The sequence below is a fragment of the Pseudomonas monteilii genome, assembly GCA_001534745.1.
GTDB lineage: Bacteria > Pseudomonadota > Gammaproteobacteria > Pseudomonadales > Pseudomonadaceae > Aquipseudomonas > Aquipseudomonas alabamensis.
On the sequence record CP013997.1, the window covers coordinates 2,648,055 to 3,109,427 of the forward strand.

Sequence of the window (461,373 nt, forward strand, 5' to 3'; positions counted from 1 at the left end):
GTCGGCCGAGCAGGGTCAACAGGCTGCCATGCTCGCAATGAAGTGACAGCCGGTCCTCTCAAGGTCCAATCCCGCTGCCTCTCTGCCCTTAGCGCTCGTGCTCATGGCGTTCGCAGGCGTCCTGCAGGACAGACGTCATGGGCTCGCGGCTTTTGTCCTGGCCCTCATGGCGCATCCGACCGCGTTGCTGCTCCAGCTCTTGCGTCAGGGCCTTGCCTTCGGCAAAGGCCATCCATTGCTCGAAGGCAAGGCGATGGGTGCTGACGACCTCACGCCAGTGCACATCGGGCAGATGACCATAGGCAACATGCTTCATGGTGTCCGTCACGACCTCATTCAGTTGCTTGATCAACTGATACGCCTCGAACTGTGCCGCTTCGTCTTTTGGCGACATGGCATCGAATCCCTGAAAGAAGTGTTTTTACAACTGCTTATGCGGGTGACCTGATGTGGCGTGTCATGGTTCAGAGAAAAATCGGTGCCCCGATGAAGGGAGCTAATGACAGGCGCGCTCACTAGTTGGCGACCAGGGCGCCCCGTCAGGGGCGCCCGCTGGCCGGCGGCACCCCTTGAAAATTCGCCATCGATACGCTGTTCAACGCGCCGTACGCGTCAACTTCAACAGGCCGCCATCGTACCAGGCCAGACCGAGCGAGCCGTCGGCGCCCACGAAGAAGGCAGGGTCTTCCTCGCCCATGGGGCCCCAGCTGCCTGACGCACAGCGTACGCTGTAAGGCGTGGCACGTGACAGCCCCAGCTTGTCGAGCCGGCCTTGAATGTCCTGGTCAGGTGCCACCGTCAGCTTGCGGAAGGTAGGCTGTTTGCAGGCATCTTCGGCGCTGTCCGCTGGCACCCAGGTCAAGGCGTCCGGTGTGAAGCTGGCATGCTTGCCCATCAGGCTGGGGTCGTCGTCCTGCAACGCCTGCACGCCGGAATCCGACACGGCGACCTTCGTCACCTTCCAATCGCCTTGGAACGTCGAGATCAGTTGCGCTGCATTGGTGTGCGCAGACGTGTTGGCATCGCACCCCGACAAGACCAAGGCCAACAGTGAAAGTGATGCGGTTTTCGTGGAAAGCTTCATGGCCACCTCCTTTGAATGACTGAAAGAATCATACCCTTTGGTGCCTTCTCGCGGCGGCCGTCACAGGCATGGCTTGGTTGAGACTGCGGTTGCAAAAACAGGTTCAGGACTGCCGGACACGGGCGCTATGCTTGAGGCGTCGCACCCTGACCGATCAGGCGCGGCAGTCCTCATAACGCAAGCTCGACACGCAAGGATGCCCATGAACAGCACGACCTTGGTACTTTTCCTGCCCGCCTGCTTCGCGCTGAACCTGGCCCCAGGGCCGAACAACCTTCTCTCGATCAGTAACGCGACACGATATGGATGGGGTTGCTCCTGCCTGGCAGGAGTGGGCCGGTTGGTGGCCTTCGCGTTGATGATCGCCCTGGCTTCTGCAGGGCTGGCCGTCGTGTTGCAGACCTCGGAAGCAATCTTCCAGGCCATCAAGGTGGGCGGCGGGCTTTACCTGCTCTACCTGGCTTATCGGCTGTGGCAGGCAGACACCGTAGCCGGGGGCGAGGCTTCCGGGTGCTCGAGCAGCAACTTGTGGGGGCTGGCACGGCAGGAATTCTTCGTGGCAGCGGGCAACCCCAAGGCCATTCTGATCTTCACGGCGTTCCTTCCCCAGTTCGTTGATCCTGCACAAGAGGTCGGTCGTCAACTGGCCCTGCTGGGCGCGCTATTTCTGGTCCTCGAGGCTGTGGCCATCGGACTGTATGCCTACATGGGGCTGCACCTACGGCGCTGGATGACCGAGCCCGCAGGGCGCAGGCGTTTCAACCGCGGCTGCGCAGTGCTGCTGTCACTGGCCGCCTCGTTGCTGCTGACGGCGCGACGCACCTGACGCCGACGTCCTAGGGCAGGTCCTCGGCAGGCTCGGCCTCCTTCCCGGGGCTCAGCGCCCGGTCAAGCAGGCGCTGCTGAAGCGCCACGTCCGGGTGCTCACCCCCGAACAGGGTCCGGAAGATCAACGGCGCAATCAACCCATCCATCAACCTGTCGATCGAAGGCGCAGGCTCACCTCGGGCTTGCGCGCGCTCGAGCAGGATCGTCAGACGTTCGCGGGTCGGCTCGGTGCAGCGAACGGCACATCCCATGTCGGTGGCCATCAGTGCATCCCGCAACATGGCTTGTCCGGGTCGCGACACCAGGTCATCGACGTAGCGCTCCAGCCAGAGGGTCAAATCCCCGCGCAGGCTACCCGTGTCTTCAGGCGGGACGTCGGGCCGGAGCTGTTGCAGGTCGACATCGGCCAGCAGGCTCGGCAGGTTGCCCCAGCGTCGGTAGAGGGTCGAAGGCGTCACGCCGGCGCGGGCGGCGATCAGGGGAACGGTCAGCGCGTCACGGGGTTGCTCGTCGAGCAGGGCCCTGACCGCGTCATGGATGGCCTGCTGCACGCGGGCACTACGGCCGCCTGGGCGGGAGTGTTTGGTCGTCATGCCGACATGATACCGCAACGTTAAAGCAAATTAATTGCTTTTGTGGAGCGGACGCCCTACCCTCTAACGCAAATTATTAGCTTTAGAAGTGCGCGATGACTCTTTTCCGCTTCAATGCCGACACACGCCTGATCCTGTTGGGCGCCCTGCTTTTCACGTTCATGGCCGCCTCCAGCGCGCCGACGCCCCTGTACGCCCGTTATCAGCACGCCTGGGGATTCTCGACGTTCTGGCTGACCTGGGTGTTTGCCGTGTATGCCTTTGCGCTGCTGGCCGCGCTATTGGTGGGCGGTCGGTTCTCGGACCACATGGGGCGCCGCGTCGTCATCCTAGCTGCTGTCGGGATGGAAGCCGGCGCGCTGGCGCTGTTCCACCAGGCCCAGGGCTTGGTCGATCTGATTCTGGCCAGGGCCCTTCAAGGATGGGCTACCGGTATCGCCACCAGCGCGCTGGGTGCGGCGCTACTGGACAGCGATCCACGGCGCGGCCCTTGGCTCAACAGCCTGGCACCGCTGCTGGGCATGGCGGCAGGCGCGCTGGGTTGCGGCCTGCTAGTCACCTTTGCGCCGGCTCCCCTGCAGCGGGTCTACGAAGTGTTTTTCGGTCTCTTCCTGCTACTGGGCATAGGGATGTCAGGGTTGCCTGACGTCTTGCCCCCTCGCCCGGGCCTGCTGGCGAGCATGCGCCCACGGCTGGCAGTGCCACCTCAGGCGCGTACCATGCTATGGCGTGTCCTGCCGATCGAACTGGCGGTCTGGGCCGTCGGCGGCTTCTACCTGTCCTTGATGCCGGGCTTGATCAAGGCCGCTACAGGCACGCCGTCGGTGCTCGTTGGCGGTGCGGTCGTGGCAGGCCTGACCCTGAGCGGCGCGGCCTGCCTGCATGGAGGGCGGCATTGGCCCTGCGAACGTCTGCTCCGGTTGGGCAGCGGTGCGCTATGCACCGGCGCACTGGTGCTCTGGCTGGCCGTGACGAGCGGTTACCTCGGGCTGTTCGCACTCGGCACCCTGGTCACCGGCATCGGTTTCGGCAGCGGCTTCCTGGGCGCCACGCGCAGCCTGTTTCCCCTGGCCGAGCCTGACCAGCGCGCAGGCTTGCTGGCCGCGTTCTATGTGCTTAGCTACCTGGCCTTCTGCGTGCCGGTCCTGCTGGTCAGTGCCCTGGTTTCCTGGCTAGGCCTGACAGGCGCGGCCCAGCTGTACCTGGGAGGCATCGTACTGCTGGCCCTGCTGGGCGGCTGGATGTTGAAGACGCCTCGCCTGCCTCGCCCGGCGTGAGGCGGTAGGCCGCCTCTTGGCCGCTGGCTTGCCTACAGCGCGTCGTTTTCGTACGGTGCGCTGTCATTGATTCGTGTTCATCGGGGGAGCTCACGAGCGCCATCGCGCCCGCCTTGGCACGGGAGCCCCAATGAATGCACCGGCTCGAGAGAATGAAGGATGTTCGATTTTTTGAAGGACCTGTTCAAACGTCATGAGAGACGCAAGCGGCCGGCGGCCTTGACGACGCCTGGTACGGACCATGCGTCCAACGTGCCCCCGCCCGCCACCCTCGCCCCCCTCGTCTTGTTGACGGACGTGTGCGAGCCTTCCCGTTCGAGTACCGCGTGCGATCCTGGGCATCACGGCAGCCACGACAGCGGCGGTTCATCGGGCGACAGTGGCGGCTCCAGCGATGGTGGATCCAGCTCGAGCTGCGATTGATCGTCTGCCACCCACCCGCGGCTCATTCAGTCAGGCATGCAGACCCGCAACCGGTGATCGTCCGGGTCCACGGCCACGAAGGTCAACCCGAGCACCGCTTCGTGCAACGGTTGCTCGATGCGCACGCCTTGCTCGGTCCACTGGTGGTAAAGCGATTCCACGTGTGCCCGCGTGTCCACCAGGAAAGCGATCTCGCCGCGATGGCCGCTGCCGCCACTCTTGAAGTCACGGGCCGAAATCGACCACAGCCCCAGCGCCATCTCTTGACTCAACGCGAAGGACACGTAGCTCGGGAACACGGATTGCGCCTTCTGTCCCAATAACCTTTCGTAGAAAGCGCAGCTTGCCTGCGTGTCGTTCACGTACAACAGAACCAGATGCTGACTACCCATGAGACCTCCTTGCTTGAAGAAGCCACAAGGCTATTCGACGCTGCTGACAGAACCTGTCAGCATCCGCGCATGACCTGAGCCGAACGTCTTCTTGCGTTGGTGCGTCTGCTACGCACCTATCGCTATCCCGTGGCAGGCCAGCAGCTCGCCGAGGCCCTCTCCATCAGCCTGCGCACCCTGTACCGCGATATCGCCACTCTGCAAGCCCAGGGTGCGGACATTCGTGGCGAGCCGGGTCTGGGCTACGTCTTGCACCCCGGCTTCGTTCTTCCGCCCTTGATGTTCACCGAGCATGAACTCGAAGCGCTGATGCTGGGGATGCGCTGGGTCGCACAGCGCGCGGACCCGGCCTTGTCCCAGGCGGCAAACGACGTGCTGGCGAAAGCCGAGGCCGTGTTGCCGCCTGGTGGCGCCGAGCGCTTGAACCGTACGGCGTTGTTCGCACCTGGGGTTCGATCGGACACCCGCCTCGCCTTCGATCCCCAGGCCTTGCGTGATGCCATTCGGCGCGAACGGAAAGTCAGGTTGTCGTACCGAGGAGAAGGCGCGCACGTATCGGAACGTGTCGTCAGGCCGTTGGGGATCGGCTACTTCGACCAGGCGGATATCCTGGCGGCCTGGTGTGAGTCCCGACAGGCCTTCAGGCATTTCAGGCTGGATCGGATTCAGGGGCTAACGCTGCTCGATGAGGGATTCGAAGGCCAGGGGGGCTGGTTGCTGAGGCAATGGCGCATGGCGGGGTTGGCTGTCGTGCCGTGATGGGATGAAGTGAGGCACCGCTCGGGAAAGCACCCGACACCGTGTCAGGTGCCTTGACTGTGTATCTGCTACAGATCTTTCTTGAGGGTCTTGTCGATGTGCTTGTCTTCCTTGTGGCGTTCCTTGTCCAGGTGGTCTGCGTCCTTGTCGATTTCATCATCGTCGTGTCGCACGCCCTTGTCGACTTCCTTGGCATCGTGGTCGACGCCCTTATCGATTTCGCGCACGTCGTGTCGCACGCCTTTGCCGACTTCACCTTCGGCGTAGACAGCTGAGGTGGATAGTAGGCCGGTCAGCGCGATTGCAGCGACGGTAAGGGTTCTGTTCAGCATGGGTGTATCTCCTTTGAGTCGAGTTGAGTCCTGTTCTGGCATAGGCATACGGTAGAGCCAGCCCCGTTATAAGCGGGGCTTCATTCGTATGCCCAGAGTCTTAGCATAGTAAAGTGCCTACTTGCGTCACTACCTACCGCGTCTCGTTGGCAACCAAGCGGCAATCAGCCAGATGACGCCCGTCGCGAGCACCCAAGGCCACCGACTTGCCGGGTTCAAAACCATCCCTATCAACGCCAGCAGAATCAACAACACACCCGCCCAGCGCTTGCGTCTGGGCGTGAACCCTACCTGGAACGCTCTGTACCTTTTTTGCAAATGCATCACGCTGCTCCTACAGGATCCGCAGTGGAGCCTATCACTCACTTTTCCAAGGATTGTCTCCGCCACGTCTTGGACATGAGAAGGCGCCCCTGGAGCGAGCGTCATGTGTCTTTTTACACCTCTGCGCGTCCAATCGGTATCTAGCCTTGAGGAGTGAACGGATGAGAAATGGATTTTCAGCACTGGGCATGACGATCTTGCTGCTCGCAGGCTGCTCGCATTATTCGGGTAATTACCCTGGCGGCTCAACCCATTCGATACCATGCGATGCCTCCCCGCCCAATCAACCGGGTTGCTACGAGCGAACGACAGGAGAGAAAGGTCTGATCAACCAACTGGTCGATGCAGTGCGCGAGAAGAGCTGAGGCGGAAGTTTGAACGTTACCGCCCGATCGCGCACCAGGACGAGTTGCGCTCATTGGACGAGGCTCTGCCCCAATGTCTTCAGACGCAACGACCGAGGGGGGCACCGAGGACTGCGGTGCTCTTCCAGGCATGCAGCGGGCGGACCTAACACCTGACCTTCCAGAGCTGGTCTATCCGCGTCGTATAGGATTGGCTCATCATCGCCCGCTGCATGCCCCAGTCCGGCGATGCCGGCACGCTTGCCGTTCGCACCGTCCCCCTCCCCCAGCGTCCGTTGATGGCATCCATCACACCCATCAGTCGGTCACACGCCTCCGACTGTTTCGGCGCGAACAAATTCCCCGAAAACTCGCCAGGCTGCCTCAAGTCCATCAGCAGCACCTCCGCCTTGCTGTACCGGCAGCCCGGCCGGTAAATGCGGGCGAGCGCCTCGGTGGCCAGGCGCGTCATCAGCAACGTGTCGCAGGTCGGGTATGGCAACTCCACCAGCACGCCCTGGGCGTGGTGCGCCTCGTCCGGGTTGAACATCCCGGTACGGATACTCACGCGCATGCGCTTGCACACCGAGCCTTGCGCACGCAGCTTCTCGGCAGCGCGTGCGACATAGGTGGCCACTGCCTGCTCGATCGGCGCCAGCGCCTCCAGGCGTCGTCCGAACATTCGACTGCAGCAGATCTCCTGCTTCGGTGGCTCGGCCTCGTCCAGCCCAAGGCACGGTGTACCGGTCAACTCGCGGGCGGTCTTCTCGACGACCACGCTGAATGTCTTGCGCAGCAGCCGGGCGTCGGCCCGAGCAAGGTCCATGGCACTCTTGATGCCCATGCCCTGCAGGTGCGCTGTCATGCGCCTACCGATGCCCCATACCTCGTTGACCGCGGTGTTGCGCAGCACCCAGTCGCGCTTGAAAGGGTCGCAGATGTCGACCACGCCGCCGGTGTGCGACATCAATCGCTTGGCGGTATGGTTCGCCAGCTTGGCCAACGTCTTGGTCGGTGCGATACCGACACCCACGGGTATGCTGGTGCACTGGAGCACCCGGGCTCGCACACGGCGACCGAACTGCGTCAGGTTTTCGGTGATGCCCGTCAGGTCGGCGAAGCATTCATCGATGCTGTAGACCTCGGTGGCGGGCACCATGGACTCGATGATGCACATGACCCGTTCGCTCATGTCGCCGTACAGCGCATAGTTGCTGCTGAACGCGAGGATGCCGTGCTTGCGCAGCTTCGACCTGACCTGAAAGAACGGCTCGCCCATCTGCACGTAGGGCTTGGCTTCGGAAGACCGCGCGATGACGCAGCCGTCGTTGTTGCTCAGCACCACGATGGGTACCTTGGCCAGGTCGGGCCGAAAAACGCGCTCGCAGCTTGCGTAGAACGCATTGCAGTCGATCAGCGCGAATACCTGATCACTGCGCATGATCGCGCACGCTATAGCGCACCACGCCCCAGATCACCAGGTCATCGCCTTCCAGAATGTAGCGGTCGGCATAGGCTGGGTTTTCGGATTTCAACACCACGACCCCATCGCGGCGGTACAGACGCTTGCACACCGGTTCGCTGTTCACCGCCGCGATGACGATGTCGTCGTGCTCGGCTTCACGGCCACGGTCGACGATCACCAGGTCGCCGGAGTAGATGCCCGCACCCTGCATACTGTCCCCCTCGACCTTCACCAGGTAGACGTGGGGGGCACGGATGGCGAAAAGCTCGTCCAGCGATATGTGGCCTTCGAGGTGGTCAGCCGCCGGCGAGGGGAAACCAGCCGGCACGTGGAAGGAGTAGAGAGGCAGTTTGGTGGTGCCGCCGGTTGGCGTACCTAGGTAGGTGATGGTCATGGTGAAGGTCCGGTGGATGTTCTGTATGCATGTACAGTAAATAGCGTGATGGACCTCCGGTCAATTGCGCGCGAGATAACTCCGGACGAACGAACGTGTTCAAGGGGTGTACTGATCAGGTCGGCAGCGGCGCCTGGGTGCTCATTGATACTGATCATGACTTGTATTGCATCGTGCAGGAGCATTGTTTTTCAACAGCACCTGGCCTCAACAGAGCCAGTCCGACGAAAACCGAACAAAGCGTATTGATGGTGTTACGATCGATGTCAAGGCGCTATCACCCTTGCTAGTTGTAGCCGTAGCAGCCCTGGTGAACAAAGCGCGTACATAGCGAGCTTGAGTGTTCCTCACGACAGTTCAGACGGCGAAGACCTGAGTGCCGGCCTTTCTACCTTTGAGGAATGCTGGATGGACTTGATCACCCTTCATGTCACGGACGCCCTGGTCAACCTTACCTGTGGCGCCATGTGCTTTTCGATCTGGGCCAGCCGCCCCCGGGACAGGTGTTTTGCCTTTTGGGGGCTAGGTAGCCTGTTGTATGGAGTGACGGCTTCCTGGCTGCCCTACCTGCCCGACGGCGTCCTGGGGCTAGGCCTGGGACACTCGGCCCTCCAAGTGGGCAACATCATGTTCTGGGCAGGCTACCGCGCGTTCGACCGGGTGTCCGCGCTGCCCGTTTGGCTGCTTGCACTGCCCTCGTTGCCCTTCCTGGCCTGTCTGGTCGCAGATGTGCTTACGCAGAGCGAGGTCTGGACGTACCGCATTACCATCATTGCCTACTGCGGCCTTTCAATGAGCCAGGTCGCTTATGTGCTGCGCGGGTGCGAATCCTGGTACGGCCCACGCGCCATATCGGCCTATGCGGTCATCCTTATTCTGGCCTCCATTCTGACCACAAGCTTCCTCAGTGGAACGTTCATCACATACGAGACGGGCGGCGTTCTTTTCATACTGACCGATCACGTGATGTCGATCGTCTTTACACTGGCCGTGATCGCCATGGTGGGTCAGCGTGACCTTCAACACCTGGTCAACACGTCCCGCCGTGATCCGTTGACCGGTGCGCTGAATCGCGCAGGGCTGGCGGCTGTCATTGCCGAGGACCTCCCCGGTACCGGGCTGCTGCTGCTCGATGTGGACCATTTCAAGGTGATAAACGACCGTCACGGCCATGACGCCGGAGATGAAGTACTGCGGACGCTGGTCGCACGTACGTCCGCCGTCATGCGTACCACCGACCACTTGATCCGTATGGGCGGAGAGGAGTTTCTGGTCATCGCCCCTGTAGCGAACGCCGGACAGGCGGCCGAGTTGGCGGAGCAGATCCTGGCTGCAGCGCGCGACAAGCCTGTTCACCATGGTGAGGCGGTGATCCCGTTCACACTCAGCATTGGTTTTGCCTTGCGCACGGGCGCAGAGCCCTTCATGCAGACGTTCAAACGGGCAGATCTGGCCATGTACCATGCCAAGCAATCCGGACGTGACCGTGTGGTGGAGGGGGCTGCTTTTTGCGTAGAACGGGTTTGAATGCTGAAAGAGTGATATCGATATGGTGCCGGATACGCAAGTCGATGGTTTATAGATTGATCATTCGTTGAAAATCGTGTGGCACGGTGGTCAGTAGGGGCTGTGATGAACAGACCGACGATTTCGCTCCAGGTGGTCCTGACGACAGGGTCTTCAGATGGGATGACACCCGCAGACCCTGCGCTCATCGATGCAATCACTCCATCGATGACTGCCCACTACCGCGACTTTCGTTCAGTCAAGACCCAAGCAAACCGGGAAAATAGCGCTGCTCTCTCGCATGTGTTCAATAGGGCCTGACAACCAAATGCCCGCTTGAGCTAGGTTTACCTGGACTTCCAATAAGCCCCCCCTATCGCTGCCGCAGCCAAGCCTAGCAGCACGCCCACTAGCTCAGCCTTGAACAAGGCCTCGGGAGGTGGGATGTTTCGGCTCGATAGCAACAAATCGAAAGTGGCTTCTGGTTCAAAAAGGCTATGCCACCCGTTCGGACAGATCAGCCAGATCAATACAAGAGCTGCAAGGCCTGCATAAATCCACATGTTCTCTTGGTACGTTCTCACTGCGAGCACGATGAGCGCCACAATCCCGATACCCAGGCCAAAGAAGAACGAAGTAATCGCTGATCCAAAGATCGCCGACTGATAGTGTAAAAACTCCACCAAAGCACCTCCATACGAAAGCCTATGAGATTATCAACATGGATCCAATTTGGGCAGGCTACTTGCTTTGACGAGGTATTCTGTGTCCCCTTTCTGGGTGGCACACAGTGCGCGTTCACATAATCTGCATGCTTCAAAAACAAAAAGCCCTTGCTGCATGGCGAAGGCTTGAATAGGTGCGCGGTCTCTCCCGAAGGGCCACCGTGGCGGTGGCGCGCCTGAATCAGAAATGAAAAAGCCCAGCGCGACGGCTGGGCTCTATTACGCAAGGCGAGAGAAGATCATGGCGTCCAGTAAGCAATCTTGCCGCTTGCACCAACCGCTACAAAATTGCCGTTGCCGTAGGCGACGCTTCGGATATCGGTTCCTGCAAAAGTATTGGCTTGCTGAACCCAGCCGATCCCATCCTCGGAAACGGCTGTCTTGCCGCCGTCGCCGACCGCTACATACTTGCCATTACCGTAAGCAATGTCGCGGAGGGTGGTTCCACCGAAACTGGTATCTTCAACAGCAGTCCAGCTCAGCCCATCGGAGGAATATGCCATCTTGCCATCCTCCCCAACGATAAACATCTTCCCGTTGCAAAGCTTCATGGAAAGGATGGTGCTAGTGCCGAAGGTGCTGGTTCTGGTCGCAAATGATTGCGAATCATTCGTCGCCATCTTCAGAGCGCTGAGCAGCTTCCCATTCGACCCCGCAACCAACACATAATGACCAATGACGTTGACGCAGTACACCGTCTCGCTAGACGTGAAGGTCGTCGTGCGCTCCACCTGGCCTGAAAAGTCGCCATAACGGGAAAAGACTTTACCGTTGGACCCAACCAATATCCAGGTCGTATTGCTGCCGAAAAGTGGCTGATAATACACAATGCCTTGCAAGTCTCCGGACGCGCGAACAGTTGCTGTCAGGTCTGTCCAATCCCTCAAAGGACGTGCTGTGCTGCCGTAGATCAGATTGCCGGATTGAGAAAGGGCTTGAAGCGATGTCCCAAGACCGTTCTAGTACAGCTCGTTAATGACCTTCCCGCTAGTAGAGGTGACGGTGCCCTTAAGCATGGTCCACGCGGTACCCGTTGCATCGCCGCTGACAAGCTGAGTGGTGGTGGGAAGACCGTTGCCACCTGCCGCATAAAACTTGCCGTCCGCAAAAACCACGCGCCTCAGCATGCCGGTATTCTCTACCGGTGCTACTTGAGTCCAAAGATCTTGCAAGGTTTGAGATGTTGCGTTTGCGTTTTCCATTTTAAACTCCGTTACTGAGCTGATTTAAGTTCAGGCCTCTGTAGTGGGCGTATGGCGCTCATGGGCGATGGTTCGAGGCTCGCGGCCTTCACATGATTCAGTACCCCGCACCGGGTGCACTTGATCTGGAGCTGTGTCACACCGGCCGCTCGGGTCAGTAGTCGGTTGCAGTTCCCACAACGAACATCTTCTTGCTCGCGCGAGCGGTGAGGGCCTTGGCTGGCTTGCAGGCTAGATCTGCGATCTGGCACCTCCTCTGGATGTTGCTACACCTTGAAGTCACCCTCTCTTTTTTCGAAAAGCACACACAACAAAGCCCCGACTTGATCGGGGCTTCTGCATTTCTGCGGGCGCAAAAAAACCGGCGCAAAAGCCGGTTATTTGTGATGTTTGCCGTAGGTGAAAATGTGACGATGGGGATAAGCTAGCACCAGCCGCACGGGAACACAATACTCTTTTTAGGCGACTGCCTGCATTTTCGTAGATTGCGGCTGCCACGGGCGACAGCGCCTCGCTGTTCAAGTCCCACAGCACTCAGGCATGCCATATCCTAGGCCCAATCACAATTTGATGATTAGAGCCGCACGCTGTAGTGCGCACGCTAGCCTGAGGACCAGAACACTCCAACAGCTCGATCGGATTGAGCCTACGGGGATTTTTGAGGCTCTATGAGGCATCAAAAGACCCGGCTCGGAGACCGGGTCTTTTGATGCGTTTGCCAAAGGCAAAATTGCCAGAGTGGCGACATAGCGTCACCAGCCGGACAAGTCGTCAAGCTGCCCTTTTCATCTCTTTCAACACCCGCAAAATGGGCACCAGCGCGTCACGATCGAGGTCGTTGCATGCGGCGAAACAGGCGTCGATGAATCCCTCCTATTCCCTGCCCCACTGCTCGGACGAAAGCTCCAGCCCGTGGATGGCCAGCAGCCAAGAGCGAAACACCTGTTCGACGACCTGGCTGACGTGATTGAAGGAGTCCGGATGCAGAGATCGTGCTGGCCTATGACTTCCTTCAGAACGACGATTTGCTGACTGGCGGCAGCGATTTGTGAGAGACCAACATCAGCGAGCCATGCCCGAAGGTGCTGGCCCAACTGTACTACGTCCGCCACGCCGCCAAAGCGATTGTGGCAGTCAAAGAGCAGGTTATCACCGCCTGACCCCGCGCTGCCCTCCAGCGTCTCACGAGGCCTTAGCCAGTTTCCAGAACGAACCGGCCAACCCGACAAAGATCGGTACTGCAATCAAGTTCCAGTGGTTCACAGTGAAGCCTTTGAAGGTGACGGCAATGCTCGACAGTGCCATGAGAACAGCGCCTGCAGTCAACGCAAAAATCTTGACTCTCCTCATACATCCTCCCTGAATTGAGCTTCGACTCTAGCAGGGTTCGATAGCCGGCTCAAATGAAGGCCGTGGCCTTTCCATTCAATGATTAGACCTGGAAGTCTCCCCGCGAGAACTCATCGAGTCGATCAAGGATCGTTGCACTAAGGCCCATGAGTATGTGTTCCTGCTCAGCAAGGGACCACACTACTACTTCGACCAGGCCACCATCCGCGAACCAGCCAGAATCCAGGCCGCGCCCAAGAGCGCCAGCAAGCGCAACACCTTCTCCCGTCAGACCAAGCACATCGAGGGTGACCACGGGCAAACAGGCCAGCATCGGGCAAAGCGTGATGACGTCCTGTACGATGAGACCAGGAACAAGTGCAGCGTTTGGACGGTTGTCACCGCCAGCCTCGAGGGCACCCACTTCGCCACTTTCCCGCCCGACCTGACTCGGCCATATTTGATTTTTGACTAGACCTTAGCATCAAACAAAATCAAGCGGTATCATGCGCTCCTCTAACCAACAAGTAAGGACTGCTAAATGTTGAGATCAGAAATTTTAGAGGACATGCTCACCTGCGAACCCAAGACGCCAGAGAAGTAACCGACCATGTGGGAAAAGCTGGCTCAACAGTAATTAGGCACAACAAACGACACAAAAACCATTTTTGATAGCTTAAGGAATATGGGGATTTGTATAGCAATACTGCTAGGCTCTGTACGAAAAGAGATGTCGCAAACACCGCATGGAGCAAGTCAGCGAGACCATGGCGGCATAACTTTTCGCGAGCGTGTCGAAGCGGATCACGATCCGGCGGTTCTCTTTCAGCCAGCCAAACATGCGCTCGATGATGTTGCGCTGTCGGTATTTGGGCCTGTCAAACACTCTTGGTAGGCCAGGCTTGGGCTTGCGCTTCATCGAGCGCAGCGGGATGACGGGTTGCATTCGATATTGATCGCAGTAGCGGCGTAGCGCTTCGGCGTCGTAGCCCTTGTCGGCGAGCAGCCATTTGCAGCGCTTGCGCGGGCGGCCACGTTGGTTCGATGGAATGCTGACCTCGTCCAACAGTGGTTGTGCGTAGCTGATGTCACTGGCTTGACCGCCAGAGAGGAGGAAGCGCAGCGGTGTTCCGTTGGCGTTGCAGAGCATGTGGATTTTGGTCGTCAGGCCGCCGCGACTGCGGCCTAGAGTATGATCGGCAGGCTCGTCAGGCCCCCTTTTTTCCTGGCGCCAGATGAGGCTCGGGTTGCGCGTACTGCAGTTGAGTCGATCATCCAGGTTTGCAGATCGATCAAGCCCTGCTCATTCAATCTCAGGTGCAGACGTTTGAGCATCTGCTCGAAAGTCCCTTGGTTTCGCCAGCCCCGAAACCGTTGATACACCGTTGACCATGGGCCGAAGCGCTCAGGCATATCTCGCCATGCAGCACCCGAGCAGAGTACCCACAGCACACCATCGAGCATCAGTCGGTCGCTCAGTCGCGGCCGGCCCCGGCCATGGGTTTCGATGAAGAGATCGGAGACCATATTCCAGGCCTCGTCCGTGAGTTCGTAGCGCCTTGCCATCACAGAATTCCTTTCCGTTAATGGCGCGTGATTCTACAAAATCTCAGGGCTGGAGGAGCGGCGATCAGGTTTCTCGGGATTTCGTACAGAGCCTAGACCGCATCACTTTACCGGCACTCTTAGGCGGCGGGTTGATTCGCATTGGAAACTTCTTTAACTCAGAATATGAGTCATCGCTGCTCAGTGTCGGACAGTGGCTGAGATAGCTCGACTCAGCGTCGACATTGTCAATGTGTGATGACGCGACGCTCCACTTGGTCATCCAGCTCCGCCAGGCAGTCGGCGGGCCTGACATGTGTGCCTCCAAAGCGGGTCTGTTCACGTTGCATGGGATTGAAAGTGGCGCAAGCACGTCAGGTTTGCTCAAGCGCCAGAAGCCCCATCGATTGCTTGCTCGCTTGGACTCCGGGTACTATGGCTGCGCATGGAGTCTGTACATTCAACGATAAGGACATGTATGAAAAACCGCGTCATCACGTTAGCCGCCCTGACCGCCACTGTGCTCAGCTTCACGGCAATCGGCATGGAAAGAGTGCCAGCGCCCAATGAAGAAAACTGCTCTGGCGCTATGTACGAGCACATTCTGGCCTCTCTGTCGAACCAGCCTGATCGCAATGAGTTCGTTCACAACTGCAAGAGCTTTCACGAAGCACGAAAAATGACGGAATGGACATTCAAGAAGAGTCCTCCAGACGATTTTTGAGTGGATCTCCCCTGCTCATGGTACGTGTACTCGTCAGGCAACCTATTTCGGCCGTGCCGCGCACCAAACCTCTAGGATAGTCTGCTTCAGGCGGCGCCAGAACACGTGCTTGGCCTGCTTGAACGTCGGCGCGCCATACCAGATCTCGTCCTCGACGCTGACGCCCTATTCAGCTGCCAGGCGTACCGCGCGGCGCACCTTTTCCTTGCCGAGGAAGGTCTTGCCAAAGCGTCGGCCGCATACCGCGTCACGGAAGCGCGCCTAAGGCTGGAAGCCTCACACATAGATGTTCGCCTGTTTCGGTGTCAGCTTCGCCAGCGGGTCATAGGAAGGGGTAATCGGGACATTCTCGTGTGGCTCCAGCGTGTACTCAGCAACGGCGTGCTGCTGGTCCGCCTGCGAGCCCAAGGGCTTGTTGGGTTCGATCTTGCGGTTGACGTACATATCACCGCATTCCTTGGCGGCCTGCTCGTACAGCTGGGCAGCCAGTGCCAGGTTGTACGCCTTTGCCTTCCTCCTCTTGTGCGCTCTAGCGATACGCAATGCTGGCCACTTCGCGTCGAAGTAGAGCCCAATGAAGCCGCCCATCTGCTCGTCGCGCTTCGCCACGCGAGCCACAGCGCCGTCGACGGCTAGCGCCAGGTCATCGGTGCTCACGTACTGCTTAGGCTACCTTCTGATGGCACGTTGTCGCGCATCAGGGCGTACAATGGACATACGTACCTAATCCATCTATGCGCCCCTAGCTCCCCTGTCCCAGCACATACGCGCTATCGCCCAGGGATCGGTCGGTGTAGGTTCGTTTCTTCATTGGTCTTCAATTCTTGGTACAGTTCGTCCCGCCAACACTGCGGGGATCATTCGTTCGGAGTCGGCGCCAACTCCATCTGGCTGGCGCCTGGTCACTTGCTCGAGCTGCCTGCTCATGGCCGAGTACCTGTTGAGCATCCTCTGATCGTCACACTGAAAGCCCGCCCCGGCGGGCTTTTGTGCCTGGATGATGAACGTGCCTTCTGGATGGTAGAATCACCCACCCAGATATGGAGATCACGTGTGAATTCCACCGAGAAGAAATGCCCCTATTGTGCAGAGACAATCAAGGCTGAGGCGATCCGCTGCAAGCATTGCAGTGCCAGCCTGCTGACCGGCACTGCCGACGATATTGCGCCTGCCAAGAAACGCCGCTCGATTTGGCCATGGCTTGTCCTTACCCCGCTCATCCTGTTTGGCATTTTGCTTTTGATCGGTGCCCTCTCAGGCCCTCCTGACGCTAAAGATAAGTCCAGGATTGCAATAGAGCTGTGCTGGAAAGACTTCGACGATGACTTGAAGTCGGTCGAGACTCGCAGGTTCATCCGTAGCACCTGCCAGTCCATGGTCAAGAAATACGAGGAACAGTACGGTCGATCTGTAACGCTCCGTCGAGAGTAGACCTCTACACCACACGGCCCGCTTAATGCGGGCTTTTTTGTGGGCGCTCGAAAAATATGAGAGGACCCGACTGTACTACATCCGACACGACGCCAAAGCCATCAGGGCAATCAAAGAGCAGGCTGCCGCAGCCTAACCTCGCGCTGCCGCCCGCACCTTCCTCTCCAAAACGACTGCCTAAGTCATTGCGAGCGATTTCGCTGCTCGCTTTTCTTGCGGAGATAAGAACGAATCATCCTGCGCTTAATCCAGCTCATAATAATGAGCTGCAGTGCCATGCAGAGCACTATGAATGCGCCCCTAGCATATTTACTCAATGAAAGCTCAAAAGATAAAACAGCCCATATAAATATCAGACTCCCTTGAAAGAACAGGCCAATCATTTCATTTACAAAAGCATTAACCCGCCACCAATTATCTGGAATGAATTCCGAGGGACCCATGGCAAAGAGAATGATGCCGAAAGGCATACTATAAACCGTCAATAGCATACCCAGATCTCCGTACCGTAATAGAATGCACCAGATCGCGAACCCACATAGAGAGCCGGTGCGCCAGCGATTCGTCGTCAGCGGCAAAAAAAGAGCCTTCACTATTTTCCGCCAATTCATTACCCCCTCCTTGTTGGTAAATGGCGCAGCATATCACCCCTCTCAAACGATAAGTGCCTTCCCGGCAGAGCGGCGCCTGCACGCATGGAGCAAGCCATGAACCCCTACCCAATCACGGGGCCGGCGCAGATCGGCGTCAGTGGTAGCCGCACAGCGATCACATGCTATGGAAAACCCTTGAAGTCCACGGCGGCGAGCTGCCGGCAGATGTGCATGCTTCTTCCAGAACACCGGCAAAGAGCGCGAGGAGACGCTGGCATTCGTCGACACTATGCCATTAAAACGCTAGCACCAGGGCCTGCAGACCTGGTCGCACAGGCCAGCTCGTGCCAGCGCATGCCGCACGCCTTCGTCGATCACCGCCGTCGAGTACGGGTTGCCGCCGTTCTCATGGACGATGATGCCCACCACCATGCCACGCAGGGGGGCCGGGTTTGTGATGTTGATCGGCGTCGTGGGATGCACGCCGATCCGGGTGGCCACCGCACGCGCATAGGGCCTGGGTGTCGTTCTCTGTGCTCGACGCCCAGCGGTTGATGGTCTCGAGCACGGTGTCGATGTCCCTGCCGCCGACGCCGGGCATGCCGTCCTTGCCACGGTAGTTGACCAACAGCTTGCCTAGGGCGCGGATGCCATTCTCGGGTGAGTCGAACCGGGCGAAGCGCGGCTTGGCCACGCCCCCCTCCAGGCGAGCCGGCCTACCCAGTCGTTGCATGGGTTGAAGTCGATGTTTCCGGGGTGGTGGTTGCGTACACCGCGCGCGGTCAAGGATTTTCAGGGATGAAAAGCCCGCACTGGGTGGGCTTATATGGGCTATACATGGTTGTTAGGAATGAACTGCCGAGGATCGGCTCACTACACTGCGGAACCTCTTCCAAAACGGCCTTTCTATAAAATGATGACAAATTACTGCCAGCGCAATTGATAATGAAAAAACAAATACCACTTTCAACCCTGCGGATATACCTACCGACTCCGCCAGCCATATCAATGGAAAGTGGAACAGAAATAAACCGTACGAAACATTCCCTGCCTGACGCTGGATAAAGTTAAATCCACCGGAAAAATGCATCTTAGAAAGCACAGCAACTAGCGGCACGCCCAGGACATATCCTAGGGCCACCTCGACATCAAAGCTTCGCCGAACGCCCATCTCCCAAAGCGCCGCTATATACAAAAGCATAGAAAGCCACGCCAGGATGACACATAGCCGCCCTCCTCTTGAACCGCTTTCAATGGCCGCACCGGTAAGAAATATAAATAATACACCTAAAATTATTCGATAGCCGAACACATCAGTGTTAAGCCAACCCATTTGCGCAGCACTAAACATCAGGACACTGGCGAAGGTAGCACACATCGCAAACCTGGCACTCAACATCAGAAATGGAACCAGCAAATAAAACTGCAACTCCACGCCCAAAGACCAAGCAGGAGGAAGTAGCGTGAACTGATCCATGCCATTCCACATGTAGTAACTAAGCGGAACAACTGTAAAATTGGCAAGCCAATGTGAAACATTAGGAGGCGCGCTTAGGAAGTAGCTTTCGGCTCCAAACCCCCAGATTGCAGCACCAAACGCTAAAGCTGCAAAATACAAGGGAAAAATCCTAAGCGTTCTATCTTTATAAAACCACAATATCGAGTCAAGCAATTTTTCATGGGGCCTGTGCGCCCAGAGCTTCGCCACCACGTGACCCGCAAGTATGTAGAAAATGACCACCGCCCACACACCTGGATTGAAGCCCTGCACTGTATACGCCATATGACTGACGACAACTAAAGCCGCCAATAAAAACCTTAAAATTCCCATTGCCGCTTCACACCTCTAGCTTGTCAAGATGTTTCAGCGCGGATCATACAGTTACCTTAGAGATTTTGATACAAACTGACAGAAAAGCCTTAGCACCTTCAGTAGACATGCCGCAGGTGGCACCGCTAAAAAAAAGGTGCGACCCAGCGCCTGGATCTGGGTCTTCTTGTCGACTGAAAGCACAATGGCGTTATTTGGAGGGTTGAGGTACAGCCCGACCACGTCGATTACTTTTTCGGCAAACACCGGATCGTTGCTGGTCTTGAAGGTTCTCAGGCAATGGCGTTTGAAATCGGAGGCGGCCCAGACCTGCCGGACTTGCCAGATTGTCACACAGGCATGTCAGGCCATCAGCCGCACGCTCCAGTGGTTGGCTTGCTTGGGCACCCGATGGATCGTCAGGGTCAGGATTTCCTTGATCTTGTCAGCAGCCAACTTCAAGGGCTACCCGCTACGCGGCAAGTCCTTCAGACCGTCGAGGCCGTTTCAACGTAGCGCTTGTGCCATTTGAACACGGTTGAAGTAATGATCTGCACCTGTTCGCAGATAGCCATGGACGCGACCCCTTCATCGAGCAACAACAGGATCTGCGCTCGTTGGGCAAGGCTTTGCTCCAACGTCCTCATACGCAGCTAGCTCTTCAAGGTGACGGCATCAGCAGGCTGCAAGGCGAATGGAGCAATTGCTCAAGGCATGCGTAATCACTAGCCCGGGAACATAGGGCGTGCCGTATGGGGTGATAGGTTGGAAAACGAACTAACCGCTCAGGTCGCTAGCCTCGGCCAATAATTACCTACTGGATGAATCTAGCCTGTCTAGGAACTCACGGATATTATTCTGTACAGCCCGATTGATGGACTCTTTAGCGCGGACATGACCGTAAAACGCGTATCCAGGAGGAACCGAGCCCGTCGTAGTGATTGTCTGCTGCAAGAGCGTCGCGCCACTCTTCCTGCTAACAAGTAAATAGCTAGCGGTAGCATCGGTAACCATGGTGAGACCACCTGCCGGTAGGTCAAGCTGCTTGATTTTGACGAAGAGATTCACTTTGTTCACGGAATCATCGTCAAAAACCGAGCGTTTGTTCACCGCTTCGACTAGCGCTCGCTCCCAAAGCAGCGGTATGCCTTCACCGTTAGAAGGAACCTCTCCTGTTTGCTCGGAAGGGGCTGCAAATGATACGGAGACGCTGCGCAAGTCGGCGTCTATCGAGCGTTTTGAAGGCTCGACGTCCTGTAACGAGAAATTGAGGGGTGGGGCGGAAACGCAACCCGTCAGGAGTGACAACAGAACCAGAGCCGGTACAGAGCGAAAGCGCATCAACGTCTTCCCTAGATTGATGGCGTTTGAGTATCGCAAAACCGTACGCATCTGCATACAGAGAATCCCGGTGCTTGCCGGGGATTCGGCTGTGCCGCGTTGCATTGAGCAGGAGACGCTACTATGAAAAAGGTGCTTCTCCGTCCGTATAGGTGCTTCTACGCTGCTTCTCTGGATTTTCTGAGCGCTTGATCTGTTCACGCGACACCTCTTCAGAGGGGTCTGGCTCTGCCTGCATCGAACCGATCCGTATGCAAGGCCGTGTGATCGTCAGGGCTGCCAGTTTTATCCGTCGCGTCACTACCGGCTTATCCGCGTCCAAGCTCCCTTTCAGGCCACCCTGGCAGTGGGTATCTGCACATTCTCCAGGCACAAAAAATCCAATTCAAGGGTCAGGTTCTTTGGATCAGTCCTCAACGTGCTCAGGAATGACAGGATGGGAATAATTTCGCTCGGTCGCTTATTGAAGCCAGACTTGGCCAACCATATTGCCCAATTCCAATCCAGGGACATTCGGCCCAAGGCCGCTTCGGAGATCAACGATGTGGCAGAAGCCAGCCTGTTGCTGGGACATTCCAAAGAGGGGATCACCGAACGGGTGTACCGCCGCGTGGGAGCCATCGCCAGCCCCACAAAGTGACCGAGTTTTGGAACTCATGCCGAAAAGTTTCGGAACGCTTGGCTTTCTAGCGCCCAAAGAAAAACCCCGCAGACCAAGATCTGCGGGGCTTTCGAATATGGAGGCCGAGGTCGGAATCGAACCGGCGTAGACGGATTTGCAATCCGGAGCATAACCACTTTGCTACTCGGCCTCAAAGTCGGATCAGGTCAGCTTTTCGCCTTCCTTCACCTCGAACCGCTCGACTCCAAGAGTCTGCTGCGTTTCGATGGGCGCCATTATGTCCGCATTCGATCCACCTTGCAACCCCCTCCCCTCAAAAAATTTCCAGAAGGTTCAAGGCCTTAGCGCAGACGATTCAACTTGCTCCATAGCCCGACCAGCGCATTCTCCACCGAACCGCTGGCGGCCATGCCGATGCGTTCCTGCAGGCTCTTGCGCTGGGCGTAGTGCAGGTGGAACACGCCAGCCTCGCGGGCGCGGTCGTTGAGGTACTCGTCGCTGGTGCGCAGTTCGTCGACCAGCTGACGATTGAGCGCCGCGACACCCAGCCAGACTTCGCCGGTGGCGACTTCATCGATGGACAGCTGCGGGCGGTAGCGGGAGACGAAATCCTTGAAGAGCCGGTGCGTGACGTCCAGGTCTTCCTGGAACTTCTCGCGGCCCTTCTCGGTGTTCTCGCCCAATACGGTCAGGGTGCGCTTGTACTCACCGGCGGTCAGCACCTCGACGTCGATGTCATGCTTCTTCAGCAGCCGGTTGATGTTGGGCAACTGCGCCACGACGCCGATCGAACCGAGGATGGCAAACGGCGCACTGATGATCTTGTCGCCGATGCAGGCCATCATGTAACCGCCGCTGGCGGCCACCTTGTCGATGCAGATGGTCAGCGGGACGCCGGCCTGGCGTATGCGCGCGAGCTGGGAGGCGGCCAGGCCGTAGCTGTGGACCAGGCCCCCGCCGCTCTCCAGGCGCAGTACCACTTCGTCACGTGCGGTGGCCATGCTCAGCAAGGCGGTGATTTCATGGCGCAGGCTTTCGGTGGCCGAGGCCTTGATGTCGCCATCGAAGTCCAGGACGAACACGCGCCCCTTGTCCTCTGTGGCTTGCTGCTTCTTCTGTTTCTTCTCGGCCTTGGCCTTGTGCTTGCGCAGGGCCTTGAGTTCGGCCTTGTCGAACAGGCCTGCTTCGAGGCGATCGCGCAGGCCGTCGTAGAACTGGTTCAAGCGTGTGACCTGCAGGTGGCCGCCTGGCTTGCGGCGGCCTTTGCTGCGCAGACCGGCGATGGCCGACAGGACGATCAGCAAGGCGATGACCACGGTTGCGGTCTTGGCTAGAAAGCTTGCGTATTCGGCAAGAAACTCCACGGTGACTCCTCATTGAACCCACGCCCTCACGGCGCGTCAGGCCTGCCAGCATACCGGTGCGTCGGATGCCTCGCCAGCGTTCCACATGCCCTGAAACGGGTTCAAACGACCTTTTCAAACGCTTGTATGTTTTTCCGTTGACAGCCTTCGAGCCGCGCCCTACCCTCGGAGCGTTTCGGCCCCTTCGAGGGCGAACGCTTGCCGTACGCACCTCCTGACCTCCACGACAAGGAACATGCCATGACCTCCGTAGCTGATGCCGTGAAAAAGATGCAAGAGAAGTTCAACCCAGCCGCCGCCCAAGGGCTGGACCTGGTGTTCGGCTTCAACGTCACCGATGAAGACAAGCATTACGCGCTGATCGTCAAGGACGGCACCTGCGAGCTGCAGGAAGGCGAAAACCCGGATGCCAACTGCACCCTGGTCATGGACAGCCAGACCCTGAAGGACATCGTCAGCGGCGAGCTCGACGGCATGCAGGCCTTCATGGGCGGCAAGCTGCGCGTCGAAGGCGACATGATGCTGTCGATGAAGCTGGGCGAACTGTTCCCGAACTGATTGCACGTGCGCTAGGCACGCGCCTGCGCCGGGCCTTGCGCTCGACGAGGCATGCCGACACACGATGGCGCCCGACCTTGGTCCGGCGCCATCGTTGCGTCAGTGCATGGCGTGACCGTGGTCGGCGGAGGTGGTCAACGCACGCACCGGTGCCTTGACCTCGATGACCTGGCGCTCGCCTTTGTCATCCTCGACCGTCAAGGTCAGCGGCACTTCGGTGCCCTCCTTCACCTGGGTATTCAGCCCCATCAGCATGACGTGGTAGCCATTGGGGTCCAGGCTCACCGCCTTGCCGGCAGGCAAGGGCAAGGCGTCGACCTTGCGCATGCCCATGATATCGCCCTTCATGGTCATCTCGTGTACCTGCACGTTCTTGGCCACCGGCGAAGCGACGCTCACCAGTGTGCTGTCGGTGCTGGCGGTCAGCGTCATGAACGCACCGGTGGACGGTTGGTGCGGCACGGTGGCGCGCACCCAGGCATCGCTGACCGTGGTGTCGGCCAGAGCCGGCAGGGCCAGACTGGCCAGGGCCATGGCCAGGCCACGCGCAAGAACGGAACGGGAAACAGGCATCAGCAGATCTCCATCAGGGTAAGCAGGTCTTCGGTGCATTCCTTGGCATTGAGCGAGTGCGACAGGCTCAGGCGCAGCGTGCCACGGGAGTCGTAGACATAACTGGTGGACGAATGAGAGATGGTGTAGGTATCCCCTTCGGGCACCTTCTCGTAGAACACCTTGAACTCTTTGGCTACCTCGGCAATTTCTTCCGGGGTGCCGGTCAGCGCGGTGAAGGACGGGTCGAACGCCTTGACGTAGGCATCCAGCACCTCAGGCGTATCACGCTCGGGATCCAAGGTGATGAACACCACTTGCAGGAAGCCGGCGTCACGGCCCATCAGCTTCTTGATCTGCACCGCGCGCGCCAGCGTGGTCGGGCAGACCGCCGGGCACTGGGTGAAGCCGAAGAAGATCATCGGCATCGAGCCGTAGAAGCTGGACAGGGTACGCACGTTACCCTCGGTGTCTTTCAGGCGGAACGAACGACCGAGGATCTCGTTGCTCATGTTCTTGCCGTACTTGAACTCCAGGCCACGGGCCGGGCTGCACCCGGCGAGCAGGCCAAGGCCCAGTACGCCCATTCCGGCAACGAGCGTGCGCCGGGTCAACAGATCATTCATGGAACCATCCTTTACAGGGAAGGTGCCGGCCCTTGGGCAGGGCCAGGCGACGACGGGCGCATTCTGGCATGGCATGAAGTGCGCTTCCACCCGACGACGGGCCATTGGTCTCCAGCCCTTGAAATACGGCGTGCGGCCTGTTGTCGCAGCCCTTGAATCAGTAACATTTTATTGCTAGCCAGGGCCAGAATCGCAGGTTTCATCCCATGCGACCGACCTGTGCAACGCCCCGCTTCAGGGGGACGTCGGGCTGGCATCCAGCGCTTGCTTCAGGGCCTCAGCGTCGACATAGGTCTCTTGCGCCACCAGCGTACCGTGGTCCAGGCGCATGAGCCGCACACTGGCGTCAGGCACGGCATAACGCTCGGCGACTCGGCCCTGGCGATCGAGCATGACCCGGTAGGCGTAGCCCCGCATGGCCGGGATGGCGAACAAGGTGCTGATCACGGCCGGCATGCGCTCGATGTCGGCAACGAAGACGGCGCCGCGAGCCTCGAGATAACCCGCCGGCTGCTCGGCCAGGGCGGCCTTGACCAGCTTGGCGCCTTGCATGTCACGCGCGACCAGCAGCACACGCGTGTCCGGCGTCAGGGTGTAGGGTCGCTCGTGCTGATCGAGCAGGGTCCAGGGAGCGAGGCGCTCGCCGGGTTCCAAGGCATGGACCAGGCCCGGCAACAGGCACATCAATAGCAGTAACCGTTTCACGCGCGAGGCTCCAGAGCATCATGAGGGCCGACAGGATAACCGAACCGGCCGTGTCGGCGCGCGCGGAGGCACGCCACGGTCGCCTCCAGGCACGCCCTGCCGCAGCGTCTGGTTGTCTTTCCCCAAGCCGGCGAGCACACTCATCGGCGCCAGCCTGTCCAGGGAGCCCGCAGTGCCCACCATCCGCCAGTTCAGCAAGAAAGCCAGCACCACCAATATGGTCAGGCTCAAGCCGACCGCCGCCGACGTCACGCCCTCCTATGGCGTGGGTTTCGTGCTGTTGGAGCACTTTTCCATGGCCAGCTTCACGGTGGCCATGGATGTGCTGGTCACGGCCAACCTCCTGCGCACCGACAGCTTCCGTTTCTCACCCTTGTCGCTGGATGGCGAGCGCGTGCTGAGCGACCTGGGCCTGGAACTGATCGCAGGGGAGCTTGAGCCACGCGCCTTGCGGGATCTGGACCTGCTGATCATCTGCGGCGGCCTGCGCACGCCGTTGAAGTACCCGGAGCTGGATCGCCTGCTCGTGGACTGCGACGCCCATGGGCTGCACCTGGGCGGGCTGTGGAATGGCGCCTGGTTCCTGGGCCGTGCCGGCGTGCTGGCCGACTACGGGTGCAGTGTGCACCCCGAGCAGCGGGCCAGCCTCGCCGAGCGCAGTCCGCAGACACGGATCACCCCGGCCAGCTTCACCTTGGACCGCGACCGGCTGACCGCCGCCAGCCCCAACGGCGCCATGGAGATGATGCTCAGCCTGGTGCGTCGCCTGCACGGTGATGGGCTGGCCGAAGGCGTCGAGGAGATTTTGTCGTTTTCCGGCGCGCGCTACCGTCAGGTCGGGCCAGGGGCGAAGAAGTCCATGAGCCTGCACCTGCGCACCATCGTCGAGCTGATGGAAAACAACCTGGAGGAGACGCTCAGCCTCGATCAGTTGGCCGCCTACAGCGGGCGCTCACGTCGGCAGATCGACCGTCTGTTCCAGGCGCAACTGGGCACCTCGCCACGCCGCTACTACATGGAGCTGCGCATCACCAAGAGCCGCCGACTGTTGCAGTATTCGGACCTGTCGGTGATGGAAGTGGCAGTGGCGTGTGGGTTCGTGTCGGTGTCGCACTTCAGCAAGTGCTATGCGGCGTACTTCGGCTATCCCCCGTCGCGGGAGCAGCGCCTGGGCGAGTGACCCAGGCACCGTGCCGATCGCCTGGAAGGTAAGGCTGCAGAGCCCGACCTCCAGGGATCAACCTCAGGCGGGCTTCATGATCAACACGCCCAAGGGCGGCAATTGCAGGGTCAGCGACAACGGCTGGCCATGGGCAGGCACCGGTTCGCTGCCCACGGTGCCGAAGTTGCCGATGTTGGAGCCGGCGTACCCCTCGGCATCGCTGTTGAGCACTTCCTGCCATTGCGCGCCGAAAGGCACCCCGATACGGTAGCCCTCACGTGGCACCGGTGTGAAGTTGGCTACCACCAGAACCGGCTGCCCCTCGCTGCTCCACCGCAGCCAGGCGAACACGCTGTTGCGCGCATCGTCCCCCACCAGCCACTGGAACCCTTGAGGCTTGCCGTCCTGCTCATGCAGCGCCGGCAGTTCGCGGTACAGACGGTTGAGGTCGCTCACCAGGCTTTTCACGCCCTGATGGTCGGACTGTTGCAGCAGGTACCAGTCCAGCTGGTTGTCGTGGTTCCACTCGCGCCACTGTCCGAATTCACAGCCCATGAACAGCAGTTTCTTGCCCGGGTGCGTCCACATGTAGGTGAGGTACGCCCGCAGGTTGGCGAACTTCTGCCAGCGATCGCCCGGCATCTTGTCGATCAGCGAATGCTTGCCGTGCACCACTTCATCGTGGGAAATCGGCAGGACGAACTGCTCGGAGAACGCATAGTGCAGGCTGAAGCTCAGCTCGTTGTGATGGTAGGGCCGGTAGATCGAATCGTTCTGGATATAGTGCAGCGAATCGTGCATCCAGCCCATGTTCCACTTGTACGAGAAGCCCAGGCCACCTTCTTGCGTTGGCGCACTGACGCCTGGCCAGGCGGTGGATTCCTCGGCGATGATCAGGGCACCGGGAGCCTCGTACTCGACGACGCCATTGAGGTGACGCAGGAAGTCGATCGCCTCGAGGTTCTCGCGACCGCCGTAGCGGTTCGGCACCCACTCGCCATGCTTGCGCGAATAGTCGCGGTACAGCATCGACGCCACGGCGTCGACCCGCAGGCCGTCGATGTGGAAGTGCTTGAGCCAGTGCAGCGCCGACGCCATCATGAAGCCGCGGACCTCGTTGCGCCCCAGGTTGTAGATCAGCGTGTTCCAATCCTGGTGGTAGCCCTCGAACGGGTTGTCGTACTCATAGAGGGCCGTACCGTCGAACTGGGCCAGACCATGTTCGTCGGTAGGGAAATGCGCCGGCACCCAGTCGAGCAGCACGCCGATCTCGGCCTGGTGGCAGGCGTCGATGAAGGCTGCGAAATCTTCCGGCGAGCCGTAACGTGAGGTCGGTGCGAACATCGACAGGGGCTGGTAACCCCAGGAGCCGCCGAAGGGGTGCTCCATGATCGGCAACAGTTCGATGTGGGTGAAGCCGAGTTCCTTGACATAGGGCACCAGGCTCTCGGCCAGTTCGCGCCAGTTGTAGAATCCTGCGACATCCCCCGCTTCGTCCAGCTTGCAGCGCCAGGAGCCTGCGTGCAGCTCGTAGATGGACAGCGGCTGGTCCAGCCCGTGTCGCTGGCTGCGCTGCTCCATCCACGCCTGGTCTTGCCACTCATGCCCGAGCGGCCCTGCGACCTTGGACGATGTGCTGGGTGGCAGCTCGGTGGCGCGGGCCAAGGGGTCGGCCTTGAGCGGCAGCACACCGTTCTTGCCGAGCACTTCGAACTTGTAGGTTTCACCCACGCCCAGCCGGGGAACGAACAGCTCCCAGACGCCGGCCTCGTGGCGAAGGCGCATCGGGTGACGGCGCCCGTCCCAGCTGTTGAAGTCACCGACTACCGAAACGCGGCGGGCATTGGGCGCCCAGACCGAGAAACAGACCCCGTCCACGCCATCGACCTGGGTCGGTTGCGCACCGAAGCGGCCCGACAGATCGCGGTGGTTGCCTTCGGCGAACAGGTACATGTCCATGTCGCCCAGTTGCGGACCGAAGCTGTAGGGGTCTTCGGTCACTTGCTCGCCGCTGGCCCAGCTGATGCGCAGCTGATAGGCCTGCTCGTGTTCCAGGTGTGCGAAGAACAGCCCGGGCAACGTGGCCTGGTGCATGTCGGCCAGCACACGACCATCGTCGCGCGCGATGACCTGAGCCCTCAAGGCGTTGGGCAGAAACGCGCGGACCCAGGTACCACCCGCGCCATCACCGTGCGGCCCCAATACCGAGAACGGGTTGGCGTGCTCGGCGCGGGCCAGGGCATCGAGGTCCCGTCGCCCTAGGCCGCCGTTGTCGCGCGTACTTGCATTCATTTATGACTCTCCCCAGGTACTGATCAGTCCATGCAGGCCATGCAAGGGCACAGCCAGCCAGCTTGGCCGGTTTTCGGCTTCGTAAGTGATTTCGTAGGCCGCCTTCTCCAAGGTGAACAGGTCCAGCGCCGCACGTCTGCCTTCGTCATCGCCTTGAGTCCAGGCGTGAGGCAACTTAAGAGTGGCCTGGTCGTACGCCTCGATGAACGCGTGCCGTGATTGATGCAGGTACCGCCGGGCAATCCGCTGCCGGGCCTGCTGCGCCGCATCGGAAACATCGACGCCAGAGCTGCCGCGCAGCAGCATGGCAGCAGCATAGTCGAACGAACGCAGAACGCCGCCGACATCCTTGAACGGGCTGAGCTTGGCGCGACGCTCCTCCAGGGGCCGGGAGGGTTCGCCCTCGAAGTCGATGAGGTAGGCATCGCCCTGCCTCACCAGCACCTGCCCCAGATGCAGGTCGCCATGCACGCGGATCAGCACACCGCCTTGCGCCTGGTCGGCCAGGCCCTGGACATGCTGCAGCAGCCCTTGGCGCTGCTGTTGCAGGTCATCGACCAGGGCTTGCGCCTCGCGGTCCAGCGCACCACGGTGCTGGACGAGCAGGTCCAGTGCGTGCTCCAGCTCGGCAGTGATCTGCCGCCCCCACTGACTGCTGTCCTGTTCGGTGCTGGCCCGTGGCGCGAAGGCCTCGTCTTCCGTGGGCTGGGCCAGGTGCACGTGCATCTCGCCCAGGCGCTGGCCGAACAAGGCAGCGAAGTCCTTCAACTCGGCCAGCGCATTGGCGCGGCCTTCCTGGTCGGTGACGCCAGGCTCGAGTTCGTCACGGATCGCCCGCTCCAGCGTGTCCTGGGTCCACGCCCAGGCATCGCCCTGGTTACTCAGGTAGCCCTGGGCAATCATCAACAGGTGCGGCTGCTGTTCGTCCACCCGCTCGACCCAGGCCAGCAGGGGCGAGATATTGGCAAAGCCTGCGGCCGTCAGGTAGGCGCTCATCTCCAGTTCAGGATGGATGCCTCCGTTGACGCGGCGAATGAGCTTGAGCACGAGCTTGTCACCGACCACCACCGAACTGTTGGACTGCTCGGCCCCCAGGTAGCGCACCGAACTGTCGGCATTCAGCCCAAGGCTGGCCAGTTGCTCGGTGGATTCAAACCGCAATTCGCCCGCACTGCTGGCCAGGCGCTTGCGATCCTGACAGGCCTGCAACACGGCACGCACGAACGGTTCGAGCACGAAGGCGTCGGTGATCAGGCCGACCTGGCCTTTGCGGCGGACCCGCGACAGCGCCAGCTGCTGCGGCAGGGCCGCTTGCACCTGGTCTTCGGCCAGCAGCCCGAACGGCAGCTGGTAATGGCTGACGGTGCCATTGCTGGTGACTTCGAGTTCACTGAGCAGCACAGGCGTGGTGGCCGTCTCCAGGCGGACGCCATAACGCAGGCGAACCTGGTCGAGCGGCCCTTCTTTGCCGGCGAACCAGCGTCGCTTGGGCAGGTACTGGGGCAGGATGGTGTCCTGCAGGGCGTCTCGGGAGGGGCTGTCGAGCAATTCTTCCATGCGGGCTTTCAATACCAATGTGGTCAATTCGGGTAACCCCTCGGCAGGTTCGACATGCCAGTGCGGCATGCGTTCACGGGGCGCCAACAGGAACCAGTAGAACCCGTAAGGCGCCAAGGTCAGCAGGAACGGCAGTTGGCCGATCGGTGGGAAGGCGCTGCCGCCAAGCATCTCTACCGGCACCCGTTCGGCATAGGCCGAAAGGTCCAGTTCGGCGGCTTGCGCTGCGCGTGAGACGTTGGCGACGCAGAGAATGGTCTCGCTGTTGCCCTGCGCATCGGTGTACTCACGCAGATAAGCCAGGATGCGTCGGTTGCTGGGCGACAGCAGCGTCATGGTGCCGCGGCCGAAGGCCTTTTGCTGGGCTCGCACCGCCAGCAACCGACGGTTCCAGTTGAGCAACGAATGCGTGTCGTGAGACTGGGCTTCGACGTTGATGGTCTGGTAGCCGTACAACGGGTCCATGACCGGCGGCAGCACCAGGCGCTGCGGCTCGGCGCGCGAGAACCCCCCATTGCGGTCGGACGACCATTGCATGGGCGTACGCACCCCATCGCGGTCACCCAGATAGATGTTGTCGCCCATGCCCAGCTCGTCACCGTAATACAACGTCGGCGTGCCTGGCATGGACAGCAGCAGGCTGGTCAGCAGCTCGATGCGGCGGCGGTCACGCTGCAGCAACGGCGCCAGGCGCCGACGGATGCCCAGGTTGATGCGTGCGCGGCGGTCTTCGGCGTAATGATTCCACAGGTAGTCCCGCTCACGGTCGGTGACCATCTCCAGCGTCAGCTCATCGTGGTTGCGCAGGAAGATCGACCATTGGCAGTTGGCCGGAATGGGCGGCGTCTGGCGCAGGATGTCGGTGATCGGGAAACGGTCTTCCATGGCCAGAGCCATGTACATGCGCGGCATCAGCGGGAAGTGGAACGCCATGTGGCATTCGTCGCCATCGCCTTCACCGAAGTACGGACGTGTGTCTTCCGGCCACTGGTTGGCCTCGGCCAGCAGCATGCGGTCGGGGTAATGGGCATCGATCTCGGCACGGATCGCCTTGAGCACCGTATGGGTTTCGGGCAGGTTCTCGTTGTTGGTCCCGTCACGCTCGATCAGGTACGGGATGGCGTCCAAGCGCAATCCATCGACCCCCAGGTCGAGCCAGAAGCGCATCACCCCCAGGACCGCCTTGAGCACCTGAGGGTTGTCGAAGTTGAGGTCCGGCTGGTGGGAGTAGAAGCGATGCCAGAAGTATTGCTTCGCCACCGGGTCCCAGGTCCAGTTGGAGTGCTCGGTGTCGAGAAAGATGATCCGCGTACCGTCGTACTTCTGGTCGGTGTCCGACCAGACGTAGAAGTCACGTGCCTTGCTGCCAGGCTTGGCATGGCGCGCGCGTTGGAACCAGGGGTGCTGGTCGGAGGTGTGGTTGATCACCAGTTCGGTGATGACCCGCAGCCCGCGCTTGTGTGCTTCGGCGATGAAGCGCTTGGCGTCGGCCATGGTGCCGTAGTCAGGGTGCACGGCCTTGTATTCGGAGATGTCGTAGCCGTCATCGCGCCGTGGCGACGGGTAGAACGGCAACAACCACAAGGTGTTCACGCCCAGCTCAGCGATGTAGTCGAGCTTGCCGATCAGGCCGGCGAAGTCGCCGACGCCGTCGTTGTTGGCGTCGAAGAACGACTTCACGTGAAGCTGGTAGATCACCGCGTCCTTGTACCACAACGGGTCATCGATGAAGGCTGCCGGGCGAGAACGCTTGGCCATGTGCGACTCCTTTCAGTTCCAGGCGGGCCTCCACGACGGCCCTGTCTCTCGTCCGGTTCGCGGCCCCTGTGGGAACAGGTTTGCCCACGAAACAGACGACGCAAGACCCGGCATCACCCGTGACGGTGACCCGGGGGCGTCAGCGCTTACGAGGCCTTTTCGATGCGCCAGATCCCGAACGGCTGATACGCCGGGTCGATGCGCATCCACTGCGTCTTGCCGTACCAGGTCCAGCGATGGCCGTTCATCAGGTCCTCGCCATGGGTCTGGGCGTCGTCATCCAGCCCCAGCTCCCACAAGGGCAGCTCGAAATGCGCTTCCTGGACGTTGTGCGGGTCCAGGCTGATGGCGATGAGGATGAAGTTGTCCCGCTCCGGCGTGCGCTTGGCAAAATACAGGATGTTGTCGTTCCAGCAGTTGAAGAATGCCACGCCCAGGTGTGTCTGCAGGGCACGGTTCTGACGACGGATCCGGTTGAGCTGGGCGATCTCGGCGATGATGTTGCCCGGCTGGGTGTAGTCGCGCGGGCGGATCTCGTACTTCTCCGAGTCCAGGTATTCTTCCTTGCCTGGCAGCGCCGCGCCTTCGCACAGCTCGAACCCGGAGTACATGCCCCACAGGCCCGACCCCATGGTCGCCAGCGCAGCCCGGATCAGGAAGCCCGCACGCCCCGAGTGCTGCAGGAAGAACGGGTTGATGTCCGGCGTGTTGACGAAGAAGTTGGGCCGGTAGCAGTCGCGCCACGGGGCCTCGTTGAGCTCCTCGAAGTAGGTGGTCAGTTCCTTCTTGGTGTTGCGCCAGGTGAAGTAGGTGTAGCTCTGGGCATAACCGACCTTGCCCAGGCGCGCCATCATCGCAGGCTTGGTGAAGGCTTCGGCGAGGAACAGCACGTCCGGGTACTGGCTGCGCACATTGGCGATCAGCCATTGCCAGAACGGCAGCGGCTTGGTGTGCGGGTTGTCGACGCGGAAGGTCTTGACCCCCTCCTCGACCCAGCCGATCACTACGTCGCGCAGAGCCAGCCACAGCGACGGGACGGCATCGGCGGCGTAGAAGTCGACATTGACGATGTCCTGGTATTTCTTCGGCGGGTTCTCGGCGTAGCGGATAGTGCCGTCCGGGCGCCAGCTGAACCAACCGGGATGCTCGGTCAGCCACGGGTGGTCCTGGGAGCATTGGATGGCGAAGTCGAGGGCGATTTCCAGGCCATGCTCGGCCGCGGCAGCGACCAGGCGCCGGAAGTCCTCGCGCGAGCCTAGCTGTGGGTGAATCGCGTCATGGCCACCGTCGGCACTGCCGATGGCGTACGGGCTGCCCGGATCGTCCGGGCCGGCATGCAGCGAGTTGTTCGGACCTTTACGGTGCTGACGCCCGATCGGATGTATGGGCGGGAAGTACAGCACGTCGAAGCCCATGTCACGGATCATCGGCAGGCGCGAGTGCACGTCGTTGAAGGTGCCGTGGCGCGCCTTGTCGTCGGTGATCGAGCGTGGGAAGAGCTCGTACCAGCTGGCGAACAACGCCGCCTCGCGGTCCACGTCGACGGCGAATTCGATACTGCGGGTCAGGTAGGTGCGGTGTTCGGCCTGGTGCATGAGGCGAGCGGTGTCCGGGGACAGCAACGTCGTCACCTGATCATCGATCGATTGATGGGCCAGCCCCTGCTGCAAGGTGTCCAGCTGCTCGCGCAGTGCGCCTTCGGTGCGTTCGATGCCCTTGCCCAGCAGCAGACGCCCTTCTTCGAGCTCCAGCTTGACCTCGACGCCGGCATTGAACTTCTTGCCCAGGTCGTAGCAGAACGTGGCATACGGGTCGATCCACGTCTCGATGCTGTAGAGGTGCGGCCCCAACTCGCCGGGCGTGAACTGCGCCAGCCACAGGTCGTTGCCGGCCGACTCCATGGGCACGCAGTGCCAGACCCGACTGTTGGCCTGACGCCAGTTGAGCATCACGGCCAACTGATCGTGACCGTCACAGTAGACCTTGGCCGACACGTCGACCGGCTGGCCGCGCACGGCCTTGGTGGCGAAGGTACCGCCATCGAGGGACGGCTGGACGTCCTCGATCACGATCCGCGGGGCCAGCAGCGCCTGGGACAGGCTGACGGCCTGGTCCGGGTGATCATTCGCCATGGGCACGCTCTCAAAGGGCTCATTACGTGACATCGAACCTTGCTCCGTTTAGCTTGGACGGTAAGGGTTCAGAGCAGCACCTGGGGATGGGGTTCAATAAAAAACGGAGCGTTTGACCACCGGCGCGTGTCTGAACAGACGCACCCTTCAATCAGCTGTTTGCGAGGCGCGATCATGAACATCCCTACTCCACCGGAAACCCCTGATCCGAACATCGACGACCCTACGCTCCCCCCACCCGAACCTGAGCGTGAGCCCGACGACCTGCCGACTCAGCCGACCGTTCCGCCCACCGTGGGTGACCCTCCCAGCCAAGAGCCCCCCGTGCAAGCGCGCGACTAGGTTCATGTGAAAGCCTGGAGGTGCTGGGTACGCTCCTGAGCCCATGAGCGACCCAAGCCCTCCCAGGCCGACTTTTCTTCTTGTTCGTCACCGCCGCCGAGTTGTTTCGTCATACGCGCAAAGCCATGGCAGCCCGGCGACGACGGTCCCCTGCCCGCCCCCATCGAACCCCATCCACCTGGCAATTCTGCCAGATGCGGTCCAGTGCACCACGCGTTAAGTTCATGCCAACCGGTCGCCGTGGCTCTCAGTGGACACAGCCAGTCGTGCGCCCCTCCCTTGACCAGAGGATCGACCATGACCGAGAACACCACGGTGCCGCATGACGCGCTGCCAACCAGCCAGAAGGATAGCGCGGCCTACATGAGCCTGTTCCCGGATGCCAGCACGCGCTGTGCTCCCGGCGCACTGCAGGCCAACACTAGCCATGCCGCCTACCTGGTGTACCTCAAGGGGCTGATAGAAACCTTGGAAGTCCGCGCCGACGTGGCAAGCCCCATCACCCTGCGCACACGGCGGCCTGATCTGCTACGCCTCGAACTGGACGACCATAACGCGAAGAAGGCCATACCGAACCTGCGCTTGGTCTTGGGCCTGCTCGAAAGCCGGGCGCGCGAAGCCGTGCCGGAGGGGCAAACCCTGCAACAGGCGGTGACCAGCACGGTATACAAGGGCAGCCTTCCCTTCGACACGGCCTGGGAGGCATTCAAAGCCGCTCTGATGTTCAAGCAGCTGCCACTGCTGGATGTGCTTCGCGCGTCCGACGTGCACCACCCCTCGTTCGTCCTCGATTACCTGACCCACGCGGACCAGCGTGCGGCCATCGCCCTGAGCAGCGGCTTTGCCCCGCAGCTGCGAACACTGTTGCTGGCCAATCAATCGGCCGATTCGTCCTTGAGCGGCCTGACCACCACCCAGGCGGTGAGCAAGGCGCTGGGGCTGACGCGCAAGGAACTGCGTCGTTTATTGGCCGTCAGTGCCGTCGGCGACAGTGCAACCTCCGTGGTGCTCAGCCGCCATGTGTCGGCCGCCGATTACTATTCGGGATCCAGCGAACTGTACGGCGCGCAATACCTCAACGACTTCAAGACGCCGTTGTACCTCACCCAGCCCGACGCGAACGTCACGACCGTAGACATCAGCGGCATCACCGACGAGCACCTGGGACGGCTGCAGCGCATCGTGCTGATCCAGCGGGCCTTGGCGCTTGAGCCCGAAGAGGCCGATCTGCTGCTGGCGGAGGCGCTTTGGGCAGAACACGAAGGCGATGAACACCCCATTACCGCAGCCACGCTACGGGCCCTTGGCCTGTTCCGTCATTTGCAACTCAACCACGGTGTCGGTGCCCACCAGTACGCAGCCTTCCTGTCGGAAATATCGGTCTACGGCACCCATCGACACCGGCCGTTCTACGACCAGCTGTTCGCCCCGGCCAGCACCGAGGAGCCGTCGGGCCAGGGTTCGGTATTGCAGCTCGACGGCGGCGAGTTCGACCCCAAGGCCAGCGACGGGCCCGATGCCTTGACCGTCAAGCAGTTGTGCCTGGCCTTCAAGGTGGATGAAACCGTGCTGCGGGCGGCCTTGGAATGGGTCGTCGACGCACAGGGCCTCAGCCGCCCCGCACGGTCCCTCGAAGTGGTGTCGGCATGCTACAGGCTGACGGCCCTGCCACGCCTGTTCGGCGTCAAACCCAAGGAAGGGATGCTGCTGCTGGCACTGCTGAATCAGCACGATTCGACTTACAAGACGCAGTTGGCAGGCATTCCTACCCTTGGCGGTGACCAAGCGCAGGCAGACATCGTGGACGTGATCGTTGGCGTGATGGATACGATGCGCTGGTTCAAGTCACAGCACTGGGGCGCCGACCAGCTCTACCTGATGCTGCAGTCAGAGGTCTCGGTGTTTCGCCCGCATTGGGAAAGCGTCTGCCTGGACGTACAGCTCGATGCCGACCTGGAACAACTACAGGGTTGCATCCAAACCGCGCTGCAGCTCGACGACCTGGCAAAAGTGGCGCCGCTGTTGAAATGGGCGGGGCTGGACAATCAGTCTTTCTATGACAACCTGCGTGCCATCCAGCGCAAACGTGCAGATGAACAACTGGCGCCACAGGCTTGTTTCTCTGATCAGGATATCAATGATTGGGCGCGGCTGGACCGCTACAGCACGTTCGTCAAATCAGTGGAACTGAGCACCGGCATGCTCAAGCAGCTGGTCGACGATCCCGCATGGTTCGACCTGTTGGCGGACTCGCAAGCCGGCCTGCGCGATCTCGACCTGTCGACGGTCTACCTGCTGGGCCGTTACAAAGCGTTGCTGGCAAAGCTGCCTGCAGACAAGAACGAAAGCGACGTCATTCAGTACCTGGCGGACGCGAACACGACCGAGGACGGCACTCCACCCGCTGACAAAGCCGCCACTGCATGGACCGTGCTGGAATCGCTGCTGGGCGAGCCCAAAGCCAGCCTCGCCCAACTGACCGCCCTGGCGCCTCCGACCACCTTGGGGCAAATCGACCGCCTGCTCAGGCTGTTGGAATTGGCACAGCAACATAGCCTCTCGGTGACTGCGCTGGTCGAGATCGGCCAATTACCTGCGGCCACGGCTGCGGTTTCGTTCGAACAGGTGTCTACCGCACTGCGCCAGAGCTGCACGGCCACACAGCGCAAGCGATTGGACGAGCAGCTGAGCGTGGCGTGGCGCGATGCGCTGGTGAACTTCATGCTCGCTGAATGGGCGCCTGGCGATGCACAGCGCAGCGGGGTCACCAGCGTGCAGGCGCTGACCGATTACTTGTTGATCGACGTGAAGGTGTCCTATGAGCCGCGCACCACCCGGATGGTTTCCGCGATCGCCAGCCTGCAGCGCTACCTGCACCAGGTGTACTCGCGCCAGGAGAACGGCTACCGCCACACCTTGCTGCAAGAGGCAGAACGGGAGGAGTGGAACGAGTTCGCCAGCCGTTACGAGCATTGGAAGCTGCGCCAGCAGGTGCGCAACGAGCCTCAGAACTTCATCGACCCCACCCGCCGCACCCGCAAGACGAGCGTGTTCACGGAGCTCGAAAACCTGCTCGCGCAAGGCAAATGCCAGCCGCAGGACATCCAGACGGCTATGGTGGGTTACTTGAGCACGTTTGAGAAGCTCAGCAACATCCAACCCATTTCGGCCTACGCCGACGGCACCTCGCCGCTGCAGGACACCTACCACTTCATCGGCAAGACCAACGTTGAACCCATCGAGTACTACTGGCGCACGCTGGACCTGCGACAGCGCGATCAAGACGGGGCTCCGAGCATGCTCGCCTGGGGGGAATGGGAAAAGATCACGCTCGGGCTTTCCGGCGTCCTCGCACGCACGCAACTGTCGACGACGTCGCCCTTGCAATACATTGCAGGCAATCCGCAAACCGATGCCGAAACGGCCGCCGAGCAGACCAAAAGGGAAGCCGCCGAAGCATTGAAAGCGACTGAAGACACACTGCTCGCGCAAGACGAACGGACCCACATCGAGTTGGTTCGCCCCGTCATCATCGCCGGTCGGCGCTATGTCGTCTGGGCGGAGTGGGAGACGACCGCCATCGCTTTGGGAGCCAACAACCGAGCCAGTGAGTATTACCCATTGCGGGTGTGTTTCAGCTTCCAGCAAACCGATGGCGCCTGGAGCGCGCCCAATGAACTGCTGCGGCTAGATGGCCATGATGAGAATGGCCAGTTCGACACCAGCGCCACGTTGAAAAGCCCGGTCGGCGGTTCGACCTCGAGCAACGCATTCTTGAAAACCAAGGCGTATCAGCCAGGGTTGGCGGTGATGCTCAACAACATGGGCGATCGGGTCAACGATCCTTGGTTGACGGTCCTGTTGTTCGACAGTGCTAAGGCCGACATACCGTCGATTGAGGACGTCCCTGACTGGAAGAACAAACACGCTTATTTCATCGTCAGCAAAGATCTGCTACTGCTGGAACACAAAACGCTGGACGCCGTGTCCACGGCCAAGAAGCCTATCGAATCGCGCTTGGTGTCCAATTGGTTGCGGTTTTTCCGCGACCCCCGTGTGGTGCAGCACCCGTATGTCGGTGCGTTGATGACGTTGGAAGCGACGGAGACAACGCATATCGAATGGAAAGGGCTCACTGAAACTCAAGCCAAAGACTATGCCATACGAACGACGCCTGCTTTTAGTTTCAAGACGCTGGTGAATGCAGGTCAGTCCGATGTCAAGATCTGGTTGAATTCTAATCTTGAAATTGAACGCATCAAGCAGTACTACATCATAGAGCGTCCTATGCACGGCCCAGTGGCCACATGCAGCGTAGAGCAAATAAAGCGCATCAACAAAACAGGCCCTATAATTACTAAAGATTACGATGTTGTTTTCAATATTATATTTCTTGGCTCACATCTGCAGGACGTTGAGTCAATTCAATTGCCATCCCAACCTAGCATTTCCATCAACAATCCCAGCAAAGGAGAAACTTTAAAATACATCGCAACTCGCTTTGTCGAAATTTATAACGGCTCCGCGTATTCCCTCCCCGAAGTTGCGGTACCGGAGATCGTCAGGAACAAGCTGCTCAAACTTGGATGCTTTTATGCGCACACAAGAAATACCCGTGAAACATTGACACTACCCCTACGCCCTCATTTTCACATGAACGACGTGTCCGTCTCACTTTCCATTGAAACCGCCGATACAAACAGCCCGACGTGGACGTTGTCCACCTCGGAACAGGCGCTGCTGAACGACTTCAAACTGGCAAAAATCAAAGCGTTCGCTACCGATTCGCCCGCTGAATTCAGTAAATTCAAAAAAGACCTTCTGAAGAATCGCTCCATTACTGAAACAGCGCTCAACTCACTCCTCGATCTCCCCGCCCCTCAAAACGCAACCGGGGCATTCGCGATCGAAGATGCGGTCAACAAAGCTGGCACGTTGAACCGCGCGGATGCCATCAACGCCCTTATCGCCCAAGAAGTCGAGGCCTTGAAAAGCAGTGGTGCCGCCCTGCCTGAAGAGATTTCGCTGGAATCGGCGGTCCGTCTACGCCACTTGCACCCCGCTGCCTGCAGAAAGATCCTGCTCTATATCGACCCCGCCCACACCATGCAGTATGAAAGCACCCTGTCCGTCAAAGGCGACGGGCGTGTGCTGTTTCGCTGCCCACTGCCCAAGGACCTGCCCAACTACACCTTCAAAGCCACGGTGCATGACACAGACAACAACGAACTTGGCTCGGCCTCTCAGGCGTTCGAATGGAAGGAGCAACCGGACGACGTGGTACCCAGCGTGCATATCAGGCGCAACCTGGCGCAGGCACTCTACATCGATTTTGCCGAGGCCAACCGCAAGCTGGCCGCTCCCTCAGTGCCGCACATACGCTTGAATACGCTGTTCGGCAAGCAACTGGTAGCGCTGGCCACCCAGTCGGTGGAGCGGGCGCTGTCGTGGGAGGCGCAGTGCCTGCCCGAGCCTGCGCTGGCCTCGACGGACGAACACAGCACCGTCGACTTTCGCAGTGCCAACGGCATGTATTTCTGGGAGCTGTTCTTCCACGTGCCCTTCCTGGTGGCGTGGCAATTGCGGCAGAACCGCGAGTACCGCGCGGCCTGGCGCTGGTGCACGCGCCATCTGTTCGACCCCTACCGCACCTGGGTCCCGGAGGGCAACCATGCACCCCTGTACTGGATGAGCCAACCGCTCAATGCAGCCACAGGGTTCGACGCCAGCCCCGCAGAGAACGACCCCGACCTGCTGGCCTATGCGACCCCCGAGCGGTACCGCAAAGCGCTGCACCTGTTCGTGGCCGAAAGCTGGCAGCGCCAGGGTGACGACCTTTACCGCCAGTTGACCCGCGACACACTGATCGAAGCCGCCCTCTGCTACGACAATGCCCTGCGCCTAATCGGTCCGCTGCCCGAACATTTCTCCAGCGCACCGGTGAAGGCGTCGACGCTCGCCGATGCCCGTCCCAAGGATTTCGTCCCTCCGCTCAACGACAAGCTCGTGGCGCTGCGTGACCTGCTGCGCAATCGGCTGTTCAACCTCCGGCACGGCCTCACCCTGGATGGCAAACCCGCGCCGGTGCTGCTCGAAACCCAGACCTACAACCCAGCGGGGCTGGGTTACGGCGGCCATGGGCTGGCACAGGGCGGTGGCCTCAAGATAGCGCGGCCGGTACCGCCCTGCCGTTACAGCGAGGTGCGCAAGAGCGCTGACGCCGCCGTGCTCCAGTTGATCGAGCTTGGGCAAACACTGATGCGCTTCTATGAGGCCGAAGGTCAGCAAAAGCTGGCCCTGGTGAGCAAGGCCAATGTCGTCAAACTGCTGGACTTCCCATGCCGCCTGCAGGAGCAGGCGCTTGAAGCGGCCAAGCGTGGTCGGGACACCTTGCTGGCCAGCAAGCGCATGATCCAGCATCGCCTGGGGTATTACCAAGGCTTGGTGGATGAAGGCGTCACCGACCTGGAGCATGCATCGCAAGCCATGGCCTACACCTCACAAGTGGCCAAGGGTATTTCAGTCGTGTATGTCGCTTCAAGCGGCATCCTGGAGGCCACCGTACCTACCATCTATGGCATGGCATTCGGCGGCAACCGACCCGGTAAAGGTGTGGCTACGAACGCCACCTTGCTCGATATCGCCAGCGAACTGGCTCTCATGGCCAAAGACGAACTGCGCCTGCAGGCCGACTACCAGCTGCGCGCCCAGCAATGGCAGTTCGAGGCCGACCAGGCGAACCTGGAGGTGCAGGTCGTCGACGGCCAGCTACTCGAGCAGGACATTCACATGCGTGCTGCAAAAATCGCCGTGGCTGAGGCCCGCGCCATGCAAGCGGCGCATCAGGCCGAGTACCAAGTCATCACCTCGGTCTTCGCCAGCCATCCGACCTACCTGTGGTTGATCGGTCGTTTGTCGGATATCTACAGCACGGCCTATGACGCCACTCTGTCGTTGTGCCTGATGGCCGAAGCCAGCTTGCAGTACGAACTGGGCGACTTCCGCACGACGTGGATACGCACCGACGGCTGGCTCGACAACTGGCGCGGCATGCTTGCCGGGGAGGCTCTGGAGCGTGACCTGATCCAGATGGACGTCGCCGCGATCAGCAACAACGAACGCACGTTGGACATCCGCCTGGACCTGTCGCTGTGCAAGTGCATGGGCTGGAACGCCGCCGCGTTACAAAAGCGCATCAAGGATGGCGAAGTTCCGTTCGACCTGACTGCCCGGCATTTCGACGAACAATACCCCGGGCATTACCTGCGCCGCGTCGAACGCATCGTCCTGACGTTCAAAGCAGGTGACAAAACCCTTTCTGGATCGGTTGCCGCGATGCTCACCCAAACGCGCAACCTGGTGTTGCTCAGCAACGACAGTGCCGGCGCCCAGCGCCTGTATCTGGCGAGCGAAGGCAGTGAAGACAACCTGTTGCGCGATCTGCGTCCCAATCAGCAAGCGGCCGTTTGGTACACCAAAGAACTGAGCCGAAACTTCGATTTGCAACCGGGCCCCAAGGACGACACCCGTTACCAACCCTTTGAGGGCACTGGGGCCATCTCCAGCTGGGTTCTGTCATTCCCTGGTGGCGCACAGGCCAATGCCGTCCTGTTCAAGGGTGATGAGTGCCTTGTGACCGATATCGTGATCCAGATGGCCTATAGCGCCATGGATGGCGGTGAAGCGTTCAGCGCGCAGGTCAAGGGCATCATGGACTCGGATAGCTCGAACTCGCCTGCAGGGAGCGAACCGCAGGGGCAACATGGCAATGATGCTGACGCCAAGGGCAGGGCCGAAGCGCAGGCTGCTGCCGAAGCCAAGCGTAAAGCCGAAGCAGAGGCTGCCGCCGAGGCCAAGCGCAAGGCCGAAGCAGAGGCTGCCGCCGAGGCCAAGCGCAAAGCCGAAGCAGAGGCTGCCGCCGAGGCCAAGCGCAAGGCCGAAGCAGAGGCTGCCGCCGAGGCCAAGCGCAAGGCCGAAGCGGAGAAAAATGCAACGGCACAGAAGCGCAAGGCGATCTCGACCGCTGCGGTCAATAAGGCTCGCCAGGCAGAAAAGCAAGCCCTTGAGGCGCTCGCCAGGGCCGAGCAAGATGCCGGCCGTTCCGTTTTCAAAGAGAGTCATGTGGCCATTGAAGCCCAAAAAGCCCTCGACGCGATCGCTAGAGCTCGTGCAGCTGGCGCACAAGCGACTGCGGCTCGAAAACGCGCCGAACAGGCTGATACAGCGGGCCAGGCCGACAGAACAGTCGTGGCGTGCGATGAAACCGTACAGGCCGCAAAAGACGTCGCCACGGCTGCGCAAGAGATCGCCGATGCGCTCGATAGCGCCGAGCGTGCTAAATCGCCTGCTGCCATCTATGCCTTGGCAAAAAAGTTCATGGGCCAGCAAGTTCGAGTGGAGAAAAAAGATGGCACCGTCGAGGTCGGCACGCTTTCAAGTTATGGATCCATAGGAAACCTGTGGGTCTCGGTATCCCGCCACCTCTCGGGTTCTAACACTTCGGTGACAACGATCTACATGGAGCATTTGGCCAACATAACCAAAGCCTAGGCGCTGTATGACGAGTTGTAGTATCGCAGGTGAATAAAGCGCTGCACGATAGGGATTTTGCATGTCCGATCCGGGTGCGGACGTGCGCAAGTCAGTCAACCCGATGACGGTGCCCGGGCAACGCATTGCCGGTGCAAGCATTGACAGACCGAACGACTTACAAGGCTGTACCAAGCGGGCAGAGTATTGATGCCCATCGCCGTAACCCAACGTAAGGAACCTACCATGGCTACCAAAACTGAAATAAAAGCGCTGCTTGCTTCCAAATACGGCATCAAGGAGGACGACATTCTGGACGACACACCCCTGAGCGATATTATGGGCAGCGATAACAAGCTGGGCTCTTACATCAAAGACCAATTCGATGTGGAGCTTTCCACTGGCGAACTGGAGGGCGCAAGCAACGTCGATGACCTGGCGAAGTTGCTTACCTGAGGCTGTATTCCGGTTTGGCCGGCGCGTCAGCTACGTTACAACGGTGTGTTATAGGTGCCGTTGCCGCTGACCTGCAGCCATGCCGTACTACCTGCACGTCCCGGCCCTTGCCGGGCGTGCAGGCGTTCGAGGTGTGCCGAACGCCTGGGCACATGAACCGGCCCGTTCTGCCAGTTACCGCCAGGTGAACCTCAGATTCTGGCACCAGGATGAAGGTATTTCCTGCCCGTGAAAACGTGCCATGGCAGCATCGACTCCGGCCATGACCCGAATGAGCAAGGAGCGGTCCTGACGACTTTGGTTCAGCTGGATCGAGCCACGAACGTACCTTCCTCTGCAGTGTTCCAGGTGTGCATCGGTCTGGTGCCGGCCGTCATCAGCCCCTTCGTGGTCAAGGCGATCGGCGAGCGGGCGACCCGTCGCTATGCCTTGACCGCCGAGCGGTTCGACGCGCACGCGGCACGCCCTGGGCCTGTTCGCCGACACCTGCCCGCAGGAGGCGCTGGAGCAGTGCCTCGAGGGCTGGATCGATACCCTGCTGCTCAACAGCCCGCAGGCCATGCGCGCCTGCAAGGACCTGCTGCACGAGGTGGAGTCGGCCGACCTGACCCCGGCCCTAACGCTCATGAAAGCTTTCACGTGCCATGACTTCCAGTGGCGTGAGGAAATAGCTGATCAGACGACGTTGACGCGTGGTGATTTCAGCGGTGACGGCCATGCCTGGCGTCAGTAACAGCGGCGCTGCGTCTGAAGCATCGAGCCAAGGACTGTCCAGGCGAATGCGCACGGCATAGACCAGCCCACGCTGGCTGTCCTCGATGGCATCGTGGGAGACGCTGCTGACGATGCCTTGCGCCAGGCCGTAGCGGGTATAGCTGAATGTCTCTACCTTCACCTGAGCCGGCTGGCCTGGTTGCACGAAACCGACATCCTTGTTCGCGAGAAAAGCCTCCACCTCGACAGGCTGTTCCTTGGGCACGATCACCATGAGTGGCTGCGCCTCGGTAACCACGCCGCCCACCGTGTGCACGGCCAGTTGCTGCACAGTGCCATCGACAGGTGCCCTGAGCGTGCGCTGCCCATGCCGCAGCCGCGCCTTGTCCATTTCCTGTTCGAGTGTGGCTGCCCGGGACTCGGCTTCCTGCTGCAGGTCGAGCATGTTGCGGCGCTGTTGCGCCCGGATACTCGTGCGTCGATGCGTGGCGACGTCGAGCGAAGCTTTCACTTCGCGCCGCCTGGCCTGCAGCTGATCCAGCTCTCGCCGCTGTTGCAGGTGCTCCTGCTTGCGTTGCAGGTACTGATGCTTGGCTACCGCTTGATCCGCCAGAAGCCGGGCATAATCGTCCACCAGTTCCTGAGCGATGGGCAGCGCATGCTGCAATGCCTGGATCGACACGTCGATGGAACCCAGCTCATGTTCGGCGCGATTGATTTCGGCCGTAGCCTGGTCCAGCTGGCTGCGCAGCTCGAGATACTGGCCTTCGAGCCAGCGTTGGACCGCCTGACGCTTCGTCAAGTCGGCTTCGCCGAGCTGATCAGCAGGCAGCTCAGGCGGCCGGTCGCTTTCGATGGTGGCGATCATGGCCGTGGCCCGGACCCTGTCGATACGCGCCGACAACAGATCCGCCGCCAGCCGTGCCAGATCGGCCGCGGTTGCACGCGCCTCGAGTTCGACCACGACCTCACCCGCCATGACCGACTGACCGTCTTGAACGTGAATGGCCTTGATCACAGCGCTTTCCCGGGGCTGTATCACTTTGCTGCGCCCACTCGGCACGACCTTGCCCTGGGCCGTCGCCACCACATCGATCTTGCCGACGATGGACCACACGAGCGCCAAGAACAGGACCCCGACGATGAGTCCTTGTAGCAGACGCGGAAACACGTGGGGCGGACGCTGTTGAAGTGCAAGCACCGGCGCGAAGAATTGCCATTCTGCGTCTGGACACTGTCGAGGCGCCTCGTGACGCTGACGCCAAGCTGCGCGTACGGCCGTGACATAGCGTCGAACCATGGCTCTCCAGCGGCTCATGCCCTGTCCTCCTGCTGAAGTCGCAGGAGCCGGGCATAATGCCCCTCGGGCAAGGCAGCCAGTTCGGCTGGGCTGCCCTGCTCGATCAGCCGACCTTCGTCGAACACCAAGATGCGGTCACACGTGCGAAGGGTCTCCAACCGATGAGCGATCATGATGAGCGTTCGGTCATGGCGAATACGGGGCAAGGCTGCCATGAAGTCGGCCTGAGCCTCTTCATCCAAGGCGCTGGTGGCCTCATCGAACAGCAAGATGGAGGGCTTGGCCACCAAGGCACGGGCGATCGCGATACGCTGGCGCTGCCCACCGGAAAGAGTGCTGCCTGACTCGGCTACCGGCGTCTCATAGCCACCCGGCAAGCGCTCGATGAACGTGTGGGCGCCGGCCAGGCGAGCAGCCTCGATGACGTCATGCCGGCTCGCCCCTGGCCGCGCCAGTGCAATGTTGTCATGGACGGTGCCTTTGAACAGAAAGGGTTGCTGCATGACGACACCCATGTGCCGACGCAGACTGGCCATGTCGGCCATGGCCAGGTCATGTCCATCCAGCCGTAGCGTGCCCTTACTGGGTGACGCGAAGCCTAACAGCAGCTTGATCAGCGTGCTTTTGCCCGAGCCAGACGTACCGGTGATGCCGATACATTGTCCAGGCTCGACCTCGAAACTGACATGATCCAGTATCAACGGGCCATCAGCGGCATAGCGAAAGCACACGGAATCGACTGCCACCCGGCCAGACACGCGCGGCAAGGCCATCGCAGCAAGCCGCCCCTGGGCTGGCTGTTGAAGGATCACCCCCAAGCGCTGCAAGGCAACCCGCGCCTGCTGGTAACAGGCCCACACTTGGCCCAGGCGTAGCGCGGGTTGGGCGACACGACTGGCAAACAGGTTGAATGCGATGAAGCTGCCGATACTGAGATCGCCCGCCATGACGGCTTGCGCGCCCAACCCCAGTATGACAGCCGCAGCCAGCTTGCCCGTCAGGCCTATCGACTCCTGGGCAAACGCTGCCGATAACCCGAGGCGCCGCTGCGCCAGCGTCGCTTCGGTCAGTCGTGTATCCCACTGCTCGGCAGTCCAGCGCTCGGCCCCCATGCCTTTGAGGGTGCGTATCGCATTGAGTGATTCCACGAGAAAGGCTTCGTTGGCTGCGGCACGCACCTGTGCGCGCTCGGCGTGACGATGCACGATCGGCCCCCAGCACAGTGCCAGTAGCGCGTAGATCACCAAGGAACCCGCGACCACTGCAGTCAGGACCGGGCTGTACATCAGCATGACGCTCAGGAAGACGAGGGAAAACAACCCGTCCAACACCACGGCCAGACTGTGGTGCGTGAGAAAGTCGCGGACCGTGTCGAGCTCGCGCATCCGTGCGGCAATTTCACCCAGAGGACGCTCGCTGAAAAAATGCGGCGACACCGACAGCAAGTGCCCGAACAATGCCGCCTTGAGCTCTGCATCCAGCCGGGCCAAAGGGTGGGCGAACACGGCATGCCGCACCGCGCTGAACACCGTCTCGAACAGCATGACCGCGACCAACCCCGAGATCATGACGACCAGGGTAGGGAGGCTGCGGTGTACCAGCACGTGGTCCATCACCACTTGAAAGAACACAGGCGTGATGAGCGAAAAGGCCAGCAGGCATACACCCGCCAGCAATACGCGTGTCAGTGTCCTTGTGTACTTGCGCACAATGGGCCAACACCATCGGAAACCCGTAGTGCAAGTGACGAGCGACGAGGTGACGGGACGCAAGAGCAACAGGGTGCCGTTGCTTCTGCTGGAAAAGCCGAGGCGACTGACCGCGAAAGGTTGGTCGTCGCCCAGGTACTGGATCCACAGTTTTCCCTGCACCTGTCGCCAGACCACATAAGGGCGCTGATCACGCCCGTAGCCAATGGCCGGTAGCGGCAATCGGTGAGGGTGACGACAGTCGTGCCGTACCTGGGTATCGAACCCCAATCGACGTGCGGCATGCTGAAGCTGATCGAGGGTCAACGGTTGACCGTTCTCCCCATACTCGTGGGCCAACGCCTGCGTACAACACGCGACGCGATAATGGCGAGCCAGCTGAGCCAATGCCCAGAGCGCAGGATCCGCTGGACGCTGAGCAAACGTGTACATATCCATCAAAAACGACCGAGAAGCGCGCCGCCCTCGTGGGGACGGCGCTGAAGGGTAAAAGAGGTGTCAGGCCGCGTGCGCCAGCAGTGGCTCATGCCCCGTGTGTCGAGGGACATACGGCGCCAACAGGCTGCCTGCGCCATCCGGCGCGAAACCCGCCATGGCATGCGTCAGCGACGCGACCGCGGATGAGGACGTTGTCGCACCCACCTCGGCCAACTCAGGCACTGCCAGGGTGTGTGCACCGAACAAGGGCTGCGCCGCTGCCGGCTGAGGGTCAGGTAGATAAAGCGCACTCCCTGCCGGTGCGTACAGGAAATGCTCCGGGCCAAGCAGGTTCGGGTCCAGGCCATCGATGTACATCAGGTCGATGATGGTTCCTGCTGCGTTGGGCAAGGTCGTGATTCGAGTGCCATTGGCCAAGGCCAGGCCATTGATGACGATCCGCTCTTGTTTCTCGACCTTGAGCTGCGACCATTGCGTCACGCCCAAGGGTGCGAGATCGAGTTTGTCCATGGCCGGATTGAAACCGCGGATGGCATTGCGCAGGTCGGTTTGCCCTTCCTGTCTGGCCGCTACGAAAATGGCTGGGCCTTCACCGTTGCGCTCATAGACCACCCCGTTAAGGCGGGCCTGAGTACGCCCGTCGGCACCGAACTCCATGCTCACGCCTTTCGCACCGCCTTTGAGGATGACCTCGCCAGGCCGTGAATCGGTCGGTTGAGGCGGTATCGTGGCAGCCCCGTCGAAGTAGCCTTCGGGCAAGGTAAAACGACGATCGAAACGAAAATGTTCCGCTGACAGCATGCCTGCTTGCGTATCGAGCAGGTCGATGCGTTGGTTGCCGGGCAACTGAACGCGCGTCGTGGTGCCTTCCTGCGCCAGCGTCAGCTCGGCGAAGCTGCCGATACCCATGCCCGTTACGGCAATCACCTCGCCTTTGGCTGCCTCGAAGCCCTGGACGGTGTCCTGGCCACCGGCACGCTGACGCACCACGTAGAGATCTCGGCCTGCACTGCCGGTCAGCGTATTCGCACCTCGCCCTCCTTCGAGCACGGTGCCTTGCCCCGACGCGATCAGGTGATCATTGCCATCGCCGCTGACCAGATGACCGAATGCCCCAGGCGAAACGATGGACAAGGGCTGGCCTGCCAACGTAGCGCTACCGCTTTGAAGATCGATCCTGACATCGGTAGAGATGGCCGCCGCATTGAGGGTGTTGAAGCCTCCCGCACTGCCGTTGACGGCATCGTCCAACACCGCGCGTGTCGGCTCTTGAGCGATGCTGGCGAAGGCGTCGGTGTAGACGTACTGGTCGTCGGCCGAGGCTGCCTCGCCATAGACGCGCAATCCCCAGCTGTGCAGCGTGATGGGCTTGCCGCCGTCGGCGCTGCTGGCCTCCAGTGTCCACGAGCCCTGACTGTACTCACCCCAGTGGTGGGTCGACATGAAGCTGTAACTGAAGGCCCCGCTGCGCTCACTGCCTCGATCGGTCTCGCCTGCGCCTTCACCGAAACGTTTTTTGCCAGCCCGGTCGAGCAGCAGGCTTTGCGTACCGGTCGGTGAGATCAGGCGCAGTTGCAGATCACCCAATTGACCGACTTCGGTATTCACATCGACTTCGACATGCTCGATCCGCACGCCTGCCGGCAGTGTATGTTCAGCTCGCGCAGTCTGGCCCGCGGCGATGACCAATTCCACGGACACGGCCGCAGCGCCGACCTCGGTTTCGTTGACCAGGGTGCGGGTGGCGGTCCAGCTTTCTGCCAGCCGCACCGCGGCGCGTGCATCCACTTTGCCGAACCCATAGTCGTCACTTTTGCGCAAGCCGCCGCCATTCCAGTGACGCGCATGGTTGTATGTCCATGTGGTAGCGGCATCCGCTACATAGGCTGCCGATAGCGCCAGGATGTGCTGCACGTCGCGATAACCCAGCGACGGATTGGCTTCGAGCATCAAGGCCGCCACGCCAGAGACGATGGGCGCCGCGAAGCTGGTGCCTTGGGTCGCCGAATAGTCGCTGCCAAATACGGCCCCACGCGCAGTGTCCAGCTTGCGGCTGGTGGCCAACACGTTGCTGCCTGGAGCCGATACCAGCAAGCTGGTGCCAGGGTTGGAAAAGGGCGCCGCCTCGATCTGAAGCGTGGAAAGATCGCCCTTGGCATTGATCGCTCCGACCTGGATACCGTAGCGGTGATTGCTGGTCAGCGAACCTTGCGCACTTCCCCCGGCAGCCCGTGCGTTCCCACCCGCATTGACCATCACGGTACCCAGACCGCCGCGGCCATTGCGCGCAGCGTACTGGTTGTTGAGCAGCAGCGCGGTTTCCGTGGTGACACGGCCACCCGTCAGGTTGGTCAGTGCAAAATCGTGGGTGAACCCCCAGCTGTTGTTGGCCACATCGTAGTGGCCTGTGTTGGACAGCCCCTGCAGGTCGTTGCCTTGGTTGGCCAGGTAATGCCCAGCCAGGGAAGCCTCAGGCGCGACACCGACCGCGCCCAGCCCGTTCCGGGCCGCTGCGATCACGCCGGCCACCTGGGTGGCGTGGTTCGAGAACTGCGAGGGCAACAGCCCCTCCTTGCGTTGAGAAGCCAGCCAGCCCGAGTCGACGTTCGGCGCCAGGTCCGGGTGCTGGAGATCGAAGATTTCCGGCCCGACCGAAAACGCCCCACCGGGCTCGAAGATGCCGACGCGAACCCCTTTACCGCTGTACTGCTGCCAGACCGGGTACACGCCTATGTCCGCCAGGTACCACTGTCGAGCGGCCAGCGGATCGCTCGGTACCTCGTCGGTCAGCAGGTGCACCTCACCCCGCATCGGCGCCGCTTCGCCGGTCTTCAGGCTCACCACGTTCATGGCCGGGTTGCCAGCAGCATCGAGCAATGCGTATTTGAACCCCATGGCGCCTTGGCCATGCGGGTCTGGCGTGAAGACCACGTTGCCGTGCTCATCGAGCACGGCCGTACCGCCCATCGCTTCACTGACGTCACTGAGGCGCAAGGGGCCTTGACTCCCCATCGGTTGGTCGTTACCCAGCAAGGTTGCCGCCGCAATCACCCGCGCACCGTCTCGTCGGGTCAGTACTGCGCCGCTGGCGTCGGTACGCACGCTGTCGGTCACCGGCATGGCATGGGGACCGCCCAGATTGACCGCGGAAATGTCGGCGAAATTGAGTTTCTGGATACGCGTGAGGGTCAGGGTGCCATCGCGTCCGGCAACGGTGTCCTGCAGGCGGTAGCCCGTGTCGGTCGGCGTGATGACGTAGTCGCCATGCGCGCCATGCAGGCTCACCAGGTTGACGCCACCTCCGCCATCGATCACGGCATCGCCCTTGCCTGCCTCGATGACGTCGTCACCGTCACGACCCTTGATCAGCGCCTGCCCGGCCCCGGCGTAGATGATGCTGCCCTGGGCCGAGGCGAAGATGAGGTCATTGCCGGGCCCGGCATAAATGACCGACTTGCCCGTGCCACCGACGATGATGTTGCGGCCCTGCCCGCCGACCAGCACATCGTCGCCGCCCCCACCGATGAGGGTGCTGCCCGCCGCGCCGCCCTTCATGAACACGCCGTGATTGGCCCCGGCGATGAACACATCGTGCCCACGCCCGCCTTGCGCCATCAACACACCCGCCTTGGCCAGGTTGAGCGACAGGCCCCGGTCGCCCACGACGATGACAGCGTCACGCCCACCCCCGCCGCTGATCTGGGACGTATCGTCGCTGGCGCTGATCAGGAAGACATCATCCCCGGCACCACCCTCGTAGCGATTGCGGCCGCCTCCACCGACCAGCCAGCTTCCCTCCGGGGCCGCCTTGAGCGTGTCGTCGCCCAACCCACCTTGCACGGTCTGCACGCCCAAGGCCTGGGCGTCCAAAGTGACACCCTTGTCATCGTGGGTCGTGTAACTGGTCCGGGTAACTTCACCCGCGCGGCTTTCGATACGCTGCCCTTGAGCGTCGGCCTGCACACGGTGGCTGACCGCATCGCTCAAGAAATTCACGGCCTGGGCTTCGCGCTGCTGACCATGGATGACGAACGTACCGGTGGCACGCAGGGTATTGCCGCTGGCATGGGTGGTGTTCTGGGGCGTGGCCGCGAGCGCAATCTCCGAGATCGACCAGGCATCGAGCGTCTTGAGTTCGTCGGCTTCGCTGCTGCCGTTGCGATTGTCGTCGGTCCACACGCGTAACTGCGGCCACTGCGCATCGGACGCGGTGATGCGCCCGTCGGCATCGCTGTCGAGAGACGCGAGCGCGGCGAATGCATCCGGGAACCTCGCCTCTCCGGGCTGGCCCGCCTCCCCTGTCTTGCCGCCAAAATACTCGGAGATCAACTGCCCGCCATGCCGAATGGCGCCACTGCCATCGTCCAACGCCAGCAGGCCCGTGCCCACACCGATCCAACCCGTGCGCTTCACGGTACCGCTGTTGTCGATGTCGAAGACCGTGCCGTCCACGATGGACGTCATCTTCACACCCTGCCCGGTCAAGTCGAGCAGCAGTGGGTCCACGTAGACGTTATGGGTGGTATTGGCGCCCAGGTTGTTGAAGAGCAGGCTGTTCTGAAGGCGCTCGGACGGTGTGCAGGCAGTGCCTTTGTCGATGTAGGCTTGTTGCAGGTATTCGTTGGGTTTGGCATTGGGGTCCAGCTGGATTTCTCCAGGGCGAACGCCGCCTGTGGCCAGACTGGCGATTTGCGTGGACATGAAATCGGTCTTGTCGAGGGTGCCGCGCTCGAAGCGGATCTGGTGAGTGGCTTCGGAGACGGCATAGCCGTTGCGCACCGAGTCTGCGGCCTCGGTTTCTCCTTGGGTGCGGTTTTTAGGGAGTGGGTTGTTCTTGATGAAGAGAGCCAGTTCTGGATCGGGAACGACGTACGTGGCGGTATTGAGCAGTTCTTGGAGCGAGTCTCGGGCCAATGTGGTCGCTTGGTCCAGAATGGGGTCAGACAGTGCCTGGATCATACGGGGGCTGGCGACTCGGCGGATCCAGCCGGAGACGTCAGCATCCGGGTTTGATGGACTGTGGGCGGCCAATTCACTGAGTACGTAGCCAGAAAGCAGCATTTCTCCAGTAAAGTCACCCGCGAGCTGTAGGGCCCTAGTCCAAAGCACTTCATGCTCAGAAACGGGTGTCGCTTTGAAAAAAGTATCAAGGGTCCAGTAACTTATATCGAGCCCTGCCGCTGAGAACACTCTTTCATGAACAGCGATAGCCTGACCTGCATTAATTTCAAATTTATCTTGGCCGATGCTTTTCTCGAAGAGGTCAAGTGTGGATTTTGCCATTGATCGCCTCACTCTCTCAAGGATCACATGCGGCATTTCCTCTGCATACTGCTCAGCATAGCGTTCCTTCATGAATGTTACCGCAGCCCGGCCCGCAATACCTTCATAACTGACAACGCCTTTCGCTAAAGTCGCATATCGAGAACCCTTGGACTCAAGAAACGCATAAAAATCTGCTGGCCCTTGATCATCAAGCAATGCTTTGGCCGTCTCGAAGTCCTGCCTTGTAATGCTCATATTTCTCACCCCTCAACCCTTTTATACTTGTAAACCCTCAAACTCTCTTCATTCGAGAGCAGAAAGCTTTTCCAGTGATCCAAATACCTCATCGGAAACCTAATCTCTATCCGACTTCCCAAAATTTTGCTATACGCTTCGAACGTGCAATGCGGCACTCTATCCTCAATGTTGCACACCCCTACTACTAGAGAGAATCCGTCTAGATTTCGCACCCAAAAGACCCGCTCCAAATCGATCGGCCTTGAATAAAAATAATTCAGACCCAAGAACTTTTCGTAATCATCCTCTTTTCCAGTTCCGAACCGATAATAATTCTTGATCACCAAAATTTTTTCTATATATTCTTCTTTCCCAGGCGCCAACATCATACCGACACCAAAACACTTTTCAGCGTTAGCCGTGTGATACTCGGCCAACTTGAACTCAGGCCAACACCAGCGAAACAATCTGCTTACAAGCTTGTCCGTGCATGTGTGCTTACGACTGGACAATCCCTCTCCCCATGGATCATCGCCGACATATTGAGCAAGCCCCCCAAACACCGAATAAGGAAAGCGGTATATCCACTCACCAAACACCCCGCATGTGTATTGCTCCTCAGGCTGGGCGCTTGCGCCATTCCCACGTAACGCTTCGATCGACCTGACTGCCACTGGAGTGAATTGCAAGGCCACCCAACTTAAAAACAACCCGATTACGACAACTCTCGTCACCGTACACTTACCCATGACGCATGCCTCCGCAAACGTGAGTGACCGTCAGTTACCAGCCGGGCTGATGACGTTTGATTTTCTTCAACGTCAACGCACGTTACCTGTCGCTCCACGGCCTCAAAATGACGCTTCCAGTTCGCTACGTCGCGCGCTGCAAAATTGACTTGCATGAATGTGTGCCCCTGCCGGCTGTACATATCAAAAATGCACTGTGGAGAGGCCAGGTCGTGTCGGCAGGCCCCCACGACATAACCGGCAGGCAACGCCATGTTCATATACAATCGCTCTTGGCCCTCGTGCACATCGATATAATCAAGCGCCAACGCCTGGTCGTGAAGAATCTGCTCTTTCGAGAGAGGCAATAAGTAACTGGGGTTTTGCCGGGGAAAGGTGTTTCTGATCGGCCTCAGAACGGGCAACATGCCTGTGACCTCGCATGTTTTACCGCGTGAATAGAACCCGATCAGGCGAAAGGCAGGAACGCACGCTCGAGCCACGTCATTGCGAAACGCTGCGGCGAGGGCGCGCTTGCGGGCCGATAGCACCTCCCGCGTCGTAGTGGCCACTTCGTCTTCAGCTTCGAACAGCGATCTGGGAAACGAAAACAGCAGGGTATTCATCATCGCGCACAGTAGGCTCTGCCCCTCGACCGGCTCGTCGGAGGCCATCATCGACGCTGTTGCCAGGGACGCCGATGGTGATCCCTGAGCGTGGTGCTCATAGATTAGACCCGACACACCACACACCACCACGAGAAACACAACAGCCCATTTCTTTTTCATTGAATGATCACTCCTGAAAGTCAATCTTGCTGCTCAAGAACGAAACGCTGCGTTTCCCCATCGCCAGCGCAGCGCACTCATTGCTTGGTGAACTCGACGATTCGTCCGGCTTTCTTCAAGGCTTGCGCGCGGTGAGCGATGATCAGCACGGTCCTTCCCCGGCAGATCTCAGGCATGTGTTCGAGAATGTGCCGCTCCGCCTCGGCGTCCAGTGCGCTGGTGGCCTCATCCATGATCAGCACCTTGGGATTGGCGAACAGCGTGCGGGCCAGGGCAACCCGTTGGCGCTGGCCGCCGGACAACGAGCCCCCGCCTTCGCACAGCACGGTGTCGTACCCCTGGGGCAGCTTGAGGATGAAGTCGTGGGCACCCGCCAGGCGTGCGGCCGCCACGATGTCGTCGAACGGGGCACCGGGATCGGTGATGGCGATGTTTTCTCGCACTGTGCCGTGGAGCAGTACTGCGTCCTGCGTGACGACACCCACCTGCTGCCTCAGCGAAAGCGGGTGCACGGTCGCCAGATCGATGTCATCGATCAGCACCTGACCCTGCTCTGGGACGTGGAGCTTTTGCAACAGAAGCGCCAGAGTGCTCTTGCCACACCCCGAGGGCCCGCGGATGCCGACGACCTCGCCTGGCTGGATGACGAGGTTGAATCGGTCCAGAACGAGAGGCTGGCCGGGCGCATAACGAAAGCAGACCGTGCGAAACTCGATTCGCCCGAGGATGTCGGGCATCGGCCGGCAGGCGGGATCGTTGTCTTCCCGAGGTGCATCGAGCACATCGGCCAACCGATGCATGGCGATTCCGGCTTGCTGCAGATGCACCCACAGGTGCGCGAGCCGCTGCACGGGTTGGGCAATGCGCGTAGCGAGCAGGTTGAAGGCGACCAGTTGTCCCAGGGTCAGGCTAGACTGGATCACCAGCCACGCCCCCAGGCCCAGCACGGTGGCAGTCGTCAGCTTGCCGATCAGACCGACGCCTCCTGCATCAAGACCGACGTGTTGCCAGCCCGAAGCCCGGCGAAGACCGTGCTGGCCTGCAGCCTGGCCCAGCGCCGCTTGAACTGCGGCTCGGCGGCCAGCGTTTTCACAGTGTCCATGCCGCGCAGGGTTTCCAGCAGGAAGGCGTGCTGGGTAGCACCCTGCACCGCTTGCGCCTCCAGCCTTCGGCGCAGATGAGGCGTGAGCCCCAGCGCCAGCCCCAGGTACAAGGGAAGCGAACCTAGCACGACCCAGGCCAGCACCGGACTCAACAGAAACAGAGCAGCAGCGAAGACCGCGAAGAACAAGGTATCGATCAGTGCGCTGAGGGTGTGTGCACTGAGAAACTGCCGCAGCGTCTCGACCTCACCCAAGCGGGCGACCAGGTGCCCGCACTGCCGTGCCTGAAAGTAAGACAGCGGTAGGGCCAACAGATGACGGTACAGCTGGCTACCCAGCTTGGCGTCGATACGCGCCGCCGTATGTTCGAGGGTGTAGGTGCGGATGGCGTTGAGCGCGCTTTCGAGCAGCGCGACGGTCAGGCAGGCGATGACCAGCACGTCCAGCGTGTGCAGGTTGCGGTGCAACAGGACCTTGTCCATGACCGCCTGGAAAAACAGCGGCGACATCAACGCTAAGAGCTGCAAGGCAAACGCGGCGACCAGCACCTGACACAGCCACCTGCGGTGCTCCACGAGCGCGGGAATGAACCAGCTGAAATCGAACCGGGCGAGGTTGCCGAGGGCCGCGCGCGCAGGCTGCAAGACCAGCAGTTGCCCGGTCCACCGCTGCGCCAGGCCCTGCAGGGTGAGGGTTTCCGATTGGCCGCTGAGCGGATCGTGTACGAGTACCGTACCTTGTCGTACGGCGGCACGATGAAGGCTGATCCGTTCGTACCCGAAGCGATGGCAGGCAGGGGTTGATGCGTCAACTGCGCGGACGTGCAGGATTGGTAACGACCTGTCAGGCCGCACCGCTTGGCTTCGTCGAGGACGGTATCCCATCGCAGGTCAGCATTGTCAGCAATGGTTACAAAGCAGCGGTGAAAATGGCCAATCGCCTGTAGGCATGCCCGAAGGCTGGAGGTGCACCTGTCCATGATACGGCCTTGCTCAACGAAGTCGGAGCAAGACTAACCAGGATCGATAAGGGGTGATGTCAGCTCGTGTCTGAAGATTTCGCAGGACGTTTCGTAGGCAATTCCAGAAACTCTGTAAGAAGAAAGGTAAGTCTAAAAGAGAAAAATAACCGACTCACGCGTTGGGCTAGAAGTCAGACGCCCCGAAGGCTATCCATGAACAAACGAAGCCTCCTGTCGCATGCATTGCAGGTGCACCAGCGCCCTGGGCCTGCAGAACCTCCAGGCCCAACGCCTCTCGGTGGTGTGCAACAGCCGTTTGCTCACCCTTTCACAGCGCCATACGCCTCGATGCTGATCTCCCGCATCCGAAACTTCTGCACTTTCCCCGTGACCGTCATCGGAAACGCCTCCACGAAGCGAATGTGCTGAGGCACCTTGAAGTGCGCGACATGCGACCTGCACCAGGTCTGCAATTGCGCGGCCGTGACGACCTGGCCAGGCCGTAGCCTGATCCAGGCGACGAGCGCTTCCCCATACCGGCTGCAGGGGATGCCGACCACCTGTGCCTCGGCCACCGCCGGGTGGGTGTGGAAGAACTCTTCCAGCTCGCGTGGGTAGATGTTCTCGCCACCGCGGATGATCATGTCCTTGTTGCGCCCGACGATGCGCACATACCCCGCCTCGTCCATCACGGCCAGGTCCCCGGTGTGCATCCAGCCTGCCGCATCGATGGCCTGGCGGGTGGCCTCGGGGTCGCCCCAGTAGCCGAGCATCACGCTGTAGCCGCGAGTGCACAGCTCGCCGGTCTCGCCTCGGGCGACGGTCACGCCGTCGGCATCCACCAGCTTGGTCTCCAGGTGCGGCTGCGTACGCCCGACGGTGGTCACGCGCAACTCCAGTGCATCGTTCGGCCCGGTCTGCAACGAGACCGGACTGGTCTCGGTCATGCCATAGGCGATCTGCACCTCGGCCATGTGCAGTTGGTCGATGACCCGGCGCATGACCTCGATCGGGCAGGTGGCACCCGCCATGACGCCGCTGCGCAGGCTCGACAGGTCCAGCTGCGTCCGCACGGGGTGGTCGAGCAGCGCGATGAACATGGTCGGCACGCCATAGAGCACGCTGGCACGCTCCTCGGCCACGGTGCGCAAGGTCAGTTCGGCGTCGAAGGCGTCATTGGGGTAGATCATCGTGCTGCCGTGGGTGAGGCAGCCGAGGTTGGCCATGACCATGCCGAAGCAGTGGTACAGCGGCACCGGAATCACCAGGCGATCATGAGCGGTCAGGCCCAGGCTGCGACCGACCATGCGCCCGTTGTTGAGGATGTTGTGGTGACTCAGGGTCGCGCCTTTTGGCGCGCCGGTGGTGCCGGAGGTGTACTGGATGTTCACCGGCTGTTCGCAGCGAAGCTGCCGTTGACGGGCCTCATAGGCTTCGATCGAGGTCTGCCCTGCCCGGTCGGCCAATGCCCGCCATGGCAGAAAGCCGCTGGGTGGTTCATGCGCCAGACTGATCACGCCGCGCAGCTCGGGCAATCGCTCGCTGATCCATTCGCCCGGCACCCTGCGGGACGTCTGCGGGACCAGCGCCTGCACCATGGCATGGTAATCCGACGTCTTGAACGTGCCCGCACAGACCAGCCAGCGGCAGCCGGACTGGCGCAGCACGTACTCCAGTTCCGCGACCCGGTAGGCCGGGTTGATGGTGACCAGGATCGCGCCGACCTTGGCACTGGCGATCTGCAGGATGCACCACTCGGCGCAGTTGGGCGACCAGATGCCGACCCGGTCGCCCAGGCCGACGCCCAAGGCCATCAGGGCACGGGCTAGGATGTCGATCTGCTCGGCCAACTGCCGCCAGGTGTAGCGCAGGCCTTGATGGCGCACGACCAGCGCTTCACCGTCGGCATGCCTGGCGACGGTGGCATCGAAAGCCTGACCGAGGGTCGTGGTCAACAGCGGCACGTCCTGGTGACCGCGGGTATGGCTGGGTTGATTCATGGGCGACCCTTGTTGTGATTGTTCTGGGCACGACTGAAGCAAGCGTCGGTAACTCTGGACCACAATGACGTTTACGTAAAGGAAACGGATCGATTGACAGCCTCCGCTTGCAGGCTTACGTTTACGTAAAGGCAACGGCCGACACAGCATGTCCTGACATGAAACACGGACCTTGTGGGAGCGGGCTTGCCCGCGATGGCGATCGCCCAGGCCACGGTGATGGGCCTGCTGACGCTTTCGCGGGCCAGCCCGCTCCCACAGAGACCTGGCGTCAGGTACGCGAGCCAGGGTGTCGTCCTCCCATCCAAGAACAACAAGGTGCCCCCGCATGCATTACCCTTCCCTGAATTTCGCTCTGGGCGAAACCCTCGACATGCTTCGCGATCAAGTGCGCACCTTCGTCGCGGCTGAAGTGGCGCCGCGCGCCGCGCAGATCGACCACGACAACCTGTTCCCCGCCGACCTGTGGCGCAAGTTCGGCGACATGGGCCTGCTGGGCATCACTGTGCCAGAAGAGCATGGCGGCGCAGGCTTGGGTTACCTGGCCCATGTGATCGCCATGGAGGAAATCAGCCGCGGTTCGGCCTCGGTGGCGCTGTCCTACGGCGCCCACTCCAACCTCTGCGTCAACCAGATCAACCGCAACGGCACCCCCGCACAGAAGCAGAAATACCTGCCCGCGCTGCTCAGCGGCGAGCACATCGGCGCTTTGGCCATGAGCGAGCCCAATGCAGGCTCGGATGTGGTGTCGATGAAATTGCGCGCAGAGAAACGCGGCGACCACTACGTGCTCAACGGCAGCAAGACCTGGATCACCAACGGCCCCGACGCCCATACCTACGTGATCTACGCCAAGACCGACCTGGACAAGGGCGCGCACGGCATCACCGCGTTCATCGTCGAGCGCGACTGGAAAGGCTTCGGCCGCGGCAACAAGTTCGACAAGCTGGGCATGCGCGGCTCCAACACCTGCGAGCTGTTCTTCGACGGCGTGGAAGTGCCGCAGGAGAACATCCTCGGCCAGCTCGACGGGGGCGTGCGCGTGCTGATGAGTGGCCTGGACTACGAGCGCGTGGTGCTGGCCGGCGGCCCTACCGGGATCATGCAAAGCTGCCTGGACCTGGTGGTGCCTTACATCCACGACCGCAAGCAGTTCGGTCAGAGCATCGGTGAATTCCAGCTGATCCAGGCCAAGATCGCCGACCTGTACACCCAGCTCAATGCCAGCCGCGCCTACCTGTACGCCGTCGCCCAGGCCTGCGACCGGGGCGAGACCACCCGCAAGGACGCCGCCGGGGTGATCCTGTACACCGCCGAGCGCGCCACGCAGATGGCCCTGGAGGCAATCCAGATCCTCGGCGGCAACGGTTACATCAATGAATTCCCGGCGGGCCGCCTGCTGCGCGACGCCAAGCTGTACGAGATCGGCGCGGGCACCAGTGAAATCCGCCGGATGCTGATCGGCCGTGAATTGTTCAACGAAACCCGCTGAGCACAAGGGGCAGCGCACATGGCGACCTTGCACACCCAGATCGACCCGCGTTCGGCCGAATTCGCCGACAACCGCGCGGCCATGCTCGAACAGCTCCAGGCCCTGCAGGACCTGCTCGCCCAGGTGGCACAGGGCGGCGGGCCCAACGCTCAGGAACGGCACACCGCCCGCGGCAAGCTGTTGCCGCGCGAGCGCATCGACCGCCTGCTGGACCCAGGCTCGCCGTTCCTCGAGATCGGCCAGCTGGCCGCCCATGGGGTATACGACGAAGACGTGCCCGCCGCGGGCGTGATCGCCGGCATCGGCCGCATCGAGGGCGTGGAATGCATGATCGTGGCCAACGACGCCACGGTCAAAGGCGGCACCTATTACCCGTTGACGGTGAAGAAGCACCTGCGCGCGCAGGCCATCGCCCAGCAGAACCGCCTGCCGTGCCTCTACCTGGTGGACTCCGGCGGCGCCAACCTGCCGCGTCAGGACGAGGTGTTCCCCGACCGCGAGCACTTCGGACGCATCTTCTTCAACCAGGCCACCATGAGCGCGCTGGGCATTCCCCAGATCGCCGTGGTGATGGGATCGTGCACCGCCGGTGGCGCCTACGTGCCGGCCATGGCCGACGAAGCGATCATGGTGCGCCACCAGGCGACCATCTTCCTGGCCGGGCCGCCCCTGGTGAAGGCTGCCACGGGCGAAGTGGTGAGCGCCGAAGACCTGGGCGGCGCCGACGTGCACTGTCGCATCAGCGGTGTGGCCGACCACTATGCCGAAGACGACGCCCATGCCCTGGCGCTGGCCCGGCGCAGCGTGGCCAACCTCAACTGGCGCAAGCTGGGCCAGCTGCAGCGCCAGGCGCCGATCGCACCGCTGTATGCCGCCGAGGAGCTGTACGGCGTGGTGCCGGCCGAGACCAAGCAGCCGTTCGATGTGCGCGATGTAATCGCACGGCTGGTCGACGGCTCGGTGTTCGATGAGTTCAAGGCGCTGTTCGGCACCACGCTGGTCTGCGGCTTCGCGCACCTGCACGGCTACCCGGTGGCGATCCTGGCCAACAACGGTGTGCTGTTCGCCGAGGCGGCGCAGAAAGGCGCGCACTTCATCGAGCTGGCCTGCCAACGCGGGATCCCGCTGGTGTTCCTGCAGAACATCACCGGCTTCATGGTCGGCCAGAAGTACGAGCATGGCGGCATTGCCAAGCACGGCGCCAAGCTGGTCGCTGCCGTGTCCTGCGCACAGGTGCCGAAATTCACGGTGATCATCGGCGGCAGCTTCGGTGCCGGCAACTATGGCATGTGCGGTCGCGCCTACGACCCGCGATTCCTGTGGATGTGGCCGAACGCGCGCATCGGCGTGATGGGGGCCGAGCAGGCCGCCGGGGTTCTGGTGCAGGTCAAGCGCGAGCAGCAGGCGCGTCAGGGCCAGCCATGGGATGCCGACGACGAAGCGCGCATCCGCCAGCCGATCGTCGACCAGTACGAGCGTCAGGCCCATGCCTGGTATTCCAGCGCGCGCCTCTGGGACGACGGCGTCATCGACCCGGCGCAGACCCGCGATGTACTTGCCCTGGCCCTGTCGGCTTCTCTCAACGCCCCGATCGAAGCCAGCCGCTTCGGCATCTTCCGGATGTGAACCATGAACGACTTCGACACCGTGGAACTGGTCAGCGACCCCCGTGGCTTTGCCACCCTGTGGCTGAGCCGGGAAGACAAGCACAACGCGTTCAATGCGCAGATGATCCGCGAACTGATCATGGCCATCGCCCAGGTCGGCGATGACCCGAGCCTGCGCTTTCTGATCCTGCGCGGGCGCGGCAAGCACTTCAGTGCCGGCGCCGACCTGGCCTGGATGCAGGCCTCGGCGGACCTGGACTTCAACACCAACCTGGACGACGCCCGGGAGCTGGCCGAGCTGATGTACGGCCTGGCCCGTCTCAAGCTGCCGACCCTGGCCGTGGTGCACGGCGCGGCGTTCGGGGGTGCGCTGGGATTGATCAGTGCCTGCGACATGGCCCTGGGCACCGAGGATGCGCAGCTGTGCCTGTCGGAGGTGCGCATCGGTCTGGTGCCGGCCGTCATCAGCCCCTTCGTGGTCAAGGCCATCGGTGAACGGGCGACCCGTCGCTATGCCTTGACCGCCGAGCGGTTCGACGCGCACGAGGCACGCACGCTGGGGCTGTTCGCCGACACCTGCCCGCGGGAGGCGCTGGAGCAGCGTCTCGAGGGCTGGATCGATACCTTGCTGCTCAACAGCCCGCAGGCCATGCGCGCCTGCAAGGACCTGCTGCGCGAGGTGGAGTCGGCCGACCTGACCCCGGCCCTGCGCCGGCACTGCGAGAACGCCATCGCCCGGGTCCGGGTCAGCCCGCAGGGTCAGGAAGGGCTGCGCGCCTTCCTGGAGAAACGCCGTCCCGACTGGCAGACCCCTGCGGAGGCACGCCCATGACCCGCCCTACCCTGACCCGCCTGCTGATCGCCAACCGTGGCGAGATCGCCTGCCGCATCATGCGCACCGCCAAGGCCATGGGCCTGACCACCATCGCCGTGCACAGCGCCGTCGACCGCGACGCGCGCCACGCTCGCGAAGCCGACCTGTGCGTCGACCTGGGCGGCACCAAGGCCACCGAGAACTACCTGGACATCGACCGCCTGTTGCAGGCCGCACGCGCCAGTGCCGCCGAGGCGATCCACCCCGGCTACGGGTTCCTGTCGGAAAACGCCGCGTTCGCTCGGGCTGTCGAACAGGCCGGGCTGATCTGGCTCGGGCCACCGTCGAGCGCCATCGAAGCGATGGGCAGCAAGTCAGCGGCCAAGGCCTTGATGCACGCGGCGGGTGTGCCGTTGGTACCGGGGTATCACGGCGACGACCAGGGTTTCGAGCGGTTTCGCCAGGCCGCGCACGAAATCGGTTACCCGGTCCTGCTCAAGGCCAGCGCCGGCGGGGGTGGCAAGGGCATGAAAGTGGTCGAGCGCGAGGCGGACCTGGCCGAGGCCCTGGCGTCGGCGCAGCGTGAGGCCCAGGCGTCGTTCGGTGAGGCGCGCGTGTTGCTCGAACGCTACGTGCTCGATCCACGGCACGTGGAGATCCAGGTGTTCGCCGACCAGCATGGGCACTGCCTGTACCTCAACGAACGTGACTGCTCGATCCAGCGGCGCCACCAGAAAGTCGTCGAAGAGGCACCGGCACCCGGCCTGGACGCCCGCCTGCGCCAGGCCATGGGCGAGGCGGCCGTGCGCGCGGCGCAGGCGATCGGCTATGTCGGTGCCGGCACGGTCGAGTTCCTGCTCGATGCCCAAGGCGCGTTCTACTTCATGGAGATGAACACCCGCCTGCAGGTGGAGCACCCGGTCACCGAAGCCATCACCGGCCTTGACCTGGTGGACTGGCAGATCCGCGTGGCGCGTGGTGAGCCGCTGCCGCTCGAGCAAGCCGACGTTCCGCTCAAGGGCCACGCCATCGAGGTACGGCTGTACGCCGAGGACCCCGCCCATGACTTCCTGCCCGCCACCGGCACCCTGGCACTCTACCGAGAGCCGGCGCCAGGTATCGGTCGACGGGTCGACAGCGGTGTCGAACAGGGCGACACGGTCTCACCCTATTACGACCCCATGCTCGGCAAGCTCATCGCCTGGGGCACCGACCGCGAGCAGGCGCGACTGCGACTGCTGGCAATGCTCGACGAGTTGATGATCGCCGGTGTGCGCACCAATGCACGGTTTCTGCGAACCATCCTGGCGCACCCGGCGTTCGCGGCAGGCGAACTGGACACTGGCTTCATCCCCCGCTTCCACGAGGCCCTGCTGCACGAGGCGCCGCCGCTGGACGCGCGCTTCTGGGCCGTCGCCGCCCGGGCCTGGCTGGACACCTCCCCTGCCTCCATCGATGAGAGCGATCCTTGGAGTCCCTGGGCGCGTAGCGATGGATTGCGCCTGGGCGCGCCAGGCATCGCCTGTTTGACGCTGACCTGCGAAGGTCAGACCCAGACCGTCAGGCTCGACCCTTGCCCGTCACCGGGTGGGTCGTTCGTCGAAGGCAGTCTGGAGGTCGAGCACGGGAGCGTCCGCACACGGCATGCGGCGTTCCGCCAAGGCGATACGCTTTACCTGCAGTGGCAGGGCGAATGCCGAACGGTGCGCCTTCACGAGGCTCACGCCGAGCACGAGTCCCGGACGCAGGGCAGCCTGGTCGCGCCCATGAACGGCAGTATCGTGCGGGTCATGACCCAGGTCGGCGACTGGGTCGAGGCTGGCAGTGCGCTGGTGATCGTCGAAGCGATGAAGATGGAGCACAGCGTGCGCGCGCCTTTCGCGGGCACGGTGACCGCCTTGCCGTGCAGCGAAGGCGACATGGTCAGTGAAGGCGCGGTACTGGTGGCGCTGGAGCCGCCTGCAGAGGCGGCACTGCCTGAAACGACCTCGACATGACGCCAGGCTGCGGCATTTTCAGAAGCGGGCGTGGGCGCGCATGACCACGCCCAGGATCTCCAGTGCCGGGTCGCAGGCCACCGTGGGGTACATGGGGTTGAGCGGGCGCAGGTAGCGTAGACCGCCCTCCTCGACCCATTGCCGGAACACCGTGCCGACACCCGGCTGGCGGGCGATGATCAAGCGCCCTGGAGCCGCCGGCACGCCCGGATCGACCAGGATCAGCATGCCTTCCGGCACGCTGAGTCCGCTCGGCGCATTCATCGCATCGCTCTCTACCCGCAGCCAGAAGGCCTTGCCATGGGCCTGATAGTCGGACAGTTGATGGACGAGGCTGTCGGTCGAGCGCTCGCCGTCAAGTTCCAGCCAGGCCAGTACCGGGTAGCGAAAGCCCGTCGGGTCGCCCAGCGCGCTCAGGGTCTCGTCTGCACCCGTACCGTAGGCCGTCACCTGCTCGGCGATGTGCTCCCCGTGCGGGACGATGTGCAGGCGCACCTGCAGGTGCGGCATGCCCAACGCCTCGAGCACCGCGTTCATCATGTCGAGCTTGGGTTGCCGTTCACGACGCAGCCAGTGTCCGACCGCACCTTGGGTGACGCCCACACGCTCGGCGAGTTTTTCTTGCGTGATGTCGAGCTCACGCATCTTGGCCTTGACCAAGGCGATCCATTTTTCCATGGCAGGCACGATACGGGCTGCCCATGGGCGCTCAATACACATAATGTATTATTTTGAGCGCCACAACGAATACTCCAGGTATTAGCATGGCGTTCCCGTATTTTCCTGCTAGGCACTCAAAGGTAACAGGATGAAACCATCTACATATCTGGAAAGGGATTTGGACAGCGAGGCGGCCCGTCGAGCGCTGGATTTCTACCTCAACCCGCCCACTGCCAAGGTCGACCCCGACGCTTCGCTCTGGATACTGCGCCCGGACATCACCCCCGAACAGGCCCACGACCAGGCCATGCGTCTGCTGCGCTGCGCCGCGACCACCGCCGGTGAATCCGCTGGCGGCCAGCAGGGTTCGTCTCGAGAGCTGTTGTTCGCCTTGATGCACATGATCAACATGGCACGCGCGCTGCTGGATCACGCACAGGCACAGACGGAGATTCAAGGAATGGGGAAGGTACCCGGGGCCTGATACGCGCCGGCAGTCATTATTTTTCGCGCAGGCGCAAAAAACATTTGACGGCCAAATGATAACGATTATTATTGCAACCAGCAGATCGCGAGATCTGCTGGGTAACCTGAACGCCTTTAGGTCGGACGCTCAGATTATCTCCTCATCAGGCTAATCACGGTTTTTGACCCGGCTTTTTGCTGGGTCTTTTTTTTTGGCTCTTCAGGCTAATGAAGGCAGGTGACCGTGTTGAGGGCGATGATAACAAGCCTCGATCATTTCGTGAACGGATGTTGCGACGTTTCCCACGTCAGCACTTGAGAATCAATCGTCTTTTCGGTGCTTCAGGCCTGGACATCGTTTCGCTGTTATCAGCAAGGAGCTGCGCATGACCCGTCTTCTGGCATCCCCTCGTCCTGAACCGTACACCGCCGCCTTTTCCGCAGAGGCCGCGTGCGTGCACCACTTCACGCACTTGCCACGACGGGTGCAGCAGGTCTGGCTGCTCGGTGGCCTGGACGGCCTGGATTTTCGCCAGATCGGCGAACGCCTCGGCCTGTCGGTGCAGGACGTCGAGCACCTGATGCACCAGGCCCTGCGCGGCACCTGGCCGGCACGCGACCCGGCCACACGCTGCGCAGGTCGATGGTACGTACGGCTGCAGAGCCCGCTGGTCACCGCCTGCGAACGTATCGACTTTCGCCGCTGGCTGGATGCGCATCCCGATCACCTGCACGCGTTTCACGCCACTGAGTTGCAATGGCGCAGCCTGACAGCCTGCGCCGGGCAGCTCGGCGCCTCGGGCTGGTACCGGCACGGCCGTGCCGCCCTCTCCTTCAGTGGCTGCTCGCTGGCCATCGGCCTGAGCCTGGCCGCCGTGCTGGCGCTCGGTTATTGGGCCTGAACCGAAGCGGTAGTACAGTAGCGGCACAAGAAACGCCACAGGAGCCTGGCCATGACCGCGACGCCACTTGCGCTGCACATCGATTGCGACTTCGACGCTGGCAACATCGAGGTGATCGATGCCAGTGATCCCACCGACATTCGCCTGAGGATCCGCGCCGACACCGCCAGCGCGCATTTCCAGTGGTTTCACTTCAAGGTCCAGGGTCTGATACCAGGCCAGCCCTACCGCTTCGTGCTGGAGAACGCCGGGCAATCGTCGTATCCCACCGCCTGGCAGGGCTATGACGCCGTCGCGTCGCACGATCAGCAGGCGTGGTTCCGTGTGCCCAGTGACTTCGATGGACAGGCGCTGTCGTTCACCCTCACCGCCCAGGACGACACCGCCTGGTTCGCCTATTTCGAGCCGTATCCGCGGGCGCGTCACCATCAACTGATCGAAAAGGCCCTGGCGCATCCTGCAACCACGCTGCTGGCCAGCGGTCGCAGCGTCGAAGGCCGAGACATTCCCCTGCTGCGCGTCGGCGATGGCGCCACGCACAAGCGCAAGCTGTGGCTGATCGCCCAGCAGCATCCTGGCGAGCACATGGCCGAATGGTTCATGGAGGGCCTGATCGAGCACCTGGCTGCCCCTACACCGGGCATCCAACGCCTGCTCGACGCGGCCGACCTGTACCTGATCCCCAACATGAACCCCGACGGCGCCTGGCATGGCCACCTGCGCACCAATCTCAAAGGGGTGGACCTCAACCGCGCCTGGCAGCAGGCCAGCCTCGAGGAAAGTCCCGAAGTGTTCTTCGCCAAGGCGCAGATGCAGCAGTACGGCGTGGATGCCTTCATCGACGTGCACGGTGACGAAGAAATCCCCCATGTCTTCGTGGCCGCCTGCGAAGGCAATCCGGGCTATACGCCACGCATCGCCCACCTGGAAACGCGCTTTCGCGAGACGCTCTGCGCAGTCACCCCGGATTTCCAGACCACCCACGGCTATCTGCACGATCAACCGGGCCACGCCAACATGGCCTTGGCCTGCAATGCCGTCGGGCAGGCCTACGATTGCCTGTCACTGACGCTGGAGATGCCGTTCAAGGACCATGACGATGCGCCCAATGCACTGACCGGCTGGTCGGGCGAGCGCTCCAAGGCCCTGGCCGGCGCGGTGCTCGAGACCCTCGAACGTCTGGTGGGCGAGCTGCGTTAACCAGGCATGCCTTGACCACCCAGCCACTCGACCCCGTCGGTGAACTGTGCCGGCGGGTGCTGCTGCAGGAAGTCGCACAATCGCTGGAGCACGGCACGCCTGGGGCTGTTGTCTGGCCAGTGCATCCAATAACCATCCCCAGTGGCCACGGCCTGGCGGAAAGGCATCACCAGGCGACCGCTGAGCAGTTCCTCGCCCGCCAGCGTCAGGTCCACCACCGACACGCCAAGGCCCTGCACGGCGGCGCTGATGCCTTGATCGAGCGTGTCGAAGACTTGCCCACGGGTGATCTCGACATCCGGGCGCCCCATGGCAGCCAGCCAGCGTCGCCAGTCGCGCCGGTCGAGCGATGGGTGGAGCAACTGACACTGGTTCAAGGCGGTCAGGCCCAGGTGGGTCGCGATGGGGTAATCGGGGCTGCAGACCGGCGCCAGCCATTCGTCGAACAACAGGGTGCTGTCGAGGCCAGCGCGGCGTTGAGCGTTGCCCAGCAGGAGGGCGCAATCGTACGGCTCGCGCTGGAAATCCACCTGGTCGATGTCCATCCAGACGCTCGCCAGGTGCACGGCGAATCCTTCCCGCTGCTGCCGGAACAGGTCCAGCGTGCGCAACAGCCAGCGCACGCTCAAGGTCGACGGCGCCTTGAGCCGGATGTCGTGGTGCGCTCGCTTGAGTACCGCGCAGGCCTCTTCGATCAAGGTGAAACCGGCGCCCAATTGCGTGGCCAGCGAACGGCCATGCTCGGTCAGCGTCAATTTCGGCCCGCGGCGCTCGAACAGCGCACACGCGAACATCGCCTCCACGGTCTTGACGTGTTGGCTGACCGCCCCTTGGCTGATGCAGAGCTGCTCGGCGGCGCGGGTGAACGAGCCATGGCGCGCCGCGACTTCGAAGGCGCGCAGGGCTTGCAGGGCTGGGATACGTTCTGACATGGACGCGACTCTAGCATTAGCTGCACTTATCGTCAGGCTCAGTTTCAGGTCTTTTACAGCGTCGCTCTCAAGCCAGAGAATAGGCGCCCGAGGTCGGCCCGTGCGTGACACCGCCCTCGAGGCGTCACTTGCGACGCGACCGTGAATCTTCTGGAGCATCACCTTGAACACTGCCCTGCTGGCGACCTATGCCCTGACCGTCCTGCTGTTGATCGCCACACCCGGGCCCGTCGTCGCACTCGTGCTCGCGGCCGCCACGCGGCAGGGTACGCGACAGGCCCTGATGACCGCCGTGGGGAGCAATGCAGCCTCGCTGGTCCTGATCGCTGTGGCGGCCTGGGCGATCGCCGCAGGTGCGGTGCTCAATCCGGTCTGGCTCCTGGGATTGAGCCTGGCCGGCTGCCTGTATGTAGGCTACCTGGGCGTGGAAACGGCGCGCGACGCACTGAGCCGCCCCTGTGCACCCGATGCACCGAGTACGCCGAACGGCGAGCAGATCCCGGCCCGGTCCAGCGGCCTGCGGCAAGGCTTTCTGGTGGGCGTGTGCAATCCCAAGGACATTCTGTTCTTCGTCGCCTTCTTCGCACAGTTTCTTCGGGTGACCGACACCTTCGAAACCAGCCTGATCGTGCTGACGGGGCTGTGGGTGCTGATCGACCTGTCGGTACTGGGCCTGTACATTGCGCTTGCCCGACACCTTGCGTCGGCACGCCACGTCCGCGTCGTGAGCCTGATATCAGGCGGCGCCCTGGTGTTGGTCGCCCTGTTGGGGCTGGCTCACAACCTGCACTTGTGGTGGGCACAGATGGCGTGATATGGACCGATGAGTGGATACCGTGGTCGCCAGCGCTGGCGCCAAAGCGGTTGGCCAGGCGTTCGCGCACCCTCTGCACCCAGTGACGCCCCCCCTCCGTCTGTCCCGCTGAGCCGAATGGCGATCGCCATGGCTTTCGGCAAACACGCGAGCGTGGCTAGAATAGCCCCCTGTAGCCCAGATAGGCCGAGGCGCCACGACCCCCGCATGAATACCGACATCGTCTGCTCGTCCCGGCATCCTGCCGATGCGTTCCCTGCCACGCGGATGTGCCTATGACCAGGGCACGGGCTGTGCCTGTCCTGCTGGCCGTCCTGATGCCGGCCGCCGCTTCGGCCGTCGAGGTACGCATCGACGCGCATGCCGACCTGCTCTACCGGCAGGCATTGCCCCTGCTGGAGCAGGCGGACGTGCAGAACGATGCCAGTCCCCTGCAGACGGCGGACAACGACCCTGAACTGAGTCGACAGGGCCAGGCCATGGCACGCACGCTGCCGACCGCCGTGGCGTTGCTGAAGAAGTCCGTGAGCCTGGGGCACCCCGTGGCGCAATACCGGCTGGCGCTGTACTACATGAACTACCTGCCCGCCGACGAGATTTCCGATGCGGCCTGCCCGCTGCTCGAGGCCAGCCTGAAACAGGGCTTCGCCCCGCCAGCCCCGGCCATCGCCACCTGGTGCCCGCCGTTCAACGCCAGCGCTCGCTACCGAGAGGCACTGGAGGCGATCCCAGGCATGGCCACGCTCTATGCTGCCTATTATCCGCAGCCTGCGGTGCGCCTGGAGTGCAGCCGCGATCGTCCCCAGGGGCTGGCCATGCAGTGGGGTCGGCAGCGGGACTATCAGGCCGAGGTGTATCGCCTGCTGGGGGACCTGGACACCTCACAGCGCCAGGACTTGCTGCTCAAGGCGGTGGAGATCAACGGCTGCGCGGCGGCGCAGCGGCGATTGCTGAGCAACCACTGAGGGTTCTCCGCACCATCATGCCAAGCCGCGGCCGCTCTCATCCAGGCCCATGGCCCTACAGGCAGGTGGCGGCCGTCGCACGACGTTGTAGCGCAACCCCGTCCTGCTGCCGGGCATAGAAATCGATCTGGCTGCCGCCGGCATGGGGTCGCACGTCCACGAAGGCGTCGGCATCGCGCACATGCACGGTGTACACCCCGGCTTCGCGAGCCTCCAGATAACCACTGGCATCCACGCCGAAGGTGCGTTCGTCCTGCCAGCTGTACTGGATGCACTGGGCGACCTGCACCGGCTGCTTGGCCGAGTCCATCCGTGCGTCTGGCGTGCGAAGACGTGCGTCCTGCATCACCGAGGATGCACACCCCACCAGCAGCATCGCCGCGCCCATCGTCAGCATCAGTCGCATCTGTCGCACTCCTTGGAAAAGGAGCCGACTCTAGCACTCGCACGCAGGTCGAGTGAATTGTTCAGGACCTGTCGCTGTCGAAGACGGTACATGCCATGTCAGAAAGGAGTACCGCATGAATCCTCGCACCCTGTTGTCCGCACTGTTGCTGACTGGCACCTTCGCGTGTCTGCCCATGGCCGCCCAGGCTGCCGACACCGGCAAGTCCGATGAATCCATCCAGAACGACCAGACCCGTAACCGCGAGCTGAAGAAGGGTGACAAAGCGCCTGATCAGTACAAGCGCGATGAAGCAGAGGTCAAGAACTGGCAGGCCAAGGGCCTGAAGGCACCGGAAAAAGACGTCAGCCACTGGGTGGACATCGACGATCATTACGTTCTGGTGCAGATCACCAATGGTGTGATCATGGACATCGTCCCCAAGAAGAAGTAATCGAACGTCACACAGGCAACGGCTCGATCGGTGACACCTCCCGTGCACCGATTGGATCGAGGCTATGGCCCCTGGGGGCTGTAGCCTGCTCTCTCCCTTCCTCACCCACGACTTTCTCATTCGCAAACGCCCTCTTCCCGCCACCCTCCCCACCGCTATATAGTCCTGTCTATAACGAAAACCCAGGACCTGCCCCCATGCGTCATCTGCTCTCCTGTCATGCAGCGCCTCTACTGCTGACCCTCGCCTTCGCCCAGACTGCCTCAGCCGACGAAGTCAATGTCGCGGTCGCAGCCAACTTCACCGCACCGATCCAGGCCCTGGCCAAGGGGTTCGAACACGATACCGGTCATACCCTGATCGCGGCGTATGGCGCGACCGGGCAGTTCTACGCGCAGATCAACAACGGCGCCCCCTTCGATGTCTTCCTGGCCGCCGACGACACCACTCCGACCAAGCTCGACCAGGAAAAGGCCACCGTCCCCGGCTCACGGTTCACCTACGCCATCGGCACCCTGGCACTCTGGTCGCCCACGCCTGGCTATGTGGATGCTGAAGGCAAGGTCCTGGAACGAGGTGACTTCAAGCACCTGGCCATCGCCAACCCCAAGACCGCGCCCTACGGCCTGGCGGCCACGGAAGTGCTCGACAAACTGGGGCTGACCCAGGCCACGCTCGACAAGCGCGTCGAGGGCCAGAACATCACCCAGGCCTATCAATTCGTCTCGACCGGCAACGCCGAACTGGGCTTCGTCGCGCTGTCGCAGATCTACAAGGACGGCGCACTGCAGAAAGGGTCTGCCTGGGTCGTGCCCGCTGAATTGCACACGCCGATCCGCCAGGATGCGGTCATTCTCAAGAAAGGCCAGGACAACCCGGCCGCTCGCGCCTTCATGGACTACCTCAAGGGCCCGAAGGCCGCCGAGGTGATCAAGTCCTACGGCTATGACATCTGATGCCGCTCGATGCCAGTGACCTGGGCGCGATCTGGCTCACGGTCAAGCTCGCCAGCCTGACCACGCTGATCCTGCTGGTGATCGGCACGCCGATCGCCTGGTGGCTGGCGCGCACCCCTTCCTGGCTGCGCGGCCCGATCGGCGCGCTCGTGGCGTTACCCTTGGTACTGCCGCCGACGGTGATCGGCTTCTACCTGCTGATCGCCCTGGGCCCCCATGGCTGGATTGGCCAGGCGACCCAGGCGTTGGGGCTGGGCACCGTGGTGTTCAGCTTCACGGGCCTTGTGATCGGCTCGGTGGTGTACTCGCTGCCGTTCGTGGTGCAGCCCCTGCAGAATGCCTTCAGCGCCACCGGCCAACGCCCTCTGGAAGTCGCGGCTACCTTGCGCGCCGGGCCCTTGGACCGCTTCGTGCACGTGGTCCTGCCCCTGGCCCGCCCTGGCTTCGTCACGGCCGGGATCCTGGGCTTTGCCCATACGGTCGGTGAGTTCGGCGTGGTGCTGATGATCGGGGGCAACATCCCGAACGCGACGCGGGTGGTGTCGGTGCAGATCTTCGATCATGTGGAATCGATGGCCTACCCCCAAGCCCACTGGCTGGCGGGGTGATGCTGGTGTTTTCCTTCCTGGTGCTGCTGGTGCTGTATGCCGGCCGGCGCCGTCACGGCAGCTGGAGCTGACATGCACGCAATGCTACGGGCCCATCTGCGCCTGGCACGCAAGGACTTCACGCTGGCCGTCGACCTGAACCTGCCGGGCCGTGGCGTCAGCGCGCTGTTCGGTCAATCCGGATCGGGCAAGACCACGATCCTGCGCTGCCTCGCAGGCCTGGAGCAGGCCGACGAGGCGTTCATCGAGGTCGACGGCGAGGTCTGGCAGGACAGCACCCGAGGCCATTTCCTGGCCCCCCATCGGCGCTCGATCGGCTATGTGTTCCAGGAAGCCAGCCTGTTCGCGCACCTGGACGTGCGCGCCAACCTTACCTTTGGCTGGCGGCGCATCGCCCGGGCGCAGCGCAAGGTCGACCTGGAACACGCCTGTGCCTTGCTGGGTATCACCCACCTGCTCGACCGTCGCCCCGCCACCCTGTCAGGCGGTGAAGCGCAGCGGGTGGGTATCGCCCGCGCGCTGTTGACCAGCCCCAGGCTCCTGCTGATGGACGAACCCCTGGCCGCGCTGGATGGGCCGCGCAAGCGCGAGATCCTGCCCTACCTGGAGCGCCTGCACGACGAACTGGATATCCCGGTGGTGTACGTCAGCCATGCCCAGGACGAGGTGGCGCGGCTGGCCGATCACCTGGTAGTGCTCGAGCAAGGCCAGGCGCTGGCCAGCGGGCCGATCGCCGAAACCCTGGCCCGGCTGGACCTCTCGCTGGCCCAGGCCGACGATGCTGGCGTAACGCTCGATGTGCTCGTGCGCGGCCACGATCCCCAGTACGACTTGCTGGAGATGACCCTGCCTGGCCACGAGGCCTGCCTGCGGATCGCCCACGCGCCGCGCCCACCTGGCAGTCGCCTGCGCGTGCAGGTACAGGCACGTGACGTCAGCCTGAGCCTTGGCGATGCGCCTGCCTCGAGCATTCTCAACCGCCTGCCCGCGACGGTGCGCGCTTGTCGGGCCGCGGACAACCAGGCCCACATGCTGGTCTCGCTGGAGGTCGCCGGGCAACCCCTGTTGGCACGTATCACACGCTATTCGGCCGACCACCTGGGCCTGCACGTCGGCCAGGCATTGTGGGCACAGATCAAGTCGGTGGCGCTGCTCGGCTGAAAATGCGGCACGCTGGCCGGCCGCTGGTGTCCATCGAATGAACACCTCGAAACGGACTCTGCCATGCCCGAGTGTCTGCTGCCTCCTTCCCTGCATTACGTCGACGACACCCACCCCGGCTACAGCCGCAAGCGCTGGCGTGATCGCTTCATCTACCTCGACACCGAGGGTCAGCGCGTGCGCGACGCCGAGATCCTGGCACGCATCGCGGCCCTGGCCATCCCACCGGCCTACACTGAGGTTTGGATCTGCATCGACCCGCAAGGCCACCTGCAGGCCACCGGTCGCGATGCCCGCGGGCGCAAGCAATACCGCTACCACGTCGAATGGCGCAGCCTGCGCGACGGACACAAGTACGGCCGCATGCTGGCCTTCGCCCAGGCGCTGCCCAAGCTACGCCAGCAGATCGACCAGCACCTGGCGCGGCCTGGCCTGGACCGCGAGAAAGTCATGGCGCTGGTGGTCAGCCTGCTCGACAGCACGCTGATCCGCATCGGCAACCACCGCTACGTGCGCGACAACAAGTCCTATGGGCTGACGACCCTGCGCAACCGCCACGTGGACGTCAAAGGCCACACCATTCGCTTCCATTTTCGCGGCAAGAGCGGCGTCGATCACGACGTCACCTTGCGCGATCGACGCCTGGCAGCCGTGCTCAAGCGCTGCCTGGAGCTGCCGGGCCAGTCCTTGTTCCAGTACCTGGACGAACACGGCGAACGCCACAGCGTCGGTTCCAGCGACATCAACCAGTTCCTGCAGCAACTGACAGGGGCCGACTTCACCGCCAAGGACTATCGCACCTGGGCTGGCAGCGCGCTGGCGCTGGACCTGCTGCGCCCCCTGCCCTGGGAGCCGCCCGCCCACGGCAAGCAGCACGTCGCGACCATCGTCAAACAGGTTGCACAGAAATTGGGGAACACGCCTGCCGTGTGCCGCAAGTGCTACATCCACCCTGCCGTGATCGAGCATTTCAGCCTGGGCAAGCTGGCCGAGCTGCGGCACAGTCGCGCCCGCAAGGGGTTGGAGCCCGAGGAAGTGGTGCTGCTCAAGTTCCTGGAAACCCTGGAAGCGGTCGTCGATTGAGCCTGACTATCCCCATCATGTTTCAGAGAAATTTCCCATCTGACGCGAAGCCCCCTATCCTTGGCACCAGAGCACCTCGCCGGGCGGTTGCCGAATCGGACACCGCCGGCTCCTGCAGCAAAGACCGGCAGGAGATTTCACCTCGAAGGGAATTACTCCGCGCTGCGAGCGTCTTTAATGATTAGGAAGAGGGACAAGGCCATGGGGCCCCGCTCCCGACCGTGGCAGGACCCTCTGCACGGCGCAGTTCATTACCAAGGAGAAGTACATGCTGATACTCACCCGCAAGGTTGGCGAAAGCATCGTCATCAATGACGACATCAAGGTCACCATTCTAGGTGTCAAAGGGATGCAAGTGAGAATTGGCATCGACGCACCCAAAGATGTCCAGGTGCACCGCGAAGAAATCTTCAAACGTATCCAGGCCGGTAGCCCAGCGCCAGAGCGTGCGGAAGAGCCACGCTGAGTCGACCTGCCTTCATTGCCTTTTGATGCGCTCGCCTGTCCGCCCCGTCGGGCAGCGCATGATTTTCACCGCCTCCCCTCCAGCAACTCCCGCACCTTGGCGATCATCCGCCAGACGTCGAACGGTTTTTCGAACACCGCGCAGAACGCCGCGGGGCCGACCTGTGCCTGACTGGCCTGGGCGCCACTCATGAGGATGACCGGAAGACGCGACCAGGCCGGCTCGGCCCGAATGGCCGTGACCAGTTCCTGACCGTTGAGCACCGGCATCATGTAATCGGTGATCACCAGGTCGATCGGCTGGGTGTCGAGCAGATCCAGCGCCATGCGCCCATTGCTGGCCGTGCGCACCTGGAAGCCTTCGTCCTCGAGCGCGAACCCGAGAATATCGGCGATCAGGTACTCGTCGTCGACCACCAGGATGGTAAACGTGCCTGAGCCATTCATGGCGTCAGAGGTTCGCACTGTGCACCGGCAAGCCCGCGTCGATCGCGGTACCGCCTCCGAAGAACCTGCGCAAGTCCAGTCCCTTGGCTTTCATCAGCACCTCATAGAACGCCGGGTCGAAATCACTGTCGCGCACCTTGACGACCGACAGCACGCGCTTGAGCCTGGCTTCGTGTTCCACGAAACGCATCAGTACCAGGTTGTCGATGATGCCCGACAGATCGGGCGCCGGCGCGTTGAACGACGTCCCCAGCAGATCACGCATTTCCCAGGTCGCCATGCTGCTGACGTTGCGCGCACGCAACTCGCTGGTCAGCGCACGGTAGAATTCATTGAGCCGCGTCGGGTCGTTGGCCAGACGTCCGAACGCGCCCAGACCGTCGAGCAGCACACGCTTGATGCCGTGGGTATCCACGTGACGCAGCAAGCGCTCACCGACCTGATCCAGCAGCCCTTCGGTCGTGGGTTGCCAGCACCAGTGCAAGGCGCCCTGCTCGGCCAGCGCGGCGAAGTCGAACCCCAACGCTGCCGCCTTGAGCACCAGGCGTGGTGGCGTTTCGTAGAACCCGAAATGCAAGCCGGGCGCCTCAGGCGTGGCCGCTGCCAGGAAACTCAGCCCCAGCGACGTCTTGCCGATGCCCGACGGCCCCAGCACCAGCGTCACGCCGCCCTCGGGCAGCCCCCCGCCTATCATGTGATCCAGGGCTTCGGTACCACTTGGGACTCGCCGCAAGGTCACTTCGCCCAGATGCGTGGGTCGGCTGTAGCGTGCTTCCAGACGGGGGTAGACCTGCAAGCCGTCCTGGGTGATCTCGCATTCATGCACGCCCGACAGGGCGCTGCTGCCACGGGTCTTGCGCAACTGCACCTGACGTACCGCGCGACTGCCCAAGGGCATTTCGCTCAGCTCGATCACGCCGTCGACCATGGTGTGCTCGGGGCTGCCCTCTTCCAGGCGCGAACTGGTGAGCAACAACACCGTACACCCGGCGAAGGCCGCATGCCCTTGCAGCTCGGAAATGAATTTCTTCGTGTCCAGGCTGCTGTCGGCACGCGAGCGCGCATTGAGCAGACCGTCGATGATCAACAGGCTGGCCTGCTGGCGACCGATCTCCCGACGCAACAGCTTGACCACGGCGGGCAAGCCTTCCTGCTCCAAGGTGCCGAAGGCGCTCAGGTACTGGATCTCCCGACCCACCAACGCCGGGTCGAAGAACGTCAGGCCCGACAGGTACTGGAACAGGCGGTCATGGGATTCGGCCAGCAGGGTGCCGACCAGGACACGGCCACCTTGACGCACATGGTGACAGGCCATCTGATTGGCCATGATCGTCTTGCCGGACCCGGGATTGCCCTGGACGATATAGGCGCCGCCCGTCAGCAGGCCGCCCTTGAGCAGTGCGTCCAGCCCTTCGATGCCTGTGGTGAGGCGCTTGAGTGTTTCAACCATGTGCGTGACCTGTGTCCTGTGCCGCATCGTACTCACCGGCCCAGACCGGTAGAAAAAGACTCATGCAAGTGCCCTCGCCCACGGTGCTTCGCACCTGGACGCAGCCCTGACTCTGTTTGGCGAATCCATACACCTGGCTCAAGCCGAGCCCGGTGCCTTTACCGAAGGCTTTCGTGGTGAAGAACGGTTCAAAGACCCGTGCCATCACCGCAGGTTCAATTCCTTGACCGGTGTCGCGGACGTCGAACCGGACATGGGGCCCTCGCAGGCCCTCCGGCTCGCCGTCCGGTTCGGCCAGTTCGACCTGCATGCTGACCGTTCCACGGTCTTCGATGGCATCCCGGGCATTGAAGACCAAGTTCAACAGCGCCATCTGCAACTGCCCTACATCCACCTCGATCAAGGGCAACCCTGGCTGCACCGACTGTTCCAGCCGGATGCGCTCGGGCAGTGCCTGCCCGATCAGGCCATAAGTGGACGTGATCACGGTCGCCGGTGCAATCCTCGATACCTCCAGCTGCCGATGACGAGCAAAGCTGAGCAATTGCTGGGTCAACTGGGTACCGCGCTCACCTGCCGCGACGATGTGCTCGAGCAACGTGCTGACGCGTGCCGGGTCCTGACGGGTCAAGGCCAGGCGGGCCGAGCCGAGGATGATCGTCAGCAGGTTGTTGAAGTCATGGGCCAGACCACCGGTGAGCTGCCCGAGCGCTTCGAGCTTCTGGGCCTGGAACAACTGCGCGCGCATGGCATCGAGCTGCCCGGCGGCGTCCTTGCGATCGGTGATGTCGCGGGTCACCTTGGCCAGGCCGACAATGACGCCCTGCTCATCACGAATCACATCCAGGGCGACCAGCGCCCAGAAGCGTGTGCCATCCTTGCGGACCCGCCAGCCTTCGTCCTGGGAGACCCCTTCGCGCAAGGCACGCTGCAGCAGCATGTCAGGGCGGCCCTGGGCGCGGTCCTGCTCAGTAAAGAACACGGAGAAGTGCTGACCGATCACTTCGTCGGCGGCATATCCTTTGATGCGCTGTGCGCCGTTGTTCCACGACACCACGCAACCGGTCGGATCGAGCCGGTAAATGGCATAGTCGACCACCGCTTGGACGAGCTGCTCGTAGGCATTGGTCTGATCGTTGCCAGACGCTAAGCGGTCGCCAGAAACCATGGAAGCTCCCTACCGCGTAAGAATTCGACAGGCAGGGTACATCAGCCACGCGTGCGAAGCGACCAATGGTCGAGGATGTGTCCGATCTCGAGGCTTACGCAGGGATGGCAGCCCTACCAGGAGTGGCTTATAGTCGCCACGACCGATGCCACTTTACCTGTCGATCAGGAACGCCCATGTCCGCACCCCGCCGTACGCAGAGCCTGCAAGAAGACCTCAGACGCACCGCTGGCGAACTCGAAGCCATCTCCAAGGCACTGCAAGGTCATGCCGCCTACCTGAGCCGTGGCTCGCAGCAGGCGGACGTGGCGCTGGTGAACCGACAGATCCACGACCTGCAGGCCTCGGTGAACGAGCTGCGCGGCATCGCCGACGCCATGACGCCCGGGCTCGGCAGCACGGAGGCGCAGGCCGAGGGCTCGGCTTAAGCTATTGATTTGCGCGGCCTTTCCGTGTCTAATTGGCCGCTTCACATCGCGCCCCGATGGTGAAATTGGTAGACACATCGCACTTAAAATGCGCCGCCGCAAGGTGTGCCGGTTCGAGTCCGGCTCGGGGCACCAGATCCAGACAGAAAAGCCCAGTGTTTACTGGGCTTTTCTTCGTTTAAGCTTAGGCAGTGTACTAATCGGTGTACTATTTCGTTGGCGCTGCGCCCGGATTAGGCCTCAGCTAGACGAATGATGGCGGGTCATTGTACCTGCATCGTGGTTGTGCCCGCATGCAGATGATAGTCGGTCGCAGCCTTCATCTGCGCCTCATAGATCAGGCGCAGTCGGTCGACCGTTGCCGCTGGCTCTCCACGCTCCTTCGCCTCCAGGTAGTCCCGATGGGCGTCCCTGGCCTGGAGGTACAATGGATGGTCCGGCATGATTCGATCATCTGGTTTCATAGACCCTGCCTCAACTAAATCTCAGTAGTGCTGGCCATTGAGCCATCATTGTACAAATGTATTAATCTTCGTCAAAAGCTGTACAAACATACCCGCTCGTCTGCAAACAGCAACCATCCAGGGGTAGCTGTCTCTACCGCTCATCGCATAGAGGGCAGCCAGCCATGAATGGCAAGCAGGTATTGATTGTCGAGGATGAGCCCATGCTACGTGAGCTTCTTTCATCGATTGTAGAAGAGACAGGCGCGAGCGTGACGGCTGTGGAGACAGCTCACGAAGGGATAGGGCTACTGTCCAGAAGGCGTTGGGACGTCATCGTTACAGACGTATGCACACCAGGCATTTCTGACGGCTGGGACTTAGCGTGGGCGGCTCACGAGCAGAGATCCGGCCTTTCGGTCATCGTCACAAGCGGAGGTAGCCCTCACTTTGCAGAACCCCTGCCGCCTTGTGCCGCTTTCATCGCCAAGCCCTGGTCGATCGATCAAATGGTGAAGTTGCTGCGGCAGTGTGCAGAAAGAACCGCTCGCGATCAGTGAACTGTATCTATGCACAGACCCAACGCTCGCTCCTGGTAGCCGATCACAGCTTCATAGGCGGAATCAGCCAATAGCTGCAAGCGCGCTACCTCTTCATGCGATGCGCCTGACGCTTCTGCCAGCCTCACCTCGCGTATAGCGGTGATCGCGCCAAGGATCAGCTCATCACCCGCTTGTACCACTCCATCAAGTGTTTTCTTCATATCACAGGTCAGGTCCAAAGGCAGAGGGCAGTTTACTCCAGAGCGTAGCTGTCTTATTCCTTGCTGGAGCGCGCAATGTTGAGAGTTTCCAAAGCCTGCTCGACCTCGGCCCGCAGTACGCTCAGTACCGCGTCAGAGGTACCGAAGTCTTTTGCATAGTGGTACTTGTCCATTGCATTCACAGCGCGGGTGATGGCTGCGTTCCAGTCGATTTTCGTTCTGGACGGCAAAGATCCATCCAGTTCGGTCTGATCGTTGTCTGACATGGCTGGCGGCAAGGCTCAAACTGGGATGGAATGCCACATTGTGGACCAGATCACGCTCCTGGGCGAACGACATTTCGTAACTCGTCGTACTCCCGTGCGCATTGCTCCCCTGCTATTCGGGCCCGGTCATACGCTTTCGCCAGCTCCCCCGCTCGAACATCAGCCCGTGCGAGCAGGTCGGAGAGCACCATAGCGGCGCGGGTGGCTGCCTGGCCTCGGGCGACAGCGGCGGGATCCGGGCCGGGGCAACTGACGGTGGCGGCGAGCTGGGCGGCGTCGTGCTGCAGCCGCTGGCCAGCAGCATCGGCGCCAGCAGCGCCAGCGTCAGCCACCTGGTGTTGTTCGTGTGCATGGGCTCTCGCCTCCTCCTGCGCCTGGGCGCGTCGTTGTTCTTCCTCGCGGGCATCGCGCTGGCCCAGGGCCTCGGCCAGCCGATCGCCGCTGTCACGCTGCGCCGATGCGGCCAGGGCTTGGCTGCGCTCTACCGATCGGCCGTGCTGGTAGGCGCCCCAGTACGAAGCCAGCACCAGGGTCAGCAGGCCCAGCCGCACCGGCCAGCTCATGCCAGCGCCCGTCGCACGCCTTCGTCGATCACCGCCGCCGAGTACGGGTTGCCGCCGTTCTCATGGACGATGATGCCCAGCACCATCCCGCGCAGGGTGGCCGGGTTCTTGATGTCGATCGACGCCGTGGGGTGCACGCCGATCCGGGTGGCCACCGCGCGCGCATAGGCCTGGGTGTCGTTTTCGGTGCTCGGCGCCCAGCGGTTGATGGTCTCGAGCACGGTGTCGATGCCCTTGCCGCCGACACCGGGCATGCCGTCCTTGCCCCGGTAGTTGATCAGCAGCTTGCCCAGGGCGCGGATGCCGTTCTCGGGTGAGTCGAACCGGGCGAAGCGCGGCTTGGTCACACCCTCCTCCAGGCCCAGCTGGCCGACCCAGGCGTTGCGTGGGTTGAAATCGATGTTGCCGGGGTTGTTGTTGCGTACACCGCGTGCGGTCATGGGTTTTCTCCAGGTATGAAAAAGCCCGCTCGTAGGCAGACTTGGAAATTGGGACAAATCGGAACTGTCGGATCGCCTTGTGATTTTTACTACAGCGAAACGAAACTCGATGGCTGAACTGCAATCAAAGCCGTGCTTGAGTGAAATTAGTTATGGATATATACAAGGGAAAAACAATTATGGCGAAAATCACCTCAAGACCAATACATATAACATTAAAAACAGTTGGAGCTTTCTATGTATTAACAAGCTTAAGCGCGCTAGCAAATGCAAGTCCTGTCGACTCCAAATTAACTATAACCCCAGAATTAAGCAAAACCCAGGTAGTATTTAACTGGAAAACTGACAGGTGTAGTGATGATAATATTCCAGACTCCCCAGCAAGAGCGTTCAAATCTGCGGATGGAACCGTGAACTTATACGCAACCCACTATATAAACAGATCTATGACTGGCAACTCATTGGACAGCGTTAAACAATCATGCGAAATACGATTCGAAGCCAAAATGGATTCTCGACCTCAACTATACGATGCAAGAGTCTGGCTCCAAACTTTTTACAGCGAGGATAACGGCAACAAGGTCATATCTTTAGCAAGCTCTGACTACCATGGCAGATGGTTCAAAAACTGTGATGAATCTCAAGGTAAAAATCTCGGATGCTGGTGGAGCGCTATCATTTTGGCTCAATCTGATGACGGAGGAAAATCATTCAACACCGAAAGCCCTTCGAACAGAATAATCGCCCAGTCTAATTATAAATTCTCCAACAGGGAAAGCGGCCCCATTGGCTTTTTAACAACTTCTAATATTGTGAAAATTGATGAATGGTACTATTCGATATTCTATACCTCGAAATATAAAGATCAAAATGCGGGCAACTGCCTAGCCAGAACAAGTGATATAAATAGCAAGTACTCATGGAGGTTTTGGGACGGACGAGACTTCTCCATAGACCTTTCAAATCCTTATGCCTCACATACCAAGAGCAAAACCTGCGTTACTCTAAAAAACCTAAGTAGTAAAATCAGAAGCCTGACATGGCATTCTAAAACCAAAGAGTTTATTGCTAGCCATGAGGATTTTATAAACAAAAAACCACCTCAATCTCGGGTAGATGCAAGATTTAGCTTCTCAACCTCTAAGGATCTAATCCACTGGAGCAATCCTAAAGAAATAATAACAATTACAGGAAAGAAAAACTGTCAACCACAATCACCAGCAGCGTATCCATCAATCTTGGACAGCAATTCAACTGACAGAAACTTTGGAACCGTCGGCAATAACGCATACCTTTACTATACAAAATTCAACTTAGGTGAGGATTGCCGACTCACCCTTGATCGCGACTTACTCAGAGTACCTATAAATTTGGACGTCTCCGATCGGTAGACATCTATTATGTCCTCTTCAGCAATAGAAAGCCCGCACTTGGCGGGCTGTACAAGGAAGATATTGCTCAAGGTATACTTATTGCCATCAGCCTGCCGGCATTGCCAAACTGGGCTGCCGACCATAGCCATACAGGATAGCGTTTGTCATATTGCTCACGCTCAAGACTGCACGTCCCTCACGGCGTGGCTCTTTAAGCAACGTCGTGAGGGACGTAGGCAACTGCTGTACCCAAGGCAACTTGGACGCTGCCATAGGACTTTTCCACTTATGTCATCGAGACTGGCGTCTCCAGAAAAGTTCAAGCAAGAGAGAGTGTCAACACAGTCGCACCAGCCAAGTCATACCAGTGTCCGCCGTACGCCTTCGTCGATCACCGTCGCCGAGTACGGGTTGCCGCCGTTCTCATGGACGATGATGCCCAGCATCATCCCACGCAGCGTGGCCGGGTTCGTGATGTCGATTGGCGCCGTGGGGTGCACGCCGATCCGGGTGGCCACCGCACGCCCATAGGGCCTGGGTGTCGTTCTCTGTGCTCGGCGCCCAGCGGTTGATGGTCTCGAGCACGGTGTTGATGCCCTTGCCGCCGACACCGGGCAGGCCGTCCTTGCCCCGGTAGTTGGTCAGCAGCTTGCCCAGGGTGCGAATGCCGTTCTCGGGCGAGTCGAACCGGGCGAAGCGCGGCCTGACTACACCCTTCGCCTAGTCGTTGCGGGGGTTCCAATCGTTGTTCTCGGGGTTTGTCGTTGCATACACCACGTTTGGTCATGGATTTCTCTAGGCATGAAAAACCCGCGCGCGGCGGGTCTAAAGGGCTGCTTTTCTTAGCCAAGGGGGACGCCAAGCAATACTAATGGCAGGCACATGCTGTAGTGGTTTTTGTGAGGGCAACGATTTGGTACGATTAGGATCCAGCTGCCCACAGCCTCAGGTAGCACGAGCACAGGCCTGTCAGCAGGCGTCAAAGGAAGATACCTAATGTCTCAAATTTTCACCTTCGGCCTCGATGAGTCCATTGACATGTCGAGTTCAATTGATACAAAGACCTTGTACAACAAGGTTGGCCTAAACACAGGCAACCTAGCGTTCCATTACGCTATTAATAGAATCATCGCCATGAACCCCAACTCTACTCCTTGGAGCTCTGAGCCCGGGCTAGTTAATCAGATGGGCGACTTAGGCATACTTCCTTGCGCCAACCAGCTAGGCTCACACGCTAACCTCGGCGGGCTAGCTAATAATATCTCTAAGATTCATGCAAAGCTTGTAGCTATTGGGCTTGGAGCTCAATCACACGCTAATTTTGAGTCCATACCTGAACTTCCTCAGGGCACTCTCAACTGGGTTCAAGAGATTGTAGACCACGCTCCTTCCAAAAACCCAAACATCACCGTTCGGGGAGACTTTACACTCCAAGTTCTTGAACATTACGGATTTGGCGGCAAAGCAGTTTCCCTAGGATGTCCGACTCTATTCATAAACAGGGATAGGAATCTCGGCGAGATTCTTGAATCCAGGTATAAAAACCAGTACAAAAAAGTAGCAATTGCTGCAGGGCATCCATCACATGCAGCAATGAGTAGGTTAGAAGGTTCTCTCGTTAAAATAATGGAGGACACTAATGGCTCCTACATAGTACAGGCTACCGATGAGCTAGTGGCCCTAGCCCGCGGAGACATGAACTATGTTGACAATGAATATAAAAACAAGCTCAGAACTTATCTGAGACTGAACTTAGACGGCCCCCAGCTCGAGCATTGGATCAGAAAATACTTTATTGCCTTCTTCAATATTCCTGCATGGATGGAATACTTAAGAAGATTTGACTTTGTGGTAGGCGCCAGAATCCACGGAGTTATGCTAGCTATTCAAGCTGGCGTTCCGGCCTTATGCGTTGCTTACGACTCTCGAATTAGAGAGCTATGCGAAAAAAGCAAAATTCCATATGTCATGGCTAGCGACGTTAAATATGGGGCAACACTAAACGAGCTGCGCGGCATGGTTAAATTCAGCGGCAAAGAATTTGATGAAAATCGATCATTGCTAGCTGACCAGTATAGAACCTTTATGAATAACAACGGCCTCCCCTGCACCATTTAAAGCTTGGACACAGTTAAAAAGCCCGCTTTATCGGGCTTTTTAACTGCATCACTTAGATTAATTACATAATCACCACCTCTCTTCTTCGCAACAAAAGATAAACGCGCATCCTACATTTCGCATGTTCAGACCTCAAGAAACCAAACTTATCACACCCCGTCAACTGAATACACACCGAACAAACCAAAACAAACTTACTACAGAGATCGAAACCTCCTTCGATAGCGACGGTCAGTTCTTCGCATCCAAAATGGCACAGGCAAATAATCTTCACCAGCGCAGGTAAGAGCTGAATGAATTGGGAAACATAATCTGAAATTATTTAATTTGGTAGGTGAAACTGATGCGCACTTGGACTGTCACCTTTCCTGTAGACTTGAACTGAATAAGCACATTGTCTGCCGCCGGATCGCTCCAGATCACTCCTGTCATCAACGGTTCTTGCACACCCGAGCAAAGCCCAGCCGCGTCCGTAACTCCGGTGAAATCCGACGCGACCGGGATCGACAGTTGTAGCTGCGTGAGTGCGGACTCGGCTGACGGCGTTAACGTGATGCAACCTGACACCGATACCAAGTTATTTACCCGAACATACATTAGGGTGTCACGCGGTACAGCCGCGCTGAGGTTCTGCAAGTTGCTGAGTACTGGCGTATAAATACCGCTGCCATACTGTGTGCCTTGCAGGTTATCTCCGTCAATAAGGGGGCCGTAGATCAGCGCAGATCCTTTTGAGGAAAAGTGGTTGAGCCCATTGCCGCCATAGGGAAGCGAAGTGGCAGCAGTCGGGTTGGGCGCGCCCCAGGCCTGCGCCGAGGTCAGCCGCGGGCGGTAGGCCAGCGGCTCGCCCAAGTTCACATGGTTAACGTGTGACCAGGGCCCGGTATCGAGGCCGTAGTAGCGGGTCAGGGGGTAGAACTGGCCGCCGTGGGTCATCAGCTTCATGGCGGTGCGGGTCGTATCCTGCTGACCGTCCAGGCTGATCGCCAGCCAGATACCGCTTTTGATCACCTCAAGATTGAACGACCCGGCCGGGAAAGGGATGGTGGTGTTGATGGTTTGGTAGTTGACGCCGCCGCAGTAGCACTGGAACACGAAGAAGCCATTCGAGTCCTTGCGGATCTGCACGATATCGCCAGAGCTACCGTTACCACCGCCCGCGCCCACCCGTACGATCGGCGGATTGTTCGGGTTTTCGGACATGCTGAAGGCTGCGTTGTTGGCCGCAGCATCGCCGACAAACGCCAGGTTCATGGCGAAGTCATGGGCGGCGACCGGGCAGATATACATGCCGTTCGGCGCTGCCACACTCGCCGCCAGACGCTTCATGGCCGTTGCCAGGATATCCCGACCGTCCATCACGATACCGCCCATGCGATTGCCATCGATCAGGCCATAGTCGTTGTAGAGCGCAAACGAGCGCACCAGCCCGGCCGCGAAGTCTCGGCCCTCCTGCTCATCGTAGCTACCGTAGGAGGCAAAGGCGTCGTTCGGGTCGGCACACACCGAGGGCTGGGTGATGAACACCATGTCCGGCACCTTAGCAAACCCTCTCATCTTGGCCACTGCCGACGTCAGCGCAGCATTCGAGATACTGCCGCTGTCGTTGCTGCCCATGATGATGTAGATGACGTCCGGCTTGACGTCCGACAGATAATCGATCCAGGCACGCCGCGAATCGGTGTACCACGATGGAAACACCGTGGGCTTGTCGTTGAGGTTGGCGAAGGTCTGGCCACCGATGCAGCGGTTATGAAAGGTGATCTTCTTTTCCGGGTTGAGCTGGCGGATACGCAGCGACAGCATCGCCGCTACCCCGCCGCCGGTGTCCACCGTGTTGGGGTTCCAGGTGCCGGTCGAACTGCCGGTCAGCACTACGACCGGCGCCCTGGCATTGGAGAAGGCCTTGAGGTGGCGAGCAGGCTCCAGGTCGTGGAAGGTAGGCGGACTCGTCGGTGCAGACTCCGGAATGACCCGCACCCGGTAAGAGGCATTGCCCGAGAGCTGGCCCGTGCCTACAAAGCGCACGTTGGTGCGGTTCTTTAGGGCGCCCACGCAGACGTACTCACGCGAGACCACCGCCTCCTGCCCGCCTATCGCCAGCACCGCGTCGATCACCCGCTGGATGATCTGCAGGTCGCTTTGCCCTTCAAACCAGATGGCATGGATCATACCATCGAAGATGCGCTCCCAGACCGTACTGTTCCCGCCGACGATGTAGGTGCCGCCGTTGTCACCTTTGCCTGAGCCGATCAGGCGCCGGAAGGTGCCGGCGATACCGCCCTGAGTCAGGGTCACCTCGGTAGCCGTGCCGGTGTAGGCACGCAGGTCGTCGTAGTTGGCCAGCGTGGTGGACTTGCCTACCTCCTGCTTGACCGCGTTCAGCTGAGTGTCCAGCTCCGAGGCCTGTCGCGCCGCTTCACTCGCCTGGTTGGCGGCATCATCGACCTGGGTAGTACGTGCCACATTCCGGCTCAACCAGTCATCGTGGATGGTGCCGGCGCCATCAGCGATTGGCATCTTGCCAGGCTCGGGCTGAAAGCTGGCGGTACCTCCAGTGACCACCGCCGCGGCTTTGGCCTCGCTGGCAGCTGCTGCAGAAGCGTTTCGTTCGACGCTGGCTCGATCAGCTGCCACCTGTGCGGCCGATTCTGCAACGCTCGCGCGCGCGCCGACAATGAAGGTGCTGGCCTCCTGGGTCACCTGCTCGGAAAGGCCGGCGGCGATCTGGCTTTGCTGGGCCGCACGGGCGCTGTTCTCGGCCAGGGTGGCGTTCTGCTGCACGGTGTTGCGATCAGCTGCTACGGCCGACTTGGCCTCTTGTGCCAGGTCCGCAGCCTCTTGGGTGACCTGCCGGTCTGCCGCCACGGCCTGCGCCTGCTGGGCGACCTGGGTGGCGCTGCGCGTGACGCTCTGCGATTGCTCCTGCACCTGAGTCGCGTTCGTTTTGACCTCGGCGCTAAGCTTCTTTACGGCGTCGGCATTGCTGCCGGTTTCGTCCCGCGCTGTCTGGATCTGCGCCAGCATCTCGACCGATGCGTCAATCTCCGCCCCGGTGTGGGCGCTGTTGTAAGCCATGTGTCTTTTCTCCAGGCATAAAAAACCGCCCGTAGGCGGTGTGTTGTTGCTGCTTTGGTCAGTAGGCGGTGAGGATCAGGTTGCGCTCACTGCCGGATAGGGCATCGACCATCAACCCCCTGACCGGCTGTGGATAGTCGACGCTGAGCGAGGAAACCTGCATGCCAGGGGCCAGCGCACGCTCGATGCGCGTAACGGGCGCCAACGTCCCTTCGACGCTCACCTGCCAGTCGCGGGTGGTGCCCGGGGTCACGCCGATGGCCAGCACCAGCGAGTTGCGCACCGTGGTCCCGAGATCGGCCGGTGCGGCCGGCACCGACTGCGCCGCCAGGCTGAAGGTCGACCATGCCCGGGTACGAAACGCCAGCACGGCCGTGAACACCCCGTTCGCCGCCCCCTTGTACCACTTGGGAGCAGCCAGCCCGGCGACGTAGCGCGCCGCGCACAAGTAATCCTGGTTGCCGGTCCGCCAGCGCTGCCAGCCATTCGTGAGCATCTCGGTCGGCGCCTGCTCGGAGCGTGGCGACATGACGCCTACCAGCAGATCGCCCTCTCGGATACCAGCCGGCAGGCCTGGCGTGAGCGAGGCGCTGTCAGTAGTCAGCAGATTGGTCGAGCCAATGAACTGCCAAGCACTGGCCGAGTCCTGGACATTGCCCAGCATCAGGGCGACCTCGATCATGACCGCGCTCCGACCGAACCCACCCAGCCATCCCCGACCCAGATCAGGATGATCGTGGTCCAGTTGGTGCCCATCACCGGCAACTGGCTGTTGTTCCACAGGATGTCGGGTGGCCAGGTGGGCTCAACTGTGCCGGTGACGTGCAGCACCACGGTCATGGCCCGCCCGCCTGCCGGAGCGTTGGCAAAGGACAGGGTGCGCTTGATCGAGGCGTCGATCTTGAACACCTGGCTCTGCGCCAGATCCAGCAAGGCCGTGCTGGCCGCCAGGCTCAGGTCATAACGGCTCAGGCTGCTGGAAAACTCGACGCCACCATCGGGACGCGCCACCAAAGGGGCACCGGCCTTGCCAGCTGTGGCCGGCAACCCTGCCGAGGCCTGCGCTGCCGCTGCAGCCGCTTGCGCCGCTTCCCGGTGCCCCCTGCTGGCATCGGCCTGTCCCTTGGCCGCAGCCGATTGACTGGCTGCCGTCTGGGCGCTTTGCGCCGCAGCTGAGGCGTTGTCTGCCGCCTTCTCGACCTGCACCGTACCGTTATTGGTGATCTGCCGTGCGATTTCAACGACGGCGTCCACCTGGTCGCCGACGTGGTCCACCACCTGGTTGATTTGGTCGCCGAATGCCGGCAAGGCCGCCATGAAGCTGTCGGCCTGCGCGGCAAAGGTGCCCGCCGAGTTTTGTCGGCTCGGGGCTTCAGGCAGCCGAGTAACAATGGGTGTTGCCATCAGATGAGTCCTTCGACAGAAATGGAGCAGTCCGACGCTGTCGGGCCGCTGATCACCAGGTTGAATTCTTTGTAGAAGCCGTAGAGGATCGTGGATTGCAGGCTGGCCTCACCAATCCACACCAGTGGCTTGGCTCGGTACTTGCCCAGCAGGCGCTGGACCTGCGACACCATGCTGGTGGGCACCATCACGTCGAAGTCGGCGCGCTTGGAATAGTCTCGCTCGACCACCACCATGTTGCCGAAGTCGTCGCGCTCCTTGCGGCTGTAGTCCGTGATCCCCACCGCTGTGCCATAGAGCGCCTCGCCCAGCACGGCGGCCTTGCCCAGGATCAGCGCGCCTACCTTGGCCAGCCCCCCGGGCTTGGCGATCCTGATCTCGATAGAGCCGTAGCTGCCCACCGGCACATCGAGCAGCACGAAGTCTTCGTTCACCTCGACCGGAGAGAAGAAGTAGTCGTACCAGTCGTCGATGCCGTCAGTGGACACGGGTGAGACGCTCGACTCGTAGACGATGCCTTGATAGGGATCAACGACTCGCACGTAGATCGACGCCGCGTCCAGTCCGAAGAACGCTAGCGAGTCCACCGCCCGGCCCGGGGCGATGGTCAGCGCGATGCTCTCCGGGTTGCTGGTCTCGGTACCGATCTTGTCATCGAACAGGCGCCAGCGGTTGGTGGGGCCCAAGTCCAGCCAGGTTGGTGGTTCGGTAGCGGCCCCGGCCGGGCTTTTGTTGCTATGCGCGACGTGCGCTTCGTAGTTACGGTGCTCGAGCATGACGCGCTCGCCGAGCGCATACGCCTTCGTCGGGACCCAGACCGGATAGTCGTTCTCCGGGACGTTGGTGACGAGCGAGGCGACCTGGAAGGATTGCCCTGCTTTGACCACCAGCGGCTCGGCGCCGGGCGCCACCTGAAACGCCTCCATCACCGCCATGTCCGGAGTGATGGTAACTGGTTCAATGATCCTCACGGGTACAGCTCCTGTTCCAGTTTCTGCGGTAGAAGATCGGTGTTCTTGGCGGCTTTCTGGGTGTATTTGGCGATCGCGAACAAGGCCGACTTGAGCTCGGCTCGCAGCTCGCGCACCTCTGCGGCCGTAGCCTCGTCCTGGCCGCCTGCAAGCATCGCTGCCGTCTGGCCTGCGTTGTAGATCCGGCTGGGCCCGGTCACCTCCAGTTCCGGTCCACGCTCCCCTACCAGGCGCAGCCCACCACTGAACATGCCCCCTGAGGCATAGCCAGGAATCCTGACGGCCTCACCGTTTGCAGCACCGCCGCGAGCGATGGTGTCCATCAAGTTGGCATAGGTGACAGAGCCGTTCTGCAAAGCAGCCGTCCAGGTTGCCAGTCCGGACGCGTCCAGCTCCCTGCCGAGAACGGCCTGATACACGGCCCGCAGCAGCGCCACGTTGTTGCCGGAGGTGTTTTGCCGAGCAGCGTTGGCATCCTTGATCGACAGCGAGGCGGTGATGGCATAGCTCAGCCTGTCAACGGCGGCGGCCACCGACACGATCGAGTTGTCCACGCCGTTCAGCGCATCGACCTGTGCCTGAGCAAGCGAGAGCTGCGCGTCGTACTGAGCCATTTGCAAGTCGTAGGACTTCTGCGCCTGCGCAATTTGCGCCTGCAGGCTCTCCACCGTTTTCTCGGCCGCCGTCAGATGCTTGCCGTTGGCCGCGTTCAACTGACTGACGACGTTGGCCGTGCGCCCCTGGTCGCGGTTGAATGCCTCAAGGGAGGCATAGGCTGCTGTGCTGTTCTGGCTGGCCACCTGCAGCGCGTCCTCGAGCCCGGGGATGCTGCTCAGCGACTTGCCCGCACGCGAAGCCGCCAGGGCATTGGCCAGGGTGGCCTGGGCCTGCGAACGCAGCATCTTCACGGCGTCAGCAGAGTCGCCGCGCAGGGACTTGAGGGCACTGCCTAGGCTGTTGCTCACCGACGTCAGGTCGGTGACTCGTTTCTGAGCCGTCTGCGACATGTCGTTGAGCGAGGCGGTCTGCGCGTTGAATGCCTCGGTCAGCGCGGTTTTCTGAGCGTTGACGGCCCGCTGAACTGCGCCCATCGCCGCGGTCACGTTGCTGCCGAGCAAAGCCGCCACCCGGGCCGCCTCCTCTTGCGCTGCCTGCGCCGAGGCTGCGGCGCGCGCCTCGAGGACATCGTAGGCCTGCGCTGCGCTCCCGGCCGCACCGATCAACGTCCTATACATCTGCTGGCCGGTGGCCGTGGTCAGATCGAGCGCCTCGACGACCTTGCGGTATCCCTCCCGTGTTTCCGGCAACGCCACGTTCATGGCCTTGAACTGCTCTTGCACCGCCGCCAGCGTCGACTCCGTACGCTCTGCGTCGGTGAAGAAGGCGTTCAGATAGGCGCCGAGGCTCTCTGCGTATGCCTCAGCAGCCGCAGATGCAGCCTCAGCAGCAGCTGCCGCGCGCGACTCGAGGATGTCGTAGGCCTGCGCTGCTGCGCCTGCCGCGCCCATCAGGGTCAGGTACATCTGCTGACCCGTTTCGGTGGTCAGATCGAGCGCCTCGACGACCTTGCGGTATCCCTCCCGTGTTTCCGGCAACGCCACGTTCATGGCCTTGAACTGCTCTTGCACCGCCGACAGCGTCTTGTCGGCCCGCTCGCTCTCGCTGAAGAAGGCTTCGAAGTAGGTGTTCAGGCTCTCGGTGTAGGCTTCCATGCCACCGGCGGCCGTGACCAAGGCGTTGGCCAGTTCCATCGAGTGCGGCGACAGCTTGAGCATGGCCACATCGACCAGGCCGAGGGACTTGTTGAAGCTCTCGAAGACGTTGACCCGCTCAGCCAGGTCGGCATAGCTGTAGCCGAACCCGCCGACGCCCTGGTCGATGAAGGAAACCATCTGGTCGGCGAACCCGCTGAAGATCTTGGAAATTTCCTCCTGGATCTGCTCGCTGGTCTTGCCCTTGGTCGAGATCTGCTGCCGGGCGATCTGCAGGCCGGCGAAGGCGCCCTCGCCCACCGACACGCCGATGCGATCGAGCAGCTCGACCACCGACTCTTGCGTCGTGTCGTAGGTATCCTGCAGAGCGGACTCTACTTCGGGATCCAGCGCGCTGTACCTGGTGCGCTTCTTGTTCTTGCCGAACAGGCCGCCCTTCTTCTTCTGGTACACGAACTGCTGGCCTAGAAAATCGCCGTCGTTCACGCCGAGAGAGATGCCGGTGTCCTTGGTCTGCCATTTGCCGCCGAACAGCGCACTGCCGATCATGGCGGTGATGGTCCCGGGAATGTTGAGCAAATTGCCCAGCGCCCCGCCGATACCGAGCTTGTCGGTCAGCTTGCCGATGGCGCCGTTCAGCTCGGCGATCGGCTGGAAGCCCGTGGCCCAGGCAGCGGCATTGCCACGGGTGTCTGAGGCATCCAGACGCACCCCGTTCTTGTAGGCCTCGTAGGCCTTGAAGGCTGCGAAGGCAGCAGCAGCCGGCAGGGCTGCCGAGGCCAGGCCGCCCAGGCTCAGGCCACCACTGGCGGCCGCCCCGGTACCGGAGGCCGCCGCTCCGGACGCAGCGCCCCAGCTAGCCTGGGCACCGGCCTGCATGGAGAACTGCGCGCCGAACTGGCTGGCCCCGGTTGCAATCGCGCTCTGGTAGGCCGTCGCAGTCGAGGCGCTGCCGAACAGCGAGGCCAGCGCGCTGCTGATGTAGCTCGAGCCACTGCTGATGGCGCCCTGCAGGCCGCCTAGGAAACCCTCGCCAGCCGACCAACCAGCGCTGAGCGCGCTGCCAAACCCAGAGGTGCCCAGGCGATAGGCGCTGCTCGCGGCATTCCAGAGGCTCGAAACGCTTAACCCACCGCCAGCCCCGCCGCCTCCGGCTGCTGAACCTGCCAGCCCGCCCACGCCCAGCGCAGAGCCGATCTGCACGATGATGGGCTTGGTGATGGCCAGGTGCAGCATCTCGGCAAGGAATTGCCTGAAGCTGTTCTTGAGCGTGTCCATGAAGTTGCCGGACTTGCTCAGCACGGATTTCCACATGTCGGCAAAGGCATCGTCGATACGGTCGACAGCGGCGATCGTGACCTGGCCCCAGGTGGTAGCTGCGGCCTGGTTGCTCTGATACTCCAGCTCCAGCCGGCCCATCGCCTCCTGGTATTTGGCTGCATTTTCTGGATACAGCGCCATAGCGGCATTCAGCGCCTTCTGCTCCTCGGTGTAGTCCCTGAGCAGTTTCTGCTCTGGATACAGCCGGTCTAGGATCGAGCCGGCCGCCGTAGCCTTGCGGGCAATGTCCAGAGCGTCCTGCTGCGCACGCGTGGCCTTGACCAGCGCTTCATACTCGACGCTAGCCTGGGTAATGTCCTTGCCCGCCAGCGCCACTTTCAGAGCCTTCTGCACGTTGTACTCGGCCAGGGCGTCGGCGCCCTGCAGGGTGGCCTTGGCCAGGTCGATCTGGTCGGTCGCTTCCTGCTGCAGGCTATAGGCCTGCTTGCTGACAGCTAGCCGATCCTCGGCCGCCATCTGCTGCTGGATGGCCTTGGTCACCGCATCTCGTGCGCCAGCGCTGGTTTTCAGCAAGGCCTCCTCGACCTTCTGCTGCAGCGTGAACTCCCGAGTGCGGTCGGTACCGGCCAGGAAGGCATCAGCCAGGCCCGTGGCGGACCTGATGGCGATGTCGGCCTGCGTCTTGAGATCGGTCAGCGCCTTGGCCTGGTTCTCGGTCAAGGTGGCGGCTTTCTGCGAGGCGCTGTTGGCGTCGCTCTTGGCCTTCGTCGCAGCCTGCTCTGCCGCCTTCTGCGCATCCATGGCCTGGGCGGTGGCCAGGATCTCTTTGCCCTCTTTGCTCTGGGCGTCGATCTTCTGTTCGGTGAGGAACCGATTGGCGGCGTCGACCGCCGTCTTGTCCTGCAGGGTGTTCAGCTGCTTCTGCAGGGCCGTCTGGTAATCGCCAGCAGCCTTCGTCTGCTCAATCGTAAGGCCCGTGTTGGCTTCGGTCGCTGCGGTGTCCGCCTTCGTCTCGGCGGTCAGCAGCGCCACGCGGTCGGCGGCAAGCTTGGTCGTCTGATCAAGCGTGGAAACGGCCTCGGCGCCCCGGGTAAGGCTGCGATATCCGTCCTCTGGGAAATTGAAGCGCTTTCGCCAGTCGTCGATCGTGTAGCTGAGATCCTGCCCAGCCTTGCGCGCCTCTTCCGCCTCCTTGGCAATGCGGGCGCCGACCGTACTGCCCAGCACCTGGCGGGTTGTTTTCAGGAAGTCAGCGAACGCCTGGTCAGCACTGACCGCTGCCGTCTCCTGGGTCTCAATGGCCGAGACGATACGGCTGCGCTGCTGCGCGCGGGTCAGGCTCTCGAACTCCTTGCGCACCTCGGCAGCCGAGCGTTTCAGGTCACCGAGGTCAGCACCGGCGCTTTTCGCGTTGCTGCCCATGGTCAGGAAGGCTACGCCGGCACCGATCGCCAGGGCGGCGATGCCAGCAGGCCCACCCAGCAAGCCAAGTAGGCCGGTGGCTGCACGCGCCAGCACACCCTTCGCCGCAGCCGCTTCGGCCTGGGCGATAGCGTTCGCCTGAGTGGCCGCTGTGTCACGCGCCATTGCAGCTGCTGCTGCATTCGACGCCGCAGCCTCAGCAGTGGCAGCAGCGGTGGCGGCCTTGCGAGCGGCAGCAAGCTCCAGCTCGATCGCCGCAAGCGAAGCCTTCAGCTGCTTCTCTTGCTGGGTACCGGCTGCCAGGACCGCCTGATACCCGAGCGACTCGCGGACTGCGTTCAGGTTGGCCACGCGCGCGGCCGCTTCCGCAGCAATGGCCTTGGTTGAGCCTGCGGCCGCTACAGCTTCCCGGAGCTTCGCGGCGCTGCCCGCAGCTGCGGCGGCGGCCTCCTCGGCGTGCGCAACGCTCGAGGCCTTGATCGCTGCCGTGCTCTCGATGAACGCCTTGCCTGCGGCGCCAGCTGAGACAACGGCATCGATCGCGTATTTGGAGAACGCCGCGGCGAGTTTGCCGCCCAGGGCAGCGGCCAGGATGTCGACGTTCTCGGCCAGAAAGCCGATGGTCTCGCCGAGTTTCTGTGCACCGCCGGTGTCCCGCAAGTTGGCCAGGCCGGCCGTTACGCTCTCGATGCCTGGCAGCAAGCCCACGGCAATCTGCTGACCTACACCTGAGAAGGTAGCTTCCAGCTCACGCATGGCCTGGCCAGCATCAACCAGGCGTTCGATGTTGAACTTGGAGATCACAGAGCCGAGCTTGTCGGCTTGGTCACCGGCGTCCTTGAAACCTTTGCCGTTATCACGCAGCAGGGGAATCAGCGCCGTGGCCTCGTCCGCCATCTGCTCCATGTAGGTCGTCAGCTGCTGCTGGTTGAGCCCGGCCTTTTGGAGGGAGTCGTAGTACAGCTGCAGCGCCTGCGGACCGGACAGGTTCTTGAACTGGTCAGCCGTCACGCCGACGCGAGGTGCGATCTCCTTGAAGAAGTCGGACATCTCGCCGCCGCCGCGCTGGATGAACTCACCCACCCGGTCGTTCACATCCTTCAGGATGTCGCCCAGTTTGTCCTGCTCTACCCCTACGGACTTGGCGCCGAACGCCATGCGCTGGAAGTCTTCGACGGAGGTGTTAGCCACCGACGATAGGTTCTTGATCTCCTGCGCGTGGGAGATCGTGCTTTGCGTCAAGGCAACCAGGCCGGCCACTGACCCTGCAGCTGCGAGGTTGAATCCACCGAAGGTCGAGACGATCGAGGAGATGACTCCCTGCATACCGCGCGCGCCGGTGCCGGCCCGGTCAAAGGCCGTGTCGACGCGCGCCAGGCTGCCGTCCATGTTCTTGGAGGTTTTCTCCACGACGCTCTCGCCGCGCGCCATTTCCTGCCGCATTTGGGCGGTAGTGGCCTCGATACGGACCAGCATGCCTTGAACGTCAGCTTCTGCCATGTTTCCCCCAGGCACTAATAAACCCGCCTGGGCGGGTCATGGATTGTTCGAAGGCCGAGAGGCTGCTGCACCGCGCAGGCCGCGCCGGAGATCCTTGGCCACAGCCGCTTTAGAAGGCTTGTTCTCGGGCGTCCCGAACGGGTTGGTCTTCTTCAGGAAGTCCGCCTTTGCCTCCCAAACCATGAGGATCTCGATCACGGGCGTCTCCCATGCGTCCCTCACAGACCATCCCAGCCAGCCAGTCGCTATTCCGAAGAGTTCGTCGACGTAGCTGCCATTTCCTGATCGCTCTGGTCGTTTCCCTGCATGGCTTCGAGTTCAGCGTCGGTCTTGCCGCCCGGGTTGAGCAGCGCTCTCAAGAAGGGCAGGACCTGGGCGCCGACCTTGTCGACACCGCCTTCGAAGACCGCCTCTTCCACGACCTCCAGTTCCTTGCGCTTGCTGACGTCGATACCGGCACCCGCGGCGATGATGTAGGCCGTAGCGGTGAGGTTGGCCGCGCCCAACTGCTGCATGGCGGGCAGGAGGCCGCCAAAGCGGTTTTCCAGCGTCCGCACGGCGCGCAGGGTGGGCTTGAGGGTGAAGCTGTCGGTACCGGCTTCAACGATGATGGTGCCGTGGTTGGTCTTGGACATTGCGGTTTCCTTGGAATAGGGATGCGAGTGAGCGAGGCGCCGTCTGGCAGCGCCTCAGGCCTGGATCATGGAGCCGGTTGGGCTTCGTAGATCTCGGAGTTGATGCCGAGGGTTACGGCGCGCTTCAGCACGTCCTCGGCGCCGCCGACCTGTTTACGGGACGACATGACCTTCGCGCCGAAGTAGTCGGCAACGCCGCTCTCGTACAGCACCTTCACCGGGTAGTCGAAGCGGCTACGGTCTTTCTGCGCGGCCTGCAGGGCCACCTGACCAGCATCGTCGTCGAGCAGGCCGATCGCCAGATCGACAGACCCGGCGTCGGCCAGGCCTTTGAGGTGTCGGGTTCGGGAAGCGGCGAGCGAGGCAAAGGTGACGTCACCCACCTCGTCGCCGTAGTCGCCGATGTTCTCGACTTCGCCGATCTCGGTGTAGGTGATGGCGGCCAGCAGGGTCAGGGCAGCAGCGCTGTCCTTGGGCAAGTCGGCGGTCAGGCGCGGCCCGATGAAAATCTTCGTGCCGGCTGCGGTAGTAACAGGCATGGGTAGTCCTCCTGGGACAGGTGATATGCCGCGACGCGGCGGGTTCAGGGGTGGATCAGTGTTGGGTGATGACGCGCAGCGTTACGGCGCCCTGGTAGGTCAGGCCGTCAGGCTCGCGGCTGGTCTGCTTGCGCGTGACCTGCATGCCGACGACGTGGCCGGTGGTGAGCGGCAGTGGTTGGTTGTGCAGCAGGCCATCGATCGCAGCCATGATTTCGTGCACTTCCCTCTGGCCCTGGTACTGGCTCCATACCGACAGGTACAGAAAACGCTGATCCTTGCGGCTGGCCAGGAAGTCGGCCGCGTCGCTGACCGAGCTGTCGAGGGTCACGTAGGGGAACGGCGCGTTGTCAGGCACGCCGTCATGCACTGGGCACGGCAGACCTGCAGCCAAGCGGTCATACAGCGCGACCTGGAGGGCAAAAGCTGGATCGGCCATGTCAGCGCACTCCGGCGGCTTTGGTGAGCGTGCGGCCAACCGCTGCCCGAATATCGGCCAGTACGACCTCGCGGTTCACGTCCAGCGCTGGCCTGAGCCAGGGGTGAGCTGGCATGGAGGGAATGTCCGGAGACTTGCCGAACCAGTTGCGACCATCGGTCTTGTTGGTGGCCTGCAGCGTCCGCCGGCCACCCTTCTGGCCCCGGTAGTTGCCCTTCGTCCCGTACTCGATGAAGCGCAGGTAGAAGAACCGGCGGTTGGCCTTCTTGCCGCGCAGGCCGATCTGCGCATCCAGCCCGCTCGGGGCCACGTAGGCCGTCAGCGCCTCGGCACCGGCGCCGGTATCCTTGGGCACAAACTGCTTCATGCTGGCCAGGATCCTGTCGGCCCCCTCCTTCATGGCCACCCTGACCTCGTTATCGACGGTCTGGTGGATGGCGCGAAGCACCTTGCGCAGCCTGATATCGCCCGTCAGGCGCGAGCGGCGCGCCACTTCACTCGCCCTTGGCCGCCGCTGCAGCCTTGGGCGTATCGGCGGGCTTGGTGGCGGTGGTGACCTCTTCCACCTGGTTGTTTTCGATCAGGCTTCGGCCCTCGTCTGCCTTCACGTCGAAGGTTTCGCCGATGGCCTTTTCGCCCATTGGGCCAGAGAGACTGGCCAGCGCTCGTACTTTCATGATGGTTTCCTCAAGGATTGATGACGTTGGAGCAAAGCAGCCGCAGCATGTCTCGCTCGTTGCTGGGCAACACAGCCTCGATCAAGTAGGTATCGCCAGCTGACACATGGACGAGCCGCATGCCGTTCTTGTAGATGCGCGAAAAGCGCACCCGGATTTCGGCAGACACGACGTTCTGGATCTGGTTGGCGACTGGGTCGACTCGGCCCGTGGGTAGCTGAATCTCTGCCCAGATGGCCTTGATCTCCGCCCAAGATTTGCGCCTTCCGCCGCCTGGCTCGGGCGTGGACTTCTCTTCCTGCAACTGGCAACGATGGCGAAGCGGGCCGGCCCTCATATGCCCCACCCAACCCGGTACGGTGTCAGCAGCGCCTGAGAACCCCGGGGCAGGTCGGTAGCGATGGTACCGATCACGACGTCTTCGCGGTTGGCGTACAGGTGGCCCAGGATCAGCAGGCAGGCCGACTTGAACGGTGCATTGCTGAGCATGGGCTTCTCCCCGGCAACTTCGGCTGCGATCGCCTCAGCCAACGACTGCGCATCGGCGTAGACCTGGCGGTTGAGGTAGTCCATGGCCGATTGCTCAGCGGAGTCGATCAGCAGTTGCAGGTAATCGTCGTCATCGTCCGGATCACGCAGGTGGGCGCGGGCCAGCGCCATGCTGATCACTGACATGGCTCACTCCTCCAGGGGGGTGCGCGATACCAGCTTGCGGAGTTCAAGCTCTTCGGCATGACGCCGCGGTACCAGGTAGCCCGGGCCACCGCGCCGGCGCAGCTCGCCCTCGTCCATGAACGAGCGCAGCGGGTAAACCTCGACCGTGGCCGGATTCAACTCGACTGGAACGCTCGAGGTGGATTCGTCCAGTCCTGCCACATCCGCGGCGGCACCTGCAGCATCCTCGGCCGAGGTGGCAACCGGCGCCAGCTCTACCGGCACCTCGGTCGTTGGGCCGCCCGCTTCCTGCGCGGCGTTGGCGCCCAGGTCAGCGCCGGGCAGATTGGTTGCCACGCCGCCTGGGGCCGCATCTGCACCGCTGGTGTCGCTGCCGTCGGGCGGCGAGTTCGACGCCTGGTCAGCAGGTGCTGGTACAGCCTGCTCCGGTATTGGGCTGGGTTTGTCCTGCTTCTTGGTGTTGGCCATGAGATCGCTCCTGTGCGGCGCCATCGCTGGCGCCTTTGAAGTGGAAGGCTTACGAACCGCTGCCGGTCAGCGGGCCGGTAACGAAGGCCTCGCCACGGTAGATGGCCAGCGCCAGGCGCTGCTCGGCGCGAACGGTGACCATGTTGTTTTCGAAGTCCTTGTCGTTCTCGGTGGAGATCAGGATTTCAACGTCCTGGCGGTCGAAGATCTGCGCACCCAGGCCAAATGCCCCGACGAGGAAGTCGTCGAGCGGCATGGCTTGAGTGGATACAACAGGCCGGCGCCACAGGGTTGGCTGGGTATCGCCCTGTGGTTGGCCGATGAGATAGCGGCCCTGTGCATCCTTCAGCAACTCGATCATGGCCCAGTCGATCGGATTGAGGACGATACCGTCTGCTGGGAACTCGGCGAGTTCTGCCTGCAGCAGGGCCAGGCGAATGCGGTCGATGCGCTGCTCACCCGCTACTACCACACCACCAGGAGGCGCATAGAGCTGGGCGGCCGGCACGATACCTCCGATGTTCGCTCCGGTACCGTTACCGAACAGCAGCTGGGATTCTTCCGCGAGTTTCAGGCCGTAATGGCCACGGGCGTCGATGAAGCTTCTCAGCGCTGGCGCGTCGTCGAGAATCTGGCGGCTGGCCTTGAACAGGTGCGCCAGCGTGCGAACCGGGGCATTTTCCAGTTTGAACTTGATGTCGGAATAGGGCTTGGCAGTCGTCTCGGCAACTGGCCGGGCGTTGTTGGTGAAGCCTTCTTCCTGCACGTACTCGACCGAGTTACTCCCGGTCTGACCCGGCGCGATCAGATCGCGAATGGTCAGGCGTCGCTCGGGGATTGCCTGAATCCCGTAGCGTCGATCTGCCGGGACGGTATCAGCCCCCGACCCGGGCGCGGAGGTGATAGCGGCGCGGGCCACCGAGATGCGTCGGGAACCGCGGAAGGACGAGTCAACGCCCTCCATTTCCTTGGCTGCGGTAACGATTTCACCTGCAGACTTCTGGCGGTCGGGCTCGTTACGCCCACGGCTAGCGTTCACCAGCTTTTGCTCGGCTTCGCCCAGGCGCGCCTGCAGCTCGCCCTGCTTGGTCAGCAGTTCATCCACCTTGGCACGGGTCTCGGCGTTCATTTCGCCAGACGCCTTCATCTGCCTTTCGGTGGCTTCGGCTTGGCTTTTGATCTGGTCGCCAATGCCCTTCAGGCTGGAGTTGAGTTCTTTGACTTGAGCTTCGAAGTCCATGGTCACTTTCCTTTCAGAGAATTGAGAAGATTGGTTGCCGCGCTCAGTGAGGCGGAGAGGTCTGGCGCGGCAGCGCTCGGCGTGCCGGTCGGAACAGCGCGCGGCGTGTCCCCGCTGGCAGCGCGAGGCATGCCAGACTTGAAAGTGGCGAAGAGTTCGCGGCGCTCGGAACGCGGCATGCCGGCCTTGGCCAGGGCTGCGTCCATGGCCTTGAGGGCATTGGCTTGGCCGGTTTCCTCGGTCTCGCGCTCGGTCACCTCGGTCGCTGCCAGGAGACCGGTGGCCAGCCCCAGCTCCAGCGCGCGCTTGCCGCGAATGAACGTCTCGTCATCCATCAGCTCAGCCATGTCCTCGACGGGCTGGCCGCTGGTCTCGGCGTAGAGGTCGGCCATGGCAGCGTCGAATTCCTGCATGTCGTCTGCCACATCGCGCAGGTAGTGGCGATTTCCAGAGAGGAAGGTCCAGCAGTTGTGGATCATCAGGAAAGCGCTGCTGGCCACCTGGCGTTCGGTACCGGCCAGGTAGATGATCGAGGCCGCGCTGGCGGCCATGCCTAGTACCTTGGTGGTGACCTTCTGGCTGTGCTCGCGCAGGCGGTTGTAGATGGCGATGCCTTCGAACATGTCGCCGCCGGGCGAGTTGATGTACACCGTCACCTCGCGGTCGCCGATCGCGCGTAGCGCCGCATCGATGCGTTTGACGGTCACGCCCTCCCCGTACCAGTCCTCGCCGATCACGCCGTAGATGGTGATGGTTTCCGAGGTGTTTTCCACGGCCGCCTGGATGGCGGGGTTCCATTTGTCGAGCGCACGCGGGCTCATCTCGCTGCGCAGGCCGCGAGACTGGATCTTGTGTTTCATGGGTTACTCCCCGGAGTTGCTTTGGAGCCAGTTCATCAGCGCCGCGCGCGCGGCTTGGCTGTCGTTTTGTTTGCCCAGTTGGTCAAGCGGTACCAGGTTCGATTGCACGGTGAGGATGTCGCCGCCGGGCATGCTGGGCAGGTTCTCTTTGTGCCGACCTTCGTTTCGGGTCATGTAGCCGTTTTGGCCCATGGTGCTGAGGTAGGCGGCACGACCAGCGCTGTCAGCGCGTAGGAAGGCTTCCAGCGAGAATTCCGAGTAGTGCTTGATCCTGTCCACCGCCGTCATGCAGCGCTTATTGACGCACTGTTCGATCGGCGCCGTGTAGGTCATGATGCAGTAGGTCAGGAAGGCGATCTGCTGCTGCTCAAGACCGGTGCCCCAGTTGCTGCCCTTGTCGGTCTTCATCACCATCCAGGGCGGCACGCCGAACCATCGGCAGATCTCCTCGATGCTGTGCCCGCGCGATTCGAGCAGTTGAGCGTCGGCCGGGTTGATGCCGATCATCTCGGGCTTCACGCCCTGCTCGAGCACGGGACTTTTACCCGCATTCAGTGCGCCGGAGATCGTCTTGACGTAGTCGCGGAAATCGGCACGCTGCGTCGGGTTGAGCGTCTTGTCCACCGAGAAAGCGACGGTGGGCATCATCCCGTTCTTGAAGGTGGTGTTGGCCGCATCGTCGGCCGACATGGCCGAGCCAAACACATCGGCGCCGTAGCGAATCGCCGACAGACCCATCCGGCCATCCAGGGTGAAGGCCGGGATGTGCAGCATGTCGTCCCGGGCGATCTCCCGGCGGGCGCCTTTGCGCGGCTGGAAGAAGTAGCGCAACCGACCATCGTCGTCCGCCTCCGGGGTCACCCGCGAGGGCATCAGGAAGTCCAGCGCGATGACCCGCCCGCCGGCCCGGTGAATCTCACAGTAGGCATTGCCCCACAGCAGCATCGAAGCGACGACCGCCTGCCAGAAGTGGAAGGCCGCCATGTCCTCGTTCGGGCTGTTGTGCACCACGTCGTAGAGCGGGAAGTCTCGGGCCGTCTCACGCCCGCCGTCCGGGAGGCGCCGGTAGATGCTGAGCGGCAAACCTGCGACCGAGGTGGAAATGATGCGCACGCAGGCCCAGACCGCCGACAGGCGCATGGCCTTGTCGACCGTGACCGCCTTTCCGCTACTGGACTGGGCACCGGTAAAGGCACTCCAGAACCCGCCGTCCGACAACCGAATGCTCTTGCCCAGCCAGCTGCTCATGCTTGCCGAGGGCTTGGCGGCGGCAGTGCCGAGCGCTTGAGAGAGGGTTTTAATCACTGCTCAGCCCTCGGCGAATGAACGCTGCGATGCTGAACAGGCTGATCGAGCCCGCGAGCAGGGACCAGCCTGTGCCCGCCAGCATCCAGACGCCCGCGCAGGCCAGGCCGAATCCGCACAGCGCGCAGATGATGAAATAGTGAAATGCGTTCATGCGATCAGTGGATCCCGAATGCCGGCCATGAAGTTTTCCATGCCGCCCTGCCCCTCTGGATTGAGAGCCATCAGCGTCACAGCGTTGAAGAGCGCCATCAGCGGGTCGATTTTTGCCGAGCCGCTGGCCTGCTTGGTGATGAGGATCGAGTTGCCGCGCGGCTCGACCTTGGCGTTACCGCAGCACCAGGCCATCATCGGCTGGCCACCGTGCAGCAGCGTGCCCTCGGCCAGCTTGCGCTCGGCGGTCTTGATTGCCCCGCCCAGGCGCCAGCCCTGTGAAATACCGTCGATCTTTTCGCGCGGGATACCTACAGCCTCGAGCGCATCGAGAATCGCACCGACGCCGGCCGGGTCCAGGCCGACCTTGTCCAGCAGGCCGGCCTGCTCGACCTGCGCCACCAGCTGCGCCACCTCCTCGATGTCGTCACCGATGCGCTCGACCAGGGTCAGGTGTCCATCCTTGGCAAAGTCGCGGATGCGCGGCGCTTCGGCCTTTCGCCGCTCGAGCACCGAGGGGTGCGCCCAGGCGTGCGTCCAGGTCAGCCAGCGACGTGTGCCTCGCTCGCGCCCGACTCCCGCCAGGCCGAGCAAGTCATCCAGGCCGCCGCCGTCAATGCCGATGTCGATCACCTCGCAGCGCTCGATCAGGTCTTCCAGCGTTCGGCACAGCTCGGAGGCCTGCTGCTCCCAGAAGTCAGAACCTGCCCATCGGTCCGAGAGCAGCGCCAGGCCGATCTCGACGTTGAGGTGCTTGGCCAGGAAGCCGCGGAACGACTCTTCGCCGTCGAGCTGAGCCTGCGTGTAGCCGCGCTCAATGAACGGTTCGTCGACCGACAGCCCAAGGTTGGGGTTGGTGACGTAGGCATTGGAGAATTCCCGGTGTGCGCCAGCATCGAGCATCGCCTTGGGGAACTCGTACAGCACTGGCAGGAATGACGGATCATGGATCTCGCCGTCGCGCACCTTGCGGGCATACATCAGCTTCTGCTTGAAGACCCCCGCCGGTGGCGCATCGGACTGGGTGGTCGCCCAGATGATGAAGCCTTCAGGGCGTGAGGCCAGGCCACCAGTGGCTTCACGCAGCATCGCCTCGGCGTTGGCCCGCTTACCGAACACCCACAGCTCGTCGATGAACACGCCGATGGCCTTCTTGCCGGACACCGTCTCGCTGTCGGCGGCGACCACCTTCAACGTGGCTCCGGTGTTCAGATGCGTGACAGTGCGGATGTGGTCTTGCACCTTCAGCAGCGCTGACAGCTCCTCATCCGCTCGAACCATGTCCCGGATTGGGACGTAGGAGTTGTCGGCGATCTCCTTGGTCGGGGCCAGGATGATGAATTCGCCTGAGGTCCGCCAATTGAGAATTAGCGCGGTCAGCATGATGCCGGCCGCGATCGTGGATTTGCCGTTCTTCTTGCTGATCAGCAGCATGAACTCGCTGATCATCCGGCGCCCGCTCTCGGGGTCATACGCCCCGAAAATGGCGCCGACGAACTCATTGACCCAGGGCCGGACCGTCTCGCACATCAGCGGACTGCCAGTGGCATCGACCATGCGCAGTGCGCCGAACACGTCCAGCGACTCAGCCGCCTCGGTGGGAAACAACGGCTCGAAGGGGATCAGACTCTGGCGCGCAACGATGCGCTGCTCCCAGTCGGGGCATGCGGTTGTCCACTCCATCACTTCACCGCCTTGAGCGGACCGCGCCGCGTGCCGAACTTGCCAGCGCCGACCTCAGCTGCCTTTTGCTTGGCCTGCTCCTTCTTGCCGCCCTCGCCCTTGCGCTGGTGCACGAACGGCATCAGTGCCTTGGCCGCATCGACGCGCAGCTTCGGCTCGGTACCCAGGTCGTTCATCACCGACAGCAGGAAGTCCTTCGGGTCTCGATGCAGGAGCACCTGCGCCAGGTCGAACCCGGCGGGTTCCGCCTCTGGAGGCTCGGCAGCATCAGCAGGATCAGGGTCAACCGGCGCCGGTTCCTTCGCCGGCTTGGGCGGCTTGGCAGGCGGAGCTTTAACATCCGCTTTAACACTTTTAACAACTGGCGGGAGCAGGCCGAGCGCTTCCAGCTTGTGCAATTCGGCGATCACATCAGGGTCTTTTGCGAGCCTCGAACCGGCCGCAGACGCCGTCTTTTCGGGGCATCCGGCTGCAATGGCTGCGTCTCGATTGGACGCACCTTCCCTAAGCGCTTCGATGAACGCGCGCTTTTTGGGTGTTAAAGCCATTAACAAAAAATCCTGGGCGGAAAAAAATCTGTGCGTGGGGTCGGGAGCGGTCTAGTGAACGAAAAATCGTGAAGTTTCGACCCCCCTACCCTATAAATGAGAATTCGTCTCATTTTCGATGAAATTCGAGGGAAATCGGCCGATTCCGCACCCAAACCGCACCAATCCGGTGCATTCCCGGTGGTTTGGCGCCCTCGACCTACGCCAACCCGGCGGTTTCCTCGGCCTGCTTGACCGAGTCGTGGCATGGCTTGCAGAGCGGCTGCCAATTCGCCTGATTCCAGAAGAGTTCACGGTCTCCTCGGTGTGGAACGATGTGGTCGACAATGCGAGCGGCGGTCGTGCGACCGATCTTCTCGCAGTAGGCACACAGCGGATGCTCTTCGAGGTATCGCTCCCGCGCCTTCTGCCAGCGGTAGTCGTACCCACGCTGTGAGCTGGTCTTGCCACTGCGCCAGCTGCCTGGTGTGACGGTCTTGATGCGGCTGTCGGTGCCTTCCTTGAGCCGTGGACTGATCGTCTTGAGCCTGGCCATCACCATCCTCCTGCCATCTTCGTCCCAACCACCACGCCCATCACGAACACCGCTACCACCAGCGTCACGCCTACACCTGATGCATGCGGCATAGCGCCGCCGCGCATTGGTGGCGGCGCAGGTGGTGCCTGCCAGCCTGCTGGGCGCCCGCGCCATTCGGTAGTGGGAGGTCGATCGCCTTGCTCGAGCGGAAGGCGACATTGAGAGCAACGCATGATCACCTCCGGTACCAGGTCAGTTGAAAGCGCCGGGCGTCGGCGGGCACATCAGCCAGCGGCCAACGTAGGCAATTCATGTGCTTGCGCTCCGGCCTTGTACGGCTGACACGAAGCGTCTGTACCAGGTAGGCAGACCCAGCGGCGGTGGTGATGTAGTCGCCGACCGCGATACCCTCGGCGCCATCCACGTACAGCTTGCAGGGCGTATAGGGCGCCCTGGCCATCAGCTGAAGGGATCAGCTGGCTTCGCGATCGAGCGCACGAACCACATGAAGCCTTGCTGCAGGTTGGTCTTGGCCAGGGCCAAGGTGCGCTGATCCACGCCTTCGATCTGGCCGATCTGCTTGAACAGCTCACCTGCATCGGCCTCCAGGGCCTTAATGGAGTTCATGCCGTCGATCTCGCTCTGGGTGAGATCGCGGTAGCCGGTAATCTTCTTGTGCTGGTTGTCCATGATGGATCCTCTGGTGATTGCGCCATGAAACGACGCATATTGATTTCGTTACGCGGGCCAGTCAGGTCGGCGCATGTGGAGCTCGCGGGCGATAGGCGGGTTGGAGCCTAGCCCCTCAGCTCTCCTGAGCCAGCTTGATCGTGGCCAGGAGTACGCCAAGCGAAGCGGCCGAAGACGACTTAGCCAGCTCAGTGACGAGATCCTCAGCCCGCTTCACTTCTGCCTGCTCCTCGGCCGACAGCTCACTGGCCATGCCTTTGATCTGGTAATACTCAGCGCTGACTTTGCTCATGGTTTCCTCCAACGCTATACGGCAGCGTGCTCAAAGCGAATATGCTCAGTCGCTACCGGCTCAAGGCGACCGAGCTGAATATCGAGCAGGCTATCGAGGTGGCGACTCAGCCGCTCAGCCAAAGCACCAGCCGATTCCCCCACAAGGCGCACTGATTGATCAATCGCTTGCTCGAGCGGATCAAGACCTGCAAACGCTTCACCCTGGGCCAGGGCCGGCAACCGCGACGGCCCGTCTTCACTGAGGTGGAAGACCACATGCTTGATGTCTGGCTTGGCGCCGGGGTTGCCCAACTGGCGCTCAGCATCTAGGTCGGGCGATACGATGCACACGTCGCGACCGTACTCGGCACGCAGCGCGCGCTCGATCAGCGCCAGCACATGGGACTTGCCTGCGCCAACTGGCCCGCTGACAACGATTTCAATGGTCTTGCTCACGATCGTTCCTCGCTTGTACGAACCCAGGTTTGATCTGGTGCCTAATTTTTGGTGGTTACAGCAACGTCTTTCAGAGAAGATGGAAGGCCGGAGTAGAGCAGATCTAGACGATCTAGCCTTGCTAGCCTATTTGAACCCTCAAACGAAAAGTCCTCGGACGAGGCGGTAACTGAATGGAATTTCAAGCAGAACAGTTGGATGATCTTTCAATCCAAGTGCTAACTACCCTTTATCAAGCTTTTCCCGACCCTGTGCGCTTGCTCCCAGCTGGCTTTGGGTTAGCTGCAAGCTATGACCCGGGCGAAGAATTAGCCCCTAAATATGGTTCAATGCCGCTTCTGTCGACTAAGAACTTCCTCATGGGCCGCGGAATGATTGTGATGTCACTTACTGCAAATGGTCCTGCGCATAGCTTAAGTGGCACAGGCTTATATATCTGCGAAAAAATTGGCCTTAAACGGGACGTGGCCTTAAGTGAGAACGTGTTCAGCTGAGATAAATTGGAAAACTGGCTTTCAAGCTATGCGAATCGATTCCTGCTGATCAGGGTGCAACTCGACTGAGTGCTTCGTCCGCTTTGTCGGCTGCTTGAGAGGCAGTGGTCGCTGCCTTCGTGGCCTTAGCGGCGGCGGTACCGGTCTGGCGCGCAAGCTCATCCAAGCGCAGGTCACGCTGCTCGATCGCGGCGTCGTAGGCCTGGCGCACCTCGGCCACCTGTTCCAGGTAGGTCTTGGCAAGCGCCCACTGCGCCAGCTGATAACCGCCGAAGCCACCACCTACCATCAGCAGGATCGCGATTGCCCATACCTCGACGCGGCGCCACCAGCGCCGGGCCATGAATTCCAATACGCATCTATCCATTATCGGGCACCTCCGAGTTGGGCGCGTAGGCGCGAGATCTCCTCGCTTTGAAGTGTCACGCGTTCGGTGAGCTGCCCCACCTGGCTGGTGAGGGCTTCGATCTTGCCTTCCATGCGACCAACCAGGGCGGCCAGGTCATTCCGCTCTTTGGCGAACTGGTCGGCACGCGCTTCAGCCTGTTTGCGGGCCTCGCGCTCAGAGTCGAGCAGTTCATTCAGACGGCGGACGGTACCAATGTCGGCGTTGTCCATGGCGCGGTCGGCTGCGTCCTTCGAGAGGAATTTGCGCAACCAGAGAAAAGCGCCCAGCAGTACAGTGCCCGTGCCGCCCAGCCAGGTGGCTGTGCCTGGGCCGAGGTCGGTCGGGTCCATCGAGTTCTCCAGAAAAAAAGCCCTAGCATTTGCCAGGGCTCAGAAAAGAAAAAGCCCAGCTAAACGGCCGGGCTTTCTTAGAATCAAGGATTTAGGTCAGAGATCATTCCATTTTTCAATATTGTGTTCCCACCCTTCCCTATTGTCTTTCTCATACTCGTCTTCTTCATCTTCGTCATCATCGTACGGAGAATCATAAAACGGGTCGCCCGGCTCCTCGTCATCATCCTCTACCGCGAAGTCGCCGTCATAGACGCGCTCCAGTTCTGGTTCTGGTTCTAATTCTGGTTCTAGCTCGTGCTCTGGCTCGTCATCAATAAAGTCGATCACTATCGCACCTCAAATAGGCTAACTGGGCGATCGCTATATATAGGCGCTAGAATTTTCTGTCAACAAAAAACCCGGCACAATGGCCGTGCTTTCTTGGTCAGTCCTCAACGTGCGCAGGAATGACAGGATGGCGCTAATTTCTCTCACTCTCTCAGCAATGTCAACAAGCAATTACGCAGCGTCCCTGTCCAGCAATCCTTCAGCATGGAGAATCGCCCTGACCTCAGTCAGCGCATCGTTGATCATGCCGTCGAGCTTTTCCTTGATCCCGGCGCGCCAGCGGTACCGTGTCGGTTCCGAATTGGCCTCCAAGTCCCATGTGTTCATGTCGTAGAAGCTGTCCGGAAGAATGATCAGGTCTTCGGCAATGGCTTCTACCTTCTTTCGTTCGGCGTGCCCTGCAGCAATGGCTGCATTGACCAGGCTGTCGCGGCGCCATTCCGACGCATCGAGCGGGATATCGACCGACACCGATCGCGGGCCTTTTCGTCGAGCGCCCTTCAGTTTCGGTATTGCCCAGGCGGTGACTGCCTTGTAGATGAAGAGCGGCGGCGCAGGGCTGGCGATCAAGGGCGTGATGGCGGAAATACCCTGGATCTTCTTGGCCTTGCTGGTGGCGTACTTCGCCTTCAAGGCGTTCCAATGCCGAGGGATGAGCAGGTGATGCAGGCGTGCAGCCAGCCAGTAGTCCACCTGCGAGCGGTCTACGTCATGCGCCTGAGCGCCCAGCGTAGCCAAGCACCCCCCATCTTCCTCTGCCGACTTGTAGAGCTTCTGCCAGGCCTGCCCCTTCGCTGCCCCCTTTTCCCCTGCTGCCAGAGCAGCAACCACTGCACCCGATACGCTGCTGTAGATCATGCCCTTCCCCTCAATCCCCGGTGTAGTTCGTTCCGCCGGCACCGCGGCGGTTATTCGATCGGTAGTCGGCGCCAGCTCCATCTGGCTGGCGCCTGGTCGCTTGCTCGAGCTGCCTGCTCATGGCACGCAGCTTCATGTTCAGTTGGGTCACCAGCTCCTCGAGCGGTACCGCCTCCCCTGTGGCAGCATTCACCCAGCCGGAGGCGTTGCATTGGTCGCAGGCCAGATCGTGAAAGACGCCACGGGTGATCCCCTCGCCCCGGCACCAGGTGCACGGCGCCAGCTCGATCATCGCCTTGCGCAAGGCAGGCCCGTGGCTCTTCTTCATGCTGCCACCCGTGGCGTCGGCGCCAGCGCCAAGTAAGCCCTAAGCGTCTGCATCGCTTCGAAGTGGCCACGGCACACCACGGCCAGGTACCCCTGCTCGTTCAGCGCCTGGATGCAGCTGTGCTGGGAGGGACTGATCTCTGCGTCATTCGGCGGCGTGGCCTTGAACTCGATGTACAGGCCGAAGTACCCACCGCGCGCCATCGGCAGCACCAGGTCGGGAACGCCCGCACGCACGCCCTGGGCCTTGAGCTTGATCGCCACCAGCTTGTGCCGGTGTCCGCCGTTGGGAACGTGGTAGATCAGCTTGGCCACGGCCGGGTAACGCAGCTCGATCTCTTTGATCAGCGCGGCCTGTTCCTGGCCTTCATGATCAGCCGGGCGCTTGCGTGGGCCTGGGTTGCGAAACGGTGGCTTCTGAGTGATCACGCCGCCCCCTTCACAGTCAGGATGCCCGCGCGGATCAGCGCTTCGTGCGTCTCGGCGATCGCGCGCGGCATGTCCGACCAGTCCACCTCACCCAGGCCGCGCCCGTCGAGCACGTCATGGCAGGCCGAGCAGGCGTAGACGGCCACGGTGTCGAAGCCCTTCATGCCCATACCCTTCTGGCCGCATGGCAGGTGCGCCAGCACGGTCGTCTCCGGGTTGAAGTTACAGATGCCGGGGATGCGGACCGTGCAGTCCTGGCCGCGCGCGCTGTCTCGCAGTTTCTTGCTGGTCACACGCACGGCTCGACCTCCCTGGCTTTCAGCTGCTCTGGCTCGAACTTTCCAGATAACGGCATGAGTTCACCATCACCATATGCGGTCATCTTCGGGCTCAGGCTGGGGCACGTGACGAACCATCCAGCAGTCGGCGCAACGAAGGAAGGACGGCCCTTGATGGAGAGCGTCTCACCCTTCGCAATTCCCTTCACGATCTCAACCTGGCTGCCTTGGGCGACTACTGCATCCGGGACCAGGGTCAGCGCCAGGTCACCTGGCTTGAATTGATGGCTCACGCTGCGGCCTCCCATTGCTCGGGCATTCGGCCCTTCGGTTCAGTCCAGTGCACCCCACGCTCGGCGCCGAACACATACATGCACTCGATCACGTCGCCCAGCTCGGCTACGGTCATGCGCTTGGTACTGACGCCCAACATCACCACACCGCCGTTGATGCCCGAAGCCATGCGCACCTCCTGGCGGGCAGCGGCGGTCATGAGCGTTTTCCAGTCCTCGGCGTCCAGCTTCTGCATGACCCCGTTCACCGGCCAGTCCACCTGGCGCGCTATATCGCCCAACATGGCCCATAGCTTGGCGTTCTGCTCGAGCGTGCGCCGGGACTTGACCGGGCGCACGATGATCTCGATGGCACCAGCAACAGCCAGCTCGGTAGCGAAGAGATAGGCCAGGCGGCAGACCTCCCGCACTCGAGCCGGCCCAGACGACCAGAAGTGTCGAGGTTTCGCGATTAGGTCAGCCATGGCTCGACTCCTTGGCCATGGCCGCGTCGATGAAAGCGTCAGTACGATTCATCGGGATCTCAGCAACCTCTTTCCAAGTACCTGAGCGCTGACGATTCAGCCACCGGTACCGCTCGGCATCCTTGCGCAGCGCATCGCAGTCAGCGCGCAGGCTTTGGATTGCGCGGAAATTGGCGCCATCGCGTAGTGCCTCGTTCTCGGCCTTGAGCTGGTCAAGCCGCCGCCCTTGAACCTTGAACTCTTCCCAGCAGGCCTTGCGGTCAGCGCCGATACGCTCGATCTCCACGAGCAGCTCCAGCATGTCATCGCCTGTGATCTCCATTGGGTGATGGCCCCAGTCGACGGCGGCTGCGCGTAGTTTTGCTTTGTCGATGGTCATGGCAGCACCTTCAGGCCCTGGGCCTCGATCGCATCAATTGCTTCTGCGCAGTAGTCGCCGGTGTCGTGTACCTCGTTAGGGTCTGGCAGCTCCACCACCACGGCGGCGCGAGAGGCCTGCCAGGCGTACCAGCGGTCCTCGGTTGCCTGCCAGACATAGCGATCGCCATCCATGTGGAAGTCGCACTCTTCGTAGCTAAGCTCGACGAGGTAGTGATGTTCGAACTGCTCTCGGCTGACGTCGCGCATCTTGTTGGTGTCCATCAGTGCTGCTCCTGAAATTGGCGCCGAGAGGTAGCGGTGTCCGGGTGCATCTCAAAGACGTTCAGCGGCTTGAAGCTGGCCAGGAATGACGGCTTGTGGTTGGTCAGCAGCCACTCATTGCGATACAGGTTGAAAGCGAATACCTGCCTGCCGACGCGCATCCAGAAAGCCTCGTAGTAAGAGCCAAGGGCGTAAGCATGGGTCGCACCGCGCGGGGATCGAATAACTGGCATCACTTGCACTCCCGCATGAAGGCGGCCATGTGGCCCATTTGCTCGACGATTGCGTTTTCCTCGGCTGCCACTGCCGCCGAGATTTTCTCCTTGCGGGCCAGGCAGCGCCGACAGTCAACCCGGGACCACTCGCCAGTGAGGTTGCTCGCCTCGCCCAGCCAAGTGCCGCAAGAAGCCTGCTCGCTCGACTCATCGCTCTGGGGCTGGGGATCAAAGTGCGTTTTCACTTGCACTCCTTGCCGGCCACAGGACCGCGCTTGATATTCAACTTGGCCAGCAGCAGCGCGCGGCAGGCTTGAGGGTTGGAGGGGATCGCCTGGCGGCTCATGGCCTGGCCCAGGCGCCACTCGCCGTACTCCTCGGCCAGCTGCAGCTCGGTTTTCTGGCTGTCGTGGCCGATCCCGGTCAGCACCGGCTCGAGTGGACGGCCCTCGACCAGCGCTCGGATGGTGATGTCATAAGCCCGGTCGAACACGGCGCGCGCCTTCTCCGGCAGCAGGTCGGCCAGGTTGTACATCTCGCATTGCAGGGCGGCGTGACGCACAGCTTCATGGGACCAGGTGCGGGCGCCAGACCGACTCGGGTGCAGGTTCACCAGCGCCTCACGAAATGCCAGGTTGTGGCTCGGGATGCCCAACGATTCGGCTGTGGGCAAGCACATGGCGATGAACTCGCCAGCGCTCGGTGCGAAAGGGCTGCCAAGGGCACGGCAACGCTGGATGCCGAAAACGATCTGGTCGATGTCGTGTATCTGCGCGTCCATGAACGCCTTCATCCAGCTGCGCTTGGCCGCGCCCAAGGCCAGATCATCCGGCCAGGCCTGTTTCCAGGCAGGGAAGATGGCCTGCAGCTCGCGGAACAAGCTGTTCACCACGTTGATAGTGCCTGGGTCCAGCTTCTTGGGCTGGGCCGGGGCTGCCGGCGCAGGTATGTTCCCCATCTTCTCAACGAGCTGGACACGATCGTTCACGTTGCCGATCAGCGCCTGAACGCTTTGTGTTGGTCTTGGCTTGCTCATAGATCACCCAAGTCGTTTGCCCAGCTGGTGTCGTCGAAGTCCGGGCCGTTTGTACGGCCAGAGCGCTGCTGTGCACCGGCCAGCACCTTGTCCGGGAACAGGCCGGTCCAGCCGTTGCTGATGGAAAGGTTGAGCACGGCGTCGGGCGCCGGGTGATTGGCCAGGGCCTTGGCCTGCTGCTCGCACGTCTTGGCGGTCAGTGGCTTGCGGATCTCCACGCGGTGCTGGCACCAGTCCGCCCAGGTCTGCTCGCTGACGTTGCAGGGCTTGGCAGTCAGGGGATCGAACTTCGGTGCCTTGCGCGAAGCGGGCGACGCTGCCTTGGCAGGGGCGCGCCCTACACCCTCAGATGTACTGTTGCTCTGTGTATTACTTCCCTGCGTGTTTTCCGAATAGGGGTCACCGCGTTTTCCGAATAGGGTCGAAGCGTTTTCCGAATAGGTATTCGATTTTCCGAATAGGTCAGTGAGGCGAACGCGGCGCTCCACAACCTGGCGACCATCGCGGATCAACTCGACCCGCAATAGGCCCTTGGCAGACAGCGAACTGATGATCTCGGAGACACGGGAGTTCGACAGGCCGAAGAACCTGGCGAAATGGCTGTTGCTGGCGTAGCAACCCCGCTTGGGGTCTTGCAGGCTACCGATCTCGACCATCATCACCTTCTCGGTGATCGACAGGGAGTGGTCCAGCCAGACCTCAGCAGGGATCCAGACGCCCTTGAACTGGCGCGGAATATCAGTCATTGGCCGCGCTCCGCTTCGATGAGCGCGTCAAGGCGCGCCAAGCTATCGCGCACACCTGGGCGGTATGCGTCGAAAAGCTCCGCGCGGATTCGCCCGCCCGGCCCATCTGGGTCGAAAGCATGCCCAGCTGCCCAGCGATCCATACATGCGCTTGCACGCGCACAGGTGTTGCGCAGGCTCTGAACCTCGGCCTTGAGCTGGTCATATACCTCGGCCATCACCACATCGGGCCCGTGAGGGCTGTAGGTGATTCGATTGCCGGCTTCAGAAAGCATCTTGACGGCCTTGTAGCGGTGCACTTCGTTCATGCTGCACCCCGTACGGCTTTGTCATGGGTGTGCAGGCCGTCCCAGTTCTTCTTCATGGGCAGCTCGCCGGCCAGGTACAGCTCGTATAGGCGAGCGGCGCCCTTGCGCAGCAGGATGGGTGTGTAGCTGATGAAGGCTTCGCGCCCGTGCGGGGTGATTTCCTGTTGGTACTCGGTCATGTAGCGGTCGCGGGCATACGAGCCCACGCGCCAGCGGGTGCTTGACTTGCTCTCGTTGTAGAGCCAGTTGCGGCGCTCGAGGAAGTGACCCACCTGCATCACGTTGACCCCATTGAGTCCCTTGCAGAACTGGGTGGCGGTCATGCCCTCCTTGAACAGGTTTTCCAGGTGGTCGATCTTCTTGGCCTGGGCCTGGACTTCGACGGTCAGCAGCAGGCGGGCCTTCTCGGCTTCCTGCTTCTGCTCGACCTGGTCCGCCCAGGCGCGCGCGGCGGCGACTGGGTTGGTGAAGTCGGGCAGCGCCAGGGCAACCTGTGCTTCCAGCTCGCGCCAGCGCTTGATGACGGCCAGCCGCATCTTGGCGCTGTAGCCGGTCAGCAAGGTGTCGGTCATCTCACGGTCGAGGTTAAAGCACGGCAGGCTACGCCCGGTGCTGTCTTTGTACTGAGCCGAAAGTTCGGCCCAGTCAATTTCCAGGTCAGTGAGCATGGAACGGATGTCGGCCAGCACGTGCTTGTGCGCCTTCCCGGTCAGCTCGGCAATTTCGAGCGATGACATCGTGCGCGCCACGAAATTGTGGTTCGCATTTTGTGGCGCGGGCCGGTTTAGGGCCTGTACACTTTGGGTCTGCATATGCATAATTCCCTGAACATGTTGTGTATTGCAGAGAGCCGGGCCGCAATCCCGGCTTTTTTGTCTCTGCGATTTGGTTGAGGCCCTCTAGAGGCCCCTTGTTGAGGCCCTCACCTATCCAGCAGAGGGTCTCTTGAGTCCCACCAGCTCCAGAACCGGTGCCTTTCTCCTGCCAGCAAAGGCAGTCCCGCCAGATGCAACTGCTTCGATAAAGACCTCGTTCACGGCCTCCTCGAATGTCCAACCTCGGGCTTCCATCAGGCGATGAATCTTGGCTCTGGTCTCTGGCGGCACGTTCTTCTCAGAAAATTCCATCGTGCCCTCCTGAGGGCCTCTAGCCCGCGATATCCTTCACTTCGTCGGGCATCAGCGCTTCGATTGCGCCGTTCACTGCCGCCCACTCGAGCATCTCGAACAAGTAGGTGGCATATTCGCGTCGGCTCTTGTCGGCTGCGCGTCTCAGCTGCCGATCAAGCAACGGATAGAGACGGACCTTCCTGGCGATGTCTCGACGCTGGGTTTCGGGGTCCATGAAGCTCATGTGGGTACTGCTCCTTGCTGGGTGGTGGGTTAGGCGGCTGTTTTCTTTGCGCCAGAAGCTGGCCGTGCAGGGTCTTTCAGGGCTTCTTCTTCGAGCGCCTTGAAGACCTCTGGGCGTGCTACGCGCAGAAACATCATTCGTGCACGGGGAATGCCGTGCTTTTTCCAATCGCTCACCGATGGCGGGCGCACCTCACACAGCTCGGCTACGCGAAATGTCCCGCCCAGGGCGTCAATAATTGCGCTGGGGTTCATGCCTGATATCTCCGGCTGGAATCTTAGGTAGGGATATTAGGCATACCTTTCACACAGGTCAATAGGAATACCTTAGATGGACAGTGTTAGGCTCGCCTAATGAGCACACTTCAAGAACGACTCCGACAAATCATGGCCGGGCCGCCCAAGGTTTCGCAGGCCGCGCTAGCCCGCGCCTGCAAGGTGAAGCCGCCGTCCGTGCACGACTGGCTTTCCGGCAAGACCAAGACCATTGAGGGGCAGAACCTGCTTGCGGCAGCGGATTTTCTGCGCGTATCGCCTACTTGGCTTGCCACCGGAAGAGGGCCGATGAAACGTGGCTCCTCGCAGGAGCCTGAGCCTTCTAACGTTGAGCTGACCCTTCAGCCCACAAGGGCTTTCTCGTATCCAGAAATCAGCTGGGTTCAAGCCGGCAGTGCCAGGGAGGCGATCGACATGGGAAATGTAGCGCTGTGCCCGCAGCACACCTCGGACGTATGGGCTGGCGAGGATGCTTTCTGGCTGCGCGTTTCAGGCAACTCGATGACGTCCACCTCTGGCACGTCTTTCCCTGAGGGCACTATCATCCTGGTAGCACCAGACATTGAGCCCAGATCCGGGCAGTTCGTGGTGGCCAGGATGATCGACTCGAACGAAGCGACCTTCAAGCAGCTGATTCGAGATGCGGGCGAGCTTTACCTGAAGCCACTGAACAGCGCCTACCCCACCAAGGCTGTGGACGACACATGGGAGGTTGTAGGGACCGTGGTTGACGGCAAAATGCCCAAGTCGGTGTTCATGGTGTAGGTGGTAGAATGAGGCCTTTACCGGCGTAAGAAAGGATCCCCATGCCGCTCATTGTCTGCCCTGACTGCCATCGCGAAATATCAGACTCTGCTGCTGCATGCCCTGGCTGCGGCAGGCCCATGGCGCGACCAAGGCAGAGATCCCTTGCCCTCTCTGCCCTCAAGAATTTCATCGTCGCGGGCGCGTGCTTCGGTGCCCTCTACTGGATCTTCTCTGCGGCTTCGCCCACAGCCCACCCCAACCCTCAGCCTGCTTCAGAATCAGCTGCTGGCTGGCCCCGCGGCCCGACTGTCGTGGAATTCTCGAAAGACTTCGACAAGCAAGGGAGGAGCGTTTGCTCTGTCTTTGTAACCCCGGTTGGCCGGGATAGCCCGATGCTGCTGGTCCAGAAATACAGCGACCAGAACCTGGTGCACATCAAGCTGCGTCGAGAGGGCTGGGACTACCCACGGAACACATGGGGCAAATTCGACGTAGAGTTTCCAGACGGCAATCCGCTGACCCTCAACGGTTTCCGGTCCGGCCAGGTGATCGACGCCACTATCCCGGCGGAAGCCACCGTAGCGTTCGTGTCCAAGCTCCGTGAAACAGGCTGGCTCATGGTGTCGCTGGCGGACGGACGCGAGCCAACCTGGCGCGTTGACCTATCAGGCATGGCGCCCAACATGGTCAAGCTGAACAGGTGCGCCATGGAGCAGAGGACATCTGCAGGCCAGTAGGTCAAATTTACGCTTCTCCAAGCCCGCCCAGTGCGGGCTTTTTCATGCAGCCTGAAAAAAAAGTTAGGGATGCCTATTGACTGCAAAAGAAGGAATGCCTAATGTTCACTCCATCGAGGCGCTACACAGCCCCTCGGGAGGCCCTCAAGCCTCACACCATCTGGACACGCCAGATAGCAGACGACAGCGAAGTGTCGATCCAGGCCCCGCAAGGCGAAAGCATCAAGCGGAACCGACCTGAAAAAGCTCTTTGACAGAACGATTGAAGCCAGCGACCGACGCCAGTAGCGGGTCGCGGCGAGACAGAAGATCGCCCGGTGCGCCTCAAGCGGGGCGCATCAGGGGGAATCCACTGAATCAACCGCCCTGGAGGGCAAGACGATGCAGATCGAGATCGAACTGGCGCCCAAGCCAGCCCCGCACCCAGCGATTGCTGCGTGGCTGCAGGCCGCTGATCAAGCTGAGCGCGCCGGCCTTACCTTCGCTGCGAACACTTACCGGAGCACTGCACGCAGCATTGAGCTGGAGCAGGAAACTGGCGTTGCAGTCTGCGCCTGCTGCTTCAAGCCATTTGGCCGGGGCGCGCTGCAGCACTGAACAACCAGCGCCACGTCCGCCTGACGTTAACTGCCCGATGCCCTGCTCCCCATCGCAGGGTGCATCGGAGCGCGCCTTGAGTACCGTCGACCTGCGCGATAGCAATGGTCGGCAAACGTCATGCAGGGCGCGCTCCGATGCACCCCCACACCATCTCCCTTCACATCGACCGCATTGGCGGGTACCAGGCTGGCTTTTCACGCCCAGTTTGGTCACTGCGCCTGGTGCCCGACCAATGCGGCCGCATCAACGCCCTGGAGGCGATCATGCAAGCACTTCACGCAGCACAGTTCGAGTTCGACAACCGCCTGCCCTGCCAGGTGAGCGAGACGGTCGAGGAAGCGGCCCAGCGCGCCTGGGTCGACAACGCGGTCGAGACCCTGCTGGACCGCCAGGACGTGACGTTTCAACGGCGCTTCCGCAAAGCCCAGGGCGTCACCCATCAGGACTTCGCCGAGGCGATCGACCACTTCATCACCGACGGCGGCGTGGACGCCAGCGCCGGGCCTGCTGCCTTGGGCCTGCTGGTCTTGGTCGGGCGCAGCGGCGTGCCGTGTGACGTTCGCGCCGCGTCGGCCCAGGTCATTCCAGAGGCCAAGCTGCGCGAGATCGCCCGCGAGCTGCTCGAGCCGCTGGCGGCCGACGGGGTTCTGGCCGAGGCCGAGTCCCTGTGAGCCCGTACATCCTGATCGACAAGGAGCTTGAAGCTCTTTCCGATCCGGCCACACCGGTTGGCTGCGCTGCCCTGGTGCAGCTTCAGCTGAACGCGATGATGGCCGACCAGCGCATCACCTTCCCTGAGTTCGACCACTATCACGAGCGCCTGAACAAGGTCGTTGACCAGCGCATGGAGGCAGCATGAGCACTCCCCTTTTCCCAACCTTGATCGACGAGCAGGTCGCCGAGCTGCCCGAGGCCCAAGCTCTGCCCGGTGACCGTGTGCTGATGCTGTTCAAGGGTCCGACCTTCGCTGCGGCGATGCACGCAGCGGCGCTGGCCAGCATTGAAAACCCGTTGGCCTGGAGCTGCCGCGCCTGCCTTTGCGGCGAGTGGACGGTCGGCTATGAGGTGCGGGCGTGAGCTTCTACGAGGACAACATCGAAGACGGCAGTCACTGCATGAGTTGCTGCGAGTACATCGGTGAGGACGTCGGCTACTCCAGGTGCTGCAGCAACTGCGGCGGAGAAGGTAGCTGGCCGAACGCTAAGGGCCACAAGAAGCGCATGAAGGCCGAGGCCATGCAGCGCTTTGAGGCCTGGCTGGTGCGCACTGGGGTCGCCCACAAGAAGCACAACAACGGTTTCCACGTTGTGCTGACCCTGCCTGATGGGCGGGCGATCGACTGCTGGCCCAGCACCAAGAAATGGCAGCTCCGAGGCGGTCGCATCAGCCGAAACGGCAAGGCCCTGCACGAGCTAGTGGCGGCGCAACTGAGGCCCGTGCCATGAATCGACAACAGGCCCGGCGCCTAGTCTTCTGGCGCGGCTCCTTCCGCATGCTCACCGCCTGCACCGCCTTGATGCTGTTCGGCGCCCTAGCCGACCTCATCACCCAGTAACCCCTCCCCCATCAGCGCCCTATCGTGACGACGGCGCGAGGTACAGCCATGTCCAACACAAACATGCGTATCTGGGATCAAGTCGGAACGACCGACCCCAGTGCTACCAAGAATTTCACCGGAATGGGCGGCTTCCGCGGTACCGCCATCAAACCTACCTACCTTATGCGCAAGGCCACAGAGGTGTTCGGCCCTTGCGGTGAAGGCTGGGGCTGGACGGTGCTTGAAGACCGCTTCGACGAAGGTGGTCCGCTCCAGGCTCCGACCAAGGAGTGGCCAGATGCGCCCAGAATCAACGCGAAGCTGCACACGCTGAAGGTACAGCTCTGGTACCTGGGCAAGGATGGCCAGAAGTGCACCGTCGAGCAGTATGGGCACACCCCGTTCGTTCACCTGCAGCAGGGAAAGATCATTACCGACTGGGAGGCTGCCAAGAAGTCGCTGACCGACGCCATTGGCAAGTGCCTTCAGCCTCTTGGGTTCGCTGCTGACATCCACTTGGGTCTCTTCGACGATGCTGCGTATGTCGACGCGGTCCGGGATGAAGTGGCCATCAGCAAGGCTGATGATCGACTTGCCGAGGAGGAACGCCAGAAGCAGGAACGCCTGGACTACCTCAAGAACACAGTCGAATCCATGCAAGGCGCACAGAGCCTCTACGAGCTGAAGAAAATCCACGACTCGGCAGTGCGCCGCCTGGCTGCCCGCAAGGATGACACGGGCGTCCAGCGCATTGCGAAGGAGTTGGCGGACCTGACGCCTAAGTTCAAGCAGGAGAGCGCCGCATGAGCAGCCTCTACCCCCTCACCAAGCAGATGATGGAGTTGGCCGCCATGGCCGACACCGACGACGAAGGCCTCAAGCAGGCCATCCAAGACACCATGGATGGCATCGCAGGTGAGTTCGGCGACAAGGCGGACAACATCGTCATGCTGCGCCGCAACATCGACGGCGAGGTCCTGGCCATCGACGCCGAGATCGAGCGCCTGACCGAACTCAAGCGCATCAAGAAGAACGCGGTCACGCAGATCGGCGACTACCTGCGCCGCAATATGGAAGCCGCCAACCTCAAGTCGATCAAGCGCCCGCTGTTCACCATCACCCTGGCGGCGGCGCCTGAGAAGGTGATCGTCGACAAGCTGGACGAGCTGCCCGACGACCTGGTCCGGGTGCAGGTGACCCAAGATCCGGACAAGAAGGCGATCGCCGCCAAGCTCAAGACCTGCCGCGAGCACAACGATGCAGTGCGCAAGCGCATGGCCGCCGGCGAGGACTGCGAGCACGAACTGATCCCCGAACCGACCTGGGCTCACCTGGAACGTGGCGAAAGCTCGATCCGCATCAAGTAAGGAGGCCCCATGGCCCGTGGAGTAAACAAAGTCATCCTAATCGGCACCTGCGGCCAGGATCCCGACGTCCGCTACCTGCCGAACGGAAACGCGGTCACCAGCCTGAGCCTGGCCACCAGCGAGCAGTGGACCGACAAGCAGTCCGGTCAGAAGGTCGAGCGCACCGAGTGGCACCGCGTCTCGCTGTTCGGGCGCCTGGCCGAGATCGCCGGCGAGTACCTGCGCAAGGGCTCGCAGGTGTACGTCGAGGGTAAGCTGCAAACCCGCGAGTGGGAGAAGGACGGCATCAAGCGATACACCACCGAGATCATCGTGGACATGCAGGGCAGGATGCAGCTGCTCGGCGGTCGCCAGGATGACCAGGGTGGCGGTCAGCAGCAAGGTCGCCAGCAGCAGGCGCGGCAGCAACAACGACCCCAGCAGCGTCAGCAGCAGAGCCAGAACAATGGGCAGTACCAGCAGCACCAGCAGGGTATGGACGGCCCGGACAGCCCGAACTTCGACGACGACATCCCCTTCAAGCCGCTCCATCACCTCTCAGGTGCATAGCCATGAAGAAGCGAGCCCCGCGCCTCGAACACCCCACCGCCTACTACCAGGGCCGCGCCGATCGCCAAGCGGGCCGGTGCCGCCTCTCCCAGCCCTACGGCCACCTCACCGTCGACTGCGGCTGGTGGCTCGCCGGCTGGAACGACAAAGACATGGAGATACAGCTTGAACAGGAAGATTCAACGCGCCCTGCAATTGCACAGGCGGCGTGACCAATTCACCCTGCCGCCCAGCGGCTTGAAGGAGGCGCCGCATGGCGATGGAACAGGCCGAGCGCGACCGGCGCAGGCGAGAGAAATCGGCAAGGCTGCAGGAAGAAGACCTGCGCTTGAAGGTTCGACCAAGGACTAAGCAGGCCCTGCTGGAGCTGATGGAGTGGGCCGGTATCGAGGAACAGGGCGAGGCACTGACGCTGATGATTCATCACCTGCATGGGCTGGGCCCGGGGCGTGCACTACCACTTCTAGAGCCGCCGCGCCACGAAATCACGGTATCACCGGCTGTGGCGCGGAAGTTAGACTCCGCACGAATAACGCTAGAAATGCAGTCAGCGCTAACTCAAGAAGTTGATTAGCTGAGCGCCTAGTTGTGTGGTTCTAGAGGCAAGCATTCCAGACCTAGACATGGTCCCACCCATACTATCTGTGTCGACTAGTCCTCGCTGGTAAAGATCTTTCCAAATTGATAGGTACAAATCGCCTTGCCCTTTGAGCTCCGGCAATGCAAATTCAGCTACAGAAGATATCCCGCCCATACTCCAGTTTGGGAGGATCAAATTCTTATTCTGGCACCAGAGCACCGGATTGTGAAACAGATGTAGTAAGCGAATGTGAGTAACGGTGCATACATCAACGAAATTGAGAAACAGTTGTCGGTAGTCATCCGTAGGGCATCCCGGAAGCGCTGAATTCCTTACGGCATTCCGGAGCGCTTCAAGCTTTTCCTCTTGATGATTACGAAGAGATATTGCGCAAGCCTCAGCAACCGTGCTCACAAAGGCCTCATTATCCTGAAGGCCTTTTTCCGTCACCACGCCCTCATCTATCAACTGATTGATGATCCCACCGATTTGAATCATCGTTTCAGTTTTGCGTTTGTTTAGCGGGGCTTCAAAAACGGAGCCAAAAAGCTCAAGCATAGGGCCGCCAGCTACTGGGATTAAACCAATCCCAAGTCTCGCGACGCGATGAAGCTTATCTGCATCGCTTTCCAGAGCCGGATCCAGCGCATCTAAATCCACTTTTTGCATAGCAAATCCTCACTTTCGACCCCCATGCCGCATCCGGCCACGGGGAACAATGCATGCATTGGGGAAAGTTATAAGTACCCAAACGGCATGGCGTATTACTTGCCCGCAGTCAGCTTTTTGAGTTCGTCATAAATACCGGATAACACCAACCAAAATCCGGCAAATACGGCGCCGATAACTAACCCTCCAATTGCGCCCATGGCCCCCAACGATGCGTATCCGGCAAGGCCAGCGAACGCAATTGCTAAGTAGCAGAGATAGTCATTGAGACGAATGATCGAGTTTTTCATGTCAGCTTCCTTACAGACAGGGATGGCAATGAGACATCTATATTAGCACCGCATCGCTTTATCGCGAACGCCCGCTATCCCTTCCCATTCAGTCACGTCACCCGGCGAGGAACGTCCATGCCTGCACCACGCAAAAGCAACCCCTTCGACTTCAAGACCCAGTACGGCCTGGGCTTCGCCCCCCAGGACGACGAGCTGGTCGTGGACTTCTTCTGCGGTGGCGGCGGCGCCGGTACCGGCCTGGAGATGGGCCTGGGCCGCGCGGTGAACGTGGCCAAGAACCACAGCCCGGCCGCGATCAGCATGCACACCGTGAATCATCCGCACGCTCGGCACTTCACCACAGACGTGTTCGACGGTGATCCGGACGTCGAGTGCCAGGGTCTTCCGGTCGGCTGGTTCCACATGTCGCCAGACTGCACCCACCACAGCCAGGCCGCTGGCGGGCAGCCGCGCAAGCGCGAGATCCGCAACCTTTCGTGGATCGGGTTGAAGTGGGCCGGCAAGAAGCGCCCCCGGGTCATCAGCCTGGAGAACGTGAAGCAGATACTGCATTGGGGTCGGCTGATCGCCAAGCGTGACAAGGCCACCGGCCGCGTGATGAAACTGGACGGCACCGTAGCAGCCCCCGGCGAGCGCGTGCCGGTGCACCAGCAGTTCCTGGTACCGGACCCCAAGCGCCGCGGCACCACCTGGCGCCGGTTCGTTCAGCTGCTCGAGGGCATGGGCTACCAGGTGGAGTGGCGCATCCTCAAGGCCTGCGACTACGGTGCGCCGACCAGCCGCGAACGCCTGTTCATGCTGGCGCGCTGCGATGGTCAGCCCATCGTGTGGCCCGAGCCCACCCACGCCAAGAACCCCGCCAAGGGCCAGAAGAAGTGGCTCACCGCCGCCGACTGCATCGACTGGAGCACATCCAGCAAGAGCATCTTCGGCCGCAAGAAGCCGCTGGCCGACGCTACGCTGCGCCGGGTGGCCAAGGGCATGCACAAGTTTGTGCTGGACAACCCTACCCCCTTCATCGTGCCGATCGCCAACTGGTCAGGCGAGACAGTCCAGGCCCTGGGCGAGCCCCTGCGCACGGTTACCGCCTGGCCACGGGGCGGCACCTTTGCTGTCGCCAGCCCGACCCTGGTGCAGACCGGCTACGGCGAACGCCAGGGCCAGGCGCCACGCGTTCCCGGCCTGGACCAGCCGTTGGGTACAGTCGTCGCTGGCGGCGTGAAGCATGCCCTCTCGAGCGCGGTGATCATGCCGGCCACCCACCAGGGTGCCGATCGCGTGAATGACCCGGGCGAACCCATGCCCACCGTGACGGCCGCCAACCGCGGCGAGCTGATGGTTGCCAGCCCGGTGATGATCACCGCCGCCCATGGCGAGGGTCGCCCAGGAGGCGCCCAGCGCTGGGGCGCAGGCTGCAAGGACGCAGGCGCCCCGCTGGGCACCGTCACCGCGAGCAACGGGCACGCGCTGGCCTCGGCCCATCTGGTCAAGTTCCGCTTCGACAGCGAGGGTTCACCTGCCACCGAGCCGGTACCGACCATCACCAGCGGCGGCAACTACAAGCGGCCGGCGGGCGCGGCCCATGCCCTGGGCGTGTGCACTGCCTTCATGGAGCAGGCCAACGGCGGATTCAACACCACCCACGCCCTGGCCATGGATGACCCCATGAGTACCATCACCAACTCGGGCAGTCAGCAGCGCCTGGCCACGGCCTCCCTGGTGCACCTGCGCGGCAATTGCGATGCTCGGGACACCGAGGATCCGCTGCACACCATCAGCGCCGGCGGCACGCATCACGGAATCGCCACCGCATTCCTGGAGCGCCAGTTCGGCGCCAGCATCGGCCAGGCCATCGACGAGCCTGCCCCGACCATCACGGCAGGCGGTGGAGGCAAGAGTTCGCTAGTCGAGCTGCACCTGTCGCCCGAGCATGAAGCGGGTGCCCTGCGGGTCGCGGCCTTCCTGATCCGCTACTACGGCACCCACAACGTCAGCCCATGCGACGAACCGCTGTCGACCATCACCACCAAGGACCGCCTGGCGCTGGTCACCGTGTACGTCCAGGGGACGCCATACGTGATCGTCGACATCTGCCTGCGCATGCTGCAGCCGAACGAGCTGTACCGGGCCCAGGGCTTCCCCGCCGACTACGTGATTGATCGCGGCGCCGACGGCAAGCCTTTCACCAAGACCGAGCAGGTGCACATGTGCGGTAACAGCGTCAGCCCGCCGCCCATGGCTGCATTGGCGCGCGCCAATGACCCGTGGAAGGTAACTATCGGCGAATCATCAATCGCCGCTTAGGAAATGCGATCAGCTATCGACTGCAGAGCAATTTCGATCCTTTCGGCAGCCTCTTGCACTGCAATTGCTGAAATGCATGTGTTGTGACCGTCTCCAGCGGCCTTCAGAAACGCCGCAACGAGCCCAGGGTTCTTAGCTGCGTACCCGTCTCCGAAAGTGAAATCGATGTGCTTCTTTGCATCAAACAAATGGTCGGCCGCTATGTCGACCGCTATCTGAGGGAGAAGTGAAGGGTCAGCTTTGATTGCCATATGGAAGCTCCTTTGAAGGGAGCTCACTCTCTCACATAGGTATCCTCATGCCCATAGAAAACCCATCCGGCAGCAACCACGGAGCGCGAACCTTCACCCTCGACTCGCTCACGGCTGCGCTCGAACAGGTACAGGCGCTTCATGAATCAGCGCGACAGGACTAGGTGGAGGTGGAGGTGGAGGTAAGCTAACACTATAGCAGTTTATTAGCTCTCAACTTATCGCCAGACAGGTACTACTGGCCATGAAAACCAGCAGCTAGATAAATTACGCCCTGAACTCTTCAGCATATTTATGTATGAGTTTTCCGCCGAACCACGCTAACTTAACCGGATAACCTTCTCCAACCCAATCGATTATATCAGGCCACGCCCCATTGGGGCGAACATGGTGGGGCGTTTGATAGTCGGTCTTCCACCATCTATTATAAACCACGATAGGTCGCTCTGGAGGACTTTTCTTCTTTTGAGTGTTCAATGGCAGCTGTAAGAAATACGCGTGAGCCCACTCCGCCAAATCAAGCATTTGATCGGTCGCTTTAAGCTTTTTGCCTGGGGTGCGAGGAGAAACCACCTCACCTAGCCATAGCCCTCTATAGTCCGGATGTTCAGCTAAAAACTGCGCAAGCACTGGATGCCTAGCATTCAGCCTAGTCCTCAAATTTTTCGCAATACCAACATACTGAAGCTTTGACCTTCCCTCCCCAGAAAGCCTTCCAATAAACATATACAATCCATCCCCGTAATCTTTAGCCATTGCCTGCTTGGCCTCGGCAAAACTATATGGACCAAACCACTCAATAATCGCAGTAATAGACTTCATGAATCCAACTTATTGACACCTATAAAATTTACCGACGTAGCAATGAAAGTGCTAACCATCTATAAATACAAGCCAGCCACTTGGAGATAATAGTGATCTGCTCAATCTATCTCACAAAAAAAAACGATGCTCGACTAACCAAGCATCGCTTTCTGAACCGACGTTTCCCTGATCACTATTCAGGGCATCGACTCAGCATGAGTGTAATACCGCCAGCGTCGCCTGTCACGGCTAAACCGCTGATGCTCTCCCACCTCTCTATTCACTGTCGCTGTGTGGCGACAAAGGAGTTCCTGTGCTCGACACAAAAATCCACGAAGCTCTCAACACCCTCAGCGCCAGCCAGCTGGCCATGCTGCTCATCATGCGCAAGGGTCTAGAGTTCGGCTACGAATACACCTTCACCGACGATGATGGGCATGAGGCCGATGTAGACCTGGCCTTTCTGGCCGCGGCGCCAGGCGACCTGCTCGAGGCCATCTTCGAAGAAAACGAGCACGACGACGCCATCAACGAAGTCCGCTACGGCGCCGTTGACGCCAGCGGCATCCCCGAGTGGAGCCATTACAGCTGGGGCAGGCACTACGAGGTCAACGTGAAGGCCTTCATCCTGCCCGATGGGCGCGCCCTCGCCTTCTGTGAAATGAGCGGCGGCGGCCATCATAGCGATCCAGGCTCCTACCCATGGATCAAGGAAGCCAAGTTCATCAAGGTCGCTGGCGTGCAGGAGCGGGTCATCAAGACCTACTCGTTCGAGGAGCTGCCAGAAGCCGCTGAGGTGCAGCCATGATCGAACAATTCACTTTGGTCGAACTGGAAGGCATGCTCAAAGGCCGCGCTATCCCCGGCGACTTGCGCTGCGGCGAGTCCATCGTCCACTACCTGCACCGCCAAATCCAAGGCCTGGCCACCGAGCGCGACAACCTGCGCGAGGATCGCGACGGCCTGCTCGAGGCCGGCGCCCATCTATAGCGTCGCAGCCTCAACACATACCACCAACCTGCCGCTGCGGCGGCTCGGAGATACTCATGAACGAAGTCGAAATGATCAAGCTGCCTGAGGTTCGCCGCATCACTGGCCTGGGCACCACCTCGATCTACAACAAGATGGCCCGCGGCGAGTTTCCCCGCCAGGTGAAGCTGAGCATTCATGGCGTGGCCTGGGTGAGGTCTGAAGTGGTCGCCTGGGTAAACGAGCTGGTCAGACTCAAGCGCGTCAGCTGATCGGCTCTACCCTATCCTCCAATCCGTCGAGATAGTCTGCCCATTCCTGCATCATCTTCCGCCGCTGCTCCACGTACTGTGCGTGGTTATAGGTCCCACGGATCTTGTTGTCTCCAGCGTGCGATAGCTGCGCCTCGATCCAATCCGAGTTGTAGCCCATCTCGTTCAGTGCCGTCGACAGCGTGCCGCGCAGACCGTGGCCGGTTAGCCTGCCCTGATATCCCATGCGCTTAATTGCAATGTTGATCGTACCGTCGCTGATCGGCTGCGTCTGGTCGTGCCTGCCCGGCAGAATCAGCCGATAGCGACCGGTCGCTTCATGCACCTTGCGCACCTCTTCCACCGCCTGCCGTGACAACGGCACCAGATAGGGCGGAATTCCCCCGCTTTCTGTACGTACCCTCGATCTCAACTGCTTTACGTGGTCAGCCGGCACCGACCAAAGCATTTCGTCGAAGTCGAACTGATCGATGGTTGCCTTGCGCAGCTCGATAGTCCTCACCCCGGTCAGCAGCAAGATTTTGATGGCGCTGCGGGTGTATTCCTTGATCGGGGCAGCGCGAAGCTTCTGCATAAACTCCTTGATCTCATCTCCGCGCAAGATCGGGTTGTGCTGGGCTGGGGGTTCTAACCTGGCCACGATATCCAGATCAGCGGCGGGATTGGTTTCGATCACACCTTCAGCGATGGCGAACCGGAAAATCTCGTTGAGCCACGTCCTGGTCTTGCGAGCGATGTTCAACGCCTTGCGCTGCTCGATCCTCTTCATGACCTGCAGCACATCGCCGCGTGAAATCTCGATGATGGGCAGCTTGCCCAGCACCGGCAGGATGTCCTTGTTCAGGTACAGGCGCAGTTGAAAAGCGGCTCCCCGCTTCGAGTCTGAAGCCAGGCGATCGCACTTGAAGTCATACCACCGCTCTACCACTGACTCGAAGACGTTGGCGACGTTGGCCTGAGCCTCCATGCGCTGCTCGCGGCGATGGGTTCTCGGGTCCACACCCTTGGCCACCAGCGCACGACTCTCATCGCGCAGGCCGCGCGCATCGCGAAGCGTGATCTCAGGATAGGTGCCCAGCGATATGCGTGGCTGTTTGCCGTGCCACACGAATCTGAAGTGCCAGGACTTCGTACCATTGGCCTTCACGAACAAGGACAGGCCGTCAGTGTCGTTCAGGGTGTAGTCCTTGTCCCGCGGCTTGGCCTGCCGGACGGCGGTATCGGTGAGAGGCATCTAGTCCATCCGTATCGTGATGTACTAGCTAATGTACTAAAAAATCGTGGCAGGGAGCGAAACGAAGTGAAAGGAGGTGAAGGAGATTTACAAGGTAGGCCGTGGTTTCACGGGGATTAGTGGAAGGGGGTGAAGGCGGGCGAAACTCAGTTCGATGCCGGCTCGGGGCACCAGATTAAGACGAAAAGCCCAGTTTTTACTGGGCTTTTTCGTTTGGACTTGGCAGCGTACTAACCGGTGCAGTATTTCGTTAACGCTGCGCCTGGATGGGGTTTCAGCGTAAGCGTCCAGCGAAGTCATCTACCCGATGCAGCTATAAGCACGATGATGGGCATCTGCTCACAATTGGAGTGCATTAGCGCTATCATAGGATTTCTAGCCCTCGGACACTCAGAACAGATGCTTTATCTATATGTAGATGGCAGCGACAACGACGCTGTCGAGGCAGAGCTTGTGGCTGCGTTCAATGGTCTCGTTTGCGAATGGTCTGAGCTGGGAGCATTCCTCGTAAACCAAAAACACGAACGCGATGAGAGCGTATCTGAGATTGATTCGCCCGATTGGTCTATTGGGTTGAATCTTCCTATTGAGAACTATGGCATCGAGCAGGCCAACCGCTTGATTCCTTTTGCGCAGAAGCTCGCTGTATCTACGGGACGAGAGTTCGTCTTAGGTGTTTCTAGCTCTCAGGGTATTAGTCAGGATATGGTTTTTCTTGATGCGAATTCTGGGGAGCACGAACACTCCCTCCTTATAAGCCTACTGAGTGCGAGCGTCCGGTGAAGACAGTGTTCCTGCTTTATAAGCGCCGGGGCATCTCATCTCGCGCATCTAAATTAGTTGCCATCGATGCGGCAGCAGCTCTTCGATCTCACTCGCCCGCTGTGTCGGCAGCCGTGTCAGCACATCTTTCAGATAAGCATACGGATCATGCCCGTTCATGCGTGCCGACTGGATCAGACTCATGATCGCCGCCGCCCGTTTGCCACTGCGAAGCGACCCGGCAAACAACCAGTTCAAGCGCCCAAGGGCCCATGGTCGGATCTGGTTCTCCACTGGGTTGTTGTCGATGGGCACGGCCCCGTTTTTCAGGTAGCGCGTCAGCGCTACCCAGCGTTTAAGGCTGTAATCGAGGGCCTTGGCCGTTGCTGATCCGTTGGGCACCAGATCACGCTGGGCCAACATCCAGTCATGCAGCGTTTTGATGATTGGAGCTGCCTTGTCCTGGCGTATTCGCCAGCGATCCTTATCGGTCATGTCCCGAGCTTGACGTTCGACTTCGTACAAGCCGCCAATGAAGTACAGCGCTTGTTCAGCCAGTTGACTTTTGTTCGCCACGTGCAGATCGAAGAACTTGCGGCGGGCGTGGGCCATGCAGCCAATTTCGGTGATGCCTTTCTCGAAACCGGCTTTGTAGCCAGCAAAATCGTCGCAGACCAACTTGCCGCTCCATTGCCCAAGGAAGTTGCGCGCATGCTCGCCTGCACGGCTGGGACTGAAGTCATAAACCACAGCTTTGAGTGCCGAAAACGGCGTGGTGCAGTAAGCCCAGACGTAAGCGCGATGGGTTTTCTTCTCGCCTGGCGCAAGCATCTGAACCGGAGTTTCATCGGCGTGGATCACGCCCTGGGCCAACACTTGTTCACGCAGCGCATCGATTAGAGGCTGGAGTTGCACACCGGTCTGTCCGACCCATTGCGCCAGTGTCGAGCGGGCAATCGCCAGCCCGACCCGACCAAAAATCCTCTCCTGCCGGCACAGCGGTAAATGGTCGGCGAACTTCGCCACCATCACATGGGCCAACAGGCCTGCGGTCGGGATGCCCTTGTCGATCACTTGGGCCGGTACAGGCGCCTGGATCAGTGTTTCGCACTGGCGGCACGTCCATTTTCCACGCACATGCTGCTCAACGGTGAACACGCCGGGTGTGTAATCGAGCTTCTCGCTGACGTCGTCGCCAATGCGCTGAAGTTGGCAGCCGCAGACGCACTGGGTGTTTTCTGGCTCGTGACGGATCACTGTACGTGGGAACTGCGGTGGCAGCGGCGCACGCTTGGGTTTCCGACGTAGCTCGTCCGGTGCAGGTGGCGGATTGACCGCCTTCAGCTCAGCCTCGATGGCTGCGATATCGGTATCGAGCAGATCGTCGAGCAGACTGCCTTGGTCGGGACTCAGTTGCTCGCTGCGCTTGGCGAATTTGTGTCGCTTGAGGATGGCGATCTCGTGAGCAAGTTGCTCGTTGACCGTTTTAAGGCGTTGGATCCTCTGGCCCATCGCATCGACCTGGGACAGCAACGGCATAGCTTGTTCGGCTAAGGCTCAAAGCTGTTCGGGTGTCATCTGATCGAGGTTGGGCAAGGAAGTCATGCTGCTGATTGTGCCAAGACAGGCGATCAGCGGCGATAAACCGATGGGCTAATGGCAGGTGCTAAAGTACTGTGATCGCACCGCCCGTGCCAACTCGTTGCCAAGGCAACCCCAACACTAAAGCCTGAAGTTGCTCGCTGTCGAGTTCGACTTCCGAGCCGTGCCGGATACCTGGCCAGCGAAACTTGCCCTGGTTCAGCCTTCGCGCCGCAAGCCAGATGCCCACGCCGTCATGCACCAGAACTTTCATCCGATTTGCGCGGCGATTGGCGAACAGATAAGCACAGTGCGGCTTCGCCGCACCGAACACGGCAATGACCCGGGCTAACGCCGTTTCGGTGCCGGCGCGCATGTCTATCGGCTCGGTGGCGAGCCAGATCGCGTCGATTCGAATCACCGCAACAGGTCCCGCAGAAAGGTGGCACAGGCGGCAGCGCTTTCGGTCGGCCAGTTCACCTTGACGGTGCCACGTGGGTTCTGTATTTCAATGCAGATGCTCGATGACGGAGCCTGGGAATGCCCTCCGGCGAGTTGCAAAGGTAGCGGAATGAAAGCAGGTTGCAGCCCCATGGCTTTGTTCGTTTGTACCCGAATCCATTTATGGACGAGGTTCGCGTCAAGGCTGTGGTGCTGCGCGACGCTGGCAATCGACGCGCCGGGCTGAGCGCACTCTTGGACAACTTGAGCCTTGAAGGATTTGGAATAGGAACGGCGTTGTGGCTGCATGGAAAGACCCGCTTAAAAGGCTAGAAATGGTGTCCACTTAAATTAGGTGGACACCATCGCCTTTGGCGTCGGGATCAGGAAGGTGAGTTGGCCGGACGGTTACGTTTCAGCTAGACGAATGATGATGGGACGTTGTACGCGCCTCTAGATAAGCACGACGGAAGTCCCTGGCCTGCCGGTACAGCGGAGGGTCCGGCATCACTTAGTTGCCCGCCCCTATCATCCTGCTCCCTCGGTGAGTTGTCGTTTAGCCCAGGCTGGCCGCCTGGCACTGGTAGCCGATCGCATCTTAATAGGCCGAGTCAGCCAGCACCTGCAGGCGTGCCACTTCCTCCTACATGACGCTCACTCTGAGCTCATCCTGCTCGAAAGATCTCCACACAGGCATCGCGGTCTACTAGGTTCAGGGCATAGTCTCTCCCTGAGCAGGCGCTAATCTAGGGATGCCGCCCTCCTTCGTCTCTGCTTCAGATCGCACGCAGCACAGCTTTTCGAATGAGGTATTCAATCAACGGTTGAATGCAGGGAAAAGGAGCGTATACTCGATCTTAACGAATAACGTTAAGCCTTACGCATCATGATCAGAAGCTTTAGATGCAGCGACACAGAAGCACTCTTCACCACTGGAGGTACCCGGCGCTGGAGCGACATCAAGTCAGTCGCAGAGCGCAAACTGGCTGCACTCGATGCCGCTACAGAGTTTCGGGATCTGCGCTCCCCGCCCGAAATCGGCTTGAGCTTCTTCGGGGAAATCGTGCCGGACAATACAGCATAAGAATCAATGATCAGTGGCGTATCTGTTTTGTATGGACCGAACAGGGTCCTGAAAACGTTGAAATTGTTGATTATCACTGAGGTACATCATGTTCAAAAACGGAATGCGACCCGTACACCCTGGCGAGGTGCTTCGCGAGGACTTTCAAAATGAAATGGGCTTTAGTGCTGCTGCTTTGGCGCGTGCGCTAGGCGTTTCGACGCCGACCGTAAACAACATTTTACTTGAGCGGGGCGGGGTTTCAGCGGACATGGCCCTGCGCTTGGCCATCTGTCTGGATACGACTCCAGAATTCTGGCTCAACCTGCAAACCGCTTATGAGCTGCGCAAAACCGAACAAGAGCATGGGAAAGCGATTGCGATGACGGTACATCGCCTGGTCGCTTGAAAGAAAACACCAAGCCTGACGTGGGAGCAGGCTTTTCGTGTTGCTAGACGCAGGAGTCCAGTGTTCGGTTGGGCTTGCAGTAGCGGTAGAGAATAATCGAACCGGAAGCCTGCAGCCCCCGGTTCCAGACAACACGACTCAGATCGCGTGGCTGTAGAACAGCGAGAACGACTCGATGCCGTCGTTGGGCTGCTTGATGCCCGCGTTGGAGTAGTGGATGGCGCGCAGACCGACGCGCTGGGTCTCGCCGATCTTCAGGCCTGCGCCGATGCGGTCTTCGAAGTTGAAGGCCGAGCCGAAATCCTGGTCGCCTGCCGACGTGCCGGAGAACACCGCCACCCCGATACCGGCCTCGATGAACGGCTTGACGTTGCCACTGCCGAACTCATAGACGAACACCGGCGCGAACGACAGCGAGTGCGCGCCGCCCGAGGCATCGCCCGCTTCCCAGTAGGTGTAGCCGGCGTCCCAGTAGCCGGTCAGACGGCCGGTGTCGGTCTCGAACCAGGACTTGTCCCAACCGAAGCCCATCCCGACGCGAGCGGTCAGGCCGCCCTGGCTGGTGGCACCCACGGCGCCCGAGATCTCGGCGGCAGACACCGAAAAGGCCGAAAGAGACAGCAGTGCGGCGACGATAGTTTTTTTCATTTCACAGTGGCTCTGAATGGTGTTGTTTGAACGTAGCCCATCAGAAGCATAGTGCCATCAAATCGTTCCCTGACAACGTGAAAAATTTTGAAACGTCTGAAATCGGACCGAAAAAGGCACCTCAGTCATCACAGTCGTCGAACCAGGCAGGATGGTCCCGCTCTTCATCGTCGAGGTCCAACAAGTCATCTTCCTCGTGCCCGTCCTGCTCATCGAGGTCGTCGAGCCTGTCGAGGGCCTCGTCGTCGTGTTCATCTTCGAGAAAATCGTGGTCGAGCAGATGATCGTGCTCCGGCTCGTGCAGGTCATCGTCGTCTTCATGCATGGGGCAAGGGCTCCAGATCGGGCCGGCCTGTATAGGCCGATCCATGGGCCAGGTCAACTGGCCCGCCTTGAGAGGGTCGACATTGAACCTCGACGTCAGTGCGCTTTGCCGGATCGCTCAGGCGCCTCCTGCTCGCTGATCGCCTGACGTTGCAGGTGCGGATCGGCGGCGATCTGCGCTTCGGTGAACGGCAGTTCATGCCACTGCCCCTTGGCGAACGCCTGGGTCTGGTCGTCGGCATGGGGCGAGGCCGCTTCGCTGGACAGCGAGAACGCCAGCAGGCCTTGGGCCTTCGGTCCCTGATCGGTGAAGCTGACCACCTGCATGTAGCTCGACCCACTGACCACCAGGCGCTTGCCGGGGCCGTGCGGCACGCTCTGCATGGCATTGTAGATCCCCAGCTCTTGCGGCCCACCCGGGACGGGAGTGCCCAACACAGAACGCTGGATCTGACCCCAGGTGGCCTGCTCGTCGATGCCCAGCGCTGCCAGGTTGGCCTGTGACGCCAGCGCCGCCTCGTGCAACACCGCACGCGTGGCAGCGCGCTCGATCGCCAGGCCGCGTGGCGTATGCACAGGGTCGGCCGGATCGAAGGGCACCCGCCAGCTGTCGGGATAGGCCGCCACGGCCTCGGCCAAGGCCTGCAGGTGCAGCAGCCCCACGCCACTGTCGAGCCCGGCCTTGCCATCCCAGGCCCGCAGACGTGCGCACACCACCTTCACGTCGACGCCGGCCTGCTCACACCAGCGCAATACGTCTGGCAGGATGAGGTCGGCCAGGTACACGTCGTTGTCGGTCACCAGTGCTTGCAGACGCTGCGCGGTGAGCGTCTTGCTGCCTTGCAACTGATGCAAGGCGTAGCGCCCCCGCAGGCCCATGGGCTCGCCGTCGCGGCTGACGATGGGCGAAAAGCCCGTCAGGGGACGCGCAGGGTTGGTCATCCAGGCCGATTCGTTGGAGTTCTGCACGAAGTCATGGCGTTCCAGGCTTGGCAGCAGGCGTGCCGGGAAGATGCCTGGCTGGGCGGCCTTGGGATCGGTCTTCCATTGGCAGGCACTGCGCGAGCCGTCGAGCACGACCAGGGCCATGGCCTTGCCGCGCGGATCTTCGCAGCGCTCGAGCAGTGCACGGTCCACGTAGGGAACGACCGACTGGGTCATGTACAGCGCCTGGCCGCCGCCATCGACGGCCAGCGTGTTGACCCACGGCATGCCCTGGATCGTCTCGGCCGAGGTCTTCAGGCTGGCCAGGCTGTCGGCGTGGTTGATGGCGTACCACTGCTGCATCACGCGGGTGTTGTCCAGGTTGGCGTCGCGCAGGGCATAGGCGTGCCCAGTGTCCCAGTCCAGACGACCGGGCCATTGCACGATCGGCCCCTGGCGAGAGGCGTACACCTGGCGCTCGACCTGGCGCAGTTGCCCATCCTCACCCTTGACGCTCACGACCACGCGCTGCTGCGACAGCGGCAGCGACTGGCCGTCCCAGAGGTAACGGGTCGGGTCCTTGGGGTCCAGGTCCAGGCGATAGAGGGTGAAGTGGCGCGCCGTGTCGACGGTGTGGGTCCAGGCAACATGCTCGTTGAAACCGATATTGATCAACGGAAAACCGGGCAAGGCAGCTCCCATCACGTTCAACCGGCCCGGGATGGTCAGTTGCATCTGGTAGAACCGCAACCCGCCCATCCATGGAAAATGCGGATTGGCCAGCAGCAGCCCTCTGCCGTTGGCGGAACGCTGGCCGCCGACCGCCACGGCATTGCTGCCGCGCTCCAGGGCAAAGCGTGCCTGGCGCATCGCTAGGGGCGTGAAGTCTGCATTCGCCCGCTGGGCCGTGGTGGTCGGTGGCGAAGCGCCCACCAGCGCCTCGGCGAATTGACCCAGCCCGCCCTCGGCCAGCACGCGACGGGTCAGCTTGATCACATCGTCCGGCGTGATCGCACGCACCCAGTTCCCTGCACCGCACGCCTCTGGCAGCCCTTGGGCCCGACGCTCGACCAGGGCTCGGTTGTAGCCACGCGCATAGCCGTCGAGCAAGGCGCGGACCGAGGCAGGCTGGGCCTCCCAGAAAGCCTTCACTGCCTGAGGGGTGTTGAGCCAGGTGAAGAACAGATCGCTGTCGAGGTTGCTACGCTGCTCGAACGTCTTGCCGTCGGCGCCCAGGTATCGAGAACGCTCGCCATTGACCGTCAACACTTCGTTGGCCAGCAGGCACAGGTTGTCCTGGGCGTAGGCATAGCCGATGCCATAGCCCAGGCCACGCTCGTCCTCGGCCAGGATGTGGGGCGTGCCGAACCCGGTCCGGCGGATCTGCGCCGAGACCTCGCCGGACACGTCCCGGGCCTGGGCGGTCAGTGACGCCAGGGTCAGCGCGGCGATGAGGGCGAGACGGGGCACGGAGCGAGAATGGCGGGTCACGAGGCTCTCCTGGAAGTCTGGGATCATCCCGACCTGACGAATCGGCCACGCCATTGTTTAATCGATACGTCGCACGGATGCATCAATGGGACGCTCGCAGCCCATTTATTTCACGCACGCCTTGCAGATCGACGCGGCTCGTTCGTCTTACTGCTTAAGGCCAGGATTTTTCGGGACCGCCCACGAAAAGGAGTATTCGCATGCACAACCCGCAGCCGTCGCCGTCTTCTGCTGTGAAAACCGCCACGCCCGTGGCGAACGATGCCCAGGACCGGGTCTGCAACGAACAGATTCGCGAACTGTTGCGCGTCTACGGACTGCGCACCAGCCTGATCCGGCTCAAGGTGATCGACGCCCTGTACCGCGCCGAACGCGAGGGGCGACGCATCGGCGTACGGGGCGTGCATGGGCAGCTCGAGCAGCTGGACATCCCCTTGTCCTTCCTCAGCGTGCGCGAGGTGCTCAAGCGTCTGTGCAGTGAAGGCGTGATTCACCTAGGCGACGACAAGTGCTATGCCTTGCACGCCCAGGCCAGCGAGCTGCTCGAACGACCGTTGCGCTGACCGCCAGGCCGACTCACTCGGCGTCGGCTTGCCTCATGGCTTGGGCTTGACCTTGCGTCGCAGGATTCCGTTGATCACCACGACGACCACTGCCACGGCAATGGCCAGGTACTGGAAGGTCTGTTCGCTGATGGTGCCCTGTTTCTGCAGGTGCGACAGGCCCAGCATGATGCCCAGTACCACCAGGATGATCAGGAGCGAGTATTTCAAGCGCTGCACATGTGTCATTGAAGAATTTCCATTGCGTTGAAGCCACTTGGCCGTTTTGCGCGGCAGCATAGCTCATCGATCCCCCACATGACATGTCTGCCCCCAGATCAGGGCCTTTCACGGTGCATGCCATGATGTGCCTGTCCACCCTGAGGGTAGGCGAAGCTTCCTCATCAGGTATCGTGGCCGCCCTAGGAAAATCCTCTCCTGCACGGTTCCAATGCAGCAACTTCCTACGCCGGAAGCTCTCACTGCCTGCAAACCCAGACTGCCCTAACTACAACTCCAGGGCCAGATAGCGCCTAGTAGCCCGTCGAGCGCTCGTCGAGAATCATCACGCCACCCCATCAGGGATCGGCAAACCCAAGGCGTGCCGACTCGGGCCACGCCCTGGCATCCATCTGTCGAAGGGAGCCTACCCATGGAACTGCATGACTTGAAATTGATCGACGTTGAACAGCTGCCCCAGTCGCTGCAGTCGCTGATCGAGTGCATCGGAATTGAAAATGCCTATCGCCTGACCTGCGCCTATGGCGGACGTCCGAAATACATTCCCAAGTACCGTGAACGCACGAAACTGATCGACATCCTGCCCGCTGAAGCCTTGGATGCCCTGATCAAGCGTTACGCTGGCATGGCGCTGGAAATTCCCAAGGCCGATCATTTCGAGCGCCAGGTGCGCAACCTGCAGATCCAGCGCGAAAGCGCCGACGGCCTGTCGCGCAGCCTGCTGGCCGACCGCTACGGCCTGAGCCTGCGGCAGATCGGCAACATCCGCCGCCTCGACAACGGCCACCGTCCTGCACATTGAAGTGGGCGGGTCGTGTGGAATATGAGCGGCAAGCCCTCAAACAGCAAAGCGGGATTGAGACGATGCTCGATCCCGCTTTTGCTTGCCGCTTATCGCCTTACCGCTCAAAAATCTCGCTTGTAGAAGATATCCAGCGAACTGGCCACCCCGCTGGCCGCTTCCACGTACACTTTCTGGCTCAGCTTGTAGCGCAAGGCGATGGTATTGGCCGGTTCGAAGACGCCGACACCGTAGCGCAGGCTGAGCTTGTCCGTCAGGTTGCCACTGGCGACCACGCTGGTCGCATCGCCGCTGCCTTCGGTATCGAGCTGGAAGTCTTCGATGCCCAATCCGGTCGCCAGCTTGCTGGTGATGCCGGCGCTGCCCGCCAGCCCCAGTCCCAGGGCGGCCTGGGCCAGCATGTTGTTGTCCTCGCCGGTGTTGCCCAGAGGGCGCCCCAGCACCAGGTACGACAGTGCCTGTTCCTGGCTCATGGCGGGCTCCGAGAAGACTTCGGTGGTCGGCTGCTCGGCATTACCGGTCAGGCGAATACCCGCCGTCACATCGTCCACCTGGCGAATGGCCTCGATGTCCAGGTACGGCTGGTCGAGGGGGCCGGCGAACAGCAGACGGGCCCGTCGGATGGTCAATCGCTGGCCATAGGCGCGGTAGCGACCGTCGGCCAGTCGCAGTTCACCGCGGGTGTCGAGGTTGTCACCGATGTGCACATGCCCCAGCAGGTTGGCGGTCAGGCCAAAGCCGCTGAACGCCAGCTTGTCGCGCCCTACTTCCACGTCCACGTCCATGGCGATGGCCATCGGTGGCTTGCCCTCCTCGGTCTGCTGCCCGACGATCACCGTGTCGTCGGACACCTTGACCGTCGAAGGCGGCAGCTGGCGAATGGTGATCTGCCCCTTGGGCACCTGCACCTTGCCGGTGACCGCGAGCTTGTCGTCCACCAGCCGGATGTTCAGGTCGGGCGCCACGTCGAGCGTCGCATACGGTTCGACGGTGACCGGCAGCTGCTGGCCGGTCAGGCGCAGGTCCATCGCCAGCGCCTGGCCCCAGGTCAGGTTGCCGGTCAACTGCCCACGCCCGGCGCTACCGCTGCGCCAGTCACCATTGAGCTGGACCTGTTCACCGGCGATGGCTGCCCGCAAGGTCAGGCCTTCGACGCTGATTGGCAGCTCGCCGCCTGCGACCTGCCCTCCGGTCAGGGCGACGTTGCCGTTGACCTGAGGCGCCATCAGGGTACCGCCCAGTTGACCGGCGCCGTTGAGCTGGCCCGCCAGTTGCTCGACCATCGGCAGGAAGGGCCTGGCGATGGACAGGTCGAGCCCGGCCAGGTTGAAGCTGCCGGACAACGGCTTGTCCTTGCCCAGCGGATCGAGACGGGTGTCGAGCGTGAGCTCGCCCAGGCGACCGCCCTGGAACGTCAAGCGCGTGTCCACGCGGCGCGGGGCCAGGGTGCTGGACAGGCGCAGGGCGCGGTAAGGGAAATCCACCCACTGCCCACGCTGCTGTTCGCGCACACGCAAGGTGCCGCCGCTGGCATCTACCTGGACCGTGCCCTTGGGGCCGCTGGCAGGAATATCGACGTTCAGGTCGGCGTTCAGCAGGCCCTGCCAGCGGAAATCGTTCGGCATCCACTGCGCCAGGCTGTCCAGCGGGAACTGCTTGAGGTGCATGCGCAGGCGTGGCTCGGGCGCCAGGCGCTGCTCGTCGCCACACAGGCTGGCCGAGCCCGAGCGCCAGCAATGGGCGCCGACATCGATCTGTCCATTGGCCAGGTACTGCACCCGTGCCGGAGACTGCAATTGCCAATCCTGGCCGCCGGCCTGGACGCGCCCGCTGCCCAGGCGCCCTCGCCAGTTGCCCTGATCGAGCTTGCCATCGGCGCCGAGCGCCAGCTTGAGCTGCGGGCCTTCCAAGGCCAGTTGCATCGCCTGCTGCACGCTGTCGCCACGGCCGGTTACCTGCAGGTTGCCCAACGCGGTCTCGCCCGCCTGGATGCCGGTGGCCTTGAGGTCCACGGTCGCCCGCTGCTTGCCGTCCAATCGCGCCTGCAGGTCGAGCCGTTGCAGACGGTTCTGTTCCTGGGCCAGTTGCAGCCCGCGCAGGTCCAGCCGCCCTTCTGGCGCCTGGAGCGTACCGGCCACATCGAGCTGACCTTTGACCTGGCCTTGCAGGCGTGGCCACAGCTGCCCCAGCCGTGGCAGGTCGATGTCGATGCGCCCGGCCAGCCGCTGCTCGAGGCTGCCGCTGCCCTTGATACGGTTGTCGCCCAGCTGGATCGCCAGGTCGGCCAGGGTCCAGCGCTCACCGGCACCGCCCGCCTGCACCTTGAGTACCGCTGGCTGACCGCGCAAGCGGCCTTTGAGGTCGAGCTGCGCGGTCAGGTCGAGCCGATCGCCCTGCTTTTCGCCCTGACTGCGCAGTGGCCCGCCCAGGGTGCCAGGCAGTTCGGCGACCCAGTAGGCCGGGTCGAGCTTCGACACCTGCAGGTCGACGTCCCAGGCCAAGGTATCGGCGAACCGCAGCGCCACCTTGCCCGCCGCGCGCCCCTGCCCGGCCACCAGCGCCAAGGCCGGCAGGCTGACCTGGGTGAGATCGCCCTTGAACGGGCTGGCCAGGCTGAAGGCACCGGCCGGGCCGTTCAAGTCGCTCTTGAATTCACCTTCGTAGGCGCCATCGCGGTAATTCACCTGCCCACTGAAGCGATGCAGGCTGACGGCAGGCGCCTGCTCCATCGGGTAGAGCCGCTGCCAGGGAAAGTCCAGCCAGTCGATGCGGGCATCGGCGTTCACCCCGGAGGACCAGTTGGCGTTGGCCTGAAGCTTCAGGTGTTGTTGATCACCGGCCACCAGGTCGAGCCCGGACAATTGCGCCCCTTGGGCATCCACGCGCCCCTTGAGCAGCAGCGGGATCGCCCCCTGCTCGGCAGGCAGGGAGGCCGACCCCGTCAACGCGAAGCCCTTGAGCAGGTCGCCCTCGGCGTTGAGGCTCAGCTGGTTGAAGGCCAGGGTATCGGGCAAGGCCGCGCTGGGCTTGAACGCCTCGGACCGAAGGTGCAGCGAGGCCGGCAGGTGCTCGGCCAGCGCCTGGACCTGCCCGTCGAGCCGACCGTCGAGGTAGCCGCTGCTGTCGGCGACTACGTTGAGGGTCTGTTTCAAGGGCCCGTTCACGTCGACCTGCAACTGCCAGTCACGGCCATCGACGGCGGGCAACTGGACCTGCCCTGCCACCTGCAACGGCCAGTCGCCCACCGGCTTGACCAGACCCTTGAGGTCGACACGCAGGTCATCGCGCTGCAGCTTGAGCGTGTCGATGCGCAAGCCGGCCGGCTCCCAGTGCGCCGCCAGCTGCAGATCCCCCAGCAGCTCACTGCCATCGAGCCGCAACTGGCCGACGCTCAGTTCACCCAGCTCAATGTCCAGGGGCAGATCGAGGTCCGGCAACTGCAAGGGGCCACTGTCCGGATCGGCCTGGCTCGGCGCGAACGCCATGTCGATGCGCTCGGCCCGCAATTCGTCGATGCACAGCGTGGCGCGCAACAGACAGGCCGGCGACCACTCGAGCAACGGGGCCTGCAGCTCGATGCGTGTTTCGCCCTGGGCCCACTGCACATGGCGAGCCTGCCAGCGCCCACCCAGGCGACCCTGAAAATCGTCGACCGTCAGGCCCGGCACCAGGCCCAGCGCCCAGCGACTGCCGGCCGCGGTGCCCAGGATCAGGCCAAGGGCCAGAAGGATCAGCACCAGCAGGGCCAGCACGCTCAACAACACCGGTTTGAGGAAACGCCTCACAGTTCAGGCCCCATGGAAAAGTGCAAACGGATCCCGCCGTCATCATCCAGCGCATGGGCCAGGTCCAGGCGCAGCGGCCCGACCGGCGACACCCAGCGCACGCCGACACCGACGCCGGTCTTGAGGCTGGGCAGGTCGAGGCTGTTGAAGGCGTTACCCTGGTCGATGAAGGTCGCGACACGCCACTTGTCGGCCACCTCGTATTGATACTCGGCACTGGCGGCGATCATGTAGCGGCCACCGATGCGGTCGCCGTCGCTGTTCTCGGGCGACAGCGTCTGGTAGTCGTAACCGCGCACGCTCTGGTCGCCACCGGCGAAGAAGCGCAGTGACGGCGGCACGCTGTGGGTGTAGTCGTTGGTGAAGTTGCCGCCGAAGGCCAGGCGCCCGAGCAGGCGGTGACGGTCGCCGACGGTGGTCAGGCCCTTGAGCAGCACGTTGCCGTACAGCAGGTCAGTGTCCGACACCAGCCCTTCCTTGGCCGCACGGACGTCGAACTGCAGGCGGTAGCCATTGTGCGGATCGATCTTGTTGTCGCTGCGCAGGAAGGCATAGGTCACGCCTGGCATCAGCAGGTTGCTCAACCCGGAATCATCGCCCAACCGGTACTCTTCGCGCTGGTACTTGAGCGAGATCACCCGGTTCCAGCCACTGGGCAGCTTGCTGTGCCATTCAGGGCCGACTGTGAGCAGCTTGCTGAGCGTATCGGTGCCGGCGATCTCTTCGTTCTGGTAGCCACCGGCAAAGCGCAGCTTGTCGGTCAGCGGCGGATCGAGTGGCACGTCGTACCACAGACCGACGTTCTGCCGGGGCGCAGACAGTTCTGCTTCCCAGCCATAGCTGTGACCTTGGGGGTTGACCCAATGGCGCGTCCAGTTGGCCCTGCCGCGCGGCCCGACGTCCGTCGAGTACCCCAGGCCCAGGCCCAAGGTGCGTGGCTTGCGGGTTTCCAGCTGGACCTGCACCGGCACTTCGTCGTTGACGGCCGCTGCCGGCGAGGCATCGACCCGAACGCCCTCGAAGTAGCCACTGGACTGCAAGTCGTTGTTCAGCTCGGCGATCAGTTGCGAGTCGTAGGGCGTGCCGGGCGTGAACGAGACCATGCGCTGCAGCAGGTCCTGGTCGAGCGGCGTGTCGCCACCGAAACGCACTGCCCCCAGGCGATAGCGAGGGCCGCTCTGGTAGACCAGATCGATGTCGGCGACACCGGCACGCGGATCGACCGCCAGCCGCTGCTCGGTGAAGCGACCGCTGAAGAACCCATAGCGCGAAGCCTGGTTCTCCAATTGATGCTTGGCGTTCTCGTAGTTGCCATGGTTGAGCACCGCGCCCGGACGCAGCCCGGGACCGTCCGGGACGCGGAAACGGTCGAACGTGCTGGCCGGGCCCTCGACCTTGAGGGTGACATGGCGCAGCCGCACCGGCTCGCCCGGCACGATCTTGATCACCAGGCGCGCCGGCGTGTCCGGCCCGGCCGCAGGGACCACTTCGCTGTCGATCTGCGCCTGGTAATAGCCCAGTGCCTGGGCCGCCTTGCGCGCCTGTTCTTCGGCACCGCGGCTGAAGCGCGTCAAGGCCTCTGCGTCCCGATCGCCCAGGCTACCGATGTAGCCTTCGACATTGGACCTGAGCGCCTTGTTGGCGGGTTTGACCTGGACGCGCAACTCGCTCTGAGCGCTTGCGGCCAGACTGGTGGCCAGCAGCGCCAAGCCCCAGATGATTCTTCCTGTATGCGTCATGCGGGGCATGCTACCAGAGCTGAGTACGAGGGGAAGCCTGACATGTCTGCCAGGTCAGGCCTGAGGCACCTCGGCCGACGACGGCAACGGGTGATGGAAGACCCGCTCGCGCACCGGGCCCAGGGCCACTTCGCCGACCTCCTCGTACCCCTGCTGCAGACAGAAATCGAGGTAATGGGCATTGCCGGTCGCCAGCACGACACCGTGCGAATCGGTATCGTCGGCACACCAGGCATGGACCGCCTGCAACAACTGCTCGCCGTAGTGCCGACCCTGGAAGCGTGGGTCGATGCCCAGCCAAGGCAGCAGGTGCACCTGAGGGCTGGCCAGGCAGCCGTTGATCGCCCATTGGTAGTCCAGGTAACGCCGTGTACGTCGCAGCCCCACCCCTGACCACATCCACAAACGCCAGACCCAGCTATCGGTGACACCCAGCCGACGCAGGGGTGGTGTAATCAAGGCGACGCCTACCAGGTCGTCGCCGACCATCAACCCGAGGGCGGGCAATTGCAGGTAGTAATGCTGACGCACCCAGGCACGGATCACCGTGCGCAGACGGCGCTCGAAGCCGGGTCGGTCGGCGTCGAGCAGGTGGCCGACGGCCGGCTCCCGGCGATAGGCCTCGAACAGCAAGGCACGGGTTTCACGGCGATAGCCTCGGTCGAGCAGGCAGAGGCGCGCGGGTGGGGCAATGGTTTCGGGCATGGCGGGCTGGCCTCCTGGCAGCGGCATCGTGAGAGCCTTGGAGACTCGCGCAGGGCCAATCGTTCACCCCTGACTCGACCGAAACAGGGCCTGAGTCCATCGAGCCTGGCAGCACCCGTGACCCGGCGTCGCGCTGGTGAGCCACGCCAATGTCCGTTAGGATCGGCACCTTTTTCTCAGGATGGCCCAGCCCATGAAGATCATCTCGTTCAACATCAATGGCCTGCGCGCCCGCCCGCACCAGTTGGCCGCGCTGATCGAGAAACACCAGCCCGACGTCATCGGCCTGCAGGAAACCAAGGTCAGCGACGAGCAGTTCCCCTTCGCCGACATCGAAGCCCTGGGCTATCACGTGCATTTCCATGGGCAGAAGGGTCATTACGGCGTCGCCCTGCTCTCGCGCCAGGCGCCCCTGAGCCTGCACAAGGGCTTTGCCACCGACGAGGACGATGCACAGCGGCGCTTCATCTGGGGCACCTTCGCCGATGCCGATGGCCTGCCGATCACCATCATGAACGGCTACTTCCCCCAGGGCGAAAGCCGTGACCACCCCACCAAGTTTCCGGCCAAGCAGCGCTTCTACCATGACCTGCAGCAGCTGCTGGAAGGCCAGTTCACCCCTGACCAGCCGCTGGTGGTGATGGGCGACGTGAACATCTCGCCGCAGGACTGCGATATCGGCATCGGCCCGGACAATGCCCGGCGCTGGCTCAAGACCGGCAAGTGCAGCTTCCTGCCGGAGGAGCGCGAATGGATGCAGCGGCTCAAGGACTGGGGGTTGACCGACAGCTTCCGCCACCTGCACCCCGAGGTGAACGACTGCTTCAGCTGGTTCGACTACCGCAGCCGCGGCTTCGAGGACACCCCCAAGCGCGGCCTGCGCATCGACCTGATCCTGGCCTCCAACGGCCTGTTGCCACGGCTCAAGGGCGCAGGCGTGGACCTTGAATTGCGCGGCATGGACAAACCGTCGGATCATGCGCCGATCTGGCTGGAGCTGGCCTAAGCCTCATGCCCGAAATCCCTGCCCTGCGCACAGCGCGCCGTGCGGCGGAGTGTGTTTTAATGCTCCGCCCATCATTTTCGATACCTCTCATCTAAGGCGGCTATGGACACGGGGACACGACTCAAGCTGGTACGCGAACGCAGCAACCTGTCGCAACGCGAGTTGGCGCGCCGCAGCGGCCTGACCAACTCGACGATCTCGCAGATCGAGCAGAACCGGGTCAGCCCGTCGGTCAGCTCGCTGAAGAAACTGCTCGAAGGCATTCCCATGTCCCTGGCCGAGTTCTTCAGCTTCGACGAGCCTGCGCGCGAAGAGCGCTACGTGTTCCGCGCCGGCGAGCAGCCGGACCTGGGCCGCAACGGGCTGCGCATGCTGCTGGTCGGCGCCAGCGTCGAGAACCGCCAGATGCGTCTGTTGCGCGAGCTGTACGCCCCCGGGGCCGACTCGGGCGAGCCGATCGTGCACACCCAGGGTGAGGAGTGCGGGCTGGTCACACGCGGCACGGTGGAGCTGTGGGTCGATGGCCAGGTCAGCGTGCTGGGGTCGGGGGATGGTTATTACATCCCCACCACCTTGCCCCACAGCTTCAAGAACATCGGGCCTGACGAGGCCGAGATCATCAGCGCCAACACGCCGGCGAATTTCTGAGAAGGGCCCTCGTGCCTCAGAGGCGTCTGCTTGCTCGTGACAAGGTCTGGTTGCTCACTGCCTGCATCGCGGGCAAGCCCGCTCCCACACCCATAGCCATACCGCGGCGTTACAGGTTATCGCGGCGCCCACAAGCTCTTTGCGCAGCCATGACTACATCGATGGCTGCAGAGGTCTGGGTGGGAGCTGGCTTGCCAGCGATAGGGCCCTGCCAGGCGCCGCATGCGGTCGGGCATGTACCCAGTAGAAAAGACAGTTGCTCCCACCTGTTGATGCCACGGACTGACAAACGCGTGGAACCGAGACCTGTGGGAGCCGGCTTGCCGGCGATGAGGCCTGCGAAGGCACACCGCCTGACAGGCCTGCCACAAGGCCGGCTTTCATGTCGGGGCCGCCAGGCTCTCCTCCCAGAAGCGTTTCAACAGGGCGTGTGACGATGCCTCTACCTGATCCAGACTCCCTTCCCGCCCCCGCCTCGCCACCCCTGACCAGCCGCGAGGTCTGCCAATGGCTGCGCGATGCAGCCCTGGGCACCGCGCACCTGAACGTGCTGACGGCTCATCCAGGCCGCCTGAGCCTTGCCATCGACGATTGCACACTCGTGCTGCTCAGCGATGAACAACACCTGTCCTGCCTCCAGGCGCGTGACGCGCAAGGCCGTCAAGGCACAGCCGAGCAGTGGTCCCGCCTTGGCACCGACCCCATCGAGCTGCTCAGCACCTGGGAACGCGCACGGCTCGAACACTTGATCGGGTAGCCGTCGCGCGATAGTCACGTCGGCCCTGCCCTGTCTCCAACGAGCTGCCTTGAGTCCCTCACACGACTTCATGGACCTGCTGGCCTCCAGCTCATACCCGTCTACGCCCGCCAAACCGTTTCATATTTGAAACACGTCAACCAAGGACCTTCCCCCACCCTCGCCTGCTAAATTTGTCTAAAAAATAAACAACCTTTCAAAAAAGACGTTTTTTTGACGATAAAACCAGTTTGTAAGTTGGCGCCTGTTTATTGCGTCCAGAACCCCTCTCTATCAGCAGAAACCCCTATTTTCAGCCACTTACGACCGTTCATCGGATCGATGACCACGTTCCGTCAAATAAGTTTCACCGCCAAACCCCCGTTTCAGAAGGGTTTGATGGCAAAGAGCCTTAATCTGACCCGGTGTAATCCCCGCTTAACATGCCATTCATTTGACGCAAAGCCGACAAGCTGCGCTATAAAGAATTTCACACAGTCAGTTCGCCCTTTCCTTCAATCCTTCAATGCGAGGCACGCCGACATGGACGTGAGCGTATTTGGCACCGGCTACGTCGGTCTTGTACAAGCAGCCGCCCTGGCAGACGTCGGGCACCGAGTCCTGTGCGTGGACATCGACACGCACAAGATCAACCAGTTGAGCATGGGGGTACCGCCGATCAGCGAGCCCGGTCTGCCCGCCATGCTCGAGGACAACATCAAGCAGGGTCGCCTGCTGTTCAGCACCCAGGCCAGCGACGCGGTCGCCCATGCCGAGCTGATCTTCATCGCGGTCGGCACCCCGCCCGACGAAGATGGCTCGGCCGACCTGTCCCACGTGCTCGAGGTGACCCGCCAGATCGCCCAACTGATGGAGGCCGACCGTACGCTGATCTGCAAGTCCACCGTGCCGGTCGGCACCGCCGACAAGGTGCTGGCCCTGGCCCGCGACGAGTTGCAGGCGCTGGGCAAGGCGCACCTGCAGGTGCGCGTGGTCTCCAACCCGGAGTTTCTGAAGGAAGGCAGCGCCCTGGCCGACTGCATGCGCCCGGACCGGATCATCGTCGGCACCCCGGACGAGGTGGCACGCGCGCAGATGGCCGAGCTGTACGCGCCGTTCTGCCGCAATCACGAAAAGCTCATGTTCATGGACAACCGCAGCGCCGAGCTGACCAAGTACGCCGCCAACGCCATGCTCGCCACGCGCATCAGCTTCATGAACGAGCTGGCCAACCTGAGCGAGACCCTGGGCGCCGACATCGAGGCGGTCCGTCGCGGCATTGGCTCGGACCCGCGCATCGGCTATCACTTCATCTACCCCGGCTGCGGCTTCGGCGGCTCGTGCTTCCCCAAGGACATCAAGGCGCTGCTGCACACCGCCGAGCACAGCGGCATGCCCCTGCGCCTGCTGCAAAGCGTCAGCGACGTCAACGACCGTCAGCGGCACGTGCTGTTCACCAAGCTCAAGCAGCAGTTCGGCGGCCAGCTGGCAGGCAAGTCCATCGCACTGTGGGGCCTGGCGTTCAAGCCCAACACCGACGACATGCGCGAAGCGCCCAGCCGCTACCTGATGGAAGCGCTGTGGGCCGAGGGCGCCAGCGTGCGCGCCTACGACCCCGAGGCGATGGATGAATGCCGGCGCCTCTACGGCTACCGCGACGACCTGCACCTGTGCGCCACCCGTGACGACACCTTGCAGGACGCCGACGCCCTGGTGATCTGCACCGAGTGGAAGAACTTCAGGGTGGTCGACTTCGCCCTGCTGGCCACCAAGCTGCGGGCCAAGACCGTCATCGACGGCCGCAACCTGTACAACCCCGAGCACCTGGCCGCCCAAGGCCTGCACTATGCCGGGATCGGCCTGCGCCAGCTCGCCCCGCAAGGTGTCGCCTCGTGAAGGTCCTGGTCACCGGCGCGGCCGGTTTCATTGGCGCGCATACCACGCTGCGCCTGCTGCGCGATGGCCACGAGGTCATCGGCCTGGACAACTTCAACGACTACTACGACCCTGCGCTCAAGACCGCGCGGGTGCGCTGGATCGAAGCGCAGGTCGGCCCGTTCGCGCTGCACACGCTGGACCTGGCCGACCGTGATGGCGTGGCCCGGCTGTTCGCCGCCGAGCGTCCGGACGTGGTCGTGCACCTGGCGGCGCAAGCCGGGGTGCGCTACTCGCTGCAAAACCCCCAGGCCTACGTCGACAGCAACTTGTGCGGTTTTCTCAACGTGCTCGAAGGCTGCCGCCGCAACCCGGTGCAGCACCTGCTGTACGCCTCGTCCAGCTCGGTGTACGGCGCCAACCAGAACACACCCTACCGTGTGCAGGACGGCGTCGACCACCCGCTGTCGCTGTATGCCGCCACCAAAAAGGCCAACGAGGCCATGGCGCACAGCTACAGCCACCTGTTCGGCATCCCCTGCAGCGGCCTGCGCTTCTTCACCGTCTACGGCCCCTGGGGCCGTCCGGACATGTCGCCGATCCACTTCGCCCGCTCGATCAGCGAGGGTCGGCCGATCCAGCTGTTCAACCAGGGCCGTCACCAGCGCGACTTCACCTACATCGATGACATCGTCGAAAGCCTGGTGCGCCTGATCCCGCATCCGCCGGTGGCGCGCCCCGACTGGACCCCGGCCCAGCCGGATCCGGCCAGCAGCCAGGCACCGTGGCGGCTGTTCAACATCGGTGGGCAGCGCCCGGTGGAGCTGATCGACTACGTCGCCCTGCTCGAGCACCACCTGCAGCGCGATGCGGTGATCGAGCTGCTGCCCCTGCAGCCGGGCGATGTCCTGGCCACCTGGGCCGATGCCAGCGCCCTGGAGCAGGTGACCGGCTTCACCCCACGGGTTTCCCTGGACGAAGGGCTCGGGCGCTTCGTCGCCTGGTTTCAACAGTACTACGCGCCAGGGGTCGGCCAAGATCCGACGTTCGGCGAGCAGACCGACCATCGGAGGCTGGCATGACCGGACCGGCAAAAAGCATGACCCTGGAAAGGCTCACACATGACAAGCGCCTGGACCCGGCGCATCGCCAGCGCATCGACGCGGCGATCCACATGCAAGGGCGCGGCTGGCTGACCGGGCGGGCCGGTGGGCGTGCCTGGACCCTGTCGCGCACCAACCGCGTGCTGTCGTGCCTGGGCGCGCTGCTCCTGCTGCTGGCGATCTCGCCGCTGCTGCTGGTGGTGGCCGTGCTGGTCAAGCGCAGCAGCCCGGGGCCGGTGTTCTTCGTGCAGAAGCGCACCGGCTACCGGGGCCGCACCTTCGGCATGTTCAAGTTCCGCACCATGGTCGCCAACGCCGAGGCGTTGAAGGACTCGGTGCGCCACCTGAACAAGCATGGCGCCGACGCCATCGACTTCAAGATCGACAAGGACCCGCGCGTCACCCGCATCGGCGCCCTGCTGCGCCGTACCAGCCTCGACGAGCTGCCCAACCTGCTCAACGTGGTCGCCGGTGACATGCGCCTGGTCGGCCCTCGTCCGACCTCGTTCAACGCCTACCGCTACGAGGACGCCCACCTGGCCCGGCTGAGCATCTACCCCGGCATGACCGGCCTGTGGCAGATCTCCGGACGCAGCGACATCGACTTCGACCAGCGCGTGCAGCTGGACCTGAGCTACATCCACGAACAGAGCTTGATGCTGGACCTGAAGATCCTGCTCAAGACGCCTTTCAAAGTCTTCAGCGGCCACGGAGCAAGTTGAGATGGACGGTTCTATATCCCGGCGCCTGAGCATCGCCACCCCCAGCGAGACCAACCTGACCGCCACCGTGCTCGACCTGGAGCAGCGCACCTTGCTGCTGACCTCGGCCAACAGCGGCAGCGGCACCAGCACCAGCGCCCTGGCCTTCGCCAGCCAGTTGGCCTTGATGAGCGCCGGTACCGTGCTGCTGATCGACACCTGCGCCGGTGTCGGCAGCCTCAGCCAGCAACTGGGCCTGGGCAAGCTGCGCGGCTTCACCGACCTGCTGTTCGACCGCGACACGCCCCCCCTGGCCCAGGACTGCGTGGTGCGCCTGCCCGACCAGCCCTTCGACGTACTGCCCGGCGGTACCTGGCTGCGCGGGCGCGAGCGCCTGGACCCGGACCGTCTGCGCGTGCTGCTGCGCCAGTTCAGCAACCAGTACCGCTTCGTGGTGATCGACGGCGAGGCCATCTACGTCAACGCCGACAGCCTGGTGATCGGCACCATGGTCGACGGCGTGATCCTGGTGGTGTGCGCCGAGCAGACCCGCCTGGAAGTCGCCCAGGCCGCCAGCCTGCGCCTGACCCAGGCCGGTGCGCGGCTGATTGGCAGCGTCTTCAACCGACGCAAGTACTACATGCCCCAGTGGCTCTACAACAACCTCTGAGCCAGGCCCAGGAGACGACCATGAACTACCCGACCATCGCCCTGTGCGTGCTGGCCCTGAGCGGCTGCGCCGGTCAGCAGAGCCGCGAGATTCCGGTGCAGATCCTCACCGCCGCACCCGCCGAGGCGCAGGCCTCCGAGCTGGGCGGCCGCGAGCAGGTGCTGCGCCCGCAGGACGTGCTCGAAGTGATCTTCCACTTCCCCAACACCAGCACCGGCACCTACACCCTTCAGCCCGGCGACACGGTGGACCTGAACTTCCTGTCCGCCAGCGGCCTGAACGGCAGCCAGCTGGTGCAGCCCGACGGCAGCATCACCCTGCCCAGCACCAACTCCGCCGTGCGCGTCGCCGGCCTGACCGCCAGCCAGGCGGAAGCGGCGATCCAGCAGGAGTTTCGCAACAAGCGGGTGTTCCAGAACAACCGCGACCAGGTGACCCTGCGCGTGCTCACCCCCATGAGCAGCGACGCCAACCTCAAGAGCGCCCTGAGCCACCCCGGCAGCGGCATGAGCCGCGACATCATCGTCGGCACCGATGGCCGCGCGACCTTCCCGGAGATCGGCTCGGTGCCGCTGCAGGGCCTGACCCTGGACCAGCTGCGCGACCACCTCAACCAGCGCTACGCCAACCTGCCCGGCCGGATGACCGTCGACGTGCTGCTCAAGGCCACCGCCGCCAACGAGATCTACGTGCTCGGCGAAGTCGCCCAGCCAGGGTCGTTCCCGATCCGCCGCCCGGTCTCGGTGCTCGAGGCCCTGACCCTGGCCCGTGGCCCGACCCTCAAGGCCAAGCTCGGCTCGGTGGTGATCATGCGCCGTACCGGCAACCACGTGCAGGCCGTGCACTACGACGTCGACAAGGCCCTCGACGGCAGCGGCGCGCAGATCGCCTACCTGCAACCGGAAGACATGCTCTACGTGCCCAAGACCGCCCTGGCCAGCGCCGGCGAGCTGAGCCGCCAACTGGCCGACGTGGTGCTGTTCCAAGGCGTCAACTTCGGCTTCAGCTATCGCGCTGACAACAAGAACAGCATCGGCAATTGACCAGGGACATGTTCATGATTACCCAACCCAAAGAGAACTACGTACACGAGTTCTTCAGGATCTTCTTCGCCAACCAGCAGTTGGTGAAGCGTATTTTCCTGGTCTTCGCCGTGTTCGCCCTGATCCTGCCGTTCGTGCTCAGCGCGCGCTACGACATTCCCGCACAGGTCATCGTGCAGTCCAAGAAGCTCTCGCAGAGCGACACCAGCTCGGCCCTGGGGCAGCAGGCCGACACCTTCATCCCGCCGAGCCTGGCGGACATGGAAACCGAGAGCAACATCCTGCGCTCGCCGGCACTGATCCGCGAGACCATCAGCCAGCTGCGCACCGAGGGCTACTACCAGCCTGAGCCGAGCTGGGTGCGCGACCACCTGCTGACCCCCGTGCGCGAGCACGTGATCGCACCGGTGCAGGCCCTGTTCGCCGATGAAGAGGCAGTGCCACGCGACAGCGAACTCGACGGCCTGACCGACGAGGCGCTGAGCAAGCTCGACATCGCGGCGCTGCCCGGCTCGAACGTGATCTCGCTGAACTACTCGGCCAAGGATGCGCACCTGGGCACGGTGTTCCTCGGCCGCCTGCTGGAGAACTTCCTGAAGAACCGTCAGGACCTGCAATCCAACGAGCTGCCGGAAGCCTTCTACCAGCAGAAGAAGCTGCACTACCAGACCCGCCTGGGCGAGCTGGAAACCCAGCGCCTGAACCTGCTCGAGGCGATCAGCTCGTCCGACCCGCGGGAAGAGATGACCTTCCGCCTCAACGCCATCAACACCGAGGAGCAGGCACTCAACGCGGCCCGCGACCGTCTGCTGCAGAACCAGCAGTGGCTGGACTACCTCAAGGCCAGCCGCGCCGCGGCCAACTCGGCCAAGCTCGCCGACTACAGCTTCCCGTACACCTTCGTCACCACCGTCGACAACCTGGCGCTGGAAGACCGCGAGATCAAGCAGCTCGGCGAACAGCTGACCAACCAGATGACGCGCTACAGCAGCGACCTGGCCATCTTCCAGGCCGGCTCCGACCCGATGCTGTTGCAACGCGAGCAGCTCAACGCCACCCGTAGCCAGCTGCTCAAGGTGGTCGACAACCGCATCCGCGAGCGCACCCAGGACCTGGCGGTGACCCAGCAGGTGATCGACCAGAAGTCCGCGCGCATCGCTGAGTACACCGCCCGCATCCATCAGCTGCGCGAGACCCAGAGCCAGACCCGCCAGCTCGACACCGAGATCGAGGCCCTGCACCGCGCCTTCTCGACCTACGCCCAGCGCTACGAAGAAAGCCGTGGCCAGGGCCTGCTCGACGGCAGCCAGTCCAACGCCCGTATCCTCAGCGCGCCATACGAGCCGACCAGCGCGGCCTTTCCCAAGCCGGGCCTGATCATCCCGTTCGGCCTGCTCACTGGCCTGCTGCTGGCCATCGCCGTGGTCTACGTCAAGGAGTTCTTCGACCATCGCTTCAAGCACCCTGCACAGATCGGCCAGCAACTGGGCCTGCCGGTGCTGCTGGTGATCAACGAACACACCCCGGTCCTGGCCAACCCGCACCGTCGCTGGAGCCTGCCGCGCCTGATGCACTGGGTGCGGCATTGAACGCCGCCGCGCCCACTGCGCCACGCACCGTCCTGCACCTGCTCAACAGCGGCGGCTTCTACGGCGCCGAACGCATGCTGCTCGACCACTGCCAGGCCACGCCAGGACGGCATCGGGTGCTGTTCCTTGGCGCGCCGCCGGCCCTGCTGACGCGCTTTCGCCAGGCCGGCATCGAGTGCCAGAGCTGTGCGAGTCTGCTCGCGCTGCTGCGGTTGCTGGCGCGCGAACGCCGCCAGCGCCCGCTGCTCAACAGCCACAATTTCAAGGGGCTGCTGCTGGGCTGGGTCGGCGCCACGCTGTGGCGCCTGCCGATGGTGGTCACCCAGCACGGCTTTACCCCGCGCAGCCGCAAGCAGCGTTTCTACACCTGGCTGAGCCTGCAACTGTGCCGGACCCCGACCGTCGACCAGGTGGTGTGCGTGGCCGACAGCATCGAGCGCCTGCACCAGCAGGCGGGCGTGGCGGCCGGCAAAGTGCGGGTGATCCGCAACGGCCTGCCCGAGCTGCAGGGCGCCACCCCGCGCAGCAACGGCCATGCCCACTGGCTGGCCGGCTTCGTCGGGCGCCTGAGCAGTGAAAAAGGCCCGGACCTGTTTCTCGACACCTTGATCCCGCTGTGTCAGCGCGAGCCGCGCGTGCGGGCGGTGATGCTCGGTGACGGCCCGGAACGGGCGGCCCTGCAGGCACGCATCGATGCCGCCGGGCTGACCGAACGCATCAGCTTGCCGGGGTTCCAGACCGACATGCGGCGCTGGATGGCACGCCTCGATGCGCTGGTGATCAGCTCGCGCACCGAAGGCACACCGATGATCCTGCTCGAAGCCATGCAGGACGGTGTGCCGGTGGTGGCGTTCTCGGTGGGTGGCGTGCCTGACGTGATTCGCCACGGGCACAGCGGGCTGCTGGCCACGCCACTGGACACCCATGAACTGGGCCAGCAGTTGCAGGCCCTGCTGGACGACCCGGCCCAGGCCGAAGAACTGGTGGCCCGCGCCCGTCAGACCCAGCGCGAGCACTTCCATTTGCCGACCCTGGCGCGCCAATGGGCGCAGGTGTACCGGCTGGCTGCACGGGAGGCCCTGGCATGATCATCCCTCTGTCGCTGGTCGGCCTGGTGGCCCTGGTCAGCCTCGGCCTGCTGGCCAGCCCGTATCCGGCCCTGGCGCCAGGCGCGGTCCTGGGCCTGGCAGGCACCCTGGTGCTGTACCGCAAGCCGGCCTGGGGGCTGCTGGCGATTGCCGCGCTGGTCCCGCTGGAAGGCATCCTCAAGGACAAGCTGCTGTCCGGGGCCAAGCTGGTCGGCGTGGGCATGATCCTGATCCTCACCCTGCAACTGGCCGTGCGCCAACTGCCCGCCAGCCGTCTGGCCAGCAACCAGTGGCGGCTGCTGCTGCCGTTCCTGGCGCTGTACCTGCTGAGCCTGTGGACCAGCGACCTGCTGCCGATGTCGCTGGCGCATCTGCGCGAAATCAGCGTGGGCCTGATCGTCTTCGGCATCACCTTGCTGGTGGCCCGCGAACTGAGCCTGCCGATGCTGGCCCGGCTGGTCACCGTCACGGTGTGCATCAGCTGCCTGTTCGCCCTGTTCATGACCAAGTACCAGCAAGGCGGTCGGGCCTCGGCGTCGCTCGACCCGAACAACTTCGCGCTGCTGATCACCTTCGCCATGCCGTTGGCGCTGTGGCTGGCGATCAAGACCCGCTGGCTGCCGCTGCGGCTGTTCTGGATCGGTTGCTGCGTTCTGTTGCTGGCGGGCATCACCAAAACCGAATCGCGCTCGGGGCTGGTGGTGATGCTGGCGAGCCTGGGCATCCTGCTGGTGCACTACCGGGAACAGGTGGCACGCATCCGGCCGCGGCACCTGGGTTTCGCCATGCTCGGCCTGGCCGTGCTGATCCCGGCCGGCGCGGCGCTGATGCCCGAGGGCTACGCCGCACGGATCCAGTCGCTGATGCTGCTCAAGGGGGGCGTCAACGCCCACAAGGACGAATCCCTCGGGCGCCGTGCCTCGTACCTCTTGGTCGGCCGTTCGATGATCGCCCACAGCCCGGTGCTGGGCACCGGGCCCGGCACCTTCCCGCTGCACTATGCCCGCAGCGGCTATGCCGTGGCCTTCGCCCCGAGCAACAAGGCCGCCGAGCTGTACCGCGCCGCGCACAACACGTACCTGCAGGTGACCAGCGAAACCGGCGTGCCGGCCGGCCTGCTGTTCGTCGGCATGGTGCTGCTGGCCATCCGCAACTTCTGGCACGCACGTCGCCTGTGGCTGGCACGGGGTGATCGAGAGAACGCCGACCTGATGACGCACCTGACCATGAGCATGATGGCCATGGGCATCTTCCTGATGTTCCTGACCGCCTACAACCACAAGTACCTGTGGCTGATGCTGGCGCTGTCCGGCGTGCTGGTGCGCCAGGCCGCCGAACCCCGTCAACAGGAGGTCGCACTGTGCAACTGATCAGCCTCGTAATCCCGATGTTCAACGAAGCGCGGCACATCGTGCGCACCCTTCAAGCGGCCCGTCATGCGGCCACGGTGGCCGGGCTGCGCTGCGAGCTGGTGGTGGTGGACAACGGCTCCAGCGACGAGGGCCCGCGCCTGGCGCGCCAGCACGGTGCACGGGTGCTCAGCGTCCCCGGCCTGCCGATCGGCGCCCTGCGCAACCGTGGCGCCCAGGCCAGCCGGGGTGACTGGCTGGCGTTTCTCGATGCCGACATCGAAGTGCCAGGTGACTGGCTGCAGCGCCTGCTGGACCTGCACCAGCGCGGCGAAGGCGACGTGTTCGCCCTGGACTGCGACACGCCGCGCCAGGCGCCCTGGTTCGCCTATGCCTGGCAGCGCCGCACCCTGCGTGCCGGCGCGGCGGTGCAGGACAGCCAGTGGCTGCCGACACCGAACCTGCTGATGCGCCGCACCTGGTTCGAGGCGGTCGGCGGCTTCGACGAGCGCCTGCGTACCGGCGAGGACAAGGACTTCACCCTGCGCCTGCACGCAGCCGGCGCACGCCTGCGCGCCGTGCGGGCGCCGGTGGTGCTGCACTGGGGCTTCGAAGGCAGCTGGTCGGAATGGATCGGCAAGGAGCTGTGGCGCCAGGGCAGTCACCTGGACCTGCTGCGCAGCCACGGGGCCAGCCTGCGCCTGCTGCGCTTTCCCCTGCTGTCGATGGGCATCTGGCTGCTCGATGCCTTGGTCCTGGCGCTGCTGTCGGCCGGTCATGCCGGTCTGGCGCTGATGCTGCTCGCGTTCGGCGCCCTGCCCGCACTGGTGCTGAGCCTGCGCCAGAGCCTCAAGCACCGTGCCCCCGTGTTCGTGCTGCAGCTGTGGGGGCTGCATTGGATTCGTCTGCACCTGGCGGGCGCGGCCTTCGTGCTCAGCCTGTTCAATCGCACCGCAAGGAGGCCCGCTCGTGGCTGAACTCGTATTCTGGATGTGCCTGCTGCTCCCCGTGTATGCCTGGATCGGCTACCCCGTGCTGCTGACCCTGGCCGCGCCGTTCTTCTCGCGTCGCCGCCTGAGCCCGCTCGCGCCGCAACGGGTCAGCGTGGTGATCGCCGCGCACAATGAAGCGCGCCACATCGTCGACAAGCTGCGCAGTGTGCTGCGCCAGGACTACCAGGCCGCCGACCTGCAGGTGGTGGTGGTCAGCGACGGCTCGACCGATGCCACCGTGCAGCTGGCACGCAGCCTGGGCGACCCGCGGGTGGAAGTGCTCGACCTGCCGCGCCTGGGCAAGGCCGGTGTGCTCAATGCCGGGGTCGAAGTCAGCCGCGGCGAGCTGCTGGTCTTTACCGACGCCGACAACCAATGGGCCGACGACACCCTGGGCCTGCTGCTGGCACCGTTCGCCGACCCTGAAGTCGGCGCCAGCGCCGGGCACATGATCATCCCGGTGGTCGGCAAGGGCCTGAGCCTGGGTGACAGCCTCTACCGGCACTACGAAGCCTGGGTGCGCAAGGTGGAGAACCGCACCGGCTGCATGGTCTCGGCCGACGGCGCCTTGCTGGCGCTGCGCCGCACGCTGTACCAGGCGGTGCCCAAGCAAGTCAACGACGACTTCTTCATCAGCACCTGCGCGCCGGCTGCCGGCAAGCGCATCGTCTACGTGCCCGAAGCCATCGTGCTCGACCAGGGGGTGGACGAGGCAGACAAGCAGTTCCGCCGCCGCCAGCGGGTCACCGTCGGGGGTCTGTTGAGCCTGGCAGCGCGGCGCGAGCTGCTCAACCCGGTACGCCATGGCCTGTACGCCATCGCCCTGATCAGCCACAAGCTGATCCGCCGCCTGGCCCCGGTGCTGTTGCTGCCGCTGCTGCTGGCCAACCTCTGGCTGGCGCTGGAGCCTGGCCTGTTCCGCTGGATGCTGGCGGCCCAGCTGATCGGTTACGGCGTGGCGGTCCTTGGTCTGCTCGACGTACGTCGGCGCCTGCCCAAACCCTTTCGACTGGCGGCGTTCCTGCTGGTGACCCTGGCGGGCATGAGCGTGGGCCTGTGGCAGTTCCTGCGCGGGCACAGCTACAGCCAGTGGAACCCGAACCAGAACCGTTGAGGCCAGGACATGCCGCTCAAGACGTTGCTCAAACAGGCCAGCGGATGGTTGTATTTCCATTCTCCGTCCGGCCGCAAGACACTGCAGCACAATGGCGTGATCCTCATGCTGCACCGGGTGCTGCCCGACGATGCCAGTGCCGCCCTGCCGCACCGCAACGAGCTGTGCATCGGCCAGGCCACCTTCGATGGGCTGCTCGGCTGGCTGTCGCGCCACTTCGACTGCGTCAGCCTGATGGACCTGCTGCAAGGGCATGGCCAGGCCGACCGCCCGGCCCGTCCGCGGGTGGCGCTGACCTTCGACGACGGCTGGCGCGACAACGCCTCCAATGCCTTCCCGCTGCTGGTCAAGCACCAAGTGCCGGCGAGCATCTTCCTGTCCACCGACTACATCGGCAGCCGCCAGCGGTTCTGGTGGGAAAGCGTTGGCGAGACGCTGTGGGGCAGCCACGGCGAAGCGCCGCGCTATCGGTTGATCGAACAGCTGCGTCAGCTCGGCCGGCCCTTGCCGGTGAACTACTTTCTGTACGCCCAGCCGGCCGCACGCAGCCTGTTGCTCGCGCGCTACCTGCAAAGCCTCAAGACCCTCAGCCCGCAGGCCTTGCACCTGCTGACCGACGTCTGCCCGCCCGAGTCCCTGCCCCAGGCCATGGACTGGGAGCAGGTGCGGGAAATGGAGGATTCCGGGTTGGTGCGCTTCGGCCCCCACGGCGCCAGCCATGCCCTGCTGCCGCTGCTCGACGACGCTGCGCTGGACGAGGAGCTGCGCCGCAGTCACGACGCCCTGCGCGCCGGCTGCCAGGCCCCGCTGCCGGTGTATTGCTACCCCAATGGCGACCATGACGCGCGGGTCCGCGCCCATGTCGCCGGACACGCCTACCCCTGGGCCTTGAGCACGCGCATCGGCGTCTGCCAGGCCCATGACGACCCGCTGGCGCTGCCACGCATCGGGGTCAGTCAGCACAATGCCAGTCGTCCAGCGTTGCTGGCCTGGCGCATCAGTCGAGGGAACCGGCCATGAGCGGTAACAGTTATGTGCGTCATCTGGTGCTGAGCGTCGGCACCAAGCTGGCGATGATCGCGCTGCGTCTATTGCGCAACATTCTTCTGGCCCGGATCCTCGGCCCGAGCGAGCGCGGCCTGTTCGCCCTGCTCAGCTCGCTGCCGGAAATGATCAGCGCCATCACCAGCGGCGGGCTCAACAGCGCCGTCAGCTACCAGGCGGCCAAACAGCGCTCGATGGGCCTGCTGCTGACCCAGGTGCTGGTCTACGGGTGCCTGCTGGCCCTGTTGCTCACGCTGTTCTGCGTGGCCCTGGTGCGCGAGTTCGCCACCGACCTGGAAGTCACCCTGCAACTGGGCCTGCTGGCCTGGCTGCTGCTGATCGCTGTGCCGATGACCGTGCTCAAGAGCGGCCTGCTCAACCTGCACAACGCCAGCGGCAACGTCGATGCCTTCAACGCCTTGCGCCTGACCGAATCGCTGGCCCCGCTGCTGCTGTTTTTGGCGATGTTCTGGATGTGGGGCGGCCAGGCCCTGGAAGCGGCGCTGATCAGTTGGCTGATGGGCCTGGCGGTGGTGCTGGCCCTGGGGCTGTGGTGGTTGTCCCGGTCGCACTCGCTGCGCCTGTGCTGGGACCGCGCCGGCCAGCGCGAACTGCTGACCTACAGCGCCCGCAGCCACCCGGACGTGATCTTCCAGCAGATCATCCTGCGCTCGGACTACCTGTTCATCGGCGCCCTGATCGGCAGCACCGCCGTGGGTCACTACGCCATGGCCAGCGCCGCCGCCGAGCTGTTGCTGATCGTGCCCGAGGCGGTCACCACGCCGCTGATGAAGCGCCTGCTGCAACAGGACGAGAGCATGCGCAAGCTGACGCCGATCGCCCTGCGCCTGACCGGTACGGTGATGCTCGGGGCCTGCCTGAGCATGGCGCTGATCGGCAAGTGGCTGATCGTCACGCTGTTCGGTGCCGAGTTCGAACCGGCCTACCCGGCCCTGCTGGCGCTGCTGCCGGGCATGTTCGCCATGTGCTACACGAGCATCCTGCGCCTGGACCTGCTGGGCAAGGACAAGCCCGGCACGGTGTCGCTGATCATGGGCACGGCGGCAGTGCTCAACCTGCTGCTCAACGTCATCCTGATCCCGGCCTACGGCATCCTCGGCGCGGCCATCGCCACCTCGGCGTGCTACCTGCTGGTGACCGGCTGGATGCTGCTGGTCTACTGCCGCCTGGGCAAGGTGCCGGTGTGGCAGACCCTGATCGTGCTGCCGAGCGACTACGCGCCGCTGCGGCAGATGCTGCAAGGACGCCCGGCATGAGGACGTGGCTGCTGGCCTGCCTGCTGGCCCTGCCGGTCAGTGCCCAGGCGCTGACCTGGGACGGGGTGCGCGACGCCAGCCTGTACCTGACGCCAAGCCGCGCCGATACCCTGCGCATCGCCTGGCGCCCGGCCTGGCAGGCCCGTGCCAACGCCGAGCAGCTGTACCTGCTCGACGGCCGCGGTCGGCTGGTGGCCCAGCAGGACATCGCCGCCGACCAGCCACGTGGCGAGCTGAGCTGGCCGATCACCCCCGGCCAGGGACCTTACCGCCTGGAGGTGCCTGGCTACAGTTTCCGCCGCTACCAGATCAGCCATGACGACAGCACCGTGGCGCAGCTGGCGCCGGCCAAGGTGCACTTCAGCCTGGACACCCGCAGCGCACCGGTCTGGTACACCCAGGTCGCCGCCGGCCAGCAGGCCGTGCTGGGCGGCAAGTACCACGGCGGTGCCCGGGCCATTCTGGCCGAGCGCTTGAGCGACGGACGCAGCCTGCGCCTGTGGCTCAACACCTACTCGCGCTACTGGCAGTTCGACCAGGTGCCCCTGCCGACCAGCACGCGTGACGAAACCTGGCGCCTGACGGTGATCGGCCAGGGCAAGACGGCGTTCTGGCTCGACGGCAGCGACAACCTGTTCGCCCAGACCCCTGAAGCCGCGGCGACCCGCGCCCAGCCGCCCGCGCCTGCCGACGGCGAGGTGAACCTGACCTGGCGCGGCACCGTGCTGGGCCATACGCCGGACCTGGGCGTCGCCCTGCCCTATGAACCCTTGCCGCCGGTGGCGCATGCGGCGATCGACGCCCTGGCGCCGACCGCGGGCGGCTTCTACAGCCTGGTCGACATCATGGCCGAGCGGCCCCACTACGAGGACCGCTGGCGCGACCTCTACCTCAAACGCTTCGGCATCCGGCACGACATCACCCTGCTCGCTGCCCGTGGCCGGGTGGCCGAGCTGTCGGCCGATCGCACCACCCTGGCCGGCCTGGACGCCTGGCTGGCCGCCACCCGTGCGCGCGGCGGCGGTGGCCTGCACTACCTGGCCTTCGCCGACGAGCCGAACCTCAACTACCGCAGCTTCGAAGCCTTCGAGGCGTATTTCCAGACCCTGGCCGAGCGCGTGCAGCAGAGCCCGGGTGCGCGCGACGCCGGGGTGCGCATCGCCATGCCCGCCTCCTCGCGGCTGCTGGACGGCCCCTTCGTCGAGCAGGCGCGGACACGTCGCGGCATCGACTGGGCACGTCGGCTGCTGGCGGCCCACGAGGCCCGCATCGACGCGCTGGCCTGGCACGAATGGATGGTGCGCGACCTGCTGGCCACACGGCGCTACCGGGACAGCGTCCAGCAGGCCGCCGACCTGGTCGGGCGGGACGCCCAGGGGCGTCCGCGCAAGGCGCTGCTGCTCGACCAGACCAACATCTCCAGTGGTGCGAGCCTCAGCCCGTACGACCAGAACACCCAGTACGCGGCGCTCTGGTGGACCTCGGTGGTGATCAACGCCTCGGCCGACGGCCTGCTGGACATGCTCAACTGGTTTCACCTGGCCGACGAACCTGGCTGGCCGAAGGGCATGCTGGCCGTCCGCTCGCCTGCGGGGGTCAGCCTCAAGCCCGTGGGCCAGGTCCAGCAGTTCATCGCCCGTCACTGGCTCGACCAGGTGATGGCGCTGGACAACGATGCCTTCGAAGTCGACGCCCTGGCCATGGCCCGCGACCAGCAGCGCACGGTGCTGGGCGTGAACAAGGCCGAACGTTTGCAGCGGATCAGCCTGGCGGCGCTGGGGTGCCCCGCCGCACGCCTGGCGCTGTTCGGCGCCGATGCCCAGGTGCGCGAGGCCACGCCGCGCTGCGAGCACGATCGACTGCGTTTCGAGTTGCCTGCGCAGACCGTGTTCGCGCTGTCCTGGAGCGCACCATGACGTTCAATACCGGCGCGCTGCCGGCCTGTGTCCTGGGGGCTTGGCGCGCACGCCCGCCCCGTCATTCCACCGTCGAGGAGCCTTGACATGAACCTGCGACTGACTTGGTGCGATTCGCTGCACGACGCCGCGTTTCCGGCCGACGAGTACGAGCAATTGCGTCAACGCCTGCCTGACAGCACCCCGTTCAACCACCTGGGCTGGCTGCGCGCGGCCGAAGACGCCCTGCAGCCCGGCCAGCGGCTGCAGGTGCTGCTGGGTTATTGGCACGAACGGTTGTGCCTGTGCCTGCCGCTGGTGCGCGAGCAGGAACGGGCCGGCCCCCTGTCGGTGCCGGTGGTGCAGCACCTGGGGCATCCCTTGAGCGACCGGATCGCCTTGCTGATCGATCTGCCGCCCGCCTTGGCCGGGCGTGTGCTGCAAGCGATCCGCAAACACCTGCCCCATGCCGTGCTGCGCCTGAGCGAAGTGCCCGACGGCACCCCGCACCGCAGCTGGCTGGACACCTGGGCCGCGCGCAGTTCGACCTTCGAGCGGCGCCTGACCTGCCAGGTGCCGGTGCACCGGATCAGCGACGCCGACCGCCAGGAAGTCAGCGGCGATCCCCGCTACAAGCTGCGCCGCGCGCGCAAGCGTATCCAGGCCAGCGGCGCCAGCATACGCCGGGTGATCGCCAGCCCGGAGACCATCGAAGCCCTGCTCGACGCGGTGAGCGCCGTCGAAGCGGTCAGCTGGAAGGGCGACGACGAGGTCGGCATCTTCTCCGGTGCACAGCGCCGTCAGTGGATGTACCAGGCCTTCACCGCCCTGGCCCGCGAGGGGCTGGTCTGCCTGGTGCTGCTGGAACTCGACGGGCGTTGCATCAGCTACCGGCTGGGATTGCTGGAGCGCGGGCGCGTCTACGACTACAACCTGGCGTTCGTGCCGGAGTACCGTGACCTGGGCAGCGGCCGTGTGCTGCTCGAGGAGTTCATCCACTGGGGGCTGGACGCCGGTTGGGAGTGGGTCGACGCCTCGCGGGTCAGCCTGGCCAACTCCAGTCACCAACTGCACGAACGCATGACCGGCCAGGTCGATCAGTGGCGCCTGAGCTGCTACAGCTGGCGTCTCGACGGGCTGCTGCTGGGCGGTGCCCTGCGTGGCTGGCGCTGGCTCAAACCGCACCTGGCCCGGCGCCAGGCCGCCCAGCCCGTTCCCACCCCTTCCTCCCCCCTTGCCAAGGAACAACCGAATGCCGTCTCTGGTCATCGTCAACGCTGACGACTTCGGGCTCGATGCGCCCACCAACGCCATCATCCTGCATGCGTTCCAGCGCGGCGTGATCAGTTCGGCCACGGCCATGGCCAACATGCCGGCCTTCGCCGAGGCCTGCGTGCTGGCGCAACAGCCTGCCTTGCGCGACCGGATCGGGCTGCACTTCAACCTGACCTACGGTCGCCCGTTGGGCCGGGCCCTGCTCGACCAGCCTCGGTTCTGCACGGCGGACGGCGAGCTGGACCTGTGCGTACCCCGCCGCGCGCTGCGGCTGAGCGCTGGCGAGCGCGCAGCGGTCATGGACGAGTTGCACGCCCAGTGGCAGCACTGCCTGGCCCAGGGCCTGGTGCCCAGCCATATCGACTCGCACCAGCACGTGCACAATATCTGGCCGATCGGCGCCATCGTCGCCCGTTTCGCCCGTGAACGCGGCGTGCCGATCCGCCTGGCGCGCAATGTCGGCAGCAACATCGGGCTCGTCAAACGGGTCTTCAAGACGCTGCTCAATGCCCGCCTGAAACGCCTCTGTGGGGTGACCGCCGACCATGTCTGCACGCCCGCCGACCTCACGTCGAGCCGCGTGCCCGCCCAGGGAATCCTGGAGGTGGTGGCGCACCCCAGCGCCCTGGCCCACGGCGACATCGGCGATGAATACCTGGCGCCAGGGGAATCGCTCACGCAGGTACTCGCCCGCCACTTGGACGGTGTGCCGGCCTTGAGCTATGGCCAGCTTGGCATCAAGACCCGACCCGTGCGCCAACCGGTACGCCCCTGGGCCGATTCGGGCAGCGCCGGGTAGCGCATAGCCACTGCACGTCATCGTCTGCACTGCCGTTCACTGGGGTCGCCCTCACTTCAGGAGACCCTACCGTGCACTCACTCGACGCACTCAACCCGCATCAGGACCTCATCCGTCAGCAACTGCCCGCCTGGAGCCGGTACGCCGGTCGCGCGCAGTGGCAGGCATTGCTCGACAGCCAGACGCCCGAGCAGGGCTTGCCAGGCCAGGAAGCCGCCTGGTTCGCCAACGCCGCCCCCGACCTGCGCGAGGCGGTCCTCGCCAGCCAGGCCGTGCGGCGTCAGGCCGAGCAGGCCTTGGCGCGCAGCCTCAGGGGGCTGCAGCAGATCAATGCGTTCGCCGAACCGTTGCTGCGCGAACGCCTGGCTGGCGTGCCTGGCCTGACCGGCCCGCTGGAGTATTACCAGCTGTTGCAGGTGCGCCGGACCTGGCACTGGCAAGGCGCCTGCTACCTCTACAGCCATACGCGCTGCGGTCTGCTCCAGGCCGCCCTGCAGAATTTTGCCGACGACGTCGTGTTCGACGCGCCCTCGGCGGTGGCCCGTCGGGAGGCCATCCAGGTCACGCCGATCACGGTCCAGGGCTCGGTGTTCGTCAGCCCGGACCTGCCCGGCGCACCGCTCGACCTGCCGTCGGAGCGCTACCAGGTCGACCCGTCGCCCCTGACCGCTCACGCCTTCGCCGACCTCTGTCGCCAGCTCGACCTGGGCGGGCGTTACCAGGCGCACCTGCGCGCCCACCTCGAGCCCGCCCACGACGGCGCCCGCGTGCGCGCGCAGCGCCTGGCCGTGCACCGGGCCCACCTGCAGGTGGCGAGCGACCTGGCCTACCTGCGCCATCGGCTCGACGGCGTCACGCACGACGAGATCGCCGGCTGGCTTGCCGGCGCGCCCATCACGGCCTGGCGACTGAGCCTGTTCGGCATCGACCTGCATGAAGTGGTGGTGCTGCACACGAACGCCGCCGGCCTGCTGCTGTACCTGCCGGGTCGCCCGATGGCCCTGCGCAGCGTGGGCGATGCGACGCGCCTGGGTGACGTGCTCGGCGCGCTGCTCGACGATGCCGGAGAACGCGCGGCCTTCATGATCTACGTCCCCCTGGCGCAGCGCGCCGCGTTCACCCGCATCCTGCGACAGAACCTGGGTGATCGCCTGCCGGTGCAGCAGTACCTGCTCGATGAAGGCCTGTTCGACTGGCTGCACCAGGACCACCTGCACCGCCTGTACGACGAGGCCCGGCAGATCGCCGTGCCGACCGCCCAGGCCGACGAGGCAGCGCACCGCCGACGCCTCGCCGACCTCGAGCATCTGGGGCTCGACGTGCTGACCGTGGCAGGGTTCTTCATCCCGGTCGTCGGCACCTGCCTGCTGACCGTCACCGCCTGTCAGTTGCTCGACGAGGTCTACGAAGGTTACGAGGCCTGGACGATCGGTGACCGGGAACAGGCCCTGCGCCACTGCCAGGCGGTGGGCCTGAACCTGCTGCTGATGGCGGGCCTGTACGGGGTCGGCCAGGTGGTCCCGAAGCTGTTCAACAGCCGGTTGATGGAGACGCTGGACGAGGTGCGCCTGGACGATGGCCGCCTGCGGCTGCGGCTGCCGGACCTGGACGGCTATGCCAGCGATGTCGGCCTGCCCGACTCGCTGATGGCCGATACGCAGGGTCAGTACCATCTGGCAGGGCGAGTCTTCGTGCGTCTCGAGGGCCACGTGTACGAGCAGACCTGGGATGCGCGCCTGGGCCAGTGGCGGATCGTCAAGCCCGGTCGGCCCGAGGCCTATCGCCCGGTGATGCAGCACGACGGCCAAGGCGCCTGGTGGGTCGAGCACGAGCAACCGCTGGCGTGGTCGCCGCTGCGTCTGGTACAGCGTCTCGAGCCAGGCCGCGGGGCGCTCGACGAGGCCGAGGTACGCCTGGCCAGCCTCTTCGCTGGCGTCGACCCCGCCCAGTTGCGCCGGGTCTACCTGCGCGGCGAGCCGGCACCGGCGCTGTTGCTCGACAGCCTTGATCGCCTGAGCGCGGCGCGTCAGGCGCAGGCGCAGCTGGCAACGGCACCGCAGGCCGCGTGGACGACGGCATTCGAACAGGTCTACCACGCCGCCGCGCCGGCCGATGCCGCCGTGGTTCGGTTGTGCCAAGCCTACCCACGCCTGTCACGCCCGCTGGCCGAACGCCTGTTGCGACGCCTGAGCAGCGCCGAGCGCCAGGCCTGGTGCGAGGACGGCCAGCTGCCAGCGTTCTGCCTGCAGACGGTGCGCGAGATCGACGACGCGTTGCCGCTGACCCGTGCCCTCGAGGGGCTGTATAAGCCACGGCTGGCCAGCCGCGCCAGCGAGACGTTGCTGTTCGCCTGCTTGGAGCGTTCGCCGCGCTGGCCGGAGCCGCTGCGCCTGGAATTGCGCGACGCCAGCCCCGACGGCCCGACCCTGGCCAGCGCCGGCCGTGCGCAGGCCACCGAGGTGCGGGTGCTGCTGCGCGTCCCTGGTGGTTACGAGCCCTGGCGGGGCGACCGTCCTGCGCCTCCGACACCCCGTGCAGACCTGTGCCTGGCCACCCTCGACGCCTTGACCCCCGTGCAGCGCAAGGCGCTTGGCCTGGGCGATGCCGAGGCGCTGCGTGAAACCGTCGCCCGGCAGGTCACCGTCTCGCGAGCCACACTGTCCCGCTACCTGAACCGCTCGCTCGGGGAGCGGCCTCGCCTGCGCGGCGGACTGCGCGGCGGCGCGCCGACCGACTACCCGGTGGCGTCGCCGCTGCGCACCTCCCTGCGCGAACGTTATCGCCGGCTCTACCCGCGCGTCTCCGACGATGCCTTCGAACGGCAAGTGCGCGCCTGGCAAGCCGCACTGCGCACGCCGGAGGTCGAGTTGCGTCACCTGGAAGCGCGGTTGCAGTCGTTGCGTGAAGACCTGGCCCACTGGGTCGGCACTTCGCCAGGCCGTCAGCGGGCCGCCCAGAGGTTGATCAATGCCTGGCGCGGCGACCTCGACCTCCCCCTGGCCGATGGGCAGGAGGTGGCCACGTTGAGCCTGGCGGGACTCGAGCTTGAGGATGCCGACCTGGTCTCGCTCACCCTGCCAGACGACTTCGGCCACATCCGTCAGCTCGACTTCAGCCGCAACCGGGCCCTGACCCGACTGCCGGCCACGCTGCTGGCGCGCTTCCCCCGGCTGTATACGCTGCGTCTGGCCGACTGTCGGCTGGCCCACCTGCCGCAGGTCGCGACCCCGACGGAGCTGGCCTGGCTGGACCTGCAAGGCAATCGCATCACCTGGAGCGCCGAGGACCAGGCACGCCTGGACCACTACCCGAACCTGCGGCTGCTGGACCTGTCCGAAAACCCGCTGATCGATGCGCCCGACATCACCCGCCTCCCCCTCCTGCATAGCCTGCACCTGGTCAGGTGCAGCCTCACGCAACTTCCCGAGGGCCTGGCCAGTCTGCACGAACCGCTGGCCCTGGACCTGAGCGAAAACCAGTTCACCCACCTGCCCGATGACCTCGATCTGCCGGAAGACACAGGTCGTGCCCTGCGCCTGGAAAGCCCGTGGCTGTCCGCTCGCGTGCATCTGCAGATCGCCGATTATCATGCCCGCACAGGCATCGACCTGCTGGTGGCCGACGTCGAGTACGAGGACTTGCTCGACGAATCGTCGCCCCAGGACTGGCAGATCTGGACCGAGCTGCCGCTGGACTACAGGCGGTCGCTCCGGGTGCTGGTGGAGAGCGAGTTCTTCCTGCGGCATCCCGAGCAGGCAAGAACCGAACTGTGGCGCCGGCTGCGTCGGCTGCAGGCCGACCCGGCCCTGCGTGCTCAGGTCCTGGCGCAACCTGCGGGCCTGATCATGCAGCTACCGATCTGAACCCGACCATTGCAAGCCTGGAGGCTTTGCTGGAAGCTTCGTGCACCCCTTGGCGACTGGCACGGAGCATGGCATGCGGATCATCGAGAAAAGCGGCGACCCGGTACGCAGTCTGACGCTGGCCGAAGAGGACCTGCTCGCCGGCTTCGCCACCGCCACGTTGAGCGGGCCGCGGGTGTTGCAGGCCAACCAGCTGCTGATGACGGTGCGTAGCGCCGGTCAGTGGCTGGCCTGCGACTGCCGCCCCGACGAGGCGCCGGTGCTCAATGTCACGCTCAACGGCCACACCGGCACGCTGTTTCTGAAGAACAACCCAGGCACGCCCGATCATGCGGTCGGTTGCCCGTTCACCAAGGACGAACGTGAAGAGGCCGAGCGTGCGCAGCAGCCCCAGGCGCCGGCCGCCTGGCTGCCACCGGACACGCCGCTGCAGCTGATCGGACCGTACCGGTCCGGCGTCGCCAGTGGCGCCGGACCACGCGTCGAGGGTGGCGAGCGGCGCGATCCCCAGCGCCTGCTGTCGTTGCTGCTGACCTGGATCGAAGCCAGTGGCCTGAACCTCTACGCCACCTCCCTCAAGCGTGACCTCACCGGCCAGTTCGCCGAGCTACGCCGGGTGGCGGCGCGCTATCCGCTGCTCGAGCGGGTGCCAGCCAGCAACTACCTGGAAACCCGCCTGGACATGAAGCACATGATGATGCTCAAGGCGCGGTTGCGCGAGGCCACGGTGTTCGGCAGCCAACGGCGGCATGGTCTGCTGCTCGACTGCATCGACACGGTCAAGGCACGCAAGGTCTTCACCACCCGTGACAGTGCCGGTATCGATGTGCAGGGGCATCACCTGTTCTGGGGCGGCGCACGGACGGCCGGGCCCTTGCTGGCCCTGGCGGTGTATTCGCCGGCGACGCCAGGCAGCCAGTACTACGAGGTGATCCACGTGGCCAGCGTGCCGGTGCTGTCGCGCAGCCAGCTGTTCCCGGTGTACCGCGACGAGGAACGCGAACCGCTCAAGGCACTGGTGTCGCTGATCGACTGGATGGCGGGCAAGGGCGTCAAGGTGCAGATGCGCCGCCCGGTGATCGGCGCGGCGGTGATGGACGAGCTGGTGCTGACCTCCGACCGGGACCGGGTGCTGTCGGTGTCGCTGCTGGAGCAGCCCATCGGTCCGGAGCCGGACAGCGAACACTTCAAGCGCTACGCGGATTTCAAGAGCCTGGAGACGTTCCGCCGGTTCGTGGCGGGGTTCTTCATGCGGGAGCGGTGAGGCGGGCGTGGCTATCCGGGTCGTATTGACCTGACTGAAAAGCGTGCCTGATCCTGTGGGCCTTGCAGGCCCAATCGCGGCCGGTCCGGCGCCACGGCAGGGGCCCTCCACAAGCTGCTCGCGCAGCCATGCCTACACCAACAGGCTGCAGCGGTTTGGGTGGGAGCTGGCTTGCCAGCGATAGGGCCTTGTCAGGCGTCGCCTGCATCGCGGGCAAGCCCGCTCCCACAAGCTGCTTGCGCAGCCATGCCCACACTGAACTGACAGGCTGCAGCGATCTGGGGGGGAGCTGGCTTGCCAGCGATAGGGCCCTGTCAGGCGCCGCCTGCATCGCGGGCAAGCCCGCTCCCACAAGCTGCTTGCGCAGCCATGCCGACACTGAACTGACAGGTTGCCGAGACCTGGGTGGGAGCTGGCTTGCCAGCGATAGGGCCTTGTCAGGCGTCGCCTGCATCGCGGGCAAGCCCGCTCCCACAAGCTGCCTGCGCAGCCATGCCGACACTGAACTGACAGGCTGAAGCGGTCTGGGTGGGAGTCCACCCGTCGCCTTGGCGCCGCGCTGTCGCGCAGAGAACATGGCGATAGCTAGCAGGGTCCGGGGCTTTACTGCTCATCGATTTTAGGGCCGCTTTGCGGCCCATCGCGGCCGGTCCGGCGCCCCGGCAGGGGCCGCTCCTACACCCGTAGCCCCACCGCTCGGGGTTGCAGGCTATCGCGGTCACCTGTGGGAGCGGCCCCAGCCGGGGCGCCGGACCGGCCGCGATTGGGCCCGTAGGGCCCATGAAACCCGTCAATTTCATCTGCCAGATCAGCGCTGCGATCAATGGCGCTCACACGATGAGGATCGAAGAATCCCTGAAACCGCCCTCATCAATGCTCCTCCGCATACCGACTCCTACCCCAGAAACAACCGGTACGCCGGATTCTCCGTCTCATCCCAGTAGTCGTACCCCATGTCTGCCAGGGCTGCCGGCAGGCCCGGCTGTTCATCCTCCGGCACCTCCAGCGCCACGAACACCCGGGCCTGCGCCGCGCCGTGGTTGCGGTAGTGGAACAGGCTGATGTTCCAGCGTCGGCCCAGGCGCTCCAGGAACCCCAGCAACGCCCCGGGCCGCTCGGGAAACTCGAAGCGCAGCACGCGCTCGGACGCACCGGGCGCGGCATGCCCGCCGACGGTGTGGCGCACATGCAGCTTGGCCAGTTCGTTGTCGGTCAGGTCCAGGACTTCGTAACCCTCGCCACGCAGGGCCTCGATCAGGCGTTCGCGCGGATCGCGCTGCGGATGCGTCTGGACACCGACGAACAGGCGCGCGTCCTTGCCAGGGTGGTAGCGGTAGTTGAATTCGGTGACCTGACGATTGCCCAGCGCCTGGCAGAACGCGCGGAAGCTGCCGGGCCGCTCGGGTACGGTGACGGCGATGACCGCCTCGCGCTGCTCGCCCAGCTCGGCTCGTTCGGCCACGTGGCGCAGCCGATCGAAGTTGATGTTGGCGCCCGAATCGATGGCCACCAACGTCTGCCCCCGGACCCCTTCACGGGCCACGTAGCGCTTGATCCCGGCCACCGCGAGCGCGCCGGACGGCTCGGTGATCGAACGGGTGTCATCGTAGATGTCCTTGATCGCCGCGCACAGCTCGTCGCTGCCGACGGTGATGACCTCGTCGACGAAATGCCGACACAGGTCGAAGCAATGCGCGCCGACCTGGGCCACCGCGACACCGTCGGCGAACGTGCCGACCTGCGGCAGGATCACCCGCTCACCGGCCGCCAAGGCTGCCTGCAGGCAGTTGGCATCGTGCGGCTCCACGCCGATGACCTTGACCTCCGGGCGCAGGTACTTGACGTAGGCGGCGATCCCGGCGATCAGCCCGCCACCACCGACCGGCACGAAGATCGCATCCAGCGCACCGGGCTGCTGACGCAGAATCTCCATGGCCACGGTGCCCTGCCCGGCGATCACGTCCGGATCGTCGAACGGCGGCACGAAGGTCGCCCCCTGCTGCCGGGCCAGGGCCAGCGCATGGGCCAGGGCCTGGGGGAAACTGTCGCCGTGCAGGATCACCTGCCCGCCCCGCGAGCGCACGCCTTCGATCTTCAGTTCGGGGGTGGTGGTCGGCATGACGATGCAGGCCTGCATGCCCAGGTGCCGGGCTGCCAGCGCCACCCCCTGGGCATGGTTGCCGGCGGACGCGGTGATCACCCCCCGTGCACGTTGCTCAGGCGTCAGCCGTGCCAGCCGCGTGTAGGCGCCGCGGATCTTGAAGGAGAACGTCGGTTGCAGGTCCTCGCGCTTGAGCAGCACCTGGTTGCCCAGACGCGCCGACAGCGCCGAAGCAGCCTGCAGCGGTGTTTCGAGGGCGATGTCGTAGACCGGGGCGGCGAGAATGCGGCGGACCTGCTCCGACAGCAGCTGGCGGACGGGATCGGGAACGGAAGGCGGGGTGCCGAAGCAGGTCATCGATGACTCCTGGTCGTTTCATGGGCCCGGGAGTCGGTCGAAGAACCCGCCTCCAGGGCGGGTTCGGTGCACGTACGCGCTAGCCCGCCAATTCGATGATGGCGGTAATAATCAGGGCGAGTGCGTGGCACGGCGTGAAGGTGTTCATGGGGTCGGACGTTAGCCTGCGCCACGCCCGGCCGTCAACACCCTGTGCACGGTCGACTCAGCGTGGGACGCCTGCCGTGGCGGCAGGCAGACGGATACGGAAACACGCGCCACCGAGCGCCGAGGGCATGACGTCCAGGGTCCCGCCCTGGCTTTCGATCGCCCGTCGGCTGATCGCCAGGCCCAGGCCAAAGCCGCCGGTGGCGCGATCGCGGCTGCGGTCAAGCCGGTAGAACGGCTGGAAGATCCGCTCGCACTCCTGCACCGGCACCCCGATCCCATCATCTTCCACCGTCAGGCGACAGGTGCCATCGGCCTCCAGCACCAGGCTGACGCACAGGTAACGGTCACAGTAGCGCATGGCGTTGCGCACCAGGTTCTGCACGGCGCGGGCGGTCAGCCGAGGGTCGAGCACGAAGGGGCGCAGGTCGTCCCCCAGGCGCACGTCCCACTGCACACCTCGGTTGTCCAGTTCCTCGGCAAACGCCCCGAGCACGCTGTCGAGCAACGCCGGCAGGTCGACCTCGACCTGTTCGCGCGCCTGCTCGGCGTCGTGCAGGCGGCTGTAGGACAGCAGCTCCAGCACCAGCGCATCCAGCTCGCGCACATGCCCGACCATGTCCAGCAGGCGCTTGCGGCTGCCGGCGGGCACTTCGTCGAACAGCAGCACCAGACCGAAGTCCAGCCGCGCCAAGGGCGTGCGCAGCTCATGGGAGACCGCGTCGAGCAGTTCACGCTGGTGGTTCAGGTGGCGTTCCAGGTCGCTGGCCATGGTGTCGAACACGCTGGCCAGCTCACCAATGTTGGAATGCCCGCCGATCCCGGTGCGCGCCGCCAGCTCCCCCCGCCCCAGGCGCCGGGCAGTGTTCTTCAGCCGCTCCAGATCACGCCAGTGCGGCCAGACCCAGATCAGCAGGCAGCCCAGCAGTGCCGCGCCGATCAGCACCGTGACACCCCAGGACAGCACATTGATGTCCAGCGGATCGGGCGGTGAATGCAGGCGGACCAGCCACGTCTCGTTCAAGGGCGCCAGGATGGTTTCGTAGTAGCCCCACTCGCCGACGCGGACCGTGAACAGGCCCTGGTCCAGCCGCGCACGCTCGGCTGCCGAAAGCGCCGCCTGATCGCGCCGCAGCACCTGCAACTGCAACGGCGCGAAGTCCTCGGCCAGTTGCTGCTCGACCGCGCCCCAGCGGGCTTCGGGCACCTGTTGGAACTGGCGGACCACCAGCGCCTGCACGCCCTTGGCCTGCTCCAGGTTGTAGGCCATGAAACGCGCCTGGAACGTGCCGTAGATCGCCTTGGGCACCAGCAGCAGGGCCCCGGCATAGGCGATGATGATCAACAGGTACAGCCGTACCAGCAGCTTGAGCATGGTCGATCAGCACTCCCACTCGCTACGGCTGAACAGATAGCCCTTGCCCCACACCGTCTTGATCTTGCGCGCTTCCTCGGCATTGTCATCGAAACGGCGGCGCAATTTGGAAATCGCCACGTCCACCGAGCGGTCGGTGCCGTTGAACTCGATCCCGCGCAGCTGCTGGAGAATGCGGTCACGGCTGAGCACTTCACCGGCATGCCGGGCCAGCACCACCAACAGGTCGAACTCGCCCCGTGACAGCTCCACCGCGACACCGCCCCAGGTCACGTGGCGCTCGGTCAGGTCCAGGCACAGACCGCCGATGACGATGCGCGTCGGGTCCTGACGAGGCTCGTGAAGGCTGCTGCGGCGCAACAAGGTGCGCACGCGCGCCAGCAGGACCCGTGGCTCGCACGGCTTGGTCACGTAGTCGTCGGCGCCCAGCTCGAGCCCCAGCACCTGGTCATGGCTGTCGTCCTGGGCAGTCAGCATGAGGATCGGCAGGCTCTGCGAGGCCTGGCGCAGCTGGCGACACACCTGCAGACCGTCGAGCCCTGGCAGCATGAGGTCGAGAATGACCAGATCGGGCGGGTCGCGGCGTACGTCGTCCAGCACCTGGTCGCCGCGGGCCAGGCAGCGGACCTGGAAGCCGTTGCGGTGCAGGTAACGGGCGATCAGTTCGGACAGCGCGCTGTCGTCTTCGACCAGGAGCAGAGTGGACATGGGGGCGATCACATGGCGTCGAAGGCAGGCAGGATAAAGAATCCTACCGCTGTACCGGATATTTCTTCACACTTTTTCACACATGACCTACAGAGGTTCACAGGCCTGACCGGGCCCAGTGACGTAGCATGGCAGCGTTGCCCAGGCAGGTGGCGCAGGGTCACCGACGCGCCACTGCCTGCAACCCTTCGCGCCGCGTTGTGCGGCGATTGGCATGACCCTTTTTCGGACCCTCTCTATGTTGCCCTTGCCTTGCACCTTGCGCGCCTGCGCCGTGGCCCTGTCGGCCCTGCTGTGGCTGACCGGTTGCGACGACGCCGCCGAGCCGACGCCGCCGACGCCGCCTGCCGAGGTACGCGTCGAAACCCTTCACACCCAGCCGCTGGCCATCAGCAGCGAACTCAACGGGCGTCTGCGCGCGCCCCGGGTCGCCGAGGTGCGGGCACGGGTGGCCGGCGTGGTGCTCGAGCAGGTGTACCGCGAGGGCAGTGACGTCAAGGCAGGCGACGTGCTGTTCCGCATCGACCCGGCGCCGTTCAAGGCCGACCTCGACAGCGCCCAGGCCGCCGTCAAGCGCGCCGAAGCCACACGCTACCAGGCGCGTCTGCAGGCGCGGCGTTACGCCGAGCTGAGCGAGGTCGAAGCGATCAGTCGGCAGGAGTACGACAATGCCCGCGCCACCCTGATGCAGGCCGACGCGGCTGTGGCCGAGGCCAAGGCGGCGTCGGAGCGGGCCCGGCTGAACCTGGGCTATGCCACCGTCACCGCCCCGATCGCCGGGCGCATCGGGCGTGCCCAGGTCACCGAGGGCGCCCTGGTCGGCCAGGGCGAGACCACACCGCTGGCGACCATTCAGCAGCTCGACCCGATCCATGCCGATGTCACCCAGTCGCTCGGCGAGCTGACCGCGCTGCGCCAGGCGCTGCGGGATGGCGAACTGCGCAAAGCGAACGATGCGGTGGCCACGGTCACGCTGGTACAGCCCGACGGCAGCGTCTACCCGCACAGCGGCACGCTGCTGTTCACCGACCTGCAGGTTGACCCCAGTACCCAGCAGGTGACCTTGCGCAGCGCGTTCCCCAACCCCGACCTGGACCTGCTGCCAGGCGGCTACGTGCGCGTTCGCCTGGCCCAGGCGGTCCAGCCCCAGGGCCTGAGCGTGGCCCAGCGTGCGATCCTGCGCGACAGCGCCGGGGTACCGAAGGTGCTGGTCGTGGACGGCGACGATCGCGTCAGCGAACGGACGCTGGTGCTGGGCAGCGCCCAGGGCGACCGCTGGGTAGTGCTCGAGGGCCTGAAGGCCGGCGAACGCGTGGTGCTCGAAGGCCTGCAACACGTCAAGTCCGGCGATCGCGTGCAGATCGCCAGCGAGCCGACGTCATCGGCGTCCGCCGCCACCGCGCCATGAGGACCTGAACATGCCGAATTTCTTCATCGACCGTCCGGTGTTCGCCTGGGTGGTCGCGCTGTTCATCCTGCTGGCCGGTGCCCTGGCCCTGCCGCAGTTGCCCGTGGCCCAGTACCCTGACGTGGCGCCGCCGCAGATCGAGATCTATGCCGTCTATCCAGGCGCCTCGGCGGCGACCCTGGACGAGAGCGTGGTCAGCCTGATCGAACAGGAACTCAACGGCGCCGACCACCTGCTGTACTTCGAGTCGCAGAGCAGCCTGGGCAGCGCGACCATCAAGGTCAGCTTCGCGCCGGGCACCAACCCCGACCTGGCCCAGGTCGACGTGCAGAACCGCCTGAAGGTGGTGGAGTCACGCCTGCCACGCCCGGTGACCCAGCAAGGCCTGCAGGTGGAGAAGGTCTCCACCGGTTTCCTGCTGCTGGCGACCTTGACCTCCGCGGACGGCCGTCTGGACGAGATCGCCCTGAGCGACTACCTGGCACGCAACGTGATGAACGAAGTGCGTCGTCTCGAAGGCGTCGGCAAGGCGCAGCTGTACGGCTCGGAACGGGCCATGCGGGTCTGGATCGATCCGCGCAAGCTGATCGGCCTGGGCCTGACGCCCACCGACGTGGTCGACGCCATCACTGCGCAGAACGCCCAGGTGGCGCCCGGCAGCATCGGTGACCTGCCAGGTCGGCCAACCCAGGAAATCACCGCCAACGTCATCGTCAAAGGGCAATTGAGCGACCCGGCCGAGTTCGCCGCGATCGTGCTGCGGGCCAACCCCGACGGGTCCGTGGTGACCCTGGGCGATGTCGCCCGTGTCGAGATCGGCGCGCAGGAATACCAGTACGGCACGCGCCTGAACGGCAAGCCTTCCAGCGCCTTCGCCGTGCAGCTGTCGCCCGGCGCCAACGCCATGGAGACCGCGACACGGGTGCGCGAGACGCTGGAGCAGCTGTCGCGCCAGTTTCCGGCGGGCGTGAAGTACGACATCCCCTACGACACGTCGCCCTTCGTCAAGGCCTCGATCAAGCAGGTGATCATGACCCTGTTCGAGGCCATGGTGCTGGTGTTCGCGGTGATGTACCTGTTCCTGCAGAACCTGCGCTACACGCTCATCCCCACCTTGGTCGTACCCGTGGCCCTGGCTGGTACCTTCGCCCTGATGCTGGCGCTGGGGTTCTCGGTCAACGTGCTGACGCTGTTCGGCATGGTGCTGGCCATCGGCATCCTGGTCGACGATGCCATCGTGGTGGTGGAGAACGTCGAGCGCATCATGGCCGAGGAAGGCCTCGGCCCGCGGGAGGCGACGCGCAAGGCCATGGGCCAGATCAGCGGCGCGATCATCGGCATCACCCTGGTGCTGGTGGCGGTGTTCCTGCCGATGGCCTTCATGAAGGGCTCGGTGGGGATCATCTACCAGCAGTTCTCGGTGTCCATGGCGGTGTCGATCCTGTTCTCGGCGTTCCTCGCCCTGAGCCTCACGCCGGCCCTGTGCGCGACCCTGCTCAAGCCGGTTCCTGCCGGCGGCCATGGCCACCGCCGCGGCCTGTTCGGCGCCTTCAACCGCGGTTTCGAGCGCCTGAGCGGCGGTTACCAGCGCTGGGTCGGCCAGGCCCTGGCGCGCACGGGCCGCTACCTGCTGGTGTACCTGGTGCTGCTCGGGGTATTGGGGTACGGCTTCAGCCAGTTGCCCAGCGCATTCCTGCCCACCGAGGACCAGGGCTACACCATCACCGACATCCAGCTACCGCCGGGCGCCAGCCGGATGCGCACCGAACAGGTGGCTGCACAGATCGAGACGCACAACGCCGGCGAGCCGGGCGTGGGCAATACCACGCTGATCCTGGGGTTCAGCTTCTCGGGCAGCGGCCAGAACGCCGCGCTGGCGTTCACCACCCTCAAGGACTGGGCCGAACGCGGCGTGGACGACGGCGCCCAGGCCATCGCCGACCGTGCCAACCAGGCGTTCAGCCAGTTGAAGGATGCGATCGCGTTCTCGGTGCTGCCGCCGCCGATCGATGGCCTGGGTGAGTCGGGCGGTTTCGAATTCCGCCTGCAGGACCGGGGTGGCCTGGGTTACCAACAACTGATGCAGGCGCGCGACAGCCTGCTGGCCCAGGCTGGGGACAGCGCCCTGCTCACCAACGTGCGCGAAGCATCGCTGGCCGAAAGCCCGCAGGTCGAACTGCAGATCGATCGCCGTCAGGCCAATGCGCTGGGCATCGCCTTCAGCGACATCGGCACTGTGCTCGACACGGCAGTGGGCTCGACCTACGTCAACGACTTCCCCAACCAGGGGCGCATGCAGCGGGTGGTGGTGCAGGCCGAAGGCGACCAGCGCAGTCAGGTCGAAGACCTGCTGAAGATCCACGTGCGCAATGCCAGCGGCAAGATGGTGCCCCTGGCAGCCTTCGTCCAGGCGCGCTGGGTCAGCGGCCCGGTGCAGCTGACCCGCTACAACGGCTATCCGGCCGTCTCGATCTCCGGCGAGCCGGTGGCCGGGGTGAGCTCGGGGCAGGCCATGGCCGAGATCGAACGCCTGGTGGCCACGCTCCCGACCGGGGTGGGCCTGGAATGGACGGGGCTGTCGTTGCAGGAGCGGCTGTCCGGCAACCAGGCGCCGCTGCTGATGGCCCTGTCGCTGCTGGTGGTGTTCCTGTGCCTGGCGGCGCTGTACGAAAGCTGGTCGATCCCGACGGCGGTGCTGCTGGTGGTGCCCCTCGGCATCCTCGGCGCCATGCTGGCGGTGAGCCTGCGCGGGATGCCCAACGACGTGTTCTTCAAGGTCGGGTTGATCACCTTGATCGGCCTGTCGGCGAAGAACGCCATCCTGATCATCGAGTTCGCCAAGCACCTGCTCGACCAGGGCCACGACCCGGTCGATGCCGCGCTCCAGGCGGCCCGTCTGCGCCTGCGGCCGATCGTGATGACCTCGCTGGCCTTCATCCTCGGCGTGGTGCCCCTGGCCATCGCCGGGGGCGCCGGCTCGGCCAGCCAGCAGGCGATCGGTACCGGGGTGATCGGCGGCATGCTCAGCGCCACGCTCGCTGTGGTCTTCGTGCCAGTGTTCTTCGTGGTGGTGACGCGCCTGGCGCAACGCCGCCGCACGGCCACGGCCCCTGCGACGCCGGAGGCTGAACGCTGATCTGGACAAGCCACGCCTGACATGGGAGGGTTTGCGCAGTCCGTGCCAGGAAACCCGCCCATGTCCACCGCCCTACCCCCCTACTCAGTGCTGATCATCGCCGGAGGGCGCGGGCAGCGCATGGGCGGTCGCGACAAGGGGCTGGTGGAGTGGCAGGGAGAACCGCTGGTGGCGCACCTGCATCGCGTGGTGCGTCCGCTGACCGACGACCTGGTGATTTCCTGCAACCGCAACGCAGTGCAGTATGCCGCCTATGCCGATCGGTGCGTGGCCGATGCCGAGGCGGACTTTCCGGGCCCGCTGGCTGGCGTGATCGCCGGGCTGGCCGCCACGCGTCACGCCTGGACCGTGTTGCTGGCCTGCGACACGCCTCGCCTGGACCGCCAATTGATCGACGCCATGGTGGGCCTGGCGGTGGCCCATGACCAGCCTGCCATGGTGCGCCAGGGCGGCTACTGGCAACCGATGTTCAGCGTGTTGCCGCGCACGGTGCTGCCTCGCCTTGAGCAGGCCTGGGCCCAGGGCGAGCGGAGCTTGCAGCGGATCCTGCGACAGATGCCCGTGCAGGCGCTGGATTGTGCCGAGGGCGATGCGCGGCTGGATAACTTCAACAGCCCGGCATGGTTGTAGGACACCAGGGTGCGGATCGGGCGTCGTCATCCCGCCTTGGCAGCTGCGGACATGACGAACTCGACCGCGCTGCCCCTGCGCACCCTCACCCCGCCCGCACCACACCCTGCCCCACCTTCTCCAGCAACTCACCGATCTGGAACGGCTTGATCAGCATGTCCATGCCCTCGCCCAGGAACGCCTGGCGGTCCAGGGCGGTCTCGGCGTACCCGGTCATGAACAACACCGGCAACGTCGGCTGCAAGGCCCGGGCGCGGTCGGCCAGTTCGCGGCCGCTCAGCACCGGCAACCCGACGTCGGTGAGCAGCAGGTCGATGCTATCGTCGGCTTCCAGGTGCATCAACGCCTGGGCCGCGCTCTCGGCCAAGGTGCAGCGGTAGCCGGCATCGCGCAGCACTTCGGCCACCGACAGCCGCACCGAGGCCATGTCCTCGACGATCAGCACGTGCTCGCCCGCTCCGTGACGATCGGGCAACGGCTCGGCGCGCACGTCGGCCGCCGGTTGCGCACTGGCCGGCAGCATCAGCATCACCTCGGTGCCGCGCCCGATGGTACTGCGAATGGCCACGTGGCCGCCGGACTGGCGGGCGAAGCCGTAGATGGTCGACAAGCCCAGGCCGGTGCCCTGTCCCAAGGGTTTGGTGGTGAAGAACGGGTCGAAGACCTTGTCCAGCACCCCAGGATCGATCCCGGTGCCATCATCGCGCACGGTCACCGTGACGTAGGTGCCATCCACCAGGTTCGGATCGCCCAGCGCCCGGGTGGTCGCGGTCTCGACCCAGATCCGCCCACCCCGGGGCAAGGCATCGCGTGCGTTGATGACCAGATTGAGCACCGCGCTTTCCAACTGCACCGGGTCGACCAGGGCCACCACCGGCTGCGTGCTCAGTTGCAACCTGAGTTCGACCCGTTCGCCAATGGTGCGCCCCAGCAGTTCTTCGAGCGACTGCACGTGTTCGTTGACGTCCACCGGCCGGGTGTCGAGCGGTTGCTGACGGGCGAAAGCCAACAGGCGATGGGTCAGGGCCGCGGCGCTCATGGCCGAGTTCAAAGCGGCCTCGGTGTACATCGGCACCCGCTCGCTGCGGCCATCGGCCAGACGTTTGCGGATCAGCTCCAGGCTGGTGATGATGCCGGTGAGCAGATTGTTGAAGTCATGGGCGATCCCCCCGGTCAGGCGCCCCAGGCCATCCATCTTCTGCAGTTGCAGCAACTGCGCCTCGGTCCGCGCACGCTCGGCCACTTCATGGGCCAACTGGGTGGTGGCGTCATCGAGCCGGGCCAGGTGCGAGCGTTCGCGGTGGCGGTGTTCGGTGACGTCTTCGATGAACGCCAGGCTCAGGCCCTGCTCACGGTAGGGCGACAGCTGCCATTCGGCATCACGCCGTTCGCCCTGCACGTTCATTACCAGGGTGCCCTTCCAGCGCGTGCCTTGCACCAGGTGCGCGCGAAAGTCGTCCAGCACGGCAGCCTGGCCTGGAGCAAAGCAGGCCTCGAGGCGTTCATGGCCGTGGTTGTCCTGGATCATCTCGGCGAAGGCTTCGTTGCACTCGTGCACCTTGAAGTCGGCGTCGAGCACGGCGATCGGTGCCGAGACGTGGGTGAAGATCTCCCGAAAGCGCGCTTCGCTTTCACGCAGTGCGCGTTCGGTATCACGCACCCGCAACAGCGTGCGCAAGGTCGCCAGCAGCACGTCCGTGTCCACCGGGTGCACCAGGTAGGCGTCGGCGCCAGCGTTCAGGCCGGTGATGATGTCGCCGGTCATGATCGAGGCGGCCGACACATGGATCACGGGCAGCAGCGCGGTCCGGCTGTCGGCGCGCAGGCGGCGCACGATGTCGAAACCGCTCATGTCCGGCAGGTTGACGTCCAGGATCAGGGCATCGATCGGCTGGCTGTCGAGCAGCGCCAGGCCCTCGGTGCCGGTGGCCGCCTCAAGGATCTGGTAGCCGTGCTGGTCCAGTCGACGACGCAAGGCGTAACGGGTAGCGGCGTTGTCGTCGACGATCAGCAGGCGAACGTCAGAGACCATCGTCGCTCTCCTGGGCCAGCGCCAACGGGATGATCACCGAGAAGGTCGAGCCGACGCCGGGCACGCTTTCGACCCTGACGCTGCCCCCGAGCAGGGCGGCGAACTGCTTGCACAGCGACAGCCCCAGGCCGGTACCGCGCAGTTTCTTCTGCAAGGGCGAATCGACCTGGGCGAAGTCCTCGAACAGGGTGCCATGCAGCTCTTGGGCAATGCCGATGCCGGTATCGCTGACGGCGAAGCGCACTTTGTCGGCGCCCTCGAGTTGGGCCGAGATGCGCACTTCCCCGCGCACGGTGAATTTCACCGCGTTGGAAATGAAGTTGCGCAGGATCTGCGCCAGCTTCTTGTCGTCGGTGTACAGCCGGGGCAAGCCCACGGGCTCTTCGAAGATCAGGTCGACCGCCTTGGTGTCGACGATCGGCCGGAACATCCCGCGCAAGGCGGCGAACAGGTCGAACATGTCGAACCAGGCGGGCGAGATGGTGATGCGCCCCGCCTCGATCTTGGCCAGGTCGAGCAGGTCGTCGACCATGTCGCTCAGCTCGCGCGAGGCGTTGCTGATGAAGGCCACCTGCTTGTGCTGCTCGGCGCTCAACGGCCCGTCGAGTTCGTCGGCCAGCAGGCTGGTGATGCTCAGGATCGAGCCCAGGGGCGTGCGAAACTCGTGGCTCATGTAGGACAGGAAGCGGCTCTTGAGGTCCGAGGCCTGGCGCAGCTGCTCGGCCTGGGTATCCAGCTCGGCATAGAGCGCCAGCACGCCCTGGTTGGTCTCGTCGAGCTCGGCGCGCAGGGCCTCGTTCTCGGCCAGCAGGCGCTGGTTCAGCGCGGCCTGTTCGGTGGCGTTCGCGCAGGGCTCAGCCATGAGGGCTCTCCAGGTCGATGATCAGTACGGTCACGTCATCGCGTCCTCGGCAGAAGTCGCGGTGCAACACGGCAGCGATCACGGCCGGATGGCAATGCACCAGGCCAGGGTAGTCGTTGAGGTTCCAGCGCGACTGCAAACCATCGCTGTGCAGGATCAGCCAGCGCGCGCTGGGCTCAGCGTAATCGAACACATGCACCTTGCGGTAGTGCCCGCCGACGATCCCGGGGTGCGAGGCCAGCCCTTGGCTACGGGTGCCCTCGATCAGGCTGGCGCTGATGTTGCCGATACCGGCGAAGCTGAAGCGCCGCTGGGCCCGCTCGTAGCGGGCCAGGGCCACGGCGCCGCCACGGGTACCGGTCATGGCCTGGTGCATCGCACCGATCGCGACCTGAAGGTCGGCGAACGGCGCGGCCTCGAACACGTCGGCACCCGCGCGCGCCGCCTGTTCGGCATCCTCGCCGTGGCCCAGGCCATCGATGACCAGCGCGGCGATGCCCTGTTCGGTCAATGCCAGCGACCAGGTATCGCCACACGCCGGGTCATCGTGCAGCGAATGCTGGCTGACGCCGAAACGCAGATCGACACAGGCGCCGGTCCGAGGGTACAGACGCGCCAGCACCACGGTGCCACGGGCGTCGCTGTAGTGGTCGCAGACCTGTGTCAGGCGCGAGATGCTGCCCAGGCCCAGGCCTTGGGTGCCACAGGTGGAGTAGCCATCGGTCATGCACACGGCGGCGTCGAACCCTTGGCCATGGTCGATGGCCAATAACTCGAGGCCGCTGGCTGAAGGTCCGGGCAGCGTGCGCACGTGCAGCACGCCTTGCCCTGCATGCTTGAGCAGGTTGGTGGCCAGTTCGGTGACGACCAGCGCGGCGCGTCCGGCGTCCGTCTCGTCGAACCCCTGCTGCTCGGCCAGACGCTGGACGCTGCGCCGGGCATGACCGACCTGACTGTCGTCGTCGATCACCAGCACCTGGGTCAGTGAAGCCGAAATGATCATGTCCATCGGGTGATCGTGATCCGAGTGCCCTCGCCGGGCGTGGTGTCCAGTTCGAATTCATCGACCAGGCGACGTGCGCCGGTCAGCCCCAGGCCCATGCCGTTGCCCGAGGTCCAGCCGTCGGTCATGGCCAGCTTGAGGTCGGGAATGCCGGGGCCTTCGTCGCGGAACAACAGGCGCACCCCTACCTGCACGCCATCCTCCAGCACGCTCCAGTCCATGTCGCCACCACCGCCGTAGACGACCGTGTTGCGGGCCAGCTCACTGACCGCCGTCACCAGCTTGGTCAGGTCGACCAGGCGCATGCCGGCCTCGCTGGCCAGCTTGCGCACCAGTTGCCGGGCCAATACCACGTCCTGCTCGAGGCGCACCGGCAGCGTTCCGCTGTCGCGCACCCTCATCGCGCGTTCACCCGCAGGCGCAGCTGCGCCATGCCGCGCTCGACGTTCAATGCCGTGCTCACACCGGGCAAGGTCAGGCCCAGTTCGACCAGGGTGATGGCCACCGCAGGCTGCATGCCCACCACCATGGTCTCGGCGTCCATGATGCGGGCCAGCGCAGAGATGTTGGCAATCATTCGGCCGATGAACGAATCGACCATGTCCAGGGCGGAGATGTCGATCAGCACGCCACGGGCGCCGGTTGCACTGATGCGCTCGCTCAGGTCGTCCTGCAGGCGCAATGCCAGCTGGTCGTACATGTCAACCTGGATGGTCACCAGCAGGAACTCGCCCATCTGCAAGATCGGGATGCGCTCCATGCCGTTACGCTCGCTTGCCGATGTCGACGCCCAGGCGGCTGAGCGCCAGCTTCAGGGCATCGGCCAGGCTGGCCTTGGTGGTCAGGGCACCGAGGTCCAGCCCCAGGTGCACGATGGTCTGGGCAATCTGCGGCCGCACGCCACTGATGATCGCATCGGCGCCCATCAGGCGGATGGCCGTGACGGTCTTGAGCAGGTGCTGGGCAACCAAGGTATCGACCGTGGGCACGCCGGTGATGTCGATGATGGCAATTTCCGCACCGGTGTCGACGATGCGCTGGAGCAGCGACTCCATCACGGTCTGGCTGCGCTGCGAGTCGAGGGTGCCGATCAGCGGCAGGGCGAGCACGCCGTCCCACAGTTTGACGACCGGCGTCGACAGTTCGAGCAGCTCTTCCTGCTGGCGCTTGATCACGCCCTCGCGGGATTTCTGGTAGGTCCGCAGGGTGTGCAGGCCAAGGCTGTCGAGCAGCTCCGACACGCTGAGCAGCTGGCTGGCCAGCTCGTTGGGCTGATCGCGCAGGGCTTGCTGCAGCAGGCCGAACAGCGGGCCCTTCAGGGCGAAGATGAACGAGGCGGCCTGATGCGAGTCATGCCCTTGCTGCGCGCGCGACGCCGAAAGCTTGTCGAGGAAGCGCCGCGTCTGCTCCCAATGGACGGAGCCGACATCGGCGTCACCGCTCAGGCCATCGAGCAGCAGTTGCAGAAACTCGGTGGTCTGCTGGCGGACGTCGTGTTCCCGCAGGTTGCGCGTCGCACCGCGGGTGTCGAGGTCGGCGATCCAGTCGTTCAACAGTTGCGCCTGGTGCTGCTTGAGGGTGTGCAACGTGCTGTCGTGCAGTACTGCCATGGTGCGCTCCTGAATGATGGGGGTGGTCCCTGCCAATGGGCATGGGCCAACGTGCTGACAGTGACCACCGCGCCACGAATTAGTTGTGTACGCGGTTAAATAATTGCATCGGGCCATCTTAACCTACGGCACAACGGTTTGCCGCTGCGCACGAACCCATGTCATACCTGTGCGGTCCACCGTTTCACGCGACCTTTTTCGATCACAGGAGACCGATTGCATGAGCGACACCGACTACGTTCCCCCACGCGTCTGGAAAGCGCCCTCCTCGCCCGATGGCAAGTTCGCCAGCACCAACCGCGCCGTGGCAGGCCCGACCCACGACAAGCCGCTGCCGACTGGCAAGCACCCCTTGCAGTTGTATTCGCTGGCCACCCCCAATGGCGTGAAGGTCACCATCGCCTTGGAAGAGCTGCTCGCCCTGGGACATGCAGAGGCCGAGTACGATGCCTGGCTCATTCGTATCGGCGAGGGCGATCAATTCTCCAGTGGTTTCGTCGGCGTGAACCCCAATTCCAAGATTCCAGCCTTGCTCGACCGCAGCGTCGAACCGCCGGTGCGGGTGTTCGAGTCCGGCTCGATCCTGCTGTACCTGGCAGAGAAGTTCGGCGCCTTGCTGCCCCGCGAACCTGCCGCACGCACCGAAACCCTGAACTGGCTGTTCTGGCAGATGGGCTCGGCGCCTTACCTGGGGGGTGGCTTCGGGCACTTCTATGTCTATGCACCGCAGAAGATCCAGTACGCCATCGATCGCTTCAGCATGGAGGCCAAGCGTCAGCTGGACGTGCTGGAACGGCGGTTGGCCGAAAGCGCCTACCTGGGCGGTGACGACTACAGCATCGCCGACATCGCGGTCTGGCCTTGGTACGGGCAACTGGTGCTGGGCAACCTGTATGGGGCGGCGACCTTCCTGTCGGTGCAGGAGTACCCGAACGTGCAGCGCTGGGCCAAGACCATCGCCGAGCGTCCAGCGGTCAAGCGAGGGACGCGGGTGAACCGGGTATGGGGTGAGGAAGACGGCCAGGTGCCGGAGCGGCACTCGGCAGCGGATCTGGATTGACCGACGGTTGACCGCAGTGCCGGCTTGCCCGCGATGGCGGTGGCAAACCCGACACATGGCCGCCAGATTGAACACTGGTCTGTCAGCCCTGGGGTGAATGCGCAGGCCCTATCGCTGGCAAGCCAGCTCCCACAGGTACCCATTTCAAGCAGGCGGCAGCACGAGGGCTCAGCCACCTGTGGGAACATTGGCCTGTCAGCTCAGAGGTGAATGCACAGGCCCCATCGCTGGCAAGCCAGCTCCCACAGGTAGCCATTTCAAGCAGGCAGCAGCACGATGGCGCCGCCACCTGTGGGAGCGGGCTTGCCCGCGATAGCGGTGGCAAACCCGACACATGGCCGCCAGATTGAACACTGGCCTGCCAGCCCTGAGGTGAATGCACAGGCCCTACCGCTGGCAAGCCAGCGCCCATAGAACATGAAATATGTTGTTGATTTCAAAGCAAATAACTTAAGGACTTTGTGGCCTCTGCGGGCCCAATCGCGGCCGGTCCAGCGCCCCAGCAGGGGCCGCTCACACCCGTAGTCCCACCGCAGGGTTGCAGGCTATCGCGGTCACCTGTGGGAGCGGCCCCAGTGCCGCGATTGGCCTCGCAGGGGCCATAGAGCCCGACACCACGATGCTTGGGTGAAGTGCCGCAGGGCAATCCTCCGTGCGGCCCTCCACATTCACCGAGCAGGTGTTCACACTCTCCCGGCAAGCCCCGTACAGGCGACTCGCCAGGATGCTCTCACCCGACCAGGTGCAGGTAATGCATGTGCCGTTCGAAGTGGTCGAGGATGTCGCCGATCACTTCGTCCTTCGACCACCCCATCACATCATGGTCCTGACCGCCTTCACGCAGGTGCACTTCGGCACGGAAGTACTTGCGCTCTTCATTGGGCGTGTCGCTCATCACGAAGCTCGGCATGGCGTAGGCATGGGGCCGGATTTCGTAGAGGAACGGGTCGTCGGTCGGGCCGACCTTGAGGATCACGCTGCCCTCCTCGCCCTCGTCCACGCTGCACTCGTACCCCTGACGGCGCCATTCCTCGGCGACCGATTCACAGGCCGGGCGACCCACGTCGGCGATGAAGCGCTGCACGTGCGACCGGCGCGGGAACATCGCCAAAGTGCGCAGGCGGCGCTGCCAGTTGCTGGCATTGCGCGAGGCCGTCGGCGAGATGGCCAGGGCCTGGTGACGCAGGCCCCGCTTGGTGGCGTCGAGCTTGAGCGCCTTGAGCAGGCCCCGCATGCTGAACAGCAGCGCAATGGTGAACGGCAAGGCACTGGCGATGGTGGCGGCCTGCAACGCCTTCAGGCCGTCGGCCAGCAGCAGCGCGATGGCCACCAGGCCCATGCTCGAGGCCCAGAAGATGCGCTGGCGTACCGGCGTCTTGTCCTGGCCATTGGACGCGATCATGTCTACCACCATGGCGCCGGAGTCTGCCGAGGTGACGAAGAACACCACGACCATGACGATGGCCAGGGTACTGATGGCGGACGCGAACGGGAAATGCTCGAGGAAGGCGAACAGCGCCAGCGAGGTGTCCTTGTCCACGGCCATGGCCAGGTCCGTCAGGCCTTGGTCAAGGATCATGTGGATGGCGGTATTGCCGAACACGGTCATCCACAACAAGGTGAAACCGCTCGGTACCAGCAGCACGCCCGTCACGAATTCGCGAATGGTGCGACCACGGGAAATCCGCGCGATGAACAGCCCCACGAACGGCGACCAGGCCAGCCACCAGCCCCAGTAGAACAGGGTCCAGCCGCCGATCCAGTCAGTGGGCTGATAAGCGTAGAGGTTCAGGGTACGGCTGACGATCTCGCTCAGGTAACCACCGGTGTTCTGCACGAAGGTCTGCAGAATCAGCACGGTCGGGCCGAGCACGATCACCATCAGCATCAGCAGCACCGCCAGGCCCAGGTTCAGCTCGGACAGCCGGCGCACGCCCTTGTCCAGACCGGACACCACCGACAAGGTCGCCAGGAACGTGGTCCCGATGATCAGCACGATCTGGATCGGCGTCGACACCGGTATGCCGAACAGGGCGTTGAGACCCGTGTTGATCTGCGCGACACCGAAGCCCAAAGACGTGGCCACTCCCAGCACCGTGCCGATGATCGCGAAGATGTCCACGGCATGGCCGATCGGCCCGTAGATGCGCTCGCCGATCAATGGATAGAGCGCTGAACGCAAGGTCAGCGGCAGTCCGTGCCGGTAACTGAAATAACCCAGGATCAACGCCACGATGGCGTAGATCGCCCAGGCGTGCAGCCCCCAGTGGAAGAAGGTGATGCGCATGGCTTCACCGGCTGCCTGGACCGTCCCGCCATCGCCGAAGGGCGGCTTGGCGAAGTGCATCACCGGCTCGGCGACGCCGAAGAACATCAGACCGATGCCCATGCCGGCCGAGAACAGCATGGCGAACCAGGTGGTGCTGCTGTAGTCGGGAGTGCTGTGGTCGGGACCGAGCTTGATGTCGCCATAGCGACTGAGGGCCAGGAACACCACGGTGCCCAGGATCACGGCGACGGCGAGAATATAGAACCAGCTGACGTTGGTGATGATCCAGCCCTGGATCGTGGCGAACAGGTCCTGCGCGTGGGTATGGAACAGACTGGCGTAGAGCACGAGTACCAGTAGCAGGATCGCCGATATCCAGAAGACCGGCGGGTTGACTTTGGCAAGTTCAGCGGGTTCGTTCTTCTTATTCATTAATAGGCAACTCCTTGATGCGACGGCAACGCTTTATGCTTGCGCTAACACTCCGACCGACGGCGTGGCAGGACGTTCGCCCCCAGGAAGCGGGACGGTGGACGACGTCTGATGCACGGACTGCAGAGCCGCTCGACAACGATGAGCGTGCGTTGCCCTGGGTACGATTCACCACATCCGTGGCCTCCCGAGGGGGTGGCATGAAAACACAGGACACGTCGATAGACCACCGGCAGGAACGTCGCAAGGCGCGAGCAACGCCCGTGGCCCCGATTGCCCAGCGCACTATCCGCCTGCGACAACGGGTCGCGCACAGGCAGGGGCACGCTCAGCAGACCTCTGCCGATACCTGGACTAGGGCAGGCGAACGCGTAACTGACACCCCTGTCTCCGACGAAAATCACTCGCCTTGCGCCGGTCTCTCGGTGCACCCTATGGCCTGGTCAGCAGATGATTGAACGAACGGGAATCACGATGTACAGGGCACGATGGCTGGAAGGCGGCGGTTTCATGGCAGACCGCATCGCGAATCACGTGTGGACCGAGTCACCGCTCGGGCCACTCGAATATTGGCCCGACACGCTCAAGACCACCCTGGCACTCTGCCTGGCCTCCCGCTTTCCCCAGGCCGTGCTGTGGGGCCCGAACCTGCTGACGTTCCACAACGATGCCTTCGCCACCATCCTCGGCGACAAGCCTTCTGCCCTTGGCCGGCCGTTCAGCCTGGTGTGGGAAGAGGCCTGGAACGACATTGGCGACATGGCTCGGCGCACCCTGCAAGGCGAAGCCTTCTACATCGAGGATTTCCCGCTGACCATCGACCGCAGCGGCAGTCCCGAACGTGCGTATTTCACGTTTTGTTACAGTCCTATCCGTGACCACGAAGGTCAGGTGGTCGGCCTGCTCGACACCGTCACCGAGACGACCGCCACGGTGCTTGCCAACCAGCGCCTGCATTTTCTCGACACCTTGGGCCGCGCCGTCGCCAGCGCCACGGACCCGGCCCTGATCATGGCCATCACCACACGCATGCTCGGCGAGCACCTGAACCTGTCCAGCTGCGGCTATGGCATGGTGGACCCCGACCAGGACAGTTTCAGCATCGATGGCGACTGGGTCGCGGACGATGCACCGCGTCTGGTGGGGCGCTACCACCTGTCGCACTTCGGCAGCCTGGCGATGAGCCGTCTGCAGGCGGGCGCGCCACTGGTCATCAATGCCCCCGATGAATTGCCGCCTGCGGACTACGTCTCCTACCAGCAGATCGGCGTCTGCGCCTCGGTGTGCATGCCGCTGTTCAAGGACGGTCGACTGATCGCGCTGATGGCCGTCAACGACCGCCTGCCGCGGCGCTGGAGCGTCTACGAGCAGGCGTTGATCCGCGAAGTCACCGAGCGCTGCTGGGCGCACATCCAGCGCGTCCAGTCCTTCGCCGAAGCCCGCGCGGCGGCCACGGCCCTGGCCACCCTCAACGCCACCCTCGAACAGCGCGTCGGCGAGCGCACCGCGCAGCTGCAACATGCCGAGGCCGCCCTGCGCCAGTCGCAGAAGCTCGAAGCCATCGGCCAGTTGACCGGCGGGGTCGCGCACGACTTCAACAACCTGTTGACCATCATTCGTTCGTCGATCCACTTTCTCCAGCGGCCGGACCTCGACGAGGTCCGGCGTACACGCTACATCAAGACCATGGCCGACTCGGTCGACCGCGGCGCCAAGCTGACCGGCCAACTGCTGGCGTTCGCGCGGCGCCAGGCGCTGGTGCCGGAAACCTTCGCCGCGGCACCGCGCCTGGCAGCGATCGCCGACATGCTCGACACCGCCACCGGCGCGCGCCTGCACGTCGAACTGGAGCTGCCCGAGACTCCCTGTCACATCCATGCCGACCTAGCGCAGCTGGAGACCGCCATCGTCAACCTGGTGCTCAACGCCCGCGACGCCATGGGCGGCGAAGGGGTACTGCGCTTGTGCCTGCACCCCGACCAGGCCATTCCCAGCGTACAAGGGCAACCCTCTCTGCCGGGTCACTTTGCGGCCATTTCGGTGATCGACACCGGCACCGGCATCGCCCCCGAGCTGCTCGAGCGCATCTTCGACCCCTTCTTCACCACCAAGGCCTCCGGTCAGGGCACCGGCCTTGGCCTGTCACAGGTCTTCGGCTTCGCCAAACAGTCGGGCGGCGAAGTGCAGGTGTTCAGCGAGCCTGGCCAGCACACGACGTTCACCGTGTACCTGCCCCAGGTCGCGCAGCCCGAGCCCCCGGCGCAGGTGCCCCATGAGGCCGTCCAGCCGGCCGCCAGACACGCCACGCGCCCTCATGTACTGGTCGTCGAGGACAATGTGGACATCGGCAGCTTCGCCGAGCAGATTCTCCAGGACCATGGTTATCAGGTCAGTTGGGCACGCAATGGCGAGGCGGCCCTCGAGCGGCTGGCCGACCACGCCACCGACGTGAGCGTGGTCTTTTCGGATGTGATGATGCCAGGCATGAATGGCTTGGCGCTGGCCACGGCGATCCGCCAGCGTTACCCCCGGATGCCGGTGATCCTGACCTCGGGCTACAGCGACGTCATTGCCGAGCGCGGCGTACAGGGCTTCCCGTTCATCGCCAAGCCGTATTCGGCCGAACAGGTCTGCGGGATGCTGGAGAGAGCCCTGGATCGGCTCGATGCCTAGGACGTGACCGACAGGGCGCTGGTCAGGCGCGCCAGGCTCTGCGCCAGCTCCGCCCGGCGGAACGGCTTGCGCAGGATGGCGAAGTCCTGCAGTTCGTCGGGTGACAGGTTGGCGTAGCCGGTGATGATCAGCACCGGCAGTTCAGGCCGTTGCCGACGCAGCAGGCAGGCCAGGCGTGCGCCAGTCATGTCCGGCATGATGTGGTCGGTGACCAGCACGTCCACCTCCAGTCCTTGCTCGATCAGCGCACGGGCGCCGGCCGCACTGGCGACATCGGTGACGTCGTACCCCAAGGTGCGCAGCTGCAGGCCGGTGGCGTGTCGCACGATGTCTTCGTCATCGACCAGCAGCACCCGGATCGCCTGTCGGGCCATGGGCGTCTCGCTCGAGGGCTCGCAGGCCGTGGCGCACTCGGTGTGGCTGGCCGGCAACCAGATGATGACCTCGGTGCCCTGCCCTAGCGAGGAGCGGATGCTGAAGTCGCCCTGCGACTGCAAGGCCAGGCCCTGTACCATCGGCAGACCCAGGCCCGTGCTCTTGCCGACGGTCTTGGTGGAGTAGAACGGCTCCATGCAGCGGGCGAGCACTTCATCGCTCATGCCGACTCCCGTATCGGCCACCCGCAGCCAGACACTCGGCGTGCCTTCTGCCGTACGGGCCTCCAGGCCTGCGCTGAGGGTCAGCCGGCCACCCTGGGGCATGGCATCCCGTGCGTTGACCACCAGGTTCAGGATGGCCAGTTCCAGCTGATGCGGATCGACGGTCACCGACGGCAGGCAGGCATCGATGGCCAGGCCGATCTCGATGGTCGGCCCCAGAGAGCGTCCGATCAGCTCGCGCATGTCGCCGATGAGCGCCGCCAGGGAAACCGGCTGGGGCTTGAGCGTCTGGCGCTGGGCGAAACTCAACAGGCGACCGACCAGGGTGCGGGCACGGTCGGCAGCTTGCAGCGCGCCGTCGGCCAGCCGGGCGCTGCGCGGATCGTCATGACGAAGGCGCAGCAGTTCCAGGGAAGCGATGATGGGCGTGAGCATGTTGTTGAAGTCGTGGGCGATGCCGCCGGTCAATTGACCGACCATCTCCATCTTGCGGGTCTCGTGCAATTCGGCCAGGGTCGCTTCGCGTTCGGCCAATGCACTGGCCACGCGCTCTTCCAGGCTCTCGTTCAGGGCCAGCAGTTCGGCCTGGGCCTGGACGCGCGCGGTGACGTCGATGCACATGCACAGCATGCCGGCCAGTTTGTCCTGCTCGTGCAGCAGCCGGGTGACCTGCAACTGCACCCACACCGGTTGACCGTCGGGACGCAGCACGCAGCGGGTGACCTGGCGGGGGCCTGCGTGTCGGGTGGTGCCCAGATCGGTCATCCAGGCATCGGGCAGGTCCTGAAGACGGGTACCGAGCACATCGGCGCGCGTGCGCCCCAGCATGTCGCAGTAGCGGTCGTTGGCACGGGTGATGGTCCAAACGCGGTCGCACAGGACGATGCCCGCGCTGGCCTGCTCGAACATGGCCGCCAGCTGGGCGGAACTGGCCTTGAGCGCCTGCTCGGCGCGCGCATGCACGACGGCTGCCCACAGGTGCTTGCCCGCCTCGTCGAGCAACTGCACTTCCTGCTCGCGCACCAGCCGCAGGTCACGCAGGTGCACCACGAGCAAGGCCTCCAGGCCCTCGGCACGGATGATCGGCACGTACAAGGCGGTTGCGCGGTGCCCCTGGCTGATCACCTGATCCTGCACCACACGATCCTGATGCAAGGCCTCGAGCGTCGCAGGGTCCAGCGATGGGCACAGCGGAACATCCGCAGGCCACGCAGCTGCCTCGGTCCATGCCTCGCACACGTGCCAGGCCGCACCACCCTCGTCGCATTGGAGCAGGCTCAGGCGTGCGGCCTCCAGGTCTGCGCCCAACTGGCACAGCCCTGCCCGCTGGATCTGCTCAGGGTCGCTGAGCGTGGGCAGCAGCCGGCCCAGCGCCAACAGCGAGGCCTGGCGCCGCTGGAACTGCACCCGCTCGGTGGTTTCGGTGACGATGCACAGCACCCCGCCGACCTCGCCGTGCTCATCGTGCACGGCCGAATACGACACATCGAACCAGGCCGTCTCACCCAGCCCATGGCGCTCGATGTAGAACGGACGATCCGTGGCCGCGAACGTCTCGCCGGTCTCGCGCACGCCCCGCAGCAAAGGCTCGAGGTCGTCCCACAGCTCTCGCCAGTGCTCGATCGCCGGACGGCCCAGGGCGTGCGGGTGCTTGGCGCCGATGGTAGGTGCGTAGGCGTCGTTGTACAGCGCGAGATACTCAGGCCCCCAGAACAGCACGATCTGCGCCTTGGACGGCAGCAACGTGGCCATGACGGTCTTGAGCGCCATGGGCCAGTCCCGCGGCGCGCCCAGGGGCGTCGCCAGGGGATCCTGATGGCACAGCAAGCGCGCGACCTCGCCGCCATGGCGCAGGAAGCCCGGTTGTTCATGGTCGGTGCGGTTCATGTCTGGGGCGAAGGATCGTGTCATGTCAGCGTGCCCGGTGTGCTTCAGTCTGGGCATCTGGTTGCCGTCTGAGCATAGGAGCGCATTGTTGGCCGGACGTTCAATCTGTCCGCACGCTGCCGTGCGGCAGATCGTCATGGGTGCGATACTGCCTTTCTTTTCCTGCGACACGGAGTAGGTCATGCACAGTAAATCAGTACTGGATCACAAGGACATCGCGCGCATGCTGCAGGCCGCCCGACAGCATGCCGACGACCATCACTGGCCGGTGTGCATCGCCATCGTCGACGATGGCGGCCACCCCCTGGCCCTGGACCGGCTCGACGGCTGCGCCCCGGCCAGCGCCTACATCGCCTTGGAGAAAGCGCGCAGCGCCGCCCTCGGCCGACGTGAGACGGTCCAGTACGAGCGCATGGTCAACGAGGGTCGCACCGCTTTCGTGACCGCGCCTCACCTGACTTCGCTCGAAGGCGGCGTGCCGGTGCTGGTCGACGGCCTAGTCATCGGCGCGATCGGCGTATCGGGCGTGCAGGCGGCGCAGGACGCCGAGGTTGCCAAGGTCGGCGTCAGCGCCCTCTAGGCCCGTCGATTCAACCCTGGGGGTCGATCACCACGGGCTCACCAATGGCATAGAATTGCCCGCCTGCGACGTAGTGCAGGCTGCGCCAGTCCGGTGAAGCCTGCCCGAACAACCAGTGCCCGTCGCGGAACGCTCGGTCGTCGGCCCAGGCCGCCACCACTTCGACGATGAACAGGTCGTAGGCCTGCTGATTGTGGGGCTCGTCGATCACTCGGCACATCAGCCACGCCGAACAGCCGTCGACCAGGGGCACCGGATACCCTTCCAGGGTGTGCAGCGTCACGCCACTGGAGGCCAGTTTGTCAGGTCGGTCGAGCAGGCTCTGCGTACCGACCCGATGCGTCAACGCCGCCTGACCGACCGTGGGCACCTGGATCGCCAGCCAACCGCTGGCTTCGACCAGGGCGCGCGTGTGGGCGATCTTGTCGAGCACGATGGTGACCTTCGGCGGATCGAAGTCCAGGGCGCAGGCCCAGGCAGCGGCCATGACGTTGTCGACACCGTCGTGCCGGGCCGAGACCAGCACGGTCGGGCCATGGTTGAGCAGGCGGTAGGCTTTTTCCAGCGCTACCGGCTGGACATGTTCGTTCATCGTTCGTGCCCTGCGTGTCGTTCAGGCGCCGTGGCGTCAGCGCAACTGGTCGTGGATCTTGCTGCGCAAGGTGTCGAGGTCGAACGGCTTGGCCAGGATCGGCGCCTTGCGGGTGATCGGGCTATTGGATTCGAGGATCTCGGCCGGGTAGCCGCTGATGAAGATCACCTTCAGGTCAGGCCGCAGCTTGACCGCAGGTTCGGCAATCTCCACGCCCGAAATACCGCCCGGCAGACGGAAATCGGTGACCATCAGATCGAGGTGCGGCTTGCTCGCCAGAATGGCGAACGCCTGTTCGCCGTTTTCCGCCACCAGCACGTGATACCCCTCGCCGGCGAGGTAATCGCGCAAGATCATGCGGATCGCCTCCTCGTCCTCGACGATCAGTACGACATCTTGTGCATCTTCACTCATTTCAAAACCTAGATATTCGACAGGATTGGCCATACGACCTTGGGGTCACGCAGAGGTTGCCTGCGTGCGACCAGTTTCATGAAGGGTTTTCGGCAGCGGCAGCCAAATGCTGAACAACGACCCCCGGCCTTCCTCACTGTGGACCTCGATGCGCCCGCCATGGGCCTGGACGATCTGGTCGGAGATGTACAACCCCAGCCCCAGCCCGGCCACCGAACGGCTCTGGGCCACGCGCTCGAACTGCTGGAAGATCCGTTGCTGGTTGGCCAGGCTGATGCCGATGCCCTGGTCCTGGACCTGCACGCAGGCCATGCCGTCCTGCTCGAAGACGCGCACCTGGACGGGGCGCTGCTCGCCATAGCGCAGGGCGTTGGACAGCAGGTTGGCCAGCACCTGCTCGATGCGCAGCGCATCCCAGCAGCCGCACAGGGTTTCGCACGGTTCCAGCTCGATGGTGGTGCCGAGTGCAGCGGCCTGGGCTTCGAAGTTCTCGACCAGCGCCCGCACCACGCGGTCCAGCTCACAGGTGCTGGGCCTGATCGACAGCTTGCCGGTGCGGATGCGCGACACGTCGAGCATGTCGTCGATCAGCCGGATCAGGCTGTTGATCTGGCGCTCGTCGCGCTCGTTCATGGCCTTGAGCTTGTCGAGCGAGAACGCGTCCAGGTTGCCGTTGGTCAAGTGCATCTTGCGCAGCTGGGTTTCGAGCACGAGCCCATTGAGCGGTGTGCGCAGTTCGTGGGAGACGATGGACATGAAGTCATCGCGCATGCTCACGGCCCGCTCCAACTCGGTCTGGGTGGCTTGCAACTGCTCCAGCAGCACGGCCTGCTCCTGCCGACTGCGCTCGATCGCCTCGAGCTGACGCCCCAGGATCTGCCGCTGGCAGTACAGGTCGACGAACACGGACACCTTGCTTTTCACCGCCTGGGTATCCAGTGGCTTGTGCAGAAAATCCACGGCGCCGCTTTCGTAGCCCTTGAAGGCATAGTTCATCTCGCGGCCGGCGGCGCTGACGAACACGATCGGGATGTGCTTGGTCTTTTCCGCGCCGCGCATCAGTTCGGCCAGCTCGAAACCATTCATGCCGGGCATCTGCACGTCGAGGATGGCCAGGGCGAACTCGTGCTCGAGCAGCAGCATCAGCGCCTGCTCGGCGGACAGCGCCTGATGGACTTCGCGGCGGTCGCCACGGATCAATGCGTCGAGTGCCAGAAGGTTCTCCGGCAGATCGTCGACGATCAGTAGCTTGGCAGTGATGGTGTTCAACATGCGCTTGATTCCAGGGTAGCGAGCAACTGCCCGATACCGCTCAGGGTAAGAATATGGTCAGGCTGGTGCAGGGCCAACGCGGCCTCCGGCATCAGACTGACCTCGGCATCACGAGGATCCTGGACCACGGTCCGACCACCCTTACGTTTGATACAGGCCAAGCCATGGGCGCCATCATCGTTGGCACCCGTCATCACGATCCCCAGCAATCCGTCGCCATAGGCATCGGCCGCCGACTCGAAGAGGATATCGATGGCCGGACGCGAATAGTGCACGGGTGCCTCCTGACTCAGCGAAAAACTGAAGTCGCGCTCGATCGACAGGTGATAGCCCGGGCCGGCCACGTAGATCCAGCCTGCTTCGAGCATGGCTTTGTCGAGGGCCTCGCAGACGGGGCGCGAAAGACGCCGCTGCAAGACTTCGGCCAGGTGGCTGGTCCGGCCTTCGGGCAGATGCAGCACGCACACCACAGGCAGGGCGAATGCCGGTGGCAGCGCACCGAGCACCTGGAACAGCGCGGAGACGCCGCCCGCCGAGGCGCCGATGACGATGGCTCGTATCGCGCTCATGACTTGCGGTAGATCCGTTCGGGCTTGACCAGCTGCGTGAACCGGTCGCCGTAGGCCGAGAAGTCGACCGACTCCTTGCTGCCGAGCAACAGGAAGCCGCGATGGCACAACGAGTCATGAAACAGGCCAAAGGCACGGTCTTGCAAGCTTTTATTGAAATAGATCAGCACATTGCGGCAAGACACCAGCTGCGTTTCGGAAAACACACTGTCGGTGGCCAGGCTATGGTCGGCGAACGTGACGTTCTCACGCAGGCTGCCATCCATGATCACGTGGTCGTAGGCGGCCGTGTAGTAATCGGCAAAATCGCGACGGCCGCCGGCCAGGCGATAGTTGTCGGCGTACAGCTCGATGTCGTTCAGGGCATAGATGCCCTGCTTGGCCTTTTCCAGGGAATGGGGATTGATGTCGGTGGCATAGAGGATCGTGCGCTCGAGCAGCCCTTCCTCGCGCAACAGGATGGCCATCGAATAGACCTCCTCGCCCGTGCTGCACCCGGCGATCCACACCTTGATCGACGGCCAGGTGCGCAGCAGCGGGACCACCTCGGTGCGCAGTGCCAGGAAGTGCCCGGGGTCGCGGAACATCTCGCTGACCGGAATCGTCAGGTACTGCAGCAGTTGCATGAACATCGCCGGGTCGTGCAGCACGCGCTCCTGCAGGGCCGAGACCGTACGGCACTCGAACTGGCCGAGCGCGTGCTGGATGCGGCGCTTGATCGACGCACCGGAATAGTCGCGGAAATCGTAGCTGTACTTGAGGTAGATCGCCTCGATCAGCAGCCGGATCTCGATATCGGTGTTGCTGTGGGTACTCAAATTCGCTCCAGTTGCGGCAGCCAGACGCGGATCAGGGAGAACAGGCGGTCAAGGTCGATCGGCTTGGCCAGGTAGTCGTTGGCACCGGCCTGCAGGCAGCGATGCTGGTCGTCCTTCATGGCCTTGGCCGTGACGGCGATGATCGGCAGCTTGCGCCACTCGGGGCGCTGGCGGATCAGGCGGGTAGCCTCGTATCCGTCCATTTCCGGCATCATCACGTCCATCAGCACCAGATCGATGTCATCGTGCTGCTCGAGGCGCTCGATGGCTTCGCGGCCATTACGGCCGATCTCGACGCGGGCACCCTTGTGTTCCAAGGCACTGGTGAGGGCAAAGATGTTGCGCACGTCATCGTCCACCAGCAGGATCTTGCGACCCTCGAACACCTTGTCGCGGCTGCGGGCGGTCTTGAGCATGCGCTGGCGTTCGTGCGAGAGCTGCGACTCGACCTTGTGCAGGAACAACGTGACCTCGTCGAGCAGGCGCTCGGGCGACCGGGCGCCCTTGATGATGATCGAGCGCGAGTACTTGAGCAGGTCGGCCTCCTCGTCCCGGGTCAGGTTGCGCCCGGTGTAGACGATCACCGGCGGGAAGGCACGGATGTCTTCAGTGGTCATGCGCTTGAGCAGTTCATTGCCGAGCATGTCCGGCAGCTTCAGGTCGATGATCATGCAGTCGAAGACATGGACGTGGAGCAGTTCCAGGGCTTCGCCAGCCGTGCCGACCGCGGTGATCTCGACGTCTTCGTCGCCGATCAGCATGGCGATGCTCTCGCGTTGCAGGGCATCGTCCTCCACCAGCAGGATGTGCTTGAGCTTCTGCGTCAGCTTGGCCTCCAGACGACCGAAGACCTCCTTGAGCTGCTCGCGGCTGGCCGGCTTGACCGCATAGCCCACTGCGCCCATGTGCATGGCGGCCTCGACCCGGTCCTCGACCGAGATGATGTGCACCGGGATGTGCCGCGTCTCGGCCTGCTCCTTGAGCCGTTGCAGCACGGTGAGGCCAGAGTGGTCCGGCAGGCGCATGTCCAGCAGGATGGCGTCGGGCACGTAGCGGGCGGCCAGCTCGAACCCATCGTCGGCGGCATGGGCGACCAGGCAGTGGTAGCCCAGCTCGTGGGCCAGATCGTAAAGGATGCGGGCGAAGTTCGGCTCGTCCTCGACCACCAGGATGCAACGCTTGTCGAAGGGTGCGTGCTGCCGGTCATCGGTGAAGGTCGAGGCGACGCGCACCACCGGCGCCTGCGGCAGCGCCACGGGCAGCACCGGCGCAGCGGGCAGGGCCGCAGGCACGGCCATGTCTTTCTTGGACACGACCGCTTCGTCGACCTCGTAGTGTTCTGGCAGCGTCAGGCTGAACAGGCTGCCCTCCCCCGGCGTGCTGCTGACCTGGATCTGCCCGCCGAGCAGGCGCGCCAGGTCGCGGGAAATGGACAACCCCAGGCCGGTGCCGCCAAAGCGTCGATTGCTGGTGCCATCGACCTGGTGGAAGGCCCCGAAGATGGCCTCGTGCTGATCGGCGGGAATGCCGATGCCGCTGTCACGCACGGCGAACACTAGGCCCTGGCCGGGCGCCGGGCTGACCGTCAGGCTGACGCGCCCCTTGTCGGTGAACTTGATGGCGTTGGACAGCAGGTTCTTGAGGATCTGCTCCAGACGCTGGCGATCGGTGAACAACGCCGCCGGCACGTTCGGTTCGAGGTTGACGTCGAAGGTCAGGCCCTTGTCCTTGGCCAACGGCTCGAACATCGATTGCAGACCGCCCACCAGGCGCGTCACGGGCGTATGCTCCGGGCGCATGTCGAGCTTGCCGGCCTCGACCTTGGCAATGTCGAGAATGTCGTTGATCAGGTTGAGCAGGTCGTTGCCGGCCGAGTAGATCGATTCGGCGAACTTCACCTGGTCGGCGCTGAGGTTGCCCTGGGCATTCTCGGCCAGCAGCTTGGCCAGGATCAGCGAGCTGTTGAGCGGCGTGCGCAGCTCGTGGGACATGTTGGCGAGGAACTCGGACTTGTAGCGGCTCGACTGCTGAAGCGCATCGGCCCGGGCCTGCAGCTCGACCTGCGCCTGGTTGAGTTCGTTGTTCTTGAGGTCGAGCGCATCGGTGCGTTCGGCCAGTTGCTCGTTGGTCTGTTCCAGCTCGGCCTGCTGCGTTTCAAGGTACGCCTGGGATTCCTTGAGCACGCGCGATTGCTCTTCGAGCTCTTCGTTGGCGGTCTTGAGCTCCTCCTGCTGGACTTGCAACTCTTCGTTGAGCTGCTGAGTCTCGGCCAGCACTTCCTGAAGACGCTGGCGGTAGCGGGCCGTCTCGATCGACAGGCCGAGGTTGTCGGCCACCTGCTCGAGCAGTTCTGCGTCACGGTCCGACAGCGGGCGCAGGAAGCCCAGTTCGAGCACGCCATTGACCTGGCCATCGTCCCGGGTCGGCACCAGCAGCGCGCTGCGCGGCAGGCCTTCGCCGATGCCGGAGCTGAGCCGGTAATAATCTTCCGGCAGCGTATCGAGCCGCAGCAGCCGTTCCTGCCCCACTGCCTGGGCCAGCAGGCCTTCGTGACCTTGGTACAGCTGCTCACGGGCCTGCGCTTCGGCACCCAGGCCATAACTGGCCACGCGCGTCAGCTGGCCGTGCTGGTTACGTACATAGAAGGCGCCGACCACGCTGCCCAGGTAACCGGCGAAAAAGCGCAGCGTGTTGTCGCCGAGCATCGCCAGGGTGAGCTGGCCGAGCACCTGCTCGGCCAGTTGCGTCTGCCCATTGCGCAGCCAGGCCTGATGCTCCAGGCGTTCGGCGGCGCGCTGCTGGGCCTGCAGGTTGGCGACGTAGCTGTCCGACAGGGCCAGCAGATCGCGGCGCCCCAGGTAGGCCAGCAGGCCGCTGAGCGAGACCAGCAGCAGGATGAAGGTGGTGATGCCGGTCACGGTGGCCGTGCTGACCGTGTCGTGGCGCATGCTGCGCAATTGCTGCTCGCTCGTGATGAAGGCATCGAACTCGCGGCGGATCTCGTCGGTCAGGCGCTTGCCACGGCCATTGCCGATCGCCTGCTGGTAGGCGCCCTGGCTGCGGCGCAGCGCGATCATTTCGCCCGCGAACTGGTTCCAGGCGTTCTGCAGCGCGATCAGGCGATTGACCCGATCGACCTGCTGCGGGTTGTCGTCGACCAGGTCACGCAGGTCCTTGAGCCCCTGAAGCACACGCGGCTTGGCCACTTCGTACGGGTCCAGGAAGCTTTCGTTGCCGGTGATCAGGAAGCCGCGCATGCCGGTTTCAAGGTCAATCGACAGCTTGACCGCTTCGTTGGCATTACCGATGGTGCGGTCGGTGTGTTCGACCCACTGCATTGCGGACAACAGGTAGGCGACCACGCCGACGAAGGCGATCGTACCGAGCAGGCCCAGGCCCAGCGGCAGACCGACGTTGCGCGCCAGCAGCTTGCGAAAACTGCGCTGGTCCATGGAGGCGGCTTGAATCATGTAGAGAGGCCCGAACGAGAGGTCCAAAGAAAAATGAAGCACGATCGAACTGCGAGAGGTTTGCGCTCTCAAAGCTGGCGTTGACACCTGTCAGGTCCCGGATCAGGGCATCGGACAGGGCTGCCTTCGACCGGAATCAGAAACCCGCGTGTGGCAAACGTTCCCTCGCTGCGACGGCAACGTTATGCTGACGGAACTTCTGCCCCATCGCGGGGCACAGAATATAGAATATTTGCGTACAGGATTCTAATGATGCCCACCCTGCTCGTCGTCGAAGATGACGATATCGTCCGCATGCTGACGGTCGAAGTGCTCGACGAACTGGAGTATTCCGTCCTCGAAGCCGAGGATGCCGCCACGGCGCTGAAGATTCTCAGCGATGCTGGAACGGTGGTCGACCTGATGATGACCGACGTCGGCCTGCCCGACATGAAAGGCACCGACCTGGCCCTGCAGGTGCGGGCCGAACGTCCGGACCTGCCCATCCTGTTCGCCAGCGGCTATGCCGACAGCCTCGAGGTGCCTGAAGGCATGCATTCGATCGGCAAGCCCTACAGCATCGACGCCTTGCGCGACAAGGTGCAGAGCATCCTGTCCTGATGGCGCACGCCTGACGGATGGCCCTGCTCAGATCCGTCTGAGCAGGTAGACGTCCATGATCCAGCCTTTCTGTTCCCGCAAGCGCTTGCGAACGTCGAGAATCCGCTCGCGGACCTCGAACAAGGGGCCGGCAATGAGCACTTCGTCTGGACTGCCCAGATAAGCCCCCCAATAGATGAGCACGTCAGGCTCGTCGAGTTCGGCAAAGGCGCACTGCCCATCGAGCATCACCACCCGGTCGTCATCCGATGGGTAGCGTGCCAGCTGCCGGCCAGGCAGGATCGTCAGCGGTTTACCCAGTCGGGTCAAAGGCACCTGGTGCCGCGCCGCCAGGACCTGGACGCTGCTGATGCCTGGAATGACCTCCAACCTGTACGCCCCACCTTGGCGGGCAACCTCCTCGAGCACGCGCAGCGTGCTGTCGTACAGCCCTGGATCACCCCACACCAGGAATGCACCGACTGCCCCCGTCGTCAGTTCGTCCTCGAGCGCCTTCGCATACAGGACGGCGCGCTGGCGATGCCATTCGCGTACCGCGCCGGGGTAATCGTCCACGGGCGTTTCGCGCTGCGGATCCTGAAGCTCGACCACGCGGTAGTGGTCGGGCGCCAGGTAGCGACGCAGCATTTCGTGGCGAACCTGCAGCAGTTCTGCGGTCCGCGGCCCTTTGTCGTGCACGAAGAATACCGAGGCACGGCGCATCGCATCGACCGCCTCGTAAGTGATCTGTCGCGGGTCGCCAGGCCCCATGCCGATGAGCAATAGATGTTTCATGAAGGCGTTTTCCTGAAAGAAGGAGAGGCACTCGCCCGCCCCGACAAGTGTGCAGGCTAGTGCATTACACAGCGCACGTATGAAAGTTCCTTTCAGATACACAGAATGTTTTAGTTTACCTGGCGTATCGGCGCTACTACACTCGATGTTGTCCACGCGTTTGAAGTAGCGTGCCTTCACTTTCTTCGTACTTCATCTTATTGATCGCCGCCCAGGAGTATCCCTCGTGTCCAGACTTGTCGAGTTCCGTGCTGCCGAAAAAGCCCTGCAGGCGCAAATTGCGCAACTTGAATCGATGAAACAAGACAGCAGCCTCAAACGCGAAATCGAGTTCGAAGAAAAACTGCTGGAATTGATGAAGGGCTACAAGAAAGGTTTGAGCGACATCGTCGACATCCTCGATCCGCACCAGCGCGAGCAAGCACCGACCCGGTCCGGTGGTGCAGCCAAGAAGGCCACGCGCCGCGCCCGTCAGGTCAAGGTCTACGAAAACCCGCATTCCGGTGAGTTGATCGAGACCAAAGGCGGCAACCACCGCGGCCTGAAAGCCTGGAAACAGGAATACGGCGCCGATACCGTAGAAAGTTGGGTCCGCTCATGATTCATCGACGCATGCTTCACACTTTTTTCACAGCGCCGCTTGCATCATTGAGCCAGCTAACGGATTAGCGACCCCATCACGCGCCCGCACATGCGGGCCTCTCTTCCAGCGCCCTGCTCGCCTCGAGCAGGGCGCTTTCATTTGCGCAATCGATTCACTGCCGTATCATGGACCTTCGTCCAATCGCCGGACCTGCTGTTCGGCCCAGCCCTGGAGCTTCCATGAGCCTGCAAACCCTCGCCAACCTGCCTGGCGTCACCGCGCAACCGGATGCCGCCACTGCGAAATTCGTCTTCAACCACACCATGTTGCGGGTCAAGGACATCACCCGTTCGCTGGACTTCTACACGCGCGTGCTGGGGTTCACCCTGGTCGAGAAGCGTGATTTCGCCGAAGCGCAGTTCAGCCTGTACTTCCTGGTACTGGCAAACACCTCCGAGATTCCGCAAGACGACGCCAAGCGCACCGAGTGGATGAAGTCGATCCCGGGCGTACTGGAACTGACCCACAACCACGGTACCGAGAACGAAGAAGGCGCCGTATACCACGACGGCAACAGCGATCCGCGTGGTTTCGGCCACATCTGCGTCTCCGTGCCGGACATCAAGGCTGCGTGCGAGCGTTTCGAAGAACTCGAGGTGCCGTTCCAGAAGCGCCTGACCGATGGCCGCATGAAGAGCATCGCGTTCATCAAGGACCCGGACGGCTACTGGGTCGAAATCATCCAGCCTACTGCACTGTAAGCACGTTCGTCGGGCCAGGCTTCCCTGGCCCCGTTCGCGTGGTATATCGAAGAGACCGCACTTCCCGACCATCTTTCACGAGGTAAGGACGATGCACACTCTACGTTGCCACTACCGCGACCATCTGATCACCGCACGCGTCGAGACCCACCCTGGGCTCATCACGCCATACGCAGGCGGTTGCGCCATCACCGACCCGGACGGCCATACCAGCCGACGCATGCCCTTGCCCTACAGCGGCCACTTCATGGCCGACCTGGACAATGCGCAACATGCCTCACTTGCCCATGGCCGCTGGCTGGTGGACCAGAAGCTCGATCAGCCTCATTGACCTCGAGCGGTCCTGACATCAGGCCTGGCGTGCATGGGCCACGGCAGCGGCCACCTGCTCGTCGTCCGGCCGAATGCCGGTGTAGAGCACGAACTGCTCCAGCGCCTGCAAGGCGATCACGTCAAGCCCGGTGATGACCGGCTTGCCAGCGGCCTGGGCGCGCCGTACGAACGGTGTCTGGGCCGGCAGCGCGACCACGTCGATCACCCGTTCGGCCGCGTCGACGGCGTGTTCCGGAAACGCCAGTCGCTCGGCTTCAGGGCCACCGCTCATGCCGATCGGCGTGACGTTCACCAGCATGGGCGGGCACAGGTCGCCCAGCTCGTGCTGCCAGCGGTAGCCGCACAGATCGGCCAGGTGACGGCCAGCCTGTTCGTTGCGCGCGATGATCATGCCCTGGGTGAACCCTGCATCGCGCAAGGCGCAGGCGACGGCCTTGGCCATGCCGCCGCTGCCCCGCAAGGCGAACGCCGTGGACGGGTCGATCTGGTGCAGGTCGAGCAGTTGGCGAATGGCCAGGTAATCGGTGTTGAAGGCCTTGAGGTGACCGTCGGTGTTGACCAGCGTGTTGACCGACTCGATGGCGGCTGCCGAAGGATCCACCTCGTCCACCAGGGCCAGGCAGGCCTCCTTGTAAGGCATGGACACGCCGCATCCGCGAATGCCCAAGGCCCGGATGCCCGCCACGGCCGCAGGCAGGTCGTCGGTGCTCATGGCCTTGTAGTAGTAATCCAGGCCGAGCTGCTGATACAGGTGATTGTGAAAGCGCACCCCGAAGGTGCCAGGCCGGCCGGCCAGCGATATGCACAATACGGTGTCTCGGCTAGGGGGGACGGCGGTCATGGAGGCTCCTTCGAGTGACAGGTAGGTGACGTCGGCCGCTGGTCGGGCCTTACACAACCTTTACCCATCACGCGTGTTCCGGCAAGCGGTTTGACGGTCAAATAGACAGTCCCCGAACATGGGGTTTAGCGAGGATAGCAGCAATGAACCGTCTTCTTCCCGGCGTGGTCCTGTTGACCGGCATCCTGGCCTTCAGCGGTCCGGCGGCCGCCCACGGTGGCGGCTGGCGCGGCGCGGGCCCGGTGCTGGGCGCCGCCGTGGTGGGTGCCGTGGTCGGCGCCGTGGTCTCAGGGGGGCATGACCGGCCGACGTACGTCGAGCGGCAACCGGTGTACATCGAGCGACAACCGGTCTATTACGAGCCTGCACCGGTGTACATCCAGGCGCCACCGCCGCCGGTGTACTACCAGCCCCAGCCCTATGTGGTAGAGCGTTATACCCGTGTACTGCCGCCGCCACCGCCGCCGCAGTACTACCGCCATTATGGCCCGCCGCCGGTCTATTACGGCCCGCCGCGCTGGTGAGGGGGTAAGCTGCAAGCTCCAAGCTCCAAGCTCCAAGCTCCAAGCTCCAAGCTCCAAGCTCCAAGCTCCAAGCTCCAAGCTATCAGGTGAACCTGTGGGAGCTGGCTTGCCAGCGATAGCGATGGTGCCGACACCGCCGTCATCGCTGGCAAGCCAGCTCCCACAGGTTGCTTGCAGCTTGCAGCTTATGGCTTATGGCTTATGGCTTATGGCTTGAGCTTGAAGCTTGAAGCTTGAAGCTTGAAGTCTGCGGCCTACTCTCTCGATTAACTTTCCTTCATCTATCCTGCTTCTTTCACGCGGCAATCGACAGCCTCTCGGCCATCCTCCAGAATGCCAGCGCTTCGTCAGCGGGCCCTCCCTGACAGGCCAATGACAGACTCTTTTCTAGTGAGCTTCGATGTGAAAACCGCTCTTCCTTTGCTCAGCCTGCTTGCGTTGCTCACGACTTCGACCCTGCTGCCCGGCACGGCGCTGGCCGCCCAGCCGGCGACGGCGACCCAGCGCGACCCGAGTGCGCTGCACCTGGCCTCGGGCAGCGCCTTGTTGATCGACCTGAACACCGGCAAGCAGCTCTACGCCAGCCACGCCGACCGGGTCGCGCCCATCGCCTCGGTGACCAAGCTGATGACCGCCATGGTCGTGCTGGACGCCAAGCAGCCGATGAACGACATGCTGACCATGACCATCGCCAACAACCCCGAGATGAAGGGGGTGTACTCACGCGTGCGCCTGGGCAGCGAGCTGGACCGCCGCGAGACCTTGCTGATCACCTTGATGTCGTCGGAAAATCGCGCCGCCAATACCCTGGCCAACCATTACCCAGGGGGTTACCCGGCCTTCATCAAGGCCATGAACGCCAAGGCGCGCAGCCTGGGCATGAGCCACACGCGCTACGTCGAACCCACGGGATTGTCGACCCAGAACGTCTCCACGGCCCGCGACCTCAGCAAGCTGCTGCTGGCGGCGCGCAACTACCCCCTGCTCAGCGAGCTGTCGACCACGCGGGAAAAGACCGTGGCCTTCCGCAAGCCCAACTACACCCTGGGCTTTCGCAACACCGACCACCTGGTCAACAAGAGCAACTGGGACATCAAGCTGACCAAGACCGGTTTCACCAATGAAGCGGGCCACTGCCTGGTGCTGTTGACGCGCATGGACAACCGCCCCGTCGCCATGGTCATCCTCGACGCGTTCGGCAAGTACACCCACTTCGCCGATGCCAGCCGCCTGCGCCAATGGCTGGAAACCGGCAGCGCCAAGCCTGCCCCGGCTTCCGCCCTGCAGTACAAGGCCGACCGTCATGCGCGCAATGGGTTGGCGGCGGACTGAGCCACAAGCCACAAGCCACAGCATCGCGATAGAGATCTCCTTCATCTACATTTCTCTCATCGCCCTGCTGTTCGCTTGAAGCTCGAAGCTCGCGCCCCCTGCCCCCATAAATTTACCCGAAGACCACTCGTTCCCCTGATGACCCGAACCCTGCGCAGCGTGCTGTCTCGCGCTGGCAGGCCGTTCTGCATCCGCCCGCAACGAGATGGCCATGACCCCGACCCGTTCTCGCAACGCCCTGCTCATCGGCGCGCCACTGGCCCTCGCGGTCGCCGTGGGCAGCGCGCTCGCCTACCACTTCTGGCCCCGTGAGCCGGCCTACCCGGTGAAGATCGTCGAGCAGGCCGAGCGCCTGCACCGGCACATGCTGTCCTTCGACAGCCGGGTCACCGTGCCGCTGGGCTTCGGCAGCGCCGGGCAGGAGGCGGACAAGGACGGTCCGGATCAGTTCGATCTGGTCAAGGCCGGCAAGGGGCGTCTGTCGGGTGCAGCGCTGGCCATCTTTGGCTGGCCGGAGATCTGGAACGGGCCGAACGCCCCGCACCGGCCCACGGCCGGATTCGTCGAAGAAGCGCGCCATCAGCAGGAGGTGCGCTACCAGATCATCACGGGCATGGTGCGCGACTTCCCGCACCAGGTCGGTATCGCCTACACCCCGGCGGACTTCCGGCGCCTGCACGATGAAGGCAAGTTCGCCGTGTTCATCAGCCTGCTCAACGCCTACCCGCTCGGCCATGACCTGTCGCAGCTGGACCGCTGGACCCAGCGTGGCATGCGCATGTTCGGCTTCAGCTACACCGGCAACAACGACTGGGCGGACTCCTCGCGTCCGCTGCCGTTCTTCAACGACACCGCCGATGCCTTCGGTGGCCTGTCCCCACTGGGCGAGCAGGCCGTCACCCGGCTCAACGACCTGGGCGTGATCATCGACGTGTCGCAGATGTCGACCCCGGCCCTGGAGGACGTCGCGCGCCTGAGCCGTGCGCCCTTCGTGGCCTCGCATTCGGCGCCGCGTGCCCTGGTGGACATCCCGCGCAACCTCAGCGACCGGGAAATGCGGCTGATCAAGGACAGCGGCGGGGTCATCCAGGTGGTCGGCTTCGGCCAGTACCTCAAGCCACTGAGCGCGCCGGTGCTGGCCAAGCTCGGCACCTTGCGCGAACGGTTCGGCCTGCCTCCGCTGCAGGGCAACCTGACCAATGCCTTGATGCCAGGCGATGCGGTCATCGCCGGCTGGTCCGAAGCACGCTTCGGCGACTACGCCAGCCAGCTGTACGGCATTCTCGAAGAGGAGCCCAAGGCCACCGTCGCCCAGTTCGTCGACGCCATCGACTACACCGTCGCCAAGGTCGGCATCGACCATGTCGGCATCAGCTCGGACTTCAACGACGGCGGCGGGTTGGACGGCTGGAAGGACGAAAGCGAGATTCGTAACGTGACGGCGGAACTGCTCAGCCGAGGCTACAGCGAAACCGACATCGCCAAGCTGTGGGCGGGCAACTTCCTGCGGGTCTGGGAGCAGGTCGAACGGCTGGCCAGGCCTGTGGCGATGCGAGCGCCCTGAGGGTTCGTCGCACCAAGCCAAGCGCGCGCTTTTTGCGCGCAGCCATGACAAAGGGGCCATGGACAGCCCCGATACTGCTGCTCAGCGACGGCAGGTGGACTTTGCACAGACACGAAAACTGCGGCGAGGCCCCTGCCAGGGCCCTCGCCTCGCTCGCCTACCCCGCTGCCGCCAGCCGTGCCTCCTGCCGCGCCTGGGCATGGCTGCGTGCGCGCTCCTGCTCGTAGAGCGACGCCGCGATTTCGTCGGCGCGCACTGGCAGGATCGACAGCAAGGTGTCGCTCAAGCCATGGCTGGCCTGGCTGAAGCCCTGCATGTAGATGGCTGCCTGGCAGCGTTCGTCGGTCAGCACACGGTAGTCGCGATCCACTTCGAAGCCCTTGAGGTAGCCTTCCAGCGGTGCCAGCAACTGACGGTGCAGCTGCCGCTCGTAGCCGGTGGCCAGGACCACCGCATCGTAACGTTCGACATGGACATCGCCGGTGGCATTGCTACGCAGGGTCAGTTCGATGCCTTGATCGGTGGCACAGGCCTGCTGCAGCGTGGTCAGGGTGCGGAACGCGTGGCGCGCCACGCCGGAGACCTTCTGCCGGTAGAAGATGCCGTAGATGCGCTCGATCAGGTCCAGGTCCACCACCGAGTAGTTGGTGTTGTGGTACTCGTTGACCAACCGCTCGCGCTCGTCGGCAGGCTGCTGGAAGACCAGGTCGGTGAACTCGGGCGAGAAGACTTCGTTGACGAAGGGGCTGTCATCGGCCGGCTTGAGCGCCGAGCCACGGATGATCATGTCCACCTGCACGCCGGGGTAACTATCGTTCAAGTCGATGAAGGCCTCGGCCGCGCTCTGCCCGCCGCCGATGATGGCGACGCGCATCGACTGGCCGTCGGCGCAGGGCTGCTCGGCCATGCGTGCCAGGTAGTGGGAGTGGTGGAAGACGCGCGGGTCGTCCTTGAGCCCAGCGAAGGCCTCCGGGATACGCGGCGTGCCCCCAGGGCTGACCACCAGCGCTCGGGTGGTGCGAGCGATCTGTCGGCCCTGGACGTCACGGGAGACGACACGCAGCGCCTCGACCGTCTCACCGCGCAGGACGGGCTCGACCCTCAGCACTTCTTCGCCATAGCGGCTGTGGGCCTCGAAGTGTGCGGCGACCCAGCGCAGGTAGTCGTTGAACTCCATCCGGCAGGGGTAGAACGTGCCCAGGTTGATGAAATCGACCAGGCGACCGTGGTGCTTGAGGTAATTGACGAACGAGTATGGGCTGGTCGGGTTGCGCAGGGTGACCAGGTCCTTGAGGAAGGAGATCTGCAACTCACTCTGGGTGACCAGGGTATTGCCATGCCAACGGTAGTCGGCCTGCTTGTCCAGGAACAGCACGTCCAATGGTCCTTGGACCTGCCCGCGCTCTTCCAGCGCGATCGCCAGCGCCAGGTTGGAAGGGCCGAAGCCGATGCCGATCAGATCGTGCACGACGGTCGATTCGGTTGCCTGAGTCATGTCCAGCGTCCTCTAGATGGATCTCCCCGAAAGGAGGAAGAAGTTGACCTTGTGACCGGTCGGCCAGGAATCAGGCGGCAGGTCGCATGTGTCTAGGGGACGACGCAGATGTAAGAAAATTTAACTGACAGAAGTGGCAGGCGACGGGTAGGTGGCAAGCCCTCATTGCAGTGATGCAGTCCGAATGCCCTCGACCACGCAGCGGCGAGACCGGCCGCCACGGACCTGTGGGAGCAATTGCCTTTTCTACTCGGTACATGCCCGACCGCATGCGGCGCCTGGCAGGGCCCTATCGCTGGCAAGCCAGCTCCCATAGAACAAAAAATAGCTTGTTGATTTCAAAGGAAATAATTTTAGAATCTTGTGGGCCCTTTGGGCCCAATCGCGGCCGGTCCGGCGCCCCGGCAGGGGCCGCTCCCACAGGTGACCGCGATAGCCTGCAACCCCGCGGTGGGGCTACGGGTGTAGGAGCGGCCCCAGTGCCGCGATGGGCCGCAAGGCGGCCCTAAAATCGATTAGCAATGAAGCTCCGGATCCTGCCAGCTATCGCCATGTTCTCTACGCGACAGCGCGGCGCCAAGGCGGCGAGCGGACTCCCACACAGACCTATGCAGCATCGACATAGGCATCACTGCGCAAGCAGCTTGTGGGAGCGGGCTTGCCCGCGATGGCGTCCGGTCCGTCGCCGCCTGCATCGCGCACAAGCCTGCTCCTGCAGGTTCTGGGTTCCAAGCGCGCATTCGTCGATGATCGAATACGCCTAAATTTTCCGCGTGCACGCTCGTTCATCGAGCAGCTCCTCTATTTGCCCCACGAGACCGCCCCGCATGGCCATTTCCCGTCCCCGCTGGCGCGTACGCGCGATCCTGGGCTTGCTGCTGGTGCTGGCAGCGACCGTCGCCTGGCTGACCTGGATCCCGGACAACCCCGGCTACTCGCGGGCGATCATTCGCCAGGCCGACGCCTTGCAGGCGCGCCTGCTGACCTTCGATGGCCATCTGGCCGTTCCGCCCGAGCTGAGCAGCCCGGGCATTCGCGGGGGCAGCGGCGGTCGTCCTTTGTTCGACCTGCCCGCCTTGGAAAAAGGCCCTGTGTCAGGCGCGGTCTTGAGCCTGAGCGATCGGTCCCCTGCCTGGCGAGACGACGGCACGCCGCCTCGAACCCAAGCCCAGTCCGTCGAACCTGATGACGCGCAACCGCTTGCCCGCTTCACCGTTCTCGCCGATCAGGTCCGCGACCATCCCGAGCAGCTGGCATTCGCCTACGGCCCTGACGATGTGCGTCGGCTGCACGGCGAAGGCCGCTTCGCCGTGGTGCTCGGCCTGCGCGATGCCGGCTCTCTGGGCACCGTCCTCGATCAGCTCGACGCCTGGGCGGCGCGCGGCATGCGCTTGTTCGGATTCACAGGCGCAGCTCACATGGCCCGGCCCGACGGCGCACAGCCGACGCCCTTCGTCGACGCGCCCATCGCGGCGCCGGATGGCCTGTCGCCCTTGGGCGAGCAGGCTGTCACCCGGCTCAATGACCTGGGCGTGATCATCGACGTGTCGCGGCTCTCGAGTCAGGCCCTGCGCCAGGCAGCACGGCTCAGTCGCGCTCCGCTGGTCGCCTCGCGATCGGCACCACGTGCGGTGCCGGGTCTGCCCTATGACCTTGGCGATGAAGACCTGCGGTCGATCGCCGCCACCGAGGGCGTGGTGATGATCCCGGTCTACGACGAAGGCCGCCCGGCGAATGCCAGCCAGAAAACCACGCTGCGCGACTATGGCGATGCCATCGACCAGGCGGTGAAGATCGTCGGCATCGCACATGTCGGCCTGAGCTCAGGCTTCCACGAGAGACGTGACGCCATCGGCTTCGAACCGGTCGGCCAGGCACGCAACGTCACCGCCGAGCTGCTGCGCCGTGGTTACGACGAAGCCGACATCGTCCAGCTCTGGGGCGGCAACTTCCTTCGCGTCTGGGCGCAGGTCCAGCGTTCTTCCACCTCCCTGGTCACCCGTTGACAGGCGTACGGCGCACTCTCCATGTCCAATCGCAGAACCTTCATCAAACAGGCCGGCCTGCTGGCCGCCTCGTTGCCGTTCACCAGCCTGGCCAGCGAGCCGGCCATGACGAGCGCGCCCCAAGGCCCGGCCAAATGGACCTGGCTGCGTTCGCTGTTCGAGCAGGATCCGCGCTACCTGCACTTCGCCAACTTCCTGATCACTTCGCACCCACGCCCGGTGCGCGACGCCATCGCCCGCCACCGCGCCGACCTCGATCGCAATCCGGGCCTGTTGATGGACTGGGACCTGGAAGAAGGCTGGAAACGCGAGGACCAGGTGCGCCGCGCAGCCGGTGCCTACCTCAAGGCGCACCCTGCGCAGATCGCCCTGACCGGCAGTACCACCGACGGCCTGGCCATGGTCTTCGGCGGCCTGCAGGTGCGCCCTGACCAGGAAATCCTCATCACCCACCATGAACACTACTGCGTGCAGAACGTGCTGGACTTCCGGACGGCGCGTGAAGGCACGCAGGTGCGTCGCATCAGCCTGTTCGACGACCCGCAGCGGGTGAGCACCGACGAGATCCTCGGCAACATCGCCAAAGGCGTGCGCCCCAACACGCGGGTACTGGGCATGACCTGGGTGCAATCGGGCAGCGGGGTCAAGCTGCCGATCGGCGAGATCGGCCAGCTGGTGGCCGAGCGCAATCGGGATCGCGACGAAAAGGACCGCATCCTCTACGTGATCGATGGCGTGCACGGGTTCGGCGTCGAAAACCTGGACTTCCCCGACATGCATTGCGACTACTTCATCGCCGGCACGCACAAGTGGTTGTTCGGCCCGCGCGGCACCGGCATCGTCTGTGCCCGTTCGGCCCAGGCCAGGGACATCACCCCCCTGGTGCCGACCTTCTCGGCCGACAAGGACTTCGCCACCCGCCTGAGCCCAGGGGGCTACCACAGCTTCGAGCACCGCTGGGCCCTGGACCAGGCCTTCGACCTGCACCTGCAATTGGGCAAGGCCGACGTGCAGGCACGGATCCACCAGCTCAACGGCTACCTGCGCGAGCGGCTGGTAGCGATGCCCCAGGTGGAGCTGGTGACGCCTATGAACCCTGCCTTGTCCTCAGGCTTCAGTTTCTTCCGGATCAAGGGACAGGACTGCGACCACGTGGCGAAGCAATTGATGCGCCAGCGGGTGGTGGTTGATGCGGTGGACCGGGACGTCGGACCGGTAGTGCGCACGGCGCCGGGACTGCTGAACGACGAAGCGCAGGTCGAGGGGCTGCTCAAGGCGTTACGGTCGGTGGGGTGAGACGAACGCGCGCAGTGGACACCGGACGGCGCTTTCAAGCCCTCAGGCCCGAATCACGGCGCACGGGCCCTGCCCGCCAGCCGTTCACCGTAGAAACATTTGCTTGCACTTAACCTGCGAGGAATTTCGATTCTCGTTCGTCTTTAGGGTTAAATCCCCAGGCTTCGCCCAGGGTGCGCTTTTCCCCGCGTCCCTGCGCCAAGCCCATTCATCGATCTCGCGACATCCAGGTTGCCCGTTCATCATGTCCAAAAAATCACGCTCGAAACTCTGGTTCCTGGTCCACAGCTGGCTCGCGCTGCCCATCTGGTTCTTCGTGCTGATCGTCTGCTTCACCGGCATGCTGGCGGTGGTGAGCCAGGAGATCGTCTGGCTGGCCAACCCGGACGTGCGGGCCAGCAAGCCGAACGACGAGGCCGAGCGCCTGAGCTATCAGCAGATCCTCGATGCGCTGCACAAGGCCGAACCGGACATGGCCGTGCGCTCGCTGAGCCAGCCGGACGGCTCGCACTTCGCGCTCAACGTCGGCGTCACCTTCCCCGACGGTACTGCCCCGACGCTCTATGTGAACCCCTACACCGGCGCGATCCAGGGCAAGAGCCCGGACTTCAGCTTCGAGCAGTTCACCCGCGCACTGCACGGCTGGTGGCTGGTGCCCTTCACCAACGGCTACAGCTGGGGCTGGTACCTGGTCTCGCTGCTCGGCCTGCCGATGCTCGCTTCGCTGGTCACCGGCCTGGTGGTGTACAAGAAGTTCTGGCGCGGTTTCTTCAAGCCTGTACGCACCGGCCATGGTTCACGCATCTTCTGGGGCGACGTACACCGCCTGGCCGGCGTCTGGTCGATCTGGTTCATCGCAGTCATCTCGATCACCGGCACCTGGTTCCTGATCCAGGCGATTCTCGGCGACAATCACATCACGATCTCCAGCGAACCGGTAGTGCCCGTGATCGCCCGCGAGGACGTGCCGCGCACCACCGACGGCACCCCGGCCCCACGCATCGACCTGGACGAAGCGGCGCGCATCGCCACGGCACAGATCCCGGGCCTGGACATCAGCTTCGTCTCGCTGCCTGCCACGGCCTACAGCCATGTCAGCCTGGGCGGTCGCGGCTGGTACCCGCTGATGTTCCAGAGCGCCGACGTCAACCCCTACACCCGCCGCGTGGACAGCCAGTTCCTGCTCGAGGACCGCTCGGCGCTGGAATTCGTCACCGAGTCCATGCGCCCCTTGCACACCGGCGACTTCGGCGGTCTGCCGATCAAGCTGATCTGGTTCTTCTTCGGCCTGGTCCTGACGCTGATGGTGCTGAGCGGGCTGCTGATCTGGACCAAGCGCACCGCCCAGGCTACCGCCGCCGCGCTCAAGCGTAGCGAGCGCGGCGTTCGTCCACGTACCCCGCGTCTCGAGACCGCCGTGGAGGCGCAATCATGAGCCAGGCCCCTGCCCTGCAGTACAGCCCCGTACGCCAGTTCTGGCTGAAATGGCGGTTCCACCTGAACATCCTGCTGATCCTGATCCCGCTGGGCTTCATGCCCAAGTACTTTGCCGATGCCAAGCTGTTCCGCGGCGAAGGCGGTCTGGGTGCGAACCTGGTCAAGGACATCCAGGTCGGCCCTTACCGCATCGACCTGGCCGAGTTCCGTGACGAAGCCCCCGTGGCCGACGGCCCCGCCGGGCATTTCAAGCTGTTCAACGCAGCCCTGTGCACGACCTGCACCGACGGCGCCAAGGCCGTCTACCTGCGCATCGGCAAGCCGCGCAGCCTGCGCACGGCCGGCACGATCTTCTTCGGCCCGCCCTACCGCATGATCACCTCATTGCCCATCCCGCCCCGTACCCAACCCGATGCCGAACTCTGGATCAGCATCGAAGGCTGGGACGGCAGCCTGCACCAGGCCTCGATCCCGCTGGCCCAGGCCTCGCCGGCCACCGTCGCCTGGCTGAACCGACAAGGAGCCAAGAAATGACCCCTGCATTGCGCATCCTCACCCTGCCGCTCCTGCTACTGGCCGCGACCCCTGCCCTGGCGCACAACCCGATGTGCGAGTGCTCGCCGGTGGACGCCGAGCAGATCAAATGCACCGGCGGCTTTTCCGACGGCAGCGGCGCGCCGGGCGTGACCCTCGACGTGATCGGCTACGACGAGCAGGTGCTGGTCGGCGGCAAGCTGGGCGACGACTCGAGCCTGACCTTCAAGCGCCCCGACGGGGAGTTCTACGTGCTGTTCGACGCCGGCCCCGGCCACGTGGTGGAAGTCGATCACGCCGATATCGGTGAGCCATGAGCCGCACCCAGGTCGTTCGCCCGGCCGGTGCCGGGCATGAATCGTTGTACGTCCTGCTGGTCGCGCTGCTGATCGTGATCGTGGCCGGCACGGTGGTGACGCTGCGCGGCGAGCGCGAGGACGAGGTGCGCTTCGCTGCGCACCAGATCGACGCGCGGCGCGACTTGAGCGCTGCCGAGCAAGGCCTGTTCACCGACCTGCATGTGGCCTTCGACGAGATCCGCCTGCTGCAGGAGGAGCGCGGTGAGCTACCCGACGTCGCGCAGCTCGCCGACGAGGGCCTGCCGCCCTTCGTCACCGACGCCAGCAGCGTCAGCCGCGGCGGCCATCGCTGGACGCTGCTCGACTCGGGTGCCTACCTGGGGCGCAGTCAGGACCGCCAGGTCGCAGGCGATCTGCTGATGCTGCCGCCTGGCGCGCCCGAAGCGTCGGCCGACGTCTGGCTGCTGCGCGCGTCCGGTGGACCGCTGCCCGACGCGCTGACGTCGGAAGCGCTCGCCGCGCAAGGCTGGCGCCAGGTCACCACGCACTACGACGCCGGGGTCACCCGCCAACACCGTCACTGAACCCAAGGACTCCCCATGCTCCGCTCCGCCTTCGCTCGCCGCCTGCTCGGCCTGTTCCTGGCCTGTGCCCTGCCCGCCCTGGCCCTGGCCGACGGCGCCAAGCCGCTGCGCATCGGCATCACGCTGCACCCTTACTACAGCTACGTGAGCAACATCGTCGGCGACAAGGCCGAGGTGGTGCCGCTGATTCCGGCCGGTTTCAACCCCCATGCCTACGAGCCACGTGCCGAGGACATCAAGCGCATCGGCACGCTCGACGTGATCGTGCTCAACGGCGTCGGCCATGACGACTTCGCCGACCGCATGATCGCCGCCAGCGAGAGACCCGACATCAAGACCATCGAGGCCAACGCCAACGTGCCGCTGCTGGCGGCCACCGGCATCGCCGCGCGTGGTGCCGGCAAGGTGGTCAACCCGCACACCTTCCTGTCGATCAGCGCGACCATCGCCCAGGTCAACAACATCGCCCGCGAACTGGGCAAGCTGGACCCGGACAACGCCCGCTACTACACCCAGAACGCCCGCGCCTACGCCAAACGCCTGCGCGCCCTGCGTGCCGAGGCCCTGGCCAAGGTGTCCCAGGCCCCGGATGCGACGTTCCGGGTGGCCACCATCCATGCCGCCTACGACTACCTGGTCCGAGACTTCGGCCTGGAAGTCACGGCGGTGGTCGAGCCGGCCCACGGCATCGAACCGAGCCCGGCTCAGCTGAAGAAAACCATCGATCAGCTCAAGGCGCTGGACGTGAAGGTGATCTTCTCGGAGATGGACTTCCCCTCCGCCTACGTCGAGACCATCCAGCGCGAGTCGGGCGTGCACATCTATCCGCTGACCCACATCTCCTATGGCGAGTACACCGCCGACAAGTACGAGGTGGAGATGAAGCGCAACATGGACACCGTGGTCCGCGCCATCGAAGAGCGCCGCACATGACCGCCGCCTGCCAGATCGCCGAACGCGCCCGCATCGCCTGCGGCCCGCGCATCGACTTCGATGGCATCGACCTGACGCTCGGGCGCACGCGCATCCTGGACCAGGTGCGTTTCAGCGTCGCGCCCGGCAGCGTGCATGCGATCGTCGGGCCCAATGGTGGTGGCAAGAGTTCGTTGATCAAGACGCTGCTCGGGCAGATGCCGCATCGTGGTCGCCTGACGCTGGAGTGGCCGGACGAGGACCAGGTGATCGGCTATGTGCCTCAGGCTCTGGAATTCGACCGGGGTCTGCCGATGACGGTGGACGACTTCATGGGCGCCTTGTGTCAGCGCCGCCCGGCCTTCCTGGGGCTGTCCCGACGGGTGCGTGCGCCCATCGACGACGCCCTGGCGCAGGTGGGCATGCTCGACAAGCGCACCCGGCGCATGGGTGCACTGTCGGGCGGTGAGCGCCAGCGCGTGCTGCTGGCCCAGGGGCTGGTGCCCGCGCCCCAGTTGCTGGTCCTGGACGAGCCGATGTCGGCGCTGGACGAGGCGGGCATCCAGGTGTTCGAGCAGCTGCTCGAGGGCTGGCGCCGGGCGGGGACCACGGTGCTGTGGATCGAACATGACCTGCAGGCCGTCCTGCGCCTGGCCGACCGGGTAACCGGGCTGAGCCGTCAGGTGCTGTTCGACGCACCGCCGGCCCAGGCCTTGACGCCCGAGCGTCTGCTGACGCTGTTCTCCGTCCATCCCCGTCATGAGGACACCGCCCGATGAGCCTCGATGCCTTTCGCCAACTGGTCCAGGACTGGGCACAGGCAGGCTGGTTGCCCGAGGCCTTGGCCTATGGGTTCGTGGTCAACGCCCTGCTCGCTGGCGTGATGATCGGGCCGGTGCTGGGCGGGCTCGGTACGCTGGTGGTGGTCAAGCGCTTCGCGTTCTTCTCCGAAGCGGTGGGCCACGCGGCGCTGACCGGTGTCGCCATCGGCATCCTGCTGGGCGAGCCCTACACCGGCCCCTATGGCAGCCTGTTCGGTTACTGCCTGCTGTTCGGTCTGCTGCTCAATTACCTGCGCAACCGCACCGGCCTGTCTCCCGACACCTTGATCGGCGTCTTCCTGTCGGTCTCCCTGGCCCTGGGCGCGAGCCTGCTGCTGATGCTGGCGGGCAAGATCAACGTGCACATCCTCGAGAACGTGCTGTTCGGTTCGGTGCTGACCGTCAGCGGCCAGGACCTGCTGGTGCTGGGCATCGTCGCGCTGCTGGTGCTGGGCCTGGCCCTGCCGTTGTACAACCGCATCATCCTGGCCAGCTTCAACCCCCAGCTCGCGGCGGTACGGGGTGTCGCGGTGAAGCGCCTGGACTACCTGTTTGTGGTGCTGGTGACCTTGGTCACGGTGGCGGCGGTCAAGGTGATCGGGGCGATCCTGGTCGGTGCACTGCTGGTGATCCCGGCCGCCGCTGCGCGCCTGGTCAGCCAGTCGCTCAAGGGGTTCTTCTGGTTGTCGGTACTGATCGCCACCCTCAGCACCCTGCTGGGGATCCTGCTGCCGATCATGTTCGACCTGCCCGTGCCCTCGGGCGCCGCGATCATCCTGGTGGCCGGCGCCTGCTTCGCCCTGGCCGCCCTGGCCCGCGCCCTCGTCCCCCGCCTGCAAGGAAACCCGGCATGACCTTCGACCTCAAGCCCCTGACCCTCGCCCTGGCCTTGTCGCTCTGCCCTGGTATGGTCCTGGCGGCCGCGCCTGCGAACGGCCACGAAACGGTCAACGTACTGACCACCCTGCCCGTCACCCACAGCCTGGCCAGCGCCTTGCTCGCCGGGACCTCGGTGGAGGTGAAGCGCGCGGCGCCCGCCACCTTGCCGGCCAGTCGCCAACCGTCGTATTTCGAAGGGCGCGGAGGCGCCAGCCTGGTCAAGGCCGCCCAGCAGGCGGACGCGGCCATCGGGCTGCGCTCGATCTGGCAGGACGACCCGCTGTACCCCATGGCCCGGCGCAGCAACATCCGTATCGTCGAGATCGACGCGGCCCGCCCGGTCGACGGCGCTCTGCCGGGCATCGCCGTGCAGGGCGAGCAGGCCTTCGCCCACTACCCTTGGCTGCACCCCACCAACCTCGGGCGCATGGCCGACGTGCTGGCCAACGACCTCGAGCGCCTGGCACCGGCTGACAAGACGACGATCCAGGCCAACCTGGCAGGCCTCAAGCGTGAGCTGCTGACACTGACGGCCACCAGCCAGACGCGCCTGGCCGAGGTCGACAACCTCAGCGTGGTGAGCCTGTCCGAGCGCCTGGGGTACCTGGCCAGTGGCCTGAACCTGGACGTGGTCGAGCAGCCGCTGCCGGCTGATGACACCTGGGACGAAGCGTCGCTCACGGCACTGACCGAGCAGCTCAAGGCGCAGGACGTGGCCCTGGTGCTGCACCACCGCCAACCGCCGCCTGCGGTGGTGAGCGCGATCGAGGCAGGCGGTGCGCGCCTGGTGGTGGTGGACAGCGATGCGCCGGATACGCTGGCCGGGCTCAAGGGGGCGGTGGATCAGGTGGTGAAGGCGCTGGTGGAAGGTTGATTGCATGGGCGGTGCTGGGCAGGTTTTGATCACCCGAGAGCCGGCGATAGCGTCCGGTTCGTCATCGCCTGACAGGGCCCTATCGCTGGCAAGCCAGCTCCCACCCCGATCTCTGCAGACTGTCGATGTAGGCATGGCTGTGCCAGCACCTTGTGGGAGCGGGCTTGCCCGCGATAGCGTCCGGTCCGTCACCGCCTGACAGGGCCCTATCGCTGGCAAGCCAGCTCCCACCCTGATCTCTGCAGACTGTCGATGTAGGCATGGCTTGCAATCACCTTGCGGGAGCGGGCTTGCCCGCGATAGCGTCCGGTCCGTCACCGCCTGACAGGGCCCTATCGCTGGCAAGCCAGCTCCCACCCTGATCTCTTCAGCCCGTCGATGTAGGCATGGCTATGCCAGCACCTTGTGGGAGCGGGCTTGCCCGCGATAGCGTCCGGTTCGTCACCGCCTGATAGGGCCCTATCGCTGGCAAGCCAGCTCCCACCCCGATCTCTGTAGCCTGTCGGTGTAGGCATGGCTGTGCAAGCGTCCTGTGGGAGCGGGCTTGCCCGCGATAGCGTCCGGTCCGTCACCGCTTGCATCGCGGGTAAACCACAGAGGGGTTGTGTCGGCCTGACAAACCAGTGTTGAGATCAACCGAGGAGGCATGCCAAGGCGTAGGTCCACCCCCGATCGGCCTGGAATGCCTGCAGCTCGACCAGGCCGAAGGGGCATGACAGACAGCGTCTACCGTGCCATGCATCGCTGGTAGCGCTCATCCACCCGTTTGGCGAACCAGGCGGTGGTCAGCTTGCGGGTGATCTTGGGGCTCTTCAGTTCGATGCCCGGCAGAATCGCCCGGGGCACGGGCTTCCCAGCCTTGGCATCGGCCAGGGCGAACACGCGCGTGTGAACCACCGTCTGCTCGAAGCTCAGGTCATTGCCCTTTTCCAGCTGGCTGCGGATTTGCGGGTTGCGCAGCCCCAACTGGCGCCCCAGCAGGCGCGCGGCCTTTTCGGTCGAGCCCGGCAACAGCGAGCCGGGTGCGATCAGGTCACCGTCCAGCGCCAGCTCGACCCCGGTGACCTGGCTCAGCGCGGCCTGAAACGCCGCGTTGCGACTGGCGTACCAGCCGGCATTGAAATCGGCGAAGCGGTACAGCGGACGCGGATAGTTGACCGGATACCCCAGCAGGTGCGCGATGCCGAAGTACAGGCCGCCGCGCCGAGTGAACACTTCCTGGCGAATCGTGCCCGGCACGCCGTAAGGGTAATCCTGGGCATGGTGTTCGGCGAAGTCGACGCTGACCTGCATCGGACCACCCGTGTGCACCGGGTTGAGGCCACCAAGCAGGGTGTTGCCCAGGGGCAGGCCGCTGATCACGTCGTCATACAGCGCACTGAGCTGCTTCTCGCTGCGCACTGCCTGCAAGCGCTCCTCGTAGGTCTTGCCGTTGTTCGAGCGGGTACGCAGCGCAGCATCGACCAGGACACCCGGAACCAGCACACGCCTGGCTCGTCGCTCGATCTCGGCGCGGGCGATGCGGCCCAGGCCCGGCACCTGGGGGTCGGCATTGAACGTGGACTCCTGCTCGGCCACCGCCAGGACGGCGCACAGGTTGTCCTGGCTCGGCTCGAGGCGCTGGGCCGCGAAGGCCACCTGGATGTCCTGTGCCCAGCCGGCCCGATCCTTCACGTTGCCCGGCAGCAGGCGCAGCACGGTCTGGCGGACCTCGGCCGGGTCGGCTTCCGGCACGCGGTCCTGACGCCCGGCGCAGCCTTGCAGCAAGGCCAGGGCCACCAGCAGCCCACCCAGGGCACGGCGGTTCAGGGCTGTTCTCCGATCAGGTAGGTCTTGCTGATGTGACGAAACGCCGGATGCGCCGAGCTGCCAAGCACTTCGAACAGCACCATCTCGCGGGTGACGATCTGCGCACCGGCATGGCGCATGCGGGCCAGCCCCAGCTGCTTGTTCTCCGCCCGGCGACTGTCGCAGGCGTCCTCGACGACGAACACGGTCTTGCCCAGGGCCAGCAGGTCCATCACCGTCTGCAGGACGCAGACATGGGTTTCCATGCCGCACACGATGACCTGCTGGCGCGCCAGCAACGCGGCAGGCAGACACTCGCCGGCCACGCAGGAAAAGTGCAGCTTCTCCACCACCTCGGCCTGCGGTGCCACGGCCGTCAACGCGGCGACGGTCGGCCCCAGGCCTTTGGGGTATTGCTCGGAAATGACCATGGGCAGCGCCAGGTCGGTGCACGCCGCCAGCAGCCAGCGCGTGCGCGCCAGCATGCCGTCGGGGTCACTCATGGAGCCGATGAGTTTTTCCTGGACATCGACGACCAGCAACGTGGCCTGTGCGGGATCGATCAACATGTGCGGTCCTTGCCTGGGTGCGGTGCCGCCAAGCCTCCATCAACCCAGGGGCCGGCGTCAATCCAACCGCCGAGGGCGGTGGAAGTTCCCCCGGCTCAGGCGTGCCCGCGTAACGGCTCCAGCGCGGCGGTGAGCGCGCCCAGCACGTCGGCTTCCTGCTCATGGATGAAGAAATGCCCGCCAGGGAACAGGCTGAGGGAGAAGTCGCCGGCACTCTCCCGACCCCAGGCCCGCAATTGCGCTTCGTTGGCCTTGTCCTGCTCGCCGGCGAACACGTGCACGGGGCACTGCAGCAATGGCCGCTGGCGATAGGCATAGCGGCCGCACAACAGAAAGTCTGCGCGCAGGACCGGCAAGGTCAGGCTCATCAGCTCCTCGTTGGCCAGCACTTCTTCAGGCGTGCCTTGCAAGGTGCGCAACTCGTCGATCAGCTCGGCATCGGACTTGGGCTCGCGCCAGTTGGCGCCGTCGTAGCCTTCACGGCGCGTCGGCGCAGCCGTCCCACTGGCGAACAGGGCCACCGGTGGCGGGCATCCCAGCGCGCGCAAGGCATGCACCAGCTCGAACGCCAGCAGCGCGCCCAGGCTATGACCGAGCACGGCATAGGGCGGCTGTGCGTGATGGCGGACCTCTTCGGCCAGCTGCCGAGCCAGCGCCGCCAGATCGGTCTGCAAGGGCTCGCCCAGCCGCGCGCCACGCCCCGGCAACTCCACGGGCGTCACCCGCACCCAGGCGGGGAGCGTGCGCCGCCAGCGGCTGTAGACCATGGCACTGGCGCCGGAATACGGCAGGCACAACAGGTTGAGGACGGACATCGCGGTTACGGCGCGCTGGCCGATTCGGCCATCTTCTGGCGCAGGCTCAGCGGACGCATGTCGGTCCAGACCTCTTCGATGTAGGCCAGGCAGTCCTGCTTCAGGCCACTCTTGCCGACCGCGCGCCAGCCGCTGGGGATCTCCTTGTAGTCGGGCCAGATGGAATACTGCTCTTCATGGTTGACCACTACCTGGAACACGATGTCGTCGCGATCGAATACGGAAGTCATTGCCTGTCTCCTTGATTGTCAGGGGCGCGCGAGGCGGTTGGGCGTTCGGCGGCTATGGGGGAGACGAGCCTGGCGGTCGGGAATTTACCCCGTCCCTTCACGCCCCTGTCACGCGGCCTGGCTCAACCCAGCCCCCCGAGCAGGTCGTGTGCGTCGAGCAACCGGAACGCGACCTCCGGGTTACGCTCCAGGCCGCGCCGGATCGCGGCTGGGATCGCCTGGCGCGTACGCCGGCACAAACCTGGCTGAGGCATGATTTCGATGACGATGCCACGCATGCTGCGCACTTCGTTCATACCGGGCGCGATCCGCACCTCGATACCCAGCTGCTCGCGCAGACGGCGCTGCAAGCGCTGCAGGTCGTCGAAATCCCGCAGGTGCTCGAGGCGCTCGATCAAGCGTTTTTCTTCCGGGCGCGTCAGCAGCAGCACCCGGCAGGCTTCGCTGGAAGCCTGCTCAAGGAGCGCTCGGCCGCAATCGCAGACACCGGCCGGACAGGAGGGACGCACAGGCGTGGAAGACGTCATGGGACTGAGCATAGCGTGATTCGAGTGCGTGGGGTGGAGTCGCCAACATCGCAAGAAACGGCGCGAAGTTGTCGTTTGTACTTTTTATTGACGTCAATAAAGGCTTTTTATTCATTTCATTCTTCACTGCCGACGATTTCACACGTGAAACACACAGTTTTTCAGTCAAATTGACGCCATTAAATCGGCACGTCTCATCAACTTTACTGACGTCAAAATAGTGTAAATAAAACATTACACGATTAATGGCGCATTGCCATTTTCTCGCATACAGTGGTTCCAACTTCACGGAACTACTGCCCCTTATGAACGTCGCCGCCCTGACCACTGTGATCGCGTTGCACCTGTGTGCAGTGTCCGTTGCACAGGCGCAGACCGCGCTCGATGCCACGAGCAGCCTGACCGACCAGCGCACCCTGAACCGTGAGCACTTCGGCGGCCTGGTGGTCGGCCAGACGGTGACCCTGGCAGGCCGCGCGTTCTACGACAGCTTCGCCGCCGCCTGGCAGGAGCTGGACGAGCCCGGTCGGTTCAACGTGGCCATCAGCGAACGGCCGACCGCTCGCCTGGGCAGCCAGGTGTTCGTCGACTACGGCAACCGCCGGCTGTTGCAGATGTTCATTCCGCCCAACCGCGCCTTGATCCCGGCGATTGGCGCGGAAGCCGCGGCGCAGGTGTTCCAGGCGATTCTCGATTACCAAGTGGCCCAGGTGTTCGGCGACCCCGACCTGGCCCGTGACGAACTGTGAAAGGAGGTCGAATGTCTCGCCTATCCCCTGCCCTGCTTGGCCTGGCGCTGAGCCTGGCGATCGGCGCCGCGGCCCAGGCCAGCGAGCTGGTCTACGTGCCCAACAACCCGTCGTTCGGCGGCAACCCGCTCAACGGCCCGGTGCTGCTCAACCAGGCCACGGCACAGAACAAGTTCACCGAGAAGTCGGCGTCCGGCTCGGCCTCCGCGCAGAACGCCCTGACGCAATTCAACAGCATGTTGCAGAGCGCCATTCTCAGCCGCGTGTCATCGGCCGTGACCTCCAGCATCGTCGGTGCCGATGGACGCTTGACACCGGGCACGGTGGAAACCACCGACTTCACCATCAACATCACCAACTTGTCCGGCGGACTGTTGCAAATCGTCACGACCGATAAAACCACCGGACAAACGACCCAGTTTCAAATCAATCAACCCTGACCGGTTTGTTGTAACCCCCGTTGTACCGTTATGTGATGCGTAGTGCTGTGCAATCGACGGGCAGGCCCGCCTGTGCAAGAAAAACCGACACTCACTTGAATACGAAACATAGGAAGTCAATCATGAACGCACGTAAATCCCTTCTGTCCATGGCTGTCCTGGTTGCCGTCTCCGGCGTGGCCTTCGCTGACGGCGGTTCGGTCAACACCTCGCAGACCGGCGACAAGAACCTGCTCAACGTCCTGCAGTCCGACGCCAACGGCTCGAACGTCACGGTCAACCAGACCGGCGCGCGCAACGACTCGATCGTCAACCAGAACGGTGCCCGCAACAGCGCCAGCGTCAACCAGAACGGCGGCTCGCTGCAGGACGGCGTCGAGCAGTCGGCGCGCCTGAACCAGGGCGGCGATCACAACGATGCCAAGATCCGCCAGGAAGGCACCACCGCCTCCAAGGTCGGCGCCACCATCAACCAGGCCCTCAATGGCGGCAGCTTCAACAAGGCGAGCATCACCCAGGTCGGTGGTCGTGACGATGCCCAGGCCCGTGTCGACCAGGCCGGCAACGCCAACAAAGGCTACATCTACCAGGAACAGACCGTCGGCGGTGTGGCCAGCGTCAACCAGTCGGGCCAGTTCAACCAGTCGCAGATCAACCAGAACGACAGCTACTACAGCCAGTCGGTCAAGGTGAACCAGAACGGCTTTGCCAACAAAGGCCTGATCACCCAGACCGACACTGACTTCAAGAATGCCAGCATCAGCCAGAACGGCCATGGCAACTACGGCTACGTCGAGCAGACCGGCACCAACTTCGGCAGCGCCGACATCACCCAGAACGCCTGGGGCAGCGAAGCGACCGCCACCCAGCGCAATGGCAACAACCTCAACGCCAGCATCTCGCAGACGGGCCTGGGCAACCGCGCCATCACCGACCAGACCGGCCACAACCACACCGCCACGGTCAAGCAGGAAGGCGCCAGCCTGGGCTTCGCCTCGGTCGACCAGAGCGGCCTGAACAACACCGCCAGCGTGACCCAGAGCTGGGGCAGCAACAACGCCGGCTACGTCACCCAGTCCGGTACCTACAACGAAGAAGCCCTGCTGCAGAGCGGCCGCAACAACACCGCCAGCATCACCCAGAGCGGCTTCGGTGGCGCCGGCCAGGCCATGGTCAACAGCGTGAGCGTGACCCAGACCGGCAACCTGCACTCGGCCACCGTCAGCCAGGCCGGTGGTGCCAGCAACAGCGCCGTGGTCGTACAGCGCTGATCGCCCCACCGTTCTCGATGATGCCGTTCCCTGCCGCGCCATGCGGCAGGGATTTCACTGGAGTAGACCCATGCGTGCCCGCACCTTTTCACTGATGATCCTCGCGGCGGTTCTGGCCAGCGGCTGCGCCACGTCCCGCCCGGCTGGCACGACCTCGGCGGCCAGCATTTCACCCCCGACCCACAGCACCCGTGACCTGATGCGCCTTCCGGCCCCTGCCGGCCCGATCGCCGTTGCGGTGTATGGTCTGCGCGACCAGACCGGCCAGTACAAACCGTCCCCGGACAGTTCTTTCTCCACCTCGGTCACCCAAGGCGCCGCGTCGCTGCTGGTGACCGCGCTACGCGACTCGCGCTGGTTCAAACCGGTCGAGCGTGAAAACCTGCAGGACGTGCTCACCGAGCGCAAGATCATCCGCGCCCTGGAGCAACCCCAGGATCAGGCCCAGGCCATGCTGCCGTCGTTGCGTCCGGCCAACCTGTTGATCGGCGGCGCCATCGTCGCCTACGAAAGCAACGTGCGCACCGGCGGCATCGGCGTGCGCTACCTGGGCATCGGCCCGTCGGAGCTGTACCGCCAGGACCAGGTCACCATCAACCTGCGCGCGGTCGACATCCGCAGCGGCGAGATCATCCAGAGCGTGACCACCACCAAGACGGTGTACTCGACCCAGGTCGACTTCGGCGTGTTCAAGTTCGTCTCGCTCAAGCACCTGCTGGAAGTCGAGACCGGCTTCTCGCGCAACGAACCGGTCCAGCAGTGCGTGCGCGAAGCGATCGAAAGCGCACTGATCCACCTGATCGCCCAAGGCGCCCGCGATGGCAGCTGGCGCCTGCGTGACCCCGAGGCGCTCAAGCAGCCGCTGCTGCAAGGGTACTTGAGCAGCTACGACGAACAGACCATGACCCAACCGGTCGCACCGACCCAGGTCAACTGACGTGACGGAGGCATCCATGACTCAGCACAGGCTACGCTGGTCTACGGCCCTGGTGGCGGCCCTCTGGCTGTACACCGGGTCAGGCCAGGCGAACGACCTGGTCGCCGAGGGCCGCTATGCCGGCCTGGGCAATGGCCATCGTGTCGAACTGGAGCAGGCGGGCGGTCTCAACCGTGCGCGCATCGATCAGGCTGGCGTGGCGCAACGGCTGGTGCAGTCGCAGGCCGGCCTGGCCAACGTCGCCCGGATCGACCAGAGCGGGGCCCATAACTTGGCAGCCGCCTACCAGGTCGGGCTGGGCAACACCCTGAACCTCGATCAGTCCGGCAGCTACAACCAGGCCGCCATCGTCCAGGCCGGGACCCGCAACCAGGCCAACGTGGTGCAGAGCGGCGCCTACAACCAGGCGTTCGTCGGCCAGTACGGCCAGGGCAACCAGGCCAGCGTCACCCAGAGCGGCTTCGGCGGCACGGTGTCGGTCACGCAATACGGCAACCATTCCACGGCCACGGTGACGCAGCAATGATCATGGACTATTCGCACCTGACGGTGAGCATCGACACCGAGCGCAGCGACAACGCCGTGCTGATCCGTCCGCGCATCGACAACCCGGTGCCGCTGACCCTGGGCTACCGGATGACCATCCGCCAGGACAGCGGCGGCAACACCTCGAGCATCAACCAGCAGGGGCAGTTGCAGACGGGACAGGCTTCGTCGAGTGTGCGTCTGGGGTTGGCCGACGGCGGGTCGTGCTCGGTGCACTTGGAAGTGTTCGCCGATCAGACCCTGATCACGGCGATCGACCGTGATTGCGCGGTGCGCTGAGGGGGATGGGTCTGGCGCTGTCGGGGCACTTTCCGATTTCCGAGGTTGGCTGCACCGGCCTCATCGCGGGCAAGCCCGCTCCCACAGGCCAGCATTCCAGGCTGCCGACGCAGCGCAGCAGGTTTTGTCGTACAGCTTGCAGGCCCCTATAGATCAACACCTCAACCTGCCAGCGCAGCTCGGCAGGCCTGTGGGAGCCCGCCCACCGCCTTGGGGCCGCGCTGTCGCGCAGAGAACATGACGATAGCTGGCAGGTTCCGGAACTTTATTGCTAATCGATTTTAGGGCCGCTTTGCGGCCCATCGCGGCACTGGGGCCGCTCCTACACCCGTAGCCCCACCGCAGCGTTGCAGGCCATCGCGGTCACCTGTGGGAGCGGCCCCTGTGCCGCGATTGGGCCCGCAGGGCCCACAAAATCCTGAAGTTATTTCTTTTAAAATCAACAAGATATTTATGTTCTATGAGAGCTGGCTTGCCAGCGATGAAGCCACCCTCTCTCTCCAGGTGGACGGCTCCTTGGATGCCAAAGCACGCCTTGATCCTCGACCCTGGACTTACTGCTCACGCAGGCCGCAGACGCGCCACGGCGCGCTTTCCTGCCAGACGCGAGGCACGGCGCTCGCGGTCGCCATCGCACATCGAGCGCAGGTTCTGCTCGATGGTCCGGCACAGGTCTTCGGTGCGGATCCGGTGCTGGCTGTCGCCGAACGGCGCCTGCAGGTCGGTGCCGATACGCTCCATGGCCAGCAGCATGCAGCCCACCACGGTAGACACCACCGGCGTGAACCAACCCAACGACGGCACCAGGCTCAACGGCATGATCACGCAGAACAGCGTGCTAAACAGGCGCGGAAAGTACACATACGGATAGGGCAACGGGGTATTGGCGATGCGCTCCATGCCGCCCTGCCAGTTGGACACGTCCACCAGCGTCGACTCCAGCCGCGCCAGTCGTACACTGTCCAGGTGGCCGGCCTTGAAGGCCTGGGCGATGAGGTCGGCCGAGCCGCTGAGGATGTCGTTGGGCAGGTTGCTGGCCCCGTCGAGCTGGCGCAGCTCCTGTTCACCCAGCAGCCCCACCAGCGCCGAAGGATCGCGCTCGCCCTTGAGGTGCAGACGCAAGGCATGCAGGTAGGCCACATGGCGCTGGATCAGGCGGGCCTTGAGCGGTTGGGTGGTACGGTCATCATCGATCAAGGTCAGCACCTGCCGACCGAAGCTGCGCGAGCTGTTGACCATCGCCCCCCACAACGTGCGGGCTTCCCACCAGCGGTTGTAGGCGCTGGAATTCCTGAAACTGATCAAGACCACCAGTGCCGAACACAGCAAGGTCAAGGGCATCAGCGGCAACTCGAGACCCAGCCCTTCAGCCAGCATGGCCTCGGCCGTGACCACCATGTCCCACAGCAGCAGCCAGAACAGCGACCAGCCCACGTACCCGAACGTGCGCACCAGGCATTTCCATTTGTCTTCCAGTGCGATTGTCATCGCCTCACTCCTGTCCGAACCGTGCGACGCTGCGTCCCGGCTTCCTGACTGGCATCGTAAGGCGCGATGCTTAAATGCAGCTTAATCTCATTTTCAGCTGGCATTCCCTTCCGGCAGCAGGCTGCGCTCGAAGGTGAAGACCTCTCCGGCGCAGGGGGTATGCACGTAGACCTGCTGCGGTCGGCCGAGCCTGGGCTGCAGAGTCTCGCCGGTGGCCTGGATCCAGCCCGCCGTCCGTAGACGCTCGAGGCGCTTGCGCAGCGAGGTGTTGTTGACCGGTGCCCCCAGGCAGGCCTGAGTCGCCTGCAGCGCGTCGAGCACGGTGAATCGCGTGGGCGTCAGGTACAGCGGCAGGCTGCTGTAGACGGTCTTGCTCGCCAGCCGCTCACGGGCCAGGCGCACCAGCAGGGCATGGTCGAACGGCAACGCCAGCTCACCGCCGAGGATGCGCTCGAGGTCGAAGAAGGCCAGGCCCTCCCCCTCCACGGGCTCTTCAGGGTCGAGCAGCGCCAGGTAGTACGTGCTCATCGACCAACCCCGCGGATCACGTTGGGCATTGCCTTCGGTCCCGACCTGTTCGACATGACGCGGCACCACGTGGGCTTTTTCGCGCAGCGCACGCTCGGCCGCCGCCGCCAGGCTGGCATCGGCGCTGCGACCGTTGACCAGGACACCCGGCAGCGCCCACTGGCCTTGGTACGGCGTGCGCTCCCGCCGGTGCAACAGCACTTCCAGGGCCGGGGCACCGGCGACCTTGCGCATGGCCACGATATCCACGCTGGCCAGGACTTCGGCACTGCTCATCGTTCACTCCTACGGATTCGGGCTGACATATTCCACCAGGAACACAAAGTTTGGCAAGCCGATGCACAAAGGCTTGACAGACTTATATCACCAGGTGAAATATATAGCCATTCCCGCACAGGAGCTTCCCGATGAAGATCGCCAGTTTCGACGTCGATGCCCAGAACGGCTTCACCCACAACGCACCGGACGAGCTGCCCGTGCCCGGCGGCCACGAAATCGCCCCGGCGCTCAATGCCATGGCCCGCCGTGCCAGTCTGCGCCTGGGCAGCAAGGACGCCCACCCGCGCAACGCTGTCTGGGTCGTGCCCGAACATGCCCAGATGCTGCAGCCGCTGACCTTGCCCAACGCCGACCTCACCTGGGTCAGCCACTGCGTTCCCGGCACCTACGGCTTCGAACTGCTCGAAGGCCTGCCGGCCCCGATCGACTACGACTACTTTGTCTGGAAAGGCGTGGAGCCCGACCTGCACCCTTACGGCGCCTGCTACCACGACCTGGCCGAGCGGCGCTCGACCGGTGCCATCGAATACCTCAAGGCCCAGGGCGTCGGCCTGGTGATCGTCGGCGGTCTGGCCCTGGACTACTGCGTCAGCACCACCGCCCGGCAGCTGCGCGAGGCCGGCTTCGAGGTGCTGTTGTTCCTGCCCGCCTGCCGGGCCCTGAGCGAGGCGGGTGCCGACGGCGCCTGCACCACGCTGGCCACGGCCGGCATCCGCCTGTGCGCTGATGAAGCCGCATTGGACCAGGCGATCACCGATTATCAGGAGGCACGACCATGAGCGAAGGCGTCTTTGGCGAGCGGATCGTCCAGAACCTGCTGGACACCGACTTCTACAAGATCACCATGATGCAGGCGGTGCTGCACAACTACCCCAACGCCGAAGTGGAGTGGGAGTTCCGCTGCCGCAACGACGAAGACCTCTCCCCCTACCTGGCCGAGATCCGCTACCAGGTGGAGCAGCTTGCCGACGTTTCGGTGACCCACGACCAGTTGGCCTACCTGGAGAAGATCCCGTTCATCAAGCCGGACTTCATCCGCTTCCTGAGCCTGTTCCGCTTCAACCTGCGCTACGTGCAGATCGGCCTCGACGACAGCGGTCAGCTGGCGATCCGCGTGCGCGGGCCCTGGCTGCACGTGATCCTCTACGAGATCCCGCTGCTGGCGATCGTCTCGGAAGTGCGCAACCGCTACCGCTATCGCGACGTGACCCTCGACCAAGTCAACGAACGCCTCTACGAGAAGCTCGACTGGCTACGCCGCGAGGCTGGCCCCGATGAACTGGCTGGCCTGCAACTGGCCGACTTCGGTACCCGCCGGCGCTTTTCCTACCCGGTGCAGGAAGAGGTCGTGCACACCCTCACCCGTGACTTCCCGGGCCGTTTCGTCGGCACCAGCAACGTGCACCTGGCCCGTGAGTACGATCTGCGGCCCATCGGCACCATGGCCCACGAATGGTTCATGGCCCACCAGCAACTCGGCCCCCGCCTGGTCGACAGCCAGGTCGCCGCGCTGGAGTGCTGGGTGCGCGAGTACCGCGGCCTGCTGGGGATCGCGTTGACCGACTGCATCGGCATGGACCCGTTCATGCGCGACTTCGATCTGTACTTCGCCAAGCTGTTCGACGGCTTGCGGCATGACTCGGGCGACCCCCTGGTGTGGGCCGAAAAGGCCATCGCCCACTACCAGCGGCTGGGGATCGACCCGGCGAGCAAGACGCTGATCTTCTCCGACGGGCTGGACTTCGCCAAGACGCTGGAGCTGTACCGCGCGCTGCACGGGCGGATCCACGTGAGCTTCGGGATCGGCACGAACCTGACGTGCGACATTCCAGGGGTCAAGCCGATGAACATGGTGATCAAGATGACGGCGTGCAATGGGGCGCCGGTGGCGAAGATCTCGGACAGTCCTGGGAAGACGCAGTGTCGGGACGAGAATTTCGTGGCATATTTGAGGCATGTGTTTGGGGTGCGGTGAGAGGGGTTGCGCTACGTTTTGAATGGAAAGGGCCCTGCACGCCGCAGGGCATGATTCCATAGAGTCGTGGCAGCGCGACCTTCATGAACGTGCGAGGCCTGCGCGGTTCAGCGGCTTCCTCAGTGGCCGAACAGGCACTCAATGACTCTGCCAGGTCACGTTCGTGACGTCTGCCACATCGGTAACCCCACGAGATGAGGCGTGACCTCTATCAACCTAGCATCCGATGCTGCACGCCGAACGTCCGCCAATGCGCTTTCCTTAGCAGCCTGCGCACTTGCCGCTTCGCGCGTGAACGTGAGGGCCAATCTTCCCAGCTGCCCAATGCCTACCACTGCATCTTCACAACCTTCCTCTCCCAAACGCTCGATCAAGACATCGGTATCGATATCGTGGGTAGGTAGCTGGTATTTAAGCGTGAAAGTAAATTCCATCTTCGTTAGCTCTGTCCATCGTTAGGGTCTATCTGATTGTTTTAGTACAAGACTGCATTCGGCATGCACCTCTACCACCGTGCATTAGAACTCCACCTTCCCCCGCCCCGCCTTGACCGTACCGCGCCGGGCCTTCCCCTCGAGGCGACGGGTCTTCGAACCGAGGGTCGGCTTGGTCGGCCTGCGTTTCTTCTCGGTCTTGCCGGCCGCGATGATTAACTCGGCAAGACGCGCCAACGCGTCGGCCCGGTTTTGCTCCTGGGTGCGGTACTGCTGCGCCTTGAGGATCAGCACGCCGTCGCTGGTGATACGACTGTCGCGCAGCGCCAGCAGCCGTTCCTTGTAGAACGCAGGCAGCGACGAGGCGGGAATGTCGAAGCGCAGGTGCACCGCGCTGGATACCTTGTTGACGTTCTGCCCCCCTGCACCCTGCGCGCGGATGTAGGTCAGCTCGATGTCGGCATCTGGGAGGTGCACGGTATTGGAGATGGTCAGCATGGCGTGGCCCTTGTGATTGCCTTCTATTATCACAGCCTTCACTGCGCTACCCCAGCATAAAAACGACGAGGCCCTGCTCCCTGCTATAAACCCCCTAGTAAATCTGCAAAGCGTTTACCTCTACTTGCTGAAACGTTTCCCCCGGTCTATAAAACGGCACAACCCCAAGAAAGGCCACCCGCCATGACCCTGCTCAGACTGTCCCTTGCCCTCGCTGCCCTGTCCGCCACGTCCCACGCCATGGCCTGGGACTACGTCCTGCTCGACACCGACAAGGCCGCCCAGCCCTGGCAGATCACCAGCGCGCAGCTGGGGGTCAAGACCGACAAGCCCTTCAGCGTCACCCTGCGTACGCTGCATGGCGGTCGCCAGGAAGGCGTCAGCATCGTCGACATCGACAACGGCACGATGAAACTCTCCGTGGTACCGACCCGTGGCATGAACGTGCTGCAGGCGTCGGTCGGTGACGTGCGCATGGGTTGGGACTCGCCGGTCAAGGAGGTGGTCAACCCATCCTTCATCGAACTCACTGGCCGTAACGGCCTGGGCTGGCTGGAAGGCTTCAACGAGCTGGTGGCCCGCTGCGGGTACGAATGGGTCGGCCACCCTGGCATCGACAACGGCGAGCTGCTGACGCTGCATGGTCGGGCGGCCAACATTCCGGCGAGCAAGGTGACGCTGCACATCGACGAGCAGCCGCCGTACGCCATCACCTTGCGCGGCGAACTGAAAGAGCAAGCGTTCAAAAAGGTCGATTTCTCGGTCGCGACCGAACTGGTCACCGAACCCGGCAGCGTGACCTTCACGCTCGACGACACCCTGACCAACAATGGCGACTACCCGAAGGAATACCAGGCGCTGTACCACAGCAACTTCGGTGCCCCGTTCCTGGAACAGGGTGCGCGCTTCGCCGCGCCGGTGAAGCAGGTGTCACCGTTCAACGACAAGGCCAAGGGCGATCTGGCCGATTGGCAGACCTACCGCGCGCCGACCCAGGACTACGACGAGACGGTCTACAACGTGGTGCCCTATGCCGACGCCAAGGGCGACACGCTGACCGTGCTGCACAACAAGGCTGGCAGCCTGGGCGTGTCGGTCGGTTTCAACACCGGCACGCTGCCGGTGTTTTCGCTGTGGAAGAACACCGATACTCAGGGCCAGGGCTACGTCACGGGGCTGGAGCCGGGGACGAGTTTTTCTTACAACCGTCGGTATCAGCGGCCGCTGAATCTGGTGCCGACCCTCGGCCCGAAAGCACACACGCAGTTCCGCATCCAGTACAGCTTGCTGGCGGACAAGGCTGCGGTAGACAAGGCCTTGCAGCAGGTGAGCGAGATCCAGGGCGGACGCAAAACCGAAGTACGGCAGACGCCGCTGGTGGACCTGACCAAAGAGTGACGCTGGCCCGCCTCGTTGGCGACTTGCCTGGCGCATTCAGGACACAAGGACAGGCAGCCTGAGCAGTCGAAGCTCAGGCCGCCAGGACCGTCACCCTGCCGACACCGGCGCTCGCTTCTGCTCAGAGAGCGCCTTGACGGCCTGATACAGCTCGCCCACCTTGATTTCAAGGTCCTTCAGGCATCGATCCTGCTCGGCTATCGAACCATGGTCCATGCACCGGGCAGCCTCTTGCGCGATCCCTTGCTGCCGAGCGCCGAGTGTGTAGGCAAGGACAACAGCGCAAAGCATGACGACCCCATACAGTCCATACCTTTTCTTCACGGCGATTCCTTCGGTTGTGCAGCACTGCTCAGTACGTTTGGCGCAGACGTGAGCCGGATGTTACGTCATTTGCGCCATTGGCCTCATGAAGACCCAGCCTAGGACAAGAAGCTCCGGTAGAGCATATACAGCCCAGTCAAGGCGATGACCGTGGCCGAGAGCGTGTTCAAAAGGCCCTTGCGTTGCCCCAGGCTCGAGGCACACCAAGCCCCTATTGCACCGCCCATACCGCCACCCAGGATGAAGCTCATGGCCAATGGCCAATCAACGAACCCGGAGCGTGCGTAATTGAAGGCCGTCATCAGGCCGAAGGCGGTGACGGCGACCAGCGAGCTGCCAACCGCAAAAAGTGCTGGCATGTGCGTCGTCGCGATGAGGCCAGGCACGACCAGAAAGCCGCCGCCGATGCCGAAAAACCCCGACACCATACCCGTAAAGGCACCCGCCGTGGACAAGCGAAGCGCATTGTCACGCCCCAGCGACGCCTTGGGGTCTTCACGACCGTGACGGGCGCGGAACGTGAGCGCCGCCACCACCAGCATCAAAAGCGCAAACAGCGTCAGAAGCTGGCGCCCATCGACTGCCTGGCCCAGGATCGAGCCGAAAAAGGCACCCGCCAGCCCCACCAGCGTGAACACCAATGCACAGGCCCATTTCACATGGCCTTGCCGCGCATGGTTGACGAGATTGAACGCGGCGTTCACGGCCACGGCCAACGCGCTCGTGCCAATCGCGACATGGGGGTCGTCGACGCCGACCAGATACACCATCAGCGGTACCGCAAGAATGGAGCCCCCACCCCCTACCAGCCCCAAGGTCAGGCCTACCACCGAACCCGCGAAGGCGCCCAGCACATAGTGCAGCAAACCGAGGGTCGCCATGTCGGGCTCACTCTGCGGCGCTTGAGGGGCGTACGGCCGGTGTGCACAGCCACTCTCGCCCCTTGAGCATGGCATGCCAATAGAGGCGCGGAAGGCCCTCGGCTTTCAGGTGCCAGGCCAAGCGGGAGGGCTTGCGACCGTCCAGCAACCAGGCCGGAAAGGACGGTAGCAGTTTTCCGCCATAGCCAAATTCGGCCAACACGATCTTCCCGCGCTCTACCGTCAGGGGGCAGGAGCCATAGCCATCGTATGCGGCGGGAAGCGGCTTGCCGTCCAGGTGCGCCAGCACATTTTCAGCGACGACCGGCGCCTGCTTGCGGGCCGCCGCTGCCGTCTTCGCATTGGTGGTCGAGCTGACGTCACCCAGGGCGAAGACATTGGCATAGCGCGTATGGCACAGCGTCTGCTCGTCCACCTCGACCCAGCCCGCCTCGCTCGCCAAGGGACTGCGGCGAATGAAATCCGGCGCCTTCTGGGGCGGGCAGACATGCAGCATGTCGAAGTGCTCGGTGCGCTCCACGGTTTGCCCCTGGGGATCGACCTGGCGGAAGGTCGCCAGGCGCTGTGCCCCGTCCACCGCGACGAGGGTGGACCCGAAATTGAGCTGGGCGCGGTAGCGTTCGACGTACTCCATGAGCGCGGGCACGTACGCAGGCACGCCAAACAGCGCGGTTCCCGGGGTATGGAATTCGATGCCGATGTCGGCCAGCACGCCTTGGCGGCGCCAGTGGTCGGCGGACAGGTACATCGCTTTCTGCGGAGCGCCCGCGCACTTGATCGGCATGGGGGGCTGAGTGAACAGCGCGCGCCCTCGACGAAGACCTTGCACCAACGTCCAGGTGTACGGGGCGAGATCGAACCGGTAGTTGGACGTCACACCGTTGTGCCCGAGCGTCTCCACCAGCCCTGGGATGGCCTCCCAGTCCAGCGTGAGGCCGGGCGCCACGATGAGCACGCTGTAGCCCAGCGAACGTCCGTCATCCAGGGTCACCTGATGGCGCTCAGGGTCGAACGATGCAGCCGAGGCGCGCTCCCAGCTCACCTCATCCGGAACCAGCGAGGCCATGGGCCGCTCGGTGGATGCCGGCTCGAAGACGCCAGCACCGACCATCGTCCAGCCCGGCTGGTAGTAGTGCGAGGTTGCCGGATCCACGATGCAGACCCGCACGCTCTTCCTGCGCTTGAGCAGGCTGGCGCAGGCCGCGATCCCCGCAGCGCCGGCCCCGATGATGACCACATCGTAGTGACGCGCCTGCGGCGTCGGGTCATCCTGCCGCCGAGGGTCGCCCTGGAAGTCATTGTCTAAAGGACTACGGTGCATGCTATCTCCTGCCAGGTGAGCCTCGGGGCGATACGCGCTCGATCGCCAGGCGCCTGCCTCAAAATTGATCGATCGGGATTTTCAGGTAACGGATGCCGTTCGATTCCGGCGCGGGCAGATGCCCGGCCTGCAGGTTCACTTGCAGGGAAGGCAGCATCAGCCTGGGAATGGTCAAGGTCGCATCACGCGCGTCGCGCATGGCCACGAACTCCGCTTCACCGACGCCCGGTCGCACATGGACGTTGTCAGCACGCTGGGCGCCGATCGTGGTCTCCCAGGCGTAATGGTCTCTGCCAGGCGCTTTGTAGTCATGGCAGAGGAAGACTCTCGTCCGTGCGGGCAAGGACAGGAGCCGGTGAATGGAGCGGTACAGCTGGGCACTGTCTCCGCCAGGGAAGTCGCAGCGGGCCGTTCCATAGTCGGGCATGAACAACGTATCGCCCGGAAAGACCGCATCCCCTATCACGTACGCCACACAGGCGGGGGTGTGACCCGGCACATGAAGCGCGCATGCGTGAAGGGCACCGATTCGAAACGGGTCCCCGTCGTGGAACGACCGATCGAATCGCCGCGCCCCGTCATCGTTGAAGACACCTCCCATCGTGGTCTGAACCTCGGCGATCCTTGCGCCGATGGCGACAGTGCCACCCACACGCGCCTGCAACAGCTGCGCTGCCGACAGGTGATCAGCGTGCACATGGGTTTCCAGCAACCACTGCACCTTCAGCCCTTGCTGGCGTACGAAGTCGATCACGGCTTGGACGGACTGCTCGCTGACCCGCCCGCGGCACAGGTCGAAATCCAGCACACTATCGATAATCGCGCAACTATCACTCTCAGGATCCTTGACCACGTGGGTCACTGTGAAGGTTGCCTGATCGAAAAAGGACGTCACCTCAGGCGACAGGGGGCCGCCAGGCCTGGCGCATTCGACGATCGTGATAGCGTCGGCGAGTGCGATGTCGGAAGGGCGGCTCATGGAATGCCTCCTGGATAAAGCAATCAGGTATAGTTTCACTATTACGTTAACTGACTAACTGATCTTGATCAAGCGCCTGGGATCGACGCCATGGGGCGTGAGCGATAGCATGTGGCCTGTTCATTCAAGGAAACTTTGCTGTGGAAGCTCCCTCTCGCGCCCCTTCGACCCTGCCCCCACTGCGCCTAAACGAGCCCGCGCCAGACTTTCAAGCCCGTACCACGTGCGGCGATGTTTCGCTCAAGGACTATCGGGGCAGATGGCTTCTGCTGTTCTCGCACCCTGCCGATTTCACACCGGTCTGCACCAGCGAATTCATGGCCTTCGCCAAGGCCCAGGATCGGTTCGAGGCACTGGACTGCGCGCTGCTGGCCCTGTCCGTGGATGGGCTGTACTCGCACCTGGCCTGGCTCAGGGACATCCAAGAAAAACTGGGCACGCGTATCGGTTTTCCCATCATCGAAGACCCTTCGATGGCCATCGCTCAGGGCTATGGCATGATCGCCACAGGCGCGCCCGACAGCTCTACCGTGCGCGTCACCTACGTCATCGACCCTGAAGGGCTCGTCCGGGCCATGAGCTGGTATCCCATGAACGTGGGGCGGTCGATCGATGAATTGCTACGGCTTGTCGCAGCCTTGCAGACAGCCGACCGCGAGCATGCTTCGACACCCGAGGGCTGGCAGCCCGGTGGACGCCTCCTGGAGCCCGCGGCCGTCGAGGCTCGACAGGCCATGCAGATCGAGCCGGCCCCAGGCGAGACGTGGTACTACCGCTGGAGGCAGCCGTGAGCACAGCGAAATCTTCGACCCTTGAGACCCTCTCCAGCCGCTTCGACGAGCCGGCCGACCTGTTCCGGGTGCTCGCCAATCCGACTCGGCTGATGCTGCTGTGCCATATCGCCAAGGGCGAGTGCTCGGTCGGCCAGATGGAACGCGAACTGGGGCTGCGGCAGCCCGGCCTGTCGCAGCAGTTGGGCGAACTGCGCCAGAAAGGCCTGCTGCAGAGCCGGCGCGAATCACGCTCGATCTTTTATACGATCGCCGATGCTCGGATCCTGGCCCTGCTGGACACCCTGTCGTTGTGGGGCGTGAATGAGCCGCGTGCCAACCCCGTACCCGCGCCTGGCAGGCCACAGACCGAGGCCATCCAGACCCACACCCGCGCACCTGTGGGTGAACGCGCCACCTTCGCTCGCGTGACGCGTGAACTCAGCTGAGGGGTAGGCGAAACCGCCGCCTGGTCGTCATGCCCCTCGCGCTGAACAATCCCGTCAATCCTGGGCCCGAAGAAACAACGCGAACAGCTCGGACTGCGACTTGATGCCCAGCTTGCTGTAGATGTGCTTGCGATGCACCCTCACCGTTTCCGACGAGATGGCCAGCTTGCGGCCGATCTCCTTGCTCGAACAGCCACTGAGCATCATGCGCCCGACCTCCAGCTCGCGCGCCGTGAGAGGTGCCTCGAACGTGCCACTGCCCTGCTCCAGCTGGCGTTGCCACTGCGGTGCGGGCGCCACTTCAGGCGCGGCCCTTTCGAAGCGCAACCGCTGGCGCATCAGACCCACCACCCACGGCTGCAGCAGGTGCAACAGCGCGATCTGCGGCCCACTGAACGGCGAGCGGCTGCCCAACGACAGGCACAGCGTGCGCTCGCCCTCGAGCGGAACGTTGTAGTGCACCTCGTCGGCAACCACGTTGAGGCGAAAGTAGCGTTGGTAATAGTCGGTGCGTTCGAAGCACTCGGGGGCCACGTCGACCAGGTGGACCAAGCCACCGGCCCGCGCTTCGCGGCTGGCGATGTAGAACGGGTCGAGCAGGTAGAGGCCCTTGAGGTAATCCTGGAACAGCGGGTCTTCGCCGCCGTCCGCCCCTGGGCATTCCGCATACACCAAGGGCCGCCCTTCGCTGAAGAGCAGCGCCACCCAACTGTCGAATGCCACGTATTGCCCCAGCAGACGCACCAGGCGCAGCCAGAACGACGGTTGGTCCAGCACCTCGATCAATTGCCCGACCGAGCGGTGCCAGGCGATGTCCTGCAGTGTAAGGTTCATCTCTACCCCATCTGGGTTACCACAAGGGCGTAATTACCCCGGTCGGCGCTGCGGCGGCATACTCGGTCGAGCATGGCCGACCCCCGGCGCGCCGTGGCCATGTTACCTCAACGGTGCATGGACACCGTCGCCAGGCCTTTTCGCTGTCAGAACGTTCGGCCACCGCCGCGTTGTCAGGAGCAGACATGAACGTAGAACTCGTCCAACTGGCCGGTCGCGATGGCGACACGGCCCATAACCTGGCGCGCACCCTCGAGGCGATCCACGCCTGCGCGCCCGGCACCGACCTGGTGGTGTTCCCGGAAACACAGCTGATGGGCTTTCCCACGGCGCAGAACATCGCCCACCTCGCCGAGCCGCTCGATGGCCCGACCCTCACGGCCGTGGCGCACGCCGCGAAGGAAAAGAACCTGGGTGTGGTGGTCGGCCTCGCGGAAACCGATGGCAATGGCCGCTTCTACAACACGACCGTGCTGGTCACGCCCGAGGGCATTGCCCTGACCTACCGCAAGACCCACCTGTGGGCCTCGGACAAAGGCATCTTCACCGCGGGCGATCGCTACGCCACCGCGCTGCTCAAGGGCGTGCGGGTCGGGCTGCTGATCTGCTTCGACATTGAATTTCCCGAGAGCGCCAGGGCGCTGGGCCAGCTGGGCGCCGAGCTCATTCTGGTCACCAACGGCAACATGGACCCCTACGGCCCGACCCACCGCACGGCCATCAGCGCACGCGCCATGGAAAACCAGGCGTACGCCGTCATGGTCAACCGCGTCGGTGCTGGCGATGGCGACCTGGTGTTCGCCGGTGGCAGTGCCGTGGTCGATCCTTATGGGCAGGTACTGTGCGAAGCGGGGCGCGAGCCATGCCGGCTGCAGATGACCCTCGACCTGGCGCGTGTGCAGCAGGCCCGCCAGGACTACAGCTACCTGGCCGAGCGCCGCATCACGTTGCCCGGCCAGCACGTCGAGCACGCCTGCGGCTTGCGGGAGCTGCTGATCCAGACGAACTGATCGCCAGCGCCCTGCCGCTCGGATCTGCATGCGCCCAGGTCGTGGCTGACCTGGACGCCCTTACTCCATAACAACCACAATCCGGAGTCACGCACATGCCCCACTTGAAGCGAACCCTTTCGCTGGGCGCGGTTACGCTGTTCGGCATCGCCTACATGACGCCCATCATCGTCCTGGGCACCTTCGGCATCCTGGCCGACACCACCGGCGGCGCAGTGCCAGCCGCCTACCTGGCCGCCGCCGTCGCCATGCTGTTCACCGCCCTGAGCTATGGGAAGATGGCCAAGGCCTTCCCGGTTGCCGGCTCGGCCTACACCTACGTGCGAAAATCCATCAGCCCCAAGCTGGGTTTTCTCGCCGGCTGGGCGGTGCTGCTCGATTACCTGTTCCTGCCCATGGCAATCTGGCTGATCGGGGCGGCCTACCTGCACTCGGCGTTCCCGCACGTGCCCCAGCCCGTCTGGGTGATCACCTTCATCGTGGTCACCACGGCGATCAACATCGTCGGCCTGCAGCTGGCCAAGACGGTGAATGGGGTGCTGATGCTGCTGCAGTTCCTGGTGCTGGCAGCCTTCGTCGGGCTGGCCGCCCACTACGCCACAGGCAATCTGAACCAGCCGTTCTGGTCGCTCGCACCGTTCTACCAGGACGGGTTCCAGCTCCCGCTGGTCATGAGCGGTGCGGCCATCGCCTGCTATTCGTTCCTGGGGTTCGATGCAGTCAGCACCCTCACCGAAGAAACCCACGAGCCGCGCAAGACCATCCCACGGGCGATCCTGCTGATCACCCTGCTGGGCGGGATCCTGTTCATCGCGGTGAGCTACGTGGTCCAGCGGGCCCATCCCTCCCCCGAATTCGCCAACGCCGATTCGGCGGCCTATGAAATCGCCCGGAACATCGGTGGCGACGTGTTCGTCAGCCTCTTCCTGATCGGCTTGATCGTGGGACAGTTCACCTCGGGCCTGTCCGCCCAGGCCAGTGCCTCGCGGCTGCTGTTCGCCATGGGCCGGGACGGCGTGCTGCCCAAGCGCTGGTTCGGGCGCCTGAGCGAACGGTTCGGCACGCCCGTGATCAGCCTCGTCCTGTGCGGCGTCGTGGCCCTGCTGGCGTTGCGCATGGACGTGACCACGTCCACCTCGTTCATCAACTTCGGCGCGTTCCTGGCCTTCAGCCTGGTGAACCTGTCGGTGGTCTTCCACTACTGGATCGGTCAGGGCGAGCGCGGTGCCAAGGCGACGCTGGTCTACCTGCTCTTCCCGCTGATCGGCCTGGTTGCCGACCTGTGGCTGATGGTCAGCCTGGACCCCATGGCCCTCTACCTGGGTGGGGCCTGGCTGGTCATCGGTGTGGTCTATCTGCTGGTGCTTACCGGCGGCCTGCGTCGACAGCCGCCGGAAATGCAGTTCGAGGAAGGGTGAATCAGGGGCAGCAACGCGCTGGTGATCCTGCCCAAGGTTTCACGTAAGGGCATGCCCGCCTTAGCTTGATCGAGCAGAGGCTGCCAGTCTGCCCTGTGCGCCACCTGCCTTCATACAGCCCCTGCCTGGCCATCATTCGCTGGGCAAGGGTAGTTCAGACCCACCTCCACCGCTTCGAACACTTCATCGAGCACGTCAGAGTACATTCGGGTGCCAGCGGGCAGTTCCTTCCAGATTTCATACGCCGCGGTGTAGGCATATTCCAGAACCCCAGCGACCATGCCAGGACGCATGTCCAGCAGAGGGTCGACCCTCATTTTGCTCGCCAGTACGTCGACCAGCGTCTGCTTGCGTGCCTGGGTCCGCTCCTGGTTTCGAGCACAGACCAAGGGATGACCACGGATCAGATGCTTCAATACGTTGAACCTGTTCGAGTCGAGACCATACGACCCCATCTCGCATCCGTGCACCACCTCCACCACCGCATGCCGCAGTGTGGTAAGGATGGGCTCGCCTTGTGGACGAGCCTGCAGCGCTGCGATGACTTCATCGTGCTCGACCTCCTGGTAGTCGAGCACGACCTCTTCCTTGGACGAAAAGTAGCGGAAGAACGTACGCGATGAGACGTCGACTTCGTCGGTGATGTCTTCGACACGTGTCTCATCGAACCCTTTTTGCTCGAACAAGTTGTAGGCGGCTTCGATCAATGCCTCACGCAGCATCAATTTTTTTCGCTCCCGTCGCCCCAACACTTCTGTGGTCTTCACTGCGCCTCTCTACCGTCGAACCCGATCACCTACGGTGGGTATTCCACCCGCTTGCCGCAGCCATGGATGCTACGACACCGCATTTCTGACGCCTAGCGAATTCATTCCAGTCTCCTACACCCGGGCTAACGAGGCATGACACACGAGACGATGCTTCGTTGACATAAAATGTCTGTCGATGACATATTTCACAGGGCGCTATTTTTATCGCTTTGGACAGGCTTCTTCGTTGCTCATAGGACGAGAGCCGTCAACGCCCTCGCTTTCCTGACCCACGTGTGTCACCCAGCCCTACCTCCTCAATGCTCTACAAAGGATCAGAATGCGTGCCGATCCGCGACCCAGTCTCAGGTTCTTTCACTTAAAGGATATTCATCATGCAAGAAGCAACCCTCATGGCACCTGCCTCCAGGCACGCCTGGCTTGGCCTGTTCACAGTACTTGGACTTGTAGCGCTAGTGGCCATGGATGGCTCGGTGCTCTACCTGGCCATGCCGCACCTCACCTCTGCCCTCACCCCCACCGCCGATCAGGCATTGTGGATCCTGGACATCTATGGGTTCGTCGTCGGATCGCTGCTGGTAGCGTTCGGCAACATCGGTGACCGGTTCGGGCGACTGCGGCTTGTCATGGTAGGCGCGTGTGTCTTTGGGGCCGCGTCCATTGGCGCTGCCTTCTCGGAATCGGCCACCAGCCTGATCGCATTCCGTGCGCTCATGGGCCTGGGTGGCGCAACCCTGTTGCCGTCTGGATTGGCCATCGTTTCGAATCTCTTTCCAGATGCCAAGCAGCGCGCTCAAGCCATTGGCATCTTTGCAGCGACGTTCGCGGCAGGCTTTGCAGTCGGCCCTCTGATCGGCGGCATGCTGCTGCAGCACTTCACCTGGGGCTCGGTCTTCCTGATCAACGTCCCTGTGGTCGTGCTGTTCCTCCTGCTCGCCCCCCAACTGCTCAAAGAAGTGCATGCACCTGCCGAAGGCAAGATCGATGTGCCCAGCCTGGCGCTCTCGTTCGTGGGCATTCTGCTGTTCACCTATTCGCTGAAGACCGGGGCGGTGGAAGGATTGTCCTCCGAACAAATGGCCATTGGCGTCATGGGGATTCTGGGTCTGGTCTGGTTCGTCGTACGTCAACGTCACCTGGCCCATCCTCTGCTGGACGTGCGTTTGTTCAAGGACCGTATCTTCACCCTTGCCATCCTGACAGGCTTGCTGTCGCTGATGGTCTGGTCGGCTGCCGGCTACCTGGGGGGCGTCTACATGCAATCGGTGCTGGGGTTCGATGTGTTCCGCACGGCATTGCTGACCATCCCGGGCGCACTGGTGCTCACCGCGACCTGCGTATGGACCAGCGCGATCGTCGAACGCATCGGGCGCAAGTGGGCCTTGGTCGCCACTCACCTGCTGATCGCTCTGGGCATGGTGCTTCTACTGCTGACCACGACCGCCCACGGCGCGATCTTCTTCGTGGCCTCCACCCTCGTCGCCGGCGTCGGCTACGGCTTGTCCTTCAGTCTGGTGGCTGAAATCGCCGTATCGGCCGTGCCTCCAGAGCGTACAGGTGCCGCCGCGTCCATTGCCGAAACCAGCAACGAGATTGGCAACGCGCTCGGCATTTCCATACTCGGTTCGGTCGCAGCGCTGGGCTTCCGGTTGTACGGCCCTGGCGTAGCCGGCACCCTCAATGAAACCCTCGATCAGGCATCCCTGGGCGCCGACACGATTGGTCAGGCAAAAGAGGCTTTCCTCGCCGGCATGCATGTGGCGTTAGGCATCGCAGGACTGCTCACGCTTATCGTCGCTATCCTCGCCATCGTATGGCTTCCCCGCAAACTGCCCGATTGATCAGGCGCGACGCTCACTGGATTCACTGAAAAACGCCATAAAAAAACCCGCGCTCCCCCAAGGCGAGCGCGGGTTCTTCACGTCATCGGATCAGGCGCGCTTGGCACCCCGAATCTGATGCACCACACCCATGGCGACCACCAGGGCTGCCGCAGCGCCCGTGGAAATCACCAGGATCTGGTAGTCCGGCATGAAGGCCATCACCACCAGGCAGACCACGATGAACGCGATCACCAGGTAGGTCAGCCAGGGGAACAGCCACATCTTGAGCTGGATTTCCTTGCCCTCGGCGATCAGCTTGCGGCGCATGCGCAGCTGCGAGAAGGCGATCACCAGGTACACCAGTAGCGCGATCATGCCGGTGGTGTTCATCAGGGTTTCCAGCACGTCCTGGGGACGCAGGGTTTCGCTGAAGTTGATCAGGGCGCAGAACACTGCGACCAGGCACGAGCCGACGATGGCGAACACCGGCACGCCGGAGTTGGCACGGGTGCGCTTGAAGATCGACGGCGCATCGCCACGCTTGGCCAGGGAGAACAGCATGCGCGAGGCGGTGTAGTGGCCGGAGATCAGGCAGCTGCTCACCGAGGTCAGCACCACGAAATTCATCAGCAGCTCGGCGTACGGCACACCCAGCAGTTCCAGGGTACGGCGGTAGGCGCCATAGCCGGAGACGCCCAGGTGCGGGTCGTTCCACGGCACCAGGCAGACGATCAGGAAGATCGAGCCGACGTAGAACAGGCACACGCGCCAGACCACGGAGTTGGTGGCCTTGACGATCTGACGGGCCGGGTCCTTGGACTCGGAGGCGGCGATGGTGACGATTTCGGCACCGAGGAAGGCGAACATCACGCCAAGCAACGCGCCGACCACCGTGGTCAGGCCGTTGGGCATGAAGCCTTCGGCGGTCAGGTGGCTCATGCCGCGCACTTCACCGAACTGCCAGATGTTCATGACCGCGGCGGTACACACCACCAGGAAGCAACAGATCGCCACGACCTTAATCAGCGCGAACCAGAACTCGAACTCGCCGTAATGCTTGACGTTGAAGAAGTTCACCGTGATCAGCAGCAAGGTGGTCGCCAGAACGAACACGTTGACGCTCACGTCGGGGAAGAAGCCGTGCAGGATCTTGCCCGCCACGTAGGCTTCCCAGGCCATCAGGATCACCCAGTACCACCAGTACAACCAACCGATGGTGAAACCGGCCCAACGCCCGATGGCGCGGTCGGCATAGGTGGAGAACGAGCCGGTGTCCGGCGAGGACGTCGCCATCTCGCCAAGCATGCGCATGATCAGCACCACCAGGATGCCGCCGGCCAGGTAGGCCAGCACGGCGGCTGGGCCGGCGCTGTGGATCACGCTGCCGGAGCCGACGAACAAGGCGCCGCCGATGACCCCGGCGATCGACATCATCGTCAGGTGGCGCGGCTTGAGAGAAGCGCTAAGCTTGCTCTCGTGCTCCTCGTTCGCAGCGAGGGTGGAGGAAGATGTTGCGTCCATCAGTTGTGTACCCCATGTTTCTTTTTATCCAAGGAAGATCCGTGAAACCCCGATGGCTATCGGTTTCACCCGTACATCAGTGCTGGGCGTTGTACGGAAAGTCGCCGAGCGGCGAGCAGGCAAGGCGAAAACAGGTGAGGAAGCGCAGTTTACATAGGGTAAATGAGCATTCCGAGCCTGTTTTCAACGCAGCCTGATCGTCGCGCAGGCACTTTACGTACAACGCCTAATCGAGCAGGAGGGCGTGCACAGCGCACACGCAGGCCTTCCATGGCGGCCTGCCTACGCGGCCGAGGAGCGATCCCCGGACGAACTGAACCGTGCGACGGCCGAATGACGGCTAGACTCCGTCATACCGGGCCTGAAACAGGACGCGAGGCGGACCTCGACCGTACCGCGGCAGTGTCTTTGCTGTCGTTCATGACGCATTGTCGTGCTTGGTGTGGCGATAACTGACACCTAATGTAAAAATGTCCGTCGCAATGAGCCATGCACAGGCAGGTGAAATCCTCACTGCACTGTACAGGCCACCCATGCAATACACCCGCGATACCCTGCTGGCGCCTGGCTGCCACGCTCTCCCCTGAAGGCCTACCCCATGCTTGAACTTCACCCCGACTCCCCCATCCCGCTGGTCAACCAGATCATCGACGGGCTGCGCGAGCGGATCGACGACCAGACCCTCAAGCCGGGTGCCAAGGTGCCTTCGATCCGCGCCTTCGCGGCCACCTATTCGGTCAGCACCTTCACCGTGGTGGAGGCCTACGATCGCCTGGTGGCCCAAGGCCTGCTGGTGAGCCGTGGCAATGCCGGCTTCTTCGTCAATCGTGCGGTGAACGAGCTGCTCGAACAGCACGCGCATCGACCGGATACGCCGCGTCCGCGCTTCAATTCCGAGTGGTACCTGCAGCAGATCTTCGAGACCCGCCAACTGCCCTACAAGCCAGGCTGCGGCTGGCTGCCCAATGACTGGATGTACGAGGACGGTCTGCGCCGCGGCATGCGTCAGGTCGCCGGCAGCCCCCTGGAACTGTCGGGCTATGGTGATCCGATGGGCCTGCCCGAGCTGCGGGCGTTGACCGCGCAGAACCTGCAGCAAGAGCTGAGCATCGTCGCCAACCCGACGCAGTTGCTGCTGACCCATGGCGCCAGCCAGGCTCTGGACCTGGCGGTGCGCACACTGGTGCGGCCGGGCGATGTGGTGTTGGTGGATGACCCCGGCTATCCCAACCTGATGAGCATCCTGCGCTTTCAGGGCGCGACGCTGGTCGGGGTGCCTCGGACACCAGCCGGCTATGACCTGGACCAGCTCGAGCGCTTGCTGGACCAGTATCGCCCGACCGTGTTCTTCACCCAGCCGCACCTGCACAGCCCGACCTGCTCGCGTACGCCCCTGGCCCAACTGCACCGGCTCCTGCAGCTGGCCGCGCAGCACGGGTTCCGACTGGTGGAGAACAACCTCTACGCCGACATGATGGCCGAGCCCCAGCCTTGCCTGGCCAGCCTGGATCACTTGCAGCAGGTGGTGTACGTCGGCAGCTACTCCAAGAGCATCTCACCGAACGTGCGCGTCGGTTACCTGCTGGCCAATGCCGACTCGATCCAGCAGCTGTTGCGGTTGAAGATGCGTTCGGGATTGACCACCTCCCAGGTGATGGAGCGGGTGGTGTATGCGGCGGTCATCGATGGGCGCTGGCGCAAGCACCTCAAGCGTCTACGCCAGCGACTGGCCGACGCGCACCGTGTGGTCGGCCAGCAGTTGCATCGCCTGGGCTTCGAGCTGTTCGTCGAGTCGGACGAGGGCATGTACGTCTGGACGCGTCACCCTGACCTGCCCGACAGCGCCGCGCTGCTGGACGACGCGCTGGAGCACGGCATCATGCTAGGGCCAGGGCAGCTGTTCATGGTCGATGCCCAGGCGAGCGGCTGGATGCGGTTCAATGTGGCGTTCAGCACGGAGGCGACGATGTGGGGGTTGTTCGAACAGGTCCTGGCGCGGCATGTGCGCTCGGGGACGATGTCTGCCAAGACCTAGGATCAGTCCCGGAAGCCCGACGCACGGTCCGATGCGGCGGTGCGGTTCATCGCGGGCAAGCCCGCTCCCACAGGCGGACTGCGTCAGCCTGGCAGATCGGCCGTACGGACAGACGGTGAAGCCAGCCCACCCGCATCTCCATCCGAGATGACACAGGCAAGCGCGACCCTGTGGGAGCAACTGTCTTTTCTACTCCGTACATGCCCGGCCGCATGCGGCGCCTGGCAGGGCCCTATCGCTGGCAAGCCAGCTCCCACCCAGACCCCGGCAGCCGTCAATGTAGCATGGCTGCGCAAGCAGCTTGTGGGAGCGGGCTTGCCCGCGATAGCGGCGGTAGATTCGACACATGACCAACAGGATTAATGCTGGCCTGTCAGCCTTGAGGCGAATGAACTGGCCCTATCGCTGGCAAGCCAGCTCCCACCCAGACCCCGGCAGTCGTCAATGTAGGCATGGCTGCGCAAGCAGCTTGTGGGGCTTGCCCGCGATGACGGAGGCAACCGCGCCCCGATGCGAAGGTTGCTCCACGCGACCGGAAGCGCTTCTGCGCGCTACTCGCCGTACCCCATCGACCAGAAGTCGGCCTCCAGCCGTGACGCCTGGGCGAAGGTCGCGGTCAGTTCAGCGAAACGCTGTTCGGTCATGCCGCGACGGGCCAGCGCGTCCAGGTGAGCGCGGGCTGCCGCCGCGACGCCCTGGTAGGCTTCACCCGCGTATTCGCCGATCCACTCGCGGTAGGGATGGCCCGCCAGGTCCGAGGCATCGCGCGCCAGGCGCTCGCCGATCTCGGCGTAGCCCATCACGCAGGGCGCCAAGGCCACATGCAAGTCGAGCAGGTCGCCGGCGGCACCGCAGTCGAGCACGAACCGGCTGTAGGCCACGGTGGCGCGGTGCTCGGGGGCACGCTCGACATCGTCTCGGGACAATCCCCAGCGTGCACAGAGGCGCAGGTGCAGCTCGGTCTCGTCGAGGATCGCTGCCAGCCCTGCCTGCGCCGCCCGAATGTCGTCAGGCCGTCGGCTCTTGTAGGCGGCCAGGGCCCAGGCACGGGCGAACTGGATCAGGAACAGGTAATCCTGCACCAGGTAGGTACGAAACACCGGCTCGGGCAAGGTGCCCTCGCCCATCTGCCGAACGAAGCGATGATCGACGTAAGCGTTCCAGTCAGGGAGCGCAGCAGCCTTGAGGCGATCGAAGAGGTCCATGGGTCACGCCTCCTCGGCATAGGCAGCATCGAAGAACGCGTGCTCCAGCGCCACTGCGCGCTGGAAGAAGTCCTGGCTGATCTCGGCCTGCTCGGGCCCGACACGGTCCAGTTCGGCGCGCAGGAAGGCAACCACCTCTCGAAAGGCCGGGTTGTCGTGCAAGGTGATCCATTCGGCATGCTCGAAGCGCGCGGGCAGCGGTTGAGGCGCACGGCTGGCCCAGTCCAGGTACAACCACTCGGCCACCACCAGTACCGACAACGCAGCGGCATAGCAGCGGGTCTGCGCCGCTTCGCGCATCAGCGCCTTGAAGCCGGCGGTCGGCACGGCATCCTCCGGGGCATGACGCTGTACCTCGCTCACACCCAGCGCTTCGAAGGCCCGCAGGAAATAGGTGTTTTCCTCGCCTGCGATCAGCCCGACGAAGCGCCCCAGCCGCAGCCGGGCGTCGAAGCTGTCGGCGCTGGCGATGGCGGCGCCGAGCAAGGTCAGGAAGCTGTCGAGAAAACGGTGATCCTGCACCAGGTAACGGGCCATGACCGTATCGGCCACGCGGCCCTCGCACAGCTCGAGGACGAATCGATGCTCGACGGTGGCGGCCCAGGCGGGTGCGTTCTGGCGGCGTAAGGTATCGGTGAAACGTTCGGTCATCGGGCTGTCCTCCTACAGGTGACAGCGAGACCGTGGCGGGTCGACATGGCTGGCCTCGCAATGAAGCCGGCAGAAAGGCAGGTGCTTGCGCCCATCCCTTCGCCGGCATGATCCGGATCAGGTTCGAAGGGTCACCGCGCCAGCGGTCTCTCAGCCCTTTGCAGGACGCCCCTTGGTACAGGCCCTGTATACAGGAGGCGAGCGCCGGTGTCATGCACGGCTCCATGGCTCCTGCCTGTCGCGTATGGATACACATGCGCCGAAGGGAGAACTTGGATCCGATCCAAACCCAAGGTAAGCTGCGCGATAGCCATGTGCCACCAGCCACGCCAACGCTCTGCCGAGATCTCGCCTTGCCCAGCCACTCCACGCGCCAGACCCTCGCCCGACAATGGGCCATTCTCACCTTGTTGCCCGAGACGGGCCCTGGACTGAATGCGCGCGTACTGCAGCAGTTGTTGCTGGGTGTCGGTCACGACACCAGCAAGCGCACGGTGGAACGCGACCTGCTGGAACTGTCGAAAGTCTTTCCCTTGCGTTGCGAAGACCACACCCTGCCGTACAGCTGGTCCTGGCAGGCAGGCTGCAAACCGGCTTCGACAGGCTCCGTCGACCCGTCTGCCACACCCGACGCCTCCCAGCCGACCGTCGCGCCTCGGCACATCCGCGTGACCTTCAAGGCCGAACCCAGGCTGACGCAGGATTTCGCCCAGACTTTCGGCGTCTCGGACCTGACGCTCGAGCCGACCTCGGAAGGCGAGACCCTAGCCTGCGCCACGCTGGAGGACACACCGCTGCTGCTGAACTGGCTGCTGTCCCAGGCGGGTGCCCTGCATGTGCAGGCGCCCGTCGCGCTACGCGAGGCGATGCTCGCACGACTGCGCAAAGGCCTGGAATTGCACGAGTCCTGACGGTCGTCACCTCGGCGGCGCCCGACTTTCTGAAACACCCTGAAACGCTTGACCACCTTCTGGGTGCCGCTTGTCCGCACAGACGTGCGCGCTGCGCCATTGGACTGAACTTCTTCGATCGACGCCTCGTCCCCCGTTGTAGCGGCACCTGAACCGGCTGCGTGCCGGGACCACTCATCGAAGGGAGATCATCATGGACAAGACCGATCGCGATCCAGCCGCCTCGGCGGCTGCCGGGAGTACGCAAGATCACGTGCACGCCATTGCCGACGAAGCAGGTTCATTGCTCAACGAGGCCAAAGCGCAAGGGACCGAGCACTACGAGCAGTACCGGGACACGGCCGCCGAGCAACTGGAAACGCTCAAGCAAGGCGCGCAATCCGCTGCCGAGGCGCTGCAAGGCAACGATACCCTCGGACTGTCGCAGTACCTGGGCCAATTGGCCGGCTACCTGGGCAACTTCGCCGAGCAGGTCCGTCACCAGAGTGCCGAGGAGCTGCTGCAGAAAGGCTCGCGCCTGGCCAAGGACAACCCAGGGCTGTTCATCGCCGGCAGTGTCGCGATCGGGTTCGGACTGTCACGCTTCCTCCGCGCCAGCGAGCATGGCCACAGCGCGCCCTCTGGCAACCATCCGCCTGCGGCCTATGGGTCCAGCGAACCGTTCCACAGCACGCCACCGACGCCGGACCGCTCCAGCGACGTCTCCACGCACAAGCCCTACACGCCCGTCGATGCCCAGGGCAGCGCAGCCCCGGTCGACCCGATCGGTGCGACCCATGTGAGCCCGATCACCGGCTCGAGCCGTGACAACGACCCGCTCAAAGGAGGCCTGTGATGAACCATGATCCGCTCAACCCTACCCCGCCCACGCCTCCCCACGCGGAGGACTCGGTCGGTATCGGTGGCCTGTTGCGTCAGCTGATGCATGAAGTCCCGGCCCTGTTCACCAAGGAACTGGCACTGGCCAAGTCCGAACTGCAGCACAACCTCAACACGCTCAAGGCAGGCACCGCCGCCGTGGCGGCCGGCGCAATCGTGCTGCTGGCAGGCTTCATCATCCTGCTGCTGGCGGCCGTCTATGCCCTGGCGACCGTGGTGGCGCCTTGGCTCGCCGCGCTGATCGTCGGCGCGATCACCGTGATCGTCGGCTTCGTCATGCTGCAATCGGGCAAGAAACAGTTCGAGCCGTCGCACCTGACGCCAGACCGCACGCTCAACGCCATGCACCAGGACAAGGAAGCGATCAAGAGGAAACTGCCATGAACCCGTCGTTCGAACACGAGTCGCAAAAAAATCCTGACCAGCTGGAACAGGAAATCAACGCCAAGCGCGAGCACATCAGCCATCTGGTCGATGCCATCGAGCAGCGCATGACGCCGGGCCAGCTGTTCGACCAGGCGTTGGCCTACACCAAGGGCAACGGCGGCGAGTTCTACCATAACCTGGCGACCACGCTGAAGAACAACCCGGTGCCCACGACCTTGACGGCCCTCGGCCTGGGGTGGCTGGCGCTCAACCAGAACAAGCCGTTCAATCCGGGGCCAGCCTCCCCTGGGCCTGGACTGGGCGACAAGCTGGGCGACATGGTGGACACGGTCAAAGGCGCGTTCGCACAGGCCGGTGACAAGCTGCACGATGCGGGCGACACCGTCCGCTCCAAGGCGTATGACTTGCGTGACAAAGCCAGCGACATGTCCGAGAGCACGCGCCACTCCGCGGGCGACACGGCGGACTCGCTGCGTCGCACGGCCCACGATGCGACCGACTCGCTACGCCGGACGGCCCACGACACCACTGACTCGCTGCGCCGCACGGCCCATGACGCACGGGACCAGATCAAGCAGCAGACGGACGTCGTGAAAGGCCAGTTCGACACCTTGCTCAAGGAGCAGCCCCTGGTCCTGGCGGCCATCGGTATCGCGCTGGGTGCGGCCATCGGTGCTGCACTGCCGTCGACGCGCAAGGAAGACCAGCTGATGGGCAGTGCCAGCGATCGCCTGACCGACACCGTCAAGGCCAAGGGTGAACAGGTCTATAAAGAGGCCAAGGACACCGTGACGCAGACGGTGGCCGAGCAGAAGACGGAGCAGACGAGCGAGCAGCACGACACGACCAAGCCCATGAGCCATTCGGCAGGCGTGCAAACGTCGTCTACCCAGTCGGGAACCGATCTGTCTTCGGGGTTGGGCTTTGCGCCCGAAAATGACAAGACGTAGAGCTACGCGAAACCGACTCTGGGAGTGAAGCGAGCTTGCCAGCGGGATGATGGGGTGATCATTGGCCCTATCGCTGGCAAGCCAGCTCCCACACCCGATCCCTCTTGCCTATTCCAATAGGCACATTCCCAGAAACACCTTTGCCCATTCCAACAGACCCATTCCTGGAAACACCTTTGCCCGTTCAAATGGGGTACATCCTCCCGAAACACTTTTACCTTTCCCTGTAGGCATTCCTCTAGAAACGCTTCACCTACTTCCTCCAGACACCTCTCCAGAAACGCCTTGCCTGCTCCGACAGACCTCTCGTGTCGCTCTCTGCGCTTTCTCCTGGCGCTACGCCATGACCGCTCATCGCCCCATCCAAGCAAACAACGCGCCAATCATCCTGTGATGGCACATTTCATGGAATTTCGTCGTTGCACGGGCAGTCAGCTTAAGTACATGCAAGAGAAGTGACCAAAGCACAGGGGGTATTTCATGAGCCTTGCGATGATACTTTTCAGCCTGATCAGTGCATGGATGGCGATTGCGCTGGCGATGTTGTGGGGTGTGTTGCGGATTGCCAAACGGCATCAGGGACCGGCGACCGTGTCGCTTGTGGAACGCGAGAAACGACCGGCGAATCGCGCGACGCCTGCCTTGTCCCTGCACTGACGTACTGAGTCAAGGCAGCCAGGCGCCGCCAGCCGACTAGAGACCGTGCCGGCCAGAGACGTGAAGACGTCGACGCTGCGTCAGGCACAGACAGGCCAGGCCAAGCACGCCGGCCAGCAAGCAGCCCAGCAACCACAGCAGCGGCACGCGGTACTGCGCCACGTCCGCATCGAGCCCTGTGAACGCGCGGTAGACATGCAGGTCGGCCTTGCCCTCGGCATCCCGGATCGAAATGCTGCCTTGGCGGATTTCGCTGTAGTCACTGTCGAAATAGACCCAGACCTTCGCGCTCCCGCCTGATGTGATTTCAGGAATGTCCACTGCACTGGCGGGCAGCTCGTGGACCTCGTCGTCCCCGGCATCATTGCGCACCTGCACCAACCCTTTGGCCGGCAGACGGATGTGGATGTCCCTGACGGTCTGTTCGCTGGCGTTGTTCAAGTCGATGTACAAGGCTGTGCGGTGATCCACCAATCCGGCTTCGAACGGCTTGGCGAACATCTGCCGAAACGGGGCCTGGGAGACCTCGACCAACTGGGCAACCTGATCCTGGTCGAGTGCACCGGCACCGATGCGCTGCACCTGCCGCGACAACACGTCGTACTTGAGCTGCTCACTGGCCGCACTGATGCGTGCGCTGAACTGAGTCGGATAGGTCAGGCTGTCGTACGTCAGGTAGGCCTGCAGTCTGGCATCGCCTCGCGTGAGCACGAACCCCATGATCACGAGGACCAATACGGCCAAGACGCCCACGAGGGATTTTCCAACTTTTTCCCAGCTCAACGGTACGCTCCCTTTCTATGAACGGCTTGGGGGTGGTCGATTGCGGGCAAAGCGTGCCAACTTCGACGCGCCTGGGCAAGCACAGACTTGCATCCGGCGCAAAAAGCCCCGGGGCTTCGTCGCAATGCGCCGTTACAGACGGGTCACGCTGCAAGGGAACAGGCCTCTGCGCACGGCACTCCACTGTGTCAGCGTCGTCGTCATGCCCTGGAGGAGACCGAATGCTGTCCAAGACCGGATTCACCTGTAGGCAAGCGCTCTTCGTGGGCTTTGCAGGGGTCTTCATTCTCTGTGGCTGGGCCCCTCTGGACCGTACCACCTGGCTGGTGGAAAACAGCCTGGTCCTGATCGGTGCCGTGCTGGCCTGGATGTACCGGGACTACCTCGCGCTGTCCACCCGGGCCTGGGCGATGATCGTGGCGTTTCTCTGCCTGCACGAGATCGGCACACACTTCACCTACCCCAAGGTGCCCTACGACGCCCTGTCGCTTCACTGGCTGAACGTCAGCCTCGATCAGACTTTCGGCTGGCCTCGCAACCAGTACGACCGGCTGGTGCACCTGGCCTACGGCCTGCTGCTGGCCCTGCCCTTTCGCGAGCTGCTGGTGGCACGCTGCGCCCTGCAGGGGGCCTGGGCTTCGCTGATCGCCTGGTCCTTCATCCTGGCGACCTCGCTGCTCTACGAACTGATGGAGTGGATCGGAGGGGCCTACCTGGGTGGCGGCGATTCCTCGTTCGTCGGTGCCCAGGGCGACTTCTGGGATGCGCAGAAAGACATGGCATTGGCCACGGTCGGCAGCCTTCTGGTGCTCATGTTGCGAGGCCGACAGATCCGTGCCAAAGCCTCTGCGTTGTTCCAGCACTTTCACCGTTCTACGTGAGTGTCCTGCCTTGTCGTGACAATGCCTGAACATTTTTCTGAACCTCGCGCGCGCGCCTCCAGTCACACGAATGCGGACCCCACCGCCACATGGATATGACTTAAGGAGCTATCGCCCATGAACAAGAAACTTCAAGCTGGTATCTGCAGCGTCCTCTTCGCCTTCGCCGCTCAGGCCGTCATGGCTGCCGACCCTGCCGATTTCGTCGATGAAGCCTCTGCCAAGGGCATCGCCGAAATCGAAGCCGGCAAGCTGGCCCTGCAAAAGAGTCAGTCCGCAGACGTGAAGACCTTCGCCCAGATGATGGTCGATGACCACACCAAGGCCAACGAACAACTCAAAGGCATCGCCAAGACCAAGAACATCAAGGTCGCGACCGACGCCGAACTGATGGACAAGGCCAAGAAGCTGATCCTGGACATCCGTGAGGATTCGTTCGATCGCTCCTACGCCAACAATCAGGTCAAGGCCCACGAGCAGACCATCGAACTCTTCAAGGAAGAGGTCAAGGATGGCAAGGACGCGGACGTGAAGAAATTCGCAGCCGACACCCTGCCTAAGCTCGAAGCTCACCTGACCCAGGCCAAGAAACTGGCCGCTGCCCACGGCGGCGACGCTGCCCACGACAAGACCCAGTAAGACCCAAGGGTTGGTCGACGAGGCGCCGTGATCACGATCCGGCGCCTTTTTTCATTGTTCATTGCCTCGCCAGGACGCCCCCCGATGAATCCACCGCCTGCTCGTGCTCTCAAACGCGTCGTCACCCTGCCCCTGCTGGTGTTCTTCATCCTGGGCGATGTACTCGGCGCAGGCGTCTACGCCCTGGCGGGGGCCATCGCCGACCGGGCCGGTGGCGCGATCTGGGCGCCCCTGGCGGTCGGCCTGCTGTTCGCCCTGTTCACCGCGGCGTCGTACGCCGAACTGGTCAGCAAGTACCCTCGGGCCGGTGGCGCGGCGGTCTTCGCCCAGCGTGCCTTCGGCTCGCCGCTGCTGTCGTTCCTGGTCGGCTTCGCCATGCTGGCGGCCGGTATCACCAGCGTGGCGGGCCTGGCGCTGGCCTTCGCCGGGGAGTACCTGCGCGTGTTCCTGGACTGGCCGACCCACGTGCTGGCGCCGTTGTTCCTGTTGCTGATCGCGGCGCTCAACCTGCGGGGCATCAAGGAATCCCTGGGGGCCAACCTGGTGATGACCGTGATCGAACTCAGCGGCCTGGTACTGGTGATCGTCGCCGTGGCCGCGCTGTGCGGGCAAGGCCGAGCCGAGCCCGCGCGGCTGCTGGATTTCGGCGGTCACGCACCGGCCAGCGCGATTCTCGGTGCGGCCCTGCTGGCGTTCTACTCCTATGTCGGCTTCGAGACCTCCGCCAACCTGGCTGAGGAAGTGCGTGACGTTCGCCGCACCTACCCCAAGGCCTTGTTTCTGGCCTTGCTGATCGCCGGCCTGGTCTACCTGGCCGTCGGTGCCGGGGCGGCCCTGGTGATGCCCGCCGACGCGCTGATCGCGGCCAAGGCGCCGCTGATGGACATCGTCGGCGATTCGGGCCTGGGCATCCCCCGCAGCTGGTTCGCGGTGATCGCCCTGGTGGCCGTCGCCAATGGCGCGTTGCTGACCATGATCATGGCCAGCCGCCTGACCTTGGGCATGGCCCGTGAAGGCCTGCTGCCGGCCTGGCTGGGCCATGTACTGCCGAACCGGCGCACGCCGGCACCGGCCATCCTGGCGACCACCGCGCTGGCCGCGCTGCTGACCCTGACCGGCACCCTCGAAGTGCTGGCCGAGACTGTTGTGCTGCTCTTGCTGTTCGTGTTCCTGAGCACCAACCTGGCGGTGCTGGTCCTGAAGAAGGACAAGATCGACGAGCCCCATTTCAGCATCCATCCGGTGGTGCCGCTGCTGGGCATTCTCTCGTGCCTGGTGCTGTTGACCCAGCAGCCCGCCGGGAACTGGTTGCGGGCCGGTATCCTGCTAGCCGTCGGCGTCGGCTTGCATGCCCTGGCCCGCCGCTACGGTGAGCGGGCGGTTGCGCCCTGAGGGCGCCTCTGCCGTGTCCCGCTGCACGCGCCCCTTCATGACCCGCCGATGACTGCACCGGCCGAACGAGGACCTGTGAACGTGACCACTCAAGCCCCCTGGCGCTCTGCAGACACGATCGCGCAGATGCAGCGTTTCAACCGCACACTGGCCTGGCTGCCTCGCTTTCGCATCCGCAATCGCCTGGCCCCGACCGCGATCCAGACCCTGCTGCGCGCCGGCCAGTTCGCGGGCCTGCGAAGCCTGGCCAAGCATGGCTTGCAGGCGCGCACGCGCCTGGGCGGGCTGCCGGACACGCCCGTTCCGGTGCGCATCATCCGCCCGGACGGCCCCTCCAAAGGCCTCGTGCTGGACATTCACGGTGGAGGCTGGGTCATCGGCAACGCGCAGATGAACGACGACGTCAATGCCGCGTTGGTCAAGGCCTGCCAGGTGACGGTGGTGTCGGTGGACTATCGGCTGGCGACCACGACGCCGCTCCAGGGCCTGCTGGACGATTGCCTGTCGGCCGCGCGCTGGCTGCTGGAAAGCGAAGACGAGGCTTTCGCGGGCCTTCCGGTGATCGTCATCGGGGAGTCGGCCGGCGCCCACCTGGCCGCGGCGACCCTGTTGTCGCTCAAGGCCTGGCCCGATCTGCTCGCCCGGATCAAGGGCACGGTGCTCTACTACGGCGTCTACGACCTCACCGGGACGCCCAGCGTGCACAGCGCCGGGCCCGACACCCTGGTGCTCGATGGCCCAGGCATGGTCGAGGCGCTGCGGCGCCTGACCCCGGACATGAGCGACCAGCAACGCCGCAGCCCGCCGCTGTCGCCGTTGTACGGGGATCTGGACGGCCTGCCGCCGGCCTTGCTGTTCGCCGGCGAAATCGACCCGTTGCGCGACGACACGCGGCTGATGGCCGAACGCTGGTCACAGGTGGCACCCGCCGAAACGCACCTGTTGCCGGCCGCGCCCCACGGCTTTCTCCACTTCCCGGTGCCCCTGGCCCAGCAGGTGCAGGCGCACACCCATGCCTGGGTGAATCAGCGGCTCGCTGGCTGAGGCGCCGCCTTCACCCAGGCGACGGGCCTAGGCGTCATGCTCAGCCTCTGTCAGCTGTTCAGTCCCTCCCAGGTGCAATTCACCGTTTCGGCGTAGCCGTGGAGGTCCTGGCAAGACGGCGCGGGATCGTCGCCGAAACCCGGCAGCTCCAGCGTCTGCATGCGATGACGGACGTTTCGTCCCACCAATCGATCGCGCCGCCATTGCCTGCCAGCAGGTACATCAACGGTCGGTTCATCGGGGCACGCCTTGTGTGCGCGAGACCACTGGGGCAGCCTGTCGGCGGTCATACCGGTACAACCAGGCCAACGGTGGCAGCAGCGCCAGCAACGCCAATGCATCGATCACGCCGTGGGACCACAGGCCCACACGCAGCGAGAACCAAAGGTCCTGCGGCGCCCATAACAACAGCCCCGCCATCAGCCAGCCCCACACGCGGTGGTCGGCGAAGCGGTCGCCCACCTGGATCAACGCCAGCATGTACAGCGCGTAGCTCTGCACGGTGGCAGCGAACAGCGCCATCCACCAGACCTGCTGCTGACGCGCTGCCGCAGGCGCGGCCTGTGACCAGAAGACCTGCTCGATGCTGGCGAAATAGCCGTCGAACCAGGGCGCATACCCGGCCCAGGTCAGCACCAGGCCACCGATCAGGTGCGCCAGGGCCACCGCCTGCAGCCAGCGGACACACCGCCGCCGAAACCGGTCGGGAACGAGGGAAGAAGGCATCATGGGGGCTCCTGAAGGCCATGCGTAGCGACGTTACATGACCTTGAGATCGCCTCGCAAATCACAAGGCGCGGGGTCCCCTCCCCTGTCTTCGGGCAAGAAGGCGGTCAGGTCGTAAGGCAGCAGCACGGTGTCGAGCACGAAGGAGAACGGCACATCGACCAGCAACGGCCAGCCGCTGGGACCGCGGGCCGTGGCGAAGTTCCAGCCATAGCGTGTGCCGGGATAGACGCAGCGCTCGCCGTCGGCATGGATCATCAGGCTCCAGCAGCCGCTGAGCGACAGGGTCGCCAAGGCGAGCGTACCGTAGGCCGCGAGTGCGGTGAGTGGCCTGGGCAGGCGGGCAGCGCGCGGTGCGGCCACGTGGTGAGTCGAATCAGGCTCTGGTGCCATGCCGAAGGGTCATCCTTGATCGAAAGAAAACGCTGCCCGGCACCTGAGGTGTCGGGCGATGTCGTTCTGAGCGTCAGGGCTGCGCCACGTTCCCCGTGCGACGCTGCGGCTGGGCAGCCCTGTCACCCCCTCATTCCACGCTGTCGAGCACCCCTTGGTCCTCACCCAGGAAGCCCCCGCTCTGGTGTTGCCAGAGCCGTGCATAGACGCCGTTCTTGCGCAGCAGCTCGGCATGGGTACCCTGCTCGAGGATCCGCCCGGCATCCATCACGATCAGGCGATCCATGGCCGCGATGGTCGAGAGCCGGTGGGCGATGGCGATCACGGTCTTGCCCTGCATCATCTCGTCGAGGCTTTCCTGGATGGCCACTTCGACCTCCGAGTCCAGCGCGCTGGTGGCCTCGTCGAGCAGCAGGATCGGCGCGTTCTTGAGCATCACCCGTGCAATGGCGACCCGTTGGCGCTGGCCGCCGGAGAGCTTGATGCCGCGCTCGCCGACCAGGGTGTCGTAGCCGGTACCGCCCTGCCGGTCGCTGAGCTGGCTGATGAACCCATCGGCCTGGGCGTTGACCGCCGCTTCATGGATCTGCGCGTCGGTGGCGTCGGGCCGCCCGTAGGCGATGTTGTCGCGAATCGAGCGGTGCAGCAACGAGGTGTCCTGGGTGACCATGCCGATGGCGCTGCGCAGGCTGTCCTGGGTCACCTTGGCGATGTCCTGGCCGTCGATGCGAATCTGCCCGCTGTCGACATCGTAGAAGCGCAGCAGCAGGTTGATCAGCGTCGACTTGCCGGCCCCCGAGCGCCCGACCAGGCCGATCTTCTCGCCCGGGCGGATGTCCAGGTTCAGGCCTTGCAGCACCTGACGCTCGCCGTTGTAGTTGAAGCTGACGTTGTCGAAGGTCACCGCGCCGCCGTGGGTCACCAGGGTGCCGGCGTCGGGCGCATCCTGCACCTTGGGGCCACGGGTGAGCGTGTCCATGCCGTCCTGCACGGTGCCGATGTTCTCGAACAGCGAGGTCATCTGCCACATGATCCAGTGCGACATGCCGTTGATGCGCAATGCCATGGCGGTGATCGCGGCCACCGCGCCGGTGCCGACATCGCCCTGGTGCCACAGCCACAGGGCGTAGCCGCCAGCGCCCATGATCAACCCGACCACCAGCGCCTGGTTGACGATCTCGAACTGGCTGACCAGACGCATCTGGCGGAACCCGGTCTGCTTGAAATCCTCCATGGCCGCGCGGGCGAAGTGGGCCTCGCGCTTGGAATGGGAGAACAGTTTGACGGTGGTGATGTTGGTGTAGGCGTCCGAGACCCGGCCGGTCATCGACGAGCGCGCGTGCGCCTGCTCCTGCCCGACCTTGCCCAGGCGCGGCACAAAGTACGCCATGGCCAGGCCGAAGAGCACGATCCAGGCCAGGAACGGCAGCATCAGCTTGAGCGCGAAGCCGCCGGCCAGGGCGACGATCGCCACGAAGTAGACACCGATCCCCGGGATGATCTCGACCAGCGTGAACAGCACCTCGCGCACCGACAACGCGGTCTGCATCACCTTGGTGGTGACCCGCCCGGAGAACTCGTCGGAGAAGAACGACAGGCTCTGGCGCAGCATCAACCGGTGAAAGTCCCAGCGCAGCCGCAGCGGCAGGTTGATCGCCAGGATCTGGTGCTGGACCATGGTGCGCAACGCCACCAGCCCGACACTGGCCACCAGCACGAGGCCGATGCCCCAGAGCACACGCTGTTCCTGACCGGTCGCATCGCCCCCGGCCTGCCAGGTGGTCAGCAGGTCGACGACCTGGCCCAGAAAGGCGAACAGCCAGGCTTCGTAGATCGAGACGCCGGCGCTGAGCACGGCGAAGGCCAGGATGTACCGGCGTGCACCACGGGTGCAGGCCCAGAGGAACCGCGCCAGGCCAGCAGGCGGTGGCGGTGCCTCGTCAGGCGGGAAAGGGTCGAGCCGCTGCTCAAATGCACGCAACATGAAGGTCTCCAAAACGATCGAATCAAAGGCATTGTGCCACCGACGGGTTGGAATGCCGTTCGGGTAGGCCACGGGCGCCTGAAGGTAGGACCGTGTGCGGCGGTGTGTGTGCCGTTGGGCTGCAAGCCAGCGCGTCAGCGCCGCACCCACATCCTGTCAACACCTGGCGAACCGCACTGACGTCCGCTTGTAGCGTGTGCTTCGCCACTTACCCCCAAGCGCCGGCGACCTCGCGCATCGCTGCGGCAATGAGCGCACTGTCCCCAGGCGACGAAGGGTCGGGCCCTCGGGTGAACAGCACCACGATCCACGGCGCGCGGCCGGGTGGCCAGACGATCGCCACGTCGTTGGCCACGCCGTAGTCGCCCGTGCCGGTCTTGTCGCCGACGCGCCAGTCGCCGGGCACACCAGCGCGGATGCGGCTCGCGCCGGTAGTGTTGCCTTCGAGCCAGGCCTGCAACTGGTGGCGGCTGGGCACGGTCAGGGCTTTGCCGACCAACAGCCGTTCGAGGGTCATGCCCATGGCCAACGGCGTGGTGGTGTCACGCGGGTCATCCGGCAGCGCGGTGTTGAGCGTCGGCTCGTCGCGGTCCAGGCGAAACACGGCGTCGCCCAGGCGTCGGGCAAACGCGGTCAGGCCGGCCGGCCCGCCGACCTGCGCCAACAGCAGGTTGGCGGCGGTGTTGTCGCTGTACTGCAATGCGGCCGCGCACAGATCGGCCACGCGCATGCCGGTCTCGAGGTGATCCTGGGTGATGGGCGAATAGGTGACCAGCGTGGCGGCGTCATAGTCGATGTGCTGCGCCAGCAGGCCAGGTTCGGCCTCGTTGCGTTGCAGGATGGCGCCGGCGAGCAGCACCTTGAACGCGCTGCAGAAGGCGAAGCGCTGGTCGGCGCGGTAGGCCAGACGCTGACCGCTGCCGGTCTCGAGCGCCCAGAGGCCGAGGGTTCGGCCGTGGGTGCGTTCAAGCGTTGCCAGGCGTTGACGCACGGCGTCGTCGGCCCAGGCCGGTAGCGTCAGGGCGGCAGCACCACCCACGGCGCCGACCAGCAGGTGCCGGCGGCTGATGACAGGGCGCATCGTCTTTCCTCAAGGTGTCCAGGGGGCGTCGAGGCTAGAGCCTTGACGCGCAAAAGCCAAGCACGGGCGCATCCTCAGGCTGACGGTCAGCGGTTCGAAGGCTACAGTGAGCAGCACGTTGTCAGCCATTGGAGACCTGCCGAATGACCACCCCTGCCCCGTCCTCACGAAACTGGTTCGACCAAGGGGGCCAGGCCTACGCCAGCTTCAGGCCCGAATACCCCGCCGCGCTGGCCGCCTACCTGGCCAGCACCGTCCCTGAGCGCAGGCTGGCCGTCGACGTGGGGTGCGGCAACGGCCAGTTGACCACGTTGCTGGCCCATCATTTCGACACCGTGTGGGGGTTCGACCCCAGCCAGGATCAGATCGCCCATGCCCAGGCGCGCGGCAACCTTCATTATGCCTGCGCTCCGGCCGAGGCTTTGCCAGCGTCGGCCCAGGGCGCCCAGCTGATCACGGTGGCCCAGGCCGCGCACTGGTTCGACCTGCCCGCCTTCTATGCCCAGGTGCGCACCCGGGCCGCGCCGGGCGCCGTGCTGGCATTGATCAGCTATGGCGTGCCACGCCTGGAGGACGACCTGCAGGGACGTTTCATGGACTTCTATCACCACGAGATCGGTCCCTTCTGGCCGCCTGAGCGGCAGTTGGTCGACAGCGGCTACGCCACCCTGGACTTCCCCTTCGCGGAGTTCAAGGCACCGGCGATGAGCATCGAGTTGAGCTGGAACCTAGAGGCGTTTCTGGGCTATGTCTCGACCTGGTCGGCCGTGCGCAATGCGCGGGAAGCAGGCGAACAGGCCCTGCTCGAACGGTTCGCCGCCGACTTGGCGACCTGCTGGGGGCAGGCGCAGGTCGAGCGGTCGATCCGTTGGCCGATCAACTTGCGGATCGGCCAGGTGTGAGGCCAGACCGTCAAGGACTCGCCTCGCAAAGGGGCGAGCCTTAGTGTCGCACGGGCCTTCAGCCGTTCTTGGACGTGTTGTCAGCCATGGTCTGACGGTACAGCTCGATGAAGGGGGCTTCGGCCGGGTCGATGCGGTCCATCTTGGCAGCGATGCGGTGCCAGTAGGGGTACTGGGGCGCCAGGCGGGTCGCACGCTCGATCTGCTCGAGGTCTTCAGCCTGCAGGACCAGTTCGACCGCCTTGAGGTTGTCCTGTAACTGTTCCTCGGAGCGCCCGGCGGTGATCACGCTGGTGATGCCTGGGCGGTCCTTCAGCCAGGCCAGGCAGACGCGTGACGGCGAACAGTCGTGGCGCTTGCCGACCTCGATCAGGGTTTCGATGATGTCGTAGGCCCGCTCGCGGTCGTGCACGTAGGGTTCCGGCCAGTCGTTGCCCTGGCGCGTGCCGGGCGGGGTCTTCTGCCCACGGCGGACCTTGCCGGTCAGCAGACCTTCGCCCAACGGGCCCCAGACCAGTGTCGCGAAGCCTTGGTCGAGGGCCATCGGCAGCAGCTCGTATTCGGCCTCGCGGGCCTCAGGGGTGTAGTAGATCTGTTGCGACACCGGTTGCTGCCACCCGTTAAGGCGCGCGCTGCCCAGGGTCTTCATCATCTGCCAGGCGGTGTAGTTGGACGTGCCGAAATAGCGGATCTTGCCGCTCTGCACCAGGTGGTCCAGGGCCGCCAGGGTCTCTTCGATCGGCGTGACGCCGTCCCAGTTGTGCAACTGGTACAGGTCGATGTGATCGGTGCCCAGGCGCTTGAGGCTGGCCTCGCAGGCGCGGATCAGGTGGTAACGCGAAGCGCCGCTGTCATTGGGGTTGTCGCCCATGGGGCTGCGCGCCTTGGAGGCCAGGATGATCGACTGACGCCGCGCACCGAGCGCCTTGCCGACGATTTCCTCGGCCAGGCCTTGGGAGTACAGGTCGGCGGTGTCCACCAGGTTGACACCGGCCTCGAAGGCCAGGTCGAACATGCGGGTGGCTTGACCGACGTCCACACTGCCGGTCTTCTCGAAGGCGCCACGTCCGCCGAAGGGGACGCTGCCGATGACGAGCTCGGACACGAACAGGCCGGTATTGCCGAACGCACGGTATTTCATTGAAGCCTCCTGGATGCCGTTGAGTCATGAAGGCGGCCGGTAGGGCGTGGCGGCCTTCACAGGTACGGACGGCAAGGGAGGACGGAACGTTCAACTGGATACGGGCAGCGCCTGACCGGGCCCTATCGCTGGCAAGCCAGCTCCCACACCCGTAGCCACACCGCGACAAGGCAAGCTTTCAGACCTGTAGCCATACCGCGGTAAGCCAGGCTCCCATACCCGTAGTCATACCGCGACAAGGCAGGCTCCCACGGGCCCTGTGGGGGCTTGCCCGCGATGCAGACGGCGCATGACCGGCTTCTAGCTCGGCTGCACACCCTCACTCATACCGCAGCGCATATGCCGGCTCGACCTGCGAGGCGCGGTACGCCGGGTACAGGGTCGCCAGGAAGCTCATCACCAGCCCGGCAAAGCAGATCAACCCGACATCCCCCCACTGCAGCTCCGAGGGCAGGCTGCTGACGAAATACACGTCCGAGGTGAAGATGTGCTGCCCGGTGGCCCGCTCCAGCGCCCCGACGATCGCGCTGACGTTGAGCGCGGCAATCACCCCGAGCACGCCACCGATCAACGTGCCCACGATGCCGATCAGGCTGCCCTGGACCATGAAGGTCCCCATGATCTGCGCAGGCGTGGCGCCGAGGGTGCGCAGAATGGCGATGTCGGCGCCCTTGTCGTTCACCACCATCACCAGCGTGGCGATGATGTTGAACGCCGCCACGGCGATGATCATCAGCAGCAACAGGCCGATCATGGTCTTTTCCATCTTCATGGCGCTGAACAGGCTGCCCTGGGTGTGGGACCAGTCATCGGCATGGTAGCCCTCGCCCAACTGCGCGGCGATGGCCTTGGAGACCTGGGGCGCGGCGTACAGGTCATGCAGCTTGAGGCGCACGCCCTGCACCTGGCCAGGCGCCCAGCGCTGCATTTCGCCCGCATCGGCAACATGGATGTAGGCCTGAGAACCGTCCAGCTCGGCGCCGACCTTGAACACGCCGACCACCGTCAGGCGCTGCATGCGTGGGGTGATGCCACCGGGTGCGCTGCTGATCTCGGGCACGATCAGGGTCAGCTTGTCGCCTCCGCGCAGGCCGAAGCGCCGCGCGGTCAGCTCGCCGACGATCACGCCGTACTCGCCGGGACGCAGGTCCTGCAGACTGCCCCTGAGGATGTGCTGGCCGACGATGGACACCTTGCCCTCCTCGGCCGGGTCGATGCCGCTGACCTGGATCGGCTGCATGGCGCCCTTGTACGACAGCATGCCGTCCAGCTCCGTCAGGGGCGCCGCCGCCATCACCGCCGGGTTCTTCAAGGCGGTATCGGCGACGTGGCGCCAATCGTCGAGCGGGCGCTCGCCCAGCAGGCTGGCATGGGGCACCAGCCCCAGAATGCGCGAGCTCATCTCGCGCTGGAAACCATTCATCACCGACAGCACGACGATCATGGCCAGCACGCCCAGCGCCAGGCCGATCATCGAGGTCATGGAGATGAACGAGATGAAATGGTTGCGGCGCTTGGCCCGGGTGTAGCGGGCACCGATGAACAAGGGCAAGGGTCTGAACATGTACGTGAACACCAGTTGAACGGGTAGACGGGCCACGCGGTGGCCCGTGAGGTCGACTCAGAGCGGAACCCTTCAGATCGGCACCAGGCGGCCATCTTCCAGGCGCAGCACGCGGTCCATCTGCCGGGCCAGGCTGAGGTCGTGGGTGACCACCAGGAACGCCGTGCGCGAAGCACCGGACAGCTCGCGCATCAGCTCCTGGATCCCCTGGGCGGTGTGATGGTCGAGGTTGCCGGTCGGCTCGTCGAGCATCACCAGCCCTGGCCGGTTGACCAGGGCACGGGCGATCGCCACACGCTGACGTTCGCCACCCGACAGTTCGGCCGGCTTGTGGCTCAGGCGGTGACCGAGACCGACGCGCTCGAGCAGCGCCTGGGCCCGCTCACGCGCTTCGGGGATCGGCGTGCTGCCGATCAACAGCGGCATGCAGACGTTCTCCAGGGCGGTGAACTCCGGCAGCAGGTGGTGGAACTGGTAGACGAAGCCCAGCGCACGGTTGCGCAGCAGGCCACGGGCGCGCTCGCCGAGCGCCGACAGCTCTTCGCCGGCCAGCCAGACACTGCCCTCGGTGGGGGTGTCCAGGCCGCCCAGCAGGTTGAGCAAGGTACTCTTGCCCGAGCCGGAACTGCCGACGATGGCCACGCGCTCGCCCGGTTGGAGTTCCAGTTGCAGGCCGGACAGCACCTGCACCCGCTCCGGGCCTTCCTCGTAGGACTTGCCCAGGTTGCGGCAACTCAGTACGGCTTTATCACTCATGCGCGACTCACTCATAACGTAGCGCCTCTGCCGGTTGCGTGCGCGAGGCGCGCCAGGCCGGGTAGAGGGTGGCGAAGAAACTCAGGATCAGGGCGGCGCCGCAGACCATCCAGACGTCGCTGGCCAGGATCTGCGACGGCAGGTAATCGATGAAGTACACGTCGGCATTCAGGAACTTGTGGCCGATGAGCGTCTCCAGCCCGGCAATGGCGGCGCTGACGTTGAGCGCGGCGAGAATGCCCAGCACCCCGCCGATCAAGGTGCCGAGCACGCCGATGATGGTGCCCTGGACCATGAAGATGCCCATGATCTGCGCCGGCGTGGCGCCCAGGGTACGCAAGATGGCGATGTCGCCCTTCTTGTCGTTGACCACCATCACCAGGGTGGAAATGATGTTGAACGCCGCCACTGCGACGATCAGCAGCAACAGCAGCCCGATCATCGCCTTCTCCATGCGGATGGCCTGGTACAGGTTGCCGTGGGTCCGGGTCCAGTCGCGCGAGTAGTACTGGTCCTCGCCCAACTGCTGGGCGATCTGGTAGGCCACGCGTGGGGCCTGGAACAGGTCGTCGAACTTCAGGCGCAGGCCCTGGACCTGATCGGCCTTCCAGCGGTGCAGCCGGGAGAGGTCGGACAGGTTGGTCAGCCCCAGGTAGCCATCGATCTCGCCGGCCCCCACATGGAAGATGCCGACCACGGTGAAACGCTTCATGCGCGGGAACATGCCCGCCGGCGTCACGCTGACCTCCGGGGCGACGAAGGTGAGCTTGTCACCGACGCCCACGCCCAGCTTGGCGGCGGCCTTGTCGCCGATCATGATGCCCCAGCTGCCAGGCGCCAGCTGGTCCAGGCTGCCCTGGCGCACGAACTGGTCGATGATCGAGACCTGCCGCTCGCGGGCTGGATCGATGCCGTTGAGCAGCACCTTCTGCACCTTGCCGTCGCTGGTCAGCAGCCCCTGCATCTGGGTGAACGGCGCCACGGCCGTCACCTGCGGGTTCTGCTGGACCTGCTTGGCCAGCGCGGGCCAGTCGTCGATGGCCTGGCCGGTCTCCAGGGTGGCATGGGGCACCATGCCCAGGACGCGGGTGCGCATCTCGTGGTCGAAGCCGTTCATGACCGAGAGCACCACGATCATCACCACCACGCCAAGGGCGAGGCCGATCATCGAGGTCAGGGAAATGAACGAGACGAAATGATTGCGACGCTTGGCACGGGTGTAGCGTGTGCCGATGAATACGAAAAGAGGTCTGAACATGAGGGGGCTTGTTCGGATGAAAGGGAACGTCCTTGGTGGCGAGGCGCCCAAGGCAGCTTTACACTCGGACCATCATCGCCACCCTGGGTTCGCCATGACGACAACAGACGAAGAAGATCGCCGCGAATACTACCGCATCGAAGATCACGTCGCACTGCAAATCAGCCCGTTGAGCGCCGCGCAGGCCGATCCGGCCACCGTGCTGCGCGATGCCTCGCCGCTGTTCAATCTGCTCGGCGAACTGCACGTGGCTGAATTCGAATCGCAGCACTTGCTGCGCCAGCTGAGCGACAAGGACCGCACGCTGGCGGCCTTTCTGCGCGCGCAGAACAAGCGCCTGGACCTGCTCGGCGCCGTCCTGGCCCAGACGCTGCTGGGCGAGCTGGGCGAGCCGCGTCGGGTGATCCTCTCCGAAGGCGGCATCGAATTCACCCAGGCCGAGCCTTTGCAGGCCCAGGCGCGGGTGGCGGTGCGCATGCTCCTGATGCCCCAGGGCCTGGGCCTGTTGCTGCGCGGCCGCGTGGTGCATTGCCAGACCAATGCCCAAGGCCTGCAGGACGCCGCCGTGGAGTTCGTCGACCTCAGCGATGCCCAGCGCCAACTGCTGGCGCGCCATGTCCTGCAACGCCAGCAACAGCAACGCCGAGAAGCGCTCGACCACTCCGCGGCCCAGGCCGACTGAGCCCTCCCCCCTTTTCATCGATTGAAGGAACGAACGTGACCCTGATCTACGGCCATCGCGGCGCCAAGGGCGAAGCCCCCGAGAACACTCTGAGCAGCTTCCAGCAATGCCTGTCCCATGGCATCGACCGGTGCGAGCTCGACCTGCACCTGTCGGCCGACAACCAGTTGATGGTGATCCACGACACGACCCTCAAGCGCACCACCGGGCGTCGCGGCAAGGTGGTCGAGCACACCGCCGACGAACTGGTGGCCCTGGACGCGCGCGCAAGCGGCCCGCAGTGGCCCCGCCCCTGCCCCGTGCCACGGCTCGAAGAGCTGTTCGAGCGCTGCGCGTTCGCCCATTGGCAGCTGGAGGTCAAGAGCGCCTCGCGCACCCGGGCCGCCAGCACGGTGCTGGCGATCCGCGACATGGCCGAGCGTCATGGCTTGCTGGACAAGGTCACGGTGACGTCCAGCTCACGGACGGTGCTGCGGGCGGCCCAGGAGCTGGTGCCGGACCTGGCGCGCGGCCTGGTGGCCGAATACGCCTGGCTCGACCCGCTCAAGGTCGCGCGCAACTACGGGTGTACGCTGCTGGCGCTGAACTGGACGCTGTGCACGCCCGAGCGCCTGCTCAAGGCGCAGAAGCAAGGGCTGCATGTGTCGGTGTGGACGGTCAACGAACCGGCGCTGATGCGCCGGCTCGCTGACTTTGGCGTGGACAGCCTGATCACAGACTTTCCCGGTTTGGCCAAAACCACCCTTGGGAAGGACTGAAGCCACTCTCCCCGGCCGGCTCAGGCGGCCGGCCGGAGCCGCTCAAAAAAGCCGGTTCAGGCCGTCGTAGGCCGCGACCCGGTAGGCCTCGGCCATGGTCGGGTAGTTGAAGGTGGTGTTGACGAAGTACTTGAGCGTGTTCAATTCGCCCGGCTGGTCCATGATCGCCTGGCCGATGTGCACGATTTCCGAGGCCTGGTAGCCGAAGCAGTGCACGCCGAGGATCTGCAGGGTCTCGCGGTGGAAGAGGATCTTCAGCATGCCCTGCGGCTCGCCGGCGATCTGCGCGCGGGCCATGGACTTGAAGAACGCCTTGCCGACCTCGTAGGGCACCTTGGCCTGGGTCAGTTCCTGTTCGTTCTTGCCGATCGAGCTGATCTCGGGAATGGTGTAGATGCCGGTCGGCACGTCATTGACGAAGCGCCAGCTGCCATTGTCGACGATGCTGCCAGCGGCCGAGCGACCCTGGTCGTGGGCGGCACTGGCCAGGCTCGGCCAGCCGATCACGTCACCGGCGCCGTAGACGTTGGCGACCCCGGTGCTGTAGGTCTCGTCGACCTCGATCTGCCCACGGCTGTTGGGCTTGATGCCGATGTTCTCCAGCCCCAGGCGATCGGTGTTGCCGGTCCGGCCGTTGCACCACAGCAAGGCATCGGCCTTGATCTTCTTGCCGGACTTCAGGTGCAGGATCACCCCGTTGTCCAGGCCTTCGACCCGCTCGTACTCCTCGTTGTGGCGCACGGTGATGTGGTTGTTGCTGAAGTGGTAGCTCAGCGCCTGGGAGATCTCCGAGTCGAGGAAGCTCAACAGCTGGCTGCGGTTGTCGATCAACTCGATCAGGACGCCCAGGCCGCTGAAGATCGAGGCGTACTCGCAACCGATCACCCCGGCACCGTAGACGATCAGCTTGCGCGGCGTGTGGCCGAGGCTGAGGATGGTGTCGCTGTCGTAGATGCGCGGGTGGTTGAAGTCGATGTCCGCCGGGCGGTAGGGACGCGAGCCGGTGGCAATGATGATGTGCTTGGCCACCAGTTTCTCGACCACGCCATTGGGGCAGACCACTTCGATGGTCTGCTCGTCGGCGAAACTGCCGGTGCCGAAGAACACGTCCACCCGGTTGCGCGCGTAGTAGCTGGTGCGCGAGGCCACCTGCTTGGCGATGACCGTCTCGGCGCTCTTGAGCACGTCGGGAAAGGAGAACCAGCGCGGGTCGCCGATGGCGCGGAACATCGAGTTGGTGTTGAAGCGCATGATCTGCCGAACCGAATGGCGCAGCGCTTTGGACGGGATGGTGCCCAGGTGGGTGCAGTTGCCGCCGACCTGACGGCGGCTATCGACCATCGCGACCTTGCGCCCTGCCTTGGCGGCGTTCATCGCCGCGCCTTCACCGGCCGGGCCGGAACCCAGCACCACCACGTCGTAGTTGTAGACAGCCATGCGTACTCCTTCAGAACTGGCCTGCGGTCACGGTGGCCGCAGGACTCGCTCATGCCGCCATCGGCGCCATGAAAAAAATTCGCGTACAGTCTACTCAAGACCGGACGACGTGCACATTAACCCTTGGTCGTGTCGTAGGCCATTTTCGGCGCCACTACATCGTCTTGGAGCCGTTGCCGCTCGCCCCAACGAGAAACGGGAGCCCATGGGCTCCCGTTTCTCGTGAACGCATCGCTTAGCGAGGGAACGCTGGCGGGTTGACCCCGGCCATGTCTTCCATCACGCGCACGACCTGGCAGCTGTAGCCGAACTCGTTGTCGTACCAGACGTAGAGCACGACACGGTTGTCATTGCTGATGGTGGCTTCGGCATCGACCACACCGGCGTAACGCGAGCCGACGAAGTCGGTGGAGACCACTTCCTGCGAGCTGACGTAGTCGATCTGCTTGTGCAGTTCCGAGTGCATGGCCGTCTGGCGCAGGTACTCGTTGATCTCTTCGCGGGTGGTGGCCTTCTCGAGATTCAGGTTGAGAATGGCCATCGAGACGTTCGGCGTAGGTACGCGGATGGCGTTGCCGGTCAGCTTGCCCTTGAGCACCGGCAGTGCCTTGGCGGCGGCGGTGGCGGCACCGGTCTCGGTGATGACCATGTTCAGCGGCGCGGCGCGGCCACGGCGGCTGCCCTTGTGGAAGTTGTCGATCAGGTTCTGGTCGTTGGTGAACGAGTGAACGGTTTCGACGTGGCCGTTGACGATGCCGTACTGGTCGTTGACGGCCTTGAGCACCGGCACGATGGCGTTGGTGGTGCAGGAGGCGGCCGAGACGATCTTGTCGTCGGCGGTGATCTCGCCGTGGTTGATGCCATGCACGATGTTCTTCAGCGCGCCCTTGCCCGGTGCGGTGAGGATCACACGGTCGACACCCGGGCACTTGAGGTGCTGGCCCAGGCCTTCGGCGTCACGCCACTTGCCGGTGTTGTCCACCAGCAGGGCATTCTGGATGCCGTACTGGGTGTAGTCCACGGTGGTCGGGTCGTTGGAGTAGATCACCTGGATCAGGTTGCCGTTGGCGGTGATGGTGTTGTTGGCCTCGTCGACCACGATGGTGCCGTCGAACGGACCGTGCACCGAGTCGCGGCGCAGCAGGCTGGCGCGCTTGACCAGGTCATTGTCGGCGCCCTTGCGCACGACGATCGCACGCAGGCGCAGGCCGTCGCCACCGCCGGTCTTCTCGATCAGGATGCGCGCCAGCAGGCGGCCGATACGACCGAAGCCGTACAGCACCACGTCGGTGCCCTTGCTCGCCGCGGTGCTCTGCTGGCCCACGACATCGGCCAGCTCTTCGCGCACGAACTGCTCGGCGCTGCGGCCATTGCCTTCACGCTTGAACTTGTTGGCGAGCTTGCCCAGGTCGACCGAGGCGGCGCCCAGCTTCAGCTCGCTCATGGCCTTGAGCAGCGGGAACGTCTCGTGAACCGACAGCTCGGCTTCGTCGCTCTGGCGGTGACGGGCGAAGCGGTGGGCCTTGAGGATCGAGATCACCGAACGGTTGATCAGGCTGCGGCCATAGATCGAGCTCACCACGTTGTTGTTGCGGTAGAGCTGACCGATAAGCGGGATCATCGCTTCAGCCAGGGCTTCACGGTCGATCCATTCACCAAGACACTGGTCGGGCTTCTGATTCACGGTAACCTTCCACATGTAGGGACAGAAAAAAGGGGCTACATTATGACGCCCCGCGCTGCATCGGGCAATGCGTCCCTGCCAGGTGCGTGAAACCCGCGTCTCGGCCGCGCACGAACCTGACAGCAGGCCCGCGCACCGGTACAATCGACCTCTTTGCCGAAACGCTGGGAGTCCGAGAGACCGTGTCAGTTCTGCGCCTACCGCACCTGTCGGCCACGGCCGGCAAACAAACCTGGGGCAACCTCCCCGGAGCCTCCCTCAGCCTGGCCATCGCCGAGGCCGCCAGCAGCGCCAAGCGCTTCACCTTGCTGCTGACCGCCGACAGCCAGAGCGCGGACCGCCTCGAACAGGAGCTGCGCTTCTTCGCGCCCGACCTGCCGGTGCTGCCGTTCCCCGACTGGGAGACCCTGCCCTACGATCTGTTCTCGCCGCACCAGGACATCATCTCCCAGCGCATCGCCAGCCTCTATCGGCTGCCCGAGCTGCAGCACGGCATCCTCGTGGTGCCGATCACCACGGCCCTGCACCGCCTGGCGCCGACCAGTTTCCTGCTCGGCAGCAGCCTGGTGCTGGACGTCGGCCAGACCCTCGACGTCGAGCAGATGCGCAGCCGCCTGGAAGCGAGCGGCTACCGCTGCGTCGACACCGTCTACGAGCATGGCGAGTTCGCCGTGCGCGGCGCGCTGATCGACCTGTTCCCCATGGGCAGCCGCCAGCCCTACCGCATCGACCTGTTCGACGACGAGATCGAAACGCTGCGCACCTTCGACCCGGAGACCCAGCGCTCGATCGACAAGGTCGACTCGGTGCGCCTGCTGCCGGCCCGTGAATTCCCCTTGCAGAAGGAAGCCGTGACCCGCTTCAAGGCACGCTTTCGCGAACGCTTCGACGTCGACTTCCGGCGCAGCGCGATCTTTCAGGACCTGGCCAGCGGCATCATCCCGGCCGGCATCGAATACTACCTGCCGCTGTTCTTCGAAGAGAGCTCGACGCTGTTCGACTACCTGCCGGCCGACACCCAGGTGTTTTCCCTGCCTGGGGTCGAGCAGGCCGCCGAGCACTTCTGGAACGACGTCCGCGGCCGTTACGAAGACCGTCGTGGCGACCTGAGCCGACCGTTGCTGCCACCGGCCGAGCTGTTCCTGCCGGTGGAAGACTGCTTCGCCCGGCTCAAGCAATGGCCACGGGTGGTGGTCAGCGCCGACGACCTCGACAGCGGTGCCGGGCGCCAACGCTTCCCGGCGCGCGTGCTGCCCAACCTGGCGATCGAAGCCAAGGCCAGCCAGCCGCTCGCCGCGCTGGCGGGCTTCCTCGAAGGGTTCGACGGACGCGTGCTGTTCACGGCCGAATCGGCAGGCCGCCGCGAGGTGATGCTGGAGCTGCTCGAACGCCTCAAGCTACGCCCGCGCACCGTCGACGGCTGGATGGACTTCGTCACCGGTGACGAACGCCTGGCGATCACCATCGCGCCGCTGGAAGACGGCCTGCTGCTGGAGGACCCGGCCATCGCGCTGGTGGCCGAAAGCCCGCTGTTCGGTCAGCGCGTGATGCAGCGTCGCCGTCGCGAGAAGCGCGGCGAGGTGGCCAACGACGCGGTCATCAAGAACCTCACCGAGCTGCGCGAAGGCGCACCGGTGGTGCACATCGACCACGGGGTCGGGCGCTACCTGGGCCTGGCCACCCTGGAGATCGACGGCCAGGCGGCAGAATTCCTCACCCTCGAATACGCCGAGAACGCCAAGCTGTACGTGCCGGTGGCCAACCTGCACCTGATCGCCCGCTACACCGGCAGCGACGATGCCCTGGCGCCACTGCACCGCCTGGGCTCGGAGACCTGGCAGAAAGCCAAGCGCAAGGCCGCCGAGCAGGTGCGCGACGTGGCCGCCGAGCTGCTCGACATCTATGCCCGACGTGCGGCGCGCAAGGGCCATGCCTTCGCCGACCCGGCGGCCGACTACGCGACCTTCAGCGCCGGCTTCCCGTTCGAGGAGACCCCCGACCAGCAGAACGCCATCGAGGCAGTGCGCCTGGACATGCTCGCCGGCAAGCCGATGGACCGCCTGGTCTGTGGCGACGTCGGCTTCGGCAAGACCGAAGTGGCCATGCGCGCAGCGTTCATCGCCGTGCACAGCGGGCGTCAGGTGGCCGTGCTGGTGCCCACCACCCTGCTCGCCCAGCAGCACTACAACAGCTTCCGCGACCGCTTCGCCGACTGGCCGGTGACGGTCGAGGTGATGAGCCGCTTCAAGTCGGCCAAGGAAGTCTCGGCCGCCGCCGCGAGCCTGGCCGAAGGCAAGATCGACATCCTCATCGGCACCCACAAGCTGCTGCAGGACGACGTCACCTTCAAGGACCTGGGCCTGGTGATCATCGACGAGGAGCACCGCTTCGGCGTGCGCCAGAAGGAGCAGCTCAAAGCCCTGCGCAGCGAGGTGGACATCCTCACCCTGACCGCCACGCCGATCCCGCGGACCCTGAACATGGCCGTGGCCGGCATGCGCGACCTGTCGATCATCGCCACGCCCCCGGCGCGGCGCCTGTCGGTGCGCACCTTCGTCATGGAGCAGAACAACAGCACGGTCAAGGAGGCGCTGCTGCGCGAACTGCTGCGCGGCGGCCAGGTGTACTACCTGCACAACGACGTCAAGACCATCGAGAAATGCGCCGCCGACCTGGCCGAACTGGTGCCCGAAGCGCGCATCGGCATCGGCCATGGGCAGATGCGCGAGCGTGAGCTCGAACAGGTGATGAGCGACTTCTACCACAAGCGCTTCAACGTGCTGGTGGCCTCGACCATCATCGAGACCGGCATCGACGTGCCCAGCGCCAACACCATCGTCATCGAGCGCGCCGACAAGTTCGGCCTGGCCCAGCTGCACCAGCTGCGTGGCCGCGTCGGGCGCAGTCACCACCAGGCCTACGCCTATCTGCTGACGCCGGCCCGCCAGGGCATCAGCGCCGACGCCGAAAAGCGTCTGGAGGCGATCGCCAACACCCAGGACCTGGGGGCAGGCTTCGTCCTGGCCACCAACGACCTGGAAATCCGCGGCGCTGGCGAACTGCTCGGCGAAGGCCAGAGCGGGCAGATCCAGGCGGTGGGCTTCACCCTGTACATGGAAATGCTCGAGCGTGCGGTCAAGGCCATCCGCAAGGGCACCCAGCCGAACCTGGAGCAACCGCTCGGCGGCGGCCCGGAGATCAACCTGCGTCTGCCCGCGCTGATCCCCGAAGACTACCTGCCCGACGTGCATGCCCGCCTGATCCTCTACAAGCGCATCGCCTCGGCCGCCGACGAAGAAGGCCTCAAGGACCTGCAAGTGGAGATGATCGACCGCTTCGGCCTGCTGCCCGAACCGACCAAGAACCTGATCCGCCTGACCGAGCTCAAGCTCAAGGCCGAAACGCTGGGCATCAAGAAGGTCGACGCCGGCCCCAATGGCGGCAAGATCGAGTTCGAGCCCGACACGCCGGTGGAGCCGATCACGCTGATCAAGCTGATCCAGTCCCAACCCAAGCGGTACAAGCTCGAAGGCGCCACGCAGTTCCGCTTCATGGTCCCCATGGAGCGGCCGGACGAGCGCTTCAATACCCTGGAGGCGCTGTTCGAGCGCCTCGCCCCGCAGCCTGCCTAAGGACGAGTCATGCGAACCTTGCGTCTTCTGATCCCGTTGCTGGCGCTCGTCGCCCCCGCCGCCTTCGGCGACACGCTGTACCGTGTGGAGATGGTCCTGTTGCGCCAGAACGGCGTTCCGGCCGTCACCAGCCCCTATGCCGCGCCGCACTGGAGCGCCGATGTGCTGCGCCTGGGCGAGCGCGACAGCCGGCCTACCACGCTGGATGAACGTATCGAGCCATTGGCGACCAACACCGATTACAGCATCCTGCTGCACCGCGCCTGGCAACAGCCGGTGGGTGCCGAGCCGGTGACCGTGGCCGTCAGCGCCGGTGACGAACAGTTCGGACGCTTCCCCATCGAAGGTACCCTGTCGATCGCCCAGGCGCGCTTCGTCGAGGTGCAGGCGCGCGTGCGGGTCAACCAGCTGGACGGCAACGGCGGCGTGGTCCAGAGCGAGCTGTTCGAGCAGGACAACCGCACGGTCAAGCACAACCAGCTGATCTACCTCGACGGCGGGCACCTGGCCATGCTGCTGAAGATCGCCCCGGTCGGTGCCCGTACCGCACCCGCACCGGCCGAGCAGATGCTGGAGCCTTGAGGTGAGCGAAACCGACCTGCCGCACCGCCTGTTGAAGCACGACACCTGGTTCAGATCCTTCGACCGCGCGACCCTGGGCCGCGCTCGCAACTATGCGTCACAAGGCCGGGTGAGGCTGATCCAGGTGCAGGCGCATCACGTCGAAGCCACCTGCGAGGGGTCCGCCGATCAGCGCTACAGGCAGTTCATCGAGATCTCGAGCGGCCGCGACTTCACCATCATGGGCGCCTGCTCATGCCCGGTCGCCCTCAACTGCAAACACTGCGCCGCCGTGCTCTTCACCTTGCGCCAGGATGCCTTCCAGGGCACGCCTGTCGAACACGCCCCGACGCAATTGTCACCGCGCCTGAATCACTGGCTGTCGACCTTCACCTCGGCCGATGCCGACCCGTCGGTGCGCGTCGACAAGAAAGGCCGCGCGCTGTTCTACCGTGTCGGGATGGACGAAGACGTGTGCGTGCTGCAGGTCTGCAAAGGGACGCGGACGAGTAACGGCGAGCTGCAACTGGCACGTCAGGGCTCACTGGTCGACCTGCTCTACTACCCGCCCAAGTTCGTCACCGAGGACGATGCGCGGCTGCTGCGGCTGATGGAAACCCAGCGGGTCGAGCACCGTCACGCCGATGGCATCGTCCTTGACGGCAAATCCGGCGCCGAATTGCTCGAATACGCATTGGCCACCGGACGCCTGCTGCATGACGAGCAGATCCAGACGCTGCAGGCCGGCCAGGAGCAGTCGGCGGAGTTTCGCTGGGTGCGCCAGGACGACGGCAGCTACGCGGGCGCCTGGCACCCCATCGACGGTGCGTTCGACCACGTGCTGCCGCTCAATCCGCTGTACTACATCGACAGCGCGACCTCTCGAGTGGGCAAGCTGCGTCACGACTTCGACCCATTCATCGCCAGCCAGCTGGCCCGCGCGCCCCGGGTGCCCGAGCACCTGATCGTGCCACTGAGCCTGCGCCTGAACGAGCTGAACCGTCAGGTGCCGACCCCGACCCAGGTCAAGACCGAACAGCTCGACGACATCAAGCCCACCCCCTACCTGGCGCTGGGCAGCGTCGAATTCAGCGCCTATGCGCCCAAGAGCGGGCGCATGCAACGACAGATGCAGCACCGGGCCGCGCTGGCGTTTCTCTACGACGGCACGCGCGCCAGTGGCGACGCGAACCAGCCGCTGACGCGCATCAAAGGCGACGTCAGCCAGCGTATCCAGCGCCAGCCCGCCGAAGAAAAACGCCTGCGCCAAGTCCTCAAGACCCTGGGCTTCACGCCGGCCACGCGGCAGAGCAAGGCCCTGCCCGCGCAGGCCGGCGAGATGCTGCAACTGCCCGACGACGAGGCGTGGCTGCGTTTCGTGCGCGACGACCTGCCGGCTTTGCGCGAGGCCGGCTGGGAGGTGCACGCCCAACGCGACTTCGCCTTCGACCTGCGTCAGGTGCAGGACTGGTATGCCGACATCGACGAAGGCCAGGGCCGCGAATGGTTCGACCTGGAGCTGGGGATCGTGGTCGATGGCGAACGCCACAGCCTGCTGCCGATCCTGCTGCACCTGCTGCGCAGCAACCCCGAACTGCTCCGCCCCCACGAGTTGGCCAGGCGCGGTGATGACGAGCACCTGCTGATCGACCTCAATCGCGCGCGCCACGACAGCCATCCGCCTTTGCGCGTCGCCCTGCCCTATGGGCGGATCAAGGCCGTGATGGGCACCCTGGCCGGGCTGTACATGGACGACCCTGGCCATGGCCCGAGCATCCGCCTGGACCGCGCGGACGCCTCGCGGCTCGATGCGCTCGAAGACGTGCCGTTGCTGTGGCAGGGCGGCGAAAAGACACGCGCGCTGGCCACCGGCCTGCGTCAGGCACGCGAACGGCAGGTACAGCCGCCGGACGGCCTGAACGCCACTCTGCGCCCCTATCAGCTGGAAGGGCTCAACTGGCTGCAGGCCCTGCGCGAACTCCAGATCGGCGGCATCCTGGGCGACGACATGGGGCTGGGCAAGACCCTGCAGACGTTGGCGCACCTGTTGCTGGACAAGCAGGCCGGACGCCTGACCGCGCCGGCGCTGGTGGTCCTGCCCACCAGCCTGATTCCCAACTGGCTGGACGAAGCACAGCGCTTCACGCCGCAGCTCAAGGTGCTGGCCGTGCACGGCTCGGCTCGAGCCAAGCTGTTCGACCAGTTGCGCGATCATGACATCGTCCTGACCACCTATGCCCTGCTGCCTCGCGACCTTGAACACTTCAAACCGCTGACCTGGCACGCGCTGATCCTCGACGAAGCGCAGAACATCAAGAATGCCCGCAGCAAGGCCGCCCTGGCCGCGCGCGAACTGCACGCCGGGCAGCGCCTCTGCCTGACCGGCACGCCGATGGAAAACAACCTGGGCGAGCTGTGGTCGATCTTCCACTTGCTCATGCCGGGCTGGCTGGGTGACCAGAAGCACTTCAACCAGGCCTATCGCAACCCGATCGAAAAGCATGGCGACAACGAGCGCCTGGCGCACCTGGTGGCCCGGCTACGCCCGTTCCTGCTGCGGCGCACCAAGGAACAGGTGGCCCGCGAACTGCCTCCCAAGACCGAGATGGTGCACTGGGTCGAACTCAGCGACGCCCAACGCGACACCTACGAAACCGTGCGCGTGGCCATGGACAAGAAAGTCCGCGACGAGGTCTCACGCAAAGGGGCGGCGCGCAGCCAGATCGTGATCCTCGACGCGCTGCTCAAGCTGCGCCAGGTGTGCTGCGACCTGCGCTTGGTCAAGGGCCTCGAGGCACCGGCCAACCAGGCCGACAAGGGCAAGCTGGGCAGCCTTTTGCAGGTGCTGGAGGAATTGCTGGGCGAAGGGCGACGGGTGCTGGTGTTTTCGCAGTTCACCTCGATGCTGGCGTTGATCGAGCAGGAGCTGATCGAGCGGCAGGTGCGCTACACCGTGCTGACGGGCGACACCCGGGATCGGCGCACGCCGGTACGCCTGTTCCAGGAGGGCGAGCGTGACGTGTTCCTGATCAGCCTGAAAGCCGGCGGAACAGGCCTGAACCTGACGGCGGCCGACACGGTGATCCACTACGACCCCTGGTGGAACCCGGCCAGCGAGCACCAGGCGACCGATCGTGCGTACAGGATCGGCCAGGACAAGCCGGTCTTCGTCTACAAGATGATCACGCGCGGTACCGTCGAAGAAAAGATCCATGCGCTCCAGCAGGAAAAGGCCGCCCTGGCCAACAGCCTGCTCGAGGGTGGCGAAGCCAACCAGTGGAAGCTGGGCGACGACGACATCGACGCCCTGTTCGCCCCGTTGCCCAAGGCACGCTAGGCGTCGGACAACCATATCGGTTCGGCAAGGAATGCAGCCTGCGAGAGTGGGCTTGCCTGCGAGGTAGCCAGCGCCTGACAGGGCCCTATCGCTGGCAAGCCAGCTCCCACCCAGATCTCGGCAGCCTGCCGCTGTGGACATGGCTGCGCAAGTAGCCTGCGGAAGCAACTGTCTTTTTCTACTGGGTACACGCCCGACCGCATGGGCTTATAGATGGGCCCTACGGGCCCAATCGCGGCACTGGGGCCGCTCCTACACCCGTAGTGACATCGCAGTGGTGCAGGCGATCGCGGTAGTGTGGGAGCGGGCTTGCCCGCGATGCAGGCGGCACCTGGCGGGGCCCTATCGCTGGCAAGCCAACCACCGGACTCAGAGCGGGAACACTTCATCCAGCAGGTTGTACATGGCGCGGAACGCCCGTGCCGAGGTGCGGGGGTCGTACTGAGTCTTGCCGGGCACGTTGGCCTCTGGATCGGTGAACGAATGCACCGCGCCACCATAGCTGACCAGCTGCCAATCGACATGGGCGGCGCTCATTTCCTGCTCGAACGCCGGCAGCTGTTCCTTGGGAACCAGCGGATCGTCCGCCCCGTGCAGCACCAGCACAGAACCCTTGATGCGTCGGGCGTCGGCAGGATCTGGCGTGTCCAGCGTCCCGTGGAAGGATACCGCTGCCTTGAGCTCGGCACCGGCACGTGCCAGCTCCAATACACAGCAACCACCGAAGCAGAAGCCGAACGCGGCGACCTGCCCTGGCTCCAGCACGGCCTGGGACTGCCCGAGCAGTTGCGCCAGCGCAGCCTCCATGCGCGCGCGCAGCTCAGCGCGGTCGTCCTTCAAGGGCATCATGGCCGCGGCCGCCTCATCGGCATTCGAGGGCCGCACCGATTGCCCATACAGGTCGGCGATCAAGACCACATAGCCCTGCTCGGCGACCTCCCGGGCGATGCGTTCGGCGCCTTCGCCGATGCCCATCCAGTTCGGCGCCATGATCAGTGCCGGACGGGGCACGCCATCCTGCTCGTAGGCCAGACGGCTTTCGTAGGCCTGGCCGGCGACGTGGTACTTCAGCGATTCGACGATTACCTTGCTCATTGCATTCTCCTGGTCCATGAAAAAGGCCCGCCGGGGCAACGCGCTACGCGTCACCCCAGCGGGCCTCTTGTACGTCAGACGTCAATTCAAGCAGACAGCTCGACCAGCAGCTTGTTCAGACGGCGCACGTAAGCGGCCGGATCCTTCAGGCTGTCGCCCGCGGCCAGGGCAGCCTGGTCGAAGAGGATGTGCGACAGCTCGGCGAAGCGGTCCTCGCTCTGCTCGTGATCGAGCTTCTCGATCAGCGGGTGAGTGGGGTTGAACTCGAAGATCGGCTTGGATTCCGGCACCTTCTGCCCGCTGGCCTCGAGGATCTGGCGCATCTGCAGGCCCAGGTCCTGTTCGCCGATGGCCAGGATCGCTGGCGAGTCGGTCAGGCGGTGCGAGACGCGGACTTCGGCGACGCTGTCACCCAGTGCGCCCTTGAGACGCTCGACCAGCCCTTCCTTGTCCTTGGCGACTTCTTCCTGGGCTTTCTTGTCTTCCTCGGAGTCCAGCTGACCCAGGTCCAGGTCGCCACGGGCCACATCGACGAACGACTTGCCGTCGAACTCGCTCAGGTAGCTCATCAGCCACTCGTCGATACGGTCGGTCAGCAGCAGCACTTCGATGCCTTTCTTGCGGAAGACTTCCAGGTGCGGGCTGTTCTTGACCTGTGCGTAGGACTCGCCGGTGAGGTAGTAGAGCTTGTCCTGACCGTCCTTGGCACGGGCCAGGTAGTCGGCCAGGGAGACGCTCTGCTCGCCGCTGTCGTCGTGGGTCGAGGCGAAGCGCAGCAGGCCGGCGATCTTCTCCTTGTTGGCGAAGTCCTCAGCAGGGCCTTCCTTGAGGACCTGACCGAAGTTCTTCCAGAAGCCCTTGTACTGCTCGGGTTCGTTCTTGGCCAGCTTTTCCAGCATGTCCAGCACGCGCTTGGTCAGCGCCGACTTCATCGAATCGATGATCGGGTCTTTCTGCAGGATTTCACGCGAAACGTTCAGCGACAGGTCGTTGGAGTCGACCACGCCCTTGATGAAGCGCAGGTACAGCGGCAGGAAGGACTCGGCCTGGTCCATGATGAACACACGCTGCACGTACAGCTTCAGGCCACGCGGCGCTTCACGCTGATACAGGTCGAACGGTGCACGGGCCGGTACGTAGAGCAGCGAGTTGTACTCGAGCTTGCCCTCGACCTTGTTGTGGCTCCAGGCCAGCGGGTTTTCGAAATCGTGGCCGATGTGCTTGTAGAACTCCTGGTATTCCTCGTCCTTGATCTCGGTACGCGGACGGGTCCACAGGGCGCTGGCACGGTTGACGGTTTCCCATTCCTGGGCCGGCTGCTCCTCGCCTTCGGCTGCCTCGGCCTGCTCCTTGGGCAGCTCGATCGGCAGCGCGATGTGATCGGAGTACTTCTTGATCACGTTGCGCAGACGCCAGCCATCGGCGAACTCCTGTTCGTCCTTCTTCAGGTGAAGGACGATGCGGGTGCCGCGCTCGGGCTTGTCGATGGTAGCGACTTCGAACTCGCCCTCGCCCTTGGAGGACCAGTGCACGCCCTCGGAGGCCGACGTACCGGCGCGACGGGTGTAGACGTCGACCTGGTCGGCGACGATGAACGCGGAGTAGAAGCCCACACCGAACTGACCGATCAGGTGCGAGTCCTTCTTCTGGTCACCGGTCAGGTTCTTCATGAAGTCGGCGGTGCCGGACTTGGCGATGGTGCCCAGGTGCGCGATGACGTCATCGCGGTTCATGCCGATGCCATTGTCTTCCAGGGTGACCGTGCCGGCTTCCTTGTCGAAGCTGACGCGGATCTTCAGTTCCGAGCCGCCTTCGAGCAGTTCCGGCTTGGCCAGGGCTTCGAAGCGCAGCTTGTCGGCGGCGTCCGAGGCGTTGGAGATCAGTTCCCGCAGGAAGATTTCCTTGTTCGAGTACAAGGAATGGATCATGAGGTGCAGCAGCTGCTTCACCTCGGTCTGGAAGCCCAGGGTTTCTTTTTGAGTATCCACACTCATGGTCTTCAAACTCCGATCAATGGCAGATGGCGCCACACGCTAAGGACGCGTGATGGGCGTGATGACTTCCAGATGGGGGCAGGCGAACGCTTTTCAAGTGCCGGGGCTATCAAGGTGCGAAACCGGTCGACCTCACCCTGCGTCACAGGCCACACAGGCCGGGTCAAAAGGAACAGGAAACGGTCGATTAGATATCTTTCGACACCGTGGAACTAATGCCACAGGCCCAAGCTCGAAGGAACAACTCACTTATTCAACAAGGAGAAACACCCATGCGTAAACCTTTTGCTTTTGCTCTGATGCTGGCTGCTGCCATGGGCCTGGCCGCGTGCGATAAGGCAAGCGAAAACAAGGCGCAGGACGCTCAAGAGCACCGTGAAAATGCTCAAGAGAAAATGAACGATGCCCAGGACAAAGTGAACGACGCTGCCGAAGAAAACGCCGAAGCCGCCAAAGACCAGGCCGAAGCTAACCGCAAGGCCGCTCAGGAAGCTTCGCCGAACACCACCGCTCCGGTGACTGCTCCGGCCGAGCCTGCTCGTCAGTAAGACGACACGCCGTTCAAGAAAACCCGACGCTGTCGGGTTTTTTTATGGGCGCGTTTTACCCTCCCCTGTATCGCCTACGGCGCGCTCGGTTCTTTGCCAGGCTCTGAAAGACGCATCTCCGTCGGGGTGAACACCATTACCGACAGGACGTCCGAGTGGAACTCGCGTCGGTACAGGATGAAGACCACGCCCATGCTCATCGCCATGAACAACCAAGGGCTGATGAACCAGCTCAACATCACCATGCCGAAGTAATACGAGCGCAGGCCAAAGTTGAACTGGTTGGCCGCCATCGACAACACGCGCGCGGCCCTTTTGGCAAACGCCTGGCGTTCGAGGTCGCTGACATTGCGTTCGCTGATCATCGGCGCCGACCCGACCAGGGTGGCGGCGAAGTTGTACTGGCGCATGCACCAGCTGAAGGTGAAGAAGGCATAGACGAACACCGTGGCCAGGCACAACAGCTTGAGCTCGGACACCCCTTGCGAGGTCGGCTGCACGAATGGCAGGTCGGCCAGTAGCGACAGCGCGCGATCGGACGCGCCAAGCACGGTCAGGATACCGGCCAGGATGATCAAAGTGCTGGAAGCGAAGAACGAGGCGTTGCGCTCCAGGTTGCCGATCACGCTGGCGTCGGCGATGCGGTTCTCGCGCAGCAGCATGCGGCGCATCCAGTCATGCCGGTACAGGTGCAGGACACTGGCCAGGCAGGCCGTGTCACGGGCTTTCCAGCTGGCATAGCGGGTATAGCCGGCCCAGCAGGCGATGAACCAGCAGGCGGCGAGCAGGTTGGCCAGATTGTTGTTCAGGTAGTCCATGGCGTTCTCGTGCGTGTTCGGTGCAGGGGAATGACGTCGGCATTCGACAGCGTGAAGGGCGTGAACGACACCCCGATGGGCATAAAAAAACCCCGCCTCTGCACGAGACGGGGTTGGATCGGCTTACCGAAGGGCGCGATAGGGCTTGTGGCCAGCGCCATTCGGGTTACCCATCAGGCCAGCACGTGGCGGGGCTTGCCAAGCATCAGGTCGATGACGAACACCACGGCGAGCGTCGCCACCGACGGCACGAGCCAGGCCAGGTTCTGTTCGCTCAGCGGCAGCTGGTTCACGACCTCCGGCAGGTAGGCCTTCAGGCCGGTGCCCTTGAGCGCATCGATCAGGCCGAAGATCAGCGAGACCAGCATGACCGGGCCGAAGATGCGCGCCGGCGACTTGAACAGGCCTTTGCAGAAGCTCAACGCCACCACCACGATGCACGGCGGGTAGATGGCCGTCAGCACCGGGACCGAGAACAGGATCAGCTTGGTCAGGCCCAGGTTCGACACCAGCAGCGAGAAGCCTGCCAGGATCACCACCAGGGCGCGGTAGGACAACGGCAGGACCTGGCTGAAGTACTCGGCGCAGGCACAGGTCAGACCTACGGCCGTGACCAGGCACGCCAGGGCGATCAGCACTGCCAGGAAACCACTGCCCAGCGACCCGAAGGTGTGCTGCACATAGGCATGCAGGACGGCTGCGCCGTTGCTGGCACCGGCGGCAATCGCGTGGCTGTCCGAGCCTAGGCGGAACAGGCTGACATAGACCAGCGCCAGACCGACGCCGGCGATCAGGCCGGCGATGATGGCGTAGCGCGTGATCAGCTTGGGCGACTCGACACCGCGCGAGCGAATCGCGTTGACGATGACGATACCGAAGACCAACGCACCCAGGGTGTCCATGGTCAGGTAGCCGTTGATGAAGCCGTTGGAGAACGGCGCCGCCACGTATTCCGGCTGGGCCTCGCCGACGCTGCCTGCCGGCAGCATGAAGGCCGCGATGCCCAGAGCCGCCAGGGCGACGATCTTCAGGGGCGCGAGGAAGCGGCCCACGGTATCGAGCAGCTTGCCCGGGTACATGGACACGGCCAGCACGATCAGGAAGTAGACCAGGCTGTAGATGAACAACGCCGTCGGGCTTTCACCGGTCAGCGGCGCGATGCCCACTTCGAAGGACACGGTCGCGGTGCGCGGGGTAGCGAACAGCGGCCCGACCGACAGGTAGCACACGGCCGCCAGCAGTCCACCGAAGAACTTGCCGATCGGGCTGCTCAGGGCATCCATGCCACCACCGACCTTGGCCAGGGCGATGACCGTGACGACCGGCAGGCCGACAGCGGTGACCAGGAAGCCAAGCGCCGCCATCCACACGTTCGGACCGGCCTGCAGGCCGACGATGGGCGGAAAGATGATGTTGCCCGCACCGACGAAAAGCGCGAACGTCATGAAACCAAGTGCCAGGATGTCCTGGCCTTTTAAGACTTTCATCGAAAGAAGTACCACACTGCTGAAATCGGGGTTCGAGAGGGGAATTCCCATGGGATAGCGGGAATGCTGCCCGGCTTGGTTGAGCCAGACCCGTTTAGCGTGTCGCCCCCTTTTGGGAGACGGGCACAGAGTGGCGCGTAGGGTACCGAATTTACCGGCTGAACGCACTGAAACAGTGACGGGAAGCGCGGTTTGGGGAGCCTTTGCCTTCTGTGCAGATGACGATGGGCACCATTATCGGGCGTTTGTCGGCGGTGTCTGTCGGAAAATTCCTATCATGGCGATAGAGGTGGGCTTACAGGCTCGCCCAAACGCAAAAGGCCACCCGAAGGTGGCCTCTCGACTGCGTGGGGGTGCTGTTTATTACTTGGCTTGCCAGCCAGTCAGCTCGGCCAGGGCCTTGCCGATGTCGGCCAGCGAACGGACGGTTTTCACACCGGCGTCCTGCAGGGCGGCGAACTTCTCGTCGGCAGTACCTTTGCCGCCGGAGATGATCGCGCCCGCGTGGCCCATGCGCTTGCCGGCAGGTGCAGTCACACCGGCAATGTAGGACACGACTGGCTTGGTCACGTGGGCCTTGATGTAGGCCGCGGCTTCTTCTTCGGCCGAACCGCCAATCTCACCGATCATGACGATCGCTTCGGTCTTCGGGTCTTCCTGGAACAGCTTCAGGATGTCGATGAAGTTCGAACCTGGGATCGGGTCACCGCCGATGCCGACGCAGGTCGACTGGCCGAAGCCGGCGTCGGTGGTCTGCTTGACGGCTTCGTAGGTCAGGGTGCCGGAGCGCGACACGATACCGACCTTGCCTGGCAAGTGGATGTGACCTGGCATGATGCCGATCTTGCACTCGCCCGGGGTGATGACGCCTGGGCAGTTCGGGCCGATCAGGGTCACGCCCAGTTCGTCGCACTTGACCTTGGCGTCCAGCATGTCCAGGGTCGGGATGCCTTCGGTGATGCAGACGATCAGCTTGATGCCGCCCAGGGCCGCTTCCAGGATCGAGTCCTTGCAGAACGGAGCCGGTACGTAGATGACCGAAGCGTCGGCGCCCGTGGCTTCGACGGCTTCTTTCACGGTGTTGAACACCGGCAGGCCCAGGTGAGTGGTGCCGCCCTTGCCCGGGGTCACGCCGCCGACCATCTGGGTGCCGTAGGCGATGGCCTGTTCGGAGTGGAAGGTGCCCTGCGAGCCGGTGAAGCCCTGGCAGATGACCTTGGTGTCTTTATTGATCAGGACGCTCATTACTTGCCCTCCGCAGCTTTGACAACTTGTTGAGCAGCGTCGGTCAGGCTGGTTGCAGCAATGATGTTCAAACCGCTTTCTGCCAGTACTTTAGCGCCCAGTTCGGCGTTGTTGCCTTCCAGACGGACGACAACCGGTACCTTGACGCCGACTTCTTTCACGGCGCCGATGATGCCTTCGGCAATCATGTCGCAGCGAACGATGCCGCCGAAGATGTTGACCAGCACGGCCGCGACATTGCTGTCGGACAGGATGATCTTGAAGGCTTCGGTCACGCGTTCCTTGGTGGCGCCACCGCCGACGTCCAGGAAGTTGGCCGGCTTGCCGCCGTGCAGGTTGACGATGTCCATGGTACCCATGGCCAGGCCAGCACCGTTGACCATGCAGCCGATGTTGCCTTCGAGGGCGACGTAGTTCAGTTCGAACTTGGCAGCGTGGGCTTCACGGGCGTCGTCCTGGGACGGGTCGTGGAAGGTCTTCAGCTTGGGCTGACGGTACATGGCGTTGGCGTCGATGTTGATCTTGGCATCGAGGCAGTGCAGGTCGCCATCGGCCTTGATCACCAGCGGGTTCACTTCCAGCAGGGCCAGGTCGTGATCCTTGAACAGCTTGGCCAGACCGACGAAGATCTTGGCGAACTGGGTGACTTGCTTGCCTTCCAGACCCAGCTGGAACGCCAGCTCACGGCCCTGGAACGGCTGAGCGCCGACCAGCGGATCGATGGTGGCCTTGAGGATCTTCTCGGGGGTGTCGTGCGCGACTTTCTCGATGTCCACGCCACCTTCGGTGGAGGCCATGAACACGATGCGACGGCTCGAACGGTCGACGACGGCGCCCAGGTACAGCTCCTTGGCGATGTCGGTGCAGGATTCGACCAGAATCTTAGATACCGGTTGGCCGTTGGCGTCGGTCTGGTAGGTCACCAGGTTCTTGCCCAGCCACTGTGCAGCGAACGCCTTGGCGTCTTCCTTGCTACGGACCAGCTTGACGCCGCCCGCCTTGCCGCGACCACCGGCGTGGACCTGGGCCTTGACGACCCACTCGTTGCCGCCGATCTTGTCGCAGGCTTCTGCGGCTTCTTCAGGGGTGTCGACCGCGAAACCCTTGGAAACTGGCAGGCCGTATTCAGCGAACAGCTGCTTACCCTGATACTCGTGAAGATTCATGCTTTTTACCGTCTTCGTTAGTACTGCGCTTCGGCGCTGCCCCATCGCTGGGGCCGCACCACCTGTGACCGTTAGCTCTCGGCCAGTGCCTCGGGCCCGATCCGGCGGACATTCCGCGGTGAGTCATGCACGCAAGACTCACGACGGGCAGACCGCCGTGGTTTCTTATGATTAACGCTTCTTACGGTTGGCAACGTGAATGGCACCGCCATTCACCGCCAGCGCGGCTTCGTGCAGCGCTTCGGACAGGGTCGGATGGGAGAAGACCATCATGCCCAGGTCCTCGGCACTGGTGCCGAATTCCATGGCGATCGCGCCCTGCTGCACCAGCTCTGCAGCCGATGGGCCGATCACGTGAACGCCCAGTACGCGGTCGGTCTTGGCATCGGCGATGACCTTGACGAAACCACCGGTGTCGTTGGCCGCCATCGCACGGCCGCTGGCCGCGAACGGGAAGGTGCCCACGTTAACCTCAACGCCTTCGGCCTTCAAGGTCTGCTCGGTCTTGCCAACCCAGGCGATTTCCGGGTGGGTGTAGATCACGGACGGGATCAGGTCGTAGTTCATCTGGGCCTTGTGACCCTTGATGCGCTCGACGACCATGATGCCCTCTTCCGAGGCCTTGTGCGCCAGCATCAGGCCACGCACCACGTCACCGATGGCATAGACGCCTGGGACGCTGGTCGCGCACTGGTCGTCGACGTAGATGTAGCCACGCTCGTCGATGTCCACGCCACTGTCGCTGGCCAGCAGGTCGGTGGTCACCGGACGGCGGCCGACCGCGACGATCAGGCGGTCGAAGGTGATCTTCTGCTCGCCGTTGGCGTCGGTGTAGGTCACTTCGACTTCGTCGCCGTTGACCTGGGAACCGGTCACGCGGGCGCCGAGCTTGATGTCCAGGCCCTGCTTGGTGAGGATCTTCTGGGCTTCCTTGGAGACGGCAGCGTCAGCGGCCATCAGGAAGGTGTCCAGGGCTTCGAGCACGGTGACCTGTGCACCCAGGCGCGACCAGACCGAACCCAGTTCCAGGCCGATCACGCCGGCACCGATGACGCCCAGGCGCTGTGGCACCTGCTGGAATTCCAGGGCACCGGTGGAATCGACGATGACCTTCTGGTCGACCGGCGCCGGTGGAATGTCGATCGGACGCGAGCCGGAGGCCAGGATCACGTTCTCGGCTTCGATGATCTCGGTGGAACCGTCAGGCTTGGTGACTTCGACCTTCTTGCCGGCCAGCAGCTTGCCGTGGCCCTGGATCGAAGTGACGCCATTGGCCTTGAAGAGCGTGGCGACGCCGCCGGTGAGGTTCTTGACGATGTTGGCCTTGCGCCCAACCATCGCCGGCACGTCCATCTTCACGTCACCCGTGGAGATCCCGTGCACGCTGAAGCTCTCTTTGGCTTCCTTGTACTTCCAGGAGCTGTCCAGCAGGGCCTTGGAAGGAATGCAACCCACGTTCAGGCACGTACCGCCCAGCGCTTGCTTGCCCTCGGCGTCGGTGTACTTCTCGATGCAGGCAGTGGTCAGACCGAGTTGGGCGGCCTTGATGGCGGCCACGTAGCCGCCAGGACCTGCACCAATCACTACCACGTCGAATTTCTGGGTCATAAGGGATTCCTTTTCAGCAACAAGCTACAAGCTGTGAGCGACAGGCTGAAAGGCGATTCGCTTCGACTCGAAGCGTGGCGCCTGGGGCTTGCCACTCACAGCTGTGTGATTAGATGTCCAGCAGCAGGCGGGACGGATCTTCCAGCAGGTTCTTGATGGTCACCAGGAAGGTCACGGCCTCTTTACCGTCGATCAGGCGGTGATCGTAGGACAGGGCCAGGTACATCATCGGACGGATGACCACCTGGCCATTGACCGCCATCGGACGCTGGATGATGTTGTGCATGCCCAGGATCGCCGCCTGAGGTGGGTTGACGATCGGCGTGGACATCATCGAGCCGAATGTACCACCGTTGGTGATGGTGAAGGTACCACCGGTCATTTCTTCGATGGCCAGCTTGCCGTCACGGGCCTTCTTGCCGAAGGTGGCGATGCCGTTCTCGATCTCGGCCAGGCTCATCTGCTCGGCGTTGCGCAGCACCGGTACCACCAGGCCACGGTCGCTGGACACGGCCACGCCGACGTCGGCATAACCGTGGTAGACGATGTCGTTGCCGTCGATCGAGGCATTGACCGCCGGGAAGCGCTTGAGCGCCTCGGTGGCCGCCTTGACGAAGAACGACATGAAGCCCAGGCGTACGCCGTTGTGGGTCTTCTCGAACAGGTCCTTGTACTTCGAACGCAGGGCCATGACTTCGGTCATGTCGACTTCGTTGAAGGTGGTCAGCATGGCCATGTTCGACTGGGCTTCGACCAGACGCTCGGCGATCTTGGCGCGCAGACGGGTCATCGGCACGCGCTTCTCGGTGCGGTCGCCACCACTGGTGACCACCGGTGCCGCGGCAGGCGCAGCCGGCTTGGCGGCAGGCGCCGGCGCCGACTTCTTGTTGGCGATGGCGGCGACCATGTCTTCCTTGGTCACGCGGCCACCCTTGCCGGTCCCGCTCACGGTCGCCAGGTCGATGCCGTTCTCTTCGGCCAGCTTGCGCGCGGCAGGTGCCGCGATCGGGTCGTCTTCGCCTGCATCGGCAGCAGCGCTCGGCGCGGCCGCAGGCGCAGCGGCCGGTGCAGCCGAAGGCGCGGCGGCAGCGCCGCCCTCCACGATCGAGCCCAGGACTTCGTCGGACAGGACGGTGTCGCCCTCGCCCTTGACGATGTCACCCAGCACGCCATCGGCGGTTGCCAGGACTTCCAGCACCACCTTGTCGGTCTCGATGTCGACGATCAGTTCGTCGCGCTTGACCGCTTCGCCCGGCTGCTTGTGCCAGGTGGCAACGGTGCCGTCGGCGACCGATTCCGGGAAGGTTGGGGCTTTGATCTCGATAGCCATTCTCAGGTTTCCTTAAATACGGTTTCTTGTGCGAAGCATCAGACAGTGAAGGCGGCTTGCAGCAGGCGTTCCTGCTGCTCGGCGTGCATCGAAGCGTAACCACAGGCAGGCGCGGCGGACGCGTCGCGGCCGGCGTACTCCAGAACCAGCGACGGATCGAGGCGGTTCAGGATACGGCGCATGTGGTGCTGGCTGCTGTACCAGGCGCCCTGGTTCATCGGTTCTTCCTGGCACCACACCGCATGCTTGAGCTGGGTGTAGGCGGCAAGGATCTCGACCAGATCGTCCTCGGGGAACGGATACAGCTGTTCGATGCGCAGAATGACCGTGTCTTCACGACCTTCGGCACGGCGTTTTTCCAGCAGGTCGTAGTAGACCTTGCCGCTGCACAGCACCAGGCGCTCCACCTTGGCCGGGTCGATCGCATCGACTTCCGGGATCACCGTCTGGAACGAGCCTTCGGCGAGGTCTTCGAGGGTCGAGACCGCCAGCTTGTGACGCAGCAGCGATTTGGGCGTGAGCACCACCAGCGGCTTGCGCAGCGGGCGGATGACCTGACGACGCAGCAGGTGGTAGATCTGCGCGGGCGTGGTCGGGACGCAGACCTGGATGTTGTGCTCGGCGCACAGCTGCAGGTAACGCTCCAGACGCGCGGAGGAGTGCTCCGGCCCCTGCCCTTCGTAGCCATGTGGCAGCAGCATGGTCAGGCCGCACAGACGACCCCACTTGTGCTCGCCGCTGGTGATGAACTGGTCGATCACCACCTGGGCGCCGTTGGCGAAGTCACCGAACTGCGCTTCCCAGATCACCAGCGCGTTCGGCGTGGTGGTCGAGTAGCCGTATTCGAAGGCCAGGACCGCTTCTTCGGACAGGAACGAGTCGTACAGCTCGAAGCTCGGCTGGCCCGGGAAGAGGTTCTGCAGCGGCAGGTAGGTGCTGGCGTCCTTCTGGTTGTGCAGCGCGGCATGGCGGTGCGAGAAGGTGCCACGGCCGACGTCCTGGCCGGTGATGCGCACTTGGTGACCTTCGAACAGCAAGGTCGCGTAGGCCATGGTCTCGGCGTAGCCCCAGTTGATCGACAGGCCACCGGCCTGCATCTTCTGGCGGTCTTCGTAGATCTTCGAGACCTGGCGCTGGACGACGAAGCCGTCGGGCAGCGTCAGCAGCTTGCCGGACAGGTCCTGCAAGGTCTTGAGGTCGAAGCGCGTGTCATGGCGGGCGGTCCAGGTGTGACCCAGGTACGGGCGCCAGTCGACGAACAGCTCGCGGTTCGGCTCCTTGACCAGGCTCTTGACCACGTGCAGGCCATTGTCCAACGCATTGCGGTAGTCGTCGATCTTGGCCTGGGCGCGCTCGGCTTCGATGCGACCGGCGTTGATCAGCGCCTCGGCGTACAGCTCGCGCGTGGTGCGCTGCTTGCCGATCTGCTGGTACATCAGAGGCTGCGTGCCATTGGGCTCGTCGGCCTCGTTGTGGCCGCGACGACGGTAGCAGACCAGGTCGATGACCACGTCACGCTTGAACTGCATGCGGTAGTCGATGGCCAGCTGGGTGACGAACAGCACCGCTTCCGGGTCATCGCCGTTCACGTGCAGGATCGGCGCCTGGATCATCTTGGCGACGTCGGTGCAGTACTCGGTGGAGCGCGAGTCCAACGGGTTGCTGATGGTGAAACCGACCTGGTTGTTGATCACGATGCGCACGGTGCCGCCGGTCTTGAAACCGCGGGTCTGCGACATCTGGAAGGTTTCCATCACCACGCCCTGCCCGGCCACCGCGGCATCGCCGTGGATGGTGATCGGCAGTACCTTGTCGCCGACGCGGTCGTTGCGGCGGTCCTGGCGGGCACGCACCGAACCCTCGACCACCGGGGAGACGATCTCCAGGTGCGACGGGTTGAAGGCCATGGCCAGGTGGACTTCGCCACCGGTGGTCATCACGTTGGAGGAGAAGCCCTGGTGGTATTTCACGTCACCGGAGCCCAGCTCGTTCATCTTCTTGCCTTCGAACTCGTCGAACAGCTCGCGAGGACTCTTGCCGAAGGTGTTGACCAGCACGTTGAGGCGGCCACGGTGGGCCATGCCGATGACCACTTCCTTGGTGCCGTAGGAACCGGAACGCTGGATCATCTCGTCAAGCATCGGGATCAGGCTTTCGCCGCCCTCGAGGCCGAAACGCTTGGTGCCTGGGTACTTGGTGCCCAGGTACTTTTCCAGACCCTCGGCGGCGGTCACGCGCTCGAGCAGGTGGCTTTGCACCTCGGCGGAGTAGTCAGGACGGCCACGGACGCTTTCCAGACGCTGCTGGAACCAGCTGCGCTGCTCGGAATCGACGATGTGGGCGAACTCGGCACCGATGGTGCGACAATATGTCTTCTCGAGGGCCTCGAGGATTTCGCGTAGGCTCGCCTCCTCTTTGCCGATGTACAGGTCGCCGGCACGGAAGGTCGTATCAAGGTCGGCATTGGTCAAGCCGTAGTGATTGATCGACAGGTCAACAGGCGCAGGACGCTGCCACAACCCCAGCGGGTCGAGTTTTGCAGCCTGATGGCCGCGCATGCGGAAGGCCTGGATCAGTCGCAGTACCTCGACCTGCTTCTTCTCGTGTTCACTGCTCACGCTCCCGGCAGACACCGGCTGGGCGCGGCGCTGGTTCTTCGCCAGCAGCACGAAATGGTCACGGATCGCGGAGTGCGGAACATCGGTAGCGGTGCTGCCTTCGGCGGGCAACTTCTGGAAGTAAGTGCGCCACTCTTCTGGCACGGCGTTAGGGTCGTGCAGGTAAAGCTCGTAGAGCTCTTCCACATATGCAGCGTTACCACCTGAAAGGTGGGCGCTTTCCCACATGCGCTGCATCACGCTTTCTTGCATGCTTGGTCACCCTCGGTTAGGGGACGATCGACAAGAGCCAGGGAACGCCTGAAAAAGCCCGAATACAGCGGCTCAATCGCGCCACCGAGGATCCTGCAGATTTCCGGGTACCAGCCCGGAAGCCCCTGCTGGTCTCATAGCTTCATGGGTAATGAGCGGGGCCTTATGAGCCCATGCCCGGGTTTCACCTCGGCGTGGGTTCATGCCCCACGCCTCGGTGTCTTGCAGGTACTGCGGATCGATCAGGTACCGCTTTGCAGCAGCATGTTACGTACGTGGCCGATTGCCTTGGTCGGGTTCAGACCCTTGGGGCAGACGTTCACGCAGTTCATGATGCCGCGGCAACGGAACACGCTGAAGGGGTCGTCGAGCGAAGCCAGACGCTCCTGGGTCTTGGTGTCACGGCTGTCGGCCAGGAAGCGGTAGGCTTGCAGCAGCGCGGCAGGACCGAGGAACTTGTCGGGGTTCCACCAGAACGACGGGCACGAGGTCGAGCAGCAGGCGCACAGGATGCACTCGTACAGACCGTCCAGCTTCTCGCGCTCTTCGGGCGACTGGAGACGCTCGATGGCCGGGGCTGGCGTGTCGTTCTGCAGGAACGGCTTCACCTTCTCGTACTGCTTGTAGAAGATGCTCATGTCCACGACCAGGTCGCGGATCACCGGCAGGCCCGGCAGCGGACGCAGCACGAGCTTGTTGCCCTTGACCACGGCCGACAGCGGCGTGATGCAGGCCAGGCCGTTCTTGCCGTTGATGTTCATGCCGTCGGAGCCACAGACGCCCTCACGGCAGGAACGACGGTAGGAGAAGCCCTCGTCCTGTTCCTTGATCAGCGCCAGCACGTCCAACACCATCAGGTCCTTGCCGCCAGTGTCGACGTCGAACACCTGCGTCTTGGGCGCGGTGTCGGTATCCGGGTTGTAACGATAAACTTCGACTTTCAACATGGTAGCCACCCTTAGTAAGTCCGGACTTTAGGTTCGAAGGCCGGAACGGTCTTCGGCGCAAAGTTGACTGCACGCTTGGCAACCCGCTTCTCCCCGGGGAAGTACAGGGTATGGCACAGCCAGTTTTCGTCGTCACGGTCTTCGAAGTCTTCACGGGCGTGAGCGCCGCGGGACTCCTTACGGGTTTCGGCCGCGATGGCGGTAGCTTCTGCGACTTCCAGAAGGTTCTGCAGTTCCAACGCTTCGATGCGGGCGGTATTGAATGCCTGCGACTTGTCGTTGATCTTGACGTTCGAGATACGCTCGCGCAGGCCTTGCAGCTGGGCGATGCCCTTCTGCATGTACTCGCCGGTACGGAACACGCCGAAGTAGTTCTGCATGCAGCTCTGCAGCTCGCGCTTGAGGCTGGCGACGTCTTCGCCGGTGGTGCGCTCGTTCAGCTTGGCCAGACGGTTCAGCGCCACGTCGACGTCGGTGTCGCTGGCGTCACGGTACTGCACGCCTTCGCTCAGGGCTTTTTCCAGGTGCAGACCCGCGGCACGGCCGAAGACCACCAGGTCGAGCAGCGAGTTGCCGCCCAGACGGTTGGCACCGTGGACCGACACGCACGCCACTTCGCCGACGGCGAACAGGCCCGGGATGATCTGGTCGACGCCATTGGCGTCCATGGTGATCGCCTGGCCATGGATGTTGGTGGCTACGCCGCCCATCATGTAGTGGCAGGTCGGAACGACCGGGACCGGCGCGACGACAGGGTCGACGTGGGCGAAGGTCTTGGACAGCTCGCAGATACCAGGCAGGCGGCTGTGCAGCACTTCCTCGCCCAGGTGGTCGAGCTTGAGCATGACGTGGTCGCCATCCGGGCCACAGCCGTTGCCGGCGATGATTTCCTTGACCATCGAGCGGGCCACGACGTCGCGACCGGCGAGGTCTTTGGCGTTCGGCGCGTAACGCTCCATGAAGCGTTCGCCGTGCTTGTTGATCAGGTAACCGCCTTCACCACGGCAGCCTTCGGTGACCAGTACACCGGCGCCGGCGATGCCGGTCGGGTGGAACTGCCACATCTCGATGTCCTGCACCGGCACGCCAGCGCGCAGCGCCATGCCGACACCGTCGCCGGTGTTGATCAGGGCGTTGGTGGTCGAGGCGTAGATACGACCGGCACCGCCGGTGGCCAGTACGGTGGCCTTGGCCTTGATGTACATGGTTTCGCCGGTTTCGATGCAGATCGCGATCACACCGACGAACGCGCCGTCCTGGTTCTTCACCAGATCGACCGCGTAGTATTCGTTCAGGAAGGTGGTGCCGGCCTTCAGGTTGCCCTGGTACAGGGTGTGCAGCAGCGCGTGACCGGTACGGTCGGAGGCTGCGCAGGTCCGTGCGGCCTGGCCGCCCTTGCCGAAGTCCTTGGACTGGCCACCGAACGGACGCTGGTAGATGCGACCGGTCTCGGTGCGCGAGAACGGCAGGCCCATGTGGTCCAGCTCGAAGACCGCAGCCGGGCCTTCCTGGCACATGTATTCGATGGCGTCTTGGTCACCGATGTAGTCGGAACCCTTGACGGTGTCGTACATGTGCCAGCGCCAGTCGTCGTTCGGGTCGGCCGAGGCGATCGCGCAGGTGATGCCGCCCTGGGCGGACACGGTGTGCGAACGGGTCGGGAAGACCTTGGTGACCACGGCGGTCTTGTGGCCGCCCTGAGCCAGTTGCAGCGCCGCGCGCATGCCGGCGCCGCCGCCACCGATGATGATGGCGTCGAAGGAAATGGTTGGAAGACTAGCCATGAATCAGATACCCCAGAGAATCTGTACGCCCCAGACGAAGTACGCGAACATCGCGATACCACAGATGGCCTGGGCCAGGAAACGCACCGCCGTCGCCGACTTGCCCATCGCCATCGGCGTCAGGTAGTCGGTGGTGATGGTCCACATGCCGACCCAGGCGTGCGCGCCCAGGGCCACGAAGGCAAGCAGACTGAAGATGCGCATCAGGTTGCCCGAGAACAGCGCATGCCATTGGGCGTATTCGAGCCCAGGGTGCGCGACCAGGTAGCCGAACAGAAAAATGAAGTAAGCCGCGAGAACGACCGCCGAAACACGTTGCGCCATCCAGTCATAGAGGCCCGAACGCGACAGGTTGGTGACGTTGGTTACCATATCCAGACTCCCGCCAATACGCACAATACCAGGGAGATGGCGACGATGAGCTTCGAGCCCAGTCGGCCACCCTCGAGCGTTTCACCCACGCCCATGTCCATGATCAGGTGGCGAATGCCGGCCACCAGGTGATACAGCAAGGCGGACAGCAGGCCCCATGCGATGAACTTGGCCAGAGGGCTGCTCAGGTAACCCTTCACCTCGGCAAAGCCTTCTTCCGACTGCAGCGACGTGCTCAATGCGAACAGCATGAAGCCGAGGCCCAGGAAGACGATGATGCCGGATACGCGGTGAAGAAATGAGGTTACAGCAGTGATCGGGACTGTGATGGTCCTTAGGTCTAGGTTTACAGGTCGTTGGCTTTTCACGGCTTTTTTCACACTGAAGAGCCCCTAGCGAACAGGGCAAGGTTGTTGGTAAGTGTACTGGTCAGGTACCCACCACCCAGAGAACGGCGACCCCCAGCGGAACGGGCTTGCTAGCCCCTGGCGGTCGGCTGTCGATTATAGACAGTTAGGCTACTAATGACAACGTGGCGCCCTAGCCCGAAGAGCGCATTGCCTTTACCGGATAAATGGCGTAAATGGCTGGCAATTTCGTGAAAAAACCTTGCCGCACAAGGGTTTCAACCTGTCTTTAGGCAAATTGACAATCGGATTTATCCCTCTATAGTGATGCGGGCCCTGCGTGGGGGGCTGTCTGATGATTTCAAGCATTGAATAGGAGGCCGCATGGCTGACAAAAAAGCGCAGTTGGTCATCGAGGGCGCAGCCCCCGTCGAACTGCCCATTTTAACCGGCACCGTTGGTCCCGATGTCATCGACGTCCGCGGGTTGGGGGCGACGGGTCACTTCACGTTCGACCCAGGCTTCATGGCGACGGCATCGTGCGAATCGAAGATCACCTACATCGACGGTGACAAGGGCATCCTGCTGCACCGCGGCTACCCGATCGAGCAACTGGCCGAAAAATCCGACTACCTCGAGACCTGCTACCTGCTGCTCAACGGCGAACTGCCGAACGCCGAGCAGAAGGCCCAGTTCGTCAGCACGGTGAAGAACCACACCATGGTGCACGAGCAGTTGAAGACCTTCTTCAACGGCTTCCGTCGCGACGCCCACCCGATGGCGGTGATGTGCGGCGTGGTCGGCGCCCTGTCGGCGTTCTACCATGACTCGCTGGACATCAATAATCCGCAGCACCGCGAGATTTCCGCAGTGCGCCTGGTCGCCAAGATGCCGACCCTGGCAGCGATGGTCTACAAGTACTCCATGGGCCAGCCCATGATGTACCCGCGCAACGACCTGACCTACGCGGAAAACTTCCTGCACATGATGTTCAACACCCCGTGCGAGATCAAACCGATCAGCCCGGTGCTGGCCAAGGCGATGGACCGGATCTTCATCCTCCATGCCGACCACGAGCAGAACGCCTCCACTTCCACGGTCCGCCTGGCCGGCTCGTCCGGTGCCAACCCGTTCGCCTGTATCGCCGCCGGCATTGCCGCGCTGTGGGGCCCGGCGCACGGCGGGGCCAACGAAGCGGTACTGACCATGCTCGATGAGATCGGCGATGTCTCGAACATCGACACCTTCATCGCCAAGGCCAAGGACAAGAACGATCCGTTCAAGCTGATGGGCTTCGGCCACCGGGTCTACAAGAACCGCGACCCGCGCGCCACCGTGATGAAGCAGACCTGCGACGAAGTCCTGGGCGAGCTGGGCATCAAGAACGACCCGCAGCTGGAACTGGCGATGCGCCTGGAAGAGATCGCCCTGACCGATCCGTACTTCATCGAGCGCTCGCTGTACCCGAACGTCGACTTCTACTCCGGCATCATCCTCAAGGCGATCGGCATTCCGACCAGCATGTTCACGGTGATCTTCGCCCTGGCACGCACCGTCGGCTGGATCTCGCACTGGAAGGAAATGCTCTCGAGCCCCTACAAGATCGGGCGTCCGCGCCAGCTCTACACGGGCGAAGCGCAGCGTGACATCGCTGACCTGAAGGATCGTTGATCGGCTTCGCCGCTCACCCAGCGTGATCGAAAAAGGCTGCCTTGTGCAGCCTTTTTCACAGGTGCCGAACGCCGCTCAGCCCCTGCGCATCGCCTAGCGTGCCTCGGCGCGCGTACGCAGCCCCTTGAGGGTATTGAACGGCGCTTCGACCACGAACTTGTTCGCCAGCCACGATGGCACGCTACCGCCTGGCTCGGTGTGCACCTGGTAGGTGACTTCGGTCGCATCGCCCTTGGGCACCAGCTTCCAGAAGCCCTTGACCTCGGCCACGCGCACGAAGCCCTTCTCCTCCGGCACATAGGTCGGCTCACCCGTCAGGGTGCGCGTCAGGCTGCCGTCGGCCCCTTGGGTGGTGACCACATGCACCACCGAATCACGCGGCGTCACCGGCCACGGGGTATTGAAGCGGCTGTAGGTCCAGCTCTGGTCGCCTTCGTGCTTGAGCAGCTTCTGCGACTGGCATTCATGGATCCAGGCGCAGGCACCCGCCACGTCTTCCTGCAGCGCACGCACCTTGGCCAGGGGCGCCTTGATCAGGGCCACGCCACGGTAGGCCTTGTACTTGGACCCCGGCACCTCGCTCAGCGACACCTGGATGCCCTCCTCGTCCTTGGCCACTTTCCAGTCTTCGGCCCAGACCGCGGGCGCCATCGACAACCCCAGGGCAACCACCAGCGCGACTCGCGTGAAAGATCTCATCGTGTTGTTCCTTTTATCGAAGATCCAAAGGTTCACGCCGCCGTCATGCGCTCCAACCAGCTGATGATCCTGATCGCCTCGTCACGGTCGCTGCCGCACACCTCGGCCTCGGCCTTGAACCCGCCGCACACCGCCGGCCGCTCGGGCTGACCGAACAGGCCACAGAGGTTCTCAGGCGACAGGTGCAGGCAACGTTCGCCCGCCGGTTTGCCCTGTGGCATACCGGGGATGGGCGAACTGATGGAGGGCGCGATGCAACACGCACCACAGCCTTGACGGCAGATCATGGAACACGACTCCTGGAACAGGACGGGACGTCCTGGGATAGTAACCGGCGAAACGGGCGTTTGACATTGCCCGTACCGGGAAAAGGGGAATGACCGAGCAGTCAGTGGCCGCTTACTGGCGGAACTGGAATTCGATGGCCGCGCCTTCGACGTCACGCTGACTGTCGTTGCGCAATTGTAGCTGCATTTCGTTGCTGATCAGCCGCCCATTGAGCTGGAATGCGCTGTCCTGAGTGGGATTTTCCGGGAACATCGCGGGCAGCAAAGCCTTACGCTTGGGCGTGTTGTTGCCCACGGCCGGCTCGAGTTCGCTGACCATTTCCTTGGGAATGCTCAAATCCAGGGGTGCCTTGGCCACCGGGGTGGCGACCGCCTTGCTTTGCACCGCTTTCTTGCGCTTGGCCTTTTTCGCCTGCGCCTTCTCTGCCGCTGCCTTGGTCTTGCTGGGCTTGGTTGCCTGCCGGGACGATTTGGCAGCAGGGGCCGTCTGTGCCTGGCTCTGCTTGCCTTCGGCGCCAGACACAGCGCCGACCTGTGCAGCCTGGATCACACCCACCGCGCCCAGCCCGCAGGTCAACCCCATCACCAGCGCAAACAACCGAATACGTTTCATGGGCACCACAACGTCTTTGTCCAAATCTGGATGCTGGCCGTTTGCCGCACGCCTGGCAAGACTAAACCGCCAATGCCATGGACTCTGTACACAGTTGCCGGGCCAGCATCCCCAATGTCACGAGCGCACGTTCGGCCTCGCGGTTCCAGGGAATACCGCAGTTCAGACGGATGCAGTGATTGAATTGTTCAGTATTACTGAAGATCAAGCCGGGGGCGATACTGATGCCCTGCTCCAGCGCCCGCACGTGCAGCTCCTGGGTGTTGACTCGCCCCGGCAGGCTCACCCACAAAATGAACCCGCCCGTGGGCCGGGTCATCTGTGTGCCCTCCGGAAAATACTGCTGGACGGCCAGCTGATAGGCGCTGAGGTTCTTGCGGTACTCCTGCCGGATGTAGCGCAGGTGCCGGTCGTATCCTCCGTTCTCCAGATAGGCCGCCACGCCCATCTGCGTCACGCTGCAGGCCGAATGGGTGGTGAAGGTCTGCAAGCGCTGGATGTCCTCCTGGTAGCGGCCAGGCACCATCCAGCCCACGCGCACGCCGGGCGACAGCGTCTTGGAGAAGCTCGAGCAGTAGATGACCCGGTCGAGCCGATCGTAGGCCTTGAGCGCCTTGCTGCGCCCCTGCTCGAACATCAGCTCGCCATAGATATCGTCCTCGACGATCTGGATGTCGAAGTCCGAGGCCAGGCGCAGCAGCTGCTTCTGCCGCTCCTCCGGAATGGTGCCGCCCAAGGGATTGCTCAACCGAGCGGTCAGCACCAGGGCCTTGATCGACCATTGGTTGGCCGCCAGCTGCAAGGCTTCGAGGCTGATGCCGGTGGACGGGTCGCTGGGGATCTCGATGACCTTCAGGCCCAGCAGGTCGGCCAGCTGCAACAGGCCGTAGTAGGTCGGCGACTCGGCTGCGATCAGGTCACCCGGCTTGGTCAACACCCGCAGCGACATCTGCAGGGCATCGACGCAGCCGTGGGTCACCACGATCTCCCGCGGATCGACCAGGACGCCGGCATCGCGCATGCGAATGGCGATCTGCCGGCGCAGCGGCTCGTAGCCGGGGCTGAACATGTAGCTGAACGCACGGGGGCTGTGGAACCGCGTGACCTTGGCCAACTGCTGATGAAGGGCCCGCACGGGCAGGTAGTCCACATGGGGCACGGCGGCGCCGAAGGCGAAGACACCATCGCGCCGGGCTTCGGCCAGGACCTGCTGGATGATGCTGGCGCGCGTCACCAGCCCAGGGCGCTCGACCCGGGCGATGTCCGGGGTCGGCGCGGTCAGCGCAGGGGTCTGGTGCACGTAGTAGCCCGATTGCGGGCGGGCGCGGATCAACCCCTGGTCTTCGAGGTTGGCATATGCCTGGAGCACCGTGGCATGGCTGACGTTGAGCTGCGCGCTCATCTTGCGCACCGAGGGCACCCGCTCCCCTGGGCGATAGACACCACGGCGGATGTCGTCCGCCAGTTGCTGGGCGATGCGCTGGTAGAGCAACAGGTTGGTCATGGCAATGTCTCGATGCGCAGGCTTCGTTATTCTTATGGAGCTCACAGACGCAGAATACCGTAACAGTCGCAAAGTGTACTGATACAGATCGTCGATTCATCGACCGTACAGCCTCGCTTCCCAGGGCGACGCACGACCTGGCGGCGCCCTGGGCCTCTCGTGCGCCGGTCAGCGCAGCGGTGCCAACCGGCCCTTGTCGTCCGAGAACACCACTTCCACACGACGGTTCTTGGCCCTGCCCCGTTCGGACGCGTTGGCTTCCACCGGGTACTGGTCGCCATAGCCCATGACCTGGACACGTTTTTCCTCGACGCCCAGGTCGATCAGCATGTCGGCCACCGACTGCGCGCGATCGCGCGACAGCTGCAGGTTGTCTTCGGTCGAGCCGGTGCTGTCGGTGTAGCCTTCGATGCGGATCACTCGCCGGGGGTTGAGCTGAAGGAACTGCACCAGCTTGAGCACGGTGCGGCTGGCCGAGTTCTTCAGCTCGGCCCGACCCGTGTCGAACAGCACGTCACCCAAGGTCAGGACCAGGCCACGGTCGCTGTCTTCGGAGGCCAGGGCGGCGATTTCCGCCTCCAGCCATTTGCCCTGCTGCTGAACGCTGGCCAGCTTGGCCTCGCGCAGGGCCAGTTGCAGCCGCTGGCGCTTGAGGTCGAGTTTGACCAGTTGCTCTTCGCTCAGGGCCAGGCGCATGTGCTCGCGCGCGATCTCGCTGTAGCGCTGACTGAGGTAGGCGTACTGGCGCACGTCGCTGCCGCTGCCGACGTAGGTGGCCAGGCGTTCGGCGCGGCCCAGGGACTCCCCGGCGCGGATCACGTCACGTGGCGCGCTGCGCAGCACGTCGGCATCGTCCTTGATCTGCTGGAACGTGGCAGAAGCCTGCTCGAGCGCCACTTCGCTGCGTTGACTGGCGCAGCCGTGCAGGCCACCGACCGAGGCCAGCAGAATAGCCATTGCCCAACGGTTCGACAGTCGGGTCATGGTCGCGCCTCCAGTTGCTGGCGCAAGCGCTGGATACGTGCCTGCAATGCCTGCACCTGCTCATCGCGCTTTTGCGTCAGCACCTGGGCCTCGGCCAGGCGTGCGTCCAGCTCGGCCTGCTCGGCACGCATCCGCGCTTCGCGATTCTGATCGGCGGCCAGGTCCGTACGGGCACGGGTGAGTTTTTCCTCGGCCAGCGCGAGCGTTTCCTGCTGGTCGGTCGCGCCGACCGACTTGGCCTGCTCGAGGGCCTGTTCGGCCAGGCGCATCTGCTCATGGGGTGCGGGGTCGGTGGCGCAGCCGGCCATGACGCCGAGTACCAGGGCCAGGCTCAGTGCACGCACAGGACCGCGCGTCACGTTCCGGGCCACAGTCAAATCCAATCTGTTCAAAACGGCTTCAGCTCCTGACGGATAAGCGATGAGCGACATGCGGTCGCGAGGCGGCGACGCAGCGCGGGTCGCGCATGATAACCCGCTTTGCGCACTGACGAGCACGGGCGTCGGCGGATCATTCGGCCGTGTCATGGGGACCGGCCACCGCCGCCTGCTGCGCCTGCCAGCGTTGCAGGTTGCGCTGCAAGGCGTGCTGTCGGGCCGGCTCGAACGCACCGTCGAGCAGGCGTCGCGACAGCTCGCCGCGCAACCAGGCATCGTTGCAGGCCGAATTGTGCGAGAGGGCCAGGTAGCGTTCGACCCGCTGCGCCGGAACGCCACTGGCGATCACGGCAGCGCTCAGCCCCAGTCGCTGCACGGTCGCCATGCCGACGAAGCGCGGGGCGATGACGTAGTCCAGCTGCCCCAGCGTCAGGCGCTGGAAAGCCTCTGTCGGTGTCTGGGCACGTTCGAGTTCGAGCCCCGCCTCGAGCAGCCCCTGCATCGCTTCGGGCGCACGGGCGGCATCGACCAGGCTGCCCTGCAAGGGCTGCAACTGCTCGAGCGACGCATAGGCGATGGCCGCATCGTGGCGTGTCCAAACTTGGTAGTCGTCGACGTGCACGGCCGGATGCAGGTAGTCGAACGCGGTCAGGCGCGCCGCCTCCAGGGGCAGGTCCAGCAACAGGTCCAGCCGCCCGCTGCGTGCCTCTTCTACGGCCTGCTCGCGGGTTCCGGCCGAGAGCACCTGGACCGTCACGCCCAGATCCCGGGCGATCTGCTCCAGCAGGTCGACGTCGGCGCCGATCAACCGGTCAGGGTGACGAGGGTCCTGCCACACGTAAGGCGGGTTGTCGGGGCTGCCCGTGGCCACCAGACGTTCGCAGCGACCGGCTGCCTCTGCCAGGGGCGACAGCGACAGCCCCCATAAGGCAGTCGCGATCATGATTCGGCCCAACCCCACCATCCCTGTCTCCTTCGCGCTGACAAAAAAGCCCGACGTTCGTGGGAACGCCGGGCCTCTTTATAAGTGACGCGAACGAATCAGACCAGCTTTTCCAGCGCCGGTACCGCTTCGAACAGGTCAGCGACCAGGCCGTAGTCGGCGACCTGGAAGATCGGCGCCTCTTCGTCCTTGTTGATCGCGACGATCACCTTGGAGTCCTTCATGCCTGCCAGGTGCTGGATCGCGCCGGAAATGCCGACGGCGATGTACAGCTGCGGCGCGACGATCTTGCCGGTCTGACCAACCTGCATGTCGTTGGGCACGAAACCGGCATCGACCGCGGCGCGCGATGCACCGACGGCGGCGCCGAGCTTGTCGGCCAGGCTGTACAGGTGGCTGAAGTTGTCGCCGTTGCCCATACCGCGGCCACCGGAGATCACCACCTTGGCAGCGGTCAGCTCGGGACGGTCGGACTTGGCCAGTTCTTCGCCGACGAAGGACGAAAGCCCGGCGTCATGCGCAGCGCCAACGGCTTCGATGGCGGCCGAACCGCCCTCGGCGGCCACGGCATCGAAGCCGGTGGCACGCACGGTGATGACCTTCACCGCAGCGCTGGACTGCACGGTGGCGATGGCGTTGCCGGCGTAGATCGGACGCTTGAAGGTATCGGCGGACTCGACCGAGATGATCTCGGAGATCTGGTCGACGTCCAGCAGCGCGGCGACGCGCGGAAGGATGTTCTTGCCATTGGTGGTGGCAGGCGCGAGCACGTGGCTGTAGCTGGCGGCCAGCTCCTTGACCAGCGGCGCGACGTTTTCCGGCAGGGCATGGCCATAGGCAGCGTTGTCGGCGACCAGCACCTTGGCGACACCGGCGATCTTGGCAGCGGCCTCGGCCACGGCGCCGACGTTCTGGCCGGCGACCAGCACGTGTGCCTCGCCCCCGATCTTGGCAGCAGCAGCCACGGTGTTGAGCGTGGACGGCGCGAGCGCGCCGTTTTCGTGTTCAGCGATGATCAGGACTGTCATTTCAGATTACCTTCGCCTCGTTCTTCAGTTTCTCGACCAGCTCTTCCACCGACTTGACCATGATGCCGGCGCCACGAGCGGCCGGGGCTTCGACCTTGAGGGTCTGGGTGGTCGAGGCGATGGACACGCCGAGCGCATCCGGGGTGACGGTTTCCAGCGGCTTCTTCTTGGCCTTCATGATGTTCGGCAACGACGCGTAGCGCGGCTCGTTCAGGCGAAGGTCGGTGGTGACGACGGCCGGAAGCTTCAGCGCGACGGTCTGCAGGCCACCGTCGATCTCGCGGGTGACGTTCAGGGTGTCGCCCGCCTGTTCGACCTTGGAGGCGAAGGTGCCCTGGGCGAAGCCGGTCAGCGCGGCGAGCATCTGGCCGGTCTGGTTATTGTCGCTGTCGATGGCCTGCTTGCCGAGGATGACCAGTTGCGGTTGCTCCTTGTCGACCACGGCCTTGAGCAGCTTGGCCACGGCCAGCGAGCCGAGTTCGTCGGCGGCCTCGACCAGGATGGCGCGGTCGGCGCCCAGCGCCAGCGCGGTGCGCAGTTGCTCCTGGGCAGCGGTCGGGCCGACGCTGACGGCGATGATCTCGGTGGCGACGCCCTTTTCCTTGAGGCGTACGGCTTCTTCCACGGCGATCTCGCAGAAGGGGTTCATGGACATCTTGACGTTGGCGAGGTCGACGCCGGAGTGATCCGCCTTGACGCGAACCTTGACGTTGTAGTCGACCACTCGTTTGACAGCTACAAGAACCTTCATGGATTCCTCGTTACTCTCCGGTGAATAGATAGTCGCCTGGGCATGCCCGGCGATGCGCGTGGGTCTGGACACCCCTGGAAACGGATGGCGGCGGGCGGATTTACCATGGACCGACCGGCCCGGTCCGCGCCAGGGCAAAACCTGCGGGTGATTTGCTGTCGCGACGTGTAAACTGCACTACAACGCGGGTCCTGGCGGGAATCCCCTGCTTTTCACCTGGGTTTCCAGGGTGCTCACTTGCCCAACGGTCAGCCTACGGCGAGCGTAAAACTGCTCGTATCTTGACCGCATCACCCCATCGGGTCAATACGGCAAATCGGCCAGCGTCCAGCCGTGTCCTGGCGTTTTTACGGGCTTCCCGCACATTCAAACAAACGTTTGTATTGGACCCTTCCCCTGGTGTAGATATAATGCTCGCCACGACAAAGCGGTGCAGTGCGGCGTTGGAGAAAGCCACGGCCCAGGCGCCGTGCACCCAGAGTTGCGCCCACCCGACAAGCAACCGCTGATGAGCCTTGAGTAGGAGAGAACCTGTGGAACGCGAATACATGGAATTCGACGTGGTCATCGTCGGCGCAGGCCCTGCCGGGCTGTCGGCGGCCTGCCGCCTGAAGCAGAGAGCCGCCGAGACGGGCGCCGAGATCAGCGTCTGCGTGGTCGAGAAAGGCTCCGAGGTCGGCGCCCACATTCTCTCCGGCGCCGTGTTCGAATCCCGCGCCCTCGACGAGCTGTTCCCTGACTGGAAGGCCATGGGCGCGCCGTTGAACACCGAGGTCAAGCGCGACGACATCTATGTGCTCAAGGACGCGGCCGGTTCGGTCAAGGTGCCGGACCTGTTCGTGCCCCGCACCATGCACAACCAGGGCAACTACATCATCTCCCTGGGCAACCTGTGCCGCTGGCTGGCCCAGCAGGCCGAGAACCTCGGCGTGGAGGTCTACCCCGGCTTTGCCGCCCAGGAAGCGCTGATCGACGAGGCCGGCATCGTTCGCGGCATCGTCACCGGCGACCTGGGCGTGGACCGCGAAGGTCAGCCCAAGGACGGCCTCTACACCCCCGGCATGGAACTGCGCGCCAAGTACACGCTGTTCGCCGAAGGCTGCCGTGGCCACATCGGCAAGCAGCTGATCCGCCGCTTCGGCCTCGACAGCGAGGCCGACCCGCAGCACTACGGCATCGGCCTGAAGGAAATCTGGGAAGTCGACCCGGCACGCCATGAGCAGGGCCTGGTGGTGCACACGGCCGGCTGGCCGCTGGACGTGGTCAATGCCGACAACACCGGCGGCTCGTTCCTCTATCACCTGGAGAACAACCAGGTGGTGGTCGGTCTGATCGTCGATCTGGCCTACAGCAACCCGTACCTGTCGCCGTTCGATGAGTTCCAGCGCCTCAAGCACCACCCGGTGATCAGCCAGTACCTCGAAGGTGGCAAGCGCATCAGCTACGGCGCGCGAGCCATCTGCAAGGGCGGCCTGAACTCGTTGCCGAAGATGGTCTTCGACGGCGGCGCGCTGATCGGCTGCGACCTGGGCACGCTGAACTTCGCCAAGATCAAGGGCAGCCACACGGCCATGAAGTCCGGCATGCTCGCCGCCGACGCCGTGGTCGAGGCCCTGGCCGCCGGCCGCGAGGGCGGTGACCGACTGGAGGGCTACACCCAGGACTTCAAGGCCAGCTGGGTCTACGAAGAACTGCACGCCAGCCGCAACTTCGGCCCGGCCATGCACCAGTTCGGTCCGCTGTTCGGCGCGGCCTTCAACTACATCGACCAGAACTGGTTCAAGGGCAAGCTGCCGTTCACCCTGCGCAACAAGAAGCCGGACTACGCCTGCCTCAAGCTGGCGGCCGATTCCAAGAAGATCGACTACCCCAAGCCCGACGGCAAGCTCAGTTTCGACAAGCTGAGCTCGGTGTTCCTCTCCAGCACCAACCATGAAGAAGAGCAGCCGTGCCACCTGAAGCTGATCGACCCGAATGTTCCGATCGCCAGCAACCTGCCGTTGTACGACGAGCCGGCCCAGCGCTACTGCCCTGCCGGTGTCTATGAAGTGGTCAGCCAGGAAGATGGCAGCAAGCGCTTCCAGATCAACGCGCAGAACTGCGTGCACTGCAAGACCTGCGACATCAAGGACCCGGCGCAGAACATCGTCTGGGTGACCCCGGAAGGCGCGGGTGGCCCGAACTACCCCAACATGTGATCGGCGACGCCGCCCATGAAAAAGCCCAGGTCCTGCGACCTGGGCTTTTTCGTTCGTGGGCCTGCGCTAGGCTGCGGCGCCTAGTCCTTGGCGTACGCCGCATCCTGGGCCAACGGCGTCGTCGGCGACGTGTGCCGTGCGAAGCGCCAGGCCGTCAAGGCACCCACCAGCCCCATGATCGCGCAGAACCCCACGCAGACCCAGGGGCTCCACGGCATCAGCGCGATCAGCGCCAAGGGCGTCGTGCTGGCCCACACCGCATAGGCCAGGTTGTAGGTGAAGGAGATACCCGACACCCGCACGGGCGCCGGGAACAACCCCACCATGATCGACGGCACCACGCCGACCACGCCGCACGACAACCCGGCCAGCGCATAGGCCACGCCGGTCCAGCCCCCGCCCCCGACCAGGCTGGCGTACAAGGTCCCGATGCCCAGCGGCAGGAGCAGGCTGTAGCCCATCAAGGCACGCCACGCACCGAAGCGGTCGACCAACAGCCCGGCGATCACACACCCCAGGTTCAGAAACACGATCCCCAGGGCGCTCAAGGCGAACGTCCGGCCCGCGTCCAGGCCAAAGCGCTGCTGCATCACGGTCGGTGTGATCACCACCAGCACCACCACCGCCGAGGTCAGCACACAGGTCAGCAGCGCTGCCGGGATCAGCGCGTGACGGTGTTCGGTCAGCACCTGGCGCAGGGGAAACGCCACAGGACGCTCACGCCGCTCGCGCAGGGCCAGGAACACCGGCGTCTCGCTGAGCCACCGGCGCAGCCACACCCCGACCAGGCCGAAGACACCGCCCAGCAGGAAAGGATAGCGCCAGGCATGGTCGAGGATTTCCTGCGGGCTGTAGACATGCGCCAGGGCGGTCGCGGTCAGTGCGCCGAGCAGGTAGCCGAAGGTCAGCCCGGCCTGCAGGAAGCCCAGGGCATAGCCGCGCCGCCCCGGGGGCGTGTGCTCGGCGACGAAGGCCCAGGCGCTCGGCACCTCGCCCCCGACCGCTGCGCCCTGCAGGATGCGCAGGGCCAGCAGGATCAACGGGGCGGCATAGCCGATGTCGGCGTAGGTCGGCATCACCCCGATCAGCAGGCACGGCAAGGCCATCATCAGGATGCTCAGGCCGAACACCCGCTTGCGCCCCAGGTGATCGGCGAAATGCGCCATCACCAGTCCGCCCAGGGGGCGTGCCAGGTAGCCGGTGACGAAGATGCCGAAGCTTTGCAGCAGGCGCAGCCATTCGGGCATCTGCGGCGGAAAGAACAACTGGCTCAGGGTCAGCGCGAAGAACACGAAGATGATGAAATCGTAGATCTCCAGCGCTCCGCCCAGTGCCGCCAGGCCCAGGGTCCGGTGGTCGGCGCGCCCGAGCTGGCGCGTGTGGTCGAAAGCAGCCATGACAGCTCCGCTCTGAAAAAAGGAGCAGAGCATAACAAACCGGTGCGTAAGACGTGTCTGCAACTCGGTGAACGGTGAGGCGCCCTGGCCTATAAGGCTGTCCGGCCTGGACTGAACCTGTCGGATCGCCACGTGTTTGAACGGCATTGCAGGCCTGGCGGGCCGACGCAATCCTTTGTAGCGGGCTGCCCGCCAGGCAGGTGGTGACGAAACGGACGCCATCGCGGGCAAGCCCGCTCCCACAAGCTGCTTGCGCAGCCATGCCTCCATTGACGGCTGCAGAGGTCGGGGTGGGAGCTGGCTTGCCAGCGAGAAGGCCCTGCCAGGCGCCGCATGCGGTTGGACATGTACCGAGTAGAGCATCCCACAAGATCCCTGATAGCCGCTCTGACTGCGTGGCGCTGCTGCTTCAGGACAGTGTGGGAGCGGGCTTGCCCGCGATGAGGCCGGGGCCGACACCCCTGTTCGCCAGGCCCGCTGATAAAGCGCAAGCCTTCCCGGTAGCACCCCGACACCTGCATTTTTCAGCTCACGCTAAATTAGCCAACCGCCCCCTCGTCTAACTGGAAGTTTCTTGGGCCAGCCCCAAGCCCCCTCCCTGTCGGCCGGAATCTGCATGAGTCGTCCCCCGCGTACACGTCGGCTGTTGAGCGTCACCCTTGGCCTGCTGGTCATCGGCGCACTGACCGCCTGGAAGCTGCTGCCCGATCCCACCGCCTCGCTCGCCACCGTCGCGGTCAGCCGCGGCGACATCGAAAGCAGCGTCACCGCGCTCGGCACCCTGCAGCCGCGTCGTTACGTGGACGTCGGCGCCCAGGCCAGCGGCCAGATCCGCACGCTGCACGTCGAGGTCGGCGATCGTGTCGAGCAGGGTCAACTGCTGGTCGAGATCGACCCTTCCACCCAGCGCGCCCGCCTGGACGCCGCCCGCTATTCGATCGAGAACCTCAAGGCCCAGCTGGACGAACAGCGGGCCCAGCAACGCCTGGCCAAGACCCAGTACCAGCGCCAGCAGCACCTGGCCAAGGGCGGCGCCACGCGGGACGAGGACGTGCAGACCGCCCTGGCCCAGCTCGAGACGACCCAGGCACGCATCGCCATGTACCAGGCGCAGATCCGCCAGGCCCAGGCCAGCCTGCGCAGCGACGAGGCCGAGCTGGGCTACACGCGCATCTACGCGCCGATGTCCGGCACCGTGGTCGCCGTGGACGCACGCGAAGGCCAGACCCTCAACGCCCAGCAACAGACGCCGCTGATCCTGCGCATCGCGCGGCTGTCACCGATGACGGTGTGGGCCGAAGTGTCCGAGGCCGACATCGGCAAGGTGCGCCCGGGCATGCAGGCCTACTTCACCACCCTGGCCGGCGGCAAGCGCCGCTGGAGCACCACCGTGCGGCAGATCCTGCCGATCCCGCCCAAGCCGCTGGACCAGTCCAGCCAGGGCGGCGGCGCGCCCAACGCCTCCGGCGACAGCAGTGGCAAGGTGGTGCTGTACACCGTGCTGCTGGACATCGACAACGCCGACGACGCGCTGATGGCCGAGATGACCGCGCAGGTATTCTTCGTCGCCGGCCAGGCGGACGGCGTGCTGACCGCCCCGGTGGCTGCGCTCGAAGAGGACGCTGCGGCCGAAGACCGGCGCATCGCCCGGGTGCTCACGGCCAAGGGCAAGGTCGAACGCCGCGAGGTGCGTGTCGGCTTGAGCGATCGCCTGCGCGTGCAGGTGCTCGACGGCCTGGCCGACGGCGACCGCCTGGTGATCGGTGGCGCGACCGATGGAGGCTGAAATGAGCGTGCCGCTGATCGAGTTGCGTGACATCCGCAAGCGCTACGGGGGTGTCGACACGCCCACGGTCGAGGTGGTGCGTGGCATCAGCCTGAGCATCCACCCTGGCGAGTTCGTCGCCATCGTCGGCGCGTCGGGCTCGGGCAAGTCGACGATGATGAACATCCTCGGCTGCCTGGATCGCCCCACCAGCGGCCAGTACCTGTTCGCCGGCCGCGACGTCGCCGAGCTGGACAGTGATGAGCTGGCCTGGCTGCGCCGCGAGGCGTTCGGCTTCGTGTTCCAGGGCTATCACCTGATCGCCTCCGGCTCGGCTCAGGAAAACGTCGAGATGCCGGCGATCTACGCCGGCACCGCACCGGCGCAGCGCCATGCAAGAGCCCGCGCCCTGCTCGAGCGCCCGGGCCTGGGCACGCGCACCGGTAATCGCCCGCACCAGCTCTCCGGGGGCCAGCAACAGCGCGTGTCGATCGCCCGGGCCTTGATGAACGGCGGCCACATCATCCTCGCCGACGAACCCACCGGTGCGCTGGACAGCCACAGCGGCGCCGAGGTAATGGCCCTGCTCGACGAACTGGCGGCCCAGGGCCACGTGGTGATCCTGATCACCCATGACCGCGACGTCGCGGCCCGCGCCCAGCGGGTGATCGAGATCCGCGATGGCCTGGTGGTCAGCGATTCGGCCAACGAGCAGGCGCCCACGCGCCCTGCCGTGCAGAGCCTGGACGCCACGGCACTGCGCCAGCGCCTGGACGAGGGCGCCACCGCCCGCGGTGCCTGGCGCGGCGAGCTGGTCGAGTCCTTGCAGGCCGCCTGGCGGATCATGTGGATCAACCGGTTCCGCACCGCCCTCACCTTGCTCGGCATCGTCATCGGCGTCGCCTCGGTGGTGGTGATGCTGGCAGTGGGCGAAGGCAGCAAGCGCCAGGTGGTGGCGCAGATGGCGGCATTCGGCTCGAACATCCTGTACCTGGGCGGCGATGCCGCCACGCCCCACTCCAAGGTCGGCATCGTGAGCCTGGACGATGTCGCCGCCATCGCCCAGCTCCCCGAAGTGCAGCGGATCATGCCGGTCAACGGCAAGGACCTGACCGTGCGCTACGGCAATGCCGCCGAGCAGTTTTACGTCGGCGGGAACAACACGGCGTTCACCCACATCTTCAACTGGCCGGTGGTCGAAGGCAGCTACTTCACCGAGGCCGACGAGCGCAACGCCTCGGCGGTGGCGGTGATCGGGCACAAGGTGCGCACCAAGCTGATGGCCGGCGTCGCCCACCCGATCGGCCAGTACATCCTGATCGGCAACGTGCCGTTCCAGGTGATCGGCGTACTCCAGGAGAAAGGCTCCAGTTCCGGCGACACCGACAGCGACGGGCGCATCGCAGTGCCCTACTCCGCCGCGTCCATCCGCCTGTTCGGCAGCCGTGACCCCGAGTACATCGCCATCGCGGCCGCTGACTCGGCCCGCGTGAAGGAAACCGAGCACGCCATCGACCGGCTGATGCTGCGCTTGCACCATGGCACGCGCGACTACTCGCTGACCAACGCGGCGGCCATGATCCAGGCCGAGGCGCGCACCCAGAACACCCTGTCGCTGATGCTCGGCGCCATCGCGGCCATCTCGCTGCTGGTCGGCGGTATCGGGGTGATGAACATCATGCTCATGACCGTGCGCGAGCGGACCCGGGAAATCGGCATCCGCATGGCCACCGGCGCGCGGCAGCGCGACATCCTGCGCCAGTTCCTGACCGAGGCGGTGCTGCTGTCGATGGTCGGCGGCGTCACCGGGCTGGTGCTGGCCCTGGCGACCGGCGCATTGCTGACGCTGTTCGACATCGCCGTCGCCTTTTCGGCCGGTGCCCTGTGCGGCGCCTTCGCCTGCGCGGTGGCCACCGGCGTTCTCTTCGGCTTCATGCCGGCGCGCAAGGCGGCCAGCCTTGACCCGGTCACCGCCCTGACCAGTGAATAACCCATGACCCTGCCCAGCCGCCTCGGCCCCTTGACCCTGAGCCTGTGCCTGAGCGCGTGCGCCACCGCCCCGGCGCCGCAGACCGACGTCACCGTGCCGCGCGCCTGGCAAGGCCAGGTCGACACCCGCGCCGAACGCCCGGACGCAGCCTGGTGGCGCGCCTTCGGCAGCCCCGAACTGGAACGGCTGGTCACCCGCGCCCTGGCCAACAGCCAGGACCTGGCGGCGGCCGTGGCACGGGTGCGTCAGGCCCAGGCACGCACCACCATCGCCGGGGCGCCCTTGCTGCCCGAGGTGCAACTGGGCGTGGACGCCAGCCGCCAGCGCCTGCTCCGGGGCGAGGGCTACGATCAGCTCGACGTGGACCGTGCCGAGCGCACCAGCACGGCCTTCACCACGCGCCTGAGCGCCCGTTACGAAGTGGATTTCTGGGGCGGCCTGCGCGCGGCCCAGACCCGTGCGGTGCGTGACCTGGAGGCCACCCGGTTCGACCGCCAGACCGTCGAGCTGACCCTGCTCGCTGCCGTGGCCGACGGCTACCTGCAATGCCTGGCGCTGAACGAGCAGGCGCGCATCGCCCAGCTCAACCTGGACAACGCCCGCGACGTGCTGAACTGGGTGCAGACGCGCCAGCAGGCCGGCTCGGCCACCGCACTGGAGGTGGCCCAGCAGCACAGCCTGGTCGCGGCCCAGGCGCGTCAGTTGGCGCGGCTCGACCAGCGCCTGCACGAGGCGCGGATCGTCCTGGCCACGCTGCTGGGCGACCCGGTCCAGGCGCTGCCACCGTTCGACGAAACCCTCGCCACGCTGCACTGGCCACGCATCGATGCCGGTCTGCCCAGCGACCTGCTCGTCCGCCGCCCGGACATCGCCGCGGCCGAGGCACGCCTGGCCGCTGCCAGCGCCAACGTCCAGGTCGCCCGGGCGGCCATGCTGCCGCAGCTGGTGCTGGGCGCTGAACTGGGCAGTGGCGCGCGCACCTTCGCCGATGTGATGGACAGCCCCTACTACACGCTGACCGCAGGCCTGCTCGCCCCGGTCTTCGACCGCGGCCGCCTGCGCGCCGGGCACACCCTGGCCAAGGCCGAACAGGAAGAACTGCTGCACGCCTACGGCGCTAGCCTGCTCGCCGGTTTCGCCGATGTCGAGCAAGCGCTCAACGCCATCGACGGGGTCGAGCACCAGCGTCGCTGGCAGGACGAGCAGGCACGCCAGGCGCAGATCGCCTCCGATCTGGCCCAGCAGCGCTATGCCGCGGGCGCCGAGACCCTGCTCACCGTGCTCGACACCCAGCGCACGCTCTACCAGGCCCAGGACGAACAGGTGCAACTGCGTCTGGCCCGCCTGCAAGGGGCCGCCTCGCTGTACAAGGCCCTGGGCGGCGGCTGGTCGGCCGCCCCATCGCCCAGCCCCTCCGCTCGATCACCGGCGGTCGACGCCGCCGCGCCCCCGCTCCCTTGAACGAGGCTTCGCCATGACCCCGCCGCTCCAGACCTTCACCCTCGCCGCCCTGCTCGCCGCCTGCAGCCTGCCGCTTCAGGCCGCCGAGCCCGCCCAACGTCCCGGCACGGTGTTTCGCGACTGCGACACGCTCTGCCCGGAGATGGTGGTGCTGCCCGCCGGCACCTTCACCATGGGCACGCCGGACAACGAGATGGGCCGCCAGGAAGACGAAAGCCCGCAACACCCGGTGACCTTCACCCAGCCCTTCGCCATCAGCCGCTTCCAGGTCACCGCCGGTGAGTGGGCGGCCTACCAGAAAGACGCCGGTGTGGTCATCGCCGATGGCGACGATCGCCCCGGCCGACGCTGCACCAACAGCCAGCCCAGCTACGCACAAGGCCCACGCCAGCCTGCCGTGTGCATGAGCTATGCCGATGTCGAGGCCTACGTCGCCTGGCTGTCGAAGAAGACCGGCCAGCCCTACCGCATGGTCAGCGAAGCCCAGCGCGAATACGCCGCCCGTGGCGGGACCGAAGGGGCCTTCCCGTTCCAGCCCGATGCCAACTACGAGATCAGCAAGAACGCCAACGTCTACGGCCCCAAGGACGGCTACAGCTACACCTCGCCGGTCGGCAGCTTCCCGCCCAACGCCTACGGCGTGTACGACATGCACGGCAACGTCTACGAGTGGGTCGCCGACTGCTACCACGACCATTACCGCGGCGCCCCCAGTGACGGCAGCGCCTGGAAGGACGGCGCGTGCAAACTGGTCAGCATTCGCGGCAACGACTGGGGCGAGGCGCCGATCTTCTCGCGCTCGGGCAACCGCAACAACGCCTACGCCACCGACCGTGGCGACTGGATCGGCTTTCGCGTCATGCGCCCGCTCTGACCCGGCGCCGACGGTAAATTAGGCCGCTCCTGGCTCGTTCCTTCCGGTGTACGCGCCGCAGGACAAGGGGCACTTCCTGCGCGCGCCCCTTCACTGCCCCAGGAACCGTCACCATGAGCCAGACCCCCGTGTCCACGCCGCGCCCTGCCCGCGTCGTTCATCCACGCCCGACCCTGGACCCTATCCGATGAGCGCCGCCACTCCGGGCGCCCTGCGTGAGCTGATGGTCCTGCTCAAGCCCTTCAGGCTGATCGTCGGCGTGTCCATCGTCCTGGGGATGCTCGGCGGCCTGAGCGTCACCGTCCTGCTGGCCACCATCAACACGGCGCTGCACGCCGACAGCGAACTGGGCCGTGGGCTCGCGCTGGGCTTCGTCGGCCTCTGCGTGCTGGCCCTGGTCAGCACCATCCTGTCGGACATCGGCACCAACTACGTGGGCCAGCACATCATCGCCACGCTGCGCAAGACGCTGGGCGAGAAGGTGCTGGCGGCGCCCATCGAGCAGATCGAGCGCTTTCGCAGCCATCGGCTGATCCCGGTGCTGACCCACGACGTGGACACCATCAGCGACTTCGCCTTCGCCTTCGCGCCGCTGGCGATCTCGCTCACCGTCACCCTGGGCTGCCTGGGCTACCTGGCCCTGCTGTCGTGGCCGATGTTCCTGCTGATGCTGGTGGCCATCGCCGTCGGGGTCACGGCCCAGTACGTGGCGCAGTCGGTCGGCGTGCAGGGCTTCATGGCCGCGCGCGACGCCGAAGACGAACTGCAGCGCCAGTACAACGCGGTGGCCGGCGGCGCCAAGGAGCTGCGCATCCACCGTCCCCGTCGCCATCGGATGTTCACCCATGGCATCCAGGCGACCGCCGAGTTCATCTGCAAGACCCAGATCCGCGCGATCAACACCTTCGTCATCGCCAAGACCTTCGGCTCCATGCTGTTCTTCGTGGTCATCGGCATCGCGCTGTGGATGCACGGCACCGGACCTGGCCAGGACAAGGCGGTGATCAGCGGCTTCGTGCTGGTGCTGCTGTACATGAAAGGCCCGCTCGAACACCTGATCGGCACCCTGCCCATCGTCAGCCGTGCCGGCATCGCCTTCCAGCGCATTGCCGAGCTGTCGCGCCAGTTCTCCTCGCCCGAGCCGCACCTGCTGCTGACCGATGCCCCGGCGGCACGCGCCTCGATCGATACGCTGGAACTGAACGACGTCACCTACGCCTTCCCGCCGGTAGGTGATGCGCCGCCCTTCCGTCTGGGCCCGGTCAACCTGCGTATCGAGCAGGGCGAGATCGTCTTCATCGTCGGCGAGAACGGCTGCGGCAAGACCACGCTGATCAAGCTGCTGCTGGGTCTGTACGCCCCCCAGCAAGGCCAGGTGGTGCTCGATGGCAAGGTGGTGGAGGCCGCCGACCGTGACCGCTACCGCCAGTTGTTCACCACCATCTTCGCTGACTACTACCTGTTCGACGAGGTCATCCAGGGCGATCAGGCCATCCCCGACGAGGCCCATCAGTACCTGGAGCGGCTGGAGATCGCGCACAAGGTCAGCATCCAGGACGGCAAGTTCACCACCACCGACCTGTCCACCGGCCAGCGCAAGCGCCTGGCACTGGTCAACGCCTGGCTGGAGCAGCGGCCCGTGCTGGTGTTCGACGAATGGGCGGCGGACCAGGACCCGACCTTCCGCCGCATCTTCTACACCGAGCTGCTGCCGGACCTCAAGCGGATGGGCAAGACCATCATCGTGATCTCCCATGACGACCGCTACTTCGACATCGCCGATCAATGCGTGCGCATGGAAGCTGGTCGCGTCGTCAGCGACTACGCCACGGCCTGAGGCAGGTGCGTCAAGGGCCCGACGAAACGTGTCGGCCTCTTGACGCACGAGTGGCCTTATCTGCCTTGCAACAGCGGATCTGTACCTCAGCGATCTTTTTTTGGCGCAGCGGCTAAAGATCGCGCTTCGCATTTCGTTGGTGAGAGGTCGAGACCTTCTCATCGGACCCCTAAAAAAATAACTGCCCGCTTCATTCAGGAGCCTTGTCACCATGCGCCACCCGACACTTCGCCCCACTCCGCTGACCCATGCCGTGCGCGCCTTGCTCACGCGCCGATCCGTACTGCCTGGCGCCCTGCTGGCACTGACGCTGCTGGGGAGCAGCGCCGTGCACGCCGATCAGGTGTCGGTCGACATCGCCGCGCAGCCCTTGGCCAGTGCCTTGCAGCAACTGGGTCAGCAGACCGACATGCAGATCCTGTACAGCCCGGAGCTGGTCCAGGGGCTCAACGCCCGCGCCGTGTCCGGTTCGGTGTCGACCCAGGAAGCGCTGCAGCGCCTGCTGAGCGGCAGCGGCCTGTCGTACCGCGTGGAAGGCAACACCGTGCTGCTGATGGCGCCGCCGTCGGCCGACAGTGGCGCGCTGGAACTGGGCATGACCTCGATCTCCGGCATGGCACCGGGCTCGGTGACCGAAGGCAGTGGTTCGTACACCACCTACATGTCCAGCAGCTCGACGCGGCTGAACCTGACCCAAAAGGAAACGCCGCAGTCGGTCACCGTGGTCACCCGCCAGCGCCTGGACGACCAGAAGCTGACCAACCTCACCGAAGTGCTCGAGGCCACTCCCGGCATCACCGTGCTGCGCACCGGCATCGGCGCCGAGAACGACACGTACTGGTCGCGGGGCTTCCAGATCAACAACTTCGAGATCGACGGGGTGCCGACCTCGCCGCGCCTGGACAACACCACCCAGAACACCGCCATGTACGACCGTGTCGAAGTCGTGCGCGGCGCCACCGGCCTGATCAGCGGCACCGGCACTCCGTCGGCCACCATCAACCTGATCCGCAAGCGCCCGACCGCCACCTTCCAGGGCAGCGTGACCGCCGAAGCCGGCAATTGGGACCGCTACGGCACCGGTTTCGACGTGTCGGGTCCGCTGACCGACAGCGGTAACGTGCGCGGTCGCCTGGTGGTGGACTACAAGACCCAGCATTCCTACGTCGACCGCCTCAAGCAGGAGACCCAGCTGGTCTACGGCATCACCGAGTTCGACCTGAGCGATGCGACCATGCTCACCGCCGGCTTCAGCTACATCAATGCCCAGGCCGACGACCCGCTGCGCACGGGCTTCCAGGTCCGCTTCGCCGATGGCAGCAAGAGCGATTTCGGCCGCTCGAAGAACAGCGCCCCGACCTGGTCGTACAACGACCGCAAGACCACCAACGTCTTCAGTTCCCTGGAGCATCAGTTCGGCGATGGCTGGAGCGGCAAGATCGAAGTCAGCCACAGCGTCATGGAGTTCGACGAGCTGATCAACTACATGAACGGGGAAATCAACGCCGCCGACGGTTCGGGGGCCTATATGTACCCCAACCGCTGGTCGGGCAGCCCGCGCCAGAACAACCTCGATGCCTACGTCACCGGCCCCTTCAGCCTGTTCGGGCGCGAGCATGAGCTGATCGCCGGCGTGACCCTGTCGCGCTACACCGAGAACACGCCGAGCCATGGCGGCTGGTTCGGGCCGTGGACCGGGTACGACGGCACCATCGACAACATCTTCGCCTGGGACGGCCAAGGCCCGCGCCCTGACACGACGACGGTCGGCAAGACCTACATCGAGGAAAACCAGTACGCCGCCTACCTCACCGGCCGCTTCCACCTCACCGACGACCTGTCCGTCATCCTCGGCAGCCGGGTCACCGACTGGAAGCGCACCAACGACTATCAGGACTGGGTCGACTCGTCCAACAGCAACAAGAGCGTGGAGGACCGTCATGGTGTCTTCCTGCCTTACGCCGGGGTGGTCTACGACCTGGACGACACCTGGTCGGTGTACGGCAGCTACACCAAGATCTTCAACCCCCAGCCCTATGGCGTGCGTGACGCCAACTACAAGCCGCTCGATCCCCAGGAAGGCACTGGCTACGAGCTGGGCGTGAAAGGCAGCTTCAACGACGACAAGCTCAACGCCAGCCTGGCGCTGTTCCGCATCGAGCAGGACAACCTGGCGGTCTACGTGCGCTCGCCGGACATCTACCGCGCCGAGCAAGGCACCACCACCAAGGGCGTGGAGCTGGAGTTCAACGGCGAACTGGCCGAGGGCTGGCAGGCGTTCGCCGGTTACGCCTACAGCGTCAGCACCGACTCGGACGACAACCGCATCGTCACCAACACCCCGCGCCACAGCGCGAAGACCTTCACCACCTACCGCATACCCGGCTTCCTGGACGACAAGCTGACCGTCGGCGGCGGCGTGAACTGGCAGAGCAAGACCGGCCAGGACCTGCGCACCTACACCCAGGGCAGCTACGCCCTGACCAACCTGATGGCCCGCTACGACATCACCGACAACCTCAGCGCCTCGGTGAACGTCAACAACGTGTTCGACCGCAAGTACTTCTCCTACGTCGACGCCTGGGGCGTGTATGGCGCCCCGCGCAACCTCATGACCACCGTGAAGTACACGTTCTGACCTGACCGCACGTGCCATGACACGCCCGCGCCTGCGTCCTCGAACGAGGACGAGGTCGCGGGCGTTTGCGTTCAGGGGTCGGGCCAGATGAGGAATGCATTCGCCCGAACACCTCCTGTGTGGGAGCGGGCTTGCCCGCGATGGCATCGGCGGCCTCGCTGCATCGCCAACAGACAGAGCGCCGGACTATCCACCCTGCAGTGGCTGCACAGGCCCAATCGCTGGCAAGCCAGCTCCCACCCAGCCCGCATGAAACCTGCCGGCATGCATCCGTTCGGACATCCCCCTGTGGGAGCGGGCTTGCCCGCGATGGCGGCGGCAGCCTCGCCGCATCGCCGACAGACAGAGCGCCGGCCTACCTGACAATCAACAGGTACTCGATTATCACGTTGATGAATTAAAATCAGCTACCAAACAGGTATCGGGTACTGGGTACCGAGCGTGAGCGCACGTTCGCCACTATCAGGGTGCACAAGTAGTAGCCCAGGAGGGGGCTGCATGGACAAGGTGTATGCCAGGTTCATAGAAAAGTTAGGCCAACCTATCAGCCATCAGCGGGTGCCCGAAGCGAGCATCAAACGGTATGAGGGCAAATTACCCAAGAACTTGCTGGAATACTGGGCTGAGCATGGCTGGTGTGGCTATGGGAAAGGCATTTTTTGGCTAGTGGATCCGCACGCTTATGAAGCTGTGGTCAATGCCTGGCTCGAACCTACAAGCTTCCAGCGCACCGACACTTACCATGTGATCGGACGGAGCGCATTTGGAGACCTTTATCTTTGGGGTGAAAAAACAGGGTTTTCGTTGAAGATCATTAGTGTTCTCTCTCAATGTGTTGTCGATGATTTCGTTCCCACACCAGAACAAATGGATCGTAAGCTGCAAGATTTTTTGCTTTCGCTGGATCGTGAGTCCAATGACTATGCGTCACTCTTCGATGCCGCGCAGAAGAAATTGGGGACCTTGAAGCACGATGAAATGTATGGATTCGTTCCCGCCTTGATGCTGGGAGGATCCAGTGCGCTGGAACATCTCGAGAAAGTAAAAGCGGTCGAACATCTTGTCTTTCTCTCGCAGCTTGCAGCACTTCGGCCTATGGCATTTTGATTGAGCGAAGGGGCTGACAAGCGTGGTCAGCCTCGCTGCATCGCCGACAGACAGAGCGCCGGCCTATTCACCTTGCAGGGCTGCACAGGCCCAATCGCTGGCAAGCCCGCTCCTATAGAACAAAAAATAGCTTGTTGATTTCAAAGGAAATAATTTTAGAATTTTGTGGGCCCTGCGGGCCCAATCGCGGCACAGGGGCCGCTCCTACAGGTGACCGTGATAGCCTGCAACCCCGCGGTGGGGCTACGGGTGTAGGAGCGGCCCCTGTGCCGCGATGGGCCGCAAAGCGGCCCTAAAATCGATTAGCAATGAAGCTTCGAATTTTGCCAGCTATCGGCCATGTTCTCTGCGCGACAGCGCGGCACCAAGGCGGCGGGCGGACTCCTACCCAGCCCGCATGAAACCTGTCGGCATGCATCCGCTAAGACACCACCCTGTGGGAGATTCTATGGTAATTGCCAAGCGCTTAAGCGGCTTTGGGGCGATATTCCTCTCCGCTTCTGATCAGGGCAAAGACCACTCGAGCCAGCTTGCGGGCCAGCATGACCAGGACTTGAGTCTTTTTAAAACCGCGGCTCTGCTTGTCTTCGTAAAACGTTTTCCAAGCAGCTGTCCTGCCTGCTGACATCGCCGCGTTGTGCAGCAAACGACGGACCTCTGGATCGCCTCGTTTGGTCAACGTCGAGCGTTCTTTTTTCTTGCCCGACTGAGCCACTCGCAGGTCCATTCCTAAAAAGGCGATGAAGGCATCGGCACTCTTGAACTCGCCTCGCTGGTAGGTGGCGACCAAACGCGCAGCGGTAAGAAAACCAATACCTTCAACTTTCATACACTGCTTTACTAACGGCATCAGTCCTGCCTGGTCGAGCAGCTTCTTGATCATGTTTTCAATGAGGTCTTCAAGGCGCTTCATCGAGGTGAGCTGGGACTTCAAAAGGTTCTTGAGCAGCGGCTCACCCTCCCAGCTCAGTCTCAGCGCTGTACGCGTCTGGACGAGCATCGCGCGCCTGCGAAACAGGCTGACAAGGTCGCGATAGAGTGTCGAAGGGGGGATCCAGGGGGTAAGATTAGCGCCTTCGTTCTTGAGGTACCGGGCCAGTACCCTTGCATCGATCGGGTCGGTCTTGGCGCGTGAGCCAATACCTTTTCGGTAGTGACTCAGGGCATAACCATCCATCAAGTAAAGGGTATGTCCTGCTTCATGGACCATATCGGTAAACAGCAGGTGATAGACATTGGTGGCCTCGATTGCAATCGAGACCTTGCCGTGCAATGCCTTGATCCATTGTTTAATAGCCGTCTTGTTGTTGGCAATAGTGCTCAACTGTCCGGAGCTGTCTTCGTAAATGACGAGCTCAGCCTTAGCAACGTCGACGCCTATGATCGTGCTGTGTTCGGATGATGGCATTGCCATGAGCGCGTCTCCGCAGGTAAGGTCTAAGGGCTTGAAGGGCCACCCAGAGGCGCAGGCTTGTACTTTCGTCGGTCAAAACCGGAAGCATTCCTTATCGGCGCTTGGGTGAAGGGAGGAGGGGCGAAATCTCCCACGGTCTGTACTGCGCGAACAGTCAGAAGCGGATCTAGTCCCTCCTCCTCCCTTCAAGTCCTACCATACAAGCGGGCTTGCCCGCGATGGCGGCGGCAGCCTCGCTGCACATTCACAGGCTTTGCGAGCCCTGCGCTGGCGCTCAGCGCAACGCCTCTCGCAGCACCTGGGACAAGGTCGCGTAGACCCCGTCGATCTCGGCCGTCACCAAGCGCATGCGCAGGAAATCGTGCACCAGCCCGTCGAAGGTCTCGCAGCGCACCTCGACCCCCGCCCCCGCCAACCGCGCCGCGTATGCCTGGCCTTCGTCGAGCAACGGATCGAAGCCCGCCAGCGCCAGGTAGGCCGGCGCCACGCCTTCGAGCCGCTCGGCGAGCAACGGTGAGAAGCGCCAGTCCGCGCGATCCTCGGCCTGCCGGGCATAGTGGTCGTAGAACCACTCCAGTGTCTGGCTCTCGAGCAGGTAGCCCTCGCTGAACAAGGTGCGCGACTCGGCGGCGGTCGAGGCGTCGGTCACCGGGTAGCACAGCAGTTGCAGCCGTGGCTGGATCGGGCCGTTGCCATGTGCGGCGTCGATCGCCAGAACGGTGGCCAGGGTGGCACCGACGCTGTCCCCACCGAATGCCACGCGCTCCAGGTCCAGGCCCCAGTCCTGCGCGTTGGCCGCCAGCCAGGCCAGCGCATCGGCTCCGTCGTGCAGCGCCGTCGGGAACCGATGCTCCGGGGCGCGGCGGTAGTCGACGGTCAGCACGGCGCAGGGCGTGCGGGCACAGAACTCACGGCAGACCCCGTCATGGGAGGCGATGCTGCCGACCACGAATCCGCCCCCGTGCAGGTAGACCAGCACCGGCAGCGGCTGGTCGGCCTGCCCAGGGGGCAGGTAAAGGCGCAAGGCCAAGGTCGCGCCGTCCCGTGCCAGGCACGTCACGTCCTCGCTGTGCACCTGCGGCCAGGGCCACTGCATGCGCTGCGAGGCTTGTTCGAACGCCTCCCGCGCTGCCACTGGCGTCAACTGGTGCAAGGCCTGGGCGCGAGCCTGCTCGGGATGGCTGTCGATCACGTCGAGAAAGTCGGCGATCTCGGGGTTCAAAGGCATGATTCGGCTCCCAGGTCAGAGGCGACCCTGTGCGAGGTCTCGGAAGAAGCAGCCAGGCGCTCGGCCTGCACCTGTACGCAGTGCTCGGTCAGGCACGTCAACTGCGCCTGGAACGCCGCCATGAGTGCATCGATGGTGCCTCGGCGGAAACGCCTGTGGCTGTAGATGCAGCGGAACGACAGCTGACCGCCGAACACCTGGCCGACTACCTCCAGCGTGTTGGCCAGGCGCGCCTGCTGCGAGAAGCTGTCGCCGACGCTTTCCGGCGCCGGCAGGAACAGCGCGTCCTCGGCGTCGAAGCTCTGGTCGAGCTGCCCCAGGTAGTTGAAGGTCACCGGCGCCTGCGGCAGCGCCGCCAGCCGTGCCTGGGTGTCGGGGTCGGCCATGTGCCGCAGCACGCCGTAACCGATACCCTTGTCCGGCACTTCGCTCAATTGCTGGCGAATGCGCTGGAGCGACGCGCCCGGCGCGTCGAGAGGGGTCAGGCGCACCGGGTACATGCTGGTGAACCAGCCCTGGGTGCGGCTCAGGTCCAGGGTGTCGAACAGGTCTTCACGGCCATGGCCTTCGAGCAGCACCACGGCCGCGTCCGTGTCGCCCCACTGGCACAAGGCCTGGCTCAGGGCGGTCAGCAACAGGTCGTTGATCTGCGTCTGGTAGGCAGCCGGCGCCTGCTTGAGCAGTTGCTCGGTCAGCTCGGGCGTCAGGCTGAAGGCGGCCTCCTCGCGATGGCACATCAGGTTGGCGCCACGCGGGTTGTCGCAGCGCAGCGCCGTGCCTGGGCGATCGAGCTGGGCCACCCAGTAGTCCAGTTCGCGCTCGCGCACGGTCGGCGCATGGGCCGCTAGGTTTGCGGCCCATTCACCGAAGCTGCTGGTGCGCTGCGGCAAGGTCGGTTCGCGCCCGTCCCGGTAGGCCTGGTAGGCCACCGGCAAGTCCTGCAGCAGCACCCGCCAGGACACCCCATCGACCACCAGGTGATGGATCACCAGCAGCAAGCGCTCCTGACCATCGCCCAGGGTCGCCAGCAGCCCACGGATCAGCGGCCCCTGGGCCAGGTCAAGGCTGCGTTGCAGGTCGTTGGCCAGGTCTTCCAGCGCCGCTTCGTCGGCCACGTCGCAGACCCACAGCAAAGGGTCCTGTTCCAGGTGTTTCAGGCAGGTCGACAGCGGTTGATAACGCTGCACCCATTGGCCCTCCTCCTGGGTGAAGCGCAGCCGCAGCGCATCGTGCTGTCCGAGCATGCAGGTCAAGGTCTGCGCCAGCGCCTGGGCGTCGAGGGGATGGCGGGCGCGCAGGATCAAGGCCTGGTTGAAGTGTTCCGGCGTGTGCGTCTGCGTCTCGAGGAACCAGGCCTGGATCGGAATCAGCGGGAACGCGCCGTCCAGAGCCACGGCACGCGGCGCGGCGCTGGCACGCGAGACCGCCTGCTGGTCGAACAGGTTGGCGATGGTCTGGCAGCGCATCAGGTCGCGCAGCTTCAGCTCACGTGCGAGGTGCGGGTGGTTGCGCACGCGCGAGACCACCTGCAGGCTCAGGATCGAGTCGCCCCCCAGCTCGAAGAAGTTGTCGGTGATGCCGACCCGCTCGAGCTGCAGCACATCAGCCCAGATCTCGGCCATCCACTGCTCCTCGGCCGTGCGCGGCGGCACGTGGCTGGCCAAATCGAAGGTCGGCTCGGGCAGCGCTTTGCGGTCGAGCTTGCCATTGGCCGACACGGGCAGCTGCGCCAGGCAGATCACCTGCGTCGGCACCATGTAGGCGGGCAAGGTCTCGGCCAGACGGGCCTTGAGCTGCTCGCCACTGACCGCATGCGCGGCCACGTAGCCGATCAGTTGCTTGCCGGACACACCGTCCCGGGCGACCACCAGCGCCTCGCTGACACCCGGCTGCTGGCGCAGGCAGGCCTCGATCTCGCCCAGCTCGATACGGAAGCCGCGCACCTTCACCTGGTGGTCCAGGCGCCCGACGTAGTCCAGCACGCCACTGCCGCGCAGCCGCACCAGATCACCCGAGCGGTACAGCCGCGCCCCCGGCGCCCCGAACGGATCGGGCACGAAACGTTCGGCGGTCAGGCCGGGGCGCTGGTGATAGCCGCGCGCCAGGCCCTGGCCACCGATGAACAGCTGCCCGGCGAACCCGGCAGGCAGCGGGTTGAGGTCGTCGTCCAGCACGTGCAGCGAGCGCTGGCCCACGACCCGGCCGATGGGCGCGTAGGCCGCCCCGCAGGGTTCGTCGGGCGCGGCTTTCCACAGCATCGGCGTGACCACGGTTTCGGTCGGGCCATAGCCATTGACGATGTGTTGCGGGTGCAGCGCCTCGCGCACCTGAGCCAGGGTCTGCTCGGACACGGCATCGCCGCCCAGGCAGTAGATGCGCACCGCCGGTGCCTGAACGCCGCTGCGCTGCACGTACTCGGCCACCTGCTTGAGGTAAGCCGGCGGGAAACAGGCGACGTCGATGCGTGACCGGTCCAGGGCCTCGCAGGTCTGCTGCGGCGTCCACAGCTCGTCGTCGCGCACCACCAGGGTGCCGCCCACCGACAGCGTGGTCAGCCAGCGCTCATGGGCGCCGTCGAAGGCGAACGACATGAAGTGCAGCTCGCGGGTGCCGACCGTCATCTGGTACAGCTCGGCGATGGCCTGACAGTGCATGCTCAAGGGGCCATGACTCACCGCGACACCCTTGGGCACGCCGGTCGAGCCTGAGGTGTAGATCAGGTAGGCCAGGCTGTCCTCATGCAGCGCTGGCGTCACGGCGATCTGAACATCCTCCGGATACTCGCCGTCGGCCGGATCGACCAAATCGAGACCGTCCGGCAACGCCAGGCGCTGGCCCAGGTCGGCGCGGCCGATCAACTGGCGCATGCCGGAATCCTGAATCATGAAGGCCAGGCGTTCGGCCGGGTAGTCCAGGTCCAGCGGCACGTAGGCCGCACCGCTCTTGAACACCGCCAGCAAGGCCACCACCAGGTCCACCGAGCGCGCCAGCGCCACGCCCACCGTTACCTCGGGGCCGACGCCACGGGCTCGCAGACGGTGCGCCAGCCGGTTGGCGCGCACCTCCAGCTCCCCGTAGCTCAGCGTCTGCCCGGCGCATTCGACGGCGATGGCTTCCGGGCGCTGCGCCGCGTGCCGGGCGATCAGCGCCGGCACGTGCAGGGGCTGATGGCTGGCAGGCGCCGGAGCGCTCCACTGGGCCAACGCCTGGCGCTGAGGCGCGGTCAGACGCTGCAGGTTGCCCAGCCGTTCGCGTGGGCTGTCGAGCATCGCCTGCAGCACGGTCTCCATCAGTTCGCGGATGCCTTCCACCGCCGCCGTGCTGAAGTGGCTGCGCAGGAACAGGTATTCGATCGCCAGGGTCTGGCCGAGGGTCACCGCCAGGTCCATGGGCACGTTGGTGACATCGTGGCTGTTCGAGGCGCCGAAGCGCAGGCCGCCCTGGGCCTGTTCCAGGCGTTGGTCGATCGGGTAGTTCTCGAACACGATGATGCTGTCGAACAACGCCTGCCCGCCCTGCCCCGACCAACGCTGAATGTCGGCCAGCGGCGCGTGGGCATGCTCGCGCAGGTCTAGGTTGTCGCTCTGCAGCTGCTGCAGCCACTGATCCAGGGGCTGGGTCGGCTCGACGGTCTGGATGACCGGCAGGGTGTTGATGAACAGGCCCAGCATCTGCTGAGCCTGGGGCAGGTTTTCGGGCCGACCGGCCACGGTGGCGCCGAACGCCACGCAGCGCTGGCCCGTGTAACGCTGCAACACCAGCAGCCAGGCACCCTGGATCAGGGTATTGGCCGTGATCCCGTGCTGACGGCAGTACTGCTGCAGGGCAGCCGTGCGCGCAGCGTCCCACCGGGTGTACAGCGCCTGGTGCCCTGGCAGGTCACCGGTCTGCCGAGGGTGCACCGCCTGGCTCAGCCGGGTCGGCGCGTCCAGTGGTTGCAGACGGGTCTGCCAGTAGGCCTGCAACCGCTGCGGATCCTGGGCCTGGAGCCAGCCGATGAAGTCGCGGTAACGGCCGCTGTCGCCGCTGATGCGACCGTGGGCGTAATGCTCCAGCACCTCGCCGAACAGCTGCGAACTGCTCCAGCCATCCATGAGGATGTGGTGACTGGTCCAGATCAAGTGATGGGCCTGGTCAGCCGTGCGCACCAGGGTGAGCCGTTGCAGGGGCACCTGGTCGAGGGCGAAGCCCTGCTCACGGATCTCTTTGGCCAAGGCGTCGAGGTCGTCGTCGGCCAGCGCACGGTCGCGCCAGTCGAGCACGCGCATGGCCACCTCGACATGCCGATGGACCACTTGCAGCGGCGCGCCCTGCCGGCCCTCCCAGTGGAACGAGGTGCGCAGGATCTCGTGACGGTCGATCACCTGCTGCCAGGCGGCACGGAAGCGCGCTTCGTCGAGCCCTTCGACGGGCAGGCTGAGCTGGTTGACGTAGAGTGCGTCACCCTCGTCGGACAGGGTATGGAACAGCATGCCCTGCTGCATCGGTGACAACGGGTAAAGGTCATCCATTTGAGTCTGGTCGAGCGGCAGCGCATCCAGCTGCGCCTGGCTCAGGCCCGCCAGCGGCACGTCCGACGGCGTCAGCCCATGGGGCCTGTCGCAGTGGGCGATCAGCGTCGCCAGCTCGGCCTCGTAGGCCCGCGCCAGGCGCTCGATGGTCGCCGGGGCGAACATCTGCGCACTGAAGCTGAACGCCAGGCTCAGCTCGCCGCCGTAGACCTGGCCGTTGAGCACCAGCCAGTTGCCCAGCGGCGCCCGTGGACTTTGCTCTTCGCCAGCGCTTTCGGTTGCCGGCGAGAGCAGTGCATCGCCGTCGAACTGGCCGTCCAGCTGGCCCAGGTAGTTGAAGGTGATGCGGGGGCTCGGCAGCTGCGCCAGGGCCTGGCGTGCGTCTTCGTTGCCCAGGTAGCGCAGCAGGCCGAAGCCAATGCCCTTGTGCGGCACGCCGCGCAGTTGCTCCTTGACCTGCTTGATCGAATCGCCCAGCTCGCCGGACGGAGTCAAACGCACCGGGTAGGCGCTGGTGAACCAGCCCACCGTGCGGCTCAGGTCGACGTCGTCGAACAGGTCTTCGCGGCCATGGCCTTCGAGTTCGATCAGTGCCGACTCGGCGCCGCTCCAGCAGCAGACCACGCGAGCCAGGGCCGTCAGCAGCAGGTCGTTGACCTGGGTGCGGTAGGCGGCCGGGGCCTGTTGCAGCAGTTGGCGGGTCAGGTCGGCGTTCAAGTGGGCCTGCACGCTGTGGCGATGGCGGTTTTCCAAGGAACCGGTCAGATCGACTTCAGGCAGATCAACCGGGGCGCCGTCGAGCTGGCGCGTCCAGTAGTCCAGCTCGCCGTCCAGCTTAGCCGCGTGGCCGTGCAGGCGTTCGGCCCAGGTCTTGAAGGCGGTGGTCTTGGGCGGCAGCACGAGGGTGTGCCCGGCCAGCGCCTGGCGGTAGGTCGTGTCCAGATCGTCGAGCAGGATGCGCCAGGACACGCCGTCCACCACCAGGTGGTGGATCACCAGCAACACACGTTGCGAGCCGTCGGCGACGTCGATCAGCAGCGCGCGCAGCAGCGGGCCTTGGGCCAGGTCGAAACTGCGCTGGAGCGCATCGCAAGCGGCTTCGATGGCAGCGGCATCGGTGGCCGTGGTGCGTGTCAGCAGCGGTTGCGCCGGGTGCAGCGGGCCATGCTCGGCGGTGTCGGCGCTGAAGCGCAGGCGCAGGGCATCGTGGTGGGTATACAGCGCCAATAGCGCCTGATTCAGGGCGTCGGCGTCGAGCGGCGCGTGGGCGCGCAGCAGCAGCGACTGGTTCCAGTGCGCCGGCTCGGGCATGCCCCGTTCGAAGAACCAGTGCTGGAACGGCAGCCAGGGCGCCACCCCCGTCACGGGGCCTTGTTCGACGTGGCTGGTCGCGGCCTCCCGCCATTCGGCGACCGCCGCCAGGCGCTGGATGGTCTGGTGCTGGAACAGGGCCTTGGGCGTGATGTGAAGCCCTGCCTGGCGCGCACGGCTGACCACCTGAATCGACAGGATCGAGTCACCGCCGAGAGCAAAAAAGTTGTCGGTGACGCTGACGGGCCCTTGGCCCAGTACCGCCTCCCAGATCTCGGCCAGGCGGGTCTCGATGTCCGTGGTCGGCGCCTGGTAGGCCTGGGCCGGGGTCGACAGGTCCAGGGGCGGCAGCGCCTTGCGGTCGAGCTTGCCGTTGGGCGACAGCGGCAGGCGGTCCAGGGCCAGCCATTGGCTGGGTACCATGTAGTCCGGCAGGCCGTGGCTCAGGTGTTGGGCCAGTTCGGCTTGCCAGCCTTCGGTTTCCTGCTCCAGGACCACGTAGCCGACCAGTTGCTTGCCATCGGGCACCGTTACCACGGCTTCACGCACCGAGGCGTGTTCCAGTAGGCGTGCCTCGATCTCGCCCAGTTCGATGCGCAAGCCGCGCAGTTTGACCTGATGGTCGATGCGGCCGGCATATTCGATCACACCGTCTGGACGCTGGCGTGCCAGGTCGCCCGTGCGGTACAGGCGCTCGCCCGTGCCGTAAGGGCTGACCACGAAGCGTTCGGCGGTCAGGCTCGGACGGCGATGGTAGCCTCGCGCCAGGCCTTCGCCAGCCAGGTACAGCTCGCCCAAGACACCCACCGGCACCGGTTGCAGCTCGGCATCGAGAACGTAGCAGGCTAAGTTGGCGATGGGCTGGCCGATGGGCACGCTGTCGCGGCCTTCGTCACGGCAGGTCCAGTGGGTCACGTCGATGGCCGCTTCGGTCGGGCCGTAGAGGTTATACAGCGAGGCACCCGGCAGCTTGGCGAAGACCTGCTGCTGGGCATCGACCGGCAAGGCCTCGCCGCTGCACACGATGCGCTTGAGGCTGGTGCAGCGCGAGACGTTCAGGTCCTGCATGAAAGCCTGAAGCATCGATGGCACGAAGTGCAGCGTGCTGACCTGTTCGGCGGTGATCAGCTCGATCAGGCGTGCCGGGTCGCGATGATCCCCTGGGGCCGCCACGACCAACCGTGCGCCGGTCATCAATGGCCAGAAGAATTCCCACACCGACACGTCGAAGCTAAACGGGGTCTTTTGCAGCACCGTATCGTTTGCCGACAGGCCGTAGGCCTCCTGCATCCAGCACAGGCGGTTGACCAGCGCCGAGTGACGGTTGCCCGCCCCTTTCGGACGGCCCGTGGAGCCAGAGGTATAGATCACATAGGCCAAGTTTTCAGAATGCACCGGCACCTGCGGATCATGGCTGCAAGCGCTGCCCGCTTCCAGATCCAGCGCCAGCGTCTGCACGCCCTCGCCCACCGGCAAATCCAGATGACTTTGGGTCAGCAGCAAGTTCACGCCACTGTCTTCCAGCATGTAGCGCAGACGGTCCTGCGGGTATTCCGGATCCAACGGCACATAGGCGCCTCCGGCCTTGAGAATGGCCAGCAGCCCCACCACCATCTCCACGCTGCGCTCGGCCGCAATGCCGACCAGCACATCAGGACCGACACCCAATTCGATCAAACGATGCGCTAGGCGGTTGGCACGCTCATTGAGCTGCGCATAGCTCAAGCGCGTCCCGCCAAACACCAATGCTTCGGCGTCGGGCGTGCGCTGCACCTGCGCTTCGATCAGTTGCTGAACACTGCTGTCCAGCGGGTAAGCGACCGCCGTGTCGTTCCATTGCACCAGCGCACGCTCATGCTCGTCAGCATCGAGCAACGGCAACTCGGCCACCGCCTGTTCCGGCTGTTCGACGATGCCCTGCAACAGGTTCACGAACTGCACCCCCATGCGCTCGATGGTCGGCTGCTCGAACAGGTCGGTGGCGTAGACCAGCGACGCCTCCAGCCCCTCGGCCGATTCCCGGGTTTCCAAAGTCAGATCCAGCTGCGCCCGGTCGGTGACGCTGTCCACCGCCTCGATGCGCAGGCCATTCAGGCTCGCCGCGCCGGGGCGGCCCTGGACTGCGGCCTGGTGGTTGAACATCACCTGGAACAGCGGGTTCAGCCCCAGCGTGCGCTCCGGCGCCAACGCCTCGACCAGCTGTTCGAACGGCAATTCCTGATAGGCCTGGGCGTCCAGCGCATGCTGGCGCACCTGCCGCAGCAACGCGAGAAACGGCGTGCGGCCCTCGACCTCGGCCCGGATGACCTGGGTGTTGACGAAGTAGCCGATCAGGCGCTCGGTTTCCACCCGGTTGCGGTTGGCATTGGGGACACCGACGCGGATGTCGTCCTGGCCGCTGTAGCGGTGCAGCAACGCCTGGAACGCCGCCAGCAGGACCATGAACAGGGTCGCCCCCTCGCCACGCGCCAGGGTGTGCAGGCCCTGTACCACATCGGCGGGGACGTGCACGGTGTGACGCGCGCCCTGGTAGCTCGGCGTCGTCGGACGCCCATGGTCCAGGGGCAGTGCGAGCACCGGGCTGCCCTGCCCCAGGCGCTCGGTCCAGTAGGTCAGCTGCCGATCCCGCTCGCCCGCCTCCATCCAGTGCCGCTGCCACACGGCATAGTCGGCGTACTGGATCGGCAAGGGTGCCAGGCTCGGCGGCGTCCCGTGGCTGAAACCGGCATACAGCGCAATCAGCTCTTCGATCATCAGGCGCATCGACACGCCATCAGAAACGATGTGGTGCTGGGTCAGCACCAGCACGTGGTCCTGGTCGTCCAATGCCAGCAGCCGGACCCTGAACAACGGTCCATGGCCCAGGTCGAAGGGCCGACGGGTCTCCTCGCCGATCCTGGCCAGCAGATCGGCCTCCTCCAGTGCGCCCACGGCCTCGTACGCGATCGTCACCTCGGCACGCGGCTCGATCACCTGCAACGGCCGGGTCTGCGCGAACACGAAGCGTGTGCGCAGCGTCTGGTGGCGCTCGACCAGGTGCTCGAAGGCGCGCTGCAAGGCCGCCGTGTCCAGGGGGCCGTGCAGGCGCAGCGCCATGGGGATGTGGTAGGCGCTGCCCTGCGGGTCCAGTTGCCAGAGCAGCCATTGACGCTCCTGGGCGAACGACAGGGGCAGCTCATCGAAGGCCGACTGCACCTCGGGAATGGGCAGGTTCGCGGGGGACACGCCTTCGGCCAGCATCTTCTCCAGGTAGAGGGTGCGCTTGTCCAGCGGCAGGGTGATGAAGCGGCGGGCGATGCGCGCGGCGACAATGCTGTCCATCACAGGGCCTCCAGGTCGTCGAGCAGGTCTTCGAGGCGACTCAAGGTCGAGGGCTGCACCGGCGCCTCGAGGGCCTGCAGCTGGTCCGCCAAAGCGCCCAGTACCGGGTGCTGGAACAGCAGCCGGGGCGCCAAGGTCAGCCCCAGGTCGAGTTGAATGCGTGACACGGTATTGATCACCAGCAGGGAATGCCCGCCCAGTTCGAAGAAATTGTCCGTCAGGCCGACCTGCTCCAGGCCCAGCACCTGCGCCCAGATCGCGGCCAGGCGCTGCTCCAGTGCGCTGCGGGGCGCCACGTAGGTCTGGCGCGCTTGCGCCGGGTCCAGCGTGGGCAGGGCCTTGCGGTCGAGTTTGCCGTTGGGGGATAGCGGCAGGTGGTCCAGAGCCAGCCACTGGCTCGGCACCATGTAGTCCGGCAGACCATGGCCCAGGTGCTGGGCCAGTTCGGCTTGCCAGCCCTCGGTTTCCTGCTCGAGGACCACATAGCCCACCAGTTGCTTGCTGTCCGCCACCGTCACCACGGCTTCACGCACCGAAGCATGTTCCAGCAGGCGTGCTTCGATCTCGCCCAGTTCGATGCGTAGGCCGCGCAGCTTGACCTGATGGTCGATACGGCCGGCGTACTCGATGACACCATCGAGGCGTTGGCGGGCCAGGTCGCCGGTGCGGTACAGGCGCTCGCCAGTGCCATAAGGGCTGACAACGAAGCGCTCGGCGGTCAGGCCCGGGCGACGATGGTAGCCGCGCGCCAGGCCTTCGCCAGCCAGGTACAGCTCGCCCAAGACACCCACCGGCACCGGTTGCAACTCGGCATCGAGAACGTAGCAGGCCAGGTTGGCGATAGGCTGGCCAATCGGCACGCTGTCGCGGCCTTCGTCGCGGCAGGTCCAGTGAGTGACGTCGATGGCCGCCTCGGTCGGGCCGTAGAGGTTGTACAAGGCAGCGTCTGGCAGCTTGGCGAAGACCTGCTGCTGGGCATCGACCGGCAAGGCCTCGCCGCTGCACACGATGCGCTTGAGGCTGGTGCAGCGCGAGACGTTCAGGTCCTGCATGAAGGCCTGCAGCATCGACGGTACGAAGTGCAGCGTACTGACCTGTTCGGCGGTGATCAGCTCGATCAGGCGTGCCGGGTCGCGGTGATCGCCCGGAGCCGCCACGACCAACCGTGCACCGGTCATCAGTGGCCAGAAGAACTCCCACACCGACACGTCGAAGCTAAACGGGGTCTTTTGCAGCACCGTATCGGTTGCCGACAGGCCATAGGCCTCCTGCATCCAGCACAGGCGGTTGACCAGTGCCGAGTGGCGATTGCCCGCCCCTTTCGGACGGCCCGTGGAGCCGGAGGTGTAGATCACATAGGCCAGGTTTTCAGGATGCACCGGCACCTGCGGATCATGACGATGCGAACTGCCCGCTTTCACATCCAACGCCAGCGTCTGCACGCCCTCGCTCACCGGCAAATCCAGATGGTTCTGAGTCAACAGAAGGCTCACGCCACTGTCTTCCAGCATGTAGCGCAAACGGTCCTGCGGATACTCAGGATCCAGCGGCACATAGGCGCCCCCGGCCTTGAGAATGGCCAGCAGGCCCACCACCATCTCCACGCTGCGCTCGGCAGCGATGCCGACCAGCACATCAGGACCGACGCCCAACTCGATCAGGCGATGCGCCAGGCGGTTGGCACGCTCGTTAAGCTGCGCGTAGCTCAGGCGCGTCCCGCCAAAAACCAACGCTTCAGCCTCGGGCGTGCGCTGCACCTGCGCCTCGATCAACTGCTGAACGCTGCTGTCCAGCGGATAGCGCGCCGCCGTGTCATTCCAGTGCACCAGCGCACGCTCACGCTCGGCTGCTTCCAGCAACGGCAACTCGGCCACCGCCTGTTCCGGCCGCTCGACGATACCGTGCAACAGGTTCACGAACTGCGTCGCCAGGCGTTGCATGCGGCCATGCTCGAACAGGTCCGTGGCATACACGAACGCCATGCTCAGCCCCTCGTCACCGTCGAACACCTCCAGGGTCAGGTCGAACTGGGCAAGGCCGGTGTCCCACTGCAACCCTTCCACGCTCAAGGCCTGGACGCGCTGCCCGCCAGGGCTGCGCCGGGCGTCGCTCTGGTAGTTGAGCATGACCTGGAACAGCGGGCTGTGGCTCAGGTCACGGGCCGGTGCCAGGGCCTCGACCAGTTGCTCGAACGGCAGGTCCTGATGCGCCTGGGCGCCCAGGGCCGCCTGGCGCACGTCCTGCAGCAGCGCGGTGAACGGCTGGCGTGGATCGACCTCGGCGCGCAGCACCTGGGTGTTGACGAAGAAGCCGATCAGCCGCTCGGTGCTCGGGTGATGCCGGTTGGCGACCGGTACACCGACGCGGATGTCGGTCTGCCCGCTGTGCCGATGCAGCAGGGCCTGATAGGCCGCCAGCAGCACCATGAACAGGCTGGCGCCCTGCTCGCGCGCCAGGCGGCGCAAGGCGTCCTGTACGGTGGCCGGCAACGCCAGCGCCAGGCTCGCGCCGGCCTGGCTGCGCACCGGTGGCCGCGGGTGATCCAGGGGCAGTTCGAGCACCGGCTGCGGGCCGCCCAGCCGTTCGAGCCAGTAGGTCAATTGCCGCTCGCGCTCACCAGCCGCCATCCAGTCCCGTTGCCAGACGGCATAGTCGGCGTACTGGATCGGCAAGGCCGGCAGGCTCGGCGCCTGCCCTTGGCTGAGGGCCTCGTACAGCGCCACCAGCTCCTCGACCATGACCTGCATGGACACCCCGTCGCTGACGATGTGGTGCAGCACCAGCACCAGCACGTGGGTGTCCGGGGCCTGGCGCACCAGACAGGCGCGCAGCAGGGGGCCTTGGGTCAGGTCGAACGGCTGGCGCACCTGTTGTTCGATGCGCGTCTGCAAGGCGGCCTCCTCGAGGCTGTCGAGAGGCTCCAGCGGCAGCGTGAAGGCGAACGGCGCCTGGACGATCTGCTCGGCGTGTTCACCGGTCTGCCGCATGACGCTGCGCAGGCTTTCGTGTCGAGCGATGAGCTGTTCGAAGGCCTGGCGCAGGGCCTCGGGTTGCAACGGGCCGTGCAGGCGCAAGGCCACGGGGATGTGGTAGGCGGCGCTGTCGGGCGCCAGCTGCCAGAGGAACCATTGCCGTTCCTGGGCATAGGACAGCGCCAGCGGGCGGGTGCGGTCGGCCAGGCCGATGCGCGGCCCCTCGACGGCCGGGCGGTGTTCGAGCCGGGCGCAGAACGCTTGCAGCGTGGGATGCTCGAACAGCGTACGCAAGGCCACCTCCACGCCCAGGGCGTGACGCACGCGCGCCACTACCTGGGTGGCCAGCAACGAATGCCCGCCCAGCGCGAAGAAATGGTCGTGCAGCCCGACGCGGGGTACGTGCAGCACCTCGGCCCACACCGCAGCCACGGCCTGTTCCAACGCCGTGCCTGGGCTGACGTAGGCCTGGTCGGACACGTCGCTGCCGGGCTGTGGCAACGCCTTGCGGTCGAGCTTGCCGTTGGGGTTGAGCGGCATGGCCTCGAGCAGCAGCAGGTGCGCCGGGACCATGTAGTCCGGCAGTGTCTGGCGCAAGGTGGCCTTCAGGCGTTCGCACCAGGCCGGCTCGACCTGTGCCGGCTGCGTGGCGACCACATAGCCCACCAGTTGCTGGCCGCTGGGGCCTGGCTGGGCGACGACGGCGGCATCGCGCACGCCAGGCTCGGCCAGCAGACGCGCCTCGATCTCCCCCAGCTCGACGCGGAAGCCGCGGATCTTCACCTGGTTGTCCACCCGGCCCTGGTAGTCGAACACGCCGTCGGGCCGTTCGCGCACCAGGTCGCCGCTGCGGTACAGGCGAGCGCCCGGCGCCCCCAGCGGATCGGGGACGAACCGCTCGGCGGTCAGCCCAGGGCGGTCCAGGTAGCCCCGTGCCAGGCCATGGCCACCCAGGTAGAGCTCGCCCTGCACGCCCGCCGGCAGCACACTGAGGTCGGCTGCCAGCACGTAGGCGCGGCGGTCGCCGATGCGCGTGCCGATCGGCGCGTAGGCGGCCCCGCAGTCGGTGTCGCGGTCGGCCTTCCAGATCAGCGGCGTGACCACCGTCTCGGTCGGCCCGTAGCCGTTGATGATGTGCTCCGGCGCCAGGGCGGCATGTACCCGCTGGTAGCTGTCGCGGGGCACGGCGTCGCCGCCGAAGCAGTAGATCCGCGCCTGGGGCGGCTGGCCGTGACGCTCGACGTGCTCGGCCATCTGCAACAGGTAGGCCGGCGGGAACGCCGCCACGGTGACGCCGTGTTCACGCATGCGCGCACAGGTCTGGCCAGGCTCCCAGAGGCTATCGTCACGCACCAGCAGGCGGCTGCCGTGGGTCAGCGCGGTGAGCCAGCGCTCGTGCGCGCCGTCGAAGGCGAACGACATGAAGTGCAGCTCGCAGTCGTCTTCCGTCATCCCATAGCGCTGGCCGATCGCCTCGCAGTGCATCGCCAGCGGGCCCTGCTCGACGCACACCCCCTTGGGCGTGCCGGTGGAGCCGGAGGTGTAGATCACGTAGGCCAGGCTCTGCGCCGGTATCTGCACATCGGGCGCCGACTCGGCCTGGGCGCTCAGGTCCAGGCGATCCAGCGCCAGGACGCCCAGCGTCGCGGGCAAGGGCAAGCGGGCTTGCAGGGTCGTGTCGGTGAGCAGCAAGGCGATGCCGGAATCCTGCATCAGGTAGGCCAGGCGTTCGCGCGGGTGGCTGGCGTCCAGCGGCACATAGGCGCCGCCTGCCTTGAGCACGGCCAGCAATGCGACGATCATCCCGGGCCCACGGGGCAGCGCCACACCGACGCGAATCTCGGCGCCGACCCCTTCGGCCAGCAGGCGATGGGCCAGGCGATTGGCCTGCCGTTCCAGCGCGGCGAAGCTCAGGGTCTGCCCTTCGAAGACCACGGCGGGCGCCTCGGGACGGCGCGCGGCCTGGGCGGCGATGCGCTGATGCACCAACAGCCCGTCCTGCCACGGTTGCGGCGCATTGGCCTGCTGCAACGCGGCCTGCTCGGCCGTGTCGAGCAGTGCCAAGGTACCCAGGGCGGCGTCGGGCTGGTGGCTGAAATGCTCCATCAGGCCGATCAGCTGTCGGTCCAGTCGTGTGAGGGTGGCGGCGTCGAACGCGGCGCGCCGGTAGCCGTAGTGCAGTTCCAGCGTACCGCCCAGGTTGACGCCGAGGGTCAACGGGTAGTTGGTCTGCTCGCGGCTCTCCACCGTGCCGAAGCGCAAGGCCTGCGGCGCGCCACGCTCCAGCGCCTCGGCCACCGGGTAGTTCTCGAACACCAGCACGCTGTCGAACAGCGCGTCGCCGCCCTGCCCGGCCCAGCGCTGGATCTCGAACAGCGGCGTGTGTTCGTGCTCGCGCAAGGCCAGGTTGGCCGCCTGCACCTGTTGCAGCCAGTCGGCCACCGAGCAGGCCGGCTCCACGCGGGCGATCACCGGCAGCGTGTTGATGAACAGGCCGATCTGCTGCTCGATGCCGACCAGCTCCGTCGGCCGACCCGCTACGGTAGCGCCGAAGGCCACCGTGGCCTGGCCGCTGTAGCGGTGCAGCAGCACCAGCCAGGCGGCTTGCAGCAGCGTGTTGACGGTCACTTTCTGCTGGCGGGCGAAGCCTTCCAGGCGCTGGGTACGCGCGGCGTCCAGGACGCGCACATGGCTGGCATAGCCTTCGGCAGGGCCGTCGACCGCCCCCTGGGCCAGGCGGGTCGGCGCCTCGAGCGTGGCCAGGCGCTCGCGCCAGAAGGCTTCGCTCAGCGCCGCGTCCTGACGTTGCAGCCACTCGATGTAGTCGCGGTAGCGGCCGGTCTTGGCCGGTGCCTGGCCCACGTAGTGCTGCAGCACCTCGCCCATCAGCTGCGAGTTGCTCCAGCCGTCCATGAGGATATGGTGGTTGGTGTAGATCAGCACATGGCGCTGCTCGCCCGTGCGCACCACGCTCATGCGCAGCAGCGGCGCCTGGCGCAGGTCGAAGCCACGGGCGCGCTCGGCCTCGGCCAACGCCTCCAGCCGGGCCTCGAGGTCGGGTGCGGTGTGCCAGTCGTGGGCCTCGAACGGCACCTGGATGTGGCGCTCGACGATCTGCAAGGGCTGCCCGATGTCGCCTTCCCAGGCGAACCGGCTGCGCAGGATGGGGTGCGCATCGACCGCCGCCTGCCAGGCCGCCTGGAAGCGTTCGACGTCCAGCCCGTCCACGCTCACGCGCATCTGGTTGACGTAATCGCCGTTGCCCTGGCCGTAGAGGCTGTGGAACAGCATGCCCTGCTGCATGGGCGACAGCGGGTAGACGTCCTCCACGTTGCGTGGACTGTCCAGCAGGCGGTCCAGACGCAGCTGGTCCAGCCGTGCCAGCGGGAAGTCCGACGGTGTCGTACCGCCCTGGGCCTTGCAGCAGTGTTCGATCAGCGCGCTCAGCTCGGCGCTGTAGGCATCGACCAAGGCCTGGACGGTCGCGTCCTCGAACATCGCGTGGCTGTAGGTCCAGCCGATCGCCAGTTCGCCGGCATAGACCTGGCCGTTGAGCGTCAGCCAGTTGCCCAGCGGCGCGGCAGCGCTCTGCTCATCGCCGCGTGGCTCGCTGGCCGGGGCGAACAAGGCGCCCTGCTCGGCATCGAAGCTGGCGTCGAACTGACCCAGGTAATTGAAGGTGATGCGCGGGGTGGGCAGCGCCGCCAGGCTGGCCTGGGCCGACGCGTCGCCCAGGTGCCGCAGCAGGCCATAGCCGATCCCTTTGGCCGGCACGGCGCGCAGTTGCTCCTTGATCGCCTTGATCGATCCGGCCAGGTCCTGGGTGGGGCGAAGCGCCAAAGGGAACAGGGTGGTGAACCAGCCGACGGTACGGGTCAGGTCGACCCCCTCGAACAGGTCTTCGCGGCCATGGCCTTCGAGCTGGATCAGCGTGGTCGACGCCGAACTCCAGCGGCAGATCACGCGCGCCAGGGCGGTCAGCAGCAGGTCGTTGACCTGGGTGCGGTACGCCGCCGGGGCCTGCTGCAAGAGGCGCCGGGTCTGTTCACGGTCGAAGCGGGTGTACAGGGTGCGGGCCTGCGCGTTGCGTTGCTCACCGTCGGGGTGGTCGCACGGCAGGTCGGCGGGCGCGCTGGCCAGGTGGGCCTGCCACCGGTCCAGCTCGTGGCGCAAGGCGTCGCTGTTGGCGTGCTCGACCAGGCGCGTCGACCAGGTCTTCAAGGCGCTGCTCTTGGCCGGCAGGCGCACCGCCTGCTGGGCGCCGAGCTGTTCGCAGGCGCGCTGCAGGTCTTCGAACAGGACGCGCCAGGACACGCCATCGACGACCAGGTGATGGATCACCAGCAACAGGCGCTGACTGCCGTCGGCCAAGTGGATGAGCAGCGCACGCAGCAGTTGCCCGTCCAGCCTCAGGCTGCGCTGGGCCGATTGGCACAGCGCCAGCAGGTGGGTGTCGTCCACCGCGTCCACCTCGCGCAACAGCTCGGTCGGCGTCCCCGGTTCGCCATGGCGCGCGCACCAGGCGCCGCCCTCGAGGGTGAAGCGCAGGCGCAGGGCATCGTGGTGGTCGACCAGCGCGCGCAAGGCCGCGTCGATGACCGCGGCCGACAAGGGCTGGGTCGGTCGCAGCAGCACCGACTGGTTCCAGTGGTGCCGGTCGTCCTGCACCTCGTCGAAGAACCACCGCTGCACCGGCAGCAACGGCAGGACGCCGGTGACCGGGGCCTGATCGATGCTGTCGGGCGCGCGACCTTCCTGGGCGACCCGGGCCAGGCGCTGCACGGTCTGGTGCTGGAACAGGTCCTTGGGGGTGAAATGGATACCGGCCTGCCGCGCACGCCCCACCACCTGGATGGAGACGATCGAATCGCCCCCCAGCTCGAAGAAGTTGTCGTTCGAGCCGACCTGCTCCAGGCGCAGCACGTCGGCCCATACGGCGGCGATGCGCCGTTCCAGATCGCTTTGCGGCGCCACGTAGGCCTGTTGCAGCAGGCTGGCGTCCGCTGCCGGCAAGGCGCGGCGGTCCAGCTTGCCGTTGGCGGTCAGCGGCAGGCGTTCGAGCAGCAGCAGGTGCGCCGGCACCATGTACTCGGGCAGGTCCTCGCGCAGGCCGGCCTTGAGCGCGTCGCGCCAGGCGGCGACGTCCTGCACCGGCGCATGGGGCACCACGTAGCCCACCAGCTGCGCCCCGCTCGGCCCGTCCTGGGCCAGCACCACCGCCTCGCGTACCTGCGGCAAGGCTTGCAGGCGTGCCTGGATTTCGCCCAGTTCGATGCGGAAACCGCGGATCTTCACCTGGTGGTCCAGGCGGCCGACGTACTCGACCACCCCATCGGCGCGCCAGCGGGCCAGGTCGCCACTGCGGTACAGCCGTGCGCCCTCCTCGCCGAACGGATCGGCGATGAAGCGCGTGGCGCTCAGGCCAGCGCGGCCCAGGTAGCCCCGGGCCAGGCCTTCACCGCCGACGTACAGCTCGCCGATGCAGCCTGGGGCGACCGGGTTCAGCTCGGCGTCGAGCACGTACAGGCGCTGGTCCGGGATCGGCACGCCGATCGGGCTCGAGGCGCCCTGCGCCAGGTCGGCCTTCGACAAGGGCCGGTAGGTGACGTGCACGGTGGTTTCGGTGATGCCGTACATGTTCACCAGGCGCGGGGCCTGATCGCCGAAGCGTTCGAACCACGGCGCCAGGGTGCCGACCTCCAGGGCTTCGCCGCCGAACGCCACGTGACGCAGGTGCTGGTCGGTGCGCTGGCCCTCGGCGCAGGCCACCTGCATCAATTGGCGGAAGGCCGACGGGGTCTGGTTGAGCACCGTCACCCGTTGCTCGCAGAGCAGTTGGTAGAAGGCTTCCGGCGAACGACTGACCTCCTGCGGCACGATCACCAGGCGCCCGCCGTGCAGCAAGGCGCCGAACAGCTCCCACACCGAGAAATCGAAGGCGTAGGAGTGGAACAGCGTCCAGCAGTCCTCAGGGCCGAAGCCGAACCATGCGTCGGTGGCCTGGAACAGGCGCAGCACGTTGCGGTGGGCCAAGAGCGTGCCTTTGGGCTGGCCGGTGGAACCGGAGGTGTAGATGACGTAGGCCAACTGGTCGAGGTCCACCGCCACTGCCGGGTCGTGCTCGGCGAAGTCGGTGTAGTCGCCGTCCAGGTCCAGCGTCTGCACGCCTTCGGCCAGGGTCAGGCCAAGCTCGCCCTGGCCCAGCAGCAGCGTCAGGCCGCTGTCCTCGATCATGTACTGCAGGCGCTCGGCCGGGTAGGCCGGGTCCAGCGGCACGTAGGCGCCGCCGGCCTTGAGAATGGCCAGCAGGCCGACGACCATCGCTGGCGTGCGCGGTGCGGCCAGGCCGACCCGCATGTCCGGCCCGACGCCCTGGGCGATGAGCGCATGGGCCAGGCGATTGGCACGGCGGTTCAGGTCGCCGTAGCTCAGGGACTCGCCCTCGAAGACCAGCGCCGTCGCCTGTGGCGCGCGGGCGACCTGGGCTTCGATCACCCGGTGCAACGGCTGCTCGGGCGTGAAGGCCGCAGGCGCGGCGTTCCAGATCGACAGCGTGCGCGCATGCTCCTCGACGGACAGCATCGGCAGCGCGCCGATGCGCGTCGAAGGCGCCGCCACGATGCCGTCCAGCAACCGCTGCCAGTGCGTGGCCAGGCGCTGGGCCGTGGTCGCGTCGAACAGGTCGGTGGCATAGGTCAAGGTGGCCCACACCTGGCCCTGGGACTCATGGGTGTCGAGCATCAGGTCGAACTGGGCAGTCGGGCTGTGCCCGTTCAGCGCCTCGATCTGCAGGCCAGGCAAGGCCTGGGTCCGCTGGCCCTGGGCGCGGTGGGTCTGGTGGTTGAACAGCACCTGGAACAACGGGCTGTGGCTCAGGTTGCGCTCGGGGGCCAGGGCATCGACCAGTTGTTCGAACGGTAGGTCCTGGTGCTCCTGCGCGCCCAGCGCCGCCGCCTTGACCTGTTGCAGCAAGGCGGTGAACGGCGCCTGGCCATCGACGTCGGCGTTGAGCACCTGGGTGTTGACGAAGAAGCCGATCAGGCGCTCGGTCTCGGCCCGGTTGCGGTTGCCGATCGGCACGCCGACGCGGATGTCGCGCTGACGGCTGTAGCGGTGCAGCAGCGCCTGGAACGAGGCCAGCAGCACCATGTACAGGGTCGCCCCCTGTTGCCGGGCCAGCTCCTGCAAGCCCTGGCTCAGGGCCGCGGGCAGCTCGAGGTCCAGGCGTGCACCGTGAAAGCGCTGCACGGCCGGGCGCGGCCGGTCCAGCGGCAGCGCCAGCACGGGCTGCTCGTCGCCCAGGCGGCCCGTCCAATAGGCCAGCTGGCGCTCGCGCTCGCCGGCCTCCATCCACTGACGCTGCCACAACGCGTAATCGGCGTACTGGATCGGCAGCGCTGGCAGCTCCGGCTGCCCGCCGTCGCGATAGGCGGCATAACAGGTGATCAGTTCCTCGACCATCACCTGCATCGAGGCGCCGTCGGAGACGATGTGGTGCTGGGTCAGCACCAGCACGTGATCCTCGTCGGCCAGTTGCAGCAGGCAGGCGCGCAGCAAGGGGCCGGTCTGCAGGTCGAACAGCTGGGCGATTTCCTGGGCCACGGCAGCGTCGAGGGTATCGCCGTCGGCCAGCGGGCGTACCGGGAGCGGCAGCTCGAACGGCGGCAGGATGCGTTGCAGCAGGTGCCCGTCCTGTTCGACGAACACCGTGCGCAGGCTTTCGTGCCGCTCGATCAGCGTGGCGAAGCTGCGCGCCAGGGCGGCCGGGTCCAGGGCGCCGCGCAGACGCAGCGCCGTGGGGATGTGGTAGGCCGCGCTGTGCGGGTCCAGGTTCCAGAGGAACCACTGGCGCTCCTGGGCATAGGACAGCCGAAGGGGCTCGTCGGCCTCGCGCTTGAAGATCGGCGCGATGCCATAGAGATTGACCCCCTTCTGACTCAGCAGAATCGCCAAGGCTTTGCGCTTCTCGGCAGAGAGCGCGCTTACCGATTCAATTAGGTGCTGCATGCCGTGCCCTCACTAGGAAATCAGTTTTTCGAGATCATCGGCAGTTAAACGATTGAGGTCCTCCAAGGATTTAGCCAAAACATCGTGCAGGGGATCGAGCGCCGGGCGCAGGGCCTGCACGGCGTCGCAGAACGCCGCCAGGTCCGCGGCCAGGAACAGGGTCTTGACCGGTACGTCGTGGCCCAGCGCCTCGCGCAGGCGCACCACCACCTGGGTGGCCAGCAGCGAATGCCCGCCCAGCTCGAAGAAGTTGTCACCCAGGCCGACCCGCTCGAGTTCCAGCACCTGCGCCCAGATGCCGGCCACCTGACGCTGCAGGTCGCTGTGCGGCGCCACGTAGGCCTGTTGCAGCAGGCTGGCGTCCGCTGCCGGCAAGGCGCGGCGGTCCAGCTTGCCGTTGGCGGTCAGCGGCAGGCGTTCGAGCAGCAGCAGGTGCGCCGGCACCATGTACTCGGGCAAATCGTCGCGCAGGCCGGCCTTGAGCGCCTCGCGCCAGGCGGCGATGTCCTGCACCGGCGCATGGGGCACCACGTAACCCACCAGTTGCGCCCCGCTCGGCCCGTCCTGGGCCAGCACCACTGCCTCGCGTACCTGCGGCAGGGCTTGCAGGCGTGCCTGGATTTCACCCAGTTCGATGCGGAAACCGCGGATCTTCACCTGGTGGTCCAGGCGGCCGACGTACTCGACCACCCCATCGGCGCGCCAGCGGGCCAGGTCGCCACTGCGGTACAGCCGTGCGCCCGCCTCGCCGAACGGGTCGGCGACGAAGCGTGTGGCGCTCAGGCCGGCGCGGCCCAAGTAGCCCCGGGCCAGGCCTTCACCGCCGACGTACAGCTCGCCGATGCAGCCTGGAGCGACCGGGTTCAGTTCGGCGTCGAGTACGTACAGGCGCTGGTCCGGAATCGGCACGCCGATCGGGCTCGAGGCGCCCTGCGCCAGGTCGGCCTTCGACAAGGGCCGGTAGGTGACGTGCACGGTGGTTTCGGTGATGCCGTACATGTTCACCAGGCGTGGGGCCTGGTCGCCGAAGCGCTCGAACCACGGCGCCAGGGTGCCGACCTCCAGGGCCTCGCCGCCGAACACCACGTGACGCAGGTGCTGGTCGGTGCGCTGGCCCTCGGCGCAGGCCACCTGCATCAACTGGCGGAAGGCCGACGGGGTCTGGTTGAGCACCGTCACCCGCTGTTCGCAGAGCAGTTGGTAGAAGGCTTCCGGCGAGCGGCTGACCTCCTGCGGCACGATCACCAGGCGCCCGCCGTGCAGCAAGGCGCCGAACAGCTCCCACACCGAGAAATCGAAGGCGTAGGAGTGGAACAGCGTCCAGTAGTCCTCGGGCCCGAAGCCGAACCAGGCGTCGGTGGCCTGGAACAGGCGCAGCACGTTGCGGTGGGCCAGCAGCGTGCCTTTGGGCTGACCGGTGGAGCCGGAGGTGTAGATGACGTAGGCCAACTGGTCGAGGTCCACCGCCACTGCCGGGTCGTGCTCGGCGAAGCCGGTGTAGTCGCCGTCCAGGTCCAGCGTCTGCACGCCTTCGGCCAGAGTCAGGCCAAGCTCACCCTGGCCCAGCAGCAGCGTCAGGCAACTGTCCTCGATCATGTACTGCAGGCGCTCGGCAGGGTAAGCCGGGTCCAGCGGCACGTAGGCGCCGCCGGCCTTGAGAATGGCCAGCAGGCCGACGACCATCGCCGGGGTGCGCGGCGCGGCCAGGCCGACCCGCATGTCCGGCCCGACGCCCTGGGCGATGAGCGCATGGGCCAGGCGGTTGGCACGGCGGTTCAGGTCGCCGTAGCTCAGGGACTCGCCCTCGAAGACCAGCGCTATTGCCTCTGGGGCGCGGGCGACCTGAGCTTCGATCACCCGGTGCAGCGGCTGCTCGGGTGTGAAGACCGCAGGCGCCGTATTCCACGCCGACAGCGCCGCCTGACGGTGCTCGGCATCGAGCAGCGCCACGGTGTCGATCGACGCCTCGCGACCGCCCGCCAGCATCTGCATCAGCACGTGGCGCACCTGCTCGCCGAGCTGCTCGACGATGGCCGCGCTGAAGGCCAGGCGGTCGTAGCTGTAGCGTAGCGACAGCTGGGCTTCCAGCCCCACCACCACGGTCAGTGGGTAGTTGCTTTGCTCGTGGGTGTTGACCGGCCCGAAGCGCAGCCCCGTCGACGACCCCTGTTGCAGCGCTTCGGCCACGGGGTAGTTCTCGAACACCAGCAGGCTGTCGAACAAGGCGTCGCCGCCCTGCCCGGCCCAGCGCTGGATGTCGAACAACGGTGTGTGTTCATGCTCGCGCAGGCTCAGGTTGAGCGCCTGCACCCCTGCCAGCCACGCCCCCAGGCGCTGGCCTGCCTCGACGGGCACGATCACCGGCAAGGTGTTGATGAACAGCCCGATCTGCTGCTCGATGCCGTTCAGCTCGGCCGGACGTCCGGCCACGGTGGCACCGAACACGACATGGCGCTGGCCGAGGCGACGGTGCAGCACCAGGGCCCAGGCGCCCTGTACCAGGGTGTTGACGGTCACCTTGCAGTCGCGGGCGAACCGGCTCAGCCGCGCGGTGGTGGGCGCATCGATCTGCGTGTCGTGCTCGGCGTGACCGACACCGCCCAGGTGCTGGCAGGTGCTGGCCAGGCGGGTCGGCTCGTCGAGCACGGCCAACTGCCCCCGCCAGAAGGTTTCGCTGGTTGTGCGGTCCTGGCGCTGCAGCCAGGCGATGTAGTCGCCGAAGCGTCCCGATGCCTGCACCGGCAGCGTGCCGGCATAGCGTTGCAGCACCTCGCCCAGCAGCTGGGCGTTGCTCCAGCCGTCCATTAGGATGTGATGGCTGGTGTAGAGCAGCACGTGACGGGTCTCGTCGAGGCGCACCAGCACCAGGCGCAGCAACGGCGCCTGGGCCACATCGAAACCGCGACGACGCTCCTCGGCGGCCAGGGCCGCGATCGCCTGCGCGTGATCGTCGCGGCGCCGCCAGTCCAGCTCACTGAACGGAACGCGCACCTCGCGCTGCACCACCTGCACGGGCGTGGCCTGGTCGGCGGGCCAGAGGAAGAGGCAGCGCAGGCTGTCGTGGGCCTGGACGGCCGCCTGCCAGGCCGAGGCGAAGCGGGCCGGGTCGAGCCCCTGCACCTCCACCTGCAGCTGGTTGATGTATGCGCCCTCGCCGTCGGTGAAGTTGGCGTGGAACAGCATGCCTTGTTGCATCGGCGACAGTGGGTAGAGATCGTCCACCTGAGTCAGGTCCAGCGGCAGCGCATCCAGCTGCGCCTGGCTCAGGCCCGCCAGCGGCACGTCCGACGGCGTCAGCCCGCGAGGCTTGTCGCAATGGGCGATCAGCGCCGTCAGCTCGGCCTCGTAGGCCCGCGCCAGGCGCTCGATGGTCGCCGGGGCGAACATCTGCGCGCTGAAGCTGAACGCCAGGCTCAGTTCGCCGCCGTAGACCTGGCCGTTGAGCACCAGCCAGTTGCCCAGCGGCGCCCGTGGACTTTGCTCTTCGCCAGCGCTTTCGGTTGCCGGCGAGAGCAGTGCATCGCCGTCGAACTGGCCGTCCAGCTGGCCCAGGTAGTTGAAGGTGATGCGGGGGCTCGGCAGCTGCGCCAGGGCCTGGCGTGCGTCTTCGTTGCCCAGGTAGCGCAGCAGGCCGAAGCCGATGCCCTTGTGCGGCACGCCGCGCAATTGCTCCTTGACCTGCTTGATCGAATCGCCCAGCTCGCCGGACGGGGTCAGACGCACCGGGTAGGCGCTGGTGAACCAGCCCACCGTACGGCTCAGGTCGACGTCGTCGAACAGGTCTTCACGGCCGTGGCCTTCGAGTTCGATCAGTGCCGACTCGGTGCCGCTCCAGCGGCAGACCACGCGGGCCAGGGCCGTCAGCAGCAGGTCGTTGACCTGGGTGCGGTAGGCGGCCGGGGCCTGTTGCAGCAGTTGGCGGGTCAGGTCGGCGTTCAGGTGGGCCTGCACGCTGTGGCGATGGCGGTTTTCCAAGGAACCGGTCAGATCGACTTCAGGCAGATCAACCGGGGCGCCGTCGAGCTGACGTGTCCAGTAGTCCAGCTCGCCGTCCAGCTGGGCCGCGTGCCCATGCAGGCGTTCGGCCCAGGTCTTGAAGGGGGTGGTCTTGGGCGGCAGCACGAGGGCTTGCCCGGCCAGCGCCTGGCGGTAGGTCGTGTCCAGATCGTCGAGCAGGATGCGCCAGGACACGCCGTCCACCACCAGGTGGTGGATCACCAGCAACACACGTTGCGAGCCGTCGGCGACGTCGATCAGCAGCGCACGCAGCAGCGGGCCTTTGGCCAGATCCAGGCTGCGCTGAGCCGCCTCGCAGGCCGCTTCGATGGCGGCGGCATCAGTGGCCGTGGTGCGTGTCAGCAGCGGTTGCGCCGGGTGCAGCGGGCCGTGCTCGGCGGCGTCGGCAGTGAAACGCAGGCGCAGGGCATCGTGATGGGTATACAGCGCCAATAACGCCTGATTCAGGGCATCGGCGTCGAGCGGCGCATGGGCGCGCAGCAGCAACGACTGGTTCCAGTGCGCCGGTTCGGGCATGGCGCGCTCGACGAACCAGCGCTGGAAGGGCAACAACGGCACGCTGCCCACGACCGGGCCCTGCTCGGCCAGCACCGTCGTTTCGCCGTCCTGCAGTACCGCCGCCAGGCTGCGTACCGTCTGGTGCTGGAACAAGGCCTTGGGCGTGAAGTGCAGGCCTTGTTGCCGCGCGCGACCGACCACCTGCATGGAGACGATGGAGTCGCCGCCCAGCTCGAAGAAGTTGTCGCTGACACCCACGCGCTCCAGGTGCAGTACCTCGGCCCAGAGGGCGGCCAGGCGCTGCTCGTTGCGGGTGGTCGGGGCCTCGTAGCGCCCCTGCCTGGCCTCAGCGCTTACCGTCGGCAGCGCCTTACGGTCGAGCTTGCCGTTGGGGGACAGCGGCAGGTGGTCCAGGGCCAGCCATTGGCTCGGCACCATGTAGTCCGGCAGGCCATGGCTCAGGTGCTGGGCCAGCTCGGCCTGCCAGCCTTCGACTTCCTGCTCGAGGACCACGTAGCCGACCAGTTGCTTGCCGTCCGGCACGGTTACCACGGCTTCACGCACCGAGGCGTGTTCCAGCAGGCGTGCCTCGATCTCGCCCAGTTCGATGCGCAGGCCGCGCAGTTTGACCTGATGGTCGATGCGGCCGGCATATTCGATCACGCCGTCCGGACGTTGGCGTGCCAGGTCGCCGGTGCGGTACAGGCGCTCGCCGGTGCCGTAGGGGCTGACCACGAAGCGTTCGGCGGTCAGGCTCGGACGACGGTGGTAGCCGCGCGCCAAACCTTCGCCGGCCAGGTACAGCTCGCCCAGAACGCCCACTGGCACCGGTTGCAGCTCGGCGTCGAGGACGTAGCAGGCCAGGTTGGCGATGGGCTGGCCGATGGGCACGCTGTCGCGGCCCTCGTCGCGGCAGGTCCAGTGGGTCACGTCGATGGCCGCTTCGGTCGGGCCGTAGAGGTTGTACAGCGAGGCGCCTGGCAGCTTGGCGAAGACCTGCTGCTGGGCATCGACCGGCAATGCCTCGCCGCTGCACACGATGCGCTTGAGGCCGGTGCAGCGCGAGACGTTCAGGTCCTGCATGAAAGCCTGCAGCATCGACGGTACGAAGTGCAGCGTACTGACCTGTTCGGCGGTGATCAGCTCGATCAGACGTGCCGGGTCGCGGTGATCGCCTGGCATGGCGACCACCAGGCGTGCACCGGTCATCAGCGGCCAGAAGAACTCCCAGACCGACACGTCGAAGCTGAACGGGGTCTTTTGCAGCACCGTGTCATCTGCCGACAGGCCATAGGCCTCCTGCATCCAGCACAGGCGGTTGACCAGTGCCGAGTGACGGTTGCCCGCCCCTTTCGGACGGCCCGTGGAGCCGGAGGTGTAGATGACGTAGGCCAGGCTTTCAGAATGCACGGCCACGCAAGGATCGTGACTGCACTCACTACCTGATTCCACATCCAGCGCCAACGTCTGCAAGCCCTCGCCCACCGGCAAATCCAGATGGCTCTGAGTCAACAGCAGGCTCACGCCGCTATCTTCCAGCATGTAGCGCAGACGGTCCTGCGGGTACTCAGGATCCAGCGGCACGTAGGCGCCCCCGGCCTTGAGAATGGCCAGCAGGCCCACCACCATCTCCACGCTGCGCTCGGCGGCGATGCCCACCAGCACGTCCGGTCCGACACCCAGCTCGATCAGGCGATGCGCCAGGCGGTTGGCACGCTCGTTGAGCTGCGCATAGCTCAGGCGCGTCCCGCCAAACACCAATGCTTCGGCGTCAGGCGTGCGCTGCACCTGCGCTTCGATCAGTTGCTGAACGCTCCCGTCCAGCGGGTAGGCGACCGTCGTATCGTTCCACTGCACCAGCGCACGCTCACGCTCGTCAGCATCGAGCAACGGCAGCTCGGCCACCGCCCGCCCCGGCTGCTCGACGATACCGTGCAACAGCGTCAGCCAGTGCGCGCCCAACCGCGCGATGGTGCACGCGTCGAACAGGTCGGTGGCGTAGATCAGCGACGCGCCCAGCCCTTGCGATGTCTCGACCGTCTCCAGGCTCAGGTCGAACTGCGTGGTGTCGTTCGTCCAGGCCACCGTTTCGACCCTGAGGCCGGGCACGGTGCGCACGCGTTCCGGCGTCGCGGCCTGATGGTTGAACATCACCTGGAACAACGGGCTGTGGCTCAGGCTGCGCGTCGGTGCCAGGGCCTCGACCAGCTGCTCGAACGGCAGGTCCTGGTGCGCCTGGGCGTCCAGCGCGGTGTGGCGGACCTGTTGCAGCAGCGCTTCGAACGGCTGCCGTGGATCGACCTCGGCGCGCAGCACCTGGGTGTTGACGAAGAAGCCGATCAGCGCTTCGGTCTCGACCCGGTTACGGTTGCCGACCGGGACGCCGACGCGGATGTCGGTCTGCCCGGTGTAGCGTTGCAGCAGGGCCTGAAACGCGGCCAGCAACAGCATGAACAGGGTCACGTCGTGACGCTCGGCCAAGGCGCGCAAGGACGCGGCCAGCGTGTCGGGCACGCGCAGGTCGAGCTGGGCGCCCCGGTAGCTCTGCTCGGCCGGGCGGGGGCGGTCCAGGGGCAAGGCCAGCACGGTCTGCTCGCCGCCGAGCTGCTCGACCCAATAGGCCAGTTGCCGCTCGCGCTCGCCCGCTGCCATCCATTGCCGCTGCCACTGGGCATAGTCGGCATACTGCACGGCCAGCGCCGGCAGGCGCGTGGCATCGCCCTGGCAGGCCCTGGCATAGCCATCGACCAGTTCGGCGACCATCAGGTGCAGGGACACGGCGTCCGAGACGATGTGATGCTGGGTCAGCACCAGCACGTGGTCCTCGTCGCCGAGGCACAGCAGCCGTACGCGCAGCAAAGGCCCCTGGGTCAGGTCGAAGGGCCGGTGGATTTCCTCGGCGATGCAGGCGTCGAGCGCTGCCGGGTCGGACAGGTAGCGCGGCACGATCGGCAGGCGGCATGGCGCCTCGATGTGCTGGACGATCTCGCCGGCCTGGTCGAGGAAGCAGGTGCGCAGGGTCTCATGGCGCTCGACCAGCGCGTCGACGCTGTGCTGCAGGGCCTCGAGGTTCAAGGCACCGCGCAGGCGCAGCGCGATGGGCAGGTGGTAGGCACTGCTGTCGGGGTTCATCTGCCAGAGGAACCACTGGCGCTGTTGGGCATAGGAAAGCGCCAGCGGCGCGTCACGCGATACCGGTTGCAAGGCCGGTGCGTGCGAGGTCGCGGCGGCCTGCGGCAAGGCGGCGACGAAGCGCTCCAGGGTCGGGTGCTCGAACAGGGTCTTGAGCGGTGCGTCGATGCCCAGCTCGCGCAGGCGCGAGAACACCTGGGTCGCCAGCAGGGAGTGACCGCCCAGGGCGAAGAAGTGGTCGGTCAGGCCGACCGGCGCGTGGTGCAGGACCTCGGCCCAGATCGCGGCCACCTGTCGCTGCCGCGCGTTCTGCGGGGCCACGTAGGTGGGCGCCAGGCGTGCGCTGTCCACGGCGGGCAGTGCCTTGCGGTCGAGTTTGCCGTTGGGGGACAGCGGCAGGCGCTCCAGGGCCAGCCATTGGTTCGGCACCATGTAATCCGGCAGGCCGTGGTTCAGGTGCTGGGCCAGCTCGGCCTGCCAGCCTTCGGCTTCCTGCTCGAGGACCACGTAGCCGACCAGTTGCTTGCCATCGGGCACCGTTACCACGGCTTCACGCACCGAGGCGTGTTCCAGTAGGCGTGCCTCGATCTCGCCCAGTTCGATGCGCAAGCCGCGCAGTTTGACCTGATGGTCGATGCGCCCGGCGTACTCGATGACACCATCGAGGCGTTGGCGGGCCAGGTCGCCGGTGCGGTACAGGCGCTCGCCAGTGCCATAAGGGCTGACCACGAAGCGTTCGGCGGTCAGGCTCGGACGACGGTGGTAGCCGCGCGCTAAACCTTCGCCGGCCAGGTACAGCTCGCCCAGCACACCCACCGGTACCGGTTGCAGCTCGGCATCGAGAACGTAGCAGGCCAGGTTGGCGATAGGCTGGCCGATCGGCACGCTGTCGCGGCCTTCGTCGCGGCAGGTCCAGTGGGTCACGTCGATGGCCGCTTCGGTCGGGCCGTAGAGGTTGTACAGCGAGGCACCCGGCAGCTTGGCGAAGACCTGCTGCTGGGCATCGACCGGCAAGGCCTCGCCGCTGCACACGATGCGCCTGAGGCTGGTGCAACTCGAGACGTTCAGGTCCTGCATGAAGGCCTGCAGCATCGACGGTACAAAGTGCAATGTGCTGACCTGTTCGGCGGTGATCAGCTCGATCAGGCGTGCCGGGTCGCGATGATCGCCCGGAGCCGCCACGACCAACCGTGCGCCAGTCATCAACGGCCAGAAGAACTCCCAGACCGACACGTCGAAGCTGAACGGGGTCTTTTGCAGCACCGTGTCGGCTGCCGACAGGCCATAGGCCTCCTGCATCCAGCACAGGCGGTTGACCAGTGCCGAGTGACGGTTGCCCGCCCCTTTCGGGCGCCCCGTGGAGCCGGAGGTGTAGATCACATAAGCCAGGTTTTCAGGGTGCACGGCCACGTGCGGGTCGTGACTGCACTCACTGCCTGATTCCAGATCCAGCGCCAGCGTCTGCACGCCCTCACCCACCGGCAAACCCAGATGACTTTGGGTCAGCAGCAAGTTCACGCCACTGTCTTCCAGCATGTAGCGCAGACGGTCCTGCGGGTACTCGGGATCCAGCGGCACGTAAGCACCACCGGCCTTGAGAATGGCCAGCAACCCTACAACCATCTCCACGCTGCGCTCGGCGGCGATGCCGACCAGCACATCAGGACCGACACCCAGTTCGATCAAACGATGCGCCAAGCGATTAGCACGCTCATTGAGCTGCGCATAACTCAAGCGCGTCCCGCCAAACACCAACGCTTCGGCGTCAGGCGTACGCTGCACCTGCGCTTCGATCAGTTGCTGAACGCTGCTGTCCAGCGGGTAAGCGACCGCGGTGTCGTTCCACTGCACCAGGGTCCGCTCACGCTCGCCAGCATCGAGCAACGGCAGCTCGGCCACGGCCCGATCCGGTCGAGCGACGATCCCTTGCAACAACGTGGTGAAGTGCGCCGCCAAACGTTCGATGGTCGGCCGGTCGAACAGATCACGGTCGTAGGCCAGCGAGGCCACCAGGCTCTGCTCGGTCTCGCAGGTGTCCAGCACCAGGTCGAACTGCGCACTGCCACTGTCCCAGGTCAACGGTGAAAGACGCAGGTCGCCCCATTCGCGGGTCTGACGCTCACGGGCCTGGTGGTTGAACAGCACCTGGAACAGGGGGCTGTGGCTGAGGTTGCGTTCGGGGGCCAGGGCCTCGACCAGTTGCTCGAACGGCAGGTCCTGGTGGGCCTGGGCGTCGAGCGCCGTCTGGCGGGTCTGTTGCAGCAGCGTCTCGAACGGCAGGCGCGGATCGACCTCGGCGCTCAACACCTGGGTGTTGACGAAGAAGCCGATCAGGCGCTCGGTCTCGGCGCGGGTACGGTTGGCCACCGGCACCCCGACACGGATGTCGGACTGCCCGCTGTAGCGGTGCAGCAGCGTCTGGAACGCCGCCAGCAGCACCATGAACAGGGTCACGTCCTGGGCCTGGGCCAACTGGCGCAGGGCATCGCCCAGCGCGGGCGGCAGGGCCACGTCCAGGCGTGCGCCGCGCAGGCGACGCGTGGCCGGGCGCGCCCGGTCGAACGGCAGCGCCAGCACCGGCTGCTCGCCGCCCAGGCGTTCGACCCAGTAGTCCAGCTGCCGCTGTCGTTCGCCGCCGTCGAGCCACTGGCGTTGCCAGGCCGCATAGTCGGCGTACTGCACGCTCAGCGGCGCGGCATCCAGGCCGTGGTACCCCTGCAGCAGCTCATCGATCAACACGCCCATGGAGGCGCCGTCGGCGATGATGTGGTGCTGCACGATCACCAGCACGTGGGTGTGGGTGTCCAGCGTCAGCAGGCGCACGCGCAGCAGAGGCCCGTTCACCAGGTCGAAGGGCTGCCGCACCTGGGCATCGACCCAGGCCGATACGGTGTCCTGGTCTGCGTTCGGCGCCCGTTCGACTTCCAGCGGCAGCACCAGGGCAGGCTGGATGCGCTGGCACAGCGACCCTGCTTCGTCGCTGAAGGTGGTGCGCAGCGGTTCGTGACGCGCGACCACCCGGTCGAACGCGCCCTGCAACGCCACCAGGTCCAGCGGCCCGTCGATGCGCAGCGCCAGGGGCACGTTGTAGGCGGCGCTGTCCGGGTCCAGGCGCCAGAGGAACCACTGGCGTTCCTGGGCGTAGGACACGGCCATCGCGGGTGTACGTGGCAGGACCGGAATGACGGACGTCGCCCCAGGCACCAGGGCCGCACACACCTCGGCGAAGGCGGCCAGGGTCGGGTGCGCGAACAGCGCGCGCAAGGGCACGTCCAGGGCCAGGGTCTGGCGAATCCGTGCGATCAGTTGCGTGGCCAGCAGCGAGTGCCCGCCACGCTCGAAGAAATCGTCGGCCAAGCCGATCGGCTCGACCTGCAGCACCTGCGCCCAGAGCGTCGCCAGGCGGGTCTGCAAGGCCGTGCGAGGCGCCTGGTAGGCACGCAGGCTGGCGCCGAAGTCCGGGACGGGCAAGGCGGCGCGGTCGAGCTTGCCGTTGCCGTTCAGCGGCAGCTGGTCCAGCACCTGCCAGTGGGCCGGGACCATGTAGTCGGGCAGCGCCTGGCGCAGGGCGGCGCGCACGGCGTCCAGCCACGAGGCATCCGGCTGCGGCTGGACGGCAGTGAGGTAGGCCACCAGCTGAGGGCCGGTGGGGCTGGCCAGGGCCAATACGGCGGCTTCGCGAACGGCCGCCAGCCCGTGCAGGCAGGCTTCGATCTCGCCGATCTCGATGCGCAGACCGCGGATCTTCACCTGGTGGTCGATGCGCCCGACGTACTCCAGCACGCCTGCGCGGGTGTAGCGCGCCAGGTCGCCGCTGCGGTACAGCCGCGCCCCTGGCACCTGGGCATAGGGGTCGGGCAGGAAACGTTCGGCGGTAAGCGCCGGGCGGTTCACGTACTGCTGGGCCAGGCCGTGGGGCGCGGCGATGCACAGCTCGCCGACGGCGTCGGGCGGTGACAACGCACCGGCCGGGTCGAGCACGTAGAGCGAGCGGCCGGCGATGGCCTGCCCGATGGGGATGCCGTGGCCGTCATGGGCGTCCTCCAGGCGGCAGTCATGCACGCTCGAGACCACCGTGGCCTCGGTCGGGCCATAGGTGTTGACCAGGCGGATCGCCCCCAGGCCGGCGGCGTGCCACAGGCGCAGGCCTTCGACCGACATCGCCTCGCCCCCCACGTGGACCTGGCGCAGGCGCCCGAGCCCCTGGCCTGGCGTGGCCGCGCAGGCGTTGGCGAGCAGGTGCCAGTAGGCGGCCGGCAAGTCCGCCAGGGTCACCTGCTGCTCGACGATCACCTGGGCCAGGTGCTCGACGTCCCACAGCGTCTCGTCACGCATGATCAACGCGGCGCCTTCGCACAGGGGCGGATAGCACTGCTCGACGAAGCCATCGAAACTGAAGGTGGCGAACTGCAGCACACGGTCGTCTTCGACCAGGCGTGAATAGGCGGTCGCGCTGTCGGTGAACGCACACAGCGCCGCATGGCTGATCGCCACGCCCTTGGGTCGCCCGGTGGAGCCGGAGGTGTAGATGATGTAGGCCAGGTGGTCGGCGTCGAACGCCACCTGTGGCGCCTGCTCGGGCAGCGTCGAGGCGGCCTCGCACAACGGCGTCAGTTCCAGGCGCGGTACGCCTGCCGGGCGTGCCAGGTCGGTGAGCAGGCCGTCGTCGCAGAGCAGCAGGTCCAGGCCGCTGTCCTCGACCATGTAGGCCAGGCGTTCACGGGGGTACTGGGCATCCAGGGGCACGTACGCCGCGCCGCTCTTGAGCACCGCCAGCAGGCTGACGATCAGCCGCGGCCCGCGACGCAGGGCCAGGCCGACCCGCTGACCGGGGCGCACGCCCTCGGCGATCAGTCGATGGGCCAGCTGGTTGGCCTGGCGCTCCAGGTCGCCGTAGCTCAGGCGGACCTCGCCACAGCGCACCGCCAATGCCTCGGGCCGACGCTGGGCCTGGGCGGTGATGCGCGCGTGGACCAGGCCGGTGCCGCAAGGCGTCACCGCAGGGCCTTGGCTGGCGGCGAGCACGCTGGCGTGCGTCGGGGCGTCCAGCAGGTCGAGGGTGCCGACGGCGGCGTCGGGCGCCTGGGCCATCCGGGCCAGCAGGTGCAGCAGGCTGGCGCTCAGCTGACGCACCTGGGCCGCTTCGAACGCAGCCGGGTCATAGCTGAATTCCAGGCGCACGCCCGCCCCGCGCTCGATGCCCAGGGTCAGCGGATAGTGGGTGCGCTCGTGGTTGTGGACCGTGCCGAAGCGCAGGCCGGCCGGCGCCCCTTGGCGCAGCGCCTCGGCCACCGGGAAGTTCTCGAACACCAGCAGGCTGTCGAACAGCGCCGTGCCCTGGTGCCCGGCCCAGCCTTGCACGGTGTAGAGCGGCACGTGCTCGAACTCGCGCAGCTCGAGGTTGAAGGCCTGGACGTCTTCCAGGTACGCCTGCACCGTGCGCTGCGGCCCGGCATCGACCAGCACCGGCAAGGTGTTGATGAACAGGCCCAGCTGGTCCTCGATGCCGGGCAGCGGCGCCGAGCGCCCCGACACCGTGGCGCCGAAGGCCACGCAGGACTGGCCGGTCAGGCGTTGCAGGAGCAGGCCCCAGGCCGCCTGGAATAGGGTGTTGAGGGTGACCTTGTGCTGACGGGCGAAGCGCTCCAGCGCCTCGGTCTGCGGCGTGTCGATGTGCGCCAGATAGTGCCCCTCGCCGGCTGCCACGTCGGGGCGACGCAGCGCCTGGGCCAGCAGGGTCGGGCCTGGCAGCGCGCTCAGTCGAGGCGTCCAGAAGCGCTCGGCCGCGTCGGTCGCCTGCTGCGCCAGCCAGCCCAGGTAGTCCCGGAAACGCCCCTGGGGCGCTGCGGGCCGCTCGCCGGCGTAGTGCCCGATCACCTCGGCCAGCAGCTGGGCGTTGCTCCAGCCGTCGAGCAGGATGTGGTGGCTGGTGTAGATCAGTTGCCAGTCGTCCGGCCCGGTGCGCGCCAGCAGCAGGCGCCACAGCGGTGCGCAGCTCAGGTCGACGCCACGCGTGCGCTCGGCCTCGGCCAGGGCATCGAGGTCGGCCGTGGGCGTGTCGATGACCTGCAGGGGCAATGCCAACGCACGGTGGACGACCTGGTGCGCGCTGTCCAGGCCTTGCCAGTGAATGCTGCTGCGCAGGATCTCGTGGCGCGCGCAGGCTGCCTCCCAGGCCTGCCGGAAGCGCGCCAGGTCCAGCCCGCCGATGTCCAGGCGCAGCTGATTGATGTAGGCACCGTCTTGGGTGTCGTAGAGCGCGTGGAAGAACAAGCCCTGCTGCATGGGCGACAGCGGGTACAGGTCTTCGATGGAAGGTCCTGGCATCGGCAGGCCGTCGAGCTGCGCCTGGTTGAGCCGAGCCAGCGGGAAGTCTGCCGGTGACGGCTGCCCGGCCGGCACCGCCAGGCAATGGGCGACCAGGGCATCGAGTTCCTGAGCGTAGGCGTCGGCCAGGGCCTGGACCGTGTCGGTGTCGAACTGGTCGCGGCTGTAGCCCCACTGCAAGGTCAGCTCGCCCTGGTACACCTGGCCTTCCACGGTCAGCCAGTTGGCCAGCGGTGCGTCCAGGTCCTGCCCGTGGCCGCCCTGCTCGTGGGCTGGCGTGAGCACGGCGGCGTCATCGAACTGGCCGTCGAACTGGCCGAGGTAGTTGAAGGTGACCCGTGGCGCCGGAAGCGCGGCCAGCGCCGCCTGGGTCGCCACATCGCTCAGGTAGCGCAGTACGCCATAGCCAAGCCCTTTGTCAGGCACGGCGCGCAGTTGTTCCTTGATCGCCTTGATCGACTCGCCGAGCCCTGCCTGGGGCTGCAACCGGACCGGGTACAGGCTGGTGAACCAGCCGACGCTGCGGGTCAGGTCGAGGCCGTCGAACAGGTCTTCGCGCCCGTGCCCTTCCAGTTGCAGCAAGGCCGCCTGGGAACCGCTCCAGCGGCACAGGACCCGTGCCAGGGCGGTCAGCAGGAGGTCGTTGACCTGGGTGCGATAGGCTGCCGGCGCCGCCTGCAACAACTGCCGCGTCGTCTCGGGTGACAGGCGCGAGGCCACCTTGGCCGCCTGCCGCTGGGTCGCGATCGCCCCCGGTCGGTCGCAGGGCAACGTGTCTTCGACCTGTTGTGCTTGCCAGTAAGGCAACTGCGCGAGCGCCGTCGGCAGCCACTCGACCAACCGAGCCGTCCAGGCCTGGTAGCTGCTGGTGCGGGCCGGCAGGGCCGTGGCTTGGCCAGCCTGGTGCTGGGCATAGGCCTGCTCGAGGTCGTCGAGCAGGATGCGCCACGACACGCCATCGACCGCCAAATGGTGGATGACCAGCAGCAGGCGTTGTTCGCCATCGGGCAGGCCCACCAGCAACGCACGCAGCAAGGGCCCCTGCTGCAGGTCGAGGCTGCGCTGGGCCTCGTCGCACAGGCGCGTCAGGTCGGCGCTGTCGGTGGCCTGGCGCTGCCAGAGATCGAGGCACTCGCCGGTCTGGCCATAGTGCTGGGACCAGCCCTCGGCCGAGGCAGTGAAGCGCAGCCGCAGGGCGTCATGGTGGTTGACCACATCAGTCAGGGTGGCCAGCAGTGCCTGGGGTTGCAGGGGCTGGCGCGCGCGCAGCAGCACCGACTGGTTCCAGTGGTGACGCGCCGGGATGGCCTGCTCGAAGAAGTGGCGCTGCACCGGGCTCAGCGTCACCGGGCCCGTGGCGGGCGCCTGCTCGACGGTGTGGGTAGACGGATGTCCGGCCGCGCTGGCCAGGCGACGCAGGGTCTGGAACTGGAACAGGTCGCGCGGGCTGAACTGCAACCCTTCGCGTCGGGCACGGCTGACCACCTGGATGGCGATGATAGAGTCGCCGCCCAGCTCGAAGAAATTGTCCTCCAGGCCGACCTCGGGCACGCCCAGCACCTCGCGCCAGATCGCCGCCAGCGTCTGTTGCGTGGCGGTTTCCGGGGCCTCGAAGCGGCTGCGCGGGGTGGCGTCCGGCCGTGGCAAGGCCTTGCGGTCGAGCTTGCCGTTGGGGGTCAGCGGCCAGCGCTCCAGCGCGATCAGGTGGCTGGGCACCATGAACTCGGGCAGCGCCTGCGCCAGCCCGTCCTTGAGCGTCTGTTGCCAGCCGTCGGGTTGCCCGTCGAGCACCAGGTAGGCCACCAGTTGCTTGCCGTCCAAGGCCAGCACCACCGCTTCACGCACCCCGGCCTGCTGTACCAGGCGCGCTTCGATCTCGCCCAGTTCGATGCGCAGGCCGCGGATCTTCACCTGGTGGTCGAAGCGGCCCAGGTACTCGATCACGCCATCTGCCCGCTGACGCACCCGGTCGCCGGTGCGGTAGAGCCGTTGGCCGGCCACGAAGGGGTCGGCGACGAAGCGTTCGGCGGTCAGCCCCGGACGGCGGTGATAACCGCGGGCCAGCCCGATCCCGCCCAGGTACAGCTCGCCGGACACGCCCGGCGCGACCGGTTCGAGCCCCGCATCGAGCACGTAGGTGCGCAGGTTGGCGATCGGCACACCGATCGGTACGCTGTCACGGCCTTCCTCGATGCAGGTCCAGTGGGTGACGTCGATGGCCGCTTCGGTTGGGCCATAGAGGTTGTACAGCGCGGCCTTCGGCAGCTTGGCGAAGACCTGCGCCTGGGCCTCCACCGGCAGGGCCTCGCCGCTGCAGACGATGCGCCGCAGGCTGTGGCATGCCTCTACCCCAGGTTCATGGATGAACGCCTGGAGCATCGACGGCACGAAGTGCAGCGTGCTGACCTGGTAGCGACCGAGGGTCTCGATCAGGCGCGCCGGGTCACGGTGCTCGCCGGGGGCGGCCATGGCCAGGCGTGCGCCGGTCATCAGCGGCCAGAAGAATTCCCAGACCGAGACGTCGAAGCTGAACGGGGTTTTCTGCAGCACGGTGTCGCTGGCGTCCAGGCGGTAAGCGTCCTGCATCCAGTGCAGGCGGTTGGCCAACGCCTCGTGGCTGTTGCCTGCGCCCTTCGGCCGGCCGGTGGAGCCTGAGGTGTAGATCACGTAGGCCAGCTGACGCGGATCGATGCGCACCTCGGGCGCATGCTCGGGCTGGTCGTCCAGCGCCAGCGTGTCGAGGGTCAGGCATTGGACGCCCGGCAGCGTCGGCAGGGTGGCCTGCACGGCCTGGTGGGTCAGCAGCAGGCCGATGCCGCTGTTTTCGACCATGTAGGCCAGGCGTTCGGCCGGGTAGTCCGGGTCCAGCGGCACATAGGCGGCGCCCGCCTTGAGGATGGCCAGCAAGCCCACGACCATGTCCACGCTGCGCTGCACGCTGATGCCGACCAACGTGTCGGTGTCGGCGCCCTGACTGCGCAGATGGTGCGCGAGGCGGTTGGCGCGGGCGTCGAGCTGAGCGTAGCTGAGGGTCGTCTCGCCGAAGACCAGGGCGGGTGCGTCCGGCGTGCGCCGGGCCTGTGCCTCGAACAACTGGTGGACACCGCTCGGGCCGGGGTACTCGCGGGCAGTGTCGTTCCAGGTGTCCAGCACGGTGGCGCGGGTCGAGGCATCGAGCATCGGCAGTTGCCACAGCGGTGCTTCGGGCTGTTCCACCAGCGCGCGCAACAGCGTCTGCCAGTGCCGGGCCATGGCTTCGATGGTGGAGGCCTCGAACAGGTCGCTGGCGTAGGTGAACGCCGCCTGCAGCGCGCCGCCCTGCTCGAAGGTGTCCAGGCTCAGGTCGAACTGGGTGGTGCGGCTGCGCCAGGCCAGGTGCGACAGCTTCAGCCCCGAGGCCAGGGTGACTGCCGTCAGGTCGGCCACGTGCGGCTGGTGGTTGTACATCACCTGGAACAGCGGCGCATGACTGAGGCTGCGCTCGACCTTGAGCGCCTCGAGCAGGCGTTCGAACGGCAGGTCCTGGTGGGCCTGGGCACCCAGGACGGTGTCGCTCAGGGCCTGCAGGTAGGTCAGCCCGTCGTGCTGGGTATCGGGTTGCAGGCGCAGCACCTGGGTGTTGACGAACAGGCCGATCAGCCCCTCGACTTCAGCGCGGTTGCGGTTGGCCACCGGGCTACCGACGCGCAGGTCGGTTTGGCCGGTGTAGCGTTGCAGCAACAGGCCGAACGCGCCCAGCAGCACCATGAACGGGGTCACGGTGTGCTGACGCGCGAAGCGACGCACCTGCTCGGCCAACGCGGCCTCGACCGTAAAGGCATGACGGCTGCCGCGCCCGCTCGGTGCAGCGGCCCGAGGGTGGTCTAGGGGCAGTTCGAGCACCGGCTGTTCGTCGCCCAGCTGCGCCTGCCAGTAGGTCAGCTGACGCTCAAGCTCCCCGGCTTCGAGCCAGCGCCGCTGCCACAGGGCATAGTCCACGTACTGGATCGGCAGGGCCGGCAGCTGCGGCTGCTCGCCCTGGGCGAACGCGTCATAGCAGCGGCTGAACTCGTCGATCAGCACGGTCATCGACCAGCCGTCGGAGACGATGTGGTGCAAGGTCAACAGCAGCACGTGCGCCTGCGCGTCCAGCTGCAACAGACGAATGCGCAGCAGCGGGCCCTGCGCCAGGTCGAACGGCTTCAACGATTCGGCTTCGACGCTCGCCTGCACCTCGCGCTCCTGGTCCGCAGGCGCCAGATGCCGCAGGTCGGTCACCTCGATCGGCGCAGCCGCCCCTCCTTCGACTTGCACGGGCCGCTCATCGGCCTGCTGGCGGAACACCATGCCCAGGCTCTGGTGCCGCGCGAGCAAGGTCGTGAACGCCTGCTCCAGCGCTGCCCGATCCAGCGGCCCGTCGAGCCGCACTGCGCCGGGCAGGTTGTAGGCGCCACTGTGCCGGTCCATTTGCCAGAGTACCCACATGCGCTGCTGGGCGTAGGACAACGCCTGGCGATCGGGCGCCTGGACGTTCGCCGGGATCGGGAACTGGGCAAAGTCGATCCCCTCGCCACGCAACCGCTCGAGGAACAGCCGGCGTTTGTCCTCAGGAAGCTCGATGAAGCGGCTGGCGAGTTGGAGGGACTTTTCGGCGTTCATCGACTGATTTCCGTTGCAGGTGATCGGGGGACCCGGAGGTATCCCTACGAAACGGAATCAGGTGGGGGAAAATTAGCGGGGCTTCGGCAGGGGTCGCCCCTGCGCCCGTAGCCGCACCACGGCGTTGCAGGCTATCGCGGTCACCTGTGGGAGCGGGCTTGCCAGTGATAGCGATGGCAAACCCGACACATGATCGACAGGATTGAACACTGGCCTGCCAGCCCTGGGGTGAATGCACAGGCCCTATCGCTGGCAAGCCAGCTCCCACAGATACCCATTACAAGCAGGCAGCAGCACGATGGCGCCGTCACCTGTGGGAGCGGGCTTGCCCGCGATAGCGATGGCAAAACCGACACATGGCCGACACATCGAGCGCTGGCCTGGCAGCCCTGAGGTGAATGCACAGGCCCTATCGCTGGCAAGCCAGCTCCCACAGGTAGGCATTTCAAGCAGGCAGCAGCACGATGGCGCCGCCACCTGTGTGCGGGCTTGCCCGCGATAGCGGTGGCAAATACGACACATGGCCGACAGATTGAACACTGGCCTGCTAGCCCTGGGGCGAATGCACAGGCCCTATCGCTGGCAAGCCAGCTCCCACAGGTATGCATTTCAAGCAGGCAGCAGCACGATGGCAACGCCACCTGTGGGAGCGGGCTTGCCCGCGATAGCGGTGGCAAACCCGACACATGGCCGCCAGATTGAACACTGGCCTGCCAGCCCTGGGGTGAATGCACAGGCGCTATCGCTGGCAAGCCAGCTCCCACAGGTACGCATTTCAAGCAGGTGTCGGCACGATGGCGACGCTACCCTGTGGGTCCCTGCCGGGGCACCGAACCGGCTGCGATTTGGTCTGAAAGACCCACAAAACCAGCCCTGCCTAGCCCTCAGCCATGCACCTGTGGCTCCGCTCTCCAACTTGCCATTCGCCACTACCTCATGCACTCAACCGAGCCGTGAGCGTGCCCAGCTGCCCGGACAGGGCATGCAAGCGTTGCCCGGCCTGCTCGGTCTGCTGCACGGCCTGCTGGTTGTCCGTGGCGATCCGGGTGATTTCCACCAGGTTGCGCGAGATGTCGTCGGCCACGCTGGTCTGCTCTTCGGCCGCCGTGGCGATCTGCCGGTTCATGTCGCGGATCGCTTCCACCGATGTGGTGATGCGTTGCAGCATCCGGCCCGCCTCGACTACCTGCCCTGCCCCGGCTTCACTGCGTTGCTGGCCGCTCTCGATGGCCTTGACGGCGTCGACCGCGCCGCACTGCACGGCTTCGATGATCTGGTGGATTTCGGCGATCGAAGCCGCCGTGCGCTGGGCCAGGCTGCGCACCTCGTCCGCGACCACGGCGAACCCGCGGCCGGCCTCACCGGCACGGGCCGCTTCGATGGCGGCATTGAGCGCCAGCAGGTTGGTCTGCTCGGCGATGCCGCGAATCACCTCCAGCACCTTGCCGATGCGCGTGCTGTCGCTTTCCAGATGGCGAATCACCTCGGCAGTGCCGGCGATTTCACGGTTGACCTGCTCGATCAGGTCGATGGTGGTCTGCATCACCCGCTCGCCAGCCTGGGCATTGTGGTCGGCCTCATCGGCCGCCTGGGCCGCATCCGCCGCATGGCGGGCCACGTCCTGCGCCGTGGCGGACATTTCATGCATGGCGGTGGCGACCTGGTCGGTACGCTGGAACTGATCATGGGTGCCGAGCGCCATGTCACCGGCCACGCCGCGCAATTGGTCGCTGGCGGTTTCCAGTTCCACGGTGTTGCGCTTGAGGCTGCCGATGGTGTCGGCCAGAAAGTCGCGCAACGTGTTGGCGGCGACGGCCAGGCGACCCAGTTCGTCCTGGCGACCGTCAGCGACCCGTGCGGCGAAACGGCCTTGGCTGAGCTGGGCGACGTAGTCGATCAGCACGCGGATCGGTGCGATCAGCGTGCGATTGAGCAGCCATAGGCTCAACACACCGACCAGCAGCGCCGAGGCCAGCATGACCAGCACGCCCACCATGACGGTGCGCTCAGCGCGTGCATTGATGCCTTGGGCCTGTTCACGGGCCTCCCCGCGCAGTCGCTCGACCAGGGCGCTCATCTGCTCGCTGGCCGCGCGATCCACGCCCTTGACCGCCAGATCGCCCGCGCGTGGGTCACCGCCAGCGGCAAGGAAGGCTTGCCGTCCGCGCGCGTAGGCCTCGCCCAACTGCTGATGGCTTTGCTTGAGCTGGGTCAGCGGGTCACGCAGCTCCGCATCGCCCCCCGCGATCAGTTGGCCGAGCAGCTGTTGCACCTGCTGCTCGCGTGCCTGGAACTGCTGCCAGTACTTGTCGAGTTCGGCGGGTTCACGACCGCGCAACAGCACGTTCTTCCATTCCTGGACCTGAATCTTGAACTGGAGGTTGGCTTCGTCGATCAGTTGCGATTCGCGTAAGGGGCCGTCGATCAGCTCGCCGTAGTCGCGCACGCTGGCGGACAGGAACTGGAAGCAGACCATGGCGATCAGCAGCATCGCCGCCAGGCTACCGCCCAGCAGGGTGAGAAATTGCACACGCAGGGATTTACGCAAGACAGTCGCTCTCGGAACAAGGACGGGGAAAGCAGCGCATACCGCGGGCAGACGTACCGCGAACGTCCTTGTACCGCGGCATGCCTGTCTTCAGCGCAGGTGGACCGCTTTGGGCAAACGGTCTTTGCGGGGTATGCACGACAGCCGAGGCGAATGCTCTCAAGCCAATGCGACAAATTTGTTACAGATTAAAGATTTGTCCTACATCGCCTGCCGACTGACCGAACTGCAAGGCCGCCAGCCGGGCATACAACGGGCTGCTGTCGAGCAACTGACGGTGGGTGCCGATGGCGACCACGCGACCCTGGTCCATGACGGCGATACGGTCGGCATGCTGCACCGTGGCCAGGCGATGGGCGATCACCAGGGTGGTGCGCCCTGCCATGAGCGAAGGCAACGCTTGCTGGATCAGGTGTTCGCTCTGGGCATCCAGCGCGCTGGTCGCCTCGTCCAGGAGCAGGATCGGTGCGTCGGCCAGCAAGGCGCGGGCGATCGCCAGGCGCTGACGCTGGCCGCCGGACAGACCAGTGCCACCGTCGCCCAGCAGGGTCTGGTAACCGTCGGGCAAGCGCAGGATGAAGTCGTGGGCATGGGCGCCACGGGCGGCCGCTTCGACGTCGGCCTGGCGGGCGTCGGGCCTGGCGTAGCGCAGGTTGTCCTCGACGCTGCCGCGAAACAGCGCAGGTTGCTGCGCGACCAGGGCGAACTGACGGCGCAGCATGGCCGGGTCCAGCGTGTCGATGGCTTGGCTATCGAGGCGGATGACGCCCCGCTGGGGGTCGTAGAAACGCAGCAACAGGTCGAACAGGGTCGACTTGCCGGCGCCCGACGGGCCGACCAGCGCCACCGTCTGGCCGGGCTCGATGCACAGGTCCAGACCGTCCAGCGCCGCGACGCCGGGACGCGACGGGTAGGCGAAATGAACGTCCTGCAACTCGACCCGGCCGGTGGCGCGTCCTGCGGGTATGGGCGCAGGAGAGGCCGGTGGCAGGATCTGGCTGCGGGCGGCGAGCAGCTCGGCGATGCGCTCGGCGGCCCCGGCGGCGCGTTGCAGCTCGCCGATCACCTCGCTCAAGGTGCCAAAGGCGCTGCCGACGATCAGGCTGTAGAAGACGAAGGCCGCCAGTTCACCGCTGGAGATGCGCCCGGCGATCACGTCCATGCCGCCGACCCAGAGCATCACCCCGACCGCGCCGAGCACCAGTCCGATGACCAGGGTGATCAGCCAGGCACGCTGGGCGATACGGCGCCGGGCGACGTCGAAGGCAGCCTCCACCGTGTCGGCGAAACGCTGGCGGTCGCAGGCTTGGTGGTTGTAAGCCTGCACGGTCTTGATCTGGCCCAGGGTTTCGGCCACGTAGCTGCCGACGTCGGCGACCCGGTCCTGGCTCTGGCGCGACAGCCGGCGCACGCTGCGGCCGAACAGCAGGATCGGCGCCAGCACCAGGGGCAAGGCGGCGACCACGATGCTGGTGAGCTTGGGGTTGGTGACGAATAGCAGGACGATGCCGCCGATCACCATCAGCAGGTTGCGCAGGAACATCGACAGGGAGGAGCCGATCACCGACTGCAACAGCGTGGTGTCGGTGGTCAGCCGCGACTGGATCTCGGCGCTGCGATTGTCCTCGAAAAAGCCGGGATGCAGGCTCAGCAGGTGATCGAACACCGCACGGCGCAGGTCGGCCACGCAACGCTCGCCGATCCACGAGACCAGGTAGAAGCGGCTGAAGGTGCCGAGGGCCAAGGCCAGCACCAGGCCCATGAACACACCAATGGACTGGTTGAGCAGGTGCGGCGAGCGGGTCATGAATCCCTGGTCGACCAGCAACCGGATCCCTTGCCCCAAGGACAGGGTGACACCGGCGGTCACCACCAGGGCCAACAGGGCCAGCAGCAGGCGCGTACGGTAGGGACGGACGAAGCGCCAGGCCAGGCGCAGGGCCTGACGTTGCGGGGAAGACAGCGGTGAGCGCATGGGGCGGGCCTGTGAGAGCGAAAGGTGAAGACTATCATCGCGACGATCGGTGGGAACCCTGGCGGTCCGGCGCGCGTCCCACTTCACGGACGCAGCAGGGACAGGCCAATGGCCTCCATGCCTATAACCCTTCGTTCTAAAAGGACTCTGGCGTTTGGACCGCGATTCTGTTGCACTGAGGTCGTCGGTCATGTCGACGCTGTCACACGCGCGACATCGCCTGCGTCTACCCTGAGCTGAAACCTGATGAGGAGACAGGACATGAGCATGCACACCCACCAAGACACCCCGAACACCCCGCAATCCCACGAGCAGCTTCACGCCTGTGGTTCGATCATCGATCAGCAAGGCCGCGAAGTACCGATCACCGAATCGATGATCCAGCAGGCCTGCAAGGAGCTCGAAAAAGAGCGCAGTGAGTCGCATTGAATGCAGTGAGATCGACCTTCATGCCTAGCGCCTAGGCCTGAAGGTCGACTTGTTTCATGGCAGGAAGGCCACAGGGCAGTGACTGCACGAGCACCGACTTGTACTGATGCACTACTCCAAACAGTAACAAACGGTTGCTCGCACGCTTACTTTTTCATCCTCCTACGATTCGAGCCTACGGACGTATCGCAAACGTCATTGATAGCTGCTTGATGGCTGCCCTTAAGAGGCACGCTAACGGTCACTTCAGATTTCGTGTGGTCTCAGCGGCCGGGGCAACTCGCCCTGACCTGTTCTTACTCGAAGCGAAACGCGCGATATAACGTTTGGCAACAATGCGAACTGATAAAAGTAGGGGGTTTCGGGATAGGGAGGCTTTGCAGGATGCTTTAGTAATCCCGCGTAATAGTGCACGCCAGGTTGCAGGCCTTCAGCGTTATCCACGTAAACATCAAAGATGGTGGTAGGCGACTGACTTTGGGCGCCCCGTTTTCCCTGATAAAATTCAGCTACTGGCAACTCACCCGCGTAAAAACCTGCGCCAAACTCATTATCGGACTTGAAATAATAAGGGTCCACACCAAATCGTTTGTGCTGATCCAGAGGCGTCCTTAACACGTCTTTGCGGCCTTGTAACGTTCCTGTCAGCGCTGGCGCGTATTCAGTTTTGGACGCATGATATCCAACGAGCGTTTTTGAGGCCGGCCGATCAAATCCATTGAATGAATGGCGCCGCTGTCTCAGCTGATAGGGCCGGGCCTGTGGCCTACCCCTGTTCTGAAGTGGGCCTTCTACGAAGCGAGGGCTCATCCACTGCGCACGGGGAAGCAAAGGTGTGTTGAATGCCCGGCTAAGCCCAGTGTTATCGCTGTAGTTGACAGGGTCGCCTTCGCAATAGGCGAAAGCATTGAGACCCCCTGCCCCCAATGGGCTGGTTGGATCCGCACCGATGAACCGCATCAACGTCGGGCTATACGCCCGGCGACCTGCGCCTAATAAATACAAACCCGTCAAGCCGTCTACCAGCTGGCCATTGAACGCCAATGACGAAAGACCATAGGGTAGGCGTCCTTCAAATCCATACGGAGTAAATGCAAGGTGCTGGCGCTCCCTGATGTTCTGGGCCGATTGGCGGCCACCTAGCAAATCTCCTGCCAACGTGCCCGCTGAACCATGGGTAGAGACAGTCATGTCAAGCTCCTTCGCGTGAGGAGTGACCATCATCATGATCTTCTACGCAACGTACAACTGACAAAACTATCAATTGCACAATTTGAAAATTTGCTAAATCCTATTTGCTTCACTAGGCCTCGAGACGACATCGGGCCTGCTTGTAGCGCCACGTTGCTGATCCGCCAGATTGACGCAGCTTTCAGAGTCCGTGGGAATTCATTTTCCGGCGATGGCGACTCTGTCGCCATCGCTGTTCCATTCCTAGGCTATAGGGCTACATACAGACTTTATCGACCCACGTCTTGAGCAGTGTGGCGCTTCACACCACCTGCGCCCCCAACGCCTGCGCCACTGCAGCAATGGCCTGCCCCTGCCCCGCCACCTTCACCCGCAGCCCTTCGATCTCGCGACGCGGTGGATACTGTTTGCGCAACCGATCGAACCCTGCCTTCTGCACCGCCACGTCGTCGCTCAGGCTGCGCCGGAAGTCCGCATCGTCGCGGCGCGGGTCATACACCGCGCGGCACAAGGTCGACAGCACCCAGGCCGGGTCGGCGCTGGCGTCGAAGGTCAGTTCGGTCAGGGCTTGCGCTGGCAGCAGCGCGGCCAGGTGCACCTGTGGCGCCCGGCCCAGCCAACGGCACAGGGCCTGGTACACCTGCGCCGTGCCACGCTGGCGCCCATCGAGGCTGTAGCCGGCGATGTGCGGCGTGGCCAGGGTGCACAGGTCGGCCAGGGCCAGGTCCACCTGAGGCTCGCCTTCCCAGACGTCGAGCACGGCGTGCAGATCGTCACGCGTTTGCAGGCATTCGCGCAGCGCCGCGTTATCGACCACGGGCCCGCGGCTGGCGTTGATCAGCCAGGCGCCCGTGCGCAGCCGCGCCAGCTGCGCACCGCCGAGCAGGTGCCAGGTGGGGTGCGGACCGTCGCGCAGCAGCGGGGTGTGCAGGCTGATCACGTCGCACTGCGCGAGCACCGTGTCGAGGCTGACGAAGTCGCCGCCCTCGCGGGCCTGGCGCGGTGGGTCGCAGACCAGCACCTTCCAGCCCAGCCCGCGCAGCACCTGCACCAGGCGGCCGCCGACCTCGCCAGCCCCGACCACACCATAGGTGCGCGTGCTCAGGTCGGCGCCCTCGAGGTCGGCCAGGGTCAGCAGGCTGCCCAGCACGTAGTCCACCACCCCCCGTGCATTGCAGCCCGGCGCGCTGGTCCAGTGGATCCCGGCCTGGGCGAAATGCTCGAGGTCCAGGTGATCGGTGCCGATGGTGCAGGTGCCGACGAAGCGCACGCGGCTGCCCTGCAGCAGGTGGCGATCGACCCGGGTCACCGAGCGTACCAGCAGCACGTCGGCGTCCTTGACGCAGGCGGCGTCGATGGCGCGCCCTGGGTAACGGCGGATCTCGCCGAAGCCTGCGAAAAAGGCGTCGAGCAGCGGGATGTTTTCGTCGGCAACAATCAGCATGGCGCTCTCCAGTCAGGGGAACGCAGTGTAGGCGCTGGGCGCACGCCCGACCAGCCGGGGCTCACTCGTGTTTCTTGCGGATCCAGTACAGATAGGTGCCCGCGTCTTCCTGCTGGTTCACCAGCTCATGCCCGAGGAAGGTGCAGAACTTGGGGATGTCGCGACGGGTCGAGGGGTCCGTGGCGATCACCTTGAGCAGGCCGCCGGCCGCCAGGTCACGCACGTGCTGGTGCAGCATCATCACCGGCTCCGGGCAGTTGAGCCCGCTGGCATCGAGAACGGCATCGGGGGTGTGGTCGGTCATGGGCAGCTCCGTGAAAAGGTGCCCATTGTCGCTCAAGCGCAGGCGATCAGCCAACCGGGTGCCTTCAGGCCAGAATGTTGCGCAGCGACAGGTGCCGGGCATACCAGGGCCGTCGTGGAACCTGGCGCGTCAGCCGCGCCAGGGCGTCTTCCGGGCCGAAGGTCAGGCGCAGCGCCAGCTTCATAGTCTCCACGTCCATTTCCACCGAGCGACCGGGCTGGGTGCCAGGCACGGTGCTGCAGCCATGGGTGAGCGGTCCGAGCCAGGGGTCGCCCACCTCCACCCAGTCACCGGGTGCGAACCAGCGCACGCCCTCGACCTCCAGCCGCTGCACCTGGCCAGGGTGGTGGCGCTCGTGGGCGCGGTACCAGTCCTCGATGCGGTCGTCGATCCAGCCGTGGAAGCCCCAGAACACCGGATGGGCGTGGGAGGAGAACGGATCGCCGAGAAAATCGTTGCTCGGCCCGAACCAGCGCGGCGCGAAGTCTGCCGGATCACGGGCGAACGGCACCGGCGCGCCGTTGGACGGGTCGCGTGGCACGCTGGCCCAGCACATGTGCAGCCAGTCGTGCAGGGTCATCTCCAGTTCCGAGCCGAAGGCGCCGAGCGACAGCTTGGACAGGTACAGCGGGTCCTGGTACTGCGACTCCCAGACCTGGAAGTTGCTGCAGAACGTCTCGTCGGTCTTGATCGCCGAGACCCACTGGCCATAGGCCTCGTCCCCCGGTGCCTGCCAGGCGGGCGGCACGCTCAGGCCGTCGTGGTTCTCGCAGTAGCGGATGAACCCTTGCCGATCCCGTTCGACCGAGCGTTGCGGCAGGGGAAACTGCGGCCAGGACGGCAGGTCCTGCAGGCGCCGGGCCTGGCCGAGCATGTGCCGGTGCATGAACAGAAAGTCCACGCCCGAGCCGTTGCGGTGCTTGCGCGGGCCGCGGGCGTCGCGTTCGTGATCGCGTGGCCCAGGTTGCCAACCCAGCCCGCGCAAGGCCTGGCGCCGTTCTTCGGGCAGCGTGTGCCACTGATCGCGGCTGGCATGCCAGAGTTGGTGGAACAGGCGATGTTCCGGGGCGATGACCCACTCGGCCATCCGGGCATTGAACGCCAGGCGTTCGCGCGCCTCGGGGAACGGCCGCTTGAGCGCCACGAAGCGGCCATCGACGACCGGCAGGGTCAGCGGGCGGTCGAGGCGCTGCAGCTGACCGCTCAGGCTGCCCCTGCCCGCGTTGGCGTACTCGCCCCAGACCTCGTCCAGGTCGGCGTCGAAGACATAGCTCGGGCCACCGCGCTGGCTGAACAGCCGCCACCGTATCCGGCTGCCGTCGACCCCGACCAGGTCGCCGACCACCCGGTAGGCGGCGACCGCCTCGCTGCGTAGCGCGTCGCCAGTGTCGAGGTAGCCGCGCAGGCCACGGCCCTTGCTGGCCACGTCGAGCAGCAACTCGAGCCCTGTCGCAGGCAGCCCTTCGAGCCGGGCTTGCGCACCGTCGAGGCGGACGTCCCAGATGCCCCGCAACCGATCGGCGAGCACCTGACCGGGGTAGTCGGCCAGTTCGACGCTGGCCTCGCCCGGGGTGACGATAGCGTCCTCGGGGTCATGGGTGAGCGCCTTGTGCGCGTGATAGGCCCCTGTCCCCGCCGCGCCAGCGGCCGCCAGGCCGGCGATGAACCATCGTCGAGAAATTGTCATTGCGCCTCTAATCCGCCGGACCCGTGTCGCTCAACCCTGTCCCAGCAAGAACGTAGCGTGACAGGTGAAATTTAACCCGCGCCTGGCGTATGTGTAATTCAGAGGCGGCGCGGGTCGTTTCATCGGTAGGACCCTAGACACGAGGTACGCCCGATGTTCGCCCTTCTGCGCCCCAAACGCTCCCAGGCCACCGCGTACGGCCTGTTCGACATCGAACTCAAGGCCATCGAACGGCTCAGCCCTTCGCTGTGCCGCTACGTGTTCGGTGGCGAGGACGTGCGCCGGATGACCACCCTGGCCCCAGACCAGCGCGTCAAACTGTTCTTCCCCACGCCTGCCGGCGCGCCGCCTAGCCTGCCCCACGGCCCGCACTGGCAGAAGGCACGCCGCGGCCTGCGCCCGGAGCACACGCCACCGATGCGCACCTACACCCTGCGTGCGCTGCGCCGCGAGGCGGCCGAAGTGGACGTCGATTTCGTCCTGCATGGCGTCAACGGTCCGGCCTCGGCCTGGGCCACCGACGCCCGCCTGGGCGACCGCCTGCAAATGGTGGCGCCGAACCTGGACTATGCCGAGGACCCCGGTGGCTATGAATGGAAGCTGACCGAGGCCACGCGCCGCGTGCTGCTGGTCGGCGACGAAACCGCCCTGCCCGCGATCGCCGGGATTCTCGAGCAACTGGCCGACCACAGGCCCGAGCTGGCCGTGCATGCCTACCTGGAAGTGCCCGTGACGGATGACTGCCTGACGTTACGCCATGGGCCGAATGCGCAGGTGCATTGGCTGCCACGGGACCGATCGGGCCAGGCCCAGAGACAAGGGATGCTGCAGGCGGTGCGCGAACTGGCGTCGCTGCCGGCGACCCAGGGCAGTGGCGAGGCGTTCGACGACATCGACCTGGACCAGCAGATTCTCTGGGAGCAAGGCGGCCAGGCGGCGTCGGACTTCCAGGCCTGGATCGCCGGAGAGGCGACGGCCGTGCGCGAGATTCGTCGCTACCTGCTTCAGGAACGCGGGCTGGCCAAGACCTGCCTGACCCTGATGGGGTACTGGCGCGCGGGTCAGAGCCTGGAGTGAGTGCTGTTGGACGGGGCGCTTGTGAAGTGGTCAGTGTCACCTGCCGAGGTCGGGTGGATGGCAGGTCGACCGGTGGGATCGTAGCGCTGATCTGACAGACGGGGAGGCGGATTTTATGGGCCCTGCGGGCCCAATCGCGGCCGGTCCGGCGCCCCGGCTGGGGCCGCTCAGAGACCGCGATAGCCTGCAACGCCGCGGTGCGGCTACGGGTGTAGGAGCGGCCCCTGTGCCGCGATTGGGCCCGCCAGGGCCCACAAAACAGTCAACGCGTCAGAGCAGAAAAACACAGTTGCCTACACAGATCGGTGACGGCGGTGCTGATTGGCCACAGGGCTGCCACGCCTGTGTGCTAGCCCCCACCGCCCACCGCCGCAGACTCTCGCCTCACCCCACCGCTGCCGCCAGCGCCCGCCCGAACCGCGCCGCCACGTCATCGATCTGCTCGGCCGTGATGATCAGCGGCGGCAGGAAGCGCACCACCGCGCCGTGTCGCCCGCCCAGCTCGAGGATCAGCCCACGGCGCAAACACTCGCGCTGCAGCCGGGGCGCCAACTGGCGGCAGGCAGGTGGGTGCCCCAGGGCATCGCGCTCGCCGTGCGGGTCGACCAGTTCGACCCCCAGCATCAAGCCACGCCCGCGAATGTCGCCCAGTTGCGCGAAGTCCTGCTGCAAGCGTTGCAGGTGACCCCGTAGGCGCAAGCCCATGGCCTCGGCGTGGGCGCCTACGTCGTGCTCGACCAGGTAGGCGATCACCGCCGACCCGGCCGCCATGGCCATCTGGTTGCCACGGAAGGTGCCGGCGTGGGCGCCTGGCCCCCAGGTGTCGAGCCAGTCGCGGTAGACCACCACCGCCAGCGGCAGGCTGCCGCCGATGGCCTTGGACAGGGTGACCACGTCCGGGACGATGCCGGCATGCTCGAAGGCGAACATCCGGCCCGTGCGGGCAAAACCACTCTGGATTTCGTCGACGATCATCGCCACGCCGGCCTGCTCGGTGAGACGGCGCACCCCACGCAGCCAGTCCAGGTCGGCAGGGATTACCCCGCCCTCACCCTGCACCACCTCGACGATCACCGCCGCAGGCAGTGCCACACCCGCTTCAGGATCGTTGAGCAGCGTCTCCAGGTAATGCAGGTTGGCCTGCACCCCCGCGGCGCCACCCAGACCGAAGGGACAGCGGTAGTCGTAGGGGTACGGCATGAACTGCACCCCGTTGCCGAGCAGCGCCCCGAGCGGTTTTTTCGGCCCCAGGCTGCCCATCAGGCTCAAGGCGCCCTGGCTCATGCCATGGTAGGCGCCCTGGAAGGCCAGCACGGTGCTGCGACCGGTCGCGGTGCGAACCAGTTTGAGCGCGGCTTCCACCGCGTCGGTGCCGGTCGGGCCACAGAACTGGATTCTGGCCTCTCGACGCAACCCCTCGGGCAGCACGGCGAACAGATCCTGGACGAAGCGATCCTTGACCGGCGTGGTCAGGTCCAGGGTGTGCAAGGGCAACTCGTCGGCCAGCACGCGCTGGATGGCCTCCACCACCACCGGGTGGTTGTGCCCCAAGGCCAGCGTGCCGGCTCCGGCCAGGCAATCGATGAACTGACGGCCTTCGACGTCCTCGACATACACGCCCCGCGCGCGCTTGAGCGCCAACGGCAAACGCCGTGGATAGCTGCGCGCATTGGATTCCTGCTGCTGTTGGCGCAGCAGCAGCGGCGAGTCGGTGAATTCGTACAGCGGGGCTGGTTCGCCGACGGGAACGGCGCGAGCAGACAGGGTAGCGGTCGACATCGAGGGAAACCTCGCAAGCGAAGAAAGGTGCCCGCCACGCGCCTGCAAGCAGAGGCGTGGCGGGAGGTCGTCGCTTGGAAAACGCTTCAGCGTCGCCGGGATTTAGCCATGCCCGGCAAACCCCTGCCGATCAACCGACCCGCGCCGGGATGTCCAGGCGCACCCGCAACCCATCGTCCCGGCTGTCGAATTCGAGCTGCGCCGCGCAGCGCTGGGCGATGGCCTGGACGATCGCCAGCCCCAGGCCACAACCGCCACTCTGGCCATGGCGCCAGAACCGCTCGGTCAGGTGCTCGAGGTCTTCAGGCGCGATACCCGGGCCTTGGTCGCGCACCACGAAGGCGGCGCGGTCGTCGCTCACCTGCAAGGCCAGTTCCACGGGCGACTCGCTGCCGGCGTGGCGCAGCGCGTTGTCCAGCAGGTTGCGCAGCGCCGCCACGGCCAGGGGTGCCGGCATGCTCAGGTAGACCTGGGCGGCCTCCTCGGGCAGGCGCAACTGGATGCGCCGTGGATCGCCGCCGGCATCCTGCACCGCCTGCCGCACCACCTGGGCGGCGCTGCACTGGACGCCGTCGTCGAACGACAGGCTGCCTTCCACGCGCGCCAGCAGTAGCAACTGCTCCAGCGTGCGGTGCAGTCGGTCGGCGCCCTCCTCGGCATGGGCCAGGGCTTGCTCGCGCACGGGCCCCTCGGTCATGCGCGCCACTTGCAGGTGGGTCTTGACGGCGGTCAGCGGGCTGCGCAGCTCGTGCGCGGCGTCATCGGTCAGGCGGCGTTCGCGCTCCAGGGTCTGGGCGATGCGCCGGAACAGCTGGTTCTGGGTCTCGAGCAGCGGCTGCAACTCGCTGGGCAGGCCGGCCACCTGCAGCGGTTCGACGCTGTCGGCGCGTCGGCGCATCAGTGCATCGCGCATGTGGTGCAAGGGCGCCAGGCCCTTGCCCAGGCCCACCCAAAGCAGCCCCAGGCTACCGAGCAAGGCCATCAGCACCGGCGCCGAGGCGGCCAGCAGGATCGAGCGGTTCAACGCTTCGCGCTCTTCGTGACGATCGGCGGTGGTGATGCGCACATCGCCATGCTCATAGCTGAAGGTACGCCAGCTCACGCCGTCGATGACCTGATCGAGGAACCCGCTGCGCCGTGTGTCCATCGTGCCGTCGTGCGCATGGTTGCTGGCCAGGATCTCGCCGCGCAGGGAGCTGACCTGGCAGGCCATGCCGTCCGGAACGCTGAGCTGGTCGGCCGAAAAGTGCGCGTGCTCATCCCGTGCCGACAGGGGCTGGGGCAACTGATCGACCAGCCCGGCGACCATGCGCGCCGAGGCGACCAGACGCTGGTCGAGGGAGAACATCATCTGCTGGCGCAAGTCGCGCAGCATCCAGGCGGCGGCCAGGGCCCAGATGACGATGAAGGCACTGCCCAGGATCAGGCTCAAGCGCAGGCGCAGACTCATGGGGCAGACGCTCCCGGTGCCTGTGCCGGCCCCAGGCGATAGCCCAGGCCACGCACGGTCTCGACGATGCCGTTGCCCAGCTTGCGCCGCAGGTGATGGATGTGCACGTTGAGCGCGTTGCTTTCGACTTCGTCGCCGAAACCGTACACGCAGTCCTTGAGCTGCTCGCTGGACAGCACCCGCCCCGGGTTCTGCAGCAGCGCCTGAAGCAGCGCCTGCTCACGGCGCGACAGGTCGACCGCCTGCCCGGCGAGGCTGGCCTGGCAGCGACTGGGGTCATAGCGCAACGGGCCATGCTCGATGACGTTGACCGCCCGGCCGGCCACCCGCCGCAACAAGGTGTGCAACCGCGCCGCCAGTTCGCGCAGGTCGAAGGGCTTGAGCAGGTAGTCGTCGGCGCCGGCCTGCAGCCCCTCCACACGGTCGGTGACCGCATCGCGCGCGGTGAGCACCAGCACCGGCAGGGTTTCGCCTTGCTGGCGCAGGCGGCGCAGCAGCTTGAGGCCGTCTTCGTCGGGCAGGCCGAGGTCGAGGATCATCACGTCGAAGCGCGCGGCCTGCAGCATGGCGCGCGCGGCCGAGGCCGTGGCCACACGGTCGACCACCAGGCCTTGGGCGATCAGGCCTGCGGCGATGCCGCTGGCGATCAGGTCGTCGTCCTCGCAGAGCAGTACGTGCATGCTGGGGCTCCAGAAAACAGGATGGGCAGTGGAACAGGGCCGAATTAAGCCGGGATTATGCCGTGTAGCCCTTCAGATGCAAGGTTACATTTCCTTACGAAAGCTCCGGTTAATACCGGGTTAATCGTACCTGCCGAGCATGCCTGCCAGTTTTGTTCCACAGGGTGCCGTCATGCGTGTGTTACTGCTGTTCTTCATCGTATTGTTCACAGGGCCGCTCCAGGCCAATCCGTTCGAGCGCCAGCCGGACTTCCTGCCCGTGGACCGGGCCTTCGCGCTCAGCCAGGAGCGGTTGCCCGACGGGCAGATGCGCCTGCGCTTCGACATCCAGGACGGTTACTACCTGTACCAGAAGCGCCTGTCGTTCGAGGGCCTGCCGGTCGACCAGCACCCGGTGTTGCCTGAAGCGACGACGCACCATGACGACTTCTTCGGCGAGTCGGCCATCTATCGACACACCCTGGTGCTCGACCTGCCCGCCAGCGCCACCGGCCAGCTGCGCCTGGGCTGGCAGGGCTGCGCCGATGCCGGCCTGTGCTACCCCCCGCAGACCCGCCTGATCGACCTGGGTGGCGCGCCCGCCACGACGCCGGCCCTGGCCGATGATCAGAGCCTGGCCGGCGAACTGGGCGCCCGTGGCCTGGGGTGGAGCCTGCTGGCGTTCTTCGGCCTGGGGTTGCTGCTGGCCTTCACCCCCTGCTCATTGCCCATGCTGCCGATCCTGGCGGGGCTGGTGCTGGGCACGGGGGCCAGTGCCCGCCGTGGCTGGCTGCTGGCCGGGGTCTACGTGATCTGCATGGCCTTGGTCTACGCCGCGCTCGGCGTGCTGGCCGCGCTGCTGGGCGCCAGCTTGCAGGCCTGGCTGCAACAGCCCTGGCTGCTCGGCGCCCTGGCGGCCCTGTTCGTGGTATTGGCCCTGCCCATGTTCGGCGCGTTCGAGCTGCAGCTGCCGGCGGCGGTGCGTGATCGGCTGGACCGCGCCGGTCGAGGCGCCCGTGGCGGCAGCCTGTATGGCGCGGCGCTGCTGGGGGCGTTGTCCGGCCTGCTGCTGGGGCCGTGCATGACCGCGCCACTGGCCGGTGCGCTGCTGTACATCGCCCAGAGCGGCGACGCCTGGCACGGCGCGCTGGTGCTGTTCAGCCTGGGCCTGGGCATGGGCGCACCGCTGTTGCTGCTGGTGACCCTGGGCAACCGCTACCTGCCCCGCCCTGGCGCCTGGATGAACCGGGTCAAGGGCGTGTTCGGCTTCGTGTTCCTGGGCATGGCACTGTACACGGTGCGCGGCCTGCTGCCGGCGCCGCTGGTGGTGGCCGTGTGCGGCGCCTGGCTGCTGGCCCTGGCCTGGGCGCTGTGGCTGACGCTGCAGTCGCTGCCTCAACTGCGCTCGCTGGGCCTGATCGCCGGCCTGTGGGGCGCGCTGCTGATCATCGGCGCCAGTGCAGGGGCCAGTGATCCTTGGCAGCCCTTGCAGCCGTTCGGTGGCGGCGTCTCCCGCGAACGGCCTGCCGATCCTGAGCCGTTCACCACCGTCAGCGATCCGGCGACTTTGCAGCGCGAACTGGACGCGGCGCGTCAGGCCGGGCAATGGGTCCTGCTGGACTACTCGGCGGACTGGTGTGCGGCCTGCAAGGTCATGGAGCGCGAGGTGTTCGCCCGAGCCGAGGTCCAGGCCAGTCTGGCTGACGTGCGCCGGTTGCGCCTGGACGTGACCGCCGACGGTGAGGCCAGTCGCGCGCTGCTGCGTCGCTACCAGGTGCCCGGCCCGCCTACGCTGATCTGGCTGGGCCCTGATGGCCAGGAGCGTCGCGCCCGCCGCCTGACCGGCCAGGTCGATGCGTCGACGTTCCTGGCGCACTGGCAACAGACCCGGAGCCAAGACTGATGTTGAGCCTGAACCTTGGCCCGGTGACCCTGGCCTTCGATCACCTGGTGCTGCTCGTGGCCTTGGCCGTGGCGAGCCTGATCGCTGGCAGGTGGGTACGCCGTGGCCATGCCGACACCCGTACGGCCGTCTTCAACCTGCTGCTGGTAGGCCTGGCCTGCGCGCGGATCGGCTTCGTCATCGTCTACTGGCCGAGCTACCAGGCCGATCCCTGGCAGGCCCTCGATGTGCGCGACGGCGGGTTCCTGGCGCTGCCGGGTGTGCTGGGCCTGGCCCTGGCCGCCCTGCTGTACGGCTGGCGCAGGCCCCCGACACGTCGCCCGCTGGCCTGGAGCCTGCTGGGCGCGGCGCTCGTGTGGACAGCGGGCGGACTGTTCGGCCACTGGCAGGAACAGCAGACCCGGCTGCCCGACCTGGCCCTGCAAGACGCACAGCAGCGGCCGGTGACGCTGCAGCACTACGCCGGACGACCGCTGGTGGTCAACCTGTGGGCCAGCTGGTGCCCACCCTGCCGCCGCGAGCTACCGGTGCTGCAAGAGGCCCAGCGTGCCTATCCCGAAGTGACCTTTCTGTTCGTCAACCAGGGCGAGACGCCCGAGCTGCTCGGGACCTTTCTCGCCACGGCCGGGCTGACGGACTCGCACGTGCTGTTCGACGACACAGGCGAGCTGGCCCGTCGCGTCGGCTCTGCCGCGCTGCCGACGACTTTGTTCTACGACGCCGACGGACGCCTGGTGGGCAGCCACCTGGGCGAGCTGTCGCGCGCCAGCCTGCGCCATGCGCTGCTTCCCCTTCTGCAGGCGGCCCCGCCTGCCCCCGATTCCACAGGACATTGATCATGCCCATGCTTTCACGACTTTCTCTGCTGTCGACCTTGGTGTTCGCTTCGCTGGCCCACGCCGAGTCGTTTCCCGAGCCGATCCGCCAGTTGCAGGACAAGGGCGCGGTGATCAAGGGCCGCTTCGACACCCCTGGCGGCCTGAAGGGCTACGCCGCCGAATACCAGAACAGCGCCATGGCGCTGTACCTCACCGAAGACGGCAAGCACGTGCTGGTCGGTACGCTGTTCGATGAGCAGGGCCAGGACCTGAGCGCCGAACCCCTGGAACGGCTGGTGTACGGCCCGATGGGCGAAGCGGTGTGGGGCCAGCTGGCCCAATCGGCCTGGATCGCCGACGGCCGGGACGATGCGCCACAGACCCTGTACGTGTTCAGCGACCCCAACTGCCCCTACTGCACGATGTTCTGGGAGCAGGTGCGGCCCTGGGTGACCTCGGGCAAGGTGCAGGTGCGGCATGTGATGGTCGGCATCATCCGCCCCGACAGCCTGGGCAAATCGGCGGCGCTGCTGGCCGCGAAGGATCCGGTCAAGGCCCTGGCCGACCATGAGCGGGCGGGCAAAAGCAGCCCGCTGGCCCCGCTGACGCCGATCCCCGAAGCCCTGAACACGCGGTTGCAGGCCAATCAGGCCTTGATGCAGTCGCTGGGGCTGAGCGCCACGCCGGCGATCTTCTACCGCGACGGGCAAGGACGCCTGCAAAGCCTGCAAGGCGCACCGGGCGAAGCGCGTCTGACGGCGGTGCTGGGGAAACCGTAGGACCACCGGCACTCCATCCTGGGCGTGACGGTGCGAGCACTGCAGGCACGTCGCGCCCCGCCCGTGCCTTATCGCGCGCGGGGCTTGAGGTCCAGCCGACGCAGGTGGCAGGTCACCTCTTCGCGGTCGTGGTACAGCTGCTTGCAGGCGATCGACACGCGCACCTTGCGCGCCTTGAACCCGGCCTCCATCCGCTCGAGCAGCCGTCGCACCTCGGCATGGCGCTGCTTCATCGGCAGCTTGAGGTTGACCACCGCCTCACGGCACAGGCCCTCGCCCAGCCAGGTCTCGATCAGCGACGCCGTGCGCGCCGGCTTCTCGACGATGTCGCAGACCATCCAGTCCACCGTCTGCTTGGGCTGCCAGGTGAAGCCGTCGGCCATCAGGTGCTGGACCAGGCCGGTGTCCATCAGGCTCTCGGCCATCGGCCCGTTGTCGATGGCGGTCACCAGCATGCCCCGACGCACCAGCTGGTAGGTCCAGCCGCCGGGCGAGGCGCCCAGGTCGACGCCGGTCATGTCGTCGGACAGCCGCGCGTCCCACTCGTCGCGGGGGATAAAATGGTGCCAGGCTTCCTCCAGCTTGAGCGTCGAACGGCTGGGGGCCTCGCGAGGGAATTTGAGCCGCGGAATGCCCATGGGCCACTGCGCCGAATTGTCGTCTTCGGCCAGCCCCAGAAACACCCGGCGCCCACTGATGAAGGTCAGCAGCAAGCGCGCGCCCCGACCTTGCTCAACCAGCCGCCCGGCCTTGAGCAGGGCCTTGCGCAACGGGACGTCGAACTTGCGGCAGAAGGTCGACAGTTCCTTGCCGTCGTTGCTGTCGAGCACCTCCAGCCACAGGCTCGTGCACACCGGCAGGTCAGCCAGGTGTTCGAGCAGCACGCTGATGCGGTCCTGCTCGGGCAGCTCGACGAACCGCCCACGGGCCCACTGCCGAATGAAGATCAGCTGCTCGAAGCGTATGCCGGCCATCAACCGCGCCGGCCCACCCGGCTCCAGGCAGACGAACTCGGCGCAGGCCGTCTGCGGTTTGCTGCGGGCATAGCCCGGCACGCCCAGGCGGGCGGCGTGCTCGCTGATCTCGGCGCAGACCTCGCCCTCGAAACCGGGCCGGCAATGCATCAACAGGGTATCCATCTTTCACTCCACGACGGCGGCGCACCAGGCGCGCGCCTTGTTCCACCGCGAAAGCCGCGGCGACAAGGCGGCGAATGATAAAGGAACCGATCTGAACCTGCGACCTGCCCGACCGGTCCAGTATAGAGTCAGGTCGGGCAACGCAGCCCGGCCCTTGAGCCTGGTCCGTGCCGTGCGGACCCTCATACAGAGCGGTGACACCGGCGCCCCTTCACGATGCGCCGGGCACCGGCGCAGAAGGAGTTGGCAATGCCCTCGCTCGATAGCCTGAATACCCTCAAGACCCTCACCGTGGGCGACCGCGTCTACCACTATTACAGCCTGCCCGATGCCGCGCGCACCCTGGGCGACCTGGAGCGCCTGCCGATGTCGCTCAAGGTCCTGCTGGAAAACCTGCTGCGCTGGGAGGACGACCAGACCGTCAACCGCGACGACCTGCACGCCCTGGCCGGCTGGCTCAAGGACAAGCGCTCGGACCGCGAGATCCAGTACCGCCCGGCGCGCGTGCTGATGCAGGACTTCACCGGCGTGCCCGCCGTGGTCGACCTGGCCGCCATGCGCGCGGCCATGGCCAAGGCAGGCGGCGATCCCCAGCGCATCAACCCGCTGTCGCCGGTGGACCTGGTGATCGACCACTCGGTCATGGTCGACAAGTACGGCAGCGACCACGCCTTCGCCGAGAACGTCGACATCGAAATGCAGCGCAACGGCGAGCGCTACGCGTTCCTGCGCTGGGGCCAGAGCGCCTTCGACAACTTCAGCGTCGTGCCCCCAGGCACCGGCATCTGTCACCAGGTCAACCTGGAGTACCTGGGCCGCACTGTCTGGACACGCGAGGAAGACGGCCGCACCTTCGCCTTCCCCGACACCCTGGTCGGCACCGACTCGCACACCACCATGATCAACGGCCTGGGCGTGCTGGGCTGGGGCGTCGGCGGGATCGAAGCCGAGGCGGCCATGCTCGGTCAGCCGGTGTCGATGCTCATCCCGGAAGTGATCGGCTTCAAGCTGACCGGTAAGCTGAACGAAGGCATCACCGCCACCGACCTGGTGTTGACCGTGACCCAGATGCTGCGCAAGAAAGGCGTGGTCGGCAAGTTCGTCGAATTCTATGGTGACGGTCTGGCGCAGCTGCCCCTGGCCGACCGTGCCACCATCGCCAACATGGCCCCGGAGTACGGGGCCACCTGCGGGTTCTTCCCGGTCGACGAGGTGACGCTGGACTACCTGCGCCTGTCGGGTCGCCCACAGGAAACCGTCGAGCTGGTGGAAGCCTATTGCAAGGCCCAGGGGCTCTGGCGCCTGCAAGGCCAGGAGCCGGTCTTCAGCGATGCGCTGGCGCTGGACATGAACGATGTCCAGGCCAGCCTGGCAGGGCCGAAACGTCCCCAGGACCGTGTCGAACTGCCACGCGTGGCCGCTGCCTTCGACAGCTTCCTCGACCTGCAACCCAAGCCGGCGCGCAAGGACGTGGGCCGTCTGGAAAGCGAAGGCGGCGGCGGTGTGGCCGTGGGCAATGCCGACCAGGCCGGTGAAGTCAGCTACACCCAGGGCGACGCGACCCATGTGCTGCGCGATGGCGCGGTGGTGATCGCCGCGATCACCTCCTGCACCAACACTTCCAACCCGAGCGTGATGATGGCGGCCGGTCTGGTGGCGAAAAAGGCCGTAGAAAAAGGCCTGCAGCGCAAGCCGTGGGTCAAGAGTTCCCTGGCGCCGGGCTCGAAGGTGGTGACCGAGTACTTCAAGGCCGCCGGCCTGACGTCCTATCTCGACACACTGGGCTTCGACCTAGTCGGCTACGGGTGCACCACTTGCATCGGCAACTCCGGACCGCTGGACGAGGCGATCGAACAGGCCGTGACCCAGGGCGACCTGACCGTGGCGTCGGTGCTGTCAGGCAACCGCAACTTCGAAGGCCGGGTACACCCGCTGGTCAAGACCAACTGGCTGGCCTCCCCGCCCCTGGTGGTGGCCTACGCCCTGGCAGGTAGCGTGCGTGTCGACCTGACCCAGGACCCATTGGGCACGGGCAAGGACGGCCAGCCGGTCTACCTGCGCGATGTCTGGCCGACCCAGCAGGAGATCGCCGACGCCGTGGCCAAGGTCGATACCGACATGTTCCACAAGGAATACGCCGAGGTCTTCGCTGGCGACGCACAGTGGCAGGCCATCGAGGTGCCCCAGGCGGCGACCTACGTCTGGCAGGACGACTCCACCTACATCCAGCATCCGCCCTTCTTCGACGACATCGCCGGACCACCACCGGCCATCGACGACATCGAAGGGGCGCACATCCTGGCGTTGCTGGGCGACTCGGTGACCACCGACCACATCTCCCCCGCCGGCAACATCAAGGCCGACAGCCCGGCCGGTCGCTACCTGCGGGACAAAGGGGTGGAAACCCGCGATTTCAACTCCTATGGTTCGCGCCGCGGCAACCACGAGGTGATGATGCGCGGGACCTTCGCCAACATCCGTATCCGCAACGAGATGCTCGGCGGCGAGGAAGGTGGCAATACGCTGCACGTGCCCACTGGCGAGAAGCTGGCGATCTACGACGCTGCCATGCGCTACCAGGCCGAGGGCACGCCGCTGGTGGTGATCGCCGGTCAGGAGTACGGCACCGGCTCGAGCCGCGACTGGGCCGCCAAGGGCACCAACCTGCTGGGTGTGAAGGCCGTGCTGGCGGAGAGTTTCGAGCGCATCCACCGCTCCAACCTGGTGGGCATGGGTGTCCTGCCGCTGCAGTTCAAGACGGGCGATACCCGTCAGTCGCTGGGGCTGACCGGCAAGGAGCGCATCGACGTGCGCGGCTTGCGTGAGGCGACGATCCGCCCCGGCATGAGCCTGCCATTGCGCATCATCGATGAAGCCGGTCAGGTCCGTGACATCGAGGTGCTGTGCCGGATCGACACGCTCAACGAAGTGGAGTACTTCAAGGCCGGCGGCATCCTGCACTACGTGCTGCGTCAACTGATTGCGTCGTAAGCGCTCTGCACTCACCTCCTGAGGTCGCCTTGCGGCGTCAGGAGGTTTCCTGCCGACCCCACCCTAGGGTCATCCTCCCGGCGCGTGCCTGCTCTTCTGGGCACCCGCCTCCCTTCACATTCGCCTGCCTGAAAAGAATCTCCATACCCTGGGAACTTTTCTGGAAATCACGCTCAACAAACGCAAGCCGTTGCCGATAGCTGTTCAAAGCCTTCACGGATAGACCAGCCGATGCGCAACAACCAGCCGATCACCCAGAGAGAACGGACGTTCCCTGCCCAGCAGCGTTTGATTTCCACGACCAACGCCAAAGGGGTCATCACCTACTGCAACGATGACTTCATCGACATCAGCGGCTTCACCCGCGATGAGTTGATCGGCGCGGCCCACAACCTGGTGCGCCATCCGGACGTGCCGCAGGCAGTGTTCGCGCACATGTGGCAGACGCTCAAGCAGGGCCAGCCCTGGATGGGTATCGTCAAGAACCGCTGCAAGTCGGGTGATCACTACTGGGTCAACGCCTACGTTACGCCGATCTTCGAGAACGATCAGGTGATCGGCTTCGAATCGGTACGGGTCAAGCCCACCAGCGAACAGATCCGGCGTGCCGAACAGCTGTACCAGCGGCTGACCCAGGGCAAGTCCGCCGTGCCGCGCCGGGACACCTGGCTGCCCGTGGTGCAGGATTGGCTGCCGTTCATTCTGGTGAGCCAGGTCGGTTTCCTGATCGGCAGCTGGATGGGCCAGAGCTGGGGCTTCGCCCTGGCGGCCGCCTTGAGCGTGCCCTTGGGGCTGCTGGGCCTGAGCTGGCAGCAACGTGGCCTCAAGCGCCTGCTGCGTCTGGCCGAGCAGACCACCTCCGATGCACTGATCGCGCAGATGTACACCGACAGCCGCGGCGTGCAGGCACGCCTGGAAATGGCCATGCTCAGCCAGGACGCTCGCCTGAAGACCTGTCTGACGCGGCTGCAGGACAGTGCCGAGCACTTGAGCCAGCAGGCGCAGCAGTCCGACGCCCTGGCGCACCAGAGTTCCACCAGCCTGGAGCGCCAGCGCGTGGAGACCGAGCAGGTGGCCACGGCCGTCAACCAGATGGCCACCACCACCCAGGAAGTGGCCACCCATGTGCAGCGCACGGCCGATGCCACGCAACAGGCCAATCGCCTGACCGGCGAAGGTCGTCTGATCGCCGGGGAAACCCGCGAGGCCATCGAGCGCCTGTCCACCGCCGTGGGCGAGACCGGGCAGACAGTCACCCAGCTGGCCAAGGACAGCGATGAAATCGGCGGCGTGGTCGATGTGATCAAGGGCATTGCCGACCAGACCAACCTGCTGGCGCTCAATGCCGCCATCGAAGCGGCGCGGGCGGGCGAGATGGGCCGCGGCTTCGCGGTGGTCGCCGACGAAGTCCGCCAACTGGCGCAACGTACGGCGGAGTCCACCGGGCAGATTCACACGTTGATCGCCAAGTTGCAGCAGACCGCCAACAATGCGGTGCTGACCATGGAAGCCGGGCATCGCCAGGCCGAGGAAGGCGTGGCGCGGGTGATGGAGGCCGACCGGGCGCTGTCGGGCATCAGCGATGCCGTGGCGCACATCACCGACATGACCACCCAGATCGCCGCCGCGACCGAAGAGCAAACGGCCGTTGCAGACGAGATCAGCCGCAACATCAGCACCATCGCGCAACTGGCCGACCAGACTTCCGAACAGGCGCAGAGCTCGGCGCTGTTGAGTGAAGAGCTGACGCGCACGGCCACGGGTCAGTATTCGTTGGTCGAGCGGTTCAATCGGTAGGGGTTGGAAGGGAGCGGGCTGGCCCGTGAGAAGGGAGCGATTGACCGGGCCTCATCGCTGGCAAGCCAGCTCCCACATAGATCTCTGCAATTATCCACCCAGGTCTTTGTAGCCTTCCATCTGGGTCTCTGCAGCTTTGGCTGCCGCGCTGTCGCGTAGAGAACATGACGATAGTTGGCAGGATCCGAAGCCTCATTGCTAATCGATTTTAGGGCCGCTTTGCGGCCCATCGCGGCACAGGGGCCGCTCCTACACCCGTAGCTCCACCGCGGGGTTGCAAGCTATCGCGGTCACCTGTGGGAGCGGCCCCAGTGCCGCGATTGGGCCCGCAGGGCCCACAAAAATCCTGAAATTATTCCTTTTAAAATCAAAAGGATATTTTATGTTCTATGAGAGCGGGCTTGCCCGCGATGCAGGCGCCGCTGGTTGACAGAAAAGGCAACCCTACCCCCACACACCACAGGGCAACCCAGACGGCTCGATCAGGCCCAGTCCAAGGCCAGGGTGCTGTCGAACACCCGCCCTTCCCCGCTCAGCGGATCCGTGAAACTCAACCGCTGGGCCAGGAGCTTCAGAGGCTTCTGGTAATCGTCGGCCTGTGCCACCAGGGTCGGGTAGAACGGATCGTACTGGATCGGGGCTCCCAACGCGGCCATGTGCACCCGCAGCTGGTGGGTCTTGCCCGTCACCGGCGACAGTCCGTAACGCCACCACTCGCCCCGCTTTTCCAGCACGCGGACATGGGTCTCGCTGTTCGCCACGCCGGGTACTTCCTGCATGCGGAAGAACGGTTCCCCATGGGCCAGACGACTCGTGTGGACATAGGGCACCGGCAAGTCGGGCAAGGCCGGTGCGATGGCCTGGTACTGCTTGTCGATGCGCCGCTCGGGAAACAGCCGCTGGTAGGCGCTGCGGCTCTCGGGGTTGCTGGAAAACAGCACCAGGCCTGCGGTATGCCGGTCGATACGGTGCAGCGGGACCAGGTGCGGGTTGTCCAGCTGCCGGATCAACCGACGCAGCAAGGTCTGCTCGACGTACTCCCCCGTGGGCGTCACCGGCAGAAAATGCGGCTTGTCGACCACCACCAAGTGATCGTCCGCATGCAAGACCACCTCCTGCACGGGAATCGGGCGCTCGTTCGGCACTTCGCGAAAATAGTGCAGGCGCAGACCGCGTCGATAGGGCAGATCCGCCGACACTGGCTGGCCTGTGGCATCGAGCACGCGACCGCGCTGAAAACGGTCGAGCCAGCCTTCGCGTCCTACCGCCTTGAAATGCTCGCTCAGGCAATCGAGCACGGTATTCCAGGCTCCAGACGGGAGGCAGACCGTGCTGGCTTGCTGCAAGGCGGGATCGAACGGCGCGGACATGGGGACGACTCAGTGACGAAAAGACGCGGCATTATCCGCCAAGCGCGAGGCGGCAACCAGCGTCTGCCGATGTCTCGCTGCGCTCCTTGAGCCAGCGCAGCACCTGCACTGCCTCCCAACGACTGGGGTCGTACAAGGCATACACCTGCCCTTCGTAGCCCACCACATCGAGCGGCCGGTGATACCCGGCGCGCTGGAACAGGGCTTCGACCTCGGCGAAACAGGTGTTGAAATGCACCTTGCCGAAGGGCGTGCGCTCACCGACCACCAGGCCGTCGAGGCGCAGCTCCAGCGCCGCCTCGAGGACGCTGTCCACCTCCATGCGATTGACGCTGTACTTCAGTTGCTCGACATTGACCATCGGTTCTCTACCACCCTTACTGTATAGGCATACAGGATAGAGAGCCTGCCAGGCCCCGTCAAACGTCAAACGCTTCCTCATCAGCGCAGAAAGTGTGCGATCTGCTCCGCATCGAAAGGCCAATCGAGTTCGGCGCCCGTGTCGCACCGCCGCAGGACGGGCACACGCCAGGCATAACGCTCGAAGCACGCCGGGTGTTCGCTGAGGTCGATCAGTTCGACCAGCAAACCGTGATCGACCCAAGGCATGAGCAGGGCTTCGGCCAGTTCGCACAGGTGGCACCCCAGGGTGCCGAACAGCTGGCATTCAGGTGGCATGTGCAGCTTCTCGCATGAAGGAGAACGAGCCGTCAGTCTAAGCCCATCGTCACCACCGCGCACCTGAGTCGACACAGACGTTCAATCCTGGCTGGTGGCACCGATGCGGTGCAGGGCCAGGTCCGCGCCCTGGAACTCCTGCTCCTGGTCCAGGCGCAGGCCGTGCGTCCACTTGATGACCCCGTACACGGCAAAACCCCCGACCAGCGCCACCAGCACGCCCGCCAGGCTGCCGATCACCTGGCTGATGACGCTGACGCCGCCCAGGCCACCCAACGCGGTCGAGCCGAACACACCACAGGCCAGCCCGCCCCAGAGGCCGCACAGACCGTGCAACGGCCAGACCCCCAGCACATCGTCGATCTTCCAGCGGTTCTGTGCCGCCGTGAAGCTCCAGACGAACAGCACGCCCGCGATCAGGCCGGTGGCCAGCGCGCCCACTGGATGCATCACATCCGACCCCGCGCACACGGCCACCAGGCCCGCCAGCGGACCGTTGTGCAGGAAACCGGGGTCGTTGCGACCGGCCAGCAGCGTTGCCAGCGTGCCACCGACCATGGCCATGAGCGAGTTGATCGCTACCAGGCCACTGATGCCTTCCAGGGTCTGCGCACTCATGACGTTGAAGCCGAACCAGCCGACGATCAGGATCCATGAGCCCAGAGCCAGAAACGGGATGCTCGACGGCGCGAAGGCGACCAGCCGGCCATCGCGATAGCGCCCGCGACGTGCACCCAGCAGGATGACCGCCGCCAGGGCCAGCCAGCCGCCCATGGCATGCACCACCACGGAGCCTGCAAAATCGTGGAACGGTGCACCGAACCGCGCCGCGAGCCAGGCCTGTATGCCCAGGTTGCCGTTCCAGACGACGCCTTCGAAGGCGGGGTAGACCAGCGCCACGATCAACGCCGTGGCACACAGTTGCGGGGCGAAGCGCGCACGCTCGGCGATGCCGCCGGAGATGATCGCGGGGATCGCCGCCGCGAACGTCAGCAGGAAGAAGCCTTTGACCAGGGCATAGCCATGGTCCTGGGTCAGCACGGCAGCTGGCTGGAGGAAGCCGACGCCGTAGGCGATCCAGTAGCCCACGAAGAAGTAGGCCATGGCCGAGACCGCGAAATCACTGAGGATCTTGCACAGGGCGTTGACCTGGTTCTTGTGCCGTACCGTGCCGACCTCGAGAAATGCGAAGCCCGCATGCATGGCCAGCACCAGAATGGCGCCCATGAGGAGGAACAGTGTGTTGGCGCTCTGCGCAAGTGCATCGGTGGCCGGGTGTAGCGATTCCATCGGACGGTTACCTGAAAAAAGGCACCCTTAATGCTCAATCGACCGTTTCTGTGCACCCTTTCAGTGCCAGACCCACGTAGACTTGGTGGGAATGAGCACGGTCTTCGGGCGCGATACGGGGCAAGCGGGGTGTCTTGTAAGGAGTGTGATCCCTGTGCGTGAAAAATCATGCACGCATCCGGTGCGGCATCTAAGATTTTGCGCAAGGACAAAGCAAAGGCTGTACCAAGCCCTCATGCTGAACCTTCGAAGCGGTCCGAGACTCGAACCCTCCACACACCTTTGCAGGGAGACACGCATGACCACCTCGGTAAAGCAGGCACAAGACATCCTCAGGGAAGACATCCAGGCGCTGATTCGTGATACCGAAAAGCTGCTGACCGATACCGCCGACATCGCCGGCGACCAGGCCACCGAGTTGCGCGGGCAGATCGAAGACCGCCTGCTGCAGGCGCGCCAGACCCTGGAATCGACCCACGACACGGTACGCCAGCGCGGCGAAGAAGCCCTGTGCGTCGCCGACGACTACATCCGTGAAAAACCCTGGCAGGCGGTCGGCATTGCCGCTGGCGTCGGTCTGCTGATCGGCCTGTTGGCCAATCGTCGCTAAGGAACCTCCATGGACAATGAAACAGTGGAGACCGGCAGTGCCTCGACCGTGCGGCGCTTGAGCGCCTCCGTGCTCGGCCTGCTGCATGGTCACCTGGAACTGTTCGGCATCGAGCTGCAGGAGCAGAAGACCCGTTCGCTGAGGCTGTTGCTGTTCGCAGGCCTGGGCCTGTTGTTCGCGCTGCTGCTGTTGCTGGCGCTGTCAGGTCTGCTCCTGATACTGGTCTGGGATACCTACCGCCTGACGGGCATCATCGGCCTGTGCATCTTCTACGCCCTGGCCACGCTCTTCTGCGGCCTGCGCGTGAAGGCTGCCGTGTTCGATGAGTCGTCACCGTTCCACGCCACCCTCGAAGAACTTGCCAAGGACCGGGAGCGCCTGTTGCCATGAGCCTGCCTACTCTTCCCGATTCACGTAATCCACGCGAACTGCGCAAGGCCTTGCTGCGTCTGCGCATGGAGATGCACCGCCAGGAAATCCGTCAGGAGACGTCCACGCTGCTGTCGCCGCTGCACCGCTTGCGTTCCATGGGCAGTTCGCTGCAAGGTGGCATGGGCTTGAACCATGCGCCGCTGTGGGGCGTCAGCGCGGTCAGTGCCCTGGGCTTCCTGACCGGCAAGAGCGCACGCGGCGGCAAGCTGACGCGCCTGGTGCGCATCGGTGCGACCTTGATCCCGTTGGCGCGCCTGCTGCTTCAGGTACGTCGCCAACGCCACTGAAGGATGCCCTGTGCCCTGTCGCGGGCAGCCAGACCTTTACCTGACCGGAGATCGACCTTGGACTGGCAGACCCTGCTGACCCGCGAACGCCTGGGCAAGGCGCTGTACAGCCCTGAAGAGCTGGGCCGCAGCCCCTTCCACAAGGACCACGACCGCGTCATCTTCTCTGGCGCGTTCCGGCGCCTGGGTCGCAAGACCCAGGTCCACCCGGTGACCAGCAACGACCACATTCATACCCGCCTGACCCACTCCCTGGAAGTCAGTTGCGTAGGGCGCTCGCTCGGCATGCGCGTGGGCGAAACCTTGCGCGATGCCCTGCCCGACTGGTGCGCACCGAGCGACCTGGGCATGGTGGTGCAGTCGGCCTGCCTGGCCCATGACATCGGCAACCCTCCGTTCGGCCATTCGGGCGAAGATGCGATTCGCCACTGGTTCCAGCAAGCTGCGGGTCGTGGCTGGCTGGACGACATGAGCGATGACGAGCGCGGCGATTTTCTCAACTTCGAAGGCAACGCCCAGGGCTTCCGGGTGCTGACGCAACTGGAGTACCACCAGTTCGAGGGTGGCATGCGCCTGACCTACGCCACCCTGGGCACGTACCTCAAGTACCCCTGGAGCGCGCGGCATGCCGATGCGCTGGGTTACAAGAAGCACAAGTTCGGTTGCTACCAGAGTGAACTGCCCCTGCTGGAGCAGATCGCCGGGCGACTGGGCCTGCCGCAACTCGACGAGCAGCGCTGGGCACGCCATCCGCTGGTCTACCTGATGGAAGCGGCGGATGACATCTGCTATGCCCTGATCGACCTGGAAGACGGGCTGGAAATGGAGCTGCTGGACTACGCGGAAGTCGAAGCCCTGCTGTTGAACCTGGTGGGCGACGACCTGCCGGACACCTACCGGCAACTGGGGCCGAACGACTCGCGGCGGCGCAAGCTGGCGATCCTGCGCGGCAAGGCCATCGAGCACCTGACCAATGCAGCGGCGCGTGCCTTCGTCGAACAACAGTCTGCCCTGCTCGAGGGTCGCTTGAGTGGTGATCTGGTCGAGCACATGCATGGGCCGGCCAAACAGTGCGTGCTGCAGGCCAAGGACGTGGCGCGCAAGAAGATCTTCCAGGACAAGCGCAAGACGCTGCACGAGATCGGCGCCTACACGACCCTGGACATCCTGCTCAACGCCTTCTGTGGCGCTGCGCTGGAGCAGCACGGTGGGCGCTCGCCCTCGTTCAAGAGCCGCCGGGTGCTCGACCTGCTCGGCAACAATGCGCCTTCGCCCGAGGGCTCGCTGCACGCAGCCTTCCTGCGCATGATCGACTTCATCGCCGGCATGACCGACAGCTATGCCAGCGAGATGGCGCGCGAGATGACCGGTCGTGCCAGCGGCGCCTAGAGACGAGCCACGGGGTCGCCGCTAACGACACAGGTCGAGCGCTCACGTATGCCTTTGGCAGCAGACTGCCGTGGCGCACTCTCTACGGCGGCCTTCTCACGCTGATTCGACACACGCTAAGCCGCGCGTCGAATCAGCATTTTGTAGCCTTAGCGATTTTTTGCTGTAGTCCTTTTCCTAGATAACTCTTAAAGCCCGAACGCTCATGTCCGTCATCTAACAACTGAGCTAAGGTGCTGCCCTGCCTCCGACATCTATGGAAAGTTAATATGTATTCTGTCTTCATTGTCGATGATCACCCGGTCATTCGCCTGGCCGTTCGCATGTTGCTGGAAAACCAAAGTTACAAGGTCGTGGGTGAGTCCGATAACGGTGTGGATGCCATGCAGATGGTTCGCGAGTACCGTCCGGATCTGGTCATTCTCGACATCAGCATCCCGAAGCTGGATGGCCTGGAAGTCCTGTCGCGCTTTCAATCCATGGCGCTGCCCATGAAGGTGCTGGTGCTGACGGCGCAGTCCCCTGCCCTGTTCGCCGTGCGCTGCATGCACTCTGGCGCCGCCGGGTATGTCTGCAAGCAGGAAGACTTGAGCGAACTGTTGAGCGCCATCAAGGCCGTACTGTCCGGTTACAATTATTTCCCCAGCCAGGCCATCAATCCGGCTCAAGAAAACGAGAGCCGTGACCTGGAACTATTCAAACTGGTCAATGATCGCGAACTCATGGTGTTACAACTTTTTGCACAAGGCCGCAGCAACAAGGAAATCGCATCCGGCATGTTTCTCAGCAACAAGACCGTCAGTACCTACAAGAAACGTCTGATGCAAAAGTTGCGCGTCAACTCGCTGGTCGAACTCATCGACATCGCCAAACGTAACGCCCTGGTGTAACCGAATCATGCATGGATTCGTCACGTGGCTGTACGTCGGGTGGCTGCTGGTGGTTTGCCAGGTCTCGGTCGCCTTCGACGCCAAGGCCAGCCCCCAGGCCCCTGCGCCGCTGATGCTGCTCGACCGGGGCCATCCGGGGCCTGTGAAGGTTATTCTGAATGCACAGCAGCGACGCTGGCTCGCAGGACGCCACGAACTGCGCCTCGGGACGTCAGCGCCCGACTATCCGCCTTTTGACATCACGTCCGGTGGGCGAGACTATCAGGGGTTGACCGCCGACCATGCGGCAGTCCTGGGGACAAGCCTGGGATTGCCGATCAAGGTGTTGCGTTTTCCTGACCGGCAGGCAGCGATCCGCGCCTTGAAAAACGGCCAGATCGACCTGCTGGGCAGTGCCAATGGCTACGAGGCGGCCTCCGCAGACCTGAGCCTTTCGATCCCGTACGCGACGGACCAGCCTGTGCTGGTGACCCGGGAGAATGAAGAGCGCCCCCTGGACACAGGCTTGTCCGGCCTGCGCCTGAGCATGCTCTACCATTACCTGCCTCTGTCCGAGGTGCATGCGGCGTATCCCGGCGCCACCTTGCAGAGTCATCCCACACCCGCCAGCGCCTTGAATGCCGTGGCCTTCGAGCAGGCCGACGTGTTCATCGGCGATACCATTTCCACGCTCTACCAGCTCAACCAGGGCCACCTGCCCAACTTGAAGATGGCCACCTTCGGCAAGCATGAGGCGGTCGGCTTCGGTTTCGCCCTGCGCCGTGACGACACCGTCCTGCTGGAGCTGGTCAACGCCGTTCTGTCTGCCCTGCCGGCATTGACCCGCAAGGATATCTTCGAGCGCTGGAGTACCGGCAGCGATACCCTGATGACCGATCGCAAGCTGCAGCTCTCCGAGCGCGAGGAACGCTGGCTGCGCGAGCATCCGGTCATGCGCGTGGTGATCGACGAAACGGCAGCGCCGCTGACCTTCTTCGACAAGCATGACAACTTTCGCGGCATTGCCGCCGACCTTCTGGAACTGATCCGCCTACGGACCGGGTTGCGTTTCGATGTCATACGGGTCACCAGCACCGAGGAGATGGTGCGCCAGATCCGGGAAGGCAAGGCCAACGTGATCGCCGCCATCGCCCATCCCAAGCGGTACGCCGACCAACTGAGCGCCAGCCGTCCCTACCTGGAAACGTCCTATGTGCTGATCAGCAAGCAGGGGGATCGACAGCCGGCCTCCCTGGAGGACCTGGCCCATCGGAAACTGGCCATCCCGCGGGATACGCCCCTGGCCGAGAAGCTGGCGCGACAGTACCCGCACATCCTGCAGACCATCACCGACGGCACGCCCAGGGCGATCGCGCTGCTCAAGGACGGCCAGGTCGATGCCACGGTCGCCTCCCTGGTCGACGCCAACCATGCCCTGGCCAACGACGCGGAGCTGGTCATGCGTAGCACGGTCAGCGAAGCGCCCGCCGTGTTCTCGATGGCGACGCCCTTGCGATGCCAGGAACTGGCCCAGATCCTCGACAAGGCTCTGCTGAGCATTTCGCCCGAGGAGCTGGCCGTCATCAACAGCCGCTGGCGCGGCTACAGCCACCATGACGACGCACGGTGGCAGGCCTACCAGCGCATCGTGCTGCAGGTCGTCGTCGGCACGATCCTGCTGCTGGTACTGTCGCTGATCTGGAATACCCGGCTGCGTCGCCAGATCCTCCAGCGTGAACGCGCCGAGCGGGCCTTGAACGATCAGATGGCGTTCATGCGTGCGCTGCTCGATGGCACGCCGCACCCGATGTACGTGCGCGATCGCGAAGGCCGCATGCAGACCTGCAACCAGAGTTACCTGGACACCGTCCAGGCGAGCGCCGAGCAGGTCATCGGCAAGCGCCTGCAGGACAGCGTGATGAGCAATTGCGCCTACACACGTCAGATCCAGGCTGACTACCTGAAGGTCCTGGAGCAGGCCAAGCCGCTGATCACCGACCGCCCGCTGCGCCTGAAGGACCGCGAGCTGACCATCTACCACTGGATCCTGCCCTACCGCGATTCGCTCGGGCAGGTCCAAGGGATCATATGCGGCTGGATCGACATCAGCGATCGACGCAAGCTGGTGCAGGACCTCAGCCTGGCCAAGCAGCGCGCCGATCAGGCCAACCGGGCCAAGAGCACGTTCCTGGCGACCATGAGTCACGAGATCCGCACCCCGATGAATGCCGTGCTCGGCATGCTCGAACTGGCGCTCAAGCATGCCGACCAGGGGCGCCTGGAACGTGAAGCGATCGCCGTGGCGCACCGCTCGGCCAAGGACCTGCTCAAGCTCATTGGCGACATTCTCGATTTCGTCCGAATCGAATCCGGCCACCTGAGCCTGAGCCCGGAACCCGTGGCCGTGGCCGAGCTGGTGGAAGCGGTGAGCGGCATGTTCGATGGACTGGCCCGGCAAAAGGGGCTGACGCTGGAGGTGGACATTGCGGCCGATGCACGCTGTCATGCGCTGCTCGATCCGATGCGCTTCAAGCAAGTGCTGTGCAACCTGATCGGCAACGCCATCAAGTTCACCGACCATGGCCAGGTACGCATCGGCATGCGCAAACGGGAAGCCGAAGGCACGGGCGCCACGTACCTGGACCTGGACGTGCGCGACAGCGGCATCGGTATCCACGAGGACGATCTCAAGCGCCTGTTCACCGCCTTCGCCCAGGTCGATCCGGACAGTGACCGTGCCCGTGCCGGGACGGGTCTGGGCCTTGCGATCAGCCGGGCCATCTGCCAGCTGATGGGCGCCAGCCTGACCATGGACAGCCTGCTGGGCGTCGGGACACGGGTACGCCTGTCGGTGCCCCTGCAGGCCGTCGATCCTGTCCGCGAGCCAGAACCTGTCACCTGCATCGAAACGCCCGATGCGCGCTTGCGCGTGCTGGTGGTGGACGATCACCCTGCCAACGTCATGCTGATGGGTCAGCAACTGGCGTTCCTCGGCGTGCACCACCAAAGCGCGAGCCAGGGGGAAGAAGGCCTGGCGCGTTGGCGCGAGGCCCCTTTCGATGTGCTGGTGATCGATTGCAACATGCCGGTCATGAATGGGTACCAGCTGGCCCGCCGTATCCGCGAAGAGGAGGCCCGTACCGGGCGCCCTCGCTGCACGCTGTTAGGCTATACGGCCAATGCCCAGCCTGAAATCCTTCAACAGTGCCTGGAAGCTGGCATGGACGACTGCCTGTTCAAGCCCATCGACCTGCAGGCCCTGGGCAGACGACTGGCCCACATCGTCCCCCTGGCGGCCTCCGCGGCCGTCGGGCGAATCGACCTGAAAGGGCTGGACGCGATCGATGGTAACGACCCGCAGGAGCGTCGACGTCTGCTGGACACCTTGCGTCAATGCCTGCACCAGGACGTCCTGGCGGTGATGGCCGTCGATCCCGACACCCAGCGCGAGGCGCTGTCCGAACTGGCGCACAAGGTCCTCGGACCGGCCCGCCTGCTGGGCGCCGAAGCCTTGTGCGCAGCCTGTGAAGCGTTGCAATGCGACGCGCTGACGGCACCCTCCTGGCAGCTCAGGCAACGACGCCAGGTGCTGGCCCGGCACATGCGTCGGGTCGAGAAGGCCCTGCGCGATGCCCTTCAGGCCCAGGCCGGCTCGAGAGCGTTCCAGCCGGGGCAGGGTTCGCACGGCTCGGCCGCCGGATCGCCTGGGATCGGCGAGGCTTAACGCGTATAGTGGTGCCCCTCGGGGCGTTGCCGTGAAAGCGGGCCCCTTCGCCCTTTCCGTCACTGCGGCACTTCGATGTCCTTGAATTTCGACCTCAACGATCTGCAGGCCTTTCGCGCCGTCGTCGAGAATGGCAGCTTTCGCAAGGCTGCCGAAGCCATCCGCATCACCCAGCCTGCGCTCAGCCGACGCATCGAGAAGCTCGAGACGGCGTTGAACGTGAAGCTGTTCGAGCGCACCACGCGCCGGGTCAGCCTGACCACGGTCGGGCGGGCGTTCCTGCCCCAGGCCGAACGCGTGCTGGACGAGGTGGACCTGGCGCTGATGACCATCGGCAACAAGCGCTCATCGCGCATCGGCAGCGTCACCATCGCCTGCGTGCCATCGACCGCCTACTATTTCATGCCCACGGTGGTCAGCGCCTTCCATCAGGCCTACCCGAACATCGTGGTGAAGCTTCTGGACGCCAGTGCCAACGATGTGAACACGGCGGTGGCCTGCGGAGAAGCCGATTTTGGCGTCAGCTTCAGCGGCAACCTGGCCCCCGAGGTGGATTTCGAGCTGCTCTTGCAGGAGCGCTACGTGATCGCCTGCCGCAAGGACCACGTACTGGCCGACCGCGAGCAGGTCAGCTGGGCGGAGATGTTCACCCATGCGCACATCGGGCTGGACGAAACATCGGGTAACCGGCTCTTGATGGACCAGGCACTGGTGAACGTGCAACCCGCGCGGCCCAGCATCTGCCTGACCCGCCACGTCACCACCATGCTCGGTCTGGTCGAGGCGGGCCTGGGCATCGCGCCGGTGCCGTCCATCGCGATGCCCGTGGGCGAGCATCCCTTGTTGAAAAGTGTGCCGTTGATCGAGCCTGAAGTGCTCAGGAACGTCGGCCTGATCCAGCGTCGAGGTCGCACATTGACCCCGGCCGCACTCGATCTGATCGAGCGCATCCGGGACATGCGCCGGCACTCAGCGGGAGACTGAATCCAGCCCGGTGGCGCGCACGGAGGCCTGGACGTGGGGTGAAGCCAGGTAGCGCAGCAGGGCCTTGGCCTGAGCGGGATGCTCGGCATTCACGGGGATGCCAGCGGCGAATCGGGTGACCGACTGGACGTTCTCCGGAATCTTGCCGACGAAGGTCACGCCTGGCACCGGCAGCAGCTCGGCGACCTGCTGGAAGCCCAGTTCGTAATCGCCTTGCGCCACACGCGCGGCGACCGGGGTCTTCTCGACCATCGTGCTCTTGCCACGCATCGACGACTCGATGCCGAGCGTCTTGAACAGGTGATCCTGGATGTACACGCCGCTGGCGCTATCGGAATAGGCCACGGACTTGGCCTTCAGCAGCGTCGCCGCAAGTTCGGCATCGGTCCTGATCGCGGGCGTCGGCGCGCCAGCCTTGACCACCATGCCGATGCGCGAATCGGCCAGTTCGACCCGCGAGGCAGGGTCGACCTTGCCCTGCTTGATCAGCTCATCGAGCGCGTAGCCGACCATGATCACGGCGTCTGCGTGCTCGCCACGGGCCAGGCGATTGGGGATGGCTTCGGGGGCCTTGCCCATCGAAGGGCCCAGCACGGTCGTCAAGGTGTCGCCGCTTTCGGCCGCGTAGCCAGGGCTCAACGCCTTGTAGGCGGCGGTGAAGCCGCCCGAGGTCATCACGGTCAGGTGTTCAGCGTGCGCCGTGGCGCTCAGGGCGACCAGGCTGGCAAGCGCCAAGGTCTTGCAGGACAGGGTGGACAGCTTCATGGAAGATTCGACTCACTCAACACTGACAGGGGCCCGGCGCTGGCGCGCCGGGATGGAGCCGTCGCTCATACGGCCAAGGGCGCGCGCAGGGCCAGACGGCGGTACAGGACCAAGGTGGCGCACAGTGCGCAGACGGCTGCGAAGGTCACCCAGTAGGCAGGCGCTGCCTTGTCGCCGGTGGTGTGGATCAACCAGGTGGACATGGCCGGGGTGAAGCCTCCGAACAGCGCGGTGGCCAGGCTGTAGGCCAGCGAGAACCCGGCGACCCTGACTTCGACCGGCATGATTTCGGTCAGCGCCGGAATCATCGCGCCGTTGTAGAGCGCATAAAGGCACGAGAACCACAACAGCACTTCGAGCATGTGTCCGAAGCTTGGCGCCTGGGCCAGGAACGACAGGGCCGGATAAGCCGTGAAGATGGTCAGCACCGTCATGGCCACCAGCATGGGCTTGCGACCGAAACGATCGCTCAGCATGCCGCCGATCGGCAGCCAGATGAAGTTGGACACCCCCACCAGCAGGGTCACCAGCAGCGCATCGGTGGTGCTGAGGTTCAGCACGGTCTTGCCGAAGGTCGGTGCATACACGGTGATCAGGTAGAAGGCACTGGTGGTCATGGCCACCATGAGCATGCCAGCCAGCACCGTGCGCCAGTTCTGCGCCAGGGTACCCACCACTTCACGCATACTCGGCCGATGGGCGCGCTTGGCGAACTCCTCGGTCTCTTGCAGGTTGCGGCGCAGCAGGAAGATGAACGGAATGATCATGCAGCCGACGGCGAACGGAATGCGCCAGCCCCATTCGGCGACCTGCGCAGGCGCCATCCCCTGGTTGAGGGCATACCCCAGCGCTGCGGCGACGATGATCGCCACCTGCTGGCTACCGGACTGCCAGCTGGTGTAGAACCCCTTGCGGCCCGGCGTGGCCATCTCGGCCAGGTAGACGGAAACGCCACCCAGCTCGGCGCCTGCGGAGAAGCCTTGCAGCAACCGACCCAGCAACACGAGTGCGGGCGCCCAGAGGCCGATGCTCGCATAACCCGGCACCAGCACGATGAGCAAGGTGCCGCTGGCCATGATCGACAAGGTGACGATCAACCCCTTGCGGCGCCCGACATCGTCGATGTAGGCACCCAGGACGATGGCGCCGAGTGGGCGCATCAGGAAGCCTGCACCGAACACGGCGAAGGTCATCATCAGCGAGGCGAACTCGCTGGACGCGGGGAAGAAGGCCGAGGCGATCTGCGTGGCATAGAAGCCGAAAAGGAAGAAGTCGAACTGTTCGAGGAAGTTGCCCGAGGTGACTCGGAACACCGCTGCGGCGCGAGAGCGCCCAGAGGCCGCGGCAGGAGCGGACGGGGATGACATGGCTGTTTCTCCAGCGATTTTATTGATTGCTTGTTCGCTTGCGAATGGCCAGTGTGCTTGACACATCTTGAAACGATAAGTGATTTGTTTTCATCTATTGATGCGCCACGGTTATCAATAACCTGTTTCAGCGTCAGACGTGCGTCCATGCTTTTCTGACCCAACCAATGCGAATCAAAGGGTTAGATGCTTTGTAAAAATCTGCTTTGATGCATGAAACAGGGCAAAGCGAAGCTTTTTCCATAGCGGGCCTCACTCATGATCGTGTGCATACGTGTTCGCAAGGGCGATCACGCATTGACGGCACGAAGCTGGTAGACTGCGCGACGTTATTACCTAAGAGGATTGTTTCATGGCCACTAACCGCTCCCGTCGTCTGCGCAAGAAACTGTGCGTGGACGAGTTCCAGGAATTGGGCTTCGAGCTGAACCTGGGCTTCAAGGAAGATCTGGATGATCAGGCGATCGATGCATTCCTCGATGCGTTCCTGACCGACGCCATGGATGCCAACGGCCTGGACTATGTCGGCGGCGACGATTTCGGCCTGGTCTGCCTGGCTGAGCGTGGCTCGGTCACCGAAGAGCAGCGTGCGGCTGTCGAAGCCTGGCTCAAGGGCCGCTCCGAGCTGACCAAGATCGAAATCAGCCCGTTGCTGGACGCCTGGTACCCGGAAAAGCCGATCAATCCGGCTTCCTGAGACCGCACCGACGAGGGCCAGCATCTGCTGGCCCTTTTCTTTTGCGGCGGCAGAGCGTGGCCTGGTGCAGGGACGCAGGGCGGCCCTTTGTCAGGCTTTTGTGCCGAACGTGACGCAGGAGCCACAGGCTTGGGGCATAATGCGCACGTTTCGTATTCAGGGCCATCATCTATACAGCCCTTGTGTTCCACCCTACGCGCGCAGGGTCACTTCATCATGTTCAAACCGTTCCGCCCGCTGCTGCTCGCCGGTCTGCTCCTGCCACTGGCATTCCCCCTCCAGGCCGCCCCGGTCAACACCACCCTCTCACCCAAGGTTCAACAGGCGCTCAAGGCCAACAAGCTGCAGGACTCGGCCCTGTCGCTGGTGACCATTCCCCTCGACGGCCCGGGCACCTCCACCGTGTTCAATGCCGACGTGTCGGTCAACCCCGCCTCGACCATGAAGCTGGTGACCACCTACGCCGCCCTCGAGCTGCTGGGGCCGACCTTCCAGTGGAAGACCGAATTCTTCACCGATGGCACCCTCAGCAACGGCGTGCTCAACGGCAACCTGTACCTCAAGGGGGGTGGCGACCCCAAGCTGAACATGGAAAAGCTCTGGCTGCTGATGCGCGACCTGCGTGCCAATGGCGTGCGGACCATCACCGGTGACCTGGTGCTCGACCGCAGCCACTTCGTGCAGCCCAACCTGCCCCAGTTCGACGATGACGGCGGCGACCTGAACAAACCGTTCCTGGTCAAGCCCGATGCGCTGATGGTCAACCTCAAGGCGCTGCGGTTCGTCGCACGCAACGATGGCGGCAGCGTGTCGGTATCGGTCGAGCCGCCGATCGCCAAGGTCCGCGTCGACAACCAGGTCAAGGCCGTGGCCTCGCGCCAGTGCACGGGTGACGTACGCTACAGCCCGGTCACCGACGCCGACGGCGTCACCGTGACGATCACCGGCCAGCTCGGTGAAGGCTGCAACTCGCAGACCTACCTGTCGCTGCTCGATCACCCGACCTACACCGCCGGCGCGGTCCGGGCGATCTGGAGCGAACTGGGCGGCGTCATTCAGGGGCGGGACCGGGTGGAGAACGTGCCCAAGAGCGCACGCCTGCTGGCGCGGGCCTTCTCGCCTGACCTGGTCGAGGTGATCCGCGACATCAACAAGTACAGCAACAACACCATGGCCCAGCAATTGTTCCTGAGCATCGGCGCACAGTTCCGCACGGATGCCGACGGCGATGACGCGCGCGCTGCGCAACGGGTGATCCGTCAGTGGCTGGCCCGCAAGGGTCTCACGGCGCCGCACCTGGTGATGGAGAACGGTTCGGGGTTGTCGCGCGCCGAGCGGGTCAGCACCCGCGAGATGGCCGCATTGCTGCAGGCTGCCTGGAAGAGCCCTTACGCGGCCGAGTTCATGAGTTCGATGCCCCTGGTGGGCATGGACGGCACCATGCGCAAGCGGTTGAAGCGCACCGCCATGATGGGCGAAGGCCACATCAAGACGGGCACGCTCAACACGGTCCGCGCGATCGCAGGCTTCAGCCGCGACGACAACGGCACGACCTGGGCGGTGGCCGCGATCCTGAACGATCCCAAGCCGTGGGGCGCCGGGGCGATCCTGGACCAGGTGCTGCTGGACCTGCGGCGTCAGCCCCAGGCCACCCCAGGCACGGTGGGCGTTGCGCGCTGAGGCGCAACGTGGGTCATTGTCGTGTCGGTTCCAAGGCGATCCGTTACAACCCTCATGGGCCTACGGGCCCAATCGCGGCCAGTCCGACAGAGGCCGTACACGTTGAATGGCCTTGCGAGTCCGGCAGGCTGCAGCGATCTGGGTGGGAACTGGCTTGCCAGCGATAGGGCCCTGTCAGGCGCCGCCTGCATCGCGGGCAAGCCCGCTCCCACAAGCTGCTTGCGCAGCCAGGCCTACACTGAACTGAACTGACAGGTTGCCGAGATCGGGGTGGGAGCTGGCTTGCCAGCGAGAGGGTCCTGACAGGCGCCGCCTGCATCGCGGGCAAGCCCGCTCCCACAAGCTGCTTACGCAGCCAGGCCTACACCGACAGGCTGCTGAGGTCTGGGTGGGAGCTGGCTTGCCAGCGATAGGGTCCTGTCAGGCGCCATCTGCATCGCGGGCAAGCCCGCCCTCATAGAACATAAAATATCTTTTGATTTTAAAAGAAATAATTTCAGGGCTTTGTGGGCCCTGCGGGCCCAGAAATCGATCAAAGATAAAGCCTCTAGCCATGCCAGCTATCGCCATGTTCTCTGCGCGACAGCGCGGCGCCAAGGCGGCGGGCGGACTCCCACAAGCTGCTTGCACAGCCAGGCTGACACTGAACTGACAGGCTGCAGCGATCTGAGTGGGAGCTGGCTTGCCAGCGATAGGGTCTGGGCAGGCGCCGCCTGAGCCATGGGCAAGCCTTGCGGTCCTCCCCTCTCCCTCTCACATCACCCGAACCAGAGCGCTGGCTATCCACCAGCGCCCTGTCCAGCTCAGCGCAGCGTCAACCGCCAGGCGCGATGGATCTTGCCATTGCGGGCGAAGTCCGGGTCCAGGGTCTGTGCGCTGATCTCTTCGACGCCATAGCGCTCCGCCAGGTTGGCATCCAGCTCGAAGCGGCGGAAGTTGTTGGAGAAGTACAGCACACCCTCCGGCGCCAGCCGCGCCATGGCCAGGTCGAGCAGCTCGACGTGGTCACGCTGAATGTCGAACACCCCTTCCATGCGCTTGGAGTTGGAGAAGGTCGGCGGGTCGATGAAGATCAGGTCGAAGGTGTCCCGCGCGTTCTGCAACCAGGCCATCACGTCGCCCTGCTCGAGACGGTGCTTGTCGGAGAAGCCGTTGAGCGAGAGGTTGCGACGCGCCCAATCCAGGTAGGTCTTGGACAGGTCGACGCTGGTGGTGCTGCGCGCACCGCCCTTGGCCGCATGAGCGGTTGCCGTCGCGGTGTAGCAGAACAGGTTGAGGAAGCGCTTGCCGGCTGCTTCGCGCTGAATGCGCATGCGCATGGGCCGGTGATCGAGGAACAGCCCGGTGTCGAGGTAGTCAGTCAGGTTGACCAGCAGCTTGACGCCGCCCTCGGCGACTTCCAGGAACTGGCCCTGGGTGGCCTGGCGCTCATATTGACGGGTGCCGCTCTGGCGTTCGCGGCGCTTGAGCACCACCCGCTCCTGGGACACGCCCAGCGCCCGTGGAATCGCGGCCAGCACGTCCAACAGGCGTGCCTGTGCCTTCTCGGGGTCGATCGAACGCGGTGCGGCGTACTCCTGCACGTGCACCCAGTCCTTGTAGAGATCGACCGCCACGGCATATTCCGGCATGTCGGCATCGTACAGGCGATAGCACTCGATTTGCTCGCGACGCGCCCACTTGCCCAATTGCTTGAGGTTCTTCTGCAGGCGATTGGCGAACATCTGCGCGCCTTCGCTCAGACGAGCCGCTTCGGCAGCGATGGCAGGCGCACGCTGGCCAGGCTCGACCTCGGTGTCGGCCGTACGGCGCTCCCCGGTGACGAACTGGTCAGGCTGAATCTTGATCAGCAGCAGTTTGCACGGTAGCGCCCCGTTCCAGAACGCATATTGCTTGTGGCTGCGCAGCCCCATGCGCTTGCCCAGCTCGGGAGCTCCGGTGAACACCGCCGCTTCCCAGCCCATGCAGGCCTGACGCAAGCGCTCGCCCAGGTTCTGATAGAGGTAGAGCAGGCTGGCTTCATCGCCCAGGCGCTCGCCGTACGGCGGGTTGCTGATGACCAGGCCCTTCTGGTTCTGGTCAGGCCGCGGCTCGAACGTGCCGACCTCGCCCTGGTAGATCTTGATCCAGTCGCCCAACCCGGCACGCTCGACGTTGTTGCGCCCTGGCTGGATCAGCCGCGGGTCGGCCTCGTAGCCGCGAATCCACAGCGGCGGCTTGGCCAGGCCTGCGGCAGCGCGGGCGACCGCTTCGTCATGCACCTTGCGCCACAGGGCCGGCACATGGCCGAGCCAGGCGCTGAAGCCCCAGCGTTCGCGCTTGAGGTTGGGCGCGATGTCAGCGGCGATCATGGCGCCTTCGACCAGGAAGGTGCCAACCCCGCACATTGGGTCGGTCAAGGCGCCCCCGGCTGCAGCGATGCGCGGCCAGCCCGCGCGAATCAGCACGGCCGCCGCGAGGTTTTCCTTGAGCGGCGCCGCGCCTTGCTGCAGGCGATAGCCCCGTTGGTGCAGGCTGTGCCCGGACAGGTCCAACGACAGGATCGCCTCGCCGCGGTCGAGCCGCAGGTGCACGCGCACGTCCGGGTTGAGCTTGTCGATCGACGGGCGCAACCCGTCGCGGTTGCGCAGGCGGTCGACGATGGCGTCCTTGACCTTCAGCGCGCCGAAGTGGGTGTTGTCGATGCCCGAACCATGGCCACTGAATTCCACGGCCAGAGAGCCGTCGGCCGCGAGGTGATCCTGCCAGTCCACGCCTTGCACGCCGTGGTACAGGTCCTCGGCGTTGTTCATGGAAAAGCGTTCGAGGACCAGCAGCACACGGTTGGCCAAGCGCGACCACAGGCAGAGCCGATAAGCCGTTTCCATGTCGGCCGAGCCACGGATGGCGGAGGTGTGCTCGCGCACCTCCTGCAGCCCCAATGTGCGCGCTTCTTCAGCGAGCAGGCCTTCCAGGCCCTTGGGGCAGGTGAGATAAAGTTCGTGACGGTCCGACATGAGTAATCCAATGCCTATGCTGGCGGTTGCGCAGAGCCCGACGCGCACGTCTGGCCCCTGTTTACCCGAAGGCGTTCGAACGACCCTCGGAACAAGCGGCTTGCCTTGCAAGCCCATGGCGCCCAACGCACTGGCACAAGGCCATTTGAGCGTCAGGCACGCTTAAAAATTCGGTTCAAGGCGTTGCTGCCATGACCCTTCGTCGTGTTTCAGGCGACCCCTGCAGTGTGACATGAATCCAGATCATCCACTGCACCGCATGGCGTAAAGCCCTGCCGTTGCTGGGTTTGCTTCGGATAAAGATGCGAAGCATTTACTTGCTTATCCCTTCATATCATCAAAGATGACGTACTTATGACAAATCGATCATTCCCAGCGCCGTGAGCATTGGTTAGAACTGACGCCAGTCGCCTCAGGACGAGACGGCGCCCCTGGCTCGCGACGCCGGCAGCGAGCGCATTACCGGCAGACCCAGTCTGCCCGGCCTCCAGGAGGCCGACGGGACCTACAGTCAACAAGTGAGGGAAGTACCCTATGAGAAGACTTAAGCGTGATCCGTTGGAAAGAGCATATTCACGTGGCTACCAGTACGGGGTCACCGGCAAATCCCGCGAACTTTGCCCGTTCAGCCTGGCTCCAGTGCGTCAGGCCTGGATCAATGGCTGGCGTGAAGGGCGCGGCGACAACTGGGACGGTTTGACCGGCACCGCAGGTATCCATCGACTCAACGAGAATCATGCCGTTGGCTGAATGACGTTCTGACTCCACCCACATGACGCGCCGATGGCGCGATGGGCTAGCGCCCAGAGGGCCCCTTTGAGGGGCCCTTTTTCATGGGCGCCGGTCAGCGCCGCAGCGCAGCGATCGCATCCACCGATTCGCGGATCAGCGACGGGCCCTTGTAGATGAAGCCCGAATAGATCTGCACCAGGCTGGCACCGGCGGCGATCTTCTCGGCGGCGTGGCGCCCTTCGGTGATGCCACCGGCGGCGATGATTGGCATCTTGCCTGCCAGCTCGCCAGCCAGCACCTTCACCGTGTGCGTACTCTTGTGCAGCACCGGCGCGCCCGACAGACCGCCCGCCTCGCCTGCGAACGGCAGCCCTTCGACACCCTCACGGCCCAAGGTGGTGTTGGTGGCGATGACCGCATCCATACCCGTTTCAAGCAGCGCCGCAGCGACCAGGGCCGTCTCTTCGTCGGTCATGTCCGGGGCGATCTTGATGGCCAGCGGCACGCGGCGGCCATAGGTCGAGATCAGCTGCTCACGACGCGCTGCCAGCGCCTCGAGCAATTGCTTGAGCGAGTCGCCGAACTGCAGGGTGCGCAGGCCCGGCGTGTTGGGCGAGCTGACATTGACAGTGATGTAGCTGGCATCGGCGTAGACCTTGCTCAGACCGATCAGGTAATCGTCGACCGCACGCTCGACCGGTGTGTCGGCGTTCTTGCCGATGTTGATGCCCAGGACCCCGGTGTACTGCGCCGCGCGCACGCGGGCCAGCAGGTGATCGACCCCCAGGTTGTTGAAGCCCATGCGGTTGATGATGGCCGTGGCCTCGGGCAGGCGGAACAGACGCGGCTTGGGGTTGCCCGGCTGTGGTCGTGGCGTGACGGTGCCGATCTCGACGAAGCCGAAACCCAGCTGGCCAAACCCATCGATGGCCGCACCGTTCTTGTCCAGCCCTGCCGCCAGCCCGACCGGGTTGGGGAACTCCAGGCCCATCACCGTGACCGGCAAGGCCGAAGGCTGCTTGCACAGCTTGCCATTGAGCCCCAGGCGGCCACCGGCGCCGATGAGGTCCAGGGACAGGTCGTGGGAGGTTTCCGGGGAAAGCTTGAACAGCAGCTGGCGGGCCAGGTTATACATGGGCAGGCAAGACTCGACGTGAGTGAGGGGGCGATTATAGCCAGCCCCTGGCGTGGGCGACAGGGTGTCTGTGCGCTCGGCCGTCATCTTCCCTGCCTGGCGGCCATGAACTCGACGGGACAGGGACGGGCTTTCCGACGAGGTGCTCGCGTCAGAAGCGTAGGCATGGCTGCAGGCGTGAGGACGAAGCACGGCCTTGCGCCGGCTCCAGAAACGGAAAAACCCGGCCGAAGCCGGGTTTTTCGTCAAGCATCAGACCAATTACTTGGCTTGAGCTTCGACCTGAGCTTCAACACGACGGTTGACAGCACGGCCTTCTTCGGTAGCGTTGTCAGCAACCGGACGGCTTTCGCCGTAGCCAACCGAATCAACACGGCTGGACTCTACACCGTACTGCTGGGTCAGCACTTGCTTGACAGCGTTGGCACGACGCTCGGACAGCTTCTGGTTGTAAGCGTCTGGACCGACGGAGTCAGTGTGACCTTCCACAGTGGTGGTGGTCTGTGGGTACTGCTTCATGAAGTCAGCCAGGTTCTTGATGTCGCCGTAGCTGTTTGGCTTCACGACCGACTTGTCGAAGTCGAACTTGACGTCCAGCTCAACACGAACGACTTCAGCAACAGCTGGGCAACCGTCGGCGTCAACGGTGACGTTGGCCGGGGTGTCTGGGCACTTGTCGACGTTGTCGCACACGCCGTCATTGTCGCTGTCGGTGCAGACGTCAGCTACTGGAGCTGGAGCGACTGGAGCCGATTCTGCGGTTTTCGGGCTGCCACCGAAGTTCAGGCCGACGCCGACGCTTGGTGCCCACTCGGTGTCACCCTGGTCGATGTTGTACTGAGCTTCAACGCCTGCACGGGCGTAGAACATGTCAGTGATGTACCACTTGGCACCAGCGCCCAGGTTGGCGAAGGTGGAGTGGTCGCGGCCGCCGCGGAAGCTCTGGCCCAGGGACTGGTGAGAGAAACCAGCCGACACGTACGGACGGATAGCGTCGTACGGGTTGTTGAAGTGGTAAACGGCGTCCAGGGCGGTGTTGGAGCCCTTGATGTTCTTGCCGTCGTCGCCACGAGCGTTGTGGACTTCGTCGTAGCCCAGACGCAGTTCAACGTCGTCGGTCAGGAAGTAGCCGACCGAACCACCGAACAGGTTGCCGTCGTTCTTGAAGTCGCGCTGGCTGTCGAAGAATTCTTTCTTGTAGAAGATTTCAGTTTCGACAGCGCCTTGGCCTTGTGCCATAGCGCCAATCGAGGTGGCGGCTACGAGCGAACCAATGGCCAAGCCCAAGGTGTTTTTCAGTTTCATCCGTTAAATCCCCATCTGGTGATAGTTAAGCCCCCCTACCCTGCAGCAGTAGGACGACTCGGCGGCAAGTCTAGCAGACCCGCCGGTGCGTTAGAGAACCCTACGCGCGACTAAGTTTCAGCCACACCCGCAAATTTTTCCCTTAATTTGTCGAGTGCGCGCTTGTACCGCATCTTCGTCGCGCTCAAGCCCATGTGCATGATATCTGCGATTTCCTGGAATTCCAGTTCTGCGACGAAGCGCAGCACTAAAATTTCCCGGTCGATCGGGTTGACGTGGACCAACCAGCGGTCCAGCCCGCCCTTTTCTTCGGCCTTCGGTGCCTTGTCCTCGGACGCCTCTTCGAGGGGGTCCAAGCTCAAGGCATCCATCAGCCGGCGCTTGCGGCGCTCTTTACGGTACTGCGTGATGCATTCGTTGTAGGTGATGCTGTAGAGCCAGGTCTTGAACTTCGATTTCCCCTCGAAATTCTTCAACCCGTACAACACCTTCAGCATCACTTCCTGACAGACATCGTCGGCATCCCGGTCGTTCCCGAGATAACGCGCACAGACGTTGAACAGGGTGCGCTGATAGCGCCGCATGAGTTCCTCATAGGCGCGGGTCACGTGAAACAGCTCCTCATGCGAACGCGCCACCAGCTCCTCGTCGGAGAGTGCTTGGGGGTCATAGCGCATGGGCAGCGGATGAGCTTTATTCAACACGAATCTGGCCGACAGTCAGGACAATGTCGCCGCGTGGCCCGGGGGCCCGTTTTCGCGGCGGCATACAGTAACAGCTTTTCAACGGTCAGCGACGACTGACGTGTCGCTCGAGCAGCTCGCGATTAGACACCGAGACCAGCTCGCCCTCGTCGGTCAGCAACGTGGTTTTGACCGTGCCGATCTCCTCGATCTGCCCTTCGACCTCGCCAATCCGCACCTCTTGCCCGACCTGGAACAGTTCGCGCACGTAGATCCCGGCCATGATCTGCCCGGCAATTTCACGGCTACCCAGGCCCATGGCCAAGGCAACGGCCAGACCAACGGTAATCAAACCGATGACGATGACATGGTTGAGCAGGTCGGTCTTGACCTCCAGCTGGCTGATCGCCACTGAAATGCTGATCAGGATCACCAGCCCCTGGGCGATACGGCCGACGCCGGCGGCGTATTCCAGCCCGATGCCTTCGGCGGCACCGCGCGTCAGGCCATTGACCAGTTGCGCGAGCAGGACACCGGCCAGCAGGACGATGGCCGCGCCGAAGACCTTCGGCAGGTACAGCGCCAGCATGTCCAGGGTCGAGGACACCCGCTCCAGGCCCAGCGACTCGGCCGCCGAGACCAGGAAGATGAGCAGCACGAACCAGTAGACGATCTTGCCGATCAGGGTCGAGATCGGCACCTGGATGCCGACCCGGCCGAGCATCTTGGTCAAGCCGGTACCGCTCATCAGGCGGTCCAGGCCAAGCTTGGCCAACAGCTTGGACAACAGCGTGTCGAGCAGCTTGGCGACGACGAAGCCCAGCAGCACCACGACCAGGGCGCCGAACAGGTTGGGGATGAAGTTAGCCACCTTGGTCCAGAGGGCAGTCATGGCGGTGACCAGGCTCTGGGTCCACAGATCGAGTTCCATATTCAGTCGGCCTTATCAGCGTTGCCAGCGGCAGGGGTACGACGCACCGGCGCGACATGCGCCGAGCCGTTGTTGATGGCGATCATCAGGCCCTGGACGCAACGGCCCAGCAGCGAGAACAGATCGCCCGCACCGACCTGGCGGTTGGCGGTTTTGAGGACACGACCCAGGCAGGCGGCGTCGTCTCGGTCCTTGCCGGACGGCGATGCCTTGAGCAGGTCGCGCAGGGATTCTTCAAACGGATCGTGCATGGGCACCTCGCGCAATGTGAGTCAAAGACGAGACCGCCGGAGCATGGGTCACACTTGCCGCGTCGCTAAATGTGACACTCGACAGGGCCGTGACCCTTCCTTGCGACGCGGCGCAGGGCGCACACCTCACGGTTCGGTCCAGCGCAGCTTGCGGAACAGCCACCATTGGCCGACGGCCAGCGCGAGCACCAGCAAGCTGGCATAGAGGAACCCATGGGGGTTGTCGGCCCCGGGAATGCCACCGACGTTGATGCCCAGCAGGCCGGTGAGAAAGCTCATCGGCAGGAAGATGCAGGTGATGATGCCGAAGCGGTACATGGTCATGTTCATGCGCTCGCCACGCCGCCGGTCCTCGCTCTCCAGCAGCAGCGCCGCCCGCTCACGGGTCAGCTCCAGCTCCTCGAGGTGACGGATCAGGCTGTTGCTCAGCTCGTTCCAGTAGTCCAGGTCACTGTCGGCGAACCAACTCCACTTGTGCCGGGCCAGTTGCGCATAGATGTCACGCTGCGGCGCCAGGAAACGCCGCAGTGCGGCCGCCCGACGGCGGATCTGCTGCAGGCTGCCGTGGGCCGGGGTGTAGCGCTCGTCGGCATCGACCCGTTCCTCTTCGTCATCCACCGACTCGCTGAGGTCGGTGACCAGGGCCTGGACCTTGTCGGTCAACAGCTCCCCCATCACCAGCAACAGTTCTGACGCACTCTTGGGCCCGCGCCCCTCGGCCAGTTGCTGCAGCAACTCATCACTGGCGCGCAAAGGGCGCAGGCGCAGCGAAATGACCCGGCGCGCATCGGCGAAGATGCGCACCGAGACCATGTCTTCAGGCTCGGCGCCCGGGTTCAGGTTGACCCCGCGCAAGAACAGCAGCAATTGTTCCTGGGCCTGGGGCAACAGGCGCGGACGGGTATTCTCTTCCAGCAGCAGCTCGGTGGCGAACTCGCTCACGCCACTGTCACGCAGCAGCCATTCGCGGGTCTGCGGATGACCGCGATCCCAGTGCAGCCAGAGGCTTTCTTCCGGCTGCAGCTGCAGCCCGTGCAATTCAGTGCGGGCGATCGGACGCGCGCCGCCCTGGCCATCGAGCACCAGGGCATGCACCAGGCCCCACTGGGCGTTTTCTTCCTCGAACATTCCTGCTCCAACGACGCCCGTGGCGCGTCACTCCGGCATGCGCAACGGGCTGGGGGAAACGATCACGCCGTTGTTGTCGGCGTACAGATAGTGACCGGGGTGAAAGGTCACGCCCGCGAAGGTGACCGGTACATCGATGTCGCCCAGGCCACGCTTTTCGGTGGCCAGCGGGTGGCTGGCCAGCGCCTGCACACCGACATCGGTCTGCGCCAGCGCATCCACGTCGCGCACGCAACCGTAGATCAGCAAGCCGGCCCAGCCATTCTTGGCGGCCTTGGCGGCGAGCATGTCGCCCAGCAGCGCCCGGCGCAGCGAACCACCACCGTCGACGACCAGCACCCTGCCCTCGCCCGGCTGCTCGACCTGCTCGCGGACCTTGGAGTTGTCTTCGAAGCACTTGAGGGTGGTGATCGGCCCGCCAAAGGAATCACGGCCCCCGAAGTTGCTGAACATCGGCTCCAGCACCTGGATCAAGTCCGGGTAGGCATCGCACAGATCAGGCGTCAGGTAATGCTGCATGGCACACTCCTTTCAATCGCGGGGCTGTCGAGGGGCTTTTCCACGCCGGTCGGCGCGAGCCTGAACGATCATCCTTCAGGCTCGCCACCGGGTCAAATCGATGTTCAGCCCGCCACCGCCTCGCCCAGCGGCGCCACAGGTTCGGGCAAGAGCGTGTCCGGGCGCTCGAGCCATTGACGCACCAGTGGCCAGACCTGCACCTGGGCCTCCTTGCTCACCAGCATCTCGACATGCCCCAAGGCCGCGAAGCCAGGCTCCTGCCCCAGGCACAGGAAGCGCTTGCGCGTGCTGCCCAGCTGGTCGAACAAGGCCTGGCAGGCCCAGGCCGGGTCCTGGGTATCGGTGCGACTGGTCACCGCCAGCACCGGCACCTCGACCTGCGCCAGGCCTGCCCACCAGTCGTGCTTGCCCTCGCCGAAGCGGCCGAACAGCCCATGCCAGCGCATCACCTCGATGGCCAGCCCGACCGGCTCGTCTTCAGGCCCGCGCTTCAGACGTGGCCCCGACACCTGCCCATAGCGCTTGATCACGCGACGGGCGAGCCACTCCACCAACGGCACCTTCAACGCCCAGGAAAAATGGCTGACCTGGGTACCGAACAGCGCGACGCTGGCCACCTGGCTCGCGGACAGGTGCCCACCGCCCAGGGCGGCCGCCAAGGTGATGCCGCCCAGGGAGTGGGCCACCCAGTGCGGTACTTGCCCGGACTGTTCCTGGACGAAGGCGGCGATCGCCGGCAGGTCTTCGCGGGCATAGTCGGCCACGCGGTTGTCGCGCCAGTGACGGTTGCGCGGCGACAGGCCATGGCCACGCATCTCGGGGATCCAGACATCGAACCCGGCACGGACCAGGAATGCGCCCAGGCCGATGCCCTTGGGCGAGAACCAGAAGCGTCGATTGGAGAAGCTGCCATGCAGCAGGATCACCGGCACGCCACTGGCCTGTGCCTCGCTGGCCAGGCCCAGGCGGGTCACGGCCAGCTCGACCGAGGGGTCCGAGCCGGTACCGGCCTTGATGCGGTAGACGTCTTCGCTGAGGTCGCCGCGTCGCTCGGCACTGAGCAACGCTACGGGAAACAGGGTACTGCTGCTTTGCATAGGGTACTTGCACGAAAAAGGGCAAGGCTCATCGCTGAGCCTCGCCCTGGACAATCCACACACGGACGTGCCAGGCACGTCCGCGCCTCATCGCATCACACGGCGCCCTGGTTTTCCGCCAGGAAGAACCAGGTCTCGAGCACCGAGTCCGGGTTCAGCGACACGCTTTCGATGCCCTGCTCCATCAGCCACTTGGCCAGGTCCGGATGATCCGAAGGCCCCTGGCCGCAGATGCCGATGTACTTGCCGGCCTTGTTGCACGCGGCGATGGCATTGGCCAGCAGTTTCTTCACCGCAGGATTTCGCTCGTCGAACAGGTGCGCAATGATACCCGAATCGCGGTCCAGGCCCAGGGTCAGCTGGGTCAGGTCGTTGGAGCCGATGGAGAAGCCGTCGAAGTACTCGAGGAACTCATCGGCCAGCAGCGCGTTGGACGGCAGCTCGCACATCATGATCACGCGCAGGCCGTTGTCACCACGGGCCAGGCCGTTTTCGGCGAGCAGGTCGACCACCTGACTGGCCTCGCCCAGGGTGCGCACGAACGGCACCATGATCTCGACGTTGGTCAGGCCCATCTCGTTGCGCACGCGCTTGAGCGCCCGGCACTCGAGCTCGAAGCAGTCGCGGAACGCCTCGCTGATGTAGCGCGAGGCGCCGCGGAAGCCCAGCATCGGGTTTTCTTCTTCCGGCTCGTAGAGCTTGCCGCCGATCAGGTTGGCGTACTCGTTGGACTTGAAGTCCGACAGGCGCACGATGACCTTCTTCGGGTAGAAGGCCGCGGCCAGGGTGCTGATGCCCTCGACCAGTTTCTCGACGTAGAAGCCCACCGGGTCGTCGTAGCCGGCGATGCGCTTGTCGACGCTGTCCTTGAGCTCCGGCGGCAGACCGGCGTAGTTCAGCAGCGCCTTGGGGTGCACGCCGATCATGCGGTTGATGATGAACTCCAGGCGCGCCAGGCCGACTCCGGCGTTGGGCAGCTGGGCGAAGTCGAAGGCCCGGTCGGGGTTGCCGACGTTCATCATGATCTTGAACGGCAGCTCGGGCATGGCATCGACCGAGTTCTGCTTGATGTCGAAGCCCAACTCGCCTTCGAAGATGTAGCCGGTGTCGCCTTCGGCGCAGGACACGGTCACGCCCTGGCCGTCCTTGAGCAGCTGGGTGGCGTTGCCGCAGCCCACCACCGCCGGGATGCCCAGCTCGCGGGCGATGATCGCCGCGTGGCAGGTGCGCCCGCCGCGGTTGGTGACGATGGCGCTGGCGCGCTTCATCACCGGTTCCCAGTCCGGGTCGGTCATGTCCGAGACCAGCACGTCACCGGGCTGGACCTTGTCCATCTCCGAGACGTCCTTGATCACCCGCACCTTGCCGGCGCCGATGCGCTGGCCGATGGCCCGGCCTTCGACCAGCACGGTGCCCTTCTCTTTGAGCAGGTAGCGTTCCATGACGTTGGCGCTGGAGCGGCTCTTCACCGTCTCGGGGCGCGCCTGGACGATGTACAGCTGCCCGTCGTCACCGTCCTTGGCCCACTCGATGTCCATCGGCCGCTGGTAGTGCTGCTCGATGATCATCGCCTGCTTGGCAAGCTCCGCGACTTCGGCGTCGCTCAGGCAGAAGCGCGCGCGCTCGGTACGGTCGACGTCGACGGTCTTGACCGAGCGACCGGCCTTGGCTTCGTCGCCGTAGATCATCTTGATCGCCTTGCTGCCCAGGTTGCGGCGCAGGATCGCCGGACGCCCGGCCTGCAGGGTGGCCTTGTGCACGTAGAATTCGTCCGGGTTCACCGCGCCCTGGACCACGGTTTCGCCCAGGCCGTAGGCGCCGGTGATGAACACCACGTCACGGAAGCCCGATTCGGTGTCGAGGGTGAACATCACCCCGGCGGTGCCGGTTTCCGAACGGACCATGCGCTGCACACCGGCGGACAGGGCCACCAGCTTGTGGTCGAAGCCCTGGTGCACGCGGTAGGCGATGGCGCGGTCGTTGAACAGCGAGGCGAAGACTTCCTTGGCGGCGCGGATCACGTTGTCCACGCCACGGATGTTGAGGAAGGTCTCCTGCTGCCCTGCGAACGAGGCGTCCGGCAGGTCTTCGGCGGTGGCCGAGGAGCGCACGGCGACGGCCATGTTGTCGTTGCCGCCGGCCATCTCGGCAAAGGCGCTGCGGATCTCGGCGTCCAGGCGAGACGGGAACTCGGCGTCCATGACCCACTGGCGGATCTGCGCGCCGGTCTGGGTCAGCGCGGCGATGTCGTCGACGTCCAGGGCATCCAGGGCAGCATGGATACGGTCGTTCAGGCCACTCTGCTCGAGAAAGTCGCGGTAGGCTTGAGCCGTAGTGGCGAAGCCGCCCGGCACCGAGACGCCGGCGCCGGCGAGGTTGCTGATCATCTCGCCGAGGGATGCGTTCTTGCCCCCTACGTGCTCCACATCATGGACGCCGAGCTTATCGAGGGAAACTACGTACTCTACCAAGGTGATCTCTCCACTGATTGTTTTGGAAAAGCTGGAAGTGCTCGATCCTCGACGAAGGCGGGGCCGAGCGTGTGTAGTCCTGACCTGGAAAATAAGTGAAACTGTCGACCGCTGCATGCGATAAAACGAACTTATCATATTCCACGCGCGCCATCAGCCAAGGTCCAGGGTGCCCATGAAGCGAACCGCATTCTTTATTTCCGACGGGACCGGCATCACGGCCGAGACCCTGGGTCAGAGCCTGTTGGCCCAGTTCGATACCATTCCCTTCAACAAATTTACCCGACCCTACATCGACACCCTCGACAAGGCACGGGCCATGGTCCAGCAGATCAACGCCGCCGCCGACCGCGATGGCGTCAGGCCGATCATCTTCGACACCATCGTCAACCAGGACATCCGTGAAGTCCTGGCCACCTCCAATGGCTTCATGATCGACATCTTCTCGACCTTTCTCTCGCCCCTGGAGCAGGAGCTGACCGCACACTCGTCGTACTCGGTGGGCAAGTCGCACTCCATTGGTGGCAACTCCAACTACATGGAGCGCATCGAGGCGGTGAACTTCGCCCTGGACAACGACGATGGCGCCCGCACGCATTATTACGACAAAGCGGACCTGATTCTGGTGGGTGTGTCTCGTTGTGGCAAGACCCCGACCTGTTTGTACATGGCCATGCAGTTCGGCATCCGCGCAGCCAACTATCCATTGACCGAAGACGACATGGAGCGCCTGCAGCTGCCGGCGGTGCTGAAGAAGTACCAGCACAAGCTCTTCGGCCTGACCATCGACCCTGATCGGTTGACCGCCATTCGCCACGAGCGCAAGCCCAACAGTCGGTATTCGAGCTTCGCCCAGTGCGAGTTCGAGGTGCGGGAGGTGGAAAGCCTGTTCCGGCGGGAGAACATCGCGCACATCAACTCGACGCATTTTTCGGTCGAGGAGATTTCGGCGAAGATCCTGGTGGAGAAAGGGGTGGAGCGGCGGTTCAAGTGAGTGGGTTTACAGACTAGGGTTTACCAGAAAGCCCTGGGGCCGCATTGCGGCCCCAGGTTTTCCAAGCGTCAAGGTGAAAGAAGGCCTGCACACGCGGCACAGGCCCCTTTCCTACAATGCCCTTGCGGTTACTGCACCTGCCCGCTCAACGCCAGGTCCACCAGCTCGCGGTTGGCCACCGCGTACATGGCGTAGTCGTTGCCGCTGGCGTTGCGCAGATCCTCCAGCATGGCTTTCCAGCGCTCGACCATCGGCCGGTGCTGCTCGCACCACAGCGCCACACGCTCGTCCATGTCCTGCGGGGCATCGGCCATCTGCAGAACGGAAATGGTGATCGCGCGCTGCTGCAGGTCGATGTCGTCGCGGAAGGCTTCGCGGGCCAGGGCCTGCCAGTTGTTTTCCACCGGCAGGTTGCCGATCTCCTGCAAGTACCAGGTCAGGTCCAGCGAGCTGGCCACGGCGAAGAAGGCCTTGGCCACCTGGGCCGGGTCATGCCCGGTGACGTCGGACGCCTCGATGATCGGCAACAGGGCATACAGGTGCGTGGTGCCTGCCACCATGCGCGCCAGCAGTTCCGGCACGCCGGCCTTGGCGAAGCTCTGGTAGCGCACCTGCCAGCGCTCGCGGGTCGGCCCTTCGAGCAGTTCGTCGAGCTTGAGGCCCAGGCGCGCGATGATCGGCCCGAAGTGCGCCACGTCGCGGCCGGCATCCTGTTCGCCACGGCGATTGCGCAGGAACCAGCGCGTGGCCCGACGGCCCAGGCGCATCAGCTCGTCCATCAGGGTCAGCTGGATCTCGGCTGGCACCTGGTAGTCCAATGCCTCGATCTGGCGGAACCAGTGTGGCAGGTGGAACACGTCGCGCACCGTCACGTAGGCCCCGGCGACATTGGCCGGGCTGGCGCCAGTGGACTCCTTCAGCCGCTGGACGAAGGTGATGCCCATGTTGTTGACCAGGTCGTTGGCGATCTGGGTGCTGACGATCTCGCGCTTGAGTCGGTGACGCCGCATCGCATCGGCGAAGGTGTGCACCAGCGAAGGCGGGAACGCGGTTTCCATGTCGCGCGTCAGGTAATCGTCATCCGGCACCTGCGACTTGAGCAACTGCTCCTTGAGGTCGATCTTGCTGTACGAGATCAGCACCGACAGTTCGGCGCGGGTCAGCCCCTGGCCGGCGGCCAGGCGTTCGGCCAGCTGTTCCTCGGTCGGCAGGAACTCGATGGCACGGTCGAGCTTGCCGCGTGCCTCCAGGTCGGCCATCAGCCGCTTGTATTCGGCGATACGCTCCCGGGCCCGGCGTGCCGCCAGCGACAGCGCCTGGGTCTGCTTGTAGTTGTTGCCCAGCACCAGCGCACCGACTTCCTCGGTCATACTGCCCAGCAGCTGGTTGCGCTGCTTTTCGGTCATGTCACCGGCCTGCAGCACTTCGTTGAGCAGGATCTTGATGTTGACTTCGTGGTCGGAGCAGTCCACGCCACCGGCGTTGTCGATGAAGTCGGTGTTGGTGGCGCCGCCATGCAGGCCGAACTCGACCCGGCCAAGCTGGGTCATGCCCAGGTTGCCGCCCTCGCCCACCACCTTGCAGCGCAGCTCGTTGCCGTCGACGCGCAGTGCGTCGTTGGCCTTGTCGCCCACATCGGCGTGGGTCTCGCGGCTGGACTTGACGTAGGTACCGATGCCGCCGTTCCAGAGCAGGTCCACCGGCGCCTTGAGCAAGGCATTGAGCAGTTCGGTGGGGGTCAGTCGGTCGGCCTCGATGGCGAAGCGTTCCTTCATCTGTGCGGTGATGCCGATGCTCTTGGCGCTGCGCGGGAAGATCCCGCCGCCCTCGGAGATCAGGCTGCTGTCGTAGTCGGTCCAGGCCGAACGCGGCAGGTCGAACAATCGCTGGCGCTCGGCAAAGCTGCGCGCCGGGTCCGGGTTCGGGTCGATGAAGATGTGCAGGTGGTTGAAGGCCGCCACCAGCTTGAGCTTGTCGGACATCAGCAGGCCGTTGCCGAACACGTCGCCGGCCATGTCGCCGATGCCGATCACCGTAACCGGGTCTTCCTGGACGTTGATGCCCCGCTCACGGAAGTGACGCTGCACGCCGACCCAGGCGCCACGGGCGGTGATGCCCATCTTCTTGTGGTCGTAGCCTGCCGAGCCGCCCGAGGCGAAGGCGTCGCCCAGCCAGAAGCCGTAGTCGATGGCGATGCCGTTGGCGATGTCGGAGAAGGTCGCGGTGCCCTTGTCCGCCGCCACTACCAGGTAGGGGTCATCGTCGTCATGGCGCACCACGTTGGCCGGTGGCACCACCTCGCCTTCGCGCAGGTTGTCGGTGATGTCCAGCAGGCCCGAGATGAAGATCCGGTAGCAGGCGATGCCTTCGGCCTGGATGTCGTCGCGGCTGCCGCCCAGGGGCAGACGGCGCGGCAGGAAGCCACCCTTGGCGCCCACCGGCACGATGACCGAGTTCTTCACCTGCTGGGCCTTGACCAGGCCGAGCACTTCGGTACGGAAGTCCTCTTCGCGGTCGGACCAGCGCAGGCCACCCCGGGCCACGTTGCCGAAGCGCAGGTGCACGCCCTCGACCCGCGGGGAGTAGACGAAGATCTCGAACTTCGGCACCGGCTTGGGCAGCTCGGGGATGGCGCGCGGGTTGAACTTGAAGCTGAAGTAGGCCTTGGCCTGGCCGTTGGCGTCCGGCTGGTAGAAGTTGGTGCGCAGCGTGGCCTTGATCAGGTCCAGGTAGCGACGCAGGATGCGGTCCTCGTTGAGCACCTGAACATCGTCCAGGGCCGTGACGATGGCCTGTTCCAGGCGCTGCTGCTTGTCCTCCAGGTCTTCCTGGGTCAGCTTGCGCGCCAGGTAGAAGCGGGTCTTGAACAACCGGGTCAGCTCGCGGGCGATGTCGGTGTGGTTGTTCAGGGTGCTGGCGATGTACCCCAGGTCGAAGCCCAGGCGGATCTGCTTGAGGTAGCGCGCGTAGGCACGCAGCAGGGCCACGTCGCGCCATGGCAGGCCGGCGGTCAGCACCAGGCGGTTGAAGGCATCGTTCTCGGCATCGCCGTTGACGATGTGGATGAACGCGTCCTGCAGCGTGTCGTTGAGCTGCTGGATGTCCAGGTTCAGGCCTTCGCTGTAGGTGAAGGCGAAGTCATGGATCCAGTATTCGCGGCCATTGGTGTGACGCAGGCGGTACGGGAACTCGCCCAGCACGCGCAGACCGAGGTTCTCGAGGATCGGCAGGACGTCCGACAGGGCCAGCGGCGTGTCGGCGTGGTACAGCTTGCAGTGCAACTGGCGTTCGCCGACCTGAGTCAGCGGCTGGTAGAAGCTCATGGCCAGCGGCTTGGCGTCGGACAGCGCCACCACGTGCTGCAGATCGACCACCGCCGAGTGTGGGGCGAAGCGTTCGCGGTACCCGGCCGGGAAGCCTTTCGGGAAATTGGCCAGCACGTGGGTGCCCTTGCCTTCACCGAAGCTTTCGATCACCAGCGCCGAGTAGTCGTCGTTCCACGACCGGCAGGCCTGGACCACTTCGTGCTCCAGCTGCTGGGGATCGATCTCGATGCGGTTCTTCGGGTCGACGCGCAGGATCAGCTGCACGCGTGCCAGGACCGATTCGGAGAAGAACGTCCAGAACTCGCAGTCGGTGGCCTGCAACCGGTCCATCAGGACCTGCTGGATCTTCTGGCGCACTTCGGTGGAATAGATCTCGCGTGGCACGTAGGCCAGGCAGTAGCAGAAGCGCCCGTACGGATCCTTGCGCAGGAACACGCGGATCTTGTTGCGTTCCTGGATCTGCACGATCGACATGACGGTGCTGAACAGCTCGTCGGTCGGGGTCTGGAACAGGTCGTCACGCGGCAGCACCTCGAGGACCTGGGTCAGCTCCTTGCCCAGGTGCGCCTTGGGGTCGAACTGCGAGCGTCGCTCGACTTCGGCGACCTTGCTGCGGATGTAGGGGATGGTGTGCACGCTCTCGGCATACACCGACGAGGTGTACAGGCCCATGAAGCGGCATTCCTTGATGACCTTGCCGTCGGCGTCGATCTCGCGGATCGATACGTAGTCCGGGTAGCCTGGACGGTGCACGCGGCTGGGCTGCGAGGCCTTGGCGAAGGACAGCAAGCGCGGTTCGCGCAGGTAGCTGACCGCATAGTCCTCGATGCGCAGGTCCTCGGCGCTCAGGCCGGTGCGCAGCAGGCGGGTCAGGCCCAGGAACGAATTCGGGTCATAGGCCAGGTGGCCACCCCCGGCATCGCTCTCGACCACGAACTCTTCGTAGCCCAGGAACGTGAAGTGGTTGTCCAGCAGCCAGGACAAGAAGCCCTGCACGTCGGTCTTCTCGGCCTCGGCAGGGGCGAAGGCGCTTTGCTCGACCAGCGCTTGCAGGTCGCGGATCTTGGCCTTCATCGGTTCGAAGTCTTCGACCACGATGCGCACTTCGGCCAGGACCTTCTCGATCTCGCGGGCCAGCACGCTGAGGTCGGCAGCGTTGGCACAACGGTCGATCTCCAGGTACATCAGCGACTCGTGGCCCACGTCCTCGCCCTGGGTAGCCTTGGGCAGCAGCTCGAGCAGTTCGCCACTGGCACCGCGGCGCACGCTCAGCACCGTGGTCTGCAGGGTGTGGATGCTGTAGCCGCGACGGTTCAGCTCGGTCCGCACGGAGTCGACGAGGAACGGCAGGTCGTCATGCAGCACTTCGACCACGGTATGGGTCGATTGCCAGCCGTGGCGCTCGTAATCGGGGTTGTAGACGCGTACTTGCGGCTGCCGGGGGTCGAATCGTTCGATGATTCGCCAGGCCGACAGGGTCGAGCCGATCAGGTCGGACAGCCTGCGCTGGGTCAGCTCTTCGAGGGGGATGATGCCGAAGAACTGCTCGGCGAACAGGGTCACTTGAGGCAGGGCCTGTTCGCTGATGTGCTGCGCCAGGGCCGCTTGCAGTTGTCGCTGGAAGTCGGCCTTGCTGGCTGCGGTGAAGAACGCCATCTGTTTACTCCGCTTGTGCTTTTTGGTGTAGGAAGCATCGCGCTGCCCGCCTGGCCCGGCCCGACCGAAGTCTGGAGCCGGTACGTTGGCGGTGGAACAAGGCGTGAGACGGTGCTCGGCGCCTATCCGTTCCCGAGGATGGCCATCTGCAAAAGCGACTGCCCAGGGGCTGTGCCTTTACGGGTGACCATCGACCATGCAGCTTAACGACTGACCGGTCACTGCGGCTTGCAGGGCTGCGACATATTCGGTCATCGCTCGGCAGGCGAAGGTGCAGGCCGGGACAAAAGGCTGGCAGAATCGCGCTTCGACTCAATGGAAGCTGACCGCATGCAACTCAACGCCGCCCTGCTGATCGCCACTCCGTGCGATGAAGAAGAAGAGAACATGGCCACCCTGTGCTGCTCGTGCACCGGTGGGCAGATGTTCCTGATGACGCGCTACCCGGACGAAGACACGCTCGACCTGACCTTGGGCGAGGATTTCTCCACCCTCGACGCGCTGACGGTGACGCTGGGCCGTGAGCGGCTGCTGATCGAGGTGGCCGAGGGTGATCGCGATGCGCTCAACGGGCAGACCCGCCTGGAGATCCTGCACAGCACCGAGGGCGAGGACTGGCAGGAGGTGGCGCTGACGTTGCGCACGATTCTGGAGGGGATCGGGACGTTGGTGGTGGAGGACTGAAAATGGGATCAGGTGAGGCACGGGGCTGGCTGCGGTGCGGGGCTGACGTGGTTCGGATCGGCGGCCAGTGGGCTGGTTTTACGGGCCCGTTGGGCCCGATCGCGGCACTGGGGCCGCTCCTACACCCGTAGCCCCACCGCAGGGTTGCAGGCTATCGCGGTCACCTGTAGGAGCGGACCCCGCCGGGGCGCCGGACCGGCCGCGATCGGGCCCAACGGGCCCGTAAAAGCAGCGCCGCCGACTCACCCGCCAGCTGGAAAAGCACAGCCCCCCGCCACGCTTACCGCCCCAACATGATCCACAGATGACCGCGATAGCCTGCAACCCCGCGGTGGGGCTACGGGTGTAGGAGCGGCCCCAGTGCCGCGATCGGGCCCAACGGGCCCGTAAAAACAGCGCCGCTGACTCACCCGCCAGCTGGAAAAGCACAGCCCCCACCACGCTTACCGCCCCAACATGATCTTCACCCCAAGCCCGACGAACACCGTCCCCGCCACCCGGTCGAGCACCTTCCCCGCCCCTGGCCGACGTCGCAGCCACTGCCCGATCGCGCCGGAAAAATACCCCAGTACCCCGAACAGCACCGCCGCCTGCAGCGTGAAGATCAGCCCGAGCGCGCCCAGCTGCAACGCGACCTCGCCCTGCTCGGCCACCACGAACTGGGGCAGGAACGAGAGGAAGAACAGCACCACCTTCGGGTTGATCGCATTGGCCAGGCACCCCTTGAAGAACAACCGTGCGAGCGAGACGTCTTCGCCCTGCACGGTCGCCACCTGCACCGCCCCGGCACTGCGCCAGGCGTTGTAGCCCAACCAGACCAGGTACAGACCACCGACGATCTTGAGGACGGTGAACGCCGTGGGCGACGCGGCGATCAGCGCGCTGACGCCGATCACGGCCAGCACGGTGTGGCTGAGGCAACCGAAGGCGCAACCCAGGCCAAAGGCGATGCCATGCCGGCGCCCTTTCGACACCCCCATGCCCAGGACCATCAGGTTGTCCGGCCCTGGGGTGGCGGTGATCAGGAGCGCAGCGAGGAGAAAGCCGAGGCATTGGTGCAGGGTCAGCATGGGGAGGTCCGTTTCAAAGTGGCAAAGGGCAAAGGGCAAAGGGCAAAGGGCAAAGGGCAAAGGGCAAAGGGTCGCTGGCAGCCGAACGGCTGTCAACCGACCCTGGCGTTTTCACCGCCTGTCATGGCCCGGCGACTCACACGCTCTTGGTCACCCCGCCATCGACCCTGAGGTTCTGCCCGGTGATGTACGCCGCGCCTTCACTGGCCAGAAACGCGATGGTCGCGGCCACTTCTTCGCTGCGCCCATAGCGCTGCAATGGCACGCTGGCCCGACGCTCCTCGGTGGCGGGCAGGCTGTCGATCCAGCCGGGCAGGACGTTGTTGATGCGCACGTTGTCAGCGGCATAGGCATCGGCGAACAGCTTGGTGAAGGCCGCCAGCCCTGCGCGGAAGACGCCCGAGGTAGGAAACAGCGCGTTCGGCTCGAAGGTCCAGGCGCTGGAGATGTTGATGATCGCGCCGCCGCCCTGCGCTTGCATGATCGGTGCTACCAGGCGGGTCGGACGGACGACGTTGAGCAGGTAGGTGTCCAGGCCGGTGTGCCAATCGGCGTCGCTGAGTTCGAGGATCGGTGCCCGTGGCCCGTGGCCGGCGCTGTTGACCAGCACGTCCACCCGCCCCCAGCGCGCCATGACCGCGTCCACCAGCCGTTGAAGATCGTCCACGGACTGGTTGCTGCCGGTGACACCGACGCCGTCCAAGCGCTTGGCCAGGGCCTCGCCCTTGCCCGATGACGACAGGATGCCGACCTTGAAACCGTCGGCGGCCAGCCGTTGCGCTGCCGCCGCGCCCATGCCGCTGCCACCGGCCGTGATGATTGCTACCTTTTCGACTGTCATGTTGCCTCCGATCGCGTGAGAAGTCCGTGAGCGAACACTCTAGCGAGCAGGTCGCCTGCGAGGCAGACAGCACTTGGCTGCCCAGCCAGTAGCTCAGCTATCGGCTGCTTGCTGCTTCAACCAGTCGACGACGGCCGGCAAGGCGCTCGAGTGACCTGGCTTGCGCGGCCACACGACGTAGAACGCGGCATCGGGGCGCACGATGTGATCGAGCACCTGCACCAGGCGACCGCTGGCCAGGTCGCGGGCGATGAAGGCATGGTCGACCAGGGCGATGCCCTGCCCGTCGAGCGCCGCCTCGATCGCCAGGGAGGTCTGGTTGAAACGTACGTGCCGTGCGGTAGTGCGGATGATCGACGGGCCGACAGCGGCGAGCAACAGGGGCCACAGGTCATGGGCATCGTGCAGGATCGCCACGTCGTCCGCCCAGGGCGTTGTCAGCACCCCGTGCGCGTCCAGTAGCCGAGGGCTGGCCACGGCCACGACGCGCGGCTCGAACAGCAACTCGGCATTGAGCCCGGCACCGAACGGAGGCCGCCCATGGCGCACGGCCAGGTCCACCCGATCGGCCTGGAACTGCGCCAGCCGATCGCTGGCCAGCACGTTCAGGTCGATGCGGGGGTGACGCTCGGCGAACAGACCAAGCCGGGGAATCAGCCAGCGCGAGGCGAAGCTGGGGGTGACGCTGACGGTGATCTGTCCGGCGTCGGGGTAGAGCCGCTGGGTCGCCGCCTCGATCAGGCTCAGCGCTTCGCGTACGCTGGTGCTGTAGCCGTGCCCGGCGGCGGTCAGCGCCACCCCTCGCGCCAGCCGCTCGAACAGGCGAATGCCCAGGTGCGCCTCGAGCCCGCGGATCTGCTGTGCGACCGCCGCCTGGGTCACCCCCAGCGCTTCGGCGGCCAGCCGAAAATTGCCCTGCTGCGCCACCGCGTCGAAGACACGCAGCGCGTTGAGCGAGGGCAAGGCAGGCGCAGTGGTGGGCACGAGGGTCACGACCTGGAACGAGTCAACAAAGTAAGGCCATGAGGCTACCGTCATTATCAGGCAAAAGAAATGCACAGCGCTCGGCGGCGGCGCCTCCTGCCCCGGCTGAACATTCCCATGACGAGGCCAGTCACACGCACAGCGACCGCACGAGGTGACCCCAATGAGTCTGATACCCGACCTGTCCACCCCCGCCCATGCCCTGATCTGTGGGGCGAGCCAGGGTATCGGGCTGGCGCTGTGCGAGGCCCTGCTGGTCCGAGACGATGTGGCCTGTGTCTGGGCCGTGGCGCGTACCGCCACGCAGAGCCCAAGGCTGGCGGCACTGAGCCAACGCCACGGTGAACGCCTCAGGCGGCTGGACTGCGACGCGCGCCAGGAGGCGTTGCTCGCCGAACTGGCCGCCCAGGTGGGCTGCCAGGGCACGCCCTTGAACCTGGTGATCAGCACCTTGGGCATCCTGCATCAGGACGGCGCGCGGGCCGAAAAGAGCCTGGCGCATGTGGACCTGGCCAGCCTCCAGGCGAGTTTCGCGACCAACACCTTCGCGCCAGTGCTGCTGCTCAAGCACCTGCTGCCCCTGCTGCGCAAGCAGCCAGCGACCTTCGTCGCGCTGTCGGCCCGGGTCGGCTCCATCACCGACAACCGCCTGGGCGGGTGGTACAGCTACCGGGCCAGCAAGGCTGCGCTCAACCAGCTGCTGCGTACTGCCAGCATCGAACTGCGTCGCCTCAACCCTGCCTCGACGGTGCTGGCGTTGCACCCAGGAACCACCGATACGCAGCTCTCCGAGCCGTTCCAGAAGAACGTGCCAACCGAGCAATTGTTCGACCCGGCGTTCGCGGCGCGCTGCCTGCTCGAGCAGGTGGCGCGGCATGGTACAGCCGACAGCGGCAGCTTCTGGGCCTGGGACGGCCAGCCGATCGACTGGTAAGGGGCACGTCCCTGCATTGAACGTCTGCCCGTCGATTTGTAAGCTGTCGTACCCTTCGCATCGGCGACGGGCCTGACAAGGACGACATTCGGCATGTGGCAGCAGATCGTGAGTTTCGCGTGTGTCATCGCGATTTTTCTGGGGTTGTTGAAGCTCATCCCGTACCAGCGGGCACGCTCGCGTCGCCAATTGGACGATGAGTTCGCGGCAGCGCTGGGCGCGCAGGGCATCCAGCACTGGGCGCTGCTGGTGGACAAGGTGACGTTGCCCAGCACCGACCGGACCGCCGAGGTGTACCGGATCGTGCGAGCCGATACGGGCAGCCACTTCCTCTACACCAAGATCGGCAGCGCGAAGGGCGTGCTCATGCCGCTGTCCCGCGAACGCGCCTTGCAGGCCGCGCGTATGGTGGGTCGGTAGCGCCGACAGAAGCCTGATGCGGTTGTCTGGTAGGCCAGTTGCCTGAAAACGGGTACGCTGTCGCTCGGCCCGATGCTGCCCGCCGCTCGCCCCTCGTTGGAAGGTGAAAGTATCGTCCCCCTGCCCTTTGCACGTCTTTTGACAGTCGAGCCCCGGCAACGCGAGCACCTGACGCTTCACTGTTCAGGAGGCACCATGATCACCGTCGCACGCGCCAAACAGATGGCCAAATCCCTGCGCACCTCGCTCGCGGCTCAGCAGCACGCGCTGTCGCACTCGACCGCGTTGGAACTGGTCGCCCGACAACTGGGTTACAAGGACTGGAACACCGCCGCTGCGGTCCTGCCCGCCGAGCCTGACCCCACCTCGATCCGCTTCGAGCGTCCGATACCGATCCTGCGCATGTTCGACGAAGCCAAGGCGCGGGAGTTCTACCTGGAGTTCCTGGGGTTCAGCGTCGATTTCGAGCACCGTTTCGAACCGGGTCTGCCTTTGTACCTGGGGCTGGTACGCGCCGGGCTGCACCTGCACCTGTCCGAACACCACGGCGATGCCAGCCCGGGCTCGACGGTGTTCGTGTGGATGCACCAGGTCGAACGCCTGCGCGATGAACTGCAGGCCAAGGGGTACGGCTACGGGCGGCCCGAGATCGTCGAACAGCCGTGGGGCAGGTTGCTGGAAGTGCATGACCCGTTCGGCAACCGGATCCGGTTCTGTGAAGCCTGAGTGACGCGGCGACGGCTATCGCGGGCAAGCCCGCTCCCACAACCTGCTTGCGCAGCCATGCCTACATTGACGGCTGCAGAGGTCTGGGTGGGAGCTGGCTTGCCAGCGATAGGGCCCTGCCAGGCGCCGCATGCGATCGGGCATGTACAGAGTAGAAAAGACAGTTGCTCCCATAGGCCCGTGATCGCCTGCACCACTGCGCTGTAACTACGGGTGTGGGAGCGGGCTTGCCCGCGATGGCGTCGGCCCCGTCACCCTGCCGCGCGCCGCTTACACGCTGCCGTCGCGCAACAACGCATTGACGTTCGCCCCCAGCGTGTCCAGCCCGAACGGCTTGGTCAGCACGGCCGTGGCGGCCTCGTCCACACACGGGTCGAGCACGTGGGGGTGGGCGTAACCGGTCATGAACAGCACCGGCAGACCGGGTCTCAGCTCGCGGCCGGCCTGCGCCAGGCGGCGGCCGTTCATCCCGCCCGGCAGGCCAATGTCGGTGACCAGCAGGTCGATACGCTGGGCCGAGCGCAGTCGCTCCAACCCGCTGGCGCTGTCCGATGCCTCGATCACGTGGTACCCCAGGCCGCCGAGCACTTCGCTGACGAACATGCGCACCGACGACTCGTCGTCCACCACCAGCACCACCTCGCCCGAGGCGACCGGCGTGCTGCCTGCGCCTTCAGGCACCGGTTCGGCCACCTTGGCCTGCAGCTCATGCACAGGCAGCTGCAACGACACCCGGGTGCCCTCGCCTTCCTGCGAGCAGATCCGCACCTGCCCGCCGGACTGCTTGGCGAACCCATAGATCATCGACAACCCAAGCCCGGTGCCCGCCCCCACCGGCTTGGTGGTGAAGAACGGTTCACATGCCCGAGCCAGGGTGTCCGGGCTCATGCCTGCGCCGTTGTCGGTCACGCGAATGGTCAGGAAGCGCCCGGGGTTCAGCTCGGCGTCCAGGTCCGGACCGGTGGCCAACTCACTGTCGAAGGTCTCGATGAGGATATCGCCGCCTTCACCCAGCGCATCGCGGGAGTTGATGCACAGGTTGAGCAAGGCGTTTTCCACTTGCGCCGGGTCGACCAGGCAAATGTTGGCCTGGGCCCGTGCCTGTACCGTCAGGTTGATGCCAGGCCCGACCGAGCGGCGGATCAGCTCTTCGATGCCGACCACCAGGGCGTTCACGTCGGTGTGCACCGGCAGCAGCGTCTGGCGCCTGGAAAACGCCAGCAGCCGGTGGGTCAGCGCCGCCGCACGCTGGGCCGCGCCCCGGGCCACGGACAGGTAGCGCTCGAGGTCGGCGGTGCTGCCCTGGGCGAAACGCAGGCCGATCAGGTCGAGGCTGCCGGTGATGCCGGCCAGCAGGTTGTTGAAGTCGTGCGCGATGCCCCCGGTCAATTGCCCGACGGCTTCCATCTTCTGCGACTGGCGCAGGGCAGCTTCAACTGCCTCGCGCTCGGCGATGGCATCGGCGATCCGCGCCTCGAGGGTCCGGTTGAGTTCGAGCAAGGCCGTCTCGGCGTTCTTCTTGGCGGTGACGTCGATGGACGAGCCGATCAGCCCCACCACCTCGCCTTCGTCATCGACCAGCGGCGCCTTGACCGAGAGCCAGACGGCTGCCGAACCATCGGGCATGTCGACGTGCTCCTCGACCTGCTCGGCCTTGCCGGCCTGCATGATGCGCTGGTCGGTCTCCATGATGCGCAAGGCCTGGGCCTTGTCCTCGAGGAACTCCAGGTCGGTCTTGCCCAGGTAGAACTCCGGCGGCTTGCCGATCAGGCGTGTGGTGCCGTGGTTGGCCACCAGCATGCGGCCGTCGCGGTCCTTGGCATAGACCACACCCGGCACGGCTGCGGCGAACGTGCGCAGCAGCGTGGACATGCGATCCCGCTCGGCTTCGGCGGCGCGGCGCGATTCGATGTCCATGAGGATGCCTGGGAAGCGAATCGCCACCCCCTCGGTGTCGAGTTCGACGCGGCCATTGGCCTCCACCCAGCGGAACGAACCATCGGCATGCCGTACCCGATACTCGCAGCGGTAGGCGCCGCCGCGCTGCACCGCCTGGTGGATGCTGTCGGACACCCGCTCGCGATCATCGGGGTGGATCGAGACGAAGGCATGCTCGATCGGCATGCCGCTCAGGCATTGACGCACCGGCAGGCCGAAAGTGCGTGAAAAGCGTTCGTCGGCCTTGACGCAGTTGTCCGGGATGTCCCAGACCCAGGTGCCGATGATCGCACCGGCATCCAGCGCCAACTGCAGGCGTTCCACCGCATCATGGGGGAATCCCGGCGCCTGCGCCGCTACCGCGTCATCTGTGAAAAGGGCCTGAGCACTGTCTCGGTCCATGCAAGGTCTCGATAGTCGTTCTGCAAAAGGACATCGGGGATCGCGCCCTTCCCGTCGATTGCCTGATCGTGCCGGTCTGGGGTAACCGACTGCCGTGTAAGTGTAGGAAAGCTCTGACACCTTGAGCAGCGTCATGATACGGCGCCCATCATAAACAGATCGTGTGGGCGTGCCGAGTGGTGGCATCACCGCTCGTGTCCAGCCGTCGGCGCGAGGCATTCAGAGGCCGCACATATTTGACCACGCGATCAACTCTGCTTAGGGTGAGCGGCCTTTTCGCAGTCGAGCGTCTCATGTCTGTCCGTACCTCCATCCCCTACACGGTCTACCTGCTGGGGTTGACCATCTTCTCGCTGGTGACCGCCGAATTCATGGTCGCCGGCATGATGCCCGCGCTGGCCCAGGCGTTTTCCGTCAGCCTGGCGCAGATCGGCAACCTGATCGCCTATTACGCGGTCGGCATGGCGCTGGGTGGGCCGCCGGTCACGGTGCTGCTGCTGGCCAAGGGCGTGAGCAACAAGCGGGCGCTGGTAGGACTGCTGGGCGTGTACGTGGCTGCGGGCGCGCTGGCCGCGGCTGCGTCGTCCTATGAAGTGCTGGCGCTGGCACGGATCGTCATGGGCGTCTCGAGCGCAGCCTGCATCGGGTTGTGCATGACACTGTGCGCAGGCCTGGTCACCCCTGAGTACCGGGGCCGGGCCGTGGCCATCGTCCTGGCGGGGCTGATGCTGTCGCCGGTGATCGGCGTGCCGTTGACCGCCTGGGTGTCCCAGCATGCCGGTTGGCGCGCCAGCTCCTGGCTGGTGGTCGGCCTGGCCCTGGCCTGCACGCTGCTGGCGGCCACACGCCTGCCGCACGAGGATGCCCACGGCGATGCGGGGTTGCGCCGCCAGTTGGCGACCGTCCGCAACCGAGGGCTGTGGGCAGCCTACCTGACCAGCGGCCTGATCATCGGCGCGACGTTCGCAGCGTTCAGCTACTGCACGCCGATCTTCATCGAGGAAGTCGGCATCGCCCCTGAACACATCGCGCCACTGCTGGCGCTGTACGGCGTGGCCAACGTCATCGGCAATGCCGTGGTGGGACGGCATGCCGACCGCCACATGCATGCGCTGTTGACCGGCGGGCTGGTGCTGATGGTGCTGGCGCTGGCGGGCTTCGCCCTGGCCGAAGGCCGCGTGTGGCTGAACGTCGGCTGCTTCCTGGCCTTGGGCCTGACCGGGGTGGCGTTGAACCCGGCGATGGTGGCGCGGGTGATGACGGCTGCCGAACCGGTGGCGCTGGTCAATACCCTGCACACGTCGGTGATCACGGCAGGGCTGGCGTTCGGCAGCTGGGCGGGCGGCGCGGCGATCAGCGCCGGGTTCGGCCTGCGCGCGCCGCTGTGGGTGGGCGTCGGGATGGCGGTCTTGGGCCTGCTGAGCATGGGGTTCGCCTACGCAGGACGCTCGGCGCCACGCGAACTGGCATGCGGGGTCGCCCGCTAGGCCTCAGCGGGCGCGCCGCCACGCACGCCAACCGCAGAGCAGCAGCACGGCGCCGGGAACCAGCAGACCGCAGGCGGTGTACAGGAACGCCGGTTGACCGGCGGTGCCGATGGCCACGAAGGTCATGCCCAGAATGGTCAGCGGCAGGCCGGCGAACAGGTACGGCGTGCGGGGGGTGGGGTTCATGTCGAGCATCCTTTCGATCGGGTGGGCAGGTTGTGCTGGAGACAGCATAAAGCAGGGCCGGCCTGGTTGCCTATGGCAAGAGGCGGTGGTGAGGGGAATGGGGTCTGGGCGGTTGGGGTGCAGGTTTGCCTGACGTGCCGGGGTGGCTGACTTCATGGGCCCTGCGGGCCCAATCGCGGCACAGGGGCCGCTCCTACAGGAACCGTGAGCTGGTCTAATGGCCCCGGACACCTCAATAGGTGAAACTACCCCTACTGAGGAGTTTTCATGACCAAGAAATACAGACAATTCGATGCTGCGTTCAAGCTGGAGGTCTGCCGGCTGATCGTCGACCAGGGCCAGAGTGTGAACTCGGTGTGCATGGATCTGAGCCTGAGCGACACGGCCGTGCGCCGCTGGGTTCAGCAGTACAAGGCCGAGCAGCTGGGTGGACCGGGCATCGGCAAGCCGCTTACCAGTGAGCAGCAGCGGATTCGCCAGCTGGAGCAGCAGGTTCGCGAGTTGAAGATGGACAACGACATCTTAAAAAAAGCTACGGCCTTCTTTGCCCGCGAATTGAAGTGATCCACCAGCTGGTTCACCAATTGCAACGCAAGGCCTACCCGGTGGCACGTGTCTGCCGGGTACTGCGGATCAGTCGCTCGAGGTTCTACGAAGCCCGTCAGCAACAAGCCAGACCGCGTCCGGCCTGTCCGATCACTGCCCGGCTCAAGGCCACCTTCGAATCCACGGAGCGCTGCTACGGAAGCCGCCGCCTGCTCGGCGCACTGCGCAATGAGGGCATGGTCATCGGTCGCTTCAAGGTCCGCAGCCTCATGAAACAACAGGGCTTACGCCCAGTCTGGAAACGCAAGTTTGTTCATACTACCAACAGCAAGCACAGTTACCCGGTCGCCCCAAACCTGCTCAACCGCCAGTTCACGCCAGCAGGGGTCAATCAGTCTTGGGTAGCTGACATCACGTACATCCGTACCCGCAGCGGCTGGCTGTACCTGGCCGTGGTCATGGACTTGTTCCCGCGCAAGATCGTGGGTTGGGCGATGGCGCCGCACATGCGTGCCGACTTGGTATGCAATGCCCTGCAACTGGCGATTGCGCAAAGGCAGCCGCCACCGGGCCTGATTGCCCACTCCGACCGCGGCAGCCAGTACGCCGGCGTTGCCTATCAGAGCCTGCTGGCACGGCACGGCATGCACTGCAGCATGAGTCGCAAGGGAAACTGTTGGGACAATGCCGTGCTGGAGCGCTTCTTCCTGAACCTGAAGATGGAGCGCGTCTGGCGCAAGGATTACGCCAATCATGGCGAGGCGATCAAGGACATCACGGACTACATCATGCGCTTCTACAACAGGACACGATTGCATTCGACACTAGGCTACCTGGCTCCGAATCAATACGAGCTGAAGGCCGCCTGAAAATCACCGATCAAGGTGTCCGGAAAAAGTTGACCACCGCACCGCGACGGCCTGCCATGCCACGATGGGGTTATGGGTGAGCGGTCTTGTGCCGCGATTGGACCCGCCAGGGCCCACATTAGCACTTGGTAGAAACACTAGAATCTCCCACAGGAACCGCGATGGCCTACCACGCCGCGGTGGTGCTACGGGTGTAGGAGCGGCCCCAGTGCCGCGATTGGGCCCGCCAGGGCCCACATTAGCAATTGGCAGAAACCACAAAAATCTCCCACAGGAACCGCAATGGCCTGCATCGCTGCGGTGGGGCTACGGGTGGAGCGGCCCCTGTGCCGCGACCGGACGGCGTACCGTCCGGTCATGCCCATACGCTCAGACCGTGATCGGGTCGACCTTGTCCGCGTCGATCTGCAGGTCGGCCAGGGCCTTGGCCACGACGTCGCGGCCGATGGCACCGTCGTCGGCCAGGGCCTTCAAGGCCGCCAGCACCACGAACTGCCGGTCCACTTCGAAGTGCCGACGCAGCGCTTCGCGGGTGTCCGACTGACCGAAACCGTCGGTGCCCAAGGCCACGAAACGGTGGTTGCCGATCCATGGACGGATCTGGTCGGCGTGGATCTTCATGTAGTCGGTCGCCACGATCACCGGCCCCGGGTGCCCGTCCAGCAGTTGGGTCAGATACGGTACCCTCGGCTCGTCCAGCGGGTGCAGCAGGTTCCAGCGCTCGACCTGCTGCGCCTCGCGGCGGACCTCGGTCAGGCTGGTCGCGCTCCACAGCTCGCTGCTGACCCCGTACTCGCGCTCGAGGATCTCGGCCGCGGCGATCACCTCCGGCAGGATCGAGCCGCTGCCCATCAGTTGCACGTGCAGCGCGCCTTTCGCTTCGCGCTCGATCGGCAGTCGGTACAGCCCTTTGAGAATGCCCTGCTCGCTGCCTTCAGGCATCGCTGGGTGGGCGTAGTTCTCGTTGAGCACGGTGATGTAGTAGTAGATGTCTTCCTGCTCGACGTACATGCGCCGCATGCCGTCCTGCACGATCACCGCCAGCTCGTAGGCGTAGGTCGGGTCGTAGGACACGCAGCACGGCACGGTCGCCGACATCACGTGGCTGTGGCCATCGTCATGCTGCAGGCCTTCGCCCATCAGCGTGGTACGGCCCGAGGTGGCCCCCAGCAGGAAGCCGCGGGCGCGGGCATCGCCGGCCGCCCAGAGCAGGTCGCCCACGCGCTGGAAGCCGAACATCGAATAGAAGATGTAGAACGGCAGGGTCATCACGCCGTGGTTGGCGTACGACGTGCTCGCGGCGATCCAGGACGAGGTGGCACCGGATTCGTTGAGGCCTTCCTGCATGATCTGGCCGTCCACGCTTTCCTTGTAGTAGGACAGGGTGCCAGCGTCCTGGGGCGTGTACAGCTGCCCGACGTGGGAGTGGATGCCGATCTGGCGGAACAGCCCTTCCATGCCGAAGGTCCGGGACTCGTCCGGGACGATGGGCACCACCAGCTTGCCGATGTTCGGGTCCTTGAGCAGGGTGCCGAGGATGCGCACGAAGGCCATGGTGGTGGAGATCTCGCGCTCCCCGGTGCCTTTGAGCTGCGCGTCGAGGATCGACAGCGGCGGGATCTGCAGCGGCTCGACCTTGGCCTGGCGCGCGGGCACGTGCCCACCCAGGGCGTCACGGCGGCTGCGCAGGTAGCGGGCCTCGGCGCTGTCGTCCTTGGGCCGCAGGTAGGGCATGTCGCCCAGCTGATCGTCGGTCAGTTCCAGGCCGAAACGGTCGCGGAACGCCTTGACCGCGTCGGCGCCCATCTTCTTGAGCTGGTGGTTGATGTTCTGCCCTTCGCCCGCCTCGCCCATGCCGAAGCCCTTGACGGTCTTGGCCAGGATCACCGTGGGGCGGCCCGTGTGACGGACGGCGGCGGCGTAGGCGTTGTACACCTTGACCGGGTCGTGACCGCCACGGGCGAGCTTCCAGATCTGTTCGTCGCTGAGGTCGCTGACCAGCTCCAGCAGCTCAGGGTACTTGCCGAAGAACTGCTCGCGGACGTAAGCGCCGTTCTGCGACTTGTAGGTCTGGTACTCGCCGTCGACGCACTCCATCATGCGCTGGCGCAGCAGTCCGGTCTTGTCCTTGGCCAGCAGTGCATCCCAGCCACTGCCCCAGATCACCTTGATCACGTTCCAGCCGGCGGCCCGGTACAGGCTTTCGAACTCCTGGATGACCTTGCCGTTGCCACGCACCGGACCGTCCAGGCGCTGCAGGTTGCAGTTGACCACGAAGATCAGATTGTCGAGCTTCTCGCGCCCGGCCAGGGAGATTGCCGCCAGCGACTCGGGCTGGTCCATCTCGCCATCGCCGAGGAAGGCCCAGACCTTGCGGCCCTGGTGCTCCTTGAGGCCGCGGTTTTCCAGGTAGCGCATGAAGCGCGCCTGGTAGGCGGCGGTGATCGGCCCCAGGCCCATGGAAACGGTGGGGAACTGCCAGAAGTCCGGCATCAGGCGCGGATGCGGGTAGGACGAGATGCCGTCGCGGTCCGTCTCGCGGCGGAAGTTGTCCAGTTGCTCCTCGCTCAAGCGGCCTTCGGTGTAGGCGCGCCCGTAGATGCCTGGGGCGGAGTGGCCCTGGATGTACACCATGTCGCCCGCGAACTGCTCGGTGCGTCCCCGGAAGAAGTGATCGAAACCGACGTCGTAGAGCACGGCGGCCGAGGCATAGGTGGCGATGTGGCCGCCGACGCCCGAGTGCTTGCCGGCACGCAACACCATGGTCAGGGCGTTCCAGCGGATGTAGGCGTTCAGACGGGTTTCCACGCCCAGGTCGCCGGGGTATGGCAGCTCACGTTCGGGCGCGATGCTGTTGATGTAGGGGGTGGTGACCCGCCCGTGGAAATCGCCGTGCAGGGAGACATCGAAATCGAGCAGCTGGTCGATGAGGAAGTGGGCCCTTGGCCGTCCTTCGACTTCCACCACCGATGCGATCGAGTCGATCCATTCGCGGGTTTCCTGGGGGTCTTCATCGCGAAGCGGGTAGCTCTGCGCCATCGGTCACTCTCCTTGTCTGGCAGCGGCGAATCGTTGTGCGGCTCGCCCTTAGTTGCACTTGCAATTGAATCTATCCTTATCTGCGTTATGATTGCAACTGCAATGAACGCTCGGCATTTCGGAGACCGCATGCCCCCCTCGCCTGACCTCTGGTACAACTTCATCCGCGCACACCGCTGCCTGATCCGCGAGATCGAACGCCGTCTGGCCGAGGACAAACTGCCGCCCTACGCCTGGTACGACGCACTGTGGGGCATCGAAAGCGGCCCGGAAGGCAGCCGGCGCATGCACGAACTGGCCGATGTGATGGCCATCGAGCGCTACAACCTCACCCGGCTGGTGGACCGTCTGGAAAAGGACGGTCTGGTGACGCGGGAAAAGGCCACCGACGACGGGCGTGGTGCCATCGCGCGCATCACCGACACGGGCCGAACCCTGCGCGCGCGGATGTGGGGCGTCTACAAGCAGGCGGTCGACGAGCTGTTCCTGAGCGAGTTCGACGAGGCGCAGCGCGACACCGTGGCCTTGGCGCTGGAGCGCGCCATCGGCAATGCACGCGCCAGTCGCCAGCGCCCTCACCCGAGCCGGTAGGCCTCCAGCGCCTCGGCCACGCGCTGCTCGCCGATCACACCCTGCCCGGCCAACCCACGCAAGGCGGTCGCCACGATCCAATGCCGATCGAGCCGCTGACCTGGCTCAAGACTGTCGCAGCCCAGGGCCGTGAACGGCGCCGTGACATAGGCGGCCAGTTGCGCGGCGACGAATTCGGCGTAGCCGGTCACCGCCACGATGGGCGAGGCTGCACCTGCCAGGCAGGCGTGCAGGTGGCAGCTCGCCGTCACCTTGCCGCGCCCGAAGCGGTTGCGCCGCGCATGACGCTCGGCATCGCGCGCCAGGCGCGTGTAGCTCGGGCAGCTCCACACCTCGGCGCAGACGCCCCACTGCTCCCGCAGCAAGGCCGCCGCGGCGCGGACTTCGCGCAGCATCAGCCCGGCACCGAGCAGGCGTACCCGCGGTGCTTGGGCGTCCTGGGGGCCTGCGTCCAGCCGGTACATGCCCAGGCTGGCCTGGGATCGATCGCACGGCAGCCCATCGCCGGGCTCGTCATGCAGCGTCAGGTAGTAGAAACCGGGTTTGCCCTCGACGTACAGGTCTTGCAGCGCGCCGGTCAGGATGGCCGAAGCCTCCTCACCGCAGGCCGGGTCGAACGGCGTGCACTGACGGTTGGCGGCCAGCCACAGCGGCAGCCAGGGGTGCGCGCCCTTGGCCCAGCGCGAAGGTGCCGATTCGATGTCGTTGAGGATGATGCCGCGTTCGGCAGTCTGCGCCGTGAGCATCGACAGGTGCGCCGAGGTGGGCGACTGGGTCAGGTAGAACAGCGGGCGTTCGTCGTTGCGTGACTGCTCGCTGAACCACAAGGGCCAGGCACTGACCGGGCCGGTGCCGGCGGTCTCGTCCATGCGATCGTTGATCACCCACAGACGGTCGCCGGCGGCGGCCGCCTGCTGCAGGCGCCTGACGGTCTCGGTCACGGTGAACAATGGCGAGGCCTGGGTGCCGTCAAGGGGGTGACGGGCGATGTGGGCGAGGCACGCCTGCGCAGCCGAACCGGTACTGGCGGTGTGCCTCAAGTGAAGATGGTCCATCCATGAAACTCCTCTGGCTGCCCTTGCAGGATGCATTAGGGATAATGCAGACTCGTTGCAAATGCAACCACAAGGATGGAACCTGATGAGCACCGCTGCCCTTTTCCGCCTGTACACCGCCGACACGCCCAACGGCCAGAAAGTCTCCATCGCCCTCGAAGAGCTGGGCCTGAAGTACGAGCAGATCGACCTCGACCTGGGCAAGAACGAGCAGAAGCAGCCGGACTTCGTCGCGCTCAACCCCAACGGCAAGATCCCGGTGCTGGTCGATGTGGCACGCCAACGCCCTCTGTTCGAGTCGGCGGTCATCCTCACCTACCTGGCCGACCAGCACGGTAGCCTGGGCGCCGAGGCCGACATGGACCGCTGGGTGGTCCAGCAGTGGCTGGCCTTCCAGGTCGGCAGCATCGGCCCGATGCTCGGCCAGCTGTGGTGGTTCCGCCATGGCACGCAGACCGTCAACGAACAGGCGCTGGAACGCTACACCAGAGAGTCGCTGCGCTTGTACGGCGTGGTCGAGAGCCAATTGAAACAGCGTCCCTATATAGCGGGTCAGCGCTACAGCATCGCCGACATCGCGCTGTTCACCTGGCTGCGCACGTTCGATGAACTGCACCTGGACCTCGAGCCCTTCCCGGCCGTACGCGCCTGGCTCGACACGCTCGAGGCTCGCCCGGCGGTCAAGCGCGGCCTCGAGCGCTCGCGCCACAACGTCACCACGCTGTAATCCTTGTCTGCTTGAAAAGAGGCACCGCGCATGATGACGCACACGCCGTTTTTCATCCGGCCCGGCCAGGACCCCAACCTGGCCACCCTTATCCAGCTGCTGCCGTCGGAGATCGATTGCCCGTTCACCTACGGCACCCTGGACAAGCGCACCTTGGGCCTGTCGAACTTCCTTTCGAGCTTTCCCATGGCCTGGCAGCGGGACTACTGCCGCCAGGCGCTGTACCGCGTCGACCCGGTCGTGGCCCATGGGATCGAGAGCGTGGCGCCCTTTTCCTGGCGCGAGGCCTGGCAGCGTCGACGGGTGCACGGTCAGGACGCCTACGATGACCTGATACGCGAATGCGCCCTGGAGGATGGCTACACCTTCGTGGTGCACGACCCGCACCAGCGCATGGGTCTGCTCAGCCTGTTCAACCGTGAACGCAACCCGGACTTCCACGCCGACATACGTCGCGTGGAGGGCGCCCTGCAGCTGGCGCTGGTGGCCTTCCACAGCCAGGTGAATGCGCCACGCACCGAGCCGGTGTCCAGCGACCGACCCTTGACGGTGCGCGAGCACACCATCCTGGGCTGGGTCGCCATGGGCAAGTCCTACAGCGAGATCGCCTGCATCTGCGACATCCGCGAACGCACCGTCAAGTTTCACATGGCCAATGTGGTGCGCAAGCTGGACGTGCACACCGCCAAGCAGGCCGTGTTCGAGGCCTCGCGCCTCGGGCTGGCCTGAGTCGGGTAGCGGTCGGGGCAGCACCAGGCCCTGACCTGTACCTAGGTGCAGTTACACAAACCCACACAGCGCACAATGATAAGGGGGCACTACAGGTCTAACCCAACAATAAAAGGACTTGCCCCATGTCGCTGTCAGCCCAGCCTGCCCTCTCCCGTGAAACGCCCGTGCTCGAGGACATCACCCAGCACGAGATTTCCGCCCTCAAGACGCGCCACAACCTCGCCGATGCCCACACCCATCAGCACCAGAGCGCGACCCAGGCCGAGATCGTGCGCCAGCTGCCCCGCCTGTGGGAGCGTGCGCAGAACCTGACCCAGTACGAAAGCGAGCAGGCGTTCATCAAGGCGTTCTATACCTTCCACGGCCAGCACCATGCGCTCAAGCGCAGCGACGAGATCTACCTGGTCTACGCGGCGTCGATCGCCATGCACATCACCGCCACCTTCCTGCGCAAGCACGACATGCGCGTGGGCCTGATCGAGCCGTGCTTCGACAACCTGCACGACCTGCTCAAGCACATGGAAGTGCCGATGTCGCCGCTGCCCGAGGCCATCCTGGCCGACCCGACCCAGGTCTACCGCCTGCTGGAAAAACACGCCCATGATCTGGATGCGGTCTTCCTGGTCGACCCGAACAACCCGACCGGCAGCTCGATGTTCGCCGACGGCCCGGAACCGTTCATCGAGGTCGCCCGCTACTGCCGCGACCACGGCAAGCTGCTGATCCTGGACTTCTGCTTCGCCTCGTTCCTCAAGGTGGGCAACCGTCAGCGCGTCGATGCCTACGCCATCCTCGACGAGGTGGGTGTGGACTACATCGTCATGGAAGACACGGGCAAGACCTGGCCGCTGCAGGACACCAAGTGCGCGTCGCTGATGTCCAGCGCCCGCCTGAACCCGGAAATCTACAGCATCGTCACCAGCGTGCTGCTCAACGTCTCGCCCTTCATCCTGCAGGTGGTCACCGCCTACATCGAGGACAGCCAGGCCGACGACTTCGCCTCGGTGCGCGACGTGCTGCAGGCCAACCGCCAGACCGCTCGCGAGTACCTCGACGGCACCCTGCTGCGCTACATCGAGCCGGCCATCGAGACCAGCGTGGCCTGGTTCGAGATCCAGCGCGAGGACCTGTCCGGTGACGCCCTCCAGGCCTACCTGCTCGAGTACCAGGCCTATGTGCTGCCGGGACGCTACTTCTTCTGGAGCAATCCCGAGCAAGGTCGTGGCTACGTGCGCCTGGCCCTGGCGCGGGACCCGGACGATTTCCGCGTCGCGATGCAGGTGATCCGCCAGGCGCTGGAGGCTTACCATGGCTGAGCGCATTCCCCTCATCGACGCCACGGTCTTCATGGGCATGCACCATGAGGACCCGGACCTTCGCGCCCGCACCCTGGCGTTCTTCACCGAGCGCTATGACGGCCAGGTGTGGATGAATTTCAGCCAGATCGGCCTGTGCGACGCGATCATCTGGAAAAAGGACCGCGCCTTGCAGGATGTGTACTACCCCTTCATGGACGTACTGCACTCGGACATGGACATCGTGCGCGTGGGCTACAGCGAGGCCGTGCTCGAACGTGCCGCCAACGACCCGGCCCTGACGATGCTCTCGCCCGTACAGCGCCTCCAGGCGGCGCAGGTCCTGGAGACCGAGTCGCCCTTCTACACCCACGACACCGACTACGCACGCTGCGACGTGCTGCGGCCCTTCCTCGCGCACTTCGACGACGCGCCCAGCACCCGTGGCTTCCCAGCGCCGCTGCAGGCGCTGTACCAGGCCTCGTTGGCCTTGCGCATCGCCGCGGAGGACTTTCACGATGTCTAGCCCGAGCGTACTGGTGCCCCTGGTGACCCCGCTCGACACCCAGGGCAACGTCTGCCGGCAGAGCGTGGAACGGCTGATCCGTGCGTGCAGCCCGCACGTCGACGGTTTCATTCCCTGCCTGACCTCCGGCGAAGGCTGGAGCCTGTCGACCGAGCAGTGGTCGGACATGCTCCGCCATACCCTGGCCTGCGCAGGCGCCACGCACCGCGTCATCGTCGGTATCGAACTGGCCACGACCGAGGCGGTGATCGAACGCGCCGCCCTGGCGGCCGAACTGGGCGCCCAGGCGATCATGGTCACCTCGCCCTTCGGCGGCCGACTGGACCAGCCGGCGCTGGTGGCGCACTACCGCGCCATCCAGGCCGCTTCGGACTTGGAACTGCTGGTCTACAACGAAGCGGCGCTATCGGGAAACGAAAAATCCCTCGAGACGCTGCTAGCGATCGCGCGTCTGCCGCGCGTCACCGGCCTGAAGGATTCGCCCTCCGCGCCACGCACCCAGGCGCAGATCGACCAGCTCCGCCAGGCCGGCCTGGCCTACTACATCGGTTGGGAAAAGGACCTGGCAGGCGAGCACGTCAGCGACGGCAACGTCGTGTCGCTGGCCAACCTGGAACCTGCGCTGTGCCGGATGGCCTGTCAGCCACGACAGCCCCAGGTGGCCACGCAGATCGGCCGTCTGGACGAGCTGTTTTCCCTGGGCGAAGACGACTGGTACGCGCACGTGAAGCGGGAATTGTCGGCCCGCGGCGTACTGGACTGTGCACTGACCACACAGGAGCGACGCACATGACTGTTTCGCAGAAAGCCTTGTTTCGCGCCAACCGCGCGCACATCGAACACCTCACCCCTGTCCCGGCGCAGCTGCTGGAGTTCGAGCGACGCTGGATCGACACCGCCATCGCCGAGAACCTGACCGAGCAGCAGCCGGCCTCGCTCAGCGAGCTGCGGCGCATGCTCGACGCCCTGGTGGCGCAGGACAAGGCCGACGAGCCGCCGACCGCACGGTATGTGGCCAACGACATGACCCGCGACGAGTTCAAGATCCTGGTCCAGGAATTCGCCCTCGACGGGCTGACCGAGGCGCAGGTGTTCTACCACCTGATGCCGCGCCTGAGCCTGTCGGCGCAGATGCCGATGCTGCGCATGATGATCGACGAGTTCGGCTCGGGGAACATCAAGCGCTCGCACACCACCCTGTACCAGGTGCTGCTCGAAGAGCTGGGCCTGCCAACCGACCTGGAAAGCCATATCCAGGCCAATGGCGAGGCGGGCTGCTCGTTCCCCAACATGTTCTGCTGGCTGACCATGCGCGCCGACGATCCGTCTTACTTCGCCGGGGTGATCACCTACTTCGAGACGGTGGTGCCGTTCTTCTTCGGCTGCTACACCGCCGCCTGCGAACGCCTGGCCATCGAGGCGCACCTGTACTACAGCGAGCACGTGCACATCGACGTGTTCCATGCCATGGAGGGTCAGCGCCTGCTCAAGGCCATGGACAACGACGGCCAGCTCGACCCGGTCAAGGCCTGGCAGGGCATCTGCATGGGCCGGGCGATCACCAACCATGCCTTCGACGAGGCGGTGTACAAGGCCCAGGCCAGCCGCCAGCCGACCCGGGAGCCTGCCCATGCATGAAGACGCCGAGCTGGCCCTGCGCCCGCCGACCTTCACCGTGCAGGTCGGCCAGGACGCCTACGAAGTCTCGAGCCTGTGCCCCCATCGCCAGGGCTGGCTGGAGCATGGCACCGTCAACGCCCACCGCCGCACCATCATGTGCCCGCTGCACTTCTCGGTGTTCAGCCTGGAGTCCGGCGAGCAGCTGACCGGCCCGCCGTGCGGCAACATCCGTTCACGCAAGCTCACCTGAGGGATCTGCGCCGGACCTTTCCTACAGGCCTGGCGCTTCGTCCGAGCACGCCCGCGACCCTCTGCCGCTTCGATTTCAATGCGGGTGAAGATCGAAGGTCGTGGCCGCTAGCGCCTTCAACTGGTCCTTCTCGCGTTGCAGTATCAACGCGCGTTCCGCATGGGCCAGCAGCAGTTCGGCCTGCCGGGCGCAGGCTGCCTTGAACAGGGGCGGGTTGATCTGCGACAGGCTGATCAGCGCCTTCAGCAGGCGCAGGTCGATTTCCAGCAAGCCGCCACCGTCGCGGCTCAGCGGCGCGAAGAAGTCATCGAACAGGTCATCGACGTGCAGGCCGCGCACGTACACCTGGTCGCATCCCGGCTCCCTTTGCTCCGTCAGCGCCTGGGGCTTGCCCCAGCAGGCCAGGGTCCTAACCCCGCGCCCGATCACGTCGATGGCCGTGCCAGGGTCGTTGGTGGCGGACGACAGCGCACGCGAGGCGATCTCCGACAGCACCGAAATGCCGAAGCGTGGGTCATGCTCGAACGTGCGGCGAAGGCCGATGGTCAGGGCCCCGCGTATGCGCTCCACGGTCTTTTCATCGTCCCACGTGGTCGCGTCGTCCAAGGGCACCAGACGAGCCAGGGGCAGGCCTTCGTGGACGAAGCTGCCCGGCAGCACCTCCAGGTAGATCCGCAGCCCCTTGTCCAGGGCGAGGGCGCCCAGGGCCTGCACGTCGATGTGCTGCACATAGCCGGTCTGAAGGCTGGCCAGGGAACGGGCCGTGGCCGGCACCACCAGTTCGGCGGGGTACGCCACGGCCCCCAGGTACGGCCAGCGGGCGCGCTGACCGAGCGAATGCATGGCCGCGGCCTCGACCCGGTCGATGGTCTCGCCGACCCGACCGAGCTTGGACAGGTGGTCGATCCAGCGCAGCAAGGTGTAGACGATCAGCAGGATCACCGCCAGGGTCACCACGAACAGCAGCGCCCTTCCCTGCGAACCATACACACCGGTGCTCAGGGCGATGATGCCGACCAGGCTGAACAGGAACGAGCCGATGAAGGTGGCCAGCGCGTTCTGGGTGGCGCTGTCCTCCATGATCAAAGTGGTGGCGCGTGGAGTCACACCGCTGCTGGCAGCGCTGTAGGCGCTGACCATGGTGCTCAGCGAAAAGGTGGTCACCGCGAGCATGCTCGAGGCGATGATGCCGAGGATCTTGTCTACTGCATCGGCGCCGATGCGCGTGGGCAGCGAAGCCGGGATCAGGTCCTTGAAGACCACCGCCAGCAGGGCCGTGACCACGCCGAGCAACGAAAACAGCGTCGCCCGGAACCACAAGCGTTTGGTGATGCGACTCAGTATCCAGCGCCAACGGGCGATCATGCAGGCGTCTCCAAGAGCTCCGATTGCTCGATTGAGCCGAACGTGGGCCGTTTCGTTCACTCCCGTGGGCCGATCGTTTGCATCGGCTGGCGCTGCCCCTTTATCATCGCCGCGGGTGCGTGGCGGCATGGGGCCGAGCGCAGGTTAAAGTTGACGCATTGGTCGGGCCGCCAATGGAGACCTGCCGTGTCCGATCGAAACCCGACTCCACCCCCGATTCCCCGCCCACAGATCCTCACCGAACGCGCCCTTTCGGCCGTGGAACGCTTCTTCCACATCGAGGCCGTCAGCGGCATCGTCCTGCTGCTGGCCGCCATCGCCGCGCTGATCTGGGCCAACAGCCCGGCCGCCGACAGCTACGAACACTTCTGGCACACCCAGGTCACCTTGGGCATCGGCGCCTATTCGGTCTCGCCGTCGCTGCACTTTCTGGTCAACGACGGGCTGATGACGATCTTCTTCCTGGTGGTCGGCGCGGAGATTCGCCAGGAAATCAAGGACGGCGCCCTGGCCAACCTGCGCCTGGCGACCCTGCCGCTCGGCGCCGCCCTGGGCGGTGTGCTGATGCCCGCCGCGCTCTACCTGGCGTTCAACCATGGCAGCGTGGCCAGCACCGGCTGGGCCGTGCCCACCGCCACCGACATCGCCTTCGCCGTCGGCGTGCTGGCCCTGCTGGGCAAGTCGATCCCCAGTGGCGTGCGGGTCCTGCTGCTGGCCCTGGCGATCATCGACGACATCGTCGCGATTCTGATCATCGCGGTGTTCTACACCGCCAGCCTGGATTACCTCGGCCTGGTCGTCGCCGCGGCAGGCGTGCTGCTGGTCCTGGTGCTGCAGCGCATGGGTGTGGGCAAAGCCTACGCCTACATCGTGCCGGGCGCGATCGTCTGGTTCGGCCTGCTCAAGACCGGCGTGCACCCGACCCTGGCCGGCGTGCTGCTGGGCCTGATGACGCCAGTGGCCTCCAAGCCGATGACCGAGCGCCCGCTCGACACCCTCCAGCGCACCCTGCATGAACTGGTCGACCGCTTCTCGCACCGAGGCGCCGATCCCCAGGCCGTCGCCGAGCCCCTGAAACAGCTGCGCCATGCCCAGCGCGAAGTGCTGCCGCCCGTGCAGCGCGTGCAGATGGGGCTGCACCCCTGGGTGGCCTACGTCATCATGCCGCTGTTCGCCCTGGCCAATGCCGGCGTCAGCCTGTCGGGCGTCGACCTCAGCGAGTCGGTGTCCCAGCATGTCTTCCTCGGCGTGATGCTGGCCCTGGTGCTGGGCAAGCCGCTGGGCGTGCTGCTCGCCAGCGTCGTCCTGGTCAAGCTGAAGGTCTGCGCCTTGCCCGAAGGCGTGACCTGGAGAGGCGTGACCCTGGTCGGCCTGCTGGCGGGGATCGGGTTCACCATGTCGATCTTCATCGCCGCCCTGGCCTTCGCCGACCCGGCCCTGCTGTCGGCGGCCAAGCTCAGCGTGCTCGCGGCCTCGACCCTGGCTGCCGTACTGGGTGTGTGCTGGGGCAAGGCCACGTTCGGCAAGGCCTACGCCGCTCAGCGACACGGGGCGTAAGGCCCGGCGCCTGGCGGCCTTCCTGGAGAGGGTCGCTGGGCACCTTGGCGTTTTTCCGACAGCGCGCCTACGCAGGCATCAACGAAACGGGGAAGCTCGCGTATCATGCGCGGCATTGCGCAGGCCTCGACCTGCCGCCCCTCCGATCGATGAGCCGCCCTCCATGAACCGTCAGAAAAAGCTCCAGCAATTGTTCAAGGCGAACGCCAAGAAGGCCAGCGCCAAGCTCGCGCCGCGCAACAAGAACCCCTATGTCAGCAAGGCCGACCGGGCGAAGGCTGCCGAAGAAGCGGCGCAGGCTTCAGCCGAACCGACCGCGCCTGCGTCCGACCTGCACGACTGAGGGTTCAGGCAGGTGCCGACGGCTTCGGCCCCTGCCCTCGCCTGCCGTCAACCGACGTGATGCACCGGCGCCTGCCCATACACGGGTGTCGCCACCCCCTCGAACCGCGCCTTCAGCTGCAGCGCCAGGTACAGCGAGTAATGCCGTGACTGGTGCAGGTTGCCACCGTGGAACCACAGGTTGTCCTGCTGGGTCGGCTTCCACATGTTGCGCAACTCCCCTTCGTAGGGACCAGGGTCCATGGTGGTACCGGAGCCCAGCCCCCAGCAGCGCCCGACCTTGTCGGCCACTTCGGGCGAGATCAGTTTGGCCGCCCAGCCGTTCATCGACCCATAGCCGGTGGCATAGACGATCAGGTCGGCCGGCAGACGGCTGCCGTCGGTCAGCACCACTGCATCGGCTTCGATGCGCTCGACGCCCAGGCCCGGGGCGCTCTTGAGGCGGATGGTGCCGTCGGCGATCAGTTCCGAAGCGCCGACGTCGATGTAGTAGCCCGACCCCCGGCGCACGTACTTGAGGAACAGGCCCGACTCGTCGTCGCCGAAATCGAGCATGAAACCGGCCTTTTCCAAGCGCTCGTAGAACGCCTGGTCGCGCGTCTTGATCGCCTCGAACAAGGGCTGGTGGAAGCGGGGCATGACTTTGTAGGGGATCGAGGCGAACAGCATGTCGGCCTTGTCGGTGGTCAGACCAGAGGCCAACGCGTCTTCCGAGTACAGCCCGCCGAAGACCAGCTCCATCAGGCTGTCCGAGCGCACGATATGGGTCGAGGAGCGCTGCACCATGGTCACTTCGGCACCGTTCTCCACCAGGTCGGCGCAGATGTCGTGGGCCGAGTTGTTCGAGCCGATCACCACGGCGCGCTTGCCACGCCAGGCGTCCCCGCCGGGATGGCGGCTGGAGTGGTGCTGCTGGCCGGCGAAGGTGTCGGCACCGGGGAAGCGCGGCACGTTCGGCACGCCCGACATGCCGGTGGCGAGGATCAGCTGGGTCGGACGCAGCACGCGACGTTCCCCGTCGCGCTCGACCTCCACTGACCAGGTGCCGGTGTAGTCGTCGAAGCTGGCGCCGAGGCATTCGGTACGGGTCCAGTAGTTGAGCTCCATGACCTTGCTGTACATCTCCAGCCAGTCGCCGATCTGATCCTTGGGCGTGAAGATCGGCCAGTGCTCCGGGAAAGGCAGATACGGCATGTGGTCGTACCAGACCGGATCGTGCAGGCACAGCGACTTGTAGCGGCTGCGCCACTGATCGCCGGGGCGTTCGGCCTTGTCGATGATCAGGGTCGGCACGCCAAGCCGCTTGAGCCGCGCGGCCAGGCCCAGCCCACCCTGGCCGCCCCCGACGATCAGGCAATAGGGCTGGGTGGTGATGCCTAGCGAGGCCTCTTCGTCGCGGCGGCGCTCGAGCCAGTTGCGGCGGTCGGCATGCCCATGGCCATGGTTGGCGCCCAGAGGACGGCGGCGCCCGGTGGGTTCTTCGAAGCCTTTGAGTTCACGCATGGCGGTGAGCAGCGTCCAGCACAGGCCGTCCTTGAGGCGGACGTAGCCTTTGCCGCGGGCGACGTCGGACTCCAGGCTGATCCAGCCTTCGAGCACGCCGTCCTCCTGCTTGGCCTCGCCTTCGAGTGCCCAATGCTGGGGATGCGTGAGGTCCAGGCGCGCTTCGAGCATTTCGCGGATGGCCGGCTTGCCTTCCAGGGTCAACAGGTTCCAGCTGAACAGCAGCAGGTCACGCCAATGGCACTCATCGCCGAACAGCGCGAGCGTGCCGTCCAGGTCGCGCTGGACGAGGCAGTCGTTCAGGCGGGCGACCCAGTCCGCGAGTTCGGTGGTCGGGGTGTGCAAGGGGGTGTCGAGGGCGACGTTCATGGGGGCTTCTCCCTGATTGTTGTTGTCGTGGCCCGGGAGACGGAGCAAAGGTCGGGCCAGCTCGCCAGAGGCCTCGTCGCAGAGCCTTCGCCTGGGTGGCGCGTGTCACGGCCCCTGCCACGGACGCCTGTGACTGTCACGTTCGCGTGAAAGACCAATGACAAAGTGTCACCCCAGGGTCCGGCAGAGGGGTGCGAACTTGGCTAAGCTGCGAGCAGACCGGTACCAGCGACTTGCGGAGCCCTCTGCCCATGACCTCGGCCTCGATCGACACCCACGCCCAACACGTGCTGCAAGCCATCCAGGGCGACCTTTCCGCGCCCGGCCTGCTGGCCGATGCCGCCATCACGCGCTCGTGGCGGCGCTGCCTGGACCAGCACCACCTCGACCCCGCCAGCCCACGCGCGCCAAGCGTGCTCGAACGGCCACGGCTGCAGGACCACCGCGCCCGGCTCGACGCCGTCATGGATGTCGCACGCTGGCAGATGAACAGCCTGCACCGGCAACTGGGCGAAGCCGACCAGGTGGTGCTGCTGACCGACGCCCAGGGCGTGGTGATCGACAGCGTGTACCGCGACGCCGAACGCGCCGCCTTCCAGCGCGCCGGGCTGTGGCTGGGCGCCGTCTGGCGCGAGGACTGCGAAGGCACCAACGGCGTCGGCACCTGCCTGGTCGAGCGGCAACAGGTCAGCATCCGCCGCGACGAGCACTTTCGGGGCCGCCATGCCGGCCTGAGCTGTTCGGCCAGCCCGATCTTCGACCCTCACGGTGAGCTGCTGGCGGTGCTCAACCTCTCCAGCGCCGGCCCGGGCCGGGACGTCTACCAGGCCCAGCACGCCATGGCCCTGACCCACCTGTCGGCGAAGCTGATCGAGAGCTGCTTCTTCCTCGGCCACGACCCACAGGGCTACCTGCTGCGCCTGCACCCGGACGCCCGCTTCGTCGGGCTGCTCGGCGAGGGCCTGATTGGCCTCGACGACACCGCGTGCATCCGCTCGATCAACCAGGCAGCGCTGGACCTGCTGGGCCTGACCCGCGAACAGGCCATGTGCGGCCGCCTGGCGAGCCTGCTCGCCACGCCCGTCGATCATCTGCTTGGCCAGGCCTGCACCCAACCGGGGCTAGCCTTGCCCGTGCGCCTGGCGGACGGGCGGACCTTCTACGCACAGGTTCGCGCGCCGCTCGCCTCACGGCCTCGACCTGCCCCCGCCTCTGCAAAACGGCCTGTGGGCGATCCGCACCTCTGCCTGGAAGACCCTCGCCTGCAGCGCGGGCTGGAACGTGCCGTACGTGTGCTGGAGCGCGACGTGCCGGTCTTCCTGCATGGCGAGACCGGCACCGGCAAGGAAGCCTTCGCCACCGCCCTGCACCGCGCCAGCACCCGCGCCGACCAGCCCCTGGTGGCGATCAACTGCGCGGCCATCCCCGAGACCCTGATCGAGAGCGAACTGTTCGGCTACCGCGGCGGCAGCTTCACCGGCGCACGCAAGGAAGGCATGGTCGGCAAGCTCGAACAGGCCCACGGTGGCGTGCTGTTTCTCGACGAGATTGGCGACATGCCGCTGGCGCTGCAGACCCGGCTGCTGCGTGTGCTCGAAGAGCGCCAGGTGGTTCCACTCGGCAGCGCGACCGCACGCCCTCTGGACGTGCGGGTGGTCAGCGCCAGCCACCAGGGCCTGTGCGAGCGCGTGGCGGACGGACGCTTTCGCGAGGACCTGTACTACCGCCTGTGCGGCTTCAGCGTGACCCTCCCCCCGCTGCGCGAGCGCACGGACAAGGGCCCGCTGTTCGACCGCCTGTGGCAAACCGAGACCCGGCACGAGGCGATACGCCTGGACACGGGCGTGAAGGAACGCCTGCTGACCCATGACTGGCCCGGCAACGTGCGGCAACTGCGGACCTGCCTGAAGACATTGGCAGCGCTGGCGATTGGGGGGCGAGTGAGCCTGGAAGACGTGGCGGACGTGTTGCCGGAGGTCATGGCACCCGAGGCCGTGGAAGACGACCCACTGGGCCGATCCGAGCGCGAGACACTGCTGAAGCTGATCGAAGCGGAACGCTGGCACATCGGCCGGGTAGCCACCCGCCTGGGGCTGAGCCGCAACACGGTCTATCGCAAGCTGCGTCAGCATGGGATAAGCCGGCAGTTCGGTGCCGGCGAAACGGAGTGTGGAGGTCAGGCGGGAGGCAATGACATGGATCGTTCGTCCCGCTTGTGCGATTGAGATGGAGAGGGGTCTGCCCACGAGAATGGCGGCGTACTCACTGGCCCAATCGCGGGCAAGCCCGCTCCCACAGGGTGCCTGCACAGCCATGCCTACATCGACGGGCCAAGGTGAACTCAAAGCCCTTCAAAACCGCCCAAGGCACGACCTCAATCGAGTACGACACCCATTGCGCCGAACAGTGTGGAAGCTGGCTTGCCAACGATGACCGCAGCCAGTACACCGAACGATGTGGGAGCTGGCTTGCCAGCGATGACGGCCTTCCCGTCACCGCATTTCTCTCCGTTCAGCGCCGACGCTCTATCGCATCAATAACCAAACCACAGCGGCCACAACAATCACCCCCAGCCCAATCACCCACTGAGGCAACCCCTTCCCCTGAGGCGGCGCCTGAACCTGCGCCTGCGCATGCCCCTGCCTTCCTGCCTGGGTAGACGCCTCCACTTCCTGCTCAGACCGCACCTGCGCCGCCGCCTTCACCTCGACCGCCACCGGCGTCTCCTCCCCGTTCAGCAACCGCACCACCCGCGGCCATCCTGCCTGTTCTGCCAACTGCAACGGCGTCTGCCCCGCCGCAGTGCGCGCCGAGGCATCCGCCCCATGCCGCAGCAGAGCACTCACCATCGGCGCATTGCCCGCCAGCGCCTCCCGATGCAGCAACGACCACCCCGCCTCATCGACATCGGTCACCGCGCCTGGGTGCTCTCGCAGCATCTCGTCCATGCTTGCGCTCAGGTTCACGGCCATGGGGTGATCCCCCTCCTCCAACCGCTTCAGCGCTTCCTGGTCGGCTGGCGTATCCAGCGCCCTCGACAACCGCACACGCGGCTGCCCCTCAGGCATCATCGTCAACTCCACAAAACCAGGCGCCCCAAACTCCAGCCCCCACGCCGCATCGTGCTCGGCACGCTCCTCGTTCGCCATCTCGCTGCGCATCGCATCGACGGTGAAGCCGCCGAACACCACCTCGCCACAGACGTACATCCAGTCGTTGAGCGCCGCCAATGGCAGCGTCACCCGCTCAGAGGCATCGAAGCCCGTGGCCCACTCCGGCTCGTTGAGCAGCATGCCGCTGATGGAGACGCCATCGAAGTCGACCTCGTTCAGCCACATGTTCTCGACCGTCGGCACTTCAGGGTCGTCGCTGTGAACGGGGAACGACATCTTCACGGCGGCCAGGCTCAGGCCCTTGACGATCCGGCGTGACTCCCAGGAAAGCTCGCGCCAGAAGAACTTGAAGGTGGCCTGAGCATTGGCGACGGCGGTCTGCAGGGCTGGGCTGTCGCCGCTGGTGGTGTAGATGGTTTGATCGGTCATGGGAGGGACATCCGTGTGGGGTGGAAATGTAGTCAGACCAGGGATTGGGGGGCTGGTTCTTGGGTGGGGTATGGGTTGTGGCCGGTAGCGAGCGTTGAGTAGCCTTCATAAGTCAGGGGCACGACTCAATACTTCCACAGGCTTGGGCATTGTTGAGCGTCGCTCCGCCTTGTGAACGGCGAGGATGGCTACGGTCGATTGCTGGGATGAAGCAGGCACGATGTGCCCCACCGTTGTCGCCAAATCCACATACTGGCTGACGCAGAAACAAACACCAGTCGTCCCGTTCCCAAGCAAGAGAGGGAAATTTCCTATGGACGAGACTGAGCTATGGCAGGCGCGCTCCCGATAGGTTTATCGAAGAGCGCTAGGCGATTCGAACAGTCAGCCGTTGGCCAGTCGCCCCCACTGTTCGACCTCGGGATACAACAACCCCAGCGTCCGCCGCGCCTGGGCGGCCTCGAGGTAAGGGAACAGCAGCCTGACCAGGTCATCGATGTCCATACGCTTGCCTGCCAGCGTGGGTGCGCACATCCAGAGCTTGACCTGCAGGTCACCGGCGATCGGATACGCATGGGGCGCAGCCAATGACTTGAAGCGGACCGGCGTCAGCGCAGGCAAGGTGCTGAACCCTGAGCGACAAAACATCAAGCGGATGGTCAGGTGCTTCTGATCGACGTCGAAGCCATCGAAGGTCACCCACGGCACCGGCTCCAGGGCGTTGGCGAAGCACAGCGTGTCGCGGGTCACGGCCAGCACGCGCTGCCCATGCCGCCGACGCAGGGCTTCGGCCACGACCAGGCCACCCAGGCCGGGCAGCAGAAACACCAGCGCCGTGACCACCATCAGCACAAGCAACCCCGCCGACAGATGCGCCGCCAGCGTCGTCGTCGCCTGCAAGAGCCAGCCACCCACGACCACCAGCAGCACACTCAGCACCGCGCAGGCGATGGCCTTGTCCAGGGAAGACTCGTAGATCGTGAACGACTGGGTCGGTCCATCCGCCGCGTCCTGCAGCATGTCCAGATGGGCCTCGCGCGCAGCCTCATCCATGGTACTGCAATCCGTCCAGCCGCTGCTGCGCCCGGGCCGCGTCACGGTACGCTCCGAGCAGCGCGGCGACCTCGTCAACGCTCAGCGTACGCCCACCACGAGCAAGGCCCGCCGAGAGGATGCGCACCTGCGCCTGATTGGGGTCCACCAGTGCCTGGTTGCAGAACGGCTGCATCTTCACCACGCGATGGGTCGGTAGCCCGTCGGCGTCGCTCAGGTGCAAGGTCTGCTTCAACATGCCCATGGCTTCCTTGTCCACCTCGATGTGCTCGACCTTGGACAGGTCCACCGGGCCGTCCAGGGTGTCGACGAACAGCTGTCGATGGGTCAGGCGCATGAACACATGGCGTCCGGCATGGCGGTGCTGCCAGGTGACCCACACGGCGCCGAGCAGGAGAAAGGCGCAGCAGGCGATCAGGTCGAGACGGCCCATCAGGAGGGTGATGCCCAGCAGCAGCACCAGCCCCACCACGGCAATCGGCCCCCAGATCTTGTAGACGGTGGCGTTGGTGAATTCGGTCTGCTCGGGCACGCGCTCGACGACCTGCTTGAGTTCGGTGATGACGCGCTGGCGTTGGGCTGCGTGGGCGTGGTCGGGCTGGGGGGAGCCCGGGTGTTCAGGGATACTCATGCGTAGGGTCCTGGTCGCGGCCAAAAGCAGGCTGTACGTCGTCACGGCTGCACGGCGTCGTCATCGAGGGCGAAGAAGCCACCGAGAATGCCGCGCATGGGCGATCTACGGGCAGTGCCGTTGGGCCTGAATAAAAGAGGACAGACATTGAAGTAGACGAACGGGGGGCTGGCAACGGCGGTAGGCGTGTCGCACAACAAATGGGCTACTGCTCACAAGGGCACGTGCTGCAAGTGTGCGGGAGTTAACACTTAGGGTGTGCCGAATCAACGCGTATTGACGCCATGAAGGGTCACGCGCGATCGGTGACGTAGGCCAGCACACCGTCCAGATCGTTCAATGCGTCGCCGTCGTCGAGGGTGGCACTGCCGCTGTCCACTACGAGAAACCCATCGAACGCTGCCGTGCTGACCAGGATCAACCGCCCACCGGAGTCGTCTCCCACGGCCACATGCCCCTTGAAGTAAGTGGCGACCTCGAAGGTGCGATTACGCTCTTCGATCTCGTCCGTCGAATAGATCAGGACTTGGTCACAGAGAAAAGCGCCATCGTGGTGTTTCCAGCATTCGGCGATCCACGACGTACGGGCAAGGCCCATGCGGTTGCATACCGCTGCAATAGCCGCCTCGCAAGCGCCTTCGGGTCCCTCTTCAGGGTACATCATGGTTCGCTTCCTTCAGACGTTGACTCGATGCTGGGCATCATACGTTGCCGGGCGAGGCTTGCTTCAATGTCCTACTGCCCGGCTTGTGACACATCCCAACGCAAGCAAGGCCATATCTGCGGCTATCGGCGGTAGGACGGCGTACCCAGCGGTATCGGCTGCGGGTTGGCGATGACCCAGTCTACTGCCCGTTCACAGAGTCGGTCGCTGTGTTCTGCAGGGTCGTTACCGTTCTTCAGTACAGACGCAGATGCACGGGTTTCAGCCAGCGCCGCATCGCTCAAGGCTACGCCGCTGCCCAGGTACTCTACCAGCGCCTTCAGCATTTTCTTGAAATCGGCGTCCCAGTTGGCGGCGCCGTTGTAGTTGATCTCTACCGAGAGGCGACCACTGAGACGAATGACCTCCCCTTGCACCGTCGCCGCCGCCCCAGAGGACGGCACCAGCCATTCCCACAATTGCTGATGCTGGGCAGGCCAACCCTCTGCCGTCACGAGGATCGTGTCTCGACCGTTATGGAGCTTGCGCGCAGCGACGGGCGGGACATCGAACAAGCGATAGAGTGTGGCCAGGGCAGCATCGGTGGCGGCCAGAGCCTCAGGGTTGAAACGAGCGCGATGAAATTCGAACTGCTGCCCGATACGCTGCACGTCATCACGCTCAGCCTTCCCGATGGGAACACCTGCCGCCAACAAGATCCGAGCAATGCGCGCCATGGGCTCGATGTCCGCATTGGAGGTCGTGAGCAAGGCGAGGTGCAATATGGTATCGGCCTGCCGAGAGCTGACCTCGACCTTGGCGCCTCGGCGGATCAGGGCAGCGACTGCGTCGGCCTTGTGGCTCCTGACCGCTGCCTGCAATGGCGTCTCGCCCTGATAATCCTGGGCCTCGATATCGGCTCCCAGGTCCAGTAGCAGGTCGACTCCGCCTTTCCAGCTCGAACTGCGGTTATGCAGCGCCGTTCGTTGGTACTCGTCACGGGCGTTGATGTCCGCGCCCTGCTCCACCAGCCAGCGAACCAGCTCGTCGGGGCAGTTGTAGAAACTGAGTGCCGTGTGCTTGCCGTAGCCGCCGGTGGCTTCGAGGCCGCATGTATCGAAGACGGCAGTCAAGTCGGTGAATGACGCCTGCTCCAGCAGATCACCGAAATCCTTGGGGAGGGTTTTTCTTTTTCGTTTGGCCATGGGGTGGGCATCGTCCTGATGAGGTGAAGGTTCATCATAAGATGAGGGGTCATCGAGTGCAGGGTTGGTGGCTCACGGCGGCGGTACGTTCGATGGGCAGCTGGCACCGGATGTCAGCGACGCGGACGCAGGCACCGCTGCCTTGGTAGACTATGCCCGCTTCACGCCAAGCGGCTCGATTCAACGCGACACGCCTATCGCCGCCCTTTCTGAACTCAGCACGACACGCACCCTACATGCCTCAAGAATTCGCTGCACACGCACCAGCACAACGCCAGGATCCTTGCCGAAGGTTCTCCGTTGCGTCGATGATGGATCGGGTCGATTAAAATTACTAACCATGAATTATTGGGCTTTGAGCACAATCTAAGTTTTGTTGTAGCAAAATTTCAGCAAGCCTGAAGGGATGACCGCGTACATAATCAGGCAGAAGTGCCATTCCAGGCTGATACTGCAGGTTCTTCTCCACGCACAACTCATCAGCTCGTTCTTAGCGATCCCAGACTGAGTCGATACTGTATGTACATACAGAATTGACCGCAACCTATCATAGACATTGACACGACCGGCTTCGAATTGAGCATGCCGACCCTGCATGAACTGCTTCAGCAGCAGTGCAGTATGCTCTGCCACGAAAACGAACATCTCCGGATTGAGTTGACCAAAACCAGGTTCAACATCCAGAAGCTAATTGAGATTAACCAGGCGCCAAGGCCAGGCGCGCGAATGGCACGCACATCCGGCTGGTGATAATCCAGAATTGGCTAGAGACCTGCCACGTGATCGACGTATCGACGCGATTCTCCGACCAGTGTCCCCTATTGAGTGGAAAGCGTGTGCGCGGCAGTTGTATGTAGGTGACAGTCCGTCGCGCTTTCTAAGGGCTAGATTCCAGATGAATTAGTTAATTCAAGGTCGCCGTTTTGCTGCTGCCGTCGGCCCAGGCTTTTGAGATTGCTTTTGCTTGCCTTTGACTGAACGACACTCAGACCAACGGGATTTGCAATCCGATAATAAAAATCATATTCTCCAAAAAATCATAGATAATTCATTTTCGCAATGAGGCAAACTTTAACTTTAGTGAAACCCTTGGAAATTGAGATGCAGTGTGCGGGCTGCTTAACTGATTTTGACATCAGCACTGCCTTGTAGCGCCCTAACTGCTACACTAGATCAGTAATATCAGCTCGACGACAGATTAAAAACGCTAGACACTAATAGTCCTACAATAATACATAATATGAATTGCTTAATACGCTATACGAGAAATAACTACAAAAACCAAAGCCGAGCATGAAAATTCAAATCAAACAAAAGCGCCGCAGCAAAAGCGTTATACATCAGCCAAATAAAGTTTAAATACAAAGAAAACTCATATTATTATGAGACACCCTCCACACTTGGCTTAGTGCGGCTAGGACCTAAAAATCAAGATCACCAATAACTGCCGCACTGTGCACTTCAGATATTAAATCCATCATTTATAATGATCGTATCAGCCAACTGGCCAAGCTACGACTTGCTAAATTTAGCACTAGGTCGTTAAGTGAAGACAGAAAATTCCTATCAATATTTTCTCACCTTTAGCGATTCCTCGAGGGCAAAAATGAATTCTATCTTGATGGCGCTCCAACTTAGTGTGCCACCAAAATATCCTCTCCGAACCGTCCCATTCTTTCAACCTCTCTCTTCTAGCAACTCTATTGTTTTTTGTGGCGCCGTTTTCATCCGAAAGATTTACGCCGAAAGCTCCAAACTTTGCTTCGGCCTCCTCCCATGGACCTACAAACACAATACGCCCCTCATCTGAAAGAGCTGCCAAATGTTTGACCAACGTCGGGATTAAGCAAACGTAAGATTTGCTCATCCCCTTGATACCATTAAATGACCCAGAAACAAAATCTAGATTTCTGAAAGCCCTTGCGGAAAATGTCTCGAGACCAGCCGGGCAGTCAGTCAGTTCTTCTACGATCCAGCGAAACATCAACTCGTCATCTCGAGCATCGCCTATAAACCACATGTCGATACTATCCTGACCAACAACAACCTTCTTGCAGCCGGCAGGATCGCGTCCAGATCCAACTATACATGCGATCGGAGACCTTCTATCTTGCAGCATCTTACTATGCACCCAAGCTACTGACCGAGCACCTACATGTAATATGCCATCTATCCTAGGATCCACAACTTCAACAAGCTCACCATCCATCATTTCCCATGTTTGAAGGCGATTGAAAGCTACAGCAAGTCTAGCCTGGATTTCTGGCAACAACTGCACTGGAGAATCATCCGCGAATAATTCCCAAATTGTCATCTCCCCATAGACATGTCTGCAAAACAACTCTTCAGAATAGCAGCACGCATCTCCCGCCAACATTATATCATCAATAACATCGAGAACCGATTCAATTAATTCGCAACAAAATTCAGCACTCACTCCATTGAAGTCCATAACAGACTCATCCACAACATATTGCATCTGCATTACCTCGGCCGACGTATCCTTGTTAATTCTGAGACATCTAACTGATACTGATCAAAAAATCCTTTTGGCCAAGAAGATATACCTCCTACCTCAGTGAATTTTAATGCTAATGGCTCAGCGCCGCTTGAGTCAAAATAGTGCACAATAGCGTCTTGCGCTTGCAAACATTTGTGATGACCTATTGCTAGCCTAATGCCATTTAAGACGTGATCCGAATGAGTTTCAACGACAACCTGCACTCCAGATGCTGCAAGTCGAGCTAAGAATAAGCCCATACACGACTGACCAGCCGGGTGCAAATGCGCTTCTGGGTTTTCCACGATGAATATTCCATCACTAGCTGCGGTAAGCCCTCCAATAATCACTGGCAAAGCGTAGGTCACCCCAAATCCCATATTTGTAGGCTTCACCCACAGATCTGATGTTCTAAACTTTAGCGCTGTGACAGGTGTACCCGGGAATCTCTCTGTATCAATTTGAAGAGGCCTAGTGATCAGTGACATCCAAGCTTCGGTTTGCGCTTTAAGCAAAGGAATTGCGGAATTGTGAATAACCTCGTCTTCCTTAAGTCGTGCACCTCCTAGCACATCCAAAACTTGCGCACAAAACTGCCCGCTTACTCCAACCTCGAGCATGTCTGGTGGAAGCGCAGCTGTTCCATGCGTTATTCGCGGACCCAGACGCTCTGCTTGGAGATACTGAAATGCTCTAGGCTTGTCGAGAAAAGCAGTTTGTTTATCGGGGCTGACCACGTTAGCATAAAGCGACGTCTCTTCTGCCGAGAAACTCCAAGTATTAACTTCGCTCGAACCTGAGTTAACACTCACGGTAAATGTGTTCATAGTCTCGTGATTGAGCACATCTCCAAACTCCCCAAGCTCAAGCCCAAAAGGTCCATTTAATTCAATTACTCCGTCACCGCGAACCAGAGCTTCTCTGGCCAGCAGTAGGGAATGTATGACCGACGTCTTGCCTGCACCATTTGTGCCCGCAAGTATTGTCAGAGGACTGAGCTCAAATCTTTGCGATACAAATCTTTTGAACCCTACCACTTCCAAACTAGTTATCATTTAGTATTCTCTCAAGCATTTTCTTTGGCATCTCAAGTCTTCTCTGGATCTTCAAAACATCCCCAGTACCCGATTTAACTGCAGAGTCATAAGCCGGCGTATTGAAAAGTTCTAAAAAGCCCTCAAAAATTTCTTCCTTGTGCGAGTCTATGTCGTCCATTTCATAATCAGCTAGCGCTAAAGCTTGAGACTCAAATATTGCTCTATTAATTGGCCCCCTGCGGTCACTGGCATACTGATAGCGACGGAAAGCTAAGCCCCCAAGTATCTCGCAACAGTTGTACATTGCCCTATCAAAATCAGCAATAATCTCATCATACTCGTCTGTGTCCGCAAGAATTTTGTCTAAATGCCTTGTAAATTCCAGCAGATAAGAATCTAAGCTTGCGTATTGACTATACTTATCCACAGAGAAATTACGGAAAGCACAGAATCGCAATGCCATCTCTCGATCAGACATCCTACGATCATCTCTACAGGATTCTCCATCCGGACCATTTTTCCAAAACGCATAACCAGTAGCCATATCGAAGCTTTCGAGCTCGACCAAATCTGTAAGAAGCTTTCTCGACAGCTCCTTGCTCATGCAATGCCGGATCTCTTGCGCACTTAGTGGAGTACCACCTGTATTTACTCTGTTGAAAATATCATACTTCACTTCATCCGGAGTTTGTGGCTCAATGACGTGAGCCACTATCTGAGTACCCGCAAACCTCCGTTTAGTACCCGGATCCAGAGTGGAGTAGGAAAGCCCCTGTAGCGGCTTGAGGTACTCCATGTGCTCTTCTTCTAAGCTGATTTTATCGGACATAAATAAGCTAATGGTTGTAAGTCGCTGCACTCCATCAATAACTTGATGTGCACCAATTTCGTCT

Annotated in this window: 368 protein-coding genes, 2 tRNA genes, 14 pseudogenes and 1 other annotated feature (2 of these 385 running past the window's edge); of the genes and pseudogenes, 168 read left to right on the forward strand and 216 right to left on the reverse strand. The window is 64.3% G+C overall.

Annotated elements, in window-relative coordinates; genetic code table 11:
* A protein-coding gene (locus tag APT63_11300; protein ID AMA46166.1) for a hypothetical protein crosses the window boundary here: on the forward strand, positions 1-46 show its final stretch. 434 nt of this gene lie to the left of the window's left edge; 46 of the gene's 480 nt are visible here — the last part of the coding sequence; the start codon falls outside the window, past its left edge; the stop codon is at positions 44-46.
* Positions 47-88: 42 nt separating this feature from the next.
* Here the strand turns inward: APT63_11300 and APT63_11305 are convergent, their stop codons facing one another.
* Both APT63_11305 and APT63_11310 read right to left on the reverse strand, forming a co-directional pair.
* Complete coding sequence (locus APT63_11305; GenBank protein AMA46167.1) at positions 89-394, reverse strand: hypothetical protein; 306 nt, start codon at positions 392-394, stop codon at positions 89-91.
* Between the two features lie 201 nt (positions 395-595).
* The gene (locus APT63_11310; protein ID AMA46168.1) at positions 596-1,084 is read right to left on the reverse strand and encodes a hypothetical protein; all 489 of its coding nucleotides are present in this window, start codon (positions 1,082-1,084) and stop codon (positions 596-598) included.
* Positions 1,085-1,286: 202 nt separating this feature from the next.
* Between APT63_11310 and APT63_11315 the strand changes: the two genes are divergently transcribed.
* The gene (locus tag APT63_11315; GenBank protein AMA46169.1) at positions 1,287-1,910 is read left to right on the forward strand and encodes a lysine transporter LysE; all 624 of its coding nucleotides are present in this window, start codon (positions 1,287-1,289) and stop codon (positions 1,908-1,910) included.
* Positions 1,911-1,920: 10 nt separating this feature from the next.
* Here APT63_11315 and APT63_11320 read toward each other — a convergent pair whose 3' ends face one another.
* Positions 1,921-2,505: a TetR family transcriptional regulator gene (locus APT63_11320; protein AMA46170.1), complete on the reverse strand. Its 585-nt coding sequence runs from the start codon at positions 2,503-2,505 to the stop codon at positions 1,921-1,923.
* 95 nt (positions 2,506-2,600) lie between these two features.
* Between APT63_11320 and APT63_11325 the strand changes: the two genes are divergently transcribed.
* Entirely contained in the window at positions 2,601-3,782 is a 1,182-nt protein-coding gene (locus APT63_11325; GenBank protein ID AMA46171.1) for an MFS transporter, read from the forward strand.
* Positions 3,783-4,231: 449 nt separating this feature from the next.
* Here the strand turns inward: APT63_11325 and APT63_11330 are convergent, their stop codons facing one another.
* Positions 4,232-4,597, reverse strand: a complete 366-nt coding sequence (locus APT63_11330) for a glyoxalase (GenBank protein AMA46172.1) — start codon at positions 4,595-4,597, stop codon at positions 4,232-4,234.
* Between the two features lie 69 nt (positions 4,598-4,666).
* Between APT63_11330 and APT63_11335 the strand changes: the two are divergent.
* A pseudogene (locus APT63_11335) lies at positions 4,667-5,356 on the forward strand (DNA-binding protein).
* Between the two features lie 68 nt (positions 5,357-5,424).
* On the opposite strand, the gene APT63_11340 reads toward APT63_11335, so the two are convergent.
* The 4 genes from APT63_11340 to APT63_11355 all read right to left on the reverse strand — a co-directional run bounded on the left by APT63_11340 (position 5,425) and on the right by APT63_11355 (position 8,215).
* Positions 5,425-5,688 (reverse strand): hypothetical protein, encoded by a 264-nt coding sequence (locus tag APT63_11340; GenBank protein AMA46173.1) that lies wholly within the window; start codon positions 5,686-5,688, stop codon positions 5,425-5,427.
* Between the two features lie 129 nt (positions 5,689-5,817).
* On the reverse strand, positions 5,818-6,012 hold the full coding sequence (locus tag APT63_11345; protein ID AMA46174.1) for a hypothetical protein: 195 nt from the start codon (positions 6,010-6,012) through the stop codon (positions 5,818-5,820).
* A gap of 510 nt (positions 6,013-6,522) precedes the next feature.
* A complete protein-coding gene (locus APT63_11350; GenBank protein AMA46175.1) occupies positions 6,523-7,797 on the reverse strand; it encodes a DNA polymerase V subunit UmuC in 1,275 nt (424 codons plus the stop codon).
* Positions 7,787-8,215, reverse strand: coding sequence for a peptidase S24 (locus APT63_11355; protein AMA46176.1), 429 nt, complete (start codon positions 8,213-8,215; stop codon positions 7,787-7,789). Before APT63_11355 ends, APT63_11350 begins: the two co-directional genes overlap by 11 nt.
* Positions 8,216-8,623: 408 nt before the next feature.
* Here APT63_11355 and APT63_11360 point away from each other — a divergent pair, with 408 nt between their 5' ends.
* Positions 8,624-9,742 (forward strand): hypothetical protein, encoded by a 1,119-nt coding sequence (locus APT63_11360; protein ID AMA46177.1) that lies wholly within the window; start codon positions 8,624-8,626, stop codon positions 9,740-9,742.
* Between the two features lie 326 nt (positions 9,743-10,068).
* On the opposite strand, the gene APT63_11365 is transcribed toward APT63_11360, so the two are convergent.
* Positions 10,069-10,407 carry a hypothetical protein gene (locus APT63_11365; protein AMA46178.1) on the reverse strand — a complete coding sequence of 113 codons (339 nt, stop codon included), beginning with the start codon at positions 10,405-10,407 and terminating at the stop codon, positions 10,069-10,071.
* 278 nt (positions 10,408-10,685) lie between these two features.
* Positions 10,686-11,648 (reverse strand): annotated as a pseudogene (locus APT63_11370) (hypothetical protein).
* Between the two features lie 191 nt (positions 11,649-11,839).
* Between APT63_11370 and APT63_11375 the strand changes: the two are divergent.
* Positions 11,840-12,076 carry a hypothetical protein gene (locus tag APT63_11375; GenBank protein AMA46179.1) on the forward strand — a complete coding sequence of 79 codons (237 nt, stop codon included), beginning with the start codon at positions 11,840-11,842 and terminating at the stop codon, positions 12,074-12,076.
* Between the two features lie 1,076 nt (positions 12,077-13,152).
* Complete coding sequence (locus APT63_11380) at positions 13,153-13,452, forward strand: hypothetical protein (GenBank protein ID AMA46180.1); 300 nt, start codon at positions 13,153-13,155, stop codon at positions 13,450-13,452.
* A gap of 234 nt (positions 13,453-13,686) precedes the next feature.
* Here the strand turns inward: APT63_11380 and APT63_11385 are convergent, their stop codons facing one another.
* Entirely contained in the window at positions 13,687-14,127 is a 441-nt protein-coding gene (locus APT63_11385; GenBank protein ID AMA46181.1) for a transposase, read from the reverse strand.
* A gap of 35 nt (positions 14,128-14,162) precedes the next feature.
* Complete coding sequence (locus APT63_11390) at positions 14,163-14,543, reverse strand: transposase (GenBank protein ID AMA46182.1); 381 nt, start codon at positions 14,541-14,543, stop codon at positions 14,163-14,165.
* Positions 14,544-15,000: 457 nt separating this feature from the next.
* Here APT63_11390 and APT63_11395 point away from each other — a divergent pair, with 457 nt between their 5' ends.
* Positions 15,001-15,246: an entry exclusion lipoprotein TrbK gene (locus tag APT63_11395; GenBank protein ID AMA46183.1), complete on the forward strand. Its 246-nt coding sequence runs from the start codon at positions 15,001-15,003 to the stop codon at positions 15,244-15,246.
* A 276-nt stretch (positions 15,247-15,522) separates the two neighbouring features.
* On the opposite strand, the pseudogene APT63_11400 reads toward APT63_11395, so the two are convergent.
* Positions 15,523-15,744 (reverse strand): annotated as a pseudogene (locus APT63_11400) (hypothetical protein).
* Positions 15,745-16,299: 555 nt separating this feature from the next.
* Between APT63_11400 and APT63_11405 the strand changes: the two are divergent.
* Positions 16,300-16,677, forward strand: coding sequence for a hypothetical protein (locus tag APT63_11405; GenBank protein ID AMA46184.1), 378 nt, complete (start codon positions 16,300-16,302; stop codon positions 16,675-16,677).
* Between the two features lie 182 nt (positions 16,678-16,859).
* Here the strand turns inward: APT63_11405 and APT63_11410 are convergent, their stop codons facing one another.
* The 4 genes and pseudogenes from APT63_11410 to APT63_11425 form a co-directional block, all read right to left on the reverse strand.
* Positions 16,860-17,288 carry a hypothetical protein gene (locus tag APT63_11410; protein AMA46185.1) on the reverse strand — a complete coding sequence of 143 codons (429 nt, stop codon included), beginning with the start codon at positions 17,286-17,288 and terminating at the stop codon, positions 16,860-16,862.
* A 285-nt stretch (positions 17,289-17,573) separates the two neighbouring features.
* A pseudogene (locus tag APT63_11415) lies at positions 17,574-18,056 on the reverse strand (structural protein P5).
* 1,180 nt (positions 18,057-19,236) lie between these two features.
* A pseudogene (locus APT63_11420) lies at positions 19,237-19,452 on the reverse strand (DDE endonuclease).
* A 438-nt stretch (positions 19,453-19,890) separates the two neighbouring features.
* Positions 19,891-20,421, reverse strand: coding sequence for a UDP-N-acetylglucosamine acyltransferase (locus APT63_11425; GenBank protein ID AMA47867.1), 531 nt, complete (start codon positions 20,419-20,421; stop codon positions 19,891-19,893).
* A gap of 436 nt (positions 20,422-20,857) precedes the next feature.
* Between APT63_11425 and APT63_11430 the strand changes: the two genes are divergently transcribed.
* On the forward strand, positions 20,858-21,061 hold the full coding sequence (locus APT63_11430) for a hypothetical protein (protein ID AMA46186.1): 204 nt from the start codon (positions 20,858-20,860) through the stop codon (positions 21,059-21,061).
* A 98-nt stretch (positions 21,062-21,159) separates the two neighbouring features.
* On the opposite strand, the gene APT63_11435 is transcribed toward APT63_11430, so the two are convergent.
* Together APT63_11435 and APT63_11440 are read right to left on the reverse strand one after the other, a co-directional pair.
* Positions 21,160-21,233, reverse strand: a tRNA-Cys gene (locus tag APT63_11435).
* 151 nt (positions 21,234-21,384) lie between these two features.
* Complete coding sequence (locus APT63_11440) at positions 21,385-22,407, reverse strand: protease (protein ID AMA46187.1); 1,023 nt, start codon at positions 22,405-22,407, stop codon at positions 21,385-21,387.
* 240 nt (positions 22,408-22,647) lie between these two features.
* Between APT63_11440 and APT63_11445 the strand changes: the two genes are divergently transcribed.
* Positions 22,648-22,965 (forward strand): SCP-2 family sterol carrier protein, encoded by a 318-nt coding sequence (locus APT63_11445; GenBank protein ID AMA46188.1) that lies wholly within the window; start codon positions 22,648-22,650, stop codon positions 22,963-22,965.
* Positions 22,966-23,064: 99 nt separating this feature from the next.
* Here the strand turns inward: APT63_11445 and APT63_11450 are convergent, their stop codons facing one another.
* The 3 genes from APT63_11450 to APT63_11460 all read right to left on the reverse strand — a co-directional run bounded on the left by APT63_11450 (position 23,065) and on the right by APT63_11460 (position 24,827).
* Positions 23,065-23,538, reverse strand: a complete 474-nt coding sequence (locus tag APT63_11450; GenBank protein ID AMA46189.1) for a transporter — start codon at positions 23,536-23,538, stop codon at positions 23,065-23,067.
* Positions 23,538-24,143 carry a photosynthetic protein synthase I gene (locus APT63_11455; protein AMA46190.1) on the reverse strand — a complete coding sequence of 202 codons (606 nt, stop codon included), beginning with the start codon at positions 24,141-24,143 and terminating at the stop codon, positions 23,538-23,540. Before APT63_11455 ends, APT63_11450 begins: the two co-directional genes overlap by 1 nt.
* Before the next feature lie 234 nt (positions 24,144-24,377).
* Positions 24,378-24,827 carry an FAD/FMN-containing dehydrogenase gene (locus APT63_11460; protein ID AMA46191.1) on the reverse strand — a complete coding sequence of 150 codons (450 nt, stop codon included), beginning with the start codon at positions 24,825-24,827 and terminating at the stop codon, positions 24,378-24,380.
* Between the two features lie 193 nt (positions 24,828-25,020).
* Here APT63_11460 and APT63_11465 point away from each other — a divergent pair, with 193 nt between their 5' ends.
* On the forward strand, positions 25,021-26,028 hold the full coding sequence (locus APT63_11465) for an AraC family transcriptional regulator (GenBank protein AMA46192.1): 1,008 nt from the start codon (positions 25,021-25,023) through the stop codon (positions 26,026-26,028).
* A 63-nt stretch (positions 26,029-26,091) separates the two neighbouring features.
* Here APT63_11465 and APT63_11470 read toward each other — a convergent pair whose 3' ends face one another.
* The 4 genes from APT63_11470 to APT63_11485 all read right to left on the reverse strand — a co-directional run bounded on the left by APT63_11470 (position 26,092) and on the right by APT63_11485 (position 34,097).
* On the reverse strand, positions 26,092-28,302 hold the full coding sequence (locus tag APT63_11470) for a glycogen-branching enzyme (protein ID AMA46193.1): 2,211 nt from the start codon (positions 28,300-28,302) through the stop codon (positions 26,092-26,094).
* The gene (locus tag APT63_11475) at positions 28,303-31,617 is read right to left on the reverse strand and encodes an alpha-amylase (GenBank protein ID AMA46194.1); all 3,315 of its coding nucleotides are present in this window, start codon (positions 31,615-31,617) and stop codon (positions 28,303-28,305) included. It lies immediately after the preceding gene.
* Between the two features lie 146 nt (positions 31,618-31,763).
* Entirely contained in the window at positions 31,764-33,782 is a 2,019-nt protein-coding gene (locus APT63_11480) for an alpha-1,4-glucan--maltose-1-phosphate maltosyltransferase (protein ID AMA46195.1), read from the reverse strand.
* A gap of 114 nt (positions 33,783-33,896) precedes the next feature.
* A complete protein-coding gene (locus APT63_11485; GenBank protein AMA46196.1) occupies positions 33,897-34,097 on the reverse strand; it encodes a hypothetical protein in 201 nt (66 codons plus the stop codon).
* A gap of 291 nt (positions 34,098-34,388) precedes the next feature.
* On the opposite strand from APT63_11485, the gene APT63_11490 reads away from it, so the two are divergent.
* Together APT63_11490 and APT63_11495 are read left to right on the forward strand one after the other, a co-directional pair.
* Positions 34,389-42,641 carry a hypothetical protein gene (locus APT63_11490; GenBank protein AMA46197.1) on the forward strand — a complete coding sequence of 2,751 codons (8,253 nt, stop codon included), beginning with the start codon at positions 34,389-34,391 and terminating at the stop codon, positions 42,639-42,641.
* 225 nt (positions 42,642-42,866) lie between these two features.
* Positions 42,867-43,076: a hypothetical protein gene (locus APT63_11495; protein ID AMA46198.1), complete on the forward strand. Its 210-nt coding sequence runs from the start codon at positions 42,867-42,869 to the stop codon at positions 43,074-43,076.
* Positions 43,077-43,250: 174 nt separating this feature from the next.
* Here APT63_11495 and APT63_11500 read toward each other — a convergent pair whose 3' ends face one another.
* The 9 genes from APT63_11500 to APT63_11540 form a co-directional block, all read right to left on the reverse strand.
* Positions 43,251-43,703: a hypothetical protein gene (locus APT63_11500; protein AMA46199.1), complete on the reverse strand. Its 453-nt coding sequence runs from the start codon at positions 43,701-43,703 to the stop codon at positions 43,251-43,253.
* Positions 43,693-45,108 (reverse strand): hypothetical protein, encoded by a 1,416-nt coding sequence (locus APT63_11505; GenBank protein AMA46200.1) that lies wholly within the window; start codon positions 45,106-45,108, stop codon positions 43,693-43,695. The genes APT63_11500 and APT63_11505 overlap by 11 nt, the downstream gene beginning before the upstream one ends.
* Positions 45,105-46,766, reverse strand: a complete 1,662-nt coding sequence (locus APT63_11510; protein AMA46201.1) for a hypothetical protein — start codon at positions 46,764-46,766, stop codon at positions 45,105-45,107. Before APT63_11510 ends, APT63_11505 begins: the two co-directional genes overlap by 4 nt.
* Before the next feature lie 531 nt (positions 46,767-47,297).
* Complete coding sequence (locus APT63_11515) at positions 47,298-52,088, reverse strand: hypothetical protein (GenBank protein AMA47868.1); 4,791 nt, start codon at positions 52,086-52,088, stop codon at positions 47,298-47,300.
* A 674-nt stretch (positions 52,089-52,762) separates the two neighbouring features.
* A complete protein-coding gene (locus tag APT63_11520; protein ID AMA46202.1) occupies positions 52,763-53,176 on the reverse strand; it encodes a hypothetical protein in 414 nt (137 codons plus the stop codon).
* Positions 53,177-53,469: 293 nt separating this feature from the next.
* Entirely contained in the window at positions 53,470-54,255 is a 786-nt protein-coding gene (locus APT63_11525) for a hypothetical protein (protein ID AMA46203.1), read from the reverse strand.
* Between the two features lie 77 nt (positions 54,256-54,332).
* Positions 54,333-55,202, reverse strand: a complete 870-nt coding sequence (locus APT63_11530; protein ID AMA46204.1) for a hypothetical protein — start codon at positions 55,200-55,202, stop codon at positions 54,333-54,335.
* A 23-nt stretch (positions 55,203-55,225) separates the two neighbouring features.
* Positions 55,226-56,002: a hypothetical protein gene (locus APT63_11535; protein AMA46205.1), complete on the reverse strand. Its 777-nt coding sequence runs from the start codon at positions 56,000-56,002 to the stop codon at positions 55,226-55,228.
* A 637-nt stretch (positions 56,003-56,639) separates the two neighbouring features.
* Positions 56,640-58,319 (reverse strand): AMP-binding protein, encoded by a 1,680-nt coding sequence (locus APT63_11540; GenBank protein ID AMA46206.1) that lies wholly within the window; start codon positions 58,317-58,319, stop codon positions 56,640-56,642.
* 328 nt (positions 58,320-58,647) lie between these two features.
* On the opposite strand from APT63_11540, the gene APT63_11545 reads away from it, so the two are divergent.
* Genes APT63_11545 through APT63_11560 form a run of 4 tightly spaced genes read left to right on the forward strand, consistent with a single transcriptional unit; the run spans position 58,648 to position 64,229 of the window.
* Positions 58,648-59,811 (forward strand): isovaleryl-CoA dehydrogenase, encoded by a 1,164-nt coding sequence (locus APT63_11545; protein ID AMA46207.1) that lies wholly within the window; start codon positions 58,648-58,650, stop codon positions 59,809-59,811.
* Positions 59,812-59,829: 18 nt separating this feature from the next.
* Positions 59,830-61,437 carry a methylcrotonoyl-CoA carboxylase gene (locus APT63_11550; GenBank protein ID AMA46208.1) on the forward strand — a complete coding sequence of 536 codons (1,608 nt, stop codon included), beginning with the start codon at positions 59,830-59,832 and terminating at the stop codon, positions 61,435-61,437.
* Between the two features lie 3 nt (positions 61,438-61,440).
* Positions 61,441-62,250 carry a gamma-carboxygeranoyl-CoA hydratase gene (locus APT63_11555; protein AMA46209.1) on the forward strand — a complete coding sequence of 270 codons (810 nt, stop codon included), beginning with the start codon at positions 61,441-61,443 and terminating at the stop codon, positions 62,248-62,250.
* Complete coding sequence (locus APT63_11560) at positions 62,247-64,229, forward strand: 3-methylcrotonyl-CoA carboxylase (GenBank protein AMA46210.1); 1,983 nt, start codon at positions 62,247-62,249, stop codon at positions 64,227-64,229. The genes APT63_11555 and APT63_11560 overlap by 4 nt, the downstream gene beginning before the upstream one ends.
* 18 nt (positions 64,230-64,247) lie before the next feature.
* Here the strand turns inward: APT63_11560 and APT63_11565 are convergent, their stop codons facing one another.
* Positions 64,248-64,949 carry a Cro/Cl family transcriptional regulator gene (locus tag APT63_11565; GenBank protein ID AMA46211.1) on the reverse strand — a complete coding sequence of 234 codons (702 nt, stop codon included), beginning with the start codon at positions 64,947-64,949 and terminating at the stop codon, positions 64,248-64,250.
* An 88-nt stretch (positions 64,950-65,037) separates the two neighbouring features.
* Between APT63_11565 and APT63_11570 the strand changes: the two genes are divergently transcribed.
* The 3 genes from APT63_11570 to APT63_11580 all read left to right on the forward strand — a co-directional run bounded on the left by APT63_11570 (position 65,038) and on the right by APT63_11580 (position 67,456).
* Positions 65,038-65,373 carry a hypothetical protein gene (locus APT63_11570; GenBank protein ID AMA46212.1) on the forward strand — a complete coding sequence of 112 codons (336 nt, stop codon included), beginning with the start codon at positions 65,038-65,040 and terminating at the stop codon, positions 65,371-65,373.
* Between the two features lie 367 nt (positions 65,374-65,740).
* A complete protein-coding gene (locus APT63_11575) occupies positions 65,741-66,256 on the forward strand; it encodes an RNA polymerase subunit sigma-70 (protein AMA46213.1) in 516 nt (171 codons plus the stop codon).
* A gap of 51 nt (positions 66,257-66,307) precedes the next feature.
* Entirely contained in the window at positions 66,308-67,456 is a 1,149-nt protein-coding gene (locus tag APT63_11580; GenBank protein ID AMA46214.1) for a hypothetical protein, read from the forward strand.
* Here APT63_11580 and APT63_11585 read toward each other — a convergent pair.
* A complete protein-coding gene (locus APT63_11585) occupies positions 67,453-68,388 on the reverse strand; it encodes a LysR family transcriptional regulator (GenBank protein ID AMA46215.1) in 936 nt (311 codons plus the stop codon). The two genes, APT63_11580 and APT63_11585, sit on opposite strands and share 4 nt — an antisense overlap.
* Positions 68,389-68,551: 163 nt before the next feature.
* On the opposite strand from APT63_11585, the gene APT63_11590 reads away from it, so the two are divergent.
* Positions 68,552-69,202, forward strand: coding sequence for a lysine transporter LysE (locus APT63_11590; protein AMA46216.1), 651 nt, complete (start codon positions 68,552-68,554; stop codon positions 69,200-69,202).
* Positions 69,203-69,477: 275 nt separating this feature from the next.
* A complete protein-coding gene (locus APT63_11595) occupies positions 69,478-70,167 on the forward strand; it encodes a hypothetical protein (protein AMA46217.1) in 690 nt (229 codons plus the stop codon).
* Between the two features lie 55 nt (positions 70,168-70,222).
* On the opposite strand, the gene APT63_11600 is transcribed toward APT63_11595, so the two are convergent.
* Positions 70,223-70,573, reverse strand: a complete 351-nt coding sequence (locus APT63_11600; GenBank protein AMA46218.1) for a hypothetical protein — start codon at positions 70,571-70,573, stop codon at positions 70,223-70,225.
* 115 nt (positions 70,574-70,688) lie between these two features.
* Here APT63_11600 and APT63_11605 point away from each other — a divergent pair, with 115 nt between their 5' ends.
* The 6 genes and pseudogenes from APT63_11605 to APT63_11630 all read left to right on the forward strand — a co-directional run bounded on the left by APT63_11605 (position 70,689) and on the right by APT63_11630 (position 75,280).
* Positions 70,689-71,006, forward strand: coding sequence for a hypothetical protein (locus APT63_11605; protein AMA46219.1), 318 nt, complete (start codon positions 70,689-70,691; stop codon positions 71,004-71,006).
* Positions 71,007-71,203: 197 nt separating this feature from the next.
* Positions 71,204-71,962 carry a molybdate ABC transporter substrate-binding protein gene (locus APT63_11610; GenBank protein ID AMA46220.1) on the forward strand — a complete coding sequence of 253 codons (759 nt, stop codon included), beginning with the start codon at positions 71,204-71,206 and terminating at the stop codon, positions 71,960-71,962.
* Positions 71,962-72,641: pseudogene (locus APT63_11615) on the forward strand (molybdenum ABC transporter permease). The gene APT63_11610 and the pseudogene APT63_11615 overlap by 1 nt, the downstream one beginning before the upstream one ends.
* A 1-nt stretch (position 72,642) precedes the next feature.
* Positions 72,643-73,731, forward strand: coding sequence for a molybdenum ABC transporter ATP-binding protein (locus APT63_11620; protein ID AMA46221.1), 1,089 nt, complete (start codon positions 72,643-72,645; stop codon positions 73,729-73,731).
* Positions 73,732-73,794: 63 nt separating this feature from the next.
* Positions 73,795-74,814, forward strand: a complete 1,020-nt coding sequence (locus APT63_11625) for a DNA topoisomerase (protein ID AMA46222.1) — start codon at positions 73,795-73,797, stop codon at positions 74,812-74,814.
* Positions 74,815-75,082: 268 nt separating this feature from the next.
* Positions 75,083-75,280, forward strand: a complete 198-nt coding sequence (locus tag APT63_11630) for a carbon storage regulator (protein ID AMA46223.1) — start codon at positions 75,083-75,085, stop codon at positions 75,278-75,280.
* Positions 75,281-75,345: 65 nt separating this feature from the next.
* Here APT63_11630 and APT63_11635 read toward each other — a convergent pair whose 3' ends face one another.
* The 3 genes from APT63_11635 to APT63_11645 are packed head-to-tail and all read right to left on the reverse strand — an operon-like array spanning position 75,346 to position 78,344.
* Positions 75,346-75,726 carry a two-component system response regulator gene (locus tag APT63_11635; GenBank protein ID AMA46224.1) on the reverse strand — a complete coding sequence of 127 codons (381 nt, stop codon included), beginning with the start codon at positions 75,724-75,726 and terminating at the stop codon, positions 75,346-75,348.
* Positions 75,727-75,730: 4 nt separating this feature from the next.
* Positions 75,731-77,176, reverse strand: coding sequence for a serine/threonine protein kinase (locus APT63_11640; GenBank protein ID AMA46225.1), 1,446 nt, complete (start codon positions 77,174-77,176; stop codon positions 75,731-75,733).
* A complete protein-coding gene (locus tag APT63_11645) occupies positions 77,169-78,344 on the reverse strand; it encodes a hybrid sensor histidine kinase/response regulator (GenBank protein AMA46226.1) in 1,176 nt (391 codons plus the stop codon). The genes APT63_11640 and APT63_11645 overlap by 8 nt, the downstream gene beginning before the upstream one ends.
* 176 nt (positions 78,345-78,520) lie before the next feature.
* On the opposite strand from APT63_11645, the gene APT63_11650 reads away from it, so the two are divergent.
* Complete coding sequence (locus APT63_11650) at positions 78,521-78,772, forward strand: hypothetical protein (protein ID AMA46227.1); 252 nt, start codon at positions 78,521-78,523, stop codon at positions 78,770-78,772.
* A gap of 50 nt (positions 78,773-78,822) precedes the next feature.
* Positions 78,823-78,907: transfer RNA gene (locus APT63_11655), tRNA-Leu, on the forward strand.
* 128 nt (positions 78,908-79,035) lie between these two features.
* On the opposite strand, the gene APT63_11660 is transcribed toward APT63_11655, so the two are convergent.
* Positions 79,036-79,236, reverse strand: a complete 201-nt coding sequence (locus APT63_11660) for a hypothetical protein (GenBank protein AMA46228.1) — start codon at positions 79,234-79,236, stop codon at positions 79,036-79,038.
* Between the two features lie 164 nt (positions 79,237-79,400).
* Between APT63_11660 and APT63_11665 the strand changes: the two genes are divergently transcribed.
* Positions 79,401-79,775, forward strand: coding sequence for a hypothetical protein (locus tag APT63_11665; protein ID AMA46229.1), 375 nt, complete (start codon positions 79,401-79,403; stop codon positions 79,773-79,775).
* Here APT63_11665 and APT63_11670 read toward each other — a convergent pair.
* The 4 genes and pseudogenes from APT63_11670 to APT63_11685 all read right to left on the reverse strand — a co-directional run bounded on the left by APT63_11670 (position 79,769) and on the right by APT63_11685 (position 83,397).
* Entirely contained in the window at positions 79,769-79,978 is a 210-nt protein-coding gene (locus APT63_11670; GenBank protein AMA47869.1) for a hypothetical protein, read from the reverse strand. The genes APT63_11665 and APT63_11670 overlap by 7 nt on opposite strands.
* 316 nt (positions 79,979-80,294) lie before the next feature.
* Positions 80,295-80,807, reverse strand: coding sequence for a hypothetical protein (locus APT63_11675; protein AMA46230.1), 513 nt, complete (start codon positions 80,805-80,807; stop codon positions 80,295-80,297).
* Complete coding sequence (locus APT63_11680) at positions 80,804-81,247, reverse strand: structural protein P5 (protein AMA46231.1); 444 nt, start codon at positions 81,245-81,247, stop codon at positions 80,804-80,806. The genes APT63_11675 and APT63_11680 overlap by 4 nt, the downstream gene beginning before the upstream one ends.
* A gap of 1,732 nt (positions 81,248-82,979) precedes the next feature.
* Positions 82,980-83,397 (reverse strand): annotated as a pseudogene (locus APT63_11685) (structural protein P5).
* An 849-nt stretch (positions 83,398-84,246) separates the two neighbouring features.
* Here APT63_11685 and APT63_11690 point away from each other — a divergent pair.
* The gene (locus tag APT63_11690) at positions 84,247-84,738 is read left to right on the forward strand and encodes a hypothetical protein (GenBank protein ID AMA46232.1); all 492 of its coding nucleotides are present in this window, start codon (positions 84,247-84,249) and stop codon (positions 84,736-84,738) included.
* 318 nt (positions 84,739-85,056) lie between these two features.
* On the opposite strand, the gene APT63_11695 is transcribed toward APT63_11690, so the two are convergent.
* From APT63_11695 to APT63_11880, 38 genes and pseudogenes are all read right to left on the reverse strand, one after another.
* Positions 85,057-87,816, reverse strand: coding sequence for a hypothetical protein (locus tag APT63_11695; GenBank protein ID AMA46233.1), 2,760 nt, complete (start codon positions 87,814-87,816; stop codon positions 85,057-85,059).
* A 58-nt stretch (positions 87,817-87,874) separates the two neighbouring features.
* A complete protein-coding gene (locus APT63_11700; GenBank protein AMA46234.1) occupies positions 87,875-88,498 on the reverse strand; it encodes a hypothetical protein in 624 nt (207 codons plus the stop codon).
* Positions 88,495-89,220 (reverse strand): hypothetical protein, encoded by a 726-nt coding sequence (locus APT63_11705; GenBank protein ID AMA46235.1) that lies wholly within the window; start codon positions 89,218-89,220, stop codon positions 88,495-88,497. The genes APT63_11700 and APT63_11705 overlap by 4 nt, the downstream gene beginning before the upstream one ends.
* On the reverse strand, positions 89,220-90,155 hold the full coding sequence (locus tag APT63_11710) for a hypothetical protein (GenBank protein ID AMA46236.1): 936 nt from the start codon (positions 90,153-90,155) through the stop codon (positions 89,220-89,222). Before APT63_11710 ends, APT63_11705 begins: the two co-directional genes overlap by 1 nt.
* Before the next feature lie 32 nt (positions 90,156-90,187).
* On the reverse strand, positions 90,188-96,106 hold the full coding sequence (locus tag APT63_11715; protein AMA46237.1) for a hypothetical protein: 5,919 nt from the start codon (positions 96,104-96,106) through the stop codon (positions 90,188-90,190).
* Between the two features lie 245 nt (positions 96,107-96,351).
* The gene (locus APT63_11720; protein ID AMA46238.1) at positions 96,352-96,741 is read right to left on the reverse strand and encodes a hypothetical protein; all 390 of its coding nucleotides are present in this window, start codon (positions 96,739-96,741) and stop codon (positions 96,352-96,354) included.
* Between the two features lie 65 nt (positions 96,742-96,806).
* Entirely contained in the window at positions 96,807-97,280 is a 474-nt protein-coding gene (locus tag APT63_11725) for a hypothetical protein (protein AMA46239.1), read from the reverse strand.
* 55 nt (positions 97,281-97,335) lie between these two features.
* Positions 97,336-97,719: a hypothetical protein gene (locus tag APT63_11730; protein AMA46240.1), complete on the reverse strand. Its 384-nt coding sequence runs from the start codon at positions 97,717-97,719 to the stop codon at positions 97,336-97,338.
* A gap of 1 nt (position 97,720) precedes the next feature.
* On the reverse strand, positions 97,721-98,212 hold the full coding sequence (locus APT63_11735; protein AMA46241.1) for a hypothetical protein: 492 nt from the start codon (positions 98,210-98,212) through the stop codon (positions 97,721-97,723).
* Positions 98,213-98,406: 194 nt separating this feature from the next.
* Positions 98,407-98,733: a head-tail adaptor protein gene (locus tag APT63_11740; protein ID AMA46242.1), complete on the reverse strand. Its 327-nt coding sequence runs from the start codon at positions 98,731-98,733 to the stop codon at positions 98,407-98,409.
* Positions 98,730-99,071 carry a hypothetical protein gene (locus APT63_11745; protein AMA46243.1) on the reverse strand — a complete coding sequence of 114 codons (342 nt, stop codon included), beginning with the start codon at positions 99,069-99,071 and terminating at the stop codon, positions 98,730-98,732. The genes APT63_11740 and APT63_11745 overlap by 4 nt, the downstream gene beginning before the upstream one ends.
* A gap of 3 nt (positions 99,072-99,074) precedes the next feature.
* A complete protein-coding gene (locus tag APT63_11750; protein AMA46244.1) occupies positions 99,075-99,539 on the reverse strand; it encodes a hypothetical protein in 465 nt (154 codons plus the stop codon).
* A gap of 49 nt (positions 99,540-99,588) precedes the next feature.
* Positions 99,589-100,779, reverse strand: coding sequence for a capsid protein (locus tag APT63_11755; GenBank protein AMA46245.1), 1,191 nt, complete (start codon positions 100,777-100,779; stop codon positions 99,589-99,591).
* Positions 100,780-100,781: 2 nt separating this feature from the next.
* Complete coding sequence (locus APT63_11760; protein AMA46246.1) at positions 100,782-101,639, reverse strand: peptidase; 858 nt, start codon at positions 101,637-101,639, stop codon at positions 100,782-100,784.
* Positions 101,640-101,642: 3 nt separating this feature from the next.
* Entirely contained in the window at positions 101,643-102,944 is a 1,302-nt protein-coding gene (locus APT63_11765; GenBank protein ID AMA46247.1) for a portal protein, read from the reverse strand.
* A 150-nt stretch (positions 102,945-103,094) separates the two neighbouring features.
* The gene (locus tag APT63_11770; protein ID AMA46248.1) at positions 103,095-104,780 is read right to left on the reverse strand and encodes a terminase; all 1,686 of its coding nucleotides are present in this window, start codon (positions 104,778-104,780) and stop codon (positions 103,095-103,097) included.
* Positions 104,780-105,328 carry a terminase gene (locus tag APT63_11775; protein AMA46249.1) on the reverse strand — a complete coding sequence of 183 codons (549 nt, stop codon included), beginning with the start codon at positions 105,326-105,328 and terminating at the stop codon, positions 104,780-104,782. Before APT63_11775 ends, APT63_11770 begins: the two co-directional genes overlap by 1 nt.
* A gap of 199 nt (positions 105,329-105,527) precedes the next feature.
* Entirely contained in the window at positions 105,528-105,863 is a 336-nt protein-coding gene (locus tag APT63_11780) for an HNH endonuclease (protein ID AMA46250.1), read from the reverse strand.
* 217 nt (positions 105,864-106,080) lie between these two features.
* Entirely contained in the window at positions 106,081-106,305 is a 225-nt protein-coding gene (locus APT63_11785) for a hypothetical protein (GenBank protein ID AMA46251.1), read from the reverse strand.
* Positions 106,305-106,535: a hypothetical protein gene (locus APT63_11790; GenBank protein AMA46252.1), complete on the reverse strand. Its 231-nt coding sequence runs from the start codon at positions 106,533-106,535 to the stop codon at positions 106,305-106,307. The genes APT63_11785 and APT63_11790 overlap by 1 nt, the downstream gene beginning before the upstream one ends.
* 306 nt (positions 106,536-106,841) lie before the next feature.
* Positions 106,842-107,264, reverse strand: a complete 423-nt coding sequence (locus APT63_11795) for a hypothetical protein (GenBank protein AMA46253.1) — start codon at positions 107,262-107,264, stop codon at positions 106,842-106,844.
* 543 nt (positions 107,265-107,807) lie between these two features.
* Complete coding sequence (locus APT63_11800; GenBank protein AMA46254.1) at positions 107,808-108,125, reverse strand: hypothetical protein; 318 nt, start codon at positions 108,123-108,125, stop codon at positions 107,808-107,810.
* Positions 108,125-108,496 (reverse strand): chemotaxis protein, encoded by a 372-nt coding sequence (locus APT63_11805; protein AMA46255.1) that lies wholly within the window; start codon positions 108,494-108,496, stop codon positions 108,125-108,127. The genes APT63_11800 and APT63_11805 overlap by 1 nt, the downstream gene beginning before the upstream one ends.
* A gap of 501 nt (positions 108,497-108,997) precedes the next feature.
* Positions 108,998-109,684, reverse strand: coding sequence for a hypothetical protein (locus tag APT63_11810; protein ID AMA46256.1), 687 nt, complete (start codon positions 109,682-109,684; stop codon positions 108,998-109,000).
* Between the two features lie 10 nt (positions 109,685-109,694).
* The gene (locus APT63_11815) at positions 109,695-110,012 is read right to left on the reverse strand and encodes a hypothetical protein (GenBank protein AMA46257.1); all 318 of its coding nucleotides are present in this window, start codon (positions 110,010-110,012) and stop codon (positions 109,695-109,697) included.
* Complete coding sequence (locus tag APT63_11820; GenBank protein AMA46258.1) at positions 110,009-110,440, reverse strand: nuclease; 432 nt, start codon at positions 110,438-110,440, stop codon at positions 110,009-110,011. The genes APT63_11815 and APT63_11820 overlap by 4 nt, the downstream gene beginning before the upstream one ends.
* Positions 110,437-110,739, reverse strand: coding sequence for a hypothetical protein (locus APT63_11825; GenBank protein AMA46259.1), 303 nt, complete (start codon positions 110,737-110,739; stop codon positions 110,437-110,439). The genes APT63_11820 and APT63_11825 overlap by 4 nt, the downstream gene beginning before the upstream one ends.
* Positions 110,730-111,026: a hypothetical protein gene (locus APT63_11830; GenBank protein ID AMA46260.1), complete on the reverse strand. Its 297-nt coding sequence runs from the start codon at positions 111,024-111,026 to the stop codon at positions 110,730-110,732. Before APT63_11830 ends, APT63_11825 begins: the two co-directional genes overlap by 10 nt.
* Complete coding sequence (locus tag APT63_11835) at positions 111,008-111,475, reverse strand: hypothetical protein (protein ID AMA46261.1); 468 nt, start codon at positions 111,473-111,475, stop codon at positions 111,008-111,010. Before APT63_11835 ends, APT63_11830 begins: the two co-directional genes overlap by 19 nt.
* Positions 111,468-111,854, reverse strand: a complete 387-nt coding sequence (locus APT63_11840) for a hypothetical protein (GenBank protein ID AMA46262.1) — start codon at positions 111,852-111,854, stop codon at positions 111,468-111,470. The genes APT63_11835 and APT63_11840 overlap by 8 nt, the downstream gene beginning before the upstream one ends.
* Complete coding sequence (locus APT63_11845) at positions 111,851-112,117, reverse strand: hypothetical protein (protein AMA46263.1); 267 nt, start codon at positions 112,115-112,117, stop codon at positions 111,851-111,853. The genes APT63_11840 and APT63_11845 overlap by 4 nt, the downstream gene beginning before the upstream one ends.
* A 232-nt stretch (positions 112,118-112,349) precedes the next feature.
* Positions 112,350-112,577 carry a hypothetical protein gene (locus APT63_11850; protein ID AMA46264.1) on the reverse strand — a complete coding sequence of 76 codons (228 nt, stop codon included), beginning with the start codon at positions 112,575-112,577 and terminating at the stop codon, positions 112,350-112,352.
* Positions 112,574-113,290 carry a Replication protein P gene (locus APT63_11855; protein ID AMA47870.1) on the reverse strand — a complete coding sequence of 239 codons (717 nt, stop codon included), beginning with the start codon at positions 113,288-113,290 and terminating at the stop codon, positions 112,574-112,576. Before APT63_11855 ends, APT63_11850 begins: the two co-directional genes overlap by 4 nt.
* 74 nt (positions 113,291-113,364) lie before the next feature.
* Positions 113,365-113,658 (reverse strand): annotated as a pseudogene (locus APT63_11860) (transcriptional regulator).
* Positions 113,659-114,110: 452 nt separating this feature from the next.
* Positions 114,111-114,422, reverse strand: coding sequence for a hypothetical protein (locus APT63_11865; protein ID AMA46265.1), 312 nt, complete (start codon positions 114,420-114,422; stop codon positions 114,111-114,113).
* Entirely contained in the window at positions 114,419-115,240 is an 822-nt protein-coding gene (locus tag APT63_11870) for a hypothetical protein (protein ID AMA46266.1), read from the reverse strand. The genes APT63_11865 and APT63_11870 overlap by 4 nt, the downstream gene beginning before the upstream one ends.
* Positions 115,241-115,348: 108 nt before the next feature.
* Positions 115,349-115,549, reverse strand: a complete 201-nt coding sequence (locus APT63_11875; protein AMA46267.1) for a hypothetical protein — start codon at positions 115,547-115,549, stop codon at positions 115,349-115,351.
* A 19-nt stretch (positions 115,550-115,568) separates the two neighbouring features.
* Positions 115,569-115,775, reverse strand: coding sequence for a hypothetical protein (locus APT63_11880; protein ID AMA46268.1), 207 nt, complete (start codon positions 115,773-115,775; stop codon positions 115,569-115,571).
* A 353-nt stretch (positions 115,776-116,128) separates the two neighbouring features.
* On the opposite strand from APT63_11880, the gene APT63_11885 reads away from it, so the two are divergent.
* The 12 genes from APT63_11885 (at position 116,129) to APT63_11940 (ending at position 122,161) form a co-directional block, all read left to right on the forward strand.
* Positions 116,129-116,815: a repressor gene (locus tag APT63_11885; protein ID AMA46269.1), complete on the forward strand. Its 687-nt coding sequence runs from the start codon at positions 116,129-116,131 to the stop codon at positions 116,813-116,815.
* Positions 116,816-117,189: 374 nt separating this feature from the next.
* Entirely contained in the window at positions 117,190-117,534 is a 345-nt protein-coding gene (locus APT63_11890; protein AMA46270.1) for a hypothetical protein, read from the forward strand.
* A gap of 381 nt (positions 117,535-117,915) precedes the next feature.
* Positions 117,916-118,131, forward strand: a complete 216-nt coding sequence (locus APT63_11895) for a hypothetical protein (GenBank protein AMA46271.1) — start codon at positions 117,916-117,918, stop codon at positions 118,129-118,131.
* 104 nt (positions 118,132-118,235) lie between these two features.
* Positions 118,236-118,805: a hypothetical protein gene (locus APT63_11900; GenBank protein ID AMA46272.1), complete on the forward strand. Its 570-nt coding sequence runs from the start codon at positions 118,236-118,238 to the stop codon at positions 118,803-118,805.
* On the forward strand, positions 118,802-118,993 hold the full coding sequence (locus tag APT63_11905) for a hypothetical protein (protein ID AMA46273.1): 192 nt from the start codon (positions 118,802-118,804) through the stop codon (positions 118,991-118,993). The genes APT63_11900 and APT63_11905 overlap by 4 nt, the downstream gene beginning before the upstream one ends.
* On the forward strand, positions 118,990-119,211 hold the full coding sequence (locus APT63_11910; GenBank protein AMA46274.1) for a hypothetical protein: 222 nt from the start codon (positions 118,990-118,992) through the stop codon (positions 119,209-119,211). The genes APT63_11905 and APT63_11910 overlap by 4 nt, the downstream gene beginning before the upstream one ends.
* Positions 119,212-119,369: 158 nt before the next feature.
* Complete coding sequence (locus APT63_11915; protein ID AMA47871.1) at positions 119,370-119,579, forward strand: hypothetical protein; 210 nt, start codon at positions 119,370-119,372, stop codon at positions 119,577-119,579.
* A 173-nt stretch (positions 119,580-119,752) separates the two neighbouring features.
* Complete coding sequence (locus APT63_11920) at positions 119,753-120,478, forward strand: hypothetical protein (protein ID AMA47872.1); 726 nt, start codon at positions 119,753-119,755, stop codon at positions 120,476-120,478.
* The gene (locus tag APT63_11925) at positions 120,475-121,038 is read left to right on the forward strand and encodes a hypothetical protein (GenBank protein AMA46275.1); all 564 of its coding nucleotides are present in this window, start codon (positions 120,475-120,477) and stop codon (positions 121,036-121,038) included. Before APT63_11920 ends, APT63_11925 begins: the two co-directional genes overlap by 4 nt.
* Before the next feature lie 9 nt (positions 121,039-121,047).
* Positions 121,048-121,587 (forward strand): single-stranded DNA-binding protein, encoded by a 540-nt coding sequence (locus APT63_11930; GenBank protein ID AMA46276.1) that lies wholly within the window; start codon positions 121,048-121,050, stop codon positions 121,585-121,587.
* Between the two features lie 2 nt (positions 121,588-121,589).
* Positions 121,590-121,799: a hypothetical protein gene (locus APT63_11935; GenBank protein ID AMA46277.1), complete on the forward strand. Its 210-nt coding sequence runs from the start codon at positions 121,590-121,592 to the stop codon at positions 121,797-121,799.
* Between the two features lie 41 nt (positions 121,800-121,840).
* Entirely contained in the window at positions 121,841-122,161 is a 321-nt protein-coding gene (locus APT63_11940; GenBank protein AMA46278.1) for a hypothetical protein, read from the forward strand.
* Between the two features lie 770 nt (positions 122,162-122,931).
* Here APT63_11940 and APT63_11945 read toward each other — a convergent pair.
* Positions 122,932-123,126, reverse strand: coding sequence for a hypothetical protein (locus tag APT63_11945; protein AMA46279.1), 195 nt, complete (start codon positions 123,124-123,126; stop codon positions 122,932-122,934).
* 117 nt (positions 123,127-123,243) lie between these two features.
* Here APT63_11945 and APT63_11950 point away from each other — a divergent pair, with 117 nt between their 5' ends.
* Positions 123,244-125,433, forward strand: a complete 2,190-nt coding sequence (locus tag APT63_11950; GenBank protein ID AMA46280.1) for a DNA methyltransferase — start codon at positions 123,244-123,246, stop codon at positions 125,431-125,433.
* Here APT63_11950 and APT63_11955 read toward each other — a convergent pair.
* Positions 125,430-125,684 (reverse strand): hypothetical protein, encoded by a 255-nt coding sequence (locus tag APT63_11955; GenBank protein AMA46281.1) that lies wholly within the window; start codon positions 125,682-125,684, stop codon positions 125,430-125,432. The two genes, APT63_11950 and APT63_11955, sit on opposite strands and share 4 nt — an antisense overlap.
* 1,117 nt (positions 125,685-126,801) lie before the next feature.
* Between APT63_11955 and APT63_11960 the strand changes: the two genes are divergently transcribed.
* The 3 genes from APT63_11960 to APT63_11970 all read left to right on the forward strand — a co-directional run bounded on the left by APT63_11960 (position 126,802) and on the right by APT63_11970 (position 127,729).
* Positions 126,802-127,296, forward strand: a complete 495-nt coding sequence (locus tag APT63_11960; protein ID AMA46282.1) for a hypothetical protein — start codon at positions 126,802-126,804, stop codon at positions 127,294-127,296.
* Positions 127,293-127,478 carry a hypothetical protein gene (locus APT63_11965; GenBank protein ID AMA46283.1) on the forward strand — a complete coding sequence of 62 codons (186 nt, stop codon included), beginning with the start codon at positions 127,293-127,295 and terminating at the stop codon, positions 127,476-127,478. Before APT63_11960 ends, APT63_11965 begins: the two co-directional genes overlap by 4 nt.
* Before the next feature lie 71 nt (positions 127,479-127,549).
* On the forward strand, positions 127,550-127,729 hold the full coding sequence (locus APT63_11970) for a hypothetical protein (GenBank protein ID AMA47873.1): 180 nt from the start codon (positions 127,550-127,552) through the stop codon (positions 127,727-127,729).
* Here the strand turns inward: APT63_11970 and APT63_11975 are convergent.
* Positions 127,722-128,963 carry an integrase gene (locus tag APT63_11975; GenBank protein AMA46284.1) on the reverse strand — a complete coding sequence of 414 codons (1,242 nt, stop codon included), beginning with the start codon at positions 128,961-128,963 and terminating at the stop codon, positions 127,722-127,724. The genes APT63_11970 and APT63_11975 overlap by 8 nt on opposite strands.
* A 399-nt stretch (positions 128,964-129,362) precedes the next feature.
* On the opposite strand from APT63_11975, the gene APT63_11980 reads away from it, so the two are divergent.
* The gene (locus APT63_11980) at positions 129,363-129,746 is read left to right on the forward strand and encodes a hypothetical protein (GenBank protein ID AMA47874.1); all 384 of its coding nucleotides are present in this window, start codon (positions 129,363-129,365) and stop codon (positions 129,744-129,746) included.
* Between the two features lie 48 nt (positions 129,747-129,794).
* On the opposite strand, the pseudogene APT63_11985 reads toward APT63_11980, so the two are convergent.
* A pseudogene (locus APT63_11985) lies at positions 129,795-131,330 on the reverse strand (transposase).
* Positions 131,331-131,391: 61 nt separating this feature from the next.
* The gene (locus APT63_11990; protein AMA46285.1) at positions 131,392-131,727 is read right to left on the reverse strand and encodes a transposase; all 336 of its coding nucleotides are present in this window, start codon (positions 131,725-131,727) and stop codon (positions 131,392-131,394) included.
* A 1,192-nt stretch (positions 131,728-132,919) separates the two neighbouring features.
* Here APT63_11990 and APT63_11995 point away from each other — a divergent pair.
* Positions 132,920-133,219 (forward strand): XRE family transcriptional regulator, encoded by a 300-nt coding sequence (locus tag APT63_11995; protein ID AMA46286.1) that lies wholly within the window; start codon positions 132,920-132,922, stop codon positions 133,217-133,219.
* A gap of 138 nt (positions 133,220-133,357) precedes the next feature.
* Here APT63_11995 and APT63_12000 read toward each other — a convergent pair whose 3' ends face one another.
* The 3 genes from APT63_12000 to APT63_12010 all read right to left on the reverse strand — a co-directional run bounded on the left by APT63_12000 (position 133,358) and on the right by APT63_12010 (position 136,606).
* Complete coding sequence (locus APT63_12000; GenBank protein AMA46287.1) at positions 133,358-133,867, reverse strand: aldehyde dehydrogenase; 510 nt, start codon at positions 133,865-133,867, stop codon at positions 133,358-133,360.
* A 121-nt stretch (positions 133,868-133,988) separates the two neighbouring features.
* Positions 133,989-134,192, reverse strand: coding sequence for a hypothetical protein (locus tag APT63_12005; GenBank protein AMA46288.1), 204 nt, complete (start codon positions 134,190-134,192; stop codon positions 133,989-133,991).
* A 95-nt stretch (positions 134,193-134,287) separates the two neighbouring features.
* Positions 134,288-136,606 carry an acyl-homoserine lactone acylase subunit beta gene (locus APT63_12010; GenBank protein ID AMA47875.1) on the reverse strand — a complete coding sequence of 773 codons (2,319 nt, stop codon included), beginning with the start codon at positions 136,604-136,606 and terminating at the stop codon, positions 134,288-134,290.
* A 200-nt stretch (positions 136,607-136,806) separates the two neighbouring features.
* Here APT63_12010 and APT63_12015 point away from each other — a divergent pair, with 200 nt between their 5' ends.
* Positions 136,807-137,169: a fe2+ zn2+ uptake regulation protein gene (locus APT63_12015; protein AMA46289.1), complete on the forward strand. Its 363-nt coding sequence runs from the start codon at positions 136,807-136,809 to the stop codon at positions 137,167-137,169.
* 33 nt (positions 137,170-137,202) lie between these two features.
* On the opposite strand, the gene APT63_12020 is transcribed toward APT63_12015, so the two are convergent.
* Complete coding sequence (locus APT63_12020) at positions 137,203-137,397, reverse strand: hypothetical protein (protein ID AMA46290.1); 195 nt, start codon at positions 137,395-137,397, stop codon at positions 137,203-137,205.
* A gap of 403 nt (positions 137,398-137,800) precedes the next feature.
* Here APT63_12020 and APT63_12025 point away from each other — a divergent pair, with 403 nt between their 5' ends.
* Positions 137,801-138,190 carry a transcriptional regulator gene (locus APT63_12025; GenBank protein AMA46291.1) on the forward strand — a complete coding sequence of 130 codons (390 nt, stop codon included), beginning with the start codon at positions 137,801-137,803 and terminating at the stop codon, positions 138,188-138,190.
* Between the two features lie 104 nt (positions 138,191-138,294).
* Here APT63_12025 and APT63_12030 read toward each other — a convergent pair whose 3' ends face one another.
* Genes APT63_12030 through APT63_12040 form a run of 3 tightly spaced genes read right to left on the reverse strand, consistent with a single transcriptional unit; the run spans position 138,295 to position 144,419 of the window.
* Positions 138,295-141,975: a hypothetical protein gene (locus APT63_12030; protein AMA46292.1), complete on the reverse strand. Its 3,681-nt coding sequence runs from the start codon at positions 141,973-141,975 to the stop codon at positions 138,295-138,297.
* A complete protein-coding gene (locus APT63_12035) occupies positions 141,972-143,714 on the reverse strand; it encodes a hypothetical protein (protein AMA46293.1) in 1,743 nt (580 codons plus the stop codon). The genes APT63_12030 and APT63_12035 overlap by 4 nt, the downstream gene beginning before the upstream one ends.
* A gap of 54 nt (positions 143,715-143,768) precedes the next feature.
* A complete protein-coding gene (locus APT63_12040; GenBank protein ID AMA46294.1) occupies positions 143,769-144,419 on the reverse strand; it encodes a GNAT family acetyltransferase in 651 nt (216 codons plus the stop codon).
* Positions 144,420-144,612: 193 nt separating this feature from the next.
* Between APT63_12040 and APT63_12045 the strand changes: the two genes are divergently transcribed.
* Together APT63_12045 and APT63_12050 are read left to right on the forward strand one after the other, a co-directional pair.
* Complete coding sequence (locus APT63_12045; protein AMA46295.1) at positions 144,613-145,425, forward strand: exonuclease III; 813 nt, start codon at positions 144,613-144,615, stop codon at positions 145,423-145,425.
* A 102-nt stretch (positions 145,426-145,527) separates the two neighbouring features.
* Positions 145,528-146,073, forward strand: coding sequence for an XRE family transcriptional regulator (locus tag APT63_12050; GenBank protein AMA46296.1), 546 nt, complete (start codon positions 145,528-145,530; stop codon positions 146,071-146,073).
* A gap of 442 nt (positions 146,074-146,515) precedes the next feature.
* On the opposite strand, the gene APT63_12055 is transcribed toward APT63_12050, so the two are convergent.
* Positions 146,516-146,944 carry a hypothetical protein gene (locus tag APT63_12055; GenBank protein ID AMA46297.1) on the reverse strand — a complete coding sequence of 143 codons (429 nt, stop codon included), beginning with the start codon at positions 146,942-146,944 and terminating at the stop codon, positions 146,516-146,518.
* A gap of 408 nt (positions 146,945-147,352) precedes the next feature.
* Between APT63_12055 and APT63_12060 the strand changes: the two genes are divergently transcribed.
* The 17 genes from APT63_12060 to APT63_12140 all read left to right on the forward strand — a co-directional run bounded on the left by APT63_12060 (position 147,353) and on the right by APT63_12140 (position 169,750).
* Positions 147,353-148,705, forward strand: coding sequence for a UDP-glucose 6-dehydrogenase (locus APT63_12060; protein AMA46298.1), 1,353 nt, complete (start codon positions 147,353-147,355; stop codon positions 148,703-148,705).
* Positions 148,702-149,766, forward strand: a complete 1,065-nt coding sequence (locus tag APT63_12065) for a UDP-glucuronate 5-epimerase (protein AMA46299.1) — start codon at positions 148,702-148,704, stop codon at positions 149,764-149,766. Before APT63_12060 ends, APT63_12065 begins: the two co-directional genes overlap by 4 nt.
* Positions 149,763-150,509 carry a sugar transferase gene (locus APT63_12070; GenBank protein AMA46300.1) on the forward strand — a complete coding sequence of 249 codons (747 nt, stop codon included), beginning with the start codon at positions 149,763-149,765 and terminating at the stop codon, positions 150,507-150,509. Before APT63_12065 ends, APT63_12070 begins: the two co-directional genes overlap by 4 nt.
* Before the next feature lies 1 nt (position 150,510).
* Positions 150,511-151,158: a cobalamin biosynthesis protein CobQ gene (locus APT63_12075; protein ID AMA46301.1), complete on the forward strand. Its 648-nt coding sequence runs from the start codon at positions 150,511-150,513 to the stop codon at positions 151,156-151,158.
* 20 nt (positions 151,159-151,178) lie between these two features.
* Positions 151,179-152,201 (forward strand): polysaccharide biosynthesis protein, encoded by a 1,023-nt coding sequence (locus APT63_12080; GenBank protein ID AMA46302.1) that lies wholly within the window; start codon positions 151,179-151,181, stop codon positions 152,199-152,201.
* A 14-nt stretch (positions 152,202-152,215) separates the two neighbouring features.
* Complete coding sequence (locus APT63_12085; GenBank protein AMA47876.1) at positions 152,216-153,790, forward strand: lipopolysaccharide biosynthesis protein; 1,575 nt, start codon at positions 152,216-152,218, stop codon at positions 153,788-153,790.
* Positions 153,787-154,878, forward strand: coding sequence for a glycosyl transferase family 1 (locus tag APT63_12090; protein AMA46303.1), 1,092 nt, complete (start codon positions 153,787-153,789; stop codon positions 154,876-154,878). Before APT63_12085 ends, APT63_12090 begins: the two co-directional genes overlap by 4 nt.
* Positions 154,875-156,248 (forward strand): polymerase, encoded by a 1,374-nt coding sequence (locus APT63_12095; protein ID AMA46304.1) that lies wholly within the window; start codon positions 154,875-154,877, stop codon positions 156,246-156,248. Before APT63_12090 ends, APT63_12095 begins: the two co-directional genes overlap by 4 nt.
* A gap of 17 nt (positions 156,249-156,265) precedes the next feature.
* Positions 156,266-157,204 (forward strand): glycosyl transferase family 2, encoded by a 939-nt coding sequence (locus APT63_12100; GenBank protein ID AMA47877.1) that lies wholly within the window; start codon positions 156,266-156,268, stop codon positions 157,202-157,204.
* Positions 157,197-158,333, forward strand: a complete 1,137-nt coding sequence (locus APT63_12105; protein AMA46305.1) for a glycosyl transferase family 2 — start codon at positions 157,197-157,199, stop codon at positions 158,331-158,333. The genes APT63_12100 and APT63_12105 overlap by 8 nt, the downstream gene beginning before the upstream one ends.
* Positions 158,334-158,342: 9 nt before the next feature.
* Entirely contained in the window at positions 158,343-159,353 is a 1,011-nt protein-coding gene (locus APT63_12110; protein AMA46306.1) for a polysaccharide deacetylase, read from the forward strand.
* A complete protein-coding gene (locus tag APT63_12115; GenBank protein ID AMA46307.1) occupies positions 159,350-160,654 on the forward strand; it encodes a polysaccharide biosynthesis protein in 1,305 nt (434 codons plus the stop codon). The genes APT63_12110 and APT63_12115 overlap by 4 nt, the downstream gene beginning before the upstream one ends.
* Positions 160,651-162,570 (forward strand): hypothetical protein, encoded by a 1,920-nt coding sequence (locus APT63_12120; GenBank protein ID AMA46308.1) that lies wholly within the window; start codon positions 160,651-160,653, stop codon positions 162,568-162,570. The genes APT63_12115 and APT63_12120 overlap by 4 nt, the downstream gene beginning before the upstream one ends.
* 87 nt (positions 162,571-162,657) lie before the next feature.
* The gene (locus APT63_12125) at positions 162,658-163,830 is read left to right on the forward strand and encodes a cellulose biosynthesis protein (GenBank protein ID AMA46309.1); all 1,173 of its coding nucleotides are present in this window, start codon (positions 162,658-162,660) and stop codon (positions 163,828-163,830) included.
* On the forward strand, positions 163,802-164,623 hold the full coding sequence (locus APT63_12130; GenBank protein AMA46310.1) for a hypothetical protein: 822 nt from the start codon (positions 163,802-163,804) through the stop codon (positions 164,621-164,623). The genes APT63_12125 and APT63_12130 overlap by 29 nt, the downstream gene beginning before the upstream one ends.
* A 71-nt stretch (positions 164,624-164,694) precedes the next feature.
* A complete protein-coding gene (locus APT63_12135) occupies positions 164,695-168,486 on the forward strand; it encodes a hypothetical protein (GenBank protein AMA46311.1) in 3,792 nt (1,263 codons plus the stop codon).
* Positions 168,487-168,559: 73 nt separating this feature from the next.
* Positions 168,560-169,750, forward strand: coding sequence for a hypothetical protein (locus APT63_12140; GenBank protein AMA46312.1), 1,191 nt, complete (start codon positions 168,560-168,562; stop codon positions 169,748-169,750).
* A gap of 895 nt (positions 169,751-170,645) precedes the next feature.
* Here APT63_12140 and APT63_12145 read toward each other — a convergent pair.
* The 3 genes from APT63_12145 to APT63_12155 form a co-directional block, all read right to left on the reverse strand.
* Entirely contained in the window at positions 170,646-172,208 is a 1,563-nt protein-coding gene (locus tag APT63_12145) for a threonine dehydratase (GenBank protein ID AMA46313.1), read from the reverse strand.
* Positions 172,209-172,413: 205 nt separating this feature from the next.
* Positions 172,414-173,730, reverse strand: a complete 1,317-nt coding sequence (locus APT63_12150) for a histidine kinase (GenBank protein ID AMA46314.1) — start codon at positions 173,728-173,730, stop codon at positions 172,414-172,416.
* A 6-nt stretch (positions 173,731-173,736) separates the two neighbouring features.
* On the reverse strand, positions 173,737-174,438 hold the full coding sequence (locus tag APT63_12155) for a two-component system response regulator (protein ID AMA46315.1): 702 nt from the start codon (positions 174,436-174,438) through the stop codon (positions 173,737-173,739).
* A 247-nt stretch (positions 174,439-174,685) separates the two neighbouring features.
* Here APT63_12155 and APT63_12160 point away from each other — a divergent pair, with 247 nt between their 5' ends.
* The 3 genes from APT63_12160 to APT63_12170 are packed head-to-tail and all read left to right on the forward strand — an operon-like array spanning position 174,686 to position 179,612.
* Positions 174,686-175,846: an efflux transporter periplasmic adaptor subunit gene (locus tag APT63_12160; protein AMA47878.1), complete on the forward strand. Its 1,161-nt coding sequence runs from the start codon at positions 174,686-174,688 to the stop codon at positions 175,844-175,846.
* A gap of 10 nt (positions 175,847-175,856) precedes the next feature.
* Positions 175,857-178,982: an acriflavine resistance protein B gene (locus tag APT63_12165; protein AMA46316.1), complete on the forward strand. Its 3,126-nt coding sequence runs from the start codon at positions 175,857-175,859 to the stop codon at positions 178,980-178,982.
* A 60-nt stretch (positions 178,983-179,042) separates the two neighbouring features.
* Positions 179,043-179,612 (forward strand): molybdenum cofactor guanylyltransferase, encoded by a 570-nt coding sequence (locus APT63_12170; GenBank protein AMA46317.1) that lies wholly within the window; start codon positions 179,043-179,045, stop codon positions 179,610-179,612.
* Positions 179,613-179,697: 85 nt separating this feature from the next.
* Here the strand turns inward: APT63_12170 and APT63_12175 are convergent, their stop codons facing one another.
* Genes APT63_12175 through APT63_12200 form a run of 6 tightly spaced genes read right to left on the reverse strand, consistent with a single transcriptional unit; the run spans position 179,698 to position 185,119 of the window.
* Positions 179,698-181,644, reverse strand: coding sequence for a hybrid sensor histidine kinase/response regulator (locus tag APT63_12175; protein ID AMA46318.1), 1,947 nt, complete (start codon positions 181,642-181,644; stop codon positions 179,698-179,700).
* A complete protein-coding gene (locus APT63_12180; GenBank protein AMA46319.1) occupies positions 181,634-182,506 on the reverse strand; it encodes a histidine kinase in 873 nt (290 codons plus the stop codon). The genes APT63_12175 and APT63_12180 overlap by 11 nt, the downstream gene beginning before the upstream one ends.
* Positions 182,499-183,509 carry a transcriptional regulator gene (locus tag APT63_12185; protein AMA47879.1) on the reverse strand — a complete coding sequence of 337 codons (1,011 nt, stop codon included), beginning with the start codon at positions 183,507-183,509 and terminating at the stop codon, positions 182,499-182,501. The genes APT63_12180 and APT63_12185 overlap by 8 nt, the downstream gene beginning before the upstream one ends.
* A complete protein-coding gene (locus tag APT63_12190) occupies positions 183,506-183,910 on the reverse strand; it encodes an anti-sigma regulatory factor (GenBank protein AMA46320.1) in 405 nt (134 codons plus the stop codon). Before APT63_12190 ends, APT63_12185 begins: the two co-directional genes overlap by 4 nt.
* Entirely contained in the window at positions 183,907-184,269 is a 363-nt protein-coding gene (locus APT63_12195; GenBank protein AMA46321.1) for an anti-anti-sigma factor, read from the reverse strand. The genes APT63_12190 and APT63_12195 overlap by 4 nt, the downstream gene beginning before the upstream one ends.
* Positions 184,270-184,273: 4 nt before the next feature.
* Positions 184,274-185,119 carry a polyvinylalcohol dehydrogenase gene (locus APT63_12200; GenBank protein AMA46322.1) on the reverse strand — a complete coding sequence of 282 codons (846 nt, stop codon included), beginning with the start codon at positions 185,117-185,119 and terminating at the stop codon, positions 184,274-184,276.
* A 220-nt stretch (positions 185,120-185,339) separates the two neighbouring features.
* Between APT63_12200 and APT63_12205 the strand changes: the two genes are divergently transcribed.
* Positions 185,340-186,179 (forward strand): glutathione-dependent disulfide-bond oxidoreductase, encoded by an 840-nt coding sequence (locus APT63_12205; protein AMA46323.1) that lies wholly within the window; start codon positions 185,340-185,342, stop codon positions 186,177-186,179.
* Positions 186,180-186,909: 730 nt separating this feature from the next.
* Here APT63_12205 and APT63_12210 read toward each other — a convergent pair.
* On the reverse strand, positions 186,910-188,880 hold the full coding sequence (locus APT63_12210) for a choline transporter (GenBank protein AMA46324.1): 1,971 nt from the start codon (positions 188,878-188,880) through the stop codon (positions 186,910-186,912).
* A gap of 510 nt (positions 188,881-189,390) precedes the next feature.
* Between APT63_12210 and APT63_12215 the strand changes: the two genes are divergently transcribed.
* Positions 189,391-191,553, forward strand: coding sequence for a hybrid sensor histidine kinase/response regulator (locus APT63_12215; GenBank protein AMA47880.1), 2,163 nt, complete (start codon positions 189,391-189,393; stop codon positions 191,551-191,553).
* Here APT63_12215 and APT63_12220 read toward each other — a convergent pair.
* Positions 191,550-194,063: a hybrid sensor histidine kinase/response regulator gene (locus tag APT63_12220; protein AMA47881.1), complete on the reverse strand. Its 2,514-nt coding sequence runs from the start codon at positions 194,061-194,063 to the stop codon at positions 191,550-191,552. The two genes, APT63_12215 and APT63_12220, sit on opposite strands and share 4 nt — an antisense overlap.
* A gap of 157 nt (positions 194,064-194,220) precedes the next feature.
* Here APT63_12220 and APT63_12225 point away from each other — a divergent pair, with 157 nt between their 5' ends.
* Complete coding sequence (locus tag APT63_12225) at positions 194,221-194,619, forward strand: hypothetical protein (protein ID AMA46325.1); 399 nt, start codon at positions 194,221-194,223, stop codon at positions 194,617-194,619.
* A 10-nt stretch (positions 194,620-194,629) separates the two neighbouring features.
* Here the strand turns inward: APT63_12225 and APT63_12230 are convergent, their stop codons facing one another.
* Genes APT63_12230 through APT63_12255 form a run of 6 tightly spaced genes read right to left on the reverse strand, consistent with a single transcriptional unit; the run spans position 194,630 to position 201,754 of the window.
* Positions 194,630-195,211: a flavin reductase gene (locus tag APT63_12230; protein ID AMA46326.1), complete on the reverse strand. Its 582-nt coding sequence runs from the start codon at positions 195,209-195,211 to the stop codon at positions 194,630-194,632.
* Between the two features lie 36 nt (positions 195,212-195,247).
* The gene (locus APT63_12235) at positions 195,248-195,625 is read right to left on the reverse strand and encodes a hypothetical protein (GenBank protein AMA46327.1); all 378 of its coding nucleotides are present in this window, start codon (positions 195,623-195,625) and stop codon (positions 195,248-195,250) included.
* Between the two features lie 45 nt (positions 195,626-195,670).
* Positions 195,671-196,897: a hybrid sensor histidine kinase/response regulator gene (locus APT63_12240; protein AMA46328.1), complete on the reverse strand. Its 1,227-nt coding sequence runs from the start codon at positions 196,895-196,897 to the stop codon at positions 195,671-195,673.
* The gene (locus APT63_12245; protein AMA46329.1) at positions 196,891-197,466 is read right to left on the reverse strand and encodes a chemotaxis protein CheB; all 576 of its coding nucleotides are present in this window, start codon (positions 197,464-197,466) and stop codon (positions 196,891-196,893) included. Before APT63_12245 ends, APT63_12240 begins: the two co-directional genes overlap by 7 nt.
* The gene (locus APT63_12250; protein AMA46330.1) at positions 197,463-198,284 is read right to left on the reverse strand and encodes a chemotaxis protein CheR; all 822 of its coding nucleotides are present in this window, start codon (positions 198,282-198,284) and stop codon (positions 197,463-197,465) included. The genes APT63_12245 and APT63_12250 overlap by 4 nt, the downstream gene beginning before the upstream one ends.
* Positions 198,281-201,754: a two-component system sensor histidine kinase/response regulator gene (locus APT63_12255; GenBank protein ID AMA46331.1), complete on the reverse strand. Its 3,474-nt coding sequence runs from the start codon at positions 201,752-201,754 to the stop codon at positions 198,281-198,283. Before APT63_12255 ends, APT63_12250 begins: the two co-directional genes overlap by 4 nt.
* A gap of 252 nt (positions 201,755-202,006) precedes the next feature.
* Between APT63_12255 and APT63_12260 the strand changes: the two genes are divergently transcribed.
* Positions 202,007-202,354, forward strand: a complete 348-nt coding sequence (locus APT63_12260; GenBank protein AMA47882.1) for a response regulator — start codon at positions 202,007-202,009, stop codon at positions 202,352-202,354.
* 27 nt (positions 202,355-202,381) lie between these two features.
* Here APT63_12260 and APT63_12265 read toward each other — a convergent pair whose 3' ends face one another.
* Positions 202,382-203,128: a precorrin 6A synthase gene (locus APT63_12265; GenBank protein AMA46332.1), complete on the reverse strand. Its 747-nt coding sequence runs from the start codon at positions 203,126-203,128 to the stop codon at positions 202,382-202,384.
* A gap of 226 nt (positions 203,129-203,354) precedes the next feature.
* Between APT63_12265 and APT63_12270 the strand changes: the two genes are divergently transcribed.
* The 3 genes from APT63_12270 to APT63_12280 all read left to right on the forward strand — a co-directional run bounded on the left by APT63_12270 (position 203,355) and on the right by APT63_12280 (position 204,803).
* Entirely contained in the window at positions 203,355-203,729 is a 375-nt protein-coding gene (locus APT63_12270; GenBank protein ID AMA46333.1) for a transcriptional regulator, read from the forward strand.
* 221 nt (positions 203,730-203,950) lie between these two features.
* On the forward strand, positions 203,951-204,472 hold the full coding sequence (locus APT63_12275; GenBank protein ID AMA46334.1) for a lactoylglutathione lyase: 522 nt from the start codon (positions 203,951-203,953) through the stop codon (positions 204,470-204,472).
* Between the two features lie 91 nt (positions 204,473-204,563).
* The gene (locus tag APT63_12280) at positions 204,564-204,803 is read left to right on the forward strand and encodes a hypothetical protein (GenBank protein AMA46335.1); all 240 of its coding nucleotides are present in this window, start codon (positions 204,564-204,566) and stop codon (positions 204,801-204,803) included.
* An 18-nt stretch (positions 204,804-204,821) separates the two neighbouring features.
* Here APT63_12280 and APT63_12285 read toward each other — a convergent pair whose 3' ends face one another.
* Complete coding sequence (locus APT63_12285) at positions 204,822-205,646, reverse strand: shikimate dehydrogenase (GenBank protein AMA46336.1); 825 nt, start codon at positions 205,644-205,646, stop codon at positions 204,822-204,824.
* Positions 205,647-205,789: 143 nt separating this feature from the next.
* Between APT63_12285 and APT63_12290 the strand changes: the two genes are divergently transcribed.
* The 3 genes from APT63_12290 to APT63_12300 all read left to right on the forward strand — a co-directional run bounded on the left by APT63_12290 (position 205,790) and on the right by APT63_12300 (position 209,066).
* A complete protein-coding gene (locus tag APT63_12290) occupies positions 205,790-206,170 on the forward strand; it encodes a hypothetical protein (GenBank protein ID AMA46337.1) in 381 nt (126 codons plus the stop codon).
* 402 nt (positions 206,171-206,572) lie between these two features.
* A complete protein-coding gene (pbpG, locus tag APT63_12295) occupies positions 206,573-207,502 on the forward strand; it encodes a D-alanyl-D-alanine endopeptidase (protein ID AMA47883.1) in 930 nt (309 codons plus the stop codon).
* A gap of 211 nt (positions 207,503-207,713) precedes the next feature.
* Positions 207,714-209,066, forward strand: a complete 1,353-nt coding sequence (locus APT63_12300) for a peptidase M19 (protein ID AMA46338.1) — start codon at positions 207,714-207,716, stop codon at positions 209,064-209,066.
* Positions 209,067-209,223: 157 nt separating this feature from the next.
* Here the strand turns inward: APT63_12300 and APT63_12305 are convergent, their stop codons facing one another.
* Positions 209,224-210,561 carry an ornithine monooxygenase gene (locus APT63_12305; protein ID AMA46339.1) on the reverse strand — a complete coding sequence of 446 codons (1,338 nt, stop codon included), beginning with the start codon at positions 210,559-210,561 and terminating at the stop codon, positions 209,224-209,226.
* A gap of 827 nt (positions 210,562-211,388) precedes the next feature.
* Here APT63_12305 and APT63_12310 point away from each other — a divergent pair.
* From APT63_12310 to APT63_12355, 10 genes are all read left to right on the forward strand, one after another.
* Positions 211,389-212,567: a hypothetical protein gene (locus APT63_12310; GenBank protein ID AMA46340.1), complete on the forward strand. Its 1,179-nt coding sequence runs from the start codon at positions 211,389-211,391 to the stop codon at positions 212,565-212,567.
* Between the two features lie 21 nt (positions 212,568-212,588).
* Complete coding sequence (locus APT63_12315; protein ID AMA46341.1) at positions 212,589-213,863, forward strand: class V aminotransferase; 1,275 nt, start codon at positions 212,589-212,591, stop codon at positions 213,861-213,863.
* A 244-nt stretch (positions 213,864-214,107) separates the two neighbouring features.
* Entirely contained in the window at positions 214,108-215,298 is a 1,191-nt protein-coding gene (locus tag APT63_12320) for a peptidase (GenBank protein AMA46342.1), read from the forward strand.
* Positions 215,295-215,834, forward strand: coding sequence for a thiamine pyrophosphate-binding protein (locus tag APT63_12325; protein ID AMA46343.1), 540 nt, complete (start codon positions 215,295-215,297; stop codon positions 215,832-215,834). The genes APT63_12320 and APT63_12325 overlap by 4 nt, the downstream gene beginning before the upstream one ends.
* Positions 215,831-216,151, forward strand: coding sequence for a hypothetical protein (locus APT63_12330; protein ID AMA46344.1), 321 nt, complete (start codon positions 215,831-215,833; stop codon positions 216,149-216,151). Before APT63_12325 ends, APT63_12330 begins: the two co-directional genes overlap by 4 nt.
* The gene (locus APT63_12335; protein ID AMA46345.1) at positions 216,148-216,717 is read left to right on the forward strand and encodes a hypothetical protein; all 570 of its coding nucleotides are present in this window, start codon (positions 216,148-216,150) and stop codon (positions 216,715-216,717) included. Before APT63_12330 ends, APT63_12335 begins: the two co-directional genes overlap by 4 nt.
* Positions 216,718-216,732: 15 nt before the next feature.
* Complete coding sequence (locus tag APT63_12340; protein AMA46346.1) at positions 216,733-217,650, forward strand: ABC transporter substrate-binding protein; 918 nt, start codon at positions 216,733-216,735, stop codon at positions 217,648-217,650.
* Entirely contained in the window at positions 217,647-218,408 is a 762-nt protein-coding gene (locus APT63_12345; GenBank protein AMA46347.1) for a manganese ABC transporter ATP-binding protein, read from the forward strand. Before APT63_12340 ends, APT63_12345 begins: the two co-directional genes overlap by 4 nt.
* A complete protein-coding gene (locus tag APT63_12350; protein AMA46348.1) occupies positions 218,405-219,304 on the forward strand; it encodes a zinc ABC transporter permease in 900 nt (299 codons plus the stop codon). Before APT63_12345 ends, APT63_12350 begins: the two co-directional genes overlap by 4 nt.
* Positions 219,301-220,203, forward strand: a complete 903-nt coding sequence (locus APT63_12355; protein AMA46349.1) for a metal ABC transporter substrate-binding protein — start codon at positions 219,301-219,303, stop codon at positions 220,201-220,203. The genes APT63_12350 and APT63_12355 overlap by 4 nt, the downstream gene beginning before the upstream one ends.
* 726 nt (positions 220,204-220,929) lie before the next feature.
* Here APT63_12355 and APT63_12360 read toward each other — a convergent pair.
* The 5 genes from APT63_12360 to APT63_12380 form a co-directional block, all read right to left on the reverse strand.
* The gene (locus tag APT63_12360) at positions 220,930-221,982 is read right to left on the reverse strand and encodes a hypothetical protein (protein AMA46350.1); all 1,053 of its coding nucleotides are present in this window, start codon (positions 221,980-221,982) and stop codon (positions 220,930-220,932) included.
* Between the two features lie 26 nt (positions 221,983-222,008).
* Positions 222,009-222,560, reverse strand: coding sequence for a hydrolase (locus tag APT63_12365; protein AMA46351.1), 552 nt, complete (start codon positions 222,558-222,560; stop codon positions 222,009-222,011).
* 95 nt (positions 222,561-222,655) lie between these two features.
* On the reverse strand, positions 222,656-223,375 hold the full coding sequence (locus tag APT63_12370; protein AMA46352.1) for a thioesterase: 720 nt from the start codon (positions 223,373-223,375) through the stop codon (positions 222,656-222,658).
* 5 nt (positions 223,376-223,380) lie between these two features.
* A complete protein-coding gene (locus APT63_12375) occupies positions 223,381-223,605 on the reverse strand; it encodes an antibiotic synthesis protein MbtH (protein AMA46353.1) in 225 nt (74 codons plus the stop codon).
* Positions 223,606-223,727: 122 nt separating this feature from the next.
* Entirely contained in the window at positions 223,728-224,132 is a 405-nt protein-coding gene (locus APT63_12380) for a hypothetical protein (protein AMA47884.1), read from the reverse strand.
* A gap of 305 nt (positions 224,133-224,437) precedes the next feature.
* Between APT63_12380 and APT63_12385 the strand changes: the two genes are divergently transcribed.
* From APT63_12385 to APT63_12410, 6 genes are all read left to right on the forward strand, one after another.
* Positions 224,438-224,881, forward strand: a complete 444-nt coding sequence (locus tag APT63_12385) for a hypothetical protein (protein AMA46354.1) — start codon at positions 224,438-224,440, stop codon at positions 224,879-224,881.
* 11 nt (positions 224,882-224,892) lie between these two features.
* The gene (locus APT63_12390) at positions 224,893-225,321 is read left to right on the forward strand and encodes a curli assembly protein CsgF (protein ID AMA46355.1); all 429 of its coding nucleotides are present in this window, start codon (positions 224,893-224,895) and stop codon (positions 225,319-225,321) included.
* A 149-nt stretch (positions 225,322-225,470) separates the two neighbouring features.
* Positions 225,471-226,592: a hypothetical protein gene (locus tag APT63_12395; protein ID AMA46356.1), complete on the forward strand. Its 1,122-nt coding sequence runs from the start codon at positions 225,471-225,473 to the stop codon at positions 226,590-226,592.
* 70 nt (positions 226,593-226,662) lie between these two features.
* Positions 226,663-227,529, forward strand: coding sequence for a curli production assembly/transport protein CsgG (locus tag APT63_12400; GenBank protein ID AMA46357.1), 867 nt, complete (start codon positions 226,663-226,665; stop codon positions 227,527-227,529).
* 16 nt (positions 227,530-227,545) lie between these two features.
* On the forward strand, positions 227,546-228,055 hold the full coding sequence (locus APT63_12405; GenBank protein AMA46358.1) for a hypothetical protein: 510 nt from the start codon (positions 227,546-227,548) through the stop codon (positions 228,053-228,055).
* Entirely contained in the window at positions 228,055-228,354 is a 300-nt protein-coding gene (locus tag APT63_12410) for a hypothetical protein (GenBank protein ID AMA47885.1), read from the forward strand. The genes APT63_12405 and APT63_12410 overlap by 1 nt, the downstream gene beginning before the upstream one ends.
* 561 nt (positions 228,355-228,915) lie before the next feature.
* Here APT63_12410 and APT63_12415 read toward each other — a convergent pair.
* Both APT63_12415 and APT63_12420 read right to left on the reverse strand, forming a co-directional pair.
* The gene (locus APT63_12415) at positions 228,916-229,842 is read right to left on the reverse strand and encodes an effector protein (GenBank protein AMA46359.1); all 927 of its coding nucleotides are present in this window, start codon (positions 229,840-229,842) and stop codon (positions 228,916-228,918) included.
* 93 nt (positions 229,843-229,935) lie between these two features.
* The gene (locus APT63_12420; GenBank protein ID AMA46360.1) at positions 229,936-230,646 is read right to left on the reverse strand and encodes an NUDIX hydrolase; all 711 of its coding nucleotides are present in this window, start codon (positions 230,644-230,646) and stop codon (positions 229,936-229,938) included.
* Positions 230,647-230,777: 131 nt separating this feature from the next.
* On the opposite strand from APT63_12420, the gene APT63_12425 reads away from it, so the two are divergent.
* On the forward strand, positions 230,778-231,428 hold the full coding sequence (locus tag APT63_12425; GenBank protein ID AMA46361.1) for a nicotinamidase: 651 nt from the start codon (positions 230,778-230,780) through the stop codon (positions 231,426-231,428).
* Complete coding sequence (locus tag APT63_12430; GenBank protein ID AMA46362.1) at positions 231,425-232,624, forward strand: nicotinate phosphoribosyltransferase; 1,200 nt, start codon at positions 231,425-231,427, stop codon at positions 232,622-232,624. The genes APT63_12425 and APT63_12430 overlap by 4 nt, the downstream gene beginning before the upstream one ends.
* A 182-nt stretch (positions 232,625-232,806) precedes the next feature.
* Here the strand turns inward: APT63_12430 and APT63_12435 are convergent.
* Positions 232,807-233,058: pseudogene (locus APT63_12435) on the reverse strand (DNA-binding protein).
* 84 nt (positions 233,059-233,142) lie between these two features.
* Positions 233,143-233,556, reverse strand: a complete 414-nt coding sequence (locus APT63_12440) for a peptidyl-tRNA hydrolase (protein AMA46363.1) — start codon at positions 233,554-233,556, stop codon at positions 233,143-233,145.
* 183 nt (positions 233,557-233,739) lie between these two features.
* On the opposite strand from APT63_12440, the gene APT63_12445 reads away from it, so the two are divergent.
* Positions 233,740-234,954, forward strand: a complete 1,215-nt coding sequence (locus APT63_12445; GenBank protein ID AMA46364.1) for a DUF4432 domain-containing protein — start codon at positions 233,740-233,742, stop codon at positions 234,952-234,954.
* Positions 234,955-235,044: 90 nt separating this feature from the next.
* Here APT63_12445 and APT63_12450 read toward each other — a convergent pair whose 3' ends face one another.
* The 4 genes from APT63_12450 to APT63_12465 form a co-directional block, all read right to left on the reverse strand.
* Complete coding sequence (locus APT63_12450) at positions 235,045-235,278, reverse strand: hypothetical protein (GenBank protein AMA46365.1); 234 nt, start codon at positions 235,276-235,278, stop codon at positions 235,045-235,047.
* 98 nt (positions 235,279-235,376) lie between these two features.
* Positions 235,377-236,159: a hypothetical protein gene (locus APT63_12455; protein ID AMA46366.1), complete on the reverse strand. Its 783-nt coding sequence runs from the start codon at positions 236,157-236,159 to the stop codon at positions 235,377-235,379.
* 7 nt (positions 236,160-236,166) lie between these two features.
* Positions 236,167-237,396 (reverse strand): pyridine nucleotide-disulfide oxidoreductase, encoded by a 1,230-nt coding sequence (locus tag APT63_12460; GenBank protein AMA47886.1) that lies wholly within the window; start codon positions 237,394-237,396, stop codon positions 236,167-236,169.
* Positions 237,397-237,538: 142 nt separating this feature from the next.
* Positions 237,539-238,459 (reverse strand): MBL fold metallo-hydrolase, encoded by a 921-nt coding sequence (locus APT63_12465; protein ID AMA46367.1) that lies wholly within the window; start codon positions 238,457-238,459, stop codon positions 237,539-237,541.
* 140 nt (positions 238,460-238,599) lie between these two features.
* On the opposite strand from APT63_12465, the gene APT63_12470 reads away from it, so the two are divergent.
* Together APT63_12470 and APT63_12475 are read left to right on the forward strand one after the other, a co-directional pair.
* Positions 238,600-239,250, forward strand: a complete 651-nt coding sequence (locus APT63_12470) for a peroxiredoxin (protein AMA46368.1) — start codon at positions 238,600-238,602, stop codon at positions 239,248-239,250.
* Positions 239,247-239,528: pseudogene (locus APT63_12475) on the forward strand (ArsR family transcriptional regulator). Before APT63_12470 ends, APT63_12475 begins: the two are co-directional and overlap by 4 nt.
* 204 nt (positions 239,529-239,732) lie before the next feature.
* Here the strand turns inward: APT63_12475 and APT63_12480 are convergent.
* Positions 239,733-240,512 carry a helix-turn-helix transcriptional regulator gene (locus tag APT63_12480; GenBank protein AMA46369.1) on the reverse strand — a complete coding sequence of 260 codons (780 nt, stop codon included), beginning with the start codon at positions 240,510-240,512 and terminating at the stop codon, positions 239,733-239,735.
* A gap of 185 nt (positions 240,513-240,697) precedes the next feature.
* Here APT63_12480 and APT63_12485 point away from each other — a divergent pair, with 185 nt between their 5' ends.
* Together APT63_12485 and APT63_12490 are read left to right on the forward strand one after the other, a co-directional pair.
* Complete coding sequence (locus tag APT63_12485; protein AMA46370.1) at positions 240,698-241,522, forward strand: carbon-nitrogen hydrolase; 825 nt, start codon at positions 240,698-240,700, stop codon at positions 241,520-241,522.
* A 95-nt stretch (positions 241,523-241,617) separates the two neighbouring features.
* Positions 241,618-242,940 carry an amino acid permease gene (locus tag APT63_12490; protein ID AMA46371.1) on the forward strand — a complete coding sequence of 441 codons (1,323 nt, stop codon included), beginning with the start codon at positions 241,618-241,620 and terminating at the stop codon, positions 242,938-242,940.
* A 110-nt stretch (positions 242,941-243,050) separates the two neighbouring features.
* On the opposite strand, the gene APT63_12495 is transcribed toward APT63_12490, so the two are convergent.
* On the reverse strand, positions 243,051-243,662 hold the full coding sequence (locus tag APT63_12495; GenBank protein AMA46372.1) for a transcriptional regulator: 612 nt from the start codon (positions 243,660-243,662) through the stop codon (positions 243,051-243,053).
* A 422-nt stretch (positions 243,663-244,084) separates the two neighbouring features.
* On the opposite strand from APT63_12495, the gene APT63_12500 reads away from it, so the two are divergent.
* Entirely contained in the window at positions 244,085-245,551 is a 1,467-nt protein-coding gene (locus APT63_12500) for a permease (GenBank protein ID AMA46373.1), read from the forward strand.
* A gap of 90 nt (positions 245,552-245,641) precedes the next feature.
* Here APT63_12500 and APT63_12505 read toward each other — a convergent pair whose 3' ends face one another.
* A complete protein-coding gene (locus tag APT63_12505; protein AMA46374.1) occupies positions 245,642-247,054 on the reverse strand; it encodes a GABA permease in 1,413 nt (470 codons plus the stop codon).
* 598 nt (positions 247,055-247,652) lie between these two features.
* Between APT63_12505 and APT63_12510 the strand changes: the two genes are divergently transcribed.
* Entirely contained in the window at positions 247,653-249,089 is a 1,437-nt protein-coding gene (locus APT63_12510; GenBank protein AMA46375.1) for a GntR family transcriptional regulator, read from the forward strand.
* A gap of 551 nt (positions 249,090-249,640) precedes the next feature.
* Here APT63_12510 and APT63_12515 read toward each other — a convergent pair.
* Positions 249,641-250,294 (reverse strand): thiaminase II, encoded by a 654-nt coding sequence (locus APT63_12515; GenBank protein AMA46376.1) that lies wholly within the window; start codon positions 250,292-250,294, stop codon positions 249,641-249,643.
* A gap of 3 nt (positions 250,295-250,297) precedes the next feature.
* Complete coding sequence (locus APT63_12520; protein AMA46377.1) at positions 250,298-250,945, reverse strand: TenA family transcriptional regulator; 648 nt, start codon at positions 250,943-250,945, stop codon at positions 250,298-250,300.
* Between the two features lie 77 nt (positions 250,946-251,022).
* Positions 251,023-251,128: a binding site (TPP riboswitch), on the reverse strand.
* Positions 251,129-251,298: 170 nt separating this feature from the next.
* Between APT63_12520 and APT63_12525 the strand changes: the two genes are divergently transcribed.
* The 4 genes from APT63_12525 to APT63_12540 all read left to right on the forward strand — a co-directional run bounded on the left by APT63_12525 (position 251,299) and on the right by APT63_12540 (position 254,072).
* Positions 251,299-251,856, forward strand: coding sequence for a hypothetical protein (locus tag APT63_12525; GenBank protein ID AMA46378.1), 558 nt, complete (start codon positions 251,299-251,301; stop codon positions 251,854-251,856).
* 193 nt (positions 251,857-252,049) lie between these two features.
* Positions 252,050-252,691, forward strand: a complete 642-nt coding sequence (locus APT63_12530) for a hypothetical protein (protein AMA46379.1) — start codon at positions 252,050-252,052, stop codon at positions 252,689-252,691.
* The gene (locus APT63_12535) at positions 252,691-253,119 is read left to right on the forward strand and encodes a hypothetical protein (GenBank protein ID AMA46380.1); all 429 of its coding nucleotides are present in this window, start codon (positions 252,691-252,693) and stop codon (positions 253,117-253,119) included. The genes APT63_12530 and APT63_12535 overlap by 1 nt, the downstream gene beginning before the upstream one ends.
* The gene (locus APT63_12540) at positions 253,116-254,072 is read left to right on the forward strand and encodes a hypothetical protein (GenBank protein AMA46381.1); all 957 of its coding nucleotides are present in this window, start codon (positions 253,116-253,118) and stop codon (positions 254,070-254,072) included. Before APT63_12535 ends, APT63_12540 begins: the two co-directional genes overlap by 4 nt.
* A 693-nt stretch (positions 254,073-254,765) precedes the next feature.
* Here the strand turns inward: APT63_12540 and APT63_12545 are convergent.
* Complete coding sequence (locus tag APT63_12545) at positions 254,766-255,512, reverse strand: hypothetical protein (protein ID AMA46382.1); 747 nt, start codon at positions 255,510-255,512, stop codon at positions 254,766-254,768.
* A 221-nt stretch (positions 255,513-255,733) separates the two neighbouring features.
* On the opposite strand from APT63_12545, the gene APT63_12550 reads away from it, so the two are divergent.
* The 4 genes from APT63_12550 to APT63_12565 all read left to right on the forward strand — a co-directional run bounded on the left by APT63_12550 (position 255,734) and on the right by APT63_12565 (position 259,468).
* A complete protein-coding gene (locus tag APT63_12550; GenBank protein AMA46383.1) occupies positions 255,734-256,393 on the forward strand; it encodes a hypothetical protein in 660 nt (219 codons plus the stop codon).
* A 117-nt stretch (positions 256,394-256,510) separates the two neighbouring features.
* Complete coding sequence (locus APT63_12555; GenBank protein AMA46384.1) at positions 256,511-257,032, forward strand: hypothetical protein; 522 nt, start codon at positions 256,511-256,513, stop codon at positions 257,030-257,032.
* A gap of 84 nt (positions 257,033-257,116) precedes the next feature.
* Positions 257,117-258,424 carry an amino acid permease gene (locus tag APT63_12560; GenBank protein ID AMA46385.1) on the forward strand — a complete coding sequence of 436 codons (1,308 nt, stop codon included), beginning with the start codon at positions 257,117-257,119 and terminating at the stop codon, positions 258,422-258,424.
* A 48-nt stretch (positions 258,425-258,472) separates the two neighbouring features.
* Positions 258,473-259,468: an esterase gene (locus APT63_12565; GenBank protein ID AMA46386.1), complete on the forward strand. Its 996-nt coding sequence runs from the start codon at positions 258,473-258,475 to the stop codon at positions 259,466-259,468.
* 234 nt (positions 259,469-259,702) lie between these two features.
* Here the strand turns inward: APT63_12565 and APT63_12570 are convergent, their stop codons facing one another.
* From APT63_12570 to APT63_12585, 4 genes are all read right to left on the reverse strand, one after another.
* A complete protein-coding gene (locus APT63_12570; protein ID AMA47887.1) occupies positions 259,703-260,194 on the reverse strand; it encodes a cell division protein in 492 nt (163 codons plus the stop codon).
* Positions 260,195-260,227: 33 nt separating this feature from the next.
* On the reverse strand, positions 260,228-260,452 hold the full coding sequence (locus APT63_12575) for a hypothetical protein (GenBank protein AMA47888.1): 225 nt from the start codon (positions 260,450-260,452) through the stop codon (positions 260,228-260,230).
* Between the two features lie 265 nt (positions 260,453-260,717).
* Positions 260,718-262,571: a multidrug ABC transporter ATP-binding protein gene (locus APT63_12580; GenBank protein AMA46387.1), complete on the reverse strand. Its 1,854-nt coding sequence runs from the start codon at positions 262,569-262,571 to the stop codon at positions 260,718-260,720.
* Between the two features lie 208 nt (positions 262,572-262,779).
* Positions 262,780-263,562, reverse strand: coding sequence for a class A beta-lactamase (locus tag APT63_12585; protein AMA47889.1), 783 nt, complete (start codon positions 263,560-263,562; stop codon positions 262,780-262,782).
* 233 nt (positions 263,563-263,795) lie between these two features.
* Here APT63_12585 and APT63_12590 point away from each other — a divergent pair, with 233 nt between their 5' ends.
* Complete coding sequence (locus APT63_12590) at positions 263,796-264,554, forward strand: SAM-dependent methyltransferase (protein AMA46388.1); 759 nt, start codon at positions 263,796-263,798, stop codon at positions 264,552-264,554.
* Positions 264,555-264,612: 58 nt separating this feature from the next.
* On the opposite strand, the gene APT63_12595 is transcribed toward APT63_12590, so the two are convergent.
* The 4 genes from APT63_12595 to APT63_12610 form a co-directional block, all read right to left on the reverse strand.
* Entirely contained in the window at positions 264,613-265,695 is a 1,083-nt protein-coding gene (locus APT63_12595; protein AMA46389.1) for an aldo/keto reductase, read from the reverse strand.
* A gap of 319 nt (positions 265,696-266,014) precedes the next feature.
* Entirely contained in the window at positions 266,015-267,259 is a 1,245-nt protein-coding gene (locus tag APT63_12600) for a multidrug ABC transporter substrate-binding protein (protein ID AMA46390.1), read from the reverse strand.
* A gap of 72 nt (positions 267,260-267,331) precedes the next feature.
* The gene (locus APT63_12605; protein AMA46391.1) at positions 267,332-268,030 is read right to left on the reverse strand and encodes an ABC transporter; all 699 of its coding nucleotides are present in this window, start codon (positions 268,028-268,030) and stop codon (positions 267,332-267,334) included.
* Positions 268,023-269,273, reverse strand: a complete 1,251-nt coding sequence (locus APT63_12610; protein AMA46392.1) for a cell division protein FtsX — start codon at positions 269,271-269,273, stop codon at positions 268,023-268,025. Before APT63_12610 ends, APT63_12605 begins: the two co-directional genes overlap by 8 nt.
* A gap of 94 nt (positions 269,274-269,367) precedes the next feature.
* On the opposite strand from APT63_12610, the gene APT63_12615 reads away from it, so the two are divergent.
* The gene (locus APT63_12615; protein AMA47890.1) at positions 269,368-269,955 is read left to right on the forward strand and encodes a pilus assembly protein PilZ; all 588 of its coding nucleotides are present in this window, start codon (positions 269,368-269,370) and stop codon (positions 269,953-269,955) included.
* A 35-nt stretch (positions 269,956-269,990) separates the two neighbouring features.
* The gene (locus tag APT63_12620) at positions 269,991-270,713 is read left to right on the forward strand and encodes a glycerophosphodiester phosphodiesterase (protein AMA46393.1); all 723 of its coding nucleotides are present in this window, start codon (positions 269,991-269,993) and stop codon (positions 270,711-270,713) included.
* Positions 270,714-270,755: 42 nt separating this feature from the next.
* Here APT63_12620 and APT63_12625 read toward each other — a convergent pair whose 3' ends face one another.
* Positions 270,756-272,150 carry a pyridine nucleotide-disulfide oxidoreductase gene (locus APT63_12625; GenBank protein ID AMA46394.1) on the reverse strand — a complete coding sequence of 465 codons (1,395 nt, stop codon included), beginning with the start codon at positions 272,148-272,150 and terminating at the stop codon, positions 270,756-270,758.
* A 235-nt stretch (positions 272,151-272,385) separates the two neighbouring features.
* Complete coding sequence (locus APT63_12630; protein AMA46395.1) at positions 272,386-273,849, reverse strand: glyceraldehyde-3-phosphate dehydrogenase; 1,464 nt, start codon at positions 273,847-273,849, stop codon at positions 272,386-272,388.
* A gap of 167 nt (positions 273,850-274,016) precedes the next feature.
* Here APT63_12630 and APT63_12635 point away from each other — a divergent pair, with 167 nt between their 5' ends.
* From APT63_12635 to APT63_12645, 3 genes are all read left to right on the forward strand, one after another.
* A complete protein-coding gene (locus APT63_12635) occupies positions 274,017-277,466 on the forward strand; it encodes a transcription-repair coupling factor (protein AMA46396.1) in 3,450 nt (1,149 codons plus the stop codon).
* A 9-nt stretch (positions 277,467-277,475) separates the two neighbouring features.
* Positions 277,476-278,048 (forward strand): hypothetical protein, encoded by a 573-nt coding sequence (locus APT63_12640; GenBank protein ID AMA46397.1) that lies wholly within the window; start codon positions 277,476-277,478, stop codon positions 278,046-278,048.
* Positions 278,049-279,366: 1,318 nt separating this feature from the next.
* Positions 279,367-281,364, forward strand: coding sequence for a helicase (locus APT63_12645; GenBank protein ID AMA47891.1), 1,998 nt, complete (start codon positions 279,367-279,369; stop codon positions 281,362-281,364).
* Between the two features lie 369 nt (positions 281,365-281,733).
* Here the strand turns inward: APT63_12645 and APT63_12650 are convergent, their stop codons facing one another.
* Both APT63_12650 and APT63_12655 read right to left on the reverse strand, forming a co-directional pair.
* Entirely contained in the window at positions 281,734-282,459 is a 726-nt protein-coding gene (locus APT63_12650) for a dienelactone hydrolase (protein AMA46398.1), read from the reverse strand.
* Positions 282,460-282,545: 86 nt separating this feature from the next.
* Complete coding sequence (locus tag APT63_12655) at positions 282,546-284,453, reverse strand: molecular chaperone HtpG (GenBank protein AMA47892.1); 1,908 nt, start codon at positions 284,451-284,453, stop codon at positions 282,546-282,548.
* 272 nt (positions 284,454-284,725) lie between these two features.
* On the opposite strand from APT63_12655, the gene APT63_12660 reads away from it, so the two are divergent.
* Positions 284,726-285,001: a hypothetical protein gene (locus tag APT63_12660; protein ID AMA46399.1), complete on the forward strand. Its 276-nt coding sequence runs from the start codon at positions 284,726-284,728 to the stop codon at positions 284,999-285,001.
* A gap of 74 nt (positions 285,002-285,075) precedes the next feature.
* Here APT63_12660 and APT63_12665 read toward each other — a convergent pair whose 3' ends face one another.
* The 11 genes from APT63_12665 to APT63_12715 all read right to left on the reverse strand — a co-directional run bounded on the left by APT63_12665 (position 285,076) and on the right by APT63_12715 (position 298,879).
* Positions 285,076-285,819: a hypothetical protein gene (locus APT63_12665; protein ID AMA46400.1), complete on the reverse strand. Its 744-nt coding sequence runs from the start codon at positions 285,817-285,819 to the stop codon at positions 285,076-285,078.
* Positions 285,820-285,992: 173 nt separating this feature from the next.
* Positions 285,993-287,306, reverse strand: coding sequence for a branched-chain amino acid ABC transporter substrate-binding protein (locus tag APT63_12670; GenBank protein AMA46401.1), 1,314 nt, complete (start codon positions 287,304-287,306; stop codon positions 285,993-285,995).
* 363 nt (positions 287,307-287,669) lie between these two features.
* Positions 287,670-288,551, reverse strand: a complete 882-nt coding sequence (locus APT63_12675; protein ID AMA46402.1) for a succinate--CoA ligase subunit alpha — start codon at positions 288,549-288,551, stop codon at positions 287,670-287,672.
* Positions 288,551-289,717, reverse strand: a complete 1,167-nt coding sequence (sucC, locus tag APT63_12680; GenBank protein AMA46403.1) for a succinate--CoA ligase subunit beta — start codon at positions 289,715-289,717, stop codon at positions 288,551-288,553. The genes APT63_12675 and sucC overlap by 1 nt, the downstream gene beginning before the upstream one ends.
* Positions 289,718-289,888: 171 nt before the next feature.
* Entirely contained in the window at positions 289,889-291,325 is a 1,437-nt protein-coding gene (locus tag APT63_12685; GenBank protein AMA46404.1) for a dihydrolipoamide dehydrogenase, read from the reverse strand.
* A gap of 109 nt (positions 291,326-291,434) precedes the next feature.
* The gene (locus APT63_12690; protein ID AMA46405.1) at positions 291,435-292,655 is read right to left on the reverse strand and encodes a dihydrolipoamide succinyltransferase; all 1,221 of its coding nucleotides are present in this window, start codon (positions 292,653-292,655) and stop codon (positions 291,435-291,437) included.
* Positions 292,656-292,693: 38 nt separating this feature from the next.
* Complete coding sequence (locus APT63_12695) at positions 292,694-295,525, reverse strand: 2-oxoglutarate dehydrogenase subunit E1 (GenBank protein AMA46406.1); 2,832 nt, start codon at positions 295,523-295,525, stop codon at positions 292,694-292,696.
* A gap of 242 nt (positions 295,526-295,767) precedes the next feature.
* Complete coding sequence (gene sdhB / locus APT63_12700; GenBank protein ID AMA46407.1) at positions 295,768-296,472, reverse strand: succinate dehydrogenase iron-sulfur subunit; 705 nt, start codon at positions 296,470-296,472, stop codon at positions 295,768-295,770.
* A gap of 11 nt (positions 296,473-296,483) precedes the next feature.
* Entirely contained in the window at positions 296,484-298,256 is a 1,773-nt protein-coding gene (sdhA, locus tag APT63_12705; protein ID AMA46408.1) for a succinate dehydrogenase, read from the reverse strand.
* 3 nt (positions 298,257-298,259) lie between these two features.
* Positions 298,260-298,628, reverse strand: a complete 369-nt coding sequence (locus tag APT63_12710; GenBank protein AMA46409.1) for a succinate dehydrogenase — start codon at positions 298,626-298,628, stop codon at positions 298,260-298,262.
* Positions 298,622-298,879, reverse strand: coding sequence for a succinate dehydrogenase (locus APT63_12715; protein ID AMA46410.1), 258 nt, complete (start codon positions 298,877-298,879; stop codon positions 298,622-298,624). Before APT63_12715 ends, APT63_12710 begins: the two co-directional genes overlap by 7 nt.
* Before the next feature lie 480 nt (positions 298,880-299,359).
* Between APT63_12715 and gltA the strand changes: the two genes are divergently transcribed.
* A complete protein-coding gene (gene gltA, locus APT63_12720) occupies positions 299,360-300,646 on the forward strand; it encodes a type II citrate synthase (GenBank protein ID AMA46411.1) in 1,287 nt (428 codons plus the stop codon).
* A 93-nt stretch (positions 300,647-300,739) separates the two neighbouring features.
* Here gltA and APT63_12725 read toward each other — a convergent pair whose 3' ends face one another.
* The 9 genes from APT63_12725 to APT63_12765 form a co-directional block, all read right to left on the reverse strand.
* Complete coding sequence (locus tag APT63_12725; GenBank protein AMA46412.1) at positions 300,740-301,345, reverse strand: hypothetical protein; 606 nt, start codon at positions 301,343-301,345, stop codon at positions 300,740-300,742.
* Positions 301,346-301,377: 32 nt separating this feature from the next.
* On the reverse strand, positions 301,378-301,632 hold the full coding sequence (locus APT63_12730) for a hypothetical protein (protein AMA46413.1): 255 nt from the start codon (positions 301,630-301,632) through the stop codon (positions 301,378-301,380).
* A gap of 112 nt (positions 301,633-301,744) precedes the next feature.
* A complete protein-coding gene (locus APT63_12735) occupies positions 301,745-302,245 on the reverse strand; it encodes a hypothetical protein (protein AMA46414.1) in 501 nt (166 codons plus the stop codon).
* Positions 302,246-302,306: 61 nt separating this feature from the next.
* A complete protein-coding gene (locus APT63_12740) occupies positions 302,307-303,749 on the reverse strand; it encodes a GntR family transcriptional regulator (GenBank protein ID AMA46415.1) in 1,443 nt (480 codons plus the stop codon).
* 168 nt (positions 303,750-303,917) lie between these two features.
* Positions 303,918-304,733 carry a hypothetical protein gene (locus APT63_12745; protein AMA46416.1) on the reverse strand — a complete coding sequence of 272 codons (816 nt, stop codon included), beginning with the start codon at positions 304,731-304,733 and terminating at the stop codon, positions 303,918-303,920.
* Positions 304,730-305,077: a hypothetical protein gene (locus APT63_12750; GenBank protein ID AMA47893.1), complete on the reverse strand. Its 348-nt coding sequence runs from the start codon at positions 305,075-305,077 to the stop codon at positions 304,730-304,732. The genes APT63_12745 and APT63_12750 overlap by 4 nt, the downstream gene beginning before the upstream one ends.
* 166 nt (positions 305,078-305,243) lie before the next feature.
* Complete coding sequence (locus APT63_12755; GenBank protein AMA46417.1) at positions 305,244-306,074, reverse strand: ABC transporter substrate-binding protein; 831 nt, start codon at positions 306,072-306,074, stop codon at positions 305,244-305,246.
* A gap of 77 nt (positions 306,075-306,151) precedes the next feature.
* Positions 306,152-307,081 carry an electron transfer flavoprotein subunit beta gene (locus APT63_12760; GenBank protein ID AMA46418.1) on the reverse strand — a complete coding sequence of 310 codons (930 nt, stop codon included), beginning with the start codon at positions 307,079-307,081 and terminating at the stop codon, positions 306,152-306,154.
* 1 nt (position 307,082) lies between these two features.
* A complete protein-coding gene (locus APT63_12765; GenBank protein AMA46419.1) occupies positions 307,083-307,832 on the reverse strand; it encodes an electron transporter RnfB in 750 nt (249 codons plus the stop codon).
* 533 nt (positions 307,833-308,365) lie between these two features.
* Between APT63_12765 and APT63_12770 the strand changes: the two genes are divergently transcribed.
* A complete protein-coding gene (locus tag APT63_12770; protein AMA46420.1) occupies positions 308,366-310,030 on the forward strand; it encodes an electron transfer flavoprotein-ubiquinone oxidoreductase in 1,665 nt (554 codons plus the stop codon).
* 80 nt (positions 310,031-310,110) lie between these two features.
* Here the strand turns inward: APT63_12770 and APT63_12775 are convergent, their stop codons facing one another.
* Positions 310,111-311,427 (reverse strand): MFS transporter, encoded by a 1,317-nt coding sequence (locus APT63_12775; protein ID AMA46421.1) that lies wholly within the window; start codon positions 311,425-311,427, stop codon positions 310,111-310,113.
* A gap of 616 nt (positions 311,428-312,043) precedes the next feature.
* Here APT63_12775 and APT63_12780 point away from each other — a divergent pair.
* The 7 genes from APT63_12780 (at position 312,044) to APT63_12810 (ending at position 323,099) form a co-directional block, all read left to right on the forward strand.
* Positions 312,044-313,213 carry an efflux transporter periplasmic adaptor subunit gene (locus APT63_12780; GenBank protein AMA46422.1) on the forward strand — a complete coding sequence of 390 codons (1,170 nt, stop codon included), beginning with the start codon at positions 312,044-312,046 and terminating at the stop codon, positions 313,211-313,213.
* Position 313,214: 1 nt separating this feature from the next.
* Positions 313,215-315,182, forward strand: a complete 1,968-nt coding sequence (locus APT63_12785) for a macrolide ABC transporter ATP-binding protein (protein ID AMA46423.1) — start codon at positions 313,215-313,217, stop codon at positions 315,180-315,182.
* A 3-nt stretch (positions 315,183-315,185) separates the two neighbouring features.
* Positions 315,186-316,643 carry an RND transporter gene (locus APT63_12790; protein ID AMA46424.1) on the forward strand — a complete coding sequence of 486 codons (1,458 nt, stop codon included), beginning with the start codon at positions 315,186-315,188 and terminating at the stop codon, positions 316,641-316,643.
* Positions 316,644-316,656: 13 nt separating this feature from the next.
* Positions 316,657-317,517, forward strand: coding sequence for a chromophore maturation protein PvdO (locus APT63_12795; GenBank protein ID AMA46425.1), 861 nt, complete (start codon positions 316,657-316,659; stop codon positions 317,515-317,517).
* 187 nt (positions 317,518-317,704) lie between these two features.
* Positions 317,705-319,354, forward strand: a complete 1,650-nt coding sequence (locus tag APT63_12800; GenBank protein AMA46426.1) for a cyclic peptide transporter — start codon at positions 317,705-317,707, stop codon at positions 319,352-319,354.
* Positions 319,355-319,616: 262 nt separating this feature from the next.
* The gene (locus tag APT63_12805; GenBank protein AMA47894.1) at positions 319,617-321,992 is read left to right on the forward strand and encodes a ferric-pseudobactin BN7/BN8 receptor; all 2,376 of its coding nucleotides are present in this window, start codon (positions 319,617-319,619) and stop codon (positions 321,990-321,992) included.
* Between the two features lie 498 nt (positions 321,993-322,490).
* On the forward strand, positions 322,491-323,099 hold the full coding sequence (locus APT63_12810; protein ID AMA46427.1) for a glutamyl-tRNA amidotransferase: 609 nt from the start codon (positions 322,491-322,493) through the stop codon (positions 323,097-323,099).
* Between the two features lie 466 nt (positions 323,100-323,565).
* Here APT63_12810 and APT63_12815 read toward each other — a convergent pair whose 3' ends face one another.
* From APT63_12815 to APT63_12860, 10 genes and pseudogenes are all read right to left on the reverse strand, one after another.
* Positions 323,566-324,513: a transposase gene (locus tag APT63_12815; protein ID AMA46428.1), complete on the reverse strand. Its 948-nt coding sequence runs from the start codon at positions 324,511-324,513 to the stop codon at positions 323,566-323,568.
* Positions 324,514-324,787: 274 nt separating this feature from the next.
* Positions 324,788-325,741, reverse strand: a complete 954-nt coding sequence (locus APT63_12820) for an alpha/beta hydrolase (GenBank protein ID AMA46429.1) — start codon at positions 325,739-325,741, stop codon at positions 324,788-324,790.
* A gap of 68 nt (positions 325,742-325,809) precedes the next feature.
* Positions 325,810-334,884, reverse strand: a pseudogene (locus tag APT63_12825) (non-ribosomal peptide synthetase).
* Entirely contained in the window at positions 334,884-345,863 is a 10,980-nt protein-coding gene (locus tag APT63_12830; GenBank protein AMA46430.1) for a hypothetical protein, read from the reverse strand. Before APT63_12830 ends, APT63_12825 begins: the two are co-directional and overlap by 1 nt.
* A gap of 12 nt (positions 345,864-345,875) precedes the next feature.
* The gene (locus APT63_12835) at positions 345,876-364,475 is read right to left on the reverse strand and encodes a hypothetical protein (protein ID AMA46431.1); all 18,600 of its coding nucleotides are present in this window, start codon (positions 364,473-364,475) and stop codon (positions 345,876-345,878) included.
* A 934-nt stretch (positions 364,476-365,409) separates the two neighbouring features.
* Positions 365,410-367,005 carry a chemotaxis protein gene (locus APT63_12840; GenBank protein AMA47895.1) on the reverse strand — a complete coding sequence of 532 codons (1,596 nt, stop codon included), beginning with the start codon at positions 367,003-367,005 and terminating at the stop codon, positions 365,410-365,412.
* Between the two features lie 199 nt (positions 367,006-367,204).
* Complete coding sequence (locus APT63_12845) at positions 367,205-368,998, reverse strand: ABC transporter ATP-binding protein (protein AMA46432.1); 1,794 nt, start codon at positions 368,996-368,998, stop codon at positions 367,205-367,207.
* A 1,921-nt stretch (positions 368,999-370,919) separates the two neighbouring features.
* Positions 370,920-372,062 (reverse strand): erythronate-4-phosphate dehydrogenase, encoded by a 1,143-nt coding sequence (locus APT63_12850; protein ID AMA46433.1) that lies wholly within the window; start codon positions 372,060-372,062, stop codon positions 370,920-370,922.
* Between the two features lie 61 nt (positions 372,063-372,123).
* On the reverse strand, positions 372,124-372,366 hold the full coding sequence (locus APT63_12855) for a sulfurtransferase TusA (GenBank protein ID AMA47896.1): 243 nt from the start codon (positions 372,364-372,366) through the stop codon (positions 372,124-372,126).
* Positions 372,367-372,430: 64 nt separating this feature from the next.
* Positions 372,431-374,053 carry a PvdJ/PvdD/PvdP-like protein gene (locus APT63_12860; GenBank protein AMA46434.1) on the reverse strand — a complete coding sequence of 541 codons (1,623 nt, stop codon included), beginning with the start codon at positions 374,051-374,053 and terminating at the stop codon, positions 372,431-372,433.
* 153 nt (positions 374,054-374,206) lie between these two features.
* On the opposite strand from APT63_12860, the gene APT63_12865 reads away from it, so the two are divergent.
* The gene (locus tag APT63_12865; protein ID AMA46435.1) at positions 374,207-375,130 is read left to right on the forward strand and encodes an iron utilization protein; all 924 of its coding nucleotides are present in this window, start codon (positions 374,207-374,209) and stop codon (positions 375,128-375,130) included.
* Between the two features lie 384 nt (positions 375,131-375,514).
* Here APT63_12865 and APT63_12870 read toward each other — a convergent pair whose 3' ends face one another.
* The 3 genes from APT63_12870 to APT63_12880 form a co-directional block, all read right to left on the reverse strand.
* Complete coding sequence (locus tag APT63_12870; GenBank protein AMA46436.1) at positions 375,515-376,909, reverse strand: 2,4-diaminobutyrate 4-aminotransferase; 1,395 nt, start codon at positions 376,907-376,909, stop codon at positions 375,515-375,517.
* A 130-nt stretch (positions 376,910-377,039) separates the two neighbouring features.
* Positions 377,040-378,359, reverse strand: a complete 1,320-nt coding sequence (locus APT63_12875; protein ID AMA46437.1) for a histidine kinase — start codon at positions 378,357-378,359, stop codon at positions 377,040-377,042.
* A complete protein-coding gene (locus APT63_12880) occupies positions 378,356-379,039 on the reverse strand; it encodes a two-component system response regulator (protein ID AMA46438.1) in 684 nt (227 codons plus the stop codon). The genes APT63_12875 and APT63_12880 overlap by 4 nt, the downstream gene beginning before the upstream one ends.
* 172 nt (positions 379,040-379,211) lie before the next feature.
* Here APT63_12880 and APT63_12885 point away from each other — a divergent pair, with 172 nt between their 5' ends.
* From APT63_12885 to APT63_12895, 3 genes are read left to right on the forward strand one after another with little or no spacing between them, the layout of a single operon-like run.
* The gene (locus APT63_12885) at positions 379,212-380,921 is read left to right on the forward strand and encodes a thiol:disulfide interchange protein (GenBank protein AMA46439.1); all 1,710 of its coding nucleotides are present in this window, start codon (positions 379,212-379,214) and stop codon (positions 380,919-380,921) included.
* The gene (locus tag APT63_12890; GenBank protein ID AMA46440.1) at positions 380,921-381,757 is read left to right on the forward strand and encodes a peroxiredoxin; all 837 of its coding nucleotides are present in this window, start codon (positions 380,921-380,923) and stop codon (positions 381,755-381,757) included. Before APT63_12885 ends, APT63_12890 begins: the two co-directional genes overlap by 1 nt.
* 2 nt (positions 381,758-381,759) lie before the next feature.
* Complete coding sequence (locus APT63_12895; protein AMA46441.1) at positions 381,760-382,518, forward strand: dihydroneopterin aldolase; 759 nt, start codon at positions 381,760-381,762, stop codon at positions 382,516-382,518.
* Positions 382,519-382,586: 68 nt separating this feature from the next.
* On the opposite strand, the gene APT63_12900 is transcribed toward APT63_12895, so the two are convergent.
* Complete coding sequence (locus tag APT63_12900) at positions 382,587-383,657, reverse strand: 23S rRNA (cytidine(2498)-2'-O)-methyltransferase RlmM (protein ID AMA46442.1); 1,071 nt, start codon at positions 383,655-383,657, stop codon at positions 382,587-382,589.
* A 249-nt stretch (positions 383,658-383,906) separates the two neighbouring features.
* Here APT63_12900 and APT63_12905 point away from each other — a divergent pair, with 249 nt between their 5' ends.
* Together APT63_12905 and APT63_12910 are read left to right on the forward strand one after the other, a co-directional pair.
* Positions 383,907-386,648 carry an aconitate hydratase gene (locus APT63_12905; protein AMA46443.1) on the forward strand — a complete coding sequence of 914 codons (2,742 nt, stop codon included), beginning with the start codon at positions 383,907-383,909 and terminating at the stop codon, positions 386,646-386,648.
* Between the two features lie 231 nt (positions 386,649-386,879).
* On the forward strand, positions 386,880-388,445 hold the full coding sequence (locus APT63_12910; GenBank protein ID AMA46444.1) for a chemotaxis protein: 1,566 nt from the start codon (positions 386,880-386,882) through the stop codon (positions 388,443-388,445).
* Between the two features lie 482 nt (positions 388,446-388,927).
* On the opposite strand, the gene APT63_12915 is transcribed toward APT63_12910, so the two are convergent.
* The 4 genes from APT63_12915 to APT63_12930 form a co-directional block, all read right to left on the reverse strand.
* Positions 388,928-389,815 (reverse strand): pseudouridine synthase, encoded by an 888-nt coding sequence (locus APT63_12915; GenBank protein ID AMA46445.1) that lies wholly within the window; start codon positions 389,813-389,815, stop codon positions 388,928-388,930.
* A 31-nt stretch (positions 389,816-389,846) separates the two neighbouring features.
* A complete protein-coding gene (locus APT63_12920; protein ID AMA46446.1) occupies positions 389,847-390,176 on the reverse strand; it encodes a transcriptional regulator in 330 nt (109 codons plus the stop codon).
* An 80-nt stretch (positions 390,177-390,256) separates the two neighbouring features.
* On the reverse strand, positions 390,257-390,493 hold the full coding sequence (locus APT63_12925; GenBank protein ID AMA46447.1) for a glutaredoxin: 237 nt from the start codon (positions 390,491-390,493) through the stop codon (positions 390,257-390,259).
* A gap of 81 nt (positions 390,494-390,574) precedes the next feature.
* The gene (locus APT63_12930) at positions 390,575-391,783 is read right to left on the reverse strand and encodes an ammonium transporter (protein AMA46448.1); all 1,209 of its coding nucleotides are present in this window, start codon (positions 391,781-391,783) and stop codon (positions 390,575-390,577) included.
* Positions 391,784-392,081: 298 nt separating this feature from the next.
* On the opposite strand from APT63_12930, the gene APT63_12935 reads away from it, so the two are divergent.
* From APT63_12935 to APT63_12965, 7 genes and pseudogenes are all read left to right on the forward strand, one after another.
* Positions 392,082-392,393, forward strand: a complete 312-nt coding sequence (locus APT63_12935) for a hypothetical protein (protein ID AMA46449.1) — start codon at positions 392,082-392,084, stop codon at positions 392,391-392,393.
* A 9-nt stretch (positions 392,394-392,402) separates the two neighbouring features.
* Positions 392,403-392,783, forward strand: coding sequence for a hypothetical protein (locus APT63_12940; protein AMA46450.1), 381 nt, complete (start codon positions 392,403-392,405; stop codon positions 392,781-392,783).
* The gene (locus tag APT63_12945) at positions 392,780-393,112 is read left to right on the forward strand and encodes a hypothetical protein (protein ID AMA46451.1); all 333 of its coding nucleotides are present in this window, start codon (positions 392,780-392,782) and stop codon (positions 393,110-393,112) included. Before APT63_12940 ends, APT63_12945 begins: the two co-directional genes overlap by 4 nt.
* Positions 393,113-393,169: 57 nt before the next feature.
* The gene (locus APT63_12950; protein AMA46452.1) at positions 393,170-394,501 is read left to right on the forward strand and encodes a deoxyguanosinetriphosphate triphosphohydrolase; all 1,332 of its coding nucleotides are present in this window, start codon (positions 393,170-393,172) and stop codon (positions 394,499-394,501) included.
* A 269-nt stretch (positions 394,502-394,770) separates the two neighbouring features.
* Positions 394,771-395,391, forward strand: a complete 621-nt coding sequence (locus APT63_12955) for a LuxR family transcriptional regulator (protein ID AMA46453.1) — start codon at positions 394,771-394,773, stop codon at positions 395,389-395,391.
* Between the two features lie 7 nt (positions 395,392-395,398).
* A pseudogene (locus APT63_12960) lies at positions 395,399-398,995 on the forward strand (hybrid sensor histidine kinase/response regulator).
* Between the two features lie 174 nt (positions 398,996-399,169).
* The gene (locus APT63_12965; protein AMA46454.1) at positions 399,170-400,078 is read left to right on the forward strand and encodes a LysR family transcriptional regulator; all 909 of its coding nucleotides are present in this window, start codon (positions 399,170-399,172) and stop codon (positions 400,076-400,078) included.
* Here APT63_12965 and APT63_12970 read toward each other — a convergent pair.
* Positions 400,064-400,843 carry a molybdenum ABC transporter substrate-binding protein gene (locus APT63_12970; GenBank protein AMA46455.1) on the reverse strand — a complete coding sequence of 260 codons (780 nt, stop codon included), beginning with the start codon at positions 400,841-400,843 and terminating at the stop codon, positions 400,064-400,066. The genes APT63_12965 and APT63_12970 overlap by 15 nt on opposite strands.
* Positions 400,844-400,908: 65 nt before the next feature.
* Positions 400,909-402,210: a citrate-proton symporter gene (locus APT63_12975; GenBank protein AMA46456.1), complete on the reverse strand. Its 1,302-nt coding sequence runs from the start codon at positions 402,208-402,210 to the stop codon at positions 400,909-400,911.
* Between the two features lie 352 nt (positions 402,211-402,562).
* Here APT63_12975 and APT63_12980 point away from each other — a divergent pair, with 352 nt between their 5' ends.
* A complete protein-coding gene (locus APT63_12980) occupies positions 402,563-402,907 on the forward strand; it encodes a hypothetical protein (GenBank protein ID AMA46457.1) in 345 nt (114 codons plus the stop codon).
* A gap of 216 nt (positions 402,908-403,123) precedes the next feature.
* On the forward strand, positions 403,124-404,587 hold the full coding sequence (locus APT63_12985) for a D-alanyl-D-alanine carboxypeptidase (GenBank protein ID AMA46458.1): 1,464 nt from the start codon (positions 403,124-403,126) through the stop codon (positions 404,585-404,587).
* A gap of 803 nt (positions 404,588-405,390) precedes the next feature.
* Here APT63_12985 and APT63_12990 read toward each other — a convergent pair.
* The 10 genes from APT63_12990 to APT63_13035 form a co-directional block, all read right to left on the reverse strand.
* Complete coding sequence (locus tag APT63_12990; GenBank protein AMA46459.1) at positions 405,391-407,583, reverse strand: 50S rRNA methyltransferase; 2,193 nt, start codon at positions 407,581-407,583, stop codon at positions 405,391-405,393.
* A gap of 844 nt (positions 407,584-408,427) precedes the next feature.
* Positions 408,428-409,450 carry a dihydroorotate dehydrogenase gene (locus APT63_12995; GenBank protein AMA46460.1) on the reverse strand — a complete coding sequence of 341 codons (1,023 nt, stop codon included), beginning with the start codon at positions 409,448-409,450 and terminating at the stop codon, positions 408,428-408,430.
* A 261-nt stretch (positions 409,451-409,711) separates the two neighbouring features.
* Positions 409,712-410,755, reverse strand: a complete 1,044-nt coding sequence (locus APT63_13000; GenBank protein AMA46461.1) for a porin — start codon at positions 410,753-410,755, stop codon at positions 409,712-409,714.
* Positions 410,756-410,865: 110 nt separating this feature from the next.
* Positions 410,866-411,432 carry an RNA polymerase subunit sigma gene (locus tag APT63_13005; GenBank protein ID AMA46462.1) on the reverse strand — a complete coding sequence of 189 codons (567 nt, stop codon included), beginning with the start codon at positions 411,430-411,432 and terminating at the stop codon, positions 410,866-410,868.
* Between the two features lie 112 nt (positions 411,433-411,544).
* On the reverse strand, positions 411,545-412,369 hold the full coding sequence (locus APT63_13010) for a transporter (protein ID AMA46463.1): 825 nt from the start codon (positions 412,367-412,369) through the stop codon (positions 411,545-411,547).
* A 2-nt stretch (positions 412,370-412,371) separates the two neighbouring features.
* Complete coding sequence (locus tag APT63_13015; protein ID AMA46464.1) at positions 412,372-412,620, reverse strand: CrfX protein; 249 nt, start codon at positions 412,618-412,620, stop codon at positions 412,372-412,374.
* A gap of 126 nt (positions 412,621-412,746) precedes the next feature.
* Entirely contained in the window at positions 412,747-413,748 is a 1,002-nt protein-coding gene (locus APT63_13020) for a CmaX protein (protein ID AMA46465.1), read from the reverse strand.
* Between the two features lie 27 nt (positions 413,749-413,775).
* Positions 413,776-414,267, reverse strand: a complete 492-nt coding sequence (locus APT63_13025; protein ID AMA46466.1) for a ribonuclease activity regulator protein RraA — start codon at positions 414,265-414,267, stop codon at positions 413,776-413,778.
* 104 nt (positions 414,268-414,371) lie between these two features.
* On the reverse strand, positions 414,372-415,364 hold the full coding sequence (locus APT63_13030; protein ID AMA46467.1) for an EstX protein: 993 nt from the start codon (positions 415,362-415,364) through the stop codon (positions 414,372-414,374).
* Between the two features lie 95 nt (positions 415,365-415,459).
* Positions 415,460-417,835, reverse strand: a complete 2,376-nt coding sequence (locus APT63_13035; GenBank protein ID AMA46468.1) for a phosphoenolpyruvate synthase — start codon at positions 417,833-417,835, stop codon at positions 415,460-415,462.
* Between the two features lie 175 nt (positions 417,836-418,010).
* On the opposite strand from APT63_13035, the gene APT63_13040 reads away from it, so the two are divergent.
* The gene (locus tag APT63_13040; protein ID AMA46469.1) at positions 418,011-418,829 is read left to right on the forward strand and encodes a phosphoenolpyruvate synthase regulatory protein; all 819 of its coding nucleotides are present in this window, start codon (positions 418,011-418,013) and stop codon (positions 418,827-418,829) included.
* Between the two features lie 128 nt (positions 418,830-418,957).
* On the opposite strand, the gene APT63_13045 is transcribed toward APT63_13040, so the two are convergent.
* On the reverse strand, positions 418,958-423,811 hold the full coding sequence (locus APT63_13045) for an NAD-glutamate dehydrogenase (protein AMA46470.1): 4,854 nt from the start codon (positions 423,809-423,811) through the stop codon (positions 418,958-418,960).
* Positions 423,812-424,141: 330 nt separating this feature from the next.
* Here APT63_13045 and APT63_13050 point away from each other — a divergent pair, with 330 nt between their 5' ends.
* A complete protein-coding gene (locus APT63_13050; GenBank protein AMA46471.1) occupies positions 424,142-424,495 on the forward strand; it encodes a hypothetical protein in 354 nt (117 codons plus the stop codon).
* A 443-nt stretch (positions 424,496-424,938) separates the two neighbouring features.
* On the opposite strand, the gene APT63_13055 is transcribed toward APT63_13050, so the two are convergent.
* From APT63_13055 to APT63_13065, 3 genes are all read right to left on the reverse strand, one after another.
* Complete coding sequence (locus APT63_13055) at positions 424,939-425,565, reverse strand: lysine transporter LysE (GenBank protein ID AMA46472.1); 627 nt, start codon at positions 425,563-425,565, stop codon at positions 424,939-424,941.
* 136 nt (positions 425,566-425,701) lie between these two features.
* Positions 425,702-426,406, reverse strand: a complete 705-nt coding sequence (locus APT63_13060) for a 3-oxoacyl-ACP reductase (protein AMA46473.1) — start codon at positions 426,404-426,406, stop codon at positions 425,702-425,704.
* A 93-nt stretch (positions 426,407-426,499) separates the two neighbouring features.
* A complete protein-coding gene (locus APT63_13065) occupies positions 426,500-427,390 on the reverse strand; it encodes a LysR family transcriptional regulator (GenBank protein AMA47897.1) in 891 nt (296 codons plus the stop codon).
* A 163-nt stretch (positions 427,391-427,553) separates the two neighbouring features.
* On the opposite strand from APT63_13065, the gene APT63_13070 reads away from it, so the two are divergent.
* The 3 genes from APT63_13070 (at position 427,554) to APT63_13080 (ending at position 429,470) form a co-directional block, all read left to right on the forward strand.
* Positions 427,554-428,324 (forward strand): hypothetical protein, encoded by a 771-nt coding sequence (locus tag APT63_13070; GenBank protein AMA46474.1) that lies wholly within the window; start codon positions 427,554-427,556, stop codon positions 428,322-428,324.
* Positions 428,325-428,417: 93 nt separating this feature from the next.
* Positions 428,418-428,744 carry a hypothetical protein gene (locus APT63_13075; GenBank protein ID AMA46475.1) on the forward strand — a complete coding sequence of 109 codons (327 nt, stop codon included), beginning with the start codon at positions 428,418-428,420 and terminating at the stop codon, positions 428,742-428,744.
* Between the two features lie 195 nt (positions 428,745-428,939).
* On the forward strand, positions 428,940-429,470 hold the full coding sequence (locus tag APT63_13080; protein ID AMA46476.1) for a glyoxalase: 531 nt from the start codon (positions 428,940-428,942) through the stop codon (positions 429,468-429,470).
* Between the two features lie 270 nt (positions 429,471-429,740).
* Here APT63_13080 and APT63_13085 read toward each other — a convergent pair whose 3' ends face one another.
* Positions 429,741-431,810 carry a hybrid sensor histidine kinase/response regulator gene (locus APT63_13085; GenBank protein ID AMA46477.1) on the reverse strand — a complete coding sequence of 690 codons (2,070 nt, stop codon included), beginning with the start codon at positions 431,808-431,810 and terminating at the stop codon, positions 429,741-429,743.
* Between the two features lie 293 nt (positions 431,811-432,103).
* On the opposite strand from APT63_13085, the gene APT63_13090 reads away from it, so the two are divergent.
* On the forward strand, positions 432,104-433,297 hold the full coding sequence (locus tag APT63_13090; GenBank protein AMA46478.1) for an MFS transporter: 1,194 nt from the start codon (positions 432,104-432,106) through the stop codon (positions 433,295-433,297).
* Positions 433,298-433,300: 3 nt separating this feature from the next.
* Here APT63_13090 and APT63_13095 read toward each other — a convergent pair whose 3' ends face one another.
* Positions 433,301-433,483, reverse strand: coding sequence for a hypothetical protein (locus APT63_13095; GenBank protein ID AMA46479.1), 183 nt, complete (start codon positions 433,481-433,483; stop codon positions 433,301-433,303).
* Between the two features lie 267 nt (positions 433,484-433,750).
* Between APT63_13095 and APT63_13100 the strand changes: the two genes are divergently transcribed.
* Together APT63_13100 and APT63_13105 are read left to right on the forward strand one after the other, a co-directional pair.
* On the forward strand, positions 433,751-434,047 hold the full coding sequence (locus tag APT63_13100) for a transposase (GenBank protein ID AMA46480.1): 297 nt from the start codon (positions 433,751-433,753) through the stop codon (positions 434,045-434,047).
* Positions 434,044-434,898, forward strand: a complete 855-nt coding sequence (locus APT63_13105) for an integrase (protein AMA46481.1) — start codon at positions 434,044-434,046, stop codon at positions 434,896-434,898. Before APT63_13100 ends, APT63_13105 begins: the two co-directional genes overlap by 4 nt.
* A gap of 369 nt (positions 434,899-435,267) precedes the next feature.
* On the opposite strand, the gene aceE is transcribed toward APT63_13105, so the two are convergent.
* Positions 435,268-437,937 carry a pyruvate dehydrogenase gene (gene aceE / locus APT63_13110; protein AMA46482.1) on the reverse strand — a complete coding sequence of 890 codons (2,670 nt, stop codon included), beginning with the start codon at positions 437,935-437,937 and terminating at the stop codon, positions 435,268-435,270.
* Between the two features lie 129 nt (positions 437,938-438,066).
* Between aceE and APT63_13115 the strand changes: the two genes are divergently transcribed.
* A complete protein-coding gene (locus APT63_13115; protein AMA46483.1) occupies positions 438,067-438,528 on the forward strand; it encodes a MarR family transcriptional regulator in 462 nt (153 codons plus the stop codon).
* On the opposite strand, the gene APT63_13120 is transcribed toward APT63_13115, so the two are convergent.
* Positions 438,513-439,583 carry a pyruvate dehydrogenase gene (locus tag APT63_13120; protein ID AMA46484.1) on the reverse strand — a complete coding sequence of 357 codons (1,071 nt, stop codon included), beginning with the start codon at positions 439,581-439,583 and terminating at the stop codon, positions 438,513-438,515. The genes APT63_13115 and APT63_13120 overlap by 16 nt on opposite strands.
* Before the next feature lie 85 nt (positions 439,584-439,668).
* Here APT63_13120 and APT63_13125 point away from each other — a divergent pair, with 85 nt between their 5' ends.
* The 7 genes from APT63_13125 (at position 439,669) to APT63_13155 (ending at position 444,733) form a co-directional block, all read left to right on the forward strand.
* A complete protein-coding gene (locus APT63_13125) occupies positions 439,669-440,310 on the forward strand; it encodes a glutathione S-transferase (GenBank protein AMA46485.1) in 642 nt (213 codons plus the stop codon).
* A 30-nt stretch (positions 440,311-440,340) separates the two neighbouring features.
* Complete coding sequence (locus APT63_13130; GenBank protein AMA46486.1) at positions 440,341-441,039, forward strand: acyl-homoserine-lactone acylase; 699 nt, start codon at positions 440,341-440,343, stop codon at positions 441,037-441,039.
* Positions 441,040-441,164: 125 nt separating this feature from the next.
* The gene (locus APT63_13135) at positions 441,165-442,358 is read left to right on the forward strand and encodes an aspartate/tyrosine/aromatic aminotransferase (protein ID AMA46487.1); all 1,194 of its coding nucleotides are present in this window, start codon (positions 441,165-441,167) and stop codon (positions 442,356-442,358) included.
* The gene (locus tag APT63_13140) at positions 442,351-442,863 is read left to right on the forward strand and encodes a hypothetical protein (protein ID AMA46488.1); all 513 of its coding nucleotides are present in this window, start codon (positions 442,351-442,353) and stop codon (positions 442,861-442,863) included. Before APT63_13135 ends, APT63_13140 begins: the two co-directional genes overlap by 8 nt.
* Complete coding sequence (locus tag APT63_13145) at positions 442,856-443,656, forward strand: dihydrodipicolinate synthase family protein (GenBank protein ID AMA46489.1); 801 nt, start codon at positions 442,856-442,858, stop codon at positions 443,654-443,656. Before APT63_13140 ends, APT63_13145 begins: the two co-directional genes overlap by 8 nt.
* On the forward strand, positions 443,653-444,501 hold the full coding sequence (locus APT63_13150) for a hypothetical protein (GenBank protein AMA46490.1): 849 nt from the start codon (positions 443,653-443,655) through the stop codon (positions 444,499-444,501). The genes APT63_13145 and APT63_13150 overlap by 4 nt, the downstream gene beginning before the upstream one ends.
* A complete protein-coding gene (locus APT63_13155) occupies positions 444,494-444,733 on the forward strand; it encodes a (2Fe-2S)-binding protein (protein AMA46491.1) in 240 nt (79 codons plus the stop codon). The genes APT63_13150 and APT63_13155 overlap by 8 nt, the downstream gene beginning before the upstream one ends.
* Positions 444,734-444,808: 75 nt before the next feature.
* Here APT63_13155 and APT63_13160 read toward each other — a convergent pair whose 3' ends face one another.
* Positions 444,809-446,098, reverse strand: a complete 1,290-nt coding sequence (locus tag APT63_13160; GenBank protein AMA46492.1) for a hypothetical protein — start codon at positions 446,096-446,098, stop codon at positions 444,809-444,811.
* Between the two features lie 186 nt (positions 446,099-446,284).
* On the opposite strand from APT63_13160, the gene APT63_13165 reads away from it, so the two are divergent.
* Both APT63_13165 and APT63_13170 read left to right on the forward strand, forming a co-directional pair.
* On the forward strand, positions 446,285-447,655 hold the full coding sequence (locus APT63_13165; GenBank protein ID AMA46493.1) for a sodium:proton antiporter: 1,371 nt from the start codon (positions 446,285-446,287) through the stop codon (positions 447,653-447,655).
* Positions 447,656-447,818: 163 nt separating this feature from the next.
* Entirely contained in the window at positions 447,819-447,998 is a 180-nt protein-coding gene (locus tag APT63_13170; protein AMA46494.1) for a hypothetical protein, read from the forward strand.
* 47 nt (positions 447,999-448,045) lie between these two features.
* Here APT63_13170 and APT63_13175 read toward each other — a convergent pair whose 3' ends face one another.
* The gene (locus APT63_13175; protein AMA46495.1) at positions 448,046-449,869 is read right to left on the reverse strand and encodes an FAD-dependent oxidoreductase; all 1,824 of its coding nucleotides are present in this window, start codon (positions 449,867-449,869) and stop codon (positions 448,046-448,048) included.
* 251 nt (positions 449,870-450,120) lie between these two features.
* Between APT63_13175 and APT63_13180 the strand changes: the two are divergent.
* A pseudogene (locus APT63_13180) lies at positions 450,121-452,013 on the forward strand (Fis family transcriptional regulator).
* A 381-nt stretch (positions 452,014-452,394) separates the two neighbouring features.
* Here APT63_13180 and APT63_13185 read toward each other — a convergent pair.
* The 7 genes from APT63_13185 to APT63_13215 all read right to left on the reverse strand — a co-directional run.
* Positions 452,395-453,411: a hypothetical protein gene (locus tag APT63_13185; GenBank protein ID AMA46496.1), complete on the reverse strand. Its 1,017-nt coding sequence runs from the start codon at positions 453,409-453,411 to the stop codon at positions 452,395-452,397.
* A gap of 384 nt (positions 453,412-453,795) precedes the next feature.
* Entirely contained in the window at positions 453,796-454,464 is a 669-nt protein-coding gene (locus APT63_13190; GenBank protein AMA46497.1) for a hypothetical protein, read from the reverse strand.
* The gene (locus APT63_13195) at positions 454,457-455,095 is read right to left on the reverse strand and encodes a hypothetical protein (GenBank protein ID AMA46498.1); all 639 of its coding nucleotides are present in this window, start codon (positions 455,093-455,095) and stop codon (positions 454,457-454,459) included. Before APT63_13195 ends, APT63_13190 begins: the two co-directional genes overlap by 8 nt.
* Positions 455,096-455,387: 292 nt before the next feature.
* Positions 455,388-455,759: a hypothetical protein gene (locus APT63_13200; protein ID AMA46499.1), complete on the reverse strand. Its 372-nt coding sequence runs from the start codon at positions 455,757-455,759 to the stop codon at positions 455,388-455,390.
* 122 nt (positions 455,760-455,881) lie between these two features.
* Entirely contained in the window at positions 455,882-456,943 is a 1,062-nt protein-coding gene (locus tag APT63_13205) for a hypothetical protein (protein AMA46500.1), read from the reverse strand.
* A gap of 366 nt (positions 456,944-457,309) precedes the next feature.
* Positions 457,310-457,588: a hypothetical protein gene (locus tag APT63_13210; protein AMA46501.1), complete on the reverse strand. Its 279-nt coding sequence runs from the start codon at positions 457,586-457,588 to the stop codon at positions 457,310-457,312.
* A gap of 2,899 nt (positions 457,589-460,487) precedes the next feature.
* Positions 460,488-461,373, reverse strand: partial view of a hypothetical protein gene (locus APT63_13215; protein ID AMA46502.1) — the 3' portion only. It continues 278 nt past the right edge of the window; only the last 886 of its 1,164 coding nucleotides appear in the window; its start codon lies off the right edge, out of view; its stop codon occupies positions 460,488-460,490.

What these genes read in the sequence shown, in the direction of transcription:
- APT63_11305 (AMA46167.1), bottom strand. Translation starts at nt 394, where the DNA reads ATGTCGCCAAAAGACGAAGCGGCACAGTTCGAGGCGTATCAGTTGATC.
- APT63_11310 (AMA46168.1), bottom strand. Translation starts at nt 1,084, where the DNA reads ATGAAGCTTTCCACGAAAACCGCATCACTTTCACTGTTGGCCTTGGTC.
- APT63_11315 (AMA46169.1), top strand. Translation starts at nt 1,287, where the DNA reads ATGAACAGCACGACCTTGGTACTTTTCCTGCCCGCCTGCTTCGCGCTG.
- APT63_11320 (AMA46170.1), bottom strand. Translation starts at nt 2,505, where the DNA reads ATGACGACCAAACACTCCCGCCCAGGCGGCCGTAGTGCCCGCGTGCAG.
- APT63_11325 (AMA46171.1), top strand. Translation starts at nt 2,601, where the DNA reads ATGACTCTTTTCCGCTTCAATGCCGACACACGCCTGATCCTGTTGGGC.
- APT63_11330 (AMA46172.1), bottom strand. Translation starts at nt 4,597, where the DNA reads ATGGGTAGTCAGCATCTGGTTCTGTTGTACGTGAACGACACGCAGGCA.
- APT63_11340 (AMA46173.1), bottom strand. Translation starts at nt 5,688, where the DNA reads ATGCTGAACAGAACCCTTACCGTCGCTGCAATCGCGCTGACCGGCCTA.
- APT63_11345 (AMA46174.1), bottom strand. Translation starts at nt 6,012, where the DNA reads ATGCATTTGCAAAAAAGGTACAGAGCGTTCCAGGTAGGGTTCACGCCC.
- APT63_11350 (AMA46175.1), bottom strand. Translation starts at nt 7,797, where the DNA reads ATGCGCAGTGATCAGGTATTCGCGCTGATCGACTGCAATGCGTTCTAC.
- APT63_11355 (AMA46176.1), bottom strand. Translation starts at nt 8,215, where the DNA reads ATGACCATCACCTACCTAGGTACGCCAACCGGCGGCACCACCAAACTG.
- APT63_11360 (AMA46177.1), top strand. Translation starts at nt 8,624, where the DNA reads ATGGACTTGATCACCCTTCATGTCACGGACGCCCTGGTCAACCTTACC.
- APT63_11385 (AMA46181.1), bottom strand. Translation starts at nt 14,127, where the DNA reads ATGCTCTGCAACGCCAACGGAACACCGCTGCGCTTCCTCCTCTCTGGC.
- APT63_11390 (AMA46182.1), bottom strand. Translation starts at nt 14,543, where the DNA reads ATGGCAAGGCGCTACGAACTCACGGACGAGGCCTGGAATATGGTCTCC.
- APT63_11395 (AMA46183.1), top strand. Translation starts at nt 15,001, where the DNA reads ATGAAAAACCGCGTCATCACGTTAGCCGCCCTGACCGCCACTGTGCTC.
- APT63_11410 (AMA46185.1), bottom strand. Translation starts at nt 17,288, where the DNA reads ATGAATTGGCGGAAAATAGTGAAGGCTCTTTTTTTGCCGCTGACGACG.
- APT63_11425 (AMA47867.1), bottom strand. Translation starts at nt 20,421, where the DNA reads ATGCGCTTTCGCTCTGTACCGGCTCTGGTTCTGTTGTCACTCCTGACG.
- APT63_11430 (AMA46186.1), top strand. Translation starts at nt 20,858, where the DNA reads ATGGGAATAATTTCGCTCGGTCGCTTATTGAAGCCAGACTTGGCCAAC.
- APT63_11445 (AMA46188.1), top strand. Translation starts at nt 22,648, where the DNA reads ATGACCTCCGTAGCTGATGCCGTGAAAAAGATGCAAGAGAAGTTCAAC.
- APT63_11450 (AMA46189.1), bottom strand. Translation starts at nt 23,538, where the DNA reads ATGCCTGTTTCCCGTTCCGTTCTTGCGCGTGGCCTGGCCATGGCCCTG.
- APT63_11455 (AMA46190.1), bottom strand. Translation starts at nt 24,143, where the DNA reads ATGAATGATCTGTTGACCCGGCGCACGCTCGTTGCCGGAATGGGCGTA.
- APT63_11460 (AMA46191.1), bottom strand. Translation starts at nt 24,827, where the DNA reads ATGTGCCTGTTGCCGGGCCTGGTCCATGCCTTGGAACCCGGCGAGCGC.
- APT63_11470 (AMA46193.1), bottom strand. Translation starts at nt 28,302, where the DNA reads ATGAATGCAAGTACGCGCGACAACGGCGGCCTAGGGCGACGGGACCTC.
- APT63_11475 (AMA46194.1), bottom strand. Translation starts at nt 31,617, where the DNA reads ATGGCCAAGCGTTCTCGCCCGGCAGCCTTCATCGATGACCCGTTGTGG.
- APT63_11480 (AMA46195.1), bottom strand. Translation starts at nt 33,782, where the DNA reads ATGTCACGTAATGAGCCCTTTGAGAGCGTGCCCATGGCGAATGATCAC.
- APT63_11485 (AMA46196.1), bottom strand. Translation starts at nt 34,097, where the DNA reads ATGAACCTAGTCGCGCGCTTGCACGGGGGGCTCTTGGCTGGGAGGGTC.
- APT63_11490 (AMA46197.1), top strand. Translation starts at nt 34,389, where the DNA reads ATGACCGAGAACACCACGGTGCCGCATGACGCGCTGCCAACCAGCCAG.
- APT63_11495 (AMA46198.1), top strand. Translation starts at nt 42,867, where the DNA reads ATGGCTACCAAAACTGAAATAAAAGCGCTGCTTGCTTCCAAATACGGC.
- APT63_11500 (AMA46199.1), bottom strand. Translation starts at nt 43,703, where the DNA reads ATGAGCGTTAGGGCCGGGGTCAGGTCGGCCGACTCCACCTCGTGCAGC.
- APT63_11505 (AMA46200.1), bottom strand. Translation starts at nt 45,108, where the DNA reads ATGAGCCGCTGGAGAGCCATGGTTCGACGCTATGTCACGGCCGTACGC.
- APT63_11525 (AMA46203.1), bottom strand. Translation starts at nt 54,255, where the DNA reads ATGAAAAAGAAATGGGCTGTTGTGTTTCTCGTGGTGGTGTGTGGTGTG.
- APT63_11540 (AMA46206.1), bottom strand. Translation starts at nt 58,319, where the DNA reads ATGAATCAACCCAGCCATACCCGCGGTCACCAGGACGTGCCGCTGTTG.
- APT63_11545 (AMA46207.1), top strand. Translation starts at nt 58,648, where the DNA reads ATGCATTACCCTTCCCTGAATTTCGCTCTGGGCGAAACCCTCGACATG.
- APT63_11550 (AMA46208.1), top strand. Translation starts at nt 59,830, where the DNA reads ATGGCGACCTTGCACACCCAGATCGACCCGCGTTCGGCCGAATTCGCC.
- APT63_11555 (AMA46209.1), top strand. Translation starts at nt 61,441, where the DNA reads ATGAACGACTTCGACACCGTGGAACTGGTCAGCGACCCCCGTGGCTTT.
- APT63_11560 (AMA46210.1), top strand. Translation starts at nt 62,247, where the DNA reads ATGACCCGCCCTACCCTGACCCGCCTGCTGATCGCCAACCGTGGCGAG.
- APT63_11565 (AMA46211.1), bottom strand. Translation starts at nt 64,949, where the DNA reads ATGTGTATTGAGCGCCCATGGGCAGCCCGTATCGTGCCTGCCATGGAA.
- APT63_11570 (AMA46212.1), top strand. Translation starts at nt 65,038, where the DNA reads ATGAAACCATCTACATATCTGGAAAGGGATTTGGACAGCGAGGCGGCC.
- APT63_11575 (AMA46213.1), top strand. Translation starts at nt 65,741, where the DNA reads ATGACCCGTCTTCTGGCATCCCCTCGTCCTGAACCGTACACCGCCGCC.
- APT63_11580 (AMA46214.1), top strand. Translation starts at nt 66,308, where the DNA reads ATGACCGCGACGCCACTTGCGCTGCACATCGATTGCGACTTCGACGCT.
- APT63_11585 (AMA46215.1), bottom strand. Translation starts at nt 68,388, where the DNA reads ATGTCAGAACGTATCCCAGCCCTGCAAGCCCTGCGCGCCTTCGAAGTC.
- APT63_11595 (AMA46217.1), top strand. Translation starts at nt 69,478, where the DNA reads ATGACCAGGGCACGGGCTGTGCCTGTCCTGCTGGCCGTCCTGATGCCG.
- APT63_11600 (AMA46218.1), bottom strand. Translation starts at nt 70,573, where the DNA reads ATGCGACTGATGCTGACGATGGGCGCGGCGATGCTGCTGGTGGGGTGT.
- APT63_11605 (AMA46219.1), top strand. Translation starts at nt 70,689, where the DNA reads ATGAATCCTCGCACCCTGTTGTCCGCACTGTTGCTGACTGGCACCTTC.
- APT63_11610 (AMA46220.1), top strand. Translation starts at nt 71,204, where the DNA reads ATGCGTCATCTGCTCTCCTGTCATGCAGCGCCTCTACTGCTGACCCTC.
- APT63_11620 (AMA46221.1), top strand. Translation starts at nt 72,643, where the DNA reads ATGCACGCAATGCTACGGGCCCATCTGCGCCTGGCACGCAAGGACTTC.
- APT63_11625 (AMA46222.1), top strand. Translation starts at nt 73,795, where the DNA reads ATGCCCGAGTGTCTGCTGCCTCCTTCCCTGCATTACGTCGACGACACC.
- APT63_11630 (AMA46223.1), top strand. Translation starts at nt 75,083, where the DNA reads ATGCTGATACTCACCCGCAAGGTTGGCGAAAGCATCGTCATCAATGAC.
- APT63_11635 (AMA46224.1), bottom strand. Translation starts at nt 75,726, where the DNA reads ATGAATGGCTCAGGCACGTTTACCATCCTGGTGGTCGACGACGAGTAC.
- APT63_11640 (AMA46225.1), bottom strand. Translation starts at nt 77,176, where the DNA reads ATGGTTGAAACACTCAAGCGCCTCACCACAGGCATCGAAGGGCTGGAC.
- APT63_11645 (AMA46226.1), bottom strand. Translation starts at nt 78,344, where the DNA reads ATGGTTTCTGGCGACCGCTTAGCGTCTGGCAACGATCAGACCAATGCC.
- APT63_11650 (AMA46227.1), top strand. Translation starts at nt 78,521, where the DNA reads ATGTCCGCACCCCGCCGTACGCAGAGCCTGCAAGAAGACCTCAGACGC.
- APT63_11660 (AMA46228.1), bottom strand. Translation starts at nt 79,236, where the DNA reads ATGAAACCAGATGATCGAATCATGCCGGACCATCCATTGTACCTCCAG.
- APT63_11665 (AMA46229.1), top strand. Translation starts at nt 79,401, where the DNA reads ATGAATGGCAAGCAGGTATTGATTGTCGAGGATGAGCCCATGCTACGT.
- APT63_11670 (AMA47869.1), bottom strand. Translation starts at nt 79,978, where the DNA reads ATGAAGAAAACACTTGATGGAGTGGTACAAGCGGGTGATGAGCTGATC.
- APT63_11675 (AMA46230.1), bottom strand. Translation starts at nt 80,807, where the DNA reads ATGAGCTGGCCGGTGCGGCTGGGCCTGCTGACCCTGGTGCTGGCTTCG.
- APT63_11680 (AMA46231.1), bottom strand. Translation starts at nt 81,247, where the DNA reads ATGACCGCACGCGGTGTACGCAACAACAACCCCGGCAACATCGATTTC.
- APT63_11690 (AMA46232.1), top strand. Translation starts at nt 84,247, where the DNA reads ATGGAGGACACTAATGGCTCCTACATAGTACAGGCTACCGATGAGCTA.
- APT63_11695 (AMA46233.1), bottom strand. Translation starts at nt 87,816, where the DNA reads ATGGCTTACAACAGCGCCCACACCGGGGCGGAGATTGACGCATCGGTC.
- APT63_11700 (AMA46234.1), bottom strand. Translation starts at nt 88,498, where the DNA reads ATGATCGAGGTCGCCCTGATGCTGGGCAATGTCCAGGACTCGGCCAGT.
- APT63_11705 (AMA46235.1), bottom strand. Translation starts at nt 89,220, where the DNA reads ATGGCAACACCCATTGTTACTCGGCTGCCTGAAGCCCCGAGCCGACAA.
- APT63_11710 (AMA46236.1), bottom strand. Translation starts at nt 90,155, where the DNA reads ATGGCGGTGATGGAGGCGTTTCAGGTGGCGCCCGGCGCCGAGCCGCTG.
- APT63_11715 (AMA46237.1), bottom strand. Translation starts at nt 96,106, where the DNA reads ATGGCAGAAGCTGACGTTCAAGGCATGCTGGTCCGTATCGAGGCCACT.
- APT63_11720 (AMA46238.1), bottom strand. Translation starts at nt 96,741, where the DNA reads ATGTCCAAGACCAACCACGGCACCATCATCGTTGAAGCCGGTACCGAC.
- APT63_11725 (AMA46239.1), bottom strand. Translation starts at nt 97,280, where the DNA reads ATGCCTGTTACTACCGCAGCCGGCACGAAGATTTTCATCGGGCCGCGC.
- APT63_11730 (AMA46240.1), bottom strand. Translation starts at nt 97,719, where the DNA reads ATGGCCGATCCAGCTTTTGCCCTCCAGGTCGCGCTGTATGACCGCTTG.
- APT63_11740 (AMA46242.1), bottom strand. Translation starts at nt 98,733, where the DNA reads ATGAGGGCCGGCCCGCTTCGCCATCGTTGCCAGTTGCAGGAAGAGAAG.
- APT63_11745 (AMA46243.1), bottom strand. Translation starts at nt 99,071, where the DNA reads ATGTCAGTGATCAGCATGGCGCTGGCCCGCGCCCACCTGCGTGATCCG.
- APT63_11750 (AMA46244.1), bottom strand. Translation starts at nt 99,539, where the DNA reads ATGGCCAACACCAAGAAGCAGGACAAACCCAGCCCAATACCGGAGCAG.
- APT63_11755 (AMA46245.1), bottom strand. Translation starts at nt 100,779, where the DNA reads ATGGACTTCGAAGCTCAAGTCAAAGAACTCAACTCCAGCCTGAAGGGC.
- APT63_11760 (AMA46246.1), bottom strand. Translation starts at nt 101,639, where the DNA reads ATGAAACACAAGATCCAGTCTCGCGGCCTGCGCAGCGAGATGAGCCCG.
- APT63_11770 (AMA46248.1), bottom strand. Translation starts at nt 104,780, where the DNA reads ATGGAGTGGACAACCGCATGCCCCGACTGGGAGCAGCGCATCGTTGCG.
- APT63_11775 (AMA46249.1), bottom strand. Translation starts at nt 105,328, where the DNA reads ATGGCTTTAACACCCAAAAAGCGCGCGTTCATCGAAGCGCTTAGGGAA.
- APT63_11780 (AMA46250.1), bottom strand. Translation starts at nt 105,863, where the DNA reads ATGGCCAGGCTCAAGACGATCAGTCCACGGCTCAAGGAAGGCACCGAC.
- APT63_11785 (AMA46251.1), bottom strand. Translation starts at nt 106,305, where the DNA reads ATGGCCAGGGCGCCCTATACGCCCTGCAAGCTGTACGTGGATGGCGCC.
- APT63_11790 (AMA46252.1), bottom strand. Translation starts at nt 106,535, where the DNA reads ATGGACAACCAGCACAAGAAGATTACCGGCTACCGCGATCTCACCCAG.
- APT63_11800 (AMA46254.1), bottom strand. Translation starts at nt 108,125, where the DNA reads ATGGATAGATGCGTATTGGAATTCATGGCCCGGCGCTGGTGGCGCCGC.
- APT63_11805 (AMA46255.1), bottom strand. Translation starts at nt 108,496, where the DNA reads ATGGACCCGACCGACCTCGGCCCAGGCACAGCCACCTGGCTGGGCGGC.
- APT63_11810 (AMA46256.1), bottom strand. Translation starts at nt 109,684, where the DNA reads ATGATCTACAGCAGCGTATCGGGTGCAGTGGTTGCTGCTCTGGCAGCA.
- APT63_11815 (AMA46257.1), bottom strand. Translation starts at nt 110,012, where the DNA reads ATGAAGAAGAGCCACGGGCCTGCCTTGCGCAAGGCGATGATCGAGCTG.
- APT63_11830 (AMA46260.1), bottom strand. Translation starts at nt 111,026, where the DNA reads ATGGGAGGCCGCAGCGTGAGCCATCAATTCAAGCCAGGTGACCTGGCG.
- APT63_11835 (AMA46261.1), bottom strand. Translation starts at nt 111,475, where the DNA reads ATGGCTGACCTAATCGCGAAACCTCGACACTTCTGGTCGTCTGGGCCG.
- APT63_11840 (AMA46262.1), bottom strand. Translation starts at nt 111,854, where the DNA reads ATGACCATCGACAAAGCAAAACTACGCGCAGCCGCCGTCGACTGGGGC.
- APT63_11845 (AMA46263.1), bottom strand. Translation starts at nt 112,117, where the DNA reads ATGGACACCAACAAGATGCGCGACGTCAGCCGAGAGCAGTTCGAACAT.
- APT63_11855 (AMA47870.1), bottom strand. Translation starts at nt 113,290, where the DNA reads ATGGGGAACATACCTGCGCCGGCAGCCCCGGCCCAGCCCAAGAAGCTG.
- APT63_11865 (AMA46265.1), bottom strand. Translation starts at nt 114,422, where the DNA reads ATGAACGAAGTGCACCGCTACAAGGCCGTCAAGATGCTTTCTGAAGCC.
- APT63_11870 (AMA46266.1), bottom strand. Translation starts at nt 115,240, where the DNA reads ATGCATATGCAGACCCAAAGTGTACAGGCCCTAAACCGGCCCGCGCCA.
- APT63_11875 (AMA46267.1), bottom strand. Translation starts at nt 115,549, where the DNA reads ATGGAATTTTCTGAGAAGAACGTGCCGCCAGAGACCAGAGCCAAGATT.
- APT63_11880 (AMA46268.1), bottom strand. Translation starts at nt 115,775, where the DNA reads ATGAGCTTCATGGACCCCGAAACCCAGCGTCGAGACATCGCCAGGAAG.
- APT63_11885 (AMA46269.1), top strand. Translation starts at nt 116,129, where the DNA reads ATGAGCACACTTCAAGAACGACTCCGACAAATCATGGCCGGGCCGCCC.
- APT63_11890 (AMA46270.1), top strand. Translation starts at nt 117,190, where the DNA reads ATGCTGCTGGTCCAGAAATACAGCGACCAGAACCTGGTGCACATCAAG.
- APT63_11895 (AMA46271.1), top strand. Translation starts at nt 117,916, where the DNA reads ATGCAGATCGAGATCGAACTGGCGCCCAAGCCAGCCCCGCACCCAGCG.
- APT63_11900 (AMA46272.1), top strand. Translation starts at nt 118,236, where the DNA reads ATGGTCGGCAAACGTCATGCAGGGCGCGCTCCGATGCACCCCCACACC.
- APT63_11910 (AMA46274.1), top strand. Translation starts at nt 118,990, where the DNA reads ATGAGCACTCCCCTTTTCCCAACCTTGATCGACGAGCAGGTCGCCGAG.
- APT63_11915 (AMA47871.1), top strand. Translation starts at nt 119,370, where the DNA reads ATGCAGCGCTTTGAGGCCTGGCTGGTGCGCACTGGGGTCGCCCACAAG.
- APT63_11920 (AMA47872.1), top strand. Translation starts at nt 119,753, where the DNA reads ATGCGTATCTGGGATCAAGTCGGAACGACCGACCCCAGTGCTACCAAG.
- APT63_11925 (AMA46275.1), top strand. Translation starts at nt 120,475, where the DNA reads ATGAGCAGCCTCTACCCCCTCACCAAGCAGATGATGGAGTTGGCCGCC.
- APT63_11930 (AMA46276.1), top strand. Translation starts at nt 121,048, where the DNA reads ATGGCCCGTGGAGTAAACAAAGTCATCCTAATCGGCACCTGCGGCCAG.
- APT63_11935 (AMA46277.1), top strand. Translation starts at nt 121,590, where the DNA reads ATGAAGAAGCGAGCCCCGCGCCTCGAACACCCCACCGCCTACTACCAG.
- APT63_11940 (AMA46278.1), top strand. Translation starts at nt 121,841, where the DNA reads ATGGCGATGGAACAGGCCGAGCGCGACCGGCGCAGGCGAGAGAAATCG.
- APT63_11945 (AMA46279.1), bottom strand. Translation starts at nt 123,126, where the DNA reads ATGAAAAACTCGATCATTCGTCTCAATGACTATCTCTGCTACTTAGCA.
- APT63_11950 (AMA46280.1), top strand. Translation starts at nt 123,244, where the DNA reads ATGCCTGCACCACGCAAAAGCAACCCCTTCGACTTCAAGACCCAGTAC.
- APT63_11955 (AMA46281.1), bottom strand. Translation starts at nt 125,684, where the DNA reads ATGGCAATCAAAGCTGACCCTTCACTTCTCCCTCAGATAGCGGTCGAC.
- APT63_11965 (AMA46283.1), top strand. Translation starts at nt 127,293, where the DNA reads ATGATCGAACAATTCACTTTGGTCGAACTGGAAGGCATGCTCAAAGGC.
- APT63_11970 (AMA47873.1), top strand. Translation starts at nt 127,550, where the DNA reads ATGATCAAGCTGCCTGAGGTTCGCCGCATCACTGGCCTGGGCACCACC.
- APT63_11975 (AMA46284.1), bottom strand. Translation starts at nt 128,963, where the DNA reads ATGCCTCTCACCGATACCGCCGTCCGGCAGGCCAAGCCGCGGGACAAG.
- APT63_11980 (AMA47874.1), top strand. Translation starts at nt 129,363, where the DNA reads ATGCTTTATCTATATGTAGATGGCAGCGACAACGACGCTGTCGAGGCA.
- APT63_11995 (AMA46286.1), top strand. Translation starts at nt 132,920, where the DNA reads ATGTTCAAAAACGGAATGCGACCCGTACACCCTGGCGAGGTGCTTCGC.
- APT63_12000 (AMA46287.1), bottom strand. Translation starts at nt 133,867, where the DNA reads ATGAAAAAAACTATCGTCGCCGCACTGCTGTCTCTTTCGGCCTTTTCG.
- APT63_12005 (AMA46288.1), bottom strand. Translation starts at nt 134,192, where the DNA reads ATGCATGAAGACGACGATGACCTGCACGAGCCGGAGCACGATCATCTG.
- APT63_12015 (AMA46289.1), top strand. Translation starts at nt 136,807, where the DNA reads ATGCACAACCCGCAGCCGTCGCCGTCTTCTGCTGTGAAAACCGCCACG.
- APT63_12020 (AMA46290.1), bottom strand. Translation starts at nt 137,397, where the DNA reads ATGACACATGTGCAGCGCTTGAAATACTCGCTCCTGATCATCCTGGTG.
- APT63_12025 (AMA46291.1), top strand. Translation starts at nt 137,801, where the DNA reads ATGGAACTGCATGACTTGAAATTGATCGACGTTGAACAGCTGCCCCAG.
- APT63_12035 (AMA46293.1), bottom strand. Translation starts at nt 143,714, where the DNA reads ATGACGCATACAGGAAGAATCATCTGGGGCTTGGCGCTGCTGGCCACC.
- APT63_12040 (AMA46294.1), bottom strand. Translation starts at nt 144,419, where the DNA reads ATGCCCGAAACCATTGCCCCACCCGCGCGCCTCTGCCTGCTCGACCGA.
- APT63_12045 (AMA46295.1), top strand. Translation starts at nt 144,613, where the DNA reads ATGAAGATCATCTCGTTCAACATCAATGGCCTGCGCGCCCGCCCGCAC.
- APT63_12050 (AMA46296.1), top strand. Translation starts at nt 145,528, where the DNA reads ATGGACACGGGGACACGACTCAAGCTGGTACGCGAACGCAGCAACCTG.
- APT63_12060 (AMA46298.1), top strand. Translation starts at nt 147,353, where the DNA reads ATGGACGTGAGCGTATTTGGCACCGGCTACGTCGGTCTTGTACAAGCA.
- APT63_12070 (AMA46300.1), top strand. Translation starts at nt 149,763, where the DNA reads ATGACCGGACCGGCAAAAAGCATGACCCTGGAAAGGCTCACACATGAC.
- APT63_12075 (AMA46301.1), top strand. Translation starts at nt 150,511, where the DNA reads ATGGACGGTTCTATATCCCGGCGCCTGAGCATCGCCACCCCCAGCGAG.
- APT63_12080 (AMA46302.1), top strand. Translation starts at nt 151,179, where the DNA reads ATGAACTACCCGACCATCGCCCTGTGCGTGCTGGCCCTGAGCGGCTGC.
- APT63_12085 (AMA47876.1), top strand. Translation starts at nt 152,216, where the DNA reads ATGATTACCCAACCCAAAGAGAACTACGTACACGAGTTCTTCAGGATC.
- APT63_12095 (AMA46304.1), top strand. Translation starts at nt 154,875, where the DNA reads ATGATCATCCCTCTGTCGCTGGTCGGCCTGGTGGCCCTGGTCAGCCTC.
- APT63_12100 (AMA47877.1), top strand. Translation starts at nt 156,266, where the DNA reads ATGTTCAACGAAGCGCGGCACATCGTGCGCACCCTTCAAGCGGCCCGT.
- APT63_12110 (AMA46306.1), top strand. Translation starts at nt 158,343, where the DNA reads ATGCCGCTCAAGACGTTGCTCAAACAGGCCAGCGGATGGTTGTATTTC.
- APT63_12115 (AMA46307.1), top strand. Translation starts at nt 159,350, where the DNA reads ATGAGCGGTAACAGTTATGTGCGTCATCTGGTGCTGAGCGTCGGCACC.
- APT63_12120 (AMA46308.1), top strand. Translation starts at nt 160,651, where the DNA reads ATGAGGACGTGGCTGCTGGCCTGCCTGCTGGCCCTGCCGGTCAGTGCC.
- APT63_12125 (AMA46309.1), top strand. Translation starts at nt 162,658, where the DNA reads ATGAACCTGCGACTGACTTGGTGCGATTCGCTGCACGACGCCGCGTTT.
- APT63_12130 (AMA46310.1), top strand. Translation starts at nt 163,802, where the DNA reads ATGCCGTCTCTGGTCATCGTCAACGCTGACGACTTCGGGCTCGATGCG.
- APT63_12140 (AMA46312.1), top strand. Translation starts at nt 168,560, where the DNA reads ATGCGGATCATCGAGAAAAGCGGCGACCCGGTACGCAGTCTGACGCTG.
- APT63_12145 (AMA46313.1), bottom strand. Translation starts at nt 172,208, where the DNA reads ATGACCTGCTTCGGCACCCCGCCTTCCGTTCCCGATCCCGTCCGCCAG.
- APT63_12150 (AMA46314.1), bottom strand. Translation starts at nt 173,730, where the DNA reads ATGCTCAAGCTGCTGGTACGGCTGTACCTGTTGATCATCATCGCCTAT.
- APT63_12155 (AMA46315.1), bottom strand. Translation starts at nt 174,438, where the DNA reads ATGTCCACTCTGCTCCTGGTCGAAGACGACAGCGCGCTGTCCGAACTG.
- APT63_12165 (AMA46316.1), top strand. Translation starts at nt 175,857, where the DNA reads ATGCCGAATTTCTTCATCGACCGTCCGGTGTTCGCCTGGGTGGTCGCG.
- APT63_12170 (AMA46317.1), top strand. Translation starts at nt 179,043, where the DNA reads ATGTCCACCGCCCTACCCCCCTACTCAGTGCTGATCATCGCCGGAGGG.
- APT63_12175 (AMA46318.1), bottom strand. Translation starts at nt 181,644, where the DNA reads ATGGTCTCTGACGTTCGCCTGCTGATCGTCGACGACAACGCCGCTACC.
- APT63_12180 (AMA46319.1), bottom strand. Translation starts at nt 182,506, where the DNA reads ATGGCTGAGCCCTGCGCGAACGCCACCGAACAGGCCGCGCTGAACCAG.
- APT63_12185 (AMA47879.1), bottom strand. Translation starts at nt 183,509, where the DNA reads ATGATCATTTCGGCTTCACTGACCCAGGTGCTGGTGATCGACGACGAC.
- APT63_12190 (AMA46320.1), bottom strand. Translation starts at nt 183,910, where the DNA reads ATGAGGGTGCGCGACAGCGGAACGCTGCCGGTGCGCCTCGAGCAGGAC.
- APT63_12195 (AMA46321.1), bottom strand. Translation starts at nt 184,269, where the DNA reads ATGGAGCGCATCCCGATCTTGCAGATGGGCGAGTTCCTGCTGGTGACC.
- APT63_12200 (AMA46322.1), bottom strand. Translation starts at nt 185,119, where the DNA reads ATGGCAGTACTGCACGACAGCACGTTGCACACCCTCAAGCAGCACCAG.
- APT63_12205 (AMA46323.1), top strand. Translation starts at nt 185,340, where the DNA reads ATGAGCGACACCGACTACGTTCCCCCACGCGTCTGGAAAGCGCCCTCC.
- APT63_12210 (AMA46324.1), bottom strand. Translation starts at nt 188,880, where the DNA reads ATGAATAAGAAGAACGAACCCGCTGAACTTGCCAAAGTCAACCCGCCG.
- APT63_12215 (AMA47880.1), top strand. Translation starts at nt 189,391, where the DNA reads ATGGCAGACCGCATCGCGAATCACGTGTGGACCGAGTCACCGCTCGGG.
- APT63_12220 (AMA47881.1), bottom strand. Translation starts at nt 194,063, where the DNA reads ATGACACGATCCTTCGCCCCAGACATGAACCGCACCGACCATGAACAA.
- APT63_12225 (AMA46325.1), top strand. Translation starts at nt 194,221, where the DNA reads ATGCACAGTAAATCAGTACTGGATCACAAGGACATCGCGCGCATGCTG.
- APT63_12230 (AMA46326.1), bottom strand. Translation starts at nt 195,211, where the DNA reads ATGAACGAACATGTCCAGCCGGTAGCGCTGGAAAAAGCCTACCGCCTG.
- APT63_12235 (AMA46327.1), bottom strand. Translation starts at nt 195,625, where the DNA reads ATGAGTGAAGATGCACAAGATGTCGTACTGATCGTCGAGGACGAGGAG.
- APT63_12240 (AMA46328.1), bottom strand. Translation starts at nt 196,897, where the DNA reads ATGTTGAACACCATCACTGCCAAGCTACTGATCGTCGACGATCTGCCG.
- APT63_12245 (AMA46329.1), bottom strand. Translation starts at nt 197,466, where the DNA reads ATGAGCGCGATACGAGCCATCGTCATCGGCGCCTCGGCGGGCGGCGTC.
- APT63_12255 (AMA46331.1), bottom strand. Translation starts at nt 201,754, where the DNA reads ATGATTCAAGCCGCCTCCATGGACCAGCGCAGTTTTCGCAAGCTGCTG.
- APT63_12260 (AMA47882.1), top strand. Translation starts at nt 202,007, where the DNA reads ATGCCCACCCTGCTCGTCGTCGAAGATGACGATATCGTCCGCATGCTG.
- APT63_12265 (AMA46332.1), bottom strand. Translation starts at nt 203,128, where the DNA reads ATGAAACATCTATTGCTCATCGGCATGGGGCCTGGCGACCCGCGACAG.
- APT63_12275 (AMA46334.1), top strand. Translation starts at nt 203,951, where the DNA reads ATGAGCCTGCAAACCCTCGCCAACCTGCCTGGCGTCACCGCGCAACCG.
- APT63_12280 (AMA46335.1), top strand. Translation starts at nt 204,564, where the DNA reads ATGCACACTCTACGTTGCCACTACCGCGACCATCTGATCACCGCACGC.
- APT63_12285 (AMA46336.1), bottom strand. Translation starts at nt 205,646, where the DNA reads ATGACCGCCGTCCCCCCTAGCCGAGACACCGTATTGTGCATATCGCTG.
- APT63_12290 (AMA46337.1), top strand. Translation starts at nt 205,790, where the DNA reads ATGAACCGTCTTCTTCCCGGCGTGGTCCTGTTGACCGGCATCCTGGCC.
- APT63_12300 (AMA46338.1), top strand. Translation starts at nt 207,714, where the DNA reads ATGACCCCGACCCGTTCTCGCAACGCCCTGCTCATCGGCGCGCCACTG.
- APT63_12305 (AMA46339.1), bottom strand. Translation starts at nt 210,561, where the DNA reads ATGACTCAGGCAACCGAATCGACCGTCGTGCACGATCTGATCGGCATC.
- APT63_12310 (AMA46340.1), top strand. Translation starts at nt 211,389, where the DNA reads ATGGCCATTTCCCGTCCCCGCTGGCGCGTACGCGCGATCCTGGGCTTG.
- APT63_12315 (AMA46341.1), top strand. Translation starts at nt 212,589, where the DNA reads ATGTCCAATCGCAGAACCTTCATCAAACAGGCCGGCCTGCTGGCCGCC.
- APT63_12320 (AMA46342.1), top strand. Translation starts at nt 214,108, where the DNA reads ATGTCCAAAAAATCACGCTCGAAACTCTGGTTCCTGGTCCACAGCTGG.
- APT63_12325 (AMA46343.1), top strand. Translation starts at nt 215,295, where the DNA reads ATGAGCCAGGCCCCTGCCCTGCAGTACAGCCCCGTACGCCAGTTCTGG.
- APT63_12330 (AMA46344.1), top strand. Translation starts at nt 215,831, where the DNA reads ATGACCCCTGCATTGCGCATCCTCACCCTGCCGCTCCTGCTACTGGCC.
- APT63_12335 (AMA46345.1), top strand. Translation starts at nt 216,148, where the DNA reads ATGAGCCGCACCCAGGTCGTTCGCCCGGCCGGTGCCGGGCATGAATCG.
- APT63_12340 (AMA46346.1), top strand. Translation starts at nt 216,733, where the DNA reads ATGCTCCGCTCCGCCTTCGCTCGCCGCCTGCTCGGCCTGTTCCTGGCC.
- APT63_12345 (AMA46347.1), top strand. Translation starts at nt 217,647, where the DNA reads ATGACCGCCGCCTGCCAGATCGCCGAACGCGCCCGCATCGCCTGCGGC.
- APT63_12350 (AMA46348.1), top strand. Translation starts at nt 218,405, where the DNA reads ATGAGCCTCGATGCCTTTCGCCAACTGGTCCAGGACTGGGCACAGGCA.
- APT63_12355 (AMA46349.1), top strand. Translation starts at nt 219,301, where the DNA reads ATGACCTTCGACCTCAAGCCCCTGACCCTCGCCCTGGCCTTGTCGCTC.
- APT63_12365 (AMA46351.1), bottom strand. Translation starts at nt 222,560, where the DNA reads ATGTTGATCGATCCCGCACAGGCCACGTTGCTGGTCGTCGATGTCCAG.
- APT63_12370 (AMA46352.1), bottom strand. Translation starts at nt 223,375, where the DNA reads ATGTCCGTCCTCAACCTGTTGTGCCTGCCGTATTCCGGCGCCAGTGCC.
- APT63_12375 (AMA46353.1), bottom strand. Translation starts at nt 223,605, where the DNA reads ATGACTTCCGTATTCGATCGCGACGACATCGTGTTCCAGGTAGTGGTC.
- APT63_12380 (AMA47884.1), bottom strand. Translation starts at nt 224,132, where the DNA reads ATGACGTCTTCCACGCCTGTGCGTCCCTCCTGTCCGGCCGGTGTCTGC.
- APT63_12385 (AMA46354.1), top strand. Translation starts at nt 224,438, where the DNA reads ATGAACGTCGCCGCCCTGACCACTGTGATCGCGTTGCACCTGTGTGCA.
- APT63_12390 (AMA46355.1), top strand. Translation starts at nt 224,893, where the DNA reads ATGTCTCGCCTATCCCCTGCCCTGCTTGGCCTGGCGCTGAGCCTGGCG.
- APT63_12395 (AMA46356.1), top strand. Translation starts at nt 225,471, where the DNA reads ATGGCTGTCCTGGTTGCCGTCTCCGGCGTGGCCTTCGCTGACGGCGGT.
- APT63_12400 (AMA46357.1), top strand. Translation starts at nt 226,663, where the DNA reads ATGCGTGCCCGCACCTTTTCACTGATGATCCTCGCGGCGGTTCTGGCC.
- APT63_12405 (AMA46358.1), top strand. Translation starts at nt 227,546, where the DNA reads ATGACTCAGCACAGGCTACGCTGGTCTACGGCCCTGGTGGCGGCCCTC.
- APT63_12415 (AMA46359.1), bottom strand. Translation starts at nt 229,842, where the DNA reads ATGACAATCGCACTGGAAGACAAATGGAAATGCCTGGTGCGCACGTTC.
- APT63_12420 (AMA46360.1), bottom strand. Translation starts at nt 230,646, where the DNA reads ATGAGCAGTGCCGAAGTCCTGGCCAGCGTGGATATCGTGGCCATGCGC.
- APT63_12425 (AMA46361.1), top strand. Translation starts at nt 230,778, where the DNA reads ATGAAGATCGCCAGTTTCGACGTCGATGCCCAGAACGGCTTCACCCAC.
- APT63_12430 (AMA46362.1), top strand. Translation starts at nt 231,425, where the DNA reads ATGAGCGAAGGCGTCTTTGGCGAGCGGATCGTCCAGAACCTGCTGGAC.
- APT63_12440 (AMA46363.1), bottom strand. Translation starts at nt 233,556, where the DNA reads ATGCTGACCATCTCCAATACCGTGCACCTCCCAGATGCCGACATCGAG.
- APT63_12445 (AMA46364.1), top strand. Translation starts at nt 233,740, where the DNA reads ATGACCCTGCTCAGACTGTCCCTTGCCCTCGCTGCCCTGTCCGCCACG.
- APT63_12455 (AMA46366.1), bottom strand. Translation starts at nt 236,159, where the DNA reads ATGGCGACCCTCGGTTTGCTGCACTATGTGCTGGGCGCCTTCGCGGGT.
- APT63_12465 (AMA46367.1), bottom strand. Translation starts at nt 238,459, where the DNA reads ATGAGCCGCCCTTCCGACATCGCACTCGCCGACGCTATCACGATCGTC.
- APT63_12480 (AMA46369.1), bottom strand. Translation starts at nt 240,512, where the DNA reads ATGAACCTTACACTGCAGGACATCGCCTGGCACCGCTCGGTCGGGCAA.
- APT63_12485 (AMA46370.1), top strand. Translation starts at nt 240,698, where the DNA reads ATGAACGTAGAACTCGTCCAACTGGCCGGTCGCGATGGCGACACGGCC.
- APT63_12490 (AMA46371.1), top strand. Translation starts at nt 241,618, where the DNA reads ATGCCCCACTTGAAGCGAACCCTTTCGCTGGGCGCGGTTACGCTGTTC.
- APT63_12495 (AMA46372.1), bottom strand. Translation starts at nt 243,662, where the DNA reads ATGCTGCGTGAGGCATTGATCGAAGCCGCCTACAACTTGTTCGAGCAA.
- APT63_12500 (AMA46373.1), top strand. Translation starts at nt 244,085, where the DNA reads ATGCAAGAAGCAACCCTCATGGCACCTGCCTCCAGGCACGCCTGGCTT.
- APT63_12505 (AMA46374.1), bottom strand. Translation starts at nt 247,054, where the DNA reads ATGGACGCAACATCTTCCTCCACCCTCGCTGCGAACGAGGAGCACGAG.
- APT63_12510 (AMA46375.1), top strand. Translation starts at nt 247,653, where the DNA reads ATGCTTGAACTTCACCCCGACTCCCCCATCCCGCTGGTCAACCAGATC.
- APT63_12515 (AMA46376.1), bottom strand. Translation starts at nt 250,294, where the DNA reads ATGGACCTCTTCGATCGCCTCAAGGCTGCTGCGCTCCCTGACTGGAAC.
- APT63_12520 (AMA46377.1), bottom strand. Translation starts at nt 250,945, where the DNA reads ATGACCGAACGTTTCACCGATACCTTACGCCGCCAGAACGCACCCGCC.
- APT63_12530 (AMA46379.1), top strand. Translation starts at nt 252,050, where the DNA reads ATGGACAAGACCGATCGCGATCCAGCCGCCTCGGCGGCTGCCGGGAGT.
- APT63_12535 (AMA46380.1), top strand. Translation starts at nt 252,691, where the DNA reads ATGAACCATGATCCGCTCAACCCTACCCCGCCCACGCCTCCCCACGCG.
- APT63_12540 (AMA46381.1), top strand. Translation starts at nt 253,116, where the DNA reads ATGAACCCGTCGTTCGAACACGAGTCGCAAAAAAATCCTGACCAGCTG.
- APT63_12550 (AMA46383.1), top strand. Translation starts at nt 255,734, where the DNA reads ATGCTGTCCAAGACCGGATTCACCTGTAGGCAAGCGCTCTTCGTGGGC.
- APT63_12555 (AMA46384.1), top strand. Translation starts at nt 256,511, where the DNA reads ATGAACAAGAAACTTCAAGCTGGTATCTGCAGCGTCCTCTTCGCCTTC.
- APT63_12560 (AMA46385.1), top strand. Translation starts at nt 257,117, where the DNA reads ATGAATCCACCGCCTGCTCGTGCTCTCAAACGCGTCGTCACCCTGCCC.
- APT63_12565 (AMA46386.1), top strand. Translation starts at nt 258,473, where the DNA reads ATGACTGCACCGGCCGAACGAGGACCTGTGAACGTGACCACTCAAGCC.
- APT63_12570 (AMA47887.1), bottom strand. Translation starts at nt 260,194, where the DNA reads ATGCCTTCTTCCCTCGTTCCCGACCGGTTTCGGCGGCGGTGTGTCCGC.
- APT63_12575 (AMA47888.1), bottom strand. Translation starts at nt 260,452, where the DNA reads ATGATCCATGCCGACGGCGAGCGCTGCGTCTATCCCGGCACACGCTAT.
- APT63_12580 (AMA46387.1), bottom strand. Translation starts at nt 262,571, where the DNA reads ATGTTGCGTGCATTTGAGCAGCGGCTCGACCCTTTCCCGCCTGACGAG.
- APT63_12590 (AMA46388.1), top strand. Translation starts at nt 263,796, where the DNA reads ATGACCACCCCTGCCCCGTCCTCACGAAACTGGTTCGACCAAGGGGGC.
- APT63_12595 (AMA46389.1), bottom strand. Translation starts at nt 265,695, where the DNA reads ATGAAATACCGTGCGTTCGGCAATACCGGCCTGTTCGTGTCCGAGCTC.
- APT63_12600 (AMA46390.1), bottom strand. Translation starts at nt 267,259, where the DNA reads ATGTTCAGACCCTTGCCCTTGTTCATCGGTGCCCGCTACACCCGGGCC.
- APT63_12605 (AMA46391.1), bottom strand. Translation starts at nt 268,030, where the DNA reads ATGAGTGAGTCGCGCATGAGTGATAAAGCCGTACTGAGTTGCCGCAAC.
- APT63_12610 (AMA46392.1), bottom strand. Translation starts at nt 269,273, where the DNA reads ATGTTCAGACCTCTTTTCGTATTCATCGGCACACGCTACACCCGTGCC.
- APT63_12615 (AMA47890.1), top strand. Translation starts at nt 269,368, where the DNA reads ATGACGACAACAGACGAAGAAGATCGCCGCGAATACTACCGCATCGAA.
- APT63_12625 (AMA46394.1), bottom strand. Translation starts at nt 272,150, where the DNA reads ATGGCTGTCTACAACTACGACGTGGTGGTGCTGGGTTCCGGCCCGGCC.
- APT63_12630 (AMA46395.1), bottom strand. Translation starts at nt 273,849, where the DNA reads ATGTGGAAGGTTACCGTGAATCAGAAGCCCGACCAGTGTCTTGGTGAA.
- APT63_12640 (AMA46397.1), top strand. Translation starts at nt 277,476, where the DNA reads ATGCGAACCTTGCGTCTTCTGATCCCGTTGCTGGCGCTCGTCGCCCCC.
- APT63_12645 (AMA47891.1), top strand. Translation starts at nt 279,367, where the DNA reads ATGCTGCAACTGCCCGACGACGAGGCGTGGCTGCGTTTCGTGCGCGAC.
- APT63_12650 (AMA46398.1), bottom strand. Translation starts at nt 282,459, where the DNA reads ATGAGCAAGGTAATCGTCGAATCGCTGAAGTACCACGTCGCCGGCCAG.
- APT63_12655 (AMA47892.1), bottom strand. Translation starts at nt 284,453, where the DNA reads ATGAGTGTGGATACTCAAAAAGAAACCCTGGGCTTCCAGACCGAGGTG.
- APT63_12660 (AMA46399.1), top strand. Translation starts at nt 284,726, where the DNA reads ATGCGTAAACCTTTTGCTTTTGCTCTGATGCTGGCTGCTGCCATGGGC.
- APT63_12665 (AMA46400.1), bottom strand. Translation starts at nt 285,819, where the DNA reads ATGGACTACCTGAACAACAATCTGGCCAACCTGCTCGCCGCCTGCTGG.
- APT63_12670 (AMA46401.1), bottom strand. Translation starts at nt 287,306, where the DNA reads ATGAAAGTCTTAAAAGGCCAGGACATCCTGGCACTTGGTTTCATGACG.
- APT63_12675 (AMA46402.1), bottom strand. Translation starts at nt 288,551, where the DNA reads ATGAGCGTCCTGATCAATAAAGACACCAAGGTCATCTGCCAGGGCTTC.
- sucC (AMA46403.1), bottom strand. Translation starts at nt 289,717, where the DNA reads ATGAATCTTCACGAGTATCAGGGTAAGCAGCTGTTCGCTGAATACGGC.
- APT63_12685 (AMA46404.1), bottom strand. Translation starts at nt 291,325, where the DNA reads ATGACCCAGAAATTCGACGTGGTAGTGATTGGTGCAGGTCCTGGCGGC.
- APT63_12690 (AMA46405.1), bottom strand. Translation starts at nt 292,655, where the DNA reads ATGGCTATCGAGATCAAAGCCCCAACCTTCCCGGAATCGGTCGCCGAC.
- APT63_12695 (AMA46406.1), bottom strand. Translation starts at nt 295,525, where the DNA reads ATGCAAGAAAGCGTGATGCAGCGCATGTGGGAAAGCGCCCACCTTTCA.
- sdhB (AMA46407.1), bottom strand. Translation starts at nt 296,472, where the DNA reads ATGTTGAAAGTCGAAGTTTATCGTTACAACCCGGATACCGACACCGCG.
- sdhA (AMA46408.1), bottom strand. Translation starts at nt 298,256, where the DNA reads ATGGCTAGTCTTCCAACCATTTCCTTCGACGCCATCATCATCGGTGGC.
- APT63_12710 (AMA46409.1), bottom strand. Translation starts at nt 298,628, where the DNA reads ATGGTAACCAACGTCACCAACCTGTCGCGTTCGGGCCTCTATGACTGG.
- APT63_12715 (AMA46410.1), bottom strand. Translation starts at nt 298,879, where the DNA reads ATGCTGTTCGCATTGAGCACGTCGCTGCAGTCGGAAGAAGGCTTTGCC.
- gltA (AMA46411.1), top strand. Translation starts at nt 299,360, where the DNA reads ATGGCTGACAAAAAAGCGCAGTTGGTCATCGAGGGCGCAGCCCCCGTC.
- APT63_12725 (AMA46412.1), bottom strand. Translation starts at nt 301,345, where the DNA reads ATGAGATCTTTCACGCGAGTCGCGCTGGTGGTTGCCCTGGGGTTGTCG.
- APT63_12730 (AMA46413.1), bottom strand. Translation starts at nt 301,632, where the DNA reads ATGATCTGCCGTCAAGGCTGTGGTGCGTGTTGCATCGCGCCCTCCATC.
- APT63_12735 (AMA46414.1), bottom strand. Translation starts at nt 302,245, where the DNA reads ATGAAACGTATTCGGTTGTTTGCGCTGGTGATGGGGTTGACCTGCGGG.
- APT63_12740 (AMA46415.1), bottom strand. Translation starts at nt 303,749, where the DNA reads ATGACCAACCTGTTGCTCTACCAGCGCATCGCCCAGCAACTGGCGGAC.
- APT63_12745 (AMA46416.1), bottom strand. Translation starts at nt 304,733, where the DNA reads ATGACCCGACTGTCGAACCGTTGGGCAATGGCTATTCTGCTGGCCTCG.
- APT63_12755 (AMA46417.1), bottom strand. Translation starts at nt 306,074, where the DNA reads ATGGTGGGGTTGGGCCGAATCATGATCGCGACTGCCTTATGGGGGCTG.
- APT63_12760 (AMA46418.1), bottom strand. Translation starts at nt 307,081, where the DNA reads ATGACAGTCCTGATCATCGCTGAACACGAAAACGGCGCGCTCGCGCCG.
- APT63_12765 (AMA46419.1), bottom strand. Translation starts at nt 307,832, where the DNA reads ATGAAGGTTCTTGTAGCTGTCAAACGAGTGGTCGACTACAACGTCAAG.
- APT63_12775 (AMA46421.1), bottom strand. Translation starts at nt 311,427, where the DNA reads ATGGCTGCTTTCGACCACACGCGCCAGCTCGGGCGCGCCGACCACCGG.
- APT63_12780 (AMA46422.1), top strand. Translation starts at nt 312,044, where the DNA reads ATGAGTCGTCCCCCGCGTACACGTCGGCTGTTGAGCGTCACCCTTGGC.
- APT63_12785 (AMA46423.1), top strand. Translation starts at nt 313,215, where the DNA reads ATGAGCGTGCCGCTGATCGAGTTGCGTGACATCCGCAAGCGCTACGGG.
- APT63_12790 (AMA46424.1), top strand. Translation starts at nt 315,186, where the DNA reads ATGACCCTGCCCAGCCGCCTCGGCCCCTTGACCCTGAGCCTGTGCCTG.
- APT63_12795 (AMA46425.1), top strand. Translation starts at nt 316,657, where the DNA reads ATGACCCCGCCGCTCCAGACCTTCACCCTCGCCGCCCTGCTCGCCGCC.
- APT63_12800 (AMA46426.1), top strand. Translation starts at nt 317,705, where the DNA reads ATGAGCGCCGCCACTCCGGGCGCCCTGCGTGAGCTGATGGTCCTGCTC.
- APT63_12810 (AMA46427.1), top strand. Translation starts at nt 322,491, where the DNA reads ATGGACAAGGTGTATGCCAGGTTCATAGAAAAGTTAGGCCAACCTATC.
- APT63_12815 (AMA46428.1), bottom strand. Translation starts at nt 324,513, where the DNA reads ATGGCAATGCCATCATCCGAACACAGCACGATCATAGGCGTCGACGTT.
- APT63_12820 (AMA46429.1), bottom strand. Translation starts at nt 325,741, where the DNA reads ATGCCTTTGAACCCCGAGATCGCCGACTTTCTCGACGTGATCGACAGC.
- APT63_12830 (AMA46430.1), bottom strand. Translation starts at nt 345,863, where the DNA reads ATGCAGCACCTAATTGAATCGGTAAGCGCGCTCTCTGCCGAGAAGCGC.
- APT63_12835 (AMA46431.1), bottom strand. Translation starts at nt 364,475, where the DNA reads ATGAACGCCGAAAAGTCCCTCCAACTCGCCAGCCGCTTCATCGAGCTT.
- APT63_12845 (AMA46432.1), bottom strand. Translation starts at nt 368,998, where the DNA reads ATGCGCTCACCGCTGTCTTCCCCGCAACGTCAGGCCCTGCGCCTGGCC.
- APT63_12850 (AMA46433.1), bottom strand. Translation starts at nt 372,062, where the DNA reads ATGCTGATTGTTGCCGACGAAAACATCCCGCTGCTCGACGCCTTTTTC.
- APT63_12855 (AMA47896.1), bottom strand. Translation starts at nt 372,366, where the DNA reads ATGACCGACCACACCCCCGATGCCGTTCTCGATGCCAGCGGGCTCAAC.
- APT63_12860 (AMA46434.1), bottom strand. Translation starts at nt 374,053, where the DNA reads ATGACAATTTCTCGACGATGGTTCATCGCCGGCCTGGCGGCCGCTGGC.
- APT63_12865 (AMA46435.1), top strand. Translation starts at nt 374,207, where the DNA reads ATGTTCGCCCTTCTGCGCCCCAAACGCTCCCAGGCCACCGCGTACGGC.
- APT63_12870 (AMA46436.1), bottom strand. Translation starts at nt 376,909, where the DNA reads ATGTCGACCGCTACCCTGTCTGCTCGCGCCGTTCCCGTCGGCGAACCA.
- APT63_12875 (AMA46437.1), bottom strand. Translation starts at nt 378,359, where the DNA reads ATGAGTCTGCGCCTGCGCTTGAGCCTGATCCTGGGCAGTGCCTTCATC.
- APT63_12880 (AMA46438.1), bottom strand. Translation starts at nt 379,039, where the DNA reads ATGCACGTACTGCTCTGCGAGGACGACGACCTGATCGCCAGCGGCATC.
- APT63_12885 (AMA46439.1), top strand. Translation starts at nt 379,212, where the DNA reads ATGCGTGTGTTACTGCTGTTCTTCATCGTATTGTTCACAGGGCCGCTC.
- APT63_12890 (AMA46440.1), top strand. Translation starts at nt 380,921, where the DNA reads ATGTTGAGCCTGAACCTTGGCCCGGTGACCCTGGCCTTCGATCACCTG.
- APT63_12895 (AMA46441.1), top strand. Translation starts at nt 381,760, where the DNA reads ATGCCCATGCTTTCACGACTTTCTCTGCTGTCGACCTTGGTGTTCGCT.
- APT63_12900 (AMA46442.1), bottom strand. Translation starts at nt 383,657, where the DNA reads ATGGATACCCTGTTGATGCATTGCCGGCCCGGTTTCGAGGGCGAGGTC.
- APT63_12905 (AMA46443.1), top strand. Translation starts at nt 383,907, where the DNA reads ATGCCCTCGCTCGATAGCCTGAATACCCTCAAGACCCTCACCGTGGGC.
- APT63_12910 (AMA46444.1), top strand. Translation starts at nt 386,880, where the DNA reads ATGCGCAACAACCAGCCGATCACCCAGAGAGAACGGACGTTCCCTGCC.
- APT63_12915 (AMA46445.1), bottom strand. Translation starts at nt 389,815, where the DNA reads ATGTCCGCGCCGTTCGATCCCGCCTTGCAGCAAGCCAGCACGGTCTGC.
- APT63_12920 (AMA46446.1), bottom strand. Translation starts at nt 390,176, where the DNA reads ATGGTCAATGTCGAGCAACTGAAGTACAGCGTCAATCGCATGGAGGTG.
- APT63_12925 (AMA46447.1), bottom strand. Translation starts at nt 390,493, where the DNA reads ATGCCACCTGAATGCCAGCTGTTCGGCACCCTGGGGTGCCACCTGTGC.
- APT63_12930 (AMA46448.1), bottom strand. Translation starts at nt 391,783, where the DNA reads ATGGAATCGCTACACCCGGCCACCGATGCACTTGCGCAGAGCGCCAAC.
- APT63_12935 (AMA46449.1), top strand. Translation starts at nt 392,082, where the DNA reads ATGACCACCTCGGTAAAGCAGGCACAAGACATCCTCAGGGAAGACATC.
- APT63_12940 (AMA46450.1), top strand. Translation starts at nt 392,403, where the DNA reads ATGGACAATGAAACAGTGGAGACCGGCAGTGCCTCGACCGTGCGGCGC.
- APT63_12945 (AMA46451.1), top strand. Translation starts at nt 392,780, where the DNA reads ATGAGCCTGCCTACTCTTCCCGATTCACGTAATCCACGCGAACTGCGC.
- APT63_12955 (AMA46453.1), top strand. Translation starts at nt 394,771, where the DNA reads ATGTATTCTGTCTTCATTGTCGATGATCACCCGGTCATTCGCCTGGCC.
- APT63_12965 (AMA46454.1), top strand. Translation starts at nt 399,170, where the DNA reads ATGTCCTTGAATTTCGACCTCAACGATCTGCAGGCCTTTCGCGCCGTC.
- APT63_12970 (AMA46455.1), bottom strand. Translation starts at nt 400,843, where the DNA reads ATGAAGCTGTCCACCCTGTCCTGCAAGACCTTGGCGCTTGCCAGCCTG.
- APT63_12975 (AMA46456.1), bottom strand. Translation starts at nt 402,210, where the DNA reads ATGTCATCCCCGTCCGCTCCTGCCGCGGCCTCTGGGCGCTCTCGCGCC.
- APT63_12980 (AMA46457.1), top strand. Translation starts at nt 402,563, where the DNA reads ATGGCCACTAACCGCTCCCGTCGTCTGCGCAAGAAACTGTGCGTGGAC.
- APT63_12985 (AMA46458.1), top strand. Translation starts at nt 403,124, where the DNA reads ATGTTCAAACCGTTCCGCCCGCTGCTGCTCGCCGGTCTGCTCCTGCCA.
- APT63_12990 (AMA46459.1), bottom strand. Translation starts at nt 407,583, where the DNA reads ATGTCGGACCGTCACGAACTTTATCTCACCTGCCCCAAGGGCCTGGAA.
- APT63_12995 (AMA46460.1), bottom strand. Translation starts at nt 409,450, where the DNA reads ATGTATAACCTGGCCCGCCAGCTGCTGTTCAAGCTTTCCCCGGAAACC.
- APT63_13000 (AMA46461.1), bottom strand. Translation starts at nt 410,755, where the DNA reads ATGAAACTGAAAAACACCTTGGGCTTGGCCATTGGTTCGCTCGTAGCC.
- APT63_13005 (AMA46462.1), bottom strand. Translation starts at nt 411,432, where the DNA reads ATGCGCTATGACCCCCAAGCACTCTCCGACGAGGAGCTGGTGGCGCGT.
- APT63_13010 (AMA46463.1), bottom strand. Translation starts at nt 412,369, where the DNA reads ATGGAACTCGATCTGTGGACCCAGAGCCTGGTCACCGCCATGACTGCC.
- APT63_13015 (AMA46464.1), bottom strand. Translation starts at nt 412,620, where the DNA reads ATGCACGATCCGTTTGAAGAATCCCTGCGCGACCTGCTCAAGGCATCG.
- APT63_13020 (AMA46465.1), bottom strand. Translation starts at nt 413,748, where the DNA reads ATGTTCGAGGAAGAAAACGCCCAGTGGGGCCTGGTGCATGCCCTGGTG.
- APT63_13025 (AMA46466.1), bottom strand. Translation starts at nt 414,267, where the DNA reads ATGCAGCATTACCTGACGCCTGATCTGTGCGATGCCTACCCGGACTTG.
- APT63_13030 (AMA46467.1), bottom strand. Translation starts at nt 415,364, where the DNA reads ATGCAAAGCAGCAGTACCCTGTTTCCCGTAGCGTTGCTCAGTGCCGAG.
- APT63_13040 (AMA46469.1), top strand. Translation starts at nt 418,011, where the DNA reads ATGAAGCGAACCGCATTCTTTATTTCCGACGGGACCGGCATCACGGCC.
- APT63_13045 (AMA46470.1), bottom strand. Translation starts at nt 423,811, where the DNA reads ATGGCGTTCTTCACCGCAGCCAGCAAGGCCGACTTCCAGCGACAACTG.
- APT63_13050 (AMA46471.1), top strand. Translation starts at nt 424,142, where the DNA reads ATGCAACTCAACGCCGCCCTGCTGATCGCCACTCCGTGCGATGAAGAA.
- APT63_13055 (AMA46472.1), bottom strand. Translation starts at nt 425,565, where the DNA reads ATGCTGACCCTGCACCAATGCCTCGGCTTTCTCCTCGCTGCGCTCCTG.
- APT63_13060 (AMA46473.1), bottom strand. Translation starts at nt 426,406, where the DNA reads ATGACAGTCGAAAAGGTAGCAATCATCACGGCCGGTGGCAGCGGCATG.
- APT63_13070 (AMA46474.1), top strand. Translation starts at nt 427,554, where the DNA reads ATGAGTCTGATACCCGACCTGTCCACCCCCGCCCATGCCCTGATCTGT.
- APT63_13075 (AMA46475.1), top strand. Translation starts at nt 428,418, where the DNA reads ATGTGGCAGCAGATCGTGAGTTTCGCGTGTGTCATCGCGATTTTTCTG.
- APT63_13080 (AMA46476.1), top strand. Translation starts at nt 428,940, where the DNA reads ATGATCACCGTCGCACGCGCCAAACAGATGGCCAAATCCCTGCGCACC.
- APT63_13085 (AMA46477.1), bottom strand. Translation starts at nt 431,810, where the DNA reads ATGGACCGAGACAGTGCTCAGGCCCTTTTCACAGATGACGCGGTAGCG.
- APT63_13090 (AMA46478.1), top strand. Translation starts at nt 432,104, where the DNA reads ATGTCTGTCCGTACCTCCATCCCCTACACGGTCTACCTGCTGGGGTTG.
- APT63_13095 (AMA46479.1), bottom strand. Translation starts at nt 433,483, where the DNA reads ATGAACCCCACCCCCCGCACGCCGTACCTGTTCGCCGGCCTGCCGCTG.
- APT63_13100 (AMA46480.1), top strand. Translation starts at nt 433,751, where the DNA reads ATGACCAAGAAATACAGACAATTCGATGCTGCGTTCAAGCTGGAGGTC.
- aceE (AMA46482.1), bottom strand. Translation starts at nt 437,937, where the DNA reads ATGGCGCAGAGCTACCCGCTTCGCGATGAAGACCCCCAGGAAACCCGC.
- APT63_13115 (AMA46483.1), top strand. Translation starts at nt 438,067, where the DNA reads ATGCCCCCCTCGCCTGACCTCTGGTACAACTTCATCCGCGCACACCGC.
- APT63_13120 (AMA46484.1), bottom strand. Translation starts at nt 439,583, where the DNA reads ATGGACCATCTTCACTTGAGGCACACCGCCAGTACCGGTTCGGCTGCG.
- APT63_13125 (AMA46485.1), top strand. Translation starts at nt 439,669, where the DNA reads ATGAGCACCGCTGCCCTTTTCCGCCTGTACACCGCCGACACGCCCAAC.
- APT63_13130 (AMA46486.1), top strand. Translation starts at nt 440,341, where the DNA reads ATGATGACGCACACGCCGTTTTTCATCCGGCCCGGCCAGGACCCCAAC.
- APT63_13135 (AMA46487.1), top strand. Translation starts at nt 441,165, where the DNA reads ATGTCGCTGTCAGCCCAGCCTGCCCTCTCCCGTGAAACGCCCGTGCTC.
- APT63_13140 (AMA46488.1), top strand. Translation starts at nt 442,351, where the DNA reads ATGGCTGAGCGCATTCCCCTCATCGACGCCACGGTCTTCATGGGCATG.
- APT63_13145 (AMA46489.1), top strand. Translation starts at nt 442,856, where the DNA reads ATGTCTAGCCCGAGCGTACTGGTGCCCCTGGTGACCCCGCTCGACACC.
- APT63_13150 (AMA46490.1), top strand. Translation starts at nt 443,653, where the DNA reads ATGACTGTTTCGCAGAAAGCCTTGTTTCGCGCCAACCGCGCGCACATC.
- APT63_13155 (AMA46491.1), top strand. Translation starts at nt 444,494, where the DNA reads ATGCATGAAGACGCCGAGCTGGCCCTGCGCCCGCCGACCTTCACCGTG.
- APT63_13160 (AMA46492.1), bottom strand. Translation starts at nt 446,098, where the DNA reads ATGATCGCCCGTTGGCGCTGGATACTGAGTCGCATCACCAAACGCTTG.
- APT63_13170 (AMA46494.1), top strand. Translation starts at nt 447,819, where the DNA reads ATGAACCGTCAGAAAAAGCTCCAGCAATTGTTCAAGGCGAACGCCAAG.
- APT63_13175 (AMA46495.1), bottom strand. Translation starts at nt 449,869, where the DNA reads ATGAACGTCGCCCTCGACACCCCCTTGCACACCCCGACCACCGAACTC.
- APT63_13185 (AMA46496.1), bottom strand. Translation starts at nt 453,411, where the DNA reads ATGACCGATCAAACCATCTACACCACCAGCGGCGACAGCCCAGCCCTG.
- APT63_13190 (AMA46497.1), bottom strand. Translation starts at nt 454,464, where the DNA reads ATGGATGAGGCTGCGCGCGAGGCCCATCTGGACATGCTGCAGGACGCG.
- APT63_13195 (AMA46498.1), bottom strand. Translation starts at nt 455,095, where the DNA reads ATGAGTATCCCTGAACACCCGGGCTCCCCCCAGCCCGACCACGCCCAC.
- APT63_13200 (AMA46499.1), bottom strand. Translation starts at nt 455,759, where the DNA reads ATGATGTACCCTGAAGAGGGACCCGAAGGCGCTTGCGAGGCGGCTATT.
- APT63_13205 (AMA46500.1), bottom strand. Translation starts at nt 456,943, where the DNA reads ATGGCCAAACGAAAAAGAAAAACCCTCCCCAAGGATTTCGGTGATCTG.
- APT63_13210 (AMA46501.1), bottom strand. Translation starts at nt 457,588, where the DNA reads ATGTTCGTTTTCGTGGCAGAGCATACTGCACTGCTGCTGAAGCAGTTC.